Genomic DNA, 457,011 nt, shown 5'->3' with positions numbered 1-457,011 from the left:
CCGGGCACGACCACGTCGCCTCGCTGAGCGCCGCGCTCCGCGGGCTCACCGAGCAGGTCGAGACGCTGGACCGCTGGGGCCGGCTGCTCGCCGACGTGCTGACCGGGCCGTCCCGCGGCCGGCTGCTGGCCGCCGGCAACGGCGGCAGCGCCGCCCAGGCGCAGCACCTCACCGCCGAGCTGGTGGGCCGCTACCGCGCCGACCGCCCGCCGTTCTCCGCGATCTGCCTGACCGCCGAGACCTCCTCGCTCACGGCCATCGCCAACGACTACCCGGCCGACGAGCTGTTCGCCCGGCAGGTCGAGGCGCACGGCCGGGACGGCGACGTGCTGGTGCTGCTGTCGACCAGCGGCCGCAGCCCCAACGCGGTCGCCGCCGCCCGCCGGGCCCGCGAGTGCGGGATCACCGTGCTGGCGATGACCGGGCCGGCGCCCAACCCGCTGGCCGCCGTCGCCGACGAGACGGTCGCCATCGACTCCCCGTGGACGGCGACGGTGCAGGAGTGCCACCTCGTCGCGCTGCACCTGCTGTGCGCCGCGTTCGACGCCGCCGTGCTCGCCGACTCACCCCGCATCTCGACCAGCAACCACGTCGAGGTGGTCCAGTGACCCGCGCGGCCGCCCGGCCGATCGTCGTGGTCGGGGACGCCCTGCTGGACGTCGACCTGGTCGGGACCGCCTCCCGCCTGACCCCGGACGCGCCGGTGCCGGTGGTGGAGGACGTCGACACCCGCGAACGCCCGGGCGGGGCCGCGCTGGCCGCGGTGCTGGCCGCGCGGTCCGCCGGCGGCCGGGAGGTCGTGCTGGTCACCCCGCTCGCCGACGACGAGGGCGCCGCCCGGCTGCGCGCCCTGCTGGACGGACGGGTCCGGCTGATCGAGATCCCGGCCAGCAGCACCACCCCGGTCAAGCAGCGGATCCGGGTCGGCGACCACTCCGTCGCCCGGCTGGACAGCGGGGGAGCGGTCTCGACCTTCGGGGAGCTGCCGGCCGCCGCCGCCGAGGCGATCCGGGGCGCGGCCGCCGTCCTCGTCGCCGACTACGGCCGCGGGACGACGTCGGCCCCCGACGTGCGCGCCGCGCTCACCGCCGCCTCGGGCCCGGTGGTCTGGGACCCGCACCCCCGCGGTGCGGACCCCGTGCCCTCGGCGCGGCTGGTGACCCCCAACGGTGCCGAGGCCGCCCGGGTCGCCGAGCTCGACGCGACCGGCGACGGCCTGGCCGCCGTCGGTGCCCGCGCGCAGGCGCTCATCGCGCACTGGGGGGTGGGGGCCGTCGCCATCACCCTCGGTGCCCGCGGCGCGCTGCTCTCCTACGGCGAGGGCGCCCCCATGGTCGTGCCCGCCACGCCGGTCACCGGCGGCGACCCGTGCGGCGCCGGTGACTCCTTCGCCGCCGCGGTCACCGTGGCGCTCGCCGGGGGTGCGGTCACCGGCGAGGCGGTGACCTCCGCGGTCGCCGCGGCCGGGGCGTTCGTCGCCCGCGGCGGGGCCACCGCCTGGGACGCGGAGCCGGCCGTCGCGGCGGCCGGCGTTGACGCCCCCGACCCGGCGTCCCGGCTCACCGCGCTGCTGGGGCGGGTGCGCGCGGCCGGTGGCACGGTCGTGGCCACCGGCGGCTGCTTCGACCTGCTGCACGCCGGCCACGTAGCCACCCTCCGGGCCGCCCGCGGTCTCGGGGACTGCCTGGTCGTCTGCATCAACTCCGATGCCTCGGTGAGCCGGCTCAAGGGCCCGTCCCGCCCGCTGGTCACCGCCGCGGACCGGGCGCGCGTGCTGGAGGCCCTGGAGTTCGTGGACGCCGTCGTCGTGTTCGACGAGGACACCCCGACCCAGGTGCTGGAGCGCGTGCGGCCGGACGTGTGGGCCAAGGGCGGCGACTACGCCGGCGCGGACCTCCCCGAGGCCGCGGTGCTGCAGACGTGGGGCGGGCAGGCCGTCGTCCTGCCGTACCTGGACGGCCACTCGACCACCGCCCTGGTCGAGCGCTCCCGGGTGTGAACGACCGAGCCAGGGCAGAAATGGCCATTTCTGCCCCTGTCGACTCGTGAGGTCGCCGTCGCGGCCCGCAGAAATGGCCATTTCTGCGGACGGCAGGCCGGTGGCTGTCGTGCTGCGGCCGCTGGGGCTCGGTGACCTGCTCACCGGGGTGCCGGCGATCCGCGGCATCCGGGCCGCTGTGCCCGGGCACCGGCTCGTGCTGGCCACCACCCGGGCGCTGGAGCCGCTGGCCGCGCTGATCGACGCCGTCGACGAGGTGCTGCCCGCCGTCGAGCTGGAACCGCTGGACTGGGCCGGCCCGCCCCCGGAGCTCGCCGTCGACCTGCACGGCAAGGGCCCGGCCTCGCACGTCGTCGTGGCGGATCTGCACCCGCAGCGGCTGCTCACCTTCGACAGCCCCGGCTACCCCGGGCCGACCTGGCACCCCGACGAGCACGAGGTGCACCGCTGGTGCCGGCTGGTCTCCGAGGGGCTGGGCGTCGACTGCGACCCGGACGCCCTCGACCTCGCCGTGCCGGACGTCGAGCCGCCCGTCCGCGACGTCGCGGTGGTGCACCCCGGCGCCGCGTTCCCCGGCCGGCGCTGGCCGGCCGAGCGGTTCGCCGCCGTCGCCCGGCACCTGGACGCGGCCGGGCTGGAGGTGGTGGTCACCGGTGGCCCGGCCGAGCGCGAGCTGGCCCTGGCGGTGGCCACCCAGGCCGGGCTGGGCCCGGAGGCGGTGCTGGCCGGCCGGACGACGTCCCTGGAGCTGGCCGCGGTGGTCGCCGCCGCCCGGGTCGTGGTCTGCGGCGACACCGGGGTGGCCCACCTGGCGACCGCCTACCGCCGGCCGTCCGTGGTGCTCTTCGGCCCGGTGTCCCCGGCGCTGTGGGGGCCGCCGCCCCGACCGCAGCACGTCGTCCGCTGGCACGGGGACGGCACCGGCGACCCGTGGGGGACGACGCTGGACCCGGCGCTGGCCCGGGTCACCGTCGCCGAGGTCACCGAGGCCCTCGACGACCTCCTCGCCCGCACCTGACCCCGGCCCCACGCGGAGCCCTTCGGCCCCTCCGCAGGGACCCCGCAGGGGGACCTTCTCAGCCGCGGCGGCGGATGGCGTCGAACAGCACGCCCTGCAGGTCCTCGGGGTCCAGCGCCTGGTAGGCCGCGCCCCCGGTCGCCGCACCGATCTGCTCCAGCGCCTCGAGGTCGGCGTCGGGGCCGAGCGCGATCCCGATGACCTTCACCGGTCGCTCCGGGTCGGCCTCGGCGCGCAGCGTGTCCAGCAGCGCGGGCAGGTCGGTGCCCTGGGCGTCGTCGTCGTCGGTCCCGTCGGTGATCAGCACGACGCTGTTCACCGAGTTCGGGTCGTAGGCCTCCCGGGCGGCGCGCACGGCGGCGAGCGTCGTGTCGTACAGCCCCGTGCCGCCGGGGGAGAGCAGGTTCGGCAGGGTGTCGAACTGCTGGTCGATCAGCTCACGGTGGGTCTGGCCGCCGACGTCGGCGCCGAAGGTGCGCAGCGGGGCCAGCTCGACGAAGTCGCGCTCGCCGTCGAGCTGGTAGGCGAAGGCCCACACCCCCCCGGAGTAGGAGTCCGGCAGCAGCGTGAGCGCGCTCTTGGTCGCGTCCCGGGCGAGGGTGGCCCGGGTGCCGTCGCCGGCCGGGGCGCTCATCGACTGGGACACGTCGATGACGGTGAGCAGCCGGGACGGGGTGGCCAGGCTCGACAGCCGGCCGAGCAGGCCCTGCACCGCGGCGGCGTCCAGCTCCAGGGCCTGCGGCGCCTGCTCCTGCACGCCGGTGCCGGGACCGGCGCCCTCCGGCGCGGCCCCGCCGGCGTCGCGGAAGCCGGCCGTTCGGGCCTGCTCACCGGCCGAGGCCGCGGTCAGGGCGTCGACCACCGCGTCGACGGCCGCGGAGTCCTCCTCGGCCGTGGGCAGCCGCAGCACCGGGTAGTCCAGGGACGGGGAGCCCTCGCTCGGGTAGATCGCGACGAGGGAGTCGGAGCCGGCCGCGCGGTTGGCGGCCAGCACCTCCTGCTCGCTGACCGGCACCAGCGGTGCGTCGGCCCCGCCCTCGGTCCCGGTGGCCAGCGCGTCGGCGACGGTGGGCACGTCACCCCGCCCGGCGGCCAGCACCGCCTCGACGACGGCGTTGTCCGCGTCCTCCCCGCCACCGAGCGACTGCCGGACGGCGGCCAGCACGGACAGCCCCTCGGCGCTGGCGGCCAGGTCGGGCACGGCCAGCGGGCGGCCGGTGGTCAGGGCCTCGCCCCAGCTGGGCGGGTCGGTGGTCCAGCCGAGCTGGTCGGCGGCGGCGCGGCTGGTGGCGAGCACCAGGGGTGAGGTGGCCAGCGACCCGGCCGCCTCGAGGTCGGCGCTGCCGGCGCGGGCGGCCCAGAGGGAGGAGTCGGGCACCCACACCTGGGGCAGCGAGTCGGCGCCCAGGGAGCCCAGCGCGGCCAGCGTCTGCAGCGGCTCGGTCGCCTCGACGTCCGCCACGGCGCACGCGTCACCACCCAGCGGCAGCGGGTCGGCCAGCAGGTCCCGGACCAGCGTGCCGAGCTCCGGGGCCACCGTCACGCGGACCGTCTCGGTCTCCTCGCAGCCGGCGGCCTCCGCCGTCCCGTCGTCCGAGCCGGAGACCCACCAGGCGGCGCCGGCGACGAGGGCAGCGGCCACCACGACCGCGAGCCCGGCGAGGAGGGCCGGCCGGCTGGCCGTCCCGGAACGGGCGGGAGTACGGGCGTGCCGCCCCATCTGGGTTCTCCGTCGTGTCGGGTTCCGTGGACAGGTGCCCAGCGGATCCGCGGGCCGACGCAGGCATCACGTCGCCTCGGCACTCTACCCAGTTCTGGGCGGTCGACGGCGGCCGATCCTGCCCGCTGCGTGCGGTCGGTGACGCTCCGTGGCGGAGTCGGGGGAGTCGATCAGCCGGCCTGGGCGGCGGCCTCGTCGCGCTGGGCGGCGAACCACGCCACGGTGCGCCGCAGGCCCTCCTCGGAGGACACGCTGGGGTGCCAGTCGAGCCGCTCGGCGGCCAGGGTCGTGTCCGGGCGGCGCACCTTGGGGTCGTCGACGGGCAGGTCGATGAAGCCGACCTCGGACTCCGACCCGGTGAGCCGGACGATCCAGCGGGCCAGCTCGAGCATCGACAGCTCGTCGGGGTTGCCGATGTTCATCGGCCCGGTCTCGCCGCTGAACGCCAGCGCCAGGATGCCGCGCACCGTGTCGTCGACGTAGCAGATGGACCGGGTCTGGGAGCCGTCGCCGGCCACCGTCAGCGGCCGGCCGGACAGCGCCTGGCCGACGAAGGCGGGGATGGCCCGGCCGTCGTCCGCGCGCATCCGGGGGCCGTAGGTGTTGAAGATCCGCACGATCGCGGTGTCGATGCCCTGGGAGGTGCGGTAGGCCGTGGTCAGGGCCTCGCTGAACCGCTTGGCCTCGTCGTAGACCCCGCGCGGGCCGACCGGGTTGACGTTGCCCCAGTAGTCCTCGCGCTGGGGGTGCTGCAGCGGGTCGCCGTAGACCTCGGAGGTGGAGGCCAGCAGGAAGCGGGCGCCCTTCTCCTTGGCCAGGCCCAGCGTGTGCAGCGTGCCCAGGCTGCCGACCTTGAGGGTCTCGATCGGCATCTTCAGGTAGTCCAGCGGGCTGGCGGGGGAGGCGAAGTGCAGCACGAGGTCGACCGGGCCGGGCACGTGCACGTAGTCGGTGACGTCGCAGCGGACCAGCCGGAAACCGGGGTGCTCCATCAGGTGCAGCACGTTCTGCGGGGAGCCGGTCAGGAAGTTGTCCAGGCAGACCACCTCGACGCCCCGCTCGAGCAGCTGCTCGCACAGGTGGGAGCCCAGGAACCCCGCGCCGCCGGTCACCACCGCCCGGTTGATCTCCCGCGTGCCCTGCACCGTCCCGTGCACCGCCATCTGCTGCTCCCGTCCGCCTGGTCCGCGCGCCGTGCCCCGCGGGTCCCCGGGCCCCTACCCGGAGATCAACACGGCACACACTTCGCGACCGAAGTGTTGCCGTGCACAACGGCCGACGGGCCGCCGGCCCCCGCGTGGGGGGACCGACGGCCCGTCGTCCGGCCCCGTCCAGAGGCTCACCCCGAGCTCGCGAGGGGTGAGGGGGACGGGGTGTTTCCTCAGTCGACCACCGACTCCTCGTTCGGGATGCCGTTCTCCGGGACCTCGGCCATCTCGCCGTCGTAGGGCTCGATCTCGGCGTCCCCGAGGTCGGTCAGCTGCACCGGCTCGACCTCCTCGGTGGTGTCACCGGTGATCCGGCTGATCGACATGCCGGAGGTGCCCATGTGGCTGTCCGCGGAGTACCGGAACGGTGCGAGCACCGGCCCCTCCCACTCGGAGCCGGCCGTCTCGATCGCCTCGACGAGCCCGTCGCGGGTCGGGTTCTGGCCGGCGGCCTGGAGGGCCTGCACCGTGGTGTAGGCCTGCGCCATGCCGTAGATCCGGTAGTTGGTCAGCTCGCCCTCGCCGCCGCACTCGTCCCAGATCCGCTGGAACTCCTGCACCCACGGGTTGTCCGGCTCGTCGACCGTCGGCAGGTAGTCCGTGGTCAGCGCGCCGTCGAGCAGGCTGGCGTCGCTCACCTGGCCCTGGGAGAAGTTGTTCAGCAGGCTGCCGACCAGCGTCGGGTCCGAGCCCACGTTGGAGTAGAACCACTGCGGGTCGTAGCCCAGCTGCAGCGCGGTCAGCTGGGACAGCGCCGTGTAGCTGGGCACGTTGAAGCCGACGACGAAGTCGGCGCCGGCGGCCTGCAGGGCGGCGATCTGCGGGCCGACGTTGGTGTTGCCCGGGGTGTAGCGCTCGGCGGCCACGATCTGGTCGTCGATGTACTGGCGGATGCCCGCCTCGCCGTCCTCACCGAAGTCGTCGTCCTGCAGGAACAGCCCGACCTTCGCGTCCGGGAAGTTGTCGGCGATGTACTGGCCGATGATCTTCCCCTCGCTCTCGTAGTCGGTCTGCCAGCCGAAGGTGTAGGGGTTGGTCTCCGGGTCCTCTCCCCACAGCCGGGAGCCGGAGGAGACGAACAGGTCGGGCACGCCCTCGCTGTTCAGGAAGTCCAGGACGGCGCTGTGCGTCGGGGTGCCGAGGCCGCCGACGATGGCGAAGACCTCGTCCTCCAGCACCAGCTGGTTGACGACCTGGCTGGTGTTGGTCGGGTTGTAGGCGTCGTCCCGGTAGATGTAGTCGATCGTCCGGCCGTTCACCCCGCCCTGCTGGTTGAGGCACTCGAAGTAGGCCTGCGCGCCGGTCGGGATCTCGCTGTAGCCGGGCGCGGCCACCCCGGTGAGCGGGAAGTGGGCGCCGAGCTTGATGGAGTCCTCGGTGATGCCGATGTCGGAGGCCTCGTTGGCGCTGGCGTCGCCACCGCCCCCGCCGCTGGTCCCGCCGCCGTCGTCACTGCCGCCGCAGGCGGCGAGGGTGGAGGCGGCGGTGGCGGCCGCGATGACGGTCATGAGACGTCGAGAGGATCTGGACAACGGTTCTCCTCTGGTGCTGTCCGGGCTTCGATGCCCGGGGGTGTGTGGGGGGTCGTGGGGCCGGGGACGGCGGTCCGGTCTGGTCGCCCTCACCCCCTGCTCGCCCGGGCGGCCGACCGCTTCGCCTGGCGGGTGAGCCAGCGCATGCGGAGGCTGCCGACGACGCCGGCGGGAGCGAAGATCATCGCGACGATCAGCACCACGCCGTAGACGAAGGGGGCGAGCTGGGCGGCCTCGGTGTTGTCCAGGCCCCAGCCGGTGCCCAGGTCGGTGACGAAGGGCGGCAGGAAGACCAGCAGCGCGGATCCGAGCAGGGCGCCGAGCAGGCTGCCCAGCCCACCGATCACGATCGCGGTGAGCAGGGCCAGCGAGAGCACCAGCGTGAAGCCGCTGGGGGCGGCCAGCCGGACGACGAGGGCCAGCACGCCGCCGGCGAGCCCGGCGGCCGCGGCGCTCACCACGAAGGCCAGCACCCGCCACGCGCCGAGGTTGATCCCGGCGAGCTCGGCGGCGACCTCCTGGTCACGCACCGCGCGCCAGGTGCGGCCGATCCGGCTGCGGATCAGGTTGGCCAGCAGGAAGTAGGTGATCAGCAGGCAGATGGCGCCGAGGTAGGCCAGCCACTTGGTGTTGGTCGCCGAGTTGCCCGAGACGGCGCTGATGAAGGACTCGAAGGCCTCCGGGGCGCGGGGCGCCCGCACCCGCATGCCCTGCTCGCCGCCGAGGACGTCGTGGAAGTAGATCGCCAGCCCGGGCAGGCCGACGGCGAGGGCGAGCGTGGCGCCGGCGAGGTAGGGCCCGTGCAGCCGGGCGGCGGCCACCCCGACCAGGGCACCGACGGCGGTGGCCGTCACGATCGCGGCCAGCAGGATCAGCGGGAGCGGCAGCGGCTCGTCGGCGGAGAGGAACAGTGCGGTGGTGTACGCGCCCACCGCCATCAGTGCGCCGTGGCCCAGCGAGATCTGGCCGTTCATCCCGGTCAGCACGGTCAGCCCGCCGGCGGCGATCGCGTAGTAGGTCAGCGTGGCCAGCTGGGAGTTGGTGAACGGGTCGGTGGTCTCCAGCAGCACGACGGCGCCGACGGCCCCGATCAGCAGCACCAGCAGGTGCCGCAGCAGCGTCGAGGAGGGGAGCAGGCTGCGCCGCCGGGTGGCGGTGGGCTGGTCGGCTCCGGCGGTCGCCTCGGTGGGGGCGTCCTCGGATGCCTTGCCGCCGGCCCGGTTGCTCTCGGCGGTCGTGTTCGCGGGGCTCTGCAGGTCGCTCATCGTCATGCCCTCCGGGCCGTGCTGCTGGCGAACAGGCCACCGGGCCGCACGAGCAGCACGACCATGAGGATGACCAGGGCGGCGACGTTGACCAGGGCGCTGCCCCGCTCGACGTAGCCGCTGACGTAGCTGAGGGCCAGGCCCAGGATCAGCCCGCCGACGATGGCGCCGATGGGGGAGTCCAGGCCGCCGAGCACGGCGGCGACGAAGCCGAAGACGATCAGGCTGTCCATGTAGGCGGGGTAGACGAACTCACCGCCGGCGATGAGCAGGCCGGCCAGCGAGCCGACGACGGCCGCGAGCGCCCAGCCGAGGGTGAGCATCCGGCCGACCCGCACGCCGAGCAGCCGGGCGACCTCCTGGCCGAACGCCGAGGCGCGCATGGCCAGGCCGATCCGGGTGAACCGGAACAGCACCACCAGCAGCGCCATGGTGACCAGCACCGCGGCGATCACCCAGACGCTGTTCGGGGTGAGGGCGATCCGGTTGTCGCCGATCTGGAAGCCCTCCAGCCCGAACGGGGTCGGGAAGGACTGGAACGCCGAGCCGAAGACGATCGCGATCGCGGCCTGGATGGCGACGAAGAGGCCGAGGGTCACGATGACCGCGTTGAGCTCCGGGCCGCCCTCGACGGGCCGGATGACCACCCGTTCCACGATGGCGCCCAGCAGCAGGCCGGAGAGCAGCGCGACGACCAGCGCCACCCAGTAGGACTGCCCCGCCTGGATCAGCGCGAGCGCGATGAAGGTCGTCGCCGCCGCCATCGAGCCCTGGGCGAAGTTCACGATCCGGGTGGACCGCCAGATCAGCACCAGGGCGAGGGCGAAGGCCGAGTAGACCATGCCCTCGGTCAACCCGGTGAGGGTGACGTTCACGAAGTACTGCACGGAGACGGTGCCTTCCTGGCGGTGCGGAGGGGACTCGGGACGTGGGTCAGAAGCCCAGGTAGGCGTGCCGGAGGTCCTCGTCGGCCATCAACGTGCGGGCGGAGTCGGTGACGACCACCCGGCCGAGGTTGAGGACGACGCCGACGTCGGCCACCGACAGGGCGCTCCGCGCGTTCTGCTCGACGAGCAGGACCGACAGCCCCTCGCTGTCGACCAGCCGGCGGAGCAGGCCGAAGATCTGGGCCACGATCCGGGGGGCCAGGCCCAGCGAGGGCTCGTCGAGCAGCAGGATCCGCGGCTGGGCCAGCAGCGCCCGCCCGATCACGAGCATCTGCCGCTCGCCGCCGGAGAGGACGTGCGCCGGCTGGTCGCGGCGCTCGGCGATCCGGGGGAACAGGTCGTAGATGCGGTCGTACTCGCTCTTGTCGACCTTGCCGCGGAACAGCGACCCGACCCGCAGGTTCTCGTGCACGGTGAGCTCGGCGATGACGCCGCGCCCCTCGGGCACGTGGGCCATGCCGCGGCCGACCATCGACTCGACGGAGGCGGTGGTGATGTCCTCCCCGGCCAGGGTGACCCGGCCCGAGGAGCTGCGGACCAGCCCGCTGACGGTGCGCAGCAGGGTGGTCTTGCCGGCGCCGTTGGCCCCGAGGACGGCGGTGATCCGGCCGGCCTCCGCGGTCAGCGAGACGCCGTCCAGTGCCCGGACCGCCCCGTAGGAGGAGGTGAGGTCCTCGATCTCCAGCAGCGCCGGGGCGGTGCGCCCGTCGGTCGCGACCGCGGTGCTGCCGTGTGGGCGGGTGTCAGCCATGGTGGCGCCCTCCGTCGGTGCGGGTCGTGCCGGCCGCGTCCTCCTCGGCGGTGACCTCGTCACCGAGGTAGGCCTCGGTGACGGCGGGGTCGGCCTGCACCTCGGCCGGGGTGCCGGCGGCGATCTGGCGCCCGGAGTCCAGGACGGTGATCCGGTCGCAGACGCGCATGACCAGGTCCATGTGGTGTTCGACCAGCAGCACGCTCATCCGGCCGGACAGGGTGCGGATGAGCTCGCCGAGCTCGTGCATCTCGTCCTCGGCGAGACCGCTGGCGGGCTCGTCGAGCAGCAGCAGGTCCGGGGCGGAGACCAGGGCGCGGGCCAGCGCGACCCGCTTCTGCACCGGGTAGGGGAGGCCGCCGGGGTACCGGCCGGCGTGCTGCTCGGCGCCGAGGTCGCTCAGGGCGGCCAGAGCCCGGGCGCGCAGCTCCCGCTCGTCGCGGTCCGAGCGCGGCAGGGCGAGCAGGGCGGAGCCGAAGCCGGCCCGGGCGTGCCGGTGGGCGCCGACCATGACGTTCTCCAGCACGGTCATGCCGGGGAACAGGCCCACGCCCTGCAGGGTGCGGGCGATGCCCAGGCCGGCCAGCTGGTGCGGCTTGAGCCGGCGGAGCGGCTGGCCGCGCCAGGTCATCTCACCGGCCGTGGGGCGCACGATGCCGCAGGCGACGTTGAACAGCGTCGTCTTGCCGGCGCCGTTCGGCCCGATCAGCCCGTGCACCTGGCCGGGCTCGACCACCAGCGAGACCTCGGAGAGCGCGATCACGCCGCCGAAGGCGACGGTGATCCCGGTCATCTCCAGGCTTGCGGACGGGGCGCGGTCGGTGTCCGGGGCAGCGGGGCGGTCGATCGCAGTGCTGCCTGCAGTCGGGGTCGGCTGCGCCAACGGGCCCACGGCTCCTTTGCCTCGGGTGCTCCGTCCGCCGGGCATGGCTCGGCGGACGAGTGCCGGGTGATCCGACTCCCCGAGCGTGCGGTGCGGTGAGTGCGGTCACAATGGGCGCCGAGCACAGCGATCGATCCCGTTGCTTGTGCAGTGTGCCGTGTGTCACAGATGGGGGGCGAGGTGCAACCGTTCCGGCCCGAGGTCTCCGCGCGCCTGGCCCAGCTGGCCCCGCCGCTGCTGAGCCAGCTCGACGAGATGACCTCCCGGATGATCAGCATCCTGGAGCGCACCGAGGGCGCCTACACCGAGCAGGGGCCCGTCGTCCGGGCCGAGCTGTTCGAGTCCAGCCGGGCCAACCTGGAGCGCGCGGTCCGCACCCTGATGGGCGACTCCGACGACGGTGGCCGCGCGGCGCTCGCCGCGGCCCGGGAGGTCGGGAGTCGCCGGGCGATCCAGGGCGTGCCGCTGGAGACGGTGCTGCGCGCCTACCGGCTGGGCGGGCAGGTCACCTGGGAGGCGCTGCGCGCGACGGCGCGGGCGGCGGAGGCGCCGGGTGACAGCGACGTCCTGCTGGAGGTGGCGGGGTCGGTGTGGCACGTCAACGACGTGCAGTGCGCGGCGCTGGCCGAGGCGTACCGGACCGAGGAGCGCCGGCTGGCGGGCATCGACGACCAGGCCCGCCAGCAGGTGCTCGACGGGCTGCTGGGCGGCCGCGGGGGTGACCCGGTGTTCGTCCGGACGGCGTCGGAGCTGCTGGCCCTGCCGCTGGACGGCCGGCTGGTCTGTGCCGTCGCGCCCCCGGACGAGTCCGGCGGGCCGAACCTCGCCGACCCCGGCGCCCGGCTGCTGAAGCGGGGGGTGCGCTCGGTGTGGGGCTGGCGTTCCGGTGCCCAGGTCGGGGTGGTGGCGCTGGGCACCCGCCAGGTCGGCGACGTGCTGACCTGGCTGACCGAGTTCGCCGGGGGCCCGGTGGGCGTCTCGGCGGTGGTGGACGGCGCCTCGGCGGTCGCCTCGGCCTGGCGGCTGGCCGACACCGCGGCCCGCACGCTGCCGGCGGGGCGGGCGCGGGTGGTCACGATCGACGACCGGCTGCCCGAGGCGCTGCTGAGCAGCTCGCCGGAGATCACCCGCCGGCTGGTGGAGCAGTCGCTGGGCCGGCTGCTGGACCTGCCCGCCGACGAGCGCGACGTGCTGCTGGACACCCTGACCGCCGTGCTCGCCGCGGACGGGTCACCGACCCGGGCCGCCGACCAGCTGTACTGCCACCGCAACACGGTCATGCACCGGCTGCGGAGGATCGAGCAGGTCACCGGCCGCTCGGTGGCCGACCCGCGGTCCCGGCTGCTCTGGCAGCTGGCACTGCTGGCGGCCGACCACCGCCGCTGAGCGACCCTCCAGGCCGTTACTGCAGGTAGTTCTCGACCTGCGGCTCGGGGCGCGGCTGGGCCTCGTCGGGGTCCTCGCCGTACTGCCGCTTCGCGTCCCGCTGGCGGACGAGGTCCCAGAGCTGGTCGCGCTCCTCCTCGATCTGCCGCAGCCGGGCGCGCTGCTCGTCGGTGTGCTCGCTGGAGTCGCGGAGCGCGTGCTCCTCCTCGACCAGCGCCTCGATCTTGGTGCGGATCTCCGTGTCGTCCATGGCGGTCACCTTGCCCGGTCCGGGCGGCTCCCACGCCTGCCGGTCAGGGCCGATCCGGCACCCAGCCCTCGACGAAGGCCGCCAGCCGCCGGGTGACCGCGCCCCCGGCCCGGCCCAGCGCCAGGAGAGCGGTGCGGTCCAGCGGGACCCGGACCGTCCGGCGGCCGGCATCGGCGACCCGCACCGCGTGCCCCTCGGCGACCAGCTCCGGCCAGGGGCGGTCCAGCTGGGCCCGGACCCGGTCCAGCGCCGCAGCCGCCGGGCCGGCGTTGCCGGTCACCAGCGCGGTCACGAACGCCGGGTCGCTGCCGATCACCCGGGTGGCGTCCCGGAAGCTGCCGGCGGCGAGGGAGAGCGCGAGCGGGCCGGCCTGCCCGGCGGCGGCCGCGACCGCGGCGGCCAGCAGGTGCGGGACGGCGCTGATCGCCGCCACCGCGTCGTCGTGCTCGGCGGCGGTCACCGGGACCACCTCGGCGCCGACGGCGAGGGCGATCTCGGCGACCCGCAGCCAGCGCCGCAGGTCGGTGTCGGCCTCCAGGCACAGCGCCCAGCGGGCACCGGTGAACAGCGTGGGGTCGACGGCGGTGTGCCCGGAGCGTTCGGTGCCGCACATCGGGTGCCCGCCGACGTACCGGTCCCCGTGGGCGGCGCCGAGCTCGGCGAGCACCGGTGCCTTCACCGAGCCCAGGTCGGTGACCGTGGCGCCGGGGTCGATCCGCAGCCCCTCGAGCGCGGTGCCCATCGCGGGGAGCGGGACGGCGAGCACGACCACCCCGGTCAGCTCCCGGCGGATCTCCACGCCGGCGGCCTCGGCCGCGTCCCGGGCGGCGGGGTCGACGTCCCAGCCGGAGACCGGCCGCCCGGCTGCGGCCAGCGCGGCCGCCAGGGACCCGCCCAGCTGCCCGAGGCCGACCACCGAGACCGGCGGTGCCGGCATCGTCGGGACGGGGAAGGCGCCGGTCACGGTGCCTCCTCGCCGGTCTCCCACGGGGTGCCCAGCCGGAACACCCGGGCCAGCGCGGTGGCCACCGGCCGCCCGTCGGCGGTGGCCGCGTCGATCCGGTAGACGGCGGTGCGGCCGGTGCGGTGCAGCTCGACCCCCTCGGCGACCAGGTGGTCGCCGGGCCGGCCCGCGGAGAGGAACTCGGTGTGCACGTCCTGGGCGACGGCGACCGTGCCGTGGCTGTTGCTCACCGCCGCGTGCACCACGTCCAGCAGCGCCATGGTGGCCCCGCCGTGGGCCGTGCCGACGGCGTTGAGCAGGCTCGGGCCGACGGTCATCGACGCGCGCGCGTAGCCGGGCCGGACCTGCTCCAGCTCGATGCCCAGGTGGGCGGCGAGCGGATCGGCGGCGAGGGCGGCGAACAACGCCGGGGCGACGGCCGGGACGTCGACCGGCGCGCTGTCGTCGGGGAGGGCGTCGGCCATGATCTACAGGCTATGGCCCCCTCCTCCGACTCCGGCACCACGCTGCGGCCGAGCTTCGCCGTCCGGGTCAGCTCGGCCGCCGGGCGCTGGCAGTGCGAGCTGCTCGCCGCCGGCGCCGACGACGAGCTGCCGGCCCTGGAGCGGGCACTCGGTGAGCCGGGCACCGCCGGCTGGCCGGGCCCGTTCGTCGTGGTCGTCGACAGCCGCCTGTACTTCGTCGTGCTGCGGCACGGGCCGGGCGGCATGGTCCGGGCGCTGGTCTCCGACGCGACGTTCCAGGAGCACCTGCTCGCGGCCGAGGCCGTGGAGCGCTACGGCATCCAGGTCGAGACCGGCACCACGATCGACGACGCCTTCGACGACGACGGCCAGGGCTGGCCCGGCGGCGACCTCGACGTCTTCGCCGACGCCGGGCTGCCGGCCGAGGAGCTGGCCCGGCTGCTGGACTCCGACGAGCTGTGGGCCGACGAGATGGTGCTGGCCATCGCCGAACGGCTGGGCTTCGCCGACCGGCTCGTGGCGGTGGCGGCCCCGTGAGCGGCCCTGCCCCGCGGGTCAGCGCCGTCGTCTTCGACCTCGGGGGTGTGCTCACCGAGAGCCCGCTGACCGCCTTCGCCGCCTACGAGCAGGAGGCGGCGCTGCCCACCGGGTTCATCGTCGGGCTGAACAGCACCGACCCGGACACCAACGCCTGGGCCCGCTACGAGCGCCGGGAACTGGACGAGCCGGGGTTCCGGCGCGCCTTCGAGGCCGAGGCCGTCGCGGCCGGGCACCCACTGGACGCCGGCCGGGTGCTCGCCGCGCTGGCGGGGGAGCTGCGCCCGGCGATGGTGTCGGCGGTGCAGCGACTGCGGACGGCGGGGTTGCCGCTGGCGCTGCTGTCGAACAACGTCGCGCCGATGCAGCGGACCGGTCGGCTGGGCGATCTGCTCGGGCTGTTCGACGTCGTCGTGGAGTCCTCGGTCGAGGGGGTGCGCAAGCCGGAACCGGCGATCTACCCGCTCGCGCTGCAGCGCCTGTCGCAGGCGGTCGGCCGGGAGATCGCGCCGTCGGACTGCGCCTACCTGGACGACCTGGGCATCAACCTGAAGCCGGCCCGCGCACTGGGCATGCACACGGTCAAGGTCGTCGACCCCGGCACCGCGCTGGCCGAGCTGTCGGCCCTCACCGGCCTGGACCTGTCGTGACCCGCTCGGGGACCGACGTTCCCCGCCCCGAAGCTGACGTGCCCCGCGACGGAGCCGGCGTGACCTGGCCTCGAGCGGAGGTTCCGTGCCGCGGAGCTGACACGCCTGCCGAGGAGTCGACGTGACCTGCTCGGGAGCTGACGCGCCCTGCCCCGGAGCTGACGTGCCCTCCCGCGGAGCTAGTGCTCTGGCTGCACTGGTGCACCAGAGCACTAGCGCGCACGGAGGCAGGTGGTGACCGAGGAGGAGGCGATGCTGCGGGCGCTGGAGCTCGCAGCCGCCGCGCAGGAGTGGGGCGACACCCCGATCGGTGCTGTCGTCCTCGGCTCGGACGGGGCGCTGCTGGCGGAGGCGGCCAACGAGCGGGAGAAGCGGGGCGACCCGACGGCGCACGCCGAGATGCTGGCGCTGCGGGCGGCCGCGGCGGTGCACGGTGACGGCTGGCGGCTGACCGGGGCGACCCTCGTGGTCACGCTCGAGCCCTGCACCATGTGCGCCGGGGCCAGCGTGCTGGCCCGGGTGGCGCGGGTGGTCTACGGCGCCGACGACCCGAAGGCGGGTGCGGCCGGCTCGCTGTGGGACGTCGTCCGGGACCGGCGGCTCAACCACCGGCCCGAGGTCAGCGGCGGTGTCCGGGCCGAGGAGTCCGGCGCGCTGCTACGCGCGTTCTTCCGCGCGAAGCGGGGCCTGTAGTCTCTCCGGCGGTGGCGTGTCCGAGCGGCCGAAGGAGCACGCCTCGAAAGCGTGTGAGGTGCAAGCCTCCGTGGGTTCAAATCCCACCGCCACCGCCAGTCGAGAACGGCGGCGCCCCGAGCAGGGGCGCCGCCGTTCTCGCGTCTCTGCCGGGTCCCGCCGCGAGCCGGCGAGCGACGGCGCCCCTCGTCAGACCGGGACGTCGTAGTCGATGAGCAGCCGGCCGTCGTCCCCGCGGACCAGGCTGATCCGGTGCTGTTCCGCGCTGACGCTGCCGTCGCGCTCGGTGAAGGTCACCGGCATCGAGGCGACGAGCGACCCGTCCTGCGCCGAGACCGCACCCCGCTCGACGCTCTGGAACCGGTTCCAGAAGTCGACGTACGCCGCCCGGCTGCCGATCTGCGCGCGCAGCCGGGGTCCGGTCAGCTCCCAGGCCGACACGGGGTCGCCGGGCAACAGTGCGTAGTAGCTGGTGATCGCCTCCGTCACCTCGGCTGCGGAGCTCGGGGCCGGGCCGGCGGGCGGTGCGGTCGGGCTCGGGGCCGCGGCAGTCGGCGAGGGCGTCGCGGCGGGTGGGGGCTCCGAGGTGGTGGCCGGGGTCTCCGCGGCGGGTGCGGTCTCCGAGGGGGCCGTCGGCGTCTCGGACGGGACCACCGGCTCCTCCTCGGTCGCCTGCGCGGGCTCGGAGGAGGACGGGGACGGCGGTGGGGTGCTGGCCGCCGCCGGCGGTGCCTCGCCGTCGTCGTCCCGGGCACCCAGCCAGACCGCACCCAGCGTGCCGGACAGGGCGAGGAGCAGGACAGCGACGGCCGCGACCAGGCGGGACCGGCGGCGGCCGCGACGCGATGCGGGGACGGAAGGGGTGGGCTGATCCGCCGTAGGCACTGCCCCGGCCGTCGGTGCGGCGCTGCCGGCTCCCCGGGGGGCGCTGGTGCCTGGCTGGCTTCCAACCACCGGGGGCGGCGCAGTGTCGGCCGGGAGTGCCGACCGAGCTGCGGGCGCGCCCGCGGACATGCCAGCGGCAGTGACCCCGGTGGCGGGTGCTCCGGTGGCAGGCGGATCAGTCGCGGCGGAGTCGGTGGCGGGGGGCGCGCCTGACGGAGAACCGGTGGCTGACGGTCCGGCGGTTGAGGGCCCGGCGGTTGAGGGCCCGGCGGTTGAGGGCCCGGCGGTTGAGGGCCCGGCGGTTGTGGGCCCGGCGGTTGTGGGCCCGGCGGATGTGGATCCGGTGGCCGGGATGCCGGCGGTGGGAACACCGATCACAGGGGAGTCGGTGGCAGGGAAGTCGGTGACAGGGGACGCGGTGGCAGGGGACGCGGTGGCAGGGGACGCGGCGGCAGGGAACGGCGTGGCGGGGGAGTCGCTGGCGGAAGAGCCCGTAATGACGGGCCTGCCGGGCAGCGCCGCGTCGGAGACCGGGCGCAGGTCGGCCAGCGTCGGCAGCAGCGGCGTGCGCGCCCTGAGCACCTCGGTGACGTCACCGTCCCGGCCGGCGGCCAGCTTCGCCAGCTGGTCGCGCACCTGGGTCATCGTCGGGCGCTTCGCCGGGTCGTTGGCCAGCATCCGCAGCAGCGGCCGGGTGAGCGCCCCGGCGTTGCGCGGCCGGGCCACGTTGCCCCCGGCGACCCGGTGGAGCATCTCCAGCGGGTTCTCCGTCATCCCGAAGGGCGGCGTCCCCTCGAGGCAGGCGTGCAGCGTGGCGCCCAGCGAGAAGACGTCGCTGGCCTCCCGCGGCTCCTGCCCGCGGGCGACCTCGGGGGCCAGGTAGGCCGGCGTCCCCTTGACCACGCCGGTCTGGGTGAGCGAGACGTCGCCGCGGGCCCGGGAGATGCCGAAGTCGGTGATCTTCACCAGGCCGGCGCTGCGCGGCCCGTTGCCGATCAGGATGTTGCCCGGCTTCACGTCCCGGTGGACGACGCCGACCGCATGGGTGGCCACCAGCGCATCGGCGACCTGTGCCCCGATCTGGGCCACCTGCTGCACCGGCAACGTGCCCCGCTGGGCCAGCACGGCGGCCAGGCTCTGGGAGGGCAGGTACTCCATGACCAGCCACGGCGTCCCGCCGTCGTCGACCATGTCGTAGACGGCGACGGCGTGCGGGTGGGTGAGCCGGGCGGCGATCCGGCCCTCACGCATCGCCGCCTCGCGGTGCCCGGCGGTCGCCTCCGGGTCGCTGCCGAGCGGGATGAGCACCTGCTTGACGGCGACATCGCGGCCCAGCAGCTCGTCCCGGGCCAGCCACACCGCGCCCATCGCCCCACCGCCGAGCCGGGAGTGCAGCAGGTAGCGCCCGGCCACCCGGGCGCCCGGCGCCGTCACCGCAGCCCCGCCCGCACCGCGGCCTTCCGGAGGGTCAGGCGGAGACCGGGGCCCCGTAGCGGCGCGCGTACTCCGCCTGGGCCCCCTCGGGCAACGCGTCGTAGAGGTCGGCCAGCTGGTCGACCGAGCTCTGCGGCAGCTCGTCGAACAGCTGCCGCCAGCTCGGCGGCTCGTCGTGGCTGCGGGTCAGCAGCAGCTCCCACGCCCGGGTCTGCCGCTCGCGCTGCGCCCGCCCGGCGACCAGGTTGGAGAGGTACCGGTCCTTGGCGGCGTCCTTCTCGGCCCGGGTGGCGTCGGCCGGGAGGTTGCTGGGGTCGGTCTCCTCCAGTGCGGTGACGATCGCCGCGACCACGTCGGGGCGCACCTGCTCAGCGCTGCTCATGTCGGTCCTCCCGGTCTCCGGTCCGTGCGGCGTTCGCCGTCCCAGTGGACAACTCAACCACCCTCGGGCCCCGCTGGCCGCCCGGGTGGAGGGGAGCGGCTGACTGCCGCAGACCCGCCCGGTACAGTGGCACCGCACTGGAGGATTCGCCTAGTGGCCTATGGCGCTCGCTTGGAAAGCGGGTTGGGTGCAAGCCCTCGGGAGTTCGAATCTCCCATCCTCCGCAGGTAGAGCGCCGTGACGGCGCCGAGCATGAGCGCACCCCCGACCAGCGCGGTCGGGGTGAGGCGCTCCCCGAGCACCACGGCGGCCAGCGCGGTCGCCGTCAGCGGCTCCAGCAGGGTCACGATCGAGGCGACCGCGGCCGGCACGGCCCGCACCCCGGTGAAGAACAGCCCGTACGCCAGCGCGGTCGGCACCAGCCCGAGGTAGAGCAGCAGCGCCAGCCCCAGCGGGTCGGTGGTGAGGTCGAGCCCGGCGGTCAGCGCCACCGGGGTCAGCAGCACGGCGCCCACGGTGAACCCCACCGTCGTCGTCGGCACCCCCGCCGGTGCGCCGGCCGACAGCAGGACGACGGCGGCGTAGGCGGCCGCGCAGCCGACCGCGGCCAGCGCGCCCAGGACGACCGCGTCGCCGCCGTCGCCGCCCGCGGACACCCCCACGAGCAGCACCAGCCCGGCGAGCGCGACGACCAGTGCCGCCGTCGTCGCCCGGTCGGGGCGGCCGTGCCCGAGCGCGGCGGCGCCGACGGCCACCAGCAGCGGGGCCAGGCCGAGTGCGACCAGCGTCGCGATGCTCACCCCGGCCGTGGCCACCGCGGCGAAGTAGGCGCTCTGGTAGACCGCCAGCCCCGCGCCCACACCGGCCAGCCGCCGGCGCAGCGGCCCCGACCACGCGACGGGCGGGGCGGGGGACCGCGCCGCGCGGCGCCGGCCGAGCAGGTGGACGGTGAGCAGGGCGGCGGCACCGACGGCCATCCGGTGCCAGGCGACGTCGAGCGGGTCGAGGTCGGTGCGGTCGGCGACCAGGTCGCCGGTGATCCCCGACGTCCCCCAGCACAGCGCGGCGAGCACGACGAGCACGAAGCCGCGGGCGGACGGCGCGGGCTGGAGGGTGCGCCCGGTCATGCGGCGGGAGCGTACGGGGGCCCGGTGGTCGGGTTCCGGCGTCCGGCACGGAGGGCGTCCTCTACAGTGGACGGCGACCCCTCGTGCGGCGTCACCCTGTGAACCTCCCCAGGGCCGGAAGGCAGCAAGGATAAGCGGGCTCTGGCGGGTGTGCGGGGGGTCCTCTCTTTCTCGACCCGGCTCTCAGGCTCTTCCCAGGTTCGTGCGCTTTGCTCCATGAACCTTCAAGCGGGGGAGTGGCCATGCCCAGTCGTCGTACCTGGTTGATCACCGGTGGGGCCGTGGCGGTGGTCGCCGCAGCGGCCGTCGGCGGGCCGTTGGTCTACGCCGCCATCGAGGGGGACGCACCCCCGGCCCCGACGGTGCAGGTCCAGCCGGAGGCGGTCGAGCTGACCGCGGACACCGACGGCACCTGGGCGATCGCCCCGAGCTCCACCGCGGGCTACCGGGTGGAGGAGGTGCTCAACGGTGCCGACGTCACCGTGGCCGGCACGACCGACCAGGTCACCGGCACCGTCGTCGTCTCGGGTGGGGACCTCGCCGACGCCGACGTGACCGTGGACGTCGCCTCGATCACCACCGACAGCGGCCGCCGCGACTCCTACTTCCGGGACAACGTGATGGACGTCGACACGCACCCCACCGCGACGTTCTCCGTGACCGAGGTGGCCGACCTCCCGGAGCTCACCGGCACCCCCGTCACGGTGCCGGTGACCGGCGAGCTGACCCTGGCCGGGGTCACCCAGCCGGTGCAGACCGAGATGTCCGTGGTGCGCACCGCCGAGGGCGTCGACGTCTCCGGCTCCGTGCCGGTGACCTTCGCCGACCACGGGATCGAGGCGCCGGACCTGGGCTTCGTCCGGGTCGAGGACACCGGCTCGATCGAGTTCCTCCTGCACCTCACCCTCTGAGCGGGCCGCGCTGCACCAGCGCGTCGGTGCGGCCACGTAGATTCGCGGCGTGGCTCTGGCGCTCTACCGCAAGTACCGTCCGGCGACCTTCGCCGAGGTGGTCGGGCAGGAGCACGTCACCGCGCCCCTGATGAACGCCGTGGACGGCGGGCGGATCAACCACGCCTACCTGTTCAGCGGGCCGCGGGGCTGCGGGAAGACGTCGTCGGCGCGGATCCTCGCCCGGTCGCTCAACTGCGAGCAGGGGCCGACCTCCACGCCCTGCGGCGTGTGCAGCTCGTGCGTCGCGCTGGCCCCCGACGGCCCCGGCTCGATCGACGTCATGGAGATCGACGCGGCCAGCCACGGTGGTGTCGACGACGCCCGCGACCTGCGCGAGAAGGCGTTCTTCGCCCCGGTGCACAGCCGCTACAAGGTCTACATCGTCGACGAGGCGCACATGGTGAGCTCGCAGGGCTTCAACGCCCTGCTGAAGGTGGTCGAGGAGCCGCCGGAGTTCCTGGTGTTCGTCTTCGCCACCACCGAGCCGGAGAAGGTCCTCCCGACCATCCGCTCGCGCACCCACCACTACCCGTTCCGGCTCGTGCCGCCCAGCACGCTGCGCGGCCTGCTGGAGCGGACCTGCGCGGCCGAGGGCGTCACCGTCGAGCCGACGGTGTTCCCGCTGGTGGTCCGGGCCGGCGGCGGCTCGGTGCGCGACTCGCTGTCGATCCTGGACCAGCTGCTGGCCGGCGCCGGTCCGGAGGGGGTCACCTACCGGTCGGCCGTGGGCCTGCTCGGCGTCACCGATGAGGCGCTGCTCGACGAGGCCGTCGACGCGCTGGCCGCCTCCGACGCGCCGGGCGTCTTCCAGGCCGTCGACCGGGTGGTCGAGGCCGGGCACGACCCCCGCCGCTTCGCCACCGACCTGCTGGACCGGCTGCGCGACCTGATCGTGCTGGACGCCGTGCCCGAGGCCGGCGGCAACGGGCTGCTCGACTGCCCGCCCGACCGGCTGGACCTGATGAGCCGGCAGGCCCAGGCGCTGGGCGCGGCGACGCTCTCCCGGCTGGCCGACACCGTGCACGAGGGCCTCACCGAGATGCGCGGGACGACGGCTCCCCGGCTGCTGCTGGAGCTGGTCTGCGCCCGGATGCTGCTGCCCGCGGTCGACGGCTCGGCCACGGCCACCCTGCAGCGGCTGGAGCGGCTGGAGCGGCGGCTGTCGATCGCCGGCGAGCACGCCGGCCGCCCCGAGGCGACGGCCGTCCCGGCACCGGTCCGCGAACCCGCCCGGCCCGCTCCGGTCCAGGCGGCCCCGGTCGCCACCCCGGCGGCTCCCGCTCCGCAGGCTCCGGCCGCGGAGCCGGTCGCTCCTCCCGCCGCTGCGCAGACCAGCCGGCCGGCGTACGTCCGTCCCTCCCAGGCCCGCTCCGCGCCGGCCGCCCCGGCGCCGTCGGCACCTCCGAGGGCCCCGGAGGGCGACGACGGCTGGCCGGTGACCGCCCGCCCGGGCGCGCCCGCCCCGGCGCCGTCCTCCGCGCCCGCGCCGGCCGCGGAGGGGGACGACGGCTGGCCGGTGACCGCCCGGCCGGGCGCACCCGGCCCGGCGGCCGCGCCGCCCGCTGCGGCACCCTCCCGGCCCCGGCCGGAGGCGGCGTCGTCGTCCGAGGTCCCGCTGCCGCCGGAGCCCACCGACGACGAGGACTGGCCGCAACCCTCCCGGCCGGCCGCGGCAGCCCCGCCCCGGGCCGCCGCGCCCACGGTTGACGAGGACTGGCCGCAGCCCCCCCGTCCCGCCGCGGCAACCCCGCCCCGGGCCGCCGCGCCCACCCCGACCCCGGACGCGGGCCGCGCGCCCGCACCCCGGGCCGCGGCGGAGTCCGCGCCGGCCCCGCGCGGTGGCGAGCCGACGCCGCTGGTGTCGGCCACCCCCGACGAGCCCGCGGCCGGTGACGGCACGCTGACCACGGCCGACGTCCGACGGATCTGGCCGGAGCTGCTCAAGGTGGTGCGCGGGCACAAGCGCACCACCGAGGCGCTGCTCAAGAGCGCCCAGGTGCACGACCTGACCAACGGGGTGCTCACCCTGGCGGCCACCTCACCGGCGCTGGCCAAGATGCTGGGCGACGACCTGAACAAGGACGTCGTCCGGCAGTCGCTGGAGGAGCTGCTCGGCGTCCGCTGGAAGGTGCAGGCCGTCGTCGACGGTGGGCCTGGCTCGGCCGGGGGCGCGGGGGGCGGCCCGGGTGGGGCGCCGGTGTCACCGGAGGCCGCGCGGGCCGCCGTGCAGGCCGCCGAGACCGCCGAGGCCGACGAGCTGATGGCCGAGCGGGCCGCCGACGCCGACTCCGGGGGCAATGCGGACAACGCGCCCGCGCTGGACCCCGAGGCCGCCGCGCTGCAGCTGCTGCGCACCCAGCTGGGCGCCCGCCCGATCGAGAGCTGACCCGCGGCCCCGGCGCCTACGCGGGGGTCGGGGCGCGCGGCGGCCCGGTCCGCCGCGCGAGCCGGCGCACCCACGGGTCGGCCAGCCGCGGGGCCAGCGGCCCCAGCACGGCCAAGATCAGCACGTAGGCGGCGACGGTGGAGCCGAAGGCCGCCGGGACGCTGCCGAGCACCAGCCCGGCGATGATGATCGAGAACTCGCCGCGGGCCACCAGCGCCGCACCGGCACGCACCCGGCCGGGCGGCCCGACGCCGGCGCGGCGCCCGGCGATCCAGCCGGTGCCGAACTTGGTGACCACCCCGACCGCGGCCAGCGCCGCCGCGGGCAGCAGGGCGTCCGGCAGCTGGGTCGGGTCGGTCGAGAGCCCGAAGAAGACGAAGAAGACCGCGGCGAACAGGTCGCGCAGCGGGGCGAGCACGTCCCCGATCCGCTCGGCGACCTCGCCGGAGAGGGCGATGCCGAGCAGGAACGCGCCGACCGCGGCCGAGACGTGCACCGCCTCGGCGGCGCCGGCGACGAGCAGCGCCAGCCCGAGCACCCGCAGCAGCAGGATCTCCGAGGACCGGGACCCGACGAACCGGGTCACCGTGCCGCCGTGCCGGACGGCGACGACCAGCACGACCGCGAGGGTGGCCAGCGCGACGGTGACCGAGAGCACCGCGTCCCCGGTGCTGGTGGCGGCCACGATGCCGGTGAGCACCGGGAGGTAGGCGGCCATCGCCAGGTCCTCGATGACCAGGACGCCGAGGACGGCCGGGGTCTCCCGGTTGCCGAGCCGGCCCAGGTCGGTGAGGACCTTGGAGATGATCCCCGAGGAGCTGATCGCGGTGACGCCGAAGAGGGCCAGCGCGGCGGTGGGGCCCCAGCCCAGGAACAGCGCCAGGGCGGCGCCGGGCAGGCCGTTGAGCAGCAGGTCGGCGACGCCCACCGGGGCCTGGCGGCGCAGGTTGTCGACCAGGTCCTCGGCGGTGTACTCCAGCCCGAGGACGAGCAGCAGCAGCACGACGCCGACCTCCGCGCCGGTGGAGAAGAAGCCCTCCGGGGCCTCCAGCGGCAGCAGCCCGCCGGTGCCGAACGCCAGCCCGGCCAGCAGGTACAGCGGGATGGGGGACAACCCGATCCGGCCGGCCAGCGAGCCGAGCACCCCCAGCCCGAAGACGACGGCGCCCAGCTCGAGCAGCAGGACCGCGGTGTGCCCGAGCTCCATCAGCGGGGGTTGAGCAGGGCACCGACCGCCGCGACGCCGTCCGACGTGCCGACCACGACCAGCCGGTCCTCGGCGTGGAACCGGAAGTCCGGGGTGGGGGAGGCGATCATCTGCTCGCCGCGCACCACCGCGACCACCGAGGCGCCGGTGCGGGTCCGGATGGCCGCGTCGCCCAGGGTGGCGGCGACGTAGGGGGAGCCGGGCTCGATCGGGATCCCCTCGGTGGCCAGGCTCTCCACCTGCTCCCGCAGCCGGGACAACCGCTCGGTGATGCGCGGAGCCCCCAGCAGCTCGGCGACGACCTCGCTCTCCTCCGCGGTCAGCTCGATCGTGGCCGCAGTGGCGTCGGGGTCCCGCTCGTCGTAGAGGACGACGTGCCGCGCCCCGTTCCGCTGGGAGATGATCCCGACCCGCCGGCCCTGCGCGGTCACCAGGTCGTGGCGCAGCCCGATGCCCGGCAGCCGCGTCTCCTCGACGTCCATCGGCGTCCTCCCTCGTCCCTCGTGCCTCCTGCCGGCCATCGTGCCGCGCCGGGGTGCTCAGCCGACGGCGGCCCCCGGCGTCCGGTCCAGCGCCCGGAAGCGGGTCAGGGCGGCGACGGACAGCGCCGGGCCGGCGGCGAGCAGCAGCAGCGTCCACCGCCAGGAGACGGCGTCGGCGAGGTAGGGCAGCACGCTGATCGTCACCGTGGTGAGCAGGAAGCCGGTCGCGGTCTGCACGGTGAGCGCGGTGCCGACCCAGCGCCGGTCGGCGACCTCGCTGAGCAGGGTGGAGAACATCGCCGAGTCGGCGATGACGCTGGCTCCCCAGACGCACACGAAGACGGCGAACACCCCGGTCGGCCAGGACCAGGCCCACGGCGAGAGCAGACAGCACACGCCGCTGGTGGCCACCGCGACGGTGGCGACCGGCGCCCGGCCCCACCGGCCGGCGAGCCAGCCGGCCAGCACGCAGCCCGCGGCGCCGCAGATGCCGAACGCGGTCAGGGTCAGCAGGGCGATCCGGGCGGCCGGCAGGGCGGGGTCGTGCACGTCCCGCGAGGCGGTCATCCAGACCGCGGCCCAGGTCCAGAGGGCGTAGAGCTCCCACATGTGCCCGAGGTAGGCGAGGTTCACCAGCCGCGGGCGGGCCGACCGGAAGCCGTCGAAGGCCTGCGCGGCGCGGGGTCGGGCGCCCACCGCCAGGTGCGGTCCGGCGCGCAGCAGCCCCAGCGCCAGCAGGGCGGCGACCGCGCCGCTGGCCGCGGCGGCGACCAGCACGGCCCGCCACGAGTCGCCGAGGACGCCGACCAGCAGCTGCGGCAGCAGCGAGCCCAGCGTGAGCGCACCGATCAGCACGCCGAGCGCCAGCCCCCGGCCGCGGGCGCCGAACCAGGAGGCCATCAGCTTCATGCCGATCGGGTAGACCAGCGCCAGGCCCGCCCCGGTGAGGAAGCGCAGCGCGATGCCGACCAGCGGCCCGTCGGCGAGGACGGCGACGCCGAGGGTGCAGGCGGCGGCGGCCCCGGCACCGGTCGCCAGCAGCCGCTCGGGCCGCACCCGGTCGGCCAGCCCGGTCGTCGCCGAGGCCAGCGCGCCCACCACGAAGCCCAACTGCACGGCGACGGTGAGGCCGACCCCGCCGGCGGTGCCCAGCTCCCAGTCGCGGCGCAGCACGGGCAGCACCGCGGAGGCGGAGAACCACACCGCCAGCGCCAGCACCTGGGTCAGCGCGATCAGCGCCAGCTGCGACCACGGCCCGGTGCGTGCGCCGTCCGCCGGGCTGCGGACCGCCACGCCGTCGTCGGTCACGGGGCGACCCTGCCACCGCGCCCCGTCGCGCACCACGTCGACCCGCATGGTCGGCTCGCGTGGCGCCCGGGTGCGGCGGAGTGTCGGTGGCAGCACCTACGCTCGGACCATGCGACCCGGTGGCCAGCCCGACATGCAGCAGATCATGAAGCAGGCACAGCAGATGCAGCAGCAGTTGGCTGCTGCGCAGGAGGAGCTGTCCCGCGCCGAGGTCACCGGTTCGGCCGGTGGCGAGCTGGTCACGGTGACCATGACCGGCAGCGGTGAGGTCACCGCCGTCACGATCGCGCCGGCCGCCGTCGACCCCGACGACGTCGAGACCCTGCAGGACCTGGTGGTCGCGGCGTTCCGCGACGCCCAGCGCGCCGTCGGCGAGCTCACCGCCTCCACGATGGGGCCGCTGACCGGCGGTCTCGGTGGCGGGCTGGGTCTCCCCGGCCTCTGATCCACCCGGGTGCGCACACCGCCACCCGCAGCGAAGGAGAACCGTGTACGAGGGCGCTGTCCAGGACCTCATCGACGAGCTCGGGCGGCTGCCCGGCGTCGGTCCCAAGAGCGCACAGCGCATCGCCTTCCACCTGCTGGCCGCCGAGTCGGCCGACGTGGGCCGGCTGGTCGCCGCCCTGCAGCGGGTGCAGGCCGAGGTCCGCTTCTGCGTGACCTGCCACAACGTCGCCGAGGCCGAGCAGTGCCGGATCTGCCGTGACCCGCGGCGGGCGCTCGACGTCATCTGTGTCGTCGAGGAGCCCAAGGACGTCGTGGCGATCGAGCGGACCCGGGAGTTCAAGGGCCGCTACCACGTGCTCGGCGGGGCGATCAGCCCGATCGAGGGCATCGGCCCGGACGACCTGCGGGTCAAGGAACTGATGACCCGGTTGATGGACGGCCAGGTCACCGAGCTGATCATCGCCACCGACCCGAATCTGGAGGGCGAGGCGACCGCCGCCTACCTGGCCCGGCTGGTCGGCCCGCTGGGGCTGGCGGTGTCCCGGCTGGCCAGCGGGCTGCCGGTGGGCGGTGACCTGGAGTACGCCGACGAGGTCACCCTGGGCCGGGCCTTCGAGGGCCGCCGCCGCATCGACGCCTGAACGACCACGCCGGCCGTGCCGCACTGTGGGCAGAAATGGCCATCCCTGCCCGCGGTTGAGGGGGTGAGGGGCATGCTGGTTGAGCGTTCGATCACAGCCGGCCCCAGGAAGTGGCGGGTACGACGCTCGCGGGGCAGGCTGGACGGGTGGTCGGGCCCGGTTCGTTGACGCGTCGTCGCGCCATCGACCTGATGCGCCTGGCCGGCACGCTCTGTCGGTGAGCCGACACCCCTGACCGGAGGTCCGCGCCGCGCCCCTGGGCGCCGAGCCGGCTGGACCCCGGCAGGACGAGCTGTGCCCGCCGTCCGCTCCACCTGCGAGGACTCCCGTGATCGAGCTGTCCGACGTCCGCAAGGTCTTCCCCGCCCGCCGCACCGCCGGCGAGGTGGTCGCCCTCGACGGCGTGAGCCTGTCCGTCTCCCGCGGTGAGTTCGCCGGTGTCGTGGGCCCCAGCGGCTCGGGCAAGAGCACGCTCGCCCGGCTGGTGAACCTGCTCGAGCGCCCGACCTCGGGCACGGTCACCGTCGACGGCCGGGTGCTCACCGACCTGGACGCCGCCGGGGTCCGCGAGGCCCGGCGCAGCATCGGCATGATCTTCCAGCACTTCAACCTGCTCGACTCGCGCACCGCGGCCGGCAACGTCGAGCACCCCCTGGAGCTGGCCGGCGTCGGCCGCACCGAACGTCGCCGCCGGGTCGCCGACCTGCTGGACCTGGTCGGCCTCGCCGACCGGCACGAGTCCCGCCCGGCGCAGCTCTCCGGCGGGCAGAAGCAGCGGGTCGCGATCGCCCGCGCGCTGGCCGCCCGCCCGTCCGTGCTGCTCTGCGACGAGGCCACCTCGGCCCTCGACCCGGCCAGCACGACCGGCGTCCTGGAGCTGCTCCGGCAGGTGCGCGCCGAGCTGGGGCTCACCGTCCTGCTGATCACCCACGAGATGTCGGTCGTCCGGGCGGTCTGCGACAGCGCGGTGCTGATGAGCCAGGGCCGGGTGGTCGACGGCGGCCCGCTGACCGAGGTCCTCGCCCGGCCGGACTCCGCGCTGGCCGCCCAGCTGGTCCCGGCGCCGGCCGGACCGGAGACCGGCGACGGCGCCCTGGTGCAGCTCACGGTCACCGACGCCACCCCGCACGGCGCCGTCCTGCAGACCCTCACCGCCGAGCTCGGCCTCTCGGTCGAGGTGGTCGGCGGGTCGGTGGAGACCGTCGCCGGCCGGCGCTTCGGCCGGCTGCTGCTGCGCGTCGTGGGCGACGACGGCCGGCTGGACCCGGCGCTGGCGCGGCTGCGGGCCGGCGGTGCCCTCGTGGAGCGGACCGCCGCCGGCGACCCCCGCCCCCAGTCGGACGCCGACGACGGACCCCGACCCGATCGCGAGCCCGACGTGCAGCGGCTCGCCGACGCCCCGGACGTGCAGCGATGAACGACTGGTCCCGGATCGCCCCGCAGCTGGTGGACGCCACTGGCGAGACGCTCTACATGGTCGGGGTCGCCACCGCCCTCACCGTGCTGCTCGGCGTGCCCCTGGGCGTGCTGCTCACCATCACCGCGCCCGGGGCGCTCGCGCCGCACCCGCTGCTGAACCGGGTGCTCGGCCTGGTCGTCAACCTGGGCCGCTCGCTGCCCTTCATCATCCTGCTGGTCCTGGTCGCGCCGGTCACCCGCGGCATCGTCGGCACGACCATCGGCTCGACGGCGACGATCGTGCCGTTGACCATCGGCGCGGTCCCGTTCCTGGCCCGGCTGGTGGAGACCAGCCTGCGCGAGGTGGCGCACGGCAAGGTCGAGGCGACCCTGGCCATGGGCGCGCGGCGCCGCGACGTCGTCCGCACCGTGCTGCTGCCCGAGGCGCTGCCCTCGCTGGTCGCCGGCGTCACCGTCACCGTCGTGGCGCTGATCAGCTACTCGGCCATGGCCGGCGCGATCGGTGGCGGGGGGCTGGGCGACTTCGCCATCCGCTACGGCTACCAGCAGTTCCGCACCGACATCACGTTGGCGACCGTCGTCCTGCTGCTCGTGGTGGTGCAGCTCCTGCAGTGGGCCGGCGACCGCTGGGCCCGCCGGCTCGCCACCTCCTGACCGTCCGTCCCGTTCCACCGAGGAGAGAACTGATCATGCGTTCGAAGAACCCCCTGGCCGCTGCGGCCGCCGTCGCGACCGCCCTGGCGCTGAGCGCCTGCGGTGGGGGCAGCGCCGAGCTGTCGGCCGAGGACGAGGCGCTGCGCGTCGGGGCCTCCTCGGTGCCGCACGCGGAGATCCTCCGCTTCGTCGACGAGGAGCTGGCCGACGACGCCGGCCTGGACCTGGAGATCGTCGAGTTCACCGACTACGTCCAGCCCAACGTGGCCCTGGACGACGGCTCGATCGACGCCAACTACTTCCAGACGATCCCCTACCTGGAGGAGCAGGAGGCCAATGCCGGCTACGACTTCACCGCGCTGGAGCCGGTGCACATCGAGCCGCTGGGCATCTACTCCGACTCCCTCACCAGCCTGGCGGACCTGCCGGACGGCGCCACGGTCGCGATCCCCAACGACCCGACCAACGCCGGGCGGGCGCTGGAGCTGCTGGCCGCCAACGACCTGATCACGCTGGCCGACACCGGTGACGCGGCGCCCACCGCGCTCGACGTCGAGGGCAACCCGAAGGACCTGCAGATCCAGGAGATCGAGGCCGCGCAGCTGCCCCGCTCGCTGGCCGACGTGGACGCCGCGGTGATCAACGGCAACTACGCGATCGACGCCGACCTGTCGCCGGCCGAGGACGCCCTCGCGCTGGAGGAGGCCGAGGGCAACCCCAACGCCAACCTCGTCGTCGTGCGCACCGGCACCGAGGACGACGAGCGGATCGGCCAGCTCGAGGAGCTGCTGCACTCCGACGAGGTGCGGACCTTCATCGAGGAGACCTACGAGGGCGCGGTCATCCCCGCCTTCTGACCCGTCCCGCGTCCACCGCGTTCCCGCGTTCCACCAGAATGGCCATTTTGGTGGAACGCGGGGTCGGGGTCAGGGTTCGACGACGACGTCCGGGCCCCGGCGGACGGCCCGGCGGACCCGCAGCCGCAGCACCTGCCCGAACCGCTTGACCAGCCCGGAGTAGCCCGGCGCGGGGCCGTGGTAGCCGAGGAAGCCGCGCGGGCCGGAGACCATCTCGCCGGTGGAGGTGTCGTAGCGGGCCTGGTGCCACGGGCAGACCAGGCAGCCCTCGGCGTCGACGTGGCCGTCGGACAGGTCGGCGAGCTGGTGCCGGCAGCGGCGGGAGACCGCGGCCAGCCGGTCGCCGGTGTTGACCACCGCCCACGGGCCGGCGCGGCGCACGGCGCCCGGTGGCAGGTCGGCGGCGGGGACGGAGTCGGGCACGGGTCCTCCTTGTCTCGGTGGGTGCCCGGTCCACTACCCGTCGCAGCAGGCGGCAGACGTGGCGCGGCGGAACGGCCGGAACCGTCGGTGGCCGGTGGGACGGTCGTCGCCTCGGCCGTCCGACCGAGTGCAGTCTTTCCCGAGGAGGAGACATGCCCACTCGCGACACCGCCTGGCCCCCCGGCGCCCCGTGCTGGGTCGACCTGGGCACCCCCGACGTCGACGCCGCCCGCGCCTTCTACGCCGGGTTCCTCGACTGGGGGTACGAGGCACCCGGCCCCGACGCCGGGGGGTACGTGATGTGCCGGAAGGACGGTCGGGACGCCGCCGGCCTCGGGCCGCAGCAGGACCCGGCCGACCCGTCGCGCTGGACGACGTACTTCGCCACCGACGACGCCGACGCGACGGCCGCCCGGGTGACCGAGGCCGGGGGCACGGTGCTCGCCCCGCCGATGGACGTCGGCCAGGCCGGCCGGATGGCGATCGTCGCCGACCCGCAGGGCAACCCGTTCGGTCTCTGGCAGGCCGGCACCACCACGGGGGTGCAGGTGTTCAACGAGCCGGGCTCGCTGGTGTGGAACGAGGCCGCCGTCGACGACCCGGCCGCGGCCCGGGAGTTCTACACCGCCGTGTTCGACTTCTCCTGGGAGGAGCTCCCGGACGCCGACGGCTACTGCACCTTCGCCACCGGCGACCGCCCGCTGGGCGGGCTGGGGGGCGTGGTCGAGGGGCTGCCCCGCGGCTGGGGTGCGTGCTTCGCGGTGGCCGACACCGACGCGGCGGTGCGCGCGGTCGAGTCCGGCGGCGGGAAGGTGCTGATGCCCGCCGAGGACACCCCGTTCGGCCGGTTCGCCGTGGCCACCGACCCGTGGGGTGCCGTCTTCTCGGTCATGCAGGAGCCGGCCGGCTGAGCCGGCGCCCGGTCCGCCGGTCCGGGGGTGGTGTGGCCCTCCACCACCCCCGGCGCGGCGTGATCGGCGACGATGGACCCATGCGTCTCCTCTCCCGGCTGCTCGTCCCCCTGGCCGTCGGTGTGCCCGCCGTGCTCCTGACCGCGGGGCCGGCCCTCGCTGTCGAGCCGTTCGCCCCGACCGAGCAGCTGGTCGACCAGGCCGACGTCCTGGACGCCGGTGAGGAGGCCGAGGTCGAGTCCGCGCTGCAGGAGCTGGAGGCCGAGGACGGCACCCAGCTCTACGTCGTCTACGTCGACTCCTTCGACGGGCTGGAGCCCGGTACCTGGGTCGACCAGGCCTTCGACCAGGGCCTGGGCGCCAACGACGTGTTGCTGGCGGTGTCCCCGAGCGAGGAGCAGGTCGGGTACCAGACCGGGCCGGGTACCGGCATCGCCGACCGGGCGGAGCTGGACCAACTGGTCGACGCCTCGGCCAGGCCGGAGCTGCAGGAAGGCGACTGGGCGGGCGCGGCCGTGGCGATGGCCGAGGCGTTGCAGGTCGACGAGGCGGGTTCGGCGGCCGGGTCCGATGCCGGCGGGGACGGCGGTGGGGGAGCCCTCGCCGTGCTGGTCGGGATCGCCGTCGTCGGTGGTGGCGGCTACGCCCTGCTGAAGAGCCGGCGGCGGAAGAAGCAGCAGGCCGTCGCCGCCCGGGCGGCGGAGGAGCGCGCCGCCGCCGAGGCCGCGGCCCGTGACCCGCACCACGGCACCTCCACCGAGCAGCTGACCTTCCGGGCGAGCCAAGAGCTGCTCGACCTCGACGAGGCGGTCAAGACCTCCGAGCTGGACCTCGCCTACGCCCGTGCGCAGTACGGCGAGCAGTCGGTCGCCGGCTTCCAGGAGGCGCTCAACCGGTCCAAGGGCGAGCTCTCCCAGGCGTTCGCCCTGCGGCAGGAGCTGGACGACGAGTTCCCCGAGGACGAGCCCACCCAGCGCCGGATGCTCACCCAGCTGCTGCAGCTCACCGCGTCCGCCGACGCGCGGCTGTCCGAGCAGGCCGAGGCCTACGCACAGCTGCGGCACCTGCAGGAGTCCGCGCCCGAGACGCTGGCCGCGCTCACCCCGGCGATCCAGGGGGTCCGCGACCGGATCCCGGCGACCGAGGCGACGCTGGCGGACCTGCAGCAGCGCTACGCCCGGTCGGCCTGGGCGCCGGTCGCCGACAACGTGACCGAGGCGCGCACCCGCACCGAGTTCGCCGAGCAGGCGGTCGCCTCCGGCCGGACCGAGCTCGAGCAGGGCCGGCCGGCCGGGGCGGTCCCGGCGATCCGCGCGGCCGAGGACGCACTCGCGCAGAGTCGCACCCTGCTGGACGCGGTGGGCCGGCTCGCCGAGGAGCTGAGCGGAAGCGGCGCGCGGTTCGACGAGGTGCGCGCGGAGACCGAGCGGGACATCGCCGAGGCCCAGGCGATGCTGTCCCGCGGCGTCGACACCCCGGGGCTGCGGGAGCAGCTCGCCCGGGCGGAGAGCGCGCTGGCCGGCAGCACCGCGGAGCTGCAGCCGCGGAACGGTGCCCTGCCCGACCCGCTGGCCGTCGTCCGGCGGCTGGACGAGGCGGACCTGGCCCTGGAGGCGGCGCTGGAGCCGGCGCGTGACGTCCGCCAGCAGCAGGAGCGGGCGGTGGCCCACCTGCAGCAGGCCATCCGGGCCGCGGACTCGTCGGTCACCGTCGCCGAGGACTTCATCTCCACCCGGCGCGGTGCGGTCGGCAGCTCCGCGCGCACCCGGCTGGCCGAGGCCGAGCGGCACCTGGACGAGGCCTCCCGATCCGCGGCCACGGACCCGATCACCGCGCTGCGGGCGGCCCAGCGCGCCGACGGCCTGGCCCGGCAGGCGCTGACCGCCGCCCAGCAGGACGTCGAGGAGTACATGGCCGGCGGCTACGGCGGCGGGTACGGCCGCCCCGGCTACGGCCGGGGACCGCGACGCGGCTACGGCGGCGGGGGGTTCGGCGGAGGGTTCGCCGGAGGGGTGGCCGGCGGCATGCTCGGCAGCATCCTGCTGGGCGGTCTGGGTGGCGGCTACGGCGGCGGCTTCGGCGGCGGCGACGGTGGTGGCGGGGACTTCGGCGGTGGCGGGGGCTTCGGCGGCGGGGACTTCGGCGGCGGCGGGGGCTTCGGGGGCGGCGACTTCGGTGGCGGCGGCGACTTCTGACTCCTGGCCGGGCCCCCGCCCGGGCACGCCTCGGAGCGTCGTCCGCCGGTCACAACACCATCACGCCTCCCCCCACCCGTCCCACCTCGTGAGAAGGGTGTGTTAGTCATGCATCTCCAGAAGGCCTTCGGCGGCCGTCGCGGCGCACCGGCGCGCCCACGGGCCGCCACCCATGAGAACGAGGTAGCGGATGAACTCCGTGTCCAGGAGCGGCCGGCGTGCGCTGGTCGCCACAGCGGGCATCACGGCGATGGCCTTGGCGCTGTCGGCGTGCGGCGGCGACAGCGACAGTGACGGTGAGGGCGGTGGCTCCGGTGGGGGCGCGCTGACCATCGGCACGACCGACAAGATCACCACGATCGACCCGGCCGGTTCGTACGACAACGGCTCCTTCGCCGTGATGAACCAGGTCTACCCGTTCCTGATGAACACCCCCTACGGCAGCCCGGACGTCGAGCCGGACATCGCCGAGTCGGCCGAGTTCACCTCGCCCACCGAGTACACGGTGACGCTGAAGGACGGGCTGACCTTCGCCAACGGCAACGAGCTCACCGCCTCGGACGTGAAGTTCTCCTTCGACCGCATGGTCGCGATCAACGACGAGAACGGCCCGGCGTCGCTGCTCTACAACCTGGAGAGCGTCGACGCCCCGGACGACACGACCGTGGTGTTCAACCTGAAGTCGGAGAACGACCAGGTCTTCCCGCAGATCCTGTCCAGCCCGGCCGGCCCGATCGTCGACGAGGACGTCTTCGCCGCCGATGCGCTGACCCCGGACCAGGAGATCGTCGACGGCAACGCCTTCGCCGGCCCCTACGCGATCACCAACTACGACCAGAACAACCTGGTCTCCTACGAGGCCTTCGACGGCTACCAAGGCCTGCTCGGTGCCCCGGAGACCGACACGGTCAACGTCGCCTACTACACGGACGCCTCGAACCTGAAGCTGGACGTGCAGGAGGGCAACATCGACGTCGCGTGGCGGAGCCTGTCCGCGACCGACATCGAGGACCTCCGCGGCAACGACCAGGTCCAGGTGCTCGACGGTCCTGGCGGCGAGATCCGCTACATCACGTTCAACTTCGACACCCAGCCCTACGGTGCGACCACCGCTGAGGCCGACCCGGCCAAGGCCCTCGCCGTCCGTCAGGCCGTCGCCGACCTGATCGACCGCGAGGAGCTGGCCGACCAGGTCTACAAGGGCACCTACACCCCGCTGTACTCCTACGTGCCCGAGGGCCTGACCGGCGCGATCGAGCCGCTCATGGAGCAGTACGGCGACGGTTCCGGTGGCGCCGACGCCGACAAGGCCGCGCAGCGGCTGCAGGCGGCCGGTGTGGAGACGCCGGTGGAGCTGAACCTGCAGTTCTCCAACGACCACTACGGCCCGTCCTCGGGTGACGAGTACGCGCTGATCAAGAACCAGCTGGAGAGCACGGGGCTGTTCACGGTCAACCTGCAGACCACCGAGTGGGTGCAGTACTCCAAGGACCGCACCACCGACGTCTACCCGGCCTACCAGCTCGGCTGGTTCCCCGACTACTCGGACGCGGACAACTACCTCACGCCGTTCTTCCTCACGGAGAACTTCCTGTCCAACCACTACTCGGACCAGGAGGTGAACGACCTGATCCTGCAGCAGGCCACCACCGCCGACCCGGCCGAGCGGCAGGCGCTGATCGAGGAGATCCAGACGAAGGTCGCCGAGGACCTGTCCACGGTCCCGTACCTGCAGGGGGCCCAGGTCGCCGTCGTCGGCACCGACGTCTCCGGCGCCGAGGACACCCTCGACGCGTCGTTCAAGTTCCGCTACGGCGCCCTCTCCAAGGGCTGACCTCAGCCGGACAGCGCACCACGCAGCCCCGGGTGACCCGCAGTGCGGGTCACCCGGGGTTCGGTGCGTCCGGATCGGCGTGTCGAACGCACGAGCACACCTGATGGACTGGGAGCGATGACCACCACGACCACGGAGCCCACGACGGGCTCCACCGAGCCCGCCGGCGAGGCGACCCCGGCTCGCAAGCGCCGCAGCGGGGGTGGCGGGCTGGGCAGCTACGTCCTCATCCGCTTCCTGCTGATCTTCCCGACGATCTTCATCCTGGTGACGACCGTCTTCTTCCTGATGCGCGCCACCGGCGACCCGATCACCGCCGCGCTCGGTGGCCGGCTGCCCGCCGACCAGCTGGCCGAGCGGATCAGCCAGGCCGGCTACGACCGCCCGCTGTTCACCCAGTACCTGGAGTACCTGGGCAACCTGCTGCAGGGCGACTTCGGCACCACGCTCAGCGACCGCCGGCCGGTCAGCGAGGTGCTGACCACCTTCGGCGCGGCGACCCTCGAGCTGTCGGTGTACGCGCTGATCGTCGCCTTCGTCATCGGCATCCCGCTGGGCATGATCGCGGCCTACTTCCGCGACCGGACGCCGGACGCGCTGCTGCGGGTCTTCGCGATCCTCTGCTACGCGACCCCGGTCTTCTTCGCCGGTCTGCTGCTCAAGCTGATCTTCTCGGTCTGGCTGGACTGGCTGCCGGTCGCCGGCCGCGCCTCCACCATCGCCGAGATCCAGCTGCAGAGCGTGGACAACCCCACCGGCATCGCCCTCGTCGACGCGATCCAGACCGGCGACGGCGAGGTCATCAGCGACGTCCTGCAGCACGCGATCCTGCCCTCGCTCGCCCTCGGGCTGCTCACCGCCGGGGTGTTCCTCCGGCTGGTGCGCACCAACGTGATCGGCACGCTGGGCACCGGCTACGTCGAGGCGGCCCGTTCGCGCGGCGTGGCGGAGTCCCGGCTGCTGCGCAAGCACGCCTACCGGCCGGCGCTGATCCCGATCATCACCGTCATCGGGCTGCAGACCGCGCTGCTGCTTGTCGGGGCGGTGCTCACCGAGACCACCTTCGAGTGGCGCGGCCTGGGCTTCCAGCTGTCCCAGTACCTGCAGGCGCGCGACTTCGTGGCGGTGCAGGGGATCGTGGTCCTGCTCGCCGTCATCGTCGCCGTCACCAACTTCATCGTCGACGTCATCGCGGCGCTCATCGACCCCCGGGTGAGGTACTGACCATGGCGACCGCCGTCACCACCCCCGAGCAGGCCGGACGACGACGCTCCTGGCGCCGCCTGCCGATCGTGCACCAGCTGCGGCAGAGCGTCGGCCTGCAGCGCGGCATGCTGATCGCCGGCCTCGTGCTGATGGGCGTCTTCGTCGTCACCGCGGTCTTCGCGCCGCTGCTGGCGCCCTACGAGTACGGCCAGCTGCGGGACGACCAGGGCACCTTCGGCGCCCAGCAGGCGCCCTCGGCCGAGCACTGGCTGGGCACCACGGTCGGTGGCTACGACGTGCTGTCCCGGGTCATCTGGGGCTCGCGCACCGCGCTGTACGTGATCGTCGTCGCCGTGCTGCTGTCGATCGTGCTGGGCGTGCTGCTCGGTCTGGTCTCCGGCTACTTCGGCGGCTGGCTGGACCGCATCCTGGTGGTCATCGCCGACGCCGTCTACGCCTTCCCGACGCTGCTGCTGGCGATCGTCGTCGCCATCGTGATCAGCGGCGGGCAGTCCAGCATGTGGGGCGGCATCTTCGCCGCCGCCATCTCGATCACCGTCGTGTTCATCCCGCAGTACTTCCGGGTGGTGCGGGCCGAGACGGTGCGGGTCAAGGCCGAGGCGTACGTCGAGTCGGCGAAGGTGATCGGTGCCAGCAACCGGCGGATCATGACCCGGCACGTGCTCCGCAACGCCACCCGTACGTTGCCGCTGATCCTCACGCTGAACGCCTCCGAGGCGATCCTCACCCTCGCCGGGCTGGGCTTCCTCGGCCTGGGCATCCAGCCCACCGCCGCGGCGGAGTGGGGCTACGACCTCAACCGGGCGCTGTCGGACGTCTCCAGCGGCATCTGGTGGACGTCGGTCTTCCCCGGTGCGGCGATCGTGCTGACCGTGCTGGGGCTGACCCTGGTCGGCGAGAGCCTCAACGACCTCGCCGACCCCCGGCTGCGCACCCGCCGCCGCGTCGCCGACGTCCCCGAGGACGTGCCGGAGGACGCCCCGGCCGGCACGCCCGAGGTGGCGGCCGTGCCCGGCGGCACCCTGTCCGGCCCCGACGGTGTCGGCGCCCCGCACACCGGAGGGACCCGAGCATGAGCGTCGTCGACATCAAGGACCTGCAGGTCTCCTTCGCCACGGACGCCGGCAGCGTCGCCGCGGTCAAGGACGTCAGCCTCCAGGTGCAGGCCGGTGAGGTGCTGGCGATCGTCGGGGAGAGCGGCAGCGGCAAGACCGTGACCGCGCGCAGCATCCTCGGCCTGCTCCCCGAGACCGCCCGGGTGCGCGGCGCGGTGGTGCTCGGCACCAAGGACGGCACCGGCGAGCACGACGTCGTCCCGCTGCGGGGGGCGCAGCTGCGGGAGGTGCGCGGCCAGGACGCCGCCATGGTGTTCCAGGAGCCCTCGACCTCGCTGAACCCGGTCTACACCGTCGGCTGGCAGATCGCCGAGGGGCTGCGGGCGCACGGGAAGCTGAGCAAGAAGGAGGCGCGGGTCAAGGCGATCGACGTGCTGCGCCGGGTCGGCATCCCCGACCCGGAGGAGCGCGTCGACCACTACCCGCACCAGTTCTCCGGCGGGCAGAAGCAGCGCATCGTCATCGCGCAGGCGCTCGTGCTCGACCCCGGCGTGATCATCGCCGACGAGCCGACGACGGCCCTCGACGTGACCGTGCAGGCCGAGATCCTCGACCTGCTGCGCCGCTGCCGGGACGAGTTCGGTGCCGCGATCGTGCTGATCACGCACAACATGGGGGTCGTCGCCGACCTCGCCGACCGGGTCGCGGTCATGTACCAGGGCCGGATCGTCGAGCAGGCCGACGTCCGCACGCTGTTCTCCGCCCCGCGGGACCCCTACACCCAGCAGCTGCTGGCCGCCGTCCCGCGGCTGGGGCAGGGCGTGGAGCGCACCCGGGAGCGGGCCGCCGGCCGGACGCCGGGCTGGGAGACGGCCACCCCGGTGGTCGAGGCGCGCGACCTGCGGATCGTCTACCCCGGCCGGCTGCGCCAGCCCGACTTCGTCGCCGTCGACGGGGTCAGCTTCGCCATCCGCCCGGGTGAGGTGCTCGGCCTGGTGGGCGAGTCCGGCAGTGGCAAGACCACGATCGGCCGGGCCATCGCCGGGTTGACCAAGGTCGGCGGCGGATCGCTGCAGGTGCTGGGCACCGAGATGAACGGCATGAAGGAGCGCGCGTTCCGGCCGGTGCGCGAGCGCATCGGGTTCGTCTTCCAGGACCCGGCGTCCAGCTTCAACCCGCTGCTCACCATCGCCGAGGCGGTGGCCGAGCCGCTGGTGGTGCACAAGCGCGCCAAGGACCCGGCCGCGGCGCGGGCCCGGGTCGACGAGCTGCTGGAGGCGGTGCAGCTGCCGAAGGCGTTCGGCGACCGGTACCCGCACGAGCTCTCCGGTGGTCAGCGGCAGCGCGCCAGCCTGGCCCGCGGGCTGGCCCTGGAGCCGGAGCTGCTCATCGCCGACGAGCCGACCTCGGCGCTGGACGTCTCGGTGCAGGCCCGGGTGCTGGAGCTCTTCGACGAGCTGCAGCGGGAGCTGGGGTTCGCGGCGCTGTTCATCAGCCACGACCTCGCCGTGGTCGACCTGCTGGCCGACCGGATCGCGGTGCTCTACCGCGGCCGGCTGGTCGAGGAGGGGACGGGCGCCGAGGTGCTCGGCGCCCCGAAGCACCCGTACACGCAGCGGCTGCTCGCCTCCCTGCCGGTCCCGGACCCGGACGAGCAGGCCACCCGCCGCACCCAGCTCCAGTCCCTGCGCGCCACTGAGTAGAAGGGCATCCCTCGGCCCCCCTGCAGGGGCCCGCCGCGAGCGTGCGAGTGGTGGGGGGCAGGGGGGGCCTTCTTCAGCGGGTGCGGCCGCGGGGCTTGAGGGGGAGCGGGGGCAGGGCGGGGGCGCCGAGCCGGTAGCCGTCGAAACCGGGGACGTCGGCGAACCGGTCGCCCTCGGCCCACTGAGCGGCGTACTCGGCGATCTCCTCGCCCGAGCGGCCGACGAAGTTCCACCACATGACGATCCGCTCCTCGAACGGCTCGCCGCCCAGCAGCAGGAGCTGGGCGGCGTCGTCGGCGCGCAGCCGCACGGTCCGCCGCCCCGACCCGAGGTAGAGCATCGCCCCGGGGGTGAGCGGCACGCCCTCGACGTCGGCGGACCCCGAGGCGGTGAGCACCGCGTACTCGAAGTCCGGCTCCAGCGGCAGCTCCACGTCGGCGCCGGCGGAGAGCGCCAGGTCGACGCCGACCAGCGGGCTGTGCGCCGTCCCGGGTGACGTCGCGCCGGCCATCTCGCCCATGAGCACGGTCGCCCGGACGCCGTCGGAGTCGAAGCCGGGCAGCGCGGTGTGGTGCTCGAAGTCCGGGGCGACGTCGCGGACGGCGTCGGGCAGCGCCACCCACAGCTGCGCGCCGTGCAGGTGGCGCGGGTGCACGGCGGGCGACTGCTCGGCGTGCGCGATCGCGTGCCCGGCGGTCATCAGGGCCAGCTCCCGGGGTCGGATCAGCACGTCGCTGCCGAGGGAGTCGCGATGGCGCACCTCGCCGTCCAGCAGCCAGGAGACCGTCTGTAGCCCGGTGTGCGGGTGCGGGAGCACCTGCATGCCCTCGGAGCCGAACACGTCGTCCGGGCCGTAGTGGTCGACGAAGGCCCAGGCGCCGACCAGCCGCCGGCCGAGGGTGGGCAGCAGCCGGCGGACGTGCGTGCCCTCCCCGAGCAGCACCTCCTTGCCCGGGAGCAGGTCCAGTGCGGGGCCGGCCGACGCCTGGGCGCGCCCGCCCAGCTCGTGCGCCGGGGGCCGGGGCTCGAGGTTGCTCATGGCGGTCTTCCTACTCGCTCTGGCCGCGCACGTCGCCGTGGGCGACCCGGGCGGCCGGGATCGTGCCGAGCCGGCCGGCGGAGGCGTCGGACATCGCGTCCAGCACCTCCTGCCGGGTGTTCATCACGAACGGCCCGTACATCGCGATCGGCTCGCGGATCGGCAGGCCGCCGAGGACGACGACGTCCAGGTCGGGCGTGCGCGCCTCGGCGTGCCGGTCGCCGGGCCGGGTGCCGTGCACGGTCACCGTGTCGCCGGGGCCGAGGACGGCGAGCTGCCCGGTGTGCACCGGGGCGCCGTCGATGCCCACTGCCCCGGAGCCGGAGAGCACGTAGACCAGCGCGTTGAAGTCCGGACGCCAGGGCAGGTCCAGCGAGGCGCCGGGGGAGACGGTGGCGTGCACCATCGCCATCGGCGTGTACGTGCTGCCCGGGCCGCGGTGCCCGCCGACGTCGCCGGCGATCACCCGCAGCAGCGCACCGCCGTCCGGGCTGGCCAGCAGCACCGACTGGCGCGCCCGCAGGTCCTGGTACCGCGGCTCCACCCACTTCTGCGCCGCGGGCAGGTTCACCCACAGCTGCAGGCCGTGGAACAGCCCGCCGCTGAGCACCAGCGACTCCGGCGGCCGCTCGATGTGCAGGACGCCGCCGCCGGCGGTCATCCACTGGGTGTCGCCGTCGCTGATCGTGCCGCCGCCCCCGTGGCTGTCGGCGTGCTCGAAGGTGCCGTCGAGCAGGTAGGTGACGGTCTCGAAGCCGCGGTGCGGGTGCCAGGAGGTGCCCTTGGGCTCGCCGGGGGCGTACTCGACCGCGCCCATCTGGTCCATGTGCAGGAACGGGTCGAGGGCGCGCAGGTCGACGCCGGCGAAGGCGCGCCGCACCGGGAAGCCCTCGCCCTCGAAGCCGGACGGCGCGGTCGTCACCGAGCGGACCCGGCGGCGGACGGTGCGGGGCGCGGGCAGGGGTACGCGGGCGAGGACGGTGGTGTCCTCGACGGTGACGGCGGGCATGGTGACCTCACTCCGGTTGAGAACTCAACTAGTCGCGACTCTAGACCGCCGGGGCGCTCGCGTCCTGCTCGTCGTGGATCCGGAACGGTGGGGGCTTGCCAGGCGTCACGCCGTCGGGGCAGAGTGTGACCGCTCCCACACCTGACTGTCCGTACTCGTCCGGCCACGTGTGAGAGCGCTCTCACTGCGGAGCGGTGCGTCTCCGTGCAGCCCATCGACCGACAGGACGACGATGTTCTCGAGTTCCCTCCGCCGCGGACGCGCGGCGCTGCTGGCGGTCACCGCGACCGTCACCGTGGGGCAGGTGGCCCTCGCCCCGGCCGCGACCGCCGCCCCAGCCCCGGCCCCCGCCCCGGCCCCGGTGACCGAGGCCCAGCCGCTCGCCCCGGGCACCCGCTTCACCACGCCGGTGCCCGACCCCGGCGCCGTCCAGCAGACCATCGACCTCGCCCGGGCCGACCGCTTCCGGGACGCGGCACTGATCGCCCGGGAGGCCGCCACCCCGCAGGCGATGTGGTTCACCGACGGGACGCCGAAGGAGGTGCGGCAGGAGGTCCGGCGGGCGTCGGCGCTGGCCAGGGCGACCCGGTCGGTGCCGACCTTCGTGGTCTACAACGTGCCCGGCCGCGACTGCTCGCAGTACTCCGCCGGCGGGGCGGCCGACGACGCCGCGTACCGCGCCTGGATCGACGGGTTCGCCGCCGGGTTGATGCGCGACCAGCAGGTCGTCGTGGTGGTCGAGCCGGACGGGCTGGCGCTCATGCCCGGCGACTGCCCGCCGGGCACCTACCCGGAGGGGACGGCGCCCACCGACGCCGGACGGCTGGCCGACATCGCCTACGCCGGCGAGGCGATCGAGCGGGCCAACCCGAACGCCCTGGTCTACCTGGACGCCGGCCACACCGGCTGGCACAACGTCGGCAGCATCGCCGACCGGCTGCAGGACGCCGGCGTCGCGGAGTTCCAGGGCCTGGCGCTGAACACCTCGAACTACCAGTACACGCCGAACCTGGCGCAGTACGGCACCTGGATCTCCGAGTGCCTGGCCGTGCTCCCGGCCACCTACGTGCACGGCGTCGACGCCGACCCCTGCCCGAACCAGTACTGGAACGGCGGCCCGGCCAACGGGTACGTCGGTGACGCCCTCGACCCGTTCCAGCAGTGGAGCGACACGGCCACCGACCCCCTGGCCAACACCCTCGGGATCAACCAGCGCTACGACGAGCTCCTCGGTGACGTCGAGCCGACCGCCCACGTGGTGATCGACACCAGTCGGAACGGCCAGGGCCCGTGGGCGCCGGCCGAGGGCACCTACCCGGACCCGCAGACCTGGTGCAACCCGCCCGGCCGGGGCCTCGGCCCGCGTCCGCAGGCGGCTCCCGACGCCGCGTTCCCGCTGGTCGACGCCTACCTGTGGGTCAAGACGCCGGGGCAGTCCGACGGCTCCTGCAACCGCGGCATCGCCGGCAGCACCACGGACCCGGAGTGGGGCGGGATCACCGACCCGGCCGCCGGGGCGTGGTTCCCGGAGCAGGCGCTCGAGCTGGCCCAGCTCGCCGTCCCGCCGTTGCGCTGACCAGCACCGTCGGCTGACCAGCAGGCTCGGCCGACCACCCCGCCGCACCGGCCCGTCCGCGGGCCGGTGCGGCCCCGGACCGCCCGGGGCGTCGCGTCAGGACGACGCGGCGCCCCGGTGCCCGTCCGTCCCCAGCGGCTCGACGACCCGGGTGACGACCCACCGGTGCTTGCCGATCTGGCGGCTCCTGGTGAAGCCGAGCTCCTCGTAGGTGGACAGGGCACCGTTGAAGAGGAAGCCCGCCGGCACCGCATCCGCGGCTTCGGGGTAGCCCTCGACCGTGCCACCGCCCAGGCGCGCGATCAGGTCGAGCGCGCCGGCCAGGGCCGCGGTCGCCACACTCTGGCGGCGGTGTCCCTTGCCGACGAAGCAGCAGGCGATGCGCCAGTCCGGCAGGTCGGTCAGCCCCTTCTCGTAGGCGGCTCGGCTCTTGATCCTGGGCAGCTCGTCCGGAGTGCCGAACTGGCACCAGCCGAGGCAGTCCTCCCCGTCGAGGACGAGTGCGGCGTGTGCCGTCCCCGCCCGGACGCGGCTCAGCTTGCGCTCGCGCTTGGGGGTCGGCGCCGAGTGCCCGCCCACCTCCTCGGGGTGGAAGCCCATGCACTAGCAACCACCGAAGACGCCGTTGTTGCGCTCGACGAGCGCCGCGAACGCCGGCCACGTCGACTCGTCGAGCGGCGTGCACCTGAAGGTGGACGACGACATGCGGGGAGCGTCCTCCTGCTCCCGACGTCTCGGAAGTCCTGCACACCGATTCGTCTGCTGCCGTGCTCACGGCGGCACGGCCGGACCGTCGTCCCCACCCCGTCATCGGGCAGGTGCCTGCCGCCCGCGCCCGGGAGCGGGCTCAGCGTCGGGCGCGCCAGCGCCGGCAGGCTGCGTCGGCCAGCAGCAGGAACGCCTGGGCCTCGGGGGAGTGGCCGGGCCGGTCGAAGTGCGGCGCGGCGCTCGCGCCGGTGACCCGGCCGAGGTCGTCGACCCGCTCGACCACGGAGGCGAGCAGCGACTCCCCGACGGCCCCGTAGGAGCCGGGGAGCCAGCCGTCGGCCGCCCCGGTCAGCGCCGCGCAGCCGAGCATCGCGGCCACGTTGGTGTCCGCCGGCGCCGCCGGGTCGTCCAGCACGTCGCCGAACAGCCCGTCGGGACGGCGCAGCGGCAGGACGGCGTCCAGCAGGCCGCGCACCTCCGCGGCGACCGCGGTGCCGGCCGACCCCGGCAGCCACCGCACCGCCCGGGCGGCGCCGGCGGCGACCCAGCCGTTGCCGGTGCCCCAGGCCCGCGCGTCGGCGAAGGAGCCGGCGTCCTCGTCCCAGCGGGCGGCCCACAGCCCGCTGACCGGGTCGCGCAACCGGCTGCGGTGGCCCGTCAGCTGGGCGACCGCCGCGGCGCCGTGGCCTCGGCAGGCCAGGAAGGGCACCACCATGTGGACGGTGTCCGCCCACACCTGGCGGCTGCCCAGCAGGTGGAACAGGGTGCCGTCCGCAGCCCGCGGCGCGCCGGACAGCACCCAGTCGTGCTGGCGGGTGGCGGCTGCGGCCAGCCGCGGGTCGCCGTGCCGGTGCGCCAGCGCGTCCACGAACTCACCCAGCGCCGCGCCGTTCACCGCGCAGGCGGGGTCCAGCTCGGCCAGCCGGCCGTCGGGCAGCTGGCGGGCCACCGCGTCGTCGACCAGCGCGTGCAGTGCGGCGGCCGCGCCCGACTCCTCGAGCACGGCCGCCGTGAGCCCCTGGTCCCACGAGTGGCGCTGGGAGACCAGCAGGCAGTCCAGCACCCGGCGGCGGACGTCGTCGTCCAGCACGGGCCCCTCCTCCTCCCTCGTCCGCTGCCGCCCGTGTCAGCGAAGGAGCTCAGAACGAGATCTCGGCGCCGTCCTTGAAGATCCGGCCGGTCACCGTCGGTGGCTCGCGCAGCAGCGCCAGGGCGCCCGCCGCGCTCTCCTCCGGGGTCCCCGGCGCCTGGTCGCCGCCGAGGTCGGTGCGCACCCAGCCGGGGTCGAGGGCGTTGACCGCCACCTCGCCGTCGAGCTGGGCGGCCTGCATGAGCACCAGCCCGTTGAGCGCCCACTTGCTCACCCGGTAGCTGCCGATCCCGGCGTCCCGGATCAGCTCGGTGGTGCCCGCGCCGGAGCTGACGTGCACCACCCGGGGATCGGTGCCCTTGCGCAGGGCAGGCAGCAGCGCCAGCACCAGCCGGTGCGGGACGACGCAGTTGACCAGCAGGCTCTCCTCCAGCGTGCCGGCCGGCTCGTCCTCGAAGCGCGGCTCGCGGGCGAGCATGACCCCGGCGTTGTTCAGCAGCACGTCCAGCGCGCCCCACCGTTCCCCGACCGCCTCGGCCAGCCGCTGGGGCGTGGCCTCGTCGGTGAGCTCGGCGACGACCGCGGCGAACGAGCCCGGTCCGTCGGCCAGCTCGGCGGTCAGCCGGTCGAGGGACGCGGCGTCCCGGCCGGTGCCGAGCACGTCGGCGCCGGCCGCGACCAGCGCCCGGGCGACGGCGGCGCCGACCCCGCGGGAGGCGCCGGTGAGCAGCACCCGGCGTCCCGCGAGGTCGGCGCTGGACACGTCGGCCGTCACGCGCCGTCCTTGGCGGCGCGGATGACGTCGGCGTAGGTGCGGGCGCTGTCCTTCGGCGTCCGGACCTGGGTCTCGTAGTCCACGTGCACGATCCCGAACCGCTGGTCGTAGCCGCGGGCCCACTCGTAGTTGTCCAGCAGCGACCAGGCGAAGTACCCGCGCACGTCGGCGCCGGCCTCCATGGCCTCGGTCATCGCGGCCAGGTGGCGGAGCAGGTAGTCGACCCGCTCGGGGTCGTGCACCTGCCCGTCGGCGGAGACCTGGTCCGGCCAGGCCGACCCGTTCTCGGTGATGAACATCGGCAGGCCCGGCGCGACCCCGCTGATCCAGGTCAGCAGCTCGGTGAACGCCTCGGGGTCGATGCCCCAGCCCATCGTGGTGGTCGGGCCCTCCGGCGGCAGGTCCTCGACCAGCTCGGCACCGATGAAGGTCGGGTGCTTGCCGCTGGGCTCGCTGAGCGCGCGCACGGTGGACTGGAAGTAGTAGTTGATGCCCAGCCAGTCGACCGGCGTGGAGATGATCTCCAGGTCGCCGTCCTCGACCGGCAGCGGCGCCCCGGCCGCGGCCAGGTCGTCGACGACGTCGGCCGGGTACTCGCCGGTGGCGATCGGCACCAGGAACATCCGGTTCTGCTGGCCGTCGAGCCGGCGGGCGGCGTCGACGTCGGCCGCGGAGTCGGTGGCCGGCTTCATCGGGGTGAAGTTCAGCGTGATGCCCAGGTGGTCGGCGCCCTTGTCGCGCATCACCTGGGTGGCCAGGCCGTGGCCGAGCAGCAGGTGGTGCACCGCGCGGGAGGCCTCGACCGGGTTCTGGTGGCCGGGGGCGTGCTGGCCGGCCATGTAGCCCAGCAGCGAGCTGCACATCGGCTCGTTCAGCGTCGACCAGTGCGGCACCCGGTCGCCGAGGGCGTCGTAGACCACCCCGGCGTACTCGGCGAAGCGGTAGGCGGTGTCCCGGTTCGTCCAGCCGCCCTGGTCCTGCAGCGCCTGCGGCAGGTCCCAGTGGTACAGCGTCAGCCACGGCGCGATGCCGGCCTCGAGCAGCTCGTCGACCAGCCGGCGGTAGAAGTCCAGCCCGCGCTGCTCGATCGCGCCCGCGCCGGCCGGGAGCACCCGCGGCCAGGAGACGGAGAAGCGGTAGGCGTCCAGGCCGAGGTCCTTCATCAGCGCGACGTCGGCCGGGTAGCGGACGTAGTGCTCGACGGCGACGTCGCCGGTGTGGCCCAGGTGGGTCTTGCCCGGGGTGTGACTGAAGGTGTCCCAGATCGACGGCCCGCGGCCGTCGACGTCGACCGCGCCCTCGATCTGGTAGGCGGCGGTGGCGGCGCCGAAGGTGAAGCCGGGCGGGAAGGACAGCCCGGAGGCGGTGTCCGGGCGCACGTCGGTGGAGGTCATGGCGGTGCTGCTCCTAGCTCGGGATCTGGTCGTGGCTGACCGGCGCGGCCGGGACCGGCACGCTCCGGGAGGTGGGGGGCGGCCCCCTGCCCGCGGGCAGGGGGTCCTGCTCTAGTCGACCCGCTGCTGGGTCTGGGCGTCGAACACGTGCAGGGAACCAGGATCCGCGCTCAGCCACAGCTGCTGCCCGGTGGCGATGGCGGTGCGGGGTTCGGTGCGCACCACCAGGTCCGCGGAGTGCAGGACGTCGTCGGGGGCGTCGGCCAGCGAGGTGTAGAGGAAGGCGTCGGAGCCCAGCTGCTCCACCACGTCCACCCGCACCGGCAAGCCCTCGCCGGCGTCGGCCAGGCGCACCGACTCGGGGCGGAACCCGACGGTCACCCGCCCGTTGCCGGCCGCGGCCCGGGTCAGCTGGTCGCGGGGCACCGGCAGCACCGCGGCGCCCACCCGGACGCCGCCGTCCACGGCGTCGCCGGTGACCAGGTTCATCGCCGGGGAGCCGATGAACCCGGCGACGAACACGTTGGCCGGGCGGTCGTAGAGCACCCCGGGGGTGTCGCACTGCTGCAGGACGCCGTCCTTGAGCACCGCGACCCGGTCGCCCATGGTCATCGCCTCGACCTGGTCGTGGGTGACGTAGACGGTGGTGGTGCCCAGCCGGCGCTGCAGGGCGGCGATCTGGGTGCGGGTCTGGACGCGCAGCTTGGCGTCGAGGTTGGACAGCGGCTCGTCCATCAGGAAGACCTGCGGGTTGCGCACGATCGCCCGGCCCATCGCCACGCGCTGACGCTGACCACCCGACAGCGCCTTGGGCCGGCGGGACAGGTAGTCCTCGAGGTCCAGGATCCTGGCCGCCTCCCGCACCCGGGTGGCCCGCTCGTCCTTGCCGATGCCGGCGAGCTTGAGCGCGAAGCCCATGTTCTCCTCCACCGTCATGTGCGGGTAGAGGGCGTAGTTCTGGAACACCATCGCGATGTCGCGCTCCTTGGGCGGGGAGTCGGTGACGTCCCGGTCGCCGATCACGATCGACCCGGAGTCCACCTCCTCCAGCCCGGCGAGCATCCGCAGCGAGGTGGACTTGCCGCAGCCGGAGGGGCCGACCAGCACCAGGAACTCGCCGTCGGCGATCTCCAGGTCCAGGGCGTCGACCGCCGGCCGTTCGGCCTTCGGGTACACCCGGCTGGCCTGCTGGAAGGACACGGTGGCCATGGTCAGGCACTTCTCGGGGGAAGGGACGGGGACGACGGGGTCGCGCGGCGGGTCATCCCTTCACCGCGCCCTGCATGATGCCGCCGACGATCTGCTTGCCCAGGATCGTGAAGACGATCAGGACGGGCAGGGTGCCCAGCAGCGTGCCGGCCATGATCACCGAGCGCTGGGGCACGTAGCCCGAGCCCAGCCCGGCCAGCGCCACCTGCACGGTCGGGTTGGCGGTGGTCAGGGCGATGAGCGGCCAGAAGAACTCGTTCCAGGCGGTGAGGAACGTCAGCATGGCCAGCACGGCCATGGCCGGCCGGGCGACCGGGACGACGATCGACCAGAAGATCCGGAAGGTCGAGGCGCCGTCGACCCGGCCGGCCTCCAGCAGCTCGTTGGGCAGCGCGGAGATCAGGTACTGCCGCATGAAGAAGACGCCGAAGGCGCTGACCAGCGTGGGCAGGATGACCGCCTGGAGCTGGTTCACCCACTGGAGCTCGGCGATCATCATGAACAGCGGGATGACCGAGAGCTGGGTCGGCACCATCATCGTGCCGATCACCAGGGCCAGGAGCAGGCCCTTGCCGCGGAACGCGAGCTTGGCGAAGGCGAACCCGGCCAGCGTGCAGAACAGCACGGTGCCCACGGTGATGGCCCCGGAGACCAGCACCGAGTTGAGGATCGCCTTGCCGATCGGCGCCTGCTCGAGGGCCAGCTGGAAGTTCTCGAACAGGCTGGCGTTCGGCAGGAACGGCGGCGGGGTGGCGGCGATCTCGGCGTTGGTGTGCGACCCCGCGACCAGGGTCCAGTAGAGCGGGAAGATCGACACCAGTGCCACGAGGGTCAGCAGCGTGTAGGCGACCGGGCCGGGCCTGCCGGCCCTGCTGCCGCCGCGGCGGCCGCGCCGGCGGGCCGGGGACGCGGCCGGCGTGGTGCGCCGGCCGGTCTCGGTGACGGGGGGAGCGAGAGTGGCCATGCCGGTCTCCTACCGGTCGGCCCGGGCGCGGAGGCGGCCGATGACGGCGTTGACCCCCACGATCACCAGGATGATCATGAACATCGCCCAGGCGGTGGTGGCTGCCTGCCCGATGTGGAAGTTGCTCCAGCCCTGCTGGTACATCAGCAGGCCGAGCGTCTGGTACTGCCCGGAGGCGCCGCCGGAGGTGGTGCCGTTGCCGGCGAACAGCAGCGGCTCACCGAACAGCTGGACCGCGCCGATGGTCGACACGACGATCGTGAACAGGATCGTCGGGCGCAGCGACGGGATCGTCACGTGGAGGAACTGCTTCCACTTGCTCGCGCCGTCGATCTCCGCGGCCTCGTAGAGCTCCCCGGGGATCGACTGCATCGCGGCGAGGTAGATGAGCGCGTTGTAGCCGGTCCAGCGCCAGGTGACGATGACCGCGATGGCGACCTGGCTGCTGACCGTCCCGGCCTCCCAGTCGATCCGGTCCAGGCCGACGGCCTCCAGCATGGTGTTGATCAGCCCGTAGTCGCGGCCGAAGAGCTGGGAGAACACCAGGGTCGCGGCGGCGATGCTGGTCGCGTAGGGCATCAGCATCACGGTGCGGAAGAAGGTGCGGCCGCGGAGCTTGTAGTTCAGCAGGTGCGCCAGCCCCAGGGCCATGCACAGCTGGGGGACCGTGGCCAGGATCCCGATGGTGAGGGTGTTGCGGGCGGCGTTCCAGAAGAACTCGCTCTGCAGCAGCTCCCGGTAGTTCTCCAGCCCGACCCAGGTGCCGCCGTTGATGTTGGACAGGCTCGTCTCGTGCAGCGAGACCCAGGCGGTGTACATGAACGGGTAGAGGCTGAACGCCGTGAACACCAGGAAGAACGGTGCGACGTAGGCGTAGCCCCAGCGGTTGCGGGTCAGCTGCCGGCGCTTGCGCGGGCGGGCGGGGGAGGTGGCGGCGGAGGTCGGGGGTGGTGCGGCGATCGCCGCCTCACGGACGGTGCCACTGGCGATGGTCATGCAGGGTCCTCGACGGATCGGTGCGCGGATCGGGCCGGAAGGGTCCCGGGGGCTCGAGCGGGCCGGGACGGCGGACCGGGCAGGTGCCCGGGGGCGTTCGACGCCCCCGGGCACCGCGTCCGGTCGGCGGCTGCTGGACCTGGGGTCAGCCGCCGGTGGCCTGGCGAGCCGCCTTCAGCGCGTTCTCCCAGCCCTCGTCGGGCGTCGCACCGCCGGAGGCGATGTCGGTCAGCGCCGTGGTGAACGCCTCCTGGATCTGCGTGTCGTACGGGCCGATCGGGGTGCGCTGGATGTTCGCCGCCGACTCACCGAAGATCTCGCCGGTCGGGGCGCCGCTGAAGTACTCGTTGGTCGCGCCCATGACGCCGGGGTCCTCCGCGGCCTGCGGGCTGGAGGGGAAGTGCGCGGCCTCGGTGAACATCTTGACCTGCTGCTCCGGGGCGGTCAGCCACTCGGCGAGGTCCTTGGCGGCCTCGACGTTCTCCCCGTCGGCCGGGACGCCGAGGAAGGAGCCACCCCAGTTGCTGGCGCTCTCGTCGGAGCCCGGCAGCGGCGCGATGTCCCACAGGCCGGCGCCGCCGTCACCCATCTGGGAGTTGATGTAGCCGAGCATCCAGGCCGGGCAGGCGATGGTGGCGAAGGCGCCGTTGGAGAAGGCGGCGTTCCACTCGTCACCGAACTGGCTGAGGTTGGCGGTCAGGCCCTCGTCGGCGGCCGTGCTGGCGTACTCCCACGCCCGCTCGACGCCGTCGCTCTCCTCGGGGATCGGGTTGCCCTCCTCGTCGTTGTAGGCGACGTCGCCCTGGTAGACCGAGGAGGAGAAGATGCTCGCCGGGCTGTCGACGAAGGCGGCGTCCGACGAGGACTGGTACTGGCGCGCGGTGTCCAGGTACGCGTCCCAGGTCGGCCACAGCTCGGCCACCTGGGCGCGGTCGGTGGGCAGCCCGGCCTGCTCGAAGAGGTCCTTGCGGTAGCACATGGCCTGCGGGCCGGTGTCCGTGCCGAGGCCGATGGTCTTGCCGTCCGCGGTGGTGGCCTGGCCCCACTTCCAGTCGTAGAAGTTGCCCTCGAGCTCGTCGCCGTTCTCCTCCGCGGCGAAGTCGACGAACGCGTCGGCGTGGTTGCGCACGACGTCGGCGATGAAGCCGATCTCCAGGGCCTGGATGTCGTCGAGGCCGGAGTTCGCGGCCAGCCGGGTCTGCAGCGACTTGTAGTACGCGGCGGACTGGGCGACGTTGTTCTGCTCGATCGTGACGTTCGGGTGGAGCTCCATGTACTCCTCGTAGAGCCCCGCGTTGTCGAAGTCCATGGTGCCGAACGTGCCGACGGTCAGGGTGACCGGCGCGTCCGGGTCGTACTCGGCGGCGGCGTCGGCGCTCGCGTCGTCCGAACCGCCGCAGCCGGCGGTCAGCAGCACCGCGGCCAGGGCCGCGCCCCACGCCGCCCTGCTCTTCGAGGAATGGAACATCGGACCTCCTGGGTCGTCCCGGGACGCGTGCTCCACTGCATCGTCCACCGGGGGCGTGAGAACGCTCTCACGGCCGTGGCGCACAGAGTGGTCTGGGCCACAGGAGGCTGTCAAGTAACGGCTGAGTAACGGTTCGGGGCCGGGCGGGTACTAGGCGAGAGCGCTCTCACGGTGCACCATGGACACCCCGCCCCGAACACTGGAGACACATGACCGACACGACCCCGCGTGCCGCGGTGCCGACGCTGGACGAGGTCGCCGTGCTGGCCGGCGTGTCCCGCGCCACGGTGTCCCGGGTGGTCAACGACTCACCGCGGGTGAGCCCGGAGGCCCGGGAGGCCGTCCGGTCGGCGATCGCCGAGCTGCGCTACGTGCCCAACCGGATGGCCCGGAGCCTGGTCACCCGGCGCACCGACACCATCGCCCTGGTGCTCAACGAGCCCAACACCCAGGTGTTCTCCGACCCGTTCTTCGCCAGCATCGTGCGGGGGGTGTCCGCGACCCTGGCCGACACCGACCTGAACCTGGTGCTGCTGACCGCCCAGGACGAACGCGAGCAGCAGAAGATCGGCCGGTACGCCCGCCAGGGCCACGTCGACGGCGTCATCCTGATGTCGGTGCACAGCGACGACCCGCTGCCGGACATCCTCGCCGACGCCGGGGTGCCCCTGGTGATGTGCGGGCGGCCCTTCGACGACCGGGCGGTCGCCTACGTCGACGCCGACAACCGCGGCGGCGCCGAGGTCGCCACGTCGCACCTGATCGCCACCGGGCACCGCCGGATCGCCACCATCACCGGGCCGCTGGACATGATCGCCGGGGTCGACCGGCTGTCCGGTCACCGGGCGGCGCTGGCCGCGGCCGGGCTGCGGACGTTCCCGGAACTGGAGGCGGAGGGCGACTTCACCGAGGCCGGCGGCGCCCGGGCGATGGAGTCGCTGCTGGGTCGCGACCCCGAGCTCGACGCCGTCTTCGTGGCCTCGGACCCCATGGCGGTGGGGGCGCTGGGTGCCCTGCGCCGCGCCGGCCGGCGGGTGCCCGAGGACGTCGCCGTGGTCGGCTTCGACGACGCCGCCGTCGCCACCCGGTGCGACCCGCCGCTGACCACGGTCGCCCAGCCGCTGGCCGACATGACCCCGCTGCTCACCGAGCTGCTGCTGCGCCAGATCGACGGCGTCGGGGGGCCGGTGGAGTCCCGGGTGTGCCGCACGTCGCTGGTCCGGCGCGCCTCGGCCTGACGGAGACCCGCGCCGTCCACAGCGGTGATCAGGTCACCTGATCACCGGCTGTCCGCCCGCACCAGCGTTGGTGCAGCGGGCCAGCCGCAGGTGCGGTCGGACGGCGTCGTCCGTGTGCCATGACGGAGGCGTGCCGCCACGCGCGGCTCCGGGGTCACCACCAGGTCACGGTCCGGTGGTGTCGAAACGCGCGGGACACACGGCCTGTCTAGGTTCGTCGCATGGCGGACCTCTTCGACGGCTACCCGCTCGGGCGGCAGTGGGACGAGATGTTCGCGGCCCCCGGCCGGCCCCGCACCCCCTACACCGGCCTGTTCAGCTCGCTGCAGCCGATGTCGGGGGAGGAGCTGGCCGCCCGGGCCGACGTCCTCTCGCAGACCTACCGCGACGCCGGGGTGACCTTCGCGCACGCCGGCGAGGAGCAGCCCTTCCCGCTGGACATCGTCCCCCGGGTGATCGGCCACCAGGAGTGGTCGGTGATCGAGCGCGGGGTGGCCCAGCGGGTGTGGGCGCTGGAGGCATTCCTGGCGGACGTCTACGGCGCCGGGGAGGTCTTCACCGACCGGATCGTGCCGCGCAGCGTGGTCACCACCAGCGCGCACTTCCACCGGGCCGCGCACGGGCTGGTGCCACCCAACGGCGTCCGGGTGCACGTCAGCGGCATCGACCTGGTGCGGGACGAGGCCGGCGACTTCCGGGTGCTGGAGGACAACCTCCGCTCGCCGTCGGGCGTCAGCTACGTGATCACCAACCGGGCGGCGATGACGTCGGTGCTGCCGGAGCTGTTCGGTGACCACCGGGTCCAGCCGGTCGCGGAGTACCCGGGCCGGCTGCTCGCCGCGCTGAAGGCGTCGGCGCCGGCCGGCGTCAGCGACCCCACGGTCGTGCTGCTCACCCCCGGCGTCTACAACTCCGCCTACTTCGAGCACGCCCTGCTGGCCCGGCAGATGGGCGTCGAGCTGGTCGAGGGCCGGGACCTGGTCTGCTCCGGCGGGCAGGTCAGCATGCGGACGACGGACGGCCAGCAACGGGTCGACGTCATCTACCGCCGGATCGACGACGAGTTCCTCGACCCGGTGCACTTCCGCTCCGACTCGGTGATCGGCTGCGCCGGGGTGCTCAACGCCGCCCGCGCCGGCCGGGTGACCATCGCCAACGCGGTGGGCAACGGCGTCGCCGACGACAAGCTGCTCTACACCTGGGTGCCCGACCTCATCCGCTACTACCTGGGCGAGGAACCGGTGCTCGCCAACGCCGAGACCCACCGGCTCGACGAGCCCGACACCGTCGAGTGGGTGCTCTCCTCGCTCGACCAGCTGGTGCTCAAGCCGGTCGACGGCTCGGGCGGTAAGGGCATCGTCATCGGGCCGCGGGCCGACGAGCGGACCCTGGAGGAGCTCGCGGTGAAGGTGCGCAGCAGCCCGCGGGACTGGATCGCCCAGGCGCCGATCGGCCTGTCGACGTCCCCGACGCTGATCAACGGCCGGATCGCCCCGCGGCACGTCGACCTGCGGCCGTTCGCGGTCAACGACGGCACCGACGTCTGGGTGCTGCCCGGTGGGCTGACCCGGGTGGCGCTGCCCGAGGGGGAGCTGGTGGTGAACTCCAGCCAGGGCGGGGGCTCGAAGGACACCTGGGTGCTCAGCGCGCCGCGCCCGGCGGTCGAGCCGGTGCCCGAGCAGGACGTCACCCGGATCGAGTTCACCACCGAGGACCTGCCGGTCGAGCCGCCGGCGCAGGACCCGGGCCCGCCCAACGACAACGCCCTCGCCCAGTCCCAGCAACAGCAACAAGGGGCAGAAATGGCCATTTCTGCCGTCCATCGGGACGGTGACGGTCCGTCGCCCAGGGCAGGGATGGCCATCTCTGCCCCTGGGGAGGTGCCGCCGTGCTGAGCCGGATCGCGGAGTCGCTGTTCTGGATCGGGCGCTACGTCGAGCGGGCCGACGACACCGCCCGGATCCTCGACGTGCACACCCAGCGGCTGGTCGAGGACCCGTGGATCGACGAGCAGCGGGCCTGCGCGAACCTGCTCGCGCTGATGGGTGCGCCCTGCCCGCCCGAGGAGGCCGACACCGAGCGGGTGCTGGCCACCCTGGCCTTCGACCGGGCGAGCCCGAGCTCGATCACCGGGGCGCTGTCGGCCGCCCGGGAGAACGCGCGCGGCGCCCGGGAGGTGCTGTCGGCGGAGATCTGGGAGTCGCTCAACGTCACCCACAACGCCCTGCCGCAGCAGCGCACGATGGCCCGCCGGTACGGCCCGCACTCGCTGTTCCGGTTCGTCCGGGAGCGCTCGGCGATGGTCTTCGGCCTGGCCGACGCCACGATGAGCCGCGACGAGAGCTGGCTGTTCCTCGTCCTGGGCCGGTCGCTGGAGCGGGTCGACATGACCTCCCGGATGCTCTCCACCCGCGTGCTGGCCGGGGACGCGGCGCCGTCCTGGACGCTGGTGCTGCGCTCGACCGGTGCCTACGAGCCCTACCTGCGCACCTATCGGGGTGCGGTGAACTCCAGCCGGGCCGCGGAGTTCCTGCTGCTGGACCGGCTCTTCCCGCGCTCGGTGTTCGCCTCGCTCGAGCGCGCCGAGGGGTGCCTGGCCGAGCTGGAGCGGGCCAACGTGCGGGAGGGCCACCGGATCGGCGTCGCCGGCGAGGCGCACCGGATCGTCGGCCGCGCCCGGACGATGCTGGAGTTCATGCAGACCGACGAGATCCTGGCGCGGTTGCCGGCCCGGCTGGACGAGCTGCAGCGCACCTGCTCGGCGGCCAGCGAGGCGGTCACCAACCGGTTCTTCACCGAGCAGGCGCCGCAGGTCTGGGTGCCGGAAGGCGTGGGGTGAGCGCGGTGCCGCAGCGTCAGAGCCAGTCCCAGCAGGGCCAGTCCCAGCACGGCCATGGGCAGAGCCAGTCGCAGGTGCAGTCCGGCTCCGTGCGGGTCCCCGGGGACCGCTGGCGGCTGCGGGTCGTGCACCGCAGCGCGTTCCGCTACGGCGGGCCGGTCCGCTCCTCCTACAACGAGGCGCGGATGACCCCGGAGAACAGCAGCCGGCAGACCACCCTGCGGTCCCGGGTGGAGATCGAGCCGGCCGCCACCGTGCACGCCTACCGCGACTACTGGGGGTCGACGGTCACCGCCTTCGACACCCACGGCCCGCACACCGAGCTGGTCGTGCAGGCCACCTCGGAGGTGGAGGCCGGCCCGGAACCGCACGTCCCGGACCCGGTGAGCTGGGCCGACCTGGCCGTCCCGGACCTGCGGGACCGGTTCGGGGAGATGCTCCGCCCCACGCCGCTGACCGCGATGGACTCCCCGGTGGTCGACGAGGTGCGGGCCGTCGTCGGGGACGCCGGCCCGCGGGAGGCCGGGCACCTGGTCTGCGCCTTCGTGCACGAGCACATGGAGTACCTGACCGGGTCGACCAACGTGAAGACCAACGCGATGCAGGCGTGGACCCACCGCAAGGGCGTCTGCCAGGACATCTCGCACGTCTCCGTCGGTCTGCTCCGCGCCCTCGGCCTGCCCGCGCGCTACGTCTCCGGGTACCTGCACCCCGCGCCCGCGGCGGCCATCGGGCAGTCGGTCACCGGGGAGAGCCACGCCTGGGTGGAGTGGTGGGACGGCGGGTGGTCCGGCCACGACCCGACGAACTCCGTGGAGATCGGGCCCCGGCACGTCACCCTGGCCCGGGGGCGGGACTACTCCGACGTCCCGCCGCTCAAGGGGATCTTCTCCGGCCCGCGCAGCGAGGGCTCGACCGTGACCGTGGAGGTCACCCGGCTGGCCTGACGAAGGACCCCCTCGCCCCCCACCACTCGCAAGCTCGCGGTGGGACCCTGCGAGGGGGCCGTTCCAGCGGGTCCGCCAATCGCGACGAGGAGCCGGACATGGTCCAAGAGCTCAGGGTCCACAACTTCATGCTCTCCAGCGACGGGTTCGGCGCGGGGGAGGGGCAGAGCCTGGAACGACCGTTCGGCCACGCCGACCCGATGGTGCTCGGCGCCTGGGCCTTCGCCACCGCGAGCTGGCCCAACCGGAGCGGGCCCGGCGGCACCCGCGGCCTGGACGACCACCTCATGCGCGAGTTCGGGCGCAACATCGGCGCCGAGATCATGGGCCGCAACAAGTTCGGGCCCCAGCGCGGACCGTGGACCGACCACGAGTGGCAGGGCTGGTGGGGCGACGAGCCGCCGTTCCACACGCCGGTGTTCGTGCTGACGCACCACGAGCGGCCCTCGTTCACCCTGGCGGACACCACGTTCCACTTCGTCGGCGGGGAGCCCGCCGAGGTGCTGGAGAAGGCGAAGGCGGCGGCCGACGGCCGGGACGTCCGGCTCGGTGGGGGAGCCACGACCGTCCGGGAGTTCCTGGACGCAGACCTCGTGGACACCCTGCACGTGGCGGTGGCGCCGGTGGAGCTCGGCGCCGGCTCACGGCTGTGGACCTCACCCGACGAGCTGCTCGACCGGTTCCACCACGAGGCCGTGCCGAGCCCGAGCGGGGTGATCCACCACCTGTTCTGGCGGCGCTGACCCGGCTGCTCATCGCCGCCGCCGGCGCACCTGGGATGCTGGACGGCGATGAGCGCACCCCTGAACCTGGTCAACCTGGAACGGGTGTCGAAGGCCCACGGGACGACGGTGATCCTGGACGACGTCTCCCTCGGGGTCGCCGCCGGTGAGCGGATCGGTGTGGTCGGCCGCAACGGTGGTGGCAAGTCCACCCTGCTCGGCGTCCTCACCGGCACCCAGGAGCCCGACTCCGGCCGGGTCACCCGCCGCGGTGACCTGGCCATGGGCGTGCTCGACCAGACCGGCACCCTCCCTCCGGGGACGACGGTGCGCGACGTCGTGCTGCCCGCCTCCCGGTTCGCCGCCGAGCACGAGTGGGCCGGGGACGCCGCCGTCCGCTCGGTGCTGACCGGCCTGGAGCTGGACCGGATCGGGCTGGACTCCCCGGTCGCCCCCATGTCGGGTGGTGAGCGTCGCCGGGTCGCGCTGGCCGCCCAGCTGATCCGCCCGCTGGACCTGCTGGTGCTCGACGAGCCGACCAACCACCTCGACGTCGAGGGCGTGGCCTGGCTGGCCGAGTACGTGAAGGCCCGCACCGGCGGGCTGATCGTCGTGACCCACGACCGCTGGTTCCTCGACGAGGTCTCCACCACCACGTGGGAGGTCGCCGACGGCAGCGTGCACGCCTACGAGGGCGGCTACTCCGCCTACACGCTGGCCCGCGCCGAGCGCGCCCGGATCGCCAACGTGACCGAGGAGCGCCGGCTCAACCTGGTGCGCAAGGAACTGGCCTGGCTGCGCCGGGGCCCCCCGGCCCGCACCAGCAAGCCGAAGTTCCGGATCGAGGCGGCCCAGGCGCTGATCGCCGACGAGCCGCCCGCCCGGGACACGATGGCGCTGGCCGGCTTCGCCGCCCGGCGGCTGGGCAAGACGGTCTACGACGTCGAGGACGTCACCTACACGGTGCGCGGCCACGGCCCGGTGGACGACGCCGACGACCCGGCCGGTCCCGCCGACCCGGACGGTCCGCGCGAGCGGACGCTGTTCCGCGACCTGACCTGGCACGTCGGCCCGGGCGACCGGATCGGCGTCGTCGGGGTGAACGGCGCGGGCAAGACCTCGCTGCTCAAGCTGCTGGTCGGCGAGGTGGAGCCGGACGCCGGGAAGGTCGTCGTCGGTCAGACGGTCGCCCAGGCCTACCTGTCCCAGCACGTCACCGAGCTCGACCCGCGCCAGCGGGTGCTCGAGGCGGTGCAGGACGTCGCCCGGATCGCGAAGATCGGCAACCAGGAGATCTCCGCCTCCACGCTGGCCGAGCGGTTCGGCTTCGCCGCGAACCGGCAGTGGACGCCGGTGGGCGACCTCTCCGGCGGCGAGCGCCGGCGGCTGCAGCTGCTCCGCCTGCTGATGGCCGAGCCGAACGTGCTGCTGCTCGACGAGCCGACCAACGACCTGGACATCGACACCCTCACCGCGCTCGAGGACCTGCTCGACAACTTCCCCGGCACGGTGCTGGTGGTCAGCCACGACCGGTACTTCGTCGACCGGGTGTGCGACTCGGTGGTCGCGCTCATGGGCGACGGCTCGCTGGCCGCGCTGCCCGGCGGGGTGGAGGAGTACCTGCGGCGCCGCGCCGCCGGGGAGGCCGCGCTGCCCGGGTCGGGTGCTGCGGCCCCGGTCGGCAGCTCCGCGGCGTCGGCGCACAGTGCGGCGGACTCCCGGGCGGCCCGCAAGGAGGCCTCGCGGCTGGAGCGCCGGATGCTCAAGCTGGACGCCGACGAGAAGAAGCTGCACGAGCAGCTCGCCGCGGCCGCCACGGACTACGGGAAGGCCGCCGAGCTGGACGCGCAGCTGCGGGCGGTGCAGGCGGAGAAGGAGCAGGTCGAGACCGACTGGCTGGCCGCCGCGGAGATCGCCGAGGGCTGACCGGCCCGCAGCAGTGATCAGGTCACCTGATCGAACACTGTCCCCCCGCACCAACGCTGATGCGGGGGGACAGTCGTTGGTGCAGGGGGACGGCGGCGCCTCAGACGGCACCGGCCCGCGACCGCTGCAGCAGCCGGAGCCCGACGACGACGGTGGGGGCGGCGCCGACCAGCGCGAACGCGGCGAACAGCAGCGGCTGGAACGGCAGCGCCATCGACAGCACCAGGGCGGCGACCGCCGGGGCCAGCAGCCACCAGCCGATGACCCCGTCCCGGGCCAGGCCGGCCAGGGCCACGACCGGTCCGATCAGCCCGAGCAGGGTCAGCGTGCCGACGACCCCCATCCCGGCCGAGCTCTCGACCGTGGTGAACAGCGCCTCCGCCGTCGCCGGGTCCAGCTCGCGCCCGATGGCACCGGTCCAGAAGTCCGACAGCACCAGGCCGGTGACGCTGACCAGCCCGAGGGCCGACAGCAGCGCGCCGACGACGGTGAGGGTGCCGCCGCGGCGGCCGCGGACGAGCGCCGGTGCGGCCAGCCAGGCGAGTGCGTGCAGCAGGTTGCCGTAGTGCAGCAGCAGCGCCGAGAGCGCGGTCTGACCCTCGTCCCGGGCCAGCGACGCGACGTAGTCGGCGGCGGCCATCGAGTCCGCCGGCGGCGAGGTCGCCATCCCAGCGACGTAGAGCAGCGGGCCGGCGATCAGCGCACCGCCGGCGATCGGCAGCAGCCGGGCGGCGGCGCTGCGGGTGGGCCGGTCGACGGCGGGGGCGGTGGCCGGCCGGCCGGTGGGCGGGGTGAGCTGGGTGGTCATGGTCGTCCTCGGATCGGTGGGGCACCGGCTCGTCGCGGTGTCGGCGAGGACGCTAGGAACGGACGGGGGTGCCCGGCGTCCGTCCGCACGCACCGACCGGGGTCCGCCGGACGGCGGAGCGGTGGCCGCGGCGGGTCCGTCGTGCGGGGGATGTCCGGCCCTCTCCCGGCCCCCTACCGTGCTCGCATGCCGCGCTGGGACGTCCGCTCCGCCGGCCGCTGGGTCTGGCCGGGTGTCGGCCTCCTCATCGGCGGCATGGCCGTGCTGGAGTCGGCGCTCGACGACTTCCTCGGCCAGGGCATGGCGCTGGCGGTGCCCGGCGTGGCGGTCGGGCTGCTGCTGGTCTGCTGCCCGCGCTGGCCGGCCGCCGCCGCCCTGCTGGGCTCGGCCTCGGTGCTCGGCAACTTCGCGCTGGACTCCCCGGGGCCGGGCGGTGCCCAGCTCATCGGCATGGCCGTGCTGGTCGGCCACGCCGCCGCGGTGCTCTCGGCCCGGCGGGGCGCCCTGGTCGCCGCGGCGGCGACGCTGCTGGTCCTGGTGGCCGGCCTGCTGTTCTCGCCGTCGCCGTGGGAGGGCTTCTTCTACCTGCTGGTCACGGGCGTCGCCTGGGGGGTCGGGGCTCTCGTCCGGCAGTCCCGGCAGCGGTCCCGGGAGCTGGAGGTGCTGGCCGCCCGGCTGGCCGCCCAGCAGGAGACGGTGGCGACGGCGGCGGCGGTGGCCGAACGGGCCCGGATCGCCCGGGAGGTGCACGACTCGGTGGCTCACTCGGTGAGCGTGATGGTGCTGCAGATGGGCGGCCTGCGCCGGCTGCTGCCCGACCAGCCGCAGGCCCAGGAGGTGCTGCTGGGCCTCGAACGCCTCGGCCGGGAGGCGGTGGACGAGATGCGCCGGGTGGTCGGCGTGCTCCGCGAGCACCCGGACGGCGCCCCCGCTCCGCAGCCGTCGCTGTCCCGGCTGGACGCCGTACTGGACGAGCTCCGGGCCGGTGGTGTGCCGATCGAGCTGACCGTCACCGGGGCGCCGGCGGAGCTGCCGCCGCTGGTCGACGTCTCCGCCGTCCGGGTCGTGCAGGAGGCGCTGTCCAACGTGGTCCGGCACGCCGGCGGCGCCGCCACCTGCGTCGAGGTCGCCCACCGCGCCGACCGGGTCACGGTGACGGTGACCGACGACGGCCGGCCGCGGGTGGCGCCCTCGGCGGACCGGCCCGACCCCGCGCCGGGCGGGCACGGGCAGCTGCACATGCGGGAGCGGGTCGCCGTCGCCGGCGGGAGCCTGGAGGTCGGACCGCTGCGCGGTGGCGGCTACCGGGTGCGGGCGACGTTCCCCGTGCCCCGCTCGGCCCGGCCGCAGGAGGTGCGATGACGATCCGGGTGGTGCTCGTCGACGACCAGGCCATGGTCCGCACCGGGCTGCGGATGGTCCTGGCCGCCGAACCCGACCTCGAGGTCGTCGGGGAGGCGGCCGACGGGGCCGAGGGGGTGCGGGTGGTGGCCGAGCTGCGGCCCGACGTCGTCCTGATGGACGTCCGGATGCCGGGGGTGGACGGGCTGGAGGCCGCCCGCCGGATCCTCGCCCAACAGCTGCCGACCAGGGTGGTCGTCCTGACCACCTTCGACCAGGACGAGTACGTGGCCGCCGCGCTGCGGGCCGGGGTGAGCGGCTTCCTGCTCAAGGTGGCCCCGCCGGAGGACCTGGTGGCCGCCGTGCGCACGGTCGCGGCCGGACAGGGGCTGCTGGACCCCGCGGTCACCCTGCGCGTCATCGAGTCGTTCGCGGCCGCGCCGGCCCCGGACCCGGTGCGGGCCGGGCAGCTGGCCCAGCTGACGGAGCGGGAGACCGACGTCCTGGAGCTGCTGGCCACCGGCCTGTCCAACGCCGAGATCGCCGGCCGGCTGTACCTGGGTGAGGCGACGGTGAAGACGCACGTCAGCCGGGTGCTGCTCAAGCTGGGCCTGCGCGACCGGGTGCAGGCGGTCGCGTTCGCCTACGAGAGCGGCCTGGTCACCCCCGGCCGGTGACCGGCCGCACGCCTGCCCGAGTCGCCGCCCGGCAAGGCAGCCGGGAGGATGGGGCGCAACTGTTCGATGCGCCTGGGTCGGTGCGTGCACCCGCACGCGCGGCCGGCGACCACCGGAAGGGACCCGTTGGGCCTGCTGCTCCTGCTCCACCTGCTCGCCGCGGTCGGCGCGCCGCTGCTCGTGCGGTGGTGGGGACGGCAGGCGTTCCTGGCCCTCGCCCTGGTGCCCGCGGCCGCCTTCGGGTGGGTGCTGACCCGGCTGGGCACCGTCGTCGGCGGGGGAGAGGTCCGCGAGACGCTCTCCTGGATCCCGGCGCTGGACCTGCAGATCGCGCTGCGGCTGGACGCGCTGGCGTTGACCTTCGCCGCCCTGGTCACCGGGGTCGGCGCGCTCGTGCTGGTCTACTGCGCGCGCTACTTCGAGGACGACGAGGAGGGCGTCGGCCGGTTCGCCGGCGTGATGACCGCCTTCGCCGGGTCGATGCTCGGCCTGGTGCTGGCCGACGACGTGCTGGTGCTCTACGTCTTCTGGGAGCTCACCACCGTCTTCTCGTTCCTGCTGATCGGCGGCTCGGGGGCCAAGCTGGCCGGACGGCGGGCGGCCAGCCAGGCGCTGCTGCTCACCACCGCCGGCGGCCTGGCGATGCTCGTCGGGCTGCTGATGATCTCCGCGGCCAGCGGCAGCCGGCTGCTGTCGGAGATCGTCCTGGACCCGGGCAGCGGCCCGGTGATGGTGGCCGGCACGATGCTGGTCCTGGCCGGCGCGGTCACCAAGTCGGCGATGGTGCCCTTCCACTTCTGGCTGCCCGCCGCGATGGAGGCGCCCACCCCGGTCAGCGCCTACCTGCACGCCGCGGCCATGGTGAAGGCCGGCATCTACCTGGTCGCCCGGCTCGCCCCCGGCCTGGCCGACGTCCCCGGCTGGCGGCCGGTCGTGCTCGGGCTCGGCGTGGCCACCATGCTGATCGGCGGCTGGCGCTCGCTGCGGCAGAACGACCTCAAGCTGCTGCTGGCCTTCAGCACCGTCAGCCAGCTCGGCTTCCTGATCACCATGGTCGGCGCCGGCAGCCAGGAGCTGGCCGCGGCCGGGCTGGCGATGACCATCGCGCACGCGCTGAGCAAGTCGACGCTGTTCCTCTCCGTCGGCGTGATCGACCACGCGACCGGGGTGCGCGACCTGCGGTTGCTCTCCGGGCTCGGCCGGCGGATGCCCGCCCTCGCCGTCATCGCCACCCTCGCCGCCGCCAGCCTGGTCGGGTTGCCCCCGTTCCTGGGCTTCGTGGGCAAGGAGGCGGCGTTCACCGCACTGTGGGAGGGCGGCCTGCCCGACCGGGTCAGCGCCGTCGTCGTCCTGGTCGGCCTGGTGCTCGGGTCGGTGTTCACCGCCGCCTACTGCGCCCGCTACCTGTGGGGCGCCTTCGCGCGGAAGCCGGAGCTGCCCGAGACCGCCCCGGCGGAGCTCGAGCACCACCCCGGGCCGCTGTTCCTCGCGGCGCCGGCCGTCCTGGCGCTCGCCGGGCTGGCGGCCGGCCCGGCCAGCCCGTTGCTGGACCACCTGGTGGCCGCCTACGCCGAGACGCTGCCGCTGATCGCCCCCGAGTCCGAGCACCTGGCGCTGTGGCACGGCCTGCAGCCGGCCCTCGCGCTCTCCGCGGTCACCCTGCTCGGTGGCGCCGCGATCTTCGCGCTCCGGTCGCAGTTCACCCGGCTGCAGCACCGGCTGGCCGTGGGCGCCTCCGCCGACGAGAGCTACTGGAACACCCTGCAGGGCCTGGACCGGATCGCCGTCCTGGTGACCGGGACGACGCAGCGCGGGTCGCTGCCGACCTACCTGGGCACGATCCTCGTCGTCGTCCTGCTGGTGCCGGGGCTGGTGCTGCTGGCCCGCACCCCGTGGCCGGACGAGTGGCGCGCCTGGGACACCCCGCTGCAGGCGCTGGTCGGCGCGGTGGTGCTGGGCGCGGCCGTGCTGACGGTGCGGATCCGGCAGCGGCTGTCCGCGGTGCTCGCCGTCGGGGTCACCGGCTACGGGCTGGCCCTGCTGTTCGTGCTGCACGGCGCCCCGGACCTGGCGCTCACCCAGTTCCTGGTCGAGACGTTGAGCCTCGTCGTCTTCGTGCTCGTGCTTCGCAAGCTGCCCAAGGACATCGGTGAGCGCCACCGGCCCGCCGAGCGGACCGTGCGTGCCGTGATCGCCGTCTGCGTCGGCCTGGTGATGGCCGGGGCGGGGGCGGCGGCGCTCGGCGCCCGGACGGCCACCCCGGTGTCGACGGAGATCCCCGAGCTCGCTCTCGAGGAGGGCCACGGGCAGAACGTGGTCAACGTGATCCTCGTGGACATCCGTGCCTGGGACACCCTGGGCGAGCTGTCGGTGCTGGTCGTGGCGGCGACCGGGGTGGCCAGCCTGGTCTTCCTGCGGCACCGCACCGGGGCTGTCGACCGGGCGACCGCCGAGGAGACGTCCGGCGACGGTGGCGACGCGCGGCGGGCGCCGCGGGAGCAGTGGCTGTCGGCGTCGTCCACGCTCGCGCCGCAGCGCCGGTCGGTGGTGCTGGAGGTCGCCACCCGTTTCCTCTTCCACACGATCGTCGTCTTCTCGCTGTTCCTGCTCTTCTCCGGCCACAACGACCCCGGTGGCGGCTTCGCCGGTGGGCTGGTGGCCGGGCTCGCCCTCGTCCTGCGCTACCTCGCCGGCGGTCGCTACGAGCTCGGTGAGGCCGCCCCGGTGCCGCCGGGCCTGCTGCTGGGCGGCGGCCTGGTGTTCGCCGGCGGCACCGGACTCGCCGCGCTCGTGCTCGGCGGCGCGGTGCTGGAGTCGGCCTACCTGGAGGCCGACCTGCCGGTGCTGGGACACGCCAGCCTGCCGACCGCGCTGTTCTTCGACATCGGCGTCTACCTGATCGTGGTCGGCCTCGTCCTGGACATCCTGCGCAGCCTCGGTGCCGAGCAGGACCGCCAGGAGGACGAGGAGGACCCGGTCGACGCCGCTCCCGAGGAGGTGATCGTGCGATGACCCCCACCATCGTGCTGCCGATCGTGATCGGTGGCCTCTACACCGCAGGGGTCTACCTGCTGCTGGACCGCAGCCTCACCCGGGTGATCCTCGGCTTCATCCTGCTGGGCAACGCCACGAACCTGCTGCTGCTGTCCGCGAGCGGGCCGGCGGCGCTGGCGCCGGTCTTCGGGTACGCGGAGGCGGAGGAGATGAGCGACCCGCTGCCGCAGGCGCTGGTGCTCACCGCCATCGTCATCACCTTCGGCGTCACCGCCTTCCTGCTGGCGATGGTGCACCGCTCCTGGCGGCTGGTCCGCCAGGAGGTCATCGAGATCGACGAGGAGGACCGCCGGGTCGCCAGCCGGGAGGGGCAGGACGCCGACGACATCGACCCCGGCGAGCTCCCGCCGGAGGACCGGCCGGCCGGGAAGGGCAACACCCTGCACTCGGACGTGGACGTCGAGGCACAGCTCGCCCAGCGCTACGCGGGGATCCCCTCCGACGACGTGACCTTCCCGCCGACCCGGGGGGCGCAGTCGTGACCGAGGTGCTCGCACCGTTGCCGGTGCTGCTGCCGCTGCTCGGCGCGGCCGCCACCCTGCTGGTGGGTCGCCACCCCCAGCTGCAGCGGGCGGTCAGCATCCTGGTGCTCACCGCCGTGGTGGCCGTGTCGGTCGCCCTGCTGTTCATCGCCGACGCCAACGGGGCCGCGGCGATCGCCGTCGGCGACTGGCCGGTCCCGGTGGCGATCATGCTGGTGGTCGACCGGCTCTCGGCGCTGATGCTGGTGGTCGCCAGCACCGTGGGGCTCGGGGTCCTGGTGTTCGCGGTCGGCCAGGGCACGGCCGACGGCGACGAGGACACCCCGCTGTCGATCTTCCACCCGACGTTCCTGGTGCTCATCGCCGGCGTGAGCTACGCGTTCCTGGCCGGCGACCTGTTCAACCTCTACGTCGGCTTCGAGGTGCTGCTGACCTCCAGCTACGTGCTGCTGACCCTGGGCGGTTCGGCGCCGCGGATCCGGGCCGGCATCACCTACGTGGTGGTCAGCCTGCTGAGCTCGCTGCTGTTCCTGGCCTCCATCGCCCTCGTCTACGCGGCGACCGGCACGGTGAACATGGCCCAGCTGTCGCTGCGGATCGCCGAGCTGCCCGACGGGACGCAGCTCCTGCTGCACGGCCTCCTGCTCATCGCCTTCAGCATCAAGGCGGCGGTCTTCCCGCTGTCGGCCTGGTTGCCCGACAGCTACCCCACCGCCCCGGCCCCGGTCACCGCGGTGTTCGCCGGGCTGCTCACCAAGGTCGGGGTCTACGCGATCATCCGCACCCAGACCCTGCTGTTCCCGGACGGCGCCCTGGACGACCTGCTGATGTGGGCCGCGCTGGCCACCATGCTGATCGGCATCCTCGGCGCCGTCGCGCAGAGCGACATCCGCCGGACGCTGTCCTTCACGCTGGTCAGCCACATCGGCTACATGGTCTTCGGCATCGCCCTCGCCTCGGCCGCCGGCCTGGCCGGTGCAATCTTCTACGTGGTCCACCACATCGCCATCCAGACGACGCTGTTCCTGGTCGCCGGCCTGATCGAACGGCGCGGCGGGACGATGGCCACCGGCCGGCTGGGCGGGCTGGCCACGGCCTCCCCACTGCTGGCCGTGCTCTTCTTCATCCCGGCGATGAACCTGGCCGGCATCCCGCCGTTCTCCGGCTTCATCGGCAAGGTGGGGCTGCTCGGCGCCGGGATCGCCGACGGGGGCTGGGCCGCCTACGTGCTGGTGGGCGGCGCGGTGGTCACCAGCCTGCTGACCCTCGTGGCGATGTCCCGGATCTGGACCCGGGCCTTCTGGCGCCCGCGGGCGCAGTCGGCGTCCGCGGACACGGCCGCGGCGGCGGCCCACGACGCAGGCCCCGACGTCGGCCCTGACGACGACCCCACCGGGGCGGACGAGCCGGCCGACGACGACTTCGTCACCGAGGCGCCCGCCGGTGCGACCTCCACGACCGAGGCCCGGCAGACGGGCCGCCGGGGCGCCTGGGCGCGGCACGTGGCCGTGGCCACGGCAGCGCCCGCGGGCGGCGAGGGTCGGCCGCGCGGTGGTGACGAGGACCGGGAGCCCTCCCTGCAGCCGCTGCCGGCGGTGATGACCGCCGCCACCGGGGTGATGGTGGCCCTCACGGTCGGCCTCACCGTGGTCGCCGGTCCGCTGTACGGGCTGACGACTCGGGCCGCGGAGGACCTGCGGGACCGGCTGCCCTACATCGAGGCCGTCTACGGCGAGCAGGCCCCCTGATGAGCGGTGCGATGCGACTGCGGCACCAGCTGCCGGTGCTCACCTGGCTGGTGCTGATCTGGATCCTGCTCTGGGGCACCCTGTCCTGGGCCAACCTGCTGTCCGGGCTGCTGGTCGCGGTACTGGTGACCAACGTGCTGCCCCTGCCCGCGGTCATGGCCGGGGCACGGCTGCACCCGGTGGCCCTGCTCCGCTTCGCCGGCTACTTCCTCAAGGACCTCACCGTCTCCAGCGCGCAGGTCGCCTGGCAGGCGATCCGGCCCAGCGGCATGCAGCAGGGGGCGATCATCGCCGTGCAGCTGCGCACCGACTCCGATCTGCTGCTCACCCTGATCGCGGAGTCGCTGACGCTGGTCCCGGGTTCGATCGTGCTGGACCTGGACCGGCCGCGGCGGACGCTGGGGGTCCACCTGCTGCACGTGGACGACATGGACGACGTGGAGCGACAGCGGGCCGGTGTGCTGACCATGGAGAAGCGGGTCGTGCGCGCGTTCGGCACCAAGGAGGACATCGCCCGGCTCGAGGACACCCCCCGCCAGGGGGACGACGGCCCGGTCGGGGAGCCCGTGTCCGGGTCGGACGGCGCGGAGGTGTCACGGTGACGGTCTTCTCGGTCGTGGTCTACACGATGCTCGGGGTGGGTGCCGTGCTGGCGGTCGTCCGGCTCATGCTCGGGCCCTCGCTGCTCGACCGCGTGGTGGCCACCGACACCGTGCTGGTGATCATCACCGCCGGTCTGGCGCTGTACGCGGCGCTGGAGCGTGACCCCACGATCGTCCCGGTGCTCGTGGTCGTCTCGCTGCTGGCCTTCGTCGGGTCCATCGCGGTGGCGCGGTACATCGGCGGCATGCTGCTGCGCTCCTCGCACGACGACAGCGAGGAGACCGGGCTGGGTCCCGCCGGCGCCGAGCGGAACGCGCCGTTGCGCGGGGAGGACGTCACGTGAACGACTTCGACTCCGTGCCCGACTGGATCGCGGCCGTCCTGCTGCTGGTCGGGGCCTTCCTGTGCCTCACCGCGGGCCTGGGCGTGCTCCGCTTCCCCGACGTCCTCTCCCGGATGCACGCCGGCACCAAGCCCCAGGTCATGGGGGTGCTGCTGATCCTGGCCGGCGGCGCCATCCGGCTGACCGGCTGGTCGGCGACCTGGATGCTGCTGCTGGTCGCGGCGTTCCAGCTGATCACCGCGCCGGTCAACGCGCACATGGTCAGCCGGATCGCCTACCGGCGCCGGCACGTCCGCCGCGACAAGCTGTTCGTCGACGAGCTCGCCGACGCGGCCCGGGGCGCCGAACTCCGCGCCGGGCAGAAGGGCGTGGAAGGCGACCACCCCGCCGATGCACCGGCCGGGTACCAGGCCGAGCCCGAGGTCGTCGAGGACGACGGAGCCGGCGACGCCGGGGCCAGGGACGACGAGGTGCCCGACGGCCGGGCCCCCGACGACGGGACCTCCCCGGACCGGGCCTCCGACGACCGGACCCCGGACGAGCGAGCCGGCGCTGGAGTGGCCGGCGACGAGCCGGCCGAGCGGCCGCGCGGCTGACCCGTCCGGGTGCGGTGGACACCGCACCCGGACGGGCAGGGTGGACTACACCTGCCGCTGGGCCCGGTTCACCGCGGAGACGACCGCGCGCAGCGACGCGGTGACGATGTTGGCGTCGATCCCCACGCCCCACAGCACCCGCTCGCCGACCGCGCACTCGACGTAGGCGGCCGCCCGCGCGTCGCCGCCGGAGGAGAGCGCGTGCTCGGCGTAGTCGAGCACCCGGACGTCGACGTCCACGCTGGCCAGCGCGTCCACGAACGCGGCGATCGGGCCGTTGCCGCGGCCGTGGACCGTGGTGGGCACGCCGGCGTCGGTGAGCTGGGCGGTGAGCTCGTCGGGACCGGTGCCGGACGCGGTGTGCTCGTGCCCGCTGAGCGCGAAGCGGCCCCACGGGGCGTCGGCGTCGGGCAGGTACTCGCTGGAGAACGCCGTCCACATCTGCTCGGCGGTCACCTCGCCGCCCTCGTCCTCGGTGTGCCGCTGGACGACGGCGCTGAACTCGATCTGCAGTCGGCGCGGCAGGTCGAGGTGGTTCTCGGTCTTCATGATGTAGGCGACGCCGCCCTTGCCGGACTGGCTGTTCACCCGGATCACGGCCTCGTAGCTGCGGCCGACGTCCTTGGGGTCGATCGGCAGGTAGGGGACCGCCCACGGGATGCCGTCGACGCTCGTGCCGGCTGCCTCGGCGTCGGCCTTCATGACGGCGAAGCCCTTGTTGATCGCGTCCTGGTGGGAGCCGGAGAAGGCGGTGTAGACGAGGTCGCCGCCGTACGGGTGCCGCTCGTGCACGCCCAGCTGGTTGCAGAACTCGACGGTGCGCCGGATCTCGTCGATGTCGGAGAAGTCGATCTGCGGGTCGATGCCCTGGCTGAACAGGTTCAGGCCGAGGGTCACCAGGTCGACGTTGCCGGTGCGCTCGCCGTTGCCGAAGAGGCAGCCCTCGATCCGGTCCGCGCCCGCGCGGTGGCCCAGCTCGGCGGCGGCCACCGCGGTGCCCCGGTCGTTGTGCGGGTGCAGGCTCAGCACGACGGAGTCGCGGCGGCCCAGGTTGCGGTGCATCCACTCGATCTGGTCGGCGTAGACGGTCGGCTCGGCCATCTCCACGGTCGCCGGCAGGTTGAGGAGGGTCGGCCGGTCCGGGGTCGGCTCCCAGACGTCGGTGACGGCGTTGCAGACCTCGACGGCGAAGTCGAGCTCGGTGCCGGTGAACGACTCGGGGGAGTACTGGAACCGGATCTCGGTGTCCCCGGCCTGCTCGGCCAGCTTGCGCACCAGCTGCGCGCCGTGGACGGCGATGTCGGTGATGCCCGCGCGGTCCTGGCCGAAGACGACCCGGCGCTGCAGCGTGGAGGTGGAGTTGTAGAGGTGCACGATCGCCTGCTTGGCGCCGCGCAGCGACTCGAAGGTCCGCTCGATCAGCTCGTCCCGGGCCTGGGTCAGCACCTGGACGGTCACGTCGTCGGGGACCAGGTCCTCCTCGACCAGCTCGCGGATGAAGTCGAAGTCGGTCTGGCTGGCCGCCGGGAAGCCGACCTCGATCTCCTTGTAGCCCATCCGCACCAGCAGCTCGAACATGCGCCGCTTGCGCTCGGGGGTCATCGGGTCGATCAGGGCCTGGTTGCCGTCGCGCAGGTCGACGGCGCACCAGCGCGGGGCGGCCGTCGTGGTCGTCTCCGGCCAGGTGCGATCGGGCAGCGGGACGGGCGCGAAGGGCGCGTACTTGCCGATCGGCATCGGCGAGGGGCGCTGGGGGTTGCGGGCGTGCGGGTGGTTCTCGTTCACGGGGGCTCCTCTGGCGGGCTGCGGACAGCTCCGGGATGCGGTCAGCTGGCGCCCGGGGACGCGCGATCACCGCGGCGAGGGGGCCGACCTAGGAGAGGGCCTCGCCGCGGCTGATAAGCAGGAGGCTGCCGCGCACGGGGCAACCGTAGCAGCGGGTCAGGCGACGTCGCAGCCGCAGGCGCAGGCCGGTGCGTGCCCGAGGTGCTCGTTGGAACCCTCCGCGTACTCGCAGCCGGGCGGGCAGGTGCAGCCGGTGCCCCAGTCGGGGTCGCCCAGGTCGCCGGCGGCGAGCCTCACGCGCCACACGGCCTCCCGTCGTTCCTGTTCACGCCGGAGGGCCGCCCATCGCCGTGCGGCGGCGCGTTCGGCCACGGAGTCGCCGGGGCGCTGCTGGTGGTGGTCGTCGGCCGTGCCCTGCTGCCTGCGCCAGGAGTCGCGGGTGCGACGGTCCCGGTCGAAGGTGAAGTCGGGCTGGCCGCGGGTGTACCGGTGGGGGCCGTACCACCAGCCTTCGTCGCCGTGTCGGGTGTCCAGGTGGGCGGGGAAGTGACGGCCGCCGCGATCCCGGACGGTGGCCGGGGACATCGGTGTCACCTCGGCCCCCTGCGCGTCCAGCAAGACCAGTCGGAGCCGGGCGAGCGAGACGATGCGGCTGAGCTCGCCGACCCCCAGGTCGCCGCGGCCGGTCTCCGCCCGCCCGAGCCGATCCCGGGACACGCCGGCTGCCGCGGCCAGCTCCCGCTGCGACATGTCGGCCAGCCGCCGCACCCGGCGCAGGAGCCCCGCCACGTCGACGCCCCCGCCACTCCGCGCAGCCGCAGCCGCAGGTTCATTCACCTGCTCCAACTCCCGCCCCCGCCCCGACTCCGGCACTCGCACCGGTTCTGGCTCCGGCAGGGGCTCCGGCACGGGCTCCGACTCCGGCACTCGCACCGGCAAGGGTTCCGGCACAGGCTCCGACTCCGGCACTCGCACCGGTATTGGCTCCGGCAGGGGCTCCGGCACGGGCTCCGACTCCGGCACTCGCACCGGTACTGGCTCCGGCAAGGGCTCTGGCTCAGGCACGGACCGAGCGTGGCGACCCATCCGCCCGCTGACACCACCCGCTCGAGAACTGTGGACAGACCCTTCCCGAGCGAGTGGCGTTAGAAGGGTTCAGAGCAGTAGTGCTCTGGCTGCACTGCTGCACCAGAGCACTACTGGCCAGGGACTGCCTGTGGCGCAGGGGACCTGCCGCATCGCACCTGCCGCTTGGACCTGCCGGGGGCATTCGGACCTGCCGTTGGGCTTCGGCCCTGCCGTGGGCTTCGGCCCTGCCGTGGGCTTCGGCCCTGCCGTGGGCTTCGGCCCTGCCGTGGGCTTCGGCCCTGCCGTGGGCTTCGGCCCTGCCGTGGGCTTCGGCCCTGCCGTGGGCTTCGGCCCTGCCGTGGGCTTCGGCCCTGCCGTGGGCTTCGCCTGCCGTGGGCTTCGGCCCTGCCGTGGGCTTCGGCCCTGCCGTGGGCTTCGGCCCTGCCGTGGGCTTCGGGCCCGCCGGGGTCCTTCAAATCTGCAGTGGCCCGCCGCGGACCTGCCGTGCGGTCCAGACCTGCCGTGCGGTCCGGACCCGCCGTGGGCGCCAACGTGCTGCGCGGGAGCGCGCCGCGAGTCGCAGGCCTGCGCGGATCGGGATCTGCCGCTTGCCCGGGGCCGTCTCGGCGGAGGACCTGCGGCGCCGGACCCCTCCGGAGGCGGTCTCGTCCGGCGGACGGGGGCAACCGGCGCACGGCTTGCAGGTCCCGCCCACGAGCCGCCGACGACCTGCCGTGCGGGCGTGGGTCGGCCATGTCCCGCCGGTAGCCTGAGCCCGTGGCCTTGGTGGTACAGAAGTACGGCGGCTCCTCCGTCGCGAACGCCGAGCGCGTCAAGCGCGTGGCCGAGCGCATCGTCGAGGCGAAGAAGAACGGTGACGACGTGGTCGTCGTCGTCTCCGCCATGGGTGACACGACCGACGAGCTCCTCGACCAGGCCAGTCAGATCACTGCTGACCCACCGGGTCGCGAGCTCGACATGCTGCTGACCGCCGGTGAGCGCATCTCCATGGCCCTGCTGGCCATCGCGATCTCCACCCACGGGTACGAGGCCCGGTCGTTCACCGGCTCGCAGGCCGGGGTGATCACCACCTCCAGCCACGGCAAGGCGCGGATCATCGACGTCACGCCGGGGCGCCTGCGGGACGCCCTCGACGACGGCTCGATCGTCATCGTCGCCGGCTTCCAGGGCGTCAGCCAGGACACCAAGGACGTCACCACCCTCGGACGCGGCGGCTCGGACACCACCGCCGTGGCCGTCGCGGCGGCCCTGCGCGCCGACGTCTGCGAGATCTACACCGACGTCGACGGCGTCTTCACCGCCGACCCGCGGATCGTCCCGAACGCCAAGCGGCTGGAGACCATCACCTACGAGGAGATGCTCGAGCTGGCCGCCTCCGGGGCGAAGGTGCTCATGCTCCGCTGCGTCGAGTACGCCCGCCGGTACGGCATCCCGGTGCACGTCCGCAGCTCCTACTCACAGCTCCCCGGCACGATCGTGGCCGGCTCGATGGAGGACCTCACCGTGGAACAGGCGATCATCACCGGCGTCGCGCACGACCGGAGCGAGGGCAAGATCACCGTCTCCGGGGTGCCCGACCGGCCGGGTGAGGCAGCACAGATCTTCCGCGTGCTCGCCGACGCCGAGGTCAACATCGACATGATCGTGCAGAACGTCTCCACCGAGGCGAAGCTGACCGACATCTCCTTCACCCTGCCGGTCAGCGACGGCCCCACGGCCATCGCCGCCCTGGAGCGGGTCAAGCACACGGTCGGCTACACCGGCGTCAGCTTCGACCAGCACATCGGCAAGGTCTCCCTGGTGGGCGCCGGCATGCGTTCGCACCCGGGGGTCTCGGCCAAGTTCTTCGGCGCGCTCGCCGACGCCGGGGTGAACCTGGAGCTGATCAGCACCTCGGAGATCCGCATCTCCGTGGTCTGCCGGGACACCGACGTGGACCTCGCCGTCCGCGCCGTGCACGACGCCTTCGACCTCGGCTCCGACGCGGCCGAGGCAGTGGTCTACGGAGGGACCGGACGATGAGCCGCCCGCTGCACCTGGGGATCGTCGGCGCGACCGGTCAGGTCGGCGTGGCCATGCGCTCGATCCTGGCCGAGCGGGACTTCCCGCTGGCCTCGATCCGGTTCTTCGCCTCCGCCCGCTCCGCCGGCAGCACCCTGCCCTGGGGAGACGGGCAGGTCGTCGTCGAGGACGCCGCCACCGCCGACCCCACCGGGCTGGACGTCGCGCTCTTCTCCGCCGGTGCCACCACCTCACGCGCGCAGGCGCCGCGGTTCGCCGCCGCCGGGGTCACCGTCATCGACAACAGCTCCGCGTTCCGCCGCGACCCGGCGATCCCGCTGGTCTGCAGCGAGGTCAACCCCGGTGACATCGCGCTGGCCGCCGAGGGCCGGATCATCGCCAACCCGAACTGCACCACGATGGCCGCGATGCCGGTGCTCAAGCCGCTGCACGACGAGGCCGGGCTGACCCGCATCGTGGCCAGCACGTACCAGGCGGTCTCCGGCTCCGGTGTGGCCGGCGTCCGCGAGCTGCACGGGCAGGCGCTCGGCACCGTGGAGAAGGCCGACGAGCTGGCCTACGACGGGTCGGCCGTGGCCTTCCCCGCGCCCGCCGTGTACGTCGCCCCCATCGCGTTCAACGTGCTGCCGATGGCCGGCTCGATCGTGGACGACGGCAGCTTCGAGACCGACGAGGAGCAGAAGCTCCGCAACGAGAGCCGCAAGATCCTCGGCATCCCCGAGCTGCGGGTCTCCGGCACCTGCGTGCGGGTGCCGGTCTTCACCGGGCACTCGCTGTCGCTGAACGTCGAGTTCGCCGAGCCGCTGTCCGTGGCGCGGGCGACCGAGCTCCTGGCCGGCGCACCCGGCGTCCAGCTCTCCGACGTCCCGACCCCGCTGCAGGCCGCCGGCACCGACCCCAGCTACGTCGGCCGGATCCGCCAGGACGGCGACCGCGGACTCGCGCTGTTCATCAGCAACGACAACCTGCGCAAGGGCGCCGCCCTCAACACCGTCCAGATCGCGGAGCTCATCGCCGCCTCCCGCTGAGGTCGGTCTCCTCGGGCAGGATGGCGCGGTGACGTCCGAGCTGCCCGTGCCCGAGGGGCAGCCGCGGCCCGGGGCGGACCTCTACACGCTGCGCGGGATGATCGAGGTGGAGCTCGCGCTGGCCGACGGTGTGCCGGTCGACGCCGCCCACGCCCTGCTCAGCGACGCCGCCGTCCACGCGTTCGGACCGCGCTGGTACGAGTGGCTGACCGACGCGCTGGCCGCGGAGGGGCGGGACCCGGCGGAGTTGCCGGTCGTGCTGACCGACGACCCGCTCGCCGAACGGGTCCTGGAACTCCTCCACGCCCGGATGGCCGCCGACGACGAGGCGCCCGACCCGCCCGGTGCGGAGTTCGGCTGGTACGCCTACGCCCCCGGCGACCCGAGGGGCAGCCGGGGGCGGTACCGGCGCGCGGTCACGCGGCGGCGGGGAGAGCGCCCGCCAGGCGCTGCTCACCCCGCCGCGTCCCCGCGTGGCCGGCCGGCGCAGGGGCCGCTAGGGCGCCACGTGGCGCAGCGCGAAGGAGAGCGCCACCTCCACCTGCCGGATCGTCTCCTCGATCACCAGGGAGCCGTGGCCGGCGTCGAAGCGGTAGACCTCGTGGTCCTTGCCGCGCTCGGTCAGCGCGGCCAGGTAGTTGTCGATCTGGCGGATGGGGCAGCGCGGGTCGTTCGCGCCGGCGACGACGAGCACCGGAGCGGCGACCGCGTCGACGTAGGTGATCGGCGAGAAGCGCACGTAGACGTCGCGCACCTCCTCCGGTGAGCCGCCGAAGAGCGCGCGGTCGTAGGCCCGGAGCCCCTCCATCTCGTCCTCGTAGGCAGCCAGGTAGTCCGCGACCGGTACCTCGGCGATCCCGGCCGACCAGCGCTCGGGCTGGGTGCCCAGGCCGAGCAGCGTGAGGAAGCCGCCCCACGAGCCGCCGGTGAGGATCGTCCGGTTCGGGTCGACCACGCCCTCGGCGACCAGGGCGTCGTAGACGGCGCCGACGTCCTCCAGCTCGGTCAGCCCCGGTCGCCCGGTGAGCGCGTCGCGCCACTCGCTGCCGTAGCCGGTGGAGCCCCGGTAGTTCACGTGCACCACCGCGTAGCCGGCGTCGACGTAGGCCGCCCGGCGGGCGCGGTAGGAGTCGTCGTCCTGGGACTCCGGGCCACCGTGCACCAGGAAGGCGGTCGCGAACGGGCCTTCCCCGGCGGGCCGGACGAGCAGGGCGTGCACGTCCCCACCGGGGCCCGGCACCCAGCGGTCCTCGACCGGGTAGGCGGCCGGCGGCGTCTCACCGGGCGCGGCCAGCACCACCGGGCCATCGGCCCGGCGGATGACCGGCGGCAGCTCGGCCGACGACCAGGCCAGCTCCACGGTGCCGTCGGGTCGGGCGGTCGCACCACGGACGACGCCACGGGGGGTGTCCAGCTGCTCCAGCGACCCGGAGGTCAGGTCGTAGCGGTACAGCTCGCTGCGCGCGGCGTGGTCGTGCCCGACCAGCAGCGCCGAGCCGTCCGGGTACCAGCCGGCGGTGACGTCGCCGGGCAGGTCGAGGACCAGCTCGGTCTCGGTATCGGTGGCGATGTCCCAGATCAGCAGCTCCTCGCGGCCGCGACGCTCGTGACCCACCAGCAGCCGCTGGTCGCCGGCGGAGGGGGAGAAGCTCAGCGCGTGCAGTCCGCGGCCCTCGCCGTCCCACTTGTCGGCGACGAGGGAGAGGTCGGCGGTGCGCAGCACGCGCAGCGCCGGGTAGCGCGGGTCGCCGTGCTCGGAGTGCGAGAAGACCAGCAGCGAGTCGTCGCGGGAGAGCGCGTCCACCCCTGCGGTGTCCGGCGAGGAGTAGAAGACCGTCGGCGTGCCGCCGGCGGGGGCGACCCACAGCTCGCTGCCGTCGTCGGTGGAGCGGCCCACGGCGGTGACCGTGTGCCCGAGCTCCAGCCCGGCGGGGTAGGCCGGGCCCACCTCCGGCAGGGCCACGGCGTCCGGCCCGCCGGCGAAGGGCTGGGTCATCCAGACGCCGAACTCGTCGCCGTCGGTGTCGGCGAACCACCAGATCGTCTCGCCGTCGGGGGTCAGCGTCGCGGCCAGGGTGCCGTTGGGCCGGTCGGTCACCTGGCGGTGCGCGTCCGTGTCCCGGTCCCAGGCGTACTGCTCCATGACGCCGCTGGCGTCGGAGGCGTACAGGCTGCGCTGCGGGGCGTCCTCGGCCCAGTCGGGCAGGCTGACCCGGGGGGCGCGGAACCGGGCCTGCCAGCGCGCGGTGACCTCCTCGGGGAGGGCGGGTGCGGGCGGCTTCGACGAGGGCTCGGCGGTCACCGGGTCATCTTCCCCCTGCGCCGGCGCCGACCTCCGCGGCGGGCGGCCGGCCGGCGGCCGGCCGCTCGACCCCGGCGTCGCGGACGTCGCCGATGAGCTGCTCCAGCACGTCCTCCAACGCCACCAGGCCGAGCACCCGGTCACCGTCCCGCACCAGCCCCAGGTGCGCGCCGGAGCGGCGCATCTCCCGCAGCACCTCCGGCAGCGGCTCCGCCGGGGTCAGCGCGACGAAGTCGATCACCGCCTGGGCGGGCACGGGCTGGTCCCGGTACGTCGGGCCGCTGCCCAGCACGTCCTTGACGTGGACGTAGCCGACCAGTGCGCCGCTGTCGTCGCGCATCGGGTAGCGGCTGTAGCCGTACTCGGCGACGACCCCCTCCAGCTGCCGGGGCGTGGAGTCCCGCGGCACGGTGACCAGGGAGTCCGGCGGCAGCAGGACCGAGCTGACGTCGTGCTGCTCGAAGGTGAGGGCGCCGGCGGCGAGGTCGCTGACCTCGCTGCCCAGCAGCCCCTCCCGCCGCGACTGGGTGATCATCGACTGGATCTCGTCGTGGTCGAAGCTGGCCGAGACCTCGTCGGTCGGCGTGACCCCGAACAGCCGCACGAAGCCGTTGGCGACGGTGTTGAAGAACCAGATGAACGGCTTCAGCACCCGCACCACCACGGCCAGCGGGGGGCCCAGGGCGATCGCGGCCCGGTCGGGACCGGCGATGGTGATGTTCTTCGGCACCATCTCGCCCAGCACCATGTGCAGCACGGTGACCAGCGAGAGGGCGATCACCAGGGCGATCGGGTGCAGCAGCGCCTCCGGCGCCCCGACGGCCTCCAGCGGGACCTCGATCAGGTGCGCGACCGCGGGCTCGCCGATCGCGCCGAGCCCCAGGGAGCACAGCGTGATCCCCAGCTGCGCGCCGGCCATCATCTGGCTGACGTTGCGCATCGCGACCAGCGTCTTCTGGGCGCGCGCCGAACCGGCCTCCGCGCGCGGCTCGATCTGGTCGGCCCGGGCGGAGACGAGCGCGAACTCGGCGGCGACGAAGAACGCGTTGCCCAGCAGCAGGAGGACCAGGACGAAGAGCGCCAACCCGTCGCTCATGCCTGGGCCGCCTCTCGTACGGGGTGGACGGCGGTGGCGCCGGCCGGTCGGGTCGTGTCGTCGGGCGGTGCCTCGTCGTCCTCGGCCGGGACGGGCGTGGCCCGCAGCCGCGAGACGCGCCGTCCCTCGATCTCGTCGACGGTGAGCCGCCAGCCCTCGATCTCCACCGACTCACCCCGCTCCGGCAGGCGGGCCAGCCGCTCCACGACGAACCCGGCGACCGTCTCGTACCGGCCCTCGGGCACCGAGACCCCCGTGCGCTCCCGCAGCTCGTCCGGGCGCAGCAGGCCGGAGAGCACCCAGTCGTCGGCGTCGCGGCGCAGCTGGCGCAGGGGCCGGTCGGTCTCGTCGGTGATCTCGCCGACCAGCTCCTCCACGATGTCCTCCAGCGTCACGATGCCGTGGGTGGCACCCCACTCGTCGACGACCAGGGCCAGCTGGAGCCCCTGCTCGCGCAGCAGGTCCAGCAGCGGGTCCAGGTGCAGGGAGGAGGGGACGGCGAGCACCGGCTCGGCCAGCTCGCCCGCCGTGCGCTCGAGCCGCTCCTCGTCGGGGACGGAGACCGCGTGCTTGACGTGCACCACGCCGGTCACCTCGTCGAGGTCGGCACCGTAGACCGGGAAGCGGGAGTTGCCCGACCGGATGGCGGCGTCGATGACGTCGGCCGCGGTCGCCGTCGAGCTCAGCGTCCACAGCCGGGTGCGCGGCGTCATCACGTCGGTGGCGAACTTCTCGCGGAGACCCAGGGAGCGGGCCAGCAGCCGGGCGGCGACGGGGGAGAGGTCGCCCTCCTCGGCCGAACGGCGGGCGACCGCGGCCAGACCCTGCGCGTCACGGGTGTCGTCGAGCTCCTCGCGGGGCTCGAATCCCAGCCGGCGCACGATCGCGTTGGCCAGCCGCTGCAGGGAGCGCACGACCGGCCCGGCGACCGTGGTGAACAGCCGCATGCCGGGCGCGACCAGCGAGGCGGTGGGCAGCGGCCGGGCGATCGCCAGGTTCTTGGGCCCCAGCTCGCCGATGATCATCTGCAGGAACGTGGCCAGGAAGATGGCCAGCGCGATGGCGATCGGGCTCGTGGCGTTCTCCGGGAGGCCGATCGCCTCCAGCACCGGCTCGAGCAGGCCGCCCAGTGCGGGCTCGGCGAGGAAGCCCACGACCAGGGTGGTCAGCGTGATGCCCAGTTGCGCGGCGGACAGCTGGGTGGACAGGCCCCGCAGGGCCGTCACGACGCCGGCCGCGCCGGTGTCCCCGGCCGCTGCCGCCTCCTGGGCCTTGCCTCGGTCCACCGTGGTGAGGGAGAACTCGGCCGCGACGAAGAACCCGGTGAGCGCGGTCAGCACCACGGCCGCCAGCAGGAGCAGCCATTCGGTCACCGTGGGGCAGGTGCCCTCGCCGGCCCCGGCGGAAACCGTGCGCGTGAGTGACGTGGACCCCTGGAACGCACTCAGGGACCGCCGGGTCGGCGGTCCCTGAGTGGATGGTCGGGGTGACAGGATTTGAACCTGCGGCCTCGTCGTCCCGAACGACGCGCGCTACCAAGCTGCGCCACACCCCGAGGTGCGTCGAGAACTGTACTCGACGCCCACGGGCTCCTCGTAGGGGCCCACCGTGAGTGGGTGGAGACCCTGTCGAGGGCGGCTGGGCGGGGCCTTCAGCCGGCGGTCCGGGCGACCAGGGTCAGCAGGGTGGCCTCTGGCGGGCAGGCGAACCGCACCGGCGCGTACGGACTGGTGCCCAGCCCGGCCGAGACGTGCAGCCAGGTGCCGTTCGGGGCGGCGGCGGAGGGCTCCGCCCACCGGTGCAGCCAGCGCACGTGCTCGCGGTCGATGCCGCAGTTGGTGACCAGGGCCCCGTAGAACGGCACCCGCAGCTGCCCGCCGTGCGTGTGCCCGCACAGCAGCAGGTCGTACCCGTCGGCGGTGAACCGGTCGAGCACCCGCGGCTCGGGGGAGTGCACCAGCCCGATCCGCACGTCGGCGGTGGGGTCCGCCGGGCCGGCGACGTCGTCGTAGCGGTCCAGCTTCAGGTGCGGGTCGTCGACGCCGGCCAGCGCGATCCGCACCCCGCGCACGGTCAGCGTCCCGGTGTGGTTGGTGAGGTCCAGCCAGCCCCGGGCGGTCATCCCGTCGCGGAGCTCCCGCCACGGGAGCTCGTCACCGTGCACCCGCTTGTGCTCGGTCTTGAAGTACTTCAACGGGTTCTTCGGCCGGGGCGCGAAGTAGTCGTTGCTCGCCAGCACGAACGCGCCGGGGAGCTCCATCAGCGGCTCCAGCGCCCGCAGCGTCGCGGGGACGGCGTCCATGCCGGCCAGGTTGTCCCCGGTGGTGATGACGACGTCCGGGTGCAGGGCGGCGAGCCCGGCGACCCAGGCCTGCTTGCTGTGCTGGCCGGCGGTCATGTGCAGGTCCGACAGCTGCAGGACGCGGAGCGGCCGTGAGCCCGGTGGCAGCACCGGGACGTCGAAGCGCCGCAGCGTCCAGTGGGTGCGCTCGACGAGGCCCGCGTAGGCGACGGTCGCGGCGCCGGTGGCCAGCAGGGCGGCAGGGACGGCGGTGGTCGCGCGCATCCCCTGAGCCTAGGGGGAGGGGAACTGTGTCGTCCCGGCCCGGGCGGAGGTGGCAGGCTCTGCACCGTGCCTGAGCTGAAGGACCGACTGCGCGCCGACCTGACCACCGCCATGGAGGGCCGCGACGAGCTGCGCACCGCGACGCTGCGCATGGTGCTCGCCGCCGTGACCGCCGAGGAGGTCTCTGGCAAGGAGGCCCGCGAGCTGAGCGACGAGGAGGTGCAGACGGTGCTGCGCCGGGAGGCGAAGAAGCGCCGTGAGGCCGCCGAGGCATTCGGCGGCGCCGGCCGCGCCGACCAGGCCGAGCGGGAGAAGGCCGAGGAGGGGGTGCTGGCCACCTACCTGCCCGCCCAGCTCGAGGACGCCGACCTGACCGCGCTCGTCGCCGACGTGATCACCACGACCGGTGCGGCCGGCATGAAGGACATGGGCAAGGTCATGGGCGCCGTGCAGGGCCGGGTGGCCGGTCGGGCCGAGGGCGGCCGGGTGGCCGCCGAGGTGCGCCGACAGCTCGGCTGAGCGAAGGGGCAGGCCCAGCTCGGCTGAGCGAGGAGACCGGGCCAGCTCGGCTGAGCGAGGAGACCGGGCCAGCTCGGCTGAGCGGAGGGGCCTGGCAGTCCGGGTGAGCGGTGAGGCAGGGCGCGGGCAGCGCCCCGGAACGGCAGAGGGGCCGGGCCCGCAGGCCCGGCCCCTCTGCCGTTCGTCCGGTCAGCCCGGCTGCCCGTCCCCGTTCAGGTCGGGCTGCGGAGCCGCCGGGTCGGCCGGGGGAGCCGCCTCGGTGGTCGGCGCCGCGGCGGTCGACGGTGCCGGCTCGACGACCGGCGCGGGGGCCGGGGCCGGCGAGCTCGCCGGGCTGGTGTCCCGGCTCGACGACCGGTTCCAGCGCCGCGACTCGCGGTCGTCGCCGTCGTTCGAGGACGAGGACGAGGACGAGGGCCGGGCGCTCGTGGGCGGTGCGTCCACCCCGCTCCCGGCGTACTTCGGGTCGGCCGCCGGGAAGGCGGCGGTGGGCTGCCCCGAGAGGATCGGCAGCATCGCGTCGTGCCAGATGGTCGCCGGGCGCCCGCCGCCGTAGCCGCCGACGCTGTCGATGCCGGTCGGGCGGAACACCATGACGCTGGCGGCGTACTCCGGGGTGAACCCGACGAAGGTCACCGAGTCGTTGTTGTTCACCGTGCCGGTCTTGCCGGCGATCTGGTGGCCGGGGACGTAGGCGCGTGCGCCGGTCTGCATCGGGTTGCCCGGCTCGACGTCCTTGCGCAGCATCTGGGCCAGGGTGTTGGCGAGGCCGGGCTCGACCACCTGCTCGCACTGGTCCCCGGGGACCACGGGCTGGCCCTCGTCGTCGGTGACCGGCTCGCCGTTGCGGTCGACGATCTGCAGGACCGGCTTCGGCGCGCACTTCACCCCGCTGGCCGCGATCGTCGCGTAGGCGTTGGCCAGGTCGAGCGGGCTGACCCCGTCGGTGCCGAAGGCGAAGGAGGGCCGGTTCTCGTCGATGATCTTCTGCGCCGGCGTCTGGGTCACCGAGTAGTCGAAGTTCATGCCCAGCCGCTCGGCCATCCGGACGGCCGGCTCGATGCGGCCCAGCGCGTCCTCCAGCGCCAGGAAGTAGGTGTTGGAGGACATGTAGAGCGCCTGCGTCATGGTCAGCGTGTTCGGGTAGTTGTTCCCGACGTTCTCGACCTCGTAGGGCTCGTACTCCGCCGTATCGGTGTTGAAGCCCTGGTAGACGCGGCTCCGGTAGGGCTCGCTGGTGGTGATCGTGTGACTGGCCGGCAGCCCCTGCTCCAGGGCGGCCGCGGCGACGAAGGTCTTGAACGTCGACCCGGAGCCCTTGGTGGGGATGGTGGCGAAGTTGACCGACTCGCAGCCCGCGGCCGGGTCGCCGCAGCCGAACCGCCGGTTCACGCTCATCGCCATCACGTGCCCGGTGCCGGGCTCGATCGCGTCGTAGACCCCGACGATCGGGTCGCCCATGCCCTGGGTCGCGAGCACGGCCTGGTCGCCGGCGACCTGCATGTCCGGACGCAGGGTGGTCTGGATCGTCCAGCCGTTGTCCTTGATGTCGTCCATGCTGAGCCCGAGGGCCTGGGTCAGGTAGCTCATGACGTAGTCGCAGAAGAAGCCGCCGATCGCGGCGTCGATGCACCCGTTCGGGGCGTTGCCGCCGGGGGCCAGCGGGATCGGCGCGGCCGTGGTGTCGGCCAGCTCCTGGTCGGTGATGTGCCCGAGCTGGTGCATCCGGTTCAGCACCTGGTTGCGCCGCTCGGTCGCCTCCGCCGGGTAGGAGATCGGGTCGAACTTGGGGCTCTGCACCAGCCCGGCGAGCACCGATGCCTGCGGCAGCGTCAGGTCGATGGCGTTCACGCTGAAGTACTTCTGCGCGGCCGCCTGGATGCCGTAGGCGCCCTGGCCGAAGTAGGCGATGTTCAGGTAGCGGGTGAGGATCTCGTCCTTGGAGTACTCCTCCTCCAGCGCGAGGGCGAGGCGGGCCTCCTTGAGCTTGCGGCCGACCGACTCCTCCTCGGCGGCAGCCCGCTCCTCCGCGTTGTCCGCGGTCTGCAGCAGGGTCTGCTTGACCAGCTGCTGGGTGAGCGTGGACCCGCCCTCGAGGACGGCCCCGGCGGCGACGTTCTTCGCCAGCGCGCGGGCCGTGCCCTCCACGTCCAGCCCGTTGTGCTGGTAGAAGCGCGAGTCCTCGATGTCGACGATCGCCTGCTTCATCACGTCGGAGATCTGGTCGTGCGTCACCGGCGTGCGGTTGTTGTCGTAGAACTGCGTGATCGGCTGCCCGTCGGCGGCCACCATGGTGGCGTTGCCGTTCGGCGTCTCGTCGGTGAGCTCGACCGGGAGGGCGTCGAGCAGGCTGGCGGAGTTCCGGGCGGCGAGCCCGGTCCCCCCGACCCAGGGCAGCAACATGGCAGCGACCAGGGCGCCGGCCACGACGATCGTGGCGGCCAGCTTGACCAGGGCACCGAGCGGAGAACGCGCAGAGTCGGACATCGCAGGCCAAGGTACCTGTCCGGCGGGCCTGCGTCCCCTGCCTCGGACGCAACTCGCGGAGCACCTGAGGACGACGCGCGGAGCGGCCTGCCGAGGACGTCGGCAGGCCGCTCCGCGCGGCCGTCAGGAGGTCTGGTAGCGGTTCGCCCGCTTGAACGTGCCCATGTCGTTGAACCGCACGCCGTTGGCGGCCAGGACCGGGTGGATGTCCCGCTCCATGAGCTGCCGGACGTAGAACGGGTCGGCCACGTAGAAGTGGTGGATCGGGTGGGTGCTGCCGAAGTTCAGGCAGAAGACCTGGAAGGGGACCAGGTACCAGCGGTTGAAGACCTGGGTCTGCTGTAGGACGTTGCCCTGCTCGACGTCCCCCTGGTAGTGCATGTTGCTGCTGATGAAGTGCAGGCAGAAGCCCCGCCAGACGTTGGGGCCGACCCACACCACGGTCAGCACGGTCAGCGCGTGCAGCCAGGTCGCGGGCACCTCGGCGCCCAGCCAGCTGGCCAGGTGCAGGCCGAGGAACGCGTACCAGATGGTGATCGCCACCGGCGTCAGGCCGAGGCTGGCCTTGAGGATGGTCCGCCGCCAGAGCGCGTCCTCGGCGTCCTTCGGCCTGGTGGTGACGATCCGGATCAGCGCCGGCACGTACGGGTCGAGCAGGCTGTAGAGCCGGACGGCGCCCCACGGCTTGCCGTTGGTGATCGACACCTCCTCGATGTCGTCGGGCAGGCCCGAGTACGCGTGGTGCCGCAGGTGCAGCCGGATCCGGTAGACGGGGTTGATCGTGTAGGGGCGGATCGCCCAGACGCCGAAGAGCAGCGCGTACCGCACGGCCTTGCGGCGGCGGAAGTAGAGCGCGTGGATCAGGTCGTGCTCCACCTCGTGCCCGACGGCGGCGAAGGCCGCCGACAGCAGCAGGGTCACGTACCAGGGCAGCACCCCGGTCAGGTACAGCGCACCGCTGCCGGTGAAGCCGAGGACGGCGACGGCGAAGGCGGTCAGCCCGAGGGCGTCCTGGTGCCGCAGCACCGGGTGCTCGCGCCGAAGCTCCTGCGACCGGCGACGGATGGCGCTGGTGATGACCCGGGTGCGGGCCTTGTCGTCGGGGGAGAGCCCGGCGGTGTCGACCGGGATCTCGACGGGGAGGTCGGCGGCGGGGACGGCGGTGCCGGTGCCGAAGAGGCCGGCCGGCTCCGGCGACGTCGTCGCGGTGGTGCGGTCGAGCTCGGGTGCGGTGCTCATGCCTGGTGTGTCATCCCTCCGACGGAACGGTCGGGCGGACGCTAACGGAGCGTGACGACCGCGACCAGGCCCGGGGATGACGTGCGCACGAACGGGTGACCCGGCCGTCTCTCCTGCCCCTCCCGCCCCGCGGGAGGGGCGGGGTCAGCCGGCCTGGGGGCGGATCGGCAGCACCCGGCTGCGCGGCGTCCCGGTCCCGGTGTCGCCCTCCTCGGCGAGCAGCGCCTCGCCCATCACCCGCAGCCCGTCCAGGTCGTGCACGTCCCCGGCGGCGGCTGGCACCGTCCGGACCGGCACCTCCGGGTGGGCGCTGGTGAACCGGTCGGCCAGCCGCTGCTCGCGGGTGGCGACCGTCATCCGCTCGGCGTGCACCCGCAGCGCCCCCGCGGCCAGCTTCGAGCCCGGGCCCCCGGCCTCCGCGACCGCCTCGGCGGCGCCCTCGGCGCGGGTGGCCGACAGGGCCGTGGTGGCCGGCGGGTGGGTGCGGTTGAGCACCAGCCCGGCCAGCGGCATGCCCTCGGTGGAGAGCCGGTCGACGAAGTACGAGGCCTCCCGCAGCGCGTCCGGCTCGGGGGCGGCGACGACGACGAACGACGTCCCGGGCTGGCGGAGCAGCTCGTAGGTCGCGTTGGCGCGCTCCCGGAAGCCCCCGAACATGGTGTCCAGCGCGGAGACGAAGGCGGAGATGTCGTTGAGCAGCTGGCCGCCGAGGATCTTGCTGATGATCCGGCTGAACAGCAGGAAGCCGGCCCCCACGAACCGCACCCCGGCCCGGCCGCCGGCCCGCGCGGGGGCGGTCAGCAGCCGGATCATCGTGCCGTCGAGGAACCGGCTCATCCGGTTCGGGGCGTCCAGGAAGTCCAGCGCCGACCGGGACGGCGGGGTGTCGACGATGACCAGGTCCCAGCGGTCGCTGGCCCGCAGCTGCCCGAGCTTCTCCATCGCCATGTACTCCTGCGTGCCGGCGAAGGAGGAGGAGAGCGCCTGGTAGAAGGGGTTGTCGAAGATCACCTGCGCCCGCTCGGGCGTCGAGTGCGCGGCGACGACGTCGTCGAACGTCCGCTTCATGTCCAGCATCATCGCGTGCAGCTCACCCGGGGCACCGGGCGTCTCGACCAGCCGCGGTTCGTTGTCCAGCTCGACCAGGCCCAGCGACTGGGCCAGCCGGCGGGCCGGGTCGATGGTCAGGACGACGACCTCCCGCCCCGCCTCGGCCGCGGCCAGCGCGAGCGCCGCCGAGGTGGTCGTCTTGCCGACACCGCCGGAACCGCAGCAGACGATGATCCGCGTCTCCCGGTCGCTGACCAGGGCCGCCAGGTCCAGCGGCGGTGCCGGGGTGGGCCGCCGTGGCGGCTGGGCGGCGGTCACGCCGCGACCTCGGTGCGCAGGTGCCCGTCCAGCCGGTCGGCCAGCTCGAACAGGCAGCCCAGGTCGATCGGGGACGACGACAGCGGCAGCTCCACCAGCGGGCGGCCCAGCGCCTCGACGTCCCCGCGCAGTGCGTCCTGGGAGATCCACCGGCGGGCGTGCTCGACCGCCTCGGCCACCAGCCCGTCCGCCAGCCCGTCGATCCCGGCCAGCTGGGCCGCGGTGAGCGCGGGCTGCAGGTCGGCGCCGGTCAGCCGGCCCTCGGCGGTGCGGGCGATGCTGGACGCCGGCAGGAGCGGTTCCGTCGCCATGTTGACGATCACCGACCCGACCGGCAGCCGGGCCGCGGTCAGCTCGGCGATCGCGTCCGCGGTCTCCTGGACCGGCATGTCCTCCAGCAGCGTCACCACGTGCACCGCCGTCTGCGGCGAGCGGAACACCGCCATCACCCCGTCGCTCTGCGCCCGGATCGGGCCCGACCGGGCCAGCCCCGACACCTCGTTGGTCACGTTCAGGAACCGGGTGATCCGGCCGGTCGGCGGTGCGTCGACGACGACGGCGTCGTAGACCGGGCGGCCGTTCTCCCGCCGGGTCACCGCCTCCTTGATCTTGCCGGTGAGCAGCACGTCGCGGAGCCCGGGCGCGATGGCGGTGGCGAAGTCGATCGCGCCCATCTTGCGCAGCGCCCGGCCGGCCCGCTTCAGGTTGTAGAACATGTCCAGGTACTCGAGGAAGGCCGCCTCGACGTCGATCGCCAGCGCCTTCACCTCCCCGCCACCCCGGGCGACGGCGACCCGCCGCTCCTCGTAGGGCAGCGGCGGGGTGTCGAAGAGCTGGGCGATGCCCTGCCGTCCCTCGGTCTCCACCAGCAGCACGTGGCCGCCGTCGGCGGCCAGCGAGAGGGCGAGGGCCGCGGCGACGGTCGTCTTCCCGGTGCCTCCCTTGCCGGTGACGACGTGGCACCGCACGGGCACCGATCCTGCGCGCGACGGTTCCCGGTGCACGGGCTCTGGGCTCACCCGCACCAGCCTACGAGCGGTGACGCACTCCGGCGCGTCCCGGCTGCGCTAGCGTCGCGGCATGAGTGATCAGGCCCGTCGTACCTGGGAGTACGCCACCATCCCGCTGCTGACCCACAACACCAAGGCGATCCTGGACTCCTGGGGCGTCGACGGCTGGGAGCTGGTGACCGTCGTCCCCGGACCGGGCGGTGGCGACCAGCTGGTGGCCTACCTCAAGCGCCCGAACAGCTGAGGCACCGATGACCGCCCCCGTCTCCTGGCACGCGCGGCTCGCCGAGCTCGGCGTCCGGCTGCCCCCGGTGGCCGCCCCGGTCGCCGCCTACGTGCCGGCCATCCGCACCGGCCAGCTGGTCTTCACCTCCGGCCAGCTGCCGTTCGTCGACGGCGGGCTCCGCCGCACCGGCAAGGTCGGCGGCGCCGTGGACATCGAGGACGCCGCAGCCGACGCGAAGGTGTGCGCGCTGAACGGGCTGGCCGCGATCGACGACCTCGTCGGCCTGGACTCCGTGGCCCGGGTCGTGCGGGTCGTCGGCTACGTGGCCAGCGCGGAGGGGTTCTCCGGCCAGCCGCGGGTCGTCAACGGCGCCAGCGAGTTCCTCGGCCGCGTCTTCGGCGAGGCCGGCCAGCACGCCCGCAGCGCCGTCGGCGTCGCCGAGCTCCCGATGAACGCCCCCGTCGAGGTCGAGCTCACCGTCGAACTGAGATGACGCCGTGAGCTCGCCTGCCCCTGTTGCGATCCGGCAGGCGGCGACGGTGCTGTTGCTGCGGGACGGCGCACCCGGGCTGGAGGTGTACCTGCTCCGGCGCACGCGGGGGATGCCGTTCGCCGGTGGGATGACCGCCTACCCCGGTGGTGGGGTCGACGACCGGGACGGCGACACCGAGCTGGCCTGGGTGGGGCCGCCCCCGGCCCACTGGGCGAGCGCCTTCGGCTGCGACGAACGACTGGCCCGGGAGCTGGTGTGCGCCGCCGTCCGGGAGACGTTCGAGGAGGCCGGCGTCCTGCTGGCCGGTCCGGCGGACGGCTCCGGAGCCGTGGTGCCCGACGTCTCCGGTGACGACTGGGAGGCCCAGCGGCAGGCCCTGCTGGGCCACGAGCTCTCCCTCGCCGAGCTGCTGGCCGGGCGGGGGCTGGCGCTGCGGGCGGACCTGCTGCGGCCCTTCGCGCACTGGATCACCCCGCCCCCGGAACGGCGGCGGTACGACACCAAGTTCTTCGCCGCCCTGCTGCCCGTCGGCCAGGAGGCGCGGGACGTCTCCGGCGAGGCGGACGAGGCGGTGTGGACGACGCCGGCCGCCGCGCTCGCCGAGCACGCCGCCGGCACCCGGCCGATGCTGCCGCCGACGATCCACACGCTCGGCCAGCTGACGCCCTTCGCCGACGCCGCCGCGACCCTGGCCGGCTCCCCGCCGGCGCCGCTCGAGCCGATCAGCCCCACCTTCGAACAGGGGCCGGACGGCAACTACGCGGTGCTGCCCGACGGCACCCGGATCCGGATGGTCACGCCGCTTCCCTCGTGATCCCGTCGCTGGGGTCTGTTCAGGTCGGCTGTGGTCGCCCGGTCCGCGACGTGCGAGGGCCCCGTCCGGGGAACCGGACGGGGCCCTCGTCAGCGCTGTGGGGTCAGCGGGCGCGGCGGCGGAGGCGTTCCTCGTCGAGGACGACGACCGACTTGCCCTGCAGCTGGATCCAGCCGCGGTGCACGAAGTCGGCCAGCGCCTTGTTCACCGTCTCGCGGGAGGCGCCGACCAGCTGGGCCAGCTCCTCCTGCGTCAGGTCGTGCTTGACGCGGAGGCCGTCGGTCTCCCGGCTGCCGAAGCGGTCGGCCATCTGCAGCAGCGCCTTGGCCACCCGGCCGGGGACGTCGGTGAAGATCAGGTCGGCGACCGAGTCGTTGGTGCGCCGCAGCCGACGGGCCAGCACCCGCAGCAGCTGCTCACCGATCTCCGGGTGCGCGGTGATCCACGGGCGCAGCATCTGGTTGGGCATCTTCGCCAGGCGCACGTCGGTGACGGCGGTGGCCGTCGCGGTGCGCGGGCCGGGGTCGAACACCGACAGCTCACCGAACTGGTCGGAGGGACCCATCACGGCCAGCACGTTCTCCCGGCCGTCGGGCGCCCGGCGGGAGATCTTCACCTTGCCGGACAGGACGACGTAGAGGCTGTCGCCCGACTCGCCCTCGTTGAAGACCACGCGACCGCGGGGGAGCGTCACCGTCTCCAGCGCGCTCGCGACCGGCTCGGCAGCCTCCTCCGACAGCCCCTGGAAGAGACCGGACTGGGCAAGGACCTCGTCCACGTGCACCTCTCGCAACGTCCTCACGGGTGCGATGGCGACCCGCGTTACTCGGAGAGTCTAGGGCCTGTGGCCCGCCTCACCAGTGCACTCCGTCACGAGCCTGCCCACTCTGAGTGGCAGCGGAGCGCCGACGGCTTCCTGACGTGCACTTCGTGTGCCTGGAGCTCAGTCCTCGTCGAGCGGGTCGACGTCCTCGTCGGCCGGTCCGTGGGCCGACTCGGTCAGCGCCGGGCGGGGGGCGCTGCGCGCGCGGCCGCGGCGGCGACTCCGCCAGCGGCTCATCGCCCGGCGGATGCCGGAGTTGGCCAGCGTGCCCACCTCGCCGGGGGTGGCGGAGCCGAGGAAGTCCTCGACCTCGCGCTGGGAGGTCGGGCGCCGCAAGGGCTCCTCGACCCGTTCCATCACCAGCAGGAACGCGATCAGCAGGGGCGGGAAGAGGATGACGATGAGGGCGACCACGTGCACCTCCTCGGGAGGACGACCCCGGCGGGGAGGCCGGGTGGGGGACCAGGTCGTCGAGCGGCCGGGGACGTCCGCGGTCACCGACCGGGTGGACGTCAGCACCGAGTATGACGGGCGGTGGCTGTCAGACGGGACGCCTACCCTCACACGCGTGTCCCGGCCCGCCACCTCTCCCGACGTCCCGCCGGCCTACACCCGGCCGGCGCGCGCCCGCCGTCCTGCCCGCGCGGCCCGGCTGGGCGTGTCCCCGTTCGACCCGGAGGAGAGCCCGTTGGCCCGCACCCGCCGGGCCCGGCGGATGGCCCGCGAGCTGACGGTCATCCACCCCGACGCGCACTGCGAGCTGGACTTCACCACCCCGCTGGAGCTGCTGGTGGCCACCGTCCTGTCGGCGCAGACCACCGACAAGACGGTCAACAAGGTCACCCCGGTGCTGTTCGCCCGCTACCCCGACGCCGCCGCCTACGCGGGGGCCGACCGGGCCGAGCTGGAGGAGGTGCTGAAGCCCACCGGCTTCTTCCGGGCCAAGGCCAACTCGGTGATCGGCCTGGGGCAGGCGCTGGTCGAGCGGTTCGACGGCGAGGTGCCCGGCCGGCTCGCCGACCTGGTCACCCTGCCGGGGGTCGGCCGCAAGACCGCCAACGTGGTCCTCGGCAACGCCTTCGGCGTGCCGGGCCTCACCGTCGACACCCACTTCGGCCGGCTGGTCCGCCGGTTCGGCTGGACCGCGGAGGAGGACCCGGTCAAGGTCGAGGCCGAGATCGCGGAGGTGATCCCGAAGAAGGAGTGGACGATGTTCTCCCACCGGGTGATCTTCCACGGGCGGCGGGTCTGTCACGCCAAGAAGCCGGCCTGCGGGGCCTGTGGCCTGACGGCCTGGTGCCCGTCCTACGGGATCGGCCCGCTCGACCCCGAGGCCGCGGCCAAGCTGGTCAAGACCCCGGCCGCCTCGGACACCGAGTGAGCCGGGCACTGCGCGCCCTGGGCGCCATCGGTCTCCTGGCGGGCGTGCTCACCGGCTGCTCGTCCGAGGAGGCGGCGCCCGAGGAGACCGTCGCGTCACCGGCGGGCAGCGACGTGGGCTCGGTGGAGACCGACCTCGAGCCGTGCCCGGAGCAGCCCGAGGTCCCGGCGGCCGAGAGCGACCTGCCGGCCACCGTCTTCGAGTGCTTCGGCGGCGGCACCCTCGACCTCAGCCGGGCCCCCGGGGTGCCCACCGTGCTCAACCTGTGGGCCAGCTGGTGCGCCCCCTGCCGGGAGGAGCTGCCGCTGGTCCAGCAGCTCGCCGACACCGCCGGTGACCAGGTGCGGGTGCTGGGCGTGGTCTCGGTCGACCGCGTGCCCGCGGCGGCCTCCTTCGCCGACGACGCAGGGGTGACCTTCCCGAGCGCGTTCGACGCCGACGGCGAGGTGATGACCGGGATGGGGGTCAACAACCTCCCGTACACCTTCTTCCTGGCCGCCGACGGGTCGGTCGCCCACGTCCAGGTCGGCCCGGTGCACTCGCTCGAGGAGTTCCAGGGGCTCGTGGCCGAGCACCTCGGGGTGCAGCTGTGACCGTCTCCGCCGAGGAGCTCCCGGAGCTGCCCGAGCACCTGCAGCGGCTGGTCGCCAACGCCGGCCAGCTGCCGCTGTGGCACCGGCACGGCCAGGCCTCCGACAGCGCCCGGCGCTCGGCGGTGCTCATCCTCTTCGGCGAGGGCCCGGCCGGGCCCGACGTGCTGCTGATCGAGAAGTCGGCGCACCTGCGCAGCCACGCCGGTCAGCCGGCCTTCCCCGGCGGTGGCGCCGACCCCGGCGACGACTACCCGGTCGGCACGGCGCTGCGCGAGGCCCACGAGGAGGCCGGCGTCGACCCGTCCGGCGTGCGGGTGCTCGCCACCCTGCCCGCGCTGTTCCTCGGGCCGTCGGACAACCTCGTCGTCCCGGTGCTGGGCTGGTGGGACGACCCCCGCGACGTGACCACCGGCGACCCGCGGGAGGTGGCGCGGGTCGCCCGGGTGCCGCTGAGCGAGCTGGTCGACCCGGGCAACCGGTTCCGCGTCCGGCACCCCGCCGGTTACGTCGGCCCGGCGTTCGGGGTGGCCGACATGGTGGTGTGGGGCTTCACGGCAGCCCTGCTGGACGCCGTCCTGGAGGCCGCCGGGCTGCACCAGCCGTGGGACGACCGTGACGTGCGTCCCCTGGCCGTCCCGCCGGTGCGGCCCGGTGACGTGCCGGCGGAGCCCGTCGACTCCGACGTCGCCGACCGCGCCGCGCCGACGGTGGCCGAGGACACCGGCCTGAGCAGCTCCGCGCGTACCGTTCCAGGGCGATGACCACGGCCCGCTCCGCTGCCGGAGGCGCCCGACGCCACCGGCCCGCCCGTCCGCTGGCCGGCCCGCTGCTGGCCCTCACCCTCGCCTCGGCGCTGCTCGCGGGGTGCAGCTCCGAGCCGGCGCTCCCCGAGGTGGAGCGCGTCGCCGGCGCCGAGGCCGGTCAGGTGCAGACCGCCGCGGACGGCGTCCAGGAGATCACCGTGGAGACCGGCGACGACTACGTCTTCACCCCCGCCACCTTCACCGTGGCCCCCGGCGAGGTGCGGCTGACGCTGCTCAACTCCGGGGAGCAGATGACCCACAACCTCCTCTTCACCGAGGGAGCAGGCCCGGCCGAGATCACCGAGCAGATCCCGGTGCTCGGCCCGGGGAAGAGCGAGACGATCGAGTTCACCGTCACCGAGCCCGGTGAGTACCCCTTCGAGTGCAGCTTCCACGTGGCACTGGGGCAGGTCGGCACGATGACGGTGAGCTCCCCGGGATGACGGCGCAGGGAGCGGGCGGGCCCGCGATCGACCGGGGGCGCTGACCATGTCCCTCGTCGACCTCACCCTCATCGTGCTCGCGCTCGTCTTCGCCCTCTCCGGCTTCCGGCAGGGCCTGATCATCTCCGCCACCTCGTTCGTGGGGTTCTTCGGCGGTGCCGTCGTCGGCGCCCAGCTCTCCGGGCCGATCGCCGACGACCTGGCCAACTCCTCGGTGACCCGGGTGTTCGTCGCCCTGGTCGTGGTCCTGGCCGGCGCGCTGCTCGGCCAGCTGCTGGCCGGGCTGATCGGCAGGGCCGTGCGCAGGTGGATCACCTGGGAACCGGCCAAGGTCGTCGACTCGGTGGCCGGGGCGGTGGTCTCCGCCCTCGCCGTCCTGCTGGTGGCGTGGATGGTGGCCATCCCGCTGGCCAGCTCCCCGTTCCCCGGCGTGGCCGGGCAGGTCCGCCAGTCCTCCCTCGTCCAGGCCGTGGACCGCACCGTGCCCGACCAGGTGCGCACGCTCTACGACTCGCTCCGCGAGGCGATCGACCGGCAGGGCCTGCCCGACGTCCTGGACCCCCTGACCCCCACCCAGGCGCGCGACGTCCCGGCGCCGGACCAGGCGCTGCTGGCCAGCCCGGTGGTCGACCAGGTGCGCGACTCGGTGGTGCAGATCCGGGGGATCGCGGCCTCCTGCTCCCGGCAGATCGACGGCTCCGGCTTCGTCTTCGCCGACGACCGGGTGATGACCAACGCGCACGTGCTGGCCGGCGTCACCGACCCCACGGTCATCGCCGAGGGTGAGGCCTACGACGCCGTCACGGTGTACGTCGACGAGGCCACCGACGTGGCCGTGCTCGCCGTCCCCGGGCTGCCGCAGGAGCCGCTGGAGTTCGCCGCCACGCCCGTCGACACCGGCGCCGACGCGATCGTCATGGGCTACCCCGGCGGCGGGCCCTTCTACGTCGGACCGGCCCGGGTGCGCGACCGCGGGGACATCAGCGGCCCGGACTTCCGGACCACCCGCACCGTGCAGCGCGACGTGTACGCCCTCTACGGGCAGGTGCGGGCGGGCAACTCCGGTGGCCCGCTGCTCGCCTCCGACGGGTCGGTGCTCGGCGTGGTCTTCGCCTCGGCGATCGACGACCCGGAGACCGGCTACGCGCTGACCGCCCAGGAGGTGGCCGAGGCCGTGACGGTCGGTGGGGCGGCGGTCGCCGAGGTCGACACCGGCGCCTGCGAGTAGGAGGACCCCGCCCTCCTCATCCCTCGCGAGCTCGGGACGAGCCTCTGGACGGGGCCAGGGGCGGCCGGGCCCCAGCGCGGGGGGCTCGGTGCGTCAGTGGGCCCAGGCGGCGATGGCGGCGGTCACCTCGTCCGGGGCCTCTTCGTGCGGGAAGTGCCCCACGCCGGGCAGCTCCCGCCACTCGTAGGCGCCGGCCACGTAGCGGCCCGACCCCTGGGCGGTCGAGGTCAGAACCACCGGGTCGAGTGCCCCGTGGAGCTGCAGGGTGGGCGCGGTGACGGGGGCGGCCATCCGCCGGGCGAAGCGCCACCCGTCCGGGCGCAGCTGCGAGCGCCCGGCCCAGCGGTGGTACTCCATCGCCCCGTAGGCCGCCTGGGGGATGCGGCTGGCCGACCGGTACCGGCTCACGGCCTCGGCGAAGTCGGCGGTGTGCACCCAGGAGGGGCCGGCCCAGCGGCGCATCCACTCGGCCACCGGGTCGTCGTCGGGCCGGGTCAGGCGCCGTTCGGGCAACCGGGGGAGCTGGAAGGGCAGGGCGTGGGCCAGGGCCCGCCGCTGCCGGGGGTCGGAGACCGAGCTGCGCAGCCGGCGGGGGTGTGCCGCCGAGACGACGACGAGACTGCGCACGCTCCGGGGGTGCAGCGCGGCCATCGTCCAGGCGACCAGGCCGCCCCAGTCGGCGCCGACGACGACCGCGTCCTCCTCGCCGAGCGCCCGCACGACCGCGGCCGCGTCGGCGGCGGCGGTCGGCAGGTCGTACCCGCGGGGCGGCTTGTCGCTGGCGCCGTAGCCCCGCAGGTCGGGGGCGACCACCCGGAACCCGGCGGCGGCCAGCCCGGTCAGCTGGTGCCGCCATGACCACCAGAACTGCGGGAACCCGTGCAGCAGCAGCACCAGCGGGCCGCTGCCGGCCTCGGCGGCGTGCAGTCGGACGCCGTTGGCCGAGACGTCCCGGTGCGCCCACGGCCCCGGGAGCAGGACGCTGGTGGCGTCGGGCCGCTCCGCGGGGACCGTCGCGGCGATCCCTGGCCGGGGCTCGTCGGCCCGGGGCGCCCCGCGCCCGGTGAGCCGGCGGGCCCCGTCGCGCAGGTTCAGCGCAGGGGGGCGTGCGCGTCCTGGCGGACGACCTGGCCGTTCCGCACGGTGGGCAGGTCGTGGGTCCGCTTGCCGGGGGCCTCACGACGCATGACGTCGGGGAGGTCCTGCAGCGTCTCGATGGTGCGCTCGGGCTTCTTGATCTTCTTGACCAGTCGCCACCCGACGAAGCCGACGATCGCCGCGATCAGCACCAGCAGCGCGAACACGATGAGGAACGCCGCCCACCGGGGGAGCCACTCGGCGAGCAGCTCGGCGAGGAAGAAGAAGAAGAAGAACCCGGCGAAGGCCAGCATCACGCCGGCTGCGGCGAACGCCGCGGCGCCGGCTCCTCCGCGCTTGACGGAGGCACCGACCTCGGCCTTGGCGAGCTCGATCTCGCCGCGCACGAGGGTCGACACGTCGGCCATCGCGCTCTTGGCGAGCGTGCCGACCGAGGGCTCGGCGGGCCCGGCGGGACGCCCCGCCAGCGGAGTTGCCCCGGCGGGACGACTCACCGGCGGAGTCGTCGAGACACTGTGGGCCACGAATGGCTCCTCCCTGGTCGGTGCCGATCGGACGACGCGGCACGTTGTTGTCCCGGTGATCGTGCCGCATGCGCGTCCCGGCCGCCGTCCCGGATGCCCCGAAGGGGTCTCCGGGGGTGCGTGACGCACCCCCGGAGACCCCGTCAGGTCCGTCCCTGGACTGCCCCGTCGCAGCCGCCCGCCCCGACCTCGCCACGTGGCACGGTCAGGCCCCTCGCAGGGCCCGCTGCGAGCGTTCACGTGGTGCGGTCAGGCCCCTCGCAGGGGCCCGCCGCGAGCGTGCACGTGGCGAGGTCAGGCCCCGTCCAGGGGCCCGGCCCGAGCTTGCGAGGGTCGGGGAGGACGGGGTCCTTCGTCAGTCCTCGCTGGGCGCGGCCGGGAGCTTGGAGCTGATCAGGTCCATGACCGAGGAGTCGGTCAGGGTGCTGACGTCGCCCAGCTCGCGGTTCTCCGCGATGTCCCGCAGCAGCCGGCGCATGATCTTCCCCGAGCGCGTCTTGGGCAGCTCGGCGACGACCATGATCTGCCGCGGGCTGGCGATCGGCCCGATCTCCTTGCGGACGTGCTGGCGCAGCGCCTTCACCAGGTCCTCGCCGGAGTCCACGGCGTCCCCGCGCAGGATGACGAACGCCACGATGCCCTGTCCGGTGGTCGGGTCGGTGGCGCCGACGACCGCCGCCTCGGCCACCGTCGGGTGGCTGACCAGGGCGGACTCGACCTCGGTGGTGGAGATGCGGTGCCCGGAGACGTTCATGACGTCGTCGACCCGGCCGAGCAGCCAGATGTCGCCGTCCTCGTCGAGCTTGGCGCCGTCGCCGGCGAAGTAGACGCCCTGGCCGTACCGGCTCCAGTAGGTGTCGACGTACCGCTCGTCGTCGCCCCAGATGGTGCGCAGCATCGACGGCCAGGGCTCGGTGAGCACCAGGTAGCCGGTGGCGCCGGGCTCGATCGGCTTGCCCTCCTCGTCGACCACGCTGGCCGCGATGCCGGGGAAGGGGCGCTGGGCCGAGCCGGGCTTGAGGGTGGTCGTGCCCGGCAGCGGGGTGATCATGTGCGCGCCGGTCTCGGTCTGCCACCAGGTGTCCACGATCGGGCAGCGGCCGCCGCCGATGTTCTTGTGGTACCAGAGCCACGCCTCGGGGTTGATCGGCTCACCGACCGAGCCGAGCAGCCGCAGCGAGGAGAGGTCGAAGCCGGCCGGGACGTCGTCGCCCCACTTCATGAACGTGCGGATCGTGGTCGGTGCGGTGTAGAGGATCGTCACCCCGTACTGCTGCACGATCTCCCACCAGCGGCCCCGGTGCGGGGTCTCCGGGGTGCCCTCGTACATGACCGAGGTCGCCCGGTTGGCCAGCGGCCCGTAGACGATGTAGCTGTGCCCGGTGACCCAGCCGACGTCGGCCGCGGTCCAGAAGACGTCGGTGTCGGGCTTGAGGTCGAAGGTCGCCCAGTGGGTGTAGGAGACCTGGGTGAGGTAGCCGCCGGAGGTGTGCAGGATCCCCTTGGGCTTCGCCGTCGTGCCCGAGGTGTACATGATGTAGAGCGGGTGCTCGGCGTCGAAGGCCTGCGCCTCGTGCTCGGCCGACTGGCCGGCGACCAGCTCGTGCCACCAGACGTCGCGGCCCTCGGTCCACTCGACGTCGGTCTCGGTGCGCTTGACGACGAGCACGCTGCGCACGCCCTCGGTCTTGGTCAGCGCCTCGTCGACGTTCGGCTTGAGCGGGCTGGGTGCGCCGCGCCGGTAGCCGCCGTCGGCGGTGATGACGACCTTCGCGTCGGCGTCGGTGATCCGGCTGGCGAGGGCGTCGGGGGAGAAGCCGCCGAAGACGACCATGTGGACGGCGCCGATGCGGGCGCACGCGAGCATCGAGATCACCGCCTCCGGGATCATCGGCAGGTAGATCGCGACGCGGTCGCCGGCGGTCACGCCGAGCTCGGTGAGCGCGTTGGCCGTGCGGCAGACCTCGTCCTTGAGCTCGGCGTAGGTCAGCGTGCGGGTGTCACCGGGCTCGCCGACCCAGTGGTAGGCGACCTGGTCGCCGTGCCCGGCGTCGACGTGCCGGTCGACGCAGTTGACCGCGACGTTGAGCTTGCCGCCGACGAACCACTTCGCGAACGGGGGGTTGCTCCAGTCCAGCGCCTGCTCCCAGGGCTCGGCCCAGTCGAGCCGGCGCGCTGCGTCCTCCCAGAAGCCGACCCGGTCGGCGGCTGCGCGCTCGTGGACGTCGGGTCCGGCGTTGGCGGCCGCGGCCAGCTCGGCCGGGGGCGGGAAGCCCCCCTCGGGCAGCTGGTCGGACAGGGCCTGGTTGCCCTCTGGCTGGCCGGTCGTCTCGCTCATGCGCACCTCCGTGGTCGGGCGCCGCCTGGTCTGCGCGGCGCTGCCTCGGTGCACAACCTATGGCCCCGGTCACGCTCCCGTCAGGTCCGTCCCACGCGGTCGGCGCCGGCTGGGCAGACTGGTCGGGTGACGGACGACGGTGCCCAGGCGCTCGTGGTGTCCCGGTTGCCCGGAGCCGCCGCGCTGGGGCTGCTCGCCCCGCCGTCGGCGACGCCCGTCCCGGGGCCGCTGCTGGCCGACCCGGCGTGGACGGCGCAGGTGCTCGCCACCCGCGCCGTCCGGCAGCGGACCGACGACCGGCGGGTGCTGGCCACCGTGTGGTGGTACTCGGTGTCCAGCGTGCTCCTCACCCCGGTGCTGGCCGGGCTGGTGACCGGGGTGGGGCTGTCGGCGCGGCTGGCGGACACCACGGTGCACGCGCTGGCCGGCGGCGTGCCCGTCGCGGCGACCACCCGCGGCGGCGCCGGCCCGGACCTGGCCGGTGACCTGCGGACGACGATCGGCGCGGTCGTGGCCGCGGTGGCCGAGGCCGGCGGGGCCCGGGAGCGGCCGCTGTGGGCGATCGCCACCGACTCGCTGGCCAACCGGCTGCTCGCCCTCGGCCGCGCGGTCGGCGACGTCGCCACGGTGACCGCGCTGGCCGGGCCGCTGGCCGCGGCGATCGGTGCGCCGCTGCCCGCGCCGCGCTACGTCGACGTCGGCCGGCCCGACGGCAGCGCGGCCCGGTTCACCCGGCGGGCGTCCTGCTGCCTGCTCTACCGGGTGCCGCACGAGGTGCTGTGCACCTCGTGCCCGCGCCGGGACCCGGCCGAGCGCCAGGTGCTCCTCGAGGACCTCGCCGAGCGGACGTGAGCGGGCCGGCTGTGCGCGGCACGGGGTGTGCGGCTCAGTCGGCGGCGCGGCGGGCCCGGTAGGCGGCCACGTGCTCGCGGTTGGCGCACGTGCTGTCGCAGAACCGCCGGCTGGCGTTCTTGGTGAGGTCGACCAGGACGTCGTCGCAGCCGGCGGCGGCGCAACGGCGCAACCGGTCGAGGGCGCCGGCGCGCACCAGGTCGGCCAGGGCCATGGCGGCCTCCACCCCCCACCGGTCGGCGACCGGGGCCTCCGGCCCGGTGGCGTGCACGTGGTAGCCCCAGTCGTCGTGCCGGACCAGCTGCGGCAGGGCGTTGCCCTCGCGCAGCAGCCGGTTGACGACGGCGACCACGCCGTCCTCGTCGGCGTCCCAGACCCCGGCCAGCACCGACCGCAGCTCGTGCACCGCGGCCAGCTCGGCGGCGTCGCCGGCCCGGCTGCCGGTGAACTGCCAGTCGTCGAGGAACGCGGCCAGTGCCGCCGGGTCGGGCAGTCGCTCCTCGCCGTCCCCGGTGGTGTTCACCAGCGCGGCGGCGCAGGCGATCCCCATCTCGGTGTCATGGGCAAACAGCATGTGACTCCTGTACTCCTCTGCTAGCGTCCCCGGTACAGGAGCGTACGTCCGTTGACTCCTGACAAGGAGGTGTCTGCCGTGCTCGACCGCCGGACCGGGCTGATCGGACTGCTGCTGGCCGTGGTCTCCGCGGCCGCGTTCGGCACCTCGGGGGTGTTCGCCACCGCGCTGCTGGACGCCGGCTGGACCGCCGGGGCCGCGGTGACCGCGCGGATCGCGGTCGCGTCGCTGGCGCTCGCCGTCCCCGCCCTGGCCCAGCTGCGGGGCAGGTGGTCGCTGCTGCGGGCCAACGCCGGCGCCGTCCTGGCCTTCGGCACGCTGGCCGTCGCGCTGCCCCAGCTGGCCTACTTCCTCGCCGTCTCCCGGCTGTCGGTCGGCGTGGCGCTGCTGCTGGAGTACTCCGGCGTGCTGCTCGTCGTGCTCTGGACCTGGGCGCGGCTGGGGCAGCGGCCCAGCCGCGTCACCGGCGCCGGGGTCGTGGTGGCCGTCGGCGGCCTGGTGCTGGTCCTCGACGTGCTCAGCGGCGCGCAGATCGACCCGCTGGGCGTGATGTGGGGGCTGATCGCCGCGGTCGGGCTGGCCTCCTACTTCGTCCTCTCCGCGCACTCCGACGACGCGCTGCCGCCGCTGGTCACCGCCTGGGCCGGGCTCGCCACGGGTGCCCTGGTGCTCGGCGCGGCCGCGCTCGTCGGCGTCCTCCCGTGGCGCACCGTCGCCGCGGACGTCGAGCTGGCCGGCCGGTCGACCAGCTGGGTGGTCCCGGTGCTCGGGGTGGCGCTGGTGTCCGCGGCGCTGGCCTACGCCACCGGGGTCGCCGCCGTCCGCCGGCTCGGCTCCCGGCTCAGCTCCTTCGTCGGGCTGAGCGAGGTGCTGTTCGCGGTGGTGGCGGCCTGGCTGGCGCTGGGGCAGCAGCCGAACGCCGTCCAGCTCGTCGGCGGGGTCGTCGTCCTGGCGGGGATCGTGCTGGTCCGGCTGGGCGAGGACCGCTCGCCGGCCGAGACCGCCGTCGTCGACCCGGTGCCGGCCGGTGCGGAGTCGGCGACGACGCCCGGGAGCTGAGCCGACGACGGTCAGCCCGAGGCGGACCGGGGCGCGGTGGTGTCGCTGATCCGGGGGAAGGGCGTGGTGGAGAAGACCGTCTCGACCGGCAGCTGGAAGAACTCCGCGATCCGCAGCGCCAGGTTCAGGCTGGGGTTGTACTCGCCGCGCTCGAGGTAGCCGATCGTCTGGTAGTGCACGCCGAGGGCGTCGGCGAGCTCGCGCCGGCTGACCCCCTGCTCGGCCCGGAGCAGGGCGATCCGGTTGAAGACGCCCTCGTTCACCCGCTCACCGCACCCACTGCAGAGCCGTCTCCCGTGCCGCCTCGACCGTCGACCCGGACTGCCGCCGGGCCATCCGGCGCAGCACCCGCGGTGCGACCACCAGGCCGGCCACCGTCCAGGCGCCGAGGACCAGCAGCATCGGGCCGGTCCGCCAGGAGTCTCCCAGCTCGCCGGTGACCGCCTCCGGGGGGAGGAAGGCCGAGCGCAGCCCGAGCCCGAGCCAGTAGACCGGGAAGACCTGGGCGACGGCCTGCACCCAGCCCCACATCGCCTGGATCGGGACGACGATGCCGGAGATGGCGGTGATCAGCAGGACCGGCAGCATCCCCCAGGTGCCCATCTTCTGGACGCCGGGCACCACCGAGCCCAGCACCATGCCCCACGGCATCGTGGCGAGCACGCCGAGCGCGATCAGGCCGAGGACGGCGAGCCAGCTGCCCGCGCCGCCGGGCACCACGCCGTCGAAGAGCAGCATGCTCGGGACGAGGACGACCAGCAGGCTGGGCAGCAGGGTCAGCGACTGCAGGGTCAGCTGCCCGGTGACGTAGCCCTCCATCCCGTGCGGCAGCGCCTTGTGCCGCAGCAGCGTGCCGTCCTCCCGCTCCATCGCCAGGGAGTAGCCCGGCCCGATCACCAGGCCGAAGGTGAGCAGCCCGCCCAGGATGCTGGGCAGCGCGAACGTCGGGTAGAGCAGGCCGGTGTCGCCCACCTCGTTGTCCCGGTTGAACCACAGGACGGCGAGGGTGATCACGCCGAGGAAGAGGTAGAAGCCCTGGTCCTGCGGGCTGCGCAGGCTCTGCACGAACTCCGTCCAGCCGCGGCGCAGGCCCTGGCGCACGGCCTGGCGGGAGGCGCTCACCGGGCCACCTCCGCCAGGTGCCGCTGCGGCCGGGACTCGAAGCGCTGCACCATCGCGATGTAGGTGTCCTCCAGGTCGGCCCGCCGCACCTCCAGGTCGGTGAGCTCGTCGCCGTGCTGGTCGAGCAGCCGGCGGACGAACGGGACGATGTCGTCGGTGGCGTGCACGAACTGCTCGCCGTCCCGCACCCACCGCACCTCGCTGGTGCCGGCCACCTGCCGGGTGAGCGCCGCCGCGCTGCCGTCGGCGACGATCCGCCCGTCGGTGAGGATGAGGATCCGGTCGGCGAGCCGTTCGGCCTCACCCAGGTCGTGGGTGGTGAGCAGGATGGAGGTGCCCTCGAGGTCGGAGAGCCGGTGCACCAGGTCGTGGAAGTCGCGGCGGGCCTGCGGGTCGAACCCGGCGGTCGGCTCGTCCAGGAAGAGCAGCTCCGGCCGGCCGATCAGCCCGACGGCGACGTCCAGCCGTCGGCGGCGCCCGCCGGAGAGGGTGGCGATCTTCCGGTCGGCCTCCTCGGTCAGCCCGACCGTGGACAGCAGGTCCTCGACGTCCCAGGGACGCGGGCGCTCGGGCGTCGAGTACGGCTCGTAGTAGCCCCCCAGGTAGCTGAGCAGCCGTCGCGGGGTCCACCGGGGGTGGTCCCGCCAGGACTGCAGCACCACCCCGACCCGGGCCCGCCAGGCGTCGTCGCCACGGGCCGGGTCGGCGCCCAGCACCTCCACCGAGCCGGCCGAGGGCAGCCGGAAGCCCTCCAGCACCTCGATCGTGGTCGTCTTCCCGGCGCCGTTGGGGCCGAGCAGGCAGACCACCTCGCCCTGCCGGACGTCGAAGTCGACCCCGCTCAGCACCTCGTGGGTGCCGTAGGCCATCCGCAGGCCCCGGACCCGGACGGCGGGCAGATCGCCCGGTGGGCCCAGCTGGGGAGGCTCGGGGAAGGCGGGGGAGGGGGGGACCGCGGCCATGACGCACCACTCCTGGAGCAGGGAGGAGCTGACGGCGGTGATAGTAGGGCTGCTACATCGAGAGCACCAGTGCTCTGCGCGCCGGTCGTCCCGTCAGCCGGCCCCGACCCGGCGGACCCAGCGGGCGATCTGCTCGGCGGTCTCCTCGGTGCGGGTCAGGGCCACCATGTGCCCGGCGCCGGGCAGCTGGACGAGCTCACCGTCGGCCAGCTCCGGCATGAGCTCGTCGATCTCCTCCTGCGGCACCTCCGGGTCGTGGTCGCCGTGCACGACCAGGGTGGGCACGGTCAGCGCCGAGGCGTACCGGACGCCGTTGGTGCTCACGCTGGCCAGCGTCGTGCGGGCCAGCGGCACCCGACGGCTGCCCATGAAGTCCTCCCGCACCTGGGCGACCGCGTCCGCCGGCGCGCCCGGCTCGAAGGCGAACTGCCGCACCAGCCAGTCGGCCAGCGGCTCGATCGGCCGCACCCGGTTGGCGACCACGGCCACCAGGCGCAGCGTGTACAGCCAGACCCGGCGGACCAGTCGGCGAGCCACCGGCGGCAGGTCGCGGGCGAGCCCGGGGGCGGTGACGCCCGAGCCACCGGAGCCGGCGAACACCACCCCGCTGATCCGGTCCAGCCCGAGGTCGCGGGCGTGCACGACGATGATGCCGCCGCCGAGGCTGTTGCCGACCACGACCGCCTGCTGCCCGTCGGGCACGACCTCAGCGAGCACGGCCGCCAGGTCCTGGGCGTGCGCCTCGAGGCTGTAGTCGTCGGCGGGGGCGTTGCCGCTGCGCCCGTGGCCCCGGAGGTCGTACCGGACCACCCGGTGGCGGTCGGCGAGCAGCTCGGGGACCCGGCCCCAGGAGTCGGTCGTCATGCCCAGGCCGTTGACGAGGACGACGACCGGCCCGTCGGCCGGGCCCTGGGTGCGCAGGGTGAGGACGGTGGCATCCGAGGAGACGACGTACGGCATCGGACCAACGTAACCGCGCAGCGGGCCGGTGGCCCGGTGACGCCGGGCGGCCCGAGGCTCACCTGCCGTCGTGCTGCGGGTGCGTGTCGGCGCGCCGGCCCCAGGCCAGCACCAGCCCGCCCGCGACGGCCGAGCCGAGCATCCCGGCGAGCAGGTCGAGCACCGTGTCGGTGTAGCCGACGTTCATCGAGGAGGGGGACAGCCGCTCCATCACCAGCTCGTAGAACTCCCAGACCACGGCCGCGGTGGTGCCGACGAGCACCACCCACAGCACCGGTGCCGCGGAGCGCAGGCGCGGGGTCTGCCGGCGGACGTCGGGGAGCAGCCGCTGGTGGACGAGGGCGAAGTAGACGACCGCGGCCAGGCTCCCGGGGGTCAGGAAGTGGACCAGGAGGTCGAACTGGTCGATCTGGCGGTACCAGTGCCGGACGGCTGCCCACGTCGACAGCAGCAGCAGGACGGCGAACGCCCCGGCGAAGGGCAGCGGGACGTCGCTGGTGCGCACCGCGACCATGACCGCGGCGATGAGGCCGAACCGGATGGTGGCGTCCCAGTTGCCGGAGACGGCCATGACGACGGCGCTGACCAGGGCGACGACGACGGCGACGTCGAACACCCAGCGGGCGACGGTGCGCGGGGAGCTCATGGGCACCGGGGTATCCGGGGCCGGCGGCGTCTAAGCGGGAGGCGCCGTGGCCTCCTGAGCGGGCGCCCCCGGGACCTCCTGAGCGGGCACCCCCGATGCGTTCTGAGCGGGGACCCCCGGGACCTCCTGGGCGGGCACCGCCGGGGCCGACAGCCCGACGACGTCCCCGACCACCCAGACGGCGGGCGGTCGGACGCCCTCGTCGGCGATGGTCCGGGCCAGCCCGGCGAGGGTGGTGCGCAGCGTGCGCTGGGCCGGGGTGGCGCCGTCGCTGACCACGGCGACCGGCGTCTCCGGCGACCGGCCGTGCTCGACCAGGGCGGCGGAGATCGCCGGGGCGGTGTCGACCCCCATCAGCACCACGACCGTGCCGCGCAGGCGCCCGAGCGCCGCCCAGTCGACCAGCGACGCCGGGTGCCCCGGCGGCACGTGCCCGGAGACGACGACGAACTCGTGGGTCATCCCGCGGTGGGTGACCGGGACCCCGGCCAGGCCGGGCACGGCGATCGCACTGGTCACCCCGGGCACGACCTCGACCGGGACGCCCGCCGCGGCGCACGCCTCGAGCTCCTCGAAGCCACGGCCGAAGACGAACGGGTCGCCGCCCTTGAGCCGCACCACCCGGCGACCGGCCAGCGCGTGCGACACCAGCAGCTCGTTGATCTGCTCCTGCGCCATCGAGCGCCCGCGCGGCAGCTTCGAGGCGTCGATGACCAGCACGTCGGCGGGCAGCGAGGCCAGCAGCCCCTGCGGGGCGAGGTGGTCGGCGACGACGACGTCGGCCGTGGCGACCGCCTGCCGGCCGCGGACCGTCACCAGGCCGGGGTCGCCCGGCCCGCCACCGACCAGGACGACGCTGCCGGCGGCCACCGAGGGGGTGCGGGAGGCGCGGTCGGCGATGGAGCCGTCGGTCAGCCCGGTCAGCACCGCGTCCCGCACGCCGACGGCCCGCTGCGGGTCGCCGCCGCCGTGCACGCCGATGACCAGGTCGCCCTGCCGGCCGACCGCCGGGGTCCAGACGCTGGAGGCGCCGCGGTCGTCGGCGCGGGCGCAGAAGACCCGGTCGCGCTCGGCCTCGGCGGCGACGGCCGCGTTCACGTCCGGGTCGTCGGTGGCGGCCACGGCGTACCAGGCGCCGGCCAGGTCGCCGTCGACCCAGCGCCGCGGGTGCCAGGTGACCGAACCGGGCGCGACCAGCGCCTCCAGGGCCGGGGTGACCTCGGGGCTGACCACGGTGACCTCAGCGCCGGCCTCCAGCAGGCCGGCGACCCGGCGGTGCGCGACCTGGCCCCCGCCGACGACGACGACGCGGCGCCCGGCCAGGCGCAGCCCCACCGGGTAGACGGTGCCCGGGCTCGGAGAGGCGGTCACTTCTCGGTCACACCCGCGGAGTCGAAGGTGGCGACGTCGCGCAGCGCCCGGGCCGCGCTGGCCACCAGGGGCAGGCTGAGCAGGGCACCGGTGCCCTCGCCGAGGCGCAGGTCCAGCCCGAGCAGCGGGCGCAGGCCCAGGGCGTGCAGGGCCAGGCCGTGTCCCGGCTCGGCCGACGTGTGACCGGCGAGGGCGTGCTCCAGGGCGGCGGGGCACAGCGCGGCGGCGACGAGCGCGGCCGCGCCGGCGATCACCCCGTCCAGCAGCACCGGCACCCGGGCGGCCGCGGCGCCGAGCACGAAGCCGGCCAGCGCGGCGTGCTCCAGCCCGCCGAGCTCGGCCAGTGCGGCGAGCGCCGCCTCGGGCGTGGCCGGGCGACCCGGCACCCGCGCCACCGCGCGGGTGACCACCTCGACCTTGCGGGCCAGCGTGGGGTCGTCGATGCCGGTGCCGCGGCCGGTCGCCGCGGCCGGGGCCGCGCCGGTGAACGCGCAGACCAGGGCCGCCGACGCGGTGGTGTTGCCGATCCCCATGTCGCCGGTGACCAGGCAGCCGTGCCCGGCGGCGAGCGTCGTCGCCACCTCGATGCCGACCTCCACCGCCTGCCGGGCCTCGGCGAGGGTCATCGCCGGACCGACCGAGAGGTCGGCGGTGCCGCGGCGGACGGTGCGTTCCAGCAGGCCCGCGGCGGGACCCACCGGGGTGGCCACCCCGACGTCGACCACGACCACCTCGGCGCCCAGCTGGGCGGCGAAGGCGTTGACCACGGCGCCGCCGCCGGCGAGGTTCGCGACCATCTGGGCGGTGACCTCCTGCGGCCAGGGGGTGACCCCCTGGGCGTGCACCCCGTGGTCGCCGGCGAAGACCGCGACCACGGCCGGCTCGGGCAGCGGAGGCGGGCACGCCCCGGCGGTGCCGGCCAGCTGCGCGGCGACGTCCTCGAGCACCCCGAGGGAGCCGGGGGGCTTGGTCATCCGGTCCAGCCGCTCCCGGGCGGCCCGCTCGGCGGCGGTGTCCCGCGGGGCGATGGCGGCGATGGTCGCGCCCAGCAGCGTTCCGGCGAAGGGGGTCGGGTCGGTGCTCAGCGGACCTCCTCGGTCGTGTCGATCGGGTCAAGGGTCTCAGCCAGCGCCGCAGCGAACGCACGGGAGGTCCCCGGGTCGCGTACGGCCACCCGCAGGTGGTCGCCGGTCAGGCCGGGGAACGTGTCGCCCCGGCGCACCGCCCAGCCCCGCTCCCGCAGCCGCTCGCGCACCCGGGCACCGCCCGGCACGCGCAGCAGCACGAACGACGACCGCGGCTCGGCCAGCACCTCGACGGTGCGTGGGAGCGCGGCGAGCAGCGCGGCCCGGTGCTCGGTGAGCTGGTGCGCCACCTCCTCGGCCTCGGCCCGGGCGGCCGGACCGGTGCAGGCGGACAGCGCGGCCAGCGCGGGAGTGGAGACCGGCCAGTGCGGTTGCTGCGCGGCCAGTGCGGCGACCAGGTCGGCGGGGCCGAGCGCGTAGCCGACGCGCAGCCCGGCCAGCCCCCAGGTCTTGGTCAGGCTGCGCACCACGAGCAGCCCGGGCAGGTCGCTGCGGCCGGCCAGCGACTCCGGCTCACCGGGCACCGTGTCGGCGAACGCCTCGTCGACCAGCAGCACCCGCCCGGGGCGGGCCAGGGCTGCGAGGTCGGCGGCGGGGTGCAGCACCGACGTCGGGTTCGTCGGGTTGCCGACGACGACGAGGTCGGCGTCGGCCGGCACCGCCGCCGGGTCCAGCCGGTACCCCGGACCGGGCAGCAGCAGCCGCTCCACCGGGTGGCCGGCAGCGCGCAGTGCGGCCTCGGGCTCGGTGAAGGAGGGGTGGACGACGACCGCGCGGCGCGGACGCAGCGCCCGCGCGACCAGCGTGAACGTCTCGGCGGCCCCCGCGGTGAGCAGCACCTCGGCCGGGTCGCGGCGGTGCGCGGCGGCGACCGCTGCCCGGGCCGGGCGCGGGTCGGGGTAGGCGGCGCTGGCCTCGACCGCCTCGTGCAGCACGGTGCGCAGCCAGGCCGGGGGCGCGTCGGCACGGACGTTCACCACCAGGTCCACCAGGCCGGGTCCGACCTCGGCGTCGCCATGGTGCCGGAGGTCGATGTCGTGGTGCCGGAGGTCAATGTCGTGGTGCCGGAGGTCGGTGTCGTGGTGCCGGAGGTCGGTGTCGTGGTGCCAGAGGTCGGTGTCGTGGTGCCGGAGGTCGGTGTCGTGGTGCCGGAGGTCGGTGTCGTGGTGCCGGAGGTCGGTGTCGTGGTGCCGGAGGTCGGTGTCGTGGTGCCGGAGGTCGATGTCGTGGTGGCGGAGGTCCACGTCGTGCTGAGAGATGTCGGCGTCGTGGGGCCGCGGGGCGGGGTCGAGGGCCACCGCCACGGTCACCCGGCCGTGCACCGTCTTTGCCACGACGAGCCGCCCACCCGCCAGCAGCGCCGCCGCCTCGGCGACCGACGCCGTGCCGACAGCGGCGGCGACCCGCGCCGACGGGGTGGGCACCGGGACGCCGGCCAGGGTGGCCGCCGGGTGCCCGGTCAGCGGCCAGCCGCGGCGCGCGGCGGCCTGGCGCAGCCCCGGTTCGGCGGCCCGGCTGTCCAGCGAGGCCAGCCGGACGGGGCCCTCCGGCGCCGGCAGCACCGCGTCCACGGCGGCCAGCACCTCGTCGGCGGTCACCCCGGCGCGTGCCCCGATGCCCACGACGATCACGCCGTGACCCCGGGGCGGTCGGGGAGCGCGGCCAGCAGCGCGTCGGCGTCGCGGGGGAGTGCGCCGTCGGGCAGCAGCCCGAGCGCCTGCAGCCGGGCGCCGACGCTGAGCGCCCACGGCCGGTCCAGCCGGGCCCGGGCCAGCAGCACGTCGTCGCCGAGGACGACGTCCGGTGCGCCCTGCACCACCCCGCCGTCCACCACGACGGCGACCTCGTCGGCCCAGCGCAGCGCCAGGTCGACGTCGTGGGTGCTCATCACGACTGTCGAGTCGGCCTCCTGCAACCGGGCGAGCGCGGCCAGCGCCTCGCCGACCGCGGTGGGGTCGAGCCCGGCGGTGGGCTCGTCGAGCATCAGCACGCAGGGCCGCATGGCGACCGCGCCGGCGATGGCGACCCGCTTCCGCTCGCCGTAGGAGAGCTGGTGGGTCGGGCGGCCGGCGAGGTGCGCCACGGCGAGCAGCTCCAGCGCCTCGGCGACCCGGGCACGGACCTCGGCCTCGGGCAGCCCCAGGTTCACCGGACCGAAGGAGACGTCCTGGGCGACGGAGGCGCTGAACAGCTGGTCGTCGGGGTCCTGCAGCACCAGCTGCACCGCCTGGCGGTGGGCGCGCAGGCCCGACCGGGTGGGGCGCAGCTCGGCGCCGTCCAGGGTGACCCGGCCGCGGGCGGGCGCCAGGGCCCCGGACAGGCAGCGCAGCAGCGTCGTCTTGCCCGACCCGTTCGCGCCCAGCAGTGCGAGCCGGCGGCCGGGCGGCACGGTCAGCGAGGCGCCGTCCAGCACCCGCGCACCCCGCTCGTACCCCGCGTCCAGGCCCTCGGCGGCCAGCGTCAGGTGGCTCATGCCGCCACCAGGCTCACGGTGACCAGGGCGGCCAGGCCGACGACGGTCGTCGCCACGAACCGCGCCGAGGAGGGCAGCACCTCCGGCAGCACCCGCAGCCCGGTCTCCATGCCCCGCCCGGCCAGCCCGTCGGACAGCCGGCGGGCCCGGTCCCAGGAGCGGGTCAGCACGGCGGCGGCCAGCATCCCCGAGGAGCGGTAGGTGTTGCGCAGGCCCGCGTGCCCCATCCGGGCGGCCTGCGCCTCGCGGATGGTCGACAGGCTGGTGAGCAGCACGAACAGCATCCGGTAGGTCACCGAGGCCACTTCCACCACGGCGTCGGGCACCCGCAGCCGGTGCAGCGCCGGCAGCAGGTCCGACATCGGCGTCGTCGTGGCCAGCAGCAGCACCGCGGCGCTGCCGGCGACCGCGTGGGCGACCAGCCCGCCCGCCTGCGCGGCCGCGTCCGGTGCCCAGCCGAGGCCGCCGTCCCCGACCTGGACGACGGCGGTCAGCGCCCCGATGAGGATGAACGCCAGCGGCAGCCGCACCGCGCGGCCGAAGGTGCGCGCCGGCACCCGGGCCGGGCCCAGCGCCAGGACGACGGCGGCCAGCCCGACCAGCACGCTGCCGGGCCAGGCGGGGAGGACCAGCGCGGCGAGCACCAGCCCGCCGCTGAGCAGCAACTTGTCGGCGGGGGAGCGCAGCCGCCAGGCGCTGGCCCAGGCGGCGTCGTCGATCGCCAGCCCGGTCACGGCGTCGTGGGCTCCGTGCGTGCCGGCTCCACGGTCCGCCGGGCCGGCTGCTCGCCCGTCTCCCGGCGGGTCTGCTCCGCCGTCCGCCGGCCGGTCTGCTCCGCCGTCCGCCGGCTGGTCTGCTCCGCCGTCCGCCGGCTGGTCTGCTCCGCCGTCCGTCGGCCCTTCAGGCGGCCGAGCACGTAGCCCAGCACCCCGCCGCCGAGCGCCGCCTGCAGCGCGAACAGGCCGGACTCGATCTCCGACGAGCCGGGGGAGAAGACCGACTCGAACCACGGCTCGTAGCCGGCGTCGGACTCCTCGATCAGCTCGGTGGCCTGGCTGTCCGTGCCGGCGTACTCGCTGCCCCCGTCGAGCAGCAGCGGGGTGGCGAACAGCGCGATCACGGCCAGCACCAGCAGGGCGGTGACCAGGTGCCGCCTCATCGCTCGCCGCCCGGGGCGGGCGCGCGCACCGGGGCCTCGGTGTCCACCGGCCCCGGATCCGGCCGGAGGACGCCGAGGCGCTCCAGCTCCGGGCGGGCGTTGACCGTCAGCACCCGGAACAGCAGGACGCCGAGCAGGCCCTCGCCGATCGCCAGCGGCACCTGGGTGAACGCGAAGACGGACAGGAACTTCGCCGCCGCGCCGGCGAAGCCGCTGGCCGCGTCGGGGTGTGCCCAGGCCAGCTGCAGCGCCGTCGTGACGTAGGTGGCCAGGTCGGCGATCGCCATCGCGGCGAAGACCCCGGGGAGCAGCCCGCCGCCGCTGCGCCGGACCAGCCGGTAGGCGGCGTAGCCGGCCCACGGACCGACGACCGCCATGGAGAAGGCGTTGGCGCCCAGGGTGGTCAGCCCGCCGTGGGCCAGCAGCAGCGCCTGGAACAGCAGCACGACGGTGCCCAGCAAGGCCATCACCGGCGGCCGGAAGAGCACGGCGCCGAGCCCGGTGCCGGTCGGGTGGCTGGAGCTGCCGGTGATCGAGGGCAGCTTGATCGCGCTCAGCACGAAGGTGAACGCCCCGGCGGCGCCGAGCAGCAGGGTCGACTCCGGGTTCTCCCGTACCTCCTTGACCACCGCCCGGGCGCCGTGGACGACGAACGGGGCGGCGGCGATGGTCCAGCCGATGGCGTGCGCGGGCGGCAGGAACCCCTCAGCGATGTGCATGTCCGACCTCCTGGGGGACCCGCGCGGCGGCGGCGACGAAGCGGGTGGCCATCCCGGGGGACCCGGCCCAGTTCAGGTGCAGGTAGGAGGCGTGCACGTTCCCGGTCACGAAGCCCTCCGGCCCGTCGGCGTTCCACTGCCAGGCGGGGGTCGCCCCGGCGGCGGGGCCGGCGGTGGTGCGGTGGAACTCGTGCCCGCGCACCCGGGTGCCGGCCGGGGCGAGCACGCTGTCGGTGAGCGCCACCGCGGCCCGGTAGCCCAGCGTGAGCCGGGGGTGCATCGCGGTCGTCGTGGGCAGCACCCCGCACATCGGCTCGCCGTCCAGCTCCCGGGAGAGGTACAGCAGCCCGGCGCACTCCGCGGCGATCGGGCCCCCGCGGGCGGCCAGGTCGGCGATCGCCGTCCGCAGGCCGACGTTCGCGCTCAGCGCGCTGGCGTGCACCTCCGGGAAGCCGCCGCCGACGACCAGCGCCCGGGTGCCCTCGGGCAGCGCGTCGTCCCGCAGCGGGTCGACGGTCACCACCTGAGCGCCGGCGGCGGTGAGCAGCTCGGTGGTCTCGGCGTAGCCGAAGGTGAACGCGGGGCCGCCGGCCACGGCTACGACCGGCCGGCCCTCGACCCGGGTGACCTCGGCGGCCGGGTCCCAGGGCTCCCCGGCGAGGTCCGGCGCGGTGCGGGCCAGGCGCAGGACGGCGTCCAGGTCGATGCTGGACTCGACCACCGCGCCCAGCGCGCGCACCGTCCGCACCGCCTCCGCCGACCGCTCGGCGGCCGGCACCAGCCCCAGGTGGCGGGACGGCGTCTGCAGCTCCGCGATCCGGCGGACCGCACCCAGCACCGGTACCCCGGCCGCGCCCAGCGCCTCGCGCAGGATCGCCTCGTGCCGGTCGCTGCCGACCCGGTTGAGGACGACGCCGCCGATCCGCACCGTCGGGTCGAAGGTGGCGAACCCGTGCACCAGCGCGGCCACGCTGCGGGCCTGCGAGGCGGCGTCGACCACGAGAACGACCGGGGCCTGCAGGTGCGCGGCGACCTGGGCGGTGGAGCCGTAACCGGGCTCGACGCTGGCGTGCGCGGCGCCGTCGAACAGCCCCATCACGCCCTCGACCACCGCGACGTCGGCGCCCCGCGAGCCGTGCAGGAACAGCGGGGTGATCCGGTCGTCGCCGACCAGCCACATGTCCAGGTTGCGCCCGGGCCGGCCGGCGGCGAGCCCGTGGTAACCCGGGTCGATGTAGTCCGGCCCGACCTTGTGCGGGCTCACGGTCAGCCCGCGTGCGGTCAGCGCCGCGATCAGCCCGGTCGTGATCGACGTCTTCCCCGCGTTGGAGGACGGCGCCGCGACCACGATCCGCGGCATCCGGACGCTCATCGCCCGGCCCCCGGGAGGGCAGAAATGGCCATTTCTGCCCGGGCGCAGGGACGTGACGGTCCGCGACGAGAGGCAGAAATGGCCATTTCTGCCCGGGAGGGGGTCACCACTCGATCCCCCGCTGGCCCTTCTGGCCGGCGTCCATCGGGTGCTTGACCTTGGTCATCTCCACGACCAGGTCGGCGGCCTCGATCAGCGCCGGTGGGGCGTCGCGCCCGGTGATGACGACGTGCTGGTTGCCCGGCCGGTCCGTCAGGGTCGCCACGACGTCGTCGACGTCCACCCAGCCCCACTTCAGCGGGTAGGTGAACTCGTCGAGCACGTAGAAGCGGTGCGCCTCGGCGGCCAGGTCGCGCTTGATCTGCGCCCAGCCCTCGGCCGCGTCGGCGGCGTGGTCGGTCTCGGTGCCGGCCCGTCGGGACCACGACCAGCCCGAGCCCATCTTGTGCCAGACGACCGGGCCGCCCTCGCCGGTGGTCTCGTGCACCCGGCCCAGCGCGGTCAGCGCGTTCTCCTCGCCGACCTTCCACTTGGCGCTCTTGACGAACTGGTAGACCGCGATCGACCAGCCCTGGTTCCACGCCCGCATCGCCATCCCGAAGGCGGCGGTGGACTTGCCCTTCATCTCCCCGGTGTGCACCGCGAGCAGCGGCCGGTTGCGGCGCTGGCGGGTGGTCAGCCCGTCGACCGGGACCGCGGTCACCTGTCCCTGGGGCATGTCAGGCCGCCTCTCGCACCGAGCGGACGACGCCGGACAGCGCCTCGGCGCCCAACTCCTCGAGCCGCAGCGTCTGCGCGCCCAGCTGCTGACCGAGCGCCGCGGCCAGGCCCAGCCGCACCGGCCCGGACTCGCAGTCGACGACGACGCTCGCCGTCCCGGCCGTGGCCAGCAGCCCGGCGGCCCGGCGGGCGTCGGCGAGGTGGTCGCCGCCCCGCGGGCCGGTCGCCCGGCCGTCGGTGACGACGACGAGCAGCGGACGCCGTTGCGGGTCGCGCACCCGCTCCAGCCGCAGCGTCTCGTGCGCCCGCAGCAGCCCGGCGGCCAGCGGGGTGCGGCCGCCGGTGGGCAGGCTGGTCAGCCGGGCGGCCGCCGCCTCCACCGACCAGGTGGGCGGCAGGGCCAGCTCGGCGTCCCCGCCGCGGAAGGTGATCAGCCCGACCTTGTCCCGGCGCTGGTAGGCGTCCATCAGCAGCGAGAGGACGGCGCCCTTCACCGCGGCCATCCGGGAGCGGGCGCCCATCGAGCCGCTGGCGTCGACGACGAAGAGGACGAGGTTGCCCTCCCGGCCCTCCAGCGTGGCCTGGCGCAGGTCGGCGCGCTCGACCCGCAGGCCGGTGCCGCTGCGCCCGCGGGCTCGCTGGTGGGGTGCGGCGGCGAGCACGGTGTCGACCAGGTGCAGCCTGGTGACGCTGCCCGCGGGGCGGGTCGAGCCGACCACCCGGCCGCGCTCGCTGCGGGCCCGGGACCGCCGGCCGGCCGCACCGGCGCCGATGCCGCCGACCTCCAGCCGCTGCACCCGGAACGGGGCGTCGGGGGTCACGGCCGCCTGCTCCGGGGCGGGCGCGGCGTCGGTGTGCCCGCCGCCCTCACCGCGCGGCGCCGTCGTCGGCTCCTGCCCGTCCTGACCTGCACCGCCGGCACCTGCGGCGTCGACCGGCTCGTCCTCAGCGCCACCAAAATGGCCATCTTGGTGGTCGGTGGGCCCGCCGGAGGGCGGGGTCCCGCCCCCGTTGGGGCCGCCCCCGTCGTCGGTGGGGTCGCCGTCGGTGGGGTCAGTGCCCTCGGGTGGGGTCGGGTCGTCGTCGGGTGGGGAGTCGGGGCGGGAGTCCTCCAGCGCCCGGTCGAGGGTCTCCTCGTCCAGGCCGGGGGCGTCGAAGGGGTTGCGCCGGCGGCGGTGGGGGAGGGCCAGGCGGGCGGCGACCCGGACGTCGTCCTCGGTGACCTCGGTGCGCCTGGACCAGGCAGCGTGCGCGATGGCGGCGCGGGCGGTGACCAGGTCGGCGCGCAGGCCGTCGACGTCGAAGGCGGCGCAGACGCTGGTGACCTGGCGGAGCGCGGCGTCGCTGAGCACCACCTGCGGCAGCAGCGCGCGGGCCGCGGCGATCTGGTCGGCCAGCTCCCGCTCGGAGGTGGCCCAGGCGGCGGCGAAGCCGGCCGGGTCGGCGTCGTAGCCGAACCGGCGGCGGACCACCTCGGCGCGCAGGTCGGCGTCCCGGGGGGCGGCCACCTCGACGGTGAGGCCGAACCGGTCCAGCAACTGGGGGCGGAGCTCGCCCTCCTCCGGGTTCATGGTGCCGACCAGCAGGAACCGGGCCGCGTGCCGCACCGAGACGCCCTCGCGCTCGACGTAGGCCCGGCCCAGCGCGGCGGCGTCCAGCAGCAGGTCGACCAGGTGGTCGTGCAGCAGGTTGACCTCGTCGACGTACAGGACGCCGCGGTGCGCGCCGGCCAGCAGCCCGGGCTCGAAGGACTTCACGCCCTCGGTGAGCGCCCGCTCGAGGTCCAGCGAGCCGACCAGCCGGTCCTCCGAGGCGCCGACCGGCAGCTCGACCAGGCGGGCCGGACGGGTGACCGGGCGGTCGTCGGCGGAGTGCGGGCCGTCCGGGCACTCCGGGTCGGGGGCGGCGGGGTCGCAGGCGAAGCGGCAGCCGGCGACGACGTCGACCGGGGGCAGGACGGCGGCCAGGGCGCGCACCGTCGTCGACTTCGCCGTGCCCTTCTCCCCGCGCACCAGCACGCCACCCACGGCGGGGGAGACGGCGTTGAGCAGCAGCGCCAGTCGCATGTCGTCCATGCCGACGACGGCGCCGAAGGGATAGGTCATCAGCAGACCACAGGTCCTCTCCCCGGGTGTCCACGCCCGGAGGTGGCAGGAAGCGACGGCGGGAGTTCCTGACTCCCCGACAGCTCACCGAGGCGAGTGGCCAGGTCACAGTGGCGGGACCGCGCCGGAGTCGCACCGGGCTTCCTCCACTGCCGTCGCAGTTGGAGCGCCATTCGACCACGGGCACCCCGGGTGAGGACAGGGGCGTGTCTCTTGACGAGGTGGAAAGTGGTGCGGCACTCTTTCCAGCATGGAAAGCGACGGGATCGACCGGGACGCGGCGGTGGCCCAGCTGGCCGCCCTGGAGGCGGATCGCACCGCGCTGGCGGACCGGGTGATGCAGCCGTGGTGGCACGACGTGGCGGGCGGGCTGCTGCTGTTCGGCCTCCTGGCCTCCTACGCGATCGAGACCTCCTGGGTGCGCGCGCTGGCGCTGCTGGTCTTCGCGCTCGGTCTCGGCGGGCTCGCGTGGAGCTACCAGCGGCGCACCGGCGTCTGGGTGTACCCGGACGGCCGGGCGTGGCTCACCTGGGTGCCCCTGGCCCTGGTCGTCTCCGTGCCGGCGCTCGTGCTGGCGGAGGACCACGGCCAGCGGTGGGCGATGCCCGTCGCCGGCGCCGTCCTCGGCACCGCGCTCGCCCTGCTCAGCCGCCGGTGGACCCGTCGCTGGATCGCCGAGCTGCGGGGCGAGCGGTGACGGGGCCGGTGCCCGCCGAGGGTGCGGCGGTGACCGACCCGCAGGTGGCGGCTGCGCAGCTGGCGGCACTGCAGTCGGACCGGGCCGGGTTGGCCGACCGCCTGATGCAGCCGTGGTGGTACGACGTGACCCTCGGGCTGCTCCTCTTCGGGTTCTTCAGCAGCTACTCGTCCCGCAGCGGCTGGGTGATCGCGGCAGCTCTGGCGCTCTTCCTCGCCGGGGCCGCAGCGCTCGTGGCGGCGTACCGACGGATCACCGGGGTCTGGTGGGACGCCCGGAAGGTGGGGCCGGTCCAGGAGCGCGTCCAACGGGCCATCCGCAACTGGGCGATCGGCTACTTCTCGCTGTTCGCGCTCGGTGCCGCAGCCGAGTTCCTGCTCGACCTGCGTGGTGCGATGGTCGTGGCGGGCGCGGTGCTGGGGACGTCGGCGGGGCTGCTCAGCAGGTGGGTGACCCGGATCTACGTCGCTGCGCTGCGAGCCGGGCGGTGACCGCGGTCGAGCCGCGGTTCGACGCCGTCGTCCACGCCCCGCCGCGGCTGCAGATCTGCGGGCTGCTGGCCGCCGTCGACACGATGGAGTTCGCCGCCGTCCGGGACGCGGTGTCGGTGAGCGACTCGGTGCTCTCCAAGCACGTCAAGCAGCTGGAGGAGGCGGGCTACGTGCAGGTGCGCAAGGCGACGATCGCCTCCCGGCAGCGCACCAGCCTGGCGCTCACCAGGGCGGGGCGGGCGGCGTTCGGCGCGCACGTCGCCGAGCTCCGCCGCATCGCCGGTCTCTGACGGAGGACCCCGTCCTCCTCCTCCTCCTCGCTCGCGAGCTCGCGACGAGCCCCTGGACGGGTCCGTGGCACGGCCGCTGGACGGGGCCACGCACGGGGTCGGGCAGAGTGCCCGGCGTGGCACGAGGGCGAGGGCGGCGGTTCCTCGACTGGGCCGTGGTCCTCGTCGTCGGGATCGGTGCGACGCTGGCGCTCGACCTCCTCGCCGTCCCCTCCGCCGCGTTGTTCGGCGGGCTGGTGGCCGGGCTGGGGCGGGCGCTGATCGGCAGCACGCCGCTGGCGCTCCCGAGGCCGGCGAGCACCGGGGCGCAGGCGGTCATCGGGGTGTCGATCGGCGCGCTGGTCCAGGCCGAGACCCTGCGCACGGTCGCCGAGCACTGGCTGCCGGTGCTGCTGATCACGGTCGCCACCCTCGGCGTCAGCCTGGTCGCCGGGCAGTTGATGCGCCTGCAACCGGGCATCAGCCCGGTCACCGGGGCCTTCGCGATGATCGCCGGTGGTGCGTCCGGCATCACCGCGATGGCGCGGGACCTCGGCGCCGACGAGCAGGTGGTCGCCGTCCTGCAGTACCTGCGGGTGCTGCTCATCGTGACCGCGATGCCGATCGTGGCCACCACGGTCTACGGCGCCTCCGGCGGCGAGGGCGCCGTGCCGGCCGACGACGGCCCCGGCTGGCCGGCCGGGCTGCTGTTCACCGTGGTCTGCGTGGTCACCGGGGTGCTGCTCGGCCGGCTGAGCCGGCTGCCGGTGGGTGCGCTGCTGGGGCCGCTGGCCGTGGCCGCCGTCCTGGACGTGACCGGGCTGGCGCAGGGGGCGACCGTGCCGCCGCTGGTGGAGGCGGCCGGCTTCCTGGCGATCGGGCTGCAGGTGGGCCTCGGCTTCACCCGGGCGAGCCTGCGGTTGGTCGGCCGGGCGCTGCCGCTGGCCGTCGTGCTCATCGTCGGTGCGGTCGCGGCCTGCGCCGGCCTGGGGGTGTTGCTGTCCCGCACCGCCGGGGTGAGCGCGCTCGACGGCTACCTGGCCACCACGCCGGGCGGGCTGTACGCGGTGCTGGCCACGGCCACGGGCAGCGGTGCCGACGCGACCTTCGTGCTCGCGGTCCAGGTGCTGCGGCTGTTCGTGATGCTCTTCTCCGCCCCGCTGCTGGCCCGCTGGCTGGGGAGGGGCCAGCAGCCGGTCTGACACCTGACGATCCACGATCGTCATGTGTCAGGCGGCGCAGTCGTGGCATCCCCCAGGGCATGGCAACCGACGACGCCCGATCAGGCCTCGGACCCCGGCCGGACCGGGAGCCCCGAGCAGACCTCGTGCCCCCGGCCGACCGCGGTCTCCCCTCGGGCGCCGTGCCCCGACCGGACCTGGACGACCGGGCGGCCCCTGCCTGGCTGGTCCGCGCCGCCGCCGTCGGCGGGCGGTTGCTCGTGCTCGCCGTCCTCGTCTGGTTGCTCGCCGGCTTCGCCGTGAAGCTGACCCTGGTGCTCGTCGCCGTGCTGACCGGGCTGCTGCTGGCCGGCGTGGCGGCACCGGCGGTGGGCTGGGCGAGCCGCCGGGGCGTGCCACGGTGGGTCTCGGCCGGTGCGGCCGTGCTGCTGCTCCTGGTCGTGCTGGTCGGTGCGGGGCTCGGCCTGGCCGCCCGCATCGCCTCCCAGCTGCCCCAGCTCCGCGACGCCCTGGACCGGGTCTCCACCCAGCTCTCCGAACGGTTCGGCACCTCGATGCCCTCGCTCGGCGACGTGGTGGGCGGGCAGGGTGGTGCGGGCGTCACCGAGCTGATCGGGCCGGCCCGGACTCTCCTGGAGGTCGCCCTCGGCGTCTTCCTCGCCCTGGCGCTGGCGTTCCTCTTCCTCACCAGCGGCCCGGGCATGTGGCGGTGGCTGCTCGGCAAGTTCGGCGGCACGGTCCGGGAGGACGTCGACGCCGGCGGCCGGGCGGCGTGGGGCACGGTGGGCGCCTACGTGCGGGGGCTGACCCTGGTCGCGCTGTTCGACGCGGTCGGCATCGGGCTCGGTCTGCTGCTGCTCGGCGTCCCGCTGGCGCTCACCCTGGCCGCACTCCAGTTCGTCGCGTCCTACATCCCCACCATCGGGGCCTTCCTCGCCGGCGCGGTGGCCGTGCTCGTCGCCTACGGCGCTTCGGGGCTGGGCACCGCCGCGCTGGTGCTGGGGCTGGTCGTGCTCGTCCAGCAGATCGGCAACGACGTGGTCGAGCCCTACGTGATGAAGAACCGGCTGCCGATCAACGCCGCGGTGGTCCTGATCGCCGTGACGGCCGGAGGGCTGCTGTGGGGTCTGGCGGGCGCACTGCTGTTCGTGCCCCTGGTCGCGGCGGTCTCCGCGGCCGGCCACGAGGTCTGGACGCGGCACGGGTCACGCCCGATCGCCGGCGGTTGAGGGTCGGCAGTGCGGGACGGACGGCGCTGCGGTGCCTACCCTGGTCGGGGCCGCCATCCGGCGCGGCACCGGCACCGACCCAGGAGGACCGCGCTGTCCGAGGACGACACCACCGCCACCGGTGAGGACCAGGCTGCCGTGCTGCAGTTCGTGGGTGGGCCGCTCGACGGCCGGGTGGAGATCCGCGAGGCCCGGCACGGTGAGCCGCTGCCGACGATCACCCACACCCACCTGCACGGCGGGCCGAAGGTCGTGCACCGGTACGACCTGCGGTCGCTGACCGACTCGGCGGGCGTCTACCACCTGCGTCCCCGCACCTCGCGGGACGACGGCGGCGCCACCGACTGACGGGGCCGCCGTCAGCCGCGCAGGCGCCGCACCTCGACGGCGACCTGGTCGAACTGCCGCCGACCGAGCGCGGCGCCCTCACGCCGGACGTCGCTGGGGTCGATCCGGAGGACCCGGTCGATCCGCACCTCGCTGGGCCGGCCCTGCCGGTCCCACCCGCCGGTGCCCACGTCGACCCAGTGCCGACCGTGCCGGGCCTCGTCCGCGGCGTCCCGGTCGTGGTCCTTGCTGGTCATCATGAGGCCCAGGAGCGCATCGCCGTCGCGCCCGACGACCAGCACCGGCCGGTCCTTGCCCCGGCCGTCGCCCTCGTCGAAGGGCACCCAGGTCCAGACGACCTCGCCCGGGTCGGGGCGGTCGTCGGCCCGCGGGGCGTAGTCCAGCTCCAGCGGGCCGGTGTAGTCGGTCGCCAGGTGGATGCGCCGTGGCGGCGCCGCCGGGGGCAGCGGAGCCCGCGCCGGGGGCGCCGAACCGGGAGTCGCCCACTCGGGGAGCGGTGGTGACTGGGCGCCGGGGCGGCGGACCCGGCGGTTGCCCCGCCGGAGGCTCCGGCCGCCCTCCTGGACGACGACGCCCACCAGCCGCTCGAGTGCTCTCCGCCAGTTGCTGCCCGCCACCCTCGGCACGGTAGGCGATGGCTCCAGCGACGCGCCGGTCGAGGACACGCCGGGGCGCGCGGCCACCGCTCCTCGTCGGCGGCCGGATGGACGACACGGATGTGACTTCTGTGACAGATGGTGCCCAGAACGGGGCGAACTGGTCACGGCAACGGTTCGGGCGAGGGCGGCCGGGTCACACTGCTGGAGGCGACCCGATCCCGTCGCCCAGGGGAGAGAAGGTCCCGCGATGACCATGGGCGAGCCGGTGCACCCGGCGGAGATGCTCGTGCCACCGGCGGTGCGCGCGAGCGCCCTGGCCGCCTGGCAGCTGGTCGAGGACGCCCGCTATCGCACACCGGACCGGCAGCGTCGCAACGAACGACGGCGGCTGCTGGCCCAGCGCGCCGTGGCCGACCGCAAGGCCGAGCGGGACCACCCCATCGACTGATCGGCACGCGCGCTGCGCGGTGCCGGGGTCAGGTGAGGCAGAGCTCGTTGCCCTCCGGGTCGGCGATCGTCACCCAGCGGTGCGGGCCCTGGTGCCCCTCGTGCAGCACGGTCGCCCCCCGCGTGGTCAGCCGGGCCACCTCGGCGTCCACGGCCTCCGGGCCCACCCGGACGTCCAGGTGCACCCGGTTCTTGACCGTCTTCGGCTCGGGGACCAGCTGGAAGAGCACCCGTGGCGCACCGCCGGTGGGGTGGTTGATCGCCGCGCCGGCCGTCCAGACGAGCTGGCCGTCGTGCCGCATGGTGTCGGCCTCGGTGGCGTGGCCGGCGTCGACCATGCGCCGGATGAACGCCTCGTCGGTGGGTTCCCGCTCCCAGCCGAGCGCCTCGGCCCACCAGTCGGCGAGCGGGTGGGGCGCCGTGGAGTCGATGGTGACCTGGAAGGTGTGTGCCATGGCGGCACGCTAGGGCCTGCCACCGACATCAGGCCCCGTCCGGAGGCTCGCGGGGAGGGGGAGGGGCCCTCGGTCAGAGCTCCTGGGCGAGGTCCGCGCGGATCGTCGCGTCGTCGGGCAGCGGGGTCTCCAGCGCGCAGTGGTCCCGGAGCACCTGACCGAACGGCGTCATCGTCGAGCGGTCGACCTGGGCCGAGGGGTCCCACAGCCGCGAGCGCATCACGGCCTTGCCGCACTGGAAGTAGGCCCGCTCCACGTGGACGACCAGCACCGAGCGGGGCTCGCGGCCGAACTCGGTGAAGTCGATGCCCAGCTCGCCGGCGCCGACGAGCGACGTCGTCCCGTAGACCTTCAGCGTCTCCTCGCAGCCGGGCACGAAGAACAGCAGCGCCGCCCGCGGGTTGGCGACCAGGTTGCGCAGGCCGTCGACCCGGTTGTTGCCCTGCCGGTCGGGCAGCGCCAGGCGGTGCTCGTCGAGCACGTGCACGAAGCCCGGCTCGCCGCCGCGCGGGGAGACGTCGGGCCACCCGTCGGTGTCCGCGGTCGACAGCGTGGCGAACGGCGACCGGCTGATGAAGGCCCGGCAGTGCTCGTCCACCCGGTCGATGACCTTGTCCAGCACCAGCTGGGAGGGCGCCCGGTAGCCGGCCAGCACCTCGAGGTCGGCAGTGGTGGAGTCGGGGACGGCAGTCACGGCCCCGACGGTAGCGGCCGGCGGCGCGGCGCCGGTCGGTAGCCTGCCCCCTCGTGCCTGCGGTGTGGAGTGCCCCGGTCCGGTTCGTCGAGTGCGACCAGCAGGGCGTCGCCTTCAACGCGCACTACCTGACCTGGGCCGACGAGGCGGTGAACGCCTGGTGGGTGGCGGCCGGGGTGCCGTACGGGGCGCTGGCCGCCTGGGGCGTCGAGTACTACGTCAAGGCCACCGCGCTGGACTGGAGCTCCTCGGCCCGGTACGGCGACACGGTCGAGGTCGACGCGGAGCTGGCCCAGCTGGGCCGCACCAGCCTGACGCTCGCCCTCACCGTGCGGGTCGGCGAGCGGGTCTGCTGCACCGTGCGGACCACCTACGTGGCGACCGCCGGGGGCCGGCCGGTGCCGTGGCCCGACGAGGTGCGCGAGCTGGTCAGCGCGGGCTGATCCCGCTGGCCAGCACCGGGAGGCCGGCCGGGGGCCCGGACGCGACCAGCCGCCACAGCGCGTCGGTGTCCGCGTGCTCGGCGACCAGGTCGCCCAGCGCGTCCAGCCGGGCCTCGCGGTGCCGGGCGAAGTCGGTGTCCGGGGCCACGACGAAACGGCGGCCGGCGATCCGGGCGACCTCGGTGAGGAACGCCCGGCGGAAGCCGTCGGACTCCAGCGCCCCGTGCCACGTCGTCCCGAAGACCGAGCCCGCGCGGGCGCCGTCCAGGAACGGCTCGGCCCCGTCGTCGAGGTCCACCACGCCGTGGTGGATCTCGTACCCGCGGACCGGCTGGCCCAGGGCGGAGCCGGTGGGCCGGCCCAGGGTCTTCTCCCGGGCGAAGGTCACCTCGGCGGGCAGCAGCCCGAGCCCGGGGACGACGCCGGCCCGGGACTCGACGTCGTCGCTGATCGTGCGGGCCAGCATCTGGTGCCCGCCGCAGATGCCGAGCACCGCTCCGCCCCCGGCGGCCCGCCGGGCGACGGCGTCGGCCAGCCCGGTGTCGCGCAGCCACTGCAGGTCGGCGACGGTGGACCGGGTGCCCGGCAGCACCACCAGGTCGGCGTCGGCGAGCTCCTCGGGGCGGGTCGCGTAGCGCAGGAGCACCCCGGGCTCGGTGGCCAGGGCGTCCAGGTCGGTGAAGTTGGACAGCCTCGGCAGCCGGGCGACCGACACCCGGAGCACGTCCTCCCCGTGCGGCGGGCCGGCGGGGGCGCGGACGGCGTCGACGCCCAGGGAGTCCTCGACGTCCATCTCCAGCCCGCTGCGCCAGGGGAGCACGCCCAGCGTCGGCCGGCCGGTGAGCGCGGCCAGCTGGTCCAGGCCGGGGGCCAGCAGCCGGGCGTCGCCGCGGAACTTGTTGACCAGGAACCCGGCGACCAGCGCCTGGTCGGCCGGGGGCATCAGCGCGACGGTGCCGTACAGGGCGGCGAAGACCCCACCCCGGTCGATGTCCCCGACCACCACCACCGGCAGGCCGGCGGCGGTGGCCAGGCCCATGTTGGCGATGTCGTCGGCCCGCAGGTTGATCTCGGTGGGGGAGCCGGCGCCCTCGCAGACCACCACGTCGAAGCGGGAGCGCAGGTCGGCCAGGCAGGCCAGCGCCTGCTCCAGCAGCGCGGCCTTCATCGGCCGGTAGGACAGCGCCGTCACATCGGCGACGGGCTTCCCGAGGACGACGACCTGGCTGGCGTTCTCCCCGCCCGGCTTGAGCAGCACCGGGTTCATCGCGGCCTCGGGCTCCACGCGGGCTGCCGCGGCCTGCATCACCTGCGCGCGGCCGATCTCGGCGCCGTCGGCGGTGACCATGGAGTTGTTGCTCATGTTCTGCGCCTTGAACGGCGCGACGGACACGCCCTGGCGCACCAGCCAGCGGCAGATGCCCGCGGTGACCACGGACTTGCCGGCGTCGGAGGTCGTGCCCGCGACGAGCAGCGCGCCGCTCATGGGGTCGCTCCGCGACCAGCCGTCCCGGCCGATGCTCACTGCCGACCCCAGCTGGTCGCGGGTGACCGGCCGGCGACGTGCCGGTGGTCGTCGTGGTGGGGGGTCATGCGGCGGTGGAGGTCTCTCCCCAGCCGGCCTTCTCCTGGCCGGAGAGCTCCGCGATCGCCTCCATCACGCGGTCGGTGACCTCGCGCCGCGCCCTGCCCTTGCCGGCCAGGCCCCGGTGCTCGGGGAAGGTCAGCGGCTCGCCGAAGCTGACCCGCACCCGGTGCGGGCGCGGCCACCTCGCGCCGACCGGCTGGACCTTGTCGGTGCCGTGCACCGCCACCGGCACCACGGGGCAGTCGGCGGTCAGAGCCAGCCAGGCCACGCCGGTCTTGCCGCGGCCGAGGCGGCCGTCGCGGGACCGGGTGCCCTCGGGGTAGAGGCCGAACGCCTCCCCGGCGCACAGCACCCCGAGGGCGGTGTCCAGCGTCGCCTGGGCGGCCCGGGCCTCCTGCCGCTCGACCGGGAGGGCGCCCAGTGCGGTGAACAGCGTGCGCGTGAGCCAGCCGCCGATGCCCGAGCCGTGCCAGTACTCGGCCTTGGCCAGGTAGCCGACCTTGCGCGGGGCCATCAGCGGGATGGCGAAGCTGTCGATGAAGGAGAGGTGGTTGCTGGCCAGGATCACCGGGCCGGTGAGGGGGACGTTGGCCCGGCCGGTGACCTTCGGCCGGAAGAAGAGGACGAACAGCGGCCGGAGCACGAACCGGACGAGCAGGTAGAACACGCCGCAGTCCCCCTTCCTCGTCCCGGCCTGCGTGACGCGGGTCCCGGCATCCTCTCCGACGGCCGCCGGGCCGGGACGCGCGGGTGCGCTCAGACGGAGCGACCGGGCGGGGACGCGTCGTGCAGGATCTCGCGGACGTCGTCCGGCAGCGGGTGGCGACCGCTGGCCGAGTCGACGATCGCGACCGCCACGTCGCGCACCTTGCGGTGGGTGTGACTGGAGATGTGCGCCAGGAGGTCGAAGGCGACCTGGTCACCGCAGCTCATCAGCAGCATCAGGACGCCCTTGGCCTGCTCGATCGCCGCGCGGCTGGCCATGGCGCTGCGCAGCTGCTCGACCTCGGTCTCCAGGTGGCGCACCTGCTCGTCGGCGGGCTGGGCCGGGCGACCCTCGGTGATGTCGACGACCAGGCCGCCGAGGGCGACCACCGCGCCGGAGTCGTCGCGCTCCGGCTCGCAGACGAGCACCACGTTGCGCTGCTCCCCGTCGGCGCGCACCAGGCGGTGCTCGCGGGTGACGGCCTCGCCGGTGGTGCAGGCGGCGGTGAGGGCCTCCTGGACGGCGCGGCTGTCCTCCGGGTGCACGTGGGCGAGGAGCAGCTGGGCCGGGGGCTGGGTCGGGCCGTCCGGGACGCCGTACAGGGCGTGGAGCTCCGGCGACCACCACCACCGCTCGGTGAGCAGGTCACCGCGGAAGCGGCCGGCCGGCCGGGGGGCGTCGGTGCCGGCGAGGTGGAGCGTGCGGTGCACCCGGCCGGTGGCCGCGTTCACGGGCGAGCCCGCGGGGTCCGGACGGCGGTGGAGTGCGGAGGGGGTGGTCATCGCATCTGCCGGTTTCTCTGCTGGCGCACCGGGTCTCCGGTGGGGGCCGCCGAGCCGTTGGCTGGACCCGTGCAGCCCATCGAGCGGGTGGGCTCGACCGCTCCAGTGCCCCCGAAGTTACCGCCAGCGACCGTTCCGCGCTGACCTGCGCGCGCCGCCCTCGGACGTCCGGGAGATGCCTCACCGTCCGTGAGGAGCCGATCACTCAGATGACGGTGGCGGCCGGTGCCGTCGGTCGCCGTCCCACCCCGCCGAGGCTCTCGGCGAGCGACGCGAGCACGTCGACCGCCGTCCGCAGCTCCTCGGCCGGCCGGGTGAACGGCAGTCGCAGGTGGTCGTCGAAGGCGTGCCCGGTGCCGAAGACCCGGCCCTCGGCCAGCAGGACGCCCCGCGATGCCGCGCCGGCGGCGAGGGCGGCCGAGCTCAGCCCCGGCGGCAGGGTGCACCACAGGGAGAGGCCGCCCGACGGCGGGTGCACCCGCCACTGGGGCAGCCGGGCGGCCAGTGCGGCCAGCAGGGCGTCCCGCTGGGTGCGGAGCTGGTCGCGGCGCCAGGTCAGCACGGCGTCGAGGTCCTGCACGAGGGTCGTCGCCGCCAGCTGGTCCAGCAGGCCCACGGAGAGCTGGCGCCGTCCCAGCACCGCGCTCAGCCGGGCCGCGAGGGCGGCGTCGGCGCGCAACCAGCCGATCCGCAGCCCGCCCCAGACCGGCTTGGCCAGCCCGCCCACGGTCACCGTCGCGGTGTCCGGGAGCCCGGCGGCGTAGGGCGGCAGCGGGCCGTCGTCCAGGTGCAGCTCGGTGCACGACTCGTCCACCAGCGTCAGCACGCCCTGCTGCCAGAGGGTCGCGGCCAGCCGGCGGCGACCGGCGGCCGACAGCCGGGCGCCGGTCGGGTTGGTGAAGTCGGGGATCAGCACGGCCATCCGGGGAGCGCTCTGCCGGGCCGCGAGGTGCGCGGCCTCGACGAGGTCGTCGGGACGGCGCTCGTCGACCGGGACCGGCACCAGCCGGGCTCCCACGCTCTCCACCAGGCGCAGGGCCCCGGGGTAACTGGGGTGCTCGATCAGCACCCGGTCACCCGGCTCGAGCAGCGCCTCGGCGACCACCGCCGAGGCGTCGCCGACGCCGGAGGTGACCACGACCTGGTCGGGGTCGGTCGGCAGACCGCGCGCGCTGAACCGCTCGGCGATCGCGGCACGCAGCTCCGGCAGGCCGCCGGGGGCGTACCCGTGGCCGGAGGTGTAGGCCGGCAGCCGGCGCACCGCCTCCTGGTAGGCCGGCTCCAGCTGGGGTGCCGCGGAGGGCGCGGCGTGCGCCAGGTCGATCAGGCCGGGGACGTCGCGGGGCAGCCAGCCGGCCGTGGTCGAAGTGCCGCCGGGCACCTCGACCACCGTGCCCGACCCCTGCCGGGTGTGCGCCCAGCCGTCCTCCCGCAGCACCCGGTAGGCCGAGGCGACGGTGACCCGGCTCGTGGCGAGCGCCGCGGCGAGGTCGCGCTCGGCGGGCAGCCGGGTGCCGGCCGGCAGCCGGCCGGCCAGCACGAGCTCGCGGACCCGCCGGGCCAGGCCGGCGTACCGCGGACCCGGCAGGGCCGTCACCGGCCCGACGAGCGCGGCGACCTCCTGCGCCGAAGTGGCCTGTTGTGCGTCGACTGGCATGAGGCCACTGTGCCGCATTGGCCCGGTTCTGGGCGGGTTCCCCGGTGCCAGTCTCGGTCCATGTACCCGACAACTGGTCTCGTCGTCCTGATCGGCCTGCTCCTGGCGCTCGGCGCCCTGGCCGGTCACACGCTCCGGGTCACCCGGCACGGAGGTCTCGGCCCCGCCGTCCCGCCGGCCAGCCACGAGCAGGTCGACCCGGCCGGCTTCTTCCCACCGCCGGCCCCGCGGCGGGCACCGCGCCGCCGGCCGACCCGTCAGGCGGAGGCGCCCCGGCGGCGCAGCCGGCTCAGCCCCGCCAGGGTGGCGGCCGCCGTCCACACCGCCCGGGAGAGCCGGGCGGCGCGGCGGATGTCCCCGCGCGTGGGGGGCTGACCGTCGCCCAGCGTCGGCCGCTCCTCCACCCGGCTGCCGTACACGTTGCGGCCACCCAGCCGCAGCTCGAGCGCCCCGGCCAGCGCGGCCTCGCACCGGCCGGCGTTCGGGCTCGGGTGGGCGGCGCCGTCCCGCTGCCAGGCCCGCCAGGCCCCGGCCGGCGACCCGCCGGCCAGCGGCGCGACGGCGACGGTCAGCAGGGCGGTCAGCCGGGCCGGTGCCCAGTTGAGGACGTCGTCGAGGCGGGCCGCGGCCCAGCCGAAGCGGGCGTACCGCGGCGACCGGTAGCCGACCATCGCGTCCAGGGTGTTGGCCGCGCGGTAGCCGAGCAGCCCGGGCAGCCCGGCGACCGCACCCCAGAACAGCGGGGCGACGGCGGCGTCGGAGGTGTTCTCCGCGACCGACTCCACGGTGGCCCGCACCAGCTCCGGTTCCCCGAGCCCGCGGGGATCGCGGCCGGCCAGGGTGGGCAGGTGTGCCCGGGCGGCCGGCAGGTCCCCGGCGGCCAGGTGCCCGGCCATGGTGTCCGCCGCGCGGCTCAGCGAAGTGCCGCCCAGCACGGCCCAGGTGGCCGCGGCGGTCACCACGGTCCGCGCGGCGGGCCGGTCGGCGGTCGCCCGGTGCAGCACGGCGCCCAGCGCGGTCGCCGTCCCGACGCAGACCGCGGCGTACCCGGCCCCGGCGGCCCGCGAGTCCCGCCAGACCCGGCGCTCCAGGGCAGCGGCCGCCCGGCCGAAGCCGGCGACCGGGTGCCCGCGGCGCGGATCGGCCAGCACCAGGTCGGCGAGGGTGCCGAGGACGAGCCCGGCGGCGGTCGGAGCGGGCCGGGTGCGCATCGCGGTCACTGTAGGCAGCAGGGGCACTCCCTAGGATCGACGGTCATGCGCCTGCCCGGCCGTTACGACGGCGTCGCCCGGCCGATCGTCACCTACGGCAGCAACCCGGTGCTGCACCGGCCCTGTGCCCCGGTGACCGAGTTCGACCGGGAGCTGCGACACCTGCTCCTGGACATGTTCGCCAGCATGTCCGCCGCCGACGGGGTCGGCCTGGCCGCCAACCAGATCGGTGTCGACGCGCGGGTGTTCGTCATCGACTGCCCGGACGCCGACGGCGAGGACGTCGTCGGCTACGTGGTCAACCCGGTGCTCACCGTGCTCGAGCCGGTCGGGGACGAGCCGGCGGTCGAGGTCACCGAGGAGGGCTGCCTGTCGGTGCCCGGCCCCTACGCCGAGCTGGAGCGCGCCTTCCGCGCCCGGGTCGACGGGGTCGACCTGCAGGGGGAGCCCACCGCCATCGAGGCGACCGGCATGGCCGCGCGCTGCCTCCAGCACGAGGTCGACCACCTCGACGGCACGGTCTACGTCGACCGGCTGCCGGCGGAGCTGCGGGAGCGGCTGCTCGCGGAGGCCGCCGGGCCCGAGGGCGACCTGCCCGCGTGACCACGCCCGGACCGCGGCCGCGCCCCGCGGACGGCTTCTCCGTCACCGTCGTCGGCGTGGGCGCCGACGGCTGGGACGGGCTCTCCCCGATCGCCCGGCGGGCGATCTCGGCCGCGGAGGTGCTCCGGGGGAGCGCCCGGCAGCTGGCGCTGGTGCCCGCGGACGTGGTCGCCGAGCGGGTCCCCTGGCCCTCGCCGATGGCCCCCGCCCTGGCGCAGCTGCCCGAGGCCCATCCCGGGCAGCGCGTCGTCGTGCTCGCCAGCGGTGACCCGATGCTCTCCGGCGTCGGCACCTCGCTGGTGCGGCTGTTCGGCGCCGATGCGGTCGACGTGGTGCCGCACCCGTCGTCGGTGACCCTGGCCTGCGCCCGGCTGGGCTGGGCGGTGGAGGGGACGACGGTGGTCTCCGTGGTCGGCCGGCCGGTGTCACTGGTCCTCCCGCACGCCACCCCCGGCCGGCGGCTGCTGGTGCTGGGCTCGGACACCGGGACGCCGGCGGAGGTCGCCGCCCTGCTCGCCGGGGCCGGGTACGGCGCCAGCCGGCTCATCGCCCTGGCCCAGCTCGGCGGCCCCACCGAGCGCCGGTTCGCCGGCACCGCCGCCGGGTGGCCGCACCCGGAGACCGACCCGCTGGTGCTCACCGCCGTCGAGGTGGTCGCCGACCCGGGCACCGTGCCGCTGCCGACCGTGCCGGGTCTGCCGGACGACGCCTACTCCTCCGACGGGCAGCTGACGAAGCGGGACGTCCGGGCGGTGACGCTCTCCCGGCTCGCCCCGCTGCCCGGCCGGCTGCTCTGGGACGTCGGCGCGGGCGCCGGCTCGATCGGCATCGAGTGGATGCGGGTGCACCCCTCGTGCCGGGCCGTCGCCGTGGAGTCCGACCCGGTGCGCGCCAAGCGGATCGGCCGGAACGCCCACCGCCTCGGGGTCCCCGACCTGCAGGTGGTCGAGGGGGAGGCGCCCGGTGCGCTGCTCGGGCTGCCGCAGCCGGACGCCGTCTTCGTCGGGGGCGGCGCGACCACCCCGCTGCTGCTGGACACCGTGTGGGAGCTGCTCGCCCCGGGCGGCCGGCTGGTGGTCAACGCGGTGACGGTGGAGAGCGAGGCGGTGCTCGCCGAGTGGCACGGCCGCTGCGGGGGCTCGCTGACCCGGCTCTCGGTCGCCCAGGCCCAGCCGGTCGGTGGCTTCACCGGCTGGAAGCCCGCCATGCCCGTGACGATCTGGAGCGTGACCCGATGACCGTCCACTTCATCGGCGCGGGTCCGGGGGCTGCCGACCTGGTCACCGTGCGCGCCGCCCGGCTGATCGCGTCGTCCCCGGTGTGCCTGTACGCCGGTGCCCTCGTGCCGCGCGAGCTGTTGGACACCGCCCCGGCCGGGGCCCGGCTGGTCGACACCGCCGACCTCGACCTGGACCAGATCACCGCGGAGCTGGTGGCCGCGCACGAGGCGGGCCTGGACGTCGCCCGGCTGCACTCCGGCGATCCGTCGGTCTACAGCGCGATGGCCGAGCAGATGCGCCGGCTGGACGCGGCCGGGGTGCCCTACGACGTGGTCCCCGGGGTGCCGGCGTTCGCTGCGGCGGCCGCGTCGCTGAAGCGGGAGCTGACCGTGCCGGGGGTGGCGCAGACCGTCGTCCTGACCCGGACGTCGGCGCGGTCGACACCGATGCCGCCGGGGGAGGCCCTCGCCGCCTACGCGGCGACCGGCGCCACCCTGGTGCTGCACCTGGCCGTGCAGCGGATGGACGACCTGGCCCCCGAGCTCGCCGCGCACTACGGCGGGGACTGCCCGGTGGCGGTGGTCGCCAAGGCCAGCCGGGACGACGAGCTGGTGCTCCGCGGCACGCTCGCCGACATCGCCGCCCAGGTGCGCGACGCCGGGGTACGGCGGACGGCGGTGGTGGTCGTCGGCCGGGTGCTGGCCGCCGAGCAGTTCCTGGACAGCCACCTCTACTCCACCACCCGCCCGCGCTGGTGAAGGACCCCGCTGCCCCCCACCGCTCGCGAGCTCGCGGCGGGCCCCTGCAGCGGGGCCTAGGCGCGGCCGACGATGGTGCCGGCGCGGTCGATGACCACGACGTCCACCTCGACCGGTGCCTCGCGGAGCACGCCCTCCGCCGTCCGGCGGGCGCCGGCGGCGACCAGGTCGCCCAGTGGCAGCCCGGCGGCCTGGCACTGGTGCAGCGCGTCGAGGGCGGTGTTCGCCGTCCGCACGCCCTCGACCAGCTCCGGGCCGCCGCCGGCCTCGGCGACCAGGTCGGCCAGCGCGGTGAAGGAGACCTGCGAGCGGGCCGAGTGCAGGTCCAGGTGGCCCTCGGCGAGCTTGGCCAGCTTGCCGATGCCGCCGGCCACGGTCAGCCGCGGCACCGGGTGGCGGCGCAGGTACTTGAGCACCGCGCCGGCGAAGTCGCCCATGTCCAGCAGCGCGTCCTCGGGCAGCCCGTGCAGCTCCTGCGCCACCCGCTCGCTGGTCGAGCCGGTGCACCCGGCGACGTGCTCCCGCCCGGCGGCGCGGGCCACGTCGATGCCGCGGCGGATCGAGTCGATCCACGACGAGCACGAGTACGGGACGACGACCCCCGTCGTCCCGAGGATGGACAGGCCGCCGAGGATGCCCAGCCGCGGGTTCCAGGTCTTCCGCGCCAGCTCGGCGCCGTTCTCCACGGACACCTCGACGACGACGTCGCCGCTGCCGCCGTGGCGCTGCGCCACCGCGGCCACGTGCTCGCGGATGAACTGGCGCGGCATCGGGTTGATCGCCGGCTCGCCCACGGCCAGCGGCAGCCCGGGCTTGGTCACCGTGCCCACGCCCTCACCGGCCCGGAACAGCACGCCGCTGCCCGGCTCGCCGTGGGTGACGCGGGCGGAGACCAGCGCGCCGTGGGTGACGTCGGGGTCGTCGCCGGCGTCCTTGACGATGCTCGCGCTCGCCGCGCCGCCGGCCAGGTGCTCCGTGGCGAGGGCGAAGGCGGGGTGCTTGTCGTTGGGCAGGTCGATCGACACCGGGTCGGGGAACTCGCCGGTGAGCAGCGCGGTGTAGGCCGCGGTGGTGGCCGCGGTCGCGCAGGCGCCCGTCGTCCAGCCGTGCCGCAGCCCCGCGCTGCCGTCCCTGCTCACGGCACCATCCTCCCTGGTGGCGCCACCCGTCGAGATGCGCCCCGCTGCGGTGTCCGGCCGGGTGGTCACCGCAGCCGGACGCATCTCGGCGAGGAGGCACGGTGACCGGTCAGGTGCTGGTGCTCGGCGGGACGGGGGAGGCGCGGCGGCTGGCGGCCGCGCTGGTCGACCGGGACGTCGACGTCCTGTCCTCGCTGGCCGGGCGGGTGGCCGACCCGGAGCTGCCCGAGGGGGAGGTGCGGATCGGTGGGTTCGGCGGCGTCGACGGGCTGGCCGCCTGGCTCGCCGAGCACCGGCCGCGGGCGGTGGTCGACGCCACCCACCCCTTCGCCGCGCAGATCACCGCATCGGCCGCGGCCGCCGCGGCCGCGCACGGCACCCCGCTGCTGCGGTTGCAGCGTCCCGGCTGGACTCCGCAGCCCGGCGACTCCTGGCGACATGTCGACTCGCTGGCCGCCGCGGCCGAGGCGGTGGCCGGCTCCCGCAGCGTCTTCCTGACCACCGGCCGGCAGGGCGTCGGCGCGTTCGCCGCGCTGCCGGGCCGGGTGCTGGTCCGCTCGGTCGACCCGCCGGACGAGCCGCTGCCGGCCGGGGCGACCCTGCTGCTGGACCGCGGCCCGTTCAGCGTCGCCGACGAGCTCGCCCTGCTGCGCGAGCACGAGGTCGACGTCGTCGTCACCAAGGACTCCGGCGGGCACCTGACCGAGGCCAAGCTCACCGCCGCCCGCGAGCTGGGCGTGCCGGTGGTGCTGGTGCGCCGGCCTGCTCTGCCGGCGGGGGTGCCGACCGTGGCGACGGTCGAGGAGGCGCTGGCCTGGCTGGACGAGCGGCTCGACCCACCGGTCTCTCCGGAGGAGAGCACGTGAGGTCTGCTGCGCCCAGCACGGTGGTCGGACCGGGAGGGACCGGCCGACGGCTGGTGCTCTTCGACCTGGACGGCACGCTGGTCGACTCGACCCCGAGCATCTGGGCGTCCATCCGGGTGGCCGTGGCGACGCTGGGCCTGCCCGAGCCGACCGAGGACCAGTTGCGGTCGATGGTCGGCCCGCCGCTGTGGGAGGGCTTCGCCGCCGCCTTCGGCCTGCGTGGGGACGACGTCGACCTCGCGGTGGCCGCCTACCGCGCCCACTACACGGGCGGGGCCGTGTCGAATGCGCCGCCGATCCCCGGCACCCCCGCCGCCGTGTCGGATGCGCCGCCGGACCCCGGCACCCCCGCCGCCGTGTCGGATGCGCCGCCGCGCCCCGGCACCCCCGCCGCGATGCTCGAGGCGCCGGTCTACCCCGGCATCCCGGAGCTGCTGGCCGCGCTTCGGGCCGATGGCGCCACGCTGGCGGTCGCGACCAGCAAACCCGAGCCCTTCGCGCTGCGCATCCTGGCCCACGTCGGCCTGCTCCCCGAGTTCGCGACCGTGCACGGCGCGACGCTGGACGGCGTGGTGCGGCACAAGGAGCAGGTGGTGGCCGCGGCGCTGGCCGCGCACCCGGACGGCGAACGGCCGGTGCTGGTCGGCGACCGCTCGCACGACGTGCTGGGTGCCCGGGCGCACGGTCTGCCCTGCATCGGCGCGGGCTGGGGTCCGGCGCCGCCCGGTGAGCTCGCCGCGGCCGGCGCCGCGGCGGTGGTCGCGACGCCGGCCGACGTCCGGGCGGCGCTCGGCACGGTCTGAGCCGGAACGGGTACCGGCGCCCGGTCGGCGGGACTACCGTCCGCGCATGGCCGTCGTCCTGGGGTGCGTGCTCGTCCTCGTCGGCATCGCCGTCGCGGTGCGCCAGGGGCAGCGCGCGACGAGCTCGGCGGCGCGGCCGCTGCGGCTGGGTGAGGCCTCGGCCGCCCTGCCGGACCCGTACCGCCGCTGGTCCAGCCTCGCCATCGCGGTGGCGCTGTTCTCCGGCGCCCAGCTGATCGGGTACGGGCAGTCGAGGTGGGTGTACTGGGCCACCGTGGCGGCGGTCGTGGTGCTGACCGGGGCGGTGCAGGCGCTGGCGCTCCGGCTGGCGGCCCGGACCCGTGACCCGGGCGGCGTCGCGGGCTGACATCCGGTCGGCCGGAGCACCGTCGCCCCGGACCGTCGGACCCACGGTGCACAGTGGACGGCGGAGGTGGTGCGCAGTGCTGGGCGAACCGCAGGCGGTCGACCTCGACCCGCTGGACCTGGAGAGCGCGCTGGTGCGCGCGGCGGTCGGCGACTACGCGGCCGAGGCGGCGGTGCTGCTGCTGGCCGAGTCCGGCCACTGGCTGCCCCGGCTGCAGGCCGCCGGCCTGGTCGCCATCGCGCTCGACGCCGACGCGACCGACGGCGGGCCGTGGGCCGCGGTCCAGTGGGCCGACCTGGACGGCGCGCTCCGCACCGGGGCGATCGGCGGCAGCGGCGGGCAGCTGCGGCTGCTGCGGGCGGCGGCGAGCCTCGCCGAGGGACAGCCGCTCGACCTGTCCGACCTGACCGCCGGGCTGGACCGCGACGAGCTGGTGCTCCTGCTGGCCGCCCTGGCCCACGCCGCCGGCAGCCACGAGCACGAGGGTGGCGCGGGGGAGCCGCTCGGCCCGGTGGTGCCCTGGCCGCTGCGGGACTGAGGCCGACGCGCGAGGTCCACGCGCCGGCCCGGCGAGCTGCCGGGACCCGACAGCTGGGTCCGGCCGACCGTTGTGCGGTCGACCGGACCCCGGCTGGTCAGTCGCTGCCGGCGACCTGGTGGCGGAACCGGTCGCGCCGGGTGTGCAGGTCCCAGAGCAGGTCGGCCAGCACGGCCGGGTCCTTGTCCGGGCTGCCGGGCTCGATCTTGCCGGGGATGATCAACTGCGAGACCTGGATGCCCTCTTCGCCGAGCACCTCGTGCAGCAGCTGGGCGTAGGCGGCCTGGCCGGCGAAGGCCACCGACGTCCCGGTGACGTTGCGGCCGGGGGTGACCGCCGAGCCGCCGTTGACGAACAGGATGGTGCCCCGGTTCTCGCCCAGGAAGCGCATGCCGGGCAGCACCTGGTGCACGGCCGCCACCGGACCGTAGATCGAGAACTCCACCGGGCCGACCAGGTCGGCGGGCGTCGTCTCGAGCACGGGGCGCATGAAGTCCTTCTGCGGCAGCGGGCTGTACTGCAGCACCTCGATCGGGCCGAGGGTCTCCGTCGCCCGCTCCAGGGCCGCGGCCAGGGACGCCGGGTCCCGGACGTCGGCGGCGAACCCGCGCGCCTGCACGCCGTCGGCGGCCAGCTCCTCGGCGAGTGCATCGAGCTTGGACTGGGAGCGGGAGAGCAGCGCCACGGCGAAGCCCTCTGCGCCGAACCTGCGGGCCACGGCGGCGCCGAGCCCGCGGCCGGCACCGATGATCGCGATCGTCGTCATGCCGGGGTGCAAGGCACCCGGGCGTCGATCTGTTTCCCCGCGCCGTTCCGCAACCGGCGGTGCCGACAGGACCGGTCGTTCTCGCCGTCCTGGTGTGGCAGACCCGGCAGGGGCGCAGGGCAGCTGGAAGGTGGCTGCACGGGTAACCGGCCCGTTCCCGGGCTACCTACTGGCGGTGACGAGCCGAGCCACACTCCCCGAAGCGCTGCAGCTGCTCCGCGACCGGGTCGCCGCGGCGCCCCTGGGGCTCGCCGTCCCCGGCCGGGACGCCGCCGCCCGCACCGCCCGCTCGGTCGTCGACCAGGTCGACGACTACCTGCTGCCCCGGCTGCGCGACCTGGACGCACCGCTGCTCACCGTGGTCGGCGGCTCGACCGGCGCCGGCAAGTCCACCCTGGTCAACAGCCTGCTGGGCGCCCGGGTCACCACCCCGGGCGTGCTCCGCCCGACGACCCGCGCCCCGGTGCTGGTCTGCGCCCCCGCCGACCGGGCCGCGTTCGCCGGCGACCGGGTGCTGCCCGGGCTGACCCGCACCACCGGCGGGGAGGCCGGCCCCGGCGGGCTGCAGCTGGTGGTGTCCGAGGCGCTGCCGGCCGGGCTCGCCCTCGTCGACGCCCCGGACGTCGACTCGGTGGTCGAGGCCAACCGCGACCTGGCCGGTCAGCTGCTCGCCGCTGCCGACCTCTGGGTGTTCGTCACCACGGCCGCCCGCTACGCCGACGCCGTCCCCTGGGACCTGCTGCGCACGGCCCAGGAGCGGGGGACGGCGCTGGCGATCGTGCTGGACCGGGTGCCGCCCGAGGCGGTGGTCGAGGTCGCCGACGACCTGGCCGGGATGCTGCGCCGGGCCCGGCTGGAGACCGCCCGGCTGTTCGTGGTCGAGGAGCGCCCGCTGGCCGACGGGTTCCTGCCCGAGGACCAGGTCGCCCCGCTGCGCGAGTGGCTGCACGCGCTCGCCGCCGACGCCGAGCAGCGGGCCGCGGTCATCCGGCAGACCCTGGCCGGGGCGCTGGAGAGCCTGCACGACCGGGTCGACGTCGTGGTGACCGGTGTCGCCGAGCAGGCGGTCGCCGCCGAGGCGCTGCAGGCCGCCGCCGACGCCTCCTACGCCCGGGCGCGGGCGGCGATCGACGAGGGCGTCGGCAACGGCAGCCTGCTGCGCGGGGAGGTGCTCGCCCGCTGGCAGGAGTTCGTCGGCACCGGCGAGTGGATGCGCAGCCTCCAGGGGCACGTGGGCCGGCTGCGCGACCGGGTCACCGCCGCGTTCACCGGCCGCAGCAACCCCGCCGACGACCTGGCCGGCGCCCTGGAGTCCGGCGTCGAGCTGCTGCTGCGGGCCGAGGCCGACCGGGCCGCGGAGAAGACGGTCACCAGCTGGCGGACGCTGCCGGGCGGGATCGACCTGCTCGACGGGAGGGAGACCGAGCTGGACGGGGTCTCGCCGTCGTTCGCCGGCGCCTCCGCCGACGAGGTGCGCGACTGGCAGGGCACGGTGCTGGAGCTGGTGCGCAGCGAGGGGGCGGGCAAGCGGTCACGGGCCCGGCTGCTGTCCTGGGGCGTCAACGGCGCGGGGGCGGTGGTCATGGTCGCCGTCTTCGCCTCGACCGCCGGGCTCTCCGGCGCCGAGCTGGCCGTCGCCGGCGGCACCACCGCGGTCGGCCAGCGGGTGCTGGAGGCGGTCTTCGGCGACGCGGCGGTGCGCCAGCTCGCCGCCCGCGCCCGCGCCGACCTGGACGCCCGCGCCGACCGGCTGCTGCGCGCCGAGCAGCACCGTTTCGACGCACTCCTCGCCGACGTCGCCCCGGCGCCGGGCGCCGACGTCGAGCTGCGGTCGGCGGCCCAGGAGCTGGCTGCGGTCCGCGAGGTCGGCGCGTGAGGCTCGGTCGGCGCAGTGAGCTGTCCCTGACCGACCGGCTGGCCGCCCTGCGCGAGGCGGTGGAGGTCGCCGAGGGGCGGCTGGAGGTGCCGGAGGTCGCCGGCGCCCGCGCCCTGCTGGCCAAGGCCGGTGCCCGCGAGGCGCTGGGCGACGCCACGGTCGTCGCGCTGGCCGGGGCCACCGGCAGCGGGAAGTCCACCCTGTTCAACGCGCTGTCCGGCAGCGAGGTGAGCACCCCCGGCGTCCGCCGGCCGACCACCGGCGTCGCGCACGCCAGCGTGTGGGGTCCCGACGGCGCCGACCGGCTGCTCGACTGGCTGCAGGTGCCCCGCCGGCACCGGGTCGAGTCCGGTGACCCGGCCCTGGACGGGCTGGTGCTGCTCGACCTGCCCGACCACGACAGCGTCCGGCTGGAGAACCGGCTGGAGGTCGACCGGCTGGTGGAGCTGGTCGACGTGCTGGTGTGGGTGCTCGACCCGCAGAAGTACGCCGACGCGGCGGTGCACTCGCAGTACCTGGCGCCGCTGGCCGGGCACGCGGGGGTGCTGGTCGTCGTCCTCAACCAGGTCGACCGGCTGGACGAGCCGGCCGCCGCCGCCTGCGTGGCCGACCTGCGCGGGCTGCTGGACCGGGAGGGCCTGCAGGCCACCCCAGTCCTGCCGACGGCCGCCCGCTCCGGCGCCGGGCTGCCGGAGCTGCGCACCGAGCTGGCCCGCCGGGTCGCCGCCCGGCGGGCAGCCACCGATCGGCTGGCCGCCGATGCGCGGGCCGCCGCCGGGGCGCTCGCCGAGCACTGCGCCCCCGACGCCGGGCCGGACCGCAGCCGCGACCCGGGGGAGTGGACCGGGCTGACCGATGCGCTCGCCGACGCCGCCGGGGTGCCCGCCGTGGTCACCGCGGTGGAGCGCTCGGCCCGCCGCCGCGGCACCGCGCACACCGGGTGGCCGGTGCTGCGCTGGACCGGCAAGCTCCGGGCCGACCCGCTGGGCCGGCTGCACCTGGGCAACGAGGCAGCCCGCAGCTCGCTGCCCCAGGCCGGGGCGGTGCAGCAGGCGGCGCTCGGGGCGGCGCTGCGCCGGGCGCGCGACTCCGCCGGGCAGGGGCTGCCGCAGGCCTGGCGGGACGAGCTGCGGCGCACCGCCGAGTTCTCCGAGGAGCGGCTGGCCGATCGGCTCGACCGCGCCGTCACCGGAACCGACCTCGGCCCGGACCGGACGCCGCTGTGGCAGCGCGCCGTCGGCGGGCTGCAGTGGCTGCTCGTGCTGATCGCGCTGGCCGGGGCCCTGTGGCTGCTCGGCCTGGTCGCGCTGGGGCTGCTCCAGCTGGACGACGTCGTCCCGCTGCCCCGGGTGGAGGGCATCCCGCTGCCGACGCTGCTGCTGGCCGGCGGGCTGCTCGCCGGGTTGCTGCTGGCGCTGCTGGCCCGGCCGCTGGTGCACGCCGGCGCCCGGAGACGGGCCAGACAGGCGCGGCGGCGGCTGCTGGACCGGGTGGGCGAGGTGGCCGACGCCGAGGTGGTCGAGCCGCTCACCGAGGCGCGCGAGGACCACGACCGGTTCTGCGCCGCGGTGACCCGCGCCGGCAGCTGAGCGCCCCGATCCCGGCCGCCGGCGGGTCAGCCCGCGGCAGCTCGGACGGGGGGAGCGGGAACCGGGTCGGGGGCCGGGCGGCGGGCGTGCAGGCGGAGACCGACGACCGCGAGCAGGGCCAGCACGATCACGGTCACGCCGTAGACCTGCGCCGTCCGCTCCAGGCCGATGTGCCCGGCCGCCACCCCGGCGGCGATCGCCGGCACGCTGAAGGCGAGGTAGCTGGCGGTGAAGACCGCCGACAGCAGGGCCGCCCGCTGACCGGGGGCCACGCCCTGGGTGACCGTGGCCATCGCACCCAGGAAGGCGGTGCCGAAGCCGAAGCCGGAGACGACCGCGGCGACGAAGAACAGCGCGAGCGAGCCGGTGACCAGCGCGGCCACGGTGCCGGCCACCCCGACGGCGAAGACCAGGGCGCCGACGACCATCGACCGGGCCGGCGCGACGGTGCGCATGGAGAGCGAGCCGACCAGGCCGGTGCCGTTGAGCGCGAGGATGACCAGGCTGCCGACGACGTGGTCCTGCACGTCGAAGACGCCGGCCACCAGCGACGGGCCCAGCGAGGCGTAGAGCCCGCCCAGCGCCCAGGTGGCGACCAGGCAGGGCAGGACGACGACGAACGCGCGCCGCTGCGAGGCGGGCACCTGCACGCTGGGCCGCAGCGACCGCGCCGCACCGGGCAGGCGGGGGGAGGACTCCGGCAGGAACACCCACACCCCGGCAGCGGCGGCCACGCACAGCACGGTGAGCGCGCCGAAGACCCAGCTGGTCGGCGCGGGCAGGAACTCGACCGCCAGCCCGGCGCTCACCGCACCGACCGAGAGCCCCACCGCTGGGGACGCGGAGTTGACCAGGGCACCCAGCGGCCGGTCCGTCCGCTGCAGGTCCAGCAGCGCCGCCCCGAACGCGCCGGTCAGCGCCCCGGTGGCCAGCCCCTGGACGATCCGGGCCAGCAGCAGCCACCCGACCCCGTCAGCGGCCAGGAACAGCACCATCGACACGGCCTCGAGCAGCAGCGCGGCGGCGAGCACCGGGCGCCGCCCCACGTGGTCCGACAGCGCCCCGACCACCAGCAGCGACAGCAGCAGCGCGAAGGCGTAGACGCCGAAGACGACGGTGATCAGCCCCGACCCGAACCCGAACTCCTCCGCGTACACGCGGTACAGCGGGGACGGCACCCCGGAGGCGGCGAGCATCAGGGTCAGCAGCACCGCCACCGACCAGAAGGCGGCGGGGCGGCTGAGCTCACGACGGGGCACGAACCGATGCAAGCGCCGACGACCCGGTCGTGTTCCCGCCGACGGCCCCGTCCGGAGGCCCGTCCCGCGCTGGGGAGGAGGAGTCAGCGGCCGGGGTAGCGGCGGGAGGTGAAGACCTGGCCGGACGGCGTCACCCGGGTCTGGGTCGAGCCGATCATCACCAGGCAGCGCATGTCGACCGTCTCCGGGTCGAACTCGCCGAGGGTGGTGACGGTGAGCGTCTCCTCGGGCCCGCCGACGTCCCGGCCGACCACGACGACGGTCTCCGGCGGCTTCACGTCCAGCAGCACCTTCGTCGCCTCGCCCAGCTGGTGCGGCCGGGCCCGCGACCGCGGGTTGTAGAGGGCGATCACCAGGTCCGCGGTGGCCACGGCGCGCAGCCGGTCCAGCACGACGTCCCAGGGCTTGAGGACGTCGGACAGCGAGATCACCGCGAAGTCGTGCCCGAGCGGGGCGCCCACCTTCGACGCCACCGCCTGGGCCGCGGTGAGCCCGGGCAGCACCCGCACCTCGACGTCCGGGAAGCTCTCCGCCGCCACCTCGAGCACCGCGGCGGCCATCGCGAAGACCCCGGGGTCGCCGCTGGAGACCACCGCCACCCGGCGTCCGGACCGGGCGAGCTCCAGGGCGTGCGCGGCCCGCTCGGCCTCGACCCGGTTGTCGCTGGGGTAGCGGGTCTGCCGTGGGTTGGCCGGCACCCGGTCCAGGTAGGGGCCGTAGCCGATCAGGTCGTCGGCGCGGTCCAGCGCCTCGGCGGTCTCCGGCGTCGTCCAGGCGCGCTTGCCCGGGCCCAGCCCGACGACGACGACCTCGCCGGCGTGCGGCCGGGTGTCCCCGGTGCGCTCGGGGTCGTTGCCCGGGCCGGTGAGCCGGCTGGGCAGCAGGGCCAGCGAGAAGTACGGCACCGTCTCCGGGTCGACGTCGGCCAGCGGGGCCACCCGCTGCCGGTCGGTGGTCGCGCGCTCCACGTACCAGGCCCGGTCGAGCACGCCGGCGGCGTCGAACGCCTCGCGCACGTTGGCGAACGTGCGGCCCAGCTTCATCACCGCGGCGGAGTCGGTGGTCGCCAGCCACTCGGCGAGCTCGTCGGCCGGCAGCGTGCCGGGCAGCACGGTGAGCACCTCGTCCCGCTCGACCAGCGGCCGGCCGAGCACCGCGGCGGCGCCGCTGACGCTCGTCACGCCGGGCACCACCTCGGTCGGGTACCGGTGGGCGAGCCGCTTGTGCATGTGCATGTAGGAGCCGTAGAAGAACGGGTCGCCCTCGGCGAGCACGACGACGTCACGGCCGGCGTCCAGGTGCGCGGCCAGCCGGGCGGCGGCGGCCTCGTAGAACTCGTCGATGGCGCCCTGGTAGCCGCCGGGGTGGTCGGTGGTCTCGGTGGTCACCGGGTAGACCAGCAGCTCCTCGACCTGGTCCGCGCGCAGGTAGGGCGCAGCCAGCCCGCGGGCGACCGAGCGGCCGTGCTGGGCGGCGTGGAAGGCCACGACGTCCGCGGCGCCGATCAGCCGGGCCGCCTTGACCGTCACCAGCTCCGGGTCGCCGGGCCCCAGCCCGACCCCGTACAGCCGCCCGCTCACCTGAGCCCCCCGTCCACCAAAATGGCCATTCTGGTGGTCATTCGGCGGTGCTCGCGATCGCGTTGACCGCAGCGGCGGTGATGGCGCTGCCGCCCCGGCGGCCGCGGACGACGAGGAACTCCAGGTCGGTGGCGGCCAGCGCCTCCTTGGACTCGACCGCGCCGATGAACCCCACCGGGATGCCGATCACCGCGGCGGGGCGGGGCGCGCCGGCAGCGACCATCTCCAGCAGGTGGAACAGCGCGGTCGGGGCGTTGCCGATCGCGACGACGGCGCCGTCGAGCCGGTCGCCCCACAGGTGCATCGCCGCCGCGGTGCGGGTGGTGCCCATCTCCCGGGCCAGGTCGGGGGTGCGCGGGTCGTTGAGGGTGCAGACCACCTCGTTGAACGCCGGCAGCCGCTTGCGGGTCACCCCGGAGGCGACCATCTGGGCGTCGCACAGCACCGGGGCGCCGGACTCCAGCGCCTTGCGGCCGGCCCGGACGACGTCGGGGGAGAAGGCCACGTCGGACACCAGGTCGACCTGCCCGCAGGCGTGGATCATCCGGACGGCGACCCGGCCGACGTCCTCGGGCAGGCCGGACAGGTCGGCCTCGGCGCGGATCGTGGCGAAGGACTGCCGGTAGATCTCGGCGCCGTCGTGCTCGTAGTCGTACATCAGTCCTTCTCGATCCGGAGGTCGTAGCCGGCCGGCGTCGCGACGACGTCGACGACCCCGCCCTGTGGTCGGCCGCAGCGGCGCTCGCAACCGGCCCAGTGCTGTCGGTCGCCACCGGCGGGCAGCGCCCGGGACGCGACGGCGGCCACCGCGTCGGCGCGGACGTCGGCCAGCGACTTGGCGCAGCCCGGGCGCCCCGCGCAGGTGGTTACCTGCAGCCAGGGGCTCGCCTCGTCGAAGACGATGCCGGTGCGGTACAGGTCGACGGCGGCGTCGTCCACGGCGTCCTCGGCGAGGTCGGGCACGACCACGCTGCGCCAGGGGGTCAGCTGCACCTCCGCGCCCAGCCGGGCGAGCAGGTCGGCCTGGTCGGCGGAGACCCGCCCCAGCGGGACGACGCCGATCAGCGCCGTCCGCCCGTCGAGCTGCATCGCCGCCCCGACCGGCCCCACGACCGGCGCCCCCGGCACCTCCACCTGACCACCGAAATGGCCATTGTGGTGGTCCAAGCGGGTGGCGACGTGGGTGGGGCCGTCGGTCAGCTCGGTCAGGCGCCAGGCGGTCGAGCTCTGGGCGGTGCGTTCGTCGAGGAAGGCGCCGGCGGCGTCCAGCGCCAGCGCGACCGCGTCGTCCGGGGAGCAGCGCAGGCCGGAGTCGACGCCGCCGAGGAGCAGGGCAACCGAGTCGGGGGAGAGGGCCAGCAGGCCGACGTCCCCACCGAGACCGGCGACGTCGCCCCGGCCGTCGTCCAGGGTGAGCAGGAAGCGGCCGGGCAGGTCGGCCAGCGCCGGGTCGGCGCGCAGGCCGGCGTCGAAGGCGAGGACCCACGGCCGGACGTCGACGTGCCCGCCCTCCGTGCGCCCGGACAGCGTGCTGGCCAGCACGTTGCGCACCCGCTCGTGCGTGGCGCTGGGCAGCAGCCCGACGGCGGCCAGCCGGTCGCCCAGCTCGGCCTCGGCGCCGGCCGGCAGGCCGCGCAGCTGGAGGTTGCCCCGGCTGGTCAGCTCCAGGTGCCCGTCCCCGAGCTCCCGGGCGGCCGACGCCAGCGCCTGCAGCTGCCCCGCGCTGATCGCCCCACCCGGCACCCGCACCCGGGCCAGCCCGCCGTCGGCGGCGGCGTGGGTCTGCAGCGCACCGGGGCAGGCGTCGGCGCGCTCGCGCGGAGCGGAGAGGGAGGTACCGGGTGAGGACATGGCGCGGCTGAGGCTACTTCCCGACGGCCCAGGCGCACCGGGGCCGTCGGACCCGTCCTGCTGGATCAGGTCAGCGACGTCCGGTCGAAGGACATCCAGACCCGTCGCCGGTCCGCCCGGGTGCGCACCTTCGCCATGGCGTCCACCCGCTGCTGCTGCTCGGCGGTGGCGCGGTGCTCGACGACGGCGAGCTCGGCCTCCCGCATGTCCCGCTCGGCCGCCTCCTCCGCCGGGGTCTGCGGGAGCTGCGGGTCGAGGTCCTCGGGGGAGACCTCCGGGCCCCGGTCCTCCCGGTAGGGGCTGTCGGCGGGCAGGTTGCCGCTGATCCGGCCGTAGGCGCCCAGCGTCAGCAGCACCAGGCCGGCGCAGATGGAGAAGATGACGTTGGCCATCGAGAACGCCAGCAGGTTGTAGTCGCTCTCCAGCACGGCCAGGTTGGCCAGCGCCGAGATCAGGAACAGCGTGCCGAGCACCAGCATGGTGTTCGACACCGCGCGGGGCCCGAGGAACGCGGTGACCACCAGCACCAGCGCGGTGACCACCGAGATCGTGGAGAGCAGGCCGTTGGAGGACAGGCCGGCCACCTCGCCGCCGTCGGTGGAGAAGTAGGCCAGCCCGTCGGCGAAGCCGAGCAGGCCGAAGGTGAGCAGGACCAGGGCCACCACCACCGCGCCGACGCGCTGCACGGTGTGGACCACCGACCCGCCGCGCTCCTCGGTCCGGTCCCCGTCGTCCGACCGGTTCGGCCGGCGGTGTCGCAGGTTCTCTCGCACGCCCATGGGATGCCTCCGTCGTGTGGATGACCAGACATCGGGTGCTTCGTCGCGGGCGGCCCGGGCGGATGCGGCGCGTGTGCGACACGCCGGGAAGAGCCACGGGGACGGCGCCGTTGCAGACCCGTGGAAGGAGCGTCATGACCCAGCCGTACGAGATCGACCTGCACTCGGAGTACCTGCGCGCGGACCTCTTCTTCGCGATGGGGCAGCCCACCGAGGCCGCCCGCGTCCTGGAGGCCGTGGTCGCCGCCGAGCCGGACAACCAGGCGGCCCTGGAGCTGCTGGCCCGCAGCTGTTTCGGGTCCGCGCAGCTCGGCCGGGCCGAGGAGACCCTGGCCCGGCTGGTGGAGCTGGCCCCGGCCAACGGGTGGGCCCGCCGCGCGCTGGCCCGCACCCTGGAGCGGCAGAGCCGCCACGACGACGCCGCCGTCCACCACCGGGTGGCCGACGCGCTCGGCGCCGCCTGAGGCACGACCCGCCCGCCGGTGGCACTGCGAGCAGCCGTGCCGTCGGACGGCAGACGCCGGGGGCGTGGTCCCGATCGGGACCACGCCCCCGGTTGCGTCTCCGCTGAGCCCTGGGGTCAGCGGCCGTCGACCGAGGGAGGCGGGTTGATGGTGGTGCCGTCGTTCCCCGTGCTGCCGGCGGTGCTGCCCCCGGTGGGGCGCGGGGTGACCCCTCGCTCGGCGACCGGCAGGAGGGCCCCGTCGGCCAGCCGCTCGCGGTAGCCGAAGAGCTCCCGCTTCACCACCCGGCTCAGGATGTAGAGCCCGATGATGTTCGGCAGCGACATCAGGAAGATCATGCTGTCGGAGAAGCCGATCACCGCGTCGAGGGTCGAGGAGGCCCCGATGACGACGAAGATGCAGAAGATCAGCTTCCAGGTCCGGTCGACCAGCATCGACTCGCCGAACAGGTAGGTCGACGCCTTCAGCCCGTAGTAGCTCCAGGCCAGCATCGTGGAGTAGGCGAAGAGGATCACCGCGACCGCCAGCACGATCGGGAACCAGCTCGCCACCGTCTCGAAGGCGGCCGAGGTGGTCTCCACTCCCGGGGCGCTGGCCTCGTCGGCCCAGGTGCCGGTGATCACGATCGCCAGTGCGGTCATCGTGCAGATGACGACGGTGTCGACGAACGGCTCCAGAACGGCGACGTGCCCCTCGGTCGCCGGCTCGTTGGTCTTCACCGCGGAGTGGGCGATCGCGGCCGACCCGAGCCCGGCCTCGTTGCTGAACGCCGCCCGCCGGAAGCCCTGGATGAGCACGCCGACGACGCCGCCGAAGCCGGCCTCGGGGCTGAACGCCGTCCGGAGGATCTCCCACAGTGCGTCCGGGATCTGCGCGAAGTTGGCGAACAGCACGGAGAGGCAGGCCACCACGTAGAAGATCGCCATGAAGGGGACGAGCTTGTCGGTGACCCGGGCGATGCTCCGGATGCCACCGATGATCACCGCCCCGACCAGGATCGCGAGCACCAGGCCGAAGACGGCGCCGGCGGCCCCGAACCCGAGCCAGCCGTCCGCTCCGCCGGTCACCGACTGGGCCTGGGCGAAGGCCTGGTTGGCCTGGAACATGTTCCCGCCACCGACGGCACCGCCGAGGGTGAAGATGCAGAACAGGACCGCGAGGACCTTGCCCAGCGTGCCCTTGCCCTTCTCCTTCAGCCCCTGGCTCAGGTAGTACATGGGGCCACCGGAGACCCGGCCGTCGGGGTAGACCCGGCGGTACTTGACGCCGAGGGTGCACTCCACGCCCTTGGTGCACATGCCGACCAGGCCGGCGATGATCATCCAGAAGGTCGCCCCGGGCCCGCCGAGGGAGACGGCCACCGCGACCCCGGCGATGTTCCCGAGACCCACCGTCCCGGAGACGGCGGTCGCCAGCGCCTGGAAGTGGGTCACCTCCCCGGCGTCCTCGGGGTCGTCGTACTTGCCCTTGATCAGCTGGATCGCGTGGCCGAAGGCCCGGAACTGGAAGCCCTTCAGGTAGATCGTGAAGAAGATCCCGGCGACGACCAGCCAGACGACGATCAGCGGCAGCTCGACGCCCTCGTCGATGAAGTCCAGCGGGACGGCGGCGAAGACGATCCCGGTGATGACGTCGGAGATCGGCGCGAAGACGTCGTTGACCTGCTCGTCGAAGGTGGCGGCCTGCACGGAGGGGAGCGACGCGTTCACGGGACCACCAGCACCGGGATCGGGGACAGTTGGATGAGGCTGCTCGGGGTGGACCCGAACAGGAGCGTGCGGACCCTGCTCTGCCCGGTCCGGCCGACGATGATCCAGGCGGCGTCGTGCTCGCGGGCGAGGGCGACCAGCGTCTCGGCCGGGTGCCCGTGCCGGACGACGCCCTCGACGGTCAGGTCAGCGGCCGCGGACAGCCGGGCGACCGCCGGGTCGAGCACCCGCTCGCGGGCCGACTTCGCCTCGCGTTCCTTGTCGATGGCGCGGCGTTCGTTCTCCTCCGCCGTGGAGAACGAGTAGGGCGACCAGGGGACGACGCAGGCCAGCACCAGCCGCAGGTCGTGCCTGCGCGCCGCGTCGGCAGCTGCGTCCGCCGCCCGACCGCTCGCCTCGCTCCCGTCGAGCCCCACGATGATCGAAGCGGACATAGGGTGACCCCCAGCTGTCGCGGACGTTGCGGGAAAGCTAGTGGCAATCACCGCGCTCTGCACCCCGGTCGGGAATCGTCACCCAACTGACATGTGGGCCGGCGGCGGGCCGCTCCGCCGAGCGACGTGTCCGGCGGCGGGCTGCACCGGACGAGGTCGGCGAGCGCGGCGGGTGGTCCGGAGCCGGGCGGTCCGGGCCGGGCCGATGCGCCCCGGCCGGGTGCCGGTCCCGTCCGTACCGTGGGAGGCGCCGCCGCCTCCCTCCCACCCGTGCGCCGGCCCGGACCCGAGGAGCTCGATGAACCGCCGCACCGCACCCCGCCTGCTCGCCACCCTGGCCCTCACCGCCTCGCTGGCCGCCTGCGGGGGCACCGATGACGAGGCGGCGGGGACCCTGACCGACCAGATCAGCAGCGACCTCTCCGAGACCCCTGACATCCCGGCCTCCGAGGAGCCGGCGCCGGAGGAGCTGGTCGTGGGTGACGTCGTCGTCGGAGACGGGGCCGAGGCGACCGAGGGGACGACCGCACAGGTCAAGTACGTCGGCGCCCTCTACGAGAACGGTGAGGAGTTCGACTCCTCCTGGTCCCGCGGTGCCGACGAGACGCTGCCCGTGCCGCTCGGGCAGGGCGTGGTCATCGAGGGCTTCGAGCAGGGCATCGAGGGGATGCAGGTCGGTGGCCGCCGGGTGGTCACCATCCCCAGCGAGCTCGGGTACGGCGCGCAGGGGGCCGGGACGGCGATCCCCGGCGACGCGACCCTGGTGTTCGTCATCGACCTCGTCTCCGTCGACTGACCCGGGCCCCGGTGGCCGCCGAGCGCGACCACCGTCCCGGTCCCGGGCGGTGGTGGGCCCGCGGGCTGCTCGTCGGCTACCTGGCCCTCGGCGCGTTCGTCACCCTGCGACCGGACCCGATGGGCCGGTTCTCCCGCCCGATCACCAAGGCGGTGATGGAGGCCACCGACCAGCGCTGGGCGGTGGCCTTCCCGCTCGTCGAGCGTGGCGGGAACGTGCTGCTGTTCGTCCCGCTGGCGCTGCTGCTGTGCTGGTCGCTGCCCCGGTGGCCCCGGTGGGCGGTCTGGCTGCTGTGCGTGGCCGGCTCGGTGGGCATCGAGCTGGTCCAGGCGCTGTTCCTGCCGGCCCGCTACCCGTCCCTGGTCGACATCGCGACCAACAGCACCGGCGCCGCGATCGGCGTCGGGCTGCACTGGCTGCTCACCCGCCGCCGCTGACGGTCACCCGCCGCCGAGAGCTCCTCCCTCGTGCGGTGGTCCGGCGTGGCAGGTGGACCGCCGGGGTAGTGCCGGAGGGTCGCCCACCGGCCTCAGCCCCGGGCGCCGGGCGACCGTGAGGAGGAGCGGACGATGAGCGCACCCACCTGCACCCCGCACCAGCAGCACCACGAGCACCAGCACGGCCCCGGCTGCGGCCACGACTCGATCCAGCACGAGGGTCACGTCGACTACGTGCACGACGGGCACCGGCACGCCGAGCACGAGGGTCACTACGACGAGCACGGAGCGCACGACCACCAGTAGCACCCGGGCGACCGGGTACGCCGGTCCACCCGCAGGCTGACCGGTCGGCCGCCCACGGCGAACGACCCCACCGTGGGCGGCCGTCGGCTGCCCTGCGGCCCAGCCGCCTCGGTGGCCCCGGCGGAGATCAGCCCGCCAGGAGCGCCTCGAGGACCTCCCGGCGCAGGAACGCCAGCCGCGCGCGCTTGGTCGGCAGCTCGACCTCCGGGCCGAGCTCGAAACCGGTCCGGCGCAGCCGCTCCAGGGCGCCCTCGTTCGCGGCGTCGGGCTCGACGACGACGCGCCGCATGGTCGGGTCGGCGAGCGCGACCGCACCGAGCGCGGCGGCCAGCCGCAGGGTGAAGCCCGGCTCCGGCGTCGTCGCGGGGGCCAGCAGCACGTGGATGCCGAGGTCACCGGGCTCGACGGCGTACACCTCGCCCACCGGGTCGGCGGCCGGCTGGTAGGTCTGCAGCAACCCGACGGGGCTTCCCTCGACCGACACCAGCCAGGCGTGGTGGGTGTCCAGCGAGTCGACGTAGGCGTAGATCTCCCGCACCTGCTCCTCGGTGTGGTCGGTCATCCCCCAGAAGCGGGCCCGCTCCTCCCGCACCCAGGAGTGCACGAGCGGGGCGTCGCGGTCGGGGTCGAGCCGGCGCACCTCGAAGGTGCGGCCGTCCCCGAAGGGGTGGGTGCCCTCGGCGAGGCGGGCATCGGTCACGGGATCTCCTCCGGTCGGGCGGGTGGGGCGGGGATGACGTCGGGCGGGTGGGACGGGGATGACGTCGTACGGGGGGACGGGGACGAGGGAGCCGCTCGCCCACAGCGGGGTCTGGTCCTCGGTGTGCGGGCCGGGCGCACCGTCGGCGCCGAGCGGGACGACCCAGCGGCTGGCGTCGCGGTCGGCGAGGTCCCAGACGTAGCGGGCCACCGGTCCGCGCAGGGAGAGGTCGGTGAGCCCGGGCAGGCTCGCGGTCGCGAGGACGCAGTCGGTGTCGCCGTCCAGCGGCAGCCCGTCGGCGGGCCGGTCGACGGTGTCCTCCCAGGGCGTGCCGTCGAGGGAGTGCACGGTCCGCAGCCGGTGCGTCGCCCCCCAGTCCGGCACGGGCGTGGTCGCGGCGTCGGCGAGTGCGTCCCGGACCAGCGCGTCGACGTCGACGCCGTGGTGGGGGAGGACGTCGAGCAGCCGCTCCAGCGCGGACCCGACCCGCTCCACCGGGGACAGCCACGGGGCAAGCACCTCGGGCACCCCGGCCGGGCGGTGCAGCGGTGCGAGCAGCGGCAGGTCCAGGACGCGCCGCACCAGGGCGCTGCGCCAGGCGGCGAAGGCCCCGGCGCCTCTGCTGGCCGCGGCCATCCGGCGGTCCCAGGAGAGCACCTCGGCGTGCAGCCGGGCGGCGGGGGTGCCGGGCTCCGGTGCCGCAGCCCGCTGGAGGACGTCGATCAGCCCGGTGGCGGGGGAGGCCGTGTCGACGAGCAGCTCGGCGAGGTCGGCGGGGCGCAGACCGGTGCGGTCGCCGACGAGGGCGCGGAGGCGGGCGGCCCGGTGCGGCGGGGCGAAGACCGTGCCGTGGCCGGCGACGTCCGGTCGGGCGTCGTTGGCGGTCACCGCGACGCCGTCCCACGGTGCTGCGTCGGTGACGCGGAGGCCGGCCGCCGGCGGGTGGGTCCCGCGCCAGGCGTGCGCGCGGTCCCACGCCGGCACCGGGTGCCAGCGGTTGGCGGTCGCCCGCTCGGGGACCCGGCCGGCGACCAGCTGGCGGACGTCGCCGGCGGTGTCGGCGACCAGGACGCTGTTCACCGGCTCGACCCACGCGGCGAGGGCTGCGTCGACGTCGGCGGTGGTGCGGGCCTGCAGCAGCAGCGGCAGCGCCTCGAAGCCGAGCGCGGCGTCCACCCGGCTGGGCGCGCGCAGGCTCAGCGCCTCCGGCTCCCCGCCGTCCGTGCCCACGGCCCAGGACGGCACGACCACCGGGCCCCGCGCGGTCTCGACGGTCTCGACGGTGACCGGCTCGCCGTTCCGCACGTCCAGCCGGACGGTGCGGGCGTCGGCCGGCGCCCAGCCGTCGGGCCCCAGGGCCAGCAGCCGGTCTCCGTCCCGGCGCAGCCGCTCGCGGTAGAGGTCCTGGTGGACGGCCATCGCGTTGGTCACCGCCCAGGCCACCGTGCCGGTGTGGCCGAAGTGGGCGACGCCGGGCACCCCGGGGAACGCGAGCCCGACGACGTCGAGGGCCGCGGGCCCGTCCACCACCAGGTGCACCTGCTGGTAGACGCCGGGGCGCTCCAGCACCCGGTGCGGGTCGCCGGCGATCAGCGGCAGCCCGGACGCCGTCCGGGCCCCGGTCACCGCGACCGCGTTGCTGCCGTCCGGCGGGCCCAGGCCGAGCGCGGTGGCGAGGTCGGGCCCGAGCCGCGGCCCGAAGGACCGCAGCAGGTGCCCTCGCCAGACCGTCGTGCCCAGCGCCCCGAACAGCACGTGGTGGACGAGGAAGACCCCCAGCGGGGTCCACGCCCGCCAGCCGCCGTGCCCACCCCGCGGCAGGCCGAGGGCCTGCAGCTCCGGTGACCGCGCGGCGCCCTCGGCCAGCCCGTCGCGCACGCCCGCCACGTAGGCGTTGACCCACCGCCGGGTCGCCGGGTCGAGCGCGTCGTGGCAGCGCCGGGCGGTGTCGTCCAGCCGGGCCCGGGCCGCGAAGGTGTCCCAGGACAGCCCGGCCGCGCCGACGTGCGCGGCCAGCGTCGCCTCGCTGCGCCAGCGCTCGACCTCCAGCTGCCACGCGCGGTCGACGGCGGTGACCCGCCCCTGCGCGAAGGCGAGGTCGTCCAGCGAGCCGGCCCGCACGGTGGGCACGCCGAACGGGTCGCGGGTCACCCCCGCCGGTGCGGTCACCGGTGCCTGGTCGCGTGCCCGGCGACCGGGTTGGCCAGCGTCCCGGCGTACAGCAGCGACGACGCCTGGTCGGCCAGGTCGACCATCTGGGTGGTGTTGCGCAGCTGCAGCCGGTTCAGGCAGGAGTGCCGGAACTCCGGGGTGAAGAGGTCGAAGCGCCGGTGCAGGTCCGGATGGGCGTCCCGGTGGGCCAGCAGGCAGTCGGCGACGCAGTCCCAGACCTCCTCGGCGGGCAGCAGCCCGTCGGCGTCCAGCACGCCGGCGAGGTACCGGAGGAAGCCGTCGAAGACGTCGGTGAAGACCGAGAGCAGCCGGACGTCGTCCTCGTAGTCGACCCGGACCCGCTCGACGCCCGGGGGCAGCGGCCGGTCCCCGAAGACGGCGACCTCCTCCCCGACGTCCTTCATCAGGACCCGGGTCGGCACCGAGTCGCGCAGCACGAGGATGACGTTCTCCCCGTGCGGCATGAAGGCGAGGTCCTGGGCGAGCAGGCAGTGCACGACCGGGCGGAGGTAGGCGTCGAGATAGCGCCGCAGCCAGCTGCGCGGGTCCAGGCCGGAGTCGGCGACCAGGCCGCCGACCAGCGAGCGGCCCTCGGCGTCCCGGTGCAGCAGCGCCGCCATCGTCATCGCCCGCTCGTCCGGGGCCAGCCGCGGCACCGGGCTCTCCCGCCAGAGGGCGGCGACCATCCGCTGGTACGGCGAGCGCAGCCCACGCGCGGCCATCCGGTGGTACGCGTCGCCGGTGTAGCCGACCGAGGCGAGCTCGCGCAGCACGCCGAACCCGCCGGCCACGAGCTCGGGGTCGCCGGTGACCACCTCGGCGACCCAGTCGTTGATCGCCGGGGTCGCCCGCATGTAGGCCGGTGAGAGCCCGCGCAGGAACCCCATGTTCTGGATCGCCAGCGCCGTCTTCACGTAGTGCCGGTCGGGGCGGTCGAGGTCGAAGAACGTCCGGATCGACTGCTGGGCCTGGTAGCGGTCCTCGCTGAGGCCCACCGGCACGAGGTCGCGGCGGCCGACATCGGCGGCGAAGGTGACCGCCAGCCGGTGCTCCCACTGCCACGGGTGCACCGGCAGGTAGCGGAAGTCGGCCGGGTCCAGGCCCAGCGACCGCAGCCGGCCGGCGAAGCGCTCCAGCAGCTCCTCGCCGAGCTGGCCCGCGTAGAGCTGCTGCTCGTCGACGCCCTCGCCGCAGGCCAGATGGGTGTGCTCGCGACGCGCCGCCAGCCAGACCAGCCGGACCGGGGCGCCCGACTCGGGGGAGTAGGCGACCTGATCGGCCAGGCCGAAGCCGATCCGCCCGTTGTTGGCCACGAACGCCGGGTGCCCCTCGGTCATCGACCGCTCGACGGTCTGCAGGTCGGCGCGGGCCAGCTCCCGGGCGTCGGCCCGGCGGTGGTGCAGCTTCCACGCCGCACCGGCGAGGGTCGCGCTGACCTCCTCCAGGTAGGTGCCCAGCAGCTGGTCGGGGATGCCGAGGTCGGCCTGCAGCTCGTCGACCAGCGCGAGCGCGTCCAGGGGCGCGTCGACGCCGTCGACGGTGCGGGACACCGAGGCCGGGTCGACGTCCCAGTGCTCCAGCGGCAGCACCCGCGCGGCGAACCGGTAGCGGACCCCGGGGGCGGTGGGCAGCGACCACCAGGTGCGCCCCAGGGCGTCGGCCGGCCCGCCGTCCGCCGCGGGGGTGACGAGTCGCTCGTGGCCGAACTCCGACAGCGCCTTGGTGACGACGTGCCGGTGCGCCCGGGCCATCGCCACCGGCTCGAGGTGGCCGGCGCCGAGGGGGGCGACGTCCGTCGAGAGCCCGTCCCGCTCGGTGGTGGACGCGGTCATGCCAGCACCCCGCCCAGCTCGCTGGCCGCGAAGGACGCCGCGGTGCACGTGCTGAGCGCCGCCGTCTTGCGCCCCAGGTCGACCAGGCCGTGCTCGACGAAGCCCGCCGCCCGGTTCTTCGCCCGGATCGCCGCGTTGCGCGCGTCCGGCTCGACGACCACCCGGCGCGCGCCCGGGCGGTCCAGGGCGAAGCGGACGACGGCCGCCATCACCGCCGAGGTCAGGCCGCGGACGGCCGGGGCGCCCTCGGCGGGCGGCGCGACGAGGACGTGCATCCCGACGTCGCCGGGCTCGGCCGGCCAGACGCCGACGAGCTCCCGGTGGCGGGGGTCGTAGGTCTCGGCGAGGAACGCCGGCGCCCCGTCGACCCGGCCCAGCCACGCGTCGTGGTGCGGGTCGGCGGTGATCGCGGCGTAGGCGGTGCGCACCTCGGCCGGCCCGGCGTCCTGCATCAGCCAGTAGACCGAGCGGGGGTGGGTGACCCAGGCGTGCAGCAGCTCCAGGTCGCGGTCGACGTCCAGCGGTTCCAGGGTGAGCACCCCGACAGCCGTGCGGACCGACCAGGGCGGTGCGGTGGGGGCGGTGCTCATCGGGCGGCCCCCGCCGTCAGCCCCGCCTCGTCGGGCAGTGCGTCGGCGTCCTCGAGCTCCACCCCGAACTCCTGGTAGGCGATGTGCTGCTCGACCGGGTAGACCTCCCGGCCGCACATGGCGTTGACGATCACCGAGTTCCGGTAGGGGCCCATGCCCAGGTCCGGCGCGGTGAGGCTGTGGGTGTGCTCCTCGGCGTTCTGCACGAAGACCTCCCGGCCGGTGGTGTCCACCGCGTAGTCCAGCGCCACGTCGTACCGGCCGCGCGCGTCCCAGCGGATCCGGTCGCGGACCGGGTCCAGGAACGCCGGCACCCGGGACCGGTAGCCGGTGGCGAGGACCAGCCCGCGCGTCGTCCGGGTGACCGTGCGCCCCTGCTCGGCGTGGTGCAGTCGCAGCTCGTGCCGTCGCTGCCCGGCGTCCCAGCGGGCACCGACCACCTCGACGCCGGTGTGCAGGGAGGAGGGGACCTCCCCGCGCCGTCCCGTGCGGTAGAGGGTGTCGTAGATGGCGTCCACCAGGCTGCCGCTGATGCCCTTGTAGAGGTGGCGCTGCTCGCGGGCGAGGGTGTCGCGGCGCCCCATCGGCAGGGCGTGGTGGTAGCGCGCGTACTCCGGCGAGGTCATCTCCAGGGTCAGCTTCGTGTACTCCATGGGGAAGAACCGGGGTGATCGGGTGAGCCAGTCGACGCGGTAGCCGAGCCGGTCGGCGTCGGTCAGCAGGTCCAGGTACACCTCCGCGGCGCTCTGCCCGCTGCCCACGACCGTCACGTGCCCGAGGGTCTGCAGCTCCTCCTTGTGCTCCAGGTAGGCCGAGCTGTGCCACACCGGGCCGGGCAGGTCCCGCACCGGCTCCGGCACCCACGGCGCCGTCCCGACGCCGAGCACCAGCCGCCGGCCCAGGTGCACCTCCGGCTCCCCGGAGCGGACGTCGCGGGCGTGCACCCGGTAGACGCCCGCGGCGGCGTCGTGCTCGACCCGCTCGACGCGCCGGCCCCACCGCAGCCCGGGCACCCGCTCGGCGACCCAGCGGCAGTAGGCGTCGTACTCCGCGCGGAGTGGGTGGAAGTCCTCGCGGATGTAGAAGGGGTAGAGCCGGCCGGTCGCCTTGAGGTGGGCCAGGAACGAGTACGGGGACGTCGGGTCGGCCATGGTCACCAGGTCGGCCAGGAACGGGACCTGCAGGGTGGTGCCCTCGATCATCATCCCGGGGTGCCAGGAGAACTCCTCGTGCTCGTCGAGGAAGACGCCGGACAGGTCGGGCACCGGGGCGGTGAGCGCGGCCAGGCCGAGGTTGAACGGCCCGATCCCGACGGCGACGAAGTCGTGCACGGTGGCGGTGCTCATGTCGGTGCTCATGCCGGTGCTCATGCCTGGGCCTGCCCGCCGGCCAGCACCAGCGCCGCGGGGGCCACCGCGGACTCCGCGACCAGGTCCTCCCCGGCCGCCCGGACCAGGTCGACCACCGTGCGGACGTCGGCCCGGGTGGTCGCCGGGTTCAGCAGGGTGAGCTTCAGCCACGGCCGCCCGTCGACCACGGTGCGGGCGACGACCGCCTCGCCCTCGTCGAACAGCCGCTCGCGGATGCCGGCGACGAGCCGGTCGGCAGCGGCCGGGTCCAGCGGGCCGTCGGGGCCGGTGGGCCGGTGCCGGAACAGCACCGTGCTCAGCGTCGGTGCGCTGTGCACCTCGATGTCCGGCGCGGCGCACAGGTCCTCGTGGACCTGCACGGCCAGGTCCAGGCACGCGTCGAAGGCCTCGCCGATCGCGTCGGCCCCCATCGCGCGCAGCGTCACCCAGAGCTTGAGCGCGTCGAAGCGGCGGGTGGTCTGCAGGCTGCGGTCCACCTGGTTCGGCGCCCGCTCACCGCGCGGGTTCAGGTAGGCCGCGTGGTGGGTGACGTGCCGCAGCGTCGCACCGTCGCGCACCAGCACCGCCGAGGAAGCCACCGGCTGGAAGAAGGTCTTGTGGAAGTCCACGGTCACCGAGTCGGCGCGCTCGATGCCGTCGAGCAGGTGCCGGCGGCGGCGGGAGACCAACAGCCCGCCGCCGTACGCGGCGTCGACGTGCAGCCACGCGCCGATCTCCGCGCAGACGTCGGCCACCGCGGGCAGCGGGTCGATCCGGCCGAGGTCGGTGGTGCCGGCGGTGACGGCCACCGCCATGACGACGTCGCCGGCGTCCTGCACCCGGGCGGCGACCCGGCGCAGCGCGGCGGGGTCCATCCGGTGCCGCTCGTCGGTCGGCACCGGCACCACCGCGTCCGCGCCCAGCCCGAGCAGGCGCGCGGACTTGCCGACGCTGAAGTGGGCCTGGTCGGTGGCCAGGACCCGCAGCCGCGCGCCGGGGGGCAGGACGCCGCCGGGCAGACCGGCGAGCGCCTCGTCGCGGGCCAGCAGCAGGGCGTGCAGGTTGGACTGGGTGCCGCCGCTGGTGAACACGCCGTCCGCGGCGGGGCCGAGGCCCGCGCGGCCGGCCGCCCAGGCGATCAGCCGGCGCTCGATCAGGGTGGCCGTCGTCGACTGGTCGTAGGTGTCGACGGAGGTGTTGACCGCGGAGGCGAGCAGGTCCGCAGCGAGGGCCGGGATCGCGACCGGGCAGTTCAGGTGGGCGACGTAGCCGGGCTCGTGGAACCACACCGCGTGCTCGAGGTAGAGCCGGGAGGTCTCCTTCAGGGCGGAGAACGTGTCGCCGAGCGGCGTCTCGAGGTCGACCCCGGCGACGAGCTCCTCGAGGTCCTGCTGCGGCGCGCCCGACCGGGGGCGGCGGACCACCCGGACGCGGTCGGTGAGCGAGCCGAGCGCCGCGGTGACGACCGCGGCGTAGTGGTCGACCGTCGCACCCGAGAACAGGTGGGCGGTCGGGGTGTGCTCCGTCACGAACGAGCCCTTCCGTAGGTTAGCCTCCCCTAAACACGGCGGACGGTACACGGGGCTGGACCCCGGTGCGCAGGGTCCCGCCGAGGTCACGTCGAGAGGGGCACAGGGGTGCAGCACGGGTGGGAGGGCGTGGTCCTCAAGGCGCTGCGCGGTCGGGACTTCGTCCTCACCGTGCGCGGGAGCGAGCAGGTCGGCGAGCAGTACCAGCGGGTCCGGGTCTCCGACGGCGGGCTGCTCGGGGCCTGCCCGCCGCACCCGGCGATGTGGGTCCGGCTGTGGTTCGAGCACGACGGCCGCCCGCACCAGCGGGCGTACACGCTCGTCGACCCGGACCCGGCGGCGGGCACCTTCGACCTCGAGTTCGCCCTGCACGACGGCCCGGCGGCGCACTGGTCGCTCACGGCGCGGCCCGGCGACACCATCGAGGCCACGGTGCAGGGCACCCGCGAGGAGCCGCTGCCCCCGGGCACCCGGATGGCGCACCTGGTCGGCGACCCGGCGTCCCTGCCCGCGGTGAACTCGTTCCTCGACGCCCACCCGACGACGCCCGCGCGGGTCTGGCTGGAGGCCGGGCACCCGGCCGACCGCGACCTCCCGGTGCGCGCCCGGGCCGGGCACGAGGTCGTGTGGGTCGCCCGGGACGGCGCGGCACCCGGGCAGGCGGTGCAGGCCGCCGTCACGGCTGCCTGGGCGGGAGCCGCGGCCGCCGATCCGGCGCGGGACTGGTTCTGGGTGGCCTGCGAGGCCGCCGCCGCCCGGGCGCTGACCAAGCACCTGCGCCGCGAGCTCGGCGTGGGCAAGGACCGGGTGTCCTCGCTCGCCTACTGGCGCGCGACGTGACCGCGCCGTCCACCGTCGCCGAGGCCTCCCCGGTCGCGGCGGGCCGGCCGCCGTGGGCCCTGCTCACGACCCTCTGGGTCACCCAGTACGTGGGCATCGGCTTCCTCACCGTCGGGCTGGTCGCGATCCTGCGGGCCGACGGCGTCTCCCTCGCCGACCTCTCCCTCGTCTCGCTGCTGGGCCTGGCCTGGCCGCTCAAGCTGCTCTGGGCCCCGCTGCTGGACCGGTACGGGTCTCGCCGGCTGGGGCACCACCGCTCCTGGCTGCTCGCCCTGCAGAGCGCGATGGTCCTGGCGCTCCTCGCGCTGCTGCCCTTCGACGACCCGGCCGGCTCGCTCGGCCCGCTCGTCGCCGTCTGCGCCGTGTACGTGCTGCTGTCGGCCACCCAGGACGTGGCCGCCGACGCCCTCGCGGTGCGGCTGCTCCGCCCGGAGGACCGTGGGCTGGGCAACGGGCTGCAGGTGGGCGCCAGCTACCTCGGCACCGTGCTCGGCGGTGGCCTCTGCGTCCTGGTGTACGACCGCGTGGGCTGGACGGCGGCGGTGCTGCTGCTCGCCGGCCTCACCCTGGTGGCGCTCGCCGTCGTGCTGCGCTTCCGCGAGCCCGCCCGCGACCCGCGGCCACCGGGCAGCGCGGCGTGGGGTGCGCTGATCGGGGTGTTCCGCCGCCCCGGCGTGCCGGTGTGGGCGCTGGGCGTCGTGCCGCTGGTCTACGGGGGCGCGGCCGGCGTGTACGCCCTGCCCAGTGCGGCGCTCGTCGACGCCGGGTGGTCGCTGACCCGCATCGGCGTGGTCACCGGCGTCGTCGTCAGCGTGCCCGCGGCGCTGGCCGGCCCGCTCGCGGGGTGGCTGGTCCGTCGCTGGGGGCGGTCCGCGGTGCTCGTGGGCGGCGGGGTCGCCCTGGCGCTGTCCACCGCCGGGCTGGTCCCGCTGCTCCTCGGGTCGGCGCCGCTCGCCGGCACGGTGGTGGCGCTCAGCGGCTTCCTCGTGGCCTACACCGCGCTGAACGTGGTGGTCTACACCGTGAGCATGGACCTCTCCCGCCCGGCCACGGCGGGCACGGACTTCACGACGCTCACCACGGTGCCGCTGCTCGCCTCGTTCCTCACCGCCTCCGCCGCGCTCGCCACGGCGGCGCTCGTCGGGTACGTCGCCTCGGCGGCCGTGTGGTGCGGGGTCACCCTGCTCGGGGTGGCCCTGGGCGTGCGGTGGCTGCGGGCCGCGCCGCTCCGTTGACGACGACGGTCCCGGCCGGCCGGACGGCGGTGGGCCCGCCCCGGCGGCTGCCGCTGCTCGCGGTCGAGGCGGCGACCCTGCTCTCCGGCACGGCCAACGGGGTCACCTCGGTCGTCCTGCCGTGGCTGGTCCTCGAGCGCGGTGGCGGGGCGGCCGGCGCCGGCCTCGTCGCGGCGGCGACGGCGCTGCCGCTGGTGCTCACCGCGGTGCTCGCCGGCGTCGTCGTCGACCGGGTCGGCCGGCGACGGGTGTCGGTCGTCTCCGACGTCGTCTCCGCGGCCGCGGTCGCTGCCATCCCGCTGCTGGAGCTGGCGACGGGCGGGCTCGGGCTGGGGTCGGTGGTCGCGCTCGCCGCCCTCGGGGCGCTGCTCGACCCGGCTGGGGTGACCGCGCGGGAGGCGATGCTGCCGGAAGCCGCCGCGGCCGCCCGGCTCCCGCTGTCTCGGGTCAACGGCGTCCACGAGGCGGTGTGGGGGGCGGCGTTCTTCATCGGGCCGGCGGTCGGTGGCGTGCTGATCGGGCTGGTCGGCGCGGTCCCGGCGCTGTGGGCCACGACGGGGGCCTTCGTGCTGTCGGCGGTCGTCGTCGCCCTCGTCCGGGTCCCCGGCGGCGGCCGGCCGGAGAGCCGTGCGGAGTCGTCGGCGGGCGCGGTCCGGCGGGTGCTCGCCGACACCGCCGAGGGGATCGCCGTGCTCCGCGCCGACCGCCTCGTGCGGTGCGCCGCCGCGGTCGCCGTCCTGGTCTCCGCGACGTACCTGCCGATCTCGGCGGTGCTGCTGCCGGTGCTGTTCGAGCAGCAGGACGCCCCCGGCCGGCTCGGCCTGCTGCTGCTCGTCATGAGCGGCGGCTGGGTGCTGGGCAGCCTGCTGCAGGGGGCCGTGGGCCACCGGCTGCCCCGCAGTCTCGTGCTCCGGGTCGCCACCGTGGGGGCGTCCCTGGCGCTGGTCCCGTTCGTGGCCCTGCCGCCCTACCCGGTCCTGCTCGGCTGCGGGGCGCTCGCCGGCCTGCTCTTCGGCCCGATCAACCCGCTGGTCAACCTGGCGTTCCAACGCCGGGTGCCGTCGCACCTGCGCGGGCGGGTGCTGGGCATCGTCGCCTCCGGCGCGTACGCCGCGGGCCCGGTCGGGCACCTCGCGGCCGGCCTGCTCGTCGACGGCACCGGGCTGCGCACGGCCTTCGCCGTGTTCGTCGGTGCCGTCGTCGTCGCCGCACTGTCCGTGCTCGTGCTGCGCCCGCTCCGGGAGCTCGACGACCTGCCCGACGGCGAGGAGACCCCGGTGGCCTCACCTGTCGCGGTCGGGCCGGTGCTGCCCGAGCCCCGGACGCCGGCAGCCCGGTAGCGTCTCCGGCACATCACGGCAGTGCGCGAGGAAGCCGGTGCGAACCCGGCGCGGTCCCGCCACTGTGAGCCGCTGCGTCGTCTGCGATGCGGAGGCGAGCCAGACACTCCGGCTGCCGTGCTCGACGACCCGGGGCGCGGACCCCGAGGGAGGCACCACGTGAGCTCACGCACCTTCACCCTGCTCTCCACCTCCGACACCGACCTGCTGTCGGCCCGGTCCAGCTCCGCCGACTGGCGGTTGGGCAACCCCTACCGCGCCGGCGACCTCGCGGAGTTCGCCGCCGGGACCGACCTCGTCGTGGTCCGCATCCTGGGGTCGCGCCGGAAGTACGAGGACATGGTCGCGCCGCTGCTCGCCCTGGGTGTGCCGGTCGTCGTGCTCGGCGGCGAGCAGCTGCCGGACGCCGAGCTCATGGAGCTCTCGACCGTGCCGATGGGCGTGGCGACCGAGGCGCACACCTACCTGGCCCAGGGCGGCCCGGACAACATGGTGCAGCTGCACCGCTTCCTGGCCGACACGGTGCTGCTGGACGGCGAGGGCTTCGAGGCCCCGGCCGTCGCGCCGGACTGGGGGCTGCTGGACCGCACGGGCCCCGCTGGTGACGGGGGAGTGAGCATCGCAGGGAGCGCCAGCGACCGAGGAGCGGAGCGAGCCCGCAACGGCGACGACGACGCTGCGACCGGCCCGCGGGTCGCCGTCCTCTACTACCGGGCGCACCACCTGGCCGGGAACACCGCGTTCGTGCACACGCTCTGCGAGGCGATCGAGACCGCCGGCGGCGTGCCGGTGCCGGTCTACACCGCGTCGCTGCGGTCGGTGGAGCCGGAGATGCTCGACGTGCTCCGCACGGTCGACGCCATGGTCGTCACCGTGCTGGCGGCCGGCGGCTCCAAGCCCGCCACCGCCTCCGCCGGTGGGGACGACGGCGCCTGGGACGTCGGCGAGCTGGCCCGCCTCGACGTCCCGGTGATCCAGGGGCTGGTGCTCGGCACCCCCCGGGAGACCTGGGCGGCCAACGACGACGGGCTCTCCCCGCTGGACGTCGGCAACCAGGTCGCCATCCCCGAGTTCGACGGCCGGATCATCAGCGTGCCGTTCTCCTTCAAGGAGGTCGACGACGAGGGCCTGACCTCCTACGTGCCCGACCCGGAGCGGGCCGCCCGGGTGGCCGGCACCGCCGTCGCGCACGCCCGGCTGCGGCACACCGCCCCCGCCGACCGCAAGATCGTGGTGATGCTGTCGGCGTACCCGACGAAGCACTCCCGGATCGGCAACGCGGTCGGCCTGGACACCCCCGCGTCGGTGGTCCGGCTGCTGGCCGCGATGGCCGGGCAGGGCTACGACATCGGCCCGTTCGACGGCGAGGGCTCGCTGCCCGGCATCGCGGACCTGGACGGCGACCGGCTGGTGCACGCCCTGATCGAGGCCGGCGGCCAGGACCCGGACTGGCTGACCGCCGAGCAGCTGTCCGGCAACCCGGTGCGCATCCCGGCCGCGGAGTACCGCCGGTTCTTCGACACCCTCCCCGCCGAGCTGACCGACCGGATGGTGGAGCACTGGGGGCCGCCGCCGGGCGAGCTGTTCGTCGACCCGACCGACGACTGCATCGTGTTCGCCGCGCTGCGCGCCGGCAACGTCGTGGTGATGGTCCAGCCGCCGCGCGGCTTCGGGGAGAACCCGATCGCGATCTACCACGACCCGGACCTGCCGCCGTCCCACCACTACCTGGCCGCCTACCACTGGCTGCGCTCGTCCTTCGGCGCGCACGCGGTCGTGCACGTGGGCAAGCACGGCAACCTGGAGTGGATGCCCGGCAAGACCGTGGGGCTGTCGTCGTCCTGCGCGCCGGACGCCGCCCTGGGCGACCTGCCGATGGTCTACCCGTTCCTGGTCAACGACCCGGGCGAGGGCTCGCAGGCCAAGCGGCGGGCGCACGCGGTGCTGGTCGACCACATGGTGCCGCCGATGGCCCGCGCCGACACCTACGGCGACATCGCCCGGCTGGAGCAGCTGCTCGACGAGCACGCCAACATCGCCGCGATGGACCCGCCCAAGCTGCCCGCCGTCCGGCAGCAGATCTGGACGCTGATCCAGGCCGCCAAGCTCGACCACGACCTGGGCCTGGACGACCGGCCGCACGACGCCGAGTTCGACGAGATGATCCTGCACGTCGACGGCTGGCTGTGCGCCATCAAGGACAGCCAGATCCGCGACGGGCTGCACGTCTTCGGCTCCCCGCCGGAGGGCGACGCCCGGGTCGGGCTGGTGCTGGCGATCCTGCGGGCCCGGCAGATCTGGGGCGGCTCGGTCGCCATGCCCGGCCTGCGCGAGGCGCTCGGCCTGGTGGAGGACGGCTCGGCCGGGCTGCACGAGACCGACGAGGTCGAGGCGAAGGCCGCCGCGCTGGTGGCCGGCATGGAGGATCGCGGCTGGTCGGCGGCGGCGATCGCCGACGTCGTGACCGGCGTGCTCGGCACCGCCGACGACGCCGTCACGACGGTCCTGCGGTTCGCCGTCGACGAGGTCGTCCCGCGGCTGGCGAGGACGACCGACGAGATCGACATGGCCCTGCACGCCCTGGACGGCGGCTACGTGCCCGCCGGGCCGTCGGGCTCGCCGCTGCGCGGGCTGGTCAACGTGCTGCCGACCGGGCGCAACTTCTACTCCGTCGACCCGCGCGCGGTGCCCTCCCGGCTGGCCTGGGAGACCGGGCAGGGGCTGGCCGAGTCCCTCGTCGAGCGGTACGTGTCCGAGACCGGTTCGTTCCCGGCGTCCGTGGGCCTGTCGGTATGGGGCACCTCGGCGATGCGCACGTCCGGTGACGACGTCGCGCAGGTGCTGGCGCTGCTCGGCGTCCGGCCGGTGTGGGACGAGGCCTCCCGCCGGGTGACGACGCTGGAGCCGATCCCGCTCGGTGAGCTGGGCCGCCCGCGGATCGACGTCACGGTGCGCATCTCCGGGTTCTTCCGGGACGCCTTCCCGCACGTGGTGACCATGCTCGACGACGCCGTCACCCTGGCCGCGGGGCTGGACGAGACGCCGGAGCAGAACCACGTCAAGGCGCACGTGGACGCCGACGTCGCCGAGCACGGCGACCGCCGGCGGGCCACCACCCGGGTGTTCGGGTCCAAGCCCGGCGCCTACGGGGCCGGGCTGCTGTCGCTGATCGACAGCCGGGACTGGCGCACCGACGCCGACCTGGCCGAGGTCTACGCGGTGTGGGGCGGCTACGCCTACGGCCGGGACCTCGACGGGGTGCAGGCCCGCCCGGACATGGAGACCGCCTACCGGCGGATCGCGGTGGCGGCCAAGAACATCGACACCCGCGAGCACGACATCGCCGACTCCGACGACTACTTCCAGTACCACGGCGGGATGGTCGCCACGGTGCGCGCGCTGACCGGTTCGTCGCCGAAGGCCTACATCGGCGACTCCACCCGCCCCGAGCACGTGCGCACCCGCTCGCTGGTCGAGGAGACCTCGCGGGTGTTCCGGGCCCGGGTGGTCAACCCGAAGTGGCTGGCCGCGATGCGCCGGCACGGCTACAAGGGCGCGTTCGAGATGGCCGCCACCGTCGACTACCTGTTCGGCTATGACGCCACCACCGGCGTCGTCGCCGACTGGATGTACGAGAAGCTCGCGCAGAGCTACGTGCTCGACCCGGAGAACCGGGCGTTCATGGAGGAGTCGAACCCCTGGGCGCTGCACGGGATCGCCGAGCGGCTGCTGGAGGCGGTCGACCGCAAGATGTGGGCCGAGCCCGACCCGGCGCTGCTGGCCGAGCTGCAGCAGGCCTACCTGGACACCGAGGGCGACCTGGAGGGCGGCGACACCCCGGCCCAGCAGCCCGGCGCCGGCGCCCAGGCCTGAGGTGCCCAGCGGTGATCAGGTGACCTGATCGAACACTGGCCTACCGCACCAACGTTGGTGCGGTAGGCCAGTCAGTGATCAGGTCACCTGATCACTGCGCGGGGGCGCGGCGGGACCGATGAGTCCGTCGGCGTCCGGCGGTCTAGGAGTGCATGGCGACGACTCTGCTGGCGATCGGCACGCGCAAGGGCCTCTGGCTCGCGACGAGTGAGGACCGGCGCAGCTGGTCGCTCTCCGCACCGCACTTCCTGATGACCGAGGTGCCGAGCATCGGCATCGACACCCGCGACGGGCGCACCCGGCTGATGGTCGGCGTGCGGTCGGAGCACTTCGGCCCGACGGTCCTGCACTCCGACGACCTGGGGACGACCTGGGACGAACCGGCCGGTGGGGCGATCCGGTTCCCGGCCGACACCGGGGCCGCCGTCGAGCGGATCTGGCAGCTGCGCCCGGACTCCGCCGACCGGCCCGGCGTGGTCTGGGCCGGTTGCGAGCCGATCTCGGTCTGGCGCTCGGACGACGGCGGGGAGCACTTCGAGCTCTGCCGCGGGCTGTGGGACCACCCGCACCGCAGCGAGTGGGGCGCGGGCTACGGCGGCGCGGCGGCGCACTCCGTCGTCCCGGGGCCCGACGGCACGGTGCACGTGGCCATGAGCACCGGCGGCGTGTACCGGACGCGGGACGGCGGGGCGTCCTGGCAGCCGCGCAACTCCGGCATCTCCGCGTACTTCATGCCCGGGCCGGCGCCGGAGTTCGGCCAGTGCGTCCACAAGATCGCCCGGGACGCGGCCGACCCCCGGCGGCTGTACGCGCAGAACCACCACGGCGTGTACCGGTCCGACGACGACGGCGACTCGTGGACGTCGATCGCCGACGGGCTGCCGTCGGACTTCGGCTTCGTGATGCTCGCCGACCCGCGCCGCGGTGGGCGGATCTGGGTGGTCCCGCTGGTCGCCGACGGCGAGCGGATCCCGCCGGACGGCGAGCTCGCCGTGCACCGCAGCGACGACGCCGGAGCCACCTGGCGCCGCCTGGACGCCGGGCTGCCCACCCACGAGTACAACGCCGTGTTGCGGGACGCCGCCTGCGTGGACGCCGGTGACCCGGTGGGCGTCTACGTCGGCACCCGCGGGGGCGAGGTGTACGCCAGCGCCGACGAGGGGGAGTCCTTCAGCACGGTCACCTCCCACCTGCCCGACGTGCTCTGCGTGCGCGCCGCGGTGCTGCCGTGACCGTCCGGGTGCTGCTGCCGCGGCTGCTCGCCGACTGCACCGGCGGCCGGACGTCGATGTCGCTGGACCTGCCCGAACCGGCGACGGTCCGCGCCCTGCTCGACGCCCTCGCCGCCGAGCACCCGGTGTTCGACCGGCGGGTGCGGGACGAGACCGGGGCGCTGCGCCGGCACGTCAACGTCTACGTCGACGGCGAGGAGGTCCGGCGGCTCGCCGGCCTGGTCACCCCGGTCCCGGCCGGTGCGGAGGTGATGGTCGTGCAGTCCGTCGCCGGAGGCTGAGCTCACCCGAGCAGGACGGCGGGCTGACACCCCCAGGCTCGAGCAGTGTGCTCAGCCGAGCAGGACGGCGGCGGCGAGCAGGGTGACCGCTGCCGTCACCTCGCCCATGGCGCCCATGACGTCGCCGTTGACCCCGCCCAGCCGGGTGCGGGCCCGGGAGAAGAGCGCCTCGGACGAGGCCAGCCCGGCGGCGACGGCCGCGACCAGCCCCAGCCCGGCGACCGGGCCGCCGACGACCAGTGCACTCCCGGCGGCCACCGCCGCGGTGACCAGTGCCGCTCCGGCCAGCCAGCCCCGGGACACGGTCCCGGCGACCGCCTGGCCCAGGGACGAGCCCGCGGCGATCGGCACCCCGGGCAGGCCGGTGCGCGCCATCGCCACCCGGGCGGCGACGGTGGCGGCCGGCAGGGCGAGCCAGCCGCCCTCCACGGTGAGCAGGGCCGCCAGGCAGCCGACCTGCAGCAGCAGCGTGAGCACCAGCGTGACGACGCCGAATGGGCCGACGTCGCCGGCGCGCATCACGGCCAGCGCCCTCTCCCGGCCGCGCAGTGGACCCAGCCCGTCGGCGGTGTCGGCCAGCCCGTCCAGGTGCAGTCCACGGGTGAGCGCGGCCAGGACGGCGACGCCCAGCACCGCACCGACCAGCGGGCTGACGGCGCGGCCGGCGGCCCAGGCGACCGCGGTGGCCAGGCTGCCGAGCACCAGGCCGACCAGCGGCGCCCAGGGCAGCACCCCGCGGGCCGAGGTCGCCGCCGGCACCCGCAGACTGGTCAGCAGCGCGAAGGACTCCGCCGGCCCGGCCCACCGGGACCGTTGCGGCACGGCGCTCACCGCAGCCGCTGGGGGAGCCCGGCGACCACGAACCACACCTCGTCGGCGGTCGCGGCCAGCCGCTGGTTCACCGTGCCGAGCGTGTCCCGGAACAGCCGCCCGGCCCGGGTCTCGGGCACCACGCCCAGCCCGACCTCGTCGCTGACCGCCACCACGTGCGCCGGCGTCATCACCCAGTTGTCGACCAGTGCATCGCAGCGCCGGTCCAGCCGGTCGCGGGCCGCGGCAGCGTCCGTGGGAGAGCCCGCGGCGTGCGCCCCGGTCGCGTCGGCGGCGTCCCAGATGCCGGTCTCGTCCATCAGCGCGGCCACCCAGGTGGTGACGCTGTCCACCAGCACGGCACCGCCGCGGATCAGCTCCGACGGTGCTGTCGTCTCCACCGTCGTCCACCCGGCCGGGCGGCGGGCGCGATGGGCGGCGACCCGTGCCGACCACTCGGCGTCGGCCTCGTCGACGACGGAGGTGGCGAGGTAGGTGACCTCGTCCCAGTCCGCCAGCAGCTGCTCGGCGTGCGCCGACTTCCCCGACCGGGAGCCGCCGAGCACCAGGACCCTGCTCATGCCACGTCCCCGGGCCCGTGCTGCTCCGCAGTCGCTGCCCGCCCGCCCGGCACCGTCCCGCTCACGGGAGGACCAGCGTGGTGACGGTGCCGTTGTGCGGGGTGACCGCCGGCATCTGGTCCGGGCCGAGACCGGCGACCACCCCCTGGAGGGCCCGGATGGTGTCGCCGTGGGTCACCAGGGCGACGACCGCGGCCGGCGGGTCGGCGCGCAGCCGGTCGAGGTAGCCGGCGACCCGGGAGTGCAGCTGGGTGAGGCTCTCCCCGCCCTCGGCCGACCAGTGCGGGTCGGTCCAGTCGACGACGTCCCAGAGCTCGCGGGAGGGTCGCCCCTCGAGCACGCCGTAGCCCTGCTCGCGCAGCGCGGGGGTGGTGGTGAGGGCCAGGCCGGTGGCGGCGGCGCAGTGCTCGGCGGTCTGCACGGCGCGGTGCAGGTCGCTCGAGATGAGGGCGCCGGGGCCGCCGCCGTCCCCGGTGAGCGCGGCGAGCTCGGCCGCGGCCTGCGCGGCCTGCTGGTGGCCGAGCTCGGTCAGCGGCACGTGCGGCGTCTGGCCCTGCATCAGCCCGGCGGCGTTCCACTCGCTCTGACCGTGCCGGACGAGGAGCAGGGTCAGGGGAGCGGCCATGGTGGTTGGGAGCGTAGGCGTCGGCTGGTGCGGGGCGTCGGGTGGTGCGGGGCGTCGGGTGGTGCGGGGCGGCGTGGGACCCGGCGGTCGGCACTCGTACCGTCGCAACCGTGACGATCCCGCTCCGCCCCGGCGCCGGTCCGGCAGCCCGGCCCGCCGCGCGCCCCACCGGACCCGACCCGCTCGCCCCGCTGCTGGAGCTGCCCGGTGTGGCCGCGGCGGCCGAGGACGCGCGCGCGGCGGTGGACCGGCTGCTCGGCCACAAGGTGCTCCGCCGCGAGTCCGCGGGGGTGAGCGCGGAGTCCGCGCTGCGCGGTGCCCGGGCGTCGGCCGCGCTGGAGGGCGTGGACCGGCCGCTGGCGGACCTGCGCGCCGGCGAGGTCACCGACCCGGTCGTGCAGGGCGCGCTGCGGGTCTCGGTGGGCCTGGGCTCGATGGTGGAGACCTGGGAGCGGGCGCCGGGTCAGGTGCTGGCCCGGTTGCACGTGCTGGCCGCCACCGGCCTCGCCGAGCCGGCCGACCTGGGGCGGCCCAGCGGCGCAGCCGGTCCGCGACTGGGTGGGCTCTTCTCGATCATCACCGGCAGCACGACCGTCCCGGCCGTCGTGGTGGCCGGGGTGGTGCACGGCGAGCTGGCCGCGCTCGCCCCCTTCGGTGTGCAGGACGGCGTGGTCGCCCGCGCGGCCGCCCGGCTGGTCGGCATCAGCCGCGGCCTGGACCGCAAGGCGGTGACGGTGCCGGAGGTCGGCTTCGCCGAGCTCGGGCGGGACGCCTACGAGGCTGCGCTGGAGGGCTACCGGACCGGCGGCCCGGCGGGGGTGGCCGGCTGGCTGGTGCACTGCTGCCGGGCCACCGCGCACGGCGCCACCGAGGGCCTGGCGATCTGCGAGAGCCTGCTCCGCGGCTGACGGCGGACCACCGCCCTGCCCCCGGCGAGCCCGGGACGGTGACCGGGAGGACGCCGTGGGACTGCGGTGGTCGCGCCGGGCGGCGAGACTGGGCAGATGCGCTTCCTCGAGGTCGACGGTCTGGGACAGGTCAGCCGGGTCGGACTGGGCACCTGGCAGTTCGGCTCCCGGGAGTGGGGCTACGGCGACGACTACGCCGGAGGGGCGGCGCGCGACATCGTCCGGTGGGCCCGCGAACTGGGCGTCACGCTGTTCGACACCGCCGAGGTGTACGGCTTCGGCCGCAGCGAGAAGATCCTCGCCGAGGCCCTCGGTGCCGACCGGGCCGAGGTGGTCGTCGCCAGCAAGGTGTTCCCGGTCGCGCCGTTCCCGGCGGTCGTCCGCAACCGCGCGGCGGGGAGTGCGCGCCGGCTGCAGCTCGACCGGATCCCGCTCTACCAGGTGCACCAGGCCAACCCGCTGGTGCCGGACTCGGTGACGATGCCGGGCATGCGCGCCCTCCTCGACGAGGGGCTGATCGGTGCCGTCGGGGTGTCCAACTACTCGCTGGCGCGCTGGCAGGCCGCCGACCGCGCGCTCGGCAGCCCGGTGGTGAGCAACCAGGTCCAGTTCTCCCTCGCGCACGCCGGGCCGCTGGCCGACCTGGTGCCCTTCGCCGAGCGCGAGGACCGGGTGGTCATCGCCTACAGCCCCCTCGCCCAGGGGCTGCTCGGTGGCCGCTACTCGGCCGAGCACCGGCCCGGGGGCGTGCGGGCGATGAACCCGCTGTTCGGCACCGAGAACCTGCGCCGGGCCGAGCCGCTGCTCCAGCTGCTGCGGGACGTGGCCGCCGCGCACCAGGCGAAGCCGGCTCAGGTCGCCCTGGCCTGGCTCCTCGGTCTGCCGCAGGTCGTCGTGATCCCGGGGGCGTCCAGCGTCGAGCAGCTGGAGTCGAACGTGGCGGCCGCCGAGCTGGAGCTGACGCCGGAGGAGCAGCAGGCGCTGTCCACTGCGGCGCAGGACTTCCAGCCGGTCTCGACCGCCCAGACGGTCCTGGACCAGGTGCGCGAGAAGGTCGCCGAGGTGCGCGGCCGCGTCGGCGGCTGAGCCCACGGCAGCGGAGCGGACGGCGGTCAGGCGCCGCGTCGCCGCCGGCGACCGGCCGGGGGCAGCGCGACCGGCGCGGCCAACGCGACGCCGGCAGCCGGGAGCGCCCGCAGTCCGCGCCGCCGGGCGTACCAGGCCAGCCCGGCCACGGCGGCCCCGACGCCGACCGCGGCGCTGGTGACGACCGGCGTCCGGGCGCCGCTGAAGCGGGAGCGCAGAGTGACCGGGCGGGTGAACTCGAGCACCGGCCAGCCCCGCTCGGCGGCGGCCTTGCGCAGCCCCCGGTCGGGGTTCACGGCGGTCGGGTGACCGACCGCCTCCAGCATCGGCAGGTCGGTCACCGAGTCGCTGTAGGCCCAGCAGTCGGCCAGGTCCCAGCCCTTCTCGGCGGCCACCTCGCGCATCGCGGCGGCCTTGTTCTCGCCGTAGGCGTAGAAGTCGATCTCGCCGGTGTACTTCCCGTCGACGGTGACCATCCGGGTGGCGACGACGCGATCGACCCCGAGCATCTCGCCGATCGGCTCCACCATCTCCGCACCGCTGCTGGACACGATGACGATCTCCCGGCCGGCCGCCTGGTGCGCCTCGATCAGGTCGGCGGCCTCGGCGTAGACGAGCGGGTCGACGATGCCGTGCAACGTCTCCCGCACGATCTCGTGCACCACGGCCACGTCCCAGCCCGTGGTCATCGCGGTGATCTGGCGCCGCATCCGCTCCATCTGGTCGGCGTCGGCACCGGACAGGGAGAAGACGAACTGCGCGTAGGCGCCCTTGAGGACGGCTCGCCGGTTGATCAGCCCACCCTGGAAGAACGGTCGTCCGAAGGCCAACGTGCTGGACTTCGCGATGACCGTCTTGTCCAGGTCGAAGAACGCCGCAGCGCGGGTCACATCGCACACGGTAAGGGGATCGGCAGCCCCGGGGGGCGGGCACACCGTCGTCCACACCCGGAGGGGTTGTCCACAGATGCCGCCCGGGGCTGGGCCGGCGCAGCCCGGGCCGCTGCGCTGGGGAGGTGTCCGCAGCCTCGCGAGCCCCCGGCTCCGCACCCGTCGCCCCCGCCCACCCGCTGGTCCTGAGCACCGACTCGGGGCTGCTCGACGACCTGCTCCGGCTGCTCGCCGCCGCCGGTGCCACCGCGGAGCTGACCACGGGAGGGGGTGCGCTCCGCCGCGCCCACCGGGACGCGCCGCTGGTGCTCCTCGGCGCCGAGGTGCTGGGCAGCGCGCCGGTGCGGGCGCTGCCGCGGCGTCCCGGGGTGCTGGTCGTCGCCACCGGTGCACCCGCCGACGAGGTGTGGCCCGCGGCCGTCGAGCTCGGCGCGGAACGGGTGGTGGTGCTGCCCCGGGACGAGACGTGGCTGGTCGAGCGGGTGGCCGCGGCGGTGCAGGCCCCTGCCCGGCCGGGCTGGCTTGCCGTGGTCGGCGGCGCCTGCGGCGGTGCCGGCGCGAGCACCCTGGCGACGGCGCTCGCGGTGGCCGCGGGCAGCGCGGCCGACGGCGGCGTCCTGCTGGTGGACGGCGACGGCTGGGCCGCCGGCCTGGACCTGCTGCTCGGGGCCGAACACGAGCCCGGGCTGCGCTGGCCGGAACTGGCCGGGGTGAGCGGACGGGTGGCCGGCCCGGCGCTCGCGGCCGCCCTCCCCGAGGTCGCCGGGGTGGCGGTGCTCTCCGCCTCGCGGGAACAGCCGCTGGAGCTGCCGGCCGAGGCCCTGCTCGCCGTCTGCGCGGGTGCCCGGGCCAGCGGGTGCGGCGTCGTGCTCGACCTGCCCGTCCGCAGCCCCGCCGCCGATGCGCTGCTCGCCGAGGCCGACCTCAGCGTCCTGCTCGTCCCGGCCCGGCTGCGCGCCGGAGCCGCCGCCCGCGCCCTGCTGGACGGCGACTCCCGGCCCTGGTCGGCGGCGGTCGTGGTCAGCCGGCCGGTCCCCGGTGGGCTGAGCCGCGCGCAGGTGACCGACGTGGTCGGCCGGCCGGTCTTCGCCGAGCTCGGCGCCGACCGGTCGGCGGCACCCCGCAGCGAACGGGGCGAGCCGCCGTCCGTGGCCGCCCGGTCCCCGCTCGGCGGGCTCAGCCGGCTGCTGCTCGCCGAGCTGGCCGGGCGCACGGCGTGACCGGGGAGTCGGCGCCACCGCTCGTGGAGCGGGTGCGCGCCCGCCTCGCCACCGGCGTGGGCGCCCCCAGCCCGGCGGCCGTGGCGGCCCTGGTCCGGGAGGAGTCCGGCGGACTGCTGGGCGACCGCGGGGTGCTCGACGCCGTCCGGGCAGCCACCGACGAGCTCGCCGGTGCCGGCGTCCTGGAGCCGCTGCTGCGCACGCCCGGCGTCACCGACGTGCTGGTCAACGGCCCGGCAGACGTCTGGATCGACCGCGGCGAGGGCCTGGAGCCGGTCGACGTGCGGTTCCCCGACGAGGCCGCCGTCCGACGGCTCGCGGTACGGCTGGCCGCCGCTGCCGGCCGCCGGCTCGACGACGCGGCGCCGTGGGTCGACGCCGGCCTGTCCGACGGCACCCGGCTGCACGCCGTCCTGCCGCCGGTGTCGGGGGCGGGCACCTGCCTGTCCCTGCGGGTGCTGCGCCGGGCGGCGCTCTCCCTCGCCGACCTCTCCGCCCGCGGGGCGCTGCCCGGCGCCAGCGCCGAGCTGCTCGCGGCCGCCGTCCGGGCACGGCTGGCGTTCCTGGTCACCGGCGGCACGGGCACCGGGAAGACGACGGTGCTCTCCGCGCTGCTCGGGCTGGTCGATCCCGGGGAACGGCTGGTGCTCTGCGAGGACGCGCCGGAGCTCACCCCGCACCACCCGCACGTCGTCCGGCTGCTCACCCGGCCGGCCAACGTCGAGGCGGCCGGTGCGGTGACGCTGCGGGACCTGGTGCGGCAGGCCCTGCGGATGCGCCCGGACCGGCTGGTCGTCGGCGAGGTCCGCGGCGCCGAGGTGGTCGACCTGCTCGCCGCGTTGAACACCGGGCACGACGGCGGCTGCGGCACGGTGCACGTCAACCGGGCCGCGGACCTCCCGGCCCGGCTCGAGGCACTCGGCGGTGCGGCCGGCCTGGGCCGGGCTGCGGTGCACAGCCAGGCGGCGGCCGCGCTCACCCTCGTCGTGCACCTGCGACGGAGCCCGGCCGGGCGGGGCGTGGCCGAGCTGGGGGTGGTCCGGCGGCAGGGAGAGCTGATCGAGGTGGCCGCCGGGTGGCGGGCCGACGGCGGCCCCACCCCGGCACGCGGCGAGCTCGCCGACGTGCTCGGCGTCCGGGTGCCCGGATGAGCCCGGCCCTGCTGGTGCTCGCGGTCGCGCTGTTGGTCTGGCCCTCGGCCGCCACCGCCCGGTCGCGGCGGCTCGCCGACCCGGGGTGGAGCGGGACGCGTCCGGACCTGCGCGCCCTGGCCGGCGGCTCCGGGGCGCCGTACGCAGGCGCGCTGCTGGGCGGGGCAGCCGGGGCGTTGCTGTCCACCCCGGTGGTCGCCGGGCTCGGGGCCTTCTGCGGTGCCGTCGCCGGCCGGGCCCTCCAGGCGCGGGGGCGGGCAGCCGCCGCGGACCGGCGCACCCGGGCCCTGGTCGAGGCGCTGGGGGTGCTCGCCGCGGAGGTCCGGGCCGGGCGGCCGCTCCCGGAGGCGGCCGCGACCGCGGTCGACGGCTGCCCCGACGCCGGCACCGCGCGGGCGCTGGACCCGGTGCTGCGGCTGGGGGACCCGCCGCCCGGGCCGGCGGTGGACGAGTCGGTCCGCGCGCTGGTGAGGATCGCGGCCGCCGTGCGGTTGAGCACCCGGACCGGCTGCTCCCTGGCCGGGGTGGTCACCGCCGTCGAGGACGACCTGCGGGCCCGGCTGCGGGCCGGGGAGGACCTGCGCTCGGCGGTCGCCGGGCCGCGGGCCAGCGCCACCGTGCTCGCCGGGCTCCCGCTGCTCGGCCTGCTGATGGGCAGCGGGGTGGGCGCGGACCCGTGGCGGATGCTCACCACCACCGGTGCCGGGACGGTGCTGCTCGTGCTCGGCGTGGCACTGGAACTGGCCGGGCTGACCTGGTCGGCGCGACTGGTCCGGCGGGCGGTGACGCGGTGAACGGTGCCCGGCCCGTCCTGCGCCGACGGGCGGTGGCGCGGTGAACGGAGCCATGCCGGTCCTGGTCCTGGCCGGCGCCGTGCTGCTGTGGGTGCCGCCCGGAGCCGGTCGCCGGGACCGGGTGCGCTCGCTGCTCGCCGTCCCGCGGGAGAGGCGGCGTCCGTGGCGGTCGGCGAGCGGACCACCCGGCGCCGCACGCCGCCGGGTGGAGGCCGGGCTGGGTGGGCTGGCCGTCTTCCTGGTGCTCGGTGCCGGGCTCCCGGCGGCTCTGGTCGGCGTGGGCCTGGCCGTGGGGCTGGACCGGCTGCTCCGGCGGTCCGGCGCGCCACCGGTCGACGCCGATGCCCTCACCCGGGACCTGCCGGTGGCCTGCGACCTGCTCGCCGTCTGCCTCGCGGCCGGGACCCCGGTGGGGGCCGCCGTCGCGGCCGTCGGAGAGGCCGTGCCCGGCCCGCTCGGCGACCGGCTGGTCGAGGTGGGGGCGCTGTACCGGCTGGGCGCCGCCCCGCGCCGGGCCTGGACCGGTGCGGCCCCGCCGGTCGACGCGCTGGCGCGAACCATCGTGCGGGCCGGGGAGTCCGGGTCGGCGGTCGTGCCGGCCCTGCAGCGGCTGGCCGCCGACCTGCGCAGCGCCGGGCGCAGCCGGACCGAGGCCGCGGTGCAGCGGGCGGGGGTGTGGGTGCTGGCGCCGCTGGGGCTGTGTTTCCTGCCCGCCTTCCTGTGCCTGGGCGTCGTCCCGATGGTGCTGGGCATCGGTGGCGACGTCCTCGGCTGAGTCCCGGTCACGGCCGTCATGCCGGCCGGCGTCCACAACCGCGGGCGTCCTCCACAACCCGGCCGCAGCGCCCCCGGGATGTCCTCGCCAGCGCCAGGCTCGGGTCGACGGACCGGCAGGCGGTCCGGCGGAGGAGGACACGTGGAGACCCAGCCGGAGAACGAGGAACGGCCTACCGGACGGCGGCGCTCGGCGCTGGCCCAGCGCTGGTCGGACGCCCGGGTGGCCGGCGAGGAGGGGATGAGCACCGCCGAGTACGCCGTCGGCACGGTCGCCGCCTGCGCCTTCGCCGCCGTGCTCTACCAGGTGGTCACCGGCGGATCGGTGGTCGCGGCGCTGGGTGAGCTCGTCCAGACCGCGCTCGCCACGCTCGCCTGAGTCGACGTGTCGACACCCCACCGCAGCGGTCGGGCCGGCGGCTCCCGGGAGGCCGGGATGGTGACCGCGGAGACCGCCGTGGTGCTGCCCGTGCTCTTGGCCGTGCTGGCCGGTGCGGTGGCGGCGGTCGTCGTGGTCGGTGCCCAGCTGCGCTGCGTGGACGCCGCCCGGGAGGGGGCCCGGGCGGCAGCCCGCGGGGAGCCGGCGGCCGTGGTGCGCGAGCTGGTGGCGCGGGCCGCCCCCGACGGTGCGACCACCGGTCTGGACGCGGGGGAGACGGTGCGGGTCACCGTCACGGCGACCGTCGAGCCGCTGGGGCCGCTGCCCTGGCGGATCGAGGTCTCGGCGACGGCCACCGGCGTCCGCGAACCGGCAGCCGGCTACACGCCGTGACCGGTCCCGAGCCGGCCCGGGACGGGGAGCGTGGTTCGGCCACCGTGTGGATGGTCGCGCTGGCCGGGCTGCTCGCCTTGGTCGGCGTCGCCACGGTGCTCGTCGGCGCCGCGGTCGTCGCCCGCCACCGCGCCACCTCGGCCGCCGACCTCGCAGCCCTGGCCGCGGCCGGCCGGGCCGTGCTCGGCGACCCCGCCGCCTGCACGGTCGCCGGGCAGGTCGCCGCGGCGAACGAGGCCGTCGTCGACTCCTGCACCGTCACCCCCGGCGCGGTCGTCGAGGTGCGCGTGCACGTCCCCGTCCGGCTCGGGCCACTGGGCGTCGTCGACGCCCCGGCGCGGGCGCGGGCCGGCCCGGCAGCGCCGGGGACCGGGTCAGAAGACGAGGTCGTCGGGGTCGGGGCCGGCCGCGCCGGTGTCGGCGGGTCCGGCCTCGGCCGGGGCGCTGGTGCCGAACAGGCCCGACGCCGGCGTCGAGCGGCGGGTCACCTCCGCCTCCTCTGCCGAGAGCTCCGGGGCGCCGGCCAGCTCGTCGAGCACGACGTCGAGCACCCGCACCGCGCCGGCCTTGTCCAGCGGGTCGTTGCCGTTGCCGCACTTGGGCGACTGCACGCACGACGGGCAGCCGGACTCGCACTCGCAGCTGGCCACCGTGGCCCGGGTCGCCTGCAGCCAGTCCCGCAGCACCGCGTACCCGCGCTCGGCGAAACCTGCGCCGCCAGGGTTGCCGTCGTAGACCACGATCGTCGCCGCGCCGGTGTCCGGGTGCAGGGCGGTGGAGATCCCGCCGAGGTCCCAGCGGTCGCAGGTGGCCAGCAGCGGCAGCAGCCCGATCGAGGCGTGCTCCGCCGCGTGCAGCGAGCCGGGCAGGGCGGCGTCGTCGACGTCGGCGCGGGCGATCGCGCGTTCCTCCAGGGTCAGCCACACCGCCCGGGTCCGCAGCTGGCGGGGTGGCAGGTCCAGCGGGAACTCGGCGAGCACCTCGCCGGTGCCCAGCCGCCGGCGCTGGTAGGCGACGACCTGGTTGGTGACGTCCACGACGCCGGTGTGTGCGGTGACGGTGCCCAGCCGGCGGGTGCGGTCGGTGGCGACGATCGACAGGTCCACGGTGTCGCGGGCCACCGTGGTCCACTCCGGGCTCTCCGGGTGCACCACGGCGCAGGCGTCCTCCACGTCGAGCTCGTCGACGACGTAGGTCGCGCCGCGGTGCACGTAGAGCGCGCCGGTGTGCACGGTGGCGTGCGAGGCGTCGCCGTCGACCGTGCCCAGCAGCCGGCCGGTCGCGCCCTCGATGATCGACACCGGTGCGGCACCACTGCCGCGGATGTCCACGTCCGGCCGGCCCCGGCCGGCCCAGTACCAACCGGTCGGGCGGGTGCGCAGCAGCCCCTCGGCGACCAGCTCGGCCACCTGCGCCTCGGCCACCTCGCCACCGAAGTCGGCCAGGTCGGCACGGGTCAGGGGGAGCTCCGCGGCGGCACAGCACAGTTGCGGGCCCAGCACGTAGGGGTTGGCCGGGTCGGTGACGGTCGCCTCGACGGGCCGGCCGAAGACCGCCCGCGGGTGGTGGGCGAGGTAGTGGTCCAGCGGGTCGTCCCGGGCGACGAACACGACGAGCGACTCCCGCTGGGCCCGCCCGGCCCGGCCGGCCTGCTGCCACATCGAGGCCAGGGTGCCCGGGTAGCCGGCGAGCACGACGGCGTCCAGGCCGGCGATGTCGATCCCGAGCTCCAGGGCGTTCGTGGTGGCCACCCCCAGCAGCACCCCGGTCGACAGCGCCCGCTCCAGCTCCCGCCGCTCCTCGGGCAGGTAACCGCCGCGGTAGGAGTCGACCCGGGAGACCAGGTCCGACCGGCCGCGGGAGCGCAGGATCGCCCGGGCCTGCTCGGCGACGGACTCCGCGCCACGGCGGGAGCGCACGAACGCCAGCGTGCGGGCGCCCTGCTCGACCAGGTCGGCCAGCAGCCCGGCGGCGTCGGCGGCCGCCGACCGGCGCAGGGGAGCGCCGTGCTCGCCGGTCCGCTCGGTCAGCGGCGGCTCCCACAGCGCGAAGGTCGCCCCCGGCCGCGGCGAGCCGTCCTCGGTCACCGCCGTCACCGGGGCGCCGACCAGCCGGCCGGCGGCCAGGGCGGGGTCGGCCACCGTCGCCGACGCCAGGACGAACACCGGGTCGGCGCCGTAGCGGCGGCAGATCCGCCGCAGCCGGCGCAGCACGTGACCGACGTGCGACCCGAACACCCCCCGGTAGGCGTGGCACTCGTCCACCACCACGTAGGCGACCCGGCGCAGCGTGCTCGACCACTTCTGGTGGGCCGGGAGCACCCCCCGGTGCAGCATGTCGGGGTTGGTCACGATCCAGCGCGAGTGCCGGCGCACCCACTCCCGCTCCTCCATCGGGGTGTCGCCGTCGTAGGCCGCCGGGCGCACCGAGGAGTCGGCCAGCTCGGCGACGGAGGCGAGCTGGTCCCGGGCCAGGGCCTTGGTGGGGGCGAGGTAGAGCACGCAGGCGCGCGGGTCGTCGGCGAGCGCGGTCAGCGCGGGCAGCTGGTAGGCCAGGGACTTGCCCGACGCCGTGCCGGTGGCGACGACGACGTTGCTGCCGGCCCGGGCCAGCTCGGCCGCCTCGACCTGGTGGCTGAAGGGCGCCCGCACGCCCCGCTCAGCCAGCCGGTCGCGCAGCGGCGTCCCGACCCAGTCCGGCCACTCCGCCAGCCGGCTGGGCCGGGCCGGCAGCCGGTGCACGTGGGTCACGGGGTCGTCGTCGGCGTCGGTGCCGGACAGCAGGGCCTCGAGCAGGTCGGTGCCCGGCAGCACGCCACCGGCCGGGTCGGGCACCGGCTGCGGGGTCTCCGCGGGTGGCCGCACGGAGCGCAGGGACGTCACCACCCCACTGTCACACCGGCGCGCAACCCGGTGCCCGGGCACCTGGACCAGATCACGTTGAGTGTGAACGGGATCACAACTGGGTCTGGCGGCAGGCATCCCTCCTGCGGCACAGTGCGTCCCACGCCGGGCCCTCCCCGCGCGAGAGCCCGGGGGCGACTGGCCGGTGCGCGCCCCACCTCGCCTCGGAGGAACACATGCCCGACGCCGACCTGTCCGGAGGAGACCTCGCCCTGGTGGCGATCGCGCTCCTCATCTCCCTCGCCGCCCTCGGCTTCGCCGCCTGGCTGGTCCGCGCCGTCCTGGCCGCAGACCAGGGCACGGTGTCGATGCAGGAGATCGCGAAGGCGATCCAGGAGGGCGCCGGGGCCTATCTGAGACGCCAGTTCCGCACCCTCGCCGTCTTCGCCGTGATCGTCTTCGGGCTGCTGCTCCTGCTCCCGGTGGCCGACGGCGGTCTGGGCACCCGGTTGGGCCGTGCCGCCTTCTTCCTGGTCGGGGCCGCGTTCTCCGCCGCGGTCGGCTTCATCGGGATGACCCTGGCCACCCGCGGCAACGTCCGGGTGGCGGCCGCCGCGGCCGCCGGCGGGCACCGGCCGGCCTTCCGCATCGCGTTCCGCACCGGCGGTGTCTGCGGGATGATCACCGTGGGCCTGGGGCTGTTCGGCGCGTCCCTGGCGCTGCTGCTCTTCCAGGAGACCGCGCCGATCGTGCTGGAGGGCTTCGGCTTCGGCGGGGCGCTGCTGGCGATGTTCATGCGCGTCGGTGGTGGCATCTTCACCAAGGCCGCCGACGTCGGCGCGGACCTGGTCGGCAAGGTCGAGGCCGGCATCCCGGAGGACGACCCGCGCAACGCCGCGACGATCGCGGACAACGTCGGGGACAACGTCGGCGACTGCGCGGGGATGGCCGCCGACCTCTTCGAGTCCTACGCGGTGACCCTGGTGGCGGCGCTGATCCTCGGCCAGGTCTTCTTCGGGCCCGTGGGCATGGTGTTCCCGCTGGTGGTCGCCGCGATCGGGGTGATCGCCTCCGTCGTCGGCATCCTGGCCAGCAACCCCGGCAGCGACGACCGCAACTGGATGTCCCCGATCAACCGCGGCTTCTTCGTCTCCGCCGCCGTCTCGCTGGTGCTGGTCGCGGCGGCGTCCTTCACGATCCTGCCGACGATCTCCGACGGCCTGGACATCGAGGTCAGCCCGCAGGTGCTCGGCTTCCTGTCCGTCCTGGTCGGCATCGTGCTGGCGGCGGCGATCCAGCAGCTCACCGGCTACTTCACCGAGACCTCCCGCCGGCCGGTCCGCGACGTCGGCCGCAGCTCCCTCACCGGCCCCGCCACGGTGATCCTCTCCGGCATCTCGCTGGGCCTGGAGTCGGCCGTCTACGCCGCACTGCTCATCGGCACCGCGGTCTACGGCGCGTTCCTCATCGGCGGTGCGGCGGCGCTGTACGCGGTCGCGCTCGCCGGCTGCGGGCTGCTCACCACCGCCGGGGTGATCGTCTCGATGGACACCTTCGGGCCGGTGAGCGACAACGCGCAGGGCATCGCGGAGATGTCCGGTGACATCGACGAGGAGGGCGCCCAGGTGCTCACCGACCTGGACGCGGTCGGCAACACCACCAAGGCGATCACCAAGGGCATCGCGATCGCCACCGCCGTGCTGGCGGCCACGGCGTTGTTCGGCTCCTACAACGCCAGCCTCGTCGACGCGCTGGACGACGCCGGCGGGCTCGACCTCGGCGACGCCCTCAGCCTGGTCTCGCCGAACAACGTGGTCGGCGCCGTGGTCGGTGCGGCGGTGGTGTTCCTCTTCTCCGGGCTGGCGATCAGCGCGGTCTCCCGTGCCGCCGGCCGGGTGGTGTTCGAGGTGCGTGAGCAGTTCCGCACCCACCCCGGGATCATGGACTTCAGCGAGCGCCCCGACTACAGCCGGGTGGTCGACATCTGCACCCGGGACTCGCTGCGGGAACTGGCCACCCCAGGCCTGCTGGCCGTGCTGGCGCCGGTGGCGGTCGGCTTCGGTCTCGGCTTCGGCCCGCTGGCGGCCTACCTGGTCGGCGCCATCGCGACCGGCACGCTGATGGCGGTGTTCCTGTCCAACTCCGGTGGCGCCTGGGACAACGCCAAGAAGATGGTCGAGGACGGCGCGCACGGCGGGAAGGGCAGCCCGGCCCACGAGGCGACCATCATCGGCGACACCGTCGGCGACCCGTTCAAGGACACCGCCGGCCCGGCCATCAACCCGCTGATCAAGGTGATGAACCTGGTCGCGCTGCTGATCGCCCCGGCCGTCGTCGGGCTGTCCGTCGGCGAGGACGCCAACACGCCGGTGCGGGTGGCCATCGCGGTGGCCGCGACCCTGGTGATCGTGGTCGCGGTGGTGGTGAGCAAGCGCCGCTCGATCGTGGTCGGCGGGGAGAGCGACGCCACCACCGGGGCGCTGACCACGAGCGCCCCCTGACCGTCCAGCCCGGCCGTGGTGTCCGGTCGTGGGACACCACGGCCGGTCCGGACGACGGGCCCGGTCCGGACGACGGGCCCGGCCCGGACGACGCGGCCCGTGTGGACGTCGGGGCCCGGTGTGTGGACGACGGAGCCGGGTGTGGACGACGGCGCCCGGACCGGCCGCCGGCCTTCCTACCGTCCGCGGCATCGGTCCCTCCCCGGGGCCGCCGTCGCGCCGGGAGGCCTCCGTGTCCCACCTGATCTCCGTCCAACTCGACGCGCTGGGCAGGTTGTCGGCCGAGCTGACCGTGCTGGGTGCCGAGCTGGGGGAGGAGGGCCGGCTGACCGCATCGACCGGCCGCTCGCTGGGCACCGCCCTGGCCGGGCCGGTGGGTGACGACGCCGCCGGGGTCGGCGCCGGCTGGGCCGAGGTGATCGAGGCGCTGGCCGCCCGCACCCTGGCGGTCGCGGCGACCCTGGACGCGGCGCTGGCGGCCTACCGCCGCATGGACGCCGGCCTCGCCGGGCAGCTCGGGCCGGGTCGGGTCGGTGCCGTGCCGGTGCCGCGATGACCGGCGCGACGCTCACCGAGCTGGCCGGCTGGGACGTCGCGCAGCTGCGGGGGTCCGTCGGCGCGCTGGGGACGGTGGTCGACCGGCTGCCGCCCTGGCGGTACCGGCTCGACGCGCTGGGCCGGGAGCTCGGCACCGCGGAGTGCTGGTCGGGCCCGGCCGGGACGGCGGCTGCTGCCGCACTGGTCGAGCTCTCCACGGTGGCCGCCGGCCTCACCGCGGCCCTGGACCGCTCCGCCGCCGACCTGGCCGGCCTGGTCGCCGCGGCGGGCGAGGCGCAGGAGCGGGCCGCGACCGCTCTCGCGGTGGCGCGCGCCGCGGGCCTGCGGCTGGACGCGACGGGGACGGCGGTCGGGGTGCCCGCGGCGCCGCTGCCGGTGATGGCCCCCGACCAGGTCGCCGACGTCACCGTCGCCCGCGCTGCCGCCGCGGTGGCCGAGGCGACCGCTGCCCAGGCGCTGGCCGCCGGTGCGCAGGCCGCCGCGCGCACGGCCGCCGCAGCGGAACCGCTGGCCGGGCTGGGCGTGCCGGCCGGCGGCCCGGTGGACCTCGGCGACCTGGCACCCCGCCTGCCGGCGCCGGTGCCGGCCCTGCCCTCGGGCGGCGCACCGCAGAGGGCCGCCGACTGGTGGGCCGGGCTGACGGCCGTGCAGCAGCTGGAGGCGATCGACGCCTGGCCGGGGGCGGTCGGTGCGCTGGACGGGCTGCCGGCGTGGGCCCGCGACCGGGCGAACCGGGCCAACCTGGCCGCCGCGCTGCAGCACCTCCCGCCGGGGTCGGTCGGCCACGACACCGCCCGCGCCGTGCAGCGCACCCTGACCGAGCTGGTGGACACCGGCTCCCTGGCACAGCTCCTGCAGTTCGACCCGGCGGCCGGCCTGGTGGCCGTGTCCGTCGGTGACCTGGACACCGCCGCCGCCGTGGGCGTCCTGGTCCCGGGGGTCGAGACCACGGTCGTCGACGACCTGGCCGCGGTGGCCGGCGACGCCCGGGACGTCGCAGCGGCCGCTGCGGTGGCGAGCCCGGGCCTGGCCGTGGCCACGGTCGCCTGGCTGGGCTACCGGACACCCCGGTGGTTCAGCTCCGTCGTCGAGCAGGCCTCCCACCGTGGGGGTCGTGACCTGGACCGCGCGCTGGACGGGTTGGCCGCCAGCCGTGGCGCCCCGGCCGCGGGGCCGGCGCCGCGGACGACCGTGCTGGCGCACAGCTACGGGACCGTCGTCACCGGCGAGGCCGCGCGGGCACCGGGCCGGCTGGCCGCGGACGCCGTCGTCCTGCTCGGCAGCCCCGGCACGGGGACCGGCGGAGCCGAGGGGCTGGAGGCGGCGGAGGTCTACGGGGCCTGGTCGCCGACCGACCCGATCGCATGGTCCGGCTGGTACGGGGCCGGCCCGTTCGACAGCGGGTTCGGCGACGTCCGGCTCCCGACCGAGCCGACCCAGGGACACACCCAGTACTACGACCGCGACCGCCCGACCCTGGCCGCCGTCGGTGCGGTCGTCGCCGGCCCGTGGACGCCACGATGACCTGCGGATCGACGCCGGGAACAGTCAGCGACGTCATCCGTTGGAGGTGGACCAGCCGGGGCGTCCCGGTTCACCGCCCGGCCTCCCGGTCGAGCGGTGGCCTACCGTGGCGTCGCCGAGCGGGTACAGCCCGTTCTGCCCCGTGCGCCACCGGGTCCTCCCCGGGCGCCTGCACCAGCACCCCGACAGGAGCACCGTGCCGCCCACCAAGACCACGAAGTCAGCCACCAGCACCGGCGACCGCGCGCCGCGCAAGCGTGCCGCCGCGGCGGGGGGCAAGCCGCTGGTCATCGTGGAGTCGCCGACCAAGGCGAACAAGATCGCGGGCTACCTCGGCAGCGACTACGTCGTCGAGGCCAGCGTCGGGCACATCCGTGACCTGCCGCGCAACGCCGCCGACGTGCCGGCCGCGCACAAGGGCGAGTCCTGGGCCCGGCTCGGCGTCGACGTGGACAACGGCTTCTCCCCGCTCTACGTGGTCAGCCCGGACCGCAAGCAGCAGGTGACCCGGCTCAAGCAGCTGGTGAAGGACGCCAGCGAGATCTACCTCGCCACCGATGAGGACCGCGAGGGCGAGGCCATCGCCTGGCACCTGATCGACACCCTCAAGCCGACCGTGCCGATCCGCCGGATGGTCTTCCACGAGATCACCCGTGAGGCGATCGCCCGGGCCGTGGCCAACCCGCGCGAGCTGGACACCGCCCTGGTCGACGCCCAGGAGACCCGCCGCATCCTCGACCGGCTCTACGGCTACGAGGTCTCCCCGGTGCTGTGGAAGAAGGTGCTGCCCAAGCTGTCGGCCGGCCGCGTGCAGTCGGTGGCCACCCGGATCGTGGTCGAGCGCGAGCGGGCCCGGATGCGGTTCACCGCCGCGGACTACTGGAGCCTGGACGGCGTCTTCGAGGTCGCCGAGAAGCGGGCCGGCGCCGACGCGGGGGAGCCGACGACCCTGCGGGCCCGGCTGGTGACCGTGGACGACAGCCGGGTCGCCACCGGCCGCGACTTCGACGCCGACACCGGCACCGTGACCAGCGACGTCGTCCACCTGGACGAGGCCGGTGCCCGGGGCCTGGCCGCGCGCCTGGAGGGCCGGCAGGTCTCGGTCAGCCGGGTCGACGAGCGGGACTACACCCGCAAGCCCTACGCCCCCTTCATCACCTCCAGCCTGCAGATGGAGGCCGGTCGCAAGTTCGGCTGGTCCTCGGCTCAGGTCATGCGGGTGGCGCAGCGGCTGTACGAGAACGGCCACATCACCTACATGCGGACCGACTCGACCAACCTGTCCAACGAGGCGATCACCGCCGCCCGCCGGCAGGCCGCCGAGCTGTACGGCGACGCCTACGTCCCGGCCGAGCCGCGCCGCTACGACAAGAAGGCCAAGGGCGCCCAGGAGGCGCACGAGGCGATCCGCCCCGCCGGTGACTCCTTCCGCACGCCCGGGCAGCTGGCCGGTCAGCTGGCCCGCGACGAGTTCCGGCTCTACGAGCTGATCTGGCAGCGCACCATCGCCTCGCAGATGGCCAACGCCGTGGGCAAGACGCTCAGCATCCGGCTCGCCGGCAGCTCCAGCACCGGTGAGGCCGTCGAGTTCACCGCCTCCGGGCGGACGATCACCTTCCCCGGGTTCCTGCGGGCCTACGTCGAGGGCAAGGACGAGGGCGCAGGCAGCGAGGACGAGGCCGACGACAGCGAGCGCCGGCTGCCGCGGGTGGAGCAGGGCCAGCGGCTGGACACCCGCGAGCTGGACCCCAAGGGGCACACCACCAGCCCACCGGCCCGCTACACCGAGCCGAGCCTCACCGCCCGGCTCCAGGAGCTGGAGATCGGCCGGCCGTCGACCTACGCGTCGATCATGCAGACCATCCAGGACCGCGGGTACGTCTGGAAGAAGGGGTCGGCGCTGGTGCCCTCCTTCATCGCCTTCGCCGTGGTGAACCTGCTGGAGCAGCACTTCGGCCAGCTCGTCGACTACGACTTCACCGCCTCCCTGGAGCGCGAGCTCGACGAGATCGCCGCCGGTCAGCTCGGCCGGGTCGACTGGCTCACCGAGTTCTACTTCGGTGGCGAGGGTCAGCACGCCGGCGGCATCGGCGCCTCCGGCGGGCTGAAGTCCGTCGTCGGCCAGCGGCTGGAGGAGATCGACGCCCGCGGCGTCAACTCCATCCCGCTGCGTGCGGTGTCGCCCGACGGTGAGCCGGTGGTGGTCCGGGTCGGCCGGTACGGCCCTTATCTGCAGGCCGGCGGTGAGGACGGCGCCCGGGTGAGCATCCCCGAGGACATCGCGCCCGACGAGCTGACGACCGAGCGCGTCGCGGAGCTGCTCAACGCGCCCAGTTCCGACCGGGAGCTGGGCACCGACCCGGAGTCCGGGTTCCCGGTGGCGGTCAAGGCCGGCCGCTACGGCCCCTACGTCACCACCCAGGTGCCCGAGGGGAGCAAGGAGACCCCGCGCACGGCCAGCCTGTTCAAGACGATGACGCCGGAGACGGTCACCCTGGAGCAGGCGCTGCAGCTGCTCACCCTGCCGCGCACGATCGGCAAGGACGCCGAGGGCGAGGAGATCCAGGCGCTCAACGGCCGGTACGGGCCCTACATCAAGAAGGGCACCGACTCCCGCTCGCTGGAGAGCGAGGACGCGCTCTTCACCATCACCCTCGACGAGGCGTTGGCCATCTTCGCCCAGCCCAAGCAGCGGGGGCGGGCTGCGGCCAAGGCACCGCTCAAGGAGCTGGGCGCGGACCCGGTCAGCCAGGGCCAGGTCACGGTGCGCGAGGGCCGCTTCGGGCCCTACGTCACCGACGGTGAGCACAACGCCAGCCTGCGCAAGGGCGACGAGGTCGAGACGATCACCCTCGAGCGGGCGGCCGAGCTGCTCGCCGACCGCCGTGAGCGGGCGCCGGTGAAGAAGAAGGCGGCGAAGAAGACCGCCGCCAAGAAGGCACCGGCGAAGAAGGCCGCCACGAAGGCCACGGCGAAGAAGACGACGGCGAAGAAGACGACGGCGAAGAAGACGGCCACGAAGACGGCCGCGCCGACCACCGCCGAGGTCGACGAGCGGGTCCCGGCCGGCAGCTGACGACCGAGGACGGACGGAGGGCCGGGGTGGACGGCTGGGAGCAGCGGCGCACGTCGTTCGGCGCGGTCGCGGCCGACTACGCCGCCCTCCGGCCGACCTACCCGGCCGACGTGGTCGGCTTCCTGCTCGGTGACGCCCCGCGCCGGGTGCTCGACCTCGGGGCCGGCACCGGCCTGCTCACCGACCGCCTGGTGGCCGCCGGGCACGAGGTGGTCGCCGTCGACCTGTCCGGGGAGATGCTGGCGCAGCTGCGCGAGCGGCTGCCCCAGGTGCGTGCGGCCACCGGGGGAGCGGAGTCGATCCCGCTGCCCGACCACGACGTGGACGCGGTCGTCGCCGGGCAGGCCGCGCACTGGTTCGACGTCGGCCCCGCGGCTGCCGAGCTGCGCCGGGTGCTGCGCCCGGGCGGGGTGGTCGGCCTGGTCTGGAACACCCGGGACGAGCGGGTGCCCTGGGTCCGCGCGCTGGGCCGGCTGCTCGCCGACGAGGCCCGCGACCACGAGGCCGACCAGACGGTCGTCGACCGGTTCGCCGCCGTGCTGCCCGCCGACGTGGTGGTGGCCGACTCCGCGGTCGTGCAGCAGGTGACGCCGGAGCAGGTCGTCCGCGGGATCGGCACCCGCAGCTACGTGGCGACGATGGACGACGCCCGGCGGGTGGAGTTCCTGGGCGCGGTACGGGAGCTGCTGGCCACCCACCCCGACACCCGGGGAGCCGCGCACCTCCAGCTGCCGTACACGACCCGGGCGTACCGGCTCACCCCTCGCTGAGCGCGGTCGCCGACCTGGGTCGGCCGACTGGCCCGGCCGAGTGCCGATCGGCCGGATCCGTCGGTCCCGACCGGTACGGTGACCGAGCCGAGGCCACGACACGGCCATGTCCCGCGGCGCTCCGGTGCCGCCACACCCCGGGGGTCCCCGATCAGCTCCGACCCGACGGACCGCCCGTCCCCGGGCGGCTCGACCGACGCCAGCAGGGCGGCCGACGGCGGCCCCCCGGTGCCGGACGCCGCGCCCCGGGCCGGCTCGGGTGGTCTCGACGACGGTGGTCCCGGCCCGGCGCCGGCTCCGGTCCCCGCGGACGGGCTCCCGGCCGCCGGCGCACCCACACCGGACGACGCCGGGCTGCCGCTGTCGGAGCACGGCGCCCCGGGTGAGGACCGGTCCGGTGCGGAGGAGGAGGAGCATCCCGGCGGCGGGGCGGTCGGTCAGGTCGCGAAGATCCGCGCCGTGCTGCGGGTGCGCGACTTCCGCAAGCTGTGGCTGTCCATGTCGCTGTCCAGCTTCGGCGACTGGCTCGGCCTGCTGGCGATCACCGCGACCGCCACCACGCTGGTCGACGGCTACATGGCCAGCAACCTGGCCCTCAGCGGTGTGCTGCTCTTCCGGCTGCTGCCGGCGATCCTGCTCGGTCCGGTGGCCGGGGTCTTCGCCGACCGGTTCGACCGGCGCAAGACGATGGTGGTCACCGACCTCTTCCGGTTCGGCCTCTTCGCCTCGATCCCGCTGGTCGGCGACCTGGTCTGGCTGTTCATCGCGCAGTTCCTCATCGAGGTGATCAGCCTCTTCTGGACCCCGGCGAAGGACGCCGCCGTCCCGAACATGCTCCGCAAGGACCAGCTGGAGCCGGCCAACCAGCTGTCCCTGGTCACCACCTACGGGATCACCCCGGTGCTGGCCGGTGGCGTCTACGCGGTGCTCAACACCTCGGACGGCCGGCTGAGCCAGTTGCTCCCCGGGCTGGACCAGATCGCCCTCGCCCTGTACCTGAACGCCCTGACCTTCCTGGTCGCGGCCTTCGTGATCTGGAACCTGCCCTCGATCAGCGGCCGCCGGGCGGCCCGGCCCGAGGCGCCGCAGGGGAGCTTCCTCGGCTCGCTGAAGGAGGGCTTCTCCTTCGCCAGCCACACCCCGCTGGTCCGCGGGCTGGTCCTCGGGATCACCGGGGCCTTCGCCGCCGCCGGCGCGATCATCGCGACCGGGCAGTTCTACGTGAGCGGGCTGGGCGGGGGGCAGGCGGCGTACGGGCTGCTGTTCGGCGCGGTCTTCGTCGGCCTCGGCTTGGGTATCGCGCTGGGCCCGAGCATCGCCCACGACCTCGCCCGGGAGCGGGTCTTCGGGGTGGCCATCGTCGGCGCCGGCATCGTGGTGCTGCTCATGGCGTGGACCGCCACGTTGTGGATGGCGTTGCTGCTGGTCGTGCTGATGGGCTTCTTCGCCGGCAACGCCTACCTGGCCGGCTTCACCCTGCTCGGCACGGAGGTCGAGGACGAGATCCGTGGCCGCACGTTCGCGCTCGTCCAGTCCCTCGTCCGCGCCTCGCTGATCCTCTCCCTCGCAACGGTGCCGATCGGCGTGGGCGTGATCGGTCAGCACCAGGTCGACGTCGGCGTCCTGACGCTGGCGGTCACCGGGGAACGGGTCATGCTGTTCGTGGCCGGGCTGCTGGCCGTCGGCGTGGGCCTGTTCGCCTACCGGCAGATGGACGACGGCCGCCCGGTGCCGCTGCTGGCCGACGTCCTCACCGCCCTGCGGCGGGACACCACCGCGCGGCGGCGACTGGCCGGGGGCGGGGTGTTCATCGCCTTCGAGGGCGGCGAGGGGGCGGGCAAGTCCACGCAGGTGCGCCGCCTGCAGGAGTGGCTGACCGGGGAGGGCCTGGTCGCCCGGACCACCCGCGAGCCGGGCGGGACGGCGCTGGGCGGGAAGGTCCGGGCGCTGCTGCTGGACCCGGCCAGTGCCGGGCTGTCGCCGCGGGCGGAGGCACTGATGTACGCCGCTGACCGCGCGCAGCACGTGCACGACGTCCTCCGCCCGGCGCTGGACGCCGGGGAGGTGGTGATCACCGACCGGTTCGTGGACAGCTCGCTGGCCTACCAGGGCGCCGGCCGCACGATCCCGATGGACGACGTCCGCTCGATCTCCCGCTGGGCCACCCAGGGGCTGCGGCCGGACCTCACGCTGCTGCTCGACCTGCCGCCCGAGGTCGGCCTGGCCCGGGCCCGCGGGCGGGCCGCGGCAGACCGGCTGGAGTCGGAGTCGCTGGACTTCCACCAGCGGGTCCGCCGGACGTTCCTCGCCCTGGCGGAGGCCGAGCCCGACCGCTACCTGGTGCTCGACGCCCGCCGGTCGCCGGAGGAGCTCGCCGCCGCCATCCGCACCCGGGTGAGCGTGCTGCTGGAGGGGCTGCCGCTGCAGCAGCTCCCGGCCGACGTCCCGGTGCCGCACAGCCGCCGGGGCGGCGACCACGTCGTCCAGACCGGGTCGACGCCGCACCTGCACCCCTGACGCGCGAACAGGTCTCGGGTCCGGCCCGGGGAGGACTGAGGGAGGATGGGGACGTGACGGTCGGTGGGGTGTGGGCCGACGTGGTGGGCCAGCCGGCGGTCGTGGCCGAGCTGCAGGCCGCGGTCGCCCAGCCGGGGGCGATGACCCACGCGTGGCTGTTCACCGGGCCGCCCGGCTCCGGTCGTTCGGTCGCCGCCCGCGCCTTCGCCGCTGCCCTGCAGTGCCCGGCCGGGGGCGACGGCACCTGCCACGCCTGCCGGACCGTGCTGGCCGGCAGCCACTCCGACGTCCACCGCGTCGTGCCCGAGGGGCTGTCCATCGGCGTCGCCGAGGTGCGGCAGATCGTCCGGACCGCGGGCCGGGCGCCGTCCCAGGGCCGCTGGCAGATCGTGGTGGTCGAGGACGCCGACCGGATGACCGAGCAGGCCTCCAACACCGTGCTGAAGATGCTGGAGGAGCCGCCGCCGCGGACGGTCTTCCTGCTCTGCGCGCCCTCGCTGCACCCCGACGACGTGCCGGTCACCATCCGTTCCCGCTGCCGGGTGGTCGCCCTGCGCGCGCCGCGGGTCGAGGCGGTCACCGAGGTGCTGGTGCGCCGGGACGGCATCGACCCGGCGCTGGCCGCCTGGTCCGCGGCGGCCGCCGGTGGGCACGTCGGCCGGGCCCGGCACCTGGCCCGGGACGAATCGGCCCGGCTGGCCCGCAAGGCGGTGCTGGACATCCCGCTGTCGCTGGTCTCGCTCGCGGCCTGCCTGCACGCCGCCGACGACCTGGTCGGGACGGCCAAGGAGGAGTCGGACAAGACCGTCGCCGAGGTCGACGCGGTCGAGACCGACGCCGTCAAGGCCAGCCTGGGTGTGGGGGCGCGCGGGCCGGGGGTCGCTGCCGCCAGTCGCGGTGCCGGTCAGCTCAAGGAGCTGGAGACGCGACAGAAGCGGCGGGCGACCCGGATCGGCCGGGACTCCCTGGACCGGGCGCTGGTCGACCTGGCAGCGCTGTACCGGGACGCGCTGGTGATCAGCTCGACGTCGGGGGAGCTGACACTGCCGCTGGCCCACCCGGACCGCCGGGCCGATGCGGTGGAGCTGGCCCGCCGGATCGGTGCCGAGGGCGCGCTGCGCCGGATCGATGCGGTGCTGGCCGCGCGCACCGCCCTGGAGCAGAACGTGAAGCCGCAGATCGCCGTGGAGGCGCTGACCGTCGCTCTGCGGCTGCCTGCCTGAGCCGCCCCGCCACCCGGCGGGGGTGTCGCAGGCGGGGCACCGGGGTGCCGTAAGCTCACTCGCGCAGTCCGCCGCCTTAGCTCAGTCGGTAGAGCATCTCACTCGTAATGAGAAGGTCGTCGGTTCGATTCCGACAGGCGGCTCTCCTTCCCCCGTTCGTCTCCCAGCCGGGCCGGCGTGCCCGGTCAGCGCGCATGGTCGGCCTCGGTCGGTGCGCCGCAGGAGAGCGGCGTCGACAGTTGTCCCGGAGATGCGGAACGGCGGCGCACCCGGGTGGGTGCGCCGCCGTCTGGTCGGTGCGTGTCCGGCGAGGTCCGCCGCTGGGGTCAGTGCTGGGGCGTGTCGATGGCGCGCTGCCGGGAGGCCTCGATCTCGGCCTCGGCCTCGGCGCGCCCGACCCACTCGGCGCCCTCGACCGACTTGCCCGGCTCGAGGTCCTTGTAGGTCTCGAAGAAGTGCTGGATCTCCAGCCGGTCGAACTCCGACACGTCGTTGATGTCCTGCAGGTGGGCCATCCGCGGGTCGGTCGCCGGGACCGTGAGGACCTTGTCGTCCCCGCCGGCCTCGTCGGTCATCCGGAACATCCCGATGGCCCGGCAGGTGATGAGGCACCCGGGGAACGTCGGTTCCTCCAGGAGCACGAGGGCATCGAGCGGGTCACCGTCCATCCCGAGCGTCTCCTCGATGTACCCGTAGTCGGCCGGGTACCGGGTCGAGGTGAACAGCATCCGGTCCAGGCGGATGCGTCCGGTGGCGTGGTCCAGCTCGTACTTGTTCCGCTGGCCCTTGGGGATCTCTACCGTCACGTCGAACTGCACGCCGATAGTGTGGCGTACGACTGTCCGCCCCGTCGGCGGAGGTCACTCCAGGGGGTGGGGGAGATCTCGTCGAGTCCGCGCGAACAGCAGCCGGGGGAGCCTGACGGCACCCCGGAGGTGCCACCCTCGGCGGCTGCCAGCGGCGACGCGACGACACCCGATCCGTCGATCCCGACGGTCGGGGCTCCCGGGACTCCGGCCCCGGACGACGTCGAGGCCCCGACCGCCGACGACGCCGAGGCCCCGGTTCCCGACGACATCGACGTCCCGGCCTTGGACGACGGGGAGGACCCGGCTGCGGGACCGGCTGCACCTGTGGATGCGGACCCGGCCGCGACGACGGCCGAGCAGCAGGGCGCCGCGCAGCAGGGCGCCGCTTCGCAGGGCGTCGAGCAGCAGGGCGCCGTGCAGCAGGGTGCCGAGCAGCAGGGCGCCGTGCAGGAGGGCGCCGCGATGGACCCCGCTGAGCCGGACGCGGCGGAGGCCGAGCCGGGGCACCCGGAGACCACGGCCTCGACCGCGCCGGAACAGACAGTCGGCCCGTTGGTGTCCGAGCGATCGGCCCCCGAGCAGGTCACGGAGCAGCCGACCGCGGAGGACGCCGAGGCACGTCGCGCCGCCGCGGAACAGGCGGCCGCCGACCTGGCCGCAGTGAAGCAGTGGGCCGCCGAGCGCGCTGCCGCCGAGCGCGCGGCAGCCGAGGACGCCGAGCGTGCTGCCGCCGCCCAGGCCGCACTCGACCAGGCCGACGTCGAACGAGCCCGGGTCGAGCAGGCCGCCGCCGACCTCGCCGCCGTCCGGGAGTGGGCAGCGCAGCAGGCCGCTGCGGCCCGGGCCGCCGAGGAACAGGCCGCTGCCGAGCGGGCGGCGGTCGAGGAGGCCGAGGCTGCGCGCGCTGCGGCCGAGCGGGCCGCCGTCGAGCAGGCGGAGGCCGAACGGGCGGCGGCCGAGCGAGCGGAAGCCGACCGGGTGGCGGCGGAGCGGGCGGCGGAGGAGGAGGCAGCCGGGCAGCGGGCCGCCGCAGCCGCGGCGATGGCCGCCGAACGCGCGGCCTTCGAGCAGGAGGCTGCCATGCGGGCCGCGGCGGAGCGGGCCGCGGCCGAACGGGCTGCGGCCGACCGCGCCGTGGCCGACCGTGCCGCGGCAGCCGAACGCGCCGTGGCGGCCGACCGCGCCGCAGCGGAGAGCCGGGCTGCATCCGAGCAGAGAGCAGCGGCCGAGCAGCGCGCGGCGGCCGACCGCGCAGCCGGGGCGCGGGACCAGCGCGGGGAACGGGGGCAGACCGACCGGGTGGCCGGTCGCCCTGGCGTCCCCGCGCACGCCTCCGGGAGCGTCGCCGCTGATCCCGGACCGGCGGGTGCCACGCCTGCCTCGGGTCGGCGGCGGGCAGGGGCCGGCAGCGGGGGCGCCCGGCTGGCGAAGGTGCTCGCCGCCGCCGTCCTCGCGCTCGTGCTCGTGGCGGCGGGCGTCGTCTTCGCCCTCGACCTCGTCGGCGGTGACGGCTCCGCCGTGGCGGAGGACGCCGAGCAGGTGCCCGACGCCGTCCTGCCCGAGCTCACCGACCCCGACCCGGTGCTCGCCCCGCTGTCCGCGGAGGCCCCGGTGCCCGACCCGGCGGCGCTCGCGGCCGTGCTGACCCCGTTGCTCGCCGACCCGGTGTTCGGCACCGACCTCTCCGCACAGGTGGTCGACGTGGCCACCGGTCAGGTGCTCTTCGACCGCGACGCGACCGACCCCAGCACCCCCGCCTCCACGGCCAAGCTGCTCACCGCCCTCGCCGCCGTCACCACGCTCAAGCCCACCGACACCCTGTCGACGACCGTGGTGGCCGGCAGCGCGCCCGGCGAGGTCGTCCTGGTCGGCGGCGGTGACCCGACCCTGTCGACGACCGCCCCGTCGGTCGACTACCCGGGCGCGGCGACCGTCGCCGACCTGGCCGCCCAGGTGCAGCAGGCCCTCGGCGGCCAGCCGGTCACCAGCGTCGTGGTCGACAACTCGTTGTTCAGCGGCCCGCTGACCGCCCAGGGCTGGGGCGCGGAGGACGCACCCTCGACCTACGCCGCGCCGGTGACCGCCACCGCGGTCGACGGTGCCCGGCTGACCCCCGGCAGCACCCCGCGCAGCGGGTCGCCGGGCACCGACGCCGGTGCGGCCCTGGCCGCCGCGCTGGGCGCACCGGAGGCCCCGGTGAGCCTCGGCACGGCACCGGCCGGCGCACGCACGCTGGGCACCGTCGAGTCCGCGCCCGTCGCCCGGCTGGTCGAGCAGGCGCTCACCGCCTCGGACAACCTGCTGGCCGAGTCGCTGGCCCGGCACGTGGCCCTCGCCCGGGGCCTGCCGGCCACCTTCGACGGCGCCGCGCAGGCGATCGGCGCCGCGCTGGCCGAGGCCGGGTTGGACACCGCCGGGCTCGCGCTGTCCGACGCCAGCGGGCTCTCCCGCGACGACCGGGTGCCCGCCCGCCTGCTGGTCGACGTCCTGCGGGCCGCCGCCGACGGCAGCATCCCCGACGCCGACCTGCTGCTCTCCGGCCTGCCGGTCGCCGGGTACGACGGCACCCTGACCGACCGCGTGTCGGCGGGCCCGGGCAGCCCGGGGTCGGTGCGGGCCAAGACCGGCACGTTGCTGGGCGTCAACGACCTGGCCGGCACGGTGCAGACCGCCGACGGCCGGCTGCTGGCGTTCGCGGTGCTCGCCGACGGCGCGACCGGGAGCATCACGGCCACCGAGACCGCACTGGACGTCGTGGCGGCCGCGCTGGCCGCCTGCGGCTGCCGCTGACGGCGGGCCGGTCCCGGGGTGCCGCCGCGTACGGTGAGGCGATGAGCCGCTCCTCGTCCCTGGTCGACTGGGACCTCGCCGGCCGCACCGCCCGCCGCCTGGTCGGCGCCGGCCCGGAGACCACCCGGGAGGAGGCGGCGGCCGTCGTCGCGGAGCTCCACAGCGCCGCCGCGATCGCCGTCGCGCACGTCGAGGGGCTGACCGGGCTGCGCCCCGTCCCCGGCGGCCCGGTGCCCACCGTGGCGGTCGTCGACCGGCCGGGCTGGATCGACTCGAACACCACCGGGATGGCGGCCCTGCTGGACCCGCTGGCCGACGGGCTGCAGGCGGCGCAGGGCTCGACGCCGGGGCCGCTGGCCACCGCGATCGGCTCCCGGGCGACCGGCGTGCAGGCCGGCGGCGTGCTGGCCTTCCTGTGCACCCGCGTGCTCGGCCAGTACGAGGTCTTCGGCAGCGGTGGCCGCCTGCTGCTGGTGGCGCCGAACATCGTCGAGACCGAACGCCGGCTCGGCGTGGACCCCAGCGACTTCCGGCTGTGGGTCTGCCTGCACGAGGTCACCCACCAGCTGCAGTTCACCGCCGTCCCCTGGCTGCGGGGCTACCTGGAGGAGCAGATCGCCGTCTTCGCGGAGGCGACCGACCTCACCCCCGACGTGCTGCGGGAGCGGCTCACCGACGTGCTGCGCAGCCTCACCGACGTCGTCCGGGGCACCGGTGCCGACGACGACGCCCCGCAGGGTCTGATGGCGCTGGTCCGGGACCCCGGGCAGCGCGCCGTGCTGGACCGGGTCACCGCGGTGATGAGCCTGGTCGAGGGGCACGCCGAGTACGTGATGGACGGCGTCGGGCCCGACGTCGTCCCCTCCGTGCGCACGCTGCGCAAGCGCTTCGCCCAGCGCCGCAAGGGCCGTGGCCCCATCGACCGGGTGCTGCGCCGGCTGCTCGGTCTGGAGCAGAAGATGCAGCAGTACGCCGACGGCCGGGTCTTCGTGGCCGGTGTCGTCGAGCTCGCCGGGATGGACGGGTTCAACCAGGTGTGGGCCGGGCCGGAGAACCTCCCGTACAAGGAGGAGCTGACCGATCCGGCCCGCTGGGTGCAGCGGGTGCTGGAGACGCGGCCGGCTTTCCCGGCCTGAACCGGCGACCCGGACGTGGTCGGACCCGACCCCGCCGTCGCGGCGCTGCGCACCGCCGTGCGCCCCGGCCTGACCGCCAGCGCGGGGCCGGTGCTGGCCGCGTGCAGCGGGGGAGCGGACTCCGTCGCGCTGGCCGCCGCGCTGGCCTTCGAGGGGCCGCGGGCCGGCCGGCCGGTCGGCGGGGTCACCGTCGACCACGGGCTGCAGCCAGGCTCCGCCGAGCAGGCCGAGCGCACCGCCGGCCTGCTCCGCTCGCTCGGGCTCTCCCCGGTGCTGGTGCTCAGCGTCGACGTCGGCGACGCCGGCGGGCCGGAGGGGGCGGCCCGGGCGGCGCGCGGGGCGGCGCTGGCCGGGGCGGCGGCCGAGCACGGGGCGACGATCGCGCTGGGCCACACCCGCGACGACCAGGCCGAGACCGTGCTGCTCGGGCTGGCCCGCGGTTCCGGACCCCGTTCGGTCGCCGGGATGGTCGAACACCGCCCGCCGTTCTGGCGCCCGCTGCTCGGCGTCCCGCGGGAGACCACCCGGGCCGCCTGCGCGGCGCAGCAGCTGCCGGTGTGGGACGACCCGTGGAACAGCGACCCCGCCTACACCCGCGTCCGGCTGCGCACCGAGGTGCTGCCCCTGCTGGAGGAGGTGCTCGGTGGCGGGGTGGCGGCCGCCCTCGGCCGGACGGCGGCGCTGCTGCGGGAGGACCTGGACACCCTCGACGCCCTGGCCGACGCCGAGCTGGCGACGCTCGCCGGGCCGGACGGCGACCTGCCTGCTGCCCCGCTGGCCGAGCTGCCCGCGGCGCTGCGGCGCCGGGTGCTGCGCGGCTGGCTCCGCGGCGCCGGGGTGCCCGACCTGCAGGGCGTCCACCTGTCGGCGGTGGACGCCCTGCTCACCCGGTGGAGGGGACAGGGGCGGGTGGACCTCCCCGGTGGTGCGGGCGTGCGTCGGGCGTCTGGCAGGCTGAGCGTGCAGCGCGGCGGCCCTCCCGGCCGCGGGACCGGTCCGCGCCCCGCTGCACCTGACGCCGTCCCCCCAGAGGAGCCCTGACCGTCGTGAGCGAGCCCGCCATCCCCGCAGCCGGCCCGTTGGGCCGGGACCACGGCTACGGCCCGGACATCGACCACGTGCTGCTCTCCGAGGAGCAGATCCAGGACAAGATCACCGAGCTGGCCGGGCAGATCGCCCAGGACTACGCCGGCCGCGAGGTGCTGCTGGTCGGCGTCCTCAAGGGCGCGGTGCTGTTCATGTCCGACTTCGCCCGGGCGCTGCAGCTGCCGACCCAGATGGAGTTCATGGCGGTCTCCTCCTACGGCAGCGCCACCAGCTCCTCCGGCGTGGTGCGGATCCTGAAGGACCTGGACCGCGACATCGCCGACAAGCACGTGCTGGTCCTCGAGGACATCATCGACTCCGGGCTCACGCTCTCCTGGCTGCTGAAGAACCTGGGCAGCCGGCGGCCGGCGTCCCTGGAGGTGTGCACGCTGCTGCGCAAGCCGGACGCGGTGAAGGTCGACGTCCCGGTGCGCTACATCGGCTTCGACATCCCCAACGAGTTCGTCGTCGGCTACGGGCTCGACTACGCCGAGCGCTACCGCGACCTGCCCTACATCGCCACGCTCAAGCCCGAGGTCTACTCCTCCTGACGGGTGGGTTCCCAGCTCACAGCCAGCGCGCGACCAGCAGGGACACAGCCTCTGCGGTGTACCGTCGTCGCAACGACGTCGCCCCGCGGCGGGGCGTCCCCCAGGGTCGCGGGCGGCGTCCAGCGACGATCAGGAGGGTCGACGGGCAGGTCGGGCTCATCCCGGCGCCCGGCCACGGTGTATGGAACGTAAGAAGATCTTCCGGAGCGTCTGGTTCTGGATCGCCATCGTCGTCCTGCTGGCCTTCGTCGGCTCCAGCTTCTTCCGTGGTGACCCGGAGTACCAGGAGGTCTCGACCTCCACGGCGCTGGCGCAGTTCGCCGAGGGCAACGTCGACTCCGCCACCATCAACGACCGCGAGCAGACGGTCGACCTCGACCTGGTCGACCCGGTCGAGGGCAGTGACCAGATCACCGCGTTCTACCCGGTCGGCGCCGAGGAGGACGTCTTCGACCTGGTCAGCGGCCTCGGTGACGGCGAGGGCGTCGACTTCGACACCAACGTCTCCCAGGACAACCTGCTGGTCAGCATCCTGGTCAGCTTCCTGCCCTTCGTGCTCCTCCTGCTGCTGCTCTTCTGGCTGTTCAGCTCCATGCAGGGTGGCGGCCGCGGCGTGATGGCCTTCGGCAAGTCCAAGGCCAAGGTGGTCAGCAAGGACAGCCCGAAGACGACGTTCGCCGACGTGGCCGGCGCCGACGAGGCGATCGAGGAACTGCGCGAGATCAAGGACTTCCTGCAGAACCCGGTCAAGTACCAGGCGATCGGCGCGAAGATCCCCAAGGGCGTGCTGCTCTTCGGCCCGCCCGGCACCGGCAAGACCCTGCTGGCGCGCTCGGTGGCCGGTGAGGCCGGGGTGCCGTTCTACTCGATCTCCGGCTCGGACTTCGTCGAGATGTTCGTCGGTGTCGGCGCGAGCCGGGTCCGTGACCTCTTCGAGCAGGCCAAGACCAACGCGCCGGCGATCATCTTCATCGACGAGATCGACGCCGTCGGCCGGCACCGCGGTGCGGGCATGGGCGGCGGGCACGACGAGCGCGAGCAGACGCTGAACCAGATGCTCGTCGAGATGGACGGCTTCGACGTCAAGGGCGGCGTCATCATGATCGCCGCGACCAACCGGCCGGACATCCTGGACCCGGCGCTGCTGCGCCCGGGCCGGTTCGACCGGCAGATCCCGGTCGACCGCCCCGACCTGCAGGGCCGGACGGCGGTGCTGAAGGTGCACGCCACCGGCAAGCCGCTGGCCGAGGACGTCGACCTGGAGACGGTGGCCCGGCGCACGCCCGGCTTCACCGGTGCCGACCTGGCCAACGTGCTCAACGAGGCCGCACTGCTCACCGCCCGCCACGACGGCACGCTCATCACCGACGCCACCCTCGAGGAGGCGATCGACCGGGTGCTCGCCGGTCCGGAGCGCAAGACCCGGGCGATGAGCGAGAAGGAGAAGAAGGTCACCGCGTACCACGAGGGCGGCCACGCCCTGGTGGCGCACGCGCTCCCGAACACCGACCCGGTGCACAAGGTGACGATCCTGCCGCGCGGCCGCTCGCTGGGGCACACCCTCGTGCTCCCCACCGAGGACCGGTACACCCAGACCCGCTCGGAGATGATCGACACCCTGGCCTACGCGCTGGGCGGCCGCGCCGCCGAGGAGCTGGTCTTCCACGAGCCCACCACCGGCGCCGGCAACGACATCGAGAAGGCCACCTCGCTGGCCCGGTCGATGGTCACCCAGTACGGGATGAGCGCGAAGCTCGGCGCGGTGAAGTACGGCAGCACCGACTCCGAGCCGTTCCTGGGCCGGGACATGGGCTCGCGGCCGGACTACTCCGACGCCGTCGCCGCCGACATCGACGGCGAGGTGCGCGCGCTGATCGAGGCCGCGCACGACGAGGCGTGGGAGATCCTGGTCGAGTACCGGGACACCCTGGACCGGCTGGTGCTGGAGCTGCTGGAGAAGGAGACGCTCTCCCGCGAGGACATGGACCGGATCTGCTCCGGGGTCGCCAAGCGCCCGTCGATGGCGCCGTACAACGGCTTCGGCAAGCGCACCCCGTCGGAGCGTCCGCCGGTGCTGACCCCGGCCGAGGCCGCGGCGAACGGCGGGTCGCACCGGGCGGTCAACGGCGAGCCCTCGCTGCCGGTCGGGGACGTCGGCGCCCCCGTCCAGGGCCGGTGAGCGGCGCACCCGGGGGAGCGGACGACCAGGGCGGCACCTGGCGTGGGCCGGTCGACGGCCTCGGTCAGGACCCCCGGACCGGCGACCCGGTGGCCGACCTGGCCGAGGGCCGGGTCGACGCAGCCCGGATCGAGGCCGCCGTCCGGGAGATCCTGCTGGCGATCGGGGAGGACCCGGACCGGCCCGGCCTCGTCGACACCCCCGCACGGGTCGCCCGGGCGTACGGGGAGACCTTCGCCGGCCTGGGCCAGGACCCCTACGACGTCCTGGCGACGACGTTCGACGAGGACCACGACGAGCTGGTCCTGGTCAAGGACATCCCCATGTACTCGACCTGCGAGCACCACCTGGTGCCCTTCCACGGCCGGGCGCACGTCGGCTACATCCCCGGCGCCGACGGGCGGGTGACCGGGCTGTCCAAGCTGGCCCGGCTGGTCGAGGTCTACGCGCGGCGGCCACAGGTGCAGGAGCGGATGACCCGGCAGATCGCCGACGCGCTGTTCGAGGTGCTCAAGCCGCAGGGCGTCATCGTGGTCGTGGAGGCCGAGCACCTGTGCATGGCGATGCGCGGCGTCCGCAAGCCCGGTTCGACCACCCTCACCTCGGCGGTGCGCGGCATCTTCCGGGAGAGCCCGGCGACCCGCAGCGAGGCGATGAGCCTCATCCTGGGCCGGTGACCGTCCTCCTGCCACGCCCGGGCCGGTGCCTGGTGATGGGCGTCCTCAACGTCACGCCGGACTCCTTCTCCGACGGCGGCTGCTACGCCGACGCCGCTGCGGCGATCGCCCACGGGCTGGAGATGCACGCGGCGGGCGCGGACTACGTCGACGTCGGCGGTGAGTCGACCCGGCCGGGTGCGGACCGGGTCGACGCCGCCGAGGAGTGCCGGCGGGTGGTGCCGGTGGTCCGGGAACTGGCCGGCGCCGGCGCGCGGGTGAGCGTGGACACCACCCGCGCGGAGGTCGCCGCGGCCGCGCTGGAGGCCGGCGCGGTGCTGGTCAACGACGTCAGCGGCGGCCTGGCCGACGAGGGCATGGCCCGGCTGGTCGCCGAGGCCGGGGTGCCCTGGGTGCTGATGCACTGGCGCGGGCACAGCCGGGAGATGTACGCGGCGGCCCGCTACGGCGACGTCGTCACCGAGGTCGGCGCGGAGCTCACCGCCCGGGTCGAGGACGTCGTGGCCGCCGGCGTGGACCCCGCCCAGCTGGTGCTGGACCCGGGGCTGGGGTTCGCCAAGAACGCCGAGCACAACTGGGCGCTGCTGGCCGGGCTGGACCGGCTGGTCGCCCTCGGGCTGCCGGTGCTGGTCGGGGCCTCGCGCAAGACGTTCCTCGGCCGGCTGCTGGCCGGGCCCGGTGGGGAGCTCCGGCCGGTCGAGGGCCGGGAGGCGGCGACCCTGGCGATCTCGGTGCTGGCCGCGCAGGCCGGCGCCTGGGGTGTCCGGGTGCACGACCCGGTGCGGTCGCTGGACGCGATCGCCACCCTGACCGCAGTGCGTGCGGCCGCCGGCGGAGGAGGACCGCGTGCCTGACCGGATCACCGTGCACGGCCTCACCGGGCACGGCTACCACGGCGTGTACCCGCCGGAACGCGAGCACGGCCAGACCTTCCGGGTCGACGCGGTGCTCGAGCTGGACACCGCCCCGGCAGCCGCGGACGACGACCTGACGAAGACCGTCCACTACGGCGAGCTGGCCCAGCAGCTGCACGCCGTGCTCGTCGGTGAGCCGGTCGACCTGCTGGAGACGCTGGCCCAGCGGCTGGCCGACCTGTGCCTGGCCTACCCGGTGGTGGACGCCGTCGAGATCACCGTGCACAAGCCGGAGGTCGACCTGGGCGTGCCGGCCGACGACGTCACCGTGGCGATCCGCCGAACCCGCCGATGAGCCGGGCGGTCCTGTCCCTCGGCGCGAACCTGGGCGACCGGGCCGGCACGCTGCGTGGAGCGCTGACGGCGCTGCGGGAGCACGGCCTGGTGGCCCGGTCGACGCTGTACGAGACGCCGCCGTGGGGGCCGGTCGAGCAGCCGCCGTACCTCAACGCGGTCGCCGTCGTCCGGGGCGACCGGGACGCCGCCGGCTGGCTCGCCGTGGCCCACGAGCTGGAGCAGGCCGCCGGGCGCACCCGGGAGGTCCGCTGGGGAGCCCGGACGCTGGACGTCGACGTGGTCACGGTGACCGCCGACGACGGCACGCCGGTGGTCTCCGCCGACCCGGTGCTGACCCTGCCGCACCCGCGGGCGGCTGAGCGGGCCTTCGTGCTCGTCCCCTGGCTGGCGCTGGATCCCACGGCGACCCTGCCCGGGCACGGCCGGGTCGCCGACCTGGTGGCCGCGCTCCCGGCCGACGAGGTCGCCGCGGTGGTCCGCTGGGAGCAGCTGGCATGACCTCGGTCCGTCGCCGGGACCTGCTGGCCCTCGCGGTCGGGCTCGCGGTGGCCAGCTGGCTGCTGGTCCGGGCCGGGTACGGGTCGCTGCCGCAGCTGCAGTGGTGGCTGCCGGTGCCCCTCGGCGTGCTCGCCGTCGCCGAGCTGCTCGGCGCCCGGACGCTGGCGGCCCGGCTGTCCGCCCAGCGCGACCGCCGCCCGCCGCCGGGCCGGGCCCCGGGCGCCACCCGGCCGGTCGAGCCGATGCTGGTGGCCCGGGTGGCGGTGCTCGCCCAGGCCAGCGCCTACGTCGGCGCGGTGCTCGTCGGCTGCTGGGCGGGGCTGCTGCTGCACACGGTGCCGCAGCTGGGCCGGCTGTCCGCGGCCACCGCGGACACCGTCACCGGCGTCCTCGGCGTGCTGTTCGCCGCCGCCCTGACGGGTGCGGCGCTGTGGCTGGAGCACGTCTGCAAGATCCCGCCGGACGGCGACGACGACGCGGCGGCGCCGTCCGCCCGCGCCTGAGGCGGTCCGGCCGGGCAGGAGGACCCACCCGGCCGGACCGCCGGTGGGTCAGGGCTGCTCGGCCAGGTCGGCGATCGAGGTGAGGCCGTACTCCTCGGCGGTCTCCCGGGTCACGACGATGGCGTCCTTGTCCTGGGCCTCCGACTGCTCCAGCACGGTCAGGTTCTCCGGCAGGGCCTCGGGCAGCGCCGCGTAGACCTCCTCGGAGCTGACCGCGGTCGCCTCCTCGTCGAAGTACTCCAGCAGCACGCCGCTGTACTCCGGGATGAGGTCGATCGACCCGTCCTGCAGCGCGGGCATGTAGGTCTCCCGGCTGCCGATGTTCAGCTGGGTGTCGACCGTGGCCCCCTGGGCCGTCAGCGCCTGGGCGTAGATGTTGGCCAGGGTGACGTTCTCCGGGAAGTTCGCCGACCCGATGGTGAGGCTCACCCCGGCGGCCTGGGTGCCCGTCGCGTCCAGTCCCGCCTCGGCCAGCCACTGCCCGGCGACCGCGGCCGGGTCCTGCCGCTCGATGATCACCTGCTCGTTGAGCGCGATGAGGTCCTCGGTGGTCAGCTCCGCGGACACCGCGTTGAGCACGGCGGCGACGCCGTCGGTGGCCTGCTCGGTGTTGATCAGCGGCAGCACGTTCTGCGCGGCGAAGAGGTCTTCGGGGTCCTCGAGGACCACCCAGTCGTTGGCCGCGATGTTCGGGTCGGTGGTGAAGATGTCGGCCGCGTCGATCTGGCCGTTGGCCAGTGCGTTGACGGTCAGCGGGCCGCCGGCGTCGAGGCTGCGGAACTCACCGAACGTGACGCCGTAGACCTCCTCCAGGCCGGGGACGCCGTCGGGCCGGGTCTGGAACTCCGGCGGGCCGCCGAGCACGAGGTCGGAGGCGATCGTGTCCCCGGCCCCCTCGGCGCCGCCGGCGGGCGTGCCGGTGCTGCTGCTGCCCGACTCGCCGCACGCGGCGAGCGACGTGAGCAGGACTGTCGCGCCGGTCAGCGCCATGGCCATCCTGCGGTTCATTCTGTTTCTCCTGAGGTCAGCCCCGGCGCGCGAGGCGCCGGGGTCGCCGGGTACCGGACGGCGGGTTGCCGCCCGTGGTGGGGGAGGGTCACGCCGAGGGCCGCCCGGCCGAGCTGCCCGTGCCGGCGCCGGCCGGGACGGCGTCCGGGCCGCTGGGGCGCGGGCCGGCGTCCTGGCTGTCGGCGTCGGCCTGCTCGACGAGGGCGGCGGTCCGGCTGTCGCGGCCTGCCCGGCGGGAGAACCGGCCGGACACCCCGCGGGACACGGTGAACCGCTGCACGAGGGCGAGGACGGCGTCGACCAGCAGCGCCAGCAACGCCACCAGTACCGCGCCGCCGGCCATCTGGCCGAACTGCCGGCTGGCCAGCCCGTCGTAGACGTAGCGGCCCAGGCCGTCCAGGCCGACGTACGCCGCGATGGTGGCGGTGGCGATGACCTGCAGGGCGGCACTGCGGACGCCGGAGAAGACCAGCGGCAGGGCGTTGGGCAGCTCCACCCGGAACAGCACCTGCGGCCCGGTCATCCCCATGCCCTGGGCGGCGTCACGGACGGCGGGGGGCACGTTGCGCACCCCGGCGTGGGTGTTGGCCAGGATCGCCGGCAGCGCCAGCAGCACCAGGGCGATCTCGGTCGGCACGAGGTAGACGGCGTTGCCCCGGCCGCTGATCAGCGGCGACACCATGACGTAGAGCAGGATCAGCAGGCCCACCGTGGGCAGCGCCCGCAGCCCGTTGGCGACCGAGACGAGCCAGCCGGCCCGGCCGGTGTGGCCGAGCAGCAGGCCGAGCGGGAACGCGATCACGCCGGCGATCAGCAGCGCGATCCCGGTGTACCGCAGGTGCGCGAGGACCTGCGCTCCGATCCCGGGGCTGGTCCGCGTGCCGGTCCAGTTCTGCGGGTCGTTGAGCCAGACCAGGAGGTTGTCGGTCACCGGGCCACCGCCCCGCGCTGCCAGGGGGTCAGCAGGCGGCTGCCCAGGACGATGAGGGCGTCGAGCGCCAGCGCCAGGAGCACGCAGAGCACGATGCCGAGCGCGATCGGCGGGTAGTAGGGGCCGGTCACCGACAGCTGGAACCCGGTGATGAACAACTGGCCGAGCTGCGGGATGCCGATGGTCGCGGCGATGGCGACCAGGCTGACGTTGGCCACGGTGGCCACCCGCAGGCCGGCGGCGATGACCGGGACGGCGAGCGGCAGCTCCACCGACCGCAGCCGCTGGAACCGGGTGAGGCCCATCGCGGTGGCCGACTGCAGGACGTCGTCGGGGACCGCGGCCAGTCCGTCGGCGACCACCCGCACGAGCAGCGCGACGGTGTAGACGGTCAGCGCGATGACCACGTTGACCGGGTCGAGGATCTGCGTCCCGAGGACGGTCGGCATCACGACGAACAGGGCGAGCGAGGGGATCGTGTAGAGCAGCCCGGTCACCGACACGATCGGCGGGTACGCCCAGCGGTAGCGACGGGCCAGCCAGCCGATCGGCAGGGACAGCAGGAGCCCGAACACCACGGGGAGCACCGAGAGCCAGGTGTGCGACCAGAGGAGTGCCAGCACCTCGTCCCGGTGGTCGGCGAAGTACCCGAACAGGTCCCAGGGGGCCGATCCGCCGGGGGAGGTCACGGGTGCACCCGCGCCGGGACGCCCGCGGTCTCCTCGCGCAGGTGGTCCAGCACGGTGCCGGCGAGCACCGAGCCGACGAGCCGGCCGTCGTCGTCGACCACCACGCCGCGCCCGCTCGGTGAGGAGAGCGCCGCGTCCAGCGCCTCGCGGAGCGTGCCGCCGACGGGGGACAGCGTGCCCCCGAGGTTGAGCAGGTCAGGGGAGACGACGTCGCCGGGTGCGGGTCCGGCGCCGCCGTCGGGATGGGCACGCAGGTGCAGCCAGCCCTGCGGTCGCTGGGCGTCGTCCACCACCAGCACCCACTCGTCGACGGCGACGTCGTGCGCCCGGGCCAGTGCCGAGCCGAGGGCCACGGTGGGCTCGGGGGTGACGGCGACCTCGGCGGAGACGAAGGCGAGTGCGCGGTAGCCGCGGTCGCGGCCGACGAAGCCGGCGACGAACGGGTCCGCCGGTCTCGCCAGCAGCTCGGCCGGGGCGGCGAGCTGGGCCAGCCGCCCGCCCACGGCGAGCACGGCGACCTGGTCACCGAGCCGGATCGCCTCGTCGATGTCGTGGGTGACGAACACGATCGTCTTGCCCAGCTCGTCCTGCAGCCGCAGGAACTCCTGCTGCAGCTGGTCGCGCACCACCGGGTCGACGGCGCTGAACGGCTCGTCCATCAGCAGGACCGGCGGGTCGGCGGCCAACGCCCGGGCCACGCCCACCCGCTGCTGCTGGCCGCCGGAGAGCTGGGCCGGGTAGCGGTCGGCGAAGGAGGCGGGCAGCCCGACCCGCTCGAGCAGCTCGATCGCGCGGGCCCGCGCCTCCCGACGGCGGGTGCCGGTGAGCAGCGGCACGGTCGCGACGTTGTCCACGACGGTGCGGTGGGGGAAGAGCCCCGCGTGCTGGATGACGTAGCCGATGCCGCGGCGCAGCTCGGCGGGCGGCACGGACATGACGTCGCGGTCGTCGATCGTGATGGTGCCCGCGCTGGGCTCGATCATCCGGTTGATCATCCGCAGGCTGGTGGTCTTCCCGCAGCCGGACGGCCCGACCAGCACGGTGATCTGCCCCGACGCCGCGGTCAGGCTCAGCGCGTCGACGGCGACCGTGCCGTCGGGGAACTCCTTGGACACCGCGTCGAACCGGATCATCGGGCTCCTCCTCGGGGTGTCCGGCGGTCGGTCGCCGGTGCGCGGCTCGACCGTCCGGCCGTCGCGGGGACGGCGGAGGGAGGTGCGGTCACCGACCCCCCTCGATCGGCTGGCTGCCCAGATCCACCCGGTCGGTGGCGTCCGTGCTGGTCGACGACCCGTGTTCCGCAATCGAATCACATGCCGCCGACACGGTGAGGCGCCCGGCGGCCCACATGGTCCACCGTGCGACGGCGGCGCGCACGGCAAGCAGGTCAGACCACTGGCCCGCTCGCGCCTCTACCCTGCTGGCATGACCGGTCGTCAGGTTGAAGTCACTCGCGGTGACCTGACCGCGGTCACACCGGCTGAGGGGGGCTCGCGGGTCTGGTCGGCGATCGCGCTCCTGCTGGCCGTGCCGGCCACGGCCGCGGCTCTCCTGACCGAGGACCCGCAGTACCTGCGGGTCGCGCTGCTGGCCGTCTGCTGGGCCTTCGTGATCGCCGCCTTCCTCGCCGGCAGCCGCCGCGCCGACCAGGTGGCCGCCGCTGCCCGGGAGGCCGAGCTCCGGCACGCCTACGACCTAGAGCTGGCGCGGGAGGTCGCCGCCCGGCACGAGTACGAGGCCCGGCTGGAGAACCGGCTCCGGCGCGAGGCCGAGCAGACCGCGGACGGTGAGCTCGGTCAGCTGCGTGCCGAGCTCGCCGCCCTCACCGAGCTGCGTGGCGAGCTGACCGTCCTGCGCGAGCTGCGCGCCGAGCTCGCCGGGTGGGGGGAGCTGCGCAGCGACCTCGGCCGGATGCGCGGTGAGCTGACCGAGCAGCTGTCCGGCGAGCTGCTGATCGAGCGCATGGTGATGCGGGCGCAGTCCGTCCGCGGCCCGGCGCAGGCCACCGACGCCGGTCGCGCGGTGGAGGGCGCGCCGGCGTGGGAGTCCTCCGGATGGCTGTCGTCCCCGGCCGGGCGGGACTCCCGCAGCGAGGCAGCCCGGGCTCTCCCGACGGCCGTGGCCGACCCCCTCGACGCATCCCCGTCGTCGCCGGGCACGCCACCCCCTGCGGCCGCCGAGGTCACCTCGACCGCGCCCACCGGGTCCACGTCTGCCGGGTCCACGTCTGCCGGGTCCGGGTCTGCCGGGTCCGCGTCTGCCGAGGACGTCGCCACCGCGACCGTCATCTCCGCGCCTGCCGCGTCGGTGCCCACCGCGCCCGCGCCGGCTCGGGCCGCCGTGTCTGCGCCCGCCGAGGAGGAGTCGCCCGCCCGGGACCGGCCGCCCTCGCCGATGGAGTGGCTGGTCGAGGAGGCGGTGCTCGAGCCGTGGGTCGAACCGAGCCCGAAGTCCCCGCTGGCGTGGCTGGAGGACCAGGCGCTGCTCGACGAGGCCGCCCGTCCGCCCGCTGAGCCGCCGGTGGTGCCGATGGCCTCCCGGCCGCCGCTGCCCGAGCCGGCGCTCCGCGTGTCCGACCTCGTGGGTGCGATGCCAGAGCCGGCGGAGCCGCCGCGGCGTCGTCACCGCCGGGCCGCCGAGCCCGACGAGGAGGACGTCGCCCCCGCGACCGGTCGTCGACGCAGCCACGCCGCCCCGGCGGACCACCTGGTCACGAGCGCCGGCTCGCCGGCAGGGGACCTGGCACCCGTACCGGGTGCGCCGGCCGCGGAGCCTCCGCCGTGGGCGTCCTGGCCGCCGCCGTCCCCGGAGCCGACGTCCTGGGGATCGCCGGCCGGGTCGTCCCGGGGGTCGTCGGCCGGGGCCACGTCTTGGGCATCGCGCGTGGAGCCGGCCTCGTGGGGATCGCCGGCCGAGGCGCCGTCCTCGGCACCGTCGACCGAGTCGCCGTCCTGGGCGTCGCCGGCCGAGCCGGCTGCCTGGTCACCGTCGACCGAGTCGCCGTCCTGGGCGTCGCCGGCCGAGCCGGCTGCCTGGTCACCGCCGGCCGAGCCGGCTGCCTGGTCACCGCCGGCCGAGCCGGCTGCCTGGTCACCGCCGGCCGAGCCGGCTGCCTGGTCACCGCCGGCCGAGCCGGCTGCCTGGTCACCGCCGGCCGAGCCGGCTGCCTGGTCACCGCCGGCTGAGCCGGCTGCCTGGTCACCGCCGGCTGAGCCGGCTGCCTGGTCACCGCCGGCTGAGCCGGCTGCCTGGTCGCCGCCGGCGGACCCGGCGTCCTCGGCCGGACCGGCCCCGGTCGGCGACGTGCTGCCCGCGAGCTGGTCGGTCGAGCCGGACGGCCCGGCTGCGGACCCAGCACCCCGGCCGACGCCGCCGGCCCAGGGGCACGCCCGGCTGGAGCAGATCCTGGCCGGCAGCGGGGTCCAGGCACCCACTGGCGGCCGGTCCCGGCGGCGCCGCTACCGCGAGGAGGGCGAGGACGCCGCCGACGACGTCCTCGCCCGGGTGCTCGGCCAGCGCTGACCGGCCCCCCCCCGGCCAGCCTCGAGCCCCCGGCCCCCGGCCCCCGACCTCGTCCCCGGCCCCCTTGCAGGGTCCCGTCGCGAGCTCGCGAGTGGCGGGGGGGCAAGGGCGTCCTTCGTCAGATCGGGCCGCGGGAAAGCGCGCCGCCGTCCAGCACGAGGGTCTGGCCGGTGACCCAGCCGGCCTGGTCGCTGAGCAGGTAGGCGGCCGCCTCGCCGATGTCCTCGGGCACCCCGAGCCGGCCGACCGGGTACTGGCCGCCCAGTTCGGCCTCGCGGCCGGTGAAGAGCGCCTCGGCGAACCGGGTCTTCACCACGGCCGGGGCGACGGCGTTCACCCGCACCTTCGGGCCCATCTCCACGGCCAGCTGGGTGGTGAGGTTGATCAGCGCTGCCTTGCTGACGCCGTAGGCCGCGATCCCCTCGCTGGACTTCAGCCCGGCGACCGACGCCACGATCAGCACCGAACCGCCGTGCTCGGACATCCATGCCTTCCACGCCTCCTGCACCAGGCCGAGGCTGGCGACGACGTTGGTGTCGAGGATCTTGCGGAAGGCGTCCAGCGGGGCGTCCATCAGCGGGCCGAACACCGGGTTGATGCCGACGTTGCCGACCAGCACGTCCAGGCTGCCGAACGTCTCGATCGCGGTGCGGACGGCCTCGGCGCGGTGCTCGGGGTCGCCGACGTTGCCCACGACGGCGACCGCCTTCTCCGGGCCGCCGAGCGCCTCGACCGCCTCCGCGAGCGCGTCGGGCTTGCGCGCGGTGACCACCACCCGGGCGCCTCGCTCCACCAGGCTCTGCGCGATCGCGAGGCCGATGCCCCGGCTCGCTCCCGTGACCAGTGCAGTGCGTCCCTCGAAGCTGCTCACCGTGCTCCTCCTGCTCACCAGGGCCGGCTCCGCTGCCGGCCGGCCTCACCCAATCACGGGCGGATGCGGCTCCGGTGCTCGCCCGGGTGAGTCAGGACACACATCCGCGGCGTTGCCCGGAACGCCGCGGATGACAGACTCGTTGTTGTCAGTACACCTGCGTGACACGTCCTCCGGGGTGGTTGCAGCAGGTGGGTCAGCACGGCTCCACCGCTCCACACGGCCCACGACGACGTGGGACGACGCGACCTGAGTCCGGTACCCGCGAGGGACTGGAACGAGAGGTGCACCGGGATGCCCATCCGTCCCCGCGCGGTCCCCGCGCGCCCCACCGCCCTGCCCGCGGCCGGTCTGCCCGCCGCGACCGAGGCCCCGGCCCGCCTGCGGGTCGGCGTCGTCGGCGCCGGCCGGGTCGGCGCCCTGCTCGGCGCCGCGCTCTCCGCCGCCGGCCACGAGGTGGTCGCCGCCTCCGGGGTGTCCGCCGCCTCCGCCGAGCGGGCCGCCCGCCTGCTGCCCGGCGTCCCGCTGCTGCCCGCCGACGAGGTCGTGGCCGCCAGTGACCTGGTGGTGCTCGCCGTGCCGGACGACACCCTGCCCGGGCTGGTCGCCGGCCTCGCCGAGACCGGCGCCTGGCGGCGCGGCCAGCTGCTCTTCCACACCTCCGGTGCGCACGGCCTGGCCGTGCTGGCGCCGGCCGAGCGGAGCGGCGTCCTGGCCCTGGCGCTGCACCCGGCGATGACCTTCTCCGGCGCGCCCGAGGACGCCGCCCGGCTGGGCGCCGCCCCGTTCGGGGTCACCAGCCGCCCGGAGCACCGCGCGGTCGCCGAGACCCTGGTGCTGGAGATGGGCGGCGACCCCTTCTGGATCGACGAGGCCGACCGCGGGCTCTACCACGCCGCCCTGGTCACCGGGGCGAACCACCTGGTCACCCTGGTCGCCGAGGCCGCGGACCTGTTGCGGGCCGCCGGCGTCGACGAGCCCGCCCGGGTGCTCACCCCGCTGCTGACCGCCGCCCTGGACAACGGGCTGCGCCGCGGCGACCGGGGGCTCACCGGCCCGGTCAGCCGCGGCGACGTCGGCACCGTCGCCGCCCACCTGGACACGCTGACCGAGCGGGCGCCGGCCGCCGTCGACGCCTACGTGGCCCTCGCCCGGCGCACCACCGAGCGGGCGCTGGCGGCCGGCCGGCTGCGGCGGCACGAGGGCGCACCGCTGCTGGAGCTGCTCGACTCGGCCGAGGAGGCGGCGCGATGAGCCCGGCCGTCCGGACGCCGGTGGTCGCCGAGACGACCGCCGAGCTGCGCCGGCTGCGGGCGGAGCTCCCCGGGCCGGTCGTGCTGGTGCCCACCATGGGGGCGCTGCACGAGGGGCACCGCACGCTGGTCCGCGCGGCCCGCGAGCACGGCGGCAGCGTCGTCGTCTCGGTGTTCGTCAACCCGACCCAGTTCGGCCCCGGCGAGGACTTCGACCGCTACCCCCGGACCTGGGACGCCGACCTGGCCGCGCTCGCCGAGGAGGGCGCCGACCTGGTGTTCCACCCGCCGGTCGAGGAGGTCTACCCGCCTCGCGCCCTGGGGGTCACCGTGCAGCCCGGCCCGCTGGGGGAGGTGCTGGAGGGCGCTGTCCGCCCCGGGCACTTCGCCGGCGTGCTGACCGTGGTGGCGAAGCTGTTCGGCCTGGTCCGCCCGGACGTCGCCGTCTTCGGCGAGAAGGACTACCAGCAGCTCACGCTGATCCGGGCGATGGCCCGCGAGCTGGCGCTGGGGGTGCAGGTGGTCGGCGTCCCGACCGTCCGTGAGGACGACGGCATGGCGCTGTCCTCCCGCAACCGCTACCTGTCCCCGGAACAGCGCCAGGCCGCTGCGGCGTTGTCCGCAGCACTGCGCGCGGGTGCCCAGGCGGGGCCGCAGGGCGCCGGCGCGGTCCTGGCCGCGGCCCGCGCGGTCCTCGCCGAGGCCCCCGACCTGCTCCAGGACTACCTGGAACTGACCGATCCAGATCTCGGACCGGCGCCCACCGCCGGACCCGCCCGGCTGCTGGTCGCCGCTCGCGCCGGCAGCACCCGACTCATCGACAACACCGCTGTGGAACTGGGGTACCGCTGATGATGCGCACCATGCTCAAGAGCAAGATCCACCGGGCCACGGTCACCCAGGCCGACCTGCACTACGTCGGGTCGGTCACCGTCGACGAGGACCTGATGGACGCCGCCGACCTGCTGGCCGGCGAGCAGGTGGCGATCGTCGACGTCACCAACGGCGCCCGGCTGGAGACCTACGTCATCCCCGGCGAGCGTGGCACCGGCGTGCTGGGCATCAACGGTGCCGCCGCGCACCTGGTGCACCCCGGCGACCTGGTGATCCTGATCAGCTACGGCCTGATGGACGAGTCCGAGGCCAAGTCCTACCTGCCGGCGGTCGTGCACGTCGACGCCGACAACCGCGTCGTCGAGCTGGGTGCGGACCCCTCGGCACCGGTGCCCGGGGCCGGGGACCACCAGCGGAGCCCGCTCGGCGTCCCGATCCGGTGATCACCGCCGCGGAGCCGGTGACCGGCCTGCCGTTGCGGCTGCGCGCCCCGGCGCCGGGGTGGCAGCTGACCGCCGACGTCTGCGTGGTGGGCTCCGGCGTCGCCGGGCTCTGCGTGGCGCTGCACGCCCGCGCGGCGGGGCTGTCGGTCGCCGTCGTGACCAAGGTCGAGGTGGACGACGGCTCGACCCGCTGGGCGCAGGGTGGGATCGCCGCCGTCCTGGACCCGGCCGACACCCCGGCCGCGCACGCGCGGGACACCGAGGTGGCCGGGGTGGGGCTCTGCGACCCGGACGCCGTCCAGGCGCTGGTCACCGAGGGGCCCGAGCGGCTGCACGAGCTGATCAGCTGGGGAGCCGCGTTCGACCGCGGCCCGACCGGCCGGCTGCTGCTGACCCGGGAGGGTGGTCACTCCACCGACCGGATCGTGCACGCCGGCGGCGACGCCACCGGGGCGGAGGTCCAGCGGGCGCTGCGCGACGCGGTGGCCGCCGACCCCGGGGTGACGCTGGTCGAGCACGCGATGGTGCTCGACCTGCTGCGCGACGCCGACGGCCGCGCCGCCGGGGTGACCCTGCACGTGCTCGGCGAGGGCAGCGCCGACGGCGTGGGCGCCGTGCGGTCCCGGGCCGTGGTGCTCGCCACCGGCGGGATGGGCCAGGTGTACGCCGCCACCACTAACCCGGGCGTCTCCACCGGCGACGGCGTGGCTCTCGGTCTGCGGGCCGGGGCGGTCGCCACCGACCTGGAGTTCGTCCAGTTCCACCCCACCGCCCTCTACCTGGGGCCGGACGCCCGCGGGCAGCAGCCGCTGGTCTCCGAGGCGCTGCGCGGGGAAGGGGCGGTGCTGCGCGACGACGCCGGTGAGCGGTTCATGACCGCCGTGCACCCGCTCGCCGAACTGGCCCCCCGCGACGTGGTGGCCAAGGCCATCACCCGGGTGCAGCTGCGGGACGGCGTCGACCACGTCTGGCTCGACGCCCGCGGCATCCCGGGGCTCGCCGAGCGCTTCCCGACCATCGTGGCCCGCTGCCGCGGGGCCGGCATCGACCCGGTCACCGATCTGGTGCCGGTCACCCCGGCCGCGCACTACGCCTCCGGCGGGCTGGCCACCGACCTGACCGGGCGCACCACCGTGCCCGGCCTCTACGCCTGCGGCGAGGTCGCCTGCACCGGCGTGCACGGGGCGAACCGGCTGGCGTCGAACTCCCTGCTGGAGGGGCTGGTGTTCGCCGGCCGGATCGGCGAGGCACTGGCCCGCGAGCTGCCGGTGCCCGCACCCGCCGGGCCCGACGACCCGCGGCCGGCCGGGCTGGTCGACGTCGCCGCCCGGGCACCGCTGACCACGGCGATGTCCGCTCGGGTCGGTGCGCTGCGCAGCGGTCCGGGGCTGGCCGAGGCCGCCGGGCAGCTGGCGGCGCTGGGGGAGTGGACCACCGCCGTCCCCGGGGTGCCCGGCTGGGAGACCACCGACCTGCTCACCGTCGCCACCGCGATCACCGCCGCGGCGGCCGCCCGCCAGGAGACCCGCGGCTGCCATTGGCGGGAGGACCACCCCGAGGCGGTCGAGGAGTGGCGGGTGCACCTGGACGTGCGGCTGGACGACGACGGCCGGGTCGGGCTGACCCGCCGCCCGGTCGGGACGCCCGTGGCGGTGGCCTGGTGAGCGAGCATCTCGGCGAGCGCCGGCGAGCGAGGAGCGGAACGAGCCACCCGAGCGGAGCGAGGCGGTGACCTGGTGAGCGAGCATGACCTGGTGACCAACCCGGCTGCCCGCGCCCTGCCCACGGACCCGACCGACCTCACCGGCACGGGCCTGAGCGCCGACTGGGTCGCCGAGCTCGTCGAGCGCACGCTGACCGAGGACCTGACCGGCGGCGCCCCGCTGCCCAGCGCCCCCGACGTCGCCGTGGGCTACGACGTGACCAGCGCCGCGACCGTCCCTGGCACCCAGTTCGGGACGGCGGACCTCGTCGCCCGGGCCGACGGCGTGGTCGCCGGGCTGCCGCTGGCCGCCCGGGTGTTCACCCGACTGGCGCCCGGGGCGACGCTCACCGCCGGTGCGGCCGACGGCGACCGGGTGCGCCGCGGCGACGTGCTGCTCACCGTGCGCGGCCCGGTGCGGGCACTGCTGGCCGCGGAGCGCAGTGCGCTGAACATCGCCAGCCGGGCCAGCGGCATTGCCACCGCCACCCGCGCCTGGGTCGACGCCGTCGCCGGCACCGGTGCGGTGGTGCTGGACACCCGCAAGACCACCCCGGGGCTGCGGCCGCTGGAGAAGTACGCGGTGCGCTGCGGCGGCGGCTCGAACAAGCGGATGGGCCTCTACGACGTGGCGATGGTCAAGGACAACCACGTCGCCGCGGCCGGGTCGGTGGCCGCGGCCGTGGCGCTGGTCCGCGAGCGGGCGCCCCGGATCACCGTGCAGGTCGAGTGCGACACCCTCGCCCAGGTCGGTGAGGCGCTGGACGCCGGCGCGGACTTCCTGCTCCTGGACAACATGACCCCCGACCAGCTGCGGCAGGCCGTCGCGCTGGTGGGCGACCTGGACGTCGACCTGGAGGCCACCGGCGGGCTCACCCTCGACGTCGCGCGCGAGGTCGCCGACACCGGCATCGACTACCTCTCCGTCGGCGCGCTCACCCACTCCTCGCCGATCCTGGACCTCGCCCTCGACCTCCGGGCCCTCGACCTGCGGGCGGGCTGAGACGTGCTGCTCACCGTGGACGTCGGCAACAGCCAGACGGTGCTGGCCACCTTCGACGGCGCCCGGCGGATCGACTGCTGGCGGGTGACGACGCAGCCGCGGGCCACCGCCGACGAGCTGCACATGCTCTGGCGCGGGCTGCTGCGCGACACCGTCGTCACCGGTGTCGCCGCCTGCTCCACCGTGCCCGCGCAGCTGCCGGCGCTGCGGCAGCTGCTCGACCGGCTCGCCGTCCCGGTGACCCTGATCGGGCCGGGCGTGCGCACGGGGGTGCCGCTGCATGTGGACAACCCGCGGGAGGTGGGCGCCGACCGGGTGGTCACCGCGCTGGCCGCCCACGAGCTCTACGGCCGCCGTCCCGACGGCACCGGCCGGCCGGTCGTGGTGGTGGACTTCGGCACCTCCACCACCGTGGACGCCGTCGGCCCGGACGGGCAGTTCCTCGGCGGCGCGCTGGCCCCCGGCGTCGAGGTCAGCCTGGACGCGCTGGCCGCCCGCGCCGCGCAGCTGCGCTCGGTGGAGCTCACCGTCCCGACCCAGGCGATCGGGAAGAACACCGTCGCCGCCCTGCAGTCCGGGATGGTCCTCGGCTTCGCCGGGCTGGTCGACGGGCTGGTCGCCCGGATCGCCGCCGAACTGGTCGGGCAGTTCGGCGCCGCCCCGGTGGTCGTGGCCACCGGCGGACTGCACCGGCTGCTCGTCGACAGCTGCCGGTCCATCGGGGAGCGTGAGCCCGATCTCACCGTGCACGGCCTGCGGCTGGCCTTCGAGCGACACCAGTCCTCCGGCGGCTCCGGCGGTGGAGGGACGTCGTCCGGCCGCCCGTAGGCTCTGTTCCTGTGAGTGAGGAACCCCCACCGTCCGACGACCGCCTCGGGAGCATCGCAGCGAGGGACGAGCGAGGAGCGGACCGGGAGACGGACCAGGTCGGGAGCCCGCCCGAGGACGAACTGCCCGAGCAGCTGCGGGTCCGGCGGGCCAAGCTGGACCGGCTGCGCGAGGCCGGCGTCGACCCCTATCCGGTCACCGTCGCCCGCACCACCACCCTCGCCGAGGTGCGCGCCGCGCACCCGGACCTGGAGCCGGACACGATGACCGGCGAGCAGGTCGGCGTCACCGGGCGGGTGATCTTCTCGCGCAACACCGGCAAGCTGTGCTTCGCGACGCTGCGTGAGGGCGACACCGAGCTGCAGGTCATGCTCTCCCGCGACCGGGTCGGCGAGGAGTCCCTGGCCGCGTGGAAGTCCGACGTCGACCTCGGTGACCACGTGCTGGTCACCGGCGAGGTCGGGACGTCGCGGCGCGGGGAGCTGTCGGTCTTCGCCGACTCCTGGCAGTTGGCGGCCAAGGCACTGCGGCCGCTGCCGGTGGCGCACAAGCCGATGAGCGAGGAACTGCGCGTCCGCCGCCGCTACGTGGACCTGATCGTCCGCGACGAGGCGCGTCGCACGGTGCACCAGCGCTCCGCCGTGATGAGCACGCTGCGCTCCGGTCTGACGGCCCGTCGTTTCCTCGAGGTCGAGACGCCGATGCTGCAGACGGTGCACGGTGGTGCCACTGCGCGCCCGTTCCGCACGCACATGAACGCCTTCGACCTGGACCTCTACCTGCGCATCGCCCCCGAGTTGTTCCTCAAGCGCTGCATCGTCGGCGGGCTGGACCGGGTCTTCGAGATCAACCGCAACTTCCGGAACGAGGGCGCCGACTCCTCGCACTCCCCGGAGTTCGCGATGCTCGAGGCCTACGCCGCGTACTGGGATTACCAGGAAATGGCCCGGATGACCCAGGAACTGGTCCAGGAGTGCAGCACGGCACTGTTCGGTGACCACGTGGCCCGGCACCATGACGGAACCGAACTCGACCTCTCCGGTGAGTGGCCACAACTGTCGCTGTACACCGCGGTGTCCGAGGCGGTCGGTGAGGAGATCACCCCGCAGACGCCGGTCGAGCAGTTGCGCGCGATCGCCGAACGGCACGACATCGGCGTCGATCCCGCGTGGCTGCCCGGGAAGGTGGTCGAGGAGGTCTTCGAGGCGCTCGTCCAGGACCGGTTGCAGTCGCCGACGTTCGTCATCGACTACCCGCTGGAGACCTCACCGCTGACCCGCGCCCACCGGTCCGAGGCGGGCAAGGCCGAGAAGTGGGATCTCTACATCGGCGGCATCGAGCAGGGGACCGCCTACTCGGAGCTCGTGGACCCGGTGGTCCAGCGGGAACGCTTCACCGCCCAGGCGCTCCTGGCCGCCGCCGGGGACCCGGAGGCGATGGCGCTGGACGAGGACTTCCTCGAGGCACTGGAGTACGGGATGCCGCCCACCGGCGGTCTCGGGATCGGCATGGACCGGCTGATGATGACGCTCACCGGATTGGGGATCAGGGAGACGATCCTGTTCCCTTTGGTTCGCCCACTCAACCAATGACTCACACGTCCGAGGGCATTCAGCCGGGAATTGCCCCGGAATTCGCCTGAATGCCGGTTCTCGTGGTGCAATGGGCTCGTCGATCACGGGGGAGCAGTGACGACAGTCCACGACCCCGCAGCAACAGGAGAGAACAGAATGGCACGCAAGGTCCAGGTGATCCTGAGCGACGACCTCGACGACAGCATCTCCGCTGACGAGACGGTCACGTTCGCCCTCGATGGCACGACGTACGAGATCGACCTCTCGGACAAGAACGCCGAGGAGATGCGCGACGTGTTCGGCAAGTACATCGCGGCCGCCCGCAAGGTGAGCAGCCGCGGCACCCGGGCCTCGGGCGCCGGTCGCTCGCGGGCCACCGGTGGCGGCGGCCGGATGGACCGTGAGCAGGCCGGCGCGATCCGCGACTGGGCCCGCAGCAACGGCCACCAGGTCAGCGACCGCGGCCGCATCCCGGCCAGCGTCGTCGAGGCCTTCGAAGCCGCCCACTGATGAAGGACCCCCTTGCCCCCCACCACGAGCAAGCTCGCGGCGGGGCCCTGCAAGGGGGCCGTTCCAGCACGTCACCAGCTCGATGCAGGCTCCTGCCGAGGGGCTGGCCGAGCTGAGCGGCTGCATGGCTCTGCACGTCTGACGACCCGGCTCCCGTTCCAGGGAGCCGGGTCGTCGTGCGTCCAGGGGCGGCGTCCGCTCATGGCGTAACCGCGGCGGAACACCACTCCTGGGACGACAGTTGTCCTCATCGAGCCCCCCGCGAGGTCCGACGGCCTGGTCTCGACGCCGAGCGGGTGGTGCGAACTACAGTGGAACGACCGGTGCCCCAGCGCGCCGACGTACGTCGGGTGTCCACCGTCCCCTGCCGGGGACACGAGCACAGCAGGTCCAGCCGGTCAGAGGGAGATACAGCAGATGTTCGAACGGTTCACCGACCGAGCCCGTCGGGTGGTCGTCCTGGCCCAGGAAGAGGCCCGGATGCTCAACCACAACTACATCGGCACCGAGCACATCCTCCTGGGTCTGATCCACGAGGGTGAGGGCGTCGCTGCCAAGGCGCTGGAGTCCCTCGGCATCTCACTGGAGGGCGTCCGTCAGCAGGTCGAGGAGATCATCGGCCAGGGTCAGCAGGCCCCGTCCGGTCACATCCCCTTCACCCCGCGGGCCAAGAAGGTGCTGGAGCTCTCGCTCCGCGAGGCGCTGCAGCTCGGCCACAACTACATCGGCACCGAGCACATCCTGCTGGGCCTGATCCGCGAGGGCGAGGGCGTCGCCGCCCAGGTCCTGGTGAAGCTCGGCGCCGACCTCAACCGCGTGCGCCAGCAGGTCATCCAGCTGCTGAGCGGCTACCAGGGCAAGGAGCCGGCCGCCGCCGGTGGGCCCGCCGAGGGCACCCCGTCGACCTCGCTGGTCCTCGACCAGTTCGGCCGCAACCTCACCCAGGCCGCCCGCGACGGCAAGCTCGACCCGGTCATCGGCCGGGCCAAGGAGATCGAGCGGGTCATGCAGGTGCTGTCCCGCCGCACCAAGAACAACCCGGTGCTGATCGGCGAGCCCGGCGTCGGCAAGACGGCGGCCGTCGAGGGCCTGGCCCAGGCGATCGTCAAGGGCGAGGTGCCCGAGACGCTGAAGGACAAGCAGCTCTACACCCTCGACCTCGGCGCGCTGGTCGCCGGTTCCCGCTACCGCGGTGACTTCGAGGAGCGGCTGAAGAAGGTCCTCAAGGAGATCCGCACCCGTGGCGACATCATCCTGTTCATCGACGAGATCCACACCCTCGTCGGGGCGGGCGCTGCCGAGGGCGCGATCGACGCCGCGAGCATCCTCAAGCCGATGCTGGCCCGTGGTGAGCTGCAGACCATCGGCGCCACGACGCTGGACGAGTACCGCAAGCACCTGGAGAAGGACGCCGCTCTCGAGCGCCGCTTCCAGCCCATCCAGGTCAGCGAGCCGACCCTCGCCCACACCATCGAGATCCTCAAGGGCCTGCGGGACCGCTACGAGGCGCACCACCGGATCAGCATCACCGACGGCGCCCTGGTCGCCGCCGCGACGCTGGCCGACCGGTACATCTCCGACCGCTTCCTCCCGGACAAGGCGATCGACCTGATCGACGAGGCCGGCGCCCGGATGCGGATCAAGCGGATGACCGCCCCGCCGGACCTGCGCGAGTTCGACGACCGGATCGCGGCCATCCGTCGCGAGAAGGAGTCGGCCATCGACGGGCAGGACTTCGAGAAGGCCGCGTCTCTCCGCGACAAGGAGAAGCAGCTGCTGGGCGAGAAGTCCGAGCGCGAGAAGCAGTGGAAGGCCGGCGACATGGACGTCGTCGCCGAGGTCGACGACGAGCAGATCGCCGAGGTCCTCGCCAACTGGACCGGCATCCCGGTCTTCAAGCTGACCGAGGAGGAGACCACCCGGCTGCTCCGCATGGAGGACGAGCTCCACAAGCGGATCATCGGCCAGGAAGAGGCCATCAAGAGCGTCAGCCAGGCGATCCGGCGCACGCGGGCGGGCCTCAAGGACCCCCGTCGTCCCGGTGGCTCGTTCATCTTCGCCGGCCCCTCGGGTGTCGGTAAGACCGAGCTGGCCAAGGCGCTCGCGCAGTTCCTCTTCGGCGAGGACGACGCGCTCATCCAGATCGACATGGGCGAGTTCCACGACAAGTTCACCGTGTCGCGGCTCGTCGGTGCCCCTCCCGGCTACGTCGGCTACGACGAGGGTGGCCAGCTGACCGAGAAGGTGCGGCGCAAGCCGTTCTCGGTGGTCCTCTTCGACGAGATCGAGAAGGCGCACGCCGATGTCTTCAACACGCTGCTGCAGGTGCTGGAGGACGGCCGGCTGACCGACGGCCAGGGCCGGATCGTGGACTTCAAGAACACGATCCTGATCCTGACCACGAACCTCGGGACGCGGGACATCTCCAAGGCCGTCGGCCTCGGCTTCCAGGCCGGGAACGACAGCACCAGCAACTACGAGCGGATGAAGCTCAAGGTCAACGAGGAGCTCAAGCAGCACTTCCGGCCGGAGTTCCTCAACCGCATCGACGACATCGTCGTGTTCCACCAGCTGACCGAGAACGAGATCATCCACATCGTGGACCTCATGCTCAACCGGCTGGAGACGCAGCTGTCGAACAAGGACATGTCGCTCGAGGTCACGCCGGCGGCGAAGAAGCTGCTCGCCGCCCGCGGCTTCGACCCCGTGCTGGGTGCCCGGCCGCTGCGCCGCACGATCCAGCGCGAGATCGAGGACACGCTGTCGGAGAAGATCCTCTACGGCGAGATCGCCTCCGGGCAGATCATCGTGGTGGACGTCGAGGAGGACGCCGACCCGACGGCCTCGCGCTTCACCTTCCGCGGTGAGGCCAAGCCGATCGACATGCCCGACACCCCGCCGGTCGCGCTCACGGGCGCCGACGGCGAGGACGAGGGCCCGGCCGCCGCACAGGCCGAGTGATCGACGGCCCCGTCGCCTGACGGGGTCGGGACGAGGGCCGCTCTCCGCATCGCGGAGGGCGGCCCTTCGTCGTCGCACCCGCCCGGGGCGACCTCGGCGACGATCGGGTCACCTGTCGGAGGCGGGACGGCCACCGGGCCTGCGGGGCCGGAGGGCTGGACGCCTCAGCCGGGGAGGCAGAACCGGCCGTCCGGGGTCTGCTCGACCAGCCCGTCCACCAGCAGGGAGTCCAGGCAGCGCGAGCGCTGCACGGCGTCGTCCCAGGCCGGCGTCAGGGCATCGGCCTCGACCGGCTCCGAGGCGGCCCGCAGCACGTCGAGCAGCCGGCCGCGGACCTGGCGGTCGGTGCCGGCGAACTTCTGCACCCGGCGGGCCGGGCCGTCGTACGCCGGTGCCCCGGCCAGCCGCCACGCGCACCGATCGGACACCGGGCAGGCGCCGCAGCGCGGCGTGCCGGAGACGCAGACCAGGGCCCCGAGCTCCATGACCGCCACGGAGAACCGCACCGCGCGGGCGTCGTCGTCCGGCGCCAGCGCCGCGATGTCGGTCAGGTCCGACGCCCGCGCGGGCGCCGCCTCGGCCCGCCCGTGCACCAGCCGTGCCACGACCCGCCGCACGTTCGTGTCCACGACGGGCTGGCGGCTGCCGTGGCCGAAGCAGGCGACCGCCCGGGCGGTGTAGGTGCCGATGCCCGGCAGGGCCTCCAGCTCGGCCACGTCGGCGGGCACGACGCCGCCGTGGCGTTCGGTGATGGCGACGGCGGCCTCCCGTAGCCGCAGGGCCCGCCGCGGGTAGCCGAGCTTGCCCCAGGCCCGGATGACCTCGGCCGGGCTGGCGGACGCCAGGTCGGCCGCGGCGGGCCAGCGGGCCAGCCACTCCCGCCAGACCGGCTCCACCCGGCGCACCGGCGTCTGCTGGAGCATGACCTCGCTGACCAGCACCGCCCACGGGTCGGTGCCGGGGGCGCGCCACGGGAGGTCCCGGGCAGCGCCGGCGTACCAGTCCACGAGGACGTCGCCGACGGCGTCCCCGGCGGCAGTGGGGTCCTGGCGCGCGACGTCGGGCGGGGTGGTGCTCACGGGGACCCAGTCTGCCCGGGCTCAGGAACACCCCGTCGTGGCAGTCCCAAACGAACCGGTCCGGCACTCTGCGTGACCACCCGCCGGGTCGGCTCCCGGCTGGCACGCCTCCGAGGCGATGGGCCTCTCCGGATGAGGGCGTGGCGCTCGGTCGGGGACCGGTTCGGCGGTTAGCGTCGCCGACGTGCTGCACCCGGTCGGCCCGTTGCCCGCTGTCGTCTACTGGCGGCGGCGGCTCCTGGTCCTCGGCTGCGCGGTGGGCGTGCTCGGTGGTGGGGGCTGGCTGGGCGCCGCAGCTGCCACCGGGTCGCCGGAGGAGGACGCCGTGGTCAGCGCCCCTGACGGCGGCTCGGCACCGGCGCCCGCCCTGGACCAGGTCGTGCCGTCGCTGGTGGCGGTGCAGCTCCCGTCGCCCCCGCCGACGGCCGTACCGGCCGAGGATCCGGAGGAGCAGGACCCGGAGCAGCCGCCGGCCGAGTCGCTGCCCGTGGACGGCGGGCCCTGCAGCAACGACATGATCGGCGTCGAGGTGCGACCCACCCCGGCCAGCAGCCCGGTGGGCAGCAAGCCGACGTTCGACCTGGTGGTCACCAACGTCTCGCCGGTCTCCTGTGTCCGGTCGCTGGACAAGGGACTGCAGGAGATCGTGATGGTCGACGGGTCGGGCACCCGGGTCTGGGGCAGCAACGACTGCTTCCCCGAGGAGACGACGGACCCGCGGACGCTGCAGCCGGGGGAGTCCGTCGTCTTCCCGGTGGTGTGGGGCGGGCTCAGCAGCACGCCGGGGTGCACCGCCGAGCGCACCCCGCCGGCGCCGGGGGACTACCGACTGCGCGGTCGGCTGGACACGGCCACGAGCCCGGACGCCACCTTCACCCTGACCTGAGGCAGGCCCTCGACCCCCTCGACCTCGCCCCCCGGGGACGAGTCGCGGGATGGGCCTGGGTGGCCCCCTTGGAGCCCTTGCCCGCTCAGGCCCCTCAGGACGACGCCTGAGGGGCGCGCGGCCCTGCTGCAGGCCGCTCGGGGCCGGCGAGCGGAGGCTCCCTGTCCTCCCGTGCCGCGCGAGCTGGCGGCGAGCTCCGGGACGGGGCTGCTCAGCGGTGGCGCCGCGGGACGGGGCTGCTCAGCGGTGGCGCCGCGGGACGGGGCTGCTCAGCGGTGGCGCCGCGGGACGGGGCCGCTCAGCGACAGGGCCTCGGGACGGGGCCGGTCAGCGGTGGCACTCCGGGACGGGGCTGCTCAGCGGTAGGGCTCCGGGACGAGGCTGCTCAGCTGTAGCGGTCGAGGATCGAGGTCTCGGCGAGCCGGGACAGCCCCTCCCGGATGCCGCGCGCCCGCGCCTCACCGACGCCCTCCACCGCCAGGAGGTCCTCGATGGTCGCCGCGAGCAGCTTCTGCAGCCCACCGAAGTGCGCCACCAGCCGGTCGATGATGCCCGCCGGCAGCCGGGGGACCCGGGCCAGCAGCCGGTAGCCGCGCGGGCTCACCGGGGAGTCCAGGGCGTCGGGGGAGGTGGGGAGCCCGTAGCAGCGGGCGACGGCGGAGAGGTCGAGCAGCTCGGTGGCCGACAGGGCACGCAGGTCGGAGAGGACCTCCTCGCCGGAACGGTCCCGGCGCCCGCTCGGCAGGTAGTCGCGGACCAGCAGGCCGCGGTCCTCCTCGACGCCGGCGAGCATCTCGTCCAGCTGCAGCGCGAGCAGCCGGCCGTCGGTGCCCAGCTCGACGACGAAGCCCTCGATCTCGTCGGCGATCCGCCGCACCATCTCCAGGCGCTGGCTGACGCTCATCGCGTCACGGACCGTCACGAGGTCCTCGATCTCCAGCGCGGACAGCGTGCTCGCCACCTCGTCGAGCCGGAGCTTGTAGCGCTCGAGGGCGGCGAGGGCCTGGTTGGCGCGCGCCAGGATGGTCGTGGGGTGCTCGAGGGTGTACCGCCGGCCGGCCACGTACACCGAGATGATGTGCATCGACTGGCTCACGGAGATGACCGGGAACCCGGTCTGCAGTGCCACGCGCTCGGCGGTGCGGTGCCGCGTGCCGGACTCCTCGGTGGGGATCGTCGGGTCGGGCATCAGGTGCACACCGGCCCGGACGATCCGGGTGCCGTCGTAGGAGACGATCACCGCGCCGTCCATCTTGGCCAGCTCCCGGAGCCGGGTGGCCGACAGTGCGACGTCGAGGGCGAAGCCGCCCGTGCAGAGGGACTCGACGACACGGTCGTAGCCCAGGACGATCAGCGCGCCGGTACGGCCGGCCAGGATCCGCTCCAGACCGTCCCGGAGGGCGGTGCCGGGGGCGATCCGGCCGAGCAGTTCCCGCAGCGCAGCCTCGGGGTCCACAGCGGGGGACACGAACGCTCCTGACGGTCGGGCGGTACGGCGGCCGATCCTACGGGTCGGAGGGGCGGGGTCGGTCAGCACGGGTCCCCCGTCAGGGCGTACGCCCGGCGGCGGTCGCGCTGTGTCACGACGGCCCGGCGTCACCACATCCGGGCGAAGGCCGCTCCCAGGTCGGGCACCTCGATCAGCCGGAGGCCCCGCGGCGCGGGGCCGGACTCCTGCGGCACCAGCGCAGCGGTGTACCCCTGTCGCGCCGCCTCGGCCAGCCGCCGCCCGGTTCCCCCCACCCGCCGGATCTCCCCGGACAGCCCGACCTCACCGATGGCGACCAGGCCTGCGGGCAGCGGCCGGTCCTTCGACGCCGAGGCGATCGCCAGGGCCAGTGACAGGTCAGCGGCGGGTTCGGCGATCCGCACACCCCCGACGGAGGCGGCGAAGACGTCGGCATCGGCCAGCCGGACCCCACCGCGCCGCTCGACGACTGCGTTGATCATGGCGATCCGCTGGGAGTCCAGCCCGCTGACCGCGCGGCGCGGCGAACCACCGCCGCCGGCGGTCGCCACCAGGGCCTGCACCTCGGCCAGCAGCGGCCGGCTGCCCTCCATCGTCACCGTCACGCAGCTGCCCGGCACCGGTGCCGACCGACGGGAGACGAACAGGTGCGAGGGGTCGGGGACGCCGACGACACCGCCGTCGCCGATCTCGAAGCAGCCGATCTCGTCGGCCGGGCCGAAACGGTTCTTGGTGGCCCGGACCAGGCGCAGCGTCGAGTGCCGTTCGCCGTCGAAGGAGACCACCACGTCGACCAGGTGCTCCAGCGCCCGCGGCCCGGCGATCGCGCCGTCCTTGGTGACGTGGCCGACCAGGATGGTGGTCATGTTGCGGTTCCTGGCCACCGCGCTGAGCGCGCTGGCCACGGCGCGCACCTGGGTGGCCCCGCCGTCGGTGCCGTCGACGGCGGGGGACCGCACGGTCTGGACGCTGTCGAGCACGAGCAGGGTGGGCTGCACGTCCTCCACGTGGGCGAGCACGGCGGACAGCTCGGTCTCGGCGGCCAGGTAGAGCTGGTCGTGGAGGGCGCCGATCCGCTCGGCCCGCAGCCGGACCTGCGCCGCGGACTCCTCGCCGGAGACGACCAGGGTCGGGCCGTTGGCCGCGGCCACCCGGTGGGCGACCTCCAGGAGGAGCGTGGACTTGCCGACGCCGGGCTCGCCGGCCACCAGCAGGACCGCGCCGGGCACCAGGCCGCCACCGAGCACACGGTCGAACTCCGCGATGCCGGTGGGCACCGCCCGGGCGCCGGCGAGCTCCACCTGCCCGATCGGGCGCGCCTTGGCGCTGACCGGACCGGCGGAGACGGCGCGCAGGGGAGAGGCGACGGCGCCGACCTCCTGGACGCTGCCCCAGGTCTGGCACTCCGGGCAGCGGCCGACCCACTTCGCCGAGGCGTAGCCGCACTCGGAGCAACGATGGGCGGGACGGGAGGACTTCACACCGGATGCTGGCACGCCGTCATGGTGACGGCGGGGTACGACAGTCCGGGGGAGGGCGCTCAGCCCTCGCTGTCGGCCGACTCCTGCTCGCGGGCCTCCTGGCCCGAGCTCTCCTCCACGGAGCCCTCCTCGCCGGAGACCTCTTCCTCACCGTGGAAGTCGAACTCCTCACCACGCGGCAGGTCGCGGGTGGGCACCCCGACGGGGACCGGGAGGGTGATCTCGCCGGCCTCCTCGAAGGTGAAGGTCACGTCGATGGCCTCACCCGGCCCGATGTCCTCGGTGAGGCCCACCAGCGCGACCGTGGGGCCCTGGCCGCTGCTCAGGTACACGATGCCGTTGGGGGGCACGGTGATGCCCAGGTCGCCGGAGCCGCCGGCGTCCGCGGCCGGCTCGGCGGCGTCCGGGTCGATGACCTCGACGCTGTCGAAGGCCTCGCCCTCGATGGACACCAGGGTGTCCTCGTCGGAGCTCGTGCTGGCGATCGCGCCCACCAGCCGGGCGTCGCTCCCGCTGGCGTACTGCCCGCCGGTCGGGTACGGCAGGGACAGCGCCCGCAGCCGCACGTCCCCCAGGTCGGCCTGGTTGCCCGCGTTCGGCTCCTGGGTCGAGGTCTGCGTGACCTGCCCGGCGCTGCAGGCGGTGAGCGCGATCGGGGAGAGCAGCAGGACACCCATCACGGCAGCGCGCGGTGCGCGGTTCACAGCGTCGACCTCCAGAGACGTGCCGGCCACCGAGGACGCCGGTGGCACGAGTCGCGGAGAGCGTAACCGGCACCCCAGGATGTCCGCTGGGAGGTGAGGGCCGTGGCGGCAGGTGCCGAGGGTGACCTCGCGGGCTCCGGCGACCCTGCGCTCGCCGACTTCCCAGCTCAGGCCCCGGACACCCGCCGCTGGTGCTTCGCCGACCAGCTCGGGCCGCACTTCCTTGACGCGCCGGACCAGCCCGTGCTGCTCGTCGAGTCGCGGGGCGTCTTCCGCCGCCGCCGTTTCCACCGGCAGAAGGCGCACCTGCTGCTGTCGGCCCTCCGGCACCGTGCGGCCGAGCTCGGTGACCAGGCGGTCTTCCTGCAGACCGACACCTACGCCGAGGCGCTGGACCGGGTCCGGGAGCCCCTGTCGGTGTGCGCGCCGACGACCTGGCCGGCGCGTGACCTCGTGCTCCGCCGTCCCGGCGTCACGGTGCTGGAGGCCCGGGGCTTCGTGACCCGGCAGGCGGACTTCCGCCGCTGGGCGGAGGGCCGGTCCCGGCAGCGCCTGCTGATGGACGACTTCTACCGGGTGGCCCGGCGGGTGCACGACGTCCTGATGGACGGCGCGGAGCCCGCCGGCGGCACCTGGAACCTCGACCACGACAACCGGCAGCCCCCGCCGGCCGACGGCCGGGTCGACGCACCGCCGCCCTGGTGGCCGGTGGAGGACGAGATCGACGAGCAGGTCCGGGCCGACCTCGACGCCTGGGAGGCCGCCGGGGACGTCTCCTTCGTCGGCGACGACGGCCCGCGGCTGTTCCCGGTCACCCACGCCGGGACCCAGGCGCGCCTGGAGGACTTCCTCACCCACCGGCTGCGCGCCTTCGGGCCGCACGAGGACGCGATGCTCAGCGGTGACCCGTGGCTGGCCCACTCGATGCTGTCGGCGTCGCTGAACCTCGGGCTGGTCGACCCCGCCGACGTGGTGCACCGCGCCGACGCCGCCTGGCGGGAGTCCGTCGCGGCCGGTGACCCGCTGCCGCTGAACTCCGTCGAGGGCTTCGTCCGCCAGGTGATGGGCTGGCGGGACTGGATATGGCACCTGTACTGGCAGCTGGGCCGCGACTACCGGCACGGCAACGCCCTGGAGGCCCACGAGGAGGTCCCCGGCTGGATGGGCGAGCTGGAGGCCGAGGCGGTCGGCGCGAACTGCCTGTCCTCGGTGCTGTCCGACGTCCGCGAGCGCGGCTGGGTGCACCACATCCCACGGCTGATGGTGCTGGGCAACTACGCCCTACAGCGCGGCATCGAGCCGCTGGCGATCACCGACTGGTTCCACCGGATGTTCCTCGACGGCTACGACTGGGTGATGGTCGCCAACGTCGTCGGGATGAGCCAGCACGCGGACGGCGGGGTGCTCGCGACCAAGCCCTACGCCGCCGGTGGCGCCTACATCGACCGGATGAGCGACTACTGCGGTGGCTGCCGGTACGACCCGAAGAAGCGGATCGGCGAGGACGCCTGCCCGTTCACCGCCGGGTACTGGGCGTTCCTGGAGCGGAACCGGGAGCGGCTGGCCGACAACCGGCGGATGCGTCAGCCGTTGGCCGGCCTGGGGCGGCTCAAGGACCTGGACGCTGTCGTCGAGCAGGAGCGGCTGCGCGGTACCGACTCGCCCTGAGGTGACCTGCGGCCCTCTTGCGGGGGGAAGGAGGGTCCTCCATCAGGTGATCGCCGCGCCGCCGGCCAGCAGCAGGGCGACGTCGAGCACGGTCAGCAGCAGCACCGCCGGGAAGGCCAGCCGGCGCGCCCGGGGGCTGCCGGCGAGGGCGGCGACGACCACGGCCGGCGCGGCGAACGCGCAGGCCAGCCACCCGAGGGTGCTCGGCGGGCCGGGTGGCCCCAGCACCAGCAGCAGGGTGGCGGCGCCGAGCAGCACCGCGCCGGCGACCGCGGAGGGCACCGCCCCGACCCGGTGCGGCAGGCCGCGGACGCCGGTGGCCAGGTCGTCGTCGACGTCGGGGGCCACGTTGGCGACGTGCGCCGCGCCGCCGAGCGCCGCACCGGCCGCGACCAGCCACCACGGTGCGACCGGACCGCCCGGTGCCGCGGCGACCACGCCGGCGGGGAGTGCGCCGAAGCCGGTCAGGTAGGGGAGCGGGGACAGCGCGGTGCGCTTGAGGCCGGCGTCGTAGGCCAGCCCGCTGGCGACCAGCACGAGCAGCAGGAGGCCGGGCACGACGCCCAGCGCGAAGGACGTGACGACGGCGACGGCGACGGCGGCGGCCGTCGCCCGGCGCAGCAGCGTCGGGGTGAGCAGGCCCTGGACGACGGGCTTGTCGATCCGGCCGACGGCCCGGTCACGGTCGGCGTCGAGCCAGTCGTTGCACCACCCGATCGAGGCCTGCCCGGCCAGCACCGCGATCCCGAGCAGCGCCGTCCGCCCCGCGGGGACGCCGGCGGCGACGGCGAGCAGGACGGCGACCGTGGTGACCGCGACCGTCGGTTCGAAGTGGGTCGCGCGGGCCATCGCCGCAGCGGTCGCGAACGGCCCGGAGGGGTGCCTGACGCCCTCCGACTGCACACCGACCACCTCCTGTCAACCCCGCGCTGACCTCGGTCAAGCCCCTGACCTGCACTTTTGTCGCACTCTGCCGAGCCGGAGGGCATTCTTCCGTGCTAACCTGGGGTGAGCGAAAGGGGTCACATACACATGGGCTTCACTGTTGGCGAGACCGTTGTCTACCCGCACCACGGCGCGGCGCTCATCGAGGCGATCGAGCAGCGCACCATCAAGGGCGTCGAGAAGTCGTACCTCGTGCTCAAGGTCGCCCAGGGCGACCTGACCGTCCGTGTGCCGGCCGACAACGCCGAGATCGTGGGCGTCCGTGACGTCGTCGGTCAGGACGGCCTGAACAAGGTCTTCGAGGTGCTGCGCGCCCCGCACACCGAGGAGCCGACCAACTGGTCGCGGCGCTACAAGGCCAACCTCGAGAAGCTGGCCTCCGGTGACGTGAACAAGGTCGCCGAGGTCGTGCGTGACCTCTGGCGTCGCGACAAGGACCGTGGCCTCTCCGCCGGGGAGAAGCGCATGCTCTCCAAGGCGCGGCAGATCCTGGTCAGCGAGCTCGCGCTCGCCGAGGGCACCAACGAGGACAAGGCCGAGGTCCTCCTCGACGAGGTGCTGGCCTCCTGAGCCAGCCCCACCCCCGCACCACCCAGACCACTCCCGTGCACGCTGTCGGCATCGTCGCAGCGGCCGGGAGTGGTCTACGTCTGGGGGCAGAGCTGCCCAAGGCCCTGGTGCCCCTGGGCGGTCGGCCGCTGGTCTGCTGGGCGGTCGACTCGCTGCGCGCCGGCGGGGTCGACCAGGTCGTGGTCGCCGTCCCGGCGCCCCAGGAGGCGGCCTTCACCGCCGTCCTCCCCGACGACGTGCACGTCGTGGTCGGCGGGGACACCCGCACCGCGTCGGTCCGGGCCGCCTTCGCCGCGGCCCGGGAGCACGCCGACGCCGTGCTGGTCCATGACGCCGCGCGGCCGCTGACCCCGCCCGACCTCGTCGCCCGGGTGCTGGCCGCCCTCGCCGGAGGTGCCCGCGCCGTCGTCCCGGTGCTGCCCGTCGTCGACACCACCGTGCAGGTGGACGCCGACGGCGTGGTGACCGCCGACGTGCCCCGCGCGCCGCTGCGCCGGGTGCAGACGCCGCAGGGCTTCGACCGGGCCACGCTGGTGGCCGCCTACGCCGCCGCGCAGGGTGCCGCGGCCGAGTTCACCGACGACGCCTCGGTGGTCCGGGCGGCCGGGGTGGCGGTGCACACCGTGCCCGGTGACGAGCGCGCAGCCAAGATCACCGTCGCGCACGACCTGCGGATGGCCGAGCTGCAGACGGGGGTGCCCCGGTGAGCCCGGAGCTGCCCCGCGTCGGCATCGGCACCGACGTGCACCCGATCGAGGCCGGGCGTGCCTGCTGGCTGGCCGGGTTGGAGTGGCCGGGTGCCGACGGCTGCGCGGGGCACTCCGACGGCGACGTCGTCGCCCACGCCCTGACCGACGCGGTGCTGTCCGCGGCGGGCCACGGTGACATCGGTGGGCTGCTGGGCACCGACGACCCCCGCTGGGCCGGCGCCCGCGGTGCCGCTGTCCTGGAGCACGTCCGCGAGGTGCTGGCCGCGGCCGGCTGGACGATCGGGAACGCGAGCGTGCAGCTGATCGGGAACACGCCCAAGGTCGGGCCCCGCCGCGCCGAGGCCCAGGCGGCGCTGTCCGCGGCGCTCGGTGCACCGGTCAGCCTGACCGCGACCACCACCGACGGGCTGGGCCTCACCGGGCGCGGCGAGGGCCGGGCCGCGGTGGCCACCGCGCTGGTGGTCCGGAGCACGCCCGGCGCGCCCGTAGAATCGACCCGGTGAGCCTCCGCCTGTACGACACGGCCGCCCGCGCCGTGCGTGACTTCACGCCCCTGCGTGCAGGACAGGTCTCCATGTACGTCTGTGGCCTGACCGTGCAGGGCCCGCCGCACATCGGCCACGTCCGGTTCGCGCTCGCCTTCGACGTGCTGCGCCGCTGGCTGCTGCACCGCGGCGACGAGGTCACCTACGTCCGCAACGTCACCGACGTCGACGACAAGATCCTCACCAAGGCCGCGGCGGCCGGTGTCCCGTGGTGGGCCTGGGCGTACGAGAACGAGCGCGCCGCCACCCGCGCCTACGAGGTGCTGGGCACGCTGCCGCCCACCTACGAGCCGCGGGCGACCGGGCACGTGCCGGAGATGGTCGAGCTGATCGAGCGGCTCATCGCCGGCGGGCACGCCTACGACGTCGACGGCGACGTGTACTTCGACGTCCGCTCGTTCCCCGGCTACGGGGAGCTCACCGGCCAGAAGCTCGGCGACCTCCAGCCGGCCGCGGACACCGAGACCGACGAGCGCAAGCGCGACCCCCGGGACTTCGCGCTGTGGAAGTCGGCCAAGGCCGGCGACCCGGCCACCGCCTCCTGGCCGACCCCCTGGGGGCGCGGGCGCCCGGGCTGGCACCTGGAGTGCTCGGCGATGGCCGAGAAGTACCTCGGCCGGGAGTTCGACGTCCACGGTGGTGGGCTGGACCTGCGCTTCCCGCACCACGAGAACGAGCGGGCCCAGTCGCAGGCCGCCGGTGACCCGTTCGCCCGGTACTGGCTGCACAACGGCTGGGTGACCATGGGCGGCGAGAAGATGAGCAAGTCGCTGGGCAACACCGCGCTGGTCGACGAGGTCGTCCAGCGCGTGCGCCCGGTGGAGCTGCGCTACTACCTGGTGGCCCCGCACTACCGCAGCACGATCGAGTTCACCGAGGCCTCGCTGCAGGAGGCCGGGGTCGCCTACCGGCGGCTGGAGTCCTTCGTCCGGCGTGCGGCCGAGGTGGTGGGGGCCGACGCGGGCAAGCCGGTGCTCCCCACCGAGTTCACCGACGCCCTGGACGACGACCTGAGCACCCCGGCTGCCGTCGCGGTGGTCCACGAGGTCGTCACCCAGGGCAACAGCGCGCTGGCCGCCGACGACGCCGAGGCGCTCGCCGCCGCGCTGGGCGCGGTCCGGGCGATGCTCGGGGTGCTCGGTCTCGACCCGCTCGACCCGCAGTGGGCCGACGCCGGCGGCGACCGCCGCCTGGCCGAGGCCACCGACGGCCTGGTCGCGCTGGCGCTGGAGCAGCGCACCGCGGCCCGGGCCCGCAAGGACTACGCGTCAGCTGACGCGATCCGGAACCAGCTCGGCGCCCTGGGCGTGCAGGTCGAGGACACCCCCCAGGGCACACGATGGGAGCTGACCTGATGGCCGGCAACAGTCAACGGCGGGGCCGCTCGGCCGGCGCCGGCAAGAAGACCGCGACGTCGGGCACCGGCGGCAAGAACCGCCGGTCGCTGGCCGGCCGGGGCGCCACCCCGAAGGCCACGGACCGACCGCACCACCCTGCGTACAAGGCGGCGAAGGCCGCTGCGGCCCGCCAGGACAACCGGCAGCGGGTGCAGCGGCGCAACGCCGAGGCCCCCGAGCTGCTGCTGGGCCGCAACCCGGTGCTGGAGGCGCTGCGGGCCAGCATCCCGGCGACCGCGCTCTACGTCGTCACCGGTGACACGAGCCGCGGCGGGACCGACGAGCGGATCGCCGAGTCGGTGCAGCTGGCCGCCGACCGCGGGCTGCCGCTGCTCGAGGTGGGCAAGGCCGAGTTCGACCGGATGAGCGACCACGCGCTGCACCAGGGCATCGGCCTGATGGTGCCGCCCTACGACTACGCGCACCCGGACGACCTGCTGGACATCGCCCGCGACTCCGGCCGCCCGCCGCTGGTCGTGGCGCTGGACGGCGTCACCGACCCCCGCAACCTGGGCGCGGTCATCCGCTCGGCTGCGGCCTTCGACGCCCACGGTCTCGTCGTGCCCGAGCGCCGCGCGGTGGGCATGACCGGCTCGGCCTGGCGGACCAGCGCCGGCGCGGCGGCCCGGCTGCGGGTGGCCCGAGCCGTCAACCTGGGCCGCAGCCTGGCCTCCTACCAGGAGGCGGGCCTGCAGACCGTCGGCCTGGCTGCCGACGGCGACATGGGCATCCACGAGTACGACGGGTTCGCCGACCCGGTCGCGCTGGTCGTCGGGGCCGAGGGCACCGGGCTGTCCCGGCTGGTCCGGGAGCGCTGCGACGTCGTCCTGTCCATCCCGATCACCAAGGACACCGAGTCGCTGAACGTCAGCGTCGCGGCCGGCATCGCGCTGTACGCCGCGGCCTCCGCCCGTCGCTGACCGCCCGGCCGGTCCTGCTGGGCAGGGCCGGCCGGCGGCGTTCCCCGGCCCGGCCGGCGGGTGAGCCGCGTCCACGGCGGGGGAGCCGTGCCACGACGCGGCCCGACGGTCGCGGGGGCGGCTCACCCCCGGGCGGTGGTCAGCCGAGCAGCTGGGCGACGGTGTAGATCACCAGGCCGGCCAGGCCACCCACGACCGTGCCGTTGACCCGGATCCACTGCAGGTCACGGCCGACCTGGAGCTCGATCCGCCGGCTGGTCTCCTCGGTGTCCCAGCGGGCCACCGTGGTGCCCACCAGGTCGGCGACGTCGCCGGAGAACCGCTCGACGGCGTACCCCGCGGCCCGCTGGGACTGCCGCTGCACCAGCTCGCGCACCGTCGGGTCGGTCTGCAGCAGCTGCGCACCGGAGCGGATCAGCCCGACCATCCGCGCCCGCAGCTCGGAGTCGGGGTCGGCCGCGGCGGTGACGACGGCGTTCTTCGCGGTGCTCCACAGCGAGCCCGACCAGGTGCGCACCGCCGGGTGGTCCAGCAGCTCCTCCTTGAACCGCTCGACCCGGGCCGCGGCCTCCGGGTCGGTGCGCAGCGTGTGCACGTAGGCCCGCAGCCGCTTGTCGTAGCTGCGGCGCAGCTCGTGCCGGGGGTCCTCGCCGACCTCGGCGAGGAAGCCCTGGAGCAGGTCGAACACCCGGTCGAACACCCGGTCGTCGACCCAGTCGGGCACCCAGGCGGGGGAGGCGTCGCCGAGCCGGGTGCGGAAGACCAGCCGGTTGTCGGCCAGGAAGTTGGCGAGCCCGGTGAGCGCCGCGGAGAGCACCTCCTGGTGCCGGTCGCCGTCGACGACGAGCTCGATGCCGCGGGCCACGGCCGGTGCGGCGGGCGTCTCGCGGAGCTTGCGGTCGACCAGGGCGGCGACGGCGGGCTGCAGCTCGTCGTCCTTGAGCAGGTCGGTCAGCCCGCCGAGGGCGGCGCCGGCGTCCCCGGCCAGGCGCTCGGCCCGACCGGGGGCGGCCAGGAAGGCGCCCAGCCGGCCGGGCACGTCGACGGTGGCCAGCCGCTCGTCCACGACCGTCCGGGTGAGGAAGTTCTCCCGGACGAAGGTGCCCAGGCTGGTACCGATCTGGTCCTTCTTGCGCGGGATGATCGCGGTGTGCGGGATCGGCAGCCGCAGCGGGTGCCGGAACAGGGCGGTGACGGCGAACCAGTCGGCCAGCGCGCCCACCATGGACGCCTCCGCGGTCGCCCGGACGTACCCGACCCAGCTGCCCGCCTCCTCGCCCAGCAGCACGCAGCCGAGGAAGACCAGGGCGGCGAGCAGGAACAGCCCGGTGGCCAGCCGTTTCATCTTGGCCAGGTCACGGGCGCGCTGCGGGTCGTCGAGCGACTCGGCCAGCGGGGTGGTCAGCTGGGGTCCGGACACCCGGCCGAGCCTAGGCCTCGCCGGCGCGGCGCCCGGTGCCGGACGTGCGACGACCCCGGGGCCGAGGGGGTCGGCACCGGGGTCGTCGGTGAGGGGAGGTGGGCCCCCGCAGAGGGGGGCCTCGCTCACTCCGAGGTCTCGTCGAGGGTGACGTCGACCTCGGTGCTGTCCCCGCCGCGGCGGACGGTCAGGGTGATCTCGTCGCCGGGCTGGGCGCTGCGGATCGCGGCGGTCAGCTCGGTGGAGGTGGTGATCGGCCGGTCGCCGACCGCGGTGATCACGTCACCCGCCTGCAGGCCCGCGTCGGCGGCGGCGGAGCCCTCGGAGACCGTGGCCACCTGGGCGCCCTGCCCGACGGCGGAGCCGGCGTCGGCCGCGGTGCGGGCACTGACCCCGAGCAGGGCGTGCGTCGCCGAGCCGGTGTCGATGATCTGCTCGGCGATCCGCTGCGCGGTGTTCGACGGGATGGCGAACCCGACGCCGATGTTCCCGCTGGTCGTCTCCTGGCCCGGCAGGCCGGTGCTGGCGACCGAGGCGATCGCGGTGTTGATCCCGATGACCTCGCCGTCGGCGTTGACCAGCGCACCGCCGGAGTTGCCCGGGTTGATCGCCGCGTCGGTCTGCAGGGCGTCGATCACCGTGTTCTCGTCCTGGGTCGCCCCGGCCTGCACGGCCCGGTTGGTGGCGCTGATGATCCCGTCGGTGACCGTGTTGGTCAGGCCCAGCGGCGCACCGATGGCGACCGCGAGGTCGCCGACCTGGACGGCGTCGGAGTCGGCGAAGACCGCCGGGGTCAGCCCGCCGGCGTCGGAGAGCTTGACCACCGCGAGGTCGTTGCTCGGGTCCGTGCCGACGACGGTCGCGTCGTAGACGGTCCCGTCGGAGGTGCGCACCTGCACGGTCACGTCGTTCGTGCTGCTGTCCAGGCTCACCACGTGGTTGTTGGTGAGGACGTAGCCGTCCTCGGACAGGACGACTCCGGAGCCCGACCCCGCGCCGGCGGCGGCGCTCACGTAGAGAGTGACGACGCTGGGGGCCGCTGCGGCGGCCGCGGCGGTCGTGCTGGTGGCCTTCTCGGCGTCCTTGATGACGACGGGCTGGGTGGTCGCGCCGCTGGCGGTGACCACGGTGTCCACGTCGCTCAGCGCGACCACGCCGGCGCCCGCGCCGCCACCGATCAGTGCGCCGGCCACCAGCCCGGCCACGCCCAGCCGCCAGCGCCCGGTCCGCCGCGCCGACGCGGGCTGCGGGCCGTAGGCCGGCTGCGGGAAGGCCTGGGTCGGGAAGGTCGGGGCCTGGAAGGCGGGGGGCACGGCGCCGGCCGACGCGGTCGAGCCCGGACCGGACGGGTACCCCGGGGTGCCGTAGCCGGCCGGCGGCCACGGCTGGTGCGCCGCGGGGGGCCCGGCCGCGAACGACCGGGTGGCCGACGGCTGCTCCGCCGTACCGGCGGTCGGGAACTGCTCGGTCGGTGCACTCGCGGACTGCCCGGAGCCGGGGGTCGGGTGGGTGGACGCCGGGCGGCTCTGCTGTGGCGCCCAGCCGGGACCGGCGCTGCGGTCGGTGCCGGAGCCCGTCTCGTCGGCGGGGCGGTTCTGCTCACTCACGGGAAGTCCCTCCTCACGGCAGGACCTCCCCGCCGCGCAAGGACCACTGTGCGCCCTCGGACTGGCCCGTGACTGGTGGTCAGCTGTGAATCGGCTGGACGTCGCTCCTCGGCGGCGCGACACCCCGGGGCCGCGCCGCGCCGTCGCCAGGGGTGATCAAGCACGCCCCGGGGAAGGGCACGGCCGCTCCTCTCGCCCGCCTGCTGCCTGGAGGCCACCGGTGCCCCTCCCCGTCCTGCTCCGCCGCTGTGCCCTGGTCCTGCTCGTGCTCGTCGGCGGTGCGCTGGCGGCGGTCGGCGGGGTGTCGCTCGGGCTGCCCGGCGTGATCGCCGTGGGGCTGGCCGCCGGCGTCGCCGCCTGTCTCGGTGCGGGCGTCGCCCGGGACGCCGCACCCCGGGACCCGCGCCAAGCGGCGCTCGACGCCGCCTGGCGCAGCGCCGTGGTGACGGTGGCCGTGCTGCTGGTGCTCAGTGGCTGCGTGGTGGTGGCCGGCGGCACCCTGACGCTGCTGCTGGCGGCGATCGGAGGGCTGGCCCTGCTGGTCCGGTGGGCGGTGCGGCGGGTGCGGGCCGACCGGCGGGCCACCCCGGCCGTCGTGCTGCCGCTGGCCACCGACGGCGGGTGGGTCCAGGAGCTGTCGGTGCCGGCGCTGGGCCGGGAATGGGTGCGCACCTCCGCGGCGCTGGCCCAGACCCGCGAGCCGGTGGCCCGGCAGCAGCTGGTGCGCCGCCGGCAGGAGGCGCTGGACGAGCTGGAGCGCCGCGACCCCGAGGGGTTCGCCCGCTGGCTCGCCGGCGGGGCGACCGTCGACAGCGACCCGGCGGAGTACGTCTCCGGCGACCCCGCGGCCGGCTACGACGCCGCCTGACCGGCCGACTGGGGGCGATGACCATGCCGGGCCACCCGAGGCTCGGCCACGGCCCCGGTAGCCTGCTCTGCGGTGCCTCACCAGCGCCGCGCCCGTCAGCACCGTGCGCGCCCGCACCGCGCCCGCCAGCGCGGTGCCGCGTCGGCGCCGATGGGCGTCCCGCCCCATTAGCTCAGTGGTAGAGCACCCGCCTTGTAAGCGGAAGGTCGTCCGTTCAATCCGGACATGGGGCTCCGTCCCGCTCGCGGGCCGTACCCGGGCGTGCCAGGGTCGAGGCCGAGCGCTGCCGTCCGGGCAGCCCGGCGTCGAGGAGTCCCGTCGTGAGCGACCACGTGTACCGCCTGAGCGAGATCGTCGGCAGCTCCACCACCAGCGTCGACGACGCCATCCGGACGGCCGTGCGCAAGGCCTCGGAGACCGTCCGCCACATCGAGTGGTTCCAGACCCAGGAGATCCGCGGCCAGGTCGTCGACGGCGACGTCGCCTACTTCCAGGTGACGATGAAGATCGGGTTCCGCGTCGAGGACTGAGGGTCAGGTCAGCACGACGTCCGGGCCCTGCACCGCCACCCCGATCGCGGTCAGCGGCTCGGTGGCCGGGCCCCGCAGCACCTCGCCGGTGGCGGGGTCGAACGCCGAGCCGTGGCAGGGGCAGGCCAGTCCGTCGTCCGTGGCGCGGACCGTGCACCCGGCGTGCGGGCACTCGGCGTCGAACGCGGCCACCGTGCCCGCCGACGGCTGGGTGACGAGCACCGCCCGGCCGTCGACGGACACCTCGTAGCCCCCGCCGACCGGCACCTCGGCCAGCGGGACCACTGCGTCCCCCGGTCCGGCGGCGGTCACCTCGGGGAACCGGGGCCCGGCGGCGCACCCGCCGAGGCCCAGGGCGCCGAGGCCGGCCCCGCCGGCGACGAGCAGTGACCGGCGGGTCGTGCGGCCCCCGTGCAGGGGCCCGCCGCGAGCGTGCGAGGGGTGGGGGGCGCGGGGGTCCTCCATCAGTCGTAGCTGCCCGCGCCACCCGAGCGGTACCGGGCCTGGCGCTCGATGCGCTCCCGCTCGGCCCGCTCGGCGCGCCGCGCGGCCGTCGTCCCCGGGGACCAGCCGGCCTTGACCGCGCGGTGCTCGGTCGTCTCCGTCATGTAGGCCACCGAGAACAGCAGCCCGATCACCACCCCGCCCAGGGTCGCGGTGAGCCGGATGTCGAACGGCACGGGCGGGAGGAGCAGGCACAGCAGCAGCACCGGCGCGAGCTGCACCAGGGCGCGGGCCAGGTGCCGCCACACCCAGCTGCGCCGGGTCGTGTCCTCGAGGACCCAGTCCGACAGCGAGGGCGGCAGCCCACCGCCGTAGGCGTACCAGAGCCACTGGACCGGGTTGGGGCGTCCCGTGTGCACGTACCAACGGTAAGCCCGCAGGGGCGGGAGGAGGCCGGGGATCGTGGTGGTCCCACCGCCGCAGGGCCGCGCGGGGGCGGGCGTACGGTGCGCCGGTGGACGAACGGCGTGTGGGGGTGGGGGCCGGTCTCGGCGCCTACGCCCTCTGGGGGGTCTTCCCGCTCTACTTCCCGCTCCTCGAGCCGGCCGGTGGGCTGGAGATCGTCGCGCACCGGGTGGTCTGGTCCCTGGTCTTCGTCGGGCTGCTGCTGACCGTCCGGCGGGGCTGGAGCCAGGTGCGGGCCGTCGTCACCGACCGGCGGGCGCTGCTGGTGCTGGCGGTCGCCGCCGTGCTGATCGCGGTGAACTGGCTGGTCTACGTCTACGCGGTCAACTCCGGGCACGTCGTCGAGGCGTCCTTGGGGTACTTCATCAACCCGCTGGTCAGCGTGCTGTTCGGGGTGCTCGTCTTCCGGGAGCGGCTGCGCCGGCTGCAGTGGCTGGCCGTGGCCATCGCCGTGGTGGCGGTCCTCGTGCTGACCGTCGACTACGGCCACCCGCCGTGGATCTCCCTCGCCCTGGCCGTCAGCTTCGGCCTCTACGGCCTGATGAAGAAGCTGGTCCGGGTCGATGCCGCGCCGGGTCTGTTCGTGGAGACGGCGGTCGTGTTCCTCCCGGCGCTGGTCGTCATCGGCGTGCTGGGCGCCCAGGGCGAGGCGGCGTTCGGGTCGGCGGGCGTGGGGAACGGGCTGCTGCTGGCCAGCTCCGGGCTGGCCACCGCCGTGCCGCTGCTCCTGTTCGCCGCCGCCACCCGCCGGGTGCCGCTGTCGACGGTCGGCCTGCTGCAGTACGTCACGCCGCTGATCCAGCTGGCCATCGGCGTCTTCGTCTACGGCGAACCGATGCCGCCGGCCCGGCTGGTGGGCTTCGCCGTCGTCTGGCTCGCCCTCGCCGTCTTCACCGTCGACAGCCTGCGCAACGCGCACAGCAACCGGCGGGCCGTCGCGCCGCTGCCGGCCGGCGTCTGACCGGTCTGCCCGGGTCGACGCGCCCGGGTGTCACGCTCCACGGCGGCTGTCACGCGGCTACCGTCGACGGGGCACGCAGCGCCGTGCCGGCGACCGGCGCACACCTGACCGCCGCCCCTCCCAGCGGACGCCCTTCCCGGCCGACGCCCTTCCCACCGGAGGCACGCCCATGAGCAACGACCCCGTGCAGCCCGTCGGGCCGGCGGCGGACGAGCGCACGACGGCGGTCGGGGCCGACCCGGGGACGGCGCAGGCGACCGCGACGGACGGGGCTGGTGTGACGGACGGGGCGCCCGGGGACGACACGGCTGCCGGTCTGCCCGCCCGGGAACGGGAGATCCTGGCCTTCGAACGCCAGTGGTGGCGCTTCCCGGGCGCGAAGGAAGCGGCCATCCGGGAGCGCTTCGGGATGAGCTCCACCCGCTACTACCAGGTGCTCAACGCCCTGATCGACCGTCCGGAGGCCCTCGTCGTCGACCCGCTCCTCGTGCGGCGGCTGCGCCGGATGCGCGCCGGGAGGCAGCGTCAGCGCTCCGGGAGGGTCCTGGGCACGGACCTCCGTCACGACTAGCCTGTCTCACTGTGGGGAGGCATGCGGCGCCGTTCGGTGAGGTAGGTCCGTCCGAGGCGACCGCGAGCCCGGGTCGTCGACGCACCGACCCCCCGGTCCAGCCGCCCGCCGACCCTGCGCGACCGAGCGGGCCGGCGCCCCGTTCGGTGACCCCGCGGGTGCCCGAGCGGCCCGCGCCCGACAGCGACGCGGCCATGACGCTGCCCCGGCAGAGCCGGGCCGAGCGCCGTCGCGAGGGCCTGCTCCCGGCAGGGGAGGACCCGTTGCTCCGCCGGCCGGCCGGTCGGCCCAGCACCCCGCCCCCCGTCGGCGGCCGGCGACGGACGGACCAGGCACCCCCGCTCACCACCGGGAGCCGCCCCGCGGTCGCCGGTCCCCGGACTCCCGCACCGCGGCCGACGCCGCCGGTCTCGGGCCCGATGACCGCCGCGACGCCGGTCGCCCCCACCCCGCCCGGCACCTCGCCGGGTGTGCCCGCCCCCGAGCTCCGTCCTGCGTCGGCGGCCCCCCGCCCGGTGCCCCCGTCGTCGGGAGGGTGGCGGGTGGAGTCCACCGGCTCCACCGCGGCCCCGATGACGACGAGCATGCCGAGCTGGGCGGCCGAGCCCAGCGCACCCCTGCCCGACGTCACCCAGCGGGTCTCCGGCTCGGTGCCGGCCGAGTCGGCCTGCAGCGCCGCGCCGGCCGCCCCGGCAGCGCCGGTCGCACCGCTGCGTGAGCCCCGGCTGCCCCGGCGGGGGAGCAGCGCAGCCGGCCGCACCCCCACGCCGCCCCCGGCGGTGCCCCGGCGCGACGACGTGCGCACCCCCCGGGCCGAGCCGGCGACGGGACCCGGGCCGGCGACGGGACCCGGGCTCGCGACGGGACCCGGGCCGGCGACGGGACCCGGGCCGGTGTCCGGTGCTGCGCGGCGGGCCGTCGACGTCCCCGTGGGTGGCCGGGCCGCGGCCCGGCTGGAGCGGCAGGCGGCCGAGGCGGCGCGGAAGAAGGACGGCCGGCGCAGTGCCCCGCCAGCCCGGCCCGAGGCGGCGCCGGCACGGTCGGGTCCCGGTCGTGCCGACCTCCACACCGACGAGGTCCCCCGGGGACCGCGCCGGGGGGTGCAGGGCCTGCTCGCCGTCGTCGTGCTCGCGCTCGTCGTGCTGGGCGTCTGGTCGTTCACCGGGCCCGAGACCGCGGAGATCTCCGCACAGACCCCGCTGCCCGTCGCCGGCGAACCCGCGCCCGAGGTCGTCCCCGCGCAGGAGAGCGTGCCGACCCCGGAGGTGGCGGCCCAGACGCCGGTCGGGCCGGTGTTCGCCCCGGTCACGGTGCTGAACAGCACGTCCATCACCGGGCTGGCGGCCGACGTGGGCGAGCAGTTCAGCGCGAACGGCTGGGAGGTGATCGGCACCGCGGGCTCGCCGGTCAGCGACGTGGCGACCACCACCGTCTACTACAGCGAGGGCGACACGGTGCAGCAGCAGGCCGCCGCCCAGCTGGTCGAGCAGTTCCCCGACGTCACCGGCCCGGTCGCGCGGTACTTCGAGGTGCCCGGCGTCGCCGATCCCGGCCTCGTCGTGGTCGCCACCGGCAACTGGCGGCCCTGACCCGCCGCGCCCCGGCCGGCCCGCGGAACTCGGCGACCTCGCCGTCCGTTGCCGCCCACGTGCGCACCGCTCCCGGGCCGGCGCGGATCGGCTCGCGCCTCGGCGCCCAGCCGGTGCTCGCCGCCCTGATCGTCCTCCTGCTCGCCCTCCCCGCCCTCGTCGTCGTCCTCGCCGGCACCGACCGGCCGGCCCGGGCCGCCGAGGACGTGACGACGGAGGAGGCCCGGGTGCCCTCCGGCGAGGGTGCCGACGCCGTGGAGCTGGACACCACGCTGTACCTGCCGGACACCGCCGGCCCCGCCCCGGCCGTCCTCCTCGCGCACGGCTTCGGCGGCAGCAAGCAGTCGGTCGCGGCCGACGCGCGGGTGCTGGCCCGCCGCGGGTTCGTGGTGCTGACCTGGTCCGCGCGGGGCTTCGGCACCAGCACCGGGCAGGTCGGCCTGAACGACCCGCGCTACGAGGTGGCCGACGTCAGCACCCTGATCGACCTGCTCGCGGAGCGGGACGACGTCGTCCTCGACGGCCCCGGGGACCCGCGGGTGGGCGTCGCCGGCGCCTCCTACGGCGGCGCGGTCTCGCTGCTGGCGGCCGCCTACGACGAGCGCGTCGACGCGATCGCCCCGCAGATCACCTGGAACTCGCTGACCACGGCGTTCTTCCCGGACCAGGACGGTGTGCCGGAGACCGGCACCCCCGCGGCCGTGCCGCGCACCGAGGACGCCGGGGTGTTCAAGCGCACGTGGGCCGGGCTGTTCTTCGGCAGCGGCTCGCTGCCCACCGGTGACGGGCGCCCCGGAGCCGGCGGCGACGGCGCGGCGGCCCCGGCCGGCGAGCTCGACCCGGCCGTCGTGCAGGCGCTGACCTGCGGGCGCTTCCGCGCCGACATCTGCGCGGCCTACGAGGCGGCCGCCTCGACCGGCACGCTGACCCCCGAGGTCGCCGCCGTCCTGGAGCGGAGCAGCCCGGCGGGCGTGCTCGACCGGATCACCGCGCCCACGCTGCTGCTGCAGGGCACCCAGGACTCGCTGTTCGGGCTGGGCGAGGCCGATGCCAACGCCCGGGGCATCGCCGCCGCCGGCACCGACGTGCGCATGGTCTGGTTCGACGGCGGCCACGACGCCTCGCCCTCCAGCCGGGTCACCGCGGAGCTGCGGGACGAGGTCGCCGACTGGTTCGAGGTCCACCTGACGGGGGCCGACGGCGACAGCGGCGGCTTCCGCTACCCGGCGCCCACCGGCCTGGGCAGCGGGGTGGGCCGGGTCCAGGGCGGCTCGCAGACCGTCTCGGTCGACGAGTACCCGGGCCTGGCCGACGGTGAGCCCGTGGCGAGCCGGGTGCTCGAGCTGGCCGGCCCCACCCAGCCGGTGGTCACCCCCGCCGGTGGCAGCCCGGCCGCGCTCACCACCATCCCCGGCCTCGGCTCGATCGGCGCCGCGCTCGCCGGGAGCACCCTGGAGATCCCCGGGCAGTTCGCCGCCTTCGAGAGCCCGGAGCTCACCGAGGCCCTCGAGGTGGTCGGTGCGCCGACCACCACCCTCGCCGTGTCGGCGCCGGACGGGACGGCGACGATGTTCGCCAAGCTCTACGACGTCGGCCCGGACGGCACGACGACCCTGCCCAGCGGGCTGGTCGCGCCGCTGGAGCTGACCGGGCTCTCCACCGACCCGGCGGCCCCGACCGAGGTGCCGGTGACGCTCCCGCCGATCGTCCACCGGTTCGAGGCCGGTCACACGCTGCGGGTGGTCGTCTCCTCCACCGACCAGGCGTTCGCCCTGCCGGCGTCCTCGGAGGTCTCCGCGGTCGGCCTGGCCGAGGGTGCGGCCCTGGCCGCGCCCGTGGTGCCGGGCGAGGTGCAGGCCACCGCCGGCTCGGCCCGCTGGTGGGTGCTGCTCGCCGTGCTGGCCGCGCTGGGGGTGCTGGGCTGGCTGGCCGCCGTCCTGCTGGGCCGGCGCCGGCGCCGCCGCGTGTCGGTCTCCGCGCCCGACGGGGAGGACGTGCCGCTGCGCTTCGAGGGCGTCACCAAGGCCTACGGCGACGGGTTCGTCGCCGTCCGGGACCTGTCCTTCGAGGTGCGCCGCGGCCAGGTGCTCGGCCTGCTAGGCCCGAACGGGGCGGGCAAGACGACGTCCCTGCGGATGCTCATGGGGCTGATCCGCCCGACCGAGGGCCGGATCGAGGTGTTCGGCCACGCCGCCGGGCCGGGCGCACCCGTGCTCTCCCGGCTGGGGTCGTTCGTGGAGGGCACCGGCCTGCAGCCGCACCTGTCCGGGCGGGACAACCTCACCCTCTACTGGGCCGCCACCGGCCGTCCGCTGGCCGACGCCCACCTGGAGGAGGCGATCGAGATCGCCGGGCTGGGCGTCGCCCTGGACAAGCGGGTGCGCAGCTACAGCCAGGGGATGCGGCAGCGGGTCGCCATCGCCCAGGCGATGCTCGGCCTGCCCGACCTGCTGGTGCTCGACGAGCCGACCAACGGGCTGGACCCGCCGCAGATCCACGCCATGCGCGACGTGCTGCGCTCCTACGCGGCGACCGGACGGACGGTGATCGTCTCCAGCCACCTGCTCAGCGAGATCGAGCAGACCTGCAGCCACGTCGTGGTCATGGCCAAGGGGCAGAAGATCGTGCAGGGCACCGTCGAGGAGATCGTCGGCACCGGGGGAGCGGTGCTGGTCGGGCTGGCCGACCCGGCCGACACCGACCGGGCGGTCGCCGTCCTGGCCGGGCTGCCCGGGGTGGGTGAGGTGGAGCGGAGCGCGGAGGGCCTGGTCGTCGACCTCGGCCCGACCACGCGCGCGGTCGCGCTGACCGCGCTGGTCGAGGCCGGCATCGGGGTCGACCAGCTCACCCCGCGCCGCCGGCTGGAGGACGCGTTCCTGTCACTGGTGGGGGAGTCATGAGCACGGACACGACCGGAGGGGCCACCGCCGCCCCGCAGGCGACGGGGGCGGCGGCCGGCTACCGGCCGGAGCGGACGCTGCGGCTGGGCGTCGAGCTGCGCCGCCAGTTCAAGCGCCGCCGCACCCTCGGCGTCATGGCGCTGATGGCGGCGCTGCCGCTGATCCTCATCGGGGCCCTGCAGCTGGGCGGCACCGAGGAGGCGGAGGAGAACAGCCGGATCAACCTGGTGGACGTCGCCTCGTCCAGCGGGCTGAACCTGACCCTGTTCACCCTCTTCGCCACCACCGGCTTCTTCCTGGTCGTCGTCTTCGCCCTGTTCTTCGGCGACACGGTGGCCAGCGAGGCCTCGTGGGGGTCGCTGCGGTACGCGCTGGCCACCCCCGTGCCGCGGGCCCGGCTGCTGCGGCAGAAGTGGTTGGCCGCGTTCGTCCTGTCGGTCGGCGCGATGGTGCTGCTGGTCGTCGTCTCGGTCGTCGCCGGCGGGATCGCCTTCGGCTTCGGGGACGTGCAGACCCCGATCGGCGTCGCGCTGGACCAGCGGACGGCGCTGCTGCGGCTGGCCGGGATGGTCGGCTACCTCGCCGTCCACCTGCTCGTCGTCGGCACGCTGGCGTTCTGGCTCTCCACCGTCACCGACGCGCCGCTGGCCGCGGTCGGCGGTGCGGTGTTCAGCACGGTGGTGTTCGCGGTGCTGGAGCAGGTCGAGCAGCTGGGCGGGATCCGCGACTGGTTCCCCACCGCGTTCAACTACGCCTGGACCGACCTGCTGCAGACCCCGGTCGACTCCGGCGACCTGTTCCGCGGCGTCATCCAGGGGCTGGTCTACTCGGCCGTCTTCACCGCGCTGGCGTTCCGCCACTTCGCCCGCAAGGACGTCACCTCCTGAGCGCCATTCGGTGATCAGGTGAGGTGGGTTCAGGTGGTCGTTGCATCACCGGTTGGTTGAGGTGGTGAGAGTAGGTCGTTTAGGGCTTCGGCGGGGGTGCGCCAGCCGAGGGTCTGGCGGGGTCGTCCGTTGAGTTCGGCGGCGACCATCGCCAGGTCGGTGGGGGTGTGCGCGGTGAGGTCGGTGCCTTTGGGGAAGTACTGGCGGAGCAGTCCGTTGGTGTTCTCGTTGCTGCCGCGCTGCCAGGGTGAGTGCGGGTCGCAGAAGTAGATGGGCAGGTCCGCGGCGAGGGTGATGTCGGCGTGCCGGCGCATTTCCAGGCCTTGGTCCCAGGTCAGGGACAGTCGCAGGTGCTTGGGCAGTTGCCCGATGCCGGCGATGATGGCTTCTTGCAGGGCCAGTGGGTCGGGCTTGGTCCCGGGCAGGTGCAGCAGGATGCAGAACCGGGTGGTGCGCTCCACCAGGGTGCCGATGTAGGACTTGTTGGCCTTGCCGGCGATCAGGTCGCCTTCCCAGTGCCCGGGGACGGCGCGGTCGGCGGCCTCGGCGGGGCGTTCACTGATCATGATCTTGCCGGGGATGCGGCGGTTGGGGTCGGATCGGCCATCGATGCGGCGGCGGGGGCGGCGGATCGCGCGCCCGGTGCGCAGGCAGGCAGCCAGTTCCCGGCGCAGCAGGCCTCGGCCCTGGACGTAGAGGGCCTGGTAGATGGCCTCGTGGGAGGGGCGCATGGCTGGTTCGTCGGGGAACTCGATGGCCAGGCGCATGGCGATCTGGCGCGGTGAGTACTTGCGCTCCAGATCGGCCTGCACCCGTTCCCGCAGCGGCTCATGGGCCAGCTTGAACGGCTTGGGGCGGGCACCGCGGGTCTCGGCGTCGACCTGGGCCTGGACTGCCCGGTAGGGCCGGTCGGGATGGGCCTGGGCCCACAGGCCCAGCTCGCGGCTGACCGTCGTGGCCGCACGCCCCAGCTGACGGGCGATCTGCCGGGCGGACTGGCCAGCAGCCAGCCCGACCGCGATCTCCTCCCGCTCGCTCAGCGACAGGAACCGGCCCGAAGGCTCGGTGATCTCCAGCGGTGGCACCCCACCAGCTTCCCGGAACCACCGTCGACCGCGCTGCCCACCGACCCGGGATCGCCGAGCGGCTGCCTCCGTCGGCAGCCCCTCAGCGATCCCCTCCCAGAACACCCGCTGATTTGCCCTCGTCACGGCCATCGACAGCACCCCTCAACTGGGGTGATGCAACGACCCCCTGACACCGAGTGACCTGATCACCGGCTGTCCCCCTGCGCCAGCGTTGGTGCAGGGGGACAGTTCCTGATCAGGGGACCTGATCACTGCTGGATGGGTCAGAGAGAAGCGAGGACGGCCTGGGCCCAGCCCTCGCCCATCGGGGCGTCGGTGACCGAGACGTTGGGGACGGCGTCGAGCCGGGCCGCCATGCCGTCCACCGCGGCACCGTTCGCGGTCACCCACAGCCGGCCGACCGCCGGGGCCATCTCCAGGTCGCTCACGCTGTCGCCGACGGCCACGGCGTCGGCGGCGGTCAGGCCCCGGCGGGCGAGGTCCCAGGTGATCGCGGCGCCCTTGGAGATCCCGCGCGGCATCAGGTGGTAGACGTGCGGCGGCAGGGCCCCGGCGTCCAGGGTCATCCGTGCGGTGGCCGGCACGGCGCCGTTGTCGTTCAGCGTCAGCCAGCCCCAGCCGCGCTCGGCCAGCCAGCCGTCGACCGCCGCGGCGTCCACCCGGCCGCGCAGCAGGGCGTCGGCGGAGTGGGTCGCGTGCCAGGGCTCGTGCCACTCCAGCCGGCCGCGGTGGGCGTCGATGAGCGCGTCGACGATGCCGAGCTCGGCGAGGACGTCCATCGGCGTCCGGCCGGCGAACCGCCCGGGGAGGTCGCCGGTGAGCAGGTGGGTCTCCCGGCCGCCGTGCCAGCTGACCAGCGAGCCCAGCTCGGCGATCGCGCCGTCGACGGCGAAGATCCGGCCCGCCTCCAGCAGCTGGGCGTGGGTGCGGCCGCTGACCAGCACCAGTGCGACCCCGGCGCGGTGCAGCTCGAGCAGCGCGGCGGCGGGGGAGGCGGTCAGCTCACGGTCGGCGGTGTGCCAGAAGGAGCCGCGCGGCCCCACCATGGTGCCGTCCAGGTCGGTGTAGACGATGCGGGTGGCCACCCCGTCATCGTGCCCGACCACCGCGAGCGTCCCGTCGGTGCCGGGCGGCCCGGCGGCCCCCGGGTAGAGTGAGCCGCGTTCCACTCATCCAGAGGGGCAGAGGGACACGGCCCGTTGAAGCCCCGGCAACCGCGTTCTGCGCGTACGCGCAGCGTGAGGTGCCAATTCCGTCCCGCGCGGCTCGACGGCCCGACGCGGGGAAGATGAGGAGGTAGTCGTCGAATGACCCTGACCGCTCCCGGTTCCGCCCAGGCAGACGCCACCGCAGGTGGCCAGATCGCCCCCAACCCGGCCCGTGGCCTGGTCTGTCGCAACTGCGGCGCCACCTTCGGGCTCATCGCCGAGCACGCCTGCGCTGAGTGCTTCGGCCCGCTGGAGGTCGACTACGACCCCGAGCTCATGCGCGCGGTCACCCGTGAGCAGATCGAGGCCGGCCCGCAGAACATCTGGCGCTACGTCGCGCTCCTCCCGGTGGGGCACGACCCGGCCGACCGGGTCAGCCTCGACCCGGGGATGACGCCGCTGGTGCGCGCCGACCGGCTGGCCGCCGAGCTGGGCCTCACCGGCGGGCTCTGGGTGAAGGACGACTCGGCCAACCCGACCCACTCGTTCAAGGACCGGGTGGTGAGCCTGGCCGCCACCGCGGCCAAGAGCTTCGGCTACGCCAAGATCGCCTGCGCCTCGACCGGCAACCTGGCCAACTCCGTCGCCGCGCACGCCGCGCGGATGGGGCTGCCCTCCTTCGTCTTCGTGCCCAGCGACCTGGAGCCGGGCAAGATCACCCAGTCGGCGGTCTACGGCCAGGCGCTGGTCGCGGTCGAGGGGTCCTACGACGACGTCAACCGGCTGACCAGCGAGCTCGCCGAGACCGACGAGTTCGAGGACACCGCCTTCGTCAACCAGAACGTCCGGCCGTACTACGCCGAGGGCTCCAAGACGATGGGCTACGAGATCGCCGAGCAGCTGGGCTGGCGGATCCCGGCCCAGGTGGTCATCCCGATGGCGTCGGGCTCGCTGCTCACCAAGGTCGACAAGGCCTGGCGGGAGCTGGTCGCCGCCGGCATCGTCGCCGACACCGAGTGGAAGGTCTTCGGCGCCCAGTCCGCCGGCTGCGACCCGATCGCCACCGCGTTCGACAACGGCTGGGACGTCGTCAAGCCGGTCAAGCCCACCGGGATCGCCAAGTCGCTGAACATCGGCAACCCCGCCGACGGCCCGTACGCGCTGGACGCGATCCGGCGCACCGGCGGCGCGGTCGGCCGGGTCGGGGACGACGAGATCGTGCAGGGGATCCGGGACCTGGCCCGCACCACCGGCGTGTTCGCCGAGACCGCCGGTGGCGTGACCACCGCGGTGCTGCGGCAGCTGGTGGACAAGGGGCTGATCGACCCCACGCAGGAGGTCGTCGTCCTCAACACCGGGGAGGGGCTCAAGACCCTCGACCCGCTGCTGCCGGTGGTCGGCCCCTCGCACCACGTGCAGCCGTCGCTGCGGTCGCTCCGCGAGGCCGGCCTCATCGCCTGAGGGCGTCCCCGGCCGAGGGGTCGCGGGCGGAGGGTGACGGATCCGTTACCACACGGATGAGGGAAGTGCCTGGTCAGCGCCGTGACCTGGGACACCAGTTCCTGTACCGTTCCGCCCGGTTCGAGTTCCACGTTCGTGTTCGGCGGGCGGAAGAGCGAGACCCGGCTCCTCGAGTCTCAAGGGGTCGTCCGCACGCACTGAACGTGGGAGCACACGTGGCACAGGGCACCGTGAAGTGGTTCAACGCCGAGAAGGGCTTCGGCTTCATCGCCGTCGACGGCGGCCAGGACGTCTTCGTCCACTACTCGGCCATCCAGATGGACGGGTACAAGAGCCTCGAAGAGGGCCAGCGGGTCAGCTTCGAGGTCGTCCAGGGCGAGAAGGGCCCACAGGCGGACGCCGTCCAGAGCGCCTGACCCGGCGAGCACCACGAGGCCCGGTCCCCCGTCGGGGGGCCGGGCCTCGCTGCGTCTCCGGGCCGGGGGTCCACCCCCCTTCTTGCACTCGCCTGGGTCGAGTGCCAGACTTCGAACTGGCACTCGGGCAACCCGAGTGCCAACCAGGTCGGAACGGTGAGGCACCGGGACGTGGACCGCAGGAGCGTCCACGGCACGGTGTCGTCCGTCGCGGGCGCCGGACCTGACCAGCCAGCGATCCACGCATGGAGGACATCACCACATGGCCAAGATGATCGCGTTCGACGAAGAGGCGCGCCGCGGTCTCGAGCGGGGCATGAACACCCTCGCCGACGCCGTCAAGGTGACGCTTGGCCCCAAGGGCCGCAACGTCGTCCTGGAGAAGAAGTGGGGCGCCCCCACCATCACCAACGATGGTGTGAGCATCGCCAAGGAGATCGAGCTCGAGGACCCGTACGAGAAGATCGGGGCCGAGCTGGTCAAGGAGGTCGCCAAGAAGACCGACGACGTCGCGGGTGACGGCACCACCACCGCCACCGTGCTCGCCCAGGCCCTCGTCCGCGAGGGGCTGCGCAACGTCGCCGCCGGCGCCAACCCGATGGCCCTGAAGAAGGGCATCGAGAAGGCCGTCGCCTCGGTCTCGGAGTACCTCCTCTCGACCGCCAAGGACGTCGAGACCAAGGAGCAGATCGCGGCCACCGCCTCGATCTCCGCCGCTGACCCCGCCATCGGCGAGCTCATCGCCGAGGCGATGGACAAGGTCGGCAAGGAAGGTGTCATCACCGTCGAGGAGAGCAACACCTTCGGCCTCGAGCTCGAGCTCACCGAGGGCATGCGCTTCGACAAGGGTCACCTGTCGGCCTACTTCGTGACCGACACCGACCGCATGGAGACCGTGCTCGACGACCCGTACATCCTGGTCGTCAACAGCAAGATCTCCACCGTCAAGGACCTGCTCCCGCTGCTGGAGAAGGTCATGCAGTCCGGCAAGCCGCTGGCGATCATCGCCGAGGACGTCGAGGGCGAGGCCCTCGCGACCCTGGTGGTCAACAAGATCCGCGGCACCTTCAAGTCGGTCGCCGTCAAGGCCCCCGGCTTCGGTGACCGTCGCAAGGCCATGCTGGGCGACATCGCGATCCTCACCGGTGGTCAGGTCATCAGCGAGGAGGTCGGCCTCAAGCTGGACACCGCCGACCTGTCGCTGCTGGGCCGGGCGCGCAAGTTCGTCACCACCAAGGACGAGACGACCATCATCGAGGGCGCTGGTGACGCCGACCAGATCCAGGGTCGCGTCAACCAGATCCGCGCCGAGATCGAGAAGTCGGACTCCGACTACGACCGCGAGAAGCTGCAGGAGCGCCTGGCCAAGCTGGCCGGTGGCGTCGCCGTCATCAAGGCCGGCGCCGCGACCGAGGTCGAGCTCAAGGAGCGCAAGCACCGCATCGAGGACGCGGTGCGCAACGCCAAGGCCGCCGTCGAGGAGGGCATCGTCGCCGGTGGTGGCGTCGCTCTCGCGCAGGCCACGGCCGTCGCGTTCGACAAGCTCGAGCTCGAGGGTGACGAGGCGACCGGTGCCAACATCGTGCGCGTCGCGCTCGAGGCCCCGCTGAAGCAGATCGCCGTCAACGCCGGCCTCGAGGGCGGCGTCGTGGCGGAGAAGGTCCGCAACTCCGAGACCGGCTGGGGCCTCAACGCCGCCTCCGGCGAGTACGTGGACCTGGTCGCGGCCGGCATCATCGACCCGGCCAAGGTCACCCGCTCGGCGCTGCAGAACGCCGCCTCCATCGCGGCGCTCTTCCTCACCACCGAGGCCGTCATCGCCGACAAGCCGGAGAAGAACGCCCCGGCCATGGCCGGTGGCGGCGACGGCGGCATGGGCGGCATGGACTTCTGATGAAGGACCACGTCGCCCCCCACGACGCGCTCCGCGCGCCGCGGGTCCCTGCGACGTAGCCGTTCCACCGCGTCACCTGCACCACAGCACCACCCGCCAGGGGCGGTCCCGCATCGCGGGGCCGCCCCTGTCGCGTTCCGGGGGCCTGCGGCTCCGCCGGCGCACCATCGGTTTCCTGACTGGCCGGTGATCACCTCGGGTCGGCAGGTGCCTCCCGAGTCGGGAGACCCCCGTCAACCCGGGGTGATCACGGCGGACCAGAGTCAGGGCGCCGCGGACCGGGCGGCGGCCAGGTCGCGCAGTGCTCGCTCAGGCCTCGTCCGGGGCGAAACAGCAGAACTCGTTGCCCTCGGGGTCGGCCAGGACGTCCCAGCTGATCAGCCCGGCATCGTGGTCGGAGGCGTCGACGTCGTCCCGGGCCCGGACGAGGGTGGCGCCCATCGCCAGCAGCGCCCCGGTGTCGCCGGTGACGTCGTGGTGCACGCGGTTCTTGACCGTCTTGGGCTCCGGCACCAGGTTGACCCAGATGGCCGGGCCGGCGCCGGTGGGGTCGACCAGCGGCACCGGCCAGTCGGGCTCCCAGCCGGGGCGCTCGTCGCGCCGGTACCCCATGGCCGAGCACCACCAGTCGGCCAGCGCCTGGTGGTCCACGGCGTCGAGGCAGAGGTCCTTGAAACGCGCGGGGGAGTCGCTCATGGCCGAGCAGGGTAGGCGGCTCTGGTGACGGTGGTGATCGGGACGTCGGGCTGGCAGTACCGCGACTGGCGCGGCCGGTTCTACCCGCCGGTGCTGCCGCAGCGGCTGTGGCTGGAGCACCACGCCGAGCACTTCGCCACCGTGGAGAGCAACAACGCCTTCTACCGGCTGCCCGAGCGGGCCACCTTCGAGCGCTGGCGCGAGCGCACCCCGCCGGACTACCGGTGGGCGGTGAAGGCCTCCCGATTCCTCACCCACCTGAAGCGGCTGCGGGAACCGGCCGAGCCCGTGGCCCGGCTGATGGACCGGGTCGCCGGGCTGGGCGACCGGCTGGACGCCGTGCTGCTGCAGCTGCCGCCCACGCTGAAGGCCGACGTCGACCTGCTCAACGAGTGCCTCGGGCAGTTCCCGGCCGGCACCCGGGTGGCCGTCGAGCCGCGGCACGAGAGCTGGTGGACCGACGAGGTCCGCGGGCTGCTGGAGCGGTACCAGGCCGCGCTGTGCTGGGCCGACCGCGCCGAGCAGCCCATCGCACCGCTGTGGCGCACCGCCGAGTGGGGCTACCTGCGGCTGCACACCGGTGAGCACGGCTGGGGCTACCGGCCGGAGACGCTGCAGCTGTGGGCGCAGCGGCTGGCCGAGACCTACGGCCAGGACGACGTCCTCGTCTACTTCAACAACGACCCCGGCGGCGCGGCCACCGTCGACGCGGTCACCTTCGCCGACGCGGTCCGGGCCACCGGCGGCACGCACACCCGGGTGCCGACCATGGCCCAGGCCAGCGGGGCGGCCTGGCCGCCGAAGCCGCCGCCGAAGGCCCGTCAGAGGGCGGCGGGGTCCTCGGCGAACGTCACGCCCAGCTGACCGGCGGCCTGCTCGAGCACCGACTGGACGGCGAGGGTGTCGGCGAGCGGCATGACCGTGCTCTCCGTCCGCCCGGCCCGCAGGCACTCGGTGACCTCGATCAGCTCGTGGGAGTAGCCGCCGCCGAGCTGGGGGAGGGTGATCTCCGCAGGCTCCGCGCCGGCCCGGTGCAGCACGATCGTCTGCGGGTGGTGGAAGCGGGGCAGGACGTCGATCCAGCCCGCCGTCCCGAAGACCCGGGCCTGCCCGGGCAGGGCGTTGCGCAGCGAGGTCATCAGCGTCGCCGACCGGCCGTCGGCGTAGCCGAGCAGCAGTGATGCCTCGGCGTCGACGCCGGTCTCGAACAGCGAACCGGTGGCGGTCACGGTGTCCGGGTCACCCAGCAGCATCTGGGCGAAGGAGACGACGTAGACCCCGAGGTCGAGCAGCGCGCCCCCGCCGAGCTCCTTGGCGAACAGCCGGTCGGTGGGGTCGAAGGCGCGGGACACGCCCAGGTCGGCCTGCACCGAGCGCACCTCCCCGATGGCGCCCTCGGCGATCAGCTCCCGCGCCCGGACGACGGCCGGCTGGAACCGCGTCCACATCGCCTCCATCGCGAAGACGCCGGACGCGCGCGCGGCGTCGACCACCTCGGTGGCCCCGGCGACGGTGGCGGTGAACGACTTCTCCACCAGCAGCGCCTTGCCGGCCCGGATCGCACCGAGGGAGACGGCGTGGTGCTGCGGGTGCGGGGTGGCGACGTAGAGGACGTCGACGTCGGGGTCGGCCAGCACCTCGGCGTAGGAGCCGTGTGCGCGCTCGATCCCGTGCCGGTCGGCGAAGTCCTTGGCGCGGTCCAGCGAGCGGGAGGCGACGGCGACCGCCCGTGCGCCCGGCACGTGCCCGAAGTCCTGCACCACCTGCTCGGCGATGCGGCCCGGCCCGACGACGCCCCAACGGATCTCTGCAGTCACGCCCTGACCGTAGCCGGGGCAGACTGTCCGCGTGGCACTGCTGATCGACACCCCTGTCTGGCCGTGGCGGGGGCGGCGGTGGTCGCACCTGGTGAGCGACGTCGACCACGACGAGCTGCACGCCTTCGTCGCCGCCCACCTGGGCATCCCGCGGCGGGCCTTCCAGGGCGACCACTACGACGTCCCGGAGGACCTCTACGACGAGGCAGTGGCCGCCGGCGCGGAGCCGGTCGGCTCCCGCGAGCTGCTGCAGCGGCTGCTCGCCGCCGGCCTGCGGGTCAGGAAGACCCGGACCGCCTCGACCTAGTAGGTCTCCTCCGTGGTGGACCGGCGGACCGGCCCGCCCTCGTAGCCGTCGGTGCGCACCACGCGACGACGGCGCGGTGCCCACACGGCCAGCTCGACGACGATGCCCAGGGCCCCGACGGCCATCAGGATCCAGCCGACGACGTCGAGGTCGATGCCGCTGACCTGCGCACTCACCGCGAAGGTGAGGACAGCGCCGATGGCGAGCAGGAAGATGCCGGTTCCGAGACGCACGAGGAGCTCCTCTGTCTGGCGACCGGTACCCCGCGGGGGCCTTCGGGACGATGGCGGGTCGCCGGACGACTCTGCGTCACCGGACGGGTACGCGCGACTCCCTCGTCACCCGATGGGGTCAGGCCGAACGCGCGCGCAGCAGGGTGAGCTCGGCGGTCAGGTTGGCCCGGGCCGGCTCGGTCCACCGCTGCGCCGCCACCGGCACCCGGTACAGCGCCGGCAGGGCCAGCAGCTGCTCCAGCACGGCGATCCGCCCGGCGGTGAAGTCGGCGTCGGACAGGTGGCCGTACTCGGCGCGCACCGCGGAGGCGTAGCCGGCGTACGCGGCCGGGGGGCTGGCCAGCACCGCGAGGTCGGCGTCGCACAGCACCGCACCATCGGCGTCGTCCGGCTCCGGGTCGTGCCCGGCGGTCAGCAGCACCAGCCGCTCGACCTCGGCGACCGTGGCGTCGTCCACCAGGCCGAGCAGGCCGATCCGCGCCCGGGCGGCGCTGACCTCCTCGTTGTCGCTGCGCTGCGGGTCGTAGGCGACGTCGTGGTACCAGGCGGCCAGCCGGACGGCGACCGGGTCGGCGGCGTGCCCGGCCAGCTCCTCGACGATGCCCAGCACCGCCGCCAGGTGGGCGAGGTCGTGGTAGCTGCGGTGCGGCTCGGACCAGGCGCCGACGACCGCGGCCCACTCGGTGCGCGAGGTGGGGGAGTCACCGGCCAGCGCCGCCCACGCGTCGAAGTCCACCCCGCTCATGCGCGGGAGTCTGGCACGCCGCCGGGGCGCCCTGGCCGGTCGCTCGGACTGAGGTCCTCGCCACGTGTGTCGGACCGGGGGGCGCGGGTACGGTGGACGACGTCCGGGCCGGGCGACCTGTGTCCCCGGGCTCCACTAGATAACTGCCGCCGTGGAACACCGCCCCGACTCCGGTCGGGGGCTGGAGCCGCGGATGTGCAAACCGCCGCGAGGCGACCAGCGTCCGGTCCGGACCCACCACGCAGAACGGCCCCTCTCCGCTCAGGAGAGGGGCCGTTCTGCGTTCCGTGCCGGGTGGCGGCACGGGTCCGGCTACTCGGTCTGGCCCAGCAGCCAGCCGTGCTCGCCGGTCAGCCGGTTGGCCTCCACCGGGCCCCACGAACCGGGCGCGTAGCGGTGCACCTCGGGCCGGGCGTCGAGCACCGGCTGCAGCGCCCGCCAGGTCTGGGCCAGCCCCTCGCTGGTGGTGAACAACGAGCGGTCGCCCACCAGCACGTCGTGGATCAGCGAGACGTAGGGCGGCAGCGGCTTGCCACCGGGGATCTTCGACAGGTCCAGCGAGACCCGCGCCGGGGCCATGTCCAGGTCCGGCCCGGGCTTCTTGGCCATCACGTCGATGTCCACCGAGCCGGCGCCGGCCAGCGACAGGGAGACGACGTTGCCGTTGGCCGGGACGTCGTCCACCGGGCCCTTGGGGCGGTGCAGGATCAGGCTGACCCGCTGCTGCTTGGCGGCCAGCCGCTTGCCGGTGCGGAGCAGGAACGGCACGCCGCGCCAGCGACCGGAGTCGATGCACAGCCGGGCGGCGACGAACGTGTCGGTGTCGCTGTCGTCGGGGACGCCGTCCAGGTCCCGGTAGCCGTCGAACTGCCCGAGGACGACGTCCTCGGGGGCCAGCGGCCGGAACTTCGACAGCACAGACTCGCGGGCGGACAGGATGTCGTTGGCCGAGAAGCTGACCGGCGGCTCCATCGCGACCTCGGCGGCGACCTGGAACAGGTGGGTCACCAGCATGTCCAGCGTCGCGCCGGTGGCGTCGTAGAAGTCGGCGCGGTCGGCGACGTCCAGGTCCTCGGGGACGTCGATCTGCACCTGGGCGACGTGCTCGCGGCTCCAGACGTGCTCGAACAGGCCGTTGGCGAACCGCAGGGCGTGCAGGTCCTGGGTGCCCTCCTTGCCCAGGAAGTGGTCGATCCGGAAGACCTGCTCCTCGTCGAACACCGAGTGCACGACGCCGTCCAGCTCGCGGAACCCCTCGGGGGAGTCGCCGAAGGGCTTCTCGTAGACGACCCGCGACCCCTCGGCCAGCCCGTGCGCGCCGAGGGCGTGGGTGTAGTCGGTGAAGGCCTTGGGCGGCAGGGAGAGGTAGTGCACCAGCTGGGCGTCCTCGCCGAGCTCCTTGCGGGCGGCGTCCACGGCGTCGACCAGCTGACCCGGGTCGTCGGCGGTGAAGCCGCCACCGGCGAACCGCAGCCGGCTGCAGAACTCCTCCCACGGGCCCTGGTCCGGGTCCGGCCCGAACTCCTCGAGGGCGCCGCGCACGTGCTCGACGAACTCCTCGTCGGAGCGCTCGCCGCGGCCGCTGCCGATGAGCCGCCAGTCCTCGGGCAGCAGCTCGTGCTGGGCGAGCTCGAAGAAGGCCGGCAGCACCATCCGGCGGGCCAGGTCGCCGGTCGCGCCGTACAACACGAAGACGGTCGGGTTCAGGTCGTTCGTCGTCCCGGTGTCAGGCACGGGGGATCCTCTCGGGCACTGGCCGAGCTCCGCGGGGCGGTCTGCTCGGTCCTCGTCGGCCCGTGCGCCGGTGCACGGTGTCCTGTCTCGTGTACCCACGGCGCGTGCACGCGCACCCGTGCCGTGGGCATCTTCTCTGCATCAGACCACGCGCGCCGCTGCTTTGTTCCGCGAGCGCCCACCTGCTGAGCGCCCGTGGCCAGGCGCCCGCCCTGAGGTGCGGCATCCCGTCCACCCGGCCTGCCGCTGATCCAGGACGCCGAGGACGAGGTGACTCCGGGCAGCGAGCCGGTGCACAGGCGGTGTGGTGCCGCGCCGTCCGGGGCACGACCCCGGCATGACCTCCCGTCGGGCCCCGTGGGCCGTCTCCGCTGCCGTCCTCGTCCTGTCCGCCTGCGGGGGCGGCGAGGGCGCGCCGGCCGGCGACGCACCGGCGTCGTCGCCGGCCACCGCCGGGGAGACGACGATCGCCCCGGGCGGGGAGTCCGGCAGCGGCACCATGGCCGACCTGGAGTTCGAGGACCAGACCGGCGCCGGTGACCGCGTGGTCGTGGCGACGGTCAACGCACCCGGCGGCGGGTTCGTCGTCGTCAGCGCCGACGGCGAGGTGCTCGGCGCCACGTCGGTGCAGGTCGGCACCACCCCGGACGTCGAGGTCGAGCTGGACCCGGCGCTGACCGCGGACACCGACCTGACCGTCATCCTCTACGCGGACACCGACGCCGACGGGGAGTTCGACCCCGAGGTCGACGAGCCGGTGCCCGCCCCGGTGGACGCCACCGACGACGAGGCGGTGGACGCCTCCGAGCCCCTCCAGGAGGACGCCGCGTACACGGTGGGCTGAGCCTCTCCCTGGGCACGGCCGGGCCGCGCCGGCTGAGGCCCCTCAGACGCCGGCCGGTCCCGCACCGGCGCACGACTGCGTGGTCGCCCGATGTGCCGGGCACCCCCTCAGGACGACCGTCCTCCTCGTTCGACTGCGACGACACGAGGAGACGGTCATGGCGATGCACTACCCGAACCCGGCCCTGGAAGCAGAGCTCGCCTACCGGCAGGAGCTGGTCCGGGCGGCGTCCCGGCGCGACGGGAGCCGCCGCGGCTCCTGGTTCGGCACCCGGCGGCGGCCGCACTGAACGGCCCGGCGGCGCTGTCGGTGGTCTCTGCCACCATCGGCGCCGTGCCGCGCTGGGAGAGCCCTCCGCTCATCGGCCGGGCCGCGGAACTGGCCCGGCTGATGGCGCACGTCGACCAGGCGGTCGAGGGGCGCCCGTCCGCCGTCCTGGTCGCCGGTGACGCCGGGGTCGGCAAGACCCGGCTGCTCGACGAGCTGAGCCGCCGGGCCACCGCGCGCGGGGTGCGGGTGCTCACCGGGCACTGCGTCGACCTTGGCGACGTCGGGCTGCCGTACCTGCCCTTCGTCGACCTGCTGCGGCCGGTGGTCGCCGACCCGGAGCTGACGCCGGTGCTGGCCCGCCACCCCGTGCTGGTCGGCCCGCTCACCGGTCGGCCCGGCGCCGCGGTGCCCGACAGCGCGGCCGCCGACCTGGGGCGGTCGCTGCCCGGGTCGGCCCTGCGCCCACCGGACGACGACGGGCGCCTCCAGCTGTTCGAGTCGGTCGCCGCCCTGCTCGGCGACCTGGCTGCCGGCCAGCCGCTGCTCGTCGTGCTCGAGGACCTGCACTGGGCCGACCGCTCCAGCCGGGACCTGCTGCGCTATCTGCTCGCCCGGCTGGTCGACCGGCAGGTCGACGAACCGGTCACGGTCGTCGCCACCTACCGCGCCGACGACCTGCACCGTCGCCACCCGCTGCGTCCGCTGCTGGCCGAGCTGGTCCGGCTGCCCGGTGTCGAGCGGCTGCAGCTGGACCCGTTGCCCGACGCGGAGGTGGCGGAGCTGGTCCGCCGGCTGGACGCCGACGCCGGTGGGGCGTCCGTCGAGGACGTCGTCGCCCGGGCCGAGGGCAACGCCTTCTACGCCGAGGAGCTGGTCGCCGCCGGGCGGGCGGGTGAGGTGCTCCCCGGTGGGCTGTCCGACGTCCTGCTGGCCCGGGTCGAGCAGGTGGGGCTGGCCGCTCAGCAGGTGCTGCGGGTGGCCGCCGTCGCCGGTCGCCAGGTGCGGCACGAGCTGGTGGCCGCCGTCTCCTCGAAGAGCCCGGAGGAGACGGAGCAGGCGCTGGCCGAGGCCGTGCACCACCACCTGCTGGTGGTCTCCGACGACGGCCGCTACCGGTTCCGGCACGCGCTGCTGCGGGAGGCGGTGCTGGCCGACCTGCTGCCCGGGGAGCGGGTGCGGCTGCACGCCGCCGTCGCCGCGCACCTGGCCGCCTGGCCGGAGGCGGGCACGGCCGCCGAACGGGCCCACCACCTGCGCGAGAGCAACGACCTGCCGGGTGCGCTGAGCGCGTCGCTGGAGGCCGCGGACGCCGCCCGCCGGGTGGGCGCACCGGCCGAGCAGCTGCAGCACCTGGAGGCGGTGCTCGCGCTGTGGGCGGCGGTGCCCGACGCGGCCGATCGCGCCGGCCGGCCCTCGTGGGCGGTGCTGCTGGACACCGCTGCGGCCGCCCGGGCGGTCGGCGACCTGCACCGGGCCGTGGCCCTGCTCCGCTCGGCCCAGGAGCTGCTGGGCGCCGACGGCGATCCCCAGGCGCGGGCGCGGGTGCACTACACGGCGGCGCAGGTGCTGGGCCGGATCGAGGAGGCGGCCGAGGCCCACCGGGAGAGCAGCGCCGCGATGCGGCTGGTCCCGGCCCAGCCGCCCTCGGTGGTGCGCACCTGGGCCGCGGCGACCCACGCCCGCACCAGCTACAGCCTGGGGCTGGTCGCCGAGGCGGACGCAGCGGCCGAGGAGGCGCTGGCCGCGGCCGACGCCCTGGGGCTGGACAGTGCGTGGGCCGACACCGCCGTCTCGCTGGCCCGCGGGTCGGGCACCGGCGACCGGGCCGCGGTCCGGGTGCGCTTCGCGGAGGCCCGGGCGCGGGCGCAGCGGTCCGGCGACGCCGACGTCGAGATGCGGGTGTGGTTCAGCCAGGCGGTCACCGCGCACGACGCCGGCGAGGTGGCCGAGGCACTGGAACTCGCCACGGCCGGGCTCGCCCGGGCCCGGGCGCTGGGCGTCGAGTGGTCGTTCTACGGCGCCGAGCTGCGGCACCTGGAGGTGCTGTGCCGGTACGTCCTCGGCGACTGGGACGGCAGCCTGGCCGCCGCCGACGCGCTGGCCCGGGTGCCCGACATGGCCGCGCACGTGCGCGCCGACGGCCTGCTGGTGCTCGTCGGGCGGGGTGACCCGCGTGCCGGGGAGGTGCTCGACTGGGCGCGGGGGCCGGCCGCTCGCTGGGACAACCACGTGCTGCTGATGCTGGCCACGGTCGCGGCGGAGATCGAGCTGGCCGGCCAGGCCGGGGACGCCGCGACGGCGGGGGAGCGGGCCCGCTGGGCCGACGGCCGGCTGCGGGAGCTGTGGGGAGACGAGCGGCTGGCCTCGGTGCGGCTGGTGGCCACCGCGCTGGGGGCGTACGCCGACGCCGCCACCACCGCCCGCCGCGCCGGGGACGGCGAGGCGGAGGCCCGCTGGGTGGCGGAGGCCGCGGAGCTGGCCGAGATCGGCCGGTCGGCGGCCGAGGTCCAGTACCCGACCGGCATCGAGGCGCGCGCCTGGGAGACCCGGCTGTCGGCCGAGCTGGCCCGGGTGCGCGGTGAGGCTGCGGTCGAGCTCTGGCGCCAGGCGGTCGAGGAGTTCGGCTACGGGCACGTGTACGAGGAGGCCCGCTCCCGGTTCCGGCTGGCCGAGGCGATGCTGGCCGTCGACGACCGCCCTGGCGCGGCCGCCGAGTCGGCAGCCGCGCACGACGTGGCCGGCCAGCTCGGGGCGGTGCCGTTGCGGACCGCGATCGAGGCGCTGGCCCGCCGGGGACGGCTGGAGCTCCCCGGCGTGCGGACCGTGGCGACCACCGTCTTCACCCCGCGCGAGACGGAGGTGCTATCGCTGGTCGCGCAGGGCCGCACCAACCGGCAGATCGGCGCCGAGCTGTTCATCAGCGAGAAGACCGCCAGCGTGCACGTCAGCAACATCCTGGCCAAGCTCGGTGCCTCCGGTCGCACGGAGGCGGTCGCCCTCGCCGCCGCCCGCGGCCTGCTCGGCTGACACGAGCGCTCCTCAGCGACGTCCTCGCCGAGCTGGGCCACCGGCTGCGCGGAGGCGGTCGCCCCCTCCGCGGCGCGTTCAGCTGGTCCGAGCGCCCCTCAGCGGGGGACGGCCGCCGAGGACGTCGGACGGCGGGTGAAGCGGGCGCGGAGCCGCTCGACCCACTCGTCGAGCACGTTCGTGCGATCGGTGGGGCCGGCGGGCGCGGCCGGCACGAGCAGCCAGAGCACCAGGTAGAGCGCCACCCCCGAGCCGCCGGCCAGCACGAGCGCGGCGAACCCGACCCGCCACAGCAGCGCGTCGATCCCGGTGTGCCGCGCCAGCCCCGCGCAGACGCCACCGAGGTACAGGTCGGTGCGGCTGCGCTGCAACGGCGGCCGGACGGCCTCTGTGTACGTGGTCTCACTGCGCGGGGTGTCGGTCTGCCCGGCCCCGGTCTGCCCGGCCCCGGTCTGCCCGGCCCCGGTCTCGGTGTACGGGGTCTCGCTGCGTGGGATCTCGGTGCGTGGAGTCTCGCTCTGGACGCTGTGGTTCGGGGCTGTCTCGGTCATGACACGAGCGTGCGCCCGGCGGCCTCCCAGCGGCATCGGGGAACCCCCGGATCCGCCCCTGGTCCTCCCACTCAGGGTCCGGGGGCGCTGCCCGACCCGCCCGCGAAGGCGCCCGTGCCCGCGCGCGTGCCCACGCCGCCGCCCACCTCCGCCGATCCGCGTCGAGTGGCAGCGGAACGGGCTCTCCGGCCCTCGGTGGCCCCGCTCAGCTGTCACTCGATGAGAGCAGGCGGTGCGGCCAGGCGCCGCTCCTGCGGAGGAGCGCCCGCAGAGCGGGAGGCGCCCGCGACGGCGCCCGCACCTCCACCGATCTCCGTCGAGTGTCAGCGGAACGGGCTCACCTGCTCCCGGGATCCCCGCTCAGCTGTCACTCGATGAGCGCAGGCAGTGCGGTCGGACGCCGCTCCTGCGGAGGAGCGCCCGCAGAGCGGGGAGGCGTCCGCGGAGCGCGAGGTGCCCGCGGGGCGGGGCGGTGCGCTCAGCGCAGTGGGCCGCTCAGGGGAGTCGGCGGCTCAGAGCATGGTGCGGAGGCGCTCGCGGCGGGCGCGGAGCACGTCGACCGACGCCGACGCCGACGGCGGCCCGGGCACCGACTGGCGCAGCTGGGTGTGCACCACGGCCTGCGGCTGCGACGTCTTCGCCGCGATCCGGTTGACCAGCCGGTTGATCTCTCGGCGCAGCTCGGCCGCGTCCCGCCAGGAGCGGCCGACCTCGTCCTCCTCGGGGTGGTCCTCGACGACCATGAAGTCGTCGTCCCCCCGGGCGTGCGAGGCGGCGATCCGGAGCCGCAGCTCGTCGTCCCGCTTGGCCAGCAGCTCGGCGGTCTGCGCCGGGGTGAGCAGCCCGGGGATGCCCAGGAAGTCCTCCGCGTCGGCCTCCAGCGGCACGACGGCGGGGGAACCCTCGCCGGTGTGCGCCGTCCCGCTGTGCAGCACGTGGGCGAACCGGGCGTCGGCCTCCAACGCCTCCCACTTCTGCATCTCACCCTCGCGCGGCTCCCGCGGCGGCAGGTCGAGCGCCTCCAGCTCCTCGTCGGGCTGGGTCTTCGGCGGCGGCATGACGTGGTTGCGCTGTTCCTCCATGGAGGCGGCCAGCGAGAGCAGCGGGCGCACGGCGGGGAGGAAGACCGTCGCCGACTCGTGCGGCGTCCGGGCGCGGACGACGCGGCCGACGGCCTGGGCGAAGAACAGCGGGGTCCGGTAGGAGGTCATCCAGGCCAGGACGGCGGCGCGCGGGACGTCGACGCCCTCGGAGACCATCCGGACGCAGACCGCGATCCGGGCGCCGCCCTTGTTGAACTTCTCGATCTTCTTCGACGCCTTGGGGTCGTCGGAGAGGATCAGCTCCGGGGCCTTGCCGGTCACCCGGCGCACGATCTTGGCGTACTCGCGGGCGTCGTCCTGGTCGCTGGCCAGCACCAGCCCGGCGGCGTCGGGCATGCCGCCCTCCTCCCGGAGGTGGGTGATCCGGTCGTCCATCGCGGCGATGACGTGCGGCACCCACTGGCCCTTGGGGTCCAGCGCGGTGCGCCAGGCCTGCATCTCCACCGACCGGGTGCCGGCCTCAGACAGTGACGCGGCGACCACCTCGCCGGCGGAGTTCCGCCAGCGGGACGTGCCGGTGTAGGCGGCGAACACCACGGGCCGGACGACGCTGTCGGCCAGCGCCTCCTTGTAGCCGTAGGTGAAGTCGGCGGTCGACATCAGGCCGCCCTGGCCCTCGAAGCCGTCCTCTACGTACTTCACGAACGGGATGCGCTCGTCGGCCTTGGTGCGGAACGGCGTCCCGGTCAGGCACAGCCGGCGGGCGGCGCGGCCGTAGGCCTCCTCGACCGCCTCGCCCCAGGAGAGGCCGTCGCCGGCGTGGTGCACCTCGTCCAGGATCACCAGCGTCTTGACCGTGGTCGCCCGGGCGGCGTGCAGCATCGGCTTGCCGGCCACCTGGGCGTAGGTGGTCACGTAGCCCTGCGTGCCGGCGCGCACCGGGCCGACGGCGTTGGTCAGGTTCGGGTCGAGCGCGATGCCCATCGCGTCGGCGGCGTCGGCCCACTGCATGCGCAGGTGGTCGGTCGGGCAGACCACGATGACCCGCGCGACCTCGCGCTTGGCGAGCAGCCGGGCGGCGAGGGTGAGGGCGAAGGTGGTCTTCCCGGCGCCCGGGGTCGCGGTGACCAGGAAGTCCTTGGGGGACTCCTCCTCGTACTTGCCGAGGGCCGCCTGCTGCCAGGCCCGGAGCGGTCGGCTGTTCGTCTGCGGGGCCCGGGCCGCCGCCTGTGTCGCAGTCGCCATGTCGGGGCCCATTCTGGTCGGCGGGGGAGCAACACGCCCAACCGGGGGCCTGCGGCGCGCCCCGGCCCGCAGCGCGTATGGGGACCGTTCATCGGGCCGCTGAGCTGCGCGTTCACCGTCCGGCCGGGCTGACTGTGGCGCTCGTCATGCTCGGGTCGGACCGGCTCGTCACGCCCCGCCGGCCCCGCCGTCCCCAGGGGTCCCCGAGGCCGCTGGGAGACTCCGCCGGTGACCGACCGGACCGACCTGTCCCTGTCCTGGCTGACCTGCCCGCAGGCGGTGTCGGAGGAGCTGCGGGCCGAGCTGACGACGTGCTGGCGGGACGTCGCCAACGCCGGGGGAGCGGTCGGGTTCGCGCAGCAGCTGCCGGTCACCGACGACGTCGTCCGCCCGGCCGTGGAGGACACGGTCGCGACCCTGGGCACCGGGCTGGGCCGGCTGCTGGTCGTCCGGCAGGACGGCCGGCTGGCCGGGTGGCTGCTGCTGACCAGCAACGCCGGCCCGGTGCTCGGGCACTGGGGGCGGGTGACCCGGGTGATGACGGCGCTGTCCGCGCGGGGCAGCGGCGCCGGCCGGGTGCTGATGACCGAGGTGGCCCGCGCCGCCCGGGAGGACCTCGGCCTGGACCGGCTGCGGCTGGAGGTGCGGGGCGGCACCGGCTACGACGCGTTCTACGCCCGGTTCGGCTGGAAGGTGGTCGGCCGCTGGCCCGGCGCCCTGCAGGTCACGCCCGAGGACCGGCGTGACGAGCTGCTCATGTCCCTGACGCTGACGGAGGTGCCCGCCGCGTCGTAAGGTGGGGGTGGCCCCTTGACCAGGAGGCCCTCCGGCGCGGACCCGGGCGGGACACCCCCCGCCCCCCAGCGCCGCCTTACCCCCGCTGCGCCCTGCCCGGCGCCATGCCTCCTGGAGCCCTCGTGCCTGCTGCCGTCCTCGCCCCGCCCGTCCCTGCGCTCGCCCAGCGGCTGACCGGGGTCGCCAGTTCCCCGGTCCGCGAGCTGCTGGCCCTGCTCGACCGCCCGCAGGTCATCTCCTTCGCCGGCGGGCTGCCCGCCCCCGAGCTGTTCGACCTGGACGGCGTCCGCGCCGCCTACGACACCGTCCTGTGGAGCCCGCACGCCCGCCGGGCCCTGCAGTACGCCCCGACCGAGGGCGACCGCGACCTGCGGGCCCGGGTCGCCGGCCGGCTCACCGCCCGCGGCATGTTCAGCTCCGTCGACGACCTGCTGGTCACCTCGGGCTCGCAGCAGGCGCTCACCCTGCTGGCGACCGCGCTGGTCGACCCGGGCGCGGTCGTGCTGGTCGAGGACCCGACGTACCTGGCCGCGCTGCAGTGCTTCCAGCTGGCCGGCGCCCGGGTCGTCCCGGTGGCCACCGACGGGGACGGCATGGACCCCGACGCGTTGGAGGAGGCGATCCGGCGGGAGCGGCCGGCGCTGGTCTACCTGGTCCCGACGTTCGCCAACCCGACCGGCCGGACCATGCCCGCCGAGCGTCGCGCCGAGGTCGTCGCGCTCACCGAGCGGCACGGGGTCTGGCTGGTGGAGGACGACCCCTACGCGGAGCTGCGCTACCGGGGTGAGGACGTCGCGCCGCTCGCCGCCCAGCCGGGGGCCGACGGCCACGTCGTCCACGTGGGCAGCTTCTCCAAGATCGCCGCTCCCGGGCTGCGGCTGGGCTGGCTGCGGGCGCCGTCCCGGCTGCTGGCGGCGCTGACCGTGGCCAAGCAGGCGGCCGACCTGCACACCTCGACGATCGACCAGGCGGCCGCGGCCGCGTGGTTCGCCGCGGCCGACGTCGAGACCCACCTGGCGCAGCTGCGGGGTGCCTACCGGCGGCGCCGGGACGCGATGGTCGACGCACTGCCGGACGCCCTGCCGGCCGGCAGCACCTGGACCGAGCCCGACGGCGGGATGTTCGTCTGGGTCCGGCTGCCCCACGGCCTGGACACCGCCGAGCTGCTGCCGCGGGCGCTCGCCGCCGACGTCGCCTTCGTGCCGGGCGCCGCCTTCTACGCCGGCACCCCCGACCGGGCCACGCTCCGGCTGTCGTTCACCACGCACCGGCCCGAGCGGATCGCCGAGGGCATGGCCCGGCTGGGCGGCGTCCTGCGCGGCTGCTGACGGCCCCGCTCCGAACCAGGGGTGGGACGAGGAACGCCCCGTTGCCGAGTTCCAGCAACGGGGCGTTCCTCGATGTGGCCGGTCGTCAGTCGGCGGGCTCGTCGACCCAGTCGGGGCCGTTGACCTCGCCGGGGCCGGCCAGGTCGGCGGCGTCCACGATCGTGTACGCGTAGCCCTGCTCGGCGAGGAAGCGCTGCCGGTGGGCGGCGTACTCGCTGTCCAGGGTGTCGCGGCTGACCACGGTGTAGAAGTGCGCCTGGCGGCCGTCGGCCTTGGGGCGCAGCACCCGGCCGAGCCGCTGGGCCTCCTCCTGCCGGGAGCCGAACGTGCCCGACACCTGCACCGCGACGGCGGCCTCGGGCAGGTCGATGGAGAAGTTGGCGACCTTGGAGACGACGAGGGTCTTGATCTCGCCGGTGCGGAAGGCCTGGAACAGCCGCTCCCGCTCCTTGTTGGTCGTCGACCCCTGGATGACCGGGGCGTCGAGGGCGGCACCGAGCTCGTCGAGCTGGTCGAGGTAGGCCCCGATGACCAGCTTCTGCTCCTCGGGGTGCCGCTCCAGCACCCGGCGGATCACCGGCAGCTTCGACTGGGCGGTCGCCGCGATCCGGTAGCGCTCCTCGGGCTCGGCGACGGCGTAGGTCATCCGCTCCTCGTCGTCCAGGCTGACCCGGACCTCGACGCACTCGGCCGGCGCGATGTGCCCCTGCGCCTCGATGTCCCGCCAGGGAGCGTCGTAGCGCTTGGGCCCGATGAGGGAGAAGACGTCGTCCTCGCGCCCGTCCTCGCGCACCAGCGTCGCGGTCAGCCCGAGCCGGCGGCGGGACTGGAGGTCGGCGGTGAGCCGGAAGATCGGCGCCGGGAGCAGGTGCACCTCGTCGTAGACGATCAGGCCCCAGTCCTGGGCGTCGAAGAGGTCCAGGTGCCGGTACTCGCCCTTCCGGCGGGTGGTGATCACCTGGTAGGTGGCGATGGTGACCGGCCGGATCTCCTTGCGCTCGCCGGAGTACTCGCCGATCTCCTCCTCGGTCAGCGTGGTGCGGGCGATGAGCTCGCGCTTCCACTGCCGCCCGGAGACGGTGTTGGTGACCAGGATCAGCGTGGTCGCCTTGGCCTCGGCCATCGCCGCGGCACCGACCAGCGTCTTCCCGGCGCCACACGGCAGGACGACGACGCCGGAGCCGCCGGCCCAGAAGCCGTCGACGGCCTGCTGCTGGTAGTCGCGCAGGTGCCAGTCGGCCTGGTCGAGGGCGATCGGGTGGGCCTGCCCGTCGACGTAGCCGGCGAGGTCCTCGGCCGGCCAGCCGATCTTCAGCAGCGCCTGCTTGAGCCGGCCGCGCTCGGAGGGGTGGACGACGACCGAGTCGGCGTCGATCCGGGCGCCCAGCATCGGCGCCACCCGCTTGCTGCGGACGACCTCCTCCAGCACCGCCTTGTCGGTGCTGGTCAGGGTCAGCCCGTGCACCGGGTTGTTGGCCAGGGTGAGCCGGCCGTAGCGGTCCATCGTGTCGGCGATGTCGACCAGCAGGGCGTGCGGCACGGGGTAGCGGGAGTAGCGGACCAGGGCGTCGACGACCTGCTCGGCGTCGTGGCCGGCGGCGCGGGCGTTCCACAGGGCCAGCGGGGTGACCCGGTAGGTGTGCACGTGCTCGGGGGAGCGCTCCAGCTCGGCGAACGGGGCGATCGCCGCCCGGCACTCCTTGGACGACGGGTGGTCGACCTCGAGCAGCAGCGTCTTGTCGGACTGGACGATCAGGGGGCCGTCGCTCACGCGGGCACGCCTCCGGTGCTGGGAGATGAGGGGGGCGCGCAGACTGCCGCACGCCGGACTGTCCACGGTAACGCCGGACGGCGGCCGGTACTTCCGCCCCGAGCCCGGTCTCCCGGACGGGGTGGTGCTCCGTGCGGCAGGCTCGTCCCATGATCCTCCCGACGGTCCGCGATCCCCGGTTCGTGACGATCCGTCGTGGGGGAACGCTCACCGACTCGGACCACCACCTCCTCGCACTGTGGGCGGCGGCCTGCGCCGAGCACGTGCTGGGCCTGTTCGAGGCGGTCCGCCCGCAGGACCCGCGACCACGGGACGCGATCGGGGCCGCCCGCGCTTGGGTCCGCGGCGAGCTGCCGATGATGCAGGCCCGTGCGGCGGGCGGGCACGCCATGGGAGCGGCGCGGGAGCTGCGTGGAGCAGCACGGCACGCCGCCTACGCGGCGGGCCAGGCCGGTGCCGTCGCGCACGTCGCGGCACACGAGCTCGGTGCAGCCGCCTACGCGATCAAGGCAGCCCGTGCCGCGGCACCGGACGGCATGACCGATGCCGCAGGGCGGTCGGAGTGCCAGTGGCAGCGCGACCAGCTGCCCGAGCCGATCCGCGCGCTCGTCCTCGACGACCAGCGGCTGCGGAACGACATCTGCTGGTCGGTCTTCGACTGCTGAGCCGCGGCAGGACGCTGCTCCCTGGCGCCGTGGCAGTTCCGTCGGACCCACCCAGCGCCGAGCGCCGGGAGCCCCCGCCCGCGGTGCCGGGCCGCTACCGTCCCGGCATGCTCGACCACCTCGGGGTCCAGGTCGCCGACGTCGAGGCGTCCCTGGCCTTCTACCTGCGGACGTTCGCGCCGATCGGCATGCGGGAGGTCGTCCGCTTCCCGGTGGGGGACTCCTCCGTCGTCGGCCTCAGCGGTCCGGACGGCGTGCCGGACTTCTGGCTCAGCCCGGCCGCCGGGGCGGGGGAGACCCGGGAGCTGCACGTCGGCTTCCAGGCCCCCGACCGGGCCGCCGTCGACGCGGTGCACGACGCCGCCCGGGCCGCCGGTACGGAGGTGCTCCACCCGCCCCGGGAGTGGCCGGAGTACCACCCGGGCTACTACGCCGTCTTCCTCCGCGACCCCGACGGGCACAACGTGGAGGCCGTCCACCACGGCTGAGCCGGGGACAGCAGGGGCCGTCAGGTCCAGGCGGTCCGGCGGAGCGGGGGCTGCTCCCCGCCGGTCTTCTGCAGCAGCACCTGGTTGACGCCCATGTCACCGCCTTCGAAGGCGAGCGCGCAGGCGGCCATGTACAGCCGCCAGACCCGCGCCCGGCCCTCGCTGGAGGCGGCGACGGCGGCGGACCAGTTCTGCTCCAGCAACTGCACCCAGGCCCGCAGGGTGAGCGCGTAGTGCTGGCGCAGCGCCTCGACGTCCAGCACCTCGAGGTCGGCCGACTCCAGCAGGCCGACCGTCTCGCCCAGCCCCAGCAGTTCGCCGTCTGGGAAGACGTAGCGGGAGATGAAGGTGTCCGGGTCGGGGGTGGTCGTGCCGGCGTTCCAGTTGATCGCGTGGTTGAGCAGCCGCCCGCCGGGGCGCAGCAGCGCGCGCAGAGCCGCGACGTACTCGGGCATCTGCCCCCGGCCCACGTGCTCGGCCATGCCGATCGAGCTGATCGCGTCGAAGGGCCCGTCGTCGACGGCGCGGTAGTCCTGCACCCGGATGTCGACCCGGTCGGTCAGGCCGGCCTCGGCGACGCGCTTGCGGGCCATCCGGGCCTGCTCCTCCGACAGCGTGATCCCCACGACGTCGGCGCCGTACCGCTGGGCGGCGTGGATGGCCATCGACCCCCAGCCGCAGCCGACGTCGAGCAGCCGCGACCCCGGCGTCAGCCCGAGCTTGCGGCAGACCAGGTCGAGCTTGGCCTCCTGGGCGGCGTCCAGCCCGGTCTCCGGGGTCTCCCAGACGGCGCAGGAGTAGACCATCGAGGGGCCGAGGACGAGGGCGTAGAAGTCGTTGCCGACGTCGTAGTGGTGCGAGATCGCCGCCGCGTCACGGGAGCGCGAGTGTCGCCGCCCGGCCCGGCCGAGGTCGACCTCCTCGGCCGGCGGCGCCGGCTCCGGGCCGATCGCCCCCAGCGCCACCGCGGTGCCGAGCAGGCCGAGCCGCTCGCGCCAGGTGGGCGGGGCCATCGGGCCGGTCTCGCCGAGCCTGCCCGCCGACCGCAGCGCCGCGAAGGTGGCGAACACGTCGCCCTCGATGTCGATGTCCCCGGCGACGTAGGCCCGGGCCAGGCCGAGCTGTCCGGGCGACCAGACCAGCCGGCGCAGTGCCCGCCGGGAGCGGATCGCGAGCACCGGTGCGCCGGGGGGCCCGGCCAGGGAGCCGTCCCAGCCGCGCAGCCGCACGGGTGGCTCCGTCGTCCCCAGCACCGCACCCAGTGCCGCCGCCAGCCGATCGGCGACCGTTCGCTGCCTCGTCATCTCCACGCTCCTCACCCGCGGCGGCAACCAGCGCATGTCCGGGACCTGCTGCCCGACAGCTGGTTGCACATACCAACTGATCCGCGCAACGCCGGGCGGGTGGTTGATCATCCCGGACTCACCCGATCAAGGGAACAGAGTTCAGGACGACGCGGCAGCGTCCTCGGCGTCGACCAGCGCGACCGAGGTGATCCGGTGGACGGCGAAGGTGCGGCTCTCCCCGCGCCCCTCGTCGAACCCCTGCAGGAAGCCGCCGCTCAGCGACACCGGCTGGACGACCCGCTGGCTGCCGCTGCCCTGCGCGTCGACGTAGCCCAGCCAGACGGCCAGCCCCTCGCGCACGGCCCGGCTCAGCAGCTCCAGCGTGCTCGCGGTGGTCACCCCGGGCACCTGGCGCACCGGCTCGGTGCGCCGGGCCGCGAGGGCGGCGTCCCCGGCCCGGACCTCGCGCACCGTCGCGGCGACGTCGTCGGGCGCGAGCGGGCGCGGGCCCACGGCGGCCACCGCACCGGGACGGCGACCGGCCGCCCGCGGTGGCGCCTTCGGCCGGGTCAGCACGGCACCGCCGGAGGACTCGCCGGCCGGCGCGTACCCGGCGGCGCGCAGCACGGTGAGCACCTCGTCGGCGCCCAGTCCGCTGACCAGCACACCCGGGGCCAGCCGGCGCAGCTCTGCGCCGGCGGTGCGCCGGTCGCTGAGCACCTGGGAGACCAGGCCGTGGTCGTCGGAGCGGACGTAGCACTCGATCGCGCCCACCCGCAGCCGCCCGTGCTGGCGGGCCACGTCGTCGATCAGGAACTCCAGCGCCTGCGGCACCGGCGTGCGGGAGGCCCGGGTGAAGAAGTCGTGGAGCTCGTTGGCCGACCAGCCGGAGTCCAGCGCCCGCCGGATGCTGCCGTCGGAGACCCGGTACACCGTGGCCCCGCCGGAGGACTCGACGTCGGCGACGACCGCGAGGGTGGCGGCCAGGTCGGCCACCAGCGGCCCGGGGGCGATCAGCGACAGGTCGGGCTGGGCGAGGACGTGGTCGACCGGGGCCGGCAGCAGCCCGCGCATCGCGTCCGCGGCCTCGTCCTCCCCGCCGGTGAGCAGCCCGCGGCCGCCGCTGCTCAGCACGCCGCCGACCACCACGCCCAGGCGCTCGGCCTCGGCGAGAAGGTCGGGCACCGGGGCCAGCCGGTCGGCCCGCCGCGGGGTGCGCCAGCGCAGCAGCGCCACCAGCTCCGGCGCGGTCAGGCCCTGGCCGGGCGGGAACTCGGCCAGCACGCCCAGCGCCGAGCGCCGCAGCGTGGGCGCGGTCTGCCGGACGACGTCGGGGGAGAGCACGTTGACCGCCTTGCCGGCCACGTCGCGCTGTCCCACCAGGGAGATCAGCCGCACGCTGGTCAGCCAGCCGGCGGCCAGCAGCGCCCACCGGTCGGCGAGGTCCTGCTCGCGCCAGGCGTCGTAGCCGCGGGTGGGCAGCCACTCGTCGCGCTGCGCGCCGCCGACGTCCAGCAGGCCCGCGGCGTGCGCGACCTCGACCAGGAAGGCGAGGTCGGTCTCGGCGATGCGCAGCTCCTTGGCCAGCCGCTTCTGGTCCCGGACGCCCAGCCCGCCGCTGCGCAGCAGACCGGCCGGTTCCTCCTCCAGCGCGGTGAGCACGTCGTTCACCCGGCTGAGCACCTCGAGCGCAGCGCCGGCGGCCTGGCGGTCGACGACGGCCGGGTCGCGCTCGCTGACCTCCGGCTCCGGCCGCAGCCTCGGCGGGCCGAGCGGGCGGTCGCCGCGCAGCGCCTGGCCGATCTCGCGGGGCAGCTCGACGTTGACCGCGTCGATCCGGGCCAGCAGCCCGGCCTGCAGCAACCGGCGGGCCGGGCTCAGCGCGCCGTCGGTGCTGTCGGGGAGGTGGCCGACCGGGCGGTCGCCGGCCAGCCGCTCGAGCACCGTGCGTTCGTCGGCGGCGAGGTCGGCGAGCGTGCCGGGCAGGTCGCGGGGGAGGGGCACCCGCAGGTCGGTGGCCCGGCGGCCGAGCCCGGCGGGGTAGCGGACCGCCCGGCGCACCGGCTCGGGGGCGTGCAGGTCGGCGTCACCCCACAGCAGCGCCCGGCCGGTCAGCGTCTCGACGGCGGCGTCGACCACCTCGGCCGGGACGTCGGGCAGCAGCGCGGGCAGCTCCGTGCGGGCGACGCCGTCGGTGGGGGAGAGCAGCACCGCGTCGAGCACCTGCAGCGTCGCGGCGTCCAGCTCGTCCAGCGCGCGGTCGACCGAGACGGGCACCGCGAGCCGGGTCGCCAGCCCCACCACGTCGGAGGGGGCCGGGCGCGCGACGTCGGGCCGGGCGACCAGGAGGGCGCCCAGCTGCTCGTCGGTGCGGGTGCGCAGCCAGGCGGCGAGCGTGGCGGGCTGGTCCGGAGACATCCGGTCCACGCTACGTCGCGCCCCGGCGTGCCCGCTCGGGCGGCCGGGCTCTGTCACCATCCCGGGGTGCCCGCGCTCGACGACCCGCAGACCCGCACCGACCTGGCCGCGCTCCGGGCGGGGGCGCTGCGCTGGCTGGCCGGTGGCGTGGTCGCCGTCCTCCTGGGCTGGTTGCTGGGCGCCGCCGTCGTCCGGATCACCGCCGACGGCGGGGCGCGGCCGCCGTTCGCCGGGTCGATGGTCGTGCTGCTCGTCGTCGGCGGGGTCGTCGTGGCCGTCATCGGGCTGGGCGCCTGGCTGCGCGCCCGCCGCTGGACCGCCGCCCTGGCCCGCGAGTCGTGGCAGCACGGGCGGCTGCGGATCGCCGGCCCGGCGCTGCTGCAGGTCGAGCCGGCCGGCTACGACGAGCTCACCGACGAGCCGTTGCGGCTGCAACTGGTGTCCACGGCGGTCTGGCGCACCCGCGCCGTGCAGCGGCTGGACGGCGCCGAGGTGCGCTACGCCGAGGTCTCCCCGCGGGAGTGGCTGCTGACCGCCGACGGGGCCGGCACGGTCTACGGCGCCCGGCGGGCCGCCCGGCGGTGACCCCTCCCAGCGACACGGCCACCCGCGGCGTGCGCGAGCGGGGGGCGACGCGGGAAGATGGCAGGTGAGGCACCCGGGGCGCACTCCCGGGCCTGGCACAGCAACTGGAGGCGGCATGTCCAAGCGCAAGGCGAAGCACGCTCACCTGGTCGAGCCGACCTGGGGGCAGTCGACCGGTGACGGCCCGCCGGTGACCGAGCTGGTCAGCGAGATGGCCGGTGGCCTCTCCCCGTTCGGTGAGGACCACGCCTTCCCGCTCCCGCCGGAGCGGCTGCGCTACGCCCACCCGGTGGACAAGCCGAACCGGGCCGGTCTGATGGCGGGCGAGGGACGGTGACCGCGCCCGCGCTGCCGTCCTACAGCAGCGGCACCTCCACGGTGCCCCTGCTGGGCGACACGATCGGGGACGACCTCGATCGGACGGCAGCGCGGGTGGGCGACCACGAGGCGCTCGTCGAGTGCGCCACCGGTCGCCGCTGGACCTACCCGGAGCTGGTCGCCGAGGTCGACGCCTGCGCGCTCGGCCTCGACGCCCTCGGCGTGGCCAAGGGCGACCGGGTGGGCATCTGGGCGCCGAACTGCGCCGAGTGGGTCTTCGTGCAGTACGGGACGGCGAAGCTCGGCGCCGTCCTGGTGAACATCAACCCCGCCTACCGCACCCACGAGCTCTCCTACGTGCTGCGCCAGGCGGGCATCTCGGTGCTGGTGGCCGCACCGGAGTTCAAGGGCAGCGACTACCGCGCGATGGTCGACGAGGTGCGCGCGGACTGTCCCGCGCTGCGGGACGTCGTCTTCCTCGGCGACCAGGAGTGGACGCAGCTGCTGGACACCGGCCGGGCCGCCGACCGCGCGCGGCTGGCCGAGCGGGCGGCGCAGCTCTCACCCGACGACCCGATCAACATCCAGTACACGTCGGGGACGACGGGCTTCCCGAAGGGCGCCACGCTCACCCACCACAACCTGCTCAACAACGGGTTCTTCGTGGGCGAGGGCTGCGGCTACACCGAGGCCGACCGGGTCTGCATCCCCGTGCCCTACTACCACTGCTTCGGCATGGGCATGGGCAACCTGGGCTGCACCTCGCACGGCGCGACGATGGTGATCCCGGCGCCCGGCTTCGACCCGGCGGCGACGCTGCGGGCGGTGCAGGAGGAGCGGTGCACCTCCCTCTACGGCGTCCCGACGATGTTCATCGCCGAGCTGGCGCTGCCGGACTTCGCCTCCTACGACCTCTCCAGCCTGCGGACCGGGATCATGGCCGGCTCACCCTGCCCGGTCGAGGTGATGAAGCGGGTGGTCGACGAGATGGGGATGGCCGAGGTGACCATCTGCTACGGCATGACCGAGACCTCGCCGGTGTCCACCCAGACCGGCGCCGACGACGACCTGGAGCGGCGGACGTCGACCGTCGGGCGGGTGCACCCGCACCTGGAGGTCAAGGTGGTCGACCCGCGGACCGGGCTGACCGTCCCGCGCGGGCAGACCGGTGAGTTCTGCACGCGCGGCTACTCGGTGATGCTCGGTTACTGGGACGAGCCGGAGAAGACCGCCGAGGTGCTCGACGCCGCCCGCTGGATGCACACCGGCGACCTGGCCGTGATGGACGACGCCGGCTATCTGAACATCGTCGGGCGGATCAAGGACATGGTCATCCGCGGCGGGGAGAACGTGTACCCGCGGGAGATCGAGGAGTTCCTCTTCACCCACCCCGACGTCGTCGAGGCCCAGGTGATCGGCGTCCCCGACGCGCGTCTCGGTGAGGAGCTGATGGCCTGGGTGCGGCTGCGCGACGGCGCGGAGGAGCTCACGGCGGAGCGGCTGCGGGCCTTCTGTGCCGGCAAGCTGGCCCACTACAAGGTGCCGCGGTACGTGAAGGTCGTCGACGCCTTCCCGATGACGGTCACCGGCAAGGTGCGCAAGGTCGAGATGCGCGAGGTGTCGATCGAGGAGCTGGGCCTGCAGGCGGCGGCCGCCTCCCGCTTCGCCTGAGGCGGCTCTCCGCGCGCCGGAAAACGGGTGGCTGCGCGGTCTGTGTCGGTGACTAACCTGGTGGACCGAGCAGCCGTCACCGGCTGCCGACGCCACCGGCCGCGACGGCCGGGAACCGGACGAGTGACTGAGGGATCGACGTGCCCAGCGGCAAGGTGAAGTGGTTCAACGCGGAGAAGGGCTTCGGCTTCCTCGCGCACGAGGGCGGCCCGGACGTGTTCGTGCACAAGGACGCGCTGCCCGCCGGCACCACCGAGCTCAAGCCCGGCCAGCGCGTGGAGTTCGGCATCGTCCAGGGGCGCCGCGGTGACCAGGCGCTGCAGGTCCAGGTGCTCGACCCGCTGCCGTCCGCGGTCGCCGGCACCCGCAAGAAGCCCGACGACCTGGTGCCGATCATCGAGGACCTGATCAAGCTGCTGGACGGCGTCTCGGAGGGCATGCGGCACGGCCGCCACCCCGACAAGCCGATGGCCCGCAAGGTGGCCGCGGTCCTGCGCGCGGTCGCCGCCGACCTCGACGCCTGACGCAGGGCCCCGCTGCCCCGGCGGTGGGGCCGTCAGCCGGTCGTCGTGGCGGCGCCGTCGGCGCGGATGAAGCCCACCGGCCAAGCACCGGAGAGGCCCTCGCAGGCGTCGGTGTCGGAGTCCTCCACGACCACCAGGTAGTAGGTCGGGGGGACGACGTCGGAGGTGTTGATCTCGTCGAACTCGGCGCTGCCCGCCGGGACGTCGATGTCGCCGATCCGCTCCTGGAGCCGCTCGTCGAACACCTGGACGCTCCAGCCGGCCTCGGCGACCACGTCGGGCACCTCCAGCAGGACCTGGGTGTCCGGCGCGACCTCGAGGTAGGTCGGATCGGTCCGGTAGCGCTGCCCCTCGCCGTCCAGGCAGTACTGGGTCGGGTCGACGGTGATCGGGTCGCCACCGGCCCGGACGGTGATCGAGGGGACGGTCCCGCCGTCGCCGTCCTCGGCGGTCCCGCCGGCGCTGTCGGCGTCGCCGCACCCGGCGAGCAGCAGCACCCCGCTCAGCAGCGCCGTCCCCGATGCACGTCCTGCGCCGTTCACGGCTTTGCCTCCCGATCGGTGGTGTGTGGGTGACCCGGTGGTGTGGTCCCGAGCCCCATGGTGCCGCAGCCACCTGTGCGCGACGCGGGTGGAAGGAGGCATCCCTGGCCGGGACGTCCTCGCCGCCATCGGGGACAATGGAGGGCGTGTCCGAATCGACTCCTGCCGCCGCGTCCCCTGGCTCCTCTCCCGACGAGGTGCTGGCCGCTGCGGTCGAGCAGGCCCGGGCTGCCGCGATCGAGGTGGCCGGTGACCCGGCGGCGGTCGGGGAGCACCTGGAGGTGACCCCGGAGGCGCTGGCGGAGCAGCCCGACCCCGCGCTCGGCGTCGTCGGCACGCACTCCTTCGCCGCCACCCTGCCCGGCTACGCCGGCTGGCACTGGGCCGTGACGCTGGCCGCGGTGCCCGGCTCGGACGAGGCCACCCTCGACGAGGTCGTGCTGCTGCCGGGTGACTCCGCGCTGCTCGCACCGGCCTGGGTGCCGTGGCACGAGCGGCTGCGCCCCGGCGACCTGTCGGTGGGCGACGTGCTGCCCTCCACCGAGGACGACGCCCGCCTGGTGCCCGCGTACCTGGCCGACGACGACTCCGCCGAGGACCCGGCCGGCCGCGTCGTCGCCGAGGAGCTGGGCATCGGCCGGGAGCGGGTGCTCTCACCCGAGGGGCGGATCGAGGCCGCGCAGCGCTGGCGGGAGGGCGACTTCGGGCCGCGCTCGTCGATGGCCCGGCACGCCCCCGGTCCCTGCGCGACCTGCGGGTTCTACCTGCCGCTGGCCGGCTCGCTGCGGCTGTCGCTCGGGGCCTGCAGCAACGCCTACGCCCCGGCCGACGGGCACGTCGTCACCGCCGACTACGGCTGCGGCGCGCACAGCCAGGCCAGCCTGGAGCGCACCGACGGCGAGCCGGCCGAGTTCACCCCCACGGCGCGCTACGACACCGCGGACTTCGACGTCATCTGACGCAGGGCCGGTCGACCGGGGCGGCGGTCAGCGCTGGCCCTGCCAGCGCATGAGCGCGAGCCCGAGGCCGGGCAGCACGACACCGGCCACGCAGGTCCACGTCCAGACCGGGTCGACCCGGTCGCCGAGGAACAGCAGCACCACCAGGGCGATCGCCCACAGCGCGGTACCCGTCAGGACCACCCGCACCGTGTCGACCTGCAGGGGTGGCGGCGAGGGCCGGGTCGGAGCGGGCACGCCCCGACCCTAGGCCGCTGGACCGCAGGTCGGAACGGTGGTCCGTCCGACGCGCCCGGGCGGTGTGGCACTCTGTCGCCGCTCGATGCCACCCGCGCCGGGCGGCCCGCCGGGGCACGTCGACCCCTGCCGGAGCCGTGCCGGTCGCCGTCCCCGGGGGTCCACCCATGCCCGACAAGTCCCGCAAGCGTGCCGCCAAGGTCCCCGGCGGCACCGGTGCGACCGCAGTCGGCGCCGCGCCCGCACCGGCCGACGCCGGCACCCCCGCCGAGGTCGTGACCGGCCCGCGCCGCAGCCCCGGGCCGCGGGTCCGCCCCAAGAACGGGCTGGACCGCTTCTTCTCGATCACCGAGCGGCGGTCCACGGTCGGCCGCGAGGTCCGCGGTGGCTTCACCACGTTCTTCGCGATGGCCTACATCGTGGTGCTGAACCCGATCATCCTGTCCGGCGCGGACGTCGCGGGGAACACCCTGCCCTTCGCCTCGGTCGCCGCCGTCACGGCGTTCGTCGCCGGCGTGCTGACCATCGCCATGGGCATCGTCGGGCGGTACCCGTTCGCGCTGGCCACCGGCCTGGGCATCAACGCGATCGTCGCCGTCTACGCGGCCACCCAGCTCACCTGGCCCGAGGTGATGGGGCTGGTCGTGCTGGAGGGCCTGCTCATCACCGTGCTGGTCCTCACCGGCTTCCGCCGGGCGGTGTTCGAGGCGATCCCGGCCCAGCTGAAGATCGCCATCGCGGTCGGCATCGGCTTCTTCCTGACCATCATCGGGCTGGCCGACGCCGGGGTCATCCGCCCCGGCTCGCCGCTGATCAGCTTCGGCGTCGGGGGTCAGCTCGCCGGGTGGCCGCTGCTCACCTTCGTCGTCGGCCTGCTGGTCACCAGCGTGCTCGTGGTCCGCAAGGTCCGGGGTGGGCTGCTGCTGGGCATCGTGGTCACGACGCTGTTCGCCATCGTGGTCGAGGCGATCGCCGGCGTCGGGCCGCGGGTGGGCCCCGACGGCAACGAGCTCAACGCCCGGGGCTGGGCGCTGCAGGTGCCCTCGTGGCCCGACGACTGGTTCGGCCTGCCCGACCTGTCGCTGATCGGCAACTTCTCGCTGTTCGGCGGCTTCGAGCGGATCGGCGTCCTGGCCGCCCTGCTCATCGTCTTCTCGATCATGATCGCGGACTTCTTCGACACCGTCGGCACCGTGACGGCGGTCGGCGCCGAGGGTGACCTGCTCGACGAGGACCGCAACCTGCCCCGCTCCCAGCCGGTCCTGCTGGTCGACTCGCTGGCCGCCGCGGCCGGTGGTGCCTCCAGCATCTCGTCGAACACCACCTACATCGAGAGCGCCGCCGGCGTCGGGGACGGCGCCCGCACCGGCCTGGCCAGCGTCGTCACCGGCGTGGTCTTCCTGGTCGCCGCCTTCTTCACCCCGCTGGTGCAGGTGGTGCCCTCGGAGGCCGCCGCACCCGTGCTGGTGATCGTGGGCGCCATGCTGATCAGCCAGATCCGCGACCTGTCCTGGGACGACATGTCCCTGGTCATCCCCGCCTTCCTGACCATCGCGCTGATGCCGTTCACGTACTCGATCACCAACGGCATCGGCGCCGGCGTGATCAGCTTCGTGCTGCTGCGGCTGGCGGTCGGCCGCCGGCGCGACGTGCACCCGCTGATGTGGGTGGTCGCCGCCGTCTTCGTCGTCTACTTCGCGCTCGAGCCGATCCAGCAGCTGCTCTGACGAAGGAGCCCCGTCCTCCCGGGACGGGGGCCGTCCCTGCCCGTCCCCGTTCGTTAGGCAGGCTTTCTACTCCGGTTAAGGTGGCAGACGTGGCACGGACGACGCTGGACACCGCGGCGCTCGCCCACGACCTGCGGCTGGCCGTCATGCGGTTCTCCCGGCGGTTGCGCAACCAGCGGGTGGACACCTCGGTGACGCTGACCCACCTGGCGGCGCTGTCGACGCTCAAGCGGCACGGTGCGATGAGCCCGGGGGAGCTGGCGGCGCACGAGCGGGTGCAGCCGCCGTCGATGACCCGGGTGGTCGTCGCGCTGGAGTCCCGGGGCCTGGTCACCCGCACGCCGCACCCCACCGACGGGCGGCAGGTGGTCATCGACCTCACCCCGGCGGCCGAGGAGCTGCTCACCGAGGAGGTCCGGGCCCGCGAGGCCTGGTTGGCCGGGCGCCTGCAGGAGCTGTCCCCCGACGAGCGGGACGTGCTGCGCGAGGCTGCGGTGATCATGGACAAGCTCGCCAGTGGGTGACCTCGACGCCTCCTGACCCCGCCCCCCGCGCCGGCATGTTCCGGGCGCTGCGCGTCCGCAACTTCCGGCTGTACGTCTCGGCCAACCTGGTCAGCCAGACCGGCACCTGGATGCAGCGCATCGGGCAGGACTGGCTGGTGCTGCAGCTGTCGGGGGACAGCGGCGTCGCGCTGGGCATCACCACCGCCCTGCAGTTCGGGCCGACCCTGTTCTTCAGCTTCTACGGCGGGGTGCTGGCCGACCGGTACGACAAGCGCCGCGTGCTGATGCTCACCCAGGCCGTCATGGGCGTGCTCGCCCTGGGGCTGGGCCTGCTGGTCGCCACCGACTCGATCGCGCTGTGGCACGTGTACCTGCTGGCGCTGGGCCTGGGCGTGGTCTCGTCGCTGGACGTCCCGGTGCGCCAGTCGTTCGTCTCGGAGATGGTCGGCTCGGAGCTGCTGACCAACGCGGTCAGCCTGAACTCCACGGTGTTCAACAGCGCCCGGCTGGTGGGGCCCGCGGTGGCCGGGGCGCTGATCGCCGTCTCGGGCGGGGACACCGCCCCGGCGTTCCTGGTCAACGCCGCCACGTTCGCCGTCACCATCGCCTCGCTCGCCGCGATGCGGGTCGGGGAGCTGAGCCGCAGCACCCCGGTCGCCCGCTCGCGCGGGCAGCTGCGGGAGACCCTGCTCTACACCCGGCAGCACCCGGACCTGCAGCTGGCGATGCTGCTCGCCTTCGTCGTGGGCACCTTCGGCTTCAACTCCCAGATCACCATCGCGCTGATGGCCCGCGAGGTCTTCGACCTGGGCGCCGGCGCGTTCGGGCTGCTCTCCACCACCTTCGCCGTGGGCTCGCTGTCCGGCGCGCTGCTGTCGACCCGGCGCAGCACCCGGCCGCTGCAGCGGTTCCTCATCGTCTCCGCGATCGTCTTCGGGCTGCTGCTGGTGGTCAGCGGGCTGATGGAGAACTACTACGCGTTCGCCGCCGTGCTCGTCCCGACCGGTGCGGCGGCGCTGGTCTTCAGCGTGGCCTGCAACAGCTTCGTGCAGCTGGGGGTCGAACCGCAGATGCGCGGCCGGGTGCTGGCGCTGTACTTCATGTGCTTCCTGGGCGGGACGCCGGCCGGTGCGCCGCTGGTCGGCTGGATCTCCGAGCGCTTCGGTGCGCCCTGGGGCTTCATCGGCGGCGGCCTGGTCGTCGTGGTGGTGGCCGCCGCGGCCGGCGCGGTGCTCTCCCGGGGGCGCCAGGTGCGGCTCGAGCTGCACGTCCGCCCACCCAGCATGCAGCTGCACGTCGCGGCCGCCACGTCGCCGGCCCGGGCCGCCGGGCTGGCTGCCGTGGCCGACGGCGAGGGTCCGGCGGAGGAGGGGACGCGCGACCGGGTGCGGTGAAGGTCACACTCCGTCTGTCCTCCGACCGCAGCGCGTGACCGACTCGGTAGCGCTCAGCGTTCGCATTGTCACAGGGCGATGCCCGACGTACGGTCGGTCCGTGCCCTCAGGAGGGTCTGTCTCCGCGGAAACCGGGGCGTCGTTGCTGCAGTTGGGTGGCACCGTCGCCCTGTTGGTCGTGGGCGTCGCCGTCCTGCTCCTGCTGGTCCGCTGGGCCACCGGCCAGCTCCAGGCAGACCGGGCCGCCCGCCGCCGGGCCCGGAGCGCCCCGCCGGCCGCCACCCGTCCGGCCACCGCCGGGGCGCCGCCCCGCCGCCGGGCCACCGGTTCCCATCCCGCCGGGCGTCGCGTGCCGCGGGACACCGCGCCGGGCGGGCCGCTCGAGCGCCCGCACCGACCACTGGAGCGGGTCGCGGCCGACCTGCGCCGGCTCGCCCGCGAGCTCGCCATGGTGCCCGGGGGGATGCCGATGGAGCGGCGTCGCGGCCTGCTGGCCGCCTACGACGACCTGCTCGTCGAGGCCGCCGCGCTGCTCGAGGTGCCCCAGCAGCTGACCGAGGTGCCCGAGGAGGCCCGCGAGCTCGAGCGGATCCGGCTGCTCGGGGCGCTGGAGGCAGCCGGGCTGGTGGTGACCGGCTGACCGGGTCGGCACCCCCGCCTCCCTCGGCCGGCCGGCTGTTCCTCGCCGTCGACCCGCCCGGCACCGCCGTCACCGACCTCGACCGGGCGCTCGAGCCACTGCGTCCGGCTCCTGGCGCGCCGCGGTGGACGCCGACGTCCCGGTGGCACCTGACCCTGGTGTTCCTCGGTGAGGTCCCCGCGCCCCTGCTGGCGCCGCTGCGGACGGCGGTCGCCCCCGCGGTCGCCGCCACCCCGCCGATCTCCCTGCAGCTGGCCGGCGGTGGGCGGTTCGGGTCGCGCCGCCGTCCCACGGTCTGCTGGGTCGGGCTGGGCGGCGACGTGCCGGAGCTGACCGCGCTCGCCGGGCGGCTGGCCGCCGCCGCCCGCGGCGTCGGCCTGACCGTCGAGGACCGGCCGTTCCGGGCGCACCTGACCGTGGGGCGGTGGCGGCCCGGCCAGCCGGCGGACGGCGACCTGCCCGGACGGCTGGCCGGGTACCGGGGGCCGGCCTGGCCGGTGCCCGAGGTCGTGCTGTGGCGCAGCCGCCTCGGCCCCCAGCCGCGCTACGAGCGGGTGGCCGCCTGGCCGGTCGGCTGAGCCCTGCCGCGACCGGGTCACCTGGTCGCCCGCATCGGGCAGATCGGGCACCTGGTCATCGCGGCACCCGGTTCGTGACGGTGGGCCTGGCACTCTGTCCGCCGTGCCGCAGACCGAACCCCGCTCCGCCTTCGACACCGCGACCGCCGTCGCCCGCACCGAGGGCGGTGGCCTGGCCGCCGAGCTGGACCCGGGATGGGACGTCGGCGGCGGCATCCTGAACGGCGGGTACCTGCTGTCGGTCGCCGCCCGGGCCGCCGTGCTGGAGTCCTCGCACGCCCACCCCGTCGCGCTGTCGGCCAGCTACCTGCACGCCGCCGCGGCCGGACCGGCGACGCTGACCGTCACCCCGGGGCCGGCCGGGCGGACGCTGGCCCACTCGGCCGTCGTGCTGGCCGACGCCGCCGGGCCTGCGGTGACCGTCCAGGCGACGACGGCGACGCTCACCGCCGACGCCGCGTCGTTCTCCTCGCCGATGCCGGCTGCGACCCCCGTGCAGGACTGCGTGTCGATCGCCGAGAACGCCCACCTGGCGCCGTCGTCGGTGTCGGTGCCGGGGCTCACCGAGCGGGTCGACGTCCGGCTGGACCCGCTGACCGCCGGCTGGGCGCTGGGGCAGCCGGCTGAGGAGCCGATGATGCGGGCCTGGCTGCGGTTCGCCGACGGTCGCGAACCCGACCCGCTGGCGCTGGTCACCTTCGCCGACGCGCTGCCGCCCACCTCCTGGGCCGTCGGGCTGTTCGGCTGGGCGCCCACGGTGCAGCTGCAGGTGCTCGTGCGGGCCCTGCCGGCACCGGGCTGGTGCCTGGTCGAGGCCCGGGCCGGCGAGATCGCCGGCGGCTGGCTGGACGAGGACTACCGGATCTGGGACTCCACCGGCCGGCTGGTCGCCCAGAGCCGTCAGCTCGCCCGGGCGCCGCGCACCTGATCAGACGGTGGTCGGGTGACCCGGCCACGAGCTGCCCGGCGGTCCTGCCTCAGGCGTCCTCGCGGAGCACGCTGGCCGGGTCGGCGCGGTCGGCCGCACGCTGGGCGTAGAGCGCCGCGAGCCCGGCGACGACGACGGTGGCCACCGCCGTCCCGGCGATCGCCGGCCAGGGGACGTCCAGCAGCGGCGTGGGCGGGCGCAGCAGGTCGACGTCCAGCCGCCGGTACACCAGCGCCACCGCCCCCGCCGCCAGCAGCGCGCCCAGCAGCAGCCCGGCCACGGCCACCCCGACCAGCTCGACGAGCAGCGAGCGCAGGTGCGCCCCGCGGGAGAGCCCCAGCCGGCGGGCCATCACGTACCCGGAGACGCGGCTGCGGGAGCGCGCCTCCAGGTACAGCAGCAGCCCGCCGACGGCGATCACCCCGACGAAGACGGCGAGGGCGGAGAGGTAGCCGAAGGTCCACGTGATGCCCAGGAAGTTGGCGGTCTGCTGCACGGCGGCCGGCTCCAGCACCCGGGACCGGAGGCCGCCGGCCTCGGACAGCGCCTCGGTGGCCGGGCCGAGCGCGCCGTTCGTCCAGACCTCGGAGACCCGGGCGGCGCCGGCGTCGCGGGTGATCTCCGGCAGCCGGTCGGCGGCGACGAGCACCACCGGGTCGGCGGTCCGGCGGCCGGGCAGCACCCGGGCCCGGGCGACGACCTCGGCGCCCACCGGGGCGCGCCCCAGCTGCAGCCCGGCGTCCCCGATCGGCAGCCCGGCCGCGACCACCGGCAGCCGGCCTTCGACCTCCGGCCCCTGCAGGGCGGCCATCAGCGCGGCGAGGGGCTGGTCGGCGAAGGAGTCGTCCCAGAAAGCGGTGCCGGCGAGGTCGTCGGGGTCGACGGCGAGGACCTGGACGTCGGTGCGCGCCCCGTCGCTGCCGACCGCGCTGCCGTCGTACCGCTGGACGAGCGTGCCGACCTCGTCGATCGCCGCGGTGGGCAGCACCTCGGACACCGACAGGACCGCCCGGGCCGCCCCGATCTGCACGCCGACCTTGGCGTCCAGGGTGGTCTGCGAGCTCGCCGTCAGCGTCGCGGTGTAGCCGAGGACGGCGACCGGCAGGGTGACGGCGACCAGCAGCGTGGCGGTGGCCAGCCGGGCCGCGGTGAGCCGGTTTACGGCGAGGAAGACGGCGGGGGAGCGGCGGCCGGCCCAGCGCCGCAGCCGCGGCAGCAGGGCGGTGAGCAGTCGGCCGAGGAGGACGGCGCCCCCCGCGATGGCGAGCAGCGGGAAGGCGACGAGCAGGCCGTTGACCTGGGCCACGTTGCCCTCGCTGACCACCGCGTCGCGCTCGGCCAGCAGCACCCAGCACCAGCCGGCGGCCAGCAGCAGGGCCAGCTCCCAGGGCACCCGGACCGGCCAGCGCGGGGCGGCCCCCAGCGGCCGCTCGGCGGTGCCCCGGGCCCGCAGGCCGGCGACCACGGCAGCCGATCCGAGCCCGACCACGAAGGCGGCGACCCCGGCCCAGAGCGCGGCGGTGGTGGCCGCCGGGTCCAGCTCGTCGGCGGGTCCGAGCCCGGCGATCAGCAGCCGGGACGCCGCCCAGCCCAGCGCCGCGCCGACCAGCGCGGGCAGCCCGAGCTCCAGCGCCGCCTTGCCGGCCAGCGGCACCGGCCCGACCCCGCGGGCAGCCAGCAGCCGCACCTCGGTGGACCGGCGGTCCGCCCAGAAGCTGCCGGCGGAGGCGACCAGCACCAGGGCGAGCAGGGCGCCGGCGACCGCCACCGGGACGACGGGTCCGCGCAGCCCCGCCTCGATCAGCGCCGCGCGCTGGGCCGCCTCGGGCAGCCGCGGGTTGGTGTCCGGCTCCAGCCCCGGCAGCCCCGCCGCCTCCTGGGCCTGCTGCTGGGCGCGGTCCAGGCGCCGGGCGGCGCTGGCGGTCAGGGTGCTGCCGTCGGCCGGCACCTGCTCGGCCACGCCGATCCCGCCGGCGGCCGCCGCGATGTCGAGCAGCGTCGGGCGGTCGCTGGTCAGCAGCAGCGCCGGTGGTGGCACGTTCGCCGACGTCCGGTTCAGGAACAGCGCCTCGTAGTCGCACCAGTACTCCTGGGGCGGCACGTCGAACAGGTCGGTGTAGACGCCGGCCACGAGCATCGGCTGCCCGGCGACGGTCACCGTGTCCCCGGCGGTCGCGCCGGCTGCCGCTGCGTAGCCGGCCGGCAGCCAGAGCCCGGGCCGGTCGACCGAGGCCTGCACCTCGACGTGCTCGAGCGCGTCGGGCCGCCAGAGGGCGATGGCCGACTGGCTGAGCCGCTGCCCGTCCACGCCCTGGACGGGGAAGCCGGCCTGCGGGTTGCCCGCGGCGTTGACCGACGTCGCGACCTGCAGCACCGGCCGGCTGGTGCGGCCCTGCTCGCCCCAGGCGTCCGCGAAGCGGTCCGCGAAGGCCCCGGCGCCCGCCGGCGTCACCGGCTCCCCGAAGTCGTTGACGTAGGTGCCGGTCCGGGCCCAGCCGGCCTCGGCGCACTGGGGTGCCAGTTGCTGCTGCAGCGCCGCGGAGCGGGCCGAGGAGAGGAACAGCGGGGCGGAGGCGACCGCGCAGGCCAGGATCGCCGAGGTCACCAGCACCGCGACGACGGCGGCCGGCTGGCGCAGGCCGAGCCAGGGTGCCCGGCTCCACGGGGCCAGCCGCCACAGCGGTGGCCGGCTCACGAGGGGGCGCCTTCGGTGACCACGCCGTCGCGCATGGACAGCACCCGGTCGGCGCGCGCCCAGGCGACCTCGTCGTGGGTGGCGATGAGCACCGCGGAGCCCTCGTGGGCGGCGTCGGCGACGGCGTCGAGCAGCCGGTCGGCGTGGCCGCGGTCCTGGTGGGCGGTGGGCTCGTCGGCCAGCAGCACCGCGGGCCGCAGCAGCAGCGCCCGGGCGACGGCGACCCGCTGCTGCTCGCCGAGGGAGGCCTGGTGCGGGTAGCGGTCGGCGAGGTGGTCGACGCCGAAGGCGGTCAGCAGCGACCGGGCGCGGGCCTCCTCGGCGGCCAGCGTGCCGCTCAGCCGGGCCGGCAGGAGCACGTTGTCGGCCAGGCTGAGGTCGGGGACCAGGCCGAGCGCCTGGGGCACCAGGGCCAGGTCCCGCCAGCCGAAGCCGTCGGGACGCCGGCCGGCGAGCGGGCCGAGGTACGCCAGCTGTCCGCCGTCGGCGGTCTCCCAGCCGCACAGCAGCGTGAGCAGGGTGCTCTTCCCGGACCCGGAGGGGCCGACGAGGGCGACGAACTCCCCGGGGTCGACCTGCAGGTCGACCCCGGCCAGCGCCGAGACGGTCTCCGCGCCGCGCCGGAACCGCTTGACCAGCCCGGTGGCCGCGAACCCGCCGGCCGGCTGCAGCCGGGCGTTCACGAGGTCACCAGCCGGCCGTGGTCCAGCCGCACGAAGCCGTCGGCGATGGCCATCACCCGGGGGTCGTGCGAGGAGATGACGAAGCCCACGCCCGCCGCGGCGAGGTCCTCCATCGCGATGAGCACCCGCTCGGCGGCGGCGGTGTCCAGCTCCGCCGTGGGTTCGTCGGCGACGACCAGCGCCGGGTCGCCGACGACGCCGCAGGCCACCGCCAGCCGCTGCTGCTCACCGCCGGACAGCTGCGCCGGGTGGTGGTCCGCGCGCTCGGCCAGCCCGAGCCGGTCGAGCAGGGCGAGGGCCTCGGCGGCGGTGACCGGGGCGCCGCGGAGCGAGGCCGCCAGCCGGATCTGGGCGACGGCGTCCAGGTAGGGCAGCAGGTTCTCGCCCGGGCGCTGGAAGAGGTAGGCGACCTGCCGCTGCCGCAGCGCCCGGCGGGCCCGGGCGCCCAGCTGGTCGACCCGCTGGCCGGCGATGAGCACCTCCCCGGCGTCGGGGGAGTCGATGCAGGCCAGCAGCCGCAGCAGGGAGGACTTGCCCGAACCCGACGGGCCGACGACCACGGTCACCCGGGCGCGGGGGATCTCCACGCTGACGTCGTCCAGGGCGGTGACCGACTCCGTCGCCGTCCGGTAGGTCTTGCCCACCCCCCGGCAGACGGCGGCCGGCCGGGCCCCGGAGGCGGCGAACACCGGGTCGGCCAGCGGGTCCGCCGCGAAGGAGAAGGCCTCGTCGCTGGTCATCGAGGCGAGAGCCTAGGTGGTGGGCGCAACCACACCCGGGAGGTCGACGTCCCCGGTCAGGTACCGCTGGACCGTGGGGCCGACGGCGGCCACCAGCTCCTCCGCCGACGCCGACGCCAAGGGCTCCACCCGCAGGACGTAGCGGGCCATCACCACCCCGATCAGCTGGGAGGCGACCAGGGAGCCGCGGGCCTCGGCCTCGGCCCGGGGGAGCCCGAGCGTGCCGACCACCCGGCGCAGCACCTGGGAGACGAGGAACTCCCGCAGCAGTCGCGCGGTCCACTCGTTCGTGACCGCCGACCGGACCAGGGCGAGCCCGGCGGCCCGCCCCGGCCCGTCCCACACCTGCAGCAGCAGCCGGACGACGCTGGCGCCGAGGTCCGCCGTCCCGCCGGCGAGCAGTTCGGGGAGCAGCTCCTCGGGGTCGGCCGGGGCCTCGATGGCGGCGAGGAAGAGCTTGTCCTTGCTGCCGAAGTAGTGGTGCACCAGCGCCGGGTCGACCCCGGCCGCCGAGGCGATCACCCGGATCGAGGCGGCGTCGAAGCCCCGCTCGGCGAACGCGGCCCGGGCCGCGGCGAGCACCGCCTCCCGGGTGTCGGGGTTCCCCGGACGTCGTCCGGTCGGGCGGGTGCGCCGTGGTCGTGCCGCCGGGTCGCTCAGCTGGTCCTCCTCCGCAGGGTGGCCGCGGCCAGGGCCAGGGCCAGCAGCGTCGCGCCGGCCACCACGCCGACGTCGACCCACATGGTGCCCGTCGCCTCCGCCGAGCTGCCGACCTCCTGCAGCGCCTCCACCGCGTAGCTCAGCGGCAGGACGTCGCTGACCGCCTGCAGCCACCCGGTCAGCTGCTCCCGCGGCACCAGCAGCCCGCACAGGAAGAACTGGGGCAGCACGACCACCGGCATGAACTGCACGGCCTGGAACTCGCTGCGGGCGAACGCGCTGGCCAGCAGGCCCAGGGCCACCCCCAGGGCGCCGTCGACGACGGCGATGAGCACGACCAGGGGCAGCGGGCCGGTGACGTCCAGGTCGTAGACCGTGGTCGCGATCGCCACGGTGATCACCGCCTGCAGCGCCGCGGCCAGCCCGAAGGCGAGGCCGTAGCCGAGCAGCAGGTCCAGCCGGGACAGCGGGGTGGTGAGCAGCCGCTCCAACGTGCCGGAGGTGCGCTCCCGCAGCATCGCGATGCTGGTCACCAGGAACATGACCACGAACGGGAAGACCCCGAGCATGGTCAGCCCGATCCGGTCGAAGGTGTCCGGCTGGCCGGGCGGGGTGGGGACGTCGGCCCACAGCAGGTACAGCAGCCCGAGCAGGGCGCTGGGGAGCACCAGCATCATCGCCACGGTGCGGTGGTCGTGCCGGAGCTGGCGGAGCACCCGGCCCGCGATGGCCCCGGTCAGGCGGGGGCTGACGACCGGGGTCGGCCGCGGCGGCGAGGGCAGCGTGGTGGTCATGCCACGGCCCCGTCGGTGTCGCGGACCAGGGTCAGGAAGGCCTGCTCCAGGTCCTCGGTGCCGGTGCGGGCGCGCAGCTCGGCCGGGGTGGAGTCGCTGAGCAGCCGGCCCTCGCGGAGCAGCAGCAGCCGGTCGCAGCGACCGGCCTCGTCCATCACGTGGCTGGAGACGACCAGCGTCGTCCCGGCCGCGGCGAGGGTGTGGAAGCGGCTCCACAGCTCGACCCGGAGCACCGGGTCGAGCCCGACGGTGGGCTCGTCCAGCACGAGCAGCTCGGGGTCGCCGACCAGGGCGCAGGCCAGGGACGCCCGGCTCCGCTGCCCGCCGGAGAGGTCACCGACCGGCTGGCCGGCGGCGTCGGTCAGCCCGACGTCGGCGACCGCCGCGTCGGCGGCCGCAGCACCCCGCCCGTACAGCGCGGCGAAGTGCCGGGCGTTCTCCCGGACAGTGAGGTCGGCGTAGACGCTGGGCGCCTGGGTGACGTACCCGACGCGGGACCGCAGCACGGCCGACCCCGCCGGATGACCCAGCACGGTCACCGTGCCCGACCGGATCCGCTGGGCGCCGACGACGGCGCGCAGCAGCGTGCTCTTCCCGCTCCCGCTGGGCCCGAGCAGCCCGGTGACCTGCCCGGTGGGGACCGAGCACCCCACCTCCCGCAGGACCTGCCGGGCGCCACGGTGCACGACGAGATCGGTGACGGTGACGGCGTCCATGACGGCCTCCGAAGAACTCAACGGCTGATGAACTCAACGGTAGGTGAGTTCCGCGTCGAGCGTCAAGGCCCGTCGCGCACGAGGCGCCTCAGGGGCGCGAGGCCGGCGAGCGGGTCGCGTTCCGCAGCCAGTCGGTGACGTCCCCGGCCGTCCGGGCCACGGAGAAGAGGTGGCCCTGGACGACGTCGCACCGCAGCGAGGCCAGCGCCTCGGCGGTGACGGCGTCCTCCACGCCCTCGGCCACCACCGTCATCCCCAGCTCGTGCCCCAGGTCGATGACCGAGCGGACCACGGCGGCGTCCTCGGTGGAGGAGGTCATCTCGGCCACGTAGCTGCGGTCGACCTTGATCTCGCTGACCGGGAGGTGCTTGAGGTGGCTCATCGCCGAGAAGCCGGTGCCGAAGTCGTCGATCGAGATGGTCACCCCGGCCGCGTGCAGCCGCCCCAGCACGGCCCCCGCCCGCGCCGGCTCGGTCAGCAGGGCGCTCTCGGTCACCTCCAGCCGGAGCATCGCCGCCGGCACGCCGTGGGCGCGCAGCCGGCTCAGCACCCGGTCGGGCAGGTCCGCGCGGATCAGCGAACGCGCCGACAGGTTCACCGACACCGGGACGGCGATGCCCTCGGTGCACCACTCCCGCAGCTGCGCCAGGACGGCGTCCAGCACGGCGTCGGTGAGCGGCTCGATCAGGGCGGTCCGCTCGACGGCCGGGAGGAAGTCCACCGGGCCCAGCAAGCCGCGGGTCGGGTGCTGCCAGCGGACCAGCGCCTCGACGCCGGTGACCCGGCCCGAGCCCAGCGACAGCTGCGGTTGGTAGTGCACCACCAGCTGGCTCTCGGCCAAGCCGAGGCGGAGCTCGGAGAGCAGCAGCAGCCGGCTCCGGTCGTGGTCGTCGGCGCTGGGGTCGTAGAGCTGCACCCCGCTCTGCCGCTCCTTGGCCGTGTACATGGCGATGTCGGCCTGGCGCAGCAGCGTGCCGATCTCCAGCGACTCCGCGCCCGACACGGCCACCCCGATGCTGACGTCGACGTCGAGGGAGAGGCCGTCGACCAGGAACGGCGTGCCGAGGGCGGCCTGCAGACGGGCCGCCGCGGCGCAGGCCTCGGCCGCGGTGACGTCGGGGAGCAGCACGGCGAACTCGTCGCCACCGAGCCGGGCGACCAGGTCGACGTCGCGCACCAGTGGCCGCAGCCGCGGGCCGACCTGGGCGAGCAGCCGGTCGCCGTAGCTGTGCCCCAGGGTGTCGTTGACCTCCTTGAACCGGTCGAGGTCCATCAGCAGCACGGCGAGCCGGGCCGGCCCGGTGAGCAGCTCGGCGCCCCGGGCGAGCAGCGCCGCGCGGTTGGGCAGCCCGGTGAGCGCGTCGTGGGTGGCCTGGAAGGCCAGCCGCTGCTGGAGTTCCAGCCGGTCGGTCACGTCCCGCGCGCTGACCAGCAGGCCGCCGATGACCGGGTCGTCGCGCCGGTCCGAGGAGCTGATCTCCAGGTGCCGCCAGCCGCCGTCCCGGTGCCTGGCCTGGACCAGGAACACCTGGGACAGGGGCTGACCGTCCGGCGCGATCGGTGCGCCCGAGTCGGTGAACAGGTCGGCGTCGTCGGCGCTCAGCAGCTCGGCGGCGTGCCTGCCCAGCAGCTCCTCGCGGGTCCAGCCGAGCACGGTGGCGACCGAGTCGGAGACGAAGGAGAGCTCGCCGGTCGGGGTCAGCAGGGCCATCACGTCGTTGGTCGCGTGCACCACCGACCGGAACCGGCGCTCGTGGTCCAGGGCGGCCAGCAGGGCGTTGAAGGCGGCGGCCGTGGTGCCCAGGTCGTCCCGCGAGCCGACCGGGAGGGCCAGGTCGAGGGCCGGCCGCGACGAGCTCTGGGCGGTGGCGACCGGGTTGCCGACGGTGGCGGCGACGTCGGACAGCCGACCGGCCAGCACCCGCAGCCGGGCGCCGACGACTCGCCGGACGAGCAGCCAGTTGGCGCAGCCCAGCACGAGGCCGGCGGCCAGGCAGGCGGCGCGGAAGGTGGGGGCGGTGGTGTGCCGGCCGGGTACGCCGAGGACGTCGGCGAAGTACGGGAAGACCGCGCCCACGGCGAGGCCGAGGAGGGCCATCCCGACCGCGAGCCGGGTGAAGGCCGACCTGCGGTCAGGGGTGTTCCCTCGACTCGTCGTCCGCCCTGGCGCCATGCGGACAGGTCGGCAGCGGAGGGCGTCGGCTGCACCGTGCGGCCGCTGCCCTCCCTCGTGCGAGGGGGCCCGGAGGTCAGTCACCGGAGGAGCCGGCGCCGCGTCGGCGGCGCACGGCGTCGAGCAGGGCGATCAGCAGCAGGGGCACGATCGACCACAGTGCCAGCACCCACAAGGCCCGGACGACGCCGTCGTCGGCGAAGTAGGCGGCACCGCGCAGCGCACGCACCGCCACCCCGGGCGGCAGGACGTCGGCCAGCGGCTGCATCCACGGGGGCAGGTACTGCGCCGGCAGGTTGCCGGTGCTCGTGGCGTTGCCCAGGATGATCAGCCCGAGCGAGGTGACGAAGGTGCCGCCGGAGCCGATCGCGCGCAGCATCAGCGCGGCGGGTGCGGCCACCGCCAGGGCGAGCAGCCCGACCAGCAGGGCCAGGACCCCGAACCCGGCGGGGACGGCGTCGAACAGCACGCCGGCCGCCCAGGCGACCAGCAGGCCGGAGACCGTCGCGAACAGCAGGATGCTCAGCACCCGCCAGCGCAGCGGGAGCTTCGGCGCCGCCTGGTAGGACGTGATGCCGAACAGGAACCCGCCCAGCACCACCCCGAACGCGCCGTAGAAGATGCCCAGTCCGCGGGTGTCGCCGCTGGCGAGGGGGCGCAGGTCGACGACCTCCAGCCCCTCGGCGACCGGCCCGAAGGCCTGGGTGAGCGTCTGGGTCACCCCCTGCCCGTGCGCCCCGGCCACCAGCAGGCGGGGCTGCGGGCCCTCGAGCAGCAGCGCGCCGTAGACGTCGGCCTGCCGGACGGCGGCCCGGGCGGCGGCCTCGTCGGGGAGCGACCGGACGGAGAGGCCTCCCGGGTCCTGCTGCTCGAGGGCGGTGGCCACCGACTCGACCTGCTGGGTGCTGCCGACGACGGCCACCGGGAGGTCGTGCGGCACCGCGGCGTGGAAGGCGTCGAGGAAGACCATCACGAAGGCCAGCCCGATCAGGGTGGCGACGAGCGCCGGGACGCCGACGCCCCGCGCCAGCGCGGCCGGCCGTGAGCCGTTCGACCGCTCGAGCTCGACGCCGGCCTGGGCCGGTCCGGGCGGGGGGCTGAACCCCCCGGGCACGGGTGTGCTCCTGTCCGGGTGTCGGGGGACAGGTCAGCCGGCTGCGGCCACCAGTGCGGTGCCCAGCGCGTCGCCGGACCGCCAGGCGCTCGCCACCCTCGACGGCGCCGCCCAGCCGTCGCCGCACAGCCCGACCCCGTCGGCCAGTGCGAACGGCTCCTCGCGCGGGGCGGCCGGCTTGGCGTACGTCCAGCGGTGCACGTGCGTCCACTCCGGCTCACCGGCCACGCCCAGCACGCCGCGCAGCGCGGCGACGACCGCGGGCGCCGCGCGGTCCGGGTCCTCGAGGTGCGCGGCGGCGAAGGCGGGCGTGGTGTGCGCGACCAGCACCGGCGCGCCGTCCCCGCGGCGGTCCCCGTCGTCGGCGACCCAGTCGAGCACCGGGGAGTCGTGCACGAAGACACCGTGCAGGTCCGCCGGCCAGCCCCGCTCGGCGAAGCCGACGGCCACCGCGAGGGTGGGCTGCCACTCGGCGGGCGCCAGGCTCCCGGCGATCGCCGCCCCGGGGTCCAGCAGCCGGGCCGCCTGGGGGTCGGGCATCGCCAGGACGACGGCGGCGGCCGGGTCGCCGTCCACCGTCGGGCGCCCGCCGGTGCCGACGCGGGTGACCGGCCGCTCCCGCTGCACGTCCAGCCCGGCGGCCAGGTCGGTGACCAGGCCGCGGAGGCCGCCGGCGGTGCCGTACCGCAGCGGCCCGGACGTCGTCCGCTCGATGCCGGCCGGGCCGGCGACGGCGAACGTGTCCGTCCACGGCCGGGCCAGGCCGCGGTCCACCCACCCGGCGACGACCGCGGCGAACCCGTCGTCCTCGCCGACGGTGAAGTAGGAGGCGCCCAGGTCGACGGGGCGGCCGTGCAGGGTGCGGCCGCCCATCCGGCCGCCGAGCCGGCGCCCCCGGTCCCGGACCTGCACCGGCAGCCCCCGGTCGGCCAGGGCCCGGGCGCAGGCGATGCCGGCGATGCCGCCGCCGATGACGAGGGTGGTGTCCGCGTTGCTCACCCGGTCGATCCTGCTGGCGGCCACCGGATCGTGCGCGTCGGGGATGATCCTCGGCGTGCCCGTCCCCCCTGTGCTGATCACCGACCCGGCCGACGACCGGGTCGCCGACTTCCGCGACCTGGTCGCCGGCGACCGCAGGCCCGGGACCGAACGCGGCACCGGGCCGGTGATCGTGGAGGGTGTGCCGGCGGTCCAGCGGCTGCTCGCCTCGCCGTACCCGGTGCGCAGCGTCTTCGGCATCCCCGGCCGGGTGGCCGACCTGCAGCTGCCCGAGGACGTGCCGGCCTACGAGGCCGATCGGTGGGTGCTCTCCGACGTCATCGGGTTCCGGCTGACCCGGGGCGTGCTCGCCTCCGCCGACCGGCTCCCGCCGCCGGACCTGGACGAGCTGCTGACCGGCCCCGATCCGGCCGCGCCGCGCCGGCTGGCCGTGCTGGAGGGGCTCAACGACCACGAGAACATCGGGTCGATCGCCCGGTCGGCGATGGCCCTCGGGGTCGACGGCCTGCTGCTGGACCCCACCTGCGCGGACCCGCTGTACCGGCGGTGCGTGCGGGTGTCGATGGGGCACGTGCTGTCGCTGCCGATCGCGGTGCTGGGCAGCTGGCCGACCGACCTGGACCGGCTGCACGACGCCGGCTACCTCACGGTGGCGCTGACCCCGGCGGCCGACGCCGTCGACCTGGGCGACGTCGACCTCGCCGCCCACCCGCGCACCGCCGTCCTGCTCGGCGCCGAGGGCCCGGGGCTCACCGATGCGGCGAAGACCGCCGCCCGGGTGCGCGCCCGGATCCCGATGCGCCCCGGCGTCGACTCCCTCGGGGTGGCCGCCGCCGCGGCGGTTGCCTTCGCCACACTGCGCTGACCGGCCCGTCCAGCGGTGATCAGGTCACTCGGTGTCAGGGGGTCGTTGCATCACCCCAGTTGAGGGGTGCTGTCGATGGCCGTGACGAGGGCAAATCAGCGGGTGTTCTGGGAGGGGATCGCTGAGGGGCTGCCGACGGAGGCAGCCGCTCGGCGATCCCGGGTCGGTGGGCAGCGCGGTCGACGGTGGTTCCGGGAAGCTGGTGGGGTGCCACCGCTGGAGATCACCGAGCCTTCGGGCCGGTTCCTGTCGCTGAGCGAGCGGGAGGAGATCGCGGTCGGGCTGGCTGCTGGCCAGTCCGCCCGGCAGATCGCCCGTCAGCTGGGGCGTGCGGCCACGACGGTCAGCCGCGAGCTGGGCCTGTGGGCCCAGGCCCATCCCGACCGGCCCTACCGGGCAGTCCAGGCCCAGGTCGACGCCGAGACCCGCGGTGCCCGCCCCAAGCCGTTCAAGCTGGCCCATGAGCCGCTGCGGGAACGGGTGCAGGCCGATCTGGAGCGCAAGTACTCACCGCGCCAGATCGCCATGCGCCTGGCCATCGAGTTCCCCGACGAACCAGCCATGCGCCCCTCCCACGAGGCCATCTACCAGGCCCTCTACGTCCAGGGCCGAGGCCTGCTGCGCCGGGAACTGGCTGCCTGCCTGCGCACCGGGCGCGCGATCCGCCGCCCCCGCCGCCGCATCGATGGCCGATCCGACCCCAACCGCCGCATCCCCGGCAAGATCATGATCAGTGAACGCCCCGCCGAGGCCGCCGACCGCGCCGTCCCCGGGCACTGGGAAGGCGACCTGATCGCCGGCAAGGCCAACAAGTCCTACATCGGCACCCTGGTGGAGCGCACCACCCGGTTCTGCATCCTGCTGCACCTGCCCGGGACCAAGCCCGACCCACTGGCCCTGCAAGAAGCCATCATCGCCGGCATCGGGCAACTGCCCAAGCACCTGCGACTGTCCCTGACCTGGGACCAAGGCCTGGAAATGCGCCGGCACGCCGACATCACCCTCGCCGCGGACCTGCCCATCTACTTCTGCGACCCGCACTCACCCTGGCAGCGCGGCAGCAACGAGAACACCAACGGACTGCTCCGCCAGTACTTCCCCAAAGGCACCGACCTCACCGCGCACACCCCCACCGACCTGGCGATGGTCGCCGCCGAACTCAACGGACGACCCCGCCAGACCCTCGGCTGGCGCACCCCCGCCGAAGCCCTAAACGACCTACTCTCACCACCTCAACCAACCGGTGATGCAACGACCACCTGAACCCACCTCACCTGATCACCGGCTGTCCTCCGGCACCAACGCTGGTCCCGGGGGCCAGTCACTGCTGAGGGGGGAGGGCCGATCAGCCGCGCAGGGAGAGCTTGGCGAGCTCGGCGCGCGCCTGCTCGGCGTGCTGCGGGGCGCACATCACGTCGTAGCGGCTGGCCACGACCTTGCTGGTGCTGGTGAAGTCGCGCTGCCCGCGGCTGGTCGAGTAGCCGACCGCGCCGAAGACCGCACCGAACACCAGCCCGATCAGCAGACCGCTGAGCACCGAGCCGACCCAGCCGCCGCCGTCGGCGGCGAAGATGCCCAGCAGGAGGCCCACGAAGAGCCCGAACCACGCGCCGCTGGCCGCGCCGGCGGCGATCGCCCGGCCCCAGCTGAGCCGGCCGGTGACCCGCTCGACCATCCGCAGGTCGGTGCCGATGATCGTCACGTTCTCCACCGGGAACTTCTCGTCGGAGAGGAAGTCCACCGCCTTCTGGGCCTGCTGGTAGTCGTCGTAGGACCCCACCTGGACGCCGCCGAGCGGCATGGACACCGAAGCTGACATGTCTGTCTCCGTTCCGCGCCGGCCTGCTGGCGGAGACCGGACGTTCCGGCCACCCCTCGCATCCCGCAGGACGACGACCGACTCACTACCCGGAACGATCTTCACGGACACGCTGTTCCACGTCCCTCCTGCCCCGCCCGAGCTCGCGAGGGCAGGAGGCCCTCCTTCACACGAGCGAGTCGGCCCAGGCGCGGTGCAGGTCGGCGAACCGGCCGGTGCCGCCGACCAGCTCGGCGGGCGAGCCGTCCTCGACGACCCGGCCGGCCTCCATGACCAGCACCCGGTCGGCGATCTCCACCGTGGAGAGCCGGTGGGCGATGATCAGCGCCGTCCGGTCGGCCAGCAGCGTCTGCAGCGCCCGCTGCACCAGCACCTCGCTGGGCACGTCGAGGGAGCTGGTGGCCTCGTCGAGCACCAGCACCGCGGGGTCGGCGAGGAACGCCCGGGCGAAGCTGACCAGCTGGCGCTGCCCGGCCGACAGCCGCCCGCCCCGCTTGGCGACGTCGGTGTCGTAGCCCTCCGGCAGCGCCCGGATGAAGGTGTCGGCGCCGATCGCCCGGGCCGCCGCCTCGATCTCGGCCCGGGCGGCGTCCGGCTTGCCGAAGGAGATGTTGTCGGCGATCGACCCGGAGAACAGGAAGCTCTCCTGGGTCACCATCACCACCGCCCGGCGCAGGTCGGCGTCGGCGAGCCGGTCCAGCGGGACGCCGTCCAGCCGCACCTGACCGTCGACCGGGTCGTAGAACCGGGCGGCCAGCCGGGCCAGGGTGGACTTGCCCGCGCCGGTCGCCCCCACGAGCGCGACCGTCTGCCCCGCCGGGATCCTCATGTCCAGGTGCGGGAGCACGGTCGCGTCGCCGTAGCCGAAGCGGACGCCGTCGAAGACCACCTCGCCGGCGGGCGGGGAGGGCAGCGGCAGGGGATCGGCCGGCTCGGGCACGCTGGAGCGCTCCTCCAGGACGCCGGACAGCTTCTCCAGCGCCGCACTCGCCGACTGGTAGCTGTTGTAGAACATCGCGATGTCCTGCAGCGGGTCGAAGAAGCGGCGCAGGTAGACCAGGAACGACAGCAGGAAGCCGACCGCGAGGTCGCCGTCCATCACCCGCAGTGCGCCGTAGCCGAGCACCGCGACGGTCACCAGGTTGCCGATCATGGTCACGCTCGGCACGAAGACGGCGATCAGCCAGAAGGCGTGGTGGTGCGCCTGGCGGTTGGCCTCGTTCAGCTCGGCGTGCAGGCGGTCGTTGCGCGGCTCCCGGCGGAACGCCTGCACCGCGCGGATGCCGCCGAAGGTCTCGGTGAACTGCACGATCAGCGCGGCGATGGTCTGCCGGGTGCGCCGGTAGGCCACCGTCGAGCTGCGCTGGAACCAGCGGCCGACGAGGTAGAGCGCCGGCAGGCCGAGCAGCGCGACCAGGCCCAGCGGCAGGTCGAGCACCAGCATCAGCGCGCCGATCGAGACGACGCTGAACAGCGCGGTGAGCAGCCCGTCGAGCCCCTCGTCGAGCAGCTCGGCCAGCGCCTCGACGTCGCTGGTCAGCCGGCTGATCGTCTTGCCCGACGTGTACCGCTCGTGGAAGGACAGCGGCAGGGACTGGACGTGGGTGAACACCCGCCGGCGCAGGGTGAGCAGCACCGCCTGGCCGACCCGGCCGGAGCCGATGAGGAAGCGGTAGCGCAGCACGGCGTCCAGCACCGCCGCGGCGACCATGGCCGCGGTGATCCAGACCAGCGGCCAGGGGTCGCCGTCGAGCAGTGCCGGGACGGCGACGTCGATGCCGATCCCGATCAGCAGCGGGCCGGCCAGCCAGGCCAGGTTCTGCACGACGATCACGGCCAGCAGCTGCCACAGCACCCGGCGATGGGGCCGCAGCAGCTCGCCGAGCAGCCGCCGGGAGCGGCCGCGGAGGAAGGAGCTGGCGGAGGTGTCCAGGTCGTCGGCGTCCTCGCCGGCCACGCCCCGCCAGTCGGCGTGCGCGTCGGCCGGTGCGCCGGCGGTGGTGGTCACGGCCGTGCCGGTGCCGGGGGTGGTCACGGGCAGCCCACCCCGCTCAGGTCGGTGCCGGCCCGGCCGGCGTCCAGGGAGCCGGCGAGGCCGGACTCCGAGGAGAGCAGCGCCCGGTAGGCGGGCACCTGCGCGAGCAGGTCGGTGTGCCGCCCGACGGCGGTGATCCGGCCGTCCTCCAGCAGCGCCACCCGGTCGGCGAGCAGCACCGTGGAGGCCCGGTGGGCGACCACCAGCGCCGTCGTCTCGGCGAGCACGTCCCGCAGCGCTCGCTCGACGAGGGCCTCGGTGTGCACGTCGAGGGCGGACAGCGGGTCGTCGAGCACCAGCACCGACGGCCGGCCGAGGACCGCCCGGGCCAGCGCCAGTCGCTGCCGTTGGCCACCGGACAGCGACAGGCCCTGCTCACCGACCCGGGTGTCCAGGCCCCAGGGCAGGTCGTGCACGAAGTCGGCCTGGGCCACCCGCAGCGCCTCGGCCACCTCGTCGTCCCCGGCGTCCGGGCGGCCCAGCGTGACGTTCTCCCGGACGCTCATCGAGAACAGCGTCGCCTCCTCGAACGCCGTGGCCACCACGGTGCGCAGCTGGGCGAGCGGGAGGTCACGGACGTCGTGCCCGTCGAGGGTGACCCGCCCGCCGGTGACGTCGTAGAGCCGGGCGACCAGGGCGGTCATCGTCGTCTTGCCCGACCCGGTGGCGCCGACCAGCGCCATCGTCTCGCCGGGCTCCACCTCGAGGTCGACGTCGGTGAGCACCGGCCCGCCGGCGCCGGGGAAGCGGAAGCCGACGTGCTCGAAGCGCAGCCGGGCCGGCGTGGCCACCGCGGCGGGCCGGGCGCCGGGGGAGTCCCGGACGGTCAGCGGGGCGTCGAGCAGCTCGCCGATCCGGTCGCAGGCGCTGGCCGTCTCCTGCGCCTGGGCGAGCAGGAAGCCCAGCGACAGGATCGGCCACAGCAGCACGGTGAACAGCGCGACGAACCCGATCAGCCCGCCGACGGTCAGGGCGCCGCTGCTGACCGCCAGCGCGCCGCCGACCAGGATCACCGCCAGGGTGATCTGCGGCTGGAACTCGAACAGGCACCAGATCAGCGCCAGGGTGCGGACCCTGCCCAGCTCCAGGTCGCGCAGCCGCAGGGCCTTGCGGTCGTAGCGGCCGAACACCATCCGGCTGCGGCCGAGGGACTTGACCACCCGGATGCCCTGGACGGCCTCCTCCACGTCGGTGGCCAGCTCGCCCTGCTCGTCCTGGATCAGCCGGGACTCGACGTTGTACTGCTTCTCCAGCCGCATCCCGAAGAACACCAGCGGCAGGGTCGTGGCCAGCACCGCGATGCCCAGCGGCCACCAGGTGAGGACCAGCAGCACGCCGACGACGACGCAGGTGAGCAGGTTGACGACCAGGAAGACGGCGCCGAAGCCGATGAAGCGCCGGATGGTGGAGACGTCGGAGGTCGCGCGGGAGAGCAGCTGACCGGAGGACCAGTGGTCGTGGAAGGCGACCGGCAGTCGCTGCAGCCGCTGGTACAGGGTGTCGCGGAGGTCGCGTTCGAGCTGCAGGCTGCTGATGTTCATCGCCCAGCGGCGCAGGAAGAACAGGGCCGCCTCGGCGACGCCGAACAGCAGCGCCAGCCCGAGCAGCGGCACCAGCGCGCCGCGGTCACCGCTGGCGATCGGCCCCTCCACGATGGCCGGCGTGAGCAGCGGGACGGCCAGCTGGGCGAGGGTGGCGAGCAGGGCGCCGGTGAAGGTCAGCGCGATCAGCCCGCGGTAGGGGCGGGCGAAGGGCAGCAGCCGGGCCAGCGCGGAGAGCCGGCCCCGGGAGTCGTCGGGAGGGGCGGCGGTCTCGGTCATGGCCGGGTCAGGCTATGCCGGGGGACCGACGTCCCGAGAGCCATTTTCCGGCGACCCGGGTCGACGGCGTCAGGCGATGGGGACCGCATGGGACGCCAGGGACGTGGAGCGTGCGGCCAGCCACTGGCTCAGCGCGGGTGCAGGCACCGGGCGGCTGACGTGGTAGCCCTGCACCAGGTCGCAGCCCCAGCCGGCGAGCAGCGACTGGGTGGTCAGGTCCTCGACGCCCTCGGCCACCACCCGCAGCCCGAGCGCGTGCCCGAGGTCGATGGTGGCCCGGACGATGGCGGCGTCCGCGCGGTCGTCGGCCATCCCCATGACGAAGGACTTGTCGATCTTGACCTCGTGCACCGGCAGCTGTTTCAGGTACGCCAGCGAGGACTGCCCGGTGCCGAAGTCGTCCACGGACAGCCGGACGCCCAGGCCGCGCAGCTCCCGCAGCACACCGGAGGACCGGCGGAGGTCGCTCATCACCGCCGTCTCGGTGATCTCGAGGGTGAGCACGTCGGGGGGCAGCCCCGCGGCGGTCAGGGCAGCGCGCACCTGGGCGGGCAGGCCCGGGTCGGTGAGGCTGCGGGCGGACAGGTTGACCGCCACGCCGAGGTCGTGCCCGAGGTGGCGCCAGCCGGCGCACGCGGTCAGGGCGGCGTCGAGCACCAGCGCGGTCAGCGGGCGGATCAGGCCGGTGTGCTCGGCGAGGGGGACGAACTCCTCCGGGCTCACCCGGCCGTGCGCCGGGTGCTCCCACCGCACCAGGGCCTCCGCACCCAGCGGGTCACCGGTGACCGGGTCCACCTTGGGCTGGTAGTGCACCTCCAGGAGCCCGGCCGCGATCGCGTCCCGCAGATCACCGGTCATGCGCAGCCGCGCGCTGGCGCCGTCGGTGGCCGGGTCGTAGGCCGAGAGGGTCTGGCCCGTCTGCTTGGCGGCGTAGAGGGCGGTGTCGGCGTGCTGCAGCAGGGTGGCGGCGTCGTCGCCGTGGTCAGGGGCCTGCGCCAGACCGGCGCTGAGCCGCACGTCGACGTCCACCCCGTCGAAGGGGAACGGCACCGACAGCGCGGCGATGAGGGCGCTGGTCAGCGCGGGCGCGCCGGCGGCCCCCGTGCCGGCGGGGAGCAGGACCGCGAACTCGTCGTTGCCGAGGCGGGCCACCGCCTCCGTCCCGAGCCGCTGGGCCAGCCGCCGGCCCACCTCCACCAGCAGGAGGTCCCCGGTGGGGTGCCCCAGGGCGTCGTTGACGTCCTTGAAACCGTCGACGTCGAGCATCACCACAGCGGTCTGCGGGTGGTCGGCCAGCCGGGCGCCGAGCAGCTGCAGGAACTTGCGGCGGTTGGGCAGGCCGGTGAGCGGGTCGTGCAGCGACCGGTGCTCCTGGGCGGCGGCCTCCGTGGCCAGCTGGTCGACCAACTGCGCCTTGTGCAGCGAGAGACCGGCGTGGTTGGCCAGGGAGGTGAACAGCCGGAGGTCGGTGTCGCTGAAGGTGTCCAGGTGGTGCGGGCGGTCGGTGACCAGCAGCACGCCGACGACGGCGTCGTCGACCCGCAGCGGTGCGGCCAGGCCGTCGCGGGGACCGGTCGGGTCCTCCGTCCCCCGGCGGCGCAGCACGGGGGTGCCCTCGACGGCGGCCGCCCACCAGCCCGGCAGGTCACCGGGGTCCAGGCGGTCGACCTCGCCGCTGCCCAGCCGCAGGTGCATCGCCGGCGCCGGTCCACCGGGCAGCACGACGATCTCGGCGGTCTCTGCCCCGAGGACGTCGCGGGCCTGTCCCAGCACCGCCTCGACGACGGCGTCGGTGCGGACGGCGTCGCCGAGGCCGTCGGTGAAGCGGTAGAGCGACTCGAGCCGGGCATGGCCGCGGCTGAGCCCGGAGTAGCCGCGGTAGGCCAGTGCCAGCGTGGCGACGACGGCGAGCACCAGGACCAGGGCCCCGGGCCGGGTCACCAGCAGGACGACGACCAGCAGGCCGACGCTGCTGTTGGCGAGCGCGGCGAACAGGGCCGACGTCACGGCCTCGGTGAGCACGCCACCGTCGAACCGGCCGGAGGTGAGGAAGATGACCGCGGTCAGCGCCATCGCACTGACCGCGTGGGCGGCCACGATCGTCACCAGCGCGGCGACGATCCCCGTGGTGCCGGTCGGGTTCCCGTCGGCGAGGAGCGCGTGGAAGAGGGTCTGCGCCAGGGCTGCCTCGAGGGCGAACAGCGAGAGGTTGAACGGCAGCTCCAGGCCCAGCCGACGGTGCCACAGCAGGCCGGCGGCCGAGCCGAGGACGCTGGCCAGCACGTACCCCTGGGGGTCGCAGAAGGCCAGGCCCAGGACGAGCGGGATCTCGGCGAAGGAGATCGAGATCGACTCGCGCCGGATCTGGAGGTGCACGACGAGCAGCTCGGTGGCGGTGAACAGCGGCATGAGCGCCCACCACGGCACCTCGAAGGTGGGGACGGCGACCGACTCGTCCTGCAGCGGGCCGGTGACGAGCGCGATCGCCCCGGCGGCGAGCGCCGCGCACAGCAGGGCGACCGCCACGTCCCGCCAGCGTTCCTGTCCGGGCACGTGCCCACCTCCCTCTCCGCCAGGTCCGGTCCTGCGCCGGTCATCGGCTCCCGCCCGGGCCGACTTGAGCGATGCGGTGCCCGGGGGTGAGGAAGGGATGAGATGCGTGGAGGGCGTGGGAGTCGGCAGACCCCCACGCCCTCCGCAGCCGTGCCGGTGGGATCACCGGGCCTCGGCGACCCCCCAGCCGCTCGCGGACCAGTGGTCGGACCGCCAGCGCATCCGGGACCAGTCGTCGTCACGCCAGCGCATCCGGGACCACTCGTCGGCCCGCCAGCGCATGCGGGACCACTCCCGGTCCGACCACGCGATGCCGGTCCAGGACGCCTGCGTCCACGGGACGGCCGGCCAGGCGCCGTCGACCCAGGTGTCGCCGGCCCAGGCCGTGCCGCGCCAGGTGCCCCCGGACCACGCCGTCCCTGCCGAGGAGTCCGCGGCCCAGGTCGCGGCGTGCCAGGGGAGGCCGAAGATGTCACGCTCCCCGGTCAGCGGGATCCCGGCGTCCGGGTCGGCGATGAAGCCGCCGCCGCGCGCGGCGTCGAGCGAACCCGTGCCCGTGGAACGCGGGTGCTGCTGGGCGTAGCTCGGCACCCGGCCGTCCTTCACCTGCTCCATCGCGCCCTTGACGTCCAGGACGCCGGCGCCCTGCACGGGGCTGCCGTCGGCGCGCAGCCGATCGGCGTTGGCCCGGAGCACGCCCTTGACCTGGTCGGGGGTCAGCCCGGGGTCCTGCTGCAGCAGCAGGGCCGCGGCGCCGGAGACCACCGCTGCCGACTGCGAGGTGCCGCTGCCCCGGAACAGGCGGCCGGCGGCGTCGCCGGTGACCAGGCCCTCGGGGTGGCCGACGTCGGCGGAGGAGCCCGGGACGCGCAGGCTGACCACCGACTTGCCCGGGGCGAGCACGTCGGGCCGGCGTGCGTCGGTGCCGGAGTTCGTCCAGGCGCCGACCACGTGCTGGTCGCGGTTGTCGCTGCCGCGGTGGTCGCTGGACCCGACTGCGATGACGTACGGGTCGATCGCCGGCATGGTCAACGGCTGCGGGCCGCTCTCCCCGTCGTTCCCGGCGGCGACCACGACCACGATGCCGGCCCGCCAGGCGTTCTCCACCGCGTGGGCCAGCGGGTCCAGGAGCGCCGACTGCGTCGACTCGGTCCCGTAGGACAGGTTGAGCACCCGGATGTCGTGGCTGGCCCGGTTGGTGACCACCCAGTCGATCCCGGCGATCACCTGGGAGACGTCGACCGCACCGTCGGCCGCGCCGGCCTTGACGTTGACGATCCGCGCGTCGGGTGCCATCCCGACGAAGTACTGCTTGTCGTTCTCGGCGCCGACCGGCATCGCCGCGTCCCGGCCGGCGATGATGCCGGCCATGTGGGTGCCGTGCCCGTAGCCGTCGAGGTACCGGGTGTTCTCGGCCTGCGAGTCCAGCGACAGGTCCGGCCCGTTGACGACCTTGCCGGCTCCGTCCAGGCCGGGCACCGGGGTCACCCCGGTGTCGATGAGGGCGATGCCCACCCCGTGGCCGGTGAGCTTCTGCCTGCCGTTGTCCGGGTCGTTCTGGCTCCAGACGTTCTCCGCGCCGGTGGCCTTGGCGATGCTGTGCGTGGAACCCAGGTCGTGGTCGGCCTCCCACCTGCCGGTGGCCGACGACGCCTGCTCGTCCTCGTGGGTGTCGTCGTCGCCCCACTCCTGGTCCAGCGAGACCAGCTCCCCGTCCGGGGTGACGGCCCGCACGCCGTCCACGGCTGCGAGCGTCGCCAGCCGTGCCGCCGGCACCCGGGCCCGCAGCCCGCCGATGACGCCGAGCTGCTGGTCGACCACGCCGCCGAGGCGCACGACCTCGGCCGCGGTGGCATCTGCGGCCCCCTCGACGATGACCGGCACCAGTGCACCGGTGTCCGCGGCGGCGGGGGGAGCTCCGGTCATCCCGATCACGGTGGCCGATGCCACCGTCAGCGCGGCGCCGCGGGCGGCTCGCCGCCGCCATGCACCCGAGAGCTGTGGGCCTGTGTCCATGCACGCTGTCCTGTCCGTAGGTGTCGCGTTACGGGAGGAACAGTCGTTGGAGCGCAGCGTGAATGGCCAGCGACGCTGTGTGATCTCACTCGAACGAGGAGTCAAGGAAGACCGACAGGATGACGATGCGAGGCGCCGCTGTCGGGCTCAGCGGTTGCGGCGGACCCCGAAGACGATGTCCTCCCAGGCCGGGATGCGGGCCCGCGGGTCCTCGGCCTCGCCGTCGAGCAGCGAGCCCAGCACCGCGGTGTCCTGGCTGTCGGGGTCGACGTCGTCGTAGGCGCTGCGGCGCGGGGGCCCGCCGGCGGGGCCCTCGACCGGGACGTCGTCGACCGGGTCGCCGTCGGCGGGGACGGCGTCCCGTGCCTCGTCGTCCCGTGCCGCGTCGTGGCTCGTCTCGTCACCGGGCACCGCGTCGTCCCGTGCCTCGGCGTCCGGTCCCTGCTCGTCCTCGTCGGCCGGGGCGGCGTCGGGCTGCGCCGCACCCGCGGCGTCGGAGCCGGGGGCCGCGGAGCCGGGGACCACGGAGATGCCCCGTCGGGAGACCGGTGCGGCGGGCGGGCCGGCCGGGACGTCCGGGACGACCCGGACCAGCCGGGTGCCCTCGGCGAAGTCCATCGTGGTGGCGTCGACCGGCGTCACCGTGCGGGCCGGGATGTCGTGGGTCCAGCGGGTGCTGCCGGACTTCGCGCCGGCCTGCCAGTCGGCCTGGACCTGCCAGGTGCCGTCCTCCGTGCGGTGGGCGTCCCAGCTGACGGCCTCGAGGTCGGCGCCGAGCAGCCGCAGCCGCTCGGTCAGGAACTGCTCCAGGGGCACGCTGGGCGTGCCCTCGGACAGCCGCACCCGGGCGCTGCGGGCCTGCTCGGCGACCCGGGCGCGCTCCTGCAGCACCGGGTGGGCGAAGCGCATGATCCGCTCGACCCGGGTGCCGGAGGCGTGCGCCACCTGCTCGGGGGTCTCGCCGCCCCGGATCCGGGCCTGGATGACCCGCGGGGGCAGGTCGTCGGCCACCTCGGCCGGGGCCGGGCGCGGGGCCTCCACGCGGAGCGCCTGCCGCAACCGGTCGTCCACGGGCAGCTCGAAGCGCTCGCCGTCCGTCGAGTCGGGCGCGTCCGCGGCGAGCACCAGGTGCGTGCCGTCCTCGGAGAGCGCCACGAGGCGCAGTGAGCGCATGGGAGCGACCTCCAGGGGAGTCCGGCGCGGAGGGTTCGGCGCGGGGTTCGGCGCGGTTCGCAGACCGGGGCAACGCTAACGGCGCAGCCGCGGGCCCGCGCCGCCGACACGCCCGGTACGGCGCGTCGGCTCGACAACGAGGGCCGGGGCGTCCTCTCGCTCACCGGGAGGCCCGGTCGCCGCGTCCCGCCGCAGCGACCAGAATGGTCACCTCGGCAGCCTGCGGACCCGCCCGGCCACGAGCCGCGGGGACGGCGGGACAGCGAGCCGGCGCAGCGCGGCGCCGCACCACAGGACAGGGGAGGGGCACACGTGTGCGGCATCTCGGGTGAGGTCCGGTTCGACGGAGGCATCGCCGACATGGCGGCGGTCAGCGCCATGTGCGACCAGCTGCAGCGACGGGGGCCCGACGGCTCGGGCGGGTGGCAGGCCGGGCCGGTGGCGCTCGGGCACCGGCGGCTGAAGATCATCGACCTGACCGACGCGGGCGCGCAGCCGATGGTCGACGCGGAGCTCGGGCTGACGATGGTCTTCAACGGGATCATCTACAACTACAAGGAGCTGCGCGCCGAGCTGCAGGGCGCCGGCTACCGGTTCTTCTCCACCTCCGACACCGAGGTGGTGCTCAAGGCCTACCACCGGTGGGGTGCGGCCTGCGTCGAGCGCTTCCTGGGGATGTTCGCGTTCGCCGTCGTCGAGCGGGAGTCCGGCCGGGTGGTGCTGGCCCGTGACCGGTTCGGCATCAAGCCGCTGTACCTCAGCCGCGGGCCCGGGCGGCTGCGCTTCGCCTCCTCGCTGCCCGCGCTGGTGCGCGCCGGCGGGGTGGACACCAGCATCGACCCGGTCGCCCTGCACCACTACATGTCCTTCCACGCCGTCGTCCCGGCGCCGCGCACGATCCTGGCCGGGGTGGGCAAGCTGCCGCCGGCCACGGTGCGCACCTACGAGCCCGACGGCCGGGAGTCCGACTGGGAGTACTGGCGCCCGGTGCACGAGCGGCGGGCCGAGTTCGCCGGTCTGGACGCCGGGGAGTGGCAGGAGCGCGTGCTGGAGCAGCTGCGCGTGGCGGTGCGCCGGCGGATGGTCGCCGACGTCCCGGTGGGCGTGCTGCTGTCCGGCGGCATCGACTCCAGCCTCGTCGTCGGCCTGCTCGCCGAGGAGGGGCAGAAGGGCCTGGCCACGTTCTCCATCGGCTTCGAGGCCGTGGGCGAGCGGTCCGGGGACGAGTTCGCCTACTCCGACGTCGTCGCCGAGACCTTCGGCACCGACCACCACCGGCTGATGGTGCCCAGCGCCGACGTGCACGCCGGCCTCGACGGCGCGGTCGCGGCGATGAGCGAGCCGCAGGTCAGCCACGACGCGGTCGCCTTCTACCTGCTCTCCCAGCAGGTCAGCCAGCACGTCAAGGTGGTGCAGAGCGGCCAGGGCGCCGACGAGGTGCTCGCCGGCTACGACTGGTACCCGCCGCTGCAGGGCGTCCCGGCCGAGCAGGCCGTCGACGCCTACGCGCGGGTCTTCGTCGACCGGTCGCACGCCGAGCTGGCCACCCAGCTCGCCGACCGCTGGATGGTGACCGACGACGTCAGCCGGGCGCTGATCGCCGAGCACTTCGCCCGGCCCGGGGCGGAGACGACGCTGGACAAGGCGCTGCGCCTGGACTCGACGATCATGCTGGTCGACGACCCGGTCAAGCGGGTGGACAACATGACGATGGCCTGGGGCCTGGAGGCCCGCGTGCCGTTCCTGGACCACGAGTTCGTGGAGCTCGCCGCCGCCGTCCCGCCGGAGCTCAAGCTCGCCCACGGCGGCAAGGGCGTGCTCAAGGACGCCGCTCGCAGGGTCATCCCCGCCGACGTGATCGACCGGCCGAAGGGCTACTTCCCGGTGCCGGCGATCACCGACCTGCACGGCGACTACCTGGAGACGGTGCGCGCGGCGCTGCACGCACCCGAGGCCCGGGAGCGCGGCCTGTTCCGCGCCGACTACGTGGAGCAGCTGCTCGCCGACCCGAACGGCCACCGCACGACGCTGGGCGCCAACCAGCTGTGGCAGGCCGGGCTGCTGGAGCTCTGGCTGCAGCGGCACGGCATCCGCTGACCCGGCGGGCCGCGCGCACGGCGCGGCGGAGGACGGCACCTCCGAGGCGTCTGCTCCACTCGGGACCGACGGACGGCGTGGTCCGGCGCGGCACCCCGCCGCGCCGCCCGCCCCCGTCCCCGTCCCCGACCGAGGAGGTGCCATGACCGACGTCCTGCGCCCCACCGGGCTGCCCACCGAGGTGCGCCTCGCCGTCGCCGAGATCGCCGGTGCCCCCGGCGCCTGGTGCCCCACCCTGGCGCCGACCGGGGACCGGGTGGCCTACGTCAGCGACCGCTCCGGCGTCCCCCGGCTGGAGGTCGCCGCGCTGGACCAGCAGACCCCGCCGGCGGTGCTGTCGGGTGCCGAGGAGGAGGTCGTCTCGGTCGCCTGGTCCCCGGACGGCGGGTGGCTGGCCTACCTGGTCAGCCCCGGCGGGTCGATCTGCGCGCAGCTGTGGGCCGTCCGGCCCGACGGCACCGAGCGGCACCTGGTCGCCGGGGAGGACCCGCGGGCCACCGTCTTCGCCGGCGGGTGGACCGCGGCGGCGGGCCACTACGTCTGCTCGATCGCCCCCGGCGACGGCCCGGGCGCCGACGTCGTCCTGGTCGACGTGGTCAGCGGGGCGCACCGCACCCTGGCCACCGGCGGCTTCCTCGCCGTCACCGCCGTCTCCGCCGACGAACGGACGGTGCTGGCCCGGCGGGGTCCGCGCGGGCACCGGCACGTCGTGCTGGTCGACGTCGCCACCGGCACCCAGCGGCGGGTCATCCCGCTCGGCGCCCCCGGCGGCGGCGCCTCCGAGGACGGCCGGTTCGCCCCGGACGGCTCCGCGGTCTTCCTCCGCGCCGCGCTCCCGGCCCGGCCCGGGCTGCCGCGCAGTGACCGCACCGGGCTGGTCCGCGTCCCGCTGGACGCCGATCGGCAGCCGGGCCCGGCTCAGGTGCTCGTCGCCCGCCCCGACGCCGACCTGGAGTCCTACGCGGCGCGCGCCGACGGCACGGTGCTGTGCGTCTGGAACGCCGACGGGGTCACCGAGCTGGAGCTGCGGGACCTCGCCGGCGGCGGCCTGGTGCGCGCCGTGCCGCTGCCGCAGCCGGTCATGCCCGGCTGGTCGCTGTCGGCCGACGGCGGCACGCTGCTGGCCGAGCTGAGCGGCCCGACCTCGCCCCGGTCGCTGTGGTCGGTCGCGCTGGACGCCGACCGGGAGCCGGTGCCGCTCCCGAGCACGCCCCGCCGCCCCGACCCGCACCTGCTGGTGACGCCGGTCCGGCTGCGCTACGCGGCCGCCGACGGCACCGAGCTGGACGGCTGGCTCTACACCCCGCCGGAGGCCGCCGGCCCCAACCGCACGGTGGTGAGCTTCCACGGCGGCCCGGAGGGGCAGGAGCGCCCGGACTACCACCCGGTGGCGCAGTCGCTGGTCGCGGCCGGGCTGACCGTCTTCGCCCCGAACGTGCGCGGCTCGGGCGGGCACGGTGCCGCGTTCATGGCCGCCGACGACCTCGCCGCCCGGGAGGGGTCGTTCACCGACGTCGTCGCCACCGTCGAGCACCTGGTGGCCGAGGGGATCGCGCTGCCCGGCCGGGTCGGCGCGCACGGCTGGTCCTACGGCGGCTACCTGACGCTGGTGGCGCTCACCCGCTGGCCGGACCTGTTCGCCGCCGGCGCCACGCTGGCCGGGATGAGCGACCTCCGCACGTTCTTCGCGGGCACCGAGCCGTGGATGGCAGCGGCCTCGGTCACCGAGTACGGCGACCCGGTGACCGACCGGGACATGCTGGCCGCGATCTCCCCGATGACCGTGCTGGACCGGCTGCGGTCGCCGGTGCTGCTCACCCACGGCGACCGGGACACCAACGTGCCGGTGCTGGAGTCGATCCAGGCGCACCAGGAGCTGACCGCGCTGGGCGCGCCGGCCGAACTGCTCCTCCTCCGGGGCGAGGGTCACACGATCGTGGGACGGGAGAACGTGCTGCACCTGTCGGAGCGGGTCGCGGAGTGGTTCGATCGCTGGCTGTGACCCCGCGATGAACGACGCCTCCGGCGTCTTCGCGCGCTACCCGGGCTCGGCGGACGACGAGGCGGTGGGCGCCGCCGGGGCGCTCCGGCCGGCCTACCGCTCCGTCGTCCCGGCGTTCGACGGGCTGGGCGCCGCCGGGATCGGCGCGGTCGTCGACGCGGTGGACCGGGAACGCCGGTCGCGCGGGGTGGTGACCGGCAGCTACGTCGACGGCCGGCTGATGGAGCGGCCGTTGCCGTTCTGCCCGGTGCCCCGCGTCCTCCCGGCCGCCGACTGGGCGCACGTGGCCCGCGGCGCCGAGCAGCGGCACCGCGCGCTGAACGCCTTCCTCGCCGATGTCCACCGCCCGGCCGGACGGCGGCGCACCGACCCCGACCGGCACCCCGAGGCCGTGCGCGCCGGGATCGTCCCGGCGTGGGTCGTCGCGGCCAGCCCCGCGTTCCGCGCGTCGGCGGCGGACCTCGCCGTGCCCGGCCAGCAGCGGGTCACCGTCGCTGGTCTGGACCTGGTGCACGGTCCGCGGGGCTGGGTGGCGGTGCGGGACAGCCTGCGGACGCCGTCCGGCCTGGGGCACGCGCTCAGCGACCGGGTCAGCGGCCGTGCTGCCCTGCCGGAGCTGCACGCCGCGGCCGATGGGCTCGTCGACCCGGCCGCGGCGGTGCCGCTGCTGCGGGCGGCACTGGCCGAGGCCGCACCGCCGGCGTGCTCGGGCGTCCCGCAGCTGGCCCTGCTCTCCGAGGGGCCGCAGAGCCCGGGCTGGTTCGAGCACCGGGTGCTGGCCGAGGCGCTGGGCGTCCCGGTCGCCACGCCCGACGCGCTCTGGCCGGCGCGTGGTGGTGGGGTCGAGGTGCAGGTGGACGGGCAGCGGCTGCGGGTCGACGTCCTGCACCTGCGGATCGACGAGGCGGGGCTGGCCGCGCACCTGACGCCGTGCGGCACGCCGCTGGGCGTGCTGCTCCGGGCCGCCGTGCGCGACGGGCAGCTGGCGCTGGCCAACGTCCCCGGCAACGGGGTGGCCGACGACGAGGCCGCCTACCGGTACGTGCCGGAGCTGATCCGGTTCCACCTCGGTGAGGAGCCGGTGCTGGGCACCGTGCGCACCTGGCTGCTGGCCGACGAGGCGGACCTCGCCGAGGTGCGCGACCGGCTGCACGAGCTCGTCGTGACGCCGGTCCGCGGGTACGGCGGGCGCGGAACGGTGGTCGGGCCCCGCTGCTCGGCGGCCGAGCTCGCCGAGCTGCAGGCGGAGGTGGCCGCCACCCCGCACCGCTTCATCGCCCAGGAGCCCCTCGAGGTCTCCACGGTGCCCACCCTCGTCGACGGCGCCCTGGTGCCGCGGGAGGCCGGGCTGCGGGTGTCCACCGTCGCCGGTGCGGTCACCCGCGCGCTGCCCGCGCCGTGGACCCGGGTGGCGCTGACCGAGGGGTCCACCGCACTGGACGGCAGCAAGGACACCTGGCTCCTGCCGCCTGGCTGAGGAGCGGTCGGCGCCTCGCACGTGGTGTTCACCGCGGTTGGAGCAGGCGCCAGGCGGTCCAGGCGCTGCTGACCATGTCGTGCAGGTCGAACCGGGCCCGGAAGCCCAGCTCGCGCTCGATCCGGCCGACCGCGGCGACCACGCTGGCCGGGTCCCCGGGCCGGCGGCCGGCCACCTCGGGGGTGGTGTCGGCCCCGGTCACCTCGGCGACCACGCGGAGCACGTCGCGGACGCTGCAGCCGGTCCCGGTGCCGACGTTGTAGGTGCCGCCCGGCGAGCCGGCGGTCAGCGCCCGCGCCGCGGCCAGGTGCGCGGCGGCGACGTCGGAGACGTGCACGTAGTCCCGCACCCCGGTGCCGTCGGGGGTGGCGTGGTCGTCGCCGAACACCACCGGCGCCCGGCCGGCGTCCAGGGCGGCGAAGACCATCGGCACCAGGTTGGCCGCACCGGTGTCGCCGAGCCGGGGCTGCACGGCGCCGGCCACGTTGAAGTACCGCAGCGAGGTGGCCGCCAGCCCGTGGGCGGTGGCGCAGTCGCGCAGCACCCACTCGCTGACCAGCTTGGTCTGCCCGTAGGGCGACAGCGGCCGGCACGGGACGTCCTCGGTCACCGGGTCGGTGTCGGGGGCGCCGTAGACCGCGGCGCTGCTGGAGAAGACGATCCGGCCCACGCCCGCGGACCGGCAGCTCTCCAGCAGCGAGACCAGGCCCTCGACGTTCTCGGCGAAGTACCGCAGCGGGTCGGCGACCGACTCCGCCACCGCCTTCTTGCCGGCCACGTGCACCACGCCCTGCACCGCGTGCTCGCCCAGCACCCGGTCCACCAGCGCGCGGTCGCGGACGGTCCCGACGACCAGCGGCACCCCGGGCAGCTGCTCCAGTCGGCCGGCGTCCCCGCTGGACAGGTCGTCGAGCACCACCAGCGACTCACCCGCGGCGGCCATCGCCTGCACCACGTGCGACCCGATGTACCCGGCGCCGCCGGTGACCAGCCAGGTCATGCCCGGCCCGCCGCGAGCTCCGCGGGCAGCACCGAGCGCGCCGCCGGCCCGGCCAGCAGCACCTCGAGCAGCTCCGCCAGGGCGGTGCGCATCCCGGCCTCGCCGCCGAACTGGAAGCCCAGCTGCGTCCGGTAGCAGGCGCACGCGTCGGCTCGCCGATCGGGCAGCTGCGGCAGCGCGACCGGTGACAGCCCGGCGGGGAGCGCGGCACCGGGGACGGCGTCGGGCTCCCGCAGCACGTAGGGGCTGTCCCGCCACCACAGCACCGGCCGGTCCAGCGAGGCCACCGCGCGCAGCACCTGCAGGTGGTCGACGTGGCCACCGAGCGCCTGCGGGGCCAGCCACAGGTCGGCGTCCCGGCCGGCGAGCTGATCGGCGACGTCGCGCCAGACGTCGTCCCCGGGGTGCACGCCGGCGAACAGGTCCGGTGCGCTGGTGTAGCCGCGGTGCGGTGCCTCGGGCAGGTCCAGGTCGACCGCCGTCGCCCCGAGCACGGCGACCGCCGCGGCGTTCTCCGCCCGGCGCAGCGCCAGGTAGTCGACGTCGGGGGGAAGCCCCTTGTCCAGCTGGCAGGCCAGTGCGAAGCCCGTCGGGTCGGGCACGCTGCGGGTGAAGCAGGTGAGCACGGTGACCTCGTGGCCCGCGTCGGCCAGCGCCGCCAGCGTGGCGCCGGCGGAGAATGCGGCGTCGTCCAGGTGCGGGCTGACCGCGAGCACGCGCATCAGAGCAGGTGTGCCGCGGACCGGAACCGGCAGGACGGGTCCACCGTGGCCGGCGCGCTCCAGTCCAGGTCCGGTGCGGTGCCGGCCAGCTCGGTGCAGACGGCGTCGATGCTGCGCGCCAGCACCGGCCAGGAGTACAGCCGGCGCACCTCCTCCAGCGCGGTGGTGGCCAGCCGGGCGCGCAGGTCGGCGTCGGTGAGCAGCCGGTCCAGCTCCTTGCGCAGGCCCGCGACGTCCCCGGGTTCGTGCAGCAGCCCGTTCTCCTCGTGCCGCAGGCAGTCCACGACGCCGACGCTGTCGGTGCTCACCGTGGGCAGGCCGCTGGCCATCGCCTCCAGCAGGGTGTTGCTGAACCCCTCGCTGTAGGTCGGGCTGACGAAGACGTCGGCGGTCCGGTAGACCGCCGGCGCCTCGTCCGGGGGCACGTAGCCGAGGAAGGTGGTGCGCCCGTCGGCGCGGGCCTTCGCCTCGTCCAGGTCCGGGCCGATGCCGGACACCACCAGCCGGACGCCGTCGGGCAGCGCCTCGAGCAGGTCCAGCACGCCCTTGCGCCGGTCGACCCGGCCGTGGAACAGCAGCACCGGCGGGTCGGCCAGGCTGCCGAGCGGCCGGTCGCCCGGGGTGAACCGGGTGGTGTCGGTCGCGCCGGGCACGATCGTGAACCGCGCCGGGTCGGTGCCCAGGTTGCCCACGACCTCGTCGCGGAAGCTGGCGCTGCCGATCAGCACCGCGCCGGCGTGGTCCAGCACGGTGCGCATGGCCTCGGCGTGCGTGGTGCAGCAGGTGCCCACCCAGTGCCCGTCCCCGCCCTGGATGCTGACCAGGTTCGGCAGGCCGGTCCGCCGGGACGCCTCCAGCACCGCCAGGCCGGGCGGGTAGCCGTACTGGGCGTGCAGCACGTCGAAGGGCCGCTGCTCGTGCAGCTCGACGACGGTGCGCACGATCTCGGCGATGTCGCCCTCCCAGTCGGCCGGGACGACGGTCTCGCCCCGGCTGGGCAGGGCGTGCACCTCGACGCCCGCCGGCACCCGGTCGGCCGGCGGCAGGCCGCCGCCGTAGACCCGGGTGCCCGCCTCGTCGTCCCGGTACTGGCTGACCAGCGTCACCTCGTGGCCGAGCGCCACGAGCTCGCGGAGCAGGTTCTCCGCGTAGACGCTCATCCCGCTGACCGCCGGCCAGTAGCGGCGGCTGACGAAGCAGATCCTCATGACTCGGCCTTCCGCAGGAGCTCGATGGAGCGGGGCACCATGTGGTGCGCCCGGTGGCCGTCCCGGGACAGCTCGAGCGTCACCAGCCGGTCGTAGCCGGTGTCGCGGAGCGCGCCGAGCACGGCGGGCAGGTCGACGTCGCCCTCGTCCAGGGGCAGGTGGTCGTGCACGCCGCGGCGCATCCCCTCGACGGCGACCGTCCCGAGCTGCCCGGCGAAGGCGGTCACCGCCTCCTCGGGGGCGTACCGGCCGCTGACCACGCAGTGCCCCGTGTCCAGCGCCAGGGTCAGCCCGGGCACCTCGGCGGCGAGCCGGGCCCAGTCGTCGGCGTCCTCGACGAGCATCCCCGGCTCCGGCTCGACGGCCAGGTCGTAGGAGCGCCCGCCGTGGCTGTCGACCAGGGCCCGGACGCCGTCGACCAGCCAGCGCTCCGCGTCGTCCCGGCCGACCCCCGGCTGGGGCACGCCGGCCCAGAAGCTCACCGCCTCGGCCTGCAGCACCTCGGCCAGGTCGCAGGCCAGCCGCAGGTAGGCCAGCCGGCGGGCGCGGCCCTCGGCGGTGGGGTTGACCAGGGTCGGCTCGTGCTTCACCCGCGGGTCGAGCAGGAACCGGGCGCCGGTCTCCACGACCACGCCGAGCCCGAGGGCGTCGCAGCGCGCCCGCACCCGCTCGGCCTGGGCGAACGCGTCGTCGGCGAAGGGGTCCAGGTGCACCACGTCGAGGGTCAGGGCCACCCCGGCGTAGCCCGTGTCGGCGAGGAAGGACAGCGCGTCGTCCAGCCGGTGGGAGGTCAGCCCGTTGGTGTTGTAGGCGTAGCGCAGCTTCATGCTGCCGCCAGGGCCGCGACGTGCCGGCCGGGCTCGCGGTAGAGCGCGTACAGCGCGCCCACCACCCGGTCGGCGCCGGCCCGGTCGAACCAGGCCGGCCCGCCGAGCCGCTCCTCGGCCGCCGCGGTCAGGTGCACCCGCGCCCAGCCGCCCGGGTCGGCGCCCACGACGGCGAGCCCGGCGCCGGGGCCCTCCCGCTCCAGCAGCCGCTGCACGCCGCGCTCGCCGATCCGGCCGTAGGACATCGTCTCGGCCTCCAGCCCCGGCACCAGCACCTTCGCCGCGACCGCCTCGCCCCGCGAGGGCTGCAGGTCGACCAGCACGTCGAACCCCTCGGCGGTGAGCGCGCCGACGGGGTCCCCGGCGCTGCGGGTGGGCAGGTCGGTGAGCGCCACGGTGCGCCGCCGGGACAGCACCGACCCCTGCAGCAGCTCGACCAGCCGGTCGGTGCCCAGCCGGGTCCAGGCCAGCATCGCCTGCAGCGCCCGGTCCTCCTCGACCATCCGCTCCGGCGGGTGCCCGCGCAGCCACTGGTCCAGGTAGCCCGGCGGGGTCGCGGCCGCGACGGCGTCCAGCGGCCCGTGCATGAAGGCCTTGCGGCTGCGGGCGGCGGCGAACTCGAACAGCGCCTTGCGGACGGCGGCGTCCCGGTCGGGGGAGGCGGCCTCTCCACAGGCGGTGACCATCATCGGGGCCGGCTCCGAGCCGTCCCGCGAGCAGCCGACCGCGTAGACGTCGACGACGCCGTGCTCGGTGCTCGCCAGCTTGACCAGGACGTCGATGCCCGCGGCGTCCAGCCGGTCGAGCAACGCCAGCGCATCCGGGTCGCGCAGCCCGGCCAGGTCCAGCACCACGCCCTGGTCCAGCGCCCGGAAGGTGGTGGCGTTGCCGTCGCGCTGCAGCAGCTCCAGCAGCGCGTGCGAGACCGCCCGGTCGGCGTCGAAGGCGGCGCCCTGCCCGTTGGTGAGGACCGTGGTGAGCCAGCCGCCGGGGGGCGGGTCGCCGGGGAGCTCCTCGGGGGCGGAGACCACCAGCTCGGCGGGGACGAGCACCTGCTCGCCGTCCCGGGTGCGCGTCATCGGCAGCCACTGCAGCGGCCGGTCGTCGTCGTAGAGGCTGCCGGCTTCCAGGCACAGCGTGCGCGGGTCGGCCACCCGGTCGCGGCCCTCGGTGCGGGCCAGCTCGCGGTAGGAGCCGTGCACCCGGTCCAGCCCGGCGTGGGCGCGGATGGACAGCGCCATCTCCGCCATCTCGCCCAGCGCACCGGTGCGCGCCTCCTCCCGGGTCGCGCCGTAGCCCAGCCCGCTGCCGCCGGGGTGTGCCGGGGAGGAGCTGAGGAAGGCGCTGTGCAGCGGCACGTCGAGGGAGTCCAGCCCCTCGATGGCGAACTCCTCGACCCCCGGTGGGAACGAGTCCAGGTAACGCTGCGCGGTGCTCACAGCTCGGCCAGCGGGATCGGCGCGGCGTCCGGCCGCCGGGACAGCAGCCGCTGCACCAGGTGGACGACGTGGTCGGTGGTCACGCCCGGCACCAGCTCGAACGGCGTGGCGACGGTGCCGAACTCCAGCTCGGCGACCACCGCCAGGTACTCCCGCAGTTCCCCGTGCGACAGGGGGATCTGCGCGTGGAACGCCTTGTGCGCGCTCAGCCCGACGGGGTGGCCGTCGCCGTCCAGGTCGACCTTCAGCGAGTCGCCGCAGAACAGCACCCCGCGGCGGGTGTCGTGCAGCACCGAGTGCCCGGGGAAGTGGCCGCCGGTGCGGTGCAGGGTGAGGTCGGGGGCCAGCTCCAGCACGTCGTCGGCCGGCCAGGTGACCCGGAAGGCCTTGGTCCACTCCAGGTCGCGCACCCCGACGCACACGGTGCCCGGCTCCAGCTCCAGCTGCAGCTGCCACAGCGCGCCGTAGCCGTGCACGTGGCTGGACGCCAGCACATCGAAGCCGCCCAACTCACGTGCCATCCGGCGCAGCTCGGCCAGCATCTCGGGCGTGTACCAGGGGGCGCACTCGAAGCCGACCAGCCCGGCGTCGGTCTCGATCACCCAGCCGCGGCTGTCCAGCCCGAACCGCGGCTCGGTGAAGAACTCGGTGATGCCGGCGACCGCGGTGGGCCGCCAGGAGCCGATCACCAGCTCGTCGGCCTGCTTCGGCGTCACGAACTCGAAGCCGTGCTCGGGCAGGGCGTTGCGCACGTCGGCGCACACCGGGCAGACCTGCGGGCCGGGCGCCGGCCAGCGCTGCCAGTGCCCGCAGTGGGTACAGGCGAAGGCGGGCAGGTCGGGCAGCAGGCCGCGGTAGGGGTTGGTGGCGGGTTCGGGGTTCACGCGGGCAGCTCCTCTCGGATCGTCGTCGACGGGCGTGCGGTGGCCCGGCCCAGCGCGGTGACCAGCAGCCGGTGGAGGGCCAGGTCGCGGGCGGCCGGGTACGGCCAGGGGCCGGTGCCGGCGACCGCGGCGCCGAAGCCGGCGAACTGCGCGCTGAACGGGTCGGTGCCGGCGAACGGGACGTCGACCGGCTCGGGGCGGAACAGCGTCAGCGACCCGCCGGGGGTCTGGCCCATCGTGTCCACGGCGACGGCCGTGCCCCGGGTCCCGACGACCTCCAGCCGGCGGCGGGGGAGGGCGTCGGGGCAGTTGTAGGCCACGTGCAGGTCGACCAGCACGCCGCCGGCGGTGCGGCCGATGAGCAGCGCGCCGTCGTCGACCGGGTAGCGCTGCACCCGGCGCTGCAGCAGCGCGGTGAGCTCGGCGACGTCCTCGCCGAGCAGGACGCCGGCCAGGTCCAGGCCGTGCGGCGCCAGGTCGATCGCGGCGCCGCCCCCGGCGCGGGCGGGGTCGATGCGCCAGTTGTCGTGCGGCCGGCCGTCGGGTGACCAGTCGGCCGGCAGCCAGCAGCAGTACACGACCCGGACGGCGGTGACCGTGCCGAGCTCGGGCACCAGCTCGCGCAGCCGGACGTGCGCCGGGTGCCAGCGCTGGTCGTAGGCGGTGCCGAGCAGCACGCCGGCCCGGTCGGCCGCGGCGACGGCGGCCTCGGCGTCGGCGAGGTCGGCGGCCAGCGGCTTCTCGCACAGCACCGCCACCCCGGCGGCGGCCGCGGCCTCGACGACCTGCCGGTGCGCGGAGTTGGGCACCGCCACGTAGACCGCGTCGAGCCCGGGGGTGGCCAGGAAGGCGGCCAGGTCGGTCGTCGCGGGTGCGTCGGTGGGCATCCGGGCCATCGCGCCCGGGTCCCGGTCGTGCAGGGCCACCAGCCGGGCGCCGGGCACCTGCCGCAGCGCGGGGACGGCGTGGTCGCGCGCCACCCAGCCGCAGCCGGCCACCCCCCAACCGACGCTGCTCACCACTGCTCCGGCAGGTCGACGAGCAGCCGGCGGCGGGCGGCGTCGGCGGGCAGCGGCTCGGGCCAGCGGGCCGGCAGGTGCCCCGACCGGGGGCCGTACTCGGCGGCGTAGCGCTCGCTGGGCCAGCGGAGCTCGCCGTCGACGTAGAGCGGGTTGGGCCGCAGCGGACCGAGCGGGTCGCCCAGGTCCTGCGGGGCCGGCCCGCGGAGGTCGCCGGCGACCAGGCCGATGGCCTCGCTCCGGGTCAGCTCCCGGGCCGCGGCCGGGCGCGGCGGGCGCCCGGCCAGCAGCGCGGCGGTGAGCTCGGCGTCGTCGTAGAGCACGGTGGCCCCGAGCAGCCGGGCGTACTCGGCCGGGGCCAGGGGCTCGCCCGCGGAGACCGTGTCGGCGACGTGGGCGTGGCCGACGACGACCGTCCCGCCCGGGCCGGCCAGCGCGTGCATCGCAGCCGCGGCCGCGGGCTTGTCGCGCAGGAAGTAGAAGGCGTCGTGGCAGGTGACGTACGCGGGACGGGGCACCTGCAGGTCCGGTAGGGCGGTCAGGTCGGCGCAGACGTAGCGGGCCCCGGGGCAGACGAAGCGCTGGGCCAGCCACAGCTTGGACCAGACGACGTCCAGGCCGAGGAGGTCGCGCACCCCGCGGCGGGAGAGCTCGCGCAGCTGGGTGCCGACCCCGCAGGCCACGTCCACCACCGGCCGGTCCCCGGGCCAGTGCTGGCCGAGCAGTGCCAGGCCGGCGAGGTGGGTCGGATCCGACCAGCGGTGGGCGAAGTAGTCGCCGACCCGGCCCATGCCGAGCAGGTCCATCGCCTCACGGAGGCTCCGTGCCGCCGGCACCCGCGCCAGCTGGGCCTCCGGCGGTGGCGGCTCGGACCACCAGTCGTCGGCGTCGGCGAACAGGGCGACCCGGGCCCGGTCGACCTCCCCGGCGGCGAGCAGCCCGGCGACCCGGTCGCGCAGCTCCTCCCGGCCCGCGCGGGCGAACGGGATGCCGTCCACGACCGGCACCCCGGCCGTGGTCACGCCGGTGGGCACCGGAGCCGCCTTCGTGTTCACAACCCGGCCGCGGCGAGCACGTCGAGGTGGAAGGACTGCACCGGCCCGGCGTGCACGAGCTCCAGGTCGTCGAGCGCCTGCGCGGCGGTGAACGCCGCCGCCCGGGCGTGGTGGTGCACCTGCAGCACCCGGTCGAGCACGTCGGCGGCGTGGAAGGCCTGCGACCCGGGCGCGACGGCGTTGGCCCGCAGCCGCAGCACCTCTCGCAGCCGGTCCGCCAGCGGAGCCGGCAGCCCGGCGAGCTCCCGCTCCTCCAGCGTGCCGATCACCCGGTCCAGCGCGCTGCCCAGCAGCACCTCCCCGGCGAAACCGGCGTCGGGCAGCACCACGTTGTGCAGGTGGTGGGCCAGACCGACCAGGAACGGGGCGACCGGGTCCGCGCCCACGAGCGGGGCCAGCAGGCAGCCGTAGACGGCGACGGTGAAGCAGTGGTCGCCGTGGCTCTCCGGCGGCTCGACGACCACCCGAGGCTTGCCGGGGCTGGTGGCCCCCGCCCGCGGTTGGGCGTTCAGCGACACCACCAGGGACGGCGGCGCACCCCCGCCGGGCAGCGGGGCCAGGCACTCGCGCAGCCGGCCGGCCAGGTCGCCGTCGAGCGGCCCGGCGACCTCGTCGAACGCCCGCCGCAGCACCGTCACGGCCTCGTCGTCCGACAGCCCGGCGGAGGTCAGCACCGACGCGTCGACGCCGGCCAGCCGCACCCGGGCGACGGCGGCCGCGGTCTCGGTCAGCGCCACCGACCCGGCGTCCTCGCCGGCCACCAGCCGGGCCCAGGACCGGGAGAACGCCTGCTCGGCCAGCGAGCCGGGGGCCGTGGCCGTGCGGACCCGCTTGGCGTCACCGATCCCGGCCAGCAGGGGACGCAGCGCCCCGAGGGACGACAGCCCGACCGCCGTCCCCGTCGTCGTCGCCGTCACCGGGAGCCGGGGTCCGCGTCGCTCCCCGCCTGCGCCGCACCGCTGCTCAGCCAGTCCATCAGGACCGACTCCTGCCGGTGCATCGCGTGCTCCGGGGTGCTGCCGTCGGCGGTGATCGGCGCCTTGAAGAACCAGCCCAGGTGGTCCTGCACACCGCCCTCGCCACGCTGCTGGGCGAGGTCGACCAGCCGGGCGATCTCGACCGCGAGCGGCGCGGCCAGGATCGAGTCCCGGCACTGGAAGTCGACCTTGATCTGCATCCGCTGGCCGAGGAAGCCGACCAGGTCGATGGCGTCCCAGGCCTCCTTCTGGTCACCCCGCGGCCGGTAGTAGTCGATCCGGACGACGTGGTCCTCGACCGGGTAGCCCAGGATCGAGTCCAGCACCTTGCCCTTGGTCTGCAGCTTGCTCTCCAGGGACGCCGGGTCGTCGAGGGCCAGGCCGTCCCGGTTGCCCAGGATGTTCGTCGAGTACCAGCCCTCGACGGTCAGCGCGCGGCTGCGGAAGGCCGGCGCGAGCACCGTCTTCATCATCGTCTGGCCGGTCTTGCCGTCCTTGCCCGCGATCGGCACGCCGCGCTGCTCGGACAGCTGCACCAGGGCCGGTACGTCGGCCGACAGCGACGGGGTGAAGTTGGCGTAGCCGACGCCCTCGCAGATGGCCGCGTAGGCGTAGACCATCGAGGGGGTGATCGACCGGTCGTCGGCGTCCAGCCCGGCCTCGAAGGCCTCCGGCGTCTGCAGGGCGGCCGCCGCCGGGTCGGGCCAGCGCTCGGTGGAGGCGAGGTTCATCAGCACCAGCCCGTCGAGCTGCTGCTCCTCGCGGAACCGACGCAGGTCGGCGCGGACGGCGTCGGCCTGGGCGCGCCGGCCCTCGGCCAGCACGACGTTGCCGCCGGTCACGTTGCGGCAGAAGTCGGCGTCACCGGCGGCCGGCCACGGGGTGAGCGTCGACAGCAGCGGCTCGGCCTGCTGCAGCTGGCGGGCGTCGAGCACGCCGTGCTGCTCGGCGGCCTTGTAGAGGTCGGAGCCGTCGAGGTCCCAGCCGCCGACGACCAGGTCGTCGTAGTGGGCCAGGCCGGTGGCCTCCTCCACGGGGACGTCGCCGATGGTCAGGCCGGCCAGCGGGAGGCCGTCGGCGGCGACGGCGCCCAGCCGGAGCAGCTCGAGGCCGGCGACCGCGGTGGTCGCGACCGCACCTCCGAGCCCGACGATGGCGATGCCGACGCGGCGGGGGGACTGTGTCACGGGAGCTCCTCGGCGATCAGGGCTCCGGCTGCGTCCCGGGGCCTGTGCCGAGACTCACACGGCCAACCGGATGGTGCGACCAGAAGATGGCGCGCAATCGAGTGGCGTCGTCGTCGGTCACCGCGACGCTCGCCCCACGTCTGGAGGGTGCCGCACCTCGTTCCCGGGGCATGACCGCAGGTGAGCGGCGTGCGCGGCGCCGGACGCCGGTGCGGCCGCAGGCCGGCCGGTCGACCGACACGCCCATCCGACGACACGCCGGAACCGGGACCGCACAGCCGGTCACGGGTGGTTCCGGCGCGCTCGTCGGCTCGGCACTCCGAGACGCGGGACGTCCCCTGAGGCGCAGGGCAGCGGGAGGCGCGGGCGGCCTCGAGGCGCGGGACAGCGTGGGGATGTGGGGTTCGCCCGGGGCCCGGGGCCCGGGGCGCGGGGCAGCTGCAGGCGCGGGGGTGCGGGGCCGCCATGAGGTGCGGGCCGCTGTAGGGGCGGGGCAGCCGTGAGGTGGGGGCAGCGCGGAGGTGCGGCCCGCTCCGAGGCGCAGGGCAGTCAGCGGCGCAGGGCAGTCAGCGGCGCAGGGCAGTCGCAGGCGCAGGGCAGCGTCGGGGCTGCCGTGCGCCGGGTCGGTCGAGCGGGCCGGCCCGCGCCCGGGAGGGGCGAGCCGGCCCCGGGGTCAGAGGCGCTCGACCACGTGCTCGATGCAGGCGGTCAGTGCGCTGACGTCGTCGGGGTCGATCGCCGGGAACATGCCGACCCGCAGCTGGTTGCGGCCCAGCTTGCGGTACGGCTCGACGTCGACGACGCCGTGGGCCCGCAGCGTCTTCGCGACCAGCGCGGCGTCGACCGACTCGTCGAAGTCGACGGTGCCGACGACGAGGGAGCGCTGCTCGGGGTCGGCGACGAACGGCGAGGTGTAGGAGGTCTTCTCCGCCCACCCGTACAGCCGGCTCGAGGACTCCTCGCTCCGCGCCACCGCACCCGACAGCCCGCCCAGGCCCAGCATCCAGTCGATCTGGTCGGCGAGCAGGAACAGCGTGGCGACCGCGGGGGTGTTGTACGTCTGGTCCTTGCCGGAGTTGTCCACGGCGATCGACAGGTCCAGGAAGCCCGGGACCCAGCGGTCGGTGGCCTTGATCTCGGCCACCCGCTCCAGGGCCGCAGCCGACATCAGCGCGATCCACAGGCCGCCGTCGCTGGCGAAGGACTTCTGCGGGGCGAAGTAGTAGACGTCGGTCTGCGCGACGTCGACCGGCAGCCCGCCGGCACCGGAGGTGGCGTCGATGAGCACCAGGGCGTCGGCGTCGATGCCCGAGGGGCGCGTGACCGGCGCCATGACCCCGGTCGAGGTCTCGTTGTGCGCCCAGGCGTAGGCGTCGACGCCGGCCTCGGCGGTCGGCAGGGCCAGCGACCCGGGCGCGGCCTTGGCGATCACCGGGGCGTCGAGGAACGGCGCCTCGGCGACCCCGGAGGCGAACTTCGCGGAGAACTCGCCGAAGCTGCCGTGGGCGCTGCGCCGCCGGATCAGGCCGATGGTCGCGGCGTCCCAGAACGCCGTCGTCCCGCCGTTGCCGAGCACCACCTGGTAGCCGTCGGGCAGGTCGAAGAGCTGGGACAGGCCCTCCCGGACCCGGCCGACCAGGTTCTTCACCGGCGCCTGCCGGTGGGAGGTGCCCATCAGGCCGGCCCCGTCGGTCGCCAGGGCCTGCAGCGCCTCGGGGCGGACCTTGGAGGGGCCGCACCCGAAGCGCCCGTCCCGGGGGAGCAGTTCGGTCGGGATGGTGATCGTCATGGCGTCGTCCTCAGGTCGTGCGGACGGCCCCGGTGCCGGGGCCCGCCGCGAGCTTGCGAGAAGTGGGGGCAGCGGGTCGTGCTACGCGGTGATCGAGGTGGGCTGGATGGTGTCCCAGCCCGCGACGTCCTCGGGCTTGCGCGGGTCGGGGCCGATGTAGCGGGCCGACGGGCGCACCAGTCGCCCGGTGTTCTTCTGCTCGAGGATGTGCGCGCTCCAGCCGGCGGTGCGCGCGCAGCTGAACATCGAGGTGAACATGTGGCTGGGCACCTCGGCGAAGTCCAGCACGATCGCGGCCCAGAACTCGACGTTGGTCTCGATCGGACGGTCCGGACGGCGCTCGCGCAGCTCGGCGAGGGCGGCCTTCTCCAGGGCGAGCGCGGCCTCGAAGCGGGGTGCGCCCAGCTCCTCCGCGGCCCGGCGCAGCACCCGGGCGCGGGGGTCCTCGGCGCGGTAGACGCGGTGCCCGAAGCCCATCAGCCGGTCACCGGAGTCGAGCAGGTCCTTGACGTACTTCTCGGCGTCCCCGGAGGCCTCGACGCCGTCCAGCATGTGCAGCACCCGGGAGGGGGCGCCGCCGTGCAGCGGGCCGGACATCGCGCCGATCGCGCCGGACAGCGCGGCGGCGACGTCGGCGCCGGTGGAGGCGATGACCCGGGCGGTGAACGTCGAGGCGTTCATGCCGTGCTCGGCGGCCGAGGTCCAGTAGGCGTCGACGGCGGCGACGTGCCGCGGGTCGGGCTCACCGCGCCAGCGGACCATGAACCGCTCGACGATGGTGGACGCCTCGTCGACCCGCGTCTGCGGAACGGCCGGGACGCCGATGCCGCGGGCCGACTGCGCCACGTAGGACAGCGCCATGACGGCGGCCCGGGCCAGCTCGTCGCGGGCCTCCTGGGCCGAGATGTCCAGCAGCGGGCGGTAGCCCCAGATCGGCGTCAGCATCGCCAGCGCGGCCTGCACGTCGACCCGGACGTCGCCGGTGTGCACCGGGATCGGGAACGGCTCGGCCGGCGGCAGGCCGGGGCCGAACTCCCCGTCGACCAGCAGTGCCCAGACGTTGCCGAAGGTGACCTTCCCGACCAGGTCCTCGATGTCGACGCCGCGGTACCGGAGCGCCCCACCGTCCTTGTCCGGCTCCGCGATGGTGGTCTCGAAGGCGGTGACGCCCTCCAGGCCCGGTACGAAGTCGTCGGCCATCTCGCATGCTCCTCTGCGCGCGGGTGGGGACGGACGCTGGTCAGCGCACGACGGGCCCCAACTTAGGGGCTGACCGGGCCCGTGGTGCACCCTGGCTCCCGGCCAGCGGGCGGTGCGCGCTGCAACGGTGACAGCATGGTCCGGTGGCCGACCTGATCCGCATGCGCAGGGACTACGACGACAGCGGCTTCGGCGAGGAGGGCCTCGCGGCCACCTGGGTGGAGCAGTTCGACCGCTGGTTCGCCGACGCCGTCGCCGCCGAGCTGCCCGAGCCCAACGCCATGGTGGTGGCCACCGCCGACGCCGACGGCGCACCGGACGCCCGCATCGTGCTGATGAAGGGCTACGACGCCGACGGGTTCCTCTTCGGCACCAACTACGCCTCGGCCAAGGGTGCCCAGCTGGCGGTCAACCCGCGGGCCACCCTGGTCTTCCCCTGGCACGCGCAGCAGCGGCAGGTCCGGGTCTCCGGTGCGGTGGAGAAGGCCGGGCCCACCGCCTCGGACCTGCTCTGGGACCCGCGGCCGCGCGGCTCCCAGCTGGCCGCCGCCGCCTCGATCCAGTCGACGGTCGTGGAGTCGCGGGAGCTGCTGCGCACCCGGGTGGCCGAGCTGGACGCCCAGACCCCGCCCGGGCAGCTGCCGCGCCCGGAGAACTGGGGCGGCTACCGGGTGCTGCCCGAGCGGGTGGAGTTCTGGCAGGGCGGCCATGACCGCCTGCACGACCGGCTGCTGTTCGTGCGCGACGACGAGGAAGGCGGCGGCTGGGTCGTGCAGCGCCTCGCCCCGTGAAGGACCCCGTCGCCCCCCACGACCCGGACTCCCCGCACCCTCACCCCCCGCGCCACCAAAATGGCCATCTTGGTGGCGGTGGCGGTGGCGGTGGCGGTGGCGGTGGCGGGGTCGATCCGGTGGATCCGGTCGAGGGGGGTCTGCCGGTCGAGCAGCCGCAGCCGGTGACCCGCCGCCGCGGCTGGGCGCTGGACACCACGCCGCTGCGCAACCGCGCCTACCGCCGGGTCTTCGGCGGGGTCGCGGTGACGATGCTCGGCCAGCAGATGACGCTGGTCGCCGTCCCGTACCAGGTCTACGAGCTGACCGGCTCCTCCCTGATGGTCGGGCTCACCTCGGTGGTCGCGCTCGTGCCGCTGGTCGTCTTCGGCCTGCTCGGCGGGGCGATCGCCGACGCCATGGACCGCCGTCGGCTGATGCTGATCAGCTCCGCGGGTGCTGCGGTCACCAGCGCGCTGCTGGCCGTGCAGGCGCTGCTGCCCGGCGACGGGCACATCAGCGTGCTGTGGGTGCTGGCCGCCGCCGTCTCCGGATTCGCCGCGGTCAACCAGCCCGCGCGCAGTGCGGTGATCCCCGCGCTGGTCGGGCGGGACCAGGTCGCGGCGGCCAACGCGCTGGCGATGACGGTGCGTCAGGCGGGGGTGATCGTCGGGCCGCTGCTGGCCGGCCTGCTCATCGGCCTGGGCGACCTGTCGATCGTCTACACGATCGACGCGCTGGGCTTCGTCGCCGCCGTGCTGCTGCTGCGGGGGCTGCCCGCGCTGCCGCCGGAGGGCGTCGCCGGTCCGCTGCGGCTCGGCGCCGCGGTCCGCGGGGTCGGGGAGGGCTTCGCCTTCCTGCGCACCCAGCCGGTGCTGCTGATGACCTTCGTCGTCGACGTCATCGCGATGCTCTTCGCCTGGCCGCACGCGGTCTTCCCCGAGCTGTCGCAGACGGTCTACCTCGGCGACGCGAACAGCCTGGGCTGGTTGTTCGCCGGGGTGTCGATCGGCTCGCTGCTGATGGGGCTGACCTCGGGCTGGGTCAGCCGGGTCGACCGGCAGGGTGCGGTCGTGCTGGCCGCCATCGCGGTGTGGGGCGTGGCGATCATCGGCTTCGGGCTGGCCTCGACGCTGTGGCTGGCGGTGCTCTGCCTCGCCGTCGCGGGCGCCGGCGACATGGTCAGCGCGGTGCTCCGGTCGGCGATGCTGCAGACGGCGGCGCCGGACGAGATGCGCGGCCGGATGCAGGGCGTGTTCATCGTGGTCGTCGCCGGCGGGCCGCGGCTGGGCGACCTGCGTGCCGGCCTGATGGCCAGCAGCGTCGGCGTCACCGCCGCGATGGTCTCCGGCGGCGTGGTGATCGTGGTGGCCATGGCGGTGGTGGCCGTCGCGGTGCCGTCCTTCTGGCTGTTCCGGGCATCGCGGGCCGACGAGGTGGCGCGTGACGCCCGCCGCCGGCTGGCCGAGGAGCACGCCGCACCGACCGAGGGGTGAGCCGCGCGGTGGCGGGTACGTGGGCGGCATGGCGCTCCCGCGGGTCCTCGTCCTCGTCCTCGCCGGTGGCAAGGGCAGCCGCCTCGAACTGCTGACCGAGACGCGGGCCAAGCCCGCCGTCCCGTTCGCCGGGGTCTACCGGCTGATCGACTTCCCGCTGTCCAACTGCGAGCACTCCCAGCTGCCCGACGTGTGGGTGTCCGAGCAGTACCAGCCGCAGTCGGTGAACGAGCACCTGGCCAACGGCCGCCCGTGGGACCTGGACCGCACCACCGGCGGGCTGATGATGCTGCCGCCGTTCCAGGGCAGCGACCGCGGCGGGTTCACCATGGGCACCGCCGACGGGCTGTGGCGGCAGGCCGAGCTCATCCGGCAGTTCGGCGCCGACGCGCTCGTGGTGGTCAGCTCCGACGCGGTCTACAAGCTCGACTACCGCGCCGTCGTCGACGCCCACCTGGGCTCCGGCGCCGAGGTCACCATGGTCACCACGGAGGTGGAGGCCGAGGACGCCTCCCGCTACGGGATCGTCCAGGCCGCGGACGACGGCAGGGTCACCGACTACGCCTACAAGCCCGACGAGCCGGCGACGACGACGGCCACCAACGAGGTCTTCGTCTTCTCCCCGGAGGAGACCCTGGACCGGCTCGAGGCGATCAGCGACCAGGTCGGCGAGGACGGGCTGGAGGACCTGGGCACCCACCTGCTGCCGGGGCAGACGAAGGACGGCCTGGCCCGGGCGTACCCGCTGGACGGCTACTGGCGGGACGTCGGCACCGTCGAGTCCTACTGGGAGGCGCACCGGGAGTTCCGCTGCGAGGACCCGCCGATCGACCTGGACGAGGCCAGCTGGCCCATCCACACCCGCGGCGGCCGGCACAGCGCGGCGCGGCTGCTCCGCGGGGCGGTCGTCGAGGACTCCCTGGTCTCCGGCGGCACCCGGGTGGCCGGGGAGGTGCGCGGTTCCGTGCTGTCGCCGGGGGTGGTCGTCGAGCCGGGGGCGACCGTCATCGACTCCGTGCTGCTGCCCGGCTCCCGGGTGCGCGCCGGGGCCACGGTCACCTGCACCGTCCTGGACGACGGGGTGACGGTGGGGGAGCGGGCCACGGTCGGTGGGGAGGGCGCGATCACCCTGGTCGGCCGGCGGGCCACGGTCGAGGCCGGCACCGAGCTCGCGGCCGGGGCGCGCTTCCCCGAGCCCGAGCGCGACTGACCCGCCGGCCCGGGCGGCCAGACCCGCCGCCGTTGTGCACCGGAGGTCGTCCCAGCGGCTCCGGGACGACATCCGGTGCACAACGGCGTCAGGCGAGGGCGGTGGCGACCACCGACAGGTCGGCCACGAGGGCGTCGTATGCGGCGGCGCGGGCGTCGTCCGGCGTCCGCAGGACGGCCGAGGGGTGTGCGGTGGCGAGCATCCAGGTCTGTGCCGGTACCTCCTCCTCCGGCTCGTCGCCGTCGGCGTCGGGCTCGGTGGGCATGGTGAGCTGCCGCCCCGGCGGCGTCCAGGGCAGGAGCTGACCGCGTTCCTTGGTGATCCGGAACGACGGCGAGATGAGCGCCTTGGCGGCGACCGCCCCGAGGCAGACGACGATCTCCGGCTGCAGCACGGAGAACTCCGCCTCCAGCCACGGTTTGCAGGCGCGGATGTGCTCGGCGCCGGGGGACTGGTGGATCCGCCGCTTCGGGGTGGGCGTGAACCGGAAGTGCTTCACCGCGTTCGTCACGTAGGCGTCGCGCCGGTCGATGCCGGCGTCGGTGAGCGCCCGGTCCAGCAGCTTCCCGGCCGGGCCGACGAACGGCTCGCCCGCGCGGTCCTCCTGGTCGCCGGGCTGCTCGCCGACGAAGACGATCCGCGCCGTCTCCGGCCCCTCGCCGAAGACGGTCTGGGTGGCCGGCTCCCACAGCTCGCACGCCCGGCAGCCGGCTGCCGCCTCCCGCAACCCGGTCAGGCCCACGCCGGAGGGCACCTGGGCGGGGTGGTCGTGTGCGCTCATGGGTCGATCCCACCCGACCGGGGTCGCCACCGCAGCCCGAGACCGGCTGTTCACTTGACGATCTGGAAAGTGATGCGCGAGGCTCCCAGTCGTTGCGGATGGCAAGGGCTGCTCGCAGAGGACGGACACCGGAGGACCAGTGCTCGAGTTCGACGGCCTGTACAAGGCCTACGACAGCAACCAGGTGCTCAAGGGGGTGAGCTTCACCGTCGCCCCGGGGCAGATGTTCGGCTTCTGCGGCTCCAACGGTGCCGGGAAGACCACCACCATGCGGATCGCGATGGGCCTGGCGCGGGCTGATGCGGGGCAGGTGCGCTGGTCGGGTCAGCCGGTCGACGAGGCGGTCCGTCGCCGGATCGGCTACATGCCCGAGGAGCGTGGCCTCTACCCGAAGATGAAGGTCGGCGAGCAGCTGGCCTACTTCGCGCGCCTGCACGGCATGGACGCCGGGCCCGCCAACCGCGCCGCCGAGACCTGGGCCGAGCGGATGGGGCTGGGCGAGCGCCGCGGGGACCGGGTGGAGAAGCTGTCGCTGGGCAACCAGCAGCGGGTGCAGCTGGCCGCCGCGCTGGTCAGCGAGCCCGACGTGCTGATCCTGGACGAGCCGTTCTCCGGGCTGGACCCGGTGGGCGTGGACTCCCTGGCCGAGGCGCTGCTCGAGCAGTGCCGCCGCGGCGTCCCCGTCGTCTTCTCCAGCCACCAGCTCGACCTGGTCGAGCGGCTCTGCGACGCCGTGGGCATCCTCGCCCGCGGCTCGATCGTGGCCAGTGGCACCGTCGCCGAGCTGCGGTCCACGACCGCCGGCCGGCAGCTGCGGGTGGTCGTCCCCGACGCGTCGCCCGGCTGGGCCACCGGGGTGCCCGGTGCGCGGATCGTCTCCGAGCAGCGCGGCGACACCGTGCTCGAGCTCGCCCCCGGCACCGACGACCAGCAGGTGCTCGCCGCCGCCCTGGCCACCGGCCGGGTCACCCACTTCGCCTGGCGGGAGCCGACCCTGGTCGAGCTGTTCCGCGACGCCGTCACGACCCCTCAGGAGGTGGCGGCATGACCGCGACCGCACACCGCGACGTCAGCACCTCCGCGCCGGCGCGCTCGGAGGTCAAGCCGCACAGCCCGGCGCAGCTGGTCCGTCTCGTGGCCGGCCGGGAGATCTCCACCCGGATCCGGGACAAGGGCTTCCTGGTCGGCTCGGCCGTCATCATCCTGCTGATCCTGGGGTTGCTGGTCTTCCAGGTCGTGATCAACAGTGGGTCCGACGACACCCGGGTCGGGCTCGTCGACGGCGACTCCACCGTCAGCGAGGCGCTGCGGAGCCAGGGCCAGGCGCTGGGCACCGACGTCGACGTCGTCGCCTTCGAGGACGAGGCGACGGCCCGTGCCGCGGTCGAGGACGGCGACGTCGAGGGCGCGCTGATCGGGCCGTCGGACGCCCAGCCGCAGCTGCTGGTGGAGAACGGTGGCGGGCAGATCGACACCCTCGTGCAGGGCGCGCTGCAGAACCTGTCGCTCGCCAGCCAGCTGGCCGACGCCGGGGTGCAGCTCGACCCGCCGCCCACGGTGGAGGTCGTCGCACTGGAGGCCGACGCGGACGCCGACGTGGAGGCGGCGGTCGTGGCCCTGGTCGGGGTGGTCGTGCTCTACAGCCTGCTGATCCTCTTCGGCCAGTTCGTCGCCCAGGGCGTGGTGGAGGAGAAGTCGAGCCGGGTCGTCGAGCTGCTGCTGGCGACGATGCGGCCCTGGCAGCTGCTGGCCGGCAAGATCCTCGGGCTCGGCCTGCTGGGGCTGATGCAGATGATGGTCATCGCGGTGGTCGGCGTGGCCGGCGCCCTGGCCTTCGACGTCGTCGACCTCCCCGGCCGGCTGATCGGCACCGTGGTCACGGTGATCGCCTGGTTCGTGCTCGGGTACGCCTTCTACGCCTCGGTGTTCGCCGCGGCGGCGTCGCTGGTGAGCCGGCAGGAGGACCTCGGCAGCGTGATCACCCCGGCGTCGCTGCTGCTGGTCGTCGGCTTCGTCGTCTCCGTGCAGGCGGCCCAGGACCCGACCGGCACGCTCTCGACCGTCACCTCGTTCGTCCCGGGCCTCTCGCCGCTGGTCATGCCGGTGCGGCAGGCCGCCGGCGGCGCCGAGTGGTGGGAGGTGGGCGTGTCCGCGGCGCTGATGCTGATCGCGATCGCCGTCATCGTCCGGATCGGTGGGCGGATCTACGCCGGGGCGCTGCTGCGCACCGGCGGCCGGATCAAGCTGCGCGAGGCCCTGGCGGCGGAGAAGGCCTGACGGCCGTCGCCGAGCCGGTGATCAGGTCACCTGATCACCGGCTGGCCTACCGCACCAACGTTGGTGCGGTAGGCCAGTCTTCGATCAGGTGACCTGATCACCGCGGCAGGACGGCGGCTGCCGGGGTCAGCGCTGGCGGAGGGCGCCGAGGGGGCCGCGGTAGGGGTGGGCCGGCGGGCCGCTCACCCCGGGGCGCACGGTGAAGAGCTTCCCGGCGTCGGGCTGGGCGGCCCGGGCGGCGTCGTCCATGCCGTGCACCGAGGTGCTGATCACCAGCAGGTCGCCGACGAACGCGCAGCTGGTGGTGTTCTGCGCGGCGACCTCGACGACGGCGAGCAGCTCGCCCTCCGGCGACCACCGCCGCACCTGGGCCCCGCCCCACAGCGCCGTCCAGAGGCAGCCCTCGTCGTCGACGGTGAGCCCGTCGGCGACGCCGGCCGGGTCGTCGCTGAAGTCGAGCAGCACCCGGCGGTCGCCGAAGGACCCGGTGTCCAGGTCGTAGTCGAACGCCCACACCGTCGACGCGCCGGAGTCGGAGAGGTACACGGTGCGGTCGTCGGGGGACCAGCCCAGCCCGTTGGAGATGGTGAGCCCGTCGAGCACGGTGCTGACCGTCCCGTCCAGGTCGAGCCGGTAGAGGCTGCCGGCCCCTAGCTGCTCGTCGAAGGCCATGGTGCCGGCGAAGAACCGGCCCGCCCGGTCGCAGGCGCCGTCGTTCATCCGGGTGCCGCCGGTGGACTCCGAGCCGCCCTCACCGGTGAGCACGATCAGCACCTGCGCCTCGCCCTCAGCGGTCAGCCGGGTGATGCCCGCCCCGGCGCCCAGCAGCCAGCCGCCGGCGGCCGCCGGGGCGACGAAGCCCACCGTGTCACCCCCGCGGTGCGCGGCCACCGGGACGACGTCGTCGCCGGCGATCGTGCCGCGGCGGACCAGCCCCGCGGTGATGTCCACCCAGACCAGTTCCTGCGCGGCGGCGTCGAAGACCGGGCCCTCCCCGTGCTCGGCCGGTTCGGGGCTGGTGGGTGTCGCCTGGAGTCGGATCACCGGTTCATCCTCCCCGGGACACCGGACCGTCACACGGGTTGCGGATACTCCTCCCCGTGTCCGAAGCCACCGTCGACGTTGCCGACCTGCGCACCCCGGGGGGTCCCACCGACCCGGACGACCGCACCGACGAGCCCTTGCGGGCCGACATCCGACTGCTCGGCCGGGTGCTCGGGGAGGTGATCGGCGAGCAGGCCGGCCCCGACGTCCTGGAGCTGGTCGAGGCCACCCGGGTCGAGGCCTTCCGCATCCGACGCTCCGAGGTGGGCCGCTCAGAGCTCGCCGACCGGCTGGCCCAGCTCGACCTGCGCGAGGCCAACCACGTCGTCCGGGCGTTCAGCCACTTCTCGCTGCTGGCCAACATCGCCGAGGACGTGCACCACGAGCGCCGCCGCCGGCACCACCGCCGGGAGGGCTCCCCGCCGCAGAAGGGCAGCCTCGCGGCGTCGCTGGCCCTGCTGGACGCCGCCGGCCTGGACGGCGACGTGGTGGCCCGGGAACTGGCCGGCGCGCTCGTCGTCCCGGTGGTCACCGCACACCCGACCGAGGTGCGCCGCCGCACGATCTCCCAGGTGCAGCAGCAGGTCACCGACCTGATCCGGCAGCGCGACAACGCCGGGCCGGACGGGATCGACGAGCGGGCCTGGTCGGCGCACCTGTCCCGCGAGGTGCTCACCCTCTGGCAGACGGCGCTGCTGCGGCTGTCCCGGCTGCGGCTGGCCGACGAGATCGACGAGGCGCTGCGGTACTACGACCTGTCGCTGTTCGACGTCGTCCCGGCGATCAACACCGAGCTCCGCCAGGCGCTGCGCGAGCGCTGGCCGGACGCCGGCCTGCTGGAGACCCCGATGCTGCAGCCGGGCTCCTGGATCGGCGGCGACCGGGACGGCAACCCGTTCGTCACCGCCGACGCCGTCCGCCGGGCCACCACCCGGCAGGCGGAGACGGCGCTGCGCCACCACCTCGCCGAGCTCATCTGCCTGGCCGACGAGCTGTCGATGTCCGACCGGCTGGTGACGCCCACCGACGAGCTCTACGCGCTGGCCGAGGCCTCCGGCGACGACTCCCCGTTCCGCGGCGACGAGCCGTACCGGCGGGCGCTGCGCGGGGTCTACCGGCGGCTGGCCGCGACCGCGCGGCGGGTCCTCGGCTCGGTGCCGGGGGAGGCGCCGGACGTCGAGCTGCCGCCCTACGAGCTGCCCGAGGAGCTGATCGCCGACCTCACGACGGTCGACGCCTCGCTGCGCAGCCACGGGGCCGGCGCACTGGCCGACGACCGGCTGGCCCGGCTGCGCGACGCGGTGGAGGTCTTCGGCTTCCACCTGTGCGGGCTGGACATGCGGCAGAACTCCTCCGTGCACGAGGAGGTGCTGGGCGAGCTGCTGGCCTGGGCCGGGGTGTGCGAGGACTACGCGGCGCTGGACGAGGCGGCGCGGGTCGAGCTGCTGACCGGTGAACTGCAGTTGCGCCGTCCGCTGGTGCGCCCGGGCGCCGAGCTCTCCGAGCTGGCCCGCGGCGAGCTGGACCTGCTCGTGGCCGCCGCCGAGCAGGTGGCGCTGCTCGGCCCGCGGGCGATCCCGAACTACGTGATCAGCATGTGCGAGTCGGTCAGCGACGTGCTGGAGGTCGCCGTCCTGCTCAAGGAGGTCGGGTTGCTCGACCCGGGCGCCGACGGGGGCCCCCGCTGCCCGGTGGGCATCTCCCCGCTGTTCGAGACGATCGGCGACCTGCAGGCCGGCGGCACGATCCTGGCCGCCATGCTCGACCAGCCGCTGTACCGGGCGCTGGTGGCCAACCGCGGCGACGCCCAGGAGGTGATGCTCGGGTACAGCGACAGCAACAAGGACGGCGGTTACCTGGCCGCCAACTGGGCGCTGTACCGGGCCGAGCTGGCGCTGGTCGAGGTCGCCCGGGCCAACGGCGTCCGGCTGCGGCTCTTCCACGGCCGCGGCGGCACCGTCGGCCGGGGCGGTGGCCCCAGCTACGAGGCGATCCGGGCCCAGCCGCCCGGTTCGGTCGCCGGGGCGCTGCGGATCACCGAGCAGGGCGAGGTGATCGCGGCCAAGTACGCCTCCCCGGACCTGGCCCGCCGCAACCTCGAGGCGCTGGTCGCGGCCACCCTGGAGTCGACGCTGCTGGACATCGAGGGCCTGGGTGCCGACGCCGAGGAGGTCTACGCGCTGTTCGACGACCTGGCGGCCCGGGCCCAGGGCGCCTACCGGGCGCTGGTGCACGAGACGCCCGGCTTCGTCGAGTGGTTCCGCGCCGCGACCCCGATCCGGGAGCTCGCCGAGCTGAACATCGGCAGCCGGCCGCCGTCCCGCAAGGCCGGGGACAAGATCGCCGACCTGCGGGCGATCCCGTGGGTGTTCAGCTGGTCGCAGGCCCGGATCATGCTGCCCGGCTGGTACGGCACCGGGACGGCGCTCGAGTCGTGGGTCGACGGCTCGCCGGAGCGCCTCGCCCAGCTGCAGGACCTGCACGCGCGGTGGCCGTTCTTCCGCACCGTGCTGTCCAACATGGGCATGGTGCTGGCCAAGACCGACCTGGAGCTGGCCGCCCGCTACGCCGAGCTGGTGCCCGACCCCGAGCTGCGCGACCGGGTGTTCAGCCAGATCACCGCCGAGCACGAGCGGACGGTGCGGATGCTGCTGGCGGTCACCGGCGACGCGGAGCTGCTGGCCGACAACCCGTCACTGGCCCGGTCGATCCGCAACCGGTTCCCCTACCTGGAGCCGCTGCACCACCTGCAGGTGGAGATGCTGCGCCGCCGCCGCGAGGGGGACGACGACGAGCTGGTGCGCCGCTGCATCCAGCTGTCCGTCAACGGCGTCGCCACCGCCCTCCGCAACTCCGGCTGAGGCGGAGCCGACCGACGGCGAGCACTGTGCGCTGAGAGCCCGTTCCCCGTCGGGAGTGGGCTCTCAGCGCACACTGCCCACCGCAGGCGGGGCGCCGAGCCGGCGGACGGCGAGCACTGTGCGCTGACAGCCCGTTCCCTCTCGGGAGTGGGCTCTCGCCGCACAGTGCCCACCGCGGGCGGCGGTGGCCGCCAGCGGGCTCAGCCGCGGGCGGCCTCGATGGCGGCGGCCAGGCGGCGGACGCCCTCGTCGACGTCGCCGGGCTGCACGGCCGAGTAGGCCAGCCGGAAGGAGTTCTCCCCGCCCTCCAGCAGGAAGTCGGTGCCCGGCACGATCGCCACCCCGCGGGCGGCCGCCTCGGTGGTGATCCGGGCGACGTCGTGGCCCTCGCCCTCGGGCAGGGACACCCACAGGAAGTAGCCGCCCTCGGGACGGCGGAAGGTCGCCTGCGGCAGGTGCTCGCGCAGCGCGTCGTCCAGCAGCCCGACCCGCTCGGCCAGCGCCGACTTCACCCGCTCCAGCGCGGCCGGGAACCGGTCGCCCTGCAGGTAGGCGTAGACCGTGCCCTGGGCGACCATGTTCGGCGCGATGTAGGTGTTGGTGGCCCGCACCCGGATCCGCTCGATGATCGCCGGCGGCCCGACCAGGTAGCCCACCCGGATGCCCGGGCACACCGTCTTCGAGAACGACGAGGCGTAGACGACGTGCTCGCTGGCCGCACCGCCGTCCAGCTCCAGCATCCGCGGCAACGTCTCGCCGCTGAACCGGATGTCGACGTACGGGTCGTCCTCGAACACCACGAAGTCGTGCTCCCGGGCCAGCTCCAGCAGCCGCTGCCGCTTGGCCAGCGAGAGCGTGTAGCCGGCCGGGTTCTGGAAGTTGGGGATGACGTGCGCCAGCGTCGGGCGCAGCCCGCCCTCGAGCAGCTCGGCGACCTCGTCGACGGCGATGCCGTCCTCTTCCAGCGTCACCAGGCGCACGTCGGCGCCGCGCGAGCGCAGCCCGAGCAGCGTGCGGTCGTAGGTGGGCCGCTCGGTGATCACGGCCGAGCCCTCGGTCGCCAGCTCGTCGAAGAGGAAGGCGTCGGCCTGCATCGAGCCGTTGGTCACCAGCACGTGCTCGACCGGGACGCCGTGCTTCTCGGCGATCCACTTGCGCAGCGGGACGTAGCCGACCGCCGTCCCGTAGCCGGTCATCCCGGCCGGGTCGGCGTCGAAGGCGGCGACGGCGGCCTGCTTGAGGCCCTCGACGTCGACGATGTCGGTCGACGGGGCCCCGCGGGCGAAGGAGATCATCGAGGTGGCGGGCGAGGTCTGCGCTGAGCCGGTCACGTGGACGAGTCTGCCGTACCCGGACGCCGCGGGCTCAGCCCTCCTGCGCTGCCGCGGCGGCCCGGACGGCGGCGAGCAGCGACTCCCGCTCGTGCAGCGTGGTGCGGGCCCGGCCGTGCACCGCGCCGAGGGCGATCTCCGCGGCGTCGATGGCCCGCCAGTCGGCCAGCAGGACCGGGTGCCCGCCCCGGGTCCGCAGGGTGTCGACCCAGTCGTCGTCCCCGCCCGGCCGCAGCACCCCGGACGCGACGTCGGCCAGCAGGGAGGCGACGGTCTCCCGGGCGTCGTGCTTGTTGGTGCCGACGACGCCGGTGGGCCCCCGCTTGATCCACCCGGCCACGTACTCACCCCGGCTGACCTCGCCGTCCCGGAGCACCCGGCCGGCGTCGTGCGGCACGGTGCCGCCGTCCAGCGGCAGCCCGGGCAGCGCGTGCCCGCGGTAGCCGACCGAGCGCACCACCAGGTCGGCCGGGACGACGTCGAGCTCCCCAGTGCCCACCGCCCGGCCCTCGGCGTCCACCGTCGTCCGCTCCACCTCAACCCCGATCACCCGGTCGGTGCCCAGCAGCCGCACCGGGCGGGCGTGGAAGCGCAGCCGCACGCTCACCGTGCCGGGCGCGGCCTCGTGGCCGGCGTAGTCGGCCAGCGCGGCGAGGTTGCGGGCGACGTGCCGGTCCTCGGCGGCCAGCGCCGCGTCCCCGGCGTCGGTGAGGTCGGCCGGGTCGACGAGCACGGTGGCCGCGGCGAGGTGGCCGAGCTCCCGCAGTTCCTGGGTGGTGAAGCTGGCCTGGGCCGGGCCGCGGCGGCCGAGCACGGTGATCCGCTCGACCGGGGCCGCGGCCAGGGCGTCCAGCACGTGGTGCGGCATGTCGGTGGGGTGCAGCTCGGCGGGGGAGCGGGCCAGCACGCGGGCCACGTCGAGGGCCACGTTGCCCACGCCGACGACCACGACGTCCCGGGCGCGGGCGACCAGCTCCTCGACCCGCGCCCGGTCGGCGTCGGGGTGCCCGCAGTACCAGGCGACGACGTCGGTGGCGGCGAGGCTGCCGGGCAGCTCCTCGCCGGGGATGCCCAGCGCGCGGTCACCGGCCGCGCCGTAGGTGTAGACGACGGCGTCGACGTGCCGGCGCAGCTCGTCCAGGCCCAGGTCGGTGCCGATCTCCACGTTGCCGACGAAGCGCACCCGCGCGTGGTCCAGGGTGTGGTGCAGTGTCTCGCGCAGCGCCCGCATCTTCAGGTGGTCCGGGGCGATGCCGTGCCGCACCAGGCCGAACGGGGTGGGCAGCCGGTCGATCAGGTCGACGGCGACCGGGACGTCGTCCTGCCCGGCGAGCGCGTCGGCGGCGTAGATGCCCGCCGGGCCGGCGCCCACGACGGCGACGCGCAGCGGTCGTGCGGGCACCGATGGATTGCGCACGGCTGGTTCGGCCACGCCCGCATCGTCGTCCCGATGGCGGGTACGCGCCAGGGTGAGCCCGGGCAGCCGTTGCCCGACCACCGTTGAGGAGCCCTGCGTGTCCATCACGATCGTCGCCACCATCTCGCCCAAGCCCGGCCGGGCCGACGCCGTCCGGGAGGCGTTCACCGCCGCGATCCCGAAGGTGCACGAGGAGCCCGGCTGCGAGCTCTACGCGCTGCACGAGGACGGCTACGGCTTCGTGATGATCGAGCGCTGGGCCACCCAGGACGACGTGAAGGCCCACGGCGCCGGCGAGACGTTCAACCAGCTCACCCAGAGCGTGAAGGAGGACCTGGCCGAGCCGCTCGGCGTCCGGCTGCTGCAGGCCGTGCCCGCCGGCGACGACGCCAAGGGCACCCTCTGATCAGACGGCCTGGCAGGTGGGGCACCAGAAGAGGTTGCGGCCGACCATGACCTCGGTGCGCACCTCGGTGCCGCAGATCCGGCAGGGCAGCCCGGCGCGCCGGTAGACGTAGTGCGCGTCCTCGCGGAGCGCCGGGCCCCGCCGGCGCTCCCGGTCGGCGCGCTCGGTGGTGACGATCCGGCCGGCCTTGACCCCGTCCTTCATCAGGGTCGCCAGATCGGCCCACAACCGGCCCCAGAGCGCGGCGTCGACGTCCCGGCCCAGCCGGAAGGGGCTCAGCCGCTGCCGGAACAGCACCTCGGCCCGGTAGACGTTCCCGACGCCGGCGAGCACGGCCTGGTCCATCAGCAGCTGGCCGATGGTGGTCCGGCTGCGGGAGATGCGGGCGAAGGCCTTCGCCGGGTCCGACCGCCGGCGCAGCGGGTCCGGGCCCAGCCGGTCGAGGATCAGCTGCACCTCGCCGTCGGTGATCAGGTCACAGGCGGTGGCGCCGCGCAGGTCGGTCCAGACGCCCTCGCCGTCCTCGCCCGGCCCCTCCCAGCGCATCCGCAGGGCACCGCGGGGCTCGGGCGGCAGGCCGGTGCCGGAGGTGAACTTCCCGTACAGGCCCAGGTGCACGTGGACGACGTCCGGGCCGAAGAAGGCGAACAGGTGCTTGCCGTAGGAGGTCACCTCGTCGAGCACCCGGCCGTTGAGCAGCTCGGCCTGAGCGGCGAAGCGGCCCTGCGGGCTGGTCACGTGCACCTCACGACCGGCGAACGCGGCCTGCTGCTCGCGGGCCAGTCGGAACAGGGTGTGGCCCTCAGGCACCGGCGATCACGCCGTCCAGCTTCACCCGCGCCGGCCACCTCCGCCACGACGGGCGCCGTGACCCAGCCGACACCCGGTGTCGCGACGCCGGTCCTCAGCGGGCGCGGACGGCGGCGTAGCGGTCCAGGGACACCTGGCGCTCGTGGGCGTGGTCGACGATCGGCTCGGGGTAGCCGGCCGGGACGCCGCCGGGTGCGGTCCACGGCTCGTGCACGTACTTGGCGTCCAGGTCGCGCAGCTCGGGCACCCAGCGCTTCACGTAGCTGCCGTCCGGGTCGAACTTCTTGCCCTGGGTGATCGGGTTGAACACCCGGTAGTACGGCGAGGCGTCGGTGCCGGTACCGGCGACCCACTGCCAGCCGTGGTTGTTGCTGGCCAGGTCGCCGTCGACCAGATGCTGCATGAAGTACCGGGCGCCCAGCGTCCACTCCTGGTGCAGGTCCTTGACCAGGAAGGAGGCGACGATCATCCGCACCCGGTTGTGCACGTAGGCCTCGCCGAGCAGCTGCCGCATCCCGGCGTCGACGATCGGGAAGCCGGTGCGGCCGGTCTCCCAGGCGCGCACCAGCTGCTCGGCGTCCGGCCCGGAGTCGTAGCCCATGCCCTGCAGCTCGGGCTTGAGGTACTCGCGGGCGGAGTCGGGCCGGTGCCACAGCACGTCGGCGTAGAAGTCGCGCCAGGCGAGCTCGTCGGTGTAGCGGCGCACCGACTCCGAGCCCTGCTCGGCGGCCAGGTCGGCGAGCAGCGTGCGCGGGTGGATGCAGCCGTACTTGAGGTACGCCGACAACCGGCTGGTCCCGTTCGTCCCCGGGGTGTTGCGGCCCTCGTCGTAGCCGAGCAGGCGCTCGTCGCGGAACCGGTGCCAGGCCTCCAGGGCCGCCGCCTCACCGGCCGGGGGCAGCTGGACGTCGCCCAGGTCCGGGGGCGGTGGGCGGTCATCGGAACGGACGTCGCCCTGCCAGGGGACCGGGTCGGGGCGGACGGCGGGGGAGTGCCAGCCGTGCTCGCGCCAGGCGCGGGCGAACGGGGTGAACACCTGGAACGGCGTGCCGTCGCGTTTGACCACCCGCCCGGGGGCGACCGCGTACGGCGAGCCGGTGCGCACCAGCGGGACGTCGCCCAGCGCCCGCTCCACCGCCTGGTCGCGCCGCCGTCCGTACGGGCCGGCGTCGGCGGTGACGTGCACGCTCACCGCGTCCAGCTCGGCGACCAGCTGGGGCAGGACGGCGGCCGGGTCGCCGGTGCGGGTGACGAGGGCACCGCCGGTCGAGGCGTCGAGCTCGGCGAGGCAGTCGAGCAGGAACCGCCGCCGTGGCTCGCCCGACGGGCCGTAGAGCCGGTCGTCGAAGACGAAGACGGGGACGACGCTGCCCCCGGGCCCGGCGGCGTCGACGGCGGCGAGCAGGGCCGGGTGGTCGCTGAGCCGCAGGTCGCGGCGGAACCAGAGCAACGCGGTGGGCACCGGCCGAGCCTAGGAAGACGCCGCCGGCGCCGCTGGGTGGATCAGCTGTGGGCGGGTGCCAGGCCGAACGTGGGCCGGTCGGCGTCGGCGACGAGGTCCAGCTGCTCGGGGTGGTCGACCAGGTACTTGCGGATGAACGAGCAGTAGGGGAGCACGTGCAGGCCACGTTCGCGCGCGGCGGTGAGGACGGTGGCCACCAGCTGGGTGCCCAGGCCCCGACCGCCCATCGTCGGGTCGATCTCGGTGTGCGGCAGGGTCATCACGCCCTCGTGGACGTGATAGCTGGCCAGGCCGACGACTCGCTCGCCGTCCCGGATCTCGAAGCGGCCCCGCTCGGGGACGTCGACGACCGTGATCTCCATCTGTGCTCTCCACCTCCCGCGCCACCGGCGCCGTTGCCGGGGCTCGTACGTGCTGACACAAGGTAACGGTTGCGACACGGTGCCGCCCGCATCTCCCTCACGCGTCGGCGGGCCCGGAGGTTCCCCGGCCCGCCCGCGCCGCAGGTGCCGGTGCGGCTGTCGCGCCGCGATCCGTGGTGGTGGACATCGCGCCCCTCTCGTTCCACATGGAGATCGCGTGACGATTCCATGACGACTCGGCAACACATTCCCTGGCCGTTCTGTGAGCGCGCGTCAGATGCATACCCGCAGCTCAGGTCGTCGACACCTGGGAGTCTCGCCAATCCGCATTGGCCGGCTGAATGCCCATCGTGTTCTTCGACACCCCGGGCGCGTCACGACCGGATAACGGAATTCCCGGATCGGCTGAGAATGGCATTAGCGCTCTGCATTCCCTGTTAGGTTCATGTTCCGAGAGGGGACGGGCCGTGCCCGCCCCACCCCGGCTCGCTGACCGGCGCACCGCGATGTGCGTGCCGACGCCCTGGCGTCATGGCCGGCGAGCCGCACCCGCGCCCCGTGGCGTCCGCCTCAGGGGCGGTGCGCCCAACGGCGCGACACGGCAGGTGATGCGCGCTCCCCGGAGCGGTGCCTCCCCGCCCGTCGTGCCGCCCGGCCGGGGTCCTGTCCGCCGACGAGAGGTTGCCCGTGCCCGCAGTACATGCCGAGGGGTTGTTCAAGGTCTTCGGCCGGCGCACCGCTGAGGCGGTCGACCGGCTCCGGGACGGCGCCTCCGTCGCCGAGGTGCGGGAGCACGGCGCGACCCCGGCCGTCATCGACGTCAGCTTCACCGTCGAGCCGGGCGAGATCTTCGTGGTCATGGGGTTGTCCGGCTCGGGCAAGTCGACGCTGCTGCGGATGCTCAACGGGCTGCTGGAGGTCACCGCCGGGACCGTGCGGGTGGCCGAGGCCGAGCTGACCGCGCTGGACGACACGGCGCTGCGCCGGCTCCGGCAGGAGCAGATGAGCATGGTGTTCCAGCACTTCGCGCTCTTCCCGCACCGCAGCGTGCTGGACAACGCGGCCTACGCCCTCGAGGTGCGCGGCGTCGACCGCGCCACCCGCCGGGCCAGGGCGCAGGAGGCCCTCGCACTCGTCGGCCTGGACCAGTGGGCCGACCAGAAGCCCGGGCAGCTCTCCGGCGGCATGAAGCAGCGCGTCGGCCTGGCCCGCGCGCTCGCCGCCGACACCGACCTGCTGCTCATGGACGAGGCGTTCAGCGCGCTCGATCCGTTGATCCGCCGCGAGATGCAGGACCAGCTGCTGGAGCTGCAGGCCTCGCTGGGCAAGACGATCGTCTTCATCACCCACGACCTGAACGAGGCCATGCGCCTCGGTGACCGGATCGCGATCATGCGCGACGGCCGGGTGGTGCAGATCGGCACGCCGGACCGGATCCTCGACACCCCGGCCGACGACTACGTCCGGCAGTTCCTCGCCGACGTCGACCGTGGGCGGGTGTTCACCGCCCGGCACGTGATGGTCGAGGCGCCCACCCTGGTCTCCCCGTCGGCTGCGCCCGCGCACGTGCTCCAGGCGATGCAGGAGCACCGCTCCGGTTCCGTGCTCGTCGGGGACGGCGACGGCCGGGTGGCCGGGGTCGCCACCGAGGACGCCGTCCGGGCCGCCGTCACGTCCGGGTCGCCGTCGCTGGCCGGGCTGGCCCTCCTGCCCCCGGTCGACGTCCGGGCGACCACGACGCTGAGCGACCTGCTCGCCCCCGCCGCCCAGGACGAGGTGCCGGTGACCGTCGTGGACGACGACGGTCGGCTGCTGGGGGTGGTGCCCCGCGGCGCGGTCCTGGCCGCGCTGGGCGGCATCCCGCGCCCCACGCCGTCCGCTGCGCCCGCACCGGCCGAGCCGGTGGGCGCCACCGCCGTGGCGACGAAGGAGACCATCCGTGGCTGAGACCGTGTTCCGGGCCGCCGAGGACGCCGCCCTGCCGCAGATCCCGGTGGGGGACTGGGTCGACACCGGCTTCGACTGGGTGACCGAGAACTTCGACCCCGTGCTCGAGGCGATCAGCACGGTGAGCGAGGCCGGTGTGGACGGCCTGACGGAGGGCCTGCTGGTGCTGCCGCCGGTCGTCTTCGCCGTGCTGCTCGCCGTGCTCGGCGGGGTGGTTCGCTCGGTGCGGTTCGGCGTCGCGTCGCTGCTCGGCCTGCTGCTGCTGATCAGCATGCGCATGTGGGAGCCGGCCATGGAGACGCTGGCGCTGATCCTGGTGGCCACGCTGATCGCCGTCGCGATCGGCATCCCCGTCGGTATCGCCGCCGCCAAGAGCGACCGGGTCAGCGCCGTCGTCCGGCCGGTGCTGGACTTCATGCAGACCATGCCGGCGCTGGTCTACCTGATCCCCGCCGTGGTGTTCTTCGGGATCGGCGTCGTGCCGGGCGTCGTGATGACGATCATCTTCGCGCTGCCGCCGGGGGTGCGGCTGACCGAGCTGGGCATCCGGCAGGTCGACCCGGAGCTGGTGGAGGCCGGCCACGCCTTCGGCAGCCCGCCCGGCCGGATCCTGCGCGGCATCCAGCTGCCCCTGGCGCTCCCGACGATCATGGCCGGGATCAACCAGGTGATCATGCTGGCGCTGTCCATGGCCGTGATCGCGGGCTTCGTCGGCGCCGGCGGGCTGGGTGGCCTGGTGGTCACCAGCATCTCCCGGCTCGACCTCGGACTGGGGGTGGAGGCCGGCCTCGCGGTCGTCGTCCTCGCCATCTACCTGGACCGGCTGACCTCGGCCTTCGGCCAGCGACGCGGGCCTCGCCGCTTCCCGTCCCTCCTCAGCCGTGGCAGCACGGCCACCGGGGGAGCCCCCGCCCCGGGGCGGCCCGCCGCGAGCGACCAGGACGCACTGTCCGGACCAGCCCGGTAGCCGACCGGCGCGGCCCTCCCGGGCCGTCGCCGCGGGACCGGAGCCCAACGGTGCGCGGGGCAGTCGACCGCCACCAGATGCAGGAGAGGAACGACCGCATGAACAAGCACCTGACCACCCGAGGCGCACGCCTGGCCGCCGGCCTCGCCGCCGTCGCACTCACCGCCACCGCCTGCGGTGGGGACGCCGAGGAGGCCGCCACCGCCGCCGGCGGGACGTCGGCCGGCGGCGACTGCGAGAGCGTCAACCTGGGCTTCATCCCGTCCTGGACCGACGGCCTGAGCATGGCCCACCTCTGGGACAACGTCCTCACCGAGCAGGGCATCGAGGTCGAGATGACCGAGATCGCCGACGCCGCGCCGCTCTACGCCGGCCTGGCCGGCGGGGACGTCGACGTCTACCCCTCGGCGTGGTCGGAGGTCACGCACGCGGCCTACATGGAGGAGTACGGCGACCAGATCGAGGACCTCGGTGCCTGGTACGAGGGCGCCAAGCTGACCTTCGCCGTCCCGGAGTACACCGACATCGAGTCGATCGCCGACCTGGCCGGCAACGCGGAGATGTTCGACGGCCGGATCGTCGGGATCGAGCCCGGCGCGGGCCTCACCGCGACCACCAAGGACAGCGTCATGCCGGCCTACGGGCTGGAGGAGGACTACACGCTGGTCGAGTCCTCCACCACCGCGATGCTGGCCGAGCTGCAGGCGGCGACCGACGCCAACGAGGACATCGTCGTCACCCTCTGGCGTCCGTTCTGGGCCAACAGCGAGTTCCCGGTCAAGGACCTCGCCGACCCCGAGGGCGCGCTGGGTGACTCCGAGGCGCTGCACACGCTGGCGCGTGAGGGCTTCGCCGCCGACTGCGCCGACGTGGCCTCGATGATGGAGGCCGCGACCCTCACCGACGAGCAGTACGGCTCGCTGGAGAACCTGGTCGTCAACGAGTACGGCGAGGGCCGGTACGACGAGGCCGTCGACGCCTGGCTCGAGGAGAACCCGGACTTCATGGAGTCCCTGCAGGCCTGATCGGTGCACACCGGCGCTCGCTGAGTGAACGGAGCACACACCCGAGGGGCCCGACGGCACGTGCCGTCGGGCCCCTCGGCCGTCCGATACCCTCTCGACGGCAACCGGGCCCGCGCGCAGCGGCCCGGTGGTGGTGCAACCGCACCGCCACGGCCCCCGTAGCTCAGGGGATAGAGCATCGGTTTCCTAAACCGTGTGCCGCAGGTTCGAATCCTGCCGGGGGCACCAGCAGTACCGCAGGTCGGACCTCCGCCGAGTGTCTTCGTCGGACCCGGCTGCGGGTGACGGTGGCTCATGACTCCGGCCGGGCGGTCATCGCCTGCCGCTCCGCCGCCCGGGCTCATCCGCCCAGCGTGAGCTCGACGCGGAGGCCGCCCTCGGTGCGGTTGTCGGCGCTGACGCTGCCGGAGTGCGCGGTGGCGACGGCGGAGACGATGGCGAGTCCGAGTCCGGCTCCGCCGGGTTCGTGCCGTGCGTCATCGACGCGGGTGAAGCGGTCGAAGAGCGTGTCGAGCCGTTCGGGCGGAACGCCGGGGCCGGTGTCGCTCACGGCGATGACCGCTCCGGCCTCGCCGACCGGGCGGACCCCGACGGTGATGAGACCACCGTCGGGGGTGTGCCGCAGCGCGTTGTCGACCAGGTTGGTCAGGGCCCGTTCCAGGCCGGAGGAGTCGCACCGGACGACCGCCACCCCGGTGGACTCCAGCCGCACGCCACGCCGGCCCGCCAGGGTGGCGAACCGGGCCAGGACGACGCCGACCAGCTCATCGAGGTCGACCGGACGGCGGTCCTCGAGGTCACCGGAGTCCGCCCGCGCGAGCACGAGCAGGTCGTCGACGAGCCCGGACAGGCGGGTGGCTTCTGCCAGGGCCGTGTCGAGTGCCGCACGGACGGACGGGTCGTCCGCCCGATCGCGGACCAGCTCGACCTCGGCCCGGAGGATGGCCAGCGGGGTGCGGAGTTCGTGGCTGGCGTCGGCGGTGAAGGCACGTTCGCGGCAGATGGCCGCGTCGAGGCGGGCGAGCATCCCGTTCAGCGTGCGGGCGAGTCGGCCGATCTCGTCGAGGCGGGCAGGAGCCGACAGCCGGCGGGACAGGTCCGACCCGCCGATGACCTCCGCCTCGCCGGTCATCCGGCGGAGCGGCGCCAGACCGCGCCGGGCGATGAGGAACCCCAGCAGGCCGGCCACGGCCACCCCGAACAGCGCCACCGGGCCGTAGACGGCGAGCAGGGCGCGCTGCGCGTCCTGGACCTCGTCGAGCTCCGCGGCGAGGACCGCGACGAGGCCGTCGTCGCCGTAGGGCACGGCCAGCACGCGCAGCGGATCGTCCTCGTCCGCGCTCTCGGGGACCGTCCGCAGCACGACGTCGCCGTTCCGGGCCCGATCGAGGTCGGCCGGTCCGAGGAGGGGTCCAGCGGCATCGACGTCGTCGCTCGCTGCGACCAGCTGCCCGCTCCCGTCCACGAGCTGGACGAGGCGGTCACTGAGCTCCAGCTGGTCGACGTCGTCCTCCTCCTCCGGGAACCCGTCCTCGGCGAGGCGAGGCGGCAGGGACCCGGCGAGGTCGGCGAGCTGCTGATCGATGCCCGAGCGGAGTCCGGCACCGAGCTGCAGGTACACCACGAGGCCGACGAGGGCCAGCAGCGCGGTCAGCGATGCGGCCGACAGGAGCGCGAGTCGTGCACTGATCGGCAGCCGGGGCACCGGCCTCAACGACCCGGATCCGCACAGGCCAGCCGATAGCCGGCGCCTCGGACGGTGCGCAACAGGTCGACGTCGAACCGCCGGTCGATCTTGTCGCGCAGGTACTTCACGTAGACGTCGACGACGTTGGAGGCACCGTCGTAGTCGAGGCCCCACACGTGCTCCACGAGCACCGCTCGCGACAGGACCCGCTCCGGGTTGCGCAGCAGGAACTCCAGCAGCGCGAGCTCGCGCGCGGACAGCTCGACGGGCTCGCCGCGGCACTCGACCATGCGGGTCGCCGGGTCCAGCGACAGCGGCCCGCACCGCAACACCGCGGGCCGCGGCGACCCGCCACGCCGCAGCAGGGCCCGGAGACGACCGAGCAGCTCGGTGAAGGCGAACGGCTTGACCAGGTAGTCGTCCGCCCCGTGGTCGAGCCCTCGGACCCGGTCGGTGATCGAGTCCCGGGCGGTGAGCATGATCACCGGCGTCCAGACCCCCCGGTCCCGCAACGTCCGGCAGACCTCCACGCCGTCCATGCCCGGCAGCATCACGTCGAGCACGATCGCGTCGTACGTCCGCGACGCGGCGTGGGACACCGCGGCGACCCCGTCGCCGACGGCGTCGACGGCATAGCCCGCCTCGGTCAGCCCCCGCTGGAGGACGTCGCGCATCTTGTCGTGGTCCTCGACGACCAGCACGCGCATGCACCGAGCCTCGCACGACCCGGTGGGACGACGGTGAGACGACGGTGAGACGGGCTGCCACTTCCAGCTCATCGTCCTCTCACCGACGGCCGGGAGCGTGGAGGAGGAGAGACCAGCACCCGGCCGGTCCCGTAGGAGAGGAACACCCGATGCGCCTTCGCAAGCGAGCCACCGTCATCACCGCCGCGACCGCCCTGGCGCTCGCCGCCGCCGGCGGTGTCGCACTCGCCACCACGGGCGGCGACGACGAGCTGGGTCTGCCCGGCACGATCCCCGTGGAGGAGTCGGCCCTGCCCGAGGACGACGCGGCGGAGCAGGAGGCCCTGGCCGAGCTGGCCTCCGTCGACGAGGACGCCGCGGGCGTCGCGGCGGTCGAGGCGGTCGGCAGCGGGGAGGTCGCCGGGAGCGAGCTGGAGGAGGAGGACGGGTTCGTCGTCTGGGAGGTCGCCGTCCGCGCCGACGACGGGTCGGTCCACGAGGTCACCGTCGACGCCGGGGACGCGAGCGTCCTGGGCACCGAGCGTGACGACGACGATGACGAGGACGAACTGCGCCAGGCGGGCACGGTCACCGTGGACGAGTCCACCCTCCCCGCGGACGACGCAGCCGAGCAGACGGCGCTGGCCGAGCTGGCCTCCGTCGACGAGGACGCCGCGGCCACCGCGGCGGTCGAGGCGGTCGATGGCGGAGAGGTGGCGTGGAGCCACCTGGAGGAGGAGAACGGGTCCGTCGTCTGGGAGGTGGGGGTCCGCGCGGCCGACGGTTCCTTCCACGAGGTCACCGTGGACGCCGGCGATGGCAGCGTGCTGGGGACCGACCGGGACGACGACGCTGACGGGGACGACGACTGACCCGCGCAGGCCGGCGGGGTCAGGCAGCAGGCGCGGACCTGCTCCGATCGGGACCACGGACCACGTGCCGGAGGCCCGGGTCCTGCCGGGGGCACCTCCGCGCGTGGCCGGTGGTCACTGCAGCTCGACGAAGCGCTCCACCTCGGCCGGCCGCCCGGCGATGACGATCTCGGCGCCGTAGGTGAGCACGGTGTCGTAGTCGGCGTGCGTGTAGCTCGACGAGTTCTCCGGCTTCACCGACACCACCGTGACGTGGTGCTTCTTGCGCAGGCCGGTCTGGCCGAGCGGGACGCCGACGATCTCCCTCGGCGGCTTGGTCTTGGCGAACACCCACTGCGGGTCCAGCTCCACCCAGTCCAGCAGCCGGCCGGCGACCAGGTGGGCGATCCGCTCGCCCATCTCCTGCTCGGGGAAGACGACGTGATGGGCGCCGATGCGGCTGAGGATGGTCGCCTGCTGCCGGGTCACGGCCTTGGCCCAGATGTCGCGGATGCCGAGCTCGGACAGCAGCGCCGTGGCGAGGATGCTGGCCTCGAGGTGGCCGCCGATGGCCACGACGACGCGGCTGAAGTCGGCGATGCCGATCTCGCCCAGCGCGTCGGCGTCGGTGGCGTCGGCGATGACGACCTGCCCCAGCTGCCCGGACAGCCGCTGGACGATGTCGGGCCGGTTGTCCACGGCGAGCACCTCGGTGCCACCGCGGGCCAGTTCCAGGGCGAGCGCGGTGCCGAACCGCCCCAGGCCGAGCACGGCGACGGGGTCCTTGTGGCTAGCCAACGATGGTCCTCTCCTCGGGGAGCTGGTGCCGGCGGGCGCGGTCGCGGAGCGCCAGCCCCGAGGCCAGGGTGAGCGGCCCGATCCGGCCGATGTACATGAGCAGCACGATCAGCACCTGCCCGGCAGGCGGGAGGTCGGCGGTGATGCCCGCGGACAGGCCGACGGTGGAGAACGCGGAGACGACCTCGAAGAGCACCAGGTCGAAGCCGAAGTCGGTGAGCGCCTCCAGGACGAAGGTGGAGACGGCGATCACGCCGATGCCGAGCAGTGCGACCGCCAGCGCCTGGCGCTGGTTCGTCGCCGGCACCCGGCGGCGGCCGACCTCGACGTCGGGGTCACCGCGCATCTCCGCCCACAGGACGTAGGCCAGCAGCCCGAACGTGGTCACCTTGATCCCGCCGGCCGTGCCGGCGCTGCCGCCACCGATGAACATGAGCGCATCGGTGAGCAGCAGCGTCTCGGGCTGGTAGGCGGCGATGTCGAGGTTGTTGAACCCTGCGGTACGCGGCATCACCGCCGCGGTGAACGCGGCCAGCAGCTTGGCGCCGGCGCCCAGCGGGCCGAGGGTGCCGGGGTTGCCGGCCTCGGCGAGCAGGAACACGAGCGTCCCGCCGACGAGCAGTACGGCGGTGACGATGACGGTGATCCGGGTGAGCACCGACCAGCTCTTCGGCGTCCGCCACTCGCGGGCCAGCTCGAAGACCACCGGGAACCCCAGACCACCGAGGATGACGGCGGCGCAGATCGTCAGGCTGATCCACGGGTCGGCCACGTAGGGGATGAGGTTCTGCGGGTCCAGCCCGAAGCCCGCGTTGTTGAACGCCGAGATGGCGTGGAAGACCCCGTGGTAGGCCGCCGACGGCAGCGACTGGTCGTAGCCGACCGCGAACCGGATCCCGAGGACGACGGCGACCACCGCCTCGACCGCGAGGCTGAAGAGCACCACCCGGCGGACGACCCGGCGGACGTCCGCGGCGGAGAGCGCCTTGGTCTCCGCCTGGGCGATGAGCCGGGCGCGCAGCCCCAGCCGGCGGGAGAGCACCAGGGCGAGCAGGGTGGCCAGCGTCATGATCCCGAGGCCGCCGGCCTGGATGAGCAGCAGGATCACCGCCTGGCCGAAGCCCGACCAGTAGGTGCCGGTGTCGACGGTCACCAGCCCGGTCACGCACACCGCGGACGTGGCGTGGAACAGCGCGGTGAGCAGGTCGGCGCGCCCGGGGCCGGCGACGGCGATCGGCAGGGACAGCAGCGCGGTCCCGACCGCGACGGCCACGGCAAAGGCGCCGGCGATGACCCGCCCCGGGTGGTGGAACCCGCGGGTCGGCGTCGGCCGGCCGGCCGGGCTGCGGATGCCCTGCGTCACCGCGGGCCCCTCCGGTGGGGACGGCGGCGGGCGGGCACTGCGACACCGTGCCACACCTGTCCGGCGCCCCGGCCCCGGACGGGCGAGCCACGCCACGCCGGTCGCGTCACTCGCCGGCGTCCGGGCGACACTGGGGACATGACCGCTGCTGATGCCGGGCCGCGGGCCGACCAGAGCCCCCGGCCCCTGACCGACGACGCGCGCGAGCTCCTCGGCGCCCTCCTCGCCCACGAGTTCCTCGGCGTCGCCGAGCTGCGGGCCCAGGTCGCGCGGGCGACCTCGACGCCGGGTTGCCGCTGCGGGTGCGGGACGCTGGACCTGCAGGTGCCCGACGACGTCCCGGCCGCACCGGCCAGCGGTCCGGCGCCGGTCGAGGGCACCGTCGTCGGTGCCGACGGGTCGCCGGTGGGCGGGGTGCTGCTGTTCGTCGAGGAGGGTCGGCTCAGCCGGCTGGACGTCACCTCCCACGGCGACCCGCTGCCGCTGCCCTCTCCCGATCAGGTCACCTGGGGCCCCACCCGGTGGGCGGGCGAGGACACGGTGCGGCGGCCCGCCCGGTTCCGGCGCGGCCGGTCGGACTGAGGCCGCGTCACGACCGGCTCCGGCGGGTAGGAGCGGCGCGTGCGAGGGCGCAGCGCGGCGGTCGCAGCCGCCGACCAGTGGACCGACCCCGACGACGGCATCCGCTACCCCGCCGGCGAGGTGCACGCCTGGCTGCAGGGGCAGAACGAGACCGTCTGCGGGCTGTCCCTGAGCAGGTCGCGGCTGGCCCGGTTCCCGCACGTGGGCTGGGCCGACGTGCTCCCGGAGTCCGGCCGGCACGCGGAGGGCGTCCAGGCCGTCTGCCGTCGCTGCCGCGCGGCCCAGGGCGGCCGCCGGGACGAGCGCGGCTGGACGCGGACCGATCCCCGCCCCTGAGCGGCTGCAGGGCTTGACCGGTCGAAGCGTAAGTCGTAGCTTACGTTCGTGGCTGCTCACCAAGAGCGCGACGGCTGGGAGGCCCTGGGTGACCCCACCCGGCGCGCCATCGTCGCCTCGCTGGCCGAGCGACCACAGGCCGTGGGGGAGCTCGCCGACGCGCTGCCGATCAGCCGTCCGGCGGTCTCCCAGCACCTGAAGGTCCTCAAGGACGCCGGACTCGTCATCGACCGGGCCGCCGGCACTCGCCGGGTCTACCGGCTCAGCCCCGAGGGACTCGGTGCGCTGCGGGACCAGCTCGACGCGTTCTGGCGCCGCGCGCTGGAGGGCTACCAGGGCTCGGTCGAACAGGAGCCCGATGGACACCCGACGCTGGAGGACCCATGACCGAGACAGCCGCCCGGGTGGTCCGCAGGCAGATCGTCGTGCAGGCGCCGATCGACCGGGCCTTCGCGACGTTCACCGAGCGGTTCGGTGACTTCAAGCCACCGGAGCACAACCTGCTCGGTGTGCCGATCGCCGAGACCGTGTTCGACCCGGTGGTCGGCGGCCACATCACCGACCGGGGCGTCGACGGCAGTGAGTGCCGCTGGGCGCGTGTCCTGGCCTTCGACCCGCCCGACCGGGTCGTCTTCAGCTGGGACATCAGTCCGCAGTGGCAGGTGGAGACAGATCCGGAGCGCACCAGTGAGGTGGAGATCCGGTTCCTCGCCGAGGGGCCGGAGCGCACCCGGGTCGAGCTGGAGCACCGCCGGCTCGACCGGCACGGCGACGGCTGGGAGGCCGTCCGCGACGGGGTCGCCGACGACGCCGGCTGGCCGCTGTACCTGGCCTGGTACGCCGACCTGGTGTCGCGGGGCAGCTGACGAGCCGGTTCCCGGTCGCCGAGGGGCTACAGGTAACTTAGGCCAGCCTCAGTACGCCTCCGGTGTGTGTGCGGCCGCCTGACGGCACGTCGGACCACGGCCGCGCACCCGGATCCACCGACAGGGACCTCCCCGCATGCGCACGTCCTCCGGCCGGGCCGGCCTCACCGCCGTCGCCGCCGTCCTCGCCCTCACCGCCTGTGGTGCCTCCGAGCCGGTGCCGGTGGCCGAGGCGGTCAGCGGCGGCGAGAACGCCACCGACTACCCGCTCGTGGTGGAGAACTGCGGGGAGTCGGTGACCATCGAGGCCGCGCCGCAGCGGGTCGTCTCCCTCGACCAGGGCTCCACGGAGATCCTCCTCGCGCTCGGCCTCGGCGACCGCCTGGTGGGCACCGCCTCCTGGACCGACCCGGTCCTGCCCGAGCTGGAGGAGGCGAACGCCTCGGTGCCCCGGCTGGCCGACAACGCGCCCAGCTACGAGGTGCTCCTCGGTGCCGACCCCGACTTCGTCACCGCCTCCTTCGGCCGGCACTTCCGGGAGGGCGGTGTGGTGCAGCGACCCCGGTTGGCCGAGAGCGGGATCGACTCGTACCTCTCGCCGACCGACTGCGAGGGTCCGCTGGTCATCAACGGCGGGGGCACCCGGACGACGCCCCTGGAGATCGACTCGCTCTACCAGGAGATCCGGGAGCTGGCGGAGGTCTTCGACGTGTCCGCCCGTGGTGAGGAGCTGGTCGCGGAGCTGCAGCAGCGGGCCGACGCGGCGACCGACCGGATCGAGGCCAGCGACCGCACGATGGCCTTCTGGTTCGCCGACACGAAGAGCCCCTACGTGGCCGGTGGCCTGGGCTCGGCCAACCTGCTCGCCACCACCGTGGGTGCGGAGAACGTCTTCGCCGACCTGGACGACGACTGGCCCGCGGTCGGCTGGGAGACGGTGGTCGAGCGGGACCCGGACGTGCTGGTCCTCGGCGACCTGCAGCGCGACCGGTTCCCCGGGGACCGGCTGGCGGACAAGGAGGAGTTCCTGGCCACCGACCCGCTGACCAGCACGATGGGCGCCGTCCAGGACGAGGCCTACATCGCGCTGCACGGGGCCGAGATGAACCCCTCCATCCGCTTCGTCGACGCGCTGGAGAAGCTGGCCGACGGCCTGGACCAGATCGAGCAGGCACCCTGACCGCCGTGACGTCGCCCGTCACCGACGGGACCGGCCCCGGGGGTGCACGCACCACCCGGAGCCCGCTCCGGGTGGTGCTGCTGCTCGCCGTCGGCATCATCGCGGTCGCGCTGTCGGTGGGGGTGGCGATCACGCTCGGGCCGGCGGACGTCTCGCTGGTCAACGTGCGGGACGTGCTGCTCAACCACCTCGGGCTGGCGGACGTCCCGGTGCGCGTAGTGAAGGACGCGATCGTCTGGGAGGAGCGGCTGCCCCGCGCGCTCACCGCGGCGGCGGCCGGTGCCGGCCTGGGCATCTGCGGTGCGGTGATGCAGTCGCTGCTGCGCAACCCGCTGGCCGACCCGTTCCTGCTGGGGATCTCCTCCGGCGCCTCGACCGGCGCGGTGGTGATCGGCGTCCTGGGCGTCGGTGGTTCCGTGCTCGGGCTGTCCGGCGGGGCGTTCGTCGGCGCGCTGGTGGCGTTCGTGCTCGTCATGCTGCTGGCCCGGCTGGCCGGCGGCGGCACCGACCGGGTGATCCTGGCCGGCGTGGCGAGCACCCAGCTGTTCTCCGCGCTGACCTCCTTCCTCATCTTCGCCTTCGCCGACGCCGACGAGACCCGCGGTGTGCTGTTCTGGCTGCTGGGCTCGCTCGAGGGCGTCCGCTGGGACGACGTGGCCCTGTGCGGCGTCGTCGTGCTGGTGGGCATCGCGCTGTGCCTGGCCCACGCCCACGCCCTGGACGCCTTCTCCTTCGGTGACGAGATCGCCGCGTCGCTGGGCATCGCCGTGACCCGGGTGCGGTGGGGGCTGCTCGTGCTCACCGCGCTGATCACCGCGACGCTGGTGAGCGTCACCGGCGCCATCGGCTTCGTCGGCCTCGTGCTCCCGCACGCCGCGCGGTTCCTGTTCGGACCCCGGCACGCCGGGCTGATCCCGGCCACGGCGCTGATCGGCGCCGTCTTCATGGTGTGGGTCGACGCCGTCTCCCGGGTGGCCTTCCAGCCCACGCCGCTGCCGGTCGGGGTCGGGACGGCGCTGGTGGGCGTGCCGGCCTTCGTGCTGATCCTGGTGCGGAAGAGGCGGGCGCTGTGACCCTGCAGGCCGACCGGGTGGTGTGGCACCGCGGCGGGGCGCTCGTCGTCGACGAGGTGACCCTGAGTCCCGCGCCGGGGACGACGATCGGCCTCCTGGGGCCGAACGGCTCGGGGAAGTCCTCGCTGCTGCGGCTGCTCAGCGGCACGGCCAGGCCCGACTCCGGGGTGGTCACGCTCGACGGTGCCGAGCTCAGCTCCCTGGCCCGCCGGGACATCGCCCGCGCCGTGGCCGTGGTGAGCCAGCACGCCGACACTGACGTCGACATCCGGGTGCGGGACGTCGTGCGCCTGGGGCGGATCCCGCACCGTGGTGCCTTCGGCAGCGCCTCGGCGACCCGCGACGAGACGGCCGTCGCCGAGGCGCTCCGGCACACCGGGCTCACCGCGAAGGCCGACCAGCACTGGCACACCCTCTCCGGAGGTGAGCGCCAGCGCGCGCACATCGCCCGGGCGCTCGCCCAGGAGCCGCGCGAGCTGCTGCTGGACGAGCCGACCAACCACCTCGACATCCGGCACCAGCTGGAGCTGCTGTCGCTGGTCTCCCGGCTGCCGGTCACCAGCGTCATCGCCCTCCACGACCTGAACCTCGCGGCGACCTTCTGCGACGAGGTGATCGTCCTCGAACGCGGCCGGGCGGTGGCCGGGGGCCCGCCGCGGGAGGTGCTCACCGCGGAGCTCATCGCCCGGGTCTACGGAGTCCGGGCGCAGGTCGGCGTGACCGGGCGCGGGCGGCTCACCGTGCTGTTCGAGCCGGGCCGGCTGGAGGAGTCGGACGAGCTCACCCCGGACGGTGCGCCGCCCGTCTGGTGACCCACCGTGCTGCCCCGCGGAGGGTGTGGCCGACGAACGTGCAGGTCGCGCACAGAAAGTCCTCAAGCACCGCGTTCACCCGGTCGATCTATGGGTTGTCAGTCGATGACCCACAGTGAGCGGAGTCCGAACGTGTCCACCCCGATGGCCAGCACCCCCCGCGGCGTCACCCGCGTCCTGATCCTGGCCGACGCCCCGGTGCTGCGCCGTGGGCTGGTCGGCATGATCAACGAGACCGCCGGCATGCAGGCGGTGGGCACCCCCGGGGAGCCGCGCCGCGCGCTGACCCTGGCCGAGACCGCCCGCCCGGATGCGGTGGTGGTGGAGCTGGGCACCGGCCGGGCGGCCACGCTGAACGCGGTGCGGGATCTGCGCCGCCGGTTCCCGCAGCTGGCGGTGGTGGCGCTGGCGACCTCGGAGGACCCGGGTGTGGTCAACGAGGCGCTGGCGGCGGGGGTGCGGGGGTATCTGCTGATGAACACCTCCCCGACGCTGCTGGGCTGGGCGGTGCTGGCCGCGCGTGCTGGGCGGACGGTGGTGGACCCGCAGATCCGTCGCGGTGAGGGTGCTGAGGCGCCGGTGTCGCGGGAGCTGACCCCGGAGGTGCCGTTGACCCGCCGGGAGTCCGACGTGCTGGACGAGTTGCTGCAGGGGCAGTCGAACCGGGCGATCGGGAAGAACCTGTTCATCTCCGAGGACACGGTGAAGTCCCACGTGAAGGCGATCCTGCGCAAGCTGGGTGCCCGCGACCGGGCCCACGCGGTCTCCCTGGTGTTGTCGGCCCGCAACCCCGGCTGCAGCTGTGGTGCGCACCGGCTCACCGAGGCCCCGGCCGACGTCTGACCGAGGCGTCACCCCGACCGGCGGGCAGATCCAGGACTACCGTTTTGAGCATGGTCGGCATCCTGGCGGCTGCGCTGCTGGTCCTCGTGCTGGCCGGGCTCGTGGCCTGGGCGATGTCGGTGCCGCAGACCTCGGTGACCGGCCCGGCGGGTCGGTGGCTGCCTCCCCGCGAGCGGGCCCGCCGCCGGTCGGCGCTCGCCGCGGCGCGCTGGACGGTCGGCCACGACGAGGTCGACGGCGTGACCCGCGTGCTCCTGCAGCGCACCTGCATCGGCCCGGACGGGCGGCCCGACGTGCTGGAGGAGCGGGTCTTCGACAGCTTCCCGGCGCACGACCCGCTGTGGGAGGCCCGCTTCACCGAGGCGATGGCCAACGCCCGGTTCCGCTGCCGCTACCTCAACACCGAGGAGGGGCAGCTGGAGTAGCCGCACGGCCGAGGCGGAGGATGGGCCCATGGGTCAGGTCGTCGCCACCGCAGAACAGCTCGTCCACGCACCGGCGGACGTCGTCCGCGCGGCGCTCGCCGACTACGAGGTCACGCGCCCGAAGGTGCTGCCCGAGCAGTACAGCCAGTACCGGGTCGACGCCGGTGGGCAGGGCGCGGGCACGAAGGTGCACTGGCGCCTGCAGGCGACCTCCAAGCGGGTCCGCGAGCAGGACGTCGTCGTCACCACCGGTCCGGACGGCGCCCTGGTGGAGAGCGACGCGAACTCCAGCATGGTCACCACCTGGACCGTGCACCCGGCCGACGCCGGGTCGAGCACCGTGCGCGGCCGCACCACCTGGACCGGGGCGAGCGGCATCGGCGGCTTCTTCGAGCGCACCTTCGCGCCCAAGGGGCTGGCCCGCATCCAGGGCGCCATGCTGACCCGGCTGGACCAGGAGCTCTCCGCCCGCTGAGCCGCCCGCGGGGTCAGGACGGGCGGGTGCCCGGCCAGTCGTAGCTGGCCGCGGTGATCCGTCGCGACAGCTCGTCGCGCAGCTCGGCGCAGGCCGCCGTCTGCTCGGCGAGCCGCTCGGGGTCGACGGCCAGGCCCTGCCGGTCCAGCTCGGCCGCCTCCAGTGCCGGCGCCGGGGGCGCCTGGTCGCCTCCGGCCGTGGGCGCGTGGGCGACGTACACCTGAACCGAGGAGAGCACCGATCGGCGCAGCCCCGCCGGGGGGCGGTCGGCCGGGTCGGCCGCGGACGAGAGCGCCAGCACCGCGTCGAGCAGCACCGCGACCGCCGGTGCCGTGCCCAGCTCCGGCGTCCGCGGGCGGTAGGCGTGCAGCAGGGGATAGGCGCGGTGCTGCTGCCCCAGCGTCGTCAGCGCCGAGGACAGCGAGGACAGGGAGACCACGGCGGGGAACGCCGTCCCCGGCGTGGCGAGGCCGGCGGCCATCTCGGCGCCGGTGCTGCCGAACCCGGTGACCTGCGAGGCGAAGCTCCGCTTGCCGACCACCGCGGAGATCACCGAGGTCAGGTAGGAGACCCCGAGCGTGATCAGCAGCATCCCGCTGAGCGCGGAGGCCATGGTGGCCAGCTGGAACCCCGCGCCGGCGGGCTGGAAACCGCCGTTGCCCAGGGTGGCGACGTTGTAGCCGGCGAAGTAGAACCGCTCCCACACCGAGGCCGGCGCACCGCTCGAGGAGCCGACCACCGCCTCGTCGTCCCCGAGGAAGACCAGAGACCAGCCGATCCAGAGCAGCGAGAACCAGGACGCGAGCGTCGCGCCGATCAGGACCACCCCGGGGCCGCCGACGAAGCGCACCAGGGTCGACTCCGCGACGGCGGGCCGGCGGGTCAGCCGCCACGCGACGCGGGTGAGCAGCCGGGTCAGCGGGCCGGGACCGCTGGCCACCGCGAGCGTGGTCCGCACCTCGTCGACCACGGCGAACGCCACGATGGCCACGCCGAGGACGTCCCACCACCACCCGGTCATCGGGCACCGGGCCGGCGGTCGGTGGTGCGGTCGGGCAGGCGTGCGACGACGGTCGGCCTCCTCGGGCGGGCCCGCGGGGGGCTGGGTGGACGGGAACTCCTGGACGGGGGTGACCGGGTGGGCGCTCGGTTACACACGGGCTCGCGGCGGATCGGCCGCCGGGCAGGGACGATGGGGGAGTGACCGCAGCGACCCCCACCGTCGAGGGCCTCTCCGAGCTCGCCGACCTGCTGGCTGACGGTGGCGCCGTCGTCCTGTCCGGCGCCGGGCTGTCCACCGACTCCGGCATCCCCGACTACCGCGGCGCCACCGGTTCGCTGCGCCGGCACACGCCGATGACCTACCAGACCTTCACCCGGGACCCCCGCGGCCGGCACCGCTACTGGGCGCGCAGCTACGTCGGCTGGCGGCAGATCGAGCGCGCCCGCCCCAACGCCGGGCACCGCGCCGTCGCGGCGCTGCAGCAGGGCGGGGCGGTCGGTGAGGTGATCACCCAGAACGTCGACGGGCTGCACCAGGCCGGTGGCGCCCGCGACGTGCTGGAGTTGCACGGCGGGCTCGACCGCACGGTCTGCCTGGCCTGCGGGGACGTCGCCGACCGGGCGGCCCTCGACGTCCGGCTGCGGCTGGCCAACCCGGGCTTCCGCCCGGAGGCCACCGATGAGGTCAACCCCGACGGCGACGTGGAGCTGCCCGAGGAGGAGCTCGACGGGTTCGTGATGGTCGACTGCCTGGCCTGCGGCGGGGGGCCGCTCAAGCCCGACGTCGTCTTCTTCGGCGAGACCGTGCCCCGCGACCGGGTCGACGCCTGCTTCGGCCTGGTCGACGCGGCGCGGTCGCTGCTGGTGCTCGGCTCCTCGTTGACCGTGATGAGCGGCTACCGGTTCGTCATCGCCGCCGCCAAGCGCGGCATCCCGGTCGCGATCGTCAACTCGGGGCCGACCCGCGGCGATGCGAAGGCCTCGCTCAAGGTCGACGCCCCGCTGGGCGCCGTGCTGCCCGAGCTGGCCCGCCGGCTGGCATGACCCGCGAGGTCGAGCGCACCGACGACGGCCGCTGGATCGTCGTCGACGGGCGGCGGTGGCGGACCGCCGACCCTGCGCTGCCGGACGACGTCCGGGCCCGGCTGCTGCACCACCTGGGGGTGGCCCGGTCGGCGGTGCGGACCAGTCGTGGGGACGACGACGCGGTGGCCGCCGCCCGGGCCCGGGTGCAGCTGGCCAAGACCGGGCTCGGCGAGCGCGGCCCGGCCTGGTGGGACCAGGACGACGCCGAACGCCGCGCCCGCTGGGAGAGCGCACTGGCCCAGCTGGAGACCTGAGAGGCAGGTCGGCTGCGCGGTTGGCCGCCGACCGGGCCGGGCAGGAAGCCGGGCGATGCAGACCTTCCTGCCGGTCGCCGACTTCACCGAGTCCGCCCGGCTCCTGGACAACCCCCGGCTGGGCAAGCAGCGGGTCGAGTGCCTGCAGGTGCTGCGCGCCCTCGAGCTGCCCGACTACGGCTGGGCCAACCACCCGGTGGTCACCATGTGGCGCGGGCACACCGCCGGGCTGGTCGTCTACTCGCTGGCGATGGTGCGCGTCTGGCGGGGGCGGGGGTTCGCTGACAGCACCGAGACGCTGATCTCCGAGTTCGCCCCGGACGCCGCCCGGCTCACCCAGGCCGAGGCCGCGGACGCCGGGCTGCTGCCCAGCTGGGTGGGCGACGAGGAGTTGCACCGCTCGCACCGGTCCAACCTGGTGGCCAAGGACCCGGCGTTCTACCGCTCCCGGTTCCCCGGCGAGCCCGACGACCTGCCCTACCGCTGGCCCGGTGCCGACGACGTCCCCCCGCCGCCCGAGCCCGAGGGGGTGCCGGTCTGGGTGGTGCGGCCGCGGGCCCACAACGAGCTCGGCGCCGCCCTGGCCACCGGCGTCGTCGGGCTGGGCACCCAGTCCGGCATCGACGTCGACGCGACCGGCCAGTCGGCGGCCGAGCTGCGGGCGCTGTCCAAGGAGCTCTCCGGCCGCCGCCCCGCCAAGGACCTGCGCCAGCTGTCCGCGTTCCTGGACGAGGTGGCGCCCGGTGACCTCGTCGGGCTGCCGGTCGAGCACGGCGCCGGGCTGCTGCTCGGTGAGGTCGTGGGCGACTACGCCTTCGCCGGGAGGGAGCTGCTCCCGCACCGCCGTCCGGCCCGGTTCGCCTCGGTGGTGCCGCGGTCGGCGGCCCGGCCCCCGGCCACGCTGCAGGACCCGCGGGCGCTGTTCCGGGTGGTGCTCGACCCCGACGCCGTCCCCGACGGGCTCCGGCGCGGCGACCCGTTGACAGGCAAGTCGCTGCTTGCCTAACGTTCCCGCCGTGGGTGACGTGTTCCGAGCGCTCGCCGATCCCACGCGCAGGGCGATCCTCGACGAGCTCACGGACCGGGACGGGCAGACGCTGTTCGAGCTCTGCTCCCGGCTGGCCACGAAGCACGGGCTGGGGTCGAGCAGGCAGGCGGTCTCCCAGCACGTCGACGTCCTCGAGTCCGCGGGGCTCGTGCGCCGACGCCGGGAGGGCCGGTACACGTTCCACCACCTCGACACCGCACCGCTGAGGGAGATCACCCGCCGGTGGTCGGTCCCGGACCCGGAGGAGGACCCATGAGGGTCAACGTCATGAGCGTTCTGGTCGACGACCAGGCGAAGGCGCTGCGCTTCTACACCGAGGTGCTCGGCTTCCAGCCCAAGCGGGAGATCCCGCTCGGGGAGCACTCCTGGCTCACCGTCGTCTCACCCGAGGACCCCGACGGGGTCGAGCTCTCGCTGGAGCCGGACGAGCACCCGGCGGCGCGACCGTTCAAGCAGGCGCTCGTCGCCGACGGCATCCCGTTCACGTCCTTCGCCGTCGCCGACGTGGCGGCGGAGCACGAACGGCTGACGGCGCTGGGCGTGCGGTTCACCCAGCCGCCGGCGGACATGGGCGTGGTGACGACGGCGGTCTTCGACGACACGTGCGGCAACCTCATCCAGATCGCCGCGATGAAGGACTGACCTGCGGGTCACCGCAGGGCGGCGTCGATCTCCTCGGTCGGTCCAGCGGCACGCCGTCCCCCGTGGCGGCAGGGTGGCGGGCACCTCATGCGGGTCGGTCGGCGTCCGGCCTGCTCCGCCGTCGTGTGGTCCTGGCGACACGTCGACATGTCGCCAGGACGACACCCACCGGCCGCGACCGCCTGCTCGGCCGATGCGGTCAGGACCCGGGCAGTGGCACGTTCTGCAGGCGCACCTGCCCGCGGGCGACGACCTTGCCGTCCTCGCGGGTGAGCGTGACCAGCCACAGCTGCAGCGTCTTCCCCTGCTGCACCGGCTCGGCGAGCACGTCGAGCCGGCCGGCCGTCATCGGGCGCAGGAAGTCGGTGCTGTTGTTCACCCCGACCGCGAACTGGCCGCGGTCGGCGACCGCGGCGCTCGCCCCCACGCTGGCCGCGCCCTCCACGATCGTGCAGTAGACGCCGCCGTGCACGACGCCCCAGGGCGTGTGGTGCGCCGGCCCCACCTCGACGTGCCCGGTGACCCGGGTGCCGGTGACCTCGGCCAGGTCGAATCCGGTCGCTGCGACGAACGCGCTGGCGGTCGTCAGGTCCGGCGTCACGCGGCGTCCCAGACCAGGCAGAACGGGTGCCCGACCGGGTCGGCGTAGACCCGGAAGTCCCCACCGCCGCCAGGCAGCCGCCGGGCGCCCAGCTCCAGGACCTGCGGCTCCGCGACGTCGACGTCGGCGACCCGGATGTCGAGGTGGAACTGCTGCGGCCGGCCCGGGTCCGGCCAGTCCGGCGGCTGGAGGTCCGGGGCCTGCTGGAAGGCGATCCGGTACCCGGCGCCGGTGACCACCACCCAGTCGTCGCCCGGCTCGCCTCGCACCTCCATGCCGAGCAGGCCGGCGTAGAACGTCGCCAGGGCGTGCGCGTCGGGGGCGTCGATGACCACGGAGTGCAGCTGACCGATCATGGCGGCCATCCTCTCCCGGCCCCGCGGGAGCCCACCAGCAGGCGTCCGGCCGGAGAGCGCCCACCCCCGCGCGGTGGTCCGTGCGCACCGTGTCGCACGATCAGCGCATGGCCGCACCCGACTCCGCCCCGCAGCTCGGCACGTTGACCTGGCTCCCGGCCGCCGACCACCGGGAGCTGCTCGGGGAGCCGGTGGCCGCTGCGCTGCCGTCGCTGACCGGGCCGGCCTGGGTGGCCTCGATCGACGACGAGGCCGCCGACACCGCGGCGTTCAACGACGTCTACGAGGTCCCGGCCGCCGCCTCGGCCAACTGCGTGGTGGTCGCCGCCCGGCGGTCCGGGGAGACGACACTCGCCGCCTGCCTGGTGCTGGCCACCACCCGCGCCGACGTGAACGGCCTGGTCCGCCGGCACCTGGGTGCGCGCAAGGCCTCGTTCGCCCCGCAGGACGTCGCGGTCGCCGAGAGCGGGATGGCCTACGGCGGGATCACGCCGGTCGGGCTGCCGGCGTCCTGGCCGGTGCTGGTCGACGCCGCGGTGGCCGCCAGCGAGCTCGTCGTGATCGGCTCGGGCACCCGGGGGAGCAAGCTCGCCGTCTCCGGCGCCGTGCTGGCCGGCTTGCCGGGCGCGGAGGTGCTCGAGGGGCTGGGCCAGCCGATCGGCTGACCGTGCCTACCCTCGGGGGCGTGTCAGAACGCGAAGAAGGACCCGCCTCGCCGCGTCCCGTGCGGGCTCCCGACGACAGCGACGTCGGCTGGGGTGAGCGGCCGGCCGACGTCGACGACGACGACCGCCGCTACCTGGAGGACCGGCCGCCGCACTGGGGCAGCGACTGAAGGAGGACCTCGTCCTCCGCACCCCTCGCGAGCTCGGGGCGAGCCTCTGGACGAGGCCGTGCCTGCCCCGCACCTCTGCGTTCAGGCGCGGTGCCGCGCCTCCGGCTCGGACGCCGGCGGCTGCCCGTGCTGGGCCTGCAGGAGGTCGCGGATCTCGACCAGGAGCTCGGTCTGCGTGGGCAGCACCGGCCCGGTCTGCTCCCCGCGCTCCCGGCGCTCGAACAGCGCCTTCATCGGCAGCACGACCACGAAGTAGATCACCGCCGCGGTCAGCACGAAGGTGATCAGCTGGTTGACGAAGTCGCCCCAGGCGAAGGTCTGACCGTCGACCTCGAACGAGCCGCCCTGCACGCCGCCGCCCCCGACCAGCCCGATCAGCGGGCGCAGGAACGACTCGGTGAACGAGGTGACCACGGCCGTGAAGGCGGCTCCGATGACCACCGCCACCGCCAGGTCGATGACGTTCCCGCGGAGCAGGAAGTCCTTGAAGCCCTTGAGCACGAACGGCACCTCTCGGTCGCGGGGACGCCGCTGCGGAGCCCCTCGATCACGGTCGGCCGAGGGTAACGGTGAGCGTCGCGGTCGCCGCGGCAGCGGCCAGCCCCGCCGCGGTGTCGGGGGAGACGGCCAGCACCAGCAGCCCGCCGCCGGCCGGGCTGTCCGTCGATGAGCTTTCCGGCGCCGGGGCGGTGAGCACGAGGGCGCCGCTGGCGACCACCTCGACGGCCGGGGCGGCAGCCGCGTCCGGGGCACCGGTGGCGAGGACGTCGACCCGGTCACCGGCCCGCAGCAGCGTCGCCACCGCCAGGTCGGCCAGCCGCACGGGGGCCGCGACCTGCCCGTCGGGGATCGCCGACCACAGCCCCGGCCCGACCAGCCGGACGTCGGTGACCGGTTCGCCGGCGCGCACGGGTGCGGCCAGCAGCTGGCCGGTCAACCCGGCGGCGTCGGCGGTCACCCCGGACGGGAGCAGGCCGGTGGGCAGTTCGGCTGCCGTGAGGTCGCCGGCGGTGAGCACCGTGCCGGCCGGGAGGTCGGCCGCGGCGACGACCACCGGGACGGTCGACTCACCGGGCCCGACCGCCGCCGACGGCGGTGGGCGCAGCGCGAGGACCAGGGCCAGGCACACGAGCGCCGCCGCAGCCACCTGCCGCAGCAGGTGCACGGGGGAGCGCGGACGGCGGAGACGGGGCACACCGCGACGCTAGGAGCGGCGGCCGTACCCGTCCCGGTGCGGCGCGAGGCTGTGGACCGCGGGGCCCGCTGTGGACGGGCGGCAGCGCACCGCCGCCGTCCGTGCGCCGGTCAGTTCGCGGCCTTGCCCCCGCTGCCGCTGGAGGACGAGCTGCTCGACGACGTGGCCGCCGTGCTGCTCGAGGTGGTGCTGGTCTTGCTCCCGGAGTCCTTGCTGCTGCTGCTGGACTCCTTGCTGCCGCCGGAGTCCTTGCTCCCGCCGGAGGAGTCCTTCGCCGAGCCGGAGCTGGTCGAGGCGCCCTCGCCCTTGCGGCTGTCGGTCCGGTAGAAGCCCGATCCCTTGAAGACCACGCCGACCGAGCCGTAGACCTTGCGCACCGGCGCCTCGCACTCGGTGCAGGTGGCGACCGCAGGGTCGGTGAACGACTGCACGACCTCGAACTCGTGCTTGACCTCGGGGTTGGTGCAGACGTACTGGTAGGTGGGCACGGTGCTGGAGCTCCTCGTCCGATCCGAGCCGGGCTGGCACTCGGCCCGGGCGACTGCCAATGATGCGCCGTCGGACTGTCGGCGTCCACGTCTGCCGGCGAGGGTCACGTTCGCGGCGCGCGAGCGCGGAGCGTGGCGAGTCGTGTGCGTGCGATGAGGAGGACGGCCCGCACGGGCGCGGGAGAGATGACCGCATCCGATCGCAGGAGGTATCTGGGGGCGTCGTCGCCGCTCTGACGCATCGGGGCACACCGCTCCTGACGAGGAGGGCCCGATGACCACCGACCGACTCGGGGAGAACGCGGCGTCCCGGCCCCTCGGCCGTCTGGTGGGCGATGACGTCGAGGTCCCGGTGGGCGGTGCGACCCGCCGCTACGTGGACCTGGACGCTGCGGCCACGACGTCGGCGTCGGCGGCCGTCGTCCGTGCGGTGCAGGACTTCCTGCCGTGGTACTCGAGCGTCCACCGGGGGGCCGGGGCCAAGTCGCGGTACTCGAGCGCGCGGTACGAGGAGGCGCGGGAGACCGTGCTGCGGTTCGTGGGGGCCGACCCCGCGACGCACGTGGCGTTGTTCCCGAGGAACACCACCGAGGCGCTGAACGTGGTCGCCTTCCGGCTGGCTCTGACCCGGGGTGACGTCGTCGTCACCACCGCGGTCGAGCACCACGCCAACCTGCTGCCGTGGCGCCGCCACGCACAGCTGCGGGTGGTCGATGTCGACCGGCGTGGCGTCTTCGACGTCGCCGCCGTGGTCGCGGCGCTCGACGAAACACCCCGGCCCCGGGTGCTCGCGGTGACCGGCGCGTCCAACATCACCGGGTGGGCGCCCGACCTGCCCGCCGTCGCGGCAGCGGCCCGGGAGCGCGGCGTGCTGGTCGTGGTCGACGGCGCCCAGCTCGTCCCGCACCGGCCGGTCACCCTGGCGGCGTCCGGGATCGACGTGCTGGCGTTCTCCGGCCACAAGATGCACGCACCGTTCGGCGCGGGCGCGCTCGTCCTGCCGCGCCGACTGCTCGCGGACGGTGAGCCCTTCCTCGTCGGCGGTGGCGCCGTGCGGGCGGTCTCCTACGAGGAGGTCCTCTGGGCCGATCCCCCCGACCGGGACGACGCCGGTTCCCCCAACGTCGTCGGCGCGGTGGCCCTCGCCGCCGCCGCGGAGGAACTCGCAGCCGACCGCGAGACCCGGCGAGGCCGGGAGGACGCGCTCGTCCGTGCGCTGGACGACGAGTTGGCCACCGTCCCCGGCCTGCGCCGTCTGGGGCCGACCTCGGGCGACCGGCTCCCCGTGGCCGCGTTCACCCTCGACGGGGTGCCGCACGGCCGGGTCGCCACGTGGCTGGCCGACGGGTACGGCATCGGGGTCCGCAACGGCTGCTTCTGCGCCCACCCGTACCTGACCCGGCTGCTCGGGTTGTCCGACGACGAGGTGCGGCGGTTCCACGCGGACGCCCGCGCCGACCGCTACGACCTGCTCCCCGGCGCGGTGCGGGTGAGCTGCGACGCGACCACGTCGCCGGCCGACATCACGGTGCTGGGCGAGGCGCTGCGCACCATCGCGACGACCGGCGGGCCGACGGACGGCGCCCCGCGGCCCGGGGAGCCTGCCGGCCCGGGCCACCGCGTGCCGGCGCCCCGGTCACCCGTCTGAGAACGCGTTCCGGACACCAACGGCTGCGAGCCGGCGATGACCGGGCTGGGCATCATCATCGTCACGTCGACGACGCCGGTCGGCCGGTGTCCGCCCGCCGGATGACGAGCGTCTCCCTCGGCGGCCGGACGGCGGGGGTCCGGCCGGTAGCGTGAGCCGGCGTGTCCTCCCCGTGGCTCGACGAGCAGCAACAGCGCACGTGGCGGGCCTGGCTGGCCGTCGCCGAGCTGCTGCCGCGCACGCTCGACGCCCAGCTCCAGCGGGACGCCGGCCTCACCCACGCGGCCTACGTGGTCCTGGCGATGCTCTCCGAGGCCCCGGGCGGCAGCCGGCGGATGAGCGACCTCGCCCGGACCGCCAACCAGTCGCAGAGCCGGCTGTCCCACACCGTCGCCCGGCTGGAGGAACGCGGGTGGGTGCGCCGGGAGAAGGCCGCCGAGGACCGGCGCGGGAACGTCGCCGTGCTGACCGACGCCGGCCGGGACGTCGTGGAGCGGGTCGCCCCGGGGCACGTGGCCGCCGTCCGGGAGGGGCTGTTCGCGGCACTGGACCCCGCCCAGACGCAGGCGCTGGGGGACGCGCTGACCGCCGTCCTCGACCGGCTGGACCCCGAGGCGACCCTGCGGGTGCCCGAGCCCGGCTGCTGACCGGGCGGGAAGCCCGTGCGCCGGGGCGGTGTTGCCCGCGGTGATGTCCGAGACCCCGCTGCCCCTGTCCGTGCTCGAGCTGGCCACCGTCGGGTCCGGGCAGACCACCGCCGACGCCCTGGCGCACACCGTCGCGGTCGCGCAGGCCGCCGATCGGCTCGGCTACCGGCGGCTGTGGGTCGCCGAGCACCACAACATGCCGGCCGTCGCCAGCACGAACCCCCCGGTGCTCATCGCCCACCTGGCCGCGACGACCGAGCGGATCGTCGTCGGCTCCGGCGGGGTGATGCTGCCCAACCACGCGCCGCTGGTGGTGGCCGAGCAGTTCGCCCTGCTCGAGGCGCTGCACCCCGGGCGGATCGACCTGGGCATCGGCCGGGCGCCGGGCACCGACCAGCACACCGCGCTGGCGCTGCGCCGCGACCCGAAGCTCCTGTCGGCCGAGCAGTTCCCGCAGGACCTCCTCGACCTGCTCGGGCTCTTCGGTGACCAGCGGGTCGAGGGCGGGCTGGCCGAGCGGTTCACCGCCACCCCGGCCGCCGTCTCCGCGCCCCGGGTCGTGCTGCTGGGCTCCAGCAGCTACTCCGCGCAGCTGGCCGGGCAGCTCGGGCTGCCGTTCACCTTCGCCCACCACTTCGGCAGCCCGCACACCGTGACGGCGCTGGAGCTGTACCGGGAGTCCTTCCGGCCCTCGGCGGCGCTGCCGCAGCCCTACGCCGTCGTCACCGCGAACACGCTGGTGGCCGACGACGACGAGGAGGCCCGCCGGCTGGCGCTGCCCGGTCAGCTGATGCGGCTGTCCATCCGCACCAACCGGCTGCGCCCGGTGCCCAGCCTCGCGGAGGCGGCGACCGACCCCGAGCGTGCCGCCGCCGAGGGCATGCCGAGCAACGCGATCGTCGGTGGCCCGGAGCGTGCGGTGGCCGAGCTGCGCCGGCTGGCGGCCGACACTGGCGCCGACGAGCTGATGGTCACCGCCTCCACCCACGGGGTGGCCGAGCGGGTGCGCAGCCTGGAGCTGCTCGCCGCGGCCTGGGGTCTCACCCCCGCCGACCAGGCCACCGCGGCCTGAGGCGCCGGCCGGCGCCTCGACCGCGCCGCCCGGGCGTCTGCCCCAGGCCCCCGTCTCAGGAAGCGCGGAGGACCGCCGCCTTCACGCTGGCCAGGCCCGCGCCGAGGGCACCGCGCACGGTGGAGCTCGTCCGCTGCTGCTCGCCCTGCTGGGCGGCCAGCACGACGAGGACGCCGGTCAGCGCGGGGTTGACCCACTGCAGCGGCTTCTGGGCCTTCTGCGCGCCGGCGACGTCCGACGGGGTGTCGGCCGCTGGGGTGGTCGCCGTCCTGCTGGGCACCGGTGACTCGGCACCGATCTTCGCGCCGAGCGCGCCGCTGGCGACCGACGTCCCGATCGCGGCGACGGTCAGCACGCTCTTGACCACGGTGTTCGCCATCGCACCCGGCCCCGTCCCGACCCGCCCGCGGTCGGCGCGCAGCATGCCGACCGAGCCGATCAGGTGGGCCGCGATCGCGGCCCCCTGCACCGGCGACCAGGCCCCCCAGCCGATCGAGGAGAGGCGGGTCCGTTCGGTCCGGTCGCGGGCGGCGGCCGCGGCCTTGTTCAGGCCGACGGCGCCCATCAGGTTGCCGCCGAACCAGGCGGCCAGGCCGAGGTCGTGCATGGAGCGCAGGACGGTGTGCTGGTCGTTCGACATGGGGTCTCCTCGTGAGCCCGGCCGGCGGCCGAGGCGGGGAGCCGGAGGGTCTGACCGGCTCCTGGACGACCGTGCCCGCTGCGGAGGTCGGCAACCCCGCCGTCGCCCGCCGGGTTCAGCGCAGGTGGCGGAGGTAGGCGGCCGGGTCGGTGAGGAACTGCCGCCAGTTGACGGTGAGCTCCAGCTCCTCCCACCGCGTGGGCCGCATGCCCCAGTCGCCGACCTCCACCAGCCGGGCCCCGGGCAGCGCGGCGACGACGGGGGAGTGGGTGGCGACGACGACCTGCGCGCCGGACGCCACCAGGTCCAGCAGCACCGTGACCAGCGCCAGGCTGCCGCCGAAGGAGAGCGCCGCGTCGGGCTCGTCGAGCAGGTAGGTGCCGCCCCCGCCCCCGGCCCGCCGGGTGAGCACCTCGAGGAACGCCTCCCCGTGCGAGAGCTCGTGGTAGCTCGGGTCGGGGCTGCTGATCTGCTCCAGGTGGCTGTAGAGGGTGTGCAGCGTCTCGTCGCGCAGGAAGCAGCCCCACCGGGAGGCCCCCGGGCTGCGCTCGACGACCAGCCCGAGCGACTCCGGCTCGCTGGGCCGGGTGCTGAACCGGGTGTTCACCGTGCCGCCCTCCGGGTTGAGGCCCAGCGTGACGGCGAGCAGCTCCATCACCGTCGACTTGCCCGACCCGTTCTCACCGACCAGCACCAGGGCGCCGTGCGGCAGCTCCAGGCCGGTGTCGAGCAGCTGGGCGACGGCGGGCACGCTCACCGGCCACCGTGCGCGCTCGGCGTCCGTCGGGGCAGCTCGGCCGGGATCGGGACGGAAGCGGCGGATCGGGCGGCTGTCCACGCCGGACATCCTGGCGGGCGGGTACGACGACGTCCTCCCGCACCGACGACGTCCTCCCGCACCGACGGCGTCGTCCCGCACCGACGGCGTCCTCCGCACCGACGGCGACCTGCCGCACCGACGACGTCCCCCCGCACCCACGACTGTCCCCCCGCACCAACGCTGGTGCGGGGGGACAGTCGGTGATCAGGTGACCTGATCACCGCTGCGAAACCGGTGCGGCCGGCGGGTCAGCGGCCCAGGTGCCGCCAGCGCCGGGTGCGGGCGCGGACCCGCTCGACGTCGTCCCGGCCGAGCAGCCCGGCCAGCTCCTGGGCGAGCACCCGGCCCAGCCGCTGGCAGAACTCCACCGGCTCGTCCGCGGCGTCGGGCCGCTCGGGCACCACCCGGTCGACGATCCCGGCCCGCCACAGGTCGGTGGCGCGCACGCCCTGCGAGGCGGCGAGCTCGTCGGCCCGGTCGACGGTGCGGTGCACGATCGCCGAGGCGCCCTCCGGGGGCAGGGGCCCCAGCCAGCCGTTGGCCGCGGCCAGCACCCGGTCGGCCGGCACGAGGGCCAGCGCGCCGCCGCCGGTGCCCTGGCCGAGCAGCACGGCGAGGGTCGGCGCCTGCAGCATCACCATGTCCTGCAGGCAGCGGGCGATCTCCCCGGCGAGCCCGCCCTCCTCGGCGGCGACCGACAGCGCCGCGCCCGGGGTGTCGATCAGGGTGAGCAGCGGCAGCCGAAGCTCCGCGGCCAGCCGCATGCCGCGCCTTGCCTCGCGCAGCGCACCGGGCCCCAGCGGCGCCGACAGCGACTGCCCACGTCGGTCCTGACCCAGCACGACGCAGGGAGCACCGCCGAAGCGGGCCAGCGCGAGCAGCAGCCCGGGGTCGGACTCGCCGGCCCCGGTGCCGTTGAGGGTGACGACGTCGGTCGCCGCCGTCCGCAGCAGCTGGCGTGCCCCCGGGCGTTCCTTGCGGCGGGACGCGGTGACCACGTCCCAGGCGCTGCGGCCGTCCTCCGGGTCGTCGGCGTCCGTGCCGTCGCCCTCGACCGGCCCCTCGACCGCGGCGCTGCGGTGCCAGGTCGCCCGGGCGGCGAGCACCCGCAGCGCCCGGTCGGCGACGTCGGCCAGCTCGTCGACCGGGACGACGCCGTCGATCAGCCCGCGCGAGGCCATGTTCTCCGAGGTCTGCACTCCCGGCGGGAACGGCTCCCCGTACAGCGCCTCGTAGACCCGGGGGCCGAGGAAGCCGATGGCCGCGCCCGGCTCGGCGATCGTGACGTGGCCCAGCGAGCCCCACGAGGCCAGCACCCCGCCGAACGTCGGGCCGCGCAGGTAGACCAGGTAGGGCAGCCCGGCCTCCTTGTGCCGGGCGATCGCCGCGGTGATGCCGATCATCTGTAGGAAGGCGACGGTGCCCTCCTGCATCCGGGTCCCGCCGGAGACCGGCGCGGCCAGCAGCGGCAGCCCCTCGTCGGTGGCCCGCTCCACCGCGGCCATCAGCCGCTCCGCGGTGGCGACGCCGATCGACCCGGCGAGGAAGCCGAACTCGCCGGCGACGACGGCGACCCGCCGGCCGCGCAGCGTGCCCTCGCCGGTGACGACGGCCTCGTCCTGACCGCTCTTCTCCGCCGCCCGGGCCAGCTCCGCGGCGTACGCGTCGTCGACCTCGCGCGGCGGTGCGGGGGAGTCCCAGGACCGCCAGGACCCCGGGTCGAGCACGATGTCCCGCAGTGCCCGGGCGTCGAGCCGGGCGCCCCGGCCGGCCGGCCGGGGTGTGGTGGCCGAGGTGGTCACGTGGCGTGCCCGTCCTCGACGTCGGCGCCCTCGCCCGCCGGCTGCGGCACGCCCTCGGCGCCGCGCAGCCAGGTCCGGATGGCGTCGCCGTCGGCGCCGAGCACCGGCGGCGGGGTGTGGTCGCGACGGGTCGTCTCGGTCTCGCCGCCGGTGCCGGGGGCGAAGAAGCGCAGCGGCGGGCCGGGCAGGGTGAGCGGCCCGGCGGTCGGGTGGTCGACGGAGATCGCCAGCCCCTGGGACAGCGTCTGCTCCCAGGCGTAGACCTCGTCCAGGGTGCGCACCTTGCCGGCCGGCACGCCCGCCGCGGCCAGCCGGGCCAGCAGCTCCTCGGCCGGGATCTCGGCGAAGGCGGTCTCCAGCAGCTCGATCACCCGCTGCCGGTTGCCGACCCGCTCGCCGTTGGTGGCCAGGCCCTCGGCGTCGGGATCGAAGCCGAACTCGGTGCACAGCCGGCGCCACAGCCCCTCGCTGCCGCAGGACAGCTGCACGCTCCCGCCCGCACAGCGGAACAGGCCGTAGGGGGCGATCGAGGGGTGGTGGTTGCCCTGGCCGCGGTTGACCTGGCCGGCCACGGTGTACGCCGTCCCCTGGAAGGCGTGCACGCCGACGACGGCGGCCAGCAGCGAGGTGCGCACCACCTGGCCGACCCCGGTGCGCTCGCGCTCGTACAGCGCCGCGAGCACGCCGTAGGCGCCGTACATGCCGGCCAGCAGGTCACCGATCGGGACGCCGACCTTCTGCGGGTCCTCCGGGCCGGAGCCGGTGAGCGACATCAGCCCGGCCTCGCCCTGGGCGATCTGGTCGTAGCCGGCCCGCTGCCCTTCTGGCCCGTCGTGCCCGAACCCGCTGATCGACAGCTGCACCAGCCGCGGGTTGAGCTCGGCGAGCACGTCGGTGCCGAAGCCGAGGCGGGCCAGGGTGCCGGGCCGGAAGTTCTCCAGCAGCACGTCGGCGCGGCGCACCAGCTCGGTCAGCACCTCCTTGTCCGCGTCGTCCTTGAGGTCGAGGGTGATCGACTCCTTGTTGCGGTTGGCGGAGAAGAAGTACGTCGACTCCCGGCCCGCGCCCTCGGGCTCGACGAACGGCGGCCCCCAGCCGCGGCTGTCGTCGCCGCTGCCCGGGCTCTCCACCTTGATCACCCGGGCGCCGAGGTCGCCGAGCATCATCCCGGCATGCGGTCCGGCCAGGGCGCGGGTCAGGTCGACGACGAGGACGCCGTCCAGGGGGCCACTCACGAGGGGGTTGGTCCTTCCAACGAGACGACGGAGACGTCTGTCACCCTCTCATCGGCCCGCCGGGCGCGTCAGTCGAGCTGCCGCCAGCCGGCAGACGGGGTGACGACGGCGGTCACCCGGCGGTCGTGCGGCCCGGCCGGCAGCCGGTCCACGAGCTCCTCGTCGAACACCACCGCCACCAGCGTGGCGCCGGCCCGGGCGTGCGCCAGCGCGCGGTCGTAGTACCCGCCACCGCGGCCCAGCCGGGTGCCGTCGGCGGCCACCGCCAGCGCCGGGACGACGACCACGTCGGCCGCGGCCAGGGCACCGGGCGGCAGGCGGGGGCCGGCCGGCTCCCGCAGCCCGAAGCGGCCGGGGACCAGCCGGCCGTCGTGCTCGGCCCAGGACAGCTCCCGCCCGCGCGCCGGCACGACCGGCAGCAGCAGCCGGCCGGGCAGCGCGCCGGGCAAGCGGCCGGCCCCGGGCTCCTCGGCGGTGGGCACGTACCCGGCGACCACGGCGGCGTCCGCCAGCCGTTCGGCGAGCGCGGCGGCCAGCGCCGTGGCCGCCGCGGCACGGGCCGCGGGGGAGCGGACCGCACGCCCGACCAGCAGCGTCGCGCGCAGCGTTGCCTTCGCGTTCACCACCTCGGGGGAGTCCGGCATGGCGGCAGGCTAGTTAGGCTGCCCGGCATGTCGAGTCCGTCCGCCCCGAGCCCGCGCCCGGCCACGAAGGCCGTCATCCCGGTCGCCGGGATGGGCACCCGCTTCCTCCCCGCCACCAAGGCCGTCCCCAAGGAGCTGCTGCCGGTCGTCGACCGGCCGGCCCTGCAGTACATCGTCGAGGAGGCCGCCCGGGCCGGCGTCGGCGAGGTGCTCATGGTGACCGGGCGCAACAAGGGCAGCATCGAGGACTTCTTCGACCGGACGCCGGAGCTGGAGACCGCCCTGGAGGCCAAGGGCGACCAGAGCCGGCTCGACGCGGTGCACGAGTCCACCGACGTCGCGCAGGTCTTCTTCGTGCGCCAGGGCGAGGCGAAGGGCCTCGGCCACGCCGTCCTGCAGGCCGCCGCGTTCGTCGGGGACGAGCCGTTCGCGGTGCTCCTCGGCGACGACATCATCGACGCCCGCGACCACCTGCTCGAGCAGATGCTCGCCGTGCAGGCCGAGCACGGCGGCGCGGTGGTCGCGCTGCTGGACGTGGGCGCGGACAACATCTCCAAGTACGGCGCCGTCGCCGTCGAGGAGGCCGGGGTCTCCGGGGACGCCGCCGGCGACGAGGTCTTCCGGGTCACCGGCATGGTCGAGAAGCCCCCGTCCGACGAGGCGCCCAGCACGCTGGCGATCATCGGCCGCTACGTGCTGCCCCCGGAGGTCTTCCCGGCGATCCGGGACACCCCGCCCGGCCGCGGCGGGGAGATCCAGCTGACCGACGCGCTGCTCAAGCTGGTCGAGGACGGCATGCCGGTGCACGGCGTCGTCTTCTCCGGCCGCCGGTACGACACCGGCGACAAGCTGGACTACCTCAAGGCCGTCGTCCAGCTGGCCGTCGAGCGCGAGGACCTCGGCCCCACCTTCGGCCCGTGGCTGCGTGACTTCGTCGCCGACCTGCCCGCCGAGGGCGCGTCGCCGGCCTGAGGCGCCCCTCCAGAGGGCACCATCGGACCGCACGTCCGTCGATCGGCGACCGTGACCGGCACCTCGGTCACCGGACCTGGCCCGACGACGGCAGGACGACGGTGGTGGGGATGAGCGACGACAGCACACGCGGGTGGATCTCCGGCGGAGGCCGGGACACGACCCAGCTGGACCTGACGAGCGGCGGGCTGGTCCCGTCACCACGGGACAACCGGCAGGTCTCCGGGCCGGCGCCGGTGGTCACCCACGACACCGTGCAGGTCGACCGGTCGGTGTTCTCCTCCGACCGGGTCCCCTCGCCGGCCATCGCCACCGGCGACCGGGCCCCGGACCCGCTCGCCGACACCGGCTCGGTCGACGTGTCCGGGGTCCGGCTGCGGCCCGTCGAGCACCACCTGGACGAGATCCTCGGCGCCGTCCCGCAGCCCGACCCGATCGAGCTCGCGGTGCTCGACGCCCAGGGGCTGCTCTGCGCCGAGCTGGTCACCAGCCAGCGCTCGCTGCCCGCCTTCGACCAGGCCGGGCTCGACGGGTACGCCGTCCGCGCGGCCGACATCGCCACGGCGACCGTCGAGCAGCCCGTCGACCTCGCCGTCGTCGGTGAGACCGCCGCCGGTGACGGCGAGCCGGCCTCGATCACCGCCGGCCTCGCGCAGAAGGTCGCCGTCGGCGCGATGCTGCCCGCCGGTGCCGACGTCGTCGTCCCCGCCGCCTGGACCGACCAGGGCGCCGCCCGGGTGCAGGTCTTCGCCGCGCTGGCGCCGGGCAGCTACGTCCGCCGGGTCGGGGACGACGTCGCGACCGGCGACGTCGCCGTGGAGGTCGGCACCCCCATCGGCCCGGCCCAGATCAGCCTGCTGGCCGCCGTCGGGCGCGAGCGGGTGGCCGTGCGGCCGCGTCCGCGGATCACGGTGCTGTGCGCCGGCAACGAGCTCGTCGACGTCGGTGCGGTGGCCGGCCCCGGTCAGCAGGTGGACGTGAACAGCTACGCGCTGGCCGCCGCCGCGCGGGACGCCGGCGCCGAGGCCTACCGGGCGGGGATCATGCCCAACGACCGGCGGCGGATGGTCGAGCTGCTGGAGGGGCAGATGCTCCGCAGCGACGTCGTCCTGGTCGCCGGCACCTTCGCCAACGGCGGCCACGACCTGCTCCAGGAGGCGCTGGACGAGCTGGGCGGGCTCACCTTCACCCAGGTGGCCATGCACCCCGGGCCCGTGCACGCCTTCGGCAAGCTCGGGCCCGACGCCGTCCCGGTGATCTGCGTGCCCGGTGAGCCGGTCGCCGCGCTGGTCGCCTTCGAGGTGTTCGTCCGCCCGGCGATCCGGCTGATGCTCGGCAAGCGCCAGCTGTTCCGGCGCACCGTGCAGGCCGTCTCCGCCCAGCAGCTGCTCTCGCCGCTGGGGTACCGGCAGTACCTGCACGGCCAGGTCATGCGGCACCCCGACGGCGGCTACGTCGTCGAGCCGATCGGGGACGGCGACCAGGCGATGCTCGCCCGGATGGCCCGCGCCAACTGCCTGATCGTGGTGGACGAGGACGTCACCGAGGTGTCCGCCGGCGGACTCGTCACCGTCATGCCCATGCTGCTCGGGGGCTGAGCTGGACCCGGCCCTGCACCCGGGCTGGCCGGCGCGGCTGTCGTGGGGCCCGGTCGAGCTGCACCCGCTGCGCCGCGACGACGCCCGCGAGTGGGCCCGGCTGCGCACCGCGAACGAGGCGTGGCTGCTGCCCTGGGAGCCCTCCACCGGGCTCAGCTGGTCCGCGCGGCACACCCCGGCGGCCTACCGGGCGATGCGCCGGGCGGCGTCCCGGCGCGCCCGGGTCGGGGCGTCCCTGCCCTTCGCCCTGCGGTACGAGGGGCGGCTGGCCGGTCAGGTGACCGTCGACAACGTCGTCCGGGGGGCGCTGCGCTCCGGCAGCCTGGGCTACTGGGTCGACCAGTCCGTGGCCGGGCGGGGGGCGGCCTCGCTGGCGGTGGCGCTGGTCTGCGACCACGTCTTCGGCCCGGTCGGGCTGCACCGCCTGCAGGCCGACATCCGGCCGGAGAACGGCCCCAGCCGGCGGCTGGTCGAACGGCTGGGGTTCCGGCAGGAGGGGCTCTTCCGCGAGTACCTGGACATCGACGGTGCCTGGCGGGACCACCTCGGCTACGCGCTGCTGGCCGGGGAGCTCCCGGGCGGGGTGCTCGCCCGCTGGCGGGACCGCGCACCCCGCTGACCCGCGCGGTGCCGACGGCGACACGCCGGTGCGCCGACGACGCGCGCCGACACACCGGGAGATGTCCCGGGTATCGGCAGTCCGCGCCCTTACCTTGACTCCCGAGTGACGGATGTGACTCGTGTGGCCCCAGGGATGGGGTCGTTCCGCTGGGCCAGGGATGGATCGGGGTGTTCGAGATGGGATCGGGCGTACTGCTGGCCGCTCTCGTCGTGCTGTGGTTCGTGGTCCTGGTGCCGATGGTGGTCACCCGGGGCGACACGCACACGGGGAACGGTGCAGCCAACTCAGGACGGACCCTGCAGCGGCGCCGGCCCGTGGACCCGGTGGTCCACGCCGAGACCGAGCGGGTGAGCATCGACCGGGCCCAGCTGCGCAGCAGCGGTGAGCTGCAGGTCGACGTGCACGCCCGGCGCCGTCGCACGCTGGCCGGCCTCGTCGCCCTGGCCGTGCTCGCGCTGGTCGGTGCGGTGGCCTACCGGTCGTGGCTGTGGGCGCCGCAGGTGCTGCTGGACCTCGCCGTCGTCGGCTACCTCATGGTGACCGCGGCCGCGGCCAAGCGGGAGCGGCGGACCGCCGCCCGTCGCGCGGCCCGGGCCGCCCACCGTCCGCCGATGCGGGCACCGCACGCCCGCCCGGCTCAGCCGCAGGCCCGTCCGGTGCAGCCCCGCCCGGCGGCTGCCGGCCCGGCCTCCGCGCCGGCCACGGTGGCGGGCGAGGCCGGTCAGGTGCACCCCAGCCTGCCGCTGGCCCCGGTGCACCCGCTGCGCCCCGGACGGGTCGTCGCGGCGCGCACCGCGGCCCCGGTCGACTGGCAGCACAGCGCCGTCGTCGGCCTGGACGACGAGGACATCGGCTTCGCCGACATCGACGTCTACGCCCCGAAGCGCGTCGTCAACGGCTGACGGACCCTCCGGCGCTGCCCCCGTGCAGCGCCGGAGGAACCGGGCGGTAAGCTCTCCGTCCGAGGGGCTGTGGCGCAGTCCGGTAGCGCACCTCGTTCGCATCGAGGGGGTCAGGGGTTCAATTCCCCTCAGCTCCACCCCGGTCAGGCCGGGCCCACCAGGGCCCGGCCTGACGCGTTTCCGGTGACCTGCTCGCCCGCGATGGCCTGTCCGTGACCCGAACGGCGCGCTGAGTGATCACCGCCCGGTGGGTCGGACCCGCACGCCTCTGACCTCCCGGATCCGTCGGACCTGCCTGTTACCTGTTCCGGGTGACAGCGGAGCGTGACAGCGCGGGGTCCAGGTGGTCGGCCCGGGGGATCGGGATAGCCGGGCGCGCGCTGCTGGTGCTCGCGCTGCTCGTGGCCGGGACCCTGGTGGGAGTGCCCGGGCGGGCGCAGGCGGCCGCGCTGCCGGCGGGGTTCACCGTCCGCGACCTGCCGAGCGGTCAGGACGGGGCGCTGACCGACTTCGCGTTCGCGCCCGACGGCAGCTGGTTCACCACGGGCAAGGACGGCCGGGTGGCCTGGGTGTCGGCCGCCGGCGAGGCGCGCACGCTGGCCCAGCTCCCTGTCGTCACCGTGCAGGACCTGGGGCTGACCGGGCTGGCGGTGCCCGCCGACTACGCGACCAGTCGGCGGATCTTCACCGCCCGCACACTGTCGGTCGACGGCCGGTGGACGATGCGGTTGAGCTCGTGGGCGGTCACCGGCGCTCCAGAGCCGACCGGGCTGGCGGACGAGCGGGTCATCTGGGACCTCGAGAGCTGGTCCGACGTGCACACCATGACGGCGCTCGTCCCGGATCCCGACGGCACGCTGTGGGTCAGCATCGGTGATGCAGCCGACTTCCGGTACGTCGACGAGCGGGCCCTCGGCGCTCTGGACCTCGACGACGGCCGCGGCAAGGTGCTGCACGTCCTGCCGGACGGCCGGGGGGTGTCGAGCAACCCCTACTACGACCCCGCCGCCCCCTCCTCGTGGCGGAGCCGGGTCTACGCCAGCGGGTTCCGCAGTCCCTTCCGGATGAGCCTGGACCCGGCCAGTGGGGCGCCGGTCCTCGGCGACGTCGGCTGGAACACTTGGGAGGAGGTCAACCTCATCCGCCCGGGGGCGAGCTACGGCTGGCCGTGCTGGGAGGGGGAGTTCCCGACACCCGGGTACGCCGACCTGGTCGCGTGCCAGGGGGTGACCCAGTCCTCGCCGCTGTACACCTACGCGCACGGCCCGGCCGGTACGAGCGTCACCGGCGGCATCGTCTACTCAGGCGCGAGCTACCCCGAGGAGTACCGCGGGGCCTACTTCTTCGGTGACTACTCGTCCCAGCGGGTCTACACCCTGCGCTACGACGCCCAGGGGCGGCTGGTCCGCGCTCCGGAGGCCGAGGGCTTCGGCGTCGGGAACGGCCTGCCGGTCAAGTTCGCCGCTGCGGTCCAACGGGGACGTGGTGTACGCCGACATCGGCGGCAGCGTGCTGAAGCGGCTCGTCTACGTGCCCGGGAACCGAGCCCCCATGGCCTCCGCGACGCTCACCACCGACCCGGCCACGGGGACGGTGACCTTCGACGGCACGGCCTCCAGCGACCTGGACGACGAGTCGCTGACCCACGAATGGGACTTCGGGGACGGCACCCGGGCCACGGGGCCGAGGGTGGTCCACACCTATCCGCCGGGAGGGGGCAGCTACACCGCCCGGCTCACCGTCACCGACGTCCTCGGTGCCACCGGGACGACCACGCTGCAGGTCGTGCCGTTCAACGGCTCCCCTGTCCTCACGCTCACCAGCCCCCCGGCGGACCGGCGCTTCGCCGTGGGGGAGACCGTCGCCGCGAGTGCGACCGCCACCGACCGGGAGGACGGCGCCCTGCCCGTCACCTGGAGCGTGCAGCTCGTGCACTGCAGCGGGGGGTACTGCCACGACCACCCCGGTGAGTCCTTCACCGGCGCCTCGTTCTCCCGGCCGTTCGACGACCACGGCGACCAGACCCAGCTGGAGGTCGTCGCCAGCGCACGGGACTCCTCGGGCGTGCGCGTCCAGCGGACGTTCGTGGCCGAGCCCCGGCTCCGGACCCTGACGGTCGAGGCCAGCACCCCCAGCGCGATAACCGTGAACGGTGTCGCCCGCGCCAGCGTCCCGATCACCGCAGGGGCGACGGTCTCGCTGATCGCCCCGTCGGTCGCGACCGACGGCGTGGCCACGTTCGAGCGGTGGTCCGACGGGACAGCCCGGGCGCGGACCTTGACCATGCCCGACCGGGACCTGGTCCTCGGTGTCGACTACCTCACTCCGATCGACCGCCGGTACGCCACCGACCCGGGGGTCCGGGCAGTGCTGGGGGCTCCTGTCGCCGCGGAGGTCGGGGACGCCGACCTCCGCTACCACGTGTACAGCGGCGGCCGGATGTACTGGTCGCCGCGGGCCGGGGCCCACGAGGTGCACGGCTCGATCGGCGTCACCTACCTGGACCTGGGCGGCGAGCTGAGGCACGGCGAACCGCTGACCGACGAGACCGCCACCCCCGACGGCGTGGGCCGCTACAACGACTTCGCCTTCGGCTCCTCGGTCTACTGGACGCCGAGCACCGGCGCCCACCAGGTCGGTGGTCGATCCGTGAGCTCTGGTCCGCGATGGGGAGGGAGCGCAGCGTCCACGGCTACCCGCGCAGCTCCGAGCAGAGCACGCCCAACGGGCGTGGCCGCTACAACGACTTCCAGGAGGGCGGCATCTACTGGCTGCCCGGCGTCGGTGCCCGCAGCGTGTACGGCGGCATCTACGACGCGTGGGCCCGCTTCGGCTGGGAGGGAGGCCGCCTGGGCTTCCCGCTCACGGACGAGACCAGCACCCCGGACGGCGTCGGTCGGTTCAACCACTTCGAGGGCGGGTCGATCTACTGGACGCCGGGCACCGGTGCGCAGCAGGTGGAGGGCTCCATCCGGGCCCGGTGGGCCGCCCTCGGCTGGGAACGCTCCTACCTCGGCTATCCCACGAGCGACGAGTACACGATCCCGGGCGGACGGCGTTCGGACTTCCAGGGCGGCTCGATCACCTGGGACGCGGCCACCGGCCGGTTGACCGAGCTCCGCCGCTGAGGACCGGTCGTGCTGACACCCGCGCTCAGAACCAGGAGGGGAACCACATCCGCTGCAGCCACTCCGCCTGCGACAGCGGCTGCCCGGTGAGCACCGGGTGGAAGAAGGCGAACGTCACCACCACCGCCGCCACGTACAGGCAGACGACGCCCAGCCCCACCTGGCGGCGCAGCGGGGACGCGTTCGGCGGGCCCAGCACGTCCTGCAGCACGAGCACCACCGCCAGCACGAAGAACGGCAGGGCGGGGGCCATGTAGAAGATGAACATCGTCCGGTCGAGGTTGAGGAACCAGGTGCCCCAGCCGGCGGCGATGGCGGTGAGGGCGACCACGGCCGCCTGGTCGTGCCGGACCAGGACCCGCCAGCCCAGCCACAGCAGCGCCGGGGTGAAGAGGAACCACAGCGTCGGCGTGCCCAGCATGAGCATGTACCGGACGACCTGGTCGCCCGCCGCGTCGGTGAGCCCCTGCGGGTTCCACAGCAGGATCGGCCGGCCGTCGACCAGCCACGACCACGGACTGGACTCCCACGGGTGCGGGCTCGACAGGCCGCTGTGGAAGTCCAGCCACTCGCCGTGCATGTGCCACAGCGAGCGCAGCGCGTCCGGCACGAAGCCGAACGAGGTGTCCGGGTTCTCGGCGGCCCAGTGCCGGCCCTGGGCGTTCTCGCCGCGGAACCAGCCGGTGAAGGAGGCCAGGTAGGTCAGCACCGGGACGACGGCGAGCGCCCAGGTCGCCCCGGGCAGGCCCCGGTGCAGCGCCGTCCAGGTGGGCCGGGGGACCCCCGCCTCGCGCCAGGCCGCCCGGTCCCAGAACAGCGAGAGGACCGCGAAGAAGGCCAGGAACCAGACCCCGCTCCACTTGACCGCACAAGCGCAGCCGAACAGCACCCCGGCGGCGATCCGCCAGCCCCGCGGGCCGAGCCGGAAGCCGGCCGCGGTCACCCGGTCGGCGCCGTCCCGGACCCGTTGCCGCACGCGGTCGCGGTCGACCACCAGGCAGGCCACCGCGCTGACCACGAAGACCTGCAGGAAGACGTCGAGCAGGCCGATCCGGCCGAGGGTGAAGGAGAAGCCGTCCACCGCCAGGAGCAGGCCGGCGAGCAGGCCGAGCAGCGTCGAGCCGGTCAGCCGGCGCGCCAGCCGGGTCAGGACGACGACCGCCACCGTCCCGGCCACCGCACTCGGCACCCGCCAGCCCAGCGGCCCGTACCCGAACACCTGCTCGCCCGCCGCGATGAGCCACTTGCCCAGCGGCGGGTGGACGATGAACGTGTAGCCGCGGTTGTACTCGTAGCCGAGCTCCAGCAGCTCGGCGCCCTCGGGCGGGTAGTACGCCTCGTCGAACACGAGCTCGGTGGGGTAGCCGATGTCCCACAGCCGGGCCACCAGGGTCACCAGCCCGAGCACGGCGGTGAGCACCGCAGCCAGCACCCGGTCGGTCGGCAGCGTCGGGGTGCCCTGCCGGCGGGGCCGGGGGAGCGGTGGGGAGCGGCGGGGAGTGGGGTCCTCGGCGGCCGACTCCGTGCGTTCCGGGACCAGCACCGCCATGCCGGCCAGGGTATGTGGCCGAGCTGGGTCAGCCGCCGTGACAGGCTCGATGCCATGACCGGACGACTCGTGCTGGGTGGCGCACCGCTGGGACAGCCCGGCGACGTCGGCCCGCGGCTGCGGCAGGCGATGGCCGACGCCGACGTCCTGGCGGTGGAGGACACCCGGCGGCTGCACCGGCTGGCCAAGGACCTGGAGGTGACCCTCACCGGCAAGGTGGTCACCTTCCACGAGACCGTGGAGCGGTCCCGGCTGCCCGGGTTGGTCGCGGCGATGACCGAGGGCCGCACCGTGCTGCTGATCACCGACGCGGGCATGCCGTCGGTCTCCGACCCCGGCTACACGCTGGTGCGGGCGGCGATCGAGGCGGGGATCGAGGTGACCTCGGTGCCCGGGCCGTCGGCCGTCGTGACCGCGCTGGCCGTCTCCGGGCTGCCCTGCGACCGCTTCACCTTCGAGGGGTTCCTCCCGCGCAAGGGCGGGGAGCGCCGGTCGGCGCTGGCGGCGCTCGCCGCCGAGCCGCGGACGATGGTGTTCTACGAGTCGCCGCACCGGCTGGCCGACGCCCTGACCGACGCGGCCGGTGCCCTCGGTGCCGACCGGCCCGCCGCGGTCTGCCGGGAGCTGACCAAGACCCACGAGGAGGTCCGCCGCGGCTCGCTGGCCTCGCTGGCCGAGTGGGCCGCCGAGGGGGTGCGCGGCGAGATCACCCTGGTGGTCGCCGGCGCCGTGGCCGGCCCGGCCAGCCTGACCCCGGCCGAGCTGGCCGCCGAGGTCGCAGCGGAGGAGGCCGCCGGCGCCGACCGCAAGGAGGCGATCCGCACCGTGATGGCCCGCACCGGCCTGCCGAGACGCGACGTCTACGACGCCGTCCTGGCCGCCAAACGCCCCTGACCCCCTCGCCATTGGTCACTGGCTGTCGTCCTCCGGCGAACGGGACGACGCTCAGCGACCAACGGCGAGGGCGGCGGCGATCCGGGCGATGAGGCGTTCGGGGGCGTGCAGGTCCGCTGCGGTCACGAACACCACCTGCCAGCCGGCCTCGCGCAGCCGGTTGAGGCGTTCGCGGTCGCGGGCGAACTGACCGGGCTCCGCGTGCCAGAGCCCGTCGTACTCCAGCGCCACCCGCTGGGCCGGCCAGCCGAAGTCGACGCGGGCGACGAACCGGCCGCCGTCCACGACCCGGTGCTGGGCCACCGGCGCGGGGAGCTGGCTGCGACCGATGAGCAACCGCACCCGGGTCTCCTGCGGCGACTCGGCCAGCCCGTCGGCCAGGGCGCAGGCGTGCCGGGCCCGTCTGCTCCCGGGGCCCATGGCGGCACCGGCGAGCCAGCGCACCTCAGCCAGGTCGGCTCCGCCCGCCACCACCAGCCGGTCCACCGCCACGACGCCGTCGTCGAGCGGGAGGGCGCCGGCGAGCTGCACCGCGGTCTGCTCCGGACTGGCGACCCACAGCCGGTCGTGCCGCAGCACGCGCTTGGCGTCGACGTCGGCCCGCCGGAAGCGGAGACCGGCCACCCGGACCCGGTTCGCCGGCGCCGGCAGCGTGAGCTCGACGTCGTCGTCCGGCCCCGCCAGGTCGACGCCCCAGACGACGGCCGCGCTGCGCCCGGTGACCACGGCGTCCGGCCAGCGCAGCGCTGCGCCCCGGACTCGGAGGCCGTGCGACCACGGCACGTCCCGGTGGACGTACACGTCCGGCCAGATCCGCCGCCAGACCTGGCTGCGCAACTGCCCCGTGGTGAGCAGGCCACGCTGGACGGCGTCGGAACCGAGGAAGGCCATGGCGCGCAACTCGGCGGGGACGGCGGCAGCAGGCACACACGGCACCGTGCCCGACGAGCCGTCACCACCGATCCCGCATCCACAGGCGACCGCCTCCGTTGGTCACTGGTCGCTGTCCCGCCGAGGTGGAGACAGCGACCAGTGACCAACGGCGCGGGACGCCGGGTGGGTCAGAGCCAGCCGGTGCGCTTGAAGCCGCGGTGCAGGGCCAGGCAGGAGAGCAGCATCACCAGCAGCGCGGCGGGATAGCCCCAGCGCTCGTCCAGCTCGGGCATGTACACGAAGTTCATCCCGTAGATGCCGGCGATGGCGGTGGGCAGCGCGATGATGCCGGCCCACGCGGAGATCTTCCGCATGTCCTCGTTGTCGGCCAGCGAGGTGCGCGCCAGCGAGGCCTGCAGGATCGAGGTCAGCAGCTCGTCCAGGCCGGTCACCTGGTCGCGCACCCGCAGCGCGTGGTCCTGGACGTCCCGGAAGTAGGACCGCATCGCCTCGGGCACCAGCTCGTTCGGCCGGTCGACCAGCGTGGCCAGCGGCAGCTCCAGCGGCAGCACCGCGCGGCGCAGCTGCATCAGCTCCCGCTTGAGCTGGTAGATGCGGCCGCTGTCGTCGGTGCGGCTCGGGCTGAACACCGAGGTCTCGACCTCCTCGACGTCCTCCTCCACCGCGTTGGCGACGTCGAGGAAGTCGTCGACGACGTGGTCGGCGATCGCGTAGAGGACGGCGGAGGGCCCGTTGCAGAGCAGGTCCGGCTGCTGCTCCAGCTGGGTGCGCAGCTCGCCCAGCTCACCGTGCGTGCCGTGCCGGACCGAGATCACGTGGTCGCGGCCGACGAAGACCATGATCTCGCCGGTGATCAGCACCTCGCTGGTGGCGGTCAGCTGGTCGTGCTCGACGTAGCTGGCCGTCTTGAGCACCATGAACATCGCGTCGTCGTAGCGCTCCAGCTTGGGCCGCTGGTGGGCGTAGACGGCGTCCTCCACGGCGAGCGGGTGCAGGCCGTAGTGCTCGCCGATCGCGGTCAGCTCCGCCTCGGAGGGCTCGTAGAGACCCAGCCAGACGAAGCCGCCCCGCTCGCGGGCCACCTCCAGCGCCTCGGACGGCGTGACGTCCAGCCGCTCGCCCCGCACGTAGACGGCGCAGTCGACCACCGGGTCGCCGCCGTCCCGCGGTGGCCGCACCTCGCGCGGTGCACCGGCGGGGGCGGGACGCAGGGTCTGCGGGAGGGCCGCGGGTGGGCGCTTGCTGGTCGTGCTCTCGGTGTCGGTCACCGGTCCTCCCTCGGTTCTGTCGGGGTACAGCATCCCCGCCTCCCGCCGGTCTCACCCCCGCGGGTGAGACCCGTCCGGGAGGCCTGCGGCCGGCCGCCGGAACGCCCGACCTGAACCGGGACACCCGTTCCCGCGGTCAGGAGACCCCCCCGTGCCCAGCGCCGTCCTCGACGCCCCCCGCGCCACCCCCGTCGTCCCGGCGACGGTGCGTCCGGTGCGGCTGCCGGCGACGGTGGCCGCCGCCGGTGGGCTCTCCGTGCTGGAGGCCCTCGGCCTGCTCGCCTTCGGGCTGACCAGCCTGGAGGGCGTCTTCGGCTCCGGGGTGCGCCCCTCCGGCTGGCTGGTCGCCGGAACGCTGCTGCTGCTCGCCGGCTGGGTCGTGGCGTGCGCCGGCGGTGGGGCCGGCCTCGTCGACGGGGCCGGCCGGATGCTGCTGGTCGCCGTCGCCTGCGGGGAGATCGCCCTGCTGGTCGTGTTCTGCGCGGTCGGGCTGGTCGGCGCCGACGGCGTCCTGCTGGTGGCGGTCGGCCCGCTCGACGGCGCGCCGCTGCCCGCTCTCGCACTGCTGGGCCTCGCCGTCCCCACCGGGAAGCTGCTGCTGGCCACCGCGCCGTCCGCGCTCGCCTGGGTGGCGGCCGGTGGGCGGCCCCGCCCGACCCGCCGCGCTCCCGTGGTCGAGCACCGCGTGCTCCGCGGCGTCACCCTGGCCGGCATCGGGCTGGCGCTGGCCGCCGTCGCCGTGGTGGGCGTCCCCGCCGCCGACCTCCCCGCACCGAGCACCGTCGCGGTCACCGACGCCCCCTGAGGACGCGCCGGTCGAGGCGGTGGACGCCGGTCACTACCCTCAGGCCGTGACAGATCGGCACATCCTCACCGCCGTCGCGTGGCCCTACGCCAACGGCCCGCGGCACATCGGGCACGTCTCCGGGTTCGGCGTCCCCTCCGACGTCTTCAGCCGGTTCCACCGGATGTCCGGCGACCAGGTGCTGATGGTGAGCGGCACCGACGAGCACGGGACGCCGATCACGGTCGCCGCGGACGCCGAGGGCATCACGCCCCGGCAGATCGCCGACCGCAACAACCGGGTCATCGTCGACGACCTGGCCAGCCTCGGGCTCAGCTACGACCTCTTCACCCGGACGACGACGGCCAACCACCGCGCGGTGAGCCAGGAGATCTTCCTGGGGCTGCTCAAGAACGGCTACGTCTTCCCGCAGACCACCCTGGGCGCGATCAGCCCGTCGACCGGCCGCACGCTGCCCGACCGCTACATCGAGGGCACCTGCCCGATCTGCGGCTACGACGGCGCGCGCGGCGACCAGTGCGACAACTGCGGCAACCAGCTGGACCCGATCGACCTGGTCAACCCGGTCAGCCGGATCAACGGCGAGACGCCGAAGTTCGTCGAGGAGGAGCACTACTTCCTGGACCTGCCGGCGTTCACCCGGGCGCTGGGCGACTGGCTGGGCACCCGGGGGAGCTGGCGGCCCAACGTCCTGAACTTCAGCGTCAACCTGCTGGAGGACCTCAAGCCGCGCAGCTACACCCGGGACATCGACTGGGGCGTGCCGGTGCCGCTGGACGGCTGGCGGGACCGGCCGGACAAGCGCATCTACGTCTGGTTCGACGCCGTCGTGGGCTACCTGTCGGCGTCGATCGAGTGGGCCCGCCGCTCCGGTGACCCGGAGGCCTGGCGGCAGTGGTGGCAGGCGCCGGACTCGGACGCCTACTACTTCATGGGCAAGGACAACATCGTCTTCCACTCCGAGATCTGGCCGGCCCAGCTGCTCGGCTACAACGGCGAGGGCGACAAGGGCGGGACGCCGGGCTCCTACGGCCGGCTCAACCTGCCGACCGAGGTGGTGTCGAGCGAGTTCCTGACCATGGAGGGGCGGAAGTTCTCCTCCTCGCGCAACGTGGTGATCTACGTCCGCGACTTCCTGTCCCGCTACGACGCCGACGCGCTGCGCTACTTCATCGCCGTGGCCGGCCCGGAGAACCAGGACACCGACTTCACCTGGGCGGAGTTCCTGCGCCGCAACAACGACGAGCTGGTCGCCGGCTGGGGCAACCTGGTCAACCGCTCGGTGTCGATGGCCGCGAAGAACGTCGGCGCCGTCCCGACCCCGGGGGAGCTGACCGACGCCGACCGGGCGCTGCTGGCCACCACGTCCGGGGCCTTCGACGCCGTCGGTGACCTGCTCTCGCGCAACCGGCAGAAGGCGGCGGCGACCGAGGCGATGCGGGTCGTCGGCGAGGCGAACAAGTACCTGTCGGACCAGGCGCCGTGGAAGCTCAAGGAGGACCCGGACCGCCGGGACACCGTGCTGCACACCGCGCTGCAGGCGATCAAGGACTGCAACGCCCTGCTGACGCCGTTCCTGCCGCACTCCGCGCAGCAGGTGCACGAGCTGCTGGGTGGCACCGGCGTGTGGTCGGCCGCCCCGCAGGTGGTCGAGACCGAGGACCTGGACGACGGCTCCCCGTACCCGATCATCACCGGGGCCTACGACCAGGCGCAGGCCGTCTGGGCCTCGACGCCGCTGCCGCCGCCGGGCACCCCGCTCGCCCCGCCGAAGCCGGTGTTCACCAAGCTCGACCCCTCGATCGTGGAGGAGGAGCTCGCGCGGCTGGAGGAGAAGGGCACCAGCGGCACGGACGGCGGAGCATGACCCGCGACACAGCCGAGACGGCCGACCTGCCGTGAGGGCAGAAATGGCCATTTCTGCCCTCCGGGTGACCGGGTGAGCCGGTCGGCGTCCTCGCGGGCGAACCGGCGGGGTGAGCCGCCGCCGTCCCCGGAGCCGCTGCCGTCCCCGGCGGTCGACAGCCACACGCACTTCGACATCGCCGTGGGCGGCGAGGACCGCGAGCCCACCGACGCCGAGGTCGACGAGGCGATCGCGGCCGCCGTGGCCGTCGGCGTCCCGCGGCTGGTGCAGGTCGGCGTGGACGTGGCGTCCTCGCGCTGGTCGGCCGAGCTGGCCGCGCGGCACCCGAACGTGCTGGCGGCGGTGGCGCTGCACCCGAACGAGGCCGGCGCCGGTGCGGCGACCGAGGCGGCGCTGGCCGAGATCGACCGGCTCGCCGCGTTGCCCCGGGTCCGGGCGGTGGGGGAGACCGGGCTGGACCGCTACCGCACCGGCCCGGAGGGCTGGGCCGCCCAGGAGGCGTCCTTCCGGGCGCACATCGACATCGCCAAGCGCCACGGGATCGCCCTGGTCATCCACGACCGCGACGCCCACGACGAGGTGCTCCGGGTGCTGGACGACGAGGGTGCTCCCGAGCACACCGTCTTCCACTGCTTCTCCGGCGACGCGGGGTTCGCCCGGGCCTGCCTCGAGCGCGGCCACGTGCTGTCCTTCGCCGGCACGGTCACCTTCTCCAGCGCCGGCGCCCTGCGCGAGGCGGCGGCGCTCACCCCGCTGGACCAGCTGCTGGTCGAGACCGACGCCCCGTTCCTGACCCCCGCCCCGCTGCGCGGGCGCCCCAACTCCGCCCGGCTGGTACCGCACACGGTGCGGGCGCTGGCCGAGGTCACCGGGGTGCCCCTGGACCAGCTCTGCGCGGCGCTGACCGGCACGGCGGAACGGGTCTTCGGCTCCTGGGGGTGATCACCCTCTCCGGGTGATCGCCCCGACGTCGGCGGCCAGGGCCCCAGGCGGTGCTCCGCGAACCCGGGGACGGCACATGGTGGCGGTGTCGTCCGGAAGGACGACAATGACCAGGGTGGGCCGTCTCATCGCCGTCGTGCTCTTCATCGCCTTGATGGTCCCGGCCGCCTTGCTGGCCCGGGGCTGGTCGCTCGCCGCCGGCCGGCGGGCCGTCGCCTCCGCCGGTGTCGAGTTCGTCCCGGTGACGCCGGAGGCCACCGCGCAACTGGCCCGCCAGGCCACGCACGCCCACCGGGTGCGCCTCCTCGGTCTGCTGCTCGGGGTGGCGCTGGTGGTCAGCACCGTGGTGGTGTTCGCCGAGGCGTCGGTCTTCCTCTGGGTGCCCGCCCTCGCCGTCGGCTCGCTGGCCGGGGTGCTGCTGGCCGAGGCGACCCGGCCGCGGCCACGCTGGGCGACCACCAGCCCGCCGCGCCGCCCCCGGCGGTCGGAGCAGATCTCGCTCTGGCTGCTGTGGACCATGCGCGGTGCGGTCGCGGGGGTCGTGCTCACCGCCCTGCTGCAGGTCGACGACCTGGCGTCGCCGGTCGTCGCCACGGCGACGGCGGTGCCGCTGGCCGGGTGGCTGCTGGCCGAGACCGCGCTGCTGCGGGTGCTGCTGCGCCCGCTGCCCGCCGAGGGCGCCGACGTGCCGGTCGACGAGGCGCAGCGCACCTGGACCGCGCACCTGTCGGTCGCCGCGGCCAGCGTGCTGGCCCTGCTGCCGCTGGGGGCGCTGCTGCTCCGCGCCGCGATCGACCTCGGCGACCGGGTGAGCTCCGACGGTGCGGGGCTGCTGCCGGTGGCCCTGGTCGCGGGCGGGTTCTCCGCGATCATCGCCGGACTGGTGGTCGCCGGGTTCCTGCTGACCTGGCTGCGCCCGGTGCGTCAGAGCTCGCCCGCGCTGGCCTGACGCCGTCCGGCCGGTGTGGCCTTGCGCACGGCCCCGACCCGGCCGGCTCGGTCGGTTCACGGCGCGTTTCTCACGCAGGGTGTCGGCGCGCCTGCGGAGTGCTGGGTCGACATGGTGATTCCCTGCTCGTGCACCGTTCTCTTCCGCCAGGCGTTCGTTATCGTGCCGTGACCGACAAGCCGGGGTGGGGAACACCTGGGCGTCCGTTCCTGCCCGGGTGACCGTTCCCGGACCCGGAGCTCGTCGGGCCGCACGGCGATGGACGCCGCCCTCCGGGTGGGTCCGTCGGCTGTCGCCCTCGTTCCCCTGCCCGGGGCCCGTGACCCGTGGATGTGTTGTGCACCGATCGCTGAAGTCGATTCTGTTCGCCCTGGTCCTGCTGGGCCTGGTGGGCGGTTCCGCCGCCTACTTCGCCGCCCAGAAGACGGTGACCCTGACCGTCGACGGCCAGTCGCGCGAGGTGCGCACCTACGCCGGCACGGCCGCTGAGGTGCTGGCCGACGAGGGCCTGCGGCCCGCGTCGCACGACGTCGTCCTCCCCGACCCCGGCGACGCCATCGGCGACGGCGCCACGATCGTGCTCAACCGCGCCCGCCCGCTGGCCCTGACCGTCGACGGGGTGCGCACCGACGTCCACACGACGGCGCTGTCCGTCGCCGACGCGCTCGACGAGCTCGGGTACCGCACCGACGAGCTGGTGCTGTCGGCCAGCCGCAGCCAGCGTCTGCCGCTGGACGGCATGGACCTCGCCATCACCACCACCAAGGACGTCACGCTGGTCGCCGACGGGCAGCAGCGGGTGGTCACCACCACCGCGGCCACCGCCGGTGACCTGCTGGCCGAGCAGGGCATCGCACTGTCGGCCACCGACCGCACCTCGGTCTACCCGCAGCAGCCCCTGCTGGACGCGATGGTCCTGCGCGTCACCCGGGTCGTCGTCACCGACGTCACCGAGGTCCGGCCGCTGGACTACGCGACCGTCGAGACGCCGGACCCGGAGGCCTTCCAGGGTCAGCGCACGGTCACCCAGAAGGGGGTCGAGGGCGCGCAGACGGTCACCTGGCGGGTCACCGTCACCGACGGGGTCGAGACCGGGCGGGAGCAGCTCGGCGTCGAGGTCAGCACCCCGGCGGTCGACCAGCAGGTGGCCGTGGGCACCAAGGAGAAGCCGGCCGCCCCGGCGGCCGTGGTCAGCGCGGACGGGCTGAACTGGGCGGCGCTGGCCGCCTGTGAGTCCGGTGGCCGGCCCACCGCGGTGAGCGGCACCGGCAAGTACCGCGGCATGTACCAGTTCTCCACGGGCACCTGGGCCGCCGTCGGGGGCAGCGGTGACCCGGCCGCCGCGTCGGCCGAGGAGCAGACCATGCGGGCGCAGATGCTGTACGCGCGTTCCGGCGCGGGGCAGTGGCCGCACTGCGGCCCCCGCCTGTTCGGCTGATGCAGGTGGGAGGACCCCGTCGCCACCCGGCCCTCGCGGGCCCGGGTCGGGAGCCGGCGACGGGGCCGGAGCCCCGCGTGCGGCGGGGCCGGGCGTGACGGCCCTGCTCGGCGCGGCCGCGATCCGCGAGCTGGCCCAGCAGCTGGACCTGCGACCGACCAAGACGCTCGGGCAGAACTTCCTGCACGACGCCAACACGATCCGCAAGATCGTCCGGACCGCCGACCTGCAGGACGACGACGTCGTCTGCGAGGTGGGACCGGGTCTCGGGTCGCTGACCCTGGGCCTGCTGCCCGCCTGCGCGCACGTGACCGCCGTGGAGATCGACCCCCGGCTGGCCGACCGGCTGCCGGCGACCGTGGCCGAGCGGGCCCCGGAGCTGGCCGGGCGGCTCACCGTGGTGACCGCGGACGCGCTCCGGGTGCAGGAGCTGCCCGGGCCCCCGCCCACGGCCCTGGTGGCGAACCTGCCCTACAACATCGCCGTCCCGGTGCTGCTGCACCTGCTGGAGCTGCTGCCCAGCATCCGCACCTCGCTGGTGCTGGTGCAAGCCGAGGTCGCCGACCGGCTCGCCGCCGCGCCCGGCACACCCGCCTACGGGGTGCCCAGCGTCAAGGCCGCCTGGTACGCCGACGTCCGGCGGGCCGGCAACGTCCCGCGGCCGGTCTTCTGGCCGGTGCCCAACGTCGACTCCGGGCTGGTCGCGCTGACCCGCCGCCCGGCGCCGCCCGGCGACCGGGCGGCCACCTTCGCCGTCATCGACGCGGCCTTCGCCACCCGCCGCAAGGGCCTGCGCGCGGCGCTGGCCCGCTGGGCCGGCAGCCCGGCCGCCGCGGAGGTCCGGCTGCGCGCCGCCGGCATCGACCCGACCACGCGGGGCGAGCAGCTGTCGGTCACCGACTTCGCCCGGCTCGCGGCCACCGAGCCGGTCACCGCGAACGAGCAGTAGCGCGAGGCACGGCCGGGCGACAGGGTGGGCCGGTGGACGACGGCGGACCGGCGGGCAGGATGACCCGGTGAGCAACGCGACCGCAGGCGGCCCCGGCCGGCTCGCCGGCAACGGCGCCGTCACGGCGCGGGCGCCCGCGAAGGTCAACGTGCACCTCGGCGTGGGGCCGCTGCGGGCCGACGGCTTCCACGAGCTGGAGACGGTCTTCCTCGCCGTGTCGCTGTTCGACACGGTCACCGTCCGCCGCGCCGACGGGCTCTCCCTCACCGTCCGCGGCGAGGGGGCCGACGGCAGCGCCGGCCCGGCGAGCGTGCCCACCGACCAGCGCAACCTGGTCTGGCAGGCCGCCGAGCTGCTCGCCCGGCACGCCGGGGTGGCGGCCGACGCGCACCTGACCGTCGACAAGTCGATCCCGGCCGCGGCCGGGCTGGCCGGCGGCAGCGCCGACGCCGCGGCCACGCTGGTCGCGCTCGACGCGCTGTGGGGGACCCGGGCCACCCGCGGTGACCTGGCCGCCCTCGCCGCCCAGCTGGGCAGTGACGTGCCGTTCAGCCTGCTCGGCGGGGTGGCGCTGGGCACCGGGCGGGGCGAGCGGCTGACCCCGGTGCTGGCCCGCCGGCGCTGGGACTGGGTGCTCGGCATCGCCGGCGAGGGGCTCTCCACCCCCACGGTCTACGGCGAGCTGGACGCCCAGCGGGCGGCCGGGACGCTGCCCGACGGCGAGCTGATGGCCACCACCGAGCCGGTGCTCGCCGCACTGCACAGCGGTCCGGCGTCGGCGCTGGCGGCCGCGCTGCACAACGACCTCCAGGCGCCGGCGCTCCGGCTGCGCCCCGAGCTGGCCCGGGCGATGCAGGTCGCGACCGAGGCCGGGGCGCGGGCGGCCCTGGTCAGCGGCTCCGGCCCGACGGTGGCCGCGCTGGCCGAGGACGAGGACGGCGCCGTCCGGCTGGCCGCCGAGCTCGCCGGCGCGGGTGTGTTCCGGGCCGTGCGGGCCGTGCACGGCCCCGTCCACGGCGCCCGCCTGGTGGGCTGAACGACCTCGGGCCCCGGGTGTCCCCGGCCCCCGTCCGACGCGGGTGCCGACCGGGCCTGGGTGCCCGCGCCCGACGTCGGCCCTAGGCTCAGGGTGGGTCGCCGCGGTTCTGCCCGGTGGGCCCGTCGATGGGGGATGGGGTAATCGGCAGCCCGCCGGCCTTTGGAGCCGTGCAGTCTCGGTTCGAGTCCGAGTCCCCCAGCCACTCAGCGCCCACGCGCGCCGCCCGACCATCGCCATCGCGAGGAGCTCGTTCCGTGACCCTGCAGGACACCACGCCCGCACCGGACGGCGCCGTCGGCGCCGTCGTCGTCCTCGCCGCCGGGCAGGGGACCAGGATGCGCTCGCGCCTGCCCAAGGTGCTGCACCCGCTCGGCGGCCGCTCGCTGCTGGGGCACGTGCTGGCGGCGGCCGCCCCGCTGGGGGCCGCCCAGACCGTCGTCGTCGTCGGGTCCGGGCGGGAGGCGGTGACCGCCCACCTCGGCGAGATCGCCCCCGAGGCGCTCCCGGTCGTGCAGCAGGAGCAGCTCGGCTCCGGGCACGCCGCGGCGGTCGCCCTGGACGCGCTCGCGGAGGTGCGCGGCGCGGTGCTGATCCTCAACGGGGACGCGCCGCTGCTGCGCCAGGAGACGCTGACCGCACTGGTCGGGGCGCACCAGCAGGCCGGCGACGTGCTCACCGTGCTCACCGCCGAGGTGGCCGACCCGACTGGCCTGGGACGGATCGTCCGGGACGCCGGCGGTGCGGTGCGGGCCATCGTCGAGGAGCGGGACGCCGACGACACCCAGCGGGCGATCCGCGAGGTCAACGCCGGGGTGTACGTCGGCGACGCCGCCGCCGTCCGGGAGGCGCTGACCCGGGTCGGGGCCGCCAACGACCAGGGCGAGCAGTACCTGACCGACGTCCTGGGCCTGCTGGTCGCCGACGGCGCGCCGGTCGGCGGGCACCGGGCAGCCGACCCCGACGACACCCTGGGCTGCAACGACCAGCGCGAGCTGGCCGCCCGGCGCCGCACCATGAACGACCGGGTGCTCGACGACCTGATGCGCGCCGGGGTGGTCGTCGTCGACCCGCTCACCACCTGGGTCGACGTGACCGTCGAGGTCGGAGCGGAGACCGTCCTGCACCCCGGGACGCAGCTCCTCGGCGCGACCACCGTCGCTGCCGGCGCGGTCGTCGGCCCGGACAGCACGCTCGTCGACACCGAGGTGGGGGAGGGGGCGTCGGTGGTCCGGTCGCACGTCCAGCTGGCCGAGATCGGCCCGGCCGCGACCGTCGGCCCGTTCAGCTACCTCCGCCCCGGCACCCGGCTGGGCCGCGGGGCCAAGGTGGGGGCCTACGTCGAGACGAAGAACGTCCAGGTCGGCGAGGGCTCCAAGGTGCCGCACCTGTCCTACGTCGGCGACGCGACCATCGGGGAGCGCAGCAACATCGGCGCCGCGACGGTGTTCGTCAACTACGACGGCGTGGACAAACACCGCACCACGGTGGGCGACCACGTGCGGATCGGCTCGGACACCATGCTCGTGGCGCCGGTCACCGTGGGCGACGGGGCCTACACCGCCGCCGGCTCCGTGATCACCACCGACGTCCCGCCCGGGGCGATGGGCGTCGCCCGGGCCCGCCAGCGCAATGTGGCAGGCTGGGTGGCGCGGCGCCGTCCGGGCACGCCCGGCGCAGAGGCAGCAGCAGCGGCCGGCGACGCAGCGGCCGCCGCAGCCATCGACACACGGACCACCGAGTCCGCGGACCGGCCCCCGGCCGCGACGGACGACGACCAGCAAGGGCGATCATGAGCGCGATCAGGCAGACCACCAACAAGAGCCTGATGCTCTTCTCCGGCCGGGCCTACCCCGAGCTGGCGACCGAGATCGCCGGGCACCTCGGCGTCACCCCCACCCCCACCTCGTCCTACGAGTTCGCCAACGGTGAGCTGTTCGTGCGGTTCGAGGAGTCGGTGCGCGGCTGCGACGCCTTCGTGGTGCAGAGCCACACCGCGCCGATCAACACCTGGCTCATGGAGCAGCTGATCATGGTCGACGCGCTCAAGCGCGCCTCGGCCAAGCGGATCACCGTCGTCGCCCCGTTCTTCCCCTACGCCCGGCAGGACAAGAAGCACCGCGGCCGCGAGCCGATCTCCGCCCGGCTCGTCGCCGACATGTTCAAGACCGCCGGCGCCGACCGGCTGATGACCGTCGACCTGCACACCGCGCAGATCCAGGGCTTCTTCGACGGCCCGGTCGACCACCTGTTCGCCATGGACCTGCTCATCGACGAGGTCAAGCGCAAGTGGGGCGACCGCGACCTCACCGTCGTCTCGCCCGACTCCGGCCGCGTCCGGGTCTCCGAGCGGTGGAGCGACAAGCTCGGCGGCACCCCGCTGGCCTTCATCCACAAGACCCGCGACGTCACCCGGCCCAACGAGGTCGTCGCCAACCGGGTCGTCGGTGAGGTCGAGGGCCGGGTCTGCATCCTGGTCGACGACATGATCGACACCGGCGGCACGATCTCCAAGGCCGCCGAGACGCTGTTCGAGTCGGGCGCCGCCGACGTGATCATCGCCGCCACCCACGGGGTGCTCTCCGGCCCCGCGGTCGACCGGCTCAAGAACAGCCGGGTCAGCGAGGTCATCATCACCAACACGCTCCCGATCGAGCCCGAGCGTCGCTTCGACAAGCTGACCGTGCTCTCGATCGCCCCCCTGCTCGGCCGGGCGATCAAGGAGGTCTTCGAGGACGGCTCGGTGACGAGCTTGTTCGGCGGGGCCTCGTAGGACGGCGACCCTCCGGGCCGCACCGCGGCCAGGGGGCGTGCCCGGCTTGAGTTGAGCCGTTGCCTGCGGCGACGTCAGGGACCCTCCGGGCCCCGTGACGTCGCCGCAGACGGACCCACCTGCGGTCCCGCCCGGGAGCCTCCGGCCCCGCGGCCGGTCCCGCAGACGCCCCTTCGGGTCGACGGGTCCGGGGTTCCCCCGCTGGTGGCGTTGGGGCCCTCCGCTGGTGACGTTGGGGAGTCGTCCCACGTCCCCGTCTCGGGGGCCTCGGGGCTCAGGTACGCTCGTGGAGTTGCCCGGCGAGGGAGCGGTTCTCCGACTCCGTGATCGACGTGCGTCTGCCCTCCAGGGGTGTGCCGCGCTCGTGCGCTGAGCACACAGACCCGATCCACCTGTTGAGGAGCACACCACCGTGGCTGAATTCCGCCTCGCCGCCGAGCCCCGCACCGAGTTCGGCAAGGGCAGTGCCCGCCGGACCCGTCGCGAGGGCCGTGTCCCCGCCGTCCTGTACGGGCACGGCCAGGACGTCGTCCACCTGTCGCTGCCGGCCCGCGAGTTCGCCGCGGCCCTGCGCAACGGCGGCACCAACGTGCTGCTGACCATCGAGCTGGACGGCAAGGACCAGCTGGCGCTGACCAAGGCGGTCCAGCGGGACCCGATCACCCGCATCCACGAGCACGTCGACCTGCTGCTGGTCCGCCGCGGCGAGAAGACCACCGTCGACGTCCCGGTCGTCATCACCGGCGAGCCGGCCCCGGACACGATCAGCAACCACCAGCTGAACAGCGTCCTCGTCGAGGCCGACGCCACCAACCTGCCGGAGTCGATCGAGGTCGACATCACCGGCCGTACCGCGGGCAACGGCATCACCGCCGGCGACCTGCCGCTGCCGGCCGGCGCGACGCTGATCACCGACCCGGAGGCGCTGGTCATCGGCTTCCTGGGTGCGCCGACCGCCGCCGAGCTCGAGGCCGAGCTGGAGGAGGCCGAGGCCGAGGCCGGCATCGAGCGCGACGAGTCCGAGACCGACGGCGACGTCGTCCCGGAGCCGCAGGACCAGGGCAGTGGCGAGTCGATGGACGCCGCCGAGAACTCCAGCGACGACTGAGCACCACGCTCACCGGAGGACGACGCTGACCGAGAGCACGGCCCGCAGGGGCGCCGGCACCGCCGGCGCCCCTGCGGCGTCCCCCGCCCCCGCCCCGCCGGCCCCGGTGTCGGACGGGCCGTTCCTGGTCGTCGGGCTGGGCAACCCCGGCCCCGGCTACGCCGGCAACCGGCACAACGTCGGTGCGATGGTGCTGGCCGAGCTGGCCGCCCGGGCCGGCGTCCGGCTGTCACCGGGCAAGGGCCCCCGCGCCCGGTCGCAGTCCGGTGAGGGCCGCCTCGCGGGCCGGCGGGTGGTGCTCGCGGTGCCGTCCAGCTACATGAACGAGTCCGGTGGCCCGGTCCGCGGGCTGCTCGACTACCACCACCTGCCCGCCACCGACCTGGTCGTCGTCCACGACGAGCTCGACCTCGACTTCGACGTGGTGCGGCTCAAGCGCGGTGGCGGCGAGGGCGGGCACAACGGCCTGCGCTCCATCTCCCGCTCCACCGGCACCCGCGACTACCTGCGGGTCCGGGTCGGGATCGGCCGGCCGCCCGGCCGCCAGGACCCCGCCGACTACGTCCTCAAGGACTTCTCGGCGACCGAGCGCAAGACCCTCGAGCTGCTCGTCGCCGAGGCCGCCGACGCCACCGAGCTGCTGCTCGAGCGCGGCCTGGAGGCGGCGCAGAACACCGTCCACCCCCGCAGCTGACCACCCTCCGGGCGCACCGTCGCCCGGACGGGTGGTAGCGGCCGGAGGCCCGTCCCCATCGGGTGAAGCACCGCCGGCTGCGTTGCCCCCGCTCGTCACCGCCTGTGATGGTTGCTGAGCGTCACCAGTGCAGCGGCTCGTCCGGGTCCGTCCCGGATGCGTGCCCCTCCTGCGTGTCGCCGGCGGACTGTGCGTGATCACTGCGGAGAACCTGGGGGCCCCATGCTGCTCGAACGTGCGGAGACGACCGACCTGATCGGTCACGCACCGTCGGCGGCGGTCCCGTCCACCCCGACCGTGCTGCGGCTGCCGGCCGCCGTCGCCCCCGCCCGGGGGACCGCCCGCTGGGTCCGGCGGCACCGCGCCGGGCTGGTCCTCGGTGAGGCGCTGATCGCGGCGTCGGCCGCGGCCGTGGTCCTCCTCGCCCACGACGGGCCGGTGCTGGGCAGCGTCCTGGCCTGGGCCGGTCTGAGCCTGGTCGCCGCCTGGCCGGCGCTGCTCGCGGTCACGGGCGCCTACGAGGAGCGCTGGTTCGGCGTCGGCAGCGACGAGTTCCGTCGCGTCGGCCGGGCCGGTCTGCTGCTGCTCGCCGGGATGGGCTTCGTCAGCTACGCCGCCGAGCTCGACCTCAGCCGCGCGCTCGTCGTGCTCGCCGTCCCGGCGCTCACCGCGGCGACGCTGGTCGGGCGCTACGCCGCCCGGCGGGTGCTGCACCGCCGGCGGATGGACGGGCGCTGCGTCAAGCGCGTCGTCGTCGTCGGGCGCGGAGGAGCCGCCCTCGACCTGGTCGACCGGCTGCACCACACCCGGCACGCCGGGCTGGAGGTCGTCGGCCTCTGCGTGACACCGGACGACCGCGCCCGGGTGGCCCGGGTGGCCGGCCTGCCGGTCGCCGGCCTGGACGACGTCCTCGGGCTCGCCGGCCGGGTCGGGGCCGACACGATCGCCGTCACCTCGGCCAGCGAGACGGCGTCCCAGTACCTGCGGACCCTGTCCTGGCAGCTCGAGGGCTCCGGCCTGGAGCTGCTCGTGGCCCCCGGGCTGGTCGAGGTGGCCGGGCCGCGGCTGCACATCCGGCCCTTCGACGGGCTGCCCCTCCTCTCGGTCGAGCAGCCCCGGTTCGAGGGCTGGCGCCGGGTGGTGAAGGGGGCACTCGACCGGTCGGTCGCCTCCGCCGCCCTGCTCCTCCTAGCCCCGGTCCTGCTCGCGCTCGCCCTGGCCGTCCGGCTGTCCGGCCCCGGGCCGGTCCTCTACCGCCAGCAGCGGGTCGGGCTCGGCGGGCAGCACTTCACGATGCTGAAGTTCCGCAGCATGGTGGTGGGCGCCGACCAGCAGGTCGCCGGGCTCGCGGCGGGCAACGAGGCCGACGGGCTGCTGTTCAAGATGCGGCAGGACCCGCGCGTGACGCCGGTCGGGCGCTGGATGCGCCGGCTCTCCCTGGACGAGCTGCCCCAGCTGGTCAACGTGCTCATCGGGGACATGTCGCTGGTGGGCCCGCGCCCGCCGCTGCCCGACGAGGTCGCGCGCTACGACACCTCGGTCAGCCGCCGGTTGCTGGTGAAGCCGGGCCTCACCGGGCTCTGGCAGATCTCCGGTCGCAGCGACCTGCCGTGGGAGGAGGCCGTCCGGCTGGACCTCCGCTACGTGGAGAACTGGTCCCTGGCCTTGGACGTGCAGATCCTCTGGAAGACCGCCCGCGCGGTGGTCTCGGCGTCCGGCGCCTACTGAGCCCGCGCAACGCAACCGGCGGCCACGAACGGGCTCCGGCGTCCTCCCTCCGGGTGAGCGCACCGCTGCGAACGGCGACGCCGCTCCGCAGCCGGGGGAGGGTCGGGGTGGGGACGGCCGGCACGGCCCGTCCAGCACGTGCACGTCGGTCGGTCGCCGTTCCTCCTCCCGAGGCCGGCGCCGACTCCGAGGAACGGAGCCAGAGGCCATGCCACCGAGGAGGTCGGGCGCCCTTCGCATCGCCCTGGTCGGGACGCGGGGCGTGCCTGCGCGGTACGGCGGCTTCGAGACCGCCGTCGAGGAGGTGGGCCGGCGCCTGGCCGACGCCGGTCACGACGTCGTCGTCTACTGCCGCACCACCACCGGCGGACCGCGGCCGGCGACCCACCTGGGGATGCGGCTGGTGCACCTGCCCGCCCTGCGCCGCCGGTCGCTGGAGACGCTGAGCCACACCGGCCTGTCGGTCGCGCACCTGCTCACCCACCGGGTCGACGCCGCGATCGTGTTCAACGCGGCCAACGCGCCGTGGCTGCCGCTGCTGCGGGCGGCCGGCATCCCGGTGGCCACCCACGTCGACGGCCTGGAGTGGAAGCGCGCCAAGTGGGGCGGGATCGGCAAGCGCTACTACCGCGTCGTCGAGGCGCTGTCGGTCCGCTGGTCCGACGCCCTGATCGCCGACGCGAAGGGCATCGCCGACTACTACCGCGACGAGTTCGCGGCCCCGACCGAGCAGATCGCCTACGGCGCGCCGAAGACCGACGGCGCCGGGTCCGACCGGCTGTCGTCCGTGGACCTGACGCCGGGTGGCTACCACCTCGTCGTCGCCCGCTTCGAGCCGGAGAACCACGTCGACGTGATCGTCGACGGCTACCGGCGCAGTGACGCCGAGCTGCCGCTCGTGGTCGTCGGGTCGGCGCCCTACGCCGACGACTACACCCGCCGCGTCCACGCGCTCGCCGACGACCGGGTGCGCTTCCTCGGCGGGGTCTGGGACCAGGAGCTCCTCGACCAGCTGTACGTGCACTGCGCGACCTACCTGCACGGGCACTCCGTGGGCGGCACCAACCCCTCCCTGCTGCGGGCGCTGGGCGCCGGCGCGGCGACGATCGCCTACGACGTCTCCTTCAACCGGGAGGTGCTGGAGTCCAGCGGGCGCTACTTCCGGACGCCGGACGACGTCACCTCCGCGCTGCACGAGGCCGAGCGCGAGCCCGAGAAGCTCCGCCGCCGCGGCAAGCGGGCGCGCCTGCTCGCCGCCCGGTACGACTGGGACCACGTGGCGGCCCGGTACGAGGAGCTGTGCCGCGCGCTGGCCGCCCGGGCCTTCCCCCGGACCCGCCCGAGCGGCCGGCGGCTGCGGCTCGGGCCGGCTGCCGGCATCGGGACCAACGAGTGGCCGCTGGTCCAGCCCGCCCCCGTCCCCCAGGGCGGCGGTGCCCCTCGACCCCGCCGGGCAGCCGACCGGCCGGCCGCGCGACCCGCAGTGGCCGCGTCGGGCGACGTCCCGCCGGCCCGGACGGCGCAGTCGTGACGACGGTGCCCGCCTCCGTGGCCCGCCCGGAGGGGACGGTCGCCGACACCGTGCGCCGGCTGGCCGGCGCGCAGAAGGGTGCCCAGGGCGCCCCGGCCTACTCCCGGTTCGTGAACCGGAAGCTGGGACGGGTGCTCGCGGCCCTGGCCTTCCACGCCGGGCTCACCCCGAACGCGGTCACCGGGATCAGCGCCGTCTGCACGTTCAGCGGCATCGCCGTGCTCGCCCTGGTGCCGCCGTCCTGGCCGATGGGCCTGGCGGTCGCGGTGCTGCTGGTGCTCGGGTACGCCTTCGACTCCGCCGACGGCCAGCTGGCGCGGCTGCGGGGCGGTGGCTCCGCGGCCGGCGAGTGGCTGGACCACATGGTCGACGCACTCAAGATCGCCAGCCTGCACCTCGCGCTGCTGATCGGCTGGTACCGGTCCGGGCTCGTCGAGGGCGAGGCGTGGCTGCTGCTGCCGCTGGGCTTCTCCGCCGTCTCGGTCGTGCTGTTCTTCGGCACCCTGCTCAACGAGTCGCTGCGTGCCCAGCACGGCGTCCGCACCCGCGCGGCGCACACCGCCGGCGAGCGGCCCAGCGTGCTGCGGTCGCTGCTGGTGGCGCCGACCGACTACGGGTTGCTGTGCCTGGTGTTCCTGCTGCTGGGTGCGCCGCTGGTCTTCCTGTGGGCCTACGGCCTGCTGTTCCTCGCCACGGCCGGCTACCTGGCCCTGGCGTGCGTCAAGTGGTTCGGCGAGATGGAGAGGCTGGGGCGATGAGCGCAGCGGCAGGGCAGGACGGGGCACCGCAGGGGTGGCGCCGGCGACGCGGGGTCGTGCTGGCGGTGGCCGTGGTCGCGGTGGTGGCCCTCCTCGTCGTCCTGGGGTCCGTGGTCGGTGGGGGCGGGGACGACGACGGGACGACCGCGGCCGGCGGGGCGTCGACGGTCACTGCGTCGCCCTCGGCGTCCGGGACGGCATCGGCAACGGCACAGCCCGCCGAGGGGACGGACCCCGGTGACCCGGTGCCGGCCCCGGCCACCAGCACGTCGCCGGACGCCGCACCGGTCGTCGCGGACACCCTCCCGGAGGAGCTGACGCCGGTCGCCTTCGACGTCACGGTGGACGTGGCGGGGGTGACCGCCTCGGTGGTCCGGATCGAGTCGATCGACGGGCAGGCGACCGGCCCCGGGGACGTCGCCGGTCCGGCGGTGCGGGTCACGGTCCGCATCGACAACACGACGGGGGAGCTGACCTCTGTCGACGGGGTCTCGGTCAACGTCTTCTCCGGCCCGGACCGGGTACCGGCGACACCGCTCGGCGACCCGTCCCAGGCGCCCCTCTCCGGGAACGCACCTGCGGGCGGCAGCGTCGAGGGCGTCTACGTGTTCAGCGTGCCCGCCGCGGCACAGGACGACGTCACCGTCCAGGTGGGTCTGCGCGCCGACGCCCCGCGCGCCGTGTTCTCCGGCGCTGTGCGCTGACCGCGACCCCGCGCCGACACCACCCGCGCTGACCGTCCTCTCGCGCTGAGCGGCCGCGGCCGGCAGCGAGCACACGAGTGGCCCTCCCGACACCGTCGGGAGGGCCACTCATGCGTCCGGGACCGAACTCGGTTCTCATGCTGTGTCATACCCAGTGCAACCACAAGGGCACGCAGAGTTGCAGGAGTTCCCGAACGGGGGGTGATCCCTACGTACGGTCACCGGAACGGGGGATGGGGCCGGGTCGGTGCTCACGCTTAGTGTCCGGGAGTCGCCCTGGCTGTTGGCTCAGGGTGACCTCTTCGACCGAGTGGGGAAACGAATGTCTGCACGTGTCACGGCGGCGCCCAAGGCGTTGCTGGCCGGGCTGCTCGCCATGCTGCTGTTCGCCGGCACGCTCGGCGGCCTGGCCACCGGGACGGCTCGCGCGGACTCCTCGCCGGCCGACCCGGCGGACCCGGCGACGCCGGTCACCGTGACCGCCGACGCCCTGCCCACCGTGCAGATCAACGGCGTCGTCTGGCAGCAGCTCGTGGTCGGCAACACCGTCTACGTCGGCGGGGAGTTCACCAAGGCCCGCCCCGCGGGGGCGCCGGCCGGCACGAACGAGACCACCCGCAACAACCTGCTGGCCTACGACATCCGCACCGGCGAGCTCCTCACCGGCTTCGCGCCCGACCTCAACGGGCAGGTCAAGGCGCTCGCCGCGTCCCCGGACGGTTCGCGGCTCTACGTGGGCGGCAGCTTCACCCGCGCCGACGGCCAGGCGCGCTACCGGATCGCCGCCTACGACACCGCCACCGGTGCCCTGGACCCGACCTTCAAGCCGGCCTTCGACTCCCAGGTGAAGGCGATCGCGGTCAGCGACACCACCGTCTACGCGGGGGGCATCTTCAAGGCCGTGGGGCAGGAGGCCCGCACCCGGCTCGCCGCGGTCTCCCGCAGCAACGGTGCCCTGCTCCCGTGGGCGCCGGTCGCCGATTCCCAGGTGACGGCGCTGGCGCTGACGCCCAACGGCAGCAAGGTCGTCGCCGGCGGGTCCTTCACCACCCTCGGGGGACCGGTCGCCTCCGGCGGCCAGGTGGCCCAGGGGATCGGCGCCATCGACGCGGCCTCCGGCCAGGCCGTCCCCTTCGCCGTCGGCCGCGTGGTGAACAACACCGGTTCCACCGCCGCGGTGCTGAGCCTCTCGGTCGACGACGACACCGTCTACGCCTCCGGCTACACCTTCGGCAAGGGCAACCTCGAGGGCGTCGCCGCGGCCGACCCCGAGACGGGCGCGGTGCGTTGGATCGAGGACTGCCACGGCGACAGCTACTCCGTCTGGGCCTCCGGGACCGTCGCCTACGTCGCCGGCCACCCGCACGTCTGCAGCAACATCGGCGGCTGGCCGCAGACCGACCCGTGGAGCTTCTACCGCGGCATCGCCTTCAGCAAGGCGGCCACCGGCACGGTCGGCACCGAGACCGGCAACTTCGTCGGCCAGCCGGCGCCCAGCCTGCTCAACTGGTTCCCCACCATCGACGCCGGCACCTACACCGGTCAGGCCCAGGGGCCGTGGAGCGTCGCCGGCAACGACCAGTACGTCGTCTACGGCGGTGAGTTCCCGACCGTGAACGGCGTCGCCCAGCAGGGCCTCGTCCGCTTCGCCGTCCCCTCGATCGCACCGAACGCCATCGGGCCGTCGTACAACGCCCAGCTCACCCCAACCGTGACCCCGCTGGACGCAGGCGTGGCCCGGGTCAGCTGGACGGCGAGCAGCGACCGGGACAACGAGAACCTGACCTACCGGGTCTACCGGGACGGCGACACGACGACGCCGGTGCACACGGTCACCCGGGCGTCCCGGTTCTGGAACGCGCCGGTGCTCACCTTCATCGACCGCGGTCTCCCGGCCGGCTCGCACCGGTACCGGGTCACGGTGACCGACCCGATGGGCAACCGGTCGACGTCCGACTGGACCACCGTCGAGACGGCCGGGGGGCCGGCCGCACCGGCCCGGCCGTACGCGGAGACCGTCGCCGCCGACGGGGCCCAGGACCACTGGCCGCTCGGGGAGGCGCCCGGGTCGACCACCGCGTACGACCACGCGGGCGGCCAGGACCTGACCGTGGGCGCCGGCGTCACCGCCGGCCGGTCCGGTGCGCTCGCCGGCGACACCGACACCGCGTTCGAGTTCGACGGCACGCAGGGTCTGGCTGCCACGCGCACCGCGATCGACGGCCCGCAGACCTTCACCGTGGAGGCCTGGTTCCAGACCACCAGCTGGTCCGGCGGCAAGATCGTCGGGTTCGGCAGTGCGAACACGGGGCTGAGCGGCAGCTACGACCGCCACGTGTACATGGACGGGACCGGCCGGGTGTCCTTCGGCGTCTACCCGGGCTCGTCGCAGGTGGTCCGCAGCTCGACCCGGTACAACGACGGGCGCTGGCACCACGTCGCCGCGTCGCTGGGGCCGAACGGCATGGCGCTGTACGTCGACGGCCGGCTCGTCGGGTCACGCGCTGCGGTGACCAAGGCGCAGGCCTACCGCGGCTACTGGCGGATCGGCGGGGACCGGTCCTGGAGCGGCGCCCCGTACTTCAACGGGTCGATCGACGAGGTCGCCGTCTACCCGACGGCGCTCCCCGCCGACGTGGTGGCGCGCCACCACACCGTGGGCACGACCGGTGTGGCCCCCAACGTCGCGCCGACGGCGGCCTTCACCAGTGCGGTGGACGGCCTGTCGGCGACGCTGGACGCCAGCGGCTCGAGCGACCGCGACGGGCAGGTCCTCTCCTGGTCCTGGACCCTCGGTGACGGTGCGACGGCCACCGGGACCACCGTCTCGCACACCTACGCCGAGGCCGGCACGTACCCGGTCACCCTGACGGTGACCGACGACGACGGTGCCACCGCGCAGCAGAGCAGCTCGGTGACCGTGACCGCACCGCCGGTCAACACGGCACCGCAGGCGGCGTTCGCCTCGTCGGTCGCGGACCTGGTCGCCTCCTTCGACGGGTCGGCCTCGGCCGACACCGACGGCTCGGTCGTCGACTGGGCGTGGGAGTTCGGCGACGGCTCGACCGGGAGCGGGGCCACCGTCTCGCACGGCTATGCAGAGGCGGGGACGTACCCGGTGACGCTGACCGTGACCGACGAGGACGGTGCGACCGCATCGGTGCAGCAGCCGGTGACGGTGATCGCGCCGGTGGAGGTCCCGGAGGGCCCGGTGGTGCCGGCGTTGGCGGTGGACTCCTTCGAGCGGTCGGTGGCTGCGGGGCTGGGCCAGGCCGAGACCGGTGGGGCGTGGACGCCGGCGGGTGGGACGACGTCGGTGTCCGGTGGTGTGGCGCAGTTGACGATGGCGCGGGCCGGTGGGTCGGCGGCGGCGTACCTGAACGCGGTGCAGGTGCAGGACGTGGCGGTGCAGGCGGGGATCCGGCTGGACGCGGCGCCGACGGGTGCGGGGACGTACGTGTACCTGACGACCCGGCGCAACGGGTCGACGTTCTACCGGGGCGTGGTGAAGTTCCTGGCCGATGGTCGGGTGAGCCTGGGGGTGTCCCGGGTGGTCGGTGGCGCGGAGCGGACCCTGCGGTCGGGGGTGCTGCCGGGGGTGACCTATGTGCCGGGGACGGTGCTGCAGGTCCGGGTGGACGTCTCCGGTGCCGGGACGACGACGCTGCAGGGGAAGGCCTGGCTTGAGGGTTCGGCGGAGCCGGCGGACTGGCAGGTCTCGGCCACCGATGACACTGCGGAGCTGCAGGCCACCGGTGCGGTCGGGCTGGCGACGTACCTGTCGGGGTCGGCGACCGCGGTCCCGACGACGGTGTCGGTGACCGACTACTGGGCCGGCGTCGCCGGTACCCGGCCGGCCACCCCGGCCACCCCGCAGCAGCCCGAGGCCCCGCAGGAGCCCGAGGCCCCGCAGGAGCCCGAGGCCCCGCAGGAGCCGGAGACCCCGCAGGAGCCGGAGACCCCGCAGGAGCCGGAGACCCCGCAGGAGCCCGAGGCCCCGCAGGAGCCCGAGACCCCTGAGGTCCCGGAGGAGCCGGTGGCGCCGGCGTTGGCGGTGGACTCCTTCGAGCGGTCGGTGGCTGCGGGGCTGGGCCAGGCCGAGACCGGTGGGGCGTGGACGCCGGCGGGTGGGACGACGTCGGTGTCCGGTGGTGTGGCGCAGTTGACGATGGCGCGGGCCGGTGGGTCGGCGGCGGCGTACCTGAACGCGGTGCAGGTGCAGGACGTGGCGGTGCAGGCGGGCATCCGGCTGGACGCGGCGCCGACGGGTGCGGGGACGTACGTGTACCTGACGACCCGGCGCAACGGGTCGACGTTCTACCGGGGCGTGGTGAAGTTCCTGGCCGATGGTCGGGTGAGCCTGGGGGTGTCCCGGGTGGTCGGTGGCGCGGAGCGGACCCTGCGGTCGGGGGTGCTGCCGGGGGTGACCTATGTGCCGGGGACGGTGCTGCAGGTCCGGGTGGACGTCTCCGGTGCCGGGACGACGACGCTGCAGGGGAAGGCCTGGCTGGAGGGTTCGGCGGAGCCGGCGGACTGGCAGGTCTCGGCCACCGATGACACCGCGGAGCTGCAGGCCACCGGTGCGGTCGGGCTGGCGACGTACCTGTCGGGGTCGGCGACCGCGGTCCCGACGACGGTCTCGGTGACCGACTACTGGGCCGGCGCTGCCGGCACCCAGCCGGCCGTCTGAACCGACCGCCGGGTCCGTCGACCCGGTCCCCGGCGCGCACCACTTCGGGTGAGGGTCTCGGCCGCTTGGCCCCTGCGGCGGCTCCGGCCTGGCAGCCTCGTCAGGGCCCCGGCGCACGATGGCGCGGGCGACGACCACGGACGAGGGGGGAGGCCGGCGTGACCAGGACGGTCGAGCCGCCTCCCGGACCGACGGTCGAGGCCGGTCCCGACCCCCGCCCGGCCGACTCCGGTGACCGGCGCAGCGTCTGGACCGCCATGGCCCGCAGCGGCGGGGTCCGGCTGCTGGTGCTGCCGGTGTCCGCGCTGCTCGGCATCGTCGTGACCCGGCTGATCATCGAGGAGTACGGCGAGGCCGCCTTCGCCCAGTACGGGCTGCTCGTCGGGATCGGCGCCCTGCTGCCCTTCGCGGACCTCGGCATGTCGGCCGCGGTCATGAACGCCGTCGGGGCGTCGGACTCCCCGCGCAGCGACGAGCACGTCCGCCGGGTGCTGGTCACCGCCGTGCGGGTGCTCGTCGGCTCCGCGGTGGTGCTCCTGCTGTTCGCCGCCGCGATCACCTCCCTGGGCCTGTGGCCGGCGCTGCTGGGGAAGGGCCTGATGCCCGGATCGGGGTCGCTCGCGGCGGGTGCGTGCCTGGCCCTGATCGCCCTGGCCATGCCCCTGGGGATCGGCCAGCGGGTGCTCTCCGGGCTGGGCCGCAACCACGTCTCCATCGCCGTGCTGGGTCTCCAGACGCCGCTGGTCCTCGCCGTCCTCGCCGTCCTGCTCTGGGTTGACCTGCCCGCCGGGTCGGCGGTCCCCGTCGTCCCGTACGCCACGACGCTCCTGCTGGCCGGGGTGTGCACCCTCCTCGCCGCCCGGGCACTGCGCCCCGCCGCGCGGGACGTGCTCCGCCGGGTCCGCCACCTGCGCACCGAGCGGGGAGGGCAGGTGCTGGACGTCGCCTGGCCGATGCTGGTGCAGATGATCGCCCTGCCGATCGCGATGCAGACCGACCGGATCGTGCTCAGCCACCGGTCGAGCACCGAGGTGCTGGCCGAGTACAACCTGGCGTCGCAGATGTTCACCCCCATCTGGGCGGTGGTCAGCGCCGCCGGGGTCACGCTCTGGCCCGTCTTCGCCCGGGCCCGGGCCCGGGGACGGGACCGCTCGCCGTTCCCGATGGCCGCGGTGTTCGGGGCCGTGGCGGCGGCGATGGGCCTCGCGGTCGCGCTGGCGGCGCCGCTGCTGACCGAGCTGGCCTCCGGGGGCAGGATCACGCTCGGCCCGCTGTTGCTCGTCAGCTTCGCGGTGCTGATGGTGCTGCAGGCGGTGAAGTACCCGCTCGGCATGTTCATGACCGACGCCCGCGGGCTCCGGTTCCAGGCGATGGGCATCGTCTGCGCGCTGCCGCTCAACGTCGCGCTGTCGTGGTTCCTCGCCGGGCCGCTGGGGGCAGCCGGGCCGGTGATCGGCTCGATCGTCGGCGTCCTCTGCTCCCAGGTGCTGGCCAGCGCCTGGTACGTGCGCCGCAGGCTGCGTGCCGCGGCGGCCGCTCAGCCGGCACCGCAGGAGGTCGCCGTGGACGGCGCAACAGGAGGAGACACCAGGTGAGCAGCACGCTCCGGTCGGGCACGCGCCCCGTGCCCGGCCCCGCCGAGCGGGCCGGCGAGGCGACGGGCGTGCTCGGCCTCGTCGTCGTCAACTACGGGTCCTCCCGCCTCATCGAGGCCAACCTCGCGGGGGCCGACCCGACCGGTCCGTCGGTCCGGGTCGTCGTGGTGGACAACTTCTCCTCCACGGCGGAGCGGCAGGCCGTCGAGACGCTCACGGCCGCGCGGGGCTGGGACCTCGTCGCGCTGCCGGACAACCGGGGCTTCGGCGCAGCGGTCAACGCCGGCATCGACGCTGCCCGGCAGGCCGGCTGCGTCACGTTCCTTCTCCTCAACCCCGATGCCAGCATCGCCCCCGCGGTGGTCGAGGAGCTGCGGCGGCACAGCCTGCGGGAGCCGCTGGCCCTGCTCAGCCCGCGCATCGTCACCCCAGAGGGCGCCGTCTTCTTCGACGGCGCGCAGCTCTACACCGACACCGGCCGGCTCCGCGGACGCCGCCCGGCCGGCCCCCGGTCACGGCCGGGCGGGCCGGTCGAGGAGTGGCTCACCGGCGCCTGCCTCGTGGTGCACGACGACCTGCTCCGCCGGGCCGGTGGGCTGGCCGAGGACTTCTTCCTGTACTGGGAGGACGTCGAGTTCAGCCACCGCTGCCTCGCCGCGGGCGGGACGCTCACGGTCCGTTCGGACCTGGTCGCGGTGCACGACGCCGGCGGCACCCAGGGCCCCCGGCGCGGGCGGGCGAAGTCGGCCCTCTACTACCGCTACAACTGCCGCAACCGGCTGCTGTTCGCCGCCCGCAACCTGGGACGCCGCCAGCTGCTCCGGTGGGTCTGGGCCACCCCCGCGGTGAGCCGGGAGATCCTGCTGCGGGGCGGGCGCCGCCAGCTGCTGCACCAGCCGGGCCTGCTGCTCGCCGCCGTCCACGGCTCGGTGGAGGGCCTGGCCGTCGCGGCCCGGGCGCTGCTCACCCGCCGTGCCGGCCGGACCGGCACCGGAACGCCGACGGCCGTGCTGGTGGTGCACCCGGGCGCCGAGCTCTACGGTTCCGACCGCATGCTGCTGGAGTCCGTGACCGGCCTGGTCGAGGCCGGCGCCCCGGTCGTGGTGGCCCTCCCCGGCGACGGCCCGCTCGCCGCGGAACTGCGCGGACGCGGGGCCCGGGTCGAGACCTGCCCGACCCCGGTGCTGCGCAAGAGCGCGCTGACCCCCCGCGGCGCGCTGCGGCTGGCCGGTGACCTGCTGACCGGGATACGGCCGGCCTGGCGGCTGCTCCGGCGGACCGGCTCGGGTCCGGTCTACGTGAACACCCAGACCCTCCCGCTGTGGCCGTTGCTGGCCCGGGTCGCCGGCCGTCCGGTGGTGCTGCACGTGCACGAGGCCGAGGACCGTGCTCCCGCCCCGGTGCGCCTGGCGCTGGCCCTGCCCGCGCTGGCCGCGCGCACGGTCCTGGTGAACAGCGAGTACAGCCGCTCGGTGCTCGCGGCCGTGCTGCCGCGCACCGGGGCGCGAGCGGTGCTGGTCGACAACGGCGTGGGCGGCCCGCCCAGCACCGAGCCCGCCCGGTCCCGGCTGAGCGGGCCCGTGCAGCTGGCCTTCGTGGGGCGGCTCTCCCCCCGCAAGGGCCCGCAGGTGGCCGTCGCCGTCCTGGCGGAGCTCGTGTCGCGGGGGGTGGACGCCCGGCTGCAGCTGCTGGGCGCGGTCTTCCCCGGCTACGAGTGGTTCGAGCAGCAGCTGCGCGACCAGGTGGCGGGCGCCCGGCTGACCGACCGGGTCGAGCTGACCGGCTTCGTGCCCGACGTCTGGGACGCGCTCGCCCGTGCGGACGTGGTCCTGGTGCCCTCGGTCCTGGCCGAGCCGTTCGGCAACACGGCGGTGGAGGCGGTGCTGGCCGCCCGGCCGGTCGTGGTCAGCGCCTGCGGTGGTCTGCAGGAGGCCGTCGCGGGGCGCGCCTCGGCCCAGGCGGTCCCGCCGGAGGACGTGGTGGCGTGGGCCGACGCCGTCGAGCGGGTCGTCGCCCGGTGGCCGGACGTGACCGCCGATGCCCTGACCGACGCCGAGGAGGCCCGGCTGCGGCACGCACCGGACCGGTACCGCGCCCGGGTGGCCCAGCTGGTCACCGGCGCAGGAGAGGACCAGCCGTGACCGCACGGACCGTGACCATCGGGGTGCTGACCTTCCGGCGTCCCGACGACCTGGCGGCCCTGCTGCCCCTGCTGCTCGAGCAGGCGACCGAGGTCGAGCGCGACGGGCTCGCCGTCGACGTGCTCGTCGTGGACAACGACCCCGACGGCAGCGGTGGCCCGGTGGTCGAGCGGGTCGGCGGCGGTCGCACGCGGCACGTGGTGGAGCCGGCCCCGGGCATCGCCGCCGCGCGCAACCGGGTGCTCGACGAGGTGACCGGCGACCTGCTCGTGTTCATCGACGACGACGAACGCCCGCACCCCGGCTGGCTCGGGCACCTGGTGGCCGCGCACCGGCGCACCGGCGCCGTCGCCGTGGCCGGGGCGGTCGTCTCCGACTTCGCCGGTCCACTGGACCCGTGGGTCGCCGACGGGGCGTTCTTCCGGCGCCGGCGGCTCGCCACCGACACCCCGATCGACGTCGCCGCCACCAACAACCTGCTGCTGGACGTGGCCGCGGTGCGCGCCGCCGGCACCCGCTTCGACGTCACCTTCGGGCTGAGCGGCGGCAGCGACACGTTGTTCACCCGCCAGCTGGCCGAGGTGGGGCCGATGACCTGGTGCGACGAGGCCGTGGTGACGGATGCGGTACCCGCCGCGCGGATGACCCGGGACTGGGTGCTGCGGCGGGCGTTCCGGTCCGGGAACTCGGCAAGCCGGGTCGACCTGGCGCTCGCGGCCACACCCGGGGCGCGGTGGGCGGCCCGGCTCCAGGCCGCACGTCGGGGGTGCCCGCGACTGGCCGGGGGGCTGGCGCGGTGGCTGGTCGGCGCCGCGCTGCGCTCCCGGGTGCACCGCGCCCGGGGTCTGCGGACCGCCTGCCGCGGCGCGGGCCTGCTGGCGGGGACCCTCGGCGTCGTCTACCAGGAGTACCGCCGGGTGCCCGCCGCGACGTCCCACGCCGGCTGACCCGCACCGGTGGTACGCGGGTCAGTGCGGCTCGGGGTCCGCGTCCCGCCGCCGACCCCGCAGCCGGACGGCCCACCGGTAGGCGTCCTCGTGGTCGCGGCCGGCCTGGTCCCACTCGCGCCGTCCGAGGTCCGGGCGCAACCCCGGCTCGTGGTCCGCGGCCTGCTGCAGCGCCTGAAGCAGCACGGCACCGCTGAGCTCGCCGTCATAGCGGTGCACCCACTCCTCGCCCACCTCCGCGGCGAGCAGGTCGGTGACCGGGTTACGGGGGACCAGGACGGGCCGGTCGAGGGACAGCGCCATGAGCGCGGCACCGGAGTTGTGCATCTCGCGGTAGGGGAGGGCCACGAGCGTCGCGCGGCCGACCGCGTCGACCAGCCGGTCGTCGGGCAGGAACTCCAGCGTCAGCTCCACCCGGGGGTCGGCGGCAGCCGCCGCGTGCAGCTCGTCGGCCAGCTCCGGGGTCAGCGGCTGCCCGGCCACCTGCAGCCGGGCCGAGGGGGCGGCGTCCGCGGTGGTGCCGAACACCCGGATCAGCCGACCGACGTCCTTGTACGGCCGGATGAGCCCGACGTAGGCGACCCGGCCGGGCTCTCGGGGCGGGCGGGGGTGGTCGGCGAACCACTCGCGGTAGTGCCCGTGCAGGACGGTCACGGCCGCCGTCCCCGGGGGCACCAGGGTCTGTTCGTTGAGCAGCACCCGGACGGCGACGCGCCGGCCGAGCAGCCCGAGCAGGAACCGCTGGGAGCGGGGGAGGCCCTCCTGCGGCCGGAGGTTGTGCACGGTCGCCACGACCGGGGTCGACCGCAGCGTGAGCCGGGCCAGCAGCGCCACGAACAGCAGTCGCCGGGCCAGCGCGCGCCCTCGGGTGCCCCCCTTGAGCAGGTTCTCCGGCCAGTGCACGTGCAGCACGTCGTAGCGGGCCCGCAGCGCCCGGGACCAGCTGAAGGTCAGCACCTCGAGGTCGGGCCGCGCGTCGAGGCTCCGCCGGAGCGTCACGACGTAGGGGTTGGTCGTCGCGCGGGGCTCGGGGAAGGACTGCAGCACGGTCAGCCGTCGGCTCACCCGGTCGACTCCTCTGCGGTGGGGGGACCGGAGGCAGCCACCTCGGCCGGCCGGCGCCCGGCCGGTGCTGCAGCGTACCGATACCCTCACCTGCTGTGAGGAAGACCCGCTACCGCAGGGCCCGGGTCTACGGCTCGGTGCGCAGCGCGCACCTGGAGCGGGCGCACGCGCTGCCCCCCGCGACGATCCTGCACCAGCGCTGGCGCTACGACTTCGACCCGGCGCTGACCGAGGGGCTTGACCTGGTCCGGGGCAGGCTCCCCTCGCTGGCGGTCACCATCCTGCGGTCGCGGCTGGCCGCCGTCGAGGTGAACGAGCCGTTGCTGCGCCCCGGGTTGTGGAAGACCTCCGTCGCGGTGGCCGCGGCGGGCCTCTCCGCCCGGCTGCACCGCACCGGGACGCTGGTCGTCTCCTACGCCATCGAGAACCGGGACAACTACGCACCCGAGCCCGACGCGCACCTCCGCCGGCGGGTGCGTGCCCGCCTGGACCGGGCCATGACCCGGTTCGTGGCCCGGCGGGTCGACCGGCTCGCCTTCGGCACCTCGGCGGCAGCAGAGCTCTACGCCGCGGACCTCGGGCCCGAGCTGCAGGACTGCCGGACGGCGGTCGTCCCGGCCCTCCCGGCCCCGTGCGACTGCGCCGTCCCGGCGATCCGCGACCCCGACCAGGTCGTCTTCGTCGGCGCCTTCGCGGCACGCAAGGGCCTCGGTGAACTGGTCGCCGCCTGGCCGGAGGTGGTCCGGCAGCACCCGGCGGCCCGGTTGACGCTGGTGGGCCAGGGGCCGCTGGAGTCCGCCGGCCGTGAGCTGGCCGACCGCGTGCCGGGGGTGGAGGTGGTCGTGGCCCCGCCCCGGGAAGAGGTGCACCGCCACCAGCGCCGGGCGGCGGTCCTCGTGCTGCTGTCCCAGCGGACCCCCACCTGGCGCGAGCAGGTGGGGCTGCCGGTCGTCGAGGGGCTGGCCCACGGGTGCACCGTGGTCACCACCGAGGAGACCGGGCTCGCCGACTGGCTGGCCGGGCACGGCCACGAGGTGCTCCCCGCCGGCGCGCCGGTGGCGGAGGTCGCGGCCGGGCTGGTCCGGTCGCTGCGCGCCCGCCGGCCGGCGGCCTCGGTGCTGGCCGACCTGCCGCACCGGGACGGGCGGCTGGCTGCGGACGAGTGGATGTTCCAGGGTGCCGGTGAGCCCGGCGCCGCTACCGGAGGACGCTGACCGCGGTCTCCCGCTCGGCCTCGCCGCGGTCGACCGGTCGGGCACCGGCCGGCCGTGGCGGCACCCGCCTCCCCGGCAGTGCCTCCCGCAGCGGCAGCACCAGACCGAGCGTCATGGCGATGTCGGGGAGGTTCGCCGGAAGCGGGCCGAAGGCCAGCCAGAAGAGGCTCGCGGGCACGAGCAGGCAGGTCAGCGCGGACGCCCTCCGCCGGCTCAGCTGGCGGACCAGGGACGTGACCAGCAGGCCGCCCAGCAGGAGGCCCCAGAGCAGGCCGGCCGGGCCGGCGTTGGACCAGAGGTCGGCGATCACCGAGTGCAGCTCGAAGCGGCCGGCGAACATGTAGTGCTCGATGTAGCCCTCGGCGGTGGGCACGTGCGTGACGGCGAAGCCCTGCTTGGCCAGGGCGATGTCGCCGGCTGCGGGCACGGTGCCGAGCCCGAAGCCCAACGGGTTCTCCTGCATCAGCGCCCAGGTGGCGGTCCACTCCGGCCGGCCACCGAGCAGCAGGGTCCCGGTCTGCTCGATCTGGGTGATCGAGCGGGCCTGCACCTGTGCACCCAGGGCACCGGAGACGAGCAGTTGGGTGATCGCCGCGTAGGCGCCCACCAGGGCCGACGCCAGCAGCAGCACGGTGCGCAGTGGCCGCGGTCGGTCGGGCTCCCGGGTCGACCGGGCCTGCCAGAGGACGAGCCCGGCCGCGATCACGCAGAAGCCGAAGGCGCTGCGGGCGTCGTTGACGATGTTGAACAGTCCCAGCACCCCGAGCGCCAGCACCGAGAGCAGGGGGCGGACCCGGCCGACCAGCAGCGACAGCACGATGATGGTCACCGGGAAGGACAGCTCGAACTTGTAGGCGTTGTCCGAGCCGGGGACGTCCAGCACCCCGCTGACCAGGGCGCCGACCCCGTAGGTGACCCCGACGACGCCCAGCGGCCACACCGTCCGAGCCCACAGCAGCAGCCCGATCGCGCCGAGCGCCCCGAGGACGGACAGGCTGGTGGCCAACGCCTGCCGCGGAGCGAAGTCGTGCTCCACCGAGTTGGCCAGGGTCAGGAGCACCCCACAGGCGAGGGCCACGGCGGCCAGGCCGGTCAGCCAGCGGGTGCCCCGGTGGCGGAGGATCGGCGCGATCCACACGGGCAGCAGCAGGGCCGCGGCGAGCAGCCCGGTGTCGGTCTCGACCGGGAGCCGTTGGTCCAGGCCCAGGGCGAGGACGGCGAGGAGGGCGACCACCCTGGTCGACCGCGCGGGGCCGGCCGACTCGCCCGGACGGGCCCGCCCGTACCGCGACCCGGCCGCGTCGCCGCAGAGCCCAGCGAGCCAGCGGGTCCGCCGGTCCGCCGCCGGTGACAGCACCCCGTCCAGGACGGCGCCGAGCACCGGGCGGCCGGAGGCATCCACCGCGGCCAGCAGTCGGGCCACCCCGCCGCGGGTCGCGCGGCGGACGTCGACGACCGCGACCAGGCCGTCGATGCCGGCCACCGCGGAACGGTCCGCCGCCAGCCGGTCGAGCCCGACGGGGACCGTCCGGGGCGCGTGCGGGGCGGTCTGGTCCGGGCCTGCCAGGTCCGCCGGTGCGCCGACCAGTCCGATCCGTGCGCCCTGCGCTGCCCCGGGGAGGCCGGTGAGCAGCCAGCCCAGCCGCTCGGTGCTCGCCGCGCGGAGGTCCGGACCGGCCGGGGGTGTCCAGGGCAGCCGGACGGCGGCGCGATCCACCTCGGCCAGCACGGGGACGGCGGTCAGCCCGGCGAGGTCGCCGGCGGTCCGGACGCGGGGGTCCCAGGCCTCGCGCAGCCCGATGACCAGGGCGGCGGCGGCCATGGCCAGCAACCCACCGGCCAGGGCCGCCCGGGAGGAGGGCAGGCCCGACGGCGTCCGCGGCTCGACGACCGGTGTGATGGTCACCAGCTGCAGGGACGGCCGGCCACCGGCGTCGGTGTACTGCCCGTCGGCGAGCGCCCGCAGCTGCTCGACCACGCCGCCGGCCACGGCGGCGGCCTGCCGGGGGGTCGGGGCGGTGGCCGCGACGGTCAGCACGGCGACGTCCTCGCCGACCGTGACCTCGACGTCGGCGGCCAGTCCGGTCGGGCCACCGGCGAGCCCCAACTCGTCGACGACCGGTTGCAGCACGGCGGCCGTGCGGCCCGCCGCAGCCAGCGAGGGCAGCAGCTCCCGCGCCACCAGCGAGCTGTTGCCCAGGCCGGAGGCCGCGGACACCTGGGACATCCCGGCGAACAGCGAGGTGCTCGCGCGGTAGGTCGTCGGGGCGGCGGCGGACACCAGCAGGCCGGCGACGCCGCCGACGAGGGCCATGACGATGAGGACGGCCCAGCGTCGGGCCAGCGCCGCGACGAGTTCGCTGGGCTGCACTGCGGGACCTCCTGACCGACCGGTTGACCTCGATCTTCACCGGTCGGTGGGCCGCTGGGGTCGTCCGGCGGCGAGTTCCGGGCCGGCGGTGACCCGATGGGGTGGGAGGGGCCGTCGTCGCCCGGGGTCGGCCGCCCGGATGGCCGAGACTGCTCGGAGTGACAGGCCTCGACGGTCCGTCTCGCTCCGTCGCCGGGTCCGGCCGACGGTGTCGGACCGCACGACGAGGCGGCTCGGTCAGGTGGGGAGAGCATGGAACTCGGTGAGCTGATGGCGGTGCTGCGGCGCCGGTGGCGGTGGGCGACCGCGGCGGCGCTCGTCGGTCTGCTGGCCGGGCTGGCCTGGGCCCTGACCACCGCGCCGACCTACCGGTCCACGGCCAGCGTCTACTTCTCCCTCCAGTACGGCGACACCGCCTCCGACCTGGTGCAGGGCTCGACGTTCACGCAGAACCAGGTGACCTCCTACGCCGAGCTGGCCACCACCCCGGCCGTGCTCCAGCCGGTCATCGACGAGCTGGGACTGCCGATGGGCGTGTCGGCGCTGGCCGGTCGGGTGCAGGCCTCCGCGCCGGTGGACACCGTGATCGTGGAGGTCGCGGTGACCGACACCTCCGCCGTCCGCAGCGCCCGCATCGCCGACGCCGTGGTGGACACGCTGTCCCGCACCGTCGAGGAACTCGCGCCGGAGGACGCCGACGGGGAGCCGACCGTGCAGGCGACCACCGTCGCCCCGGCCGAGGTGCCGGTGCGACCGGCGGCGCCGAACACGACCCTGTACGCGCTCGCCGGGCTCGTCGCGGGGCTCGTGCTGGGCTGCGCCCTGCTGCTGCTCCGCGCGGCACTGGACACCCGGGTACGGGACACCGGGACGCTGGCCGCCCTCACCGACCGGCCGCTCATCGGCACGATCGGCGCCGTCCGCACGAAGGGGACGGAGCGCCCCGTGGTCGTCGAGGCGGACCCGCACGCCCCGCAGGCGGAGTCCTTCCGGCAGCTGCGCACCAACCTGCAGTTCCTGTCCCTGCCCGGGGTGCGGACCGACGGGGCCGGCGGTCGGGTGCTGCTGGTCACCTCCGCGGTGGCGGCCGAGGGCAAGTCCACCGTCTCGGCCAACCTCGCCGCAGCGCTGGCCGAGACGGGTGCCCGGGTGCTGCTGGTGGACGCCGACCTCCGGCGGCCGTCGCTGGACGGCGTCCTGGGCATCGAGGGCTCCGTCGGGTTGACCTCCGTGCTGCTGGGCCACGCCGCGGTGGCCGACGTGGCCCAGGACTGGGGGTCCTCGGGGCTCCAGGTGCTGGCGGCCGGACCGCTGCCGCCGAACCCCACGGAGCTGCTCGGGTCCCCGGCGATGGCCGCGGTGCTGGACCAGCTGCGCGGCACCTACGACCACGTGGTCCTCGACAGCGCACCGCTGCTCCCGGTCGCCGACGGCGCCGTGCTCTCCCGCGTCGCCGACGGCGTCGTCCTGGTCGTCAACGCCGTGCGGGCCCGCCGGGCCCAGGTGACCGAGAGCCTCCAGGTGCTGGAGACGGTCCGGGCCACCGTGCTCGGCGTGGTCCTGAACCAGGTCGAACGCAAGGAGCAGGCCTACGACTACCGGCCCCGCCACGGTGTCGCCGGCAGCGCCCCGACCCGGGTCCCGGCACCGGTCCTGGCTGCCCCGACCGCCGGCAGCGCCGGGCTACGCGGCCGGCCGTGACCGCGCCTGCCGCCCGGTCGGGGACCCCCTTCGGCGTCCTCGTGGTGTGCACGGGCAACGTGTGCCGCTCACCGGTCGCCGAGGCGCTGCTGCGCGAGCAGCTCGGCCCGGTGGCCGACGTGACGGTGGCCAGCGCCGGGCTGTCCGCGCTGACCGGCGCCGGGCTGGACGCCGGGGCGGCCGCGGCGCTCGGCGACCCGCTGCCCGATTTCCGGGCCCGGCAGGTCACTCCCGAAGGCGTGTCTGAGGCCGACCTCGTCCTCACCATGACCCGGGTCCACCGGTCGGAGCTGGTGCAGCAGGCGCCGCTGGCGCTCCGCCGCACCTTCAGCCTCCGCGAGTTCGCGGCCCTGGCCGGGCTCGCCGTCGACGAGGGGCACGTCGCGGGCGCCGGACCGGCCGAGCGGCTGGCGACGCTGACCGCGGCCGCCCCCCGGCTGCGCAGCCGGCGGGTGCCCGGCCCGGACGACGACGTCGAGGACCCCTACGGCCGGTCGCCGGAGGACCACGCACGCGCGGTGCGGCGGATCCGGGAGGCCGTGGCGACGGTGGCAGCCGCCGCCGGTGCACCCCGCACGCGCGCCGCGGACGGCGCGGTCCGGGCGTGACCGAGCCGGTGGAGCGCAGCGCGCACGTCGGGCAGTTCGTGCTCAGCGAGGACGGCGACCGGGTGCCGGCCGGCTGGGTGCGCCGCAGCAGCTCCGGGTGGACGCTGGGCACCCACGGCCTGCCCGTCGTCGACGTGCTCGACCGTGCCGGTGCCCCGCTCGGCTGGTGCCTGGGGCACCCGGTGCTCGACGGCGTCCTGACCGGCGGGCCGGTCGTGCTGGACACCGGCGAACGGACACGACTGGACTGGCCCGCCGTGGACGCGCTCCACCGGCGGCTGGCCGGACGTTTCCTGCTCGTGCTCCTGCCCGACGACGAACCGACCGTCGTCCTGGACGCCTACGGCTCGCTGGCCGCCGTGCACTCGGCGGACCGGCGGACCGTCGCCTCCGTCCCGGCCCTCATCGGTGGTGAGCTCGACACGGAGCTGGCCGAGGTCACCGGGTTCCCGGACCGCGGCACCTGGCTGCCCTTCGGGCTCACGCTCACGGTGGGGACGCGCCGGCTGCAGGCCGACCATTCGCTGGACCTGCGCACCTGGCGCACCGCCCGGCACTGGCTGCCGCCCGTGCCGGGGACCGCCGACGGGGACGAGGTGGCCGCCGTGGTGCACGAGGGGGTGCGCCGCACGATCGCCGCGGTCGCCGCCGTGCACCCGCTCACCCTCTCGCTGACCGGCGGCCGGGACTCCCGGCTGCTGCTGGGCTGCGCCCGGGAGGTCCTGCCGGAGGCGGTCTTCTTCACCCTCGCCCAGCCCGGACCGCCCACCGTGGACACACACCTGGCGACCCGGCTGGCCGACCGGTACGGGCTGGCGCACGACCTCCTCCCGGTCCGCACGACCCGGCCGGAGGAGCTGGACGAGTGGCTCACGGTGACCGGCCACGCGGTCGGCGGGGAGCTGTGGCAGGCGCACGAGACGCTGCGCCAGCTGGACCCTGCCCGGGTGCTGCTCCCCGGCACCGCCGGTGAGGTGGGCCGGGCGCACACGTACCGGCCGGGCGACCCGGACGACGGCCCGGTGTCCCCGGAGACGTTGCTGCGGCGGCTCCGGCTGCCGGCCCTCCCGGTCTACCTGGAGCACGCCGGCCGCTGGCTCGCCGAACTGCCGGACCTGCCGTACCCGACCGTGCTCGAGCTGGCCTACGTCGAACAACGGCTGTCCTGCTGGGCGGGTCCGGGCCACTACGGCAACCGCACCTCGCGGTTCGAGCTCTCGCCGTTCGCCGGCCGGACGCTGTTCGAGGCGATGCTGGCGCTGCCGCTGGAGCACCGGTGGTCCGAGCGGCTGGGCGACGACGTCCTCTCCCGGGCCTGGCCGGAGCTGCTGGACCTGCCGTTCAACGAGTTCACCGGTCTGCGAGGCGCTCGGGACTCCGCCGTCCGGCGGATCAAGCGGCTGGTGCGCGAGCGGGTCCCGGCGCTCGCGCCCCGCGCCTGACCCGGACGTCCGCTGGGTCACCCAGGGTGACCCCGAACGGGTGGTGCAGGCCCGGAATGCGTCGCCTCATCGGGTGCAGTTCCGTTCAATGCTCACGCTCCGTCACCCGGGCACCTAGCGTCGTCGGTGCAGCAGACCGCCCGGCAGAGGAGTGACATGACCGTGACCGGCTACGCGCCCGGCGCGTACGACCTGTTCCACATCGGCCACCTCAACGTCCTCAAGCACGCCGCGGAGCACTGCGACCGGCTCGTCGTCGGCGTCGTGTCCGACGAGATGCTGCTGCAGGCCAAGGGGCGGCTGCCGGTGATCCCGCTGGCCGAGCGGATGGAGATCGTCCGCGCCCTGCGCTTCGTCGACGACGTGCACGCCGAGGTCGTGCCGGAGAAGATCGACACCTGGCGCGAGGTGCGGTTCGACGTCCTGTTCAAGGGCGACGACTGGCGGGGCACCGCCAAGGGCGCGAAGCTCGAGCGCGACTTCGCCGCGGTCGGCGTCCGGGTGCAGTACTTCCCGTACACGGTGCACACCTCCAGCACGATCCTGCGCAGGGCGCTGGCCACCATCGACGCCCAGGAGCCGGTGGGCCGCGGAGCCCGCGCCCTGACCTCCTGAGCGACCCCGCAGGCCTCCGCCACCGGGACTAACCTGGTCGACGGCCCCCGCGCGCACCCGGCGCGCTCTGCTCTCCCGCGGACACGGAGTGGGCCCAGGAACTGGAGTGACCTCCGTGAGCTTGCGCGGCGTGCTCGACGTCGTCCTGTCCGACGCCGGCGTTGCCTCCGTGGTGGCGAAGGCGGGCGCGGCCGACCTGTCCGTCACCGCACCGCCGCCGGTCCAGCCGCTGGTGGCGGCGGCGCTGGCCGCACCGGCCCCCGGTGCGGACGTGCCGGTGCTGGTCGTGACGGCGGGGGAGCGGGACGCCGACGCGCTCGCCGCGGTGCTGCGCTGCTTCGTCCCGGACCGGCGGGTGGAGGTCTTCCCCGCCTGGGAGACGCTGCCGCACGAGCGGCTCAGCCCCCGCGCCGACACCGTCGGCCGCCGGCTGGCCGTGCTGCGCGACCTGACCCACCCCGGGGACAACGGCAGGGTCGACGTGCTGGTCGCCCCGGTGCGCAGCGTCCTGCAGCCGCTCGCCCCCGGGCTGGGCGACCTGGTGCCCGTGGAGCTGGCGCCGGGCCAGACCGCCGAGCTGGACACGGTGGCCCAGGCGCTCTCCGACGCCGCCTACACCCGGGTCGAGCTGGTCGAGAAGCGCGGGGAGTTCGCCGTCCGCGGCGGCCTGCTCGACGTCTTCCCGCCCACCGAGCAGCACCCGGTGCGGGTGGAGTTCTGGGGCGACGAGGTCGACGAGCTGCGCTACTTCTCCGCCGCCGACCAGCGCTCGCTGGACGAGCGGCCCGACCGGCTGTGGGCCCCGCCGTGCCGCGAGCTGCTGCTCACCGCCGACGTCCGGGCCCGCGCCGTCCAGCTGGGGGTCGACCACCCGGAGCTCGCGGAGGTCACCGGCAAGCTCGCCGAGGGCATCGCCGTGGAGGGCATGGAGTCGCTGATCCCGGCGCTCATCGGTGGTTCCCAGATGCAGCTGCTCACCGACCTGGTGGCACCGGGCACGCACGTGCTGGTCTGCGACCCCGAGCGGGTGCGCAGCCGGTCCGCCGACCTGGTGCGCACGGCCGAGGAGTTCCTCGCCGCCTCCTGGCAGACCGCGGCCGAGGCCGGCCAGGCACCGATCGACCTCGGCGCCTCCTCCTTCCGCGACCTCGCCGACGTCCAGGACGCCGCCCGGGCCCGGGGTCTGCCCTGGTGGACGACCGGCACCTTCACCCTCTCCCCGGACGACGACGAGCAGCACGTCACCCTGGACGCCACCGGGGTCGAGCGCTTCCACGGCGACCAGGCGCGCGCCTTCGACCAGCTGCGCAGCTGGGGCCGCGACGGCTGGCGGGTCGCGCTGACCTTCGCCGGCCCCGGCCCCGCCCAGCGCGCGGCCGACCAGCTCACCGAGGCCGACCTGGGCGCCCGGCTGGTGCCCGGCATCGAGGCCGCGCCCACCGCGGGGCCGACGCTGATCACCCAGGGCAACCTGGAGGCCGGCTTCACCTTCCCGGCCGTGGGCCTGGCGCTGGTCACCGAGGGCGACCTCACCGGCCAGCGCGGCACCTCGATGAAGGACGCCACCAAGATGCCGGCCCGCCGGCGCAACGCCGTCGACCTGGTCCAGCTGCAGCCCGGTGACCTGGTGGTGCACGAGCAGCACGGCGTCGGCCGGTACGTGGAGATGGTCAGCCGCACCGTGCACGGCGGGCAGCGCGACTACCTGATCGTCGAGTACGCGCCGGGCAAGCGGAACCAGCCGCCGGACCGGCTGTTCGTGCCCACCGACTCCCTGGACCAGCTGACCCGCTACGTCGGCGGCGAGGCGCCCGCGCTGTCCAAGCTCGGCGGTGCCGACTGGCAGAAGACGAAGAACCAGGCCCGCAAGGCGGTCAAGCAGATCGCCGCGGAGCTCATCCGGCTGTACTCGGCCCGGATGGCGTCCAAGGGCCACGCCTTCGGGCCGGACACCGTCTGGCAGCGCGAGCTGGAGGACGCCTTCCCGTTCACCGAGACCCCCGACCAGCTGGCCGCGATCGACGAGGTCAAGGCGGACATGTCCCAGCCGGTGCCGATGGACCGGATCATCTGCGGCGACGTCGGCTACGGGAAGACCGAGATCGCGGTGCGGGCGGCGTTCAAGGCCGTGCAGGACGGCAAGCAGGTCGGCGTCCTGGTGCCGACGACGCTGCTGGCCAACCAGCACTTCAAGACCTTCTCCGAGCGGTTCGCGCAGTTCCCGGTGACGGTGGCGGTGCTGTCCCGGTTCCAGTCGAAGGCCGAGTCCGACGAGGTGCTGCGCAAGCTGGCCGACGGGGAGATCGACGTCCTGGTCGGCACCCATCGGCTGCTGCAGCCGACCACCCGGTTCAAGGACCTGGGGCTGGTCATCGTCGACGAGGAGCAGCGCTTCGGTGTCGAGCACAAGGAGTACCTGAAGAGCGTCCGGACGGCGGTCGACGTGCTGTCGATGTCGGCCACCCCGATCCCGCGCACCCTGGAGATGAGCCTCACCGGCATCCGGGAGATGTCGACGATCCTCACCCCGCCGGAGGAGCGGCACCCGGTGCTGACCTACGTCGGTGCGTGGGAGGACAAGCAGATGGCCGCGGCGATCCGCCGGGAGCTGCTCCGCGACGGCCAGGTGTTCGTCATCCACAACCGGGTGCAGTCGATCGACAAGGCGGCGGCGAAGATCCGCAACCTGGTGCCCGAGGCCCGGGTGGCGGTCGGCCACGGCCAGATGAAGGAGCACGAGCTCGAGAAGATCATGGTCGGCTTCTGGGAGAAGGAGTACGACGTCCTCGTCGCCACCACGATCGTGGAGTCGGGCCTGGACATCCCCAACGCCAACACCCTGATCGTCGACCGGGCCGACACCTTCGGCCTCTCCCAGCTGCACCAGATCCGCGGCCGGGTCGGCCGTGGCCGGGAGCGGGCCTACGCCTACTTCACCTACGACCCCTCGCGGCCGCTGACCGAGACCTCGGTCGACCGGCTGACCACCATCGCGCACAACACCGACCTCGGGGCCGGCATGGCGGTGGCGATGAAGGACCTGGAGATCCGCGGCTCGGGCAACCTGCTCGGCGGCGAGCAGTCCGGGCACATCGCCGGCGTCGGCTTCGACCTGTACGTGCGGCTGGTCGGCGAGGCGGTCAGCGACTACCGGGCCCAGGCGACCGGGGAGTCCCCGGCCGTGGAGCCGGCCGAGGTCCGGGTCGACCTGCCGGTCGACGCGCACCTGCCGCACGACTACGTGCCCGGCGAGCGGCTGCGGATGGAGGCCTACCGCAAGGTCGCCAGCGTCCAGGACGACGACCAGGCCCAGGCCGTGCTCGACGAGCTCACCGACCGCTACGGCGCCGCACCCGCCCCGGTGCTCAACCTGCTGGCCGTGGCCCGGTTCCGCGCGGCCATGCGCCGGCTCGGGGTCACGGAGGTGTCGATGCAGGGCCGCAACGTCCGGGTCGGTCCGGTGGAGCTCCGCGAGTCGCAGGTGATGAAGCTGTCCCGGCTGGCCGAGGGGGCCACCTACAAGGACGCGGTGCGCACCGTGTCGATCAAGGTGCCGGTCGGCCCGGACCGGCGCACGCCGCTGCGGGACGTCGCCCTGCTGGAGAAGCTGCACGCGCTGCTGTCCTCGGTCCTGGAGCAGCCCGTCGCCGTCGCCTCCTGACCTCTCGCGCCCAGCAGTGATCAGGTCACCTGATCACTGACTGTCCTCCCGCACCAGCGTTGGTGCGGGAGGACAGTGTTGGATCAGGTGACCTGATCGACGCTGGACGGTGCAGGGTGCGACGCCGGTCACACCGGGTGTGGCACGCTCGCGCCGTGCCGAGCCGCAGACTCCTCGCCGTCCTGCTCGTGGGTGCCGCCGGCGTGGGTGGCCTGGCGGGGTGCCGCACGTCCCCGGACGTCGCCGCCTACGTCGGTGACGAGCAGGTGACCGTCGCCGAGCTGGACGACGCGGTCGACACCCGGCTCGCCGACCCCGCCATCGCCGCGTACGCCGCCGGCGACGAGGTGGGCTACACCCGCCAGGTGCTGAGCCTGCAGGTCGGCGCGGAGCTGCACGACGAGGTGGCCCGGCGCTGGGGCGTCGAGGTGTCGGACGCCGACGTGCGGGAGCGGATCGCCGAGCTGCTCGGCGGCGCCGACCCGGAGGCGGTCTTCGCGCAGGTCGCCCAGCAGCAGGGCGCCAACGAGGCCGACGTGGTCGAGAACGTCCGCCAGCAGCTGGTCCGCCAGCGCGCCGCGGTCGCCGCCGGGCTCGCCGAGCCCTCCGAGGAGGCGCTGCGGGAGCAGTACGAGCAGGTCCGCGCCGGCCTCGCGCAGGTGCAGCTCGGCCTGGTGACGGTGCCCGACCAGGCGACCGCCGACGCCGTGCTGGCCCAGCTGACCGCCGACCCGGCCGGCTACCCGGCGCTGGCCGCCCAGTACGCCGGGCCCAACACCCTGCCGCAGATCGAGGCCCGCGCCCCGGCCGACCTGCCGCCGGTGCTGGCCGAGCCGATCGCCACCACGCCCCCCGGGCAGGGCTTCACCCTGCCGCTGCCGGAGGCCGGCGGCGTGGTGGTCGGCTTCGTCCGCGACGTCGCCGTCCTCACGTTCGAGGAGGTGCGCCCGCAGCTGGCCGAGCAGGCCGCCGCCGCGGCCGCGGAGGCCGGCGCCGCGCTGGTGACCGAGGTGCGCGACGACCTCGACCTGGTGGTCAACCCGCGCTTCGGCGTCCTGGAGGACGGGCGGGTGGTCGCCGCGGACGGCGGCGTCGTGCAGCTCCTGGGGGACGCCGGGGACGACGCCGCCGGGGTTGCCGGAGACTGACCGGGTGCCCGTCGCGCTCCTGCTCACCGTCAGCCCCCGCCTCCCCGGACTGCTCGCCGCCGCCGGCTGGCGGGCGGTCACCTCCGCCCCGGCCGTGCTCGCGCTGCCCGGTGCCTCCGCTTCCGCCGCGGCGTTGCGGGCGGAGGGGATCGCGGTGACCGACGTCCCGGACCGCGCCGCGGCCGCCGCGGCGGCCCCGGGTGCGGTCCTGCTGGCCACCGCCGAAGAGGCCGAGGGCTGGGAGGGGGTCCCGCGGGTCGCGGGTGCCCCGGAACCGCCCGGTGCGCGGCTGCTGGACGTCGTCGCGGTGATGGACCGGCTGCGCTCGCCCGGCGGCTGCCCCTGGGACGCCGAGCAGACCCACGCCTCGCTCCGCGGCTACCTGCTGGAGGAGGCGCACGAGGCCTACGACGCGATCGTCGACGACGACCCCGTGGCGATGCGCGAGGAGCTGGGCGACGTGCTGCTCCAGGTCGCCTTCCACGCCCGGGTCGCCGCCGAGGCCGGCCCGGACCGGCGGTTCGACGTCGACGACCTGGCCGGTGACCTGGTCGACAAGCTCGTCCGCCGGCACCCGCACGTCTTCTCCGACGCCGGCCCCCGGGACGTCGCGGCGGTGGAGCGCGGCTGGGACGAGATCAAGCGGACCGAGAAGCAGCGCCGCTCGCCGACCGAGGGGGTCTCCCGCTCGCAGCCGGCCAGCTCCTGGGGCGCGGCCCTGGCCGGGCGGGCCGCGCGGGCCGGGCTGCCCACCCCGCCGGCCGCGGAGCTGACCGCCGTCGACCCGGCCGAGCTCGGGGAGCAGCTGCTCGGGCTGGTCGTCGCCGCCCGGCAGCGCGGGTGGGACGCCGAGGACGTGCTGCGCACCGCGGTCCGCCGCTACGCCGACGAGCTCGACGCCGCCGCGCACGCCCGCGCCGACGGCTGACCTGCCCCGTCCGGGTCATCGCCCGGCGCCGTCCCCGGCCCCGGACCCCTAGCGTGGACGGCGGCCGGGGACGTGCCCGGTCGCCCGCCCCGACGACGACGACGAAGGAGATCCCGCCGCGTGCCGCTGACACCACTGCACCTGTTCGCCGCCGACGACGACGTCTCCGCGGCGCTGCCCCGCAGCACCTGGTTGCTGCTGCTGGTCGTGGCCGGCGCCGCACTGGCGGCCTGGCTGGTCGCCGTAGCGATCGGTGCGATGGTGCGCCGCTTCGCCGTGCGCTCGCCGGTCGTGGCGGACCTGTCCCGGCGGGGACGCCGGCCGCTGCGGGTGCTCCTCGTGCTGCTCGCGGTCACGCTGGTGCTGGACGCCGCGCCCGGGGTCGGCGACTGGCGCGACGTCGTCGTCCGGGTGCTCGGGCTGGTCCTGATCGGCGTGGTGGCGTGGCTCATCGCGGTCGCCGCGTTCGTCGTGGAGGACCTGGCGCTGGCCCGCTACGACGTCGACGTCGTCGACAACCGGCACGCCCGGCGGGTGCGCACCCAGGTCACGCTGATCCGCCGGCTGACGGTGGCGGTGATCGCGGTGCTGGCGATCGCCGGCATGCTGCTGACCTTCCCCGCGGCCCGCACGGCCGGCACCAGCATCCTGGCCAGCGCCGGGGTGCTGTCGGTGGTGGTCGGGCTGGCCGCCCAGACCTCGCTGGCCAACGTGTTCGCCGGGATGCAGCTGGCCTTCACCGACGCCATCCGGGTCGACGACGTGGTCGTGGTCGAGGACGAGTGGGGCCGGATCGAGGAGATCACGCTCACCTACGTCGTGGTGCACGTGTGGGACGACCGGCGGCTCGTGCTGCCCTCGACCCACTTCACCACGACGCCCTTCGAGAACTGGACCCGCAAGGAGTCCGCCGTCCTCGGGTCGGTCGAGCTGGACGTCGACTGGACCGCACCCCTGGACGAGATGCGCGCCGAGCTGGACCGGCTCGTGGTGGGCAACGAGCTGTGGGACGAGCGGGTCGTCGTGCTCCAGGTGACCGACGCCGTCGGAGCGGTGGTGCGGGTCCGGGTGCTGGTCAGCGCGAAGGACGGCCCCACCCTGTTCGACCTGCGCTGCCACGTGCGCGAGGGCCTGGTCCGGTGGCTGCAGCGGGAGCACCCCACGGCGCTGCCCAAGGTGCGCAACGAGGGCGTCGCCGGCCCGGACGTCGCGCCGCGGGGCCCGGCCGCGGTCGACGGCGCCCGGCCGGCCGGTGCGCAGGCCGGGCTCTTCACCGGCAGCCAGGAGGCGAGGGAACGCTCCCGGGCCTTCACCGGCCCCAGCGAGGCGGAGCTGGCCGAGCGGGCCCGGGCCGACGAGGAGTCCCGCGAGCAGCCGCTCGGCTGATCCCCGGCCGGGGTGTGCCGGCCGATCAGCCCTGGCGGGTGGCCTGCGGGTCCGAGCCCAGCACCTGGGGCACCCAGAACAGCACCGCGGCCGACAGCGCGGTCGCCGCGGCGAAGCCCAGCGGGCCGCTGCTGTCGACGTAGGCCCACAGCAGGCCGAGCACCGGGGCGACGACGGGCAGCACGCCGTCCACCCGCGCCTGCCGGCCCAGCCCCACCTCGACGGCGTCGGGGACGACGGGTGCCTGCCGCACCTCCCCGCGCGGCTCCTGGCTGCGCAGCCGGCCCGACGGCCACAGCTCCGCACCGCCGAGCACGGGCAGCACCAGCCGGCCCCGCGCCGGGTCGCCGCGCACCTCGATCCGCGTGCCCGGCGGCAGCCGGTCCAGCTCCGGTACCCAGTGCACGGGCAGCCAGCGACGTCCGGCCGGCGTCTCCAGCTCCAGCCAGCTGCGCACGAGCAGGCCCAGGCTCACCACGAGGTGGGTGGCGGTCACCGCGGTGGCGGGCCGGGAGCGCAGCCGCGGCCGGCCGAGCAGGCGGGGGAGGGTAAGCCCGGTGACGACCGCCAGCACCAGCGCCACGGCGACCAGGCCGAAGACGACGTCCCCGACCGCGGCGTGGGCGGCGTCCCCGTCGGTGTACACCGGGACCGGGTCCTCCGCCGGCTCGGACGCCGCGTACTGCACCGTCAGCTGGGCGCCGACCGGCACGTCCAGCGGCTCGGCCAGCTCCAGGACGCCGGTCCGCTCCCGGCCGGCCTCGTCGCGGAAGGTGACGTCCAGCCCACGGCCCCCGGGGGCGGTGCCGGCCGCGACGACCGTCGCCGTCGCGGTGCGGTCGGCGGCGGCCAGCGGCGCCTGCACGTCGGGCAGGCGCAGCGCCAGCGCGACCAGCACGACGACCCCGACCAGCAGCACGGGGACCAGCCCGAGCACCAGCTGTCGGGCGGCGCGCCGGTGCCGGCGGGGCGTGGTCGGGGGAGTCATCGTGGGCCATCGTCCCAGGCACCCGCCGGTGGCCGGCCCGGTCGGCGTCGGCGCGGGTGTGCCGCGGGACCCCGGGGGCTGGCTAGGCTGCGGACCGTGGCCAGCATCGATGCAGTAGGCGCGCGGGAGATCCTCGACTCGCGCGGAAACCCCACCGTGGAGGTCGAGGTCGCCCTCGACGACGGGACGATCACCCGGGCCGCCGTGCCCAGCGGCGCCTCGACCGGCGCCTTCGAGGCGGTGGAGCTCCGGGACGGCGGCACCCGCTACGGCGGCAAGGGCGTGACCCAGGCCGTCGACGGCGTCCTGGACGTCATCGGCCCCGAGCTCGTCGGTTACGACGCCGCCGAGCAGCGGATGGTCGACCAGCGGCTGATCGACCTCGACGGCACGCCCGACAAGTCCCGGCTCGGCGCCAACGCGATCCTCGGCGTCTCCCTCGCCGTCGCCAAGGCCGCTGCGGAGTCCGCCGGGCTGCCGCTGTTCCGCTACGTCGGCGGCCCCTCGGCGCACCTGCTCCCGGTGCCGATGATGAACATCCTCAACGGTGGCGCCCACGCCGACAGCAACGTCGACGTGCAGGAGTTCATGATCGCCCCGATCGGCGCGGCGAGCTTCGCCGAGGCGCTGCAGGTCGGCACCGAGACCTACCACGCCCTGAAGTCGGTGCTGAAGAAGCGCGGCCTGGCCACCGGCCTGGGTGACGAGGGCGGCTTCGCCCCGTCGCTGCCCAGCAACCGGGACGCCCTCGACCTCATCGTCGAGGCCGTGGAGAAGGCCGGCTACACGGTCGGCACCGACATCGCCTTCGCCCTCGACGTCGCCGCCACCGAGTTCCACACCGACGGCGGCTACGACTTCGAGGGGCAGACCCGCTCCGCCGAGTACCTCGTGGACTACTACAAGGGCCTGGTCGACGCCTACCCGATCGTCTCGATCGAGGACCCGCTCGACGAGGAGGACTGGGACGGCTGGGTGTCGATGACGCAGCAGCTGGGCGACCGGGTGCAGATCGTCGGCGACGACCTGTTCGTCACCAACCCGACCCGGCTGGCCGACGGCATCGCCCGCGGTGCCGCCAACGCCCTGCTGGTCAAGGTGAACCAGATCGGCACGCTCACCGAGACCCTGGACGCGGTCAACCTGGCCCACCGCAACGGCTACCGCTGCATGATGAGCCACCGCTCGGGCGAGACCGAGGACACCACGATCGCCGACCTCGCCGTCGCCACCGACTGCGGGCAGATCAAGACCGGTGCCCCGGCCCGCAGCGAGCGGGTGGCCAAGTACAACCAGCTGCTCCGGATCGAGGAGGAGCTGGACGACGCCGCGCGCTACGCCGGCGCCGCCGCGTTCCCGCGCCTGGCTGCCCGCGGCTGAGTCGCAGCACCCCGTGAGCACCGCCCGCACCCGCCGCGCCCGGCCCGGTGGCAGCCGCCGCCGGACCTCGTCGCGTCCGGTGCGGGCCGGTGCCCGCGGCGCGGCCGACAACCGGCCGGGCCGCCGCACCACCCGGCGGCCGGCGCGCAGCACCGCACCCCGGCGCGGCCCGAGGTTCACCGGCCGGGCCGTGCTGCTGGGTGCGCTGGTGCTGCTGCTGGCGCTGACCCTGGCCGGGCCGCTGCGCCAGTACGTCGCCGGGCGGCAGGCGCTGGCCGAGCTGGCCGCCGAGCAGCAGGCGCTGGACCAGCGCGCCGCCGACCTGCAGGCCCAGCTCGACCGGCAGGCCGACCCGGCCTACATCGCCCAGCAGGCCCGGGAGCGGCTCACCATGGTGCTGCCCGGCGACCGGCTGGTCGTCGTCGGGGACGCCGGCGACCCCGGGGACACCGCCCAGGACCCGGCCGGCAGCACCGCACGGAACGCGCCGGTGCCCTGGTACGAGGGGCTGCTGAGCTCCCTCGCCGAGGCGGACGGCGACCCCCCGGCAACCGACTGACGAGCTCCGCAGCAGAAGGACCCCCTCCTCCCCACCCTTCGCAGGCTCAGGGCGGAGCCCGGGAGGGGGCCGTGACAGGACAGCGGAGGCGCTGCCGCAGACTTCTGGGGTGCACAGTCCCGACCCCGCGCCGGTCTCGCCGCCGGTCACCGATGCCGAGCGCGCCGTCATCGCCCGTCAGCTGGGCCGCCCGCCGCGCGCGCTGGTCGGCGTCGCGCACCGCTGCCCCTGCGGTCAGCCCGACGTCGTGGAGACCGCGCCCCGGCTGGAGGACGGCACCCCTTTCCCCACGCTCTACTACCTGACCTGCCCACGGGCGACGGCGGCCGCGAGCCGGCTGGAGTCGGCCGGTCGGATGCGGGACTGGCAGGCGGAGCTGGCCACCGACCCGGAGCTCGCGGCGGGCTACCGGGCGGCGCACGAGTCCTTCCTGGCCACCCGGGACTCCCGGGACGTGCTGCCCACCCGGGCCAGCGCCGGCGGCATGCCCGACCGGGTCAAGTGCCTGCACGCCCTGGCCGGCCACGCCCTGGCCGCCGGGCCCGGGGTCAACCCGATCGGTGACCGTGCGGTCGCGGAGATGGGAAAGTGGTGGGCGGCCGGGCCGTGCGCCCAGCCCTCGGCCCAGGACCCGGCCGACGTGCGGGAGCAGGCGTGACCCGGGTCGCCGCGATCGACTGCGGCACCAACTCGATCCGGCTGCTGGTCGCTGACGTGCCCGCGGAGGGGCCGCACACCGACCTGCTCCGCCGGATGGAGGTCGTCCGGCTGGGCCAGGGGGTGGACGCGACCGGCCGGCTGGCGCCCGAGGCGATCGAGCGCACCCGCCGGGTGCTCGCCGAGTACGCCGCCCAGGCCCGCGAGCTGGGCGCCGAGCGGGTGCGGATGGTGGCCACCAGCGCCAGCCGGGACGCCGCCAACCGCGAGGACTTCGAGGCGATGGTGACCGCCACCCTCGGTCAGCTGCCCGACGTGGTCTCCGGTGTCGAGGAGGCCGAGCTCTCCTTCCTGGGGGCCACCGCCTCGCTGGCCGCCGCCGCCCGGGTGCACGGGGCCGCGGCGCCGCGGCCGCCGTACCTGGTCGTGGACATCGGCGGCGGGTCGACGGAGTTCGTGCTCGGCGACGCCGGCGGGGTGCGGGCGGCGCGGTCGGTGGACGTGGGCTGTGTGCGGCTCACCGAGCGGCACCTGCGCAGCGACCCGCCACCGCCGGACGAGGTGCAGGCCGCCGAGGCCGACGTGCGCGCGGCCCTGGAGCTGGTCGCCGCCGAGGTGCCGGTCGGGGAGGCGGCGACCCTGGTCGGGCTGGCCGGCTCGGTGACGACGGTGGCCGCGCTGGCGCTGGGGCTGCCCGCCTACGACCCGGTCGCCATCCACGGCTCCCGGATCCCGGTGGGCGCCGTCCGGTCGGTGGCGGCCGGCCTGCTGACCGCGACCCGGGCGCGCCGGGTGGCCTCGCCGGTGATGCACCCGGGCCGGGTCGACGTGATCGGCGCCGGAGCCCTGGTGCTGCGGGTGATCATGGACGCCCTCGACCTCGACGAGGTCGTCGTCAGCGAGCACGACATCCTCGACGGCATCGCCCTCCGCCTCGCGCGGCCCTGACGCCGTCCGCGGCGTCAGGGCCGTGAGGCCCCTCTGCAGGGTCCCGCGCCGAGCTTGCGAGGCGTGGGGGGCAGAGGGGTCCTTCCGCTTCTTCAGGCCGCGCTGTCGGCGTTGACCCCCGGCGGCAGGCTGCCGGTGATCTTCTCGTAGACGGTGGCGGCACCGGCGGCGGCGACCAGCCGGCCGGCCGCGTACAGCGCACCGGAGACCGCGGCCCAGGCCAGCGCGTCGGGCCAGCTGACGCCGGGGGCGGCCGGGTTCTTCGGCGGCGGGTAGCCGCGCACCTTCTCCCACGTCGTGTCGGCGAGCTTCTTGACCACGATCCCGGCCGGGATGGCCATCGCCGGGCCGAGCAGCTTGTACAGCAACGGGGTCTTCACCTTCTGCTTCTTCGCCACCCCCCGATCATGCCGTGGGGGCGGCTCCCGCGCTCCTCGCAGCGGCGTGCTGTGCTGTCGGGGTGGCACGTGACGCCGACGGCTTCCCCGTCACCCGCTCGCCGGCCGGGGTCGTGCGGGCCGCGGCCGGCAGCCGGGAGCTGGCGGTGCTGGACGAACGGGTCTCCGGCTGCCGGGCCTGCCCGCGGCTGGTGGGCTGGCGCGAGGAGGTTGCCCGGGTGAAGCGGGCCTCCTTCCGGGCGGAGGAGTACTGGGGGCGGCCGGTGCCCGGGCTCGGGCCCGCCGACGCCCGGATCGGCGTCGTCGGCCTGGCCCCTGCCGCGCACGGCGGCAACCGGACCGGCCGGGTGTTCACCGGCGACCGCAGCGGTGACTGGATCTTCGCCGCCCTGTGGCGGGCCGGGCTGGCCAACCAGCCGACGTCGGTGGCCAAGGACGACGGGCTGGAGCTCACCGACGTCCGGGTGTGCGCCGCGGTGCGGTGCGCACCGCCGGCCAACGCGCCGACGCCGGAGGAGCGGGACACCTGCTCGCCGTGGCTGGCCCGGGAGCTGGCGCTGCTGCCCCGGCTGCGGGTGGTCGTGGTGCTCGGCGGGTTCGGCTGGACGGCGCTGTGGCCGGTGCTGGCCGGCGCCGGGGTGCCGCTGCCCCGGCCGCGGCCGGCGTTCGGGCACGGCGTGGAGGTGTCGCTGGCCGGCCCGAACGGCCCGCTGACCCTGCTCGGCAGCTACCACGTGAGCCAGCAGAACACCTTCACCGGCAGGCTCACCGAGCCGATGCTGGACGCGGTGCTCGACCGGGCGAAGCAGCTGGCCGCCGCGGACTGACGTCGGCGACGGGGACCCGCCCGGGAGCCCGCGGGCCTACGGTGAGGTCATGGCCCAGCGACCGGTGATCCTGATCGTGGGCGGCGGCTACGTCGGCCTCTACACCGCCCTGCGGCTGCAGAGGAAGCTCCGCCGCGGGCGCGCGGAGATCATCGTGGTCGACCCGCAACCGCACATGACGTACCAGCCCTTCCTGCCCGAGGCGGCGGCCGGCTCGGTCGAGCCCCGGCACGTCGTCGTCCCGCTGCGGCGCACGCTGGACCAGTGCCGGGTCATCACCGGTGCGGTGGCCGGGCTCAGCCACGCCGACCGGACCGCGACGGTGACGCCGGCCGAGGGCGACTCGTTCGAGCTGCGCTACGACGTGCTGGTGATGGCCGCCGGCTCGGTGGCCCGCACCCTGCCCATCCCCGGCCTGGCCGAGCACGGCATCGGCTTCAAGAACGTCGGCGAGGCCATCTACCTGCGCAACCACGTGCTGGCCCGGCTGGACGCCGCGAGCTCCACCGACGACCCGCAGGTGCGCCGGCGGGCGCTGACCTTCACCTTCGTCGGCGGTGGGTACGCCGGGATCGAGGCGTTCGCCGAGCTGGAGGACATGGCCCGCTACGCCCTGCAGCGCTACTACCCCCGGCTCTCCCCGGCGGACATGCGCTGGGTCCTGGTCGAGGCGACCGGCCGGATCCTGCCCGAGGTCGACGCGGACATGGGTGCCTGGACGGTGCAGCAGCTGCAGGCGCGGGGGATGGAGGTCAAGCTCAACACCACGCTGGACTCCGTCTCCGACGACGGCGTGGTGCGCACCGGCGACGGCGACGAGTTCCCCAGCGACACCCTGGTCTGGACGGCGGGCACCAAGCCGCACCCGATGCTCGGTCGGACCGACCTGCCGCTGGACGAGCGCGGCCGGGTGCGCTGCCGGGCCACGCTGCAGGTCGAGGGCCCGGACGGCGCGGTGCTGGAGGGCGCCTGGGCGGCCGGTGACCTGGCCGCCGTCCCGGACCTGACCAAGGACGAGCCCGGCGCGACCACCGCCCCGAACGCGCAGCACGCGGTGCGGCAGGCCAAGAGGCTGGCCGACAACATCGTGGCCGTGCTGGACGGCGAGCAGCCCACGGACTACCGGCACGCCTACGCCGGGTCGGTGGCGAGCCTCGGGCTGCACAAGGGCGTGGCCCAGGTCTACGGGGTCAAGCTCAAGGGCCGGCCCGCCTGGTGGATGCACCGCGCCTACCACGTCAGCCGGGTGCCCACGCTCAACCGCAAGGTGCGGGTGGTCGCCGACTGGGCGCTGGCCTCGGTGTTCCGGCGTGAGGTCATCGCGCTCGGTCAGCTGCAGAACCCGCGGCGGGAGTTCGTCGCCGCGGCCACCGGCGGCCAGGCCCCGTCGATCCCGCCGCCGGCCCATGCCGACCGGGACGACGACGGTGCCGGCGAGCACCGGTCGGGCCCGCGCGCCAGCTAGGGTCCCGGGCGGGCCTGCGAGCCCGCACGTCCCGATCGCCCCCGTAGCCCAATCGGCAGAGGCAGGCCCCTTAAAAGGGTCCCGGTGTCGGTTCGAACCCGACCGGGGGCACCCGTCCGGGTGGTCCCCGTGGAGTGGGAACTACCGGCGCTGACCTGGCGTTGGACCAGACAGCGTGGGGCGGATCAAGCTGAGCCCCACGGCCCGACCAGTCACCTCGAGGAGATGACGATGCCCAGCAGCAACCCGGCCTTCCGGGGCCTCCCGGCAGCCGGCAACGGCCCGTCCGCCGGCTGGGGCTCCGCTGCCCCGCAGCAGACGTACGGCGGGGCACCCACCCAGCACGACCCGTACGCCGCTCCGTCGCCGTACGCCGCGACCGACCGCGCCTACATGACGATGGACGACGTCGTCACCAAGACCGGCCTCAGCTTCCTCGTGACGGTGGTCTCCGCGGCCGTCACCTGGGCCGTGCTGCCGGACACCCTCGCCCTGGGGCTGGCGCTCCCGGCCGTCCTGGTCGCCTTCGTGCTCGGCCTGGTGATCGCGTTCAAGCAGGTCGCCAACCCGGTCGCGACGCTGGCCTACGGTGCGCTGTACGGCGTCGCGCTCGGCGCGATCAGCGAGATGTTCAACGACCAGTACAGCGGCATCGTGTCGCAGGCGCTGATCGGCACCTTCGGTGTCTTCGCCGGGATGCTGGTGGTCTACAAGACCGGCGCCATCCGGGTCACCCCGAAGCTCACCCGGTGGATCGTCGGTGCGCTCTTCGGCGTCCTGGCGCTCGTCATCGTCAACCTGGTCGCCAGCTTCTTCGTCGACGGCGGCCTGGGCCTGCGCGACGGTGGCCCGCTGGCCATCGGGTTCAGCATCCTGGTGATCGGTGTCGCGGCGTTCACGCTGCTGCTGGACTTCGACATGGCCGACGAGGCGATCCGTCGCGGCGTCGAGCCGAAGTTCGCCTGGTACATCGCCTTCGGCCTGCTGGTCACGGTCATCTGGCTGTACATCGAGATCCTGCGGCTGCTCAGCTACTTCCGCGAGTGATCGACGGGCCCCGTCCTCCGGGACGGGGCCCAGCACACACGACCGTGGCCCGGTCCCCGCGAGGGGACCGGGCCACGGTCGTGTGTGGGGCGTCAGGCACTCAGGAGAGGCGCTCCAGCACCATCGCCATGCCCTGGCCGCCGCCGACGCACATCGTCTCCAGGCCGAACTGCCCGTCCCGGGCGCGCAGCCCGTTGAGCAGGGTGCCGGTGATCCGGGCGCCGGTCATGCCGAACGGGTGCCCGACCGCGATCGCGCCGCCGTGCACGTTCAGCTTGTCGATGTCGATGCCCAGGTCGCGGTAGCTGGGGATGACCTGCGCCGCGAACGCCTCGTTGATCTCCACGAGGTCCATGTCCGAGATGGACATCCCCGCCCGGGCCAGCGCCTGCTGCGAGGCCGCGACCGGGCCGTAGCCCATGATCTCCGGCGAGAGCCCCGTGACGCCGGTGGAGACGATCCGGGCCAGCGGGGTGATCCCCAGCTCGGCGGCCTTCGTGTCGCTCATGACGACCAGCGCGGCGGCGCCGTCGTTGAGCGGGCAGGCGTTGCCCGCGGTCACCCGGCCGTCGGGGCGGAAGACCGGCTTCAGGGCCGAGATGCCCTCCAGCGTGGTGCCGGCGCGGGGGCCGTCGTCGGCACTGACCACGGTGCCGTCGGGGGTGGTGACCGGGGTGATCTCCCGCTCCCAGAAGCCGCTGGCGATCGCCTGCTCGGCCAGGTTCTGGCTGCGCACCGCGAACTCGTCCATCTCGGCGCGGGAGACGTCCTTGAGCAGCGCGAGGTTCTCCGCGGTCTGGCCCATGGCGATGTAGGCGTTGGGGAGGTCGCCGTCCTCGCGCGGGTCCCGCCAGCTCTCCGCACCGCTCTCGGCGGTCTTGGCCACCCGGGCCTCGGCGTCGGCGAAGCGCGGGTTGTGCGTGTCCGGGATGGCGTCGGAGTTGCCCTTGGTGAAGCGGGACACCATCTCCACGCCGGCGGAGATGAACACGTCGCCCTCGCCGGCCTTGATCGCGTGCAGCGCCATCCGGGTGGTCTGCAGCGACGAGGAGCAGTAGCGGGTGATCGTCGTCCCGGGCAGGTGGTCCATCCCCAGCAGGACGGCGACGACCCGGCCCATGTTGAAGCCCTGCTCACCGCCGGGCAGGCCACAGCCCAGCATCAGGTCGTCGATGTCGGTCGGGTCCAGCTGGGGCACCTGGTCCAGCGCTGCCCGGGTGATCGTCGCGGCCAGGTCGTCCGGGCGGAAGTCCTTCAGCGACCCCTTGAACGCGCGGCCGATGGGGGAGCGGGCGACCGCGACGATGACGGCTTCGGGCATGGGTCCTCCACGATGAGGCGCGCCACCTCGCAGGGCGGCGACGGACGTCAGATGCCTGCGAACCTACCCCCGAGTAGCTCCGCCGTCGGTGAGCGGCGGGGAGCTCACTCCCGAGCGGCCTCCAGCGCGGACTCGTCGGCCTGCTCGGGCGTCGGGATGTCCGGGGGCCGCCGCCGGCGGAGCCGGGCCCACGGGCCGCGCGGGCCGGTCTCGTTCCCGCGGACGGCGGTCGGCTGCACCTCGGTGCCGGTGCGGCCGGCGGCCCGGGCCGCGGCCTGGGCGACCGGCCGGACGGTGTCCCGGCGCAGCCGCAGTCCGCGGTCGGCTGCCGCGGGCCACACGCCGATCGAGTCGGCGATCGAGGGCAGCAGGGAGGCGGCCGCGGCGGCGTACCCGGCGGCGGACGGGTGGAACTCGTCGCCGCTGAACAGCCCCCGGTCGGTGGCGAAGGACGGGCCGAGCACCGAGCCGAGGGAGACGGTGCGGCCGCCCTCGGCGACCACGGCGATCGTCTGCGCGGCCGCCAGCTGGCGGCTCCAGCGCCGGGCCAGCACCCGCAGCGGCTGGGCGATCGGCCGGATGGTGCCGAGGTCGGGGCAGGTGCCCACGACGACCTGGCAGTCGGCGGCGATCAGCCGGCGGACGGCCTCGGCCAGCGCCCGCACCGAGTCCGCGGGTCGGGCGCGGCTGGTGACGTCGTTGGCGCCGATCATGATCAGGGCGACGTCGGGTCGCTCGAGCAGCGCCTGGTCCACCTGGGCGGCGAGGTCCTTGGACACCGCGCCCGACCGGGCGAACTTGGCCAGCCGGACCGGCCGCTCGGCCAGCTCGACCAGCGCGGCGGCGATCAGCACCCCGGGGGTCTCCCCGGCGTCGTCCACGCCCAGCCCGACGGCGCTGGAGTCGCCGAGCACCGTGAAGACCAGGGGCGTGCCCCGGCCGCGGCCGTACACGCCGTTGCCGGTGGGGGGATCGGCCTGGGAGGGGTTCGCCTTGACCCGTCGCCGGGCTGCCCGGGCCTCCTCGCGCAGGAGCGTCACCAGCGCGGCGCCGGCCAGCCCCACGCCACCCCCGCCGTAGGCGGCGCCGGTCGCCAGCCGCCGCGCCCTGCTCGCTCGCGTCACCCGGCCCGTCCTCTCTCCCCGGCTCCTCGGCCGCGTGCTGCGGTCCAGAGCGCTGATCACCAGGCTAGCCACCCCCTACGGTGGGGCCGTGGACGACCGCGCGGACATCACCCTGGCTGGCGAGCACCCCGACGAACGGCAGCAGCAGATCGTCGACGTCCTCGTGGACGCCTTCTCCGACCTGATGTCCGCCGATGCCGATGCCTTCCGCACCAAGTTCCGCAAGATGGCCGCGGACCCGTTCGCCTTCTACCGCGGATCGGCATGCCTGTTCTACGCCGACATGGCGACGCTGGAGGACACGTGGTGTGACGAGCGCACGGCGCGGGTGTGGATCCAGGGTGACCTGCACGCGGAGAACTTCGGCACGTACATGGACGGGCAGGGCCGGATCGTCTTCGACGTCAACGACTTCGACGAGGCCTACCTCGGCCACGTCAGCTGGGACCTCCGCCGCTTCACCGCCAGCTTCGCCCTGCTGGCCTGGCGCAAGGCGCTGGGCGACGACGTGATCGACGCCGTGCTGCGCCGCTACCTGGAGTCCTACCTGGACCAGGTGCACGCCTTCGTCGCCGCCGACGACGACCGCTCCTTCGCCCTCCGCCGGGAGAACACCGAGGGCGCGGTGCACGAGCTCGTGCTGGAGACCACCGAGCACACCCGGATCGCGCTGCTGGAGCGGATGACGGTGATCGAGGGGCACCAGCGCCGCTTCACCGACCGCCCGCGCACCCGCCGGCTGGACGACGACGAGCGGGACCGGGTGCTGGCCGCCGTCGAGCGGTACCGGGAGACGCTGCCGCCGGGCAAGCGCCGCCGGGAGGTCACCTACGACGTGAAGGACGTCGTCGCCACCGGTGGCTTCGGCATCGGCAGCGCCGGGCTGCCGGCCTACAACGTGCTGATCGAGGGGTACGACCAGGCGCTGGAGAACGACGTCGTCCTGTCCATGAAGCAGGGCAACGTGCCCGCGCCGAGCCGGGTGGTGACCGATCCGGAGATCCGCGAGCACTTCGAGCACGAGGGGCACCGGACGGCGATGAGCCAGCGGGCGCTGCAGTCCTACGCCTCGGCCTTCCTCGGGCACACCGAGATCGACGGCATCGGCTTCGTGGTCGCCGAGCTCTCGCCCTACGAGCTGGACCTGGACTGGGAGGACCTGACCGAGCCGGAGGAGATCCTCCCGGTGGTCGCCCAGCTGGGGCGGGCCACGGCCAAGATGCACTGCGTCGGGGACGCCGACAGCGACCACGAACTGGTCGACTTCCAGACCGAGGAGGCGATCACCGAGATGATCGGCGACCGGCGCGAGGAGTTCATCGCCGACCTGATCGCCTTCGCGCACTCCTACGCCGAGCGCACCCGCGCCGACCACCGGCTCTTCGTCAACGCCTTCCGGTCCGGTCGGATCCCCGGGGTGAGCTCCAGCGGGGCCCTCCCGGTCACCTGATCGGCAACTCGACCAGCATGCCGCGGTGCGTGCCGACCGGCCGCAGGTCGTAGTCGGCGGTGACGGTGGTGAAGCCCAGGCGCTCGTAGAAGCCGACGGCCGACGCCCGGGCATCGCACCAGACCAGCTGCCCGCCGCAGGCGGCCACCCGAGCCAGGCCCGCGGCCACCAGGGCCCGGCCGACCCCGAGTCCCCGCACCCGCGGGTCGGTGGCCATGCCCCGCAGCTGCCAGGAGCCCTCACCCTCGCGCCAGGGGCAGTCCCGCGGGTGGAAGCGGACCACGCCGACCACCTCGTCGCCGTCCACCCGGGCGGCCAGGTGCAGCGTGTACGGGGCGTCGTCCTCGTCGATCTCGAGCGGTCGGCCCTGGCGGAGCTCCTGGGCGCGCAGCGGGTAGGTCGTCGCCGCGTCGACCTGCTCGATGGTGATCGTCCCGGACTCCGCCTCGGTGGTCACGACAACAGTCTCCCCGATCCCGCGCCGGCGCGCCGTCGGCGAACGGCCTGCTCACGGCCTGTCACCGACCGCGACGACCCCGGCGCGTGCGCAGCAGGAGGACCTGCTCCTCCCCGACCCTCGCAAGCTCGGGCCGGGCCCCTGGAGCAGGCCTTACCGAGATCGCCGCCCCCTCCGGGCGCGCAGATAGTCTGCGACGACGTACTCGCCGAGACGGTCGCTGTCGGGCTGGAACACCCGGCCGCCGGCCCGCGCGGTGATGTCGTGCACGAACTCCACCAGGCCGGGCTCCGGGTCCAGGGCGAAGACGTTGAGCGTCGCGCCCGCACGGGCCACCCGCTCCACCTCGGCCACCGTGCGGGCGATCGTCTCGGGCATCGGCGGCCAGCAGAAGTACGGCGTCCCGTCGTCCTCCAGGTGGGCGGTCGGCTCGCCGTCGGTGACCACCAGCACCACCGGCTCGGCGTCCCGGTGCCGGGCGAGGAAGCGGCGGGCGAGCATCAGGCCGTGCTGCAGGTTCGTGCCCTGCAGGGTGTCCACCGAGAGCTCGGCGAGGGTCTCCGGGCGCAGCACCTGCGCGGTGGAGGAGAAGCCGATGATCTCGATGGCGTCCTGCGGGAACTGGGTGGTCACCAGCGAGTGCAGCGCCATCGCCGTCGACTTGGCCGCGCCCCAGGTGCCGCGCAACGCCATCGAGTAGGAGAGGTCGACCAGCAGCGCGACCGCGGCGCCGGTGCGGCGCTCGGTCTCCACGACCTCGAAGTCCTCGACGGCGATCTGGACCCGGCGCACGCCCTCCTCGCGCGGGCTGCCGGCGCTGCGGAGCACGGCGTTGCGCACGGTGCGGACGACGTCCAGCGGCTGCTCGTCGCCGAACCGCCACTCCCGGGAGGCCCCGGTCAGCTCCCCGGCGGCCCCGGCGTCGGCGACGTCGTGCTCGCCGCGACCGGTGGCCGAGAGCTTCGCGAACACCCGGCGCAGGGCCGTGGCACCCAGCCGGCGGACCGCCTTGGGCGACAGCTGCAGCGCGCCCTCGGAGCGGTCGAGCCAGCCCTGGCGCTCCAGCTCGCGCTCGAGCCGGCGGAGCGCGGCGAGGTCGTCGACGGCCGAGCGGCCCAGCGCCTGCTCCAGCAGCTCCTCGTCGACGTCGGCCAGCGAGGCGCCGGCGTAGCCCTGGGACAGCTGCTGGGACAGCGCCTCCAGGTCGGCCAGCTCGGCGACGGCGGTGGTGGCGTCGCCCATCCCGAGTGGCTGGTCCCCGTCGGGCACCGGGCCGCGCTGGCCCCACGGCAGGTCCGGGCGGGCCTGCCGTAGCGCGTCGGACAGGTGCGCCATCTCGCTCTGCAGACCGAGGTCGCCCATCGCCTGGCCCATCAGGTCCTGCAGCTCGGCCCGCTGCTCGGCCGACAGCCCGGCCATCATCCGTTCCTGCGCGGCCGCCCGGCGGGCGAGGGAGTCGATCAGCTCCTCCACCGTCTGCGGGTCGTCGGGGAAGAACTGCCCGTGCCGGTCCATGAAGTCGGCGAACTGCTGGTCGGTGTCCTCACCGCGGTTGTGCGCGTCGACCAGCGCGGACAGGTCGGCGACCATGTCCTTGACCGCCTGCATCGCCTCGCCGTCGCCGTCCTGCATCTGCTGCAGGGCCTGCTTCATCCCCTGGAACGAGCTGTCCAGCACCTCCTGGCGCAGGAGCTCCTCGATCTCCCGGTAGGCCTGGGCGGCCTCCGGGGACCGCCAGGCGCGGTCCTTCAGCGCACGGACGGCCCCGGCGGTGTCCTCCGGCAGCGCGTCGAGCTCTGCCTCGGCCAGCCGGGCGGCGTCGTCGGGGTCGGGGAACAGCGCCGTCCGCTCGGCCTCGACCGCCCGGTCCAGCAGCTCCCGCACCTGCTCCAGCGTGCCGTCCATCCGGCCGGCCTCGCGGGCCTGCCGCAGCCGGTCCCGGACGGTGCGCCGCAGCTGGTCCAGGCCGCGCCGGCCGTCGACGCCGCGGCGCAGCAGGTCGCGCATCGCCTCCCGGACGCCGCTGCCGGCCAGCACCTGGTCGCCGATCTCGTCGACCGCGGCCGCCACGTCGTAGGGCGGGGCCAGCGGGTCGGGCCCGCCGTGCCACTTGCCGTACCGGTACCCGCCGTGCCGTCGCTGGGGCATGTCAGGCCCCGTAGACCGTGCGTGCGCCGTCGGTGTCCTTGGCCAGCCGGCGGGTCAGCCACAGCCCCTCGAGCGCGAACTCGACGGCGGCGGCGGCCTGCTCGGCGGACTGCTCGCCCTCGGGCACCCCGAGCCGGCCGAGCAGCTGGGCCAGGTGCGGGATGGTGCCCAGCTGCCCGAGCAGCGCGGCGGCCGGCACCAGGTCACCGGACTCCACGGTGTCCCCGCCGGTGAAGTGCTCCTGCAGGCCGGTGAGGTCCAGGCCGCCGCAGCGGGCCCGGAAGGTCTGTGCGGTGGCCTGCCGCAGCAGGTGCTCGAGCACCTCGAGGTCGCGGTCGTCGTCGGCGTCGCTGCCGGAGTCGGCGAACTCCACCTTGCCGCGGCTGGCCGGGACGATGCTGGGCAGGTCGACCACCCGCGCCACCGGCCGGCTCTCCCCGGCGACGGCGGCCCGGCGCACCGCCGAGGCGGCCACGGTCTCCAGCCCGGCGATGGCGAACCGGGCGCTGACGCCGGAGCGCTGGTCGACGTGGCTGGACTCGCGGACCAGCCGGGTGAACCGGGCGACGATCTCGACCAGGTGCTGCGGCACCAGCGGGGTGGCGAACGCACCGCTGCCGCCCAGCCAGGTCGTCTGCGCCTCCTGCTCGAGCAGCCGCACCTCGTCGGCGAGCTCGATCGGGTAGTGGGTGCGCACCTCGGCCCCGAACCGGTCCTTGAGCGGGGTGATGATCCGGCCGCGGTTGGTGTAGTCCTCGGGGTTGGCGCTGGCCACCAGCAGCAGGTCCAGCGGCAGCCGCACCCGGTAGCCGCGGATCTGGATGTCCCGCTCCTCCAGCACGTTGAGCAGCGCCACCTGGATCCGCTCGGCCAGGTCGGGCAGCTCGTTGACGCTGAAGATGCCGCGGTTGGTGCGCGGCACCAGCCCGTAGTGCACCGTCTCCGGGTCGCCCAGGGTGCGGCCCTCGGCGACCTTGATCGGGTCGACGTCGCCGATCAGGTCGCCGACGCTGGTGTCCGGGGTGGCGAGCTTCTCGCCGAACCGCTCGCTGCGGTGCAGCCAGCCGACCGGGGCGGCGTCGCCGTGCTCGGCGACCTGCCGGTGGCCCCAGACGCTGATCGGCTGCAGCGGGTGCTCGTTGAGCTCGCTGCCGACCAGCACCGGGGTCCACTCGTCGAGCAGGCCGACCAGCGTGCGGATCAGCCGGGTCTTGCCCTGGCCGCGTTCACCGAGCAGGACGAGGTCGTGCCCGGCGATGAGCGCCCGCTCGACCTCCGGGACGACGGTGTCCTCGAACCCGACGATGCCGGGCAGGGTGGGCTCGCCGGCGGCGAGCCGGGCGAGCAGGTTCTGGCGGATCTCGGCCTTGACCGGCCGGGGGGCGACACCGCTGGCGCGGAGCTCGCCCAAGGTCGTGGGAGCGGGAGGGGTGGGGGACTGGGAGGTCCCCGTCAGTGCGGCGTCCGTCACCTCGACCACGGTACGACGGACCTGTGACGCCCGGGTGTCCGTCGGCCCGCGCACCTGGGGGACTGCGAGGATCAGCAGCGTGTCCGTCCCCGGTGCAGTGCCCCTGGTCAGCGGGGCCGACGTCGAGTCGGCCGCGGAGCTGCTGGACGGCGTGGTGCGCCGGACGCCGCTGGAGCACTCCCGGGCGCTGGCCGAACGGGTCGGTGGGCCGGTGTGGCTCAAGTGCGAGAACCTGCAGCGCACCGGCTCGTTCAAGATCCGCGGCGCCTACACCCGGATCGCCCGGCTCAGCGACGCCGAGCGCGCCCGGGGCGTGGTCGCGGCCAGCGCCGGCAACCACGCGCAGGGTGTCGCGCTGGCCGCGCGCGAGCTCGGCGCGGCCGCGACCGTCTTCATGCCGGAGAGCGCCCCGCTGCCCAAGGTCGCCGCCACCCGCGGCTACGGCGCGGACGCCCGGCTCGGCGGGGAGACGCTGACCGAGGCGATCGCCTCGGCGGTGGAGTTCGCCGAGGCGACCGGCTCGGTGTTCATCCACCCCTTCGACCACCCCGACGTGATCGCCGGGCAGGGCACCGTGGGCCTGGAGGTGCTCGAGCAGTGCCCGGACGTGGCGACGGTGGTCGTCTGCACCGGCGGGGGCGGGCTGGTGTCCGGGATCGCCGCGGCGGTGAAGGCCCGCCGTCCCGACGTCCGGGTGGTCGCGGTGCAGGCGGCGATGGCGGCCGCCTTCCCCGCCTCGCTGGCCGCCGGCCGGCCGGTGCCGCTGACCACCATGGCGACCATGGCCGACGGCATCGCCGTCGCCGCCCCCGGCGACCTCACCCTGGCGCACGTCTCCGGCCTGGTCGACGACGTCGTGACGGTCAGCGAGGGCGACCTGTCCCGGGCGCTGCTGTTCTGCCTGGAGCGGGCCAAGCTGGTGGTCGAGCCGGCCGGGGTGGCCGCCGTCGCGGCGCTGCTGGTCGACCCGGGCGCCTTCGCAGCACCGGTCGTGGCCGTCGTCTCCGGCGGCAACATCGACCCGGTGCTGATGATGAAGGTCGTCCAGCACGGCATGGCCGCCGCCGGGCGCTACCTGTCGCTGCGGGTGCAGGTGCCCGACCGGCCGGGGTCGCTCGCCGGGCTGCTGCGCGAGCTGGCCGGCCTGGCCGCCAACGTGCTCTCGGTCGAGCACGAGCGGTTGACGCCGCGCCTGGTGCTGGGCGAGGTGGAGGTCGGCGTGCACCTGGAGACCCGCGGCCCCGACCACGCCGAGCACGTGCTGGCCGCCCTCACCGCGGCCGGGTACGCACCGCGCGTCGACTGACCGACCGATGAGTTCTCCCGGCGGGGCGGGTCTGCACCCCTGAGCCGCCGCACCGCGACGGCCCGGGAGACCACCGTCGTCGTCAGGAGTGTTCATGGAACCGACCCGTCGGGCCCCCCGAAAAGGCAGTGGGAACTGTCGGTGGACGGGCCTAGCGTGCGCAGCATGACCGATGCCGTCGTCGTCGAGGGGCTCGTGAAGCGCTTCGGGGAGAACACCGCGCTCGGTGGGGTCGACCTCACCGTGTCCGAGGGCACCGTCCTCGGGCTGCTGGGGCCCAACGGCGCCGGCAAGACCACCGTCGTCCGGATCCTGAGCACCCTGCTGCAGCCCGACGCGGGGCGGGCGGAGGTGGCCGGGCTCGACGTCCTCAGCCAGGCCGACCAGGTGCGCGCCATGATCGGGCTGACCGGCCAGTACGCCGCGGTCGACGAGTACCTGACCGGGCAGGAGAACCTGGAGATGGTCGGGCGGCTGTACCGGCTGGGCAAGCGGGAGGCCCGTTCACGCGCCGGCCAGCTGCTGGAGCGCTTCGACCTGTCCGACGCGGCGAACCGCCCGGCGAAGACCTACTCCGGCGGCATGCGCCGCCGGCTGGACATCGCCGCCTCGCTCATCGCCCGGCCCCGGGTGCTGTTCCTCGACGAGCCGACCACCGGCCTCGACCCGCGCAGCCGACTGGGCATGTGGGAGTTCATCGCCGACCTGGTCAGCGACGGGACGACGATCCTGCTCACCACGCAGTACCTGGAGGAGGCCGACCGGCTGGCCGACCGGATGGTGGTCATCGACCGCGGGCAGGTCATCGCCCGCGGCACCGCCGACGAGCTGAAGGCGCAGGTGGGCGGCGAGCGGCTGGAGCTCACCGTGGGCACTGTCGAGCAGCTCGCGGTGGTCACCGACGCGCTACGCCCGCTGTCGCACGGCGAGCTGCACGCCGACCGGCAGACCCGGCGGCTGTCGGTGCCGGTCACCGGCGGCACCGACACCCTGGCCGAGGCGCTGCGCCGGCTGTCGGGCACCAGCGCCCAGGTGCTCGACATCGGCCTGCGCCGGCCCGACCTGGACGACGTCTTCCTCACCCTCACCGGGCGGTCCGCCGAGGACGCCGAGGGCGCCGGCCCCGAGGCCGAGCCCTCGTCCACCGTCAGCGCAGGAGCGCAGTCATGAGCACCCTGGCCGAGACCGTCTCCGACAGCGTCGTCATCACCAAGCGCAACCTGATCAAGGTCAAGCGGGTGCCCGACCTGATCGTGTTCGCGACCCTGTCGCCGATCATGTTCGTGGTGCTGTTCCGCTACATCTTCGGCGGCGCGATCAACCTGCCGCCGGGCATCAGCTACGCCGAGTTCCTGCTGCCGGGCATCTTCGCCCAGACGGTGGTCTTCGGCTCCACCGTCACCGGGGCCAGCATCGCCGAGGACCTGCAGAAGGGGCTGATCGACCGGTTCCGGTCGCTGCCCATGTCCCGGTCGGCGGTGCTGATCGGCCGCACCGTCGCCGACCTCGGGCTCAACGTCATCTCGATCACGGTGATGGCGCTGACCGGCTTCGTGGTGGGCTGGCGGATCAACTCCTCGATCGGCGAGGCGATCGGCGGGTTCCTGGTGCTGCTGGTCTTCGCCTTCGCCATCTCCTGGCTGATGGCGCTGGTCGGCCTGCTCGTCCGCACCCCGGAGGTGGTCAACAACGCGAGCTTCATCGTGATCTTCCCGTTGACCTTCGCGTCCAACGCCTTCGTCCCGCTGGAGAGCTTCCCGGCGCCGCTGCGCGCCTTCGCCGAGTGGAACCCGGTGTCCACCGTCGTCCAGGCGGCACGGGAGCTGTTCGGCAACGTGCCCGCCGGCGTCCCGGTCCCCGACGTGTGGTCGCTGCAGCACCCGGCGCTCTACACGGTCCTGTGGACGGTGGCGATCCTGATCGTCTTCGTCCCGCTGGCGGTGCGGGCCTACCTGCGCACCGCGAGCCGCTGAGGGAGGGCCCCGCCGTCGTCCCGCCACACGCGCGTGCGTGTGGCGGGACCCCGCAGGGGGCCGATCCAGGTGACGGCCCATCCGGCGCGGGGAGAGGATGAGCGGGATGAGCACCACTGCACCGGCTCCCTCGCCGGCACCCGCGCCCCTGTCCGCGTCCCACCCGCTGGCCGCCCCCTCGACGCTGCCCTACGAGCTGCCCCCGTTCGCCGACATCTCGCTGGAGCACTGCCGGGAGGCGCTGCTGGCCGGGATGGCGGAGCAGCGTGCCGAGGTCGCCGCGCTGCTGGCCGACTCGGCCGAGCCGACGTTCGACAACACCGTCGTCGCACTGGAGCGCTCCGGCCAGCTGCTCGGCCGGGCGGAGGCGGTCTTCTGGAACCTGTCGTCGTCGATGTCCAGCGACCGGCTGCGGGAGATCGAGCGGGAGATCGCGCCGCTGTCGGCAGCGCACTCCGACGCCCTGCGCCTGGACCCGGCGCTGTTCGCCCGGATCGACGCGGTCCACGCCGGCCGGCACGACGCCGGGCTGGACGAGGAGGCGGTCCGCCTGGTCGAGCGGTACCACCTGGACTTCGTGCTCGCCGGAGCCGACCTGGACGACGCCGGCCGGGAGCAGCTGCGTGAGCTCAACCAGCGGCTGTCGGAGCTGTCCACGACCTTCGGCCAGAACCTGGTCGTGGCCACCGAGGCAGCGGCCGTGCTGGTCACCGACGAGGCCGACCTGGACGGGCTGAGCCCCGCCGAGGTGCAGGCCGCGGCCGGTGCGGCCGCCGAGCGCGGCCACGAGGGCGGGTACCTGCTCACCCTGGTGCTGCCCAGCGGCCAGCCGGCGATGGCGAAGCTGCGCAACCGGGAGCTGCGCCGCCGGCTGCACGAGGCCTCGCTGACCCGGGCCTCGGCCGGTGAGCACGACAACGGCCCGATCGCGGTGGAGATGGCGCACCTGCGCGCCGTCCGGGCACAGCTGCTGGGCTTCGACACCCATGCCGACCTGATCGCCGCCGACCAGACCGCCCGGACGTCGGCCGCCGTCGACGAGTTGCTGGGTGCGCTCGTGCCCCCGGCGATGGCCAACGCCAAGTCGGAGGCCGAGGTGCTCGCCGAGGTGGCCGCCGCCGACGGCGTCGAGCTGGCCGCCTGGGACTGGTCGTTCTACTCCGAACGGGTGCGGGCCGAGCGCTACGCCGTCGACAGCGCCGCGCTGCGCCCGTGGTTCGAGCTGGACCGGGTGCTGGTCGACGGGGTGTTCCGCGCCGCCGAGCTGCTCTACGGCTTCACCTTCACCCCCCGCCCGGACCTGCAGGGCTACCACCCCGACGTCCGGGTCTGGGAGGTCTTCGCCGACGAGCGGCCGGTCGGGCTGTACCTGGGTGACTTCTTCGCCCGCGAGGGCAAGCGCGGCGGGGCCTGGATGAGCTCGTTCGTCAGCCAGTCCGGCCTGCTGGAGACCCGGCCGGTGGTGTTCAACTGCCTCAACGTCACCCGGGCCGCGGCCGGGCAGCCGACGCTGCTGACCCTGGACGAGGTGACGACGCTCTTCCACGAGTTCGGGCACGCGCTGCACGGCCTGTCCTCGGCGGTCACCTACCCGCGGTTCAGCGGCACCAGCGTGCCGCGCGACTTCGTCGAGTTCCCCAGCCAGGTCAACGAGATGTGGGCGCTGTGGCCGGAGGTGCTGGCGCACTACGCCAAGCACGTCGAGACCGGGGAGCCGCTGGCGCAGGAGACGGTCGACGCGCTGGAGGCCGCCGCCCTGTGGGGGGAGGGCTTCGCCACCGTCGAGTACCTGGGGGCCACGCTGCTCGACCAGGCCTGGCACCGGATCGGGCCGGACACCGAGGTCGCCGACGCGCAGGCCTTCGAGGCCCAGGCGCTCGCCGACGCCGGCGTCGCCTTCGACCTGGTGCCGCCGCGGTACCGGACGACGTACTTCCAGCACGTCTTCGCCGGCGGCTACTCGGCCGGCTACTACTCCTACATCTGGTCGGAGGTGCTGGACGCCGACACCGTGGAGTGGTTCAAGGAGAACGGCGGGCTGCGCCGGGAGAACGGCGACGTCTTCCGCGGCGAGCTGCTCTCCCGCGGTGGCTCGGTCGACCCGCTGGGCGCCTTCGCCGCCGTCCGCGGCCGGGCCGCCGACACCGGCCCGCTGCTGCGCCGCCGGGGGCTCACGCCCGTCGCCTGATCCCGACAGACAGCACGCCCCCACGGACGACCGCCGTGGGGGCGTGCTGCTGTGCGGAGACGGACCCGCTCGGGGGACCGCCGGCCCGGTGCGGGCCGGGACCAAGGGCAGCTCCGCCGCGGTGCGGGGGTACGTGGCCCGGCTCGCGGCGGGATCGCGGCCAGCCGAGCTCAGCTGCGGCGCGGGCGCCCAGGCTGCGGCAGGGTCACAGCCAGGGCAGGGCGAGCACCAGGTCGAGGTCGTCGGGGGCGGCGCCGTCCCGGACCAGGCGATTGGGCTGGCGGTGGCCGCAGGCGGTGCAACGGTGCACCACCTGCCAGCCCTTCCCCGACTTCTCGACCAGGCCGATGGGCTCCATCAGCTGCCGGCACTCGCTGGCCCGGTCGCCGGGCAGGTCGTCGACGTGCAACGACCACAGGCACCACGGGCAGTGGTTGCGGTAGTGGCCGTCGGTGTTCGCCGGCACCGGCGTCTGGCAGTGCCCGCAGACGAAGGTGGTGTTCTCGGCCCGCCGGGAACGCGCCCGCCCGCCGTCCGTCGAGCCCCTGATCGCCCCGGCCGGGACGCCTGGGTCCACCGTCCCGGCCGGGAGGTCAGGGGTCATCGCCCCGGCCGGGAGGTCAGGCGAGGTCATCGGGGTGCAGCCGCCGGCGGGTCAGGCGGTGAACGGCTCGATGGCCAGGACCTTCACGGAGATGTCCTTGCCGTTCGGGGCCTGGTAGGTGACCGTCGAGCCCGGTTCGGCTCCCACGATCGCCGCACCCAGCGCGGACTCGGGGGAGTAGACCGTCAGGTCGGTGGTCCCGGCGATCTCCCGCGAGCCCAGCAGGAACCGCTCGGTGTCGTCCTCGTCGCCGTCGAAGGCGATGGTGATGACCGTGCCGACGGCGGCGTTGGTCGCCGTCGTCGGGGCCTCGCCGACCCGGGCCTTCCGGAGCAGGTCGGTGAGCTGGCGGATCCGGCCCTCGGCCTTGCCCTGTTCCTCACGGGCCGCGTGGTAGCCGCCGTTCTCCTTGAGGTCACCCTCCTCGCGGCGGTCGTTGATCTCCTTGGCCATGGCCGGTCGGCTCGCCACCAGCTGCTCGAGCTCGGCTCGCAACCGGTCGTGGGCCTCCTGCGTCAGCCAGACGCCCTGGTCCTGCTCGTCGGTGGGGGTGGACACAGTCGCTCCCGGTGCTCGTCGTCGCGACCCGCTGCTCCGCAGGTCACCGGTGGTCAATCCGAGCAACGTAACACCGGAGCGCAGCCCCGTGCAGTCGTCGGCGGAACGGATCCGGCCGGAGGGCTCCTCGGCTCCGGGGTCCGGTGGAGTGGCGCGGGGCACACCAGGAGTCGCCGGGGTGCGTGCCACGACGCACCGGCCGGGGGGACAATGGGTGTCGCGACCGGGCGTGCGTGTCGCGCACGGAGCAGGGCACCGTCGGGCACGGGTTCGACGAGCGGAGCGAGGAGCAGCACACGTGACCGAACCGGACCAGTTGCGCCTGCTCGCGGTGCACGCCCACCCCGACGACGAGTCGAGCAAGGGCGCCGCGACCATGGCCAAGTACGTCGCCGAGGGCGCCCAGGTGATGGTGGCGACCTGCACCGGCGGGGAGCGCGGGTCGGTGCTGAACCCGGCGATGGACCGCCCCGAGGTGTGGGAGCGGATGGCCGAGATCCGCACCGAGGAGATGGCCCGGGCCCGGGAGATCCTCGGCGTCGAGCAGGAGTTCCTCGGCTTCGTCGACTCCGGGCTGCCCGAGGGCGACCCGCTGCCGCCGCTCCCGGAGGGCTGCTTCGCGCTGGTCCCGGTCGAGGAGGCCGCCGCGCCCCTGGTCGAGCTGATCCGGCGGTTCCGGCCGCAGGTGGTGCTGACCTACGACGAGCGGGGCGGCTACCCGCACCCGGACCACATCAAGACCCACGACATCTCGGTGCACGCCTTCGAGGCGGCCGGTGACCCGGACCGCTACCCCGGGCTCGGGGAGCCCTGGCAGCCGAGCAAGCTCTACTACCACATGGGCTTCACGCTGCCCCGGACGAAGGCGCTGCACGAGGCGATGCTGGCCGAGGGGGCCGAGTCGCCGTACACCGAGTGGCTGGCGAAGTGGGACCCGGCCAACGACATCTCCCACCGGGTCACCACCCGGGTGCCCTGCGCCGAGTACTTCCCGGTGCGGGACGCCGCGCTGATCGCCCACGCCACCCAGATCGACCCGACCGGTCGCTGGTTCTCGGTCCCGCTGGACCTGCAGACCCGCACCTGGCCGACCGAGGACTACGAGCTGGCCCGGTCGCTGGTCGACGTCCCCGTCCCGGAGGACGACCTGTTCGCCGGCGTCCGCACCTCGGAGCGTGTCTCGTGACCACCGCACTCACCGTCCTCGCCGTCCAGGAGCAGCAACTGCCGGAGGACGTCGGCAAGGCCGGTCCGCTGGGCCTCCTGCTCATCGTGTTGCTGCTGATCGCGGTGCTGTGGCTGGGCCGGTCGATGGGCAGGCACCTCAAGCGGGTCCCGCGCAGCTTCGACCCGGCCGACCAGGTCCCGGACACCCCGGCCGAGCTGATGGTCGACGTCCCGTCCCGGGAGCCCGGGTCCGAGCTGCTGGACACCCTGCGCCGGGCGCCGCTGGCCATCGAGCCGCCGCGTCGTCCGCAGGACGGCGACGGCTGGGGCGGGCGGCCCACCGCCCCCTGACCGATCGGGACCCGACCCGGCTGCGACGCCGGGTGGGAGTCCTGGTCGGCCGCGTCCGACCACCTCGCCGGGCGGTGCCGGGAACTGACCCGTGCGGGGGACACCTGCCCGCGGTCGCCTCGGGCGGGGACGCGGTCGGCGATGATCGTCCGATGGCGACCCAGCGGGCCCGGCGGGACCCCGACCAGCAGGAACGTCCCGTCCTCGGCCGCTTCGGCACCCGGGCACTGGAGATCGGCGAGAACGTCGTCTACGCGGGGATCGCGCTGTTCCTGGTGGTCAGCGCGCTCGTGCTGCTCGTCGTGGCCGGGAAGACGACGTGGGGGATGATCGGCGACCTCTCCCAGGCCCCGGTGCTCGAGCTGCTCGACGTGCTGCTGCTCGTCTTCATCATCGTCGAGCTGCTCTTCGCGGTGCGGATCACGGTGGAGCGCCGCGAGCTGGTCGCCGAGCCGTTCCTGCTGGTCGGGATCATCGCCTCGATCAAGGAGATCGTCGTGCTCTCGGTCGAGGCGGCGGGCGTCCTGGGCAAGGGTGCGCAGTTCGACGACCGGATCACCGAGATCGCCGTCCTCGGCGTGCTGGTGGTCCTGCTCGGGTGCACGGCGTGGCTGCTGCGGCTCAAGGAGCGCGAGCCCGACGAGGGGGACGCGCCGTCGCCGGCCTGAGCGGTGGAGGCGGGGCTCACCAGTGGTGGGCGACGTCGACCACCACCCGGGCGCCGTCGGGCCGGCCCGGCGCGCCGTCGAGCACGAACACCCGGACCGGCAGCCGGGCGCGGGTGCCCACGGCCATCGACGTCTGCCCCTCGAAGGAGCCTGCCCAGGCCACCTGGCGCAGCGTCCGCGCGCCGGTGACGTCGACGACCCGGGCCGGGTCCTCGGGCAGGTAGGTGGCGCCGCGCGACTCGTCGTAGGCGGGGGCGCGGACCAGCAGCTGCAGCACCGCACCGCCGGCGACGGGCACGGGCGTCCCGGAGCCCTGCGCGCCGACCTGGTCCACGTACCGGACGTCGTAGCCGGTCGCGTCGGCCGCGGCGAGGTCGACCACCAGCCGGTCGAAGCACGGGTGCTGCCCGGTGCGGACGTCGCTGACCGTGCCCGGCGGGAACGCCCCCGCCGGCCGGCTCTCCGGCAGTGACCCCCAGCGGATCCCGCAGTACGGGTCGCCGGCCGCCTGGGCAGGCAGCGCGCCGGCCAGCAGTGCGACGGCGGCGAGGACCACCACGACGAGCGTGCGCGGACGAGTGCCGGACCTGCCCATGACGACCTCCTCGGTCCCCGTCGTGGTGCCCCGGCCCGACGCGGGTGAACGTGACGATCTCGTGACCGCCCCTCCGCCGACGTCGGGTCTGCGCCCGCCCTGGCGACCGCGGCGCGGTGCGGGCCGAGAGGGGGCGGTACCTCGCGCCGGGCTGTCCGGCCGGGCGGACCCCACCTGACCCGCCTACCGTCGGTCCATGGCGCTGACCCTCGGAACCGGCCCGCTCGCCCGCCCGTCGACCGGGCAGCTGAACGCCGACCTGTGGTCGGTCGCCCCCGCGCACGCGTTGTTCCTGCACCCGCTGCAGGAGCGGATCCGCGGGATGTCGGGCGGGCGGACCGTCGTGGACACCACGCGGGCGCAGCTGCTGCACGAGACCGGGCTGCTGCCGCGTTGGTACCTGCCCGAGGCCGACGTGGTGCCCGGCGCCCTGCAGCCCAGTGACACCCGCACCACCTGCCCGTTCAAGGGCGAGGCCCACTACTGGCACCTGGAGGTCGACGGGCGCCGGGTGGAGGACGTGGCGTGGTCCTACCCGGAGCCGGTCGACGGCTGCCCGCAGCTGGCCGGGCTGGTCTCCTTCGACCTGGACCGGCTCGACTCCTGGTGGATCGAGGAGGAGCAGATGCTCGGTCACCCACGCGACCCGTTCCACCGGGTGGATGCCCGCCGCTCGTCCCGGCACGTCGTCGTCCGGGTCGGTGGCCAGGTGGTCGCCGACACCCGTGCGCCGGTCGCGGTCTTCGAGACCGGCCTGCCGGCCCGCTGGTACGTGCCGGAGTCCGACGTCCGGGCGGAGTTCCTGGAGCCGAGCGACACCACGACGGAGTGCCCGTACAAGGGCGTGGCGAGCTACGAGCACCTGACGGTCGCCGGCCGCCGGTACGAGGACGCGGTGTGGCGTTACCCGGAGCCGCTGCTGGAGGCGCGGCCGGCCGCCGGGCACCGCTCGTTCGACGGCGAGGACGTCGAGGTCGAGGTCCGGGTCGCCGGCTGAGTCAGGCGGACGCCGTTCCCGGCCCGGTCGGCCGTCGCCGCGCTCAGGCGGTGCCCTCCGCGGCGATCAGGTCGGCGACCTCCTGGGGGCGCTCGCTGCAGTCGTCGCCGGAGTCCGGCTCGTCGGCGGCCAGCCCGGAGATGCCCACGTCCTCGACCGGCTGGAAGCCCAGCCGGTCCAGGTGGCGTGGCAGCCGGTTCTCGGCGTTGAGCACGTGCGAGCGGGACAGCCAGCCCAGGCCGTCCTCGACCTCGAAGTCGAGCCCGCCGCCGGGGGCGCGGCGGACGTGCCCGGGGGAGGGGAGCAGGCCGGCCAGCTGGATGGCCTGCTCGGGGTACAGCGTGTCCGGCGGGGTGTCGAAGTAGTACCAGCTGGCCGTGCAGACGCCGTAGAGCGTGGGGCCGAACTGCGCGTGGTTGACGTAGAGCTCGAGCATCCGCCGGTCGTCGACGACCAGTGCCAGCTCCGCGGCCAGGCCGGCCTCCACCGCCTTGCGCCAGGCGCTCAGCTCCTGGTTGAGGAACAGGTTCTTGGCCACCTGCTGCGGGATGGTCGAGCCGGACGGGTCGTCCCCGCCGCGGAGGTGGGTCTGCGCGCGGGCGAACAGCGCCTCCCACTCGAAGGCGCCGGCACGGTAGGGGAGCTGGGCGTCCTCGTGGGCGATGACCGCGGCGAGGAAGTTCCGGGAGACGTGCTCGACCGGCACGGACTGCTGGATCGAGCCGGCCGGGTTGGCGGCCATGAACGCGGTCGTGGGCGGGTCCACCCACCGCAGCGCGACCATCACCAGGGCCTGGACGACGAGGACGACGGCCAGCAGCCGGCCGAGGCCGCGGAGGACGCCGCGGCGTCGGCCGGCGCGGTCTCGCCGCCACGAGCGCCGGGGCGGTTCCGGCGCCGGTGGACGTGCGTCGGCCGGACGGTCGCGTCGCCAGGACCGCTGGGGGCGGGCCTGGTCGTCCGCGGGCGCCGGCGGGTACCCGCCGGCCGCGTCCGGTGGCGGGCCGTACCGGTCGTCGGAGCCGGGCGGGAACCGGTCGAACGGTGGGTACGCGGGGTCCGGCGGTGGCCCGTCGGCCGGGCGGCGGAACCGCGCGGTGGGCCGGCGGTCCGGCGGGACGTGGGCCATGCGTGGAGCTCCCCCGTGCTGGACGCGAGTCGTCATCGTACGGGCGGCTGCGCGGGCCCCCCGGCCGCTGCGCCTGCGTCGGCGCGGTCCGGGGGTGCGACGTGTCCGCTCTGGGCGCAGCGACGAAGCCACCGATGCCCTGATTACAGAATTACGTTGTAACTGTTCGTTCGAGTCGAGGAGGAGCCGTGCACGCACACCACCGTTTCCCACCCGAGGGGTTCCCCGGCCGCGGGCGCGCCCGTGGCCGCGCCGCCGACGCCCCACCGCCGGTCGAGCGCGCCGAGGTCGCCGGCTGGTTCGCCGGTCGGCTCCCCGACGAGTGGTTCACCGGACCGGTCGAGCTGGTCGTCGACCGGGACGAGATCACCGTCGTGGGGTCGGTCCCCGAGCCGGAGGCCGGTGACGGCGACCCGGCGGCCGCCCGCGCCGGGCGGATCGCCCGCTTCCGGGAGCAGACCCGCGGCCAGCGGATGGCGATCGCCGACGCCGCCCAGGAGCGCTACGGCCGGTCGGTCGCCTGGGGCGCGACCTGCGGCGACGTCCGCGAGCTGTTCACCACGCTCTCGGTGCCGGTGATGACCCGGCTGCGCCAGCCCGAGCGCCTGGTCCTGGACACCCTGGTCGACGCCGGGGTGGCCCGGTCCCGCTCCGAGGCGCTGGTCTGGGCCGTGCGCCTGGTCGGCCAGCACGCCGACGACTGGCTGGCCGAGCTGCGGCAGGCCATGGCGACCGTGGAGGAGGTCCGCGCCCGAGGTCCCCAGTGACCCACGGTGCGCTCAGCTCTGATCAGGTCACCTGATCACCGACTGGCCCACCGCACCAACGTTGGTGCGGTGGGCCAGTGCTGGATCAGGTGACCTGATCACCGCTGGGCGAGCGACCAGGGACACTGGTGGGCGTGCCCGACACCGCTGAGCCCACCGACACCGACGTGCTCGTGGTGGGGGCCGGCCCGGCCGGGGCGGCTGCGGCCGCCTGGGCCGCGCGCGGCGGCGCCGACGTCGTCCTCGCCGACGCCGCCGTCTTCCCCCGGGACAAGACCTGCGGCGACGGCCTGACCCCGCGGGCCATCGCCGAGCTCGACCGGCTGGGCCTCGGGGACTGGGTGCGCTCGCACGGCCGCAACCGGGGGCTGCGCGCGGCCGGCTTCGGCCAGGAGCTGCTGCTGCCCTGGCCCGGTGGCGCGCTGCCCGACCACGGCGGCGCCGTCCCGCGGACCGAGCTGGACGACCGGATCCGCTCGGTGGCCCTGGAGGCCGGTGCCGTTCCCCTGGAGGGTGCGCGGGCGGTGGACGTCGAGCGGGACGGCGACCGGGTGGCCGCCGTGCTGTTCCGCCGTCCCGACGGGTCGACGACGACGGTCCGCTGCCGCCGGCTGGTGGTCGCCGACGGCGTCCGCTCCCCGCTGGGGAGGGTGCTCGGCCGGGAGTGGCACCGGGACACCGTCTACGGGGTGGCCGCGCGCGGCTACGTGCGCTCCGGTCGCAGCGACGACGAGTGGATCAGCTCGCACCTGGAGCTGCGCGGGGCCGAGGGTGAGCTGCTGTCCGGCTACGGCTGGGTGTTCCCGCTGGGCGCCGAGCGCGGTGAGGTCAACGTCGGCGTCGGCACGCTGGCCACCGAGCGCCGCCCGGCGGAGGTGCGGCTGCGCAGCCTGCTGGAGGTCTACACCGACCAGCGGCGCGCGGAGTGGCAGATCGACGGTGCCGTGCAGGCCCCCGCCAGCGCACTGCTGCCGATGGGCGGTGCGGTCTCCGGGGTCGCCGGGCGCAACTGGGCGCTGGTCGGGGACGCCGCCGGGTGCGTCAACCCGCTCAACGGCGAGGGCATCGACTACGGGCTGGAGACCGGTCGCAGCGTGGTCGACCTGTTCGACGACGACGACTGGTCGCAGGCCTGGCCCACGACGCTGCGGCGGCACTACGGCGAGGCGTTCTCCATCGCCCGCCGGCTGGCCGGGCTGCTGACCGTGCCCCGCTTCCTGCCGGCCGCCGGGCCGGTGGGCATGCGGTCCCGGGTGCTGATGACCGTCGCGCTGCGGGTCATGGGCAACCTGGTGACCGACACCGACCGGGACGTCGTCGCCCGTGCCTGGCGCCGGGCCGGCCGGCTCTCGGTGCGGCTGGACCACCGCCCGCCGTTCGCCTGAGTCGCCGGGTCGGGGACGGCGCGCCGGACGGGTGTCGTCCTACTACTGCGTGATGCGCAGTACTGTGCGGTGCACACCGACCAGTCCGGAGGGCCCGATGGACGCCACACAACTGCTCAAGGGAGTGCTGGACCTCGCCGTCCTCGCGGTGCTCGACGGTGAGGACG

Annotated in this window: 415 protein-coding genes, 9 tRNA genes, 1 other RNA gene, 4 pseudogenes and 3 riboswitches (2 of these 432 only partly in view); of the genes and pseudogenes, 248 read left to right on the top strand and 181 right to left on the bottom strand. The window is 75.0% G+C overall.

Annotated elements, in window-relative coordinates; genetic code table 11:
* From FB380_RS03795 to FB380_RS03785, 3 genes are all read left to right on the top strand, one after another.
* Positions 1-608: the 3' portion of a D-sedoheptulose-7-phosphate isomerase gene (locus FB380_RS03795; protein WP_166753910.1), read on the top strand. 61 nt of this gene lie to the left of the window's left edge; 608 of the gene's 669 nt are visible here — the last part of the coding sequence; its start codon lies beyond the left edge, outside the window; its stop codon occupies positions 606-608.
* A complete protein-coding gene (gene rfaE2 / locus FB380_RS25805; protein WP_166753909.1) occupies positions 605-1,999 on the top strand; it encodes a D-glycero-beta-D-manno-heptose 1-phosphate adenylyltransferase in 1,395 nt (464 codons plus the stop codon). The genes FB380_RS03795 and rfaE2 overlap by 4 nt, the downstream gene beginning before the upstream one ends.
* Positions 2,000-2,099: 100 nt before the next feature.
* Positions 2,100-3,017 (top strand): glycosyltransferase family 9 protein, encoded by a 918-nt coding sequence (locus FB380_RS03785; protein ID WP_229681960.1) that lies wholly within the window; start codon positions 2,100-2,102, stop codon positions 3,015-3,017.
* A gap of 58 nt (positions 3,018-3,075) precedes the next feature.
* On the opposite strand, the gene FB380_RS03780 is transcribed toward FB380_RS03785, so the two are convergent.
* The 7 genes from FB380_RS03780 to FB380_RS03750 all read right to left on the bottom strand — a co-directional run bounded on the left by FB380_RS03780 (position 3,076) and on the right by FB380_RS03750 (position 11,233).
* Entirely contained in the window at positions 3,076-4,737 is a 1,662-nt protein-coding gene (locus FB380_RS03780) for a VWA domain-containing protein (RefSeq protein ID WP_166753908.1), read from the bottom strand.
* Between the two features lie 170 nt (positions 4,738-4,907).
* On the bottom strand, positions 4,908-5,900 hold the full coding sequence (locus FB380_RS03775) for a UDP-glucuronic acid decarboxylase family protein (protein WP_166753907.1): 993 nt from the start codon (positions 5,898-5,900) through the stop codon (positions 4,908-4,910).
* A 218-nt stretch (positions 5,901-6,118) separates the two neighbouring features.
* Positions 6,119-7,453, bottom strand: coding sequence for an ABC transporter substrate-binding protein (locus FB380_RS03770; protein WP_166753906.1), 1,335 nt, complete (start codon positions 7,451-7,453; stop codon positions 6,119-6,121).
* 113 nt (positions 7,454-7,566) lie between these two features.
* Positions 7,567-8,742 carry a branched-chain amino acid ABC transporter permease gene (locus tag FB380_RS03765; protein WP_166753905.1) on the bottom strand — a complete coding sequence of 392 codons (1,176 nt, stop codon included), beginning with the start codon at positions 8,740-8,742 and terminating at the stop codon, positions 7,567-7,569.
* A gap of 2 nt (positions 8,743-8,744) precedes the next feature.
* Positions 8,745-9,629, bottom strand: coding sequence for a branched-chain amino acid ABC transporter permease (locus tag FB380_RS03760; protein ID WP_166753904.1), 885 nt, complete (start codon positions 9,627-9,629; stop codon positions 8,745-8,747).
* Between the two features lie 46 nt (positions 9,630-9,675).
* Complete coding sequence (locus tag FB380_RS03755; RefSeq protein WP_166753903.1) at positions 9,676-10,440, bottom strand: ABC transporter ATP-binding protein; 765 nt, start codon at positions 10,438-10,440, stop codon at positions 9,676-9,678.
* Complete coding sequence (locus FB380_RS03750) at positions 10,433-11,233, bottom strand: ABC transporter ATP-binding protein (RefSeq protein ID WP_166753902.1); 801 nt, start codon at positions 11,231-11,233, stop codon at positions 10,433-10,435. Before FB380_RS03750 ends, FB380_RS03755 begins: the two co-directional genes overlap by 8 nt.
* Positions 11,234-11,503: 270 nt before the next feature.
* Between FB380_RS03750 and FB380_RS03745 the strand changes: the two genes are divergently transcribed.
* Positions 11,504-12,709, top strand: a complete 1,206-nt coding sequence (locus tag FB380_RS03745; protein ID WP_166753901.1) for a PucR family transcriptional regulator — start codon at positions 11,504-11,506, stop codon at positions 12,707-12,709.
* A 16-nt stretch (positions 12,710-12,725) separates the two neighbouring features.
* Here FB380_RS03745 and FB380_RS03740 read toward each other — a convergent pair whose 3' ends face one another.
* From FB380_RS03740 to FB380_RS03730, 3 genes are read right to left on the bottom strand one after another with little or no spacing between them, the layout of a single operon-like run.
* Positions 12,726-12,959, bottom strand: a complete 234-nt coding sequence (locus FB380_RS03740) for a DUF2630 family protein (RefSeq protein ID WP_166753900.1) — start codon at positions 12,957-12,959, stop codon at positions 12,726-12,728.
* A 43-nt stretch (positions 12,960-13,002) separates the two neighbouring features.
* Complete coding sequence (locus tag FB380_RS03735; protein WP_229681959.1) at positions 13,003-13,923, bottom strand: prephenate dehydrogenase/arogenate dehydrogenase family protein; 921 nt, start codon at positions 13,921-13,923, stop codon at positions 13,003-13,005.
* A complete protein-coding gene (locus tag FB380_RS03730) occupies positions 13,920-14,387 on the bottom strand; it encodes a PaaI family thioesterase (protein WP_166753899.1) in 468 nt (155 codons plus the stop codon). The genes FB380_RS03735 and FB380_RS03730 overlap by 4 nt, the downstream gene beginning before the upstream one ends.
* A gap of 12 nt (positions 14,388-14,399) precedes the next feature.
* Here FB380_RS03730 and FB380_RS03725 point away from each other — a divergent pair, with 12 nt between their 5' ends.
* The 4 genes from FB380_RS03725 (at position 14,400) to FB380_RS03710 (ending at position 16,365) form a co-directional block, all read left to right on the top strand.
* Entirely contained in the window at positions 14,400-14,924 is a 525-nt protein-coding gene (locus FB380_RS03725; RefSeq protein WP_166753898.1) for a tRNA adenosine deaminase-associated protein, read from the top strand.
* A complete protein-coding gene (locus FB380_RS03720; RefSeq protein WP_166753897.1) occupies positions 14,921-15,574 on the top strand; it encodes an HAD-IA family hydrolase in 654 nt (217 codons plus the stop codon). The genes FB380_RS03725 and FB380_RS03720 overlap by 4 nt, the downstream gene beginning before the upstream one ends.
* A gap of 234 nt (positions 15,575-15,808) precedes the next feature.
* On the top strand, positions 15,809-16,267 hold the full coding sequence (locus FB380_RS03715; protein ID WP_229681958.1) for a nucleoside deaminase: 459 nt from the start codon (positions 15,809-15,811) through the stop codon (positions 16,265-16,267).
* Positions 16,268-16,277: 10 nt separating this feature from the next.
* Positions 16,278-16,365: transfer RNA gene (locus FB380_RS03710), tRNA-Ser, on the top strand.
* A 91-nt stretch (positions 16,366-16,456) separates the two neighbouring features.
* Here FB380_RS03710 and FB380_RS24065 read toward each other — a convergent pair.
* Together FB380_RS24065 and FB380_RS03700 are read right to left on the bottom strand one after the other, a co-directional pair.
* Entirely contained in the window at positions 16,457-18,586 is a 2,130-nt protein-coding gene (locus FB380_RS24065) for a serine/threonine-protein kinase (RefSeq protein WP_208382748.1), read from the bottom strand.
* Positions 18,587-18,620: 34 nt separating this feature from the next.
* A complete protein-coding gene (locus FB380_RS03700; protein ID WP_166753896.1) occupies positions 18,621-18,968 on the bottom strand; it encodes a hypothetical protein in 348 nt (115 codons plus the stop codon).
* Positions 18,969-19,107: 139 nt separating this feature from the next.
* Here FB380_RS03700 and FB380_RS03695 point away from each other — a divergent pair.
* Positions 19,108-19,192, top strand: a tRNA-Ser gene (locus FB380_RS03695).
* A 66-nt stretch (positions 19,193-19,258) separates the two neighbouring features.
* Here FB380_RS03695 and FB380_RS03690 read toward each other — a convergent pair.
* Positions 19,259-20,095 (bottom strand): annotated as a pseudogene (locus FB380_RS03690) (DMT family transporter); the annotation flags it as partial.
* A gap of 72 nt (positions 20,096-20,167) precedes the next feature.
* Here FB380_RS03690 and ffs point away from each other — a divergent pair.
* From ffs to FB380_RS03675, 3 genes are all read left to right on the top strand, one after another.
* Positions 20,168-20,263, top strand: an RNA gene (gene ffs / locus FB380_RS03685) — signal recognition particle sRNA small type.
* Between the two features lie 74 nt (positions 20,264-20,337).
* Positions 20,338-21,006 (top strand): YceI family protein, encoded by a 669-nt coding sequence (locus tag FB380_RS03680; protein WP_166753895.1) that lies wholly within the window; start codon positions 20,338-20,340, stop codon positions 21,004-21,006.
* Positions 21,007-21,055: 49 nt separating this feature from the next.
* Positions 21,056-23,434 (top strand): DNA polymerase III subunit gamma and tau, encoded by a 2,379-nt coding sequence (locus FB380_RS03675; protein WP_166753894.1) that lies wholly within the window; start codon positions 21,056-21,058, stop codon positions 23,432-23,434.
* A 16-nt stretch (positions 23,435-23,450) separates the two neighbouring features.
* Here the strand turns inward: FB380_RS03675 and FB380_RS03670 are convergent, their stop codons facing one another.
* Genes FB380_RS03670 through FB380_RS03660 form a run of 3 tightly spaced genes read right to left on the bottom strand, consistent with a single transcriptional unit; the run spans position 23,451 to position 26,431 of the window.
* Complete coding sequence (locus FB380_RS03670; protein WP_166753893.1) at positions 23,451-24,641, bottom strand: cation:proton antiporter; 1,191 nt, start codon at positions 24,639-24,641, stop codon at positions 23,451-23,453.
* The gene (locus FB380_RS03665; protein ID WP_166753892.1) at positions 24,641-25,123 is read right to left on the bottom strand and encodes a cation:proton antiporter regulatory subunit; all 483 of its coding nucleotides are present in this window, start codon (positions 25,121-25,123) and stop codon (positions 24,641-24,643) included. The genes FB380_RS03670 and FB380_RS03665 overlap by 1 nt, the downstream gene beginning before the upstream one ends.
* A 57-nt stretch (positions 25,124-25,180) precedes the next feature.
* On the bottom strand, positions 25,181-26,431 hold the full coding sequence (locus FB380_RS03660; protein WP_208382747.1) for an MFS transporter: 1,251 nt from the start codon (positions 26,429-26,431) through the stop codon (positions 25,181-25,183).
* 109 nt (positions 26,432-26,540) lie between these two features.
* Here FB380_RS03660 and FB380_RS03655 point away from each other — a divergent pair, with 109 nt between their 5' ends.
* The 5 genes from FB380_RS03655 to FB380_RS03635 all read left to right on the top strand — a co-directional run bounded on the left by FB380_RS03655 (position 26,541) and on the right by FB380_RS03635 (position 30,449).
* Positions 26,541-26,876, top strand: coding sequence for a YbaB/EbfC family nucleoid-associated protein (locus FB380_RS03655; RefSeq protein ID WP_166753890.1), 336 nt, complete (start codon positions 26,541-26,543; stop codon positions 26,874-26,876).
* Positions 26,877-26,919: 43 nt separating this feature from the next.
* On the top strand, positions 26,920-27,519 hold the full coding sequence (gene recR / locus FB380_RS03650; RefSeq protein WP_166753889.1) for a recombination mediator RecR: 600 nt from the start codon (positions 26,920-26,922) through the stop codon (positions 27,517-27,519).
* A 328-nt stretch (positions 27,520-27,847) separates the two neighbouring features.
* Positions 27,848-28,936, top strand: coding sequence for a methionine ABC transporter ATP-binding protein (locus FB380_RS03645; protein ID WP_166753888.1), 1,089 nt, complete (start codon positions 27,848-27,850; stop codon positions 28,934-28,936).
* A complete protein-coding gene (locus FB380_RS03640) occupies positions 28,933-29,592 on the top strand; it encodes a methionine ABC transporter permease (RefSeq protein WP_166753887.1) in 660 nt (219 codons plus the stop codon). The genes FB380_RS03645 and FB380_RS03640 overlap by 4 nt, the downstream gene beginning before the upstream one ends.
* 35 nt (positions 29,593-29,627) lie before the next feature.
* The gene (locus FB380_RS03635) at positions 29,628-30,449 is read left to right on the top strand and encodes a MetQ/NlpA family ABC transporter substrate-binding protein (RefSeq protein WP_166753886.1); all 822 of its coding nucleotides are present in this window, start codon (positions 29,628-29,630) and stop codon (positions 30,447-30,449) included.
* Positions 30,450-30,518: 69 nt separating this feature from the next.
* Here FB380_RS03635 and FB380_RS03630 read toward each other — a convergent pair whose 3' ends face one another.
* Positions 30,519-30,872: a Rieske (2Fe-2S) protein gene (locus FB380_RS03630; RefSeq protein WP_166753885.1), complete on the bottom strand. Its 354-nt coding sequence runs from the start codon at positions 30,870-30,872 to the stop codon at positions 30,519-30,521.
* 152 nt (positions 30,873-31,024) lie between these two features.
* On the opposite strand from FB380_RS03630, the gene FB380_RS03625 reads away from it, so the two are divergent.
* The 6 genes from FB380_RS03625 to FB380_RS03600 all read left to right on the top strand — a co-directional run bounded on the left by FB380_RS03625 (position 31,025) and on the right by FB380_RS03600 (position 39,797).
* Positions 31,025-31,783, top strand: coding sequence for a VOC family protein (locus FB380_RS03625; protein WP_166753884.1), 759 nt, complete (start codon positions 31,025-31,027; stop codon positions 31,781-31,783).
* Positions 31,784-31,863: 80 nt separating this feature from the next.
* Entirely contained in the window at positions 31,864-33,978 is a 2,115-nt protein-coding gene (locus tag FB380_RS25260; protein ID WP_166753883.1) for a TPM domain-containing protein, read from the top strand.
* 190 nt (positions 33,979-34,168) lie between these two features.
* Positions 34,169-35,812, top strand: coding sequence for an ABC transporter substrate-binding protein (locus FB380_RS03615; RefSeq protein ID WP_166753882.1), 1,644 nt, complete (start codon positions 34,169-34,171; stop codon positions 35,810-35,812).
* 117 nt (positions 35,813-35,929) lie between these two features.
* The gene (locus tag FB380_RS03610) at positions 35,930-37,036 is read left to right on the top strand and encodes an ABC transporter permease (RefSeq protein ID WP_166753881.1); all 1,107 of its coding nucleotides are present in this window, start codon (positions 35,930-35,932) and stop codon (positions 37,034-37,036) included.
* 2 nt (positions 37,037-37,038) lie between these two features.
* Entirely contained in the window at positions 37,039-38,115 is a 1,077-nt protein-coding gene (locus tag FB380_RS03605) for an ABC transporter permease (protein WP_166753880.1), read from the top strand.
* Positions 38,112-39,797, top strand: coding sequence for an ABC transporter ATP-binding protein (locus FB380_RS03600; protein ID WP_166753879.1), 1,686 nt, complete (start codon positions 38,112-38,114; stop codon positions 39,795-39,797). Before FB380_RS03605 ends, FB380_RS03600 begins: the two co-directional genes overlap by 4 nt.
* A gap of 73 nt (positions 39,798-39,870) precedes the next feature.
* On the opposite strand, the gene FB380_RS03595 is transcribed toward FB380_RS03600, so the two are convergent.
* Entirely contained in the window at positions 39,871-40,836 is a 966-nt protein-coding gene (locus FB380_RS03595) for a pirin family protein (RefSeq protein ID WP_166753878.1), read from the bottom strand.
* Between the two features lie 10 nt (positions 40,837-40,846).
* A complete protein-coding gene (locus FB380_RS03590; RefSeq protein WP_166753877.1) occupies positions 40,847-41,845 on the bottom strand; it encodes a pirin family protein in 999 nt (332 codons plus the stop codon).
* A 232-nt stretch (positions 41,846-42,077) separates the two neighbouring features.
* Here FB380_RS03590 and FB380_RS03585 point away from each other — a divergent pair, with 232 nt between their 5' ends.
* A complete protein-coding gene (locus tag FB380_RS03585) occupies positions 42,078-43,421 on the top strand; it encodes a glycoside hydrolase family 6 protein (RefSeq protein ID WP_166753876.1) in 1,344 nt (447 codons plus the stop codon).
* A 96-nt stretch (positions 43,422-43,517) separates the two neighbouring features.
* Here FB380_RS03585 and FB380_RS03580 read toward each other — a convergent pair whose 3' ends face one another.
* From FB380_RS03580 to FB380_RS03545, 8 genes are all read right to left on the bottom strand, one after another.
* Positions 43,518-44,021, bottom strand: a complete 504-nt coding sequence (locus FB380_RS03580) for a hypothetical protein (protein WP_208382746.1) — start codon at positions 44,019-44,021, stop codon at positions 43,518-43,520.
* 247 nt (positions 44,022-44,268) lie between these two features.
* Positions 44,269-45,219 (bottom strand): glycoside hydrolase family 88 protein, encoded by a 951-nt coding sequence (locus FB380_RS03575; protein WP_166753875.1) that lies wholly within the window; start codon positions 45,217-45,219, stop codon positions 44,269-44,271.
* Positions 45,220-45,268: 49 nt separating this feature from the next.
* On the bottom strand, positions 45,269-45,994 hold the full coding sequence (locus tag FB380_RS03570) for an SDR family NAD(P)-dependent oxidoreductase (protein WP_166753874.1): 726 nt from the start codon (positions 45,992-45,994) through the stop codon (positions 45,269-45,271).
* The gene (locus FB380_RS03565; RefSeq protein WP_166753873.1) at positions 45,991-47,388 is read right to left on the bottom strand and encodes a GH1 family beta-glucosidase; all 1,398 of its coding nucleotides are present in this window, start codon (positions 47,386-47,388) and stop codon (positions 45,991-45,993) included. The genes FB380_RS03570 and FB380_RS03565 overlap by 4 nt, the downstream gene beginning before the upstream one ends.
* Positions 47,389-47,499: 111 nt before the next feature.
* Positions 47,500-48,597: an ABC transporter ATP-binding protein gene (locus tag FB380_RS03560; RefSeq protein WP_166753872.1), complete on the bottom strand. Its 1,098-nt coding sequence runs from the start codon at positions 48,595-48,597 to the stop codon at positions 47,500-47,502.
* 52 nt (positions 48,598-48,649) lie between these two features.
* Positions 48,650-49,561, bottom strand: coding sequence for a carbohydrate ABC transporter permease (locus FB380_RS03555; protein WP_166753871.1), 912 nt, complete (start codon positions 49,559-49,561; stop codon positions 48,650-48,652).
* A gap of 9 nt (positions 49,562-49,570) precedes the next feature.
* On the bottom strand, positions 49,571-50,557 hold the full coding sequence (locus FB380_RS03550) for a carbohydrate ABC transporter permease (protein WP_166753870.1): 987 nt from the start codon (positions 50,555-50,557) through the stop codon (positions 49,571-49,573).
* 145 nt (positions 50,558-50,702) lie between these two features.
* Complete coding sequence (locus tag FB380_RS03545; RefSeq protein ID WP_166753869.1) at positions 50,703-52,025, bottom strand: ABC transporter substrate-binding protein; 1,323 nt, start codon at positions 52,023-52,025, stop codon at positions 50,703-50,705.
* A 209-nt stretch (positions 52,026-52,234) separates the two neighbouring features.
* Between FB380_RS03545 and FB380_RS03540 the strand changes: the two genes are divergently transcribed.
* From FB380_RS03540 to FB380_RS03515, 6 genes are all read left to right on the top strand, one after another.
* Positions 52,235-53,263: a LacI family DNA-binding transcriptional regulator gene (locus FB380_RS03540; RefSeq protein ID WP_166753868.1), complete on the top strand. Its 1,029-nt coding sequence runs from the start codon at positions 52,235-52,237 to the stop codon at positions 53,261-53,263.
* Between the two features lie 221 nt (positions 53,264-53,484).
* On the top strand, positions 53,485-55,158 hold the full coding sequence (locus tag FB380_RS03535) for a circularly permuted type 2 ATP-grasp protein (RefSeq protein ID WP_229681956.1): 1,674 nt from the start codon (positions 53,485-53,487) through the stop codon (positions 55,156-55,158).
* Entirely contained in the window at positions 55,152-56,102 is a 951-nt protein-coding gene (locus FB380_RS03530; RefSeq protein ID WP_166753867.1) for an alpha-E domain-containing protein, read from the top strand. Before FB380_RS03535 ends, FB380_RS03530 begins: the two co-directional genes overlap by 7 nt.
* A gap of 5 nt (positions 56,103-56,107) precedes the next feature.
* Entirely contained in the window at positions 56,108-57,049 is a 942-nt protein-coding gene (locus FB380_RS03525) for a transglutaminase family protein (RefSeq protein WP_229681955.1), read from the top strand.
* Between the two features lie 98 nt (positions 57,050-57,147).
* On the top strand, positions 57,148-57,792 hold the full coding sequence (locus FB380_RS03520; protein ID WP_166753866.1) for a dihydrofolate reductase family protein: 645 nt from the start codon (positions 57,148-57,150) through the stop codon (positions 57,790-57,792).
* A 48-nt stretch (positions 57,793-57,840) separates the two neighbouring features.
* Positions 57,841-59,697 carry an ABC-F family ATP-binding cassette domain-containing protein gene (locus FB380_RS03515; RefSeq protein ID WP_166753865.1) on the top strand — a complete coding sequence of 619 codons (1,857 nt, stop codon included), beginning with the start codon at positions 57,841-57,843 and terminating at the stop codon, positions 59,695-59,697.
* Positions 59,698-59,797: 100 nt separating this feature from the next.
* On the opposite strand, the gene FB380_RS03510 is transcribed toward FB380_RS03515, so the two are convergent.
* Positions 59,798-60,505, bottom strand: a complete 708-nt coding sequence (locus FB380_RS03510; RefSeq protein ID WP_166753864.1) for a hypothetical protein — start codon at positions 60,503-60,505, stop codon at positions 59,798-59,800.
* Positions 60,506-60,691: 186 nt separating this feature from the next.
* Here FB380_RS03510 and FB380_RS03505 point away from each other — a divergent pair, with 186 nt between their 5' ends.
* From FB380_RS03505 to mnhG, 8 genes are all read left to right on the top strand, one after another.
* A complete protein-coding gene (locus FB380_RS03505) occupies positions 60,692-61,867 on the top strand; it encodes a sensor histidine kinase (protein ID WP_166753863.1) in 1,176 nt (391 codons plus the stop codon).
* On the top strand, positions 61,864-62,523 hold the full coding sequence (locus FB380_RS03500; RefSeq protein ID WP_166753862.1) for a response regulator: 660 nt from the start codon (positions 61,864-61,866) through the stop codon (positions 62,521-62,523). The genes FB380_RS03505 and FB380_RS03500 overlap by 4 nt, the downstream gene beginning before the upstream one ends.
* Before the next feature lie 126 nt (positions 62,524-62,649).
* Positions 62,650-65,535 (top strand): Na+/H+ antiporter subunit A, encoded by a 2,886-nt coding sequence (locus FB380_RS03495; protein ID WP_166753861.1) that lies wholly within the window; start codon positions 62,650-62,652, stop codon positions 65,533-65,535.
* Complete coding sequence (locus FB380_RS03490; RefSeq protein ID WP_166753287.1) at positions 65,532-66,059, top strand: Na(+)/H(+) antiporter subunit C; 528 nt, start codon at positions 65,532-65,534, stop codon at positions 66,057-66,059. Before FB380_RS03495 ends, FB380_RS03490 begins: the two co-directional genes overlap by 4 nt.
* The gene (locus FB380_RS03485) at positions 66,056-67,807 is read left to right on the top strand and encodes a Na+/H+ antiporter subunit D (RefSeq protein ID WP_166756021.1); all 1,752 of its coding nucleotides are present in this window, start codon (positions 66,056-66,058) and stop codon (positions 67,805-67,807) included. The genes FB380_RS03490 and FB380_RS03485 overlap by 4 nt, the downstream gene beginning before the upstream one ends.
* Entirely contained in the window at positions 67,807-68,409 is a 603-nt protein-coding gene (locus FB380_RS03480) for a Na+/H+ antiporter subunit E (protein WP_166753860.1), read from the top strand. The genes FB380_RS03485 and FB380_RS03480 overlap by 1 nt, the downstream gene beginning before the upstream one ends.
* Positions 68,406-68,753: an MrpF/PhaF family protein gene (locus FB380_RS03475; protein ID WP_166753859.1), complete on the top strand. Its 348-nt coding sequence runs from the start codon at positions 68,406-68,408 to the stop codon at positions 68,751-68,753. The genes FB380_RS03480 and FB380_RS03475 overlap by 4 nt, the downstream gene beginning before the upstream one ends.
* Positions 68,750-69,349: a monovalent cation/H(+) antiporter subunit G gene (gene mnhG / locus FB380_RS24060; protein WP_229681954.1), complete on the top strand. Its 600-nt coding sequence runs from the start codon at positions 68,750-68,752 to the stop codon at positions 69,347-69,349. Before FB380_RS03475 ends, mnhG begins: the two co-directional genes overlap by 4 nt.
* A gap of 45 nt (positions 69,350-69,394) precedes the next feature.
* On the opposite strand, the gene leuA is transcribed toward mnhG, so the two are convergent.
* Positions 69,395-71,134 carry a 2-isopropylmalate synthase gene (leuA, locus tag FB380_RS03465; protein WP_166753858.1) on the bottom strand — a complete coding sequence of 580 codons (1,740 nt, stop codon included), beginning with the start codon at positions 71,132-71,134 and terminating at the stop codon, positions 69,395-69,397.
* Positions 71,135-71,290: 156 nt separating this feature from the next.
* Entirely contained in the window at positions 71,291-71,923 is a 633-nt protein-coding gene (locus FB380_RS25255; protein WP_166753857.1) for a helix-turn-helix domain-containing protein, read from the bottom strand.
* Positions 71,924-72,979: 1,056 nt separating this feature from the next.
* Between FB380_RS25255 and FB380_RS03455 the strand changes: the two genes are divergently transcribed.
* Together FB380_RS03455 and FB380_RS03450 are read left to right on the top strand one after the other, a co-directional pair.
* Entirely contained in the window at positions 72,980-74,245 is a 1,266-nt protein-coding gene (locus tag FB380_RS03455) for an aspartate kinase (RefSeq protein WP_166753856.1), read from the top strand.
* Positions 74,242-75,273, top strand: a complete 1,032-nt coding sequence (locus FB380_RS03450; RefSeq protein ID WP_166753855.1) for an aspartate-semialdehyde dehydrogenase — start codon at positions 74,242-74,244, stop codon at positions 75,271-75,273. The genes FB380_RS03455 and FB380_RS03450 overlap by 4 nt, the downstream gene beginning before the upstream one ends.
* 496 nt (positions 75,274-75,769) lie before the next feature.
* Here FB380_RS03450 and FB380_RS03445 read toward each other — a convergent pair whose 3' ends face one another.
* From FB380_RS03445 to FB380_RS03425, 5 genes are all read right to left on the bottom strand, one after another.
* Positions 75,770-77,575 carry a S9 family peptidase gene (locus FB380_RS03445; protein ID WP_166753854.1) on the bottom strand — a complete coding sequence of 602 codons (1,806 nt, stop codon included), beginning with the start codon at positions 77,573-77,575 and terminating at the stop codon, positions 75,770-75,772.
* 4 nt (positions 77,576-77,579) lie between these two features.
* Entirely contained in the window at positions 77,580-78,671 is a 1,092-nt protein-coding gene (locus FB380_RS03440) for a hemolysin family protein (RefSeq protein WP_166753853.1), read from the bottom strand.
* Complete coding sequence (locus tag FB380_RS03435) at positions 78,668-80,044, bottom strand: hemolysin family protein (protein WP_166753852.1); 1,377 nt, start codon at positions 80,042-80,044, stop codon at positions 78,668-78,670. Before FB380_RS03435 ends, FB380_RS03440 begins: the two co-directional genes overlap by 4 nt.
* Before the next feature lie 105 nt (positions 80,045-80,149).
* Positions 80,150-80,226: transfer RNA gene (locus FB380_RS03430), tRNA-Pro, on the bottom strand.
* Positions 80,227-80,322: 96 nt separating this feature from the next.
* Entirely contained in the window at positions 80,323-81,237 is a 915-nt protein-coding gene (locus FB380_RS03425; RefSeq protein ID WP_166753851.1) for a metallophosphoesterase, read from the bottom strand.
* A 66-nt stretch (positions 81,238-81,303) separates the two neighbouring features.
* Between FB380_RS03425 and FB380_RS03420 the strand changes: the two genes are divergently transcribed.
* A complete protein-coding gene (locus FB380_RS03420; RefSeq protein WP_166753850.1) occupies positions 81,304-81,756 on the top strand; it encodes a GatB/YqeY domain-containing protein in 453 nt (150 codons plus the stop codon).
* Positions 81,757-81,945: 189 nt separating this feature from the next.
* On the opposite strand, the gene FB380_RS03415 is transcribed toward FB380_RS03420, so the two are convergent.
* From FB380_RS03415 to bagA, 4 genes are all read right to left on the bottom strand, one after another.
* Positions 81,946-84,243: a transglycosylase domain-containing protein gene (locus tag FB380_RS03415; protein WP_166753849.1), complete on the bottom strand. Its 2,298-nt coding sequence runs from the start codon at positions 84,241-84,243 to the stop codon at positions 81,946-81,948.
* A 123-nt stretch (positions 84,244-84,366) separates the two neighbouring features.
* On the bottom strand, positions 84,367-85,482 hold the full coding sequence (locus tag FB380_RS03410; RefSeq protein ID WP_166753848.1) for a fatty acid desaturase: 1,116 nt from the start codon (positions 85,480-85,482) through the stop codon (positions 84,367-84,369).
* Positions 85,483-85,626: 144 nt separating this feature from the next.
* Entirely contained in the window at positions 85,627-86,850 is a 1,224-nt protein-coding gene (gene bagB, locus FB380_RS03405) for an ATPase BagB (RefSeq protein ID WP_166753847.1), read from the bottom strand.
* Positions 86,847-87,818, bottom strand: coding sequence for an ATPase BagA (gene bagA / locus FB380_RS03400; protein ID WP_166753846.1), 972 nt, complete (start codon positions 87,816-87,818; stop codon positions 86,847-86,849). Before bagA ends, bagB begins: the two co-directional genes overlap by 4 nt.
* A 112-nt stretch (positions 87,819-87,930) precedes the next feature.
* Here bagA and sp36 point away from each other — a divergent pair, with 112 nt between their 5' ends.
* Genes sp36 through FB380_RS03385 form a run of 3 tightly spaced genes read left to right on the top strand, consistent with a single transcriptional unit; the run spans position 87,931 to position 89,393 of the window.
* Complete coding sequence (gene sp36, locus FB380_RS03395) at positions 87,931-88,104, top strand: Sp36 family protein (protein WP_166753845.1); 174 nt, start codon at positions 87,931-87,933, stop codon at positions 88,102-88,104.
* Positions 88,105-88,111: 7 nt separating this feature from the next.
* Positions 88,112-88,579, top strand: coding sequence for a RidA family protein (locus FB380_RS03390; RefSeq protein WP_166753844.1), 468 nt, complete (start codon positions 88,112-88,114; stop codon positions 88,577-88,579).
* A gap of 4 nt (positions 88,580-88,583) precedes the next feature.
* Entirely contained in the window at positions 88,584-89,393 is an 810-nt protein-coding gene (locus tag FB380_RS03385) for an NUDIX hydrolase (RefSeq protein ID WP_166753843.1), read from the top strand.
* Between the two features lie 103 nt (positions 89,394-89,496).
* Here the strand turns inward: FB380_RS03385 and FB380_RS03380 are convergent, their stop codons facing one another.
* A complete protein-coding gene (locus FB380_RS03380) occupies positions 89,497-90,171 on the bottom strand; it encodes a Crp/Fnr family transcriptional regulator (protein ID WP_166753842.1) in 675 nt (224 codons plus the stop codon).
* 165 nt (positions 90,172-90,336) lie between these two features.
* Positions 90,337-90,630: a hypothetical protein gene (locus FB380_RS03375; RefSeq protein ID WP_166753841.1), complete on the bottom strand. Its 294-nt coding sequence runs from the start codon at positions 90,628-90,630 to the stop codon at positions 90,337-90,339.
* Between the two features lie 154 nt (positions 90,631-90,784).
* Here FB380_RS03375 and nth point away from each other — a divergent pair, with 154 nt between their 5' ends.
* Genes nth through FB380_RS03350 form a run of 5 tightly spaced genes read left to right on the top strand, consistent with a single transcriptional unit; the run spans position 90,785 to position 94,664 of the window.
* Positions 90,785-91,597 (top strand): endonuclease III, encoded by an 813-nt coding sequence (gene nth / locus FB380_RS03370; protein WP_229681953.1) that lies wholly within the window; start codon positions 90,785-90,787, stop codon positions 91,595-91,597.
* Entirely contained in the window at positions 91,594-92,190 is a 597-nt protein-coding gene (locus tag FB380_RS25250) for a TlpA family protein disulfide reductase (protein ID WP_166753840.1), read from the top strand. The genes nth and FB380_RS25250 overlap by 4 nt, the downstream gene beginning before the upstream one ends.
* A complete protein-coding gene (locus FB380_RS03360) occupies positions 92,187-92,951 on the top strand; it encodes an NUDIX hydrolase (protein WP_166753839.1) in 765 nt (254 codons plus the stop codon). Before FB380_RS25250 ends, FB380_RS03360 begins: the two co-directional genes overlap by 4 nt.
* Positions 92,948-93,436: a plastocyanin/azurin family copper-binding protein gene (locus FB380_RS03355; protein WP_166753838.1), complete on the top strand. Its 489-nt coding sequence runs from the start codon at positions 92,948-92,950 to the stop codon at positions 93,434-93,436. The genes FB380_RS03360 and FB380_RS03355 overlap by 4 nt, the downstream gene beginning before the upstream one ends.
* 46 nt (positions 93,437-93,482) lie before the next feature.
* Entirely contained in the window at positions 93,483-94,664 is a 1,182-nt protein-coding gene (locus FB380_RS03350; RefSeq protein ID WP_166753837.1) for a MarP family serine protease, read from the top strand.
* Positions 94,665-94,757: 93 nt separating this feature from the next.
* Here FB380_RS03350 and FB380_RS03345 read toward each other — a convergent pair whose 3' ends face one another.
* The 3 genes from FB380_RS03345 to acs form a co-directional block, all read right to left on the bottom strand.
* A complete protein-coding gene (locus FB380_RS03345; protein ID WP_229681952.1) occupies positions 94,758-95,558 on the bottom strand; it encodes an alpha/beta fold hydrolase in 801 nt (266 codons plus the stop codon).
* Positions 95,559-95,755: 197 nt separating this feature from the next.
* Positions 95,756-96,286, bottom strand: a complete 531-nt coding sequence (locus tag FB380_RS03340) for a phage holin family protein (RefSeq protein ID WP_229681951.1) — start codon at positions 96,284-96,286, stop codon at positions 95,756-95,758.
* A 355-nt stretch (positions 96,287-96,641) separates the two neighbouring features.
* Complete coding sequence (acs, locus tag FB380_RS03335; protein WP_166753836.1) at positions 96,642-98,624, bottom strand: acetate--CoA ligase; 1,983 nt, start codon at positions 98,622-98,624, stop codon at positions 96,642-96,644.
* 126 nt (positions 98,625-98,750) lie between these two features.
* Between acs and FB380_RS03330 the strand changes: the two genes are divergently transcribed.
* Positions 98,751-99,476 carry a (2Fe-2S)-binding protein gene (locus FB380_RS03330; protein ID WP_166753835.1) on the top strand — a complete coding sequence of 242 codons (726 nt, stop codon included), beginning with the start codon at positions 98,751-98,753 and terminating at the stop codon, positions 99,474-99,476.
* A 34-nt stretch (positions 99,477-99,510) separates the two neighbouring features.
* On the opposite strand, the gene FB380_RS03325 is transcribed toward FB380_RS03330, so the two are convergent.
* The gene (locus tag FB380_RS03325) at positions 99,511-100,050 is read right to left on the bottom strand and encodes a CGNR zinc finger domain-containing protein (protein WP_166753834.1); all 540 of its coding nucleotides are present in this window, start codon (positions 100,048-100,050) and stop codon (positions 99,511-99,513) included.
* A gap of 78 nt (positions 100,051-100,128) precedes the next feature.
* On the opposite strand from FB380_RS03325, the gene FB380_RS03320 reads away from it, so the two are divergent.
* Positions 100,129-101,109 (top strand): EamA family transporter, encoded by a 981-nt coding sequence (locus tag FB380_RS03320; RefSeq protein WP_166753833.1) that lies wholly within the window; start codon positions 100,129-100,131, stop codon positions 101,107-101,109.
* Between the two features lie 11 nt (positions 101,110-101,120).
* Here FB380_RS03320 and FB380_RS03315 read toward each other — a convergent pair whose 3' ends face one another.
* The 15 genes from FB380_RS03315 to FB380_RS03240 form a co-directional block, all read right to left on the bottom strand.
* Complete coding sequence (locus FB380_RS03315) at positions 101,121-101,372, bottom strand: helix-turn-helix transcriptional regulator (RefSeq protein WP_036335176.1); 252 nt, start codon at positions 101,370-101,372, stop codon at positions 101,121-101,123.
* A gap of 4 nt (positions 101,373-101,376) precedes the next feature.
* Entirely contained in the window at positions 101,377-102,231 is an 855-nt protein-coding gene (locus FB380_RS03310; protein ID WP_166753832.1) for an ABC transporter permease, read from the bottom strand.
* Positions 102,228-103,193 carry an ABC transporter ATP-binding protein gene (locus tag FB380_RS03305; protein WP_166753831.1) on the bottom strand — a complete coding sequence of 322 codons (966 nt, stop codon included), beginning with the start codon at positions 103,191-103,193 and terminating at the stop codon, positions 102,228-102,230. The genes FB380_RS03310 and FB380_RS03305 overlap by 4 nt, the downstream gene beginning before the upstream one ends.
* Before the next feature lie 93 nt (positions 103,194-103,286).
* Positions 103,287-104,153, bottom strand: a complete 867-nt coding sequence (locus FB380_RS03300; RefSeq protein WP_166753830.1) for an alpha/beta fold hydrolase — start codon at positions 104,151-104,153, stop codon at positions 103,287-103,289.
* A 58-nt stretch (positions 104,154-104,211) separates the two neighbouring features.
* Positions 104,212-104,799 (bottom strand): DUF2238 domain-containing protein, encoded by a 588-nt coding sequence (locus tag FB380_RS03295; protein WP_166753829.1) that lies wholly within the window; start codon positions 104,797-104,799, stop codon positions 104,212-104,214.
* Between the two features lie 30 nt (positions 104,800-104,829).
* Positions 104,830-106,170 (bottom strand): uroporphyrinogen-III C-methyltransferase, encoded by a 1,341-nt coding sequence (gene cobA / locus FB380_RS03290; protein WP_166753828.1) that lies wholly within the window; start codon positions 106,168-106,170, stop codon positions 104,830-104,832.
* On the bottom strand, positions 106,167-107,207 hold the full coding sequence (cobT, locus tag FB380_RS03285; RefSeq protein ID WP_268237732.1) for a nicotinate-nucleotide--dimethylbenzimidazole phosphoribosyltransferase: 1,041 nt from the start codon (positions 107,205-107,207) through the stop codon (positions 106,167-106,169). Before cobT ends, cobA begins: the two co-directional genes overlap by 4 nt.
* Positions 107,208-107,251: 44 nt before the next feature.
* Positions 107,252-108,886: an Rv2231c family histidinol phosphate aminotransferase CobC gene (gene cobC / locus FB380_RS03280; protein WP_188959543.1), complete on the bottom strand. Its 1,635-nt coding sequence runs from the start codon at positions 108,884-108,886 to the stop codon at positions 107,252-107,254.
* Positions 108,883-109,728, bottom strand: coding sequence for an energy-coupling factor ABC transporter ATP-binding protein (locus FB380_RS03270; protein WP_166753827.1), 846 nt, complete (start codon positions 109,726-109,728; stop codon positions 108,883-108,885). Before FB380_RS03270 ends, cobC begins: the two co-directional genes overlap by 4 nt.
* A complete protein-coding gene (gene cbiQ / locus FB380_RS03265; RefSeq protein ID WP_166753826.1) occupies positions 109,725-110,462 on the bottom strand; it encodes a cobalt ECF transporter T component CbiQ in 738 nt (245 codons plus the stop codon). The genes FB380_RS03270 and cbiQ overlap by 4 nt, the downstream gene beginning before the upstream one ends.
* Positions 110,459-110,887 carry an energy-coupling factor ABC transporter substrate-binding protein gene (locus tag FB380_RS03260; RefSeq protein WP_166753825.1) on the bottom strand — a complete coding sequence of 143 codons (429 nt, stop codon included), beginning with the start codon at positions 110,885-110,887 and terminating at the stop codon, positions 110,459-110,461. The genes cbiQ and FB380_RS03260 overlap by 4 nt, the downstream gene beginning before the upstream one ends.
* A complete protein-coding gene (locus FB380_RS03255) occupies positions 110,884-111,606 on the bottom strand; it encodes an energy-coupling factor ABC transporter permease (RefSeq protein WP_166753824.1) in 723 nt (240 codons plus the stop codon). Before FB380_RS03255 ends, FB380_RS03260 begins: the two co-directional genes overlap by 4 nt.
* Positions 111,593-112,978: a cobyrinic acid a,c-diamide synthase CobB gene (locus FB380_RS03250; protein WP_166753823.1), complete on the bottom strand. Its 1,386-nt coding sequence runs from the start codon at positions 112,976-112,978 to the stop codon at positions 111,593-111,595. Before FB380_RS03250 ends, FB380_RS03255 begins: the two co-directional genes overlap by 14 nt.
* A 103-nt stretch (positions 112,979-113,081) precedes the next feature.
* Positions 113,082-113,696 carry a cob(I)yrinic acid a,c-diamide adenosyltransferase gene (gene cobO / locus FB380_RS03245; protein WP_166753822.1) on the bottom strand — a complete coding sequence of 205 codons (615 nt, stop codon included), beginning with the start codon at positions 113,694-113,696 and terminating at the stop codon, positions 113,082-113,084.
* A gap of 1 nt (position 113,697) precedes the next feature.
* Positions 113,698-115,803: a putative cobaltochelatase gene (locus FB380_RS03240; protein WP_188959542.1), complete on the bottom strand. Its 2,106-nt coding sequence runs from the start codon at positions 115,801-115,803 to the stop codon at positions 113,698-113,700.
* Between the two features lie 62 nt (positions 115,804-115,865).
* Positions 115,866-115,950: riboswitch (cobalamin riboswitch) on the bottom strand.
* A 103-nt stretch (positions 115,951-116,053) separates the two neighbouring features.
* Here FB380_RS03240 and FB380_RS03235 point away from each other — a divergent pair.
* The 6 genes from FB380_RS03235 (at position 116,054) to FB380_RS03210 (ending at position 120,018) form a co-directional block, all read left to right on the top strand.
* Entirely contained in the window at positions 116,054-116,500 is a 447-nt protein-coding gene (locus tag FB380_RS03235) for a hypothetical protein (RefSeq protein WP_166753821.1), read from the top strand.
* Between the two features lie 29 nt (positions 116,501-116,529).
* The gene (locus tag FB380_RS25800; RefSeq protein ID WP_166753820.1) at positions 116,530-116,991 is read left to right on the top strand and encodes a hypothetical protein; all 462 of its coding nucleotides are present in this window, start codon (positions 116,530-116,532) and stop codon (positions 116,989-116,991) included.
* The gene (locus FB380_RS25795) at positions 116,988-117,281 is read left to right on the top strand and encodes a transcriptional regulator (protein ID WP_166753819.1); all 294 of its coding nucleotides are present in this window, start codon (positions 116,988-116,990) and stop codon (positions 117,279-117,281) included. The genes FB380_RS25800 and FB380_RS25795 overlap by 4 nt, the downstream gene beginning before the upstream one ends.
* 116 nt (positions 117,282-117,397) lie before the next feature.
* Entirely contained in the window at positions 117,398-118,462 is a 1,065-nt protein-coding gene (locus FB380_RS03220; protein ID WP_166753818.1) for an AbrB family transcriptional regulator, read from the top strand.
* A 161-nt stretch (positions 118,463-118,623) separates the two neighbouring features.
* Positions 118,624-119,670 (top strand): AI-2E family transporter, encoded by a 1,047-nt coding sequence (locus tag FB380_RS03215; RefSeq protein ID WP_166753817.1) that lies wholly within the window; start codon positions 118,624-118,626, stop codon positions 119,668-119,670.
* A 138-nt stretch (positions 119,671-119,808) separates the two neighbouring features.
* Positions 119,809-120,018, top strand: coding sequence for a hypothetical protein (locus tag FB380_RS03210; protein ID WP_166753816.1), 210 nt, complete (start codon positions 119,809-119,811; stop codon positions 120,016-120,018).
* Between the two features lie 11 nt (positions 120,019-120,029).
* Here the strand turns inward: FB380_RS03210 and FB380_RS03205 are convergent, their stop codons facing one another.
* The gene (locus FB380_RS03205; protein WP_229681950.1) at positions 120,030-120,635 is read right to left on the bottom strand and encodes a type II toxin-antitoxin system PemK/MazF family toxin; all 606 of its coding nucleotides are present in this window, start codon (positions 120,633-120,635) and stop codon (positions 120,030-120,032) included.
* Positions 120,636-120,864: 229 nt separating this feature from the next.
* Here FB380_RS03205 and FB380_RS03200 point away from each other — a divergent pair, with 229 nt between their 5' ends.
* On the top strand, positions 120,865-121,065 hold the full coding sequence (locus FB380_RS03200) for a hypothetical protein (RefSeq protein WP_166753814.1): 201 nt from the start codon (positions 120,865-120,867) through the stop codon (positions 121,063-121,065).
* Between the two features lie 28 nt (positions 121,066-121,093).
* On the opposite strand, the gene FB380_RS03195 is transcribed toward FB380_RS03200, so the two are convergent.
* Both FB380_RS03195 and FB380_RS03190 read right to left on the bottom strand, forming a co-directional pair.
* Positions 121,094-121,519, bottom strand: coding sequence for a VOC family protein (locus tag FB380_RS03195; protein WP_166753813.1), 426 nt, complete (start codon positions 121,517-121,519; stop codon positions 121,094-121,096).
* 73 nt (positions 121,520-121,592) lie between these two features.
* On the bottom strand, positions 121,593-122,213 hold the full coding sequence (locus FB380_RS03190; protein ID WP_188959541.1) for an MSMEG_1061 family FMN-dependent PPOX-type flavoprotein: 621 nt from the start codon (positions 122,211-122,213) through the stop codon (positions 121,593-121,595).
* A gap of 53 nt (positions 122,214-122,266) precedes the next feature.
* On the opposite strand from FB380_RS03190, the gene FB380_RS03185 reads away from it, so the two are divergent.
* Positions 122,267-122,656, top strand: a complete 390-nt coding sequence (locus tag FB380_RS03185; protein WP_166753812.1) for an acyl-CoA thioesterase — start codon at positions 122,267-122,269, stop codon at positions 122,654-122,656.
* On the opposite strand, the gene FB380_RS03180 is transcribed toward FB380_RS03185, so the two are convergent.
* The 5 genes from FB380_RS03180 to FB380_RS03160 all read right to left on the bottom strand — a co-directional run bounded on the left by FB380_RS03180 (position 122,643) and on the right by FB380_RS03160 (position 128,600).
* The gene (locus FB380_RS03180; RefSeq protein ID WP_166753811.1) at positions 122,643-124,142 is read right to left on the bottom strand and encodes a cobyric acid synthase; all 1,500 of its coding nucleotides are present in this window, start codon (positions 124,140-124,142) and stop codon (positions 122,643-122,645) included. The two genes, FB380_RS03185 and FB380_RS03180, sit on opposite strands and share 14 nt — an antisense overlap.
* Positions 124,143-124,245: 103 nt before the next feature.
* Entirely contained in the window at positions 124,246-124,911 is a 666-nt protein-coding gene (locus FB380_RS03175; protein ID WP_166753810.1) for a lysophospholipid acyltransferase family protein, read from the bottom strand.
* 89 nt (positions 124,912-125,000) lie between these two features.
* Positions 125,001-125,732, bottom strand: coding sequence for a PAS and ANTAR domain-containing protein (locus FB380_RS03170; protein WP_166753809.1), 732 nt, complete (start codon positions 125,730-125,732; stop codon positions 125,001-125,003).
* A gap of 205 nt (positions 125,733-125,937) precedes the next feature.
* Entirely contained in the window at positions 125,938-127,389 is a 1,452-nt protein-coding gene (yczR, locus tag FB380_RS03165; RefSeq protein ID WP_166753808.1) for a MocR-like transcription factor YczR, read from the bottom strand.
* 257 nt (positions 127,390-127,646) lie between these two features.
* A complete protein-coding gene (locus FB380_RS03160; RefSeq protein ID WP_166753807.1) occupies positions 127,647-128,600 on the bottom strand; it encodes a cobalamin biosynthesis protein in 954 nt (317 codons plus the stop codon).
* 45 nt (positions 128,601-128,645) lie between these two features.
* Here FB380_RS03160 and def point away from each other — a divergent pair, with 45 nt between their 5' ends.
* The 3 genes from def to cobM are packed head-to-tail and all read left to right on the top strand — an operon-like array spanning position 128,646 to position 131,181.
* A complete protein-coding gene (def, locus tag FB380_RS03155) occupies positions 128,646-129,203 on the top strand; it encodes a peptide deformylase (RefSeq protein ID WP_166753806.1) in 558 nt (185 codons plus the stop codon).
* Positions 129,200-130,441, top strand: coding sequence for a precorrin-6y C5,15-methyltransferase (decarboxylating) subunit CbiE (gene cbiE, locus FB380_RS25790; RefSeq protein ID WP_166753805.1), 1,242 nt, complete (start codon positions 129,200-129,202; stop codon positions 130,439-130,441). The genes def and cbiE overlap by 4 nt, the downstream gene beginning before the upstream one ends.
* Positions 130,438-131,181, top strand: coding sequence for a precorrin-4 C(11)-methyltransferase (gene cobM, locus FB380_RS03145; RefSeq protein ID WP_166753804.1), 744 nt, complete (start codon positions 130,438-130,440; stop codon positions 131,179-131,181). The genes cbiE and cobM overlap by 4 nt, the downstream gene beginning before the upstream one ends.
* 56 nt (positions 131,182-131,237) lie before the next feature.
* On the opposite strand, the gene FB380_RS03140 is transcribed toward cobM, so the two are convergent.
* The gene (locus FB380_RS03140) at positions 131,238-132,320 is read right to left on the bottom strand and encodes a cobalt-precorrin-5B (C(1))-methyltransferase (RefSeq protein WP_229681949.1); all 1,083 of its coding nucleotides are present in this window, start codon (positions 132,318-132,320) and stop codon (positions 131,238-131,240) included.
* Positions 132,321-132,421: 101 nt separating this feature from the next.
* On the opposite strand from FB380_RS03140, the gene FB380_RS03135 reads away from it, so the two are divergent.
* The 4 genes from FB380_RS03135 to FB380_RS03120 all read left to right on the top strand — a co-directional run bounded on the left by FB380_RS03135 (position 132,422) and on the right by FB380_RS03120 (position 134,894).
* Entirely contained in the window at positions 132,422-133,186 is a 765-nt protein-coding gene (locus tag FB380_RS03135; RefSeq protein ID WP_166753802.1) for a cobalt-precorrin-6A reductase, read from the top strand.
* Positions 133,183-133,989, top strand: a complete 807-nt coding sequence (locus tag FB380_RS03130; RefSeq protein ID WP_229681948.1) for an HAD hydrolase-like protein — start codon at positions 133,183-133,185, stop codon at positions 133,987-133,989. The genes FB380_RS03135 and FB380_RS03130 overlap by 4 nt, the downstream gene beginning before the upstream one ends.
* A gap of 46 nt (positions 133,990-134,035) precedes the next feature.
* Entirely contained in the window at positions 134,036-134,356 is a 321-nt protein-coding gene (locus FB380_RS03125) for a hypothetical protein (RefSeq protein WP_166753801.1), read from the top strand.
* Between the two features lie 76 nt (positions 134,357-134,432).
* Positions 134,433-134,894 (top strand): hypothetical protein, encoded by a 462-nt coding sequence (locus FB380_RS03120; protein ID WP_166753800.1) that lies wholly within the window; start codon positions 134,433-134,435, stop codon positions 134,892-134,894.
* A gap of 97 nt (positions 134,895-134,991) precedes the next feature.
* Here FB380_RS03120 and FB380_RS03115 read toward each other — a convergent pair whose 3' ends face one another.
* Positions 134,992-135,660 carry an SDR family NAD(P)-dependent oxidoreductase gene (locus FB380_RS03115; protein WP_166753799.1) on the bottom strand — a complete coding sequence of 223 codons (669 nt, stop codon included), beginning with the start codon at positions 135,658-135,660 and terminating at the stop codon, positions 134,992-134,994.
* Between the two features lie 175 nt (positions 135,661-135,835).
* On the opposite strand from FB380_RS03115, the gene FB380_RS03110 reads away from it, so the two are divergent.
* Together FB380_RS03110 and FB380_RS03105 are read left to right on the top strand one after the other, a co-directional pair.
* Entirely contained in the window at positions 135,836-137,536 is a 1,701-nt protein-coding gene (locus tag FB380_RS03110) for a GTPase family protein (protein WP_166753798.1), read from the top strand.
* A complete protein-coding gene (locus tag FB380_RS03105) occupies positions 137,533-139,125 on the top strand; it encodes a GTPase (protein WP_166753797.1) in 1,593 nt (530 codons plus the stop codon). Before FB380_RS03110 ends, FB380_RS03105 begins: the two co-directional genes overlap by 4 nt.
* 26 nt (positions 139,126-139,151) lie before the next feature.
* Here the strand turns inward: FB380_RS03105 and FB380_RS03100 are convergent, their stop codons facing one another.
* The 5 genes from FB380_RS03100 to FB380_RS03080 all read right to left on the bottom strand — a co-directional run bounded on the left by FB380_RS03100 (position 139,152) and on the right by FB380_RS03080 (position 144,594).
* Entirely contained in the window at positions 139,152-140,384 is a 1,233-nt protein-coding gene (locus tag FB380_RS03100) for an MFS transporter (protein WP_166753796.1), read from the bottom strand.
* Between the two features lie 83 nt (positions 140,385-140,467).
* The gene (locus FB380_RS03095) at positions 140,468-141,964 is read right to left on the bottom strand and encodes a precorrin-2 C(20)-methyltransferase (RefSeq protein WP_166753795.1); all 1,497 of its coding nucleotides are present in this window, start codon (positions 141,962-141,964) and stop codon (positions 140,468-140,470) included.
* A 37-nt stretch (positions 141,965-142,001) separates the two neighbouring features.
* Complete coding sequence (locus FB380_RS03090) at positions 142,002-142,622, bottom strand: precorrin-8X methylmutase (RefSeq protein WP_166753794.1); 621 nt, start codon at positions 142,620-142,622, stop codon at positions 142,002-142,004.
* Complete coding sequence (locus FB380_RS03085; protein WP_166753793.1) at positions 142,622-143,815, bottom strand: precorrin-3B synthase; 1,194 nt, start codon at positions 143,813-143,815, stop codon at positions 142,622-142,624. The genes FB380_RS03090 and FB380_RS03085 overlap by 1 nt, the downstream gene beginning before the upstream one ends.
* A 65-nt stretch (positions 143,816-143,880) precedes the next feature.
* Complete coding sequence (locus FB380_RS03080) at positions 143,881-144,594, bottom strand: DUF4383 domain-containing protein (protein ID WP_166753792.1); 714 nt, start codon at positions 144,592-144,594, stop codon at positions 143,881-143,883.
* A 134-nt stretch (positions 144,595-144,728) separates the two neighbouring features.
* Between FB380_RS03080 and FB380_RS03075 the strand changes: the two genes are divergently transcribed.
* Complete coding sequence (locus FB380_RS03075) at positions 144,729-145,058, top strand: tetratricopeptide repeat protein (RefSeq protein ID WP_166753791.1); 330 nt, start codon at positions 144,729-144,731, stop codon at positions 145,056-145,058.
* Positions 145,059-145,174: 116 nt separating this feature from the next.
* On the opposite strand, the gene FB380_RS03070 is transcribed toward FB380_RS03075, so the two are convergent.
* Both FB380_RS03070 and FB380_RS03065 read right to left on the bottom strand, forming a co-directional pair.
* A complete protein-coding gene (locus FB380_RS03070; RefSeq protein WP_166753790.1) occupies positions 145,175-146,767 on the bottom strand; it encodes an alanine/glycine:cation symporter family protein in 1,593 nt (530 codons plus the stop codon).
* Positions 146,764-147,201 carry a universal stress protein gene (locus tag FB380_RS03065; protein ID WP_166753789.1) on the bottom strand — a complete coding sequence of 146 codons (438 nt, stop codon included), beginning with the start codon at positions 147,199-147,201 and terminating at the stop codon, positions 146,764-146,766. Before FB380_RS03065 ends, FB380_RS03070 begins: the two co-directional genes overlap by 4 nt.
* A gap of 298 nt (positions 147,202-147,499) precedes the next feature.
* Between FB380_RS03065 and FB380_RS03060 the strand changes: the two genes are divergently transcribed.
* From FB380_RS03060 to FB380_RS03050, 3 genes are all read left to right on the top strand, one after another.
* Positions 147,500-147,997, top strand: coding sequence for an FKBP-type peptidyl-prolyl cis-trans isomerase (locus FB380_RS03060; protein ID WP_166753788.1), 498 nt, complete (start codon positions 147,500-147,502; stop codon positions 147,995-147,997).
* Between the two features lie 11 nt (positions 147,998-148,008).
* A complete protein-coding gene (locus FB380_RS03055; RefSeq protein WP_166753787.1) occupies positions 148,009-148,434 on the top strand; it encodes a VanZ family protein in 426 nt (141 codons plus the stop codon).
* A gap of 132 nt (positions 148,435-148,566) precedes the next feature.
* The gene (locus tag FB380_RS03050) at positions 148,567-148,740 is read left to right on the top strand and encodes a zinc transporter permease (protein WP_166753786.1); all 174 of its coding nucleotides are present in this window, start codon (positions 148,567-148,569) and stop codon (positions 148,738-148,740) included.
* A 127-nt stretch (positions 148,741-148,867) separates the two neighbouring features.
* On the opposite strand, the gene FB380_RS03045 is transcribed toward FB380_RS03050, so the two are convergent.
* Genes FB380_RS03045 through FB380_RS03025 form a run of 5 tightly spaced genes read right to left on the bottom strand, consistent with a single transcriptional unit; the run spans position 148,868 to position 156,912 of the window.
* A complete protein-coding gene (locus FB380_RS03045) occupies positions 148,868-151,609 on the bottom strand; it encodes a GNAT family N-acetyltransferase (RefSeq protein ID WP_208382742.1) in 2,742 nt (913 codons plus the stop codon).
* On the bottom strand, positions 151,606-153,444 hold the full coding sequence (locus tag FB380_RS03040; RefSeq protein WP_229681947.1) for an IucA/IucC family protein: 1,839 nt from the start codon (positions 153,442-153,444) through the stop codon (positions 151,606-151,608). Before FB380_RS03040 ends, FB380_RS03045 begins: the two co-directional genes overlap by 4 nt.
* Complete coding sequence (locus tag FB380_RS03035) at positions 153,441-154,034, bottom strand: GNAT family N-acetyltransferase (RefSeq protein ID WP_166753785.1); 594 nt, start codon at positions 154,032-154,034, stop codon at positions 153,441-153,443. The genes FB380_RS03040 and FB380_RS03035 overlap by 4 nt, the downstream gene beginning before the upstream one ends.
* Complete coding sequence (locus tag FB380_RS03030; protein ID WP_208382741.1) at positions 154,031-155,392, bottom strand: lysine N(6)-hydroxylase/L-ornithine N(5)-oxygenase family protein; 1,362 nt, start codon at positions 155,390-155,392, stop codon at positions 154,031-154,033. The genes FB380_RS03035 and FB380_RS03030 overlap by 4 nt, the downstream gene beginning before the upstream one ends.
* Positions 155,393-155,400: 8 nt before the next feature.
* Entirely contained in the window at positions 155,401-156,912 is a 1,512-nt protein-coding gene (locus tag FB380_RS03025) for a pyridoxal phosphate-dependent decarboxylase family protein (protein ID WP_208382740.1), read from the bottom strand.
* 108 nt (positions 156,913-157,020) lie between these two features.
* Between FB380_RS03025 and FB380_RS03020 the strand changes: the two genes are divergently transcribed.
* From FB380_RS03020 to FB380_RS02995, 6 genes are all read left to right on the top strand, one after another.
* Positions 157,021-157,752: a siderophore-interacting protein gene (locus FB380_RS03020; protein WP_166753784.1), complete on the top strand. Its 732-nt coding sequence runs from the start codon at positions 157,021-157,023 to the stop codon at positions 157,750-157,752.
* The gene (locus FB380_RS03015; RefSeq protein ID WP_208382739.1) at positions 157,749-158,987 is read left to right on the top strand and encodes an MFS transporter; all 1,239 of its coding nucleotides are present in this window, start codon (positions 157,749-157,751) and stop codon (positions 158,985-158,987) included. The genes FB380_RS03020 and FB380_RS03015 overlap by 4 nt, the downstream gene beginning before the upstream one ends.
* Positions 158,984-160,327, top strand: a complete 1,344-nt coding sequence (locus FB380_RS03010) for an MFS transporter (RefSeq protein WP_208382738.1) — start codon at positions 158,984-158,986, stop codon at positions 160,325-160,327. Before FB380_RS03015 ends, FB380_RS03010 begins: the two co-directional genes overlap by 4 nt.
* A 27-nt stretch (positions 160,328-160,354) precedes the next feature.
* Positions 160,355-160,436: riboswitch (cobalamin riboswitch) on the top strand.
* Between the two features lie 50 nt (positions 160,437-160,486).
* On the top strand, positions 160,487-164,200 hold the full coding sequence (gene cobN, locus FB380_RS03005; RefSeq protein WP_166753783.1) for a cobaltochelatase subunit CobN: 3,714 nt from the start codon (positions 160,487-160,489) through the stop codon (positions 164,198-164,200).
* Between the two features lie 152 nt (positions 164,201-164,352).
* The gene (locus FB380_RS03000) at positions 164,353-165,432 is read left to right on the top strand and encodes a WD40/YVTN/BNR-like repeat-containing protein (RefSeq protein WP_166753782.1); all 1,080 of its coding nucleotides are present in this window, start codon (positions 164,353-164,355) and stop codon (positions 165,430-165,432) included.
* On the top strand, positions 165,429-165,713 hold the full coding sequence (locus FB380_RS02995; RefSeq protein ID WP_166753781.1) for a MoaD/ThiS family protein: 285 nt from the start codon (positions 165,429-165,431) through the stop codon (positions 165,711-165,713). The genes FB380_RS03000 and FB380_RS02995 overlap by 4 nt, the downstream gene beginning before the upstream one ends.
* Positions 165,714-165,764: 51 nt before the next feature.
* On the opposite strand, the gene FB380_RS02990 is transcribed toward FB380_RS02995, so the two are convergent.
* The 3 genes from FB380_RS02990 to FB380_RS02980 all read right to left on the bottom strand — a co-directional run bounded on the left by FB380_RS02990 (position 165,765) and on the right by FB380_RS02980 (position 167,729).
* Complete coding sequence (locus FB380_RS02990; protein ID WP_229681946.1) at positions 165,765-166,535, bottom strand: adenosylcobinamide-GDP ribazoletransferase; 771 nt, start codon at positions 166,533-166,535, stop codon at positions 165,765-165,767.
* Between the two features lie 5 nt (positions 166,536-166,540).
* Positions 166,541-167,104 (bottom strand): bifunctional adenosylcobinamide kinase/adenosylcobinamide-phosphate guanylyltransferase, encoded by a 564-nt coding sequence (gene cobU, locus FB380_RS02985; RefSeq protein ID WP_166753779.1) that lies wholly within the window; start codon positions 167,102-167,104, stop codon positions 166,541-166,543.
* A 61-nt stretch (positions 167,105-167,165) separates the two neighbouring features.
* Positions 167,166-167,729 (bottom strand): histidine phosphatase family protein, encoded by a 564-nt coding sequence (locus FB380_RS02980; RefSeq protein ID WP_166753778.1) that lies wholly within the window; start codon positions 167,727-167,729, stop codon positions 167,166-167,168.
* A gap of 110 nt (positions 167,730-167,839) precedes the next feature.
* Here FB380_RS02980 and FB380_RS02975 point away from each other — a divergent pair, with 110 nt between their 5' ends.
* Together FB380_RS02975 and FB380_RS02970 are read left to right on the top strand one after the other, a co-directional pair.
* A complete protein-coding gene (locus FB380_RS02975; RefSeq protein WP_188959540.1) occupies positions 167,840-168,637 on the top strand; it encodes a Fic family protein in 798 nt (265 codons plus the stop codon).
* Between the two features lie 96 nt (positions 168,638-168,733).
* Positions 168,734-169,723, top strand: coding sequence for an aldo/keto reductase (locus FB380_RS02970; protein ID WP_166753777.1), 990 nt, complete (start codon positions 168,734-168,736; stop codon positions 169,721-169,723).
* Between the two features lie 26 nt (positions 169,724-169,749).
* Here the strand turns inward: FB380_RS02970 and FB380_RS02965 are convergent, their stop codons facing one another.
* The gene (locus FB380_RS02965) at positions 169,750-170,613 is read right to left on the bottom strand and encodes an HAD family hydrolase (protein WP_166753776.1); all 864 of its coding nucleotides are present in this window, start codon (positions 170,611-170,613) and stop codon (positions 169,750-169,752) included.
* A 125-nt stretch (positions 170,614-170,738) separates the two neighbouring features.
* On the opposite strand from FB380_RS02965, the gene ssd reads away from it, so the two are divergent.
* The 7 genes and pseudogenes from ssd to FB380_RS26185 all read left to right on the top strand — a co-directional run.
* Positions 170,739-171,833, top strand: coding sequence for a septum site-determining protein Ssd (ssd, locus tag FB380_RS02960; protein WP_166753775.1), 1,095 nt, complete (start codon positions 170,739-170,741; stop codon positions 171,831-171,833).
* Positions 171,830-172,984, top strand: coding sequence for a TadA family conjugal transfer-associated ATPase (locus tag FB380_RS02955; RefSeq protein ID WP_166753774.1), 1,155 nt, complete (start codon positions 171,830-171,832; stop codon positions 172,982-172,984). The genes ssd and FB380_RS02955 overlap by 4 nt, the downstream gene beginning before the upstream one ends.
* The gene (locus tag FB380_RS02950; protein WP_166753773.1) at positions 172,981-173,778 is read left to right on the top strand and encodes a type II secretion system F family protein; all 798 of its coding nucleotides are present in this window, start codon (positions 172,981-172,983) and stop codon (positions 173,776-173,778) included. Before FB380_RS02955 ends, FB380_RS02950 begins: the two co-directional genes overlap by 4 nt.
* 40 nt (positions 173,779-173,818) lie before the next feature.
* Positions 173,819-174,553 (top strand): type II secretion system F family protein, encoded by a 735-nt coding sequence (locus tag FB380_RS02945; protein ID WP_249523369.1) that lies wholly within the window; start codon positions 173,819-173,821, stop codon positions 174,551-174,553.
* Between the two features lie 141 nt (positions 174,554-174,694).
* Positions 174,695-174,931 carry a DUF4244 domain-containing protein gene (locus FB380_RS24400; RefSeq protein ID WP_229681945.1) on the top strand — a complete coding sequence of 79 codons (237 nt, stop codon included), beginning with the start codon at positions 174,695-174,697 and terminating at the stop codon, positions 174,929-174,931.
* A gap of 6 nt (positions 174,932-174,937) precedes the next feature.
* Complete coding sequence (locus FB380_RS25235) at positions 174,938-175,324, top strand: TadE family type IV pilus minor pilin (protein ID WP_268237720.1); 387 nt, start codon at positions 174,938-174,940, stop codon at positions 175,322-175,324.
* A pseudogene (locus tag FB380_RS26185) lies at positions 175,321-175,668 on the top strand (Rv3654c family TadE-like protein); the annotation flags it as partial. The gene FB380_RS25235 and the pseudogene FB380_RS26185, both read left to right, overlap by 4 nt.
* A 30-nt stretch (positions 175,669-175,698) precedes the next feature.
* Here FB380_RS26185 and FB380_RS02925 read toward each other — a convergent pair.
* On the bottom strand, positions 175,699-178,206 hold the full coding sequence (locus FB380_RS02925; protein ID WP_229681944.1) for a DEAD/DEAH box helicase: 2,508 nt from the start codon (positions 178,204-178,206) through the stop codon (positions 175,699-175,701).
* Positions 178,207-178,403: 197 nt separating this feature from the next.
* Between FB380_RS02925 and FB380_RS02920 the strand changes: the two genes are divergently transcribed.
* From FB380_RS02920 to FB380_RS02885, 8 genes are all read left to right on the top strand, one after another.
* Positions 178,404-180,668 carry a sodium-translocating pyrophosphatase gene (locus FB380_RS02920; RefSeq protein WP_166753770.1) on the top strand — a complete coding sequence of 755 codons (2,265 nt, stop codon included), beginning with the start codon at positions 178,404-178,406 and terminating at the stop codon, positions 180,666-180,668.
* 232 nt (positions 180,669-180,900) lie between these two features.
* Positions 180,901-181,224, top strand: a complete 324-nt coding sequence (locus FB380_RS02915) for a hypothetical protein (RefSeq protein ID WP_166753769.1) — start codon at positions 180,901-180,903, stop codon at positions 181,222-181,224.
* Complete coding sequence (locus FB380_RS02910; RefSeq protein ID WP_166753768.1) at positions 181,221-182,750, top strand: alpha/beta hydrolase; 1,530 nt, start codon at positions 181,221-181,223, stop codon at positions 182,748-182,750. Before FB380_RS02915 ends, FB380_RS02910 begins: the two co-directional genes overlap by 4 nt.
* 196 nt (positions 182,751-182,946) lie before the next feature.
* Entirely contained in the window at positions 182,947-185,826 is a 2,880-nt protein-coding gene (topA, locus tag FB380_RS02905; protein WP_166753767.1) for a type I DNA topoisomerase, read from the top strand.
* A 26-nt stretch (positions 185,827-185,852) separates the two neighbouring features.
* Positions 185,853-186,596, top strand: a complete 744-nt coding sequence (locus FB380_RS02900) for a class I SAM-dependent methyltransferase (protein WP_166753766.1) — start codon at positions 185,853-185,855, stop codon at positions 186,594-186,596.
* Between the two features lie 228 nt (positions 186,597-186,824).
* Positions 186,825-189,113: a dTMP kinase gene (gene tmk, locus FB380_RS02895; protein ID WP_229681943.1), complete on the top strand. Its 2,289-nt coding sequence runs from the start codon at positions 186,825-186,827 to the stop codon at positions 189,111-189,113.
* A 53-nt stretch (positions 189,114-189,166) separates the two neighbouring features.
* The gene (locus FB380_RS02890; protein ID WP_166753765.1) at positions 189,167-190,336 is read left to right on the top strand and encodes a DNA polymerase III subunit delta'; all 1,170 of its coding nucleotides are present in this window, start codon (positions 189,167-189,169) and stop codon (positions 190,334-190,336) included.
* A gap of 70 nt (positions 190,337-190,406) precedes the next feature.
* Positions 190,407-190,479, top strand: a tRNA-Thr gene (locus tag FB380_RS02885).
* 183 nt (positions 190,480-190,662) lie between these two features.
* On the opposite strand, the gene FB380_RS02880 is transcribed toward FB380_RS02885, so the two are convergent.
* Positions 190,663-191,154, bottom strand: a complete 492-nt coding sequence (locus FB380_RS02880) for an inorganic diphosphatase (RefSeq protein ID WP_166753764.1) — start codon at positions 191,152-191,154, stop codon at positions 190,663-190,665.
* 117 nt (positions 191,155-191,271) lie between these two features.
* Between FB380_RS02880 and dacB the strand changes: the two genes are divergently transcribed.
* The 10 genes from dacB to FB380_RS02830 all read left to right on the top strand — a co-directional run bounded on the left by dacB (position 191,272) and on the right by FB380_RS02830 (position 201,776).
* Positions 191,272-193,935, top strand: coding sequence for a D-alanyl-D-alanine carboxypeptidase/D-alanyl-D-alanine endopeptidase (gene dacB, locus FB380_RS25785; RefSeq protein ID WP_229681942.1), 2,664 nt, complete (start codon positions 191,272-191,274; stop codon positions 193,933-193,935).
* A 41-nt stretch (positions 193,936-193,976) separates the two neighbouring features.
* The gene (locus tag FB380_RS02870; RefSeq protein WP_188959539.1) at positions 193,977-195,071 is read left to right on the top strand and encodes a zinc-dependent metalloprotease; all 1,095 of its coding nucleotides are present in this window, start codon (positions 193,977-193,979) and stop codon (positions 195,069-195,071) included.
* Between the two features lie 15 nt (positions 195,072-195,086).
* Entirely contained in the window at positions 195,087-196,112 is a 1,026-nt protein-coding gene (tilS, locus tag FB380_RS02865; RefSeq protein WP_166753763.1) for a tRNA lysidine(34) synthetase TilS, read from the top strand.
* Between the two features lie 5 nt (positions 196,113-196,117).
* Complete coding sequence (gene hpt, locus FB380_RS02860) at positions 196,118-196,708, top strand: hypoxanthine phosphoribosyltransferase (protein ID WP_188959538.1); 591 nt, start codon at positions 196,118-196,120, stop codon at positions 196,706-196,708.
* Positions 196,709-196,889: 181 nt separating this feature from the next.
* Positions 196,890-198,887: an ATP-dependent zinc metalloprotease FtsH gene (gene ftsH / locus FB380_RS02855; RefSeq protein WP_166753762.1), complete on the top strand. Its 1,998-nt coding sequence runs from the start codon at positions 196,890-196,892 to the stop codon at positions 198,885-198,887.
* Positions 198,884-199,564 (top strand): GTP cyclohydrolase I FolE, encoded by a 681-nt coding sequence (gene folE, locus FB380_RS02850; protein WP_425563415.1) that lies wholly within the window; start codon positions 198,884-198,886, stop codon positions 199,562-199,564. The genes ftsH and folE overlap by 4 nt, the downstream gene beginning before the upstream one ends.
* Positions 199,561-200,418, top strand: a complete 858-nt coding sequence (gene folP / locus FB380_RS02845) for a dihydropteroate synthase (protein ID WP_229681941.1) — start codon at positions 199,561-199,563, stop codon at positions 200,416-200,418. The genes folE and folP overlap by 4 nt, the downstream gene beginning before the upstream one ends.
* Positions 200,411-200,773 (top strand): dihydroneopterin aldolase, encoded by a 363-nt coding sequence (gene folB, locus FB380_RS02840; protein WP_166753761.1) that lies wholly within the window; start codon positions 200,411-200,413, stop codon positions 200,771-200,773. Before folP ends, folB begins: the two co-directional genes overlap by 8 nt.
* Entirely contained in the window at positions 200,770-201,273 is a 504-nt protein-coding gene (gene folK, locus FB380_RS02835; protein WP_166753760.1) for a 2-amino-4-hydroxy-6-hydroxymethyldihydropteridine diphosphokinase, read from the top strand. Before folB ends, folK begins: the two co-directional genes overlap by 4 nt.
* The gene (locus tag FB380_RS02830) at positions 201,270-201,776 is read left to right on the top strand and encodes a DUF3180 domain-containing protein (RefSeq protein ID WP_166753759.1); all 507 of its coding nucleotides are present in this window, start codon (positions 201,270-201,272) and stop codon (positions 201,774-201,776) included. Before folK ends, FB380_RS02830 begins: the two co-directional genes overlap by 4 nt.
* A 48-nt stretch (positions 201,777-201,824) precedes the next feature.
* Here FB380_RS02830 and FB380_RS24050 read toward each other — a convergent pair whose 3' ends face one another.
* From FB380_RS24050 to FB380_RS02810, 4 genes are all read right to left on the bottom strand, one after another.
* Positions 201,825-202,784: a glycine betaine ABC transporter substrate-binding protein gene (locus FB380_RS24050; protein ID WP_208382736.1), complete on the bottom strand. Its 960-nt coding sequence runs from the start codon at positions 202,782-202,784 to the stop codon at positions 201,825-201,827.
* A gap of 88 nt (positions 202,785-202,872) precedes the next feature.
* On the bottom strand, positions 202,873-203,715 hold the full coding sequence (locus tag FB380_RS02820) for an ABC transporter permease (RefSeq protein WP_166753758.1): 843 nt from the start codon (positions 203,713-203,715) through the stop codon (positions 202,873-202,875).
* A complete protein-coding gene (locus tag FB380_RS02815; protein ID WP_229681940.1) occupies positions 203,712-204,404 on the bottom strand; it encodes an ABC transporter permease in 693 nt (230 codons plus the stop codon). Before FB380_RS02815 ends, FB380_RS02820 begins: the two co-directional genes overlap by 4 nt.
* Positions 204,401-205,537, bottom strand: coding sequence for an ABC transporter ATP-binding protein (locus FB380_RS02810; RefSeq protein ID WP_166753757.1), 1,137 nt, complete (start codon positions 205,535-205,537; stop codon positions 204,401-204,403). The genes FB380_RS02815 and FB380_RS02810 overlap by 4 nt, the downstream gene beginning before the upstream one ends.
* A gap of 292 nt (positions 205,538-205,829) precedes the next feature.
* Here FB380_RS02810 and FB380_RS02805 point away from each other — a divergent pair, with 292 nt between their 5' ends.
* Positions 205,830-207,926 (top strand): DUF6779 domain-containing protein, encoded by a 2,097-nt coding sequence (locus FB380_RS02805; RefSeq protein ID WP_166753756.1) that lies wholly within the window; start codon positions 205,830-205,832, stop codon positions 207,924-207,926.
* 118 nt (positions 207,927-208,044) lie between these two features.
* On the opposite strand, the gene FB380_RS02800 is transcribed toward FB380_RS02805, so the two are convergent.
* Positions 208,045-208,797, bottom strand: a complete 753-nt coding sequence (locus FB380_RS02800; RefSeq protein ID WP_166753755.1) for an SDR family oxidoreductase — start codon at positions 208,795-208,797, stop codon at positions 208,045-208,047.
* A gap of 294 nt (positions 208,798-209,091) precedes the next feature.
* Between FB380_RS02800 and FB380_RS02795 the strand changes: the two genes are divergently transcribed.
* The 9 genes from FB380_RS02795 to FB380_RS02755 all read left to right on the top strand — a co-directional run bounded on the left by FB380_RS02795 (position 209,092) and on the right by FB380_RS02755 (position 219,905).
* A complete protein-coding gene (locus FB380_RS02795; RefSeq protein WP_166753754.1) occupies positions 209,092-210,051 on the top strand; it encodes a Rossmann-like and DUF2520 domain-containing protein in 960 nt (319 codons plus the stop codon).
* The gene (panC, locus tag FB380_RS02790; RefSeq protein WP_166753753.1) at positions 210,048-210,902 is read left to right on the top strand and encodes a pantoate--beta-alanine ligase; all 855 of its coding nucleotides are present in this window, start codon (positions 210,048-210,050) and stop codon (positions 210,900-210,902) included. Before FB380_RS02795 ends, panC begins: the two co-directional genes overlap by 4 nt.
* 11 nt (positions 210,903-210,913) lie before the next feature.
* On the top strand, positions 210,914-211,327 hold the full coding sequence (panD, locus tag FB380_RS02785) for an aspartate 1-decarboxylase (protein ID WP_279590848.1): 414 nt from the start codon (positions 210,914-210,916) through the stop codon (positions 211,325-211,327).
* Positions 211,324-212,991, top strand: a complete 1,668-nt coding sequence (locus FB380_RS02780; RefSeq protein ID WP_229681939.1) for an L-aspartate oxidase — start codon at positions 211,324-211,326, stop codon at positions 212,989-212,991. Before panD ends, FB380_RS02780 begins: the two co-directional genes overlap by 4 nt.
* Positions 212,992-213,063: 72 nt before the next feature.
* Complete coding sequence (gene nadC / locus FB380_RS02775) at positions 213,064-214,032, top strand: carboxylating nicotinate-nucleotide diphosphorylase (protein ID WP_229681938.1); 969 nt, start codon at positions 213,064-213,066, stop codon at positions 214,030-214,032.
* A 3-nt stretch (positions 214,033-214,035) separates the two neighbouring features.
* Positions 214,036-214,860: a type III pantothenate kinase gene (locus tag FB380_RS02770; RefSeq protein WP_166753751.1), complete on the top strand. Its 825-nt coding sequence runs from the start codon at positions 214,036-214,038 to the stop codon at positions 214,858-214,860.
* An 11-nt stretch (positions 214,861-214,871) separates the two neighbouring features.
* Positions 214,872-216,452: a lysine--tRNA ligase gene (lysS, locus tag FB380_RS02765; protein ID WP_188959536.1), complete on the top strand. Its 1,581-nt coding sequence runs from the start codon at positions 214,872-214,874 to the stop codon at positions 216,450-216,452.
* Positions 216,453-216,590: 138 nt separating this feature from the next.
* Positions 216,591-216,944: a histone-like nucleoid-structuring protein Lsr2 gene (locus tag FB380_RS02760; RefSeq protein ID WP_166753750.1), complete on the top strand. Its 354-nt coding sequence runs from the start codon at positions 216,591-216,593 to the stop codon at positions 216,942-216,944.
* Positions 216,945-217,361: 417 nt separating this feature from the next.
* Complete coding sequence (locus tag FB380_RS02755; protein WP_166753749.1) at positions 217,362-219,905, top strand: ATP-dependent Clp protease ATP-binding subunit; 2,544 nt, start codon at positions 217,362-217,364, stop codon at positions 219,903-219,905.
* Positions 219,906-220,069: 164 nt separating this feature from the next.
* Here the strand turns inward: FB380_RS02755 and FB380_RS02750 are convergent, their stop codons facing one another.
* On the bottom strand, positions 220,070-220,984 hold the full coding sequence (locus FB380_RS02750) for an HhH-GPD family protein (RefSeq protein ID WP_166753748.1): 915 nt from the start codon (positions 220,982-220,984) through the stop codon (positions 220,070-220,072).
* A gap of 184 nt (positions 220,985-221,168) precedes the next feature.
* On the opposite strand from FB380_RS02750, the gene FB380_RS02745 reads away from it, so the two are divergent.
* The gene (locus FB380_RS02745; protein ID WP_166753747.1) at positions 221,169-221,870 is read left to right on the top strand and encodes a MucR family transcriptional regulator; all 702 of its coding nucleotides are present in this window, start codon (positions 221,169-221,171) and stop codon (positions 221,868-221,870) included.
* Between the two features lie 385 nt (positions 221,871-222,255).
* Here the strand turns inward: FB380_RS02745 and disA are convergent, their stop codons facing one another.
* The 3 genes from disA to FB380_RS02730 form a co-directional block, all read right to left on the bottom strand.
* Entirely contained in the window at positions 222,256-223,338 is a 1,083-nt protein-coding gene (disA, locus tag FB380_RS02740; RefSeq protein ID WP_166753746.1) for a DNA integrity scanning diadenylate cyclase DisA, read from the bottom strand.
* 128 nt (positions 223,339-223,466) lie between these two features.
* Positions 223,467-224,834: a DNA repair protein RadA gene (radA, locus tag FB380_RS02735; RefSeq protein WP_166753745.1), complete on the bottom strand. Its 1,368-nt coding sequence runs from the start codon at positions 224,832-224,834 to the stop codon at positions 223,467-223,469.
* Positions 224,835-224,878: 44 nt separating this feature from the next.
* Positions 224,879-225,523 (bottom strand): copper chaperone PCu(A)C domain-containing protein, encoded by a 645-nt coding sequence (locus tag FB380_RS02730; RefSeq protein ID WP_166753744.1) that lies wholly within the window; start codon positions 225,521-225,523, stop codon positions 224,879-224,881.
* Positions 225,524-225,625: 102 nt separating this feature from the next.
* Between FB380_RS02730 and FB380_RS02725 the strand changes: the two genes are divergently transcribed.
* Positions 225,626-227,191: a cryptochrome/photolyase family protein gene (locus FB380_RS02725; RefSeq protein WP_166753743.1), complete on the top strand. Its 1,566-nt coding sequence runs from the start codon at positions 225,626-225,628 to the stop codon at positions 227,189-227,191.
* Between the two features lie 42 nt (positions 227,192-227,233).
* Here the strand turns inward: FB380_RS02725 and FB380_RS02720 are convergent, their stop codons facing one another.
* Positions 227,234-228,040 carry a UbiA family prenyltransferase gene (locus tag FB380_RS02720; protein WP_166753742.1) on the bottom strand — a complete coding sequence of 269 codons (807 nt, stop codon included), beginning with the start codon at positions 228,038-228,040 and terminating at the stop codon, positions 227,234-227,236.
* Between the two features lie 183 nt (positions 228,041-228,223).
* On the opposite strand from FB380_RS02720, the gene FB380_RS02715 reads away from it, so the two are divergent.
* The 5 genes from FB380_RS02715 to rlmB are packed head-to-tail and all read left to right on the top strand — an operon-like array spanning position 228,224 to position 232,278.
* Positions 228,224-228,706: a CarD family transcriptional regulator gene (locus FB380_RS02715; RefSeq protein ID WP_166753741.1), complete on the top strand. Its 483-nt coding sequence runs from the start codon at positions 228,224-228,226 to the stop codon at positions 228,704-228,706.
* Between the two features lie 35 nt (positions 228,707-228,741).
* Positions 228,742-229,413, top strand: a complete 672-nt coding sequence (gene ispD / locus FB380_RS02710; protein WP_166753740.1) for a 2-C-methyl-D-erythritol 4-phosphate cytidylyltransferase — start codon at positions 228,742-228,744, stop codon at positions 229,411-229,413.
* On the top strand, positions 229,410-229,919 hold the full coding sequence (ispF, locus tag FB380_RS02705; protein ID WP_166753739.1) for a 2-C-methyl-D-erythritol 2,4-cyclodiphosphate synthase: 510 nt from the start codon (positions 229,410-229,412) through the stop codon (positions 229,917-229,919). Before ispD ends, ispF begins: the two co-directional genes overlap by 4 nt.
* Positions 229,916-231,316 (top strand): cysteine--tRNA ligase, encoded by a 1,401-nt coding sequence (cysS, locus tag FB380_RS02700; RefSeq protein ID WP_166753738.1) that lies wholly within the window; start codon positions 229,916-229,918, stop codon positions 231,314-231,316. The genes ispF and cysS overlap by 4 nt, the downstream gene beginning before the upstream one ends.
* Entirely contained in the window at positions 231,316-232,278 is a 963-nt protein-coding gene (gene rlmB / locus FB380_RS02695; RefSeq protein WP_166753737.1) for a 23S rRNA (guanosine(2251)-2'-O)-methyltransferase RlmB, read from the top strand. The genes cysS and rlmB overlap by 1 nt, the downstream gene beginning before the upstream one ends.
* Before the next feature lie 139 nt (positions 232,279-232,417).
* On the opposite strand, the gene FB380_RS02690 is transcribed toward rlmB, so the two are convergent.
* Both FB380_RS02690 and FB380_RS24390 read right to left on the bottom strand, forming a co-directional pair.
* Complete coding sequence (locus FB380_RS02690) at positions 232,418-233,698, bottom strand: DUF445 domain-containing protein (protein ID WP_166753736.1); 1,281 nt, start codon at positions 233,696-233,698, stop codon at positions 232,418-232,420.
* Positions 233,699-233,823: 125 nt separating this feature from the next.
* Entirely contained in the window at positions 233,824-235,305 is a 1,482-nt protein-coding gene (locus FB380_RS24390) for a S1C family serine protease (protein WP_166753735.1), read from the bottom strand.
* A gap of 220 nt (positions 235,306-235,525) precedes the next feature.
* Here FB380_RS24390 and FB380_RS02680 point away from each other — a divergent pair, with 220 nt between their 5' ends.
* From FB380_RS02680 to FB380_RS02670, 3 genes are all read left to right on the top strand, one after another.
* Complete coding sequence (locus FB380_RS02680; protein ID WP_166753734.1) at positions 235,526-236,173, top strand: hypothetical protein; 648 nt, start codon at positions 235,526-235,528, stop codon at positions 236,171-236,173.
* 161 nt (positions 236,174-236,334) lie between these two features.
* Positions 236,335-236,406: transfer RNA gene (locus FB380_RS02675), tRNA-Thr, on the top strand.
* Between the two features lie 87 nt (positions 236,407-236,493).
* Positions 236,494-236,703 (top strand): dodecin, encoded by a 210-nt coding sequence (locus FB380_RS02670; protein ID WP_036334618.1) that lies wholly within the window; start codon positions 236,494-236,496, stop codon positions 236,701-236,703.
* A gap of 3 nt (positions 236,704-236,706) precedes the next feature.
* Here FB380_RS02670 and FB380_RS02665 read toward each other — a convergent pair whose 3' ends face one another.
* Positions 236,707-237,168 carry a Rieske (2Fe-2S) protein gene (locus tag FB380_RS02665; RefSeq protein ID WP_166753733.1) on the bottom strand — a complete coding sequence of 154 codons (462 nt, stop codon included), beginning with the start codon at positions 237,166-237,168 and terminating at the stop codon, positions 236,707-236,709.
* Positions 237,168-237,566, bottom strand: coding sequence for a DUF5313 family protein (locus tag FB380_RS02660; RefSeq protein WP_166753732.1), 399 nt, complete (start codon positions 237,564-237,566; stop codon positions 237,168-237,170). The genes FB380_RS02665 and FB380_RS02660 overlap by 1 nt, the downstream gene beginning before the upstream one ends.
* A 95-nt stretch (positions 237,567-237,661) precedes the next feature.
* On the opposite strand from FB380_RS02660, the gene rarD reads away from it, so the two are divergent.
* The 5 genes from rarD to FB380_RS02635 all read left to right on the top strand — a co-directional run bounded on the left by rarD (position 237,662) and on the right by FB380_RS02635 (position 244,520).
* Complete coding sequence (gene rarD / locus FB380_RS02655) at positions 237,662-238,573, top strand: EamA family transporter RarD (protein WP_166753731.1); 912 nt, start codon at positions 237,662-237,664, stop codon at positions 238,571-238,573.
* A 169-nt stretch (positions 238,574-238,742) separates the two neighbouring features.
* Positions 238,743-239,144, top strand: coding sequence for a DUF3263 domain-containing protein (locus tag FB380_RS02650; protein ID WP_166753730.1), 402 nt, complete (start codon positions 238,743-238,745; stop codon positions 239,142-239,144).
* Positions 239,145-239,716: 572 nt separating this feature from the next.
* On the top strand, positions 239,717-240,733 hold the full coding sequence (locus FB380_RS02645; RefSeq protein WP_166753729.1) for a LytR C-terminal domain-containing protein: 1,017 nt from the start codon (positions 239,717-239,719) through the stop codon (positions 240,731-240,733).
* Positions 240,734-240,792: 59 nt separating this feature from the next.
* Entirely contained in the window at positions 240,793-243,633 is a 2,841-nt protein-coding gene (locus tag FB380_RS02640; RefSeq protein WP_166753728.1) for an alpha/beta fold hydrolase, read from the top strand.
* A complete protein-coding gene (locus tag FB380_RS02635) occupies positions 243,630-244,520 on the top strand; it encodes an ABC transporter permease (protein ID WP_166753727.1) in 891 nt (296 codons plus the stop codon). Before FB380_RS02640 ends, FB380_RS02635 begins: the two co-directional genes overlap by 4 nt.
* 29 nt (positions 244,521-244,549) lie before the next feature.
* Here FB380_RS02635 and FB380_RS02630 read toward each other — a convergent pair whose 3' ends face one another.
* Positions 244,550-245,737, bottom strand: a complete 1,188-nt coding sequence (locus FB380_RS02630) for an IS30 family transposase (protein WP_243850108.1) — start codon at positions 245,735-245,737, stop codon at positions 244,550-244,552.
* A gap of 134 nt (positions 245,738-245,871) precedes the next feature.
* Positions 245,872-246,693 carry an HAD family hydrolase gene (locus FB380_RS02625; RefSeq protein ID WP_166753726.1) on the bottom strand — a complete coding sequence of 274 codons (822 nt, stop codon included), beginning with the start codon at positions 246,691-246,693 and terminating at the stop codon, positions 245,872-245,874.
* An 81-nt stretch (positions 246,694-246,774) separates the two neighbouring features.
* A riboswitch (SAM riboswitch) is annotated at positions 246,775-246,903 on the top strand.
* A 12-nt stretch (positions 246,904-246,915) separates the two neighbouring features.
* Here FB380_RS02625 and thrC point away from each other — a divergent pair.
* The 3 genes from thrC to groL all read left to right on the top strand — a co-directional run bounded on the left by thrC (position 246,916) and on the right by groL (position 250,527).
* A complete protein-coding gene (gene thrC, locus FB380_RS02620) occupies positions 246,916-248,217 on the top strand; it encodes a threonine synthase (RefSeq protein WP_166753725.1) in 1,302 nt (433 codons plus the stop codon).
* A 215-nt stretch (positions 248,218-248,432) separates the two neighbouring features.
* Positions 248,433-248,633 carry a cold-shock protein gene (locus tag FB380_RS02615; protein ID WP_166753724.1) on the top strand — a complete coding sequence of 67 codons (201 nt, stop codon included), beginning with the start codon at positions 248,433-248,435 and terminating at the stop codon, positions 248,631-248,633.
* A 262-nt stretch (positions 248,634-248,895) separates the two neighbouring features.
* A complete protein-coding gene (groL, locus tag FB380_RS02610) occupies positions 248,896-250,527 on the top strand; it encodes a chaperonin GroEL (protein ID WP_166753723.1) in 1,632 nt (543 codons plus the stop codon).
* A gap of 309 nt (positions 250,528-250,836) precedes the next feature.
* Here the strand turns inward: groL and FB380_RS02605 are convergent, their stop codons facing one another.
* Positions 250,837-251,223 carry a VOC family protein gene (locus FB380_RS02605; RefSeq protein ID WP_166753722.1) on the bottom strand — a complete coding sequence of 129 codons (387 nt, stop codon included), beginning with the start codon at positions 251,221-251,223 and terminating at the stop codon, positions 250,837-250,839.
* A gap of 24 nt (positions 251,224-251,247) precedes the next feature.
* Here FB380_RS02605 and FB380_RS02600 point away from each other — a divergent pair, with 24 nt between their 5' ends.
* Positions 251,248-252,087: a DUF72 domain-containing protein gene (locus FB380_RS02600; RefSeq protein ID WP_166753721.1), complete on the top strand. Its 840-nt coding sequence runs from the start codon at positions 251,248-251,250 to the stop codon at positions 252,085-252,087.
* Here FB380_RS02600 and FB380_RS02595 read toward each other — a convergent pair.
* The gene (locus tag FB380_RS02595) at positions 252,045-253,040 is read right to left on the bottom strand and encodes a Gfo/Idh/MocA family protein (RefSeq protein ID WP_166753720.1); all 996 of its coding nucleotides are present in this window, start codon (positions 253,038-253,040) and stop codon (positions 252,045-252,047) included. The two genes, FB380_RS02600 and FB380_RS02595, sit on opposite strands and share 43 nt — an antisense overlap.
* Before the next feature lie 31 nt (positions 253,041-253,071).
* Here FB380_RS02595 and FB380_RS02590 point away from each other — a divergent pair, with 31 nt between their 5' ends.
* Complete coding sequence (locus FB380_RS02590; protein WP_166753719.1) at positions 253,072-253,347, top strand: DUF4031 domain-containing protein; 276 nt, start codon at positions 253,072-253,074, stop codon at positions 253,345-253,347.
* Here the strand turns inward: FB380_RS02590 and FB380_RS02585 are convergent.
* From FB380_RS02585 to FB380_RS02575, 3 genes are all read right to left on the bottom strand, one after another.
* Positions 253,344-253,580, bottom strand: coding sequence for a DUF6458 family protein (locus tag FB380_RS02585; RefSeq protein ID WP_166753718.1), 237 nt, complete (start codon positions 253,578-253,580; stop codon positions 253,344-253,346). The genes FB380_RS02590 and FB380_RS02585 overlap by 4 nt on opposite strands.
* Positions 253,581-253,698: 118 nt before the next feature.
* On the bottom strand, positions 253,699-254,325 hold the full coding sequence (locus FB380_RS02580) for an HD domain-containing protein (protein ID WP_166753717.1): 627 nt from the start codon (positions 254,323-254,325) through the stop codon (positions 253,699-253,701).
* Positions 254,326-254,637: 312 nt separating this feature from the next.
* Positions 254,638-256,059, bottom strand: a complete 1,422-nt coding sequence (locus tag FB380_RS02575; protein ID WP_166753716.1) for a glucose-6-phosphate dehydrogenase — start codon at positions 256,057-256,059, stop codon at positions 254,638-254,640.
* A 337-nt stretch (positions 256,060-256,396) separates the two neighbouring features.
* Here FB380_RS02575 and FB380_RS02570 point away from each other — a divergent pair, with 337 nt between their 5' ends.
* From FB380_RS02570 to FB380_RS25225, 3 genes are all read left to right on the top strand, one after another.
* On the top strand, positions 256,397-256,903 hold the full coding sequence (locus tag FB380_RS02570) for a DUF7282 domain-containing protein (RefSeq protein ID WP_166753715.1): 507 nt from the start codon (positions 256,397-256,399) through the stop codon (positions 256,901-256,903).
* 157 nt (positions 256,904-257,060) lie between these two features.
* On the top strand, positions 257,061-257,192 hold the full coding sequence (locus FB380_RS25230; protein ID WP_268237786.1) for a hypothetical protein: 132 nt from the start codon (positions 257,061-257,063) through the stop codon (positions 257,190-257,192).
* A gap of 20 nt (positions 257,193-257,212) precedes the next feature.
* Positions 257,213-260,200, top strand: coding sequence for a helix-turn-helix transcriptional regulator (locus FB380_RS25225; RefSeq protein WP_308423058.1), 2,988 nt, complete (start codon positions 257,213-257,215; stop codon positions 260,198-260,200).
* A 98-nt stretch (positions 260,201-260,298) separates the two neighbouring features.
* On the opposite strand, the gene FB380_RS02560 is transcribed toward FB380_RS25225, so the two are convergent.
* Both FB380_RS02560 and FB380_RS02555 read right to left on the bottom strand, forming a co-directional pair.
* Positions 260,299-260,751, bottom strand: coding sequence for a PspC domain-containing protein (locus tag FB380_RS02560; protein ID WP_166753713.1), 453 nt, complete (start codon positions 260,749-260,751; stop codon positions 260,299-260,301).
* Positions 260,752-261,263: 512 nt separating this feature from the next.
* Positions 261,264-263,039: a DEAD/DEAH box helicase gene (locus FB380_RS02555; RefSeq protein ID WP_166753712.1), complete on the bottom strand. Its 1,776-nt coding sequence runs from the start codon at positions 263,037-263,039 to the stop codon at positions 261,264-261,266.
* Between the two features lie 228 nt (positions 263,040-263,267).
* Between FB380_RS02555 and FB380_RS02550 the strand changes: the two genes are divergently transcribed.
* Positions 263,268-263,834 (top strand): GNAT family N-acetyltransferase, encoded by a 567-nt coding sequence (locus FB380_RS02550; RefSeq protein ID WP_166753711.1) that lies wholly within the window; start codon positions 263,268-263,270, stop codon positions 263,832-263,834.
* A gap of 122 nt (positions 263,835-263,956) precedes the next feature.
* Positions 263,957-265,162 carry an aminotransferase-like domain-containing protein gene (locus FB380_RS02545; RefSeq protein WP_208382734.1) on the top strand — a complete coding sequence of 402 codons (1,206 nt, stop codon included), beginning with the start codon at positions 263,957-263,959 and terminating at the stop codon, positions 265,160-265,162.
* 85 nt (positions 265,163-265,247) lie between these two features.
* On the opposite strand, the gene FB380_RS02540 is transcribed toward FB380_RS02545, so the two are convergent.
* Positions 265,248-266,933 carry a DNA repair helicase XPB gene (locus FB380_RS02540; RefSeq protein WP_166753709.1) on the bottom strand — a complete coding sequence of 562 codons (1,686 nt, stop codon included), beginning with the start codon at positions 266,931-266,933 and terminating at the stop codon, positions 265,248-265,250.
* Between the two features lie 149 nt (positions 266,934-267,082).
* Here FB380_RS02540 and FB380_RS02535 point away from each other — a divergent pair, with 149 nt between their 5' ends.
* Together FB380_RS02535 and FB380_RS02530 are read left to right on the top strand one after the other, a co-directional pair.
* On the top strand, positions 267,083-267,598 hold the full coding sequence (locus FB380_RS02535) for a putative immunity protein (RefSeq protein ID WP_166753708.1): 516 nt from the start codon (positions 267,083-267,085) through the stop codon (positions 267,596-267,598).
* A 107-nt stretch (positions 267,599-267,705) separates the two neighbouring features.
* Positions 267,706-268,086 (top strand): VOC family protein, encoded by a 381-nt coding sequence (locus tag FB380_RS02530; RefSeq protein WP_166753707.1) that lies wholly within the window; start codon positions 267,706-267,708, stop codon positions 268,084-268,086.
* 20 nt (positions 268,087-268,106) lie between these two features.
* Here the strand turns inward: FB380_RS02530 and FB380_RS02525 are convergent, their stop codons facing one another.
* Positions 268,107-269,390 carry an SAM-dependent methyltransferase gene (locus FB380_RS02525; protein WP_166753706.1) on the bottom strand — a complete coding sequence of 428 codons (1,284 nt, stop codon included), beginning with the start codon at positions 269,388-269,390 and terminating at the stop codon, positions 268,107-268,109.
* Positions 269,391-269,531: 141 nt separating this feature from the next.
* Positions 269,532-271,790, bottom strand: coding sequence for a helicase C-terminal domain-containing protein (locus tag FB380_RS02520; RefSeq protein ID WP_166753705.1), 2,259 nt, complete (start codon positions 271,788-271,790; stop codon positions 269,532-269,534).
* A 66-nt stretch (positions 271,791-271,856) separates the two neighbouring features.
* On the opposite strand from FB380_RS02520, the gene FB380_RS02515 reads away from it, so the two are divergent.
* The 4 genes from FB380_RS02515 (at position 271,857) to FB380_RS26305 (ending at position 274,888) form a co-directional block, all read left to right on the top strand.
* Complete coding sequence (locus FB380_RS02515) at positions 271,857-272,375, top strand: hypothetical protein (protein ID WP_166753704.1); 519 nt, start codon at positions 271,857-271,859, stop codon at positions 272,373-272,375.
* A 115-nt stretch (positions 272,376-272,490) separates the two neighbouring features.
* On the top strand, positions 272,491-272,712 hold the full coding sequence (locus FB380_RS02510) for a hypothetical protein (protein ID WP_166753703.1): 222 nt from the start codon (positions 272,491-272,493) through the stop codon (positions 272,710-272,712).
* The gene (locus FB380_RS02505) at positions 272,709-274,364 is read left to right on the top strand and encodes an AMP-binding protein (RefSeq protein WP_166753702.1); all 1,656 of its coding nucleotides are present in this window, start codon (positions 272,709-272,711) and stop codon (positions 274,362-274,364) included. Before FB380_RS02510 ends, FB380_RS02505 begins: the two co-directional genes overlap by 4 nt.
* A gap of 140 nt (positions 274,365-274,504) precedes the next feature.
* The gene (locus tag FB380_RS26305; protein ID WP_166753701.1) at positions 274,505-274,888 is read left to right on the top strand and encodes a cold-shock protein; all 384 of its coding nucleotides are present in this window, start codon (positions 274,505-274,507) and stop codon (positions 274,886-274,888) included.
* 32 nt (positions 274,889-274,920) lie between these two features.
* On the opposite strand, the gene FB380_RS02495 is transcribed toward FB380_RS26305, so the two are convergent.
* Positions 274,921-275,430, bottom strand: a complete 510-nt coding sequence (locus FB380_RS02495) for a DUF2771 family protein (RefSeq protein ID WP_229682339.1) — start codon at positions 275,428-275,430, stop codon at positions 274,921-274,923.
* Positions 275,431-275,567: 137 nt separating this feature from the next.
* On the opposite strand from FB380_RS02495, the gene FB380_RS02490 reads away from it, so the two are divergent.
* On the top strand, positions 275,568-276,389 hold the full coding sequence (locus FB380_RS02490; protein ID WP_208382733.1) for a DUF3027 domain-containing protein: 822 nt from the start codon (positions 275,568-275,570) through the stop codon (positions 276,387-276,389).
* Between the two features lie 27 nt (positions 276,390-276,416).
* Here FB380_RS02490 and FB380_RS02485 read toward each other — a convergent pair whose 3' ends face one another.
* Positions 276,417-276,626, bottom strand: a complete 210-nt coding sequence (locus tag FB380_RS02485) for a DUF2530 domain-containing protein (RefSeq protein ID WP_166753698.1) — start codon at positions 276,624-276,626, stop codon at positions 276,417-276,419.
* Between the two features lie 167 nt (positions 276,627-276,793).
* Here FB380_RS02485 and FB380_RS02480 point away from each other — a divergent pair, with 167 nt between their 5' ends.
* From FB380_RS02480 to FB380_RS02455, 6 genes are all read left to right on the top strand, one after another.
* Positions 276,794-278,353, top strand: coding sequence for an NCS2 family permease (locus tag FB380_RS02480; protein WP_166753697.1), 1,560 nt, complete (start codon positions 276,794-276,796; stop codon positions 278,351-278,353).
* A gap of 89 nt (positions 278,354-278,442) precedes the next feature.
* Positions 278,443-278,877 (top strand): MarR family winged helix-turn-helix transcriptional regulator, encoded by a 435-nt coding sequence (locus FB380_RS02475; protein ID WP_166753696.1) that lies wholly within the window; start codon positions 278,443-278,445, stop codon positions 278,875-278,877.
* Positions 278,874-280,253 (top strand): MFS transporter, encoded by a 1,380-nt coding sequence (locus FB380_RS02470; protein ID WP_229682340.1) that lies wholly within the window; start codon positions 278,874-278,876, stop codon positions 280,251-280,253. Before FB380_RS02475 ends, FB380_RS02470 begins: the two co-directional genes overlap by 4 nt.
* A 100-nt stretch (positions 280,254-280,353) precedes the next feature.
* Positions 280,354-280,893 (top strand): hypothetical protein, encoded by a 540-nt coding sequence (locus FB380_RS25780; protein WP_166753695.1) that lies wholly within the window; start codon positions 280,354-280,356, stop codon positions 280,891-280,893.
* Complete coding sequence (gene thpR / locus FB380_RS25775) at positions 280,890-281,471, top strand: RNA 2',3'-cyclic phosphodiesterase (RefSeq protein ID WP_166755992.1); 582 nt, start codon at positions 280,890-280,892, stop codon at positions 281,469-281,471. The genes FB380_RS25780 and thpR overlap by 4 nt, the downstream gene beginning before the upstream one ends.
* Before the next feature lie 103 nt (positions 281,472-281,574).
* Positions 281,575-282,399: a thioesterase family protein gene (locus FB380_RS02455; protein ID WP_166753694.1), complete on the top strand. Its 825-nt coding sequence runs from the start codon at positions 281,575-281,577 to the stop codon at positions 282,397-282,399.
* A gap of 49 nt (positions 282,400-282,448) precedes the next feature.
* On the opposite strand, the gene FB380_RS02450 is transcribed toward FB380_RS02455, so the two are convergent.
* The 9 genes from FB380_RS02450 to FB380_RS02410 all read right to left on the bottom strand — a co-directional run bounded on the left by FB380_RS02450 (position 282,449) and on the right by FB380_RS02410 (position 292,973).
* The gene (locus FB380_RS02450; RefSeq protein ID WP_166753693.1) at positions 282,449-285,094 is read right to left on the bottom strand and encodes an ABC transporter permease family protein; all 2,646 of its coding nucleotides are present in this window, start codon (positions 285,092-285,094) and stop codon (positions 282,449-282,451) included.
* Complete coding sequence (locus FB380_RS02445) at positions 285,091-285,777, bottom strand: ABC transporter ATP-binding protein (RefSeq protein WP_166753692.1); 687 nt, start codon at positions 285,775-285,777, stop codon at positions 285,091-285,093. The genes FB380_RS02450 and FB380_RS02445 overlap by 4 nt, the downstream gene beginning before the upstream one ends.
* Positions 285,774-286,517: an ABC transporter ATP-binding protein gene (locus tag FB380_RS02440; protein ID WP_166753691.1), complete on the bottom strand. Its 744-nt coding sequence runs from the start codon at positions 286,515-286,517 to the stop codon at positions 285,774-285,776. The genes FB380_RS02445 and FB380_RS02440 overlap by 4 nt, the downstream gene beginning before the upstream one ends.
* A gap of 12 nt (positions 286,518-286,529) precedes the next feature.
* Complete coding sequence (locus tag FB380_RS02435; protein ID WP_208382732.1) at positions 286,530-287,099, bottom strand: TetR/AcrR family transcriptional regulator; 570 nt, start codon at positions 287,097-287,099, stop codon at positions 286,530-286,532.
* A gap of 74 nt (positions 287,100-287,173) precedes the next feature.
* Entirely contained in the window at positions 287,174-287,971 is a 798-nt protein-coding gene (locus tag FB380_RS02430) for an ABC transporter permease (protein WP_166753690.1), read from the bottom strand.
* Positions 287,968-288,687, bottom strand: coding sequence for an ABC transporter ATP-binding protein (locus FB380_RS02425; RefSeq protein ID WP_166753689.1), 720 nt, complete (start codon positions 288,685-288,687; stop codon positions 287,968-287,970). The genes FB380_RS02430 and FB380_RS02425 overlap by 4 nt, the downstream gene beginning before the upstream one ends.
* Positions 288,688-288,775: 88 nt before the next feature.
* Positions 288,776-290,785, bottom strand: coding sequence for a putative bifunctional diguanylate cyclase/phosphodiesterase (locus FB380_RS02420; RefSeq protein ID WP_166753688.1), 2,010 nt, complete (start codon positions 290,783-290,785; stop codon positions 288,776-288,778).
* A 151-nt stretch (positions 290,786-290,936) separates the two neighbouring features.
* Positions 290,937-291,974 (bottom strand): ABC transporter permease, encoded by a 1,038-nt coding sequence (locus tag FB380_RS02415; protein ID WP_166753687.1) that lies wholly within the window; start codon positions 291,972-291,974, stop codon positions 290,937-290,939.
* Between the two features lie 33 nt (positions 291,975-292,007).
* Complete coding sequence (locus FB380_RS02410) at positions 292,008-292,973, bottom strand: NAD(P)/FAD-dependent oxidoreductase (RefSeq protein ID WP_166753686.1); 966 nt, start codon at positions 292,971-292,973, stop codon at positions 292,008-292,010.
* A 55-nt stretch (positions 292,974-293,028) separates the two neighbouring features.
* Here FB380_RS02410 and FB380_RS02405 point away from each other — a divergent pair, with 55 nt between their 5' ends.
* Together FB380_RS02405 and FB380_RS02400 are read left to right on the top strand one after the other, a co-directional pair.
* Positions 293,029-293,838, top strand: a complete 810-nt coding sequence (locus tag FB380_RS02405) for a TrmH family RNA methyltransferase (protein ID WP_229682341.1) — start codon at positions 293,029-293,031, stop codon at positions 293,836-293,838.
* Positions 293,839-293,913: 75 nt separating this feature from the next.
* Positions 293,914-295,101, top strand: coding sequence for an IS30 family transposase (locus FB380_RS02400; protein WP_243850108.1), 1,188 nt, complete (start codon positions 293,914-293,916; stop codon positions 295,099-295,101).
* Positions 295,102-295,183: 82 nt separating this feature from the next.
* On the opposite strand, the gene FB380_RS02395 is transcribed toward FB380_RS02400, so the two are convergent.
* The 6 genes from FB380_RS02395 to sepH form a co-directional block, all read right to left on the bottom strand.
* Complete coding sequence (locus FB380_RS02395; RefSeq protein WP_229682064.1) at positions 295,184-295,657, bottom strand: YflT domain-containing protein; 474 nt, start codon at positions 295,655-295,657, stop codon at positions 295,184-295,186.
* A 166-nt stretch (positions 295,658-295,823) separates the two neighbouring features.
* The gene (locus tag FB380_RS02390) at positions 295,824-297,692 is read right to left on the bottom strand and encodes an ABC transporter ATP-binding protein (protein ID WP_229682063.1); all 1,869 of its coding nucleotides are present in this window, start codon (positions 297,690-297,692) and stop codon (positions 295,824-295,826) included.
* Complete coding sequence (locus FB380_RS02385) at positions 297,689-299,512, bottom strand: ABC transporter ATP-binding protein (RefSeq protein WP_166753684.1); 1,824 nt, start codon at positions 299,510-299,512, stop codon at positions 297,689-297,691. Before FB380_RS02385 ends, FB380_RS02390 begins: the two co-directional genes overlap by 4 nt.
* Before the next feature lie 69 nt (positions 299,513-299,581).
* Positions 299,582-302,065 (bottom strand): putative bifunctional diguanylate cyclase/phosphodiesterase, encoded by a 2,484-nt coding sequence (locus FB380_RS02380; protein ID WP_166753683.1) that lies wholly within the window; start codon positions 302,063-302,065, stop codon positions 299,582-299,584.
* 162 nt (positions 302,066-302,227) lie between these two features.
* On the bottom strand, positions 302,228-303,991 hold the full coding sequence (locus FB380_RS02375) for a S8 family serine peptidase (RefSeq protein WP_166753682.1): 1,764 nt from the start codon (positions 303,989-303,991) through the stop codon (positions 302,228-302,230).
* A gap of 237 nt (positions 303,992-304,228) precedes the next feature.
* Positions 304,229-305,254: a septation protein SepH gene (gene sepH, locus FB380_RS02370; RefSeq protein WP_166753681.1), complete on the bottom strand. Its 1,026-nt coding sequence runs from the start codon at positions 305,252-305,254 to the stop codon at positions 304,229-304,231.
* 312 nt (positions 305,255-305,566) lie between these two features.
* On the opposite strand from sepH, the gene FB380_RS02365 reads away from it, so the two are divergent.
* From FB380_RS02365 to FB380_RS02355, 3 genes are all read left to right on the top strand, one after another.
* Complete coding sequence (locus FB380_RS02365; protein WP_166753680.1) at positions 305,567-307,351, top strand: N-acetylglutaminylglutamine amidotransferase; 1,785 nt, start codon at positions 305,567-305,569, stop codon at positions 307,349-307,351.
* A 142-nt stretch (positions 307,352-307,493) separates the two neighbouring features.
* Positions 307,494-309,353, top strand: a complete 1,860-nt coding sequence (locus FB380_RS02360; RefSeq protein WP_166753679.1) for a S9 family peptidase — start codon at positions 307,494-307,496, stop codon at positions 309,351-309,353.
* Positions 309,354-309,360: 7 nt separating this feature from the next.
* Complete coding sequence (locus tag FB380_RS02355) at positions 309,361-310,830, top strand: circularly permuted type 2 ATP-grasp protein (protein ID WP_166753678.1); 1,470 nt, start codon at positions 309,361-309,363, stop codon at positions 310,828-310,830.
* 28 nt (positions 310,831-310,858) lie between these two features.
* Here FB380_RS02355 and galE read toward each other — a convergent pair whose 3' ends face one another.
* The 12 genes from galE to FB380_RS02295 all read right to left on the bottom strand — a co-directional run bounded on the left by galE (position 310,859) and on the right by FB380_RS02295 (position 324,137).
* The gene (gene galE / locus FB380_RS02350) at positions 310,859-311,830 is read right to left on the bottom strand and encodes a UDP-glucose 4-epimerase GalE (protein WP_166753677.1); all 972 of its coding nucleotides are present in this window, start codon (positions 311,828-311,830) and stop codon (positions 310,859-310,861) included.
* Positions 311,827-312,552 (bottom strand): PIG-L deacetylase family protein, encoded by a 726-nt coding sequence (locus FB380_RS02345; protein ID WP_166753676.1) that lies wholly within the window; start codon positions 312,550-312,552, stop codon positions 311,827-311,829. Before FB380_RS02345 ends, galE begins: the two co-directional genes overlap by 4 nt.
* Positions 312,552-313,760 (bottom strand): glycosyltransferase family 4 protein, encoded by a 1,209-nt coding sequence (locus tag FB380_RS02340; protein ID WP_166753675.1) that lies wholly within the window; start codon positions 313,758-313,760, stop codon positions 312,552-312,554. Before FB380_RS02340 ends, FB380_RS02345 begins: the two co-directional genes overlap by 1 nt.
* On the bottom strand, positions 313,757-314,587 hold the full coding sequence (locus FB380_RS02335) for a sugar phosphate isomerase/epimerase family protein (protein WP_166753674.1): 831 nt from the start codon (positions 314,585-314,587) through the stop codon (positions 313,757-313,759). The genes FB380_RS02340 and FB380_RS02335 overlap by 4 nt, the downstream gene beginning before the upstream one ends.
* Positions 314,584-316,026, bottom strand: coding sequence for a YcaO-like family protein (locus tag FB380_RS02330; protein ID WP_166753673.1), 1,443 nt, complete (start codon positions 316,024-316,026; stop codon positions 314,584-314,586). Before FB380_RS02330 ends, FB380_RS02335 begins: the two co-directional genes overlap by 4 nt.
* Positions 316,023-316,910 carry an MBL fold metallo-hydrolase gene (locus tag FB380_RS02325; RefSeq protein ID WP_229682062.1) on the bottom strand — a complete coding sequence of 296 codons (888 nt, stop codon included), beginning with the start codon at positions 316,908-316,910 and terminating at the stop codon, positions 316,023-316,025. The genes FB380_RS02330 and FB380_RS02325 overlap by 4 nt, the downstream gene beginning before the upstream one ends.
* A complete protein-coding gene (locus tag FB380_RS02320) occupies positions 316,907-317,929 on the bottom strand; it encodes a Gfo/Idh/MocA family protein (RefSeq protein ID WP_166753672.1) in 1,023 nt (340 codons plus the stop codon). The genes FB380_RS02325 and FB380_RS02320 overlap by 4 nt, the downstream gene beginning before the upstream one ends.
* A complete protein-coding gene (locus tag FB380_RS02315) occupies positions 317,926-318,963 on the bottom strand; it encodes a class I SAM-dependent methyltransferase (protein WP_229682061.1) in 1,038 nt (345 codons plus the stop codon). The genes FB380_RS02320 and FB380_RS02315 overlap by 4 nt, the downstream gene beginning before the upstream one ends.
* 17 nt (positions 318,964-318,980) lie before the next feature.
* A complete protein-coding gene (locus FB380_RS02310) occupies positions 318,981-319,901 on the bottom strand; it encodes an HD domain-containing protein (RefSeq protein WP_166753671.1) in 921 nt (306 codons plus the stop codon).
* Positions 319,898-321,148: an inositol-3-phosphate synthase gene (locus tag FB380_RS02305; RefSeq protein ID WP_166753670.1), complete on the bottom strand. Its 1,251-nt coding sequence runs from the start codon at positions 321,146-321,148 to the stop codon at positions 319,898-319,900. Before FB380_RS02305 ends, FB380_RS02310 begins: the two co-directional genes overlap by 4 nt.
* Before the next feature lie 673 nt (positions 321,149-321,821).
* Entirely contained in the window at positions 321,822-322,937 is a 1,116-nt protein-coding gene (gene serC / locus FB380_RS02300; RefSeq protein WP_166753669.1) for a phosphoserine transaminase, read from the bottom strand.
* A gap of 81 nt (positions 322,938-323,018) precedes the next feature.
* Positions 323,019-324,137 carry a citrate synthase 2 gene (locus FB380_RS02295; protein ID WP_166753668.1) on the bottom strand — a complete coding sequence of 373 codons (1,119 nt, stop codon included), beginning with the start codon at positions 324,135-324,137 and terminating at the stop codon, positions 323,019-323,021.
* 143 nt (positions 324,138-324,280) lie between these two features.
* Here FB380_RS02295 and pdxH point away from each other — a divergent pair, with 143 nt between their 5' ends.
* The 3 genes from pdxH to FB380_RS02280 all read left to right on the top strand — a co-directional run bounded on the left by pdxH (position 324,281) and on the right by FB380_RS02280 (position 327,613).
* Positions 324,281-324,928, top strand: coding sequence for a pyridoxamine 5'-phosphate oxidase (gene pdxH / locus FB380_RS02290; RefSeq protein WP_229682060.1), 648 nt, complete (start codon positions 324,281-324,283; stop codon positions 324,926-324,928).
* A 119-nt stretch (positions 324,929-325,047) separates the two neighbouring features.
* Positions 325,048-326,403 (top strand): MFS transporter, encoded by a 1,356-nt coding sequence (locus FB380_RS02285; RefSeq protein WP_166753667.1) that lies wholly within the window; start codon positions 325,048-325,050, stop codon positions 326,401-326,403.
* Positions 326,404-326,431: 28 nt separating this feature from the next.
* On the top strand, positions 326,432-327,613 hold the full coding sequence (locus tag FB380_RS02280) for a glucose-1-phosphate adenylyltransferase family protein (RefSeq protein ID WP_166753666.1): 1,182 nt from the start codon (positions 326,432-326,434) through the stop codon (positions 327,611-327,613).
* An 88-nt stretch (positions 327,614-327,701) separates the two neighbouring features.
* Here FB380_RS02280 and FB380_RS02275 read toward each other — a convergent pair whose 3' ends face one another.
* A complete protein-coding gene (locus FB380_RS02275; RefSeq protein WP_166753665.1) occupies positions 327,702-328,394 on the bottom strand; it encodes a UdgX family uracil-DNA binding protein in 693 nt (230 codons plus the stop codon).
* 139 nt (positions 328,395-328,533) lie between these two features.
* Here FB380_RS02275 and FB380_RS02270 point away from each other — a divergent pair, with 139 nt between their 5' ends.
* Complete coding sequence (locus FB380_RS02270; protein ID WP_166753664.1) at positions 328,534-329,442, top strand: ABC transporter ATP-binding protein; 909 nt, start codon at positions 328,534-328,536, stop codon at positions 329,440-329,442.
* Positions 329,439-330,671, top strand: coding sequence for an ABC transporter permease (locus tag FB380_RS02265; RefSeq protein ID WP_166753663.1), 1,233 nt, complete (start codon positions 329,439-329,441; stop codon positions 330,669-330,671). The genes FB380_RS02270 and FB380_RS02265 overlap by 4 nt, the downstream gene beginning before the upstream one ends.
* A 126-nt stretch (positions 330,672-330,797) precedes the next feature.
* Here FB380_RS02265 and FB380_RS02260 read toward each other — a convergent pair whose 3' ends face one another.
* A complete protein-coding gene (locus tag FB380_RS02260; RefSeq protein WP_166753661.1) occupies positions 330,798-331,715 on the bottom strand; it encodes an SMP-30/gluconolactonase/LRE family protein in 918 nt (305 codons plus the stop codon).
* Positions 331,716-331,771: 56 nt separating this feature from the next.
* On the opposite strand from FB380_RS02260, the gene ppc reads away from it, so the two are divergent.
* On the top strand, positions 331,772-334,576 hold the full coding sequence (gene ppc, locus FB380_RS02255) for a phosphoenolpyruvate carboxylase (RefSeq protein ID WP_166753660.1): 2,805 nt from the start codon (positions 331,772-331,774) through the stop codon (positions 334,574-334,576).
* 200 nt (positions 334,577-334,776) lie between these two features.
* Here the strand turns inward: ppc and FB380_RS02250 are convergent, their stop codons facing one another.
* Complete coding sequence (locus FB380_RS02250) at positions 334,777-335,907, bottom strand: aminotransferase-like domain-containing protein (protein WP_229682059.1); 1,131 nt, start codon at positions 335,905-335,907, stop codon at positions 334,777-334,779.
* A gap of 34 nt (positions 335,908-335,941) precedes the next feature.
* Positions 335,942-337,339, bottom strand: coding sequence for an FAD-dependent oxidoreductase (locus FB380_RS02245; RefSeq protein ID WP_208383649.1), 1,398 nt, complete (start codon positions 337,337-337,339; stop codon positions 335,942-335,944).
* A gap of 82 nt (positions 337,340-337,421) precedes the next feature.
* Between FB380_RS02245 and FB380_RS02240 the strand changes: the two genes are divergently transcribed.
* Complete coding sequence (locus FB380_RS02240; RefSeq protein WP_166753659.1) at positions 337,422-337,730, top strand: putative quinol monooxygenase; 309 nt, start codon at positions 337,422-337,424, stop codon at positions 337,728-337,730.
* Here FB380_RS02240 and FB380_RS02235 read toward each other — a convergent pair whose 3' ends face one another.
* The 3 genes from FB380_RS02235 to FB380_RS02225 all read right to left on the bottom strand — a co-directional run bounded on the left by FB380_RS02235 (position 337,731) and on the right by FB380_RS02225 (position 340,442).
* The gene (locus FB380_RS02235) at positions 337,731-338,540 is read right to left on the bottom strand and encodes an Fpg/Nei family DNA glycosylase (RefSeq protein WP_166753658.1); all 810 of its coding nucleotides are present in this window, start codon (positions 338,538-338,540) and stop codon (positions 337,731-337,733) included. It lies immediately after the preceding gene.
* 94 nt (positions 338,541-338,634) lie between these two features.
* Positions 338,635-340,002: a cryptochrome/photolyase family protein gene (locus FB380_RS02230; protein WP_166753657.1), complete on the bottom strand. Its 1,368-nt coding sequence runs from the start codon at positions 340,000-340,002 to the stop codon at positions 338,635-338,637.
* 41 nt (positions 340,003-340,043) lie between these two features.
* Complete coding sequence (locus tag FB380_RS02225) at positions 340,044-340,442, bottom strand: GNAT family N-acetyltransferase (protein WP_341800153.1); 399 nt, start codon at positions 340,440-340,442, stop codon at positions 340,044-340,046.
* A 609-nt stretch (positions 340,443-341,051) separates the two neighbouring features.
* Between FB380_RS02225 and FB380_RS02220 the strand changes: the two genes are divergently transcribed.
* The 4 genes from FB380_RS02220 to FB380_RS02205 all read left to right on the top strand — a co-directional run bounded on the left by FB380_RS02220 (position 341,052) and on the right by FB380_RS02205 (position 344,531).
* Complete coding sequence (locus FB380_RS02220) at positions 341,052-342,311, top strand: quaternary amine ABC transporter ATP-binding protein (RefSeq protein ID WP_166753654.1); 1,260 nt, start codon at positions 341,052-341,054, stop codon at positions 342,309-342,311.
* On the top strand, positions 342,304-343,278 hold the full coding sequence (locus FB380_RS02215; protein WP_166753652.1) for an ABC transporter permease: 975 nt from the start codon (positions 342,304-342,306) through the stop codon (positions 343,276-343,278). Before FB380_RS02220 ends, FB380_RS02215 begins: the two co-directional genes overlap by 8 nt.
* Before the next feature lie 98 nt (positions 343,279-343,376).
* Entirely contained in the window at positions 343,377-344,303 is a 927-nt protein-coding gene (locus tag FB380_RS02210) for a glycine betaine ABC transporter substrate-binding protein (RefSeq protein WP_166753651.1), read from the top strand.
* 152 nt (positions 344,304-344,455) lie between these two features.
* Positions 344,456-344,531, top strand: a tRNA-Arg gene (locus FB380_RS02205).
* A 112-nt stretch (positions 344,532-344,643) separates the two neighbouring features.
* On the opposite strand, the gene FB380_RS02200 is transcribed toward FB380_RS02205, so the two are convergent.
* Together FB380_RS02200 and FB380_RS02195 are read right to left on the bottom strand one after the other, a co-directional pair.
* Positions 344,644-346,008 carry a sensor histidine kinase gene (locus tag FB380_RS02200; RefSeq protein WP_166753650.1) on the bottom strand — a complete coding sequence of 455 codons (1,365 nt, stop codon included), beginning with the start codon at positions 346,006-346,008 and terminating at the stop codon, positions 344,644-344,646.
* A gap of 5 nt (positions 346,009-346,013) precedes the next feature.
* Positions 346,014-346,697: a response regulator transcription factor gene (locus FB380_RS02195; RefSeq protein ID WP_166753649.1), complete on the bottom strand. Its 684-nt coding sequence runs from the start codon at positions 346,695-346,697 to the stop codon at positions 346,014-346,016.
* Positions 346,698-346,846: 149 nt separating this feature from the next.
* On the opposite strand from FB380_RS02195, the gene FB380_RS02190 reads away from it, so the two are divergent.
* Positions 346,847-347,548: a PepSY domain-containing protein gene (locus tag FB380_RS02190; RefSeq protein ID WP_166753648.1), complete on the top strand. Its 702-nt coding sequence runs from the start codon at positions 346,847-346,849 to the stop codon at positions 347,546-347,548.
* Between the two features lie 114 nt (positions 347,549-347,662).
* Here FB380_RS02190 and FB380_RS02185 read toward each other — a convergent pair whose 3' ends face one another.
* Positions 347,663-348,325 carry a potassium channel family protein gene (locus FB380_RS02185; RefSeq protein WP_166753647.1) on the bottom strand — a complete coding sequence of 221 codons (663 nt, stop codon included), beginning with the start codon at positions 348,323-348,325 and terminating at the stop codon, positions 347,663-347,665.
* Positions 348,318-349,688 (bottom strand): TrkH family potassium uptake protein, encoded by a 1,371-nt coding sequence (locus tag FB380_RS02180; protein WP_208382728.1) that lies wholly within the window; start codon positions 349,686-349,688, stop codon positions 348,318-348,320. Before FB380_RS02180 ends, FB380_RS02185 begins: the two co-directional genes overlap by 8 nt.
* 138 nt (positions 349,689-349,826) lie before the next feature.
* Between FB380_RS02180 and FB380_RS02175 the strand changes: the two genes are divergently transcribed.
* The 10 genes from FB380_RS02175 (at position 349,827) to FB380_RS02130 (ending at position 356,280) form a co-directional block, all read left to right on the top strand.
* On the top strand, positions 349,827-350,270 hold the full coding sequence (locus tag FB380_RS02175) for a hypothetical protein (protein WP_166753646.1): 444 nt from the start codon (positions 349,827-349,829) through the stop codon (positions 350,268-350,270).
* A gap of 39 nt (positions 350,271-350,309) precedes the next feature.
* Positions 350,310-350,606 carry a hypothetical protein gene (locus FB380_RS02170; RefSeq protein ID WP_166753645.1) on the top strand — a complete coding sequence of 99 codons (297 nt, stop codon included), beginning with the start codon at positions 350,310-350,312 and terminating at the stop codon, positions 350,604-350,606.
* 48 nt (positions 350,607-350,654) lie between these two features.
* Positions 350,655-350,993: an ArsR/SmtB family transcription factor gene (locus FB380_RS02165; RefSeq protein ID WP_188959585.1), complete on the top strand. Its 339-nt coding sequence runs from the start codon at positions 350,655-350,657 to the stop codon at positions 350,991-350,993.
* On the top strand, positions 350,990-351,472 hold the full coding sequence (locus FB380_RS02160) for an SRPBCC family protein (protein ID WP_166753644.1): 483 nt from the start codon (positions 350,990-350,992) through the stop codon (positions 351,470-351,472). The genes FB380_RS02165 and FB380_RS02160 overlap by 4 nt, the downstream gene beginning before the upstream one ends.
* 136 nt (positions 351,473-351,608) lie before the next feature.
* Positions 351,609-352,652 carry an ABC transporter substrate-binding protein gene (locus tag FB380_RS02155; RefSeq protein ID WP_166753643.1) on the top strand — a complete coding sequence of 348 codons (1,044 nt, stop codon included), beginning with the start codon at positions 351,609-351,611 and terminating at the stop codon, positions 352,650-352,652.
* Positions 352,653-352,657: 5 nt separating this feature from the next.
* The gene (locus tag FB380_RS02150) at positions 352,658-353,725 is read left to right on the top strand and encodes a FecCD family ABC transporter permease (RefSeq protein ID WP_166753642.1); all 1,068 of its coding nucleotides are present in this window, start codon (positions 352,658-352,660) and stop codon (positions 353,723-353,725) included.
* A complete protein-coding gene (locus tag FB380_RS02145; protein ID WP_166753641.1) occupies positions 353,722-354,537 on the top strand; it encodes an ABC transporter ATP-binding protein in 816 nt (271 codons plus the stop codon). Before FB380_RS02150 ends, FB380_RS02145 begins: the two co-directional genes overlap by 4 nt.
* Before the next feature lie 132 nt (positions 354,538-354,669).
* Positions 354,670-355,380 carry a response regulator transcription factor gene (locus FB380_RS25220; protein WP_166753640.1) on the top strand — a complete coding sequence of 237 codons (711 nt, stop codon included), beginning with the start codon at positions 354,670-354,672 and terminating at the stop codon, positions 355,378-355,380.
* A gap of 50 nt (positions 355,381-355,430) precedes the next feature.
* Complete coding sequence (locus FB380_RS02135) at positions 355,431-355,805, top strand: hypothetical protein (RefSeq protein ID WP_166753639.1); 375 nt, start codon at positions 355,431-355,433, stop codon at positions 355,803-355,805.
* 28 nt (positions 355,806-355,833) lie between these two features.
* Positions 355,834-356,280 (top strand): SRPBCC family protein, encoded by a 447-nt coding sequence (locus tag FB380_RS02130; protein WP_166753638.1) that lies wholly within the window; start codon positions 355,834-355,836, stop codon positions 356,278-356,280.
* A gap of 13 nt (positions 356,281-356,293) precedes the next feature.
* On the opposite strand, the gene FB380_RS02125 is transcribed toward FB380_RS02130, so the two are convergent.
* The gene (locus FB380_RS02125; RefSeq protein WP_166753637.1) at positions 356,294-357,301 is read right to left on the bottom strand and encodes an ion channel; all 1,008 of its coding nucleotides are present in this window, start codon (positions 357,299-357,301) and stop codon (positions 356,294-356,296) included.
* Positions 357,302-357,480: 179 nt separating this feature from the next.
* Between FB380_RS02125 and FB380_RS02120 the strand changes: the two genes are divergently transcribed.
* Genes FB380_RS02120 through FB380_RS02100 form a run of 5 tightly spaced genes read left to right on the top strand, consistent with a single transcriptional unit; the run spans position 357,481 to position 360,312 of the window.
* Positions 357,481-358,326 carry an NAD-dependent protein deacetylase gene (locus tag FB380_RS02120; RefSeq protein WP_166753636.1) on the top strand — a complete coding sequence of 282 codons (846 nt, stop codon included), beginning with the start codon at positions 357,481-357,483 and terminating at the stop codon, positions 358,324-358,326.
* Positions 358,323-358,622, top strand: coding sequence for a biopolymer transporter Tol (locus tag FB380_RS02115; RefSeq protein ID WP_166753635.1), 300 nt, complete (start codon positions 358,323-358,325; stop codon positions 358,620-358,622). The genes FB380_RS02120 and FB380_RS02115 overlap by 4 nt, the downstream gene beginning before the upstream one ends.
* 55 nt (positions 358,623-358,677) lie before the next feature.
* A complete protein-coding gene (locus FB380_RS02110; protein ID WP_166753634.1) occupies positions 358,678-359,628 on the top strand; it encodes an MSMEG_6728 family protein in 951 nt (316 codons plus the stop codon).
* A gap of 10 nt (positions 359,629-359,638) precedes the next feature.
* A complete protein-coding gene (locus FB380_RS02105) occupies positions 359,639-359,926 on the top strand; it encodes an ArsR/SmtB family transcription factor (RefSeq protein ID WP_166753633.1) in 288 nt (95 codons plus the stop codon).
* Complete coding sequence (locus FB380_RS02100) at positions 359,923-360,312, top strand: VOC family protein (RefSeq protein WP_166753632.1); 390 nt, start codon at positions 359,923-359,925, stop codon at positions 360,310-360,312. Before FB380_RS02105 ends, FB380_RS02100 begins: the two co-directional genes overlap by 4 nt.
* Positions 360,313-360,511: 199 nt before the next feature.
* On the opposite strand, the gene FB380_RS02095 is transcribed toward FB380_RS02100, so the two are convergent.
* Both FB380_RS02095 and FB380_RS02090 read right to left on the bottom strand, forming a co-directional pair.
* Positions 360,512-360,913, bottom strand: coding sequence for a PaaI family thioesterase (locus FB380_RS02095; protein ID WP_166753631.1), 402 nt, complete (start codon positions 360,911-360,913; stop codon positions 360,512-360,514).
* Positions 360,910-361,269 carry a VOC family protein gene (locus tag FB380_RS02090; RefSeq protein WP_188959584.1) on the bottom strand — a complete coding sequence of 120 codons (360 nt, stop codon included), beginning with the start codon at positions 361,267-361,269 and terminating at the stop codon, positions 360,910-360,912. The genes FB380_RS02095 and FB380_RS02090 overlap by 4 nt, the downstream gene beginning before the upstream one ends.
* Positions 361,270-361,376: 107 nt before the next feature.
* On the opposite strand from FB380_RS02090, the gene FB380_RS02085 reads away from it, so the two are divergent.
* The gene (locus FB380_RS02085; protein WP_166753629.1) at positions 361,377-361,934 is read left to right on the top strand and encodes a YbaK/EbsC family protein; all 558 of its coding nucleotides are present in this window, start codon (positions 361,377-361,379) and stop codon (positions 361,932-361,934) included.
* A 20-nt stretch (positions 361,935-361,954) separates the two neighbouring features.
* Positions 361,955-362,104 (top strand): hypothetical protein, encoded by a 150-nt coding sequence (locus FB380_RS02080; protein ID WP_166753628.1) that lies wholly within the window; start codon positions 361,955-361,957, stop codon positions 362,102-362,104.
* Between the two features lie 81 nt (positions 362,105-362,185).
* On the opposite strand, the gene mscL is transcribed toward FB380_RS02080, so the two are convergent.
* The 3 genes from mscL to FB380_RS02065 all read right to left on the bottom strand — a co-directional run bounded on the left by mscL (position 362,186) and on the right by FB380_RS02065 (position 363,787).
* Entirely contained in the window at positions 362,186-362,605 is a 420-nt protein-coding gene (gene mscL / locus FB380_RS02075) for a large conductance mechanosensitive channel protein MscL (protein WP_166753627.1), read from the bottom strand.
* 46 nt (positions 362,606-362,651) lie between these two features.
* Complete coding sequence (cpaB, locus tag FB380_RS02070) at positions 362,652-363,299, bottom strand: Flp pilus assembly protein CpaB (RefSeq protein WP_166753626.1); 648 nt, start codon at positions 363,297-363,299, stop codon at positions 362,652-362,654.
* 110 nt (positions 363,300-363,409) lie between these two features.
* Positions 363,410-363,787, bottom strand: a complete 378-nt coding sequence (locus FB380_RS02065; RefSeq protein WP_166753625.1) for an FmdB family zinc ribbon protein — start codon at positions 363,785-363,787, stop codon at positions 363,410-363,412.
* 274 nt (positions 363,788-364,061) lie between these two features.
* On the opposite strand from FB380_RS02065, the gene FB380_RS02060 reads away from it, so the two are divergent.
* The 3 genes from FB380_RS02060 (at position 364,062) to FB380_RS02050 (ending at position 367,154) form a co-directional block, all read left to right on the top strand.
* On the top strand, positions 364,062-365,435 hold the full coding sequence (locus tag FB380_RS02060) for an aminotransferase class V-fold PLP-dependent enzyme (protein WP_166753624.1): 1,374 nt from the start codon (positions 364,062-364,064) through the stop codon (positions 365,433-365,435).
* 161 nt (positions 365,436-365,596) lie between these two features.
* Positions 365,597-366,082 carry a MarR family winged helix-turn-helix transcriptional regulator gene (locus FB380_RS02055; RefSeq protein WP_166753623.1) on the top strand — a complete coding sequence of 162 codons (486 nt, stop codon included), beginning with the start codon at positions 365,597-365,599 and terminating at the stop codon, positions 366,080-366,082.
* Positions 366,083-366,125: 43 nt separating this feature from the next.
* On the top strand, positions 366,126-367,154 hold the full coding sequence (locus FB380_RS02050; RefSeq protein WP_166753622.1) for an LLM class flavin-dependent oxidoreductase: 1,029 nt from the start codon (positions 366,126-366,128) through the stop codon (positions 367,152-367,154).
* Positions 367,155-367,209: 55 nt separating this feature from the next.
* Here FB380_RS02050 and FB380_RS02045 read toward each other — a convergent pair whose 3' ends face one another.
* The 5 genes from FB380_RS02045 to FB380_RS02025 form a co-directional block, all read right to left on the bottom strand.
* A complete protein-coding gene (locus FB380_RS02045) occupies positions 367,210-367,794 on the bottom strand; it encodes a hypothetical protein (protein WP_166753621.1) in 585 nt (194 codons plus the stop codon).
* A gap of 115 nt (positions 367,795-367,909) precedes the next feature.
* A complete protein-coding gene (locus FB380_RS02040; protein ID WP_208382725.1) occupies positions 367,910-368,632 on the bottom strand; it encodes an AAA family ATPase in 723 nt (240 codons plus the stop codon).
* 230 nt (positions 368,633-368,862) lie between these two features.
* Complete coding sequence (locus FB380_RS02035; protein WP_166753619.1) at positions 368,863-370,416, bottom strand: carboxyl transferase domain-containing protein; 1,554 nt, start codon at positions 370,414-370,416, stop codon at positions 368,863-368,865.
* Entirely contained in the window at positions 370,413-371,651 is a 1,239-nt protein-coding gene (locus FB380_RS02030) for a CaiB/BaiF CoA transferase family protein (protein ID WP_166753618.1), read from the bottom strand. Before FB380_RS02030 ends, FB380_RS02035 begins: the two co-directional genes overlap by 4 nt.
* Before the next feature lie 68 nt (positions 371,652-371,719).
* The gene (locus FB380_RS02025) at positions 371,720-372,295 is read right to left on the bottom strand and encodes a 5-formyltetrahydrofolate cyclo-ligase (RefSeq protein WP_166753617.1); all 576 of its coding nucleotides are present in this window, start codon (positions 372,293-372,295) and stop codon (positions 371,720-371,722) included.
* A 27-nt stretch (positions 372,296-372,322) separates the two neighbouring features.
* Here FB380_RS02025 and FB380_RS02020 point away from each other — a divergent pair, with 27 nt between their 5' ends.
* The 8 genes and pseudogenes from FB380_RS02020 (at position 372,323) to FB380_RS24035 (ending at position 379,517) form a co-directional block, all read left to right on the top strand.
* A complete protein-coding gene (locus tag FB380_RS02020) occupies positions 372,323-373,267 on the top strand; it encodes a UTP--glucose-1-phosphate uridylyltransferase (RefSeq protein ID WP_166753616.1) in 945 nt (314 codons plus the stop codon).
* Between the two features lie 110 nt (positions 373,268-373,377).
* Entirely contained in the window at positions 373,378-374,865 is a 1,488-nt protein-coding gene (gene glp, locus FB380_RS02015; protein ID WP_188959583.1) for a molybdotransferase-like divisome protein Glp, read from the top strand.
* A 1-nt stretch (position 374,866) separates the two neighbouring features.
* On the top strand, positions 374,867-375,484 hold the full coding sequence (locus tag FB380_RS02010) for a GNAT family N-acetyltransferase (protein WP_308423033.1): 618 nt from the start codon (positions 374,867-374,869) through the stop codon (positions 375,482-375,484).
* A gap of 179 nt (positions 375,485-375,663) precedes the next feature.
* Positions 375,664-376,389 carry a divisome protein SepX/GlpR gene (gene sepX / locus FB380_RS02005; protein ID WP_166755978.1) on the top strand — a complete coding sequence of 242 codons (726 nt, stop codon included), beginning with the start codon at positions 375,664-375,666 and terminating at the stop codon, positions 376,387-376,389.
* A gap of 63 nt (positions 376,390-376,452) precedes the next feature.
* Positions 376,453-376,526 (top strand) — tRNA-Ala (locus FB380_RS02000).
* Between the two features lie 174 nt (positions 376,527-376,700).
* Positions 376,701-377,795, top strand: a pseudogene (locus FB380_RS24360) (PQQ-dependent sugar dehydrogenase); the annotation flags it as partial.
* 145 nt (positions 377,796-377,940) lie between these two features.
* Positions 377,941-378,981: pseudogene (locus tag FB380_RS24355) on the top strand (PKD domain-containing protein); the annotation flags it as partial.
* Positions 378,982-379,055: 74 nt separating this feature from the next.
* Positions 379,056-379,517, top strand: coding sequence for an LGFP repeat-containing protein (locus tag FB380_RS24035; RefSeq protein ID WP_208382723.1), 462 nt, complete (start codon positions 379,056-379,058; stop codon positions 379,515-379,517).
* Between the two features lie 25 nt (positions 379,518-379,542).
* Here FB380_RS24035 and FB380_RS01990 read toward each other — a convergent pair whose 3' ends face one another.
* Entirely contained in the window at positions 379,543-381,066 is a 1,524-nt protein-coding gene (locus tag FB380_RS01990) for a dolichyl-phosphate-mannose--protein mannosyltransferase (RefSeq protein WP_166753615.1), read from the bottom strand.
* 54 nt (positions 381,067-381,120) lie between these two features.
* Here FB380_RS01990 and rsmI point away from each other — a divergent pair, with 54 nt between their 5' ends.
* Positions 381,121-381,960, top strand: coding sequence for a 16S rRNA (cytidine(1402)-2'-O)-methyltransferase (rsmI, locus tag FB380_RS01985; RefSeq protein WP_166753614.1), 840 nt, complete (start codon positions 381,121-381,123; stop codon positions 381,958-381,960).
* A 51-nt stretch (positions 381,961-382,011) separates the two neighbouring features.
* Here the strand turns inward: rsmI and FB380_RS01980 are convergent, their stop codons facing one another.
* A complete protein-coding gene (locus tag FB380_RS01980) occupies positions 382,012-382,887 on the bottom strand; it encodes an endonuclease domain-containing protein (RefSeq protein ID WP_229682058.1) in 876 nt (291 codons plus the stop codon).
* A gap of 134 nt (positions 382,888-383,021) precedes the next feature.
* Complete coding sequence (locus FB380_RS01975) at positions 383,022-384,122, bottom strand: magnesium and cobalt transport protein CorA (protein WP_229682057.1); 1,101 nt, start codon at positions 384,120-384,122, stop codon at positions 383,022-383,024.
* A gap of 151 nt (positions 384,123-384,273) precedes the next feature.
* On the opposite strand from FB380_RS01975, the gene FB380_RS01970 reads away from it, so the two are divergent.
* From FB380_RS01970 to FB380_RS01875, 20 genes are all read left to right on the top strand, one after another.
* Complete coding sequence (locus tag FB380_RS01970) at positions 384,274-384,927, top strand: hypothetical protein (protein ID WP_166753612.1); 654 nt, start codon at positions 384,274-384,276, stop codon at positions 384,925-384,927.
* Between the two features lie 46 nt (positions 384,928-384,973).
* A complete protein-coding gene (gene metG, locus FB380_RS01965) occupies positions 384,974-386,794 on the top strand; it encodes a methionine--tRNA ligase (RefSeq protein WP_166753611.1) in 1,821 nt (606 codons plus the stop codon).
* Positions 386,795-386,866: 72 nt separating this feature from the next.
* Positions 386,867-387,736, top strand: coding sequence for a TatD family hydrolase (locus FB380_RS01960; protein WP_166753610.1), 870 nt, complete (start codon positions 386,867-386,869; stop codon positions 387,734-387,736).
* Between the two features lie 106 nt (positions 387,737-387,842).
* Positions 387,843-388,685 carry a hypothetical protein gene (locus FB380_RS01955; RefSeq protein ID WP_229682056.1) on the top strand — a complete coding sequence of 281 codons (843 nt, stop codon included), beginning with the start codon at positions 387,843-387,845 and terminating at the stop codon, positions 388,683-388,685.
* 337 nt (positions 388,686-389,022) lie between these two features.
* The gene (locus FB380_RS25215) at positions 389,023-390,123 is read left to right on the top strand and encodes a resuscitation-promoting factor (RefSeq protein WP_166753608.1); all 1,101 of its coding nucleotides are present in this window, start codon (positions 389,023-389,025) and stop codon (positions 390,121-390,123) included.
* Positions 390,124-390,217: 94 nt separating this feature from the next.
* Entirely contained in the window at positions 390,218-391,072 is an 855-nt protein-coding gene (rsmA, locus tag FB380_RS01945) for a 16S rRNA (adenine(1518)-N(6)/adenine(1519)-N(6))-dimethyltransferase RsmA (protein WP_166753607.1), read from the top strand.
* 67 nt (positions 391,073-391,139) lie between these two features.
* Entirely contained in the window at positions 391,140-392,108 is a 969-nt protein-coding gene (locus tag FB380_RS01940) for a 4-(cytidine 5'-diphospho)-2-C-methyl-D-erythritol kinase (RefSeq protein WP_166753606.1), read from the top strand.
* Between the two features lie 129 nt (positions 392,109-392,237).
* Positions 392,238-392,313 (top strand) — tRNA-Gln (locus FB380_RS01935).
* A 52-nt stretch (positions 392,314-392,365) separates the two neighbouring features.
* Entirely contained in the window at positions 392,366-393,904 is a 1,539-nt protein-coding gene (gene glmU, locus FB380_RS01930; RefSeq protein WP_229682055.1) for a bifunctional UDP-N-acetylglucosamine diphosphorylase/glucosamine-1-phosphate N-acetyltransferase GlmU, read from the top strand.
* A complete protein-coding gene (locus tag FB380_RS01925) occupies positions 393,901-394,881 on the top strand; it encodes a ribose-phosphate diphosphokinase (RefSeq protein ID WP_166753604.1) in 981 nt (326 codons plus the stop codon). The genes glmU and FB380_RS01925 overlap by 4 nt, the downstream gene beginning before the upstream one ends.
* Before the next feature lie 412 nt (positions 394,882-395,293).
* Entirely contained in the window at positions 395,294-395,989 is a 696-nt protein-coding gene (locus FB380_RS01920; protein WP_166753603.1) for a 50S ribosomal protein L25/general stress protein Ctc, read from the top strand.
* 106 nt (positions 395,990-396,095) lie between these two features.
* Positions 396,096-396,683, top strand: coding sequence for an aminoacyl-tRNA hydrolase (pth, locus tag FB380_RS01915; protein ID WP_166753602.1), 588 nt, complete (start codon positions 396,096-396,098; stop codon positions 396,681-396,683).
* 222 nt (positions 396,684-396,905) lie between these two features.
* Complete coding sequence (locus FB380_RS01910; RefSeq protein WP_166753601.1) at positions 396,906-398,411, top strand: sugar transferase; 1,506 nt, start codon at positions 396,906-396,908, stop codon at positions 398,409-398,411.
* Between the two features lie 262 nt (positions 398,412-398,673).
* The gene (locus tag FB380_RS01905) at positions 398,674-399,942 is read left to right on the top strand and encodes a glycosyltransferase (RefSeq protein WP_229682054.1); all 1,269 of its coding nucleotides are present in this window, start codon (positions 398,674-398,676) and stop codon (positions 399,940-399,942) included.
* On the top strand, positions 399,939-400,700 hold the full coding sequence (locus FB380_RS01900; RefSeq protein ID WP_229682053.1) for a CDP-alcohol phosphatidyltransferase family protein: 762 nt from the start codon (positions 399,939-399,941) through the stop codon (positions 400,698-400,700). The genes FB380_RS01905 and FB380_RS01900 overlap by 4 nt, the downstream gene beginning before the upstream one ends.
* Complete coding sequence (locus FB380_RS01895; protein WP_166753599.1) at positions 400,697-401,404, top strand: hypothetical protein; 708 nt, start codon at positions 400,697-400,699, stop codon at positions 401,402-401,404. The genes FB380_RS01900 and FB380_RS01895 overlap by 4 nt, the downstream gene beginning before the upstream one ends.
* A 322-nt stretch (positions 401,405-401,726) precedes the next feature.
* Positions 401,727-406,094, top strand: coding sequence for a PKD domain-containing protein (locus FB380_RS01890; RefSeq protein WP_166753598.1), 4,368 nt, complete (start codon positions 401,727-401,729; stop codon positions 406,092-406,094).
* Between the two features lie 158 nt (positions 406,095-406,252).
* Positions 406,253-407,689 (top strand): oligosaccharide flippase family protein, encoded by a 1,437-nt coding sequence (locus FB380_RS01885; RefSeq protein WP_208382722.1) that lies wholly within the window; start codon positions 406,253-406,255, stop codon positions 407,687-407,689.
* On the top strand, positions 407,686-409,830 hold the full coding sequence (locus FB380_RS01880; RefSeq protein WP_166753597.1) for a glycosyltransferase: 2,145 nt from the start codon (positions 407,686-407,688) through the stop codon (positions 409,828-409,830). The genes FB380_RS01885 and FB380_RS01880 overlap by 4 nt, the downstream gene beginning before the upstream one ends.
* Complete coding sequence (locus tag FB380_RS01875; protein WP_208382721.1) at positions 409,827-410,777, top strand: glycosyltransferase family 2 protein; 951 nt, start codon at positions 409,827-409,829, stop codon at positions 410,775-410,777. The genes FB380_RS01880 and FB380_RS01875 overlap by 4 nt, the downstream gene beginning before the upstream one ends.
* Positions 410,778-410,798: 21 nt before the next feature.
* Here the strand turns inward: FB380_RS01875 and FB380_RS01870 are convergent, their stop codons facing one another.
* Entirely contained in the window at positions 410,799-411,842 is a 1,044-nt protein-coding gene (locus tag FB380_RS01870) for a glycosyltransferase family protein (RefSeq protein ID WP_166753596.1), read from the bottom strand.
* Positions 411,843-411,937: 95 nt separating this feature from the next.
* On the opposite strand from FB380_RS01870, the gene FB380_RS24030 reads away from it, so the two are divergent.
* Positions 411,938-413,056 carry a glycosyltransferase family 4 protein gene (locus FB380_RS24030; RefSeq protein ID WP_229682052.1) on the top strand — a complete coding sequence of 373 codons (1,119 nt, stop codon included), beginning with the start codon at positions 411,938-411,940 and terminating at the stop codon, positions 413,054-413,056.
* On the opposite strand, the gene FB380_RS01860 is transcribed toward FB380_RS24030, so the two are convergent.
* Positions 413,040-415,427 (bottom strand): YveK family protein, encoded by a 2,388-nt coding sequence (locus FB380_RS01860; protein ID WP_166753595.1) that lies wholly within the window; start codon positions 415,425-415,427, stop codon positions 413,040-413,042. The genes FB380_RS24030 and FB380_RS01860 overlap by 17 nt on opposite strands.
* A 252-nt stretch (positions 415,428-415,679) precedes the next feature.
* On the opposite strand from FB380_RS01860, the gene FB380_RS01855 reads away from it, so the two are divergent.
* The 8 genes from FB380_RS01855 (at position 415,680) to FB380_RS01820 (ending at position 426,916) form a co-directional block, all read left to right on the top strand.
* Positions 415,680-417,128, top strand: coding sequence for a tyrosine-protein kinase domain-containing protein (locus FB380_RS01855; protein ID WP_166753594.1), 1,449 nt, complete (start codon positions 415,680-415,682; stop codon positions 417,126-417,128).
* Positions 417,125-417,736: an arsenate reductase/protein-tyrosine-phosphatase family protein gene (locus FB380_RS01850; RefSeq protein ID WP_166753593.1), complete on the top strand. Its 612-nt coding sequence runs from the start codon at positions 417,125-417,127 to the stop codon at positions 417,734-417,736. The genes FB380_RS01855 and FB380_RS01850 overlap by 4 nt, the downstream gene beginning before the upstream one ends.
* Complete coding sequence (locus FB380_RS01845; protein ID WP_166753592.1) at positions 417,733-419,178, top strand: hypothetical protein; 1,446 nt, start codon at positions 417,733-417,735, stop codon at positions 419,176-419,178. The genes FB380_RS01850 and FB380_RS01845 overlap by 4 nt, the downstream gene beginning before the upstream one ends.
* A gap of 156 nt (positions 419,179-419,334) precedes the next feature.
* Positions 419,335-419,793, top strand: a complete 459-nt coding sequence (locus FB380_RS01840) for an FAD synthase family protein (RefSeq protein ID WP_166753591.1) — start codon at positions 419,335-419,337, stop codon at positions 419,791-419,793.
* A gap of 106 nt (positions 419,794-419,899) precedes the next feature.
* Entirely contained in the window at positions 419,900-423,454 is a 3,555-nt protein-coding gene (mfd, locus tag FB380_RS01835) for a transcription-repair coupling factor (protein WP_229682051.1), read from the top strand.
* 155 nt (positions 423,455-423,609) lie between these two features.
* Positions 423,610-424,602 (top strand): peptidylprolyl isomerase, encoded by a 993-nt coding sequence (locus FB380_RS01830; protein ID WP_166753590.1) that lies wholly within the window; start codon positions 423,610-423,612, stop codon positions 424,600-424,602.
* A gap of 4 nt (positions 424,603-424,606) precedes the next feature.
* On the top strand, positions 424,607-425,530 hold the full coding sequence (locus tag FB380_RS01825; RefSeq protein WP_166753589.1) for a nucleoside triphosphate pyrophosphohydrolase: 924 nt from the start codon (positions 424,607-424,609) through the stop codon (positions 425,528-425,530).
* Positions 425,531-425,650: 120 nt separating this feature from the next.
* Positions 425,651-426,916: a mechanosensitive ion channel family protein gene (locus FB380_RS01820; RefSeq protein ID WP_229682050.1), complete on the top strand. Its 1,266-nt coding sequence runs from the start codon at positions 425,651-425,653 to the stop codon at positions 426,914-426,916.
* 25 nt (positions 426,917-426,941) lie between these two features.
* On the opposite strand, the gene FB380_RS01815 is transcribed toward FB380_RS01820, so the two are convergent.
* Positions 426,942-427,904 (bottom strand): hypothetical protein, encoded by a 963-nt coding sequence (locus FB380_RS01815; protein WP_166753588.1) that lies wholly within the window; start codon positions 427,902-427,904, stop codon positions 426,942-426,944.
* Positions 427,905-428,000: 96 nt separating this feature from the next.
* Here FB380_RS01815 and eno point away from each other — a divergent pair, with 96 nt between their 5' ends.
* The 4 genes from eno (at position 428,001) to FB380_RS01790 (ending at position 431,448) form a co-directional block, all read left to right on the top strand.
* Positions 428,001-429,284: a phosphopyruvate hydratase gene (gene eno / locus FB380_RS01810; RefSeq protein WP_166753587.1), complete on the top strand. Its 1,284-nt coding sequence runs from the start codon at positions 428,001-428,003 to the stop codon at positions 429,282-429,284.
* 13 nt (positions 429,285-429,297) lie between these two features.
* Complete coding sequence (locus FB380_RS25770; RefSeq protein WP_229682049.1) at positions 429,298-429,843, top strand: FtsB family cell division protein; 546 nt, start codon at positions 429,298-429,300, stop codon at positions 429,841-429,843.
* A gap of 109 nt (positions 429,844-429,952) precedes the next feature.
* A complete protein-coding gene (locus FB380_RS01795) occupies positions 429,953-430,501 on the top strand; it encodes a DUF501 domain-containing protein (RefSeq protein ID WP_229682048.1) in 549 nt (182 codons plus the stop codon).
* The gene (locus FB380_RS01790; protein ID WP_166753586.1) at positions 430,498-431,448 is read left to right on the top strand and encodes a Ppx/GppA phosphatase family protein; all 951 of its coding nucleotides are present in this window, start codon (positions 430,498-430,500) and stop codon (positions 431,446-431,448) included. Before FB380_RS01795 ends, FB380_RS01790 begins: the two co-directional genes overlap by 4 nt.
* A 92-nt stretch (positions 431,449-431,540) precedes the next feature.
* Here FB380_RS01790 and FB380_RS01785 read toward each other — a convergent pair whose 3' ends face one another.
* Positions 431,541-431,846 (bottom strand): DUF4235 domain-containing protein, encoded by a 306-nt coding sequence (locus FB380_RS01785; protein ID WP_164700481.1) that lies wholly within the window; start codon positions 431,844-431,846, stop codon positions 431,541-431,543.
* Positions 431,847-431,908: 62 nt separating this feature from the next.
* On the opposite strand from FB380_RS01785, the gene FB380_RS01780 reads away from it, so the two are divergent.
* The 4 genes from FB380_RS01780 to FB380_RS01765 all read left to right on the top strand — a co-directional run bounded on the left by FB380_RS01780 (position 431,909) and on the right by FB380_RS01765 (position 435,185).
* Positions 431,909-432,673 carry a uracil-DNA glycosylase gene (locus FB380_RS01780; protein WP_166753585.1) on the top strand — a complete coding sequence of 255 codons (765 nt, stop codon included), beginning with the start codon at positions 431,909-431,911 and terminating at the stop codon, positions 432,671-432,673.
* Positions 432,674-432,722: 49 nt separating this feature from the next.
* Positions 432,723-434,138 carry an NAD(P)/FAD-dependent oxidoreductase gene (locus tag FB380_RS01775; RefSeq protein ID WP_166753584.1) on the top strand — a complete coding sequence of 472 codons (1,416 nt, stop codon included), beginning with the start codon at positions 432,723-432,725 and terminating at the stop codon, positions 434,136-434,138.
* A 37-nt stretch (positions 434,139-434,175) separates the two neighbouring features.
* Positions 434,176-434,249: transfer RNA gene (locus FB380_RS01770), tRNA-Leu, on the top strand.
* Positions 434,250-434,369: 120 nt separating this feature from the next.
* A complete protein-coding gene (locus tag FB380_RS01765) occupies positions 434,370-435,185 on the top strand; it encodes a Bax inhibitor-1/YccA family protein (RefSeq protein WP_166753583.1) in 816 nt (271 codons plus the stop codon).
* A 100-nt stretch (positions 435,186-435,285) separates the two neighbouring features.
* On the opposite strand, the gene FB380_RS01760 is transcribed toward FB380_RS01765, so the two are convergent.
* Together FB380_RS01760 and FB380_RS01755 are read right to left on the bottom strand one after the other, a co-directional pair.
* The gene (locus FB380_RS01760; protein ID WP_166753582.1) at positions 435,286-436,506 is read right to left on the bottom strand and encodes an acetyl-CoA C-acetyltransferase; all 1,221 of its coding nucleotides are present in this window, start codon (positions 436,504-436,506) and stop codon (positions 435,286-435,288) included.
* A 104-nt stretch (positions 436,507-436,610) separates the two neighbouring features.
* A complete protein-coding gene (locus tag FB380_RS01755) occupies positions 436,611-437,630 on the bottom strand; it encodes an SGNH/GDSL hydrolase family protein (protein WP_166753581.1) in 1,020 nt (339 codons plus the stop codon).
* Between the two features lie 88 nt (positions 437,631-437,718).
* Here FB380_RS01755 and FB380_RS01750 point away from each other — a divergent pair, with 88 nt between their 5' ends.
* Positions 437,719-439,080, top strand: a complete 1,362-nt coding sequence (locus tag FB380_RS01750) for a DUF2252 domain-containing protein (protein ID WP_229682047.1) — start codon at positions 437,719-437,721, stop codon at positions 439,078-439,080.
* Here the strand turns inward: FB380_RS01750 and FB380_RS01745 are convergent.
* The 3 genes from FB380_RS01745 to FB380_RS01735 all read right to left on the bottom strand — a co-directional run bounded on the left by FB380_RS01745 (position 439,073) and on the right by FB380_RS01735 (position 443,156).
* Entirely contained in the window at positions 439,073-439,537 is a 465-nt protein-coding gene (locus tag FB380_RS01745; protein WP_166753580.1) for a GNAT family N-acetyltransferase, read from the bottom strand. The two genes, FB380_RS01750 and FB380_RS01745, sit on opposite strands and share 8 nt — an antisense overlap.
* Positions 439,538-439,690: 153 nt before the next feature.
* On the bottom strand, positions 439,691-441,685 hold the full coding sequence (locus FB380_RS01740; protein WP_166753579.1) for a VWA domain-containing protein: 1,995 nt from the start codon (positions 441,683-441,685) through the stop codon (positions 439,691-439,693).
* A 1-nt stretch (position 441,686) separates the two neighbouring features.
* Positions 441,687-443,156, bottom strand: coding sequence for a sigma 54-interacting transcriptional regulator (locus tag FB380_RS01735; RefSeq protein ID WP_166753578.1), 1,470 nt, complete (start codon positions 443,154-443,156; stop codon positions 441,687-441,689).
* Positions 443,157-443,235: 79 nt separating this feature from the next.
* Here FB380_RS01735 and ilvA point away from each other — a divergent pair, with 79 nt between their 5' ends.
* The 4 genes from ilvA (at position 443,236) to FB380_RS01715 (ending at position 448,623) form a co-directional block, all read left to right on the top strand.
* Positions 443,236-444,462 (top strand): threonine ammonia-lyase, encoded by a 1,227-nt coding sequence (gene ilvA / locus FB380_RS01730; RefSeq protein ID WP_188959582.1) that lies wholly within the window; start codon positions 443,236-443,238, stop codon positions 444,460-444,462.
* A gap of 165 nt (positions 444,463-444,627) precedes the next feature.
* Positions 444,628-445,632 (top strand): ATP-binding cassette domain-containing protein, encoded by a 1,005-nt coding sequence (locus tag FB380_RS01725; RefSeq protein ID WP_166753577.1) that lies wholly within the window; start codon positions 444,628-444,630, stop codon positions 445,630-445,632.
* A complete protein-coding gene (locus tag FB380_RS01720) occupies positions 445,629-446,435 on the top strand; it encodes an ABC transporter permease (RefSeq protein ID WP_166753576.1) in 807 nt (268 codons plus the stop codon). The genes FB380_RS01725 and FB380_RS01720 overlap by 4 nt, the downstream gene beginning before the upstream one ends.
* Positions 446,436-446,541: 106 nt before the next feature.
* A complete protein-coding gene (locus tag FB380_RS01715) occupies positions 446,542-448,623 on the top strand; it encodes a M3 family metallopeptidase (RefSeq protein ID WP_166753575.1) in 2,082 nt (693 codons plus the stop codon).
* Between the two features lie 205 nt (positions 448,624-448,828).
* Here the strand turns inward: FB380_RS01715 and FB380_RS01710 are convergent, their stop codons facing one another.
* On the bottom strand, positions 448,829-449,257 hold the full coding sequence (locus tag FB380_RS01710; protein WP_229682045.1) for an RNHCP domain-containing protein: 429 nt from the start codon (positions 449,255-449,257) through the stop codon (positions 448,829-448,831).
* 21 nt (positions 449,258-449,278) lie between these two features.
* A complete protein-coding gene (gene greA / locus FB380_RS25765; RefSeq protein WP_166753574.1) occupies positions 449,279-449,785 on the bottom strand; it encodes a transcription elongation factor GreA in 507 nt (168 codons plus the stop codon).
* Between the two features lie 298 nt (positions 449,786-450,083).
* Here greA and mca point away from each other — a divergent pair, with 298 nt between their 5' ends.
* From mca to FB380_RS01690, 3 genes are all read left to right on the top strand, one after another.
* A complete protein-coding gene (gene mca, locus FB380_RS01700) occupies positions 450,084-450,971 on the top strand; it encodes a mycothiol conjugate amidase Mca (RefSeq protein ID WP_166753573.1) in 888 nt (295 codons plus the stop codon).
* Positions 450,968-451,303, top strand: coding sequence for a hypothetical protein (locus FB380_RS01695; protein ID WP_166753572.1), 336 nt, complete (start codon positions 450,968-450,970; stop codon positions 451,301-451,303). The genes mca and FB380_RS01695 overlap by 4 nt, the downstream gene beginning before the upstream one ends.
* Before the next feature lie 152 nt (positions 451,304-451,455).
* Positions 451,456-451,971 (top strand): phosphate-starvation-inducible PsiE family protein, encoded by a 516-nt coding sequence (locus FB380_RS01690; protein ID WP_166753571.1) that lies wholly within the window; start codon positions 451,456-451,458, stop codon positions 451,969-451,971.
* A gap of 16 nt (positions 451,972-451,987) precedes the next feature.
* On the opposite strand, the gene FB380_RS01685 is transcribed toward FB380_RS01690, so the two are convergent.
* On the bottom strand, positions 451,988-452,566 hold the full coding sequence (locus FB380_RS01685; RefSeq protein WP_188959581.1) for an AMIN-like domain-containing (lipo)protein: 579 nt from the start codon (positions 452,564-452,566) through the stop codon (positions 451,988-451,990).
* A 196-nt stretch (positions 452,567-452,762) separates the two neighbouring features.
* Between FB380_RS01685 and FB380_RS01680 the strand changes: the two genes are divergently transcribed.
* The gene (locus FB380_RS01680; RefSeq protein ID WP_166753570.1) at positions 452,763-453,563 is read left to right on the top strand and encodes a DUF427 domain-containing protein; all 801 of its coding nucleotides are present in this window, start codon (positions 452,763-452,765) and stop codon (positions 453,561-453,563) included.
* A gap of 43 nt (positions 453,564-453,606) precedes the next feature.
* Here the strand turns inward: FB380_RS01680 and FB380_RS01675 are convergent, their stop codons facing one another.
* On the bottom strand, positions 453,607-454,692 hold the full coding sequence (locus FB380_RS01675; protein ID WP_166753569.1) for a transglycosylase domain-containing protein: 1,086 nt from the start codon (positions 454,690-454,692) through the stop codon (positions 453,607-453,609).
* A gap of 188 nt (positions 454,693-454,880) precedes the next feature.
* On the opposite strand from FB380_RS01675, the gene FB380_RS01670 reads away from it, so the two are divergent.
* From FB380_RS01670 to FB380_RS01660, 3 genes are all read left to right on the top strand, one after another.
* Positions 454,881-455,459, top strand: a complete 579-nt coding sequence (locus FB380_RS01670; RefSeq protein ID WP_166753568.1) for a hypothetical protein — start codon at positions 454,881-454,883, stop codon at positions 455,457-455,459.
* Positions 455,460-455,593: 134 nt separating this feature from the next.
* On the top strand, positions 455,594-456,844 hold the full coding sequence (locus tag FB380_RS01665) for a geranylgeranyl reductase family protein (protein WP_166753567.1): 1,251 nt from the start codon (positions 455,594-455,596) through the stop codon (positions 456,842-456,844).
* Positions 456,845-456,941: 97 nt separating this feature from the next.
* Positions 456,942-457,011: the start of a PadR family transcriptional regulator gene (locus tag FB380_RS01660; RefSeq protein WP_166753566.1), read on the top strand. It continues 266 nt past the right edge of the window; the window shows 70 of its 336 coding nt (coding positions 1-70); its start codon is at positions 456,942-456,944; its stop codon lies beyond the right edge, outside the window.

Origin of the sequence: Modestobacter marinus (assembly GCF_011758655.1) — a bacterium.
Taxonomy (GTDB): domain Bacteria; phylum Actinomycetota; class Actinomycetes; order Mycobacteriales; family Geodermatophilaceae; genus Modestobacter; species Modestobacter marinus.
This window is presented reverse-complemented; position numbering and strand designations above follow the sequence as displayed.

Bases quoted from the DNA above. Each gene is read 5' to 3' on its own strand.
- FB380_RS02135 (WP_166753639.1), top strand. From the start codon at position 355,431: ATGGTCGGCATCCTGGCGGCTGCGCTGCTGGTCCTCGTGCTGGCCGGG.
- FB380_RS02555 (WP_166753712.1), bottom strand. From the start codon at position 263,039: ATGGCGACTGCGACACAGGCGGCGGCCCGGGCCCCGCAGACGAACAGC.
- FB380_RS02665 (WP_166753733.1), bottom strand. From the start codon at position 237,168: ATGGAGGACCCCCGCGCCCCCCACCCCTCGCACGCTCGCGGCGGGCCC.
- FB380_RS03595 (WP_166753878.1), bottom strand. From the start codon at position 40,836: ATGAGCAACCTCGAGCCCCGGCCCCCGGCGCACGAGCTGGGCGGGCGC.
- FB380_RS03750 (WP_166753902.1), bottom strand. From the start codon at position 11,233: ATGACCGGGATCACCGTCGCCTTCGGCGGCGTGATCGCGCTCTCCGAG.
- cobU (WP_166753779.1), bottom strand. From the start codon at position 167,104: ATGAGCAGGGTCCTGGTGCTCGGCGGCTCCCGGTCGGGGAAGTCGGCG.
- FB380_RS02110 (WP_166753634.1), top strand. From the start codon at position 358,678: ATGCAGACCTTCCTGCCGGTCGCCGACTTCACCGAGTCCGCCCGGCTC.
- acs (WP_166753836.1), bottom strand. From the start codon at position 98,624: ATGAGCGAGACGACCGGCCAGCCAGAGGGCAACCAGGCCCTGTCCGAC.
- FB380_RS02195 (WP_166753649.1), bottom strand. From the start codon at position 346,697: ATGCGCGTGCTGGTCGTCGAGGACCACGACAAGATGCGCGACGTCCTC.
- FB380_RS02525 (WP_166753706.1), bottom strand. From the start codon at position 269,390: ATGACGAGGCAGCGAACGGTCGCCGATCGGCTGGCGGCGGCACTGGGT.
- FB380_RS02635 (WP_166753727.1), top strand. From the start codon at position 243,630: ATGAGCACGGACACGACCGGAGGGGCCACCGCCGCCCCGCAGGCGACG.
- FB380_RS03085 (WP_166753793.1), bottom strand. From the start codon at position 143,815: ATGTCCTCACCCGGTACCTCCCTCTCCGCTCCGCGCGAGCGCGCCGAC.
- FB380_RS02190 (WP_166753648.1), top strand. From the start codon at position 346,847: ATGCGCCTTCGCAAGCGAGCCACCGTCATCACCGCCGCGACCGCCCTG.
- FB380_RS02440 (WP_166753691.1), bottom strand. From the start codon at position 286,517: ATGACCAGCGACGAGGCCTTCTCCTTCGCGGCGGACCCGCTGGCCGAC.
- FB380_RS02630 (WP_243850108.1), bottom strand. From the start codon at position 245,737: ATGGCCGTGACGAGGGCAAATCAGCGGGTGTTCTGGGAGGGGATCGCT.
- FB380_RS02175 (WP_166753646.1), top strand. From the start codon at position 349,827: ATGACCGCTGCTGATGCCGGGCCGCGGGCCGACCAGAGCCCCCGGCCC.
- yczR (WP_166753808.1), bottom strand. From the start codon at position 127,389: ATGCCAGTCGACGCACAACAGGCCACTTCGGCGCAGGAGGTCGCCGCG.
- FB380_RS01710 (WP_229682045.1), bottom strand. From the start codon at position 449,257: ATGACCTCGCCTGACCTCCCGGCCGGGGCGATGACCCCTGACCTCCCG.
- FB380_RS02425 (WP_166753689.1), bottom strand. From the start codon at position 288,687: ATGGACGCCGTCACCGTCACCGATCTCGTCGTGCACCGTGGCGCCCGG.
- FB380_RS03665 (WP_166753892.1), bottom strand. From the start codon at position 25,123: ATGGACGTCGAGGAGACGCGGCTGCCGGGCATCGGGCTGCGCCACGAC.
- FB380_RS03295 (WP_166753829.1), bottom strand. From the start codon at position 104,799: ATGAGCTCCCCGCGCACCGTCGCCCGCTGGGTGTTCGACGTCGCCGTC.
- FB380_RS25260 (WP_166753883.1), top strand. From the start codon at position 31,864: ATGCGTCTCCTCTCCCGGCTGCTCGTCCCCCTGGCCGTCGGTGTGCCC.
- FB380_RS03580 (WP_208382746.1), bottom strand. From the start codon at position 44,021: ATGGGCTTCCACCCCGAGGAGGTGGGCGGGCACTCGGCGCCGACCCCC.
- FB380_RS02085 (WP_166753629.1), top strand. From the start codon at position 361,377: ATGGCCGCACCCGACTCCGCCCCGCAGCTCGGCACGTTGACCTGGCTC.
- FB380_RS03030 (WP_208382741.1), bottom strand. From the start codon at position 155,392: ATGAGCACCGACATGAGCACCGCCACCGTGCACGACTTCGTCGCCGTC.
- FB380_RS03615 (WP_166753882.1), top strand. From the start codon at position 34,169: ATGAACTCCGTGTCCAGGAGCGGCCGGCGTGCGCTGGTCGCCACAGCG.
- sepH (WP_166753681.1), bottom strand. From the start codon at position 305,254: ATGCGCTCACTGCGCCTCGTGGCGCTCTCCGAGGACGGCACGCACCTG.
- FB380_RS03410 (WP_166753848.1), bottom strand. From the start codon at position 85,482: ATGAGCACCGCACCCGAGCTCGACCGCACCACCGCGACGACGTCGCCG.
- panC (WP_166753753.1), top strand. From the start codon at position 210,048: ATGAGCCCGGCCGTCCGGACGCCGGTGGTCGCCGAGACGACCGCCGAG.
- FB380_RS03555 (WP_166753871.1), bottom strand. From the start codon at position 49,561: ATGGCCACTCTCGCTCCCCCCGTCACCGAGACCGGCCGGCGCACCACG.
- rsmI (WP_166753614.1), top strand. From the start codon at position 381,121: ATGACCGGACGACTCGTGCTGGGTGGCGCACCGCTGGGACAGCCCGGC.
- FB380_RS03700 (WP_166753896.1), bottom strand. From the start codon at position 18,968: ATGAGCAGCGCTGAGCAGGTGCGCCCCGACGTGGTCGCGGCGATCGTC.
- FB380_RS03170 (WP_166753809.1), bottom strand. From the start codon at position 125,732: ATGACCACCCCCTCCGCACTCCACCGCCGTCCGGACCCCGCGGGCTCG.
- sepX (WP_166755978.1), top strand. From the start codon at position 375,664: ATGGGATCGGGCGTACTGCTGGCCGCTCTCGTCGTGCTGTGGTTCGTG.
- FB380_RS02805 (WP_166753756.1), top strand. From the start codon at position 205,830: ATGACCGGTCGTCAGGTTGAAGTCACTCGCGGTGACCTGACCGCGGTC.
- FB380_RS01715 (WP_166753575.1), top strand. From the start codon at position 446,542: ATGAGCACCACTGCACCGGCTCCCTCGCCGGCACCCGCGCCCCTGTCC.
- FB380_RS03050 (WP_166753786.1), top strand. From the start codon at position 148,567: ATGAGCGCACCCACCTGCACCCCGCACCAGCAGCACCACGAGCACCAG.
- FB380_RS02265 (WP_166753663.1), top strand. From the start codon at position 329,439: ATGACCGCGACCGCACACCGCGACGTCAGCACCTCCGCGCCGGCGCGC.
- FB380_RS01760 (WP_166753582.1), bottom strand. From the start codon at position 436,506: ATGCCCGAAGCCGTCATCGTCGCGGTCGCCCGCTCCCCCATCGGCCGC.
- FB380_RS03680 (WP_166753895.1), top strand. From the start codon at position 20,338: ATGCCCAGTCGTCGTACCTGGTTGATCACCGGTGGGGCCGTGGCGGTG.
- FB380_RS03200 (WP_166753814.1), top strand. From the start codon at position 120,865: ATGACCATGGGCGAGCCGGTGCACCCGGCGGAGATGCTCGTGCCACCG.
- FB380_RS02125 (WP_166753637.1), bottom strand. From the start codon at position 357,301: ATGACCGGGTGGTGGTGGGACGTCCTCGGCGTGGCCATCGTGGCGTTC.
- FB380_RS03075 (WP_166753791.1), top strand. From the start codon at position 144,729: ATGACCCAGCCGTACGAGATCGACCTGCACTCGGAGTACCTGCGCGCG.
- FB380_RS03040 (WP_229681947.1), bottom strand. From the start codon at position 153,444: ATGACCGCGTCCACCACCGAGCGGGACGGGCTCTCGACGGACGTCGCC.
- FB380_RS03270 (WP_166753827.1), bottom strand. From the start codon at position 109,728: ATGAGCCACCTGACGCTGGCCGCCGAGGGCCTGGACGCGGGGTACGAG.
- FB380_RS03415 (WP_166753849.1), bottom strand. From the start codon at position 84,243: ATGTCCGACTCTGCGCGTTCTCCGCTCGGTGCCCTGGTCAAGCTGGCC.
- FB380_RS03065 (WP_166753789.1), bottom strand. From the start codon at position 147,201: ATGTCCGCTTCGATCATCGTGGGGCTCGACGGGAGCGAGGCGAGCGGT.
- thrC (WP_166753725.1), top strand. From the start codon at position 246,916: ATGACCCTGACCGCTCCCGGTTCCGCCCAGGCAGACGCCACCGCAGGT.
- FB380_RS03325 (WP_166753834.1), bottom strand. From the start codon at position 100,050: ATGCTGTTTGCCCATGACACCGAGATGGGGATCGCCTGCGCCGCCGCG.
- FB380_RS03765 (WP_166753905.1), bottom strand. From the start codon at position 8,742: ATGAGCGACCTGCAGAGCCCCGCGAACACGACCGCCGAGAGCAACCGG.
- FB380_RS01895 (WP_166753599.1), top strand. From the start codon at position 400,697: ATGAGCGCAGCGGCAGGGCAGGACGGGGCACCGCAGGGGTGGCGCCGG.
- FB380_RS02100 (WP_166753632.1), top strand. From the start codon at position 359,923: ATGAGGGTCAACGTCATGAGCGTTCTGGTCGACGACCAGGCGAAGGCG.
- FB380_RS03605 (WP_166753880.1), top strand. From the start codon at position 37,039: ATGGCGACCGCCGTCACCACCCCCGAGCAGGCCGGACGACGACGCTCC.
- FB380_RS03550 (WP_166753870.1), bottom strand. From the start codon at position 50,557: ATGACCATCGCCAGTGGCACCGTCCGTGAGGCGGCGATCGCCGCACCA.
- def (WP_166753806.1), top strand. From the start codon at position 128,646: ATGCGCCTGCCCGGCCGTTACGACGGCGTCGCCCGGCCGATCGTCACC.
- FB380_RS03080 (WP_166753792.1), bottom strand. From the start codon at position 144,594: ATGGGCGTGCGAGAGAACCTGCGACACCGCCGGCCGAACCGGTCGGAC.
- FB380_RS02570 (WP_166753715.1), top strand. From the start codon at position 256,397: ATGACCTCCCGTCGGGCCCCGTGGGCCGTCTCCGCTGCCGTCCTCGTC.
- FB380_RS03355 (WP_166753838.1), top strand. From the start codon at position 92,948: ATGACCACGGCCCGCTCCGCTGCCGGAGGCGCCCGACGCCACCGGCCC.
- FB380_RS01765 (WP_166753583.1), top strand. From the start codon at position 434,370: ATGCCCAGCAGCAACCCGGCCTTCCGGGGCCTCCCGGCAGCCGGCAAC.
- FB380_RS02420 (WP_166753688.1), bottom strand. From the start codon at position 290,785: ATGGCCCTCCTCGGCCTCGCCGTGGGCGCGGTCTTCCCGTACTTCGCC.
- FB380_RS03560 (WP_166753872.1), bottom strand. From the start codon at position 48,597: ATGGCCACCGTGTCCTTCCAGCAGGCCAGCCGGGTGTACCCGAAGGCC.
- FB380_RS03625 (WP_166753884.1), top strand. From the start codon at position 31,025: ATGCCCACTCGCGACACCGCCTGGCCCCCCGGCGCCCCGTGCTGGGTC.
- serC (WP_166753669.1), bottom strand. From the start codon at position 322,937: ATGACGATCACCATCCCGACCGAACTGCTCCCCCGGGACGGGCGCTTC.
- FB380_RS02395 (WP_229682064.1), bottom strand. From the start codon at position 295,657: ATGTCAGCTTCGGTGTCCATGCCGCTCGGCGGCGTCCAGGTGGGGTCC.
- FB380_RS24035 (WP_208382723.1), top strand. From the start codon at position 379,056: ATGGGGAGGGAGCGCAGCGTCCACGGCTACCCGCGCAGCTCCGAGCAG.
- FB380_RS03610 (WP_166753881.1), top strand. From the start codon at position 35,930: ATGACCACCACGACCACGGAGCCCACGACGGGCTCCACCGAGCCCGCC.
- FB380_RS02295 (WP_166753668.1), bottom strand. From the start codon at position 324,137: ATGGCCGACGACTTCGTACCGGGCCTGGAGGGCGTCACCGCCTTCGAG.
- FB380_RS02385 (WP_166753684.1), bottom strand. From the start codon at position 299,512: ATGACCGAGACCGCCGCCCCTCCCGACGACTCCCGGGGCCGGCTCTCC.
- FB380_RS03500 (WP_166753862.1), top strand. From the start codon at position 61,864: ATGACGATCCGGGTGGTGCTCGTCGACGACCAGGCCATGGTCCGCACC.
- FB380_RS02520 (WP_166753705.1), bottom strand. From the start codon at position 271,790: ATGTCTCCGGACCAGCCCGCCACGCTCGCCGCCTGGCTGCGCACCCGC.
- panD (WP_279590848.1), top strand. From the start codon at position 210,914: ATGCTCAAGAGCAAGATCCACCGGGCCACGGTCACCCAGGCCGACCTG.
- folK (WP_166753760.1), top strand. From the start codon at position 200,770: ATGAGCCGGGCGGTCCTGTCCCTCGGCGCGAACCTGGGCGACCGGGCC.
- FB380_RS01680 (WP_166753570.1), top strand. From the start codon at position 452,763: ATGGCGCTGACCCTCGGAACCGGCCCGCTCGCCCGCCCGTCGACCGGG.
- FB380_RS02535 (WP_166753708.1), top strand. From the start codon at position 267,083: ATGATCCTCCCGACGGTCCGCGATCCCCGGTTCGTGACGATCCGTCGT.
- FB380_RS02810 (WP_166753757.1), bottom strand. From the start codon at position 205,537: ATGATCCGGTTCGACGCGGTGTCCAAGGAGTTCCCCGACGGCACGGTC.
- FB380_RS03300 (WP_166753830.1), bottom strand. From the start codon at position 104,153: ATGCCGTACGTCGTCTCCTCGGATGCCACCGTCCTCACCCTGCGCACC.
- groL (WP_166753723.1), top strand. From the start codon at position 248,896: ATGGCCAAGATGATCGCGTTCGACGAAGAGGCGCGCCGCGGTCTCGAG.
- FB380_RS03250 (WP_166753823.1), bottom strand. From the start codon at position 112,978: ATGAGCGTCCGGATGCCGCGGATCGTGGTCGCGGCGCCGTCCTCCAAC.
- FB380_RS01690 (WP_166753571.1), top strand. From the start codon at position 451,456: ATGGCGACCCAGCGGGCCCGGCGGGACCCCGACCAGCAGGAACGTCCC.
- FB380_RS03780 (WP_166753908.1), bottom strand. From the start codon at position 4,737: ATGGGGCGGCACGCCCGTACTCCCGCCCGTTCCGGGACGGCCAGCCGG.
- FB380_RS02950 (WP_166753773.1), top strand. From the start codon at position 172,981: ATGAGCCCGGCCCTGCTGGTGCTCGCGGTCGCGCTGTTGGTCTGGCCC.
- FB380_RS02130 (WP_166753638.1), top strand. From the start codon at position 355,834: ATGGGTCAGGTCGTCGCCACCGCAGAACAGCTCGTCCACGCACCGGCG.
- FB380_RS02715 (WP_166753741.1), top strand. From the start codon at position 228,224: ATGGGCTTCACTGTTGGCGAGACCGTTGTCTACCCGCACCACGGCGCG.
- FB380_RS02755 (WP_166753749.1), top strand. From the start codon at position 217,362: ATGTTCGAACGGTTCACCGACCGAGCCCGTCGGGTGGTCGTCCTGGCC.
- FB380_RS02050 (WP_166753622.1), top strand. From the start codon at position 366,126: ATGTCCGAGACCCCGCTGCCCCTGTCCGTGCTCGAGCTGGCCACCGTC.
- FB380_RS03540 (WP_166753868.1), top strand. From the start codon at position 52,235: ATGACCGACACGACCCCGCGTGCCGCGGTGCCGACGCTGGACGAGGTC.
- FB380_RS02060 (WP_166753624.1), top strand. From the start codon at position 364,062: ATGACCACCGACCGACTCGGGGAGAACGCGGCGTCCCGGCCCCTCGGC.
- FB380_RS01720 (WP_166753576.1), top strand. From the start codon at position 445,629: ATGAGCACCCTGGCCGAGACCGTCTCCGACAGCGTCGTCATCACCAAG.
- rlmB (WP_166753737.1), top strand. From the start codon at position 231,316: ATGGCCGGCAACAGTCAACGGCGGGGCCGCTCGGCCGGCGCCGGCAAG.
- FB380_RS02280 (WP_166753666.1), top strand. From the start codon at position 326,432: ATGGCGCTCCCGCGGGTCCTCGTCCTCGTCCTCGCCGGTGGCAAGGGC.
- FB380_RS02340 (WP_166753675.1), bottom strand. From the start codon at position 313,760: ATGAGGATCTGCTTCGTCAGCCGCCGCTACTGGCCGGCGGTCAGCGGG.
- ftsH (WP_166753762.1), top strand. From the start codon at position 196,890: ATGGAACGTAAGAAGATCTTCCGGAGCGTCTGGTTCTGGATCGCCATC.
- cobO (WP_166753822.1), bottom strand. From the start codon at position 113,696: ATGCCCCAGGGACAGGTGACCGCGGTCCCGGTCGACGGGCTGACCACC.
- FB380_RS03545 (WP_166753869.1), bottom strand. From the start codon at position 52,025: ATGTTCCATTCCTCGAAGAGCAGGGCGGCGTGGGGCGCGGCCCTGGCC.
- FB380_RS01955 (WP_229682056.1), top strand. From the start codon at position 387,843: ATGACCAGGGTGGGCCGTCTCATCGCCGTCGTGCTCTTCATCGCCTTG.
- FB380_RS03425 (WP_166753851.1), bottom strand. From the start codon at position 81,237: ATGCGCGCGACCACCGCCGTCCCTGCCGCCCTGCTGGCCACCGGCGCC.
- FB380_RS02045 (WP_166753621.1), bottom strand. From the start codon at position 367,794: ATGTCGAACGACCAGCACACCGTCCTGCGCTCCATGCACGACCTCGGC.
- FB380_RS03035 (WP_166753785.1), bottom strand. From the start codon at position 154,034: ATGAGCACCGCCCCCACCGCACCGCCCTGGTCGGTCCGCACGGCTGTC.
- FB380_RS03590 (WP_166753877.1), bottom strand. From the start codon at position 41,845: ATGCCCGCCGTCACCGTCGAGGACACCACCGTCCTCGCCCGCGTACCC.
- FB380_RS03390 (WP_166753844.1), top strand. From the start codon at position 88,112: ATGACCGCCCCCGTCTCCTGGCACGCGCGGCTCGCCGAGCTCGGCGTC.
- FB380_RS03260 (WP_166753825.1), bottom strand. From the start codon at position 110,887: ATGAGGCGGCACCTGGTCACCGCCCTGCTGGTGCTGGCCGTGATCGCG.
- FB380_RS03160 (WP_166753807.1), bottom strand. From the start codon at position 128,600: ATGCGCACCCGGCCCGCTCCGACCGCCGCCGGGCTCGTCCTCGGCACC.
- FB380_RS01925 (WP_166753604.1), top strand. From the start codon at position 393,901: ATGAGCGCGATCAGGCAGACCACCAACAAGAGCCTGATGCTCTTCTCC.
- FB380_RS02980 (WP_166753778.1), bottom strand. From the start codon at position 167,729: ATGGCCGCTCCCCTGACCCTGCTCCTCGTCCGGCACGGTCAGAGCGAG.
- FB380_RS03480 (WP_166753860.1), top strand. From the start codon at position 67,807: ATGAGCGGTGCGATGCGACTGCGGCACCAGCTGCCGGTGCTCACCTGG.
- FB380_RS02920 (WP_166753770.1), top strand. From the start codon at position 178,404: ATGCCCGACGCCGACCTGTCCGGAGGAGACCTCGCCCTGGTGGCGATC.
- FB380_RS03725 (WP_166753898.1), top strand. From the start codon at position 14,400: ATGGCCCCCTCCTCCGACTCCGGCACCACGCTGCGGCCGAGCTTCGCC.
- FB380_RS02490 (WP_208382733.1), top strand. From the start codon at position 275,568: ATGGAGGGCGTGTCCGAATCGACTCCTGCCGCCGCGTCCCCTGGCTCC.
- FB380_RS02645 (WP_166753729.1), top strand. From the start codon at position 239,717: ATGACGACGAGCATGCCGAGCTGGGCGGCCGAGCCCAGCGCACCCCTG.
- FB380_RS24050 (WP_208382736.1), bottom strand. From the start codon at position 202,784: ATGAACCGCAGGATGGCCATGGCGCTGACCGGCGCGACAGTCCTGCTC.
- FB380_RS02335 (WP_166753674.1), bottom strand. From the start codon at position 314,587: ATGAAGCTGCGCTACGCCTACAACACCAACGGGCTGACCTCCCACCGG.
- FB380_RS03450 (WP_166753855.1), top strand. From the start codon at position 74,242: ATGAGCCGCCCGCTGCACCTGGGGATCGTCGGCGCGACCGGTCAGGTC.
- FB380_RS03670 (WP_166753893.1), bottom strand. From the start codon at position 24,641: ATGGAGCTCGGGCACACCGCGGTCCTGCTGCTCGAGCTGGGCGCCGTC.
- FB380_RS01725 (WP_166753577.1), top strand. From the start codon at position 444,628: ATGACCGATGCCGTCGTCGTCGAGGGGCTCGTGAAGCGCTTCGGGGAG.
- FB380_RS03730 (WP_166753899.1), bottom strand. From the start codon at position 14,387: ATGGCCGACGCCCTCCCCGACGACAGCGCGCCGGTCGACGTCCCGGCC.
- FB380_RS01910 (WP_166753601.1), top strand. From the start codon at position 396,906: ATGCTGCTCGAACGTGCGGAGACGACCGACCTGATCGGTCACGCACCG.
- FB380_RS03115 (WP_166753799.1), bottom strand. From the start codon at position 135,660: ATGACGACGATCGCGATCATCGGTGCCGGCCGCGGGCTCGGCGCCGCC.
- FB380_RS01840 (WP_166753591.1), top strand. From the start codon at position 419,335: ATGACCGTGACCGGCTACGCGCCCGGCGCGTACGACCTGTTCCACATC.
- glp (WP_188959583.1), top strand. From the start codon at position 373,378: ATGAGCGACGACAGCACACGCGGGTGGATCTCCGGCGGAGGCCGGGAC.
- FB380_RS03510 (WP_166753864.1), bottom strand. From the start codon at position 60,505: ATGACCACCCAGCTCACCCCGCCCACCGGCCGGCCGGCCACCGCCCCC.
- FB380_RS03655 (WP_166753890.1), top strand. From the start codon at position 26,541: ATGCGACCCGGTGGCCAGCCCGACATGCAGCAGATCATGAAGCAGGCA.
- FB380_RS03535 (WP_229681956.1), top strand. From the start codon at position 53,485: ATGGCGGACCTCTTCGACGGCTACCCGCTCGGGCGGCAGTGGGACGAG.
- FB380_RS02430 (WP_166753690.1), bottom strand. From the start codon at position 287,971: ATGACCACCACGCTGCCCTCGCCGCCGCGGCCGACCCCGGTCGTCAGC.
- FB380_RS01815 (WP_166753588.1), bottom strand. From the start codon at position 427,904: ATGACTCCCCCGACCACGCCCCGCCGGCACCGGCGCGCCGCCCGACAG.
- FB380_RS02025 (WP_166753617.1), bottom strand. From the start codon at position 372,295: ATGCCGGACTCCCCCGAGGTGGTGAACGCGAAGGCAACGCTGCGCGCG.
- FB380_RS02155 (WP_166753643.1), top strand. From the start codon at position 351,609: ATGCGCACGTCCTCCGGCCGGGCCGGCCTCACCGCCGTCGCCGCCGTC.
- FB380_RS03755 (WP_166753903.1), bottom strand. From the start codon at position 10,440: ATGGCTGACACCCGCCCACACGGCAGCACCGCGGTCGCGACCGACGGG.
- FB380_RS03520 (WP_166753866.1), top strand. From the start codon at position 57,148: ATGGTCCAAGAGCTCAGGGTCCACAACTTCATGCTCTCCAGCGACGGG.
- FB380_RS02580 (WP_166753717.1), bottom strand. From the start codon at position 254,325: ATGAGCGGGGTGGACTTCGACGCGTGGGCGGCGCTGGCCGGTGACTCC.
- FB380_RS03635 (WP_166753886.1), top strand. From the start codon at position 29,628: ATGCGTTCGAAGAACCCCCTGGCCGCTGCGGCCGCCGTCGCGACCGCC.
- FB380_RS03565 (WP_166753873.1), bottom strand. From the start codon at position 47,388: ATGACCTCCACCGACGTGCGCCCGGACACCGCCTCCGGGCTGTCCTTC.
- FB380_RS02355 (WP_166753678.1), top strand. From the start codon at position 309,361: ATGAACGACGCCTCCGGCGTCTTCGCGCGCTACCCGGGCTCGGCGGAC.
- FB380_RS03440 (WP_166753853.1), bottom strand. From the start codon at position 78,671: ATGAGCGACGGGTTGGCGCTCTTCGTCCTGGTCCTCCTGCTGCTGGGC.
- cobM (WP_166753804.1), top strand. From the start codon at position 130,438: ATGACCGTCCACTTCATCGGCGCGGGTCCGGGGGCTGCCGACCTGGTC.
- FB380_RS02360 (WP_166753679.1), top strand. From the start codon at position 307,494: ATGACCGACGTCCTGCGCCCCACCGGGCTGCCCACCGAGGTGCGCCTC.
- FB380_RS02870 (WP_188959539.1), top strand. From the start codon at position 193,977: ATGAGCCGCTCCTCGTCCCTGGTCGACTGGGACCTCGCCGGCCGCACC.
- FB380_RS02210 (WP_166753651.1), top strand. From the start codon at position 343,377: ATGAACAAGCACCTGACCACCCGAGGCGCACGCCTGGCCGCCGGCCTC.
- FB380_RS02115 (WP_166753635.1), top strand. From the start codon at position 358,323: ATGACCCGCGAGGTCGAGCGCACCGACGACGGCCGCTGGATCGTCGTC.
- FB380_RS02090 (WP_188959584.1), bottom strand. From the start codon at position 361,269: ATGATCGGTCAGCTGCACTCCGTGGTCATCGACGCCCCCGACGCGCAC.
- FB380_RS01890 (WP_166753598.1), top strand. From the start codon at position 401,727: ATGTCTGCACGTGTCACGGCGGCGCCCAAGGCGTTGCTGGCCGGGCTG.
- FB380_RS02760 (WP_166753750.1), top strand. From the start codon at position 216,591: ATGGCACGCAAGGTCCAGGTGATCCTGAGCGACGACCTCGACGACAGC.
- FB380_RS03305 (WP_166753831.1), bottom strand. From the start codon at position 103,193: ATGGCCGCGGTCCCCCCCTCCCCCGCCTTCCCCGAGCCTCCCCAGCTG.
- FB380_RS03600 (WP_166753879.1), top strand. From the start codon at position 38,112: ATGAGCGTCGTCGACATCAAGGACCTGCAGGTCTCCTTCGCCACGGAC.
- FB380_RS02530 (WP_166753707.1), top strand. From the start codon at position 267,706: ATGCTCGACCACCTCGGGGTCCAGGTCGCCGACGTCGAGGCGTCCCTG.
- FB380_RS02275 (WP_166753665.1), bottom strand. From the start codon at position 328,394: ATGAGCGCACACGACCACCCCGCCCAGGTGCCCTCCGGCGTGGGCCTG.
- FB380_RS03255 (WP_166753824.1), bottom strand. From the start codon at position 111,606: ATGCACATCGCTGAGGGGTTCCTGCCGCCCGCGCACGCCATCGGCTGG.
- galE (WP_166753677.1), bottom strand. From the start codon at position 311,830: ATGACCTGGCTGGTCACCGGCGGCGCCGGGTACATCGGGTCGCACGTG.
- FB380_RS03640 (WP_166753887.1), top strand. From the start codon at position 28,933: ATGAACGACTGGTCCCGGATCGCCCCGCAGCTGGTGGACGCCACTGGC.
- FB380_RS03490 (WP_166753287.1), top strand. From the start codon at position 65,532: ATGACCCCCACCATCGTGCTGCCGATCGTGATCGGTGGCCTCTACACC.
- FB380_RS02510 (WP_166753703.1), top strand. From the start codon at position 272,491: ATGTCCAAGCGCAAGGCGAAGCACGCTCACCTGGTCGAGCCGACCTGG.
- FB380_RS02560 (WP_166753713.1), bottom strand. From the start codon at position 260,751: ATGACCGAGACAGCCCCGAACCACAGCGTCCAGAGCGAGACTCCACGC.
- FB380_RS02400 (WP_243850108.1), top strand. From the start codon at position 293,914: ATGGCCGTGACGAGGGCAAATCAGCGGGTGTTCTGGGAGGGGATCGCT.
- FB380_RS02480 (WP_166753697.1), top strand. From the start codon at position 276,794: ATGCCCGACAAGTCCCGCAAGCGTGCCGCCAAGGTCCCCGGCGGCACC.
- FB380_RS03770 (WP_166753906.1), bottom strand. From the start codon at position 7,453: ATGACCGTCATCGCGGCCGCCACCGCCGCCTCCACCCTCGCCGCCTGC.
- FB380_RS02605 (WP_166753722.1), bottom strand. From the start codon at position 251,223: ATGAGCGACTCCCCCGCGCGTTTCAAGGACCTCTGCCTCGACGCCGTG.
- FB380_RS03000 (WP_166753782.1), top strand. From the start codon at position 164,353: ATGGCGACGACTCTGCTGGCGATCGGCACGCGCAAGGGCCTCTGGCTC.
- FB380_RS03195 (WP_166753813.1), bottom strand. From the start codon at position 121,519: ATGGCACACACCTTCCAGGTCACCATCGACTCCACGGCGCCCCACCCG.
- FB380_RS02650 (WP_166753730.1), top strand. From the start codon at position 238,743: ATGAGCAACGACCCCGTGCAGCCCGTCGGGCCGGCGGCGGACGAGCGC.
- FB380_RS03505 (WP_166753863.1), top strand. From the start codon at position 60,692: ATGCCGCGCTGGGACGTCCGCTCCGCCGGCCGCTGGGTCTGGCCGGGT.
- FB380_RS02910 (WP_166753768.1), top strand. From the start codon at position 181,221: ATGACCGGCGCGACGCTCACCGAGCTGGCCGGCTGGGACGTCGCGCAG.
- FB380_RS02795 (WP_166753754.1), top strand. From the start codon at position 209,092: ATGCCCATCCGTCCCCGCGCGGTCCCCGCGCGCCCCACCGCCCTGCCC.
- FB380_RS02160 (WP_166753644.1), top strand. From the start codon at position 350,990: ATGACCGAGACAGCCGCCCGGGTGGTCCGCAGGCAGATCGTCGTGCAG.
- FB380_RS01675 (WP_166753569.1), bottom strand. From the start codon at position 454,692: ATGGCCCACGTCCCGCCGGACCGCCGGCCCACCGCGCGGTTCCGCCGC.
- FB380_RS02720 (WP_166753742.1), bottom strand. From the start codon at position 228,040: ATGGCCCGCGCGACCCACTTCGAACCGACGGTCGCGGTCACCACGGTC.
- FB380_RS01775 (WP_166753584.1), top strand. From the start codon at position 432,723: ATGGCCCAGCGACCGGTGATCCTGATCGTGGGCGGCGGCTACGTCGGC.
- FB380_RS03585 (WP_166753876.1), top strand. From the start codon at position 42,078: ATGTTCTCGAGTTCCCTCCGCCGCGGACGCGCGGCGCTGCTGGCGGTC.
- FB380_RS03180 (WP_166753811.1), bottom strand. From the start codon at position 124,142: ATGAGCGGCGCGCTGCTCGTCGCGGGCACGACCTCCGACGCCGGCAAG.
- FB380_RS01740 (WP_166753579.1), bottom strand. From the start codon at position 441,685: ATGCCCCAGCGACGGCACGGCGGGTACCGGTACGGCAAGTGGCACGGC.
- FB380_RS01855 (WP_166753594.1), top strand. From the start codon at position 415,680: ATGGAACTCGGTGAGCTGATGGCGGTGCTGCGGCGCCGGTGGCGGTGG.
- FB380_RS01685 (WP_188959581.1), bottom strand. From the start codon at position 452,566: ATGGGCAGGTCCGGCACTCGTCCGCGCACGCTCGTCGTGGTGGTCCTC.
- FB380_RS03090 (WP_166753794.1), bottom strand. From the start codon at position 142,622: ATGTACGACTACGAGCACGACGGCGCCGAGATCTACCGGCAGTCCTTC.
- FB380_RS03240 (WP_188959542.1), bottom strand. From the start codon at position 115,803: ATGACCTATCCCTTCGGCGCCGTCGTCGGCATGGACGACATGCGACTG.
- FB380_RS03125 (WP_166753801.1), top strand. From the start codon at position 134,036: ATGGCCGTCGTCCTGGGGTGCGTGCTCGTCCTCGTCGGCATCGCCGTC.
- FB380_RS03060 (WP_166753788.1), top strand. From the start codon at position 147,500: ATGAACCGCCGCACCGCACCCCGCCTGCTCGCCACCCTGGCCCTCACC.
- FB380_RS02830 (WP_166753759.1), top strand. From the start codon at position 201,270: ATGACCTCGGTCCGTCGCCGGGACCTGCTGGCCCTCGCGGTCGGGCTC.
- sp36 (WP_166753845.1), top strand. From the start codon at position 87,931: ATGAGTGATCAGGCCCGTCGTACCTGGGAGTACGCCACCATCCCGCTG.
- FB380_RS02345 (WP_166753676.1), bottom strand. From the start codon at position 312,552: ATGCGCGTGCTCGCGGTCAGCCCGCACCTGGACGACGCCGCATTCTCC.
- FB380_RS01990 (WP_166753615.1), bottom strand. From the start codon at position 381,066: ATGGCGGTGCTGGTCCCGGAACGCACGGAGTCGGCCGCCGAGGACCCC.
- FB380_RS03350 (WP_166753837.1), top strand. From the start codon at position 93,483: ATGTCCCTCGTCGACCTCACCCTCATCGTGCTCGCGCTCGTCTTCGCC.
- FB380_RS02020 (WP_166753616.1), top strand. From the start codon at position 372,323: ATGTCGAGTCCGTCCGCCCCGAGCCCGCGCCCGGCCACGAAGGCCGTC.
- FB380_RS25230 (WP_268237786.1), top strand. From the start codon at position 257,061: ATGGCGATGCACTACCCGAACCCGGCCCTGGAAGCAGAGCTCGCCTAC.
- FB380_RS03235 (WP_166753821.1), top strand. From the start codon at position 116,054: ATGGAAAGCGACGGGATCGACCGGGACGCGGCGGTGGCCCAGCTGGCC.
- FB380_RS03775 (WP_166753907.1), bottom strand. From the start codon at position 5,900: ATGGCGGTGCACGGGACGGTGCAGGGCACGCGGGAGATCAACCGGGCG.
- FB380_RS02970 (WP_166753777.1), top strand. From the start codon at position 168,734: ATGCGCTTCCTCGAGGTCGACGGTCTGGGACAGGTCAGCCGGGTCGGA.
- FB380_RS03740 (WP_166753900.1), bottom strand. From the start codon at position 12,959: ATGGACGACACGGAGATCCGCACCAAGATCGAGGCGCTGGTCGAGGAG.
- FB380_RS02375 (WP_166753682.1), bottom strand. From the start codon at position 303,991: ATGACCGGAGCTCCCCCCGCCGCCGCGGACACCGGTGCACTGGTGCCG.
- FB380_RS03515 (WP_166753865.1), top strand. From the start codon at position 57,841: ATGAGCGCACCCCTGAACCTGGTCAACCTGGAACGGGTGTCGAAGGCC.